We start from the raw sequence: 461,373 nt of genomic DNA on the forward strand, positions 1-461,373 counted from the left end.
GTGAACCTCGCAAAAATTTGGAACTCGACCCTTGGCACGATGCAGATTCAGATATCGCGCCACGAATTCAATACCTGGCTCCGGCGCGCAACCCTGATCTCGCTTGAGAACGGCGTTGCGACGATTGGGGCACCGAGCGCTTTTTTCAAAGAAGGCCTAGAAAACCGCTATATCGGCCCGCTGCGGGAGCTGATAGGGAATCTGGTAGGGTTTCCGGTGCAGGTGCGCGTGATCATTGCGCCGCCCGCGCCGGTGGCGGCCGAACACCGGTTGGCTAGTCGCGAGTACGGGAAGGACGACGATATGCCCGACCTCGACGAATCACCTGCTTACGCCGCTGCAAACATGCAGCAAGGGTATGCGTCTGCGAACGGCTACGCCAATGGCGCGAGCAATGGTTCCGGCATGCATAACGGCAATGGCAACGGCAATGGCAATGGCTACGACCGGCTGAGCATGCAGCAGCTCGAATTCTCCAGCGCGATGCGCTCGGGCATGCTGAATGCGCGCTACACTTTCGACCGCTTTATTGTCGGCTCGAGCAACCGGCTGGCGAATGCTGCCTGCATGGCAGTGGCCGAGCACCCGGCGCACGCCTACAACCCGCTGTTCCTGTATGGCGGCGTGGGCCTGGGCAAAACCCACTTGCTCCACGCGATTGGTAACTACGCGCTCGACCGCGACCCCGAGATCAACGTGCTGTATGTGTCGTCCGAAAAGTTTACCAACGATCTGATCAACGCCATTCGCCGCCAGCAGACCGAAGAATTCCGCATTCGCTACCGCAATATCGATATTTTGCTGATTGATGATATTCAGTTTATTGCCGGCAAAGAAAGCACCCAGGAAGAATTCTTCCACACCTTCAACACGCTGCACTCGGCGGGCAAGCAGATCGTGATTTCGTCGGATCGGCCGCCAAAGGCGATTCTGACGCTGGAAGAACGGCTGCGCTCGCGCTTCGAGTGGGGCCTGATCGTCGACGTGCAAACGCCCGATCTCGAAACGCGCACGGCCATCCTGCGCGCCAAGGCCGAGCAGATGTCGACGCACATTCCCGCTGAGGTAATCGACTTCCTGGCACACCGCATCCAGAGCAACATTCGCGAGCTGGAAGGCTGCCTGAACCGCGTTGCGGCGTATGCGCAGCTCGTTGGCGCGCCAGTGAGCAACGAAGTGGCGACGGCGGCGCTGAACGAGCTGCTCGATACCACCCGCCGCAAGCGCGTCACCACCGAGGCAATTCTGCGCGCAGTGGCTGAGTTCTACGGTGTCGATCTGCGCGCTATGCAGGGCCGTGGGCGCAGCCGCAATATTGTGGTGCCGCGCCAGGTGGCGATGTACCTGCTGCGCGAAGAAACCGACTCGAGCCTGATGGATATTGGGCAGATGCTCGGCGGGCGCGACCACACCACCGTGATCTACGGCTGCGAGAAGATTGGTGAGGAGATTAATTCCGACTCGCGATTGCGCCAGGAAGTGGTGACGATCCGCGACCGCTTGTACCAGCAGGCCGCGTAGCCCAAAGCAGCGCTGTTCACGTCTTACCCTTGCATACTTCCGGCTGCCCCGACTGCAGCCTTCCTGTGCGGGCTGAGGCGTGCTTCGGCCCGCACCATGTCCCCGGTATTCAGAAGACAGGTTTTCAGGAGTCAGTGCATACGTGGCGCTTTGAAGCCTGTTCAAAATCGTGAAGCAAACAACGAGGCGAAGGCCAGCCGGCCTTCGCCTCGTTGTTTGCTCATACCCTAAGCCCTTGCGCCGAAAGCGCACTTGCTCATGCGGAAAGCCGGAGCGTCGCGGGTGCGGCGGCGCAGGGCAGCAGCACGGTAAATGTGCTGCCCTTGCCAACGACGCTCTCGACCAGCAGCTGGCCGCCATGCGCCTGCGCAATCGTCTGCGCGATGGAGAGGCCCAGCCCGGTGCCGCCCATGGCGCGGTTGCGCCCGCGATCCACACGGAAAAAGCGGTCGAACAGGTGCGGAAGGTGCTCGGCGGCAATGCCCGGCCCAGTGTCGCGCACCTGCACGCAAATAGTGCCAGGGCTTTCGGCGGGCGTGCCTGCAAGAACGCGAATACTGCCACCGGCGGGCGTATAGCGAATGGCGTTGTCGATCAGGTTGAGGAACAGGCGGATCAGGTCGTCTTCATTGCCTTCAATTAGTAAGGGCGCAACCACCTCGGCGCTCAGCTCCTGCTGGCGCGCGTCGGCCAGTGGCTCCAGCTGCGCAAGAATGGCCGGCAGCAGCAAGCTGAGATCGAGCGGTTCTTTGGTGAAGGGGCGCGGCTCGGCATCTGAACGCGCCAGAAACAGCATGTCATTCGTGAGGCGTGCCAGGCGCTGGGCCTGCTCGCGCACATTCAGCAGCGTGTCGTGGTAGCGCTCGGCGGGGCGGGGCTGGGCCACGGCCACGTCGATCTGCCCGATGATCGCGGTGAGCGGCGAGCGCAGCTCGTGCGAGGCGTCGGCGGTGAAGCGGCGCTGCTGCTCGAAGGCGAGCTGAAGGCGGGTGATCATGGCGTCGAAGGTGCGCGCCAGGCGGCCAACCTCGTCGTCGGGGCCGCGCAGATCGAGCCGGCGGTTGAAGTTGTCGGCGCTGATCTGCTGGGCGGCGCGCGTAATACGGTCGATTGGGCGCAGCGCGCGGCTGGCCAGGAAAAAACCCACAACCCCAGCCAGCAGCACAATCGCGGGCGCAATCACCAGCAGCGCTTTGATCAGCGCGCGCATGGTGTCGCCCACATCCTCCAGCGACAGGCCAATCTGCAGCACGCCAGCGACTTTCTGCCCATCGAGGATTGGCACCGTCAGCACGCGAATTGGGCCGCGGTGGCCGGCAAATTCCATATGCATGCGCTGCCCATCGAGCGCATTCGGGATTGCGCTGCGCAGAACATCGGCATCTTCGTCGGGGTTGTCGTTATACAACAGGCTACCATCGGCGCGGTAGATGCGCAGCAGGTGCTCGTCGTTCACGCGCCCAAGCCGCAGTGAGTCGTTATTCAGCATCAGCTCGCCATCGCGTACATCGATGGTTTTGACAATCAGGCCGGCCTGGCTGTCCATCACCTCGTCGAAATTCTCGACCAGCAGGCGATACACGGCCAGCGCAGTGCCCAGGCTGAAGAGCAGCAGCAGCGCGGCCAGCATGAGCGTGTACCAGCCGGTGAGCCGCCAGCGCACCGAGCGCGGCAGCAGTGCGCGCAGGCTGCCGATTGGGTCGGCGATGGCGTGCTCAATGGCCTTGCCCAGGTTGGCGCCTGGCGTCCTGCCAAATTGTGTGGGTAGCTTCATTGCTCGCCCTAGCCCCCCTCGCTGCTGAGCCGGTAGCCTACGCCACGCACGGTGTGCAGCAATTTCAGCTGGTAGGCATCGTCGATCTTGCGGCGCAAACCAAAAATATGCACGTCGATCAGGTTTGAGACATTGTCGAAATCATAATTCCAGACGTGCTCGGCAATGGCGGTGCGCGTGAGGGTCTGGTTGGGATGGCGCAGCAGGAACTCAAGCAGGCTGTATTCTTTGCTGGTGAGCGTTATTGTCTGCTCGCCGCGGCGTACCACGCGGCTCACGGTATCGAGTGTCAGGTCGGCGATTTGCAGCACCACCCCGCGAAACACCGGCTCGCGCCGCAGCAGTGCGCGGATGCGGGCCAGCAATTCGGCAAATGCGAAGGGCTTAACCAGGTAGTCGTCGGCGCCGCTGTCGAGGCCGGCCACGCGGTCGTCGATCGCGTCGCGCGCAGTGACCATGAGCACTGGCACAGCAATGCCGCGCGCGCGCAGCGCGTTGCACACCGACATGCCATCGGTGTCGGGCAGCATTACATCGAGCACGATCAGATCATATTCGGCGATGCCGGCCCAGTAAAGCGCTTCGGCACCGTCGGCGGCGTGATCGGTGGCGTAGCCGGCGTCGTTCAGTCCTTCGGTGATGAAAGTGGCAATGGCAGGTTCGTCTTCAACCACAAGAATGCGCATATACGGACCCCAAGCGAAATGCTGCCAGATCTGCGGGCAGTTGACCGCGCTTAGATCATGTACCATGTTGAGATGAGCAAATGATTAAGTGGGGTGCCTGGGCCGCCAGCCAGGCTGGCGGCCCAGCGCTGCGCTAGCTGAAACGCGGAATGACCGTTTCGGCAAAGCGCGTGAGCATCGAGGTGTCGTAGGCCAGGCCGGGCATGTACACAATAATATAGTTCGCGCCGGCGTCAACAGCAGCCTGAATTTTCTCGGTGATCTGGTCGGCCGTGCCGATGCGGAACTGGCGCTGATACTGCTCGGCCGAAATCACGTCTTTGGCCCAGTCGCCGGCTTTGGCAGGGTCTTCGCCCTCGTTGAGCAGGTGCACATCCATGCCGGTGCTGATGGTGATCTCGCCAATATCGCGGCCGAGCGCATCGCAGTGGCTTTTCAGCACATCCACTTTTTGGCGGATGACATCGGGGTTGCCGCCACCGACATTGCAGCCGTCGGCCCATTTCGCCACCAGTTTCAGCGTGACTTTTTCGCCGCCGCCGCCGAGCCAGAACTCGGGGTGGGGCTTGCGCGCGCCCTTTGGCTCGTTGATCGGGCCATCGATGGTGTAGTATTTGCCCTGGAAAGTGGGCTTGTCTTCCGTCCACATGCGGTACACAATCTCGCATGCCTCGCGGAACATGCCCATGCGCACCGGTACATCGGGGAAGCCATAGCCGTAGGCGCGCCACTCGTGCTCGTACCAGCCAGCGCCCAGCCCGCAGATCAGGCGGCCATGGCTCAGCACATCGGTGGTCGAGGCGATTTTGGCCAGCAGCGCCGGGTTGCGGTAGCCGTTGCATGTCACCATCTGCCCTACCTTCACGCGCTTGGTGTCGCGCGCCAGGCCGGCAGTGATCGTCCAGCACTCAAACGTCGTTTCCATGGTGGGCGTGGGCACCGTATGAAAGTGATCGTAGACCCAGATCGAGTCGATTCCCGGCAGCGAATCGGCGACCTGAGCAACCCTGGTCATCGCTTCGTATTGCTCAATCGGGTCGGCGATGCCAACCAGATCCATCTTCCAGCCCTGCGGTACGAACACACCAAACTTGACGGCCATGGCATCCTCCTGTACATAGTGACCACAGTATAATAGCACGCTTCTCGCCGGCGGCTACCTGCTGAAGGCAGAGCAGCAACAATGCCTGTATTTTGTGACTGATATCCGCTAACAGGAGAACTTAATACAGTGGGTCATGCTACTGCCAGGAAGAATATTCCGCATCACAAAAGGATATACTTTGCTTCGATTGCAAAATATTATGTATATTTACGGTTTTTTATCTTGACGAAGCTTACTATAATGAGTATGATAGAGCCGTTGATCAGAACAGACGAATGACGATGGCGTCAGAGGGATTGCACACTTATCGAGCGAGGGTTCGCGCATGTGTGCGAGAAGTGGAATTGGCGCTGGGGTTCGGCTGTGTGGCGAACATCCGCAAGGGTTGTGCGGATCGGTGCACAGGGCATTCATGAGTCGGCAGATCACTCAGCGCTTATTCCTCTCAGTTTCTTTTGAAACTTTCTCGAAATCTCTTGAAATGCGAGATCCAAACCCTCTTCGGCTACGCACTAGTATTTGGGATACTACGTAAAGTTGATATGAAACCTGGCCTTGTTGCCATAACGTGTAGAGATACTGCGGAATTAGGAGGACTCTGTCGTTTTGGGGTTGCCTAGAAACGCCGTTCGGTGAGCACAAAAAGAGGGAAGGTTCTTGCACAACCTTCCCCCTGGTCGAGACGCACTAACGATAGCTAGCCGCTAAGGTATGTTGCGCTCACGACGGCCTCTATTGTACCCCACCAATTCTTAAAATTCAATAAAAACTGATCGTACCAAAGTCCTATTTATGCTCTGAGCTTTGCTTGTGGTGTGCCGCAGCCGCTCAGGCGTACTTATGGCATGTTTTGCATTCACGGTGTGTAAAGAACACATCTGGCTTTGGTATGCCTTTTTACATCTCTCCGGCGTGTTGTAGCCATTGCTCCAGCCGGATGAGCTATACCGTTTCCTTGCCGGCAGCATTCGATGCCGGATGGCGGAGCATGGCGGAGATAAGGAATGATGATGCAGTAACTTGAGCATGGAGCATGTATGAATTGGTACATTGTGCAATGCAAGCACTCCGCCGAAGCGCACACGGCTGCAACCATTCGTACAGTGCTCAAGCTCGAAGTATTCCTGCCTGAGATTGCACAGCGGGTGCGCGGCCGGATGGCGCGGAGTGCGTTTTTCCCTGGTTACCTGTTTGTGCGCATGGATATTATGATGACAGCGCCAAGCCGAGTGGCGAGCTTTCCCGGGGTGATACGAATGCTGACGTTTGAACGCTGGCCTGAGCCGGTGCCCGATGAGGTGGTCGAACTGCTGCGGGCGCGCGTGGAAGCCTGGGGTGCCCCGGCTGAGCGCGTACTCCAGCCGGGTGAAAGTGTCCAGGTTGTCGAGGGGCCATTTGCGGGGCTGAATGCGATCTTCCTGGGCACGACCCGCGCGCGCGATCGTGTGCACATTTTGCTCCATTTTATGGGCCAGCAACGCCAGGTAGAAGCCGACCGCGCACTTGTTCAGCCCAGCGCGGCGCAGCGTGGCCGGCGAACGCGGGGCCGCAAACGCTGGATACGCCAAATTTGAAGGGCTCGTTATGCAGAAGCTGAAGCTTGCTGGCCCCTTGCGGGTGCTGTGCATCGGCGCGCATGCCGACGATATTGAGATTGGCTGTGGTGGTACGCTGCTGCAGCTGGCGCGCGAGCAGCCCGATCTTTCGTGCGACTGGGTGGTGTTTAGCGCCACGCCGCAGCGCGCCGAAGAAGCGCGGGCCAGCGCGCAGCGTTTTCTGCGCGGCGTGCGCACGTGCCGCATCACGGTACTTTCGTTTGAAGATGGGTTTTTTCCCTACCAGGGCGCCGAGATCAAGCGCTATTTCGAAAACCTGAAGCCGACACAGCCCGACCTTATCTTCACCCACTACCATCAGGATCGGCACCAGGATCATCGCCTGCTCGCCGAACTGACATGGAATACGTTTCGCGACCATTTCATTCTGGAATACGAGATCCCAAAATATGACGGCGACCTTGGGCAGCCCAATAGCTATGTGCACCTTGATGCAGGCGACTGTGACGCGAAGATTGAGATACTACTGCGCTGCTTTCACTCACAGCGCAGCAAACACTGGTTCACAGCCGATACCTTTCAATCGCTGATGCGCCTGCGTGGCCTGGAAGCGGCTTCGCCAACACGCTTTGCCGAAGGGTTTTACGTGCGTAAGCAGGCGCTTTCTTTTCGGGGCGCACCGTAAGAGCATGCGTGGCTCTTCCGTACCTGGATGAAATGAATGGGCAGGTGACGCTTTGGATATCCATCGCATATTGATCGTGCTGCGCCGCCGAGCGTACATCATTGTGCTGAGCATGCTGGGTGCTGGCTTACTGTTGTATGCGATGAATGCGAGCAAACCGCCAATCTATGCCGCAAAAACCATCTTTTTCCTTGCGCAGCCACTGGCGCCCGATCAGCGGCCCAGCTACGATACGCTGCTGTTTAATGACCGCATTATTCCGACCTATGCTGAGCTGATACGCTCCACGCCGGTGATGAACGATGTCATCAATCAGCTCAATTTGCCAATTGACGACAAGGCGCTGCTGGCAGATACAGAAATTATTGTGGTGCGCAATACGCAGCTTTTGCAGCTTCAGGTTGAAAACGAAAGTGCGCAAACCGCCGCCGATATTGCAAACACGATTGTGCAGGTATTCAACCAGCGGCAGGCAGCTGCCCAGCACGCAGAAATTGCTGAACGTCAGCGACAGCTGCTCGACAGCCTGAACGCGGCGCAGACCAATACCGACCACACCAGGGAGCTGCTGCAAGCTGCGCAGGCGCGCAATGATCTTGCCGAGACGCAGCGCCTGAGCGAGATGCTCACCGGGTATCAGGACGACTACAAACGCCTGAACGAGCAGGTTGCGCTTGCGCAAAATGCCGTCACTGCGTTTGGCCTGCAGCTGGCAGTCGTCGAGCCTGCACAGCCGGTGACGATTTCGGTACGCACGAATACAGTTATTCTGACCGGGCTTGGCGCGATTTTTGGCGCCTTGCTCAGCGTGGCGCTGGTGCTGGCGATGGAGCTGCTCAACACGCGCATTCGCAGCTACGAAGACGCGGCTGGCGTGCCGAACCTGCGCCTGCTGCGGCCAGTGCTGCCGCTTGGCCTGGCGACGAGTGGTGTAACGGCCTCGGGGGCGTATCGCGAGCTGTGTTTGCAAAGCTCAATGTCGGCAAACGATGGCCCGCGCACCTGGCTGATCAGCGGCGTGATGCCGGGCTTCGACGTGAGCGACATGATCGTGCTGCTTGGCATTACCCTCGCGCAGGCCGGCCAGCGGGTGGTGCTGGTCGATGTGAAATTCGACCAGCCAACATTGCACAGCCTGTTTGGCCAGAGCAATGCGGCTGGCTTAAGCACGGCGCTGCAGCAGGAACGGCCAATGGTGCGCGACTATGTGCTGCAGCTGACCGACCGCAACTTGCTGCTGCTGCCAAGCGGCCCGGTGGCGCTGGGCATTTCGGGGCAGCTGGCGGCGCGGCGTTTTGAGGCGGTGGTGAAGCAGCTGCAGCGCGAATACGATATTGTGCTGTTTCACACGCTTGCGCCGGCAGCTTCCGTCGATGGGGCGGTGATTGGCCGGCTCTGCGATGCAGCCTTGTTGTTTGTGCAGACGGGCACAACGCGCAAGCAGGTGTTGCAGCGTGCCGTCGAGCAACTTGCGGCGGGTGGGCTGAGTGAAATGCAGATGGTGCTGGTGAAGGGTCGCCGGCGCATTCCCTCGGTGTCGAGCATCCGCAACTGGATCCAGCAGCGGGGCGTCAATCTGGCGCGCCCAGCCGCCCAGCCTGCGGCCTACCCAAGCGCGCAAATTTCGGCGCCAGCGTACTCGGCTGTGTCGCCAGCATACGCAGAAGCGCAGCCGGTAGCACTCCTGGAAGAAGATGACCCACTAGACGAGTAGGGCCTATGCATCACCCCGGGCGCACAACTCACCGCATCTTCGCACTGCTGAGCAGCATGTTTTGGCTTGCTGTGCTGGCAAGCTGCGCCGACCCTCCCACAACCGCGAATTCCGTAGTGATAAACTCGGCTGCGGTGGCGGCCGCGCCCCAGCTCTGGGTTGAGGCGTCGCTGAAGCGTGTGGGCCAGCACGATGCGCCCGGTGCAGACAAAATAGCGAGCATCGCCGCAGCACGCGGCGAGTTTGAGTCCTTTCAGGTGGTGGTGCGCGCGCCAGCAGGTGGGCTGAGCAATGTGCAGTTCCGCATTTCGGCGCTGCGTGGGCCAAATGGCAGCAGTATCGGCGGGCAGAACATCCAGATCTACCGCGAGCACTATGTGAACGTGGCCGAATCGAGCCCCGACCTGGGCGGCACGAACAAGCCGCTGGGCGCAGGCATGTATGCCGATGGGCTCATCCCTGCCGCCGACCCGCTGACTGGCGCGGCGCCCAGACCGGCCGCGCTGAAGGCCTTCCCATTCACGCTGGCGGCTGGCTTCAACCAGCCGATCTGGGTGGATGTGTTTGTGCCATACGGCAGCCCGCCCGGCGCGTATAGCGGCTCGTTCACGCTCAGCAGCGACCAGGGCGGCGCGACTGGCAGCGTGCAGCTCACAGTCTGGGATTTCGACTTGCCGCGGCGGCCGGCGCTGCAAACCTCATTTGGCATCTGGGTCGATGCGGCCAGCCAGGCAACTGCCCAGGAGCTGCTGCACAACAAAATCATGCCACGTGATGCGGTAGATGTGCACTTGCAAGCAACCGGCACAGCTGAGCTGACATCGGTGAACCTGGGTTTCTGGAGCGGCGCAAATGTGTCGCGATGTTCGATGGAAGCGCCGCCATCGGTTAGCGCGATCCGCCAGGCGGCGGCCGCATTCCCGGCGAACCTGCTGGTATACAACTACACCGCCGACGAGATTGGCGATTGCCCGCAGCTCTATGCCCCGCTGCGCCAGTGGGCGCAAAATCTGCATCGCGCTGGCGTGCCCAACCTGGTGACGATCGCGCCCACGCCGCAGCTCTTCGACGATGGCTTAGGAAGTGGGCGCTCGGTGGTCGATATCTGGACGATGCTGCCAAAAATGTACGAAGCGGCGGGCGCGAATGTCGAACGGGCGCGCCAGAAGGGCGACGCGCTGTGGTCGTATAACTCGCTGGTGCAGGATGGCTATTCGCCAAAATGGCAGATCGACTTTAGCCCGCTCGATTTTCGCATTCAGCCGGGTTTTCTGAGCCAGAGCCTGGGCCTGAAAGGTTTGCTGTACTGGCGCGTCGACCTGTGGACGAGCGACCCGTGGAACAATGTGCGCACTTTTAATAATGGCGAGCGCTGGTTTTATGGCGACGGCATGCTGCTGTACCCCGGCGCGCAGGTGGGCGTGACAGGCAGCGTAGCCTCGATGCGCCTGAAATGGCTGCGCGATGGCGTAGAAGATTTCGACTATGCCCAGATCCTGAAGCGCCTGGGCCATAGCGAACAATCGCGGACGATTGGCAGGCAGGCGGCGGTGAGCTGGCATACCTGGACGCGCGACCCGGCTGTGATTGGGCGCGCGCGCCAGCAGCTTGCCGCACAGATTTTGCAGGCCATGCAGAGCAAAGTGTACCTGCCAGCCGCGGGAAGGGCGCGCTAGCGATGGCGACAGCACAGGCAATACACCCGCCACTGGAACTGCGGCACGACCGCGTGCTGGCGCTGGTGCGCGCAATTCCACTGTTCTATATCATCTTCGCATTCAGCGATGGCGTGAACTTCCTGGCATATATTTCGCCCTACCTGCTGTATATGATGTATGCAGCGGCATTGGGCAGCACCATCGCCAGCGTGGTGATGGCATCGCCGCGCACCCACCAGTTTCGCGCCGTGCTGGTATATGGCTTCTGGCTGGTGTTTTATTTCTCGTGGACGCTGCTGGTGCTGCCGAATGCGCGCGAGCAGTTGTCTGAAGTGATCCGCGTGCTGGTGCGCAACGCAACCGTGCTGGCGGTGATCCCGGTGGTGCTGCGCAACCGGCCCACCCTTCAGCGGCTGGCAAATGGCTTTCAGTTGGTGCTGCTGGTGAATTGCGCGATCTGCATCTGGGAAACGCTCGATCCCACCGTGATCTGGGCGATTGCCAACATGCGCGCCGAAGATATTTCGGTGGTAGATCCCAACCGCGCGGCGGCGCTGTGGTACAACCCCAACCCGGCCGCGTTTGGCTTTCTGATCGGCGCGCTAATGTCGCGCTGGTCGCGGGGCTGGCTGGTGGTGGCCGGGCGCATTGCCGCGCTGGTGGGCATCTACCTGACGGTGTCGCGCAGCGGGTTGTACATGCTGCTCCTGTGCGGCGCGCTGTACGGCACCTTCCGGCTGCGCGGCGTGCGGATGACCATGCGCCGCTGGGTGCTTGCGGCAGGCGGGCTGGCGCTGGTGCTGGCCGTGCTGATTGGCGTGGTGGCGGCTGGCCCCGGCCCGCTGCTGCCCGAAAACGGCGGCGGCAACTGGAACGTCCAGCGCCTGCTGGATGTGCAGGAAGAAAACAGCGGCGACCTGTCACGCGTGCAGCTTTCGGAGGTGGCATTGCAGATGGCGCTGCGCGGGCCCTGGTATGGGCGCGGCACCTTTATCTTCCAGGGCTCGTCCGATTCGCCGTTTAAGGTCTATACCAATGTTGGCGCGCACAATATCTATATTGTGGTGCTGGGCGAGGCTGGCCTGGCTGGCGTGGCCGGCTTTGGCGCGCTCTTGCTGGCGGGCATCTTCCTGACTTTCTACACGCCCATGCCAGCCGACGACCGCTTTGTGCTCGGCCTGCTGTGGATGATCTACCTGTTCATTGGCCTGGTGAATCACAACCAGTTTACCTCGTTTCAAGGCACGATCTACGCTGGCCTGCTGGCGCAGGTGCCGTGGGCTGCGCGCACGCTGGCGGCCGAAACGAGCTGAGAGGAACCCATGCGCGTATTTGTGACCGGCGCCGACGGCTATATCGGCGCGGTGGTGCTGCCCGAGCTGCTGCGGCGCGGGCATGAGGTGGCTGGCCTCGATACCGGCTTTTACCGCGACGGCTGCCTGTACGATGGCCTGGCCGCGCCGCAGCACATGCTGAAGCGCGACGTGCGCCAGATTGCCGCCGCCGACCTGGCCGGCTTCGACGCGGTGGTGCACCTGGCCGAGCTGTCGAACGACCCGCTGGGCCAGCTCGACCCGGCCCTGACGCACCGCATGAACTTCGAGGGCGGCCTGGCGCTGGCGCGGGCCTGCAAGCGCGCGGGCGTGCAGCGCTTTGTGTACGCCTCCTCGTGCAGTGTGTATGGCGTGGGCAACAGCGACACGAAGGATGAAAGCAGCCAGCCGCTGCCGCAAACCGCCTACGCCGAGTGCAAAGTGCTGGTCGAGCAGTACGTTGCGCCGCTGGCCGACGACGCCTTTTCGCCAACGTTTTTGCGCAACGCCACCGCCTTTGGCGCGTCGCCGCGCATGCGCTTCGATATTGTGCTGAACAATCTGGCGGGCCTGGCTGCCACCACCGGCGTCATTCGCATGACCAGCGACGGCACGCCCTGGCGCCCGCTGGTGCATGTGGCCGATATTGCGGGCGCGATTGCGAGCGTGCTCGAAGCGCCGCGCGAGGCCGTACATAACGAAATCTTCAATGTGGGCGAAAACGCGCAGAACTATCAGGTGCGCGAGATCGCTGCGGTGGTAGCCGAGGTGTTTGAAGGCTGCGCGCTGGAGATCGGCAGCAACGGCGGCGACAACCGCAGCTATCGCGTGTCGTTCGACAAAATCCACGCGCATCTGCCCGCATTTCGCTGCCAGCACAGCCTGCTCGACGGCGCGCGCGAGCTGCGCGACCTGTTTGCGCGCATCGGCTTCACGCGCGAGATGTTCGAGTTCCGCGCCTACACGCGCCTGCGCCAGCTCGAATACTTGCTGGCGACCGGCCAGCTCGACGCCGACCTGTTCTGGACCAACGATACAGCGGGAACCACACGCCATGCCAGCACACACGCCGCGCTGCCGGTTTTGTAGCGCCGAACTCGAACACACCTTTGTCGATCTGGGCCTGTCGCCGCCGTGCGAGAGCTTTCGCAGCGCCGCGCAGCAGCACGAGCCCGAGGCATTCTACCCGCTGCGTGTGTATGTCTGCACGCAGTGCTGGCTGGTGCAACTGCCCGAGCACATCAGCCCGGCCGAGATTTTCAGCGACTACGCCTACTTCTCGTCGTACTCGGATTCGTGGCTGGCGCACGCGCAACGCTATGTAGCGATGGCGGCCGAGCGCTTCCGCCTGGGCGCGGGCTCGCTGGTGGTCGAGCTGGCGAGCAACGACGGCTACCTGCTGCAATATTTTGTGCAGCGCGGCATCGCGGTGCTGGGCATCGAGCCGGCCGCCAACGTGGCCGAACGCGCGCGCGAGCGCAATGTGCCAACGCTGGTGCGCTTTTTTGGCGCGGAAACCGCCGACATGCTGGCGGCCGAGGGCCAGCGCGCCGACCTGCTGGTGGGCAATAATGTGCTGGCGCATGTGCCCGATATCAACGACTTTGTGGAAGGCATGCGCCGCCTGCTGAAGCCCAACGGCACGATCACCATGGAATTCCCGCACCTGCTGCGGCTGGTCGAGGGCAACCAGTTCGACACGATCTACCACGAACATTTTTCCTACCTGTCGCTCCATGCGGTCGAGCAGGTGTTTGCGGCGCACGGATTAGTGCTGTTCGATGTCGAGCAGCTCGCAACCCACGGCGGCTCGCTGCGCATTTTTGCTGCGCATAAAGCCAGCGCGCCCGCCGCCAGCGAGCGCGTGCTGGCCGTGCGCGCCGAAGAAGCGGCGGCGGGCGTCACCTCGCTGCGCTACTACGCCGACTTTGGCGAGCGCGTGCGCGAAACCAAGCGCAAGCTGCTGGAATTCCTGATTGCGGCGCGGCGGGCCGGCAAAACCGTGGTGGGCTATGGCGCGCCGGGCAAGGGCAACACGCTGCTGAACTACTGCGGCATCCGCACCGACATGCTCGACTACACGGTGGATCGCAATCCATTCAAGCACGGCAAATTCCTGCCGGGCACGCAGATCCCGATCTTCGCGCCCGAGCATATCATCGCCACAAAACCCGATTATGTGCTGATCCTGCCGTGGAACCTGCGCGACGAGATCAGCACGCAGCTCGCGTACATCCGCGAGTGGGGCGGGCGCTGCGTGGTGCCCATCCCGGAAGTGCAGGTGCTGCCGTGATCTTCACGCCCACCGCGCTGGCCGGGGTGTGGATCATCGACCCCGAGCCGGTTGCCGACGAGCGCGGCATGTTTGCCCGCACCTGGTGCGCGCGCGAGTTTGCCGAGCACGGCTTGAACGCGCAGATCGCGCAGTGCAATGTGTCGTTCAATCACCGGCGCGGCACGGTGCGCGGCATGCACTACCAGCTTGCGCCGCATCAGGAAGGCAAGCTAGTGCGCTGCACCGCTGGCGCGATCTTCGACGTGGCGCTGGATGTGCGGCCCGGCTCGCCAAGCTGGGGCCAGCACGTTGGTGTGACGCTCCGCGCGGGCGAGCGGCGCATGCTGTACCTTCCCGAAGGCTGCGCGCATGGCTTCCAGACGCTGGAAGACAACAGCGAAGTTTTTTACCAGATGTCGGAATTCTACGCGCCCGAGCTGGGGCGCGGCGTGCGCTGGAACGACCCGGCCTTCAGCATTGTGTGGCCCGAGCCGGTAACGATGATCAACGAGCGCGACCGCAGCTACCCGGATGTGAGCCGGCCATGAGCGCGCTGCCAGAAACGCCCGACGAAGCGGGCGCGGCCATGCACGCCCTGATTGCGCGGCTCTACCCGATCTGCCGCAGCATCACCGGCGCGGGCGTGCGCGAAACACTGCGCATTGTGCAGGAATACCTGCCGCTCACGGTGCACGAGGTTCCATCCGGCGCGCCCGTGTTCGACTGGGTGGTGCCCGAAGAGTGGAATATTCGCGACGCCTACATCAAAAACAGCCGCGGCGAGCGCGTGGTCGATTTCCGCCAGTCGAACCTGCATGTGCTGAACTACAGCGAGCCAGTGCAGCGCACGCTGACGCTGGATGAGCTGCTCCCGCACCTGTTCACCGCGCCCGAGCATCCCGACTGGGTGCCCTACCGCACGAGCTACTACCAGCGCCAGTGGGGTTTCTGCCTGAGCCAGCGCCAGCTCGACGCGCTGCCCAACGACAGCTACGAGGTGTGCATCGACGCGACGCTTGCGCCCGGCCACCTGAGCTATGGCGAGCTGGTGCTGCCCGGAAATACTGCCGACGAAATCCTGATTTCCTGCCACGTCTGCCATCCCTCGCTGTGCAACGACAACCTGTCGGGTGTAGCGGTGGCGGCCTGGCTGGCGCGCAGTTTGCAGAATGCGCCGCGCCGCCATACCTACCGCTTTCTGTTCATCCCGGCCACGATTGGTGCGATCACCTGGCTGTGCCAGAACGAAGCGCGCGCGCCGCTGATCAAGCACGGCCTGGTGCTGACCTGCGTGGGCGATGCGGGCGGCTTCACCTACAAGCAGAGTCGCCGCGGCAATGCCGCAATCGACCGGGCAGTGGCGCATGTACTCGGGCATAGCGGCACGCCCTTCACGCTGCGCCCGTTCGCGCCGCTGGGCTACGACGAGCGCCAGTACTGCTCGCCCGGCTTCGACCTGCCGGTGGGCTGCTTCATGCGCACGCCCAACGGCGAGTATCCCGAATACCACAGCTCGGCCGACAACCCCGACCTGGTGCGGCCCGACGCGCTGGCCGGCTCGCTGGCGGCGCTGCGCCAGGTGATGGATGTGCTTGAGCACGACGGCATTTTTGTGAGCCAGAACCCGAAGTGCGAGCCGCAGCTCGGGCGGCGGGGATTGTATGCGGCGGTGGGCGGCCTGGCCACCGTGCCAAACTATCAGCAGGCAATCATGTGGGCCCTGAACCTTGCCGATGGCCGGCACACGCTGCTGGATATGGCGGAACGCGCCGCGATGCCATTTTCCACACTCCACGCGGCGGCGCTGCACCTGGAAGCCAACGGATTGCTGGCGCGAGCATGATGCCAGCCGTTGGGTTCATAGCGTATGGTTTGGAGGGAGAGCGATGAAAGTTGTGCTTTTTTGCGGCGGAATGGGCATGCGGCTGCGCGAATATTCCGACATGCCGAAACCGCTGGTTGCGGTTGGGAAGCACCCGATCCTGTGGCATCTGATGCAATACTACACTTACTATGGTCACCGTGAGTTTATTTTGTGCCTGGGCTACAAAGCCGAAGAATTCGCTGAATATTTCCTGCACTGTGGCGCGCGCATCACGGGCGACACCATGCTTGCGCCAACCATGCGCCGCTTGCAGCTGCTGTTCCCAAATGGGCTGCAATGGGAAGTAACGCTGGCCAACACCGGCCTGCATGCGAATATTGGCCAGCGCCTGAAGGCGGTTGAACCGCTGCTGCGCAAAGAGGACGTGTTTCTGGCGAACTATGCCGATGGTCTCACCGATTTACCGCTGCCGCAGATCATCGACTACTTCCAGCGCAAGAAGGTCGTTGCGACGTTTGTGGGCGTGCATCCCGCCCAGACCTTTCATGTCGTTGCGGCGGGCGCGGATGGCTTTGTGCAGAACCTGCACGACGTACACGAAAGCGACCTGTGGGTGAATGGCGGCTACTTCGTGTTTCGGCGCTCGATCTTTTCCTACATCGAGCCGGGCGAAGAGCTGATTATCGAGCCGTTCCGCCGCCTGATTGCCGAGCGGAAGCTGGCGACCTACAAATACGCCGGTTTCTGGGCCTGCATGGATACTTTCAAGGAAAAACAGCAGCTCGACGAGCTGTGCGCGACAAGCGCCGGCCCGTGGGAAGCGTGGGAGCAGGTGCGCGAGCTGGGCGCTCCCGAAGTGCCCGTGCTGGGGCGGCCAGTCGCCGCCTGCTCGTAGCGAGTAACACCAATGATTGGAACGTCCACATTTCAACGCATCTCGGGCTACTGGCGGCGGCTCACCAGCGGCTCGGTCAATCGGCGCATTTTTGGCTCGATCATGACGGTTGGCGTGTTCACCATTGGCGTGAAGGCGATTTCGTTTGCGAAAGAGCTGATTGTCGCGCATGCGTTTGGCACTGGCGACGCGCTCGACGCCTTTCTGGTGGCGTTTGGGCTGACGAACTACCTCGCCGTGGTGGTGGCGATGCCCTTCGGCAGCGCCATGCTGCCTTCGTTTGTGCGCGAGCGCGACCACGAGGGCGAAGAAGCTGCCCAGCGCCTGCTTGCCACAGTGGTGCTGCTGGTGCTGGTGCTGGTGGGTGCTGCGGCATTTCTGCTGGTGGCGCTTGGCCCGCTGCTGCTGCCGCTGATCGGCTCGGGTTTTGCGCCGGGCAAGCTGGCGCTGACCTTTGGCATGCTGCTGGTGCTTGCGCCAAGCGTGCTGCTGGCGGGCCTGAACGAGCTGGCCAGCACAACCGCCAACCTGGCCAATCGCTTTGCCTTCACCGCGATGTCGGGCGCGGCAGTGCCGATTGCAACGGTGGCAAGCATTTTTCTGCTGCGCCCGCAGCTTGGCGTGTATGCGCTGGCGGTGGGCGTGCTGGCTGGCATGGCGATTCAAAGCTTGCTGCTGGCCTGGCGCCTGCGCCGCGATGGCGTGTCGCTCTGGCCGCGCTGGGGCGGGCGTTCGCCCGCGCTTGGGCGCGTGCTGCGGCAGTACTGGCCGGTGGTGGCCGGCGCAGCATTACATAACAGCTCGGTGCTGATCGACCAGGCTATGGCGACGCCGCTTGGCTCGGGCAGCGTGGCGGTGCTGAGCTACGGCAACAAGCTGGTGGCACTGGTGCAGGGCGTGGGCGCAACCGCGCTGGGCGTGGCGATCCTGCCCTACTTTGCGCGCATGATCGCCGCGTCGGACTGGCCGAGCGTGCGGCAGGCGCTGCGCTTTTATTTTCGCCTCATTGTTGGATTTTGTATTCCCTTTACTGTGCTTGCAACTTTCTTTTCGCATTCGATTATACAATTTGTTTACGAACGAGGTGCTTTTACTGAAGCAGATACTTTAATTGTTAGTCATGTTCAGGCTATGTTTGTTCTCCAAATTCCATTTTATATGCTATGTGTTCTGTTTGTGCAGTTAATTTTGTCTTTAGGGACTACTGGCGTAATTATGTGGGGAGCAATACTTAATGTATCCCTGAATATAATATTAAACTATGTCCTTCAGCGCTGGTTGGGGGTGATTGGAATTGCATTATCTACCACTTTTGTATATGTTGCCTCAAGTATCTATTTGTTTATAATGCTGCATCGCGAGCTTGCTAAATTCGAGGGGTAAAACCATGCGAATAACACTGCTCATACCGTCATTACAGGCAGGGGGAGCTGAGCGCGTGCTTTCAATTATGGCTCATTACTGGATGGCACGAGGTGATGAAATAACCATTATTTCTCTGGATGCACCTACAGTAGCGCCATTCTATGCGCTTGATTCACGGTTGATGCACAAACAGCTGAATTTACTTAAACCATCACAGGGAATTAGCCAAGCCATTGTGCATAACATCAAGCGATTGTTCAGCATTCGTTCAGCAATCAGGATTAGCCGACCTCATGTCGTGATATCTCTAACCGATAAGATGAATGTTCTGGTACTTATGGCTACCGTAGGCTTGCCGATCCCTATTCTGGTAGCAGAACATAACGATCCGTCGCAGGTTCAGATTAAAAACTAAGGTTTTGCAGAAATAGGCGAAAGCTCAGGGTAAAGCCAAACGGAGCTTGATATCGGACAGAGTCATGCCTTGGTGCGATTGTTCGATGGCCCAAGCAAGCGTTTTGCCCAAGGTCTCGCGAGCGATGGTGCGACAGGACTCGCCAATGGTCATCAGGCGTGTGTGAGCCCATTCGAAGGCACGATCATGCTTCAATTGGCGCATCAGAGCCGTGTACGCCAGGACGACGAGGTGCATGTGCCTGGTCTGGCCCATCCCGTCCCTGAGCTGACACTCGCCCATGCCCAAATGCTGCTTCCCGTCCCGATGAAAGGTCTCCGTCCCTGTCCAGCGCTTTTTGTAGACCTTCAAAATGCGATGAGCTTCCCACTGGGTTCGGTTGCTGATCAGGATCTTGCGTGGCGTCGCAGCTTCTGCTTCTGACCACAACACCAGAATACGCACTGGGTGGTTGACATTGGGCAGACGAACGGACTTGGTGAAGTACCATTGCGTGTGACCGCCGACCGTAAACTTGGTGCGAACAAGCGGCGTGAGCGTTTTGACCCACTCAGTCACGCTGGTCTGCTTCCCGCTGACTACAATCACTCGAGTTGGCTTTCAAATCACCGATGTAGCTGCGACCTTTGGCGTGGAGGGTGTTCATAATTGGCGCGTTGGTGAAGTAACTGTCGAAGGTGAAGTCGCCCGGTATGTCCTCAGCGACAACCCAATCGATCAGTTCCTTAGCGAGGTCGGTGTGATTCTTGAACGGGCGCTCGTCGTCGCACTGCTCGCGCTTGCGGAAGCGCCGGAAATCGAGCGGATAATGCTTCCCACTCGGGTTGACGTAGTTGGCAAACAGGTAATCGTGGGCGATCAGGTGGCGTTTGTCGGCATGGTCCCAGAAATAGCCGACATCCTCTATCAGTTTGCCGTCATGATCTATCAAAGTGTTATCGATCGCGATAACGCCGTCGTGACGATAGCGCGTTGCAGCGTCCTGTTGAAGCCATTCGAGCCGGTGCGCGTTGATGCGCTGGACATCCCAGGGCGCTTCAGTCAACCATCGATTGAGAGTGGATTGGTCGGGTGGGGCGGCAAACTCTCGCGTGATACCGCTCACGGTCTTGTGCTCCGCTACAAACAGCCCGGTCAGGTATTCGGCAAAGTGGCGGCGTGAAGGCTCATTTGGAAACAGGTCGGCGAACTGGACCAGCAGTTCCTCGACCACCTGTGGTATCGCGACAATTGCTGGCACCTGTGCCTCCCAACTGGTAGACCAACGCTCGCCTGATCATATGCTCAGAAGCTTGTTGCCGCAAATCTGCAAAAGTCCAGTTAAAAAGATCTGGTCGGTACTTCGTTCGGTGATGTATCGGAGAGCTGCATCGATTGTAGTGTTGACATCGAATGTCGTAAGTTTTTTTGGCATGGATATATACAATCGAATTCGAGTGATTCCAAATCCAATAGCATTAGATCCTCATTCGGTGCCTGTTATACGAAGCTCTCATAACTCTGGCATAAGTATGTTGATAGCAGTTGGGCGACTGGAAAAGCAAAAAGGTTTTGATCTGCTGCTTTCTGCGTTCAGCCGTGCTGTAGCAGATCATCCCAATTGGCACCTGACTATTTGGGGTGAAGGTAACTGCCGCGCTGAGCTTGTTGCACTCAAACGCAAGCTCGGCCTCGATGAACAGGTGCATTTGCCAGGTATTACAAAAGAAGTTTTTGCTGAAATGAGTCGCGCCGATCTGTTTGTCTTGTCATCGCGCTATGAGGGTTTCCCAATGGTGCTCTGTGAGGCAATGGCCTGCGGCCTGCCGGTGGTGAGCTTCGACTGCCCAAGCGGGCCGCGCGATATTATTCGCGATGGCATTGATGGCTTTCTGGTGCCTCCCGGCGACGAGGCTGGGCTTGCGGCCGCGCTGAGCCGTTTGATGGGCGATGCCGCCGAGCGAGCGCGGCTGGCGCTGCGCGCCCCCGATGTTCTTGAGCGTTTTGGCCTGGAACAGGTGATGGCGCAATGGGACGGCTTGCTGGCCGAAGTGTTGCCGGCAGCGGCGGGCCAGCGCGCGCCTGATTTGCAGAGGGAGAGCTTGCGATGAAATTCACCCGATCCCAGCAGCTGCGGCCACGCGCTCACGCGATCATTCCCGGCGGCGCGCATACCTACGCCAAAGGCGACGACCAGTACCCCGAGCTGTCGCCCGGCTTTATTGCGCGCGGGCTGGGCTGCCATGTCTGGGATGTCGACGGCAACGAGTTTATCGAATATGGCATGGGGCTGCGCTCGGTGACGCTGGGACACGCCTACGCGCCGGTGGTGCAGGCGATTGCGCGCCAGATCGAGCTGGGCAGCAACTTCGTGCGGCCAGCCGCGATCGAGCTGGAATGCGCCGAGATGCTGCTGGGCATGATCCCCGGCGCGGAAATGGTGAAGTTCGCCAAAGACGGCTCGACCGTCACCACCGCCGCGCTGACTCTGGCACGCGCCTGCACTGGCCGCGCCATGGTGGCGATCTGCAGCGACCACCCATTTTACTCGTACAACGACTGGTTTATTGGCACCACGGCAATGGCGGCTGGCATCCCCGAGGCTGTGCGCGCGCTGACGCTCGGCTTCCGCTACAACGACCTGGCGAGCGCCGAGGCGCTGTTCGCGCAATACCCTGGCCAGATCGCCTGCGTGATGCTTGAGCCAGCCAAAAGCGCCGACCCTGCTGAGGGCTTTTTGCAGCAATTGAAAGCGTTGTGCCACGCGAACGGCGCGCTGTTTGTGCTGGATGAAATGATCACCGGCTTTCGGCTGCACAACGGCGGCGGCCAGGCGCGCTACGGCGTCGAGGCCGACCTGGCAACCTACGGCAAGGCGCTGGCGAATGGCTTCGCGCTGTCGGCGCTGGTGGGCAAGCGCGAATGGATGGAGCGCGGCGGCCTGCACCACGAACACGAGCGCGTGTTCCTGCTTTCGACCACGCACGGCGCGGAAACGCACGCGCTGGCGGCTGGCATGGCGACCATGCAGGTCTACCAGAACGAGCCGGTGGTGGAATTTCTGGATCGGCAGGGCCGCCGCCTGCGCGACGGAATCGATGCGGCGATTGCAGCCAAAAACCTCGAAGGCTATGTCCAGATCATTGGCCTGCCCGCCAACCTGGTCTATGCCACGCGCGACGCCGAGCGCCGCGATTCGCAGGCCTTCCGCACCCTGATGCTGCAAGAGCTGATTCGGCGCGGCGTGCTTGCGCCTTCGTTGGTGGTCAGCTACTCGCACAGCGACGACGATATCGACCGGACGGTCGAGGCGTTTGCCGGCGCATTGGAGGTGTACCGGCGCGCGCTTGAGCACGGCGTGAACGAATACCTGGTGGGCCGCTCGGTCAAACCAGTGTTTCGCGCGCGCAACTAAGCTAAAGGACCGCAGCAATGGAAACACAAGCACAACCAACGTTCACCGTCTTCACCCCCACACATAATCGCGCGCACATGATCGACCGCGTGTACGAGAGTTTGCGCCGGCAGACCTTGCGCGATTTCGAGTGGCTGGTGATCGACAATGAATCGAAAGATGGCACGCCGCAGCTGATGGAGCGCTGGAGCAGCGAGGCCGATTTCCCGATTCGCTACATCTACAAGCGCGACGAGGGCTACCCAACCTCGTACAACCTGGCCCTGCAGGAGGCGCATGGCACATATATGGTTGAGATCGCCTCGGATGATGCCTGCGCGCCGAATGCGCTCGAGCGCTTTTTGTTCCACTGGAACAGTATCCCAGCCAGCGAACGCGAACAATACTCCACTATCACCGCGCTGTGTGCCGACCAGAACGGGCGACCGCATGGCCCACCCCTGCCGCAGGCTGTGATCGACTCGGAATATTGCGAGATGCGCTATCACTACCAGATTGGCGGCGAAAAATGGGGCTGCCAGCGCCTTGCTGCCACGCGCGATTTCCCGCACGAACGGCTGCCCAATGGCGAATATGGCGTGGAAGGGCATGTTTGGCGCGCAGTGGGCAAACGCTACCGCACGCGCTATATCAACGAAATCTTGCATACTTTCTGGGTCCACGATGGTCAGCTGACGCGCGCGGCGCCTGCAACTGCTGCCCACCGCAATAGCAACTGGCACGAATCGGTGCTGAATCACGATATTGCGTGGTTTCGCCAGGCCCCCGCGGAATTTATTCGCTCGGCGGCACACTATAGCCGCTTTGCGTTTCACAAAGGGATGGGGCCGCGCGCGCAGAGCGCCCGGATGCGCCACCCGCTTGCGCGGATGCTTTGGGCGGCAACCCTGCCATTGGGCTGGCTTGTGTATCGCCGCGATCTGTGGCGTGCCGCGCGGCAAGTGCGCGCACAGGAAAAATATGTACCGCAGAACAATGCTGGATGAACCGGCAGCAGCGGCGCAGGCGCGTGAACGTGCCGCCACCCCGGTGCTGTTCCTGATCCGCTCGCTCGATTATGGTGGTGCGCAACGCCAGCTGATCGCGCTGGCGCGCACGCTCGACAAGGGGCGCTTCCGCGTCACGGTGGCGACTTTCTACGACGGCGGCGAGCTGCGCGCCGAGCTTGCGCGCGACCCGGCGGTGCGCGTGGTGTCGCTGGGCAAGCGCGGGCGCTGGGACGTGCTGCCCTTTGCTGCGCGGCTGTTGCGCCTGGCCTGGCATGAGCGCCCGGCAATTGTGCACGGCTACATGAGCATGGCAAACGAGCTGTGCCTGCTGCTTGGCAAGCTGCTGGGCGCGCGCGTGGTGTGGGGGCTGCGCGTTTCCGACCTCGACATGCGCAACTACAACTGGCTGGTTGGCGCGATGTTTCGCGCTGGCGCGTGGCTCTCGCGCTGGCCCGACCTGATCATCGCCAACTCGCACGCCGGCCTGCGCTACCACGCCAGCCACGGCTATGCCGGCCGCGCCATGGTTGTCGTGCCGAACGGCATTGACGTTGCGCGTTTCACGCCCGACCGGGCGGCTGGCGCGGCACAGCGCGCGCGCTGGGGCATCCCGCCCGGCACGACCCTGATCGGGCAGGTGTCGCGGCTCGACCCGATGAAAGGGCACGCAACCTTTCTGGAAGCCGCCGCCCGCCTGGCGGCGCAGCGGCCGCAGGTGCATTTTGTGTGTGTTGGCGCGGGGCCAGAAGCGTATGCGCAGGAACTGCGGCGTATGGCGAGCGCGCTCGGCCTGGATGGACGGCTGACCTGGGCCGGCGCGACCGATGCGCCGCGTGCCGCCCATAACGCGCTCGACATTGCCACGCTGGCCTCGCGCTATGGCGAAGGTTTTGCCAATACCGTTGGCGAGGCGATGGCGTGCGGCGTGCCCTGTGTCGTCAGCGACGCTGGCGATTCGGCTTGGGTGGTGGGCGAGGCCGCGCAGGTGGTGCCGCCGAACGACGCGGCCGCGCTGGCACAGGCGTGGCTGCGTTTGGTGGACATGCCGGCGGCCGAGCGCGAGCAGGCGGGCTTGCGCGGGCGGGCGCGCATTGCCGAGCACTTTAGCATCGAACAGCTTGCCGCCGCCACTGAAGCGCGGCTTGAGGAACTGCTTGCATGACACCACTGCGCATTACGTTTGTCACAACCGGCTTGCAGACCGGCGGCGCCGAAAGCATGCTGTTTAACCTGCTGGCGCACCTCGATCGGGCGCGCTTTGCGCCCACCGTCGTTTCGCTGCGCGAACCCGAGCACTGGCGCGCGCCAATCGAGCGCCTGGGCATTCCGGTGCTGTCGGTGGGCATGGAACCGAGCCAGCCCACGCCACGGGCGCTGGCGCGACTGCGCGCCCTGGTGCGCGACAGCGCGCCCGACCTGCTGCAAGGCTGGATGTACCACGGCAATATTGCGGCGGTGGCGGCGCGCAGCGCCTGGCCTGCGCCGGTGTGCTGGAGCATCCACCACTCGATCTATGCGCTGCGGAACGAGAAGCCGCTGACTGGCGCGCTGATCGCGGGCGGCGCGCTGCTTGCGCGTGTGCCGGCGCGCATTTTCTATGTGTCGCATGTCAGCCGCGCCCAGCACGAGCGCCTGGGCTACCGCGCGGCGGCGGGGGTGGTCATCCCAAATGGCATCGACACCGATCTGTTTCAGCCGCTCGTGCCGGATGAACGCGCTGCTGTGCGCGCCGGGCTGGGCGTGCCACCCGACGCGCCGCTGATCGGCCTGATTGCGCGCTTTCACCCGCAGAAAGATCACGCAACGTTTTTGCAGGCGGCGTCGCTGGCCGCGCGCGCCCACCCCGATTTGCGTGTGCTGCTGGCTGGCCGCGATACCGGCCCAGAGAATGCAACGCTGCGCGCGCTGGTTGACGCGGCGGGCCTGACCGGGCGCGTGCTGCTGCTTGGCGAGCGCCGTGACGTGCCGCGCCTGACGGCCGCGCTCGATCTGGCCTGCTCAAGCTCGGTGTTTGGCGAGGCGCTGTCGCTGGCGCTGATCGAGGCGCTGGCGTGTGGCGTGCCGTGCGTGGTGACAGAGGTTGGCGACAGCGCGCGGCTGGTTGGCCCGGCTGGGCTGGCGGTGCCTGCGCGCGACCCGGCAGCGTTTGCGCGGGGGCTGCACCAGCTATTGGCGGCTGGCCCGGCCACACTCGCCGCGCTCGGCCAGTTGGCCCGCCAGCGCGCTGTTCGCGAATACCGAATTCAGCATATTTCAGGACTGTACGCATCCATCTACGACGATGTATGCGGCTGGCCCGGCAGACACACGACCGAGCGCCCCACGTTCGCGCGCTCTGAGCTGGCCAGTCCCGTTGATCGCCCAGTATAGCGAGGAAAGCATCTATGTGTGGATGGGCTGGATTTTTTGAACCCACTGCGTCGCGCTCGTGCGAGGGCGCGCTGACCGTCAGGCAGATGGCTGCCACCCTGGCGCACCGTGGCCCCGACGATGAGGGGATTTGGGATGACCCGCAGGCCGGCATTGGGCTGAGCTTTCGGCGCCTGGCGATTGTTGACCTGAGCGCCGAGGGGCACCAGCCCATGCATTCGGCCAGCGGGCGCTATGTCATGCTGTTTAATGGCGAGGTGTATAACTTCGCCGAGCTGCGCGCCGAGCTGGAAGCGCTGGGCCACGGCTTTCGCGGCCATTCCGACACCGAGGTGATGCTGGCCGCGTTCGAGCAATGGGGTGTCGAGCGCGCCGTGCAGCGTTTTGTTGGCATGTTCGCGATTGCGCTGTGGGATCGGGCCGAGCGCGCGCTGACGCTGCTGCGCGACCGCCTGGGCATCAAGCCGCTGTACTACGGCTGGATGGGCGGCACGCTGCTGTTCGGCTCGGAGCTGAAGGCGCTGCGGGCGCACCCGGCCTTTCAGGTAGAAGTCAATCGCGACGCGCTGACGAGCTACCTGCGCTATGGCTACGTGCTTTCGCCCGCGACGATCTACCGCGGCATCAGCCAGCTTCGCCCCGGCTCGCTGGTCACCTTCAGCGCCAGCGAGCGCGAGCCCCAGCCACGCGCCTTCTGGTCGGCGGCGCAGGTGGCGGCGCGCGGCCTGGCCGACCCGTTTCGTGGCAGCGATGCCGACGCGATCGAGCAGCTGGATGTGCTGCTGCGCGAGGCCGTGCGCCTGCGCATGATTGCCGACGTGCCGGTGGGCGCATTTCTTTCCGGCGGAATAGATTCTTCTACCGTGGTGTCGCTGATGCAAGCGCAAAGCGCCCAGCCGGTGAAAACGTTCAGTATTGGCTTTCATGAAGCCGAGTATGACGAGGCGAAGTATGCACGCGCCGTTGCAGCGCACCTGGGCACCGAGCATACCGAGCTGTATCTGAACGCCGCGCACGCCCAGGCCGTGATTCCGCGCCTGCCCACCATGTACGACGAGCCTTTCGCCGATCCATCGCAAATCCCAACCTTTCTGGTTTCGGAGCTGACGCGCCGCCATGTCACAGTTTCGCTTTCGGGCGACGGCGGCGACGAGCTGTTTGCCGGCTACGAGCGTTACTTCCGCGCCGAACGAATCTGGCAGCGCCTGGGCTGGATCCCGCGCCAGCTGCGCGCCGTGCTGGGTGGCAGCGCCGCCGCCCTGCAATCGCAATCGCGCCTGCGCGCGCCCGCGCTGGGCAGCCGCCGCCTGGCCCAGATGCGCGCAATTAGCACACCAGACCAAGTGTATCACTACGTTCAGTCGCAATGGAAAGACCCGGCCGCCGTGGTGATCGGCGGGCGCGAGCAGGAAGCGGCGCGTGGCACACCACTGCCCGATTTCTTTGCCCGCATGATGCTGAACGACACGCTGACCTACCTGCCCGACGACATCCTGACCAAGCTCGACCGGGCCAGCATGGCGGTGAGCCTGGAAGCGCGCGTGCCGCTGCTCGATCATCGGGTGGTGGAGTTTGCGTGGCGGCTGCCGCTGGGGCTGAAAGTGCGCAATGGCGAGCGCAAGTGGATTTTGCGGCAGGTGCTGAACCGCTACGTGCCGCGCCAGCTGATCGACCGGCCCAAGATGGGCTTTGCGGTGCCGCTGGACGAGTGGCTGCGCGGCCCACTGCGCGCCTGGGGCGAGGCGCTGCTCGACACCAGGCGCCTGCGCGACGAAGGCTTCTTCCACGCCACGCCCATTCGTGCCGCCTGGGACGAGCATCAGAGCGGCCGGCGAAACAATGGCTTTTACCTGTGGGATGTGCTGATGTTCCAGGCCTGGCTCGAGCACTGGGGCAGCGCGCCGACACTGAGCGGCAGCTTTGTGCAGGAAGTTGCAGGAATGGCATGACCTATCGCGTTCTCCATTTGATCACGCACATGGGCGTGGGCGGCGCGCAGGATTACCTGCTCCATGCCGTACAGGGGCTGGATCGCGGGCGCTTTGCGGTGGATATTGCCGCAGGCACCGACGAGCTGGAATGGCAAGGTCGCGCGCGCGCCGCAGCCCGCGCCTTTTTCCCCATCCCGGCGCTGCGCCACCCGCTTGCACCTGCCAGCGACGCCCGCGCCCTGGGCCAGCTTGTCGCGCTGATGCGCCGCGAGCGGTACCACGTGGTACACACACACAGCTCCAAGGCTGGCGCGCTGGGGCGGCTGGCGGCGGCGCTGGCGGGCGTGCCGGCGATTGTGCATACCGTGCACGGATTTGCCTGGAACACCACCATGCCCGTGCCAGTGCAGCGCGCCTACCAGGCCATCGAATGGCTTTCTGCCCGCTATTCGAGCCGCGTGCTGGCCGTGTGCGCCGATAATGCGCGTGAGCTTGTGCAGCAGCACCTGGTGCCTGCCGCCAAGCTCACGACGATCTATAACGGCATTGATACGGCGCCATTTGATCGCAAGGCAGAGCGCAGTGCGATCTGTGCCGAGCTTGGCCTCGACCCAGCGCGGCCGATTGTTGGAACAGTTGGCCGGCTGTGCGCACAAAAAGCGCCGCTCGATTTTGTGGAAGCGGCGCGGCTGGCTGGCGCACAACGCCCCGATGCGCAATTTGTGATAGTAGGCGATGGCCCGCTGCGCGATGCCGTTACCCAGGCTTGCCACGACATGCCGGCGATGCGCCTGCTTGGCGCTCGGGCCGATGTGCCCGCGCTGCTTCAGGTGATCGATCTTTTTGTGGCGTCTTCGCTGTGGGAAGGCCTGAGCCGCGCACTTGCCGAAGCCTTGCTGGCGCAGTGTGCGGTAGCTGCTACGCATGTTAATGGTACGCCCGAACTGGTGATCGACGGTGTGACGGGCCTGCTCGTGCCGCCGCGCCGCCCCAACCTGCTGGCCGAAAATATGCTGCGCCTGCTGAACGACCCGCCGCTGGCGGCGCGGCTGGCGGCGCAAGGCCAGGCGCATGCGCGCCAGCTTTGCTCGGTGGCCACTATGGTGCAGCAGATCGAGGGCGTGTACGAAGCTGCGCTTCAGCGCGTGCCTGCGGCGCGTTCGCGAACTCTGGCGGGCGGGCGCTAGCAGGCAGAAAAACCCGAAGCGCAACGCTAGAGCGAAGCTGAGCGCGTTCGCCCAGCACAAGCACGCTGCTTCGCTATCGCCGCGTTTCTGAACCCCACTCATTCACCTTTCGCACAAGCACTGGCGTCTGTGGAATTGCCACAGCGCTTGTTTCCTGTGCTTGCCGTTTCCCCTTTTGTCGTGCAACGCACAAACCCATAATCAACAACCGAGGTTGCTATGGAATCAATTCATCCACTCGTTTCGGATGCCCGCAGCACACCGTCGTCTGCGCGCTTGAAGCACAGCATGTCGCTCAACTTCTCCGAGCGCAAGCTGCTGCTGATCAGCGTCGACATGATACTGTTGTCCGCAGCCTTTTTTGGGGCGCTGATGCTGCGCAGCGAATTTCTGCTTTCGGTGTATACCATCTGGGAAATTGGCTTGTGGCTGCTCATCCTGGTTCTTCTGTGGATGCTGATCGCCACAACCCTGCAAATCTACACGCTTTCCGTGGCGGCGCAGCTCAAACGCTCGGCTGGCCGCGCAGGCATCACAGCCCTGCTCACGTCGCTGGTGTACCTGGCAGTGCCCTACATCACCCCCGATCTGCCCGATTCACGGCGCGATATGCTGGCCTTCCCGATGCTGTGCGTGAGCGCCATCGCAGCGTGGCGGGTGATCTATACGCAGTTTCTGGTGCAGTCGGGTATGCATCATCGCGTGCTGCTGATCGGCTCGGGCCACTCAATGCATCACCTGATCCGCCTGATTGAAGGCCATTCGGCCGGCCGCTTTTCGGGCCATTTGTTTGGCTACCTGTTCCTGGGCGTAGTGCCCGATGGCGAAGGGCAGAGTGGGGGCAGCATTCCGCAGCTGGGGAACATCCACGAACTGGGCGAGCTGATCCGGCGCTACCGCCCGCACGAGCTGGTGCTGAGCGACGAAATCGTTGGTGCGCTGATGCATTTCGAGCAGTCGCGCGAGCGCCCGCGCCGCCGCCGCTACGATATGCTCTGGACCGAGCTGTTCGATACGATTCTGGAAAGCTGCGAGCTTGGCATTTCAATCACCACTGCCGGCACTGTCTACGAAAACGCCACCGGGCGCGTGCCGGTGCAGCAGCTGGGCAGCTCGCTCGACATGGCCATGCCGCTCAACCAGACGGCGACCTACCGGCTTTACCTCATGGCGCGGCGCGCGCTTGATATTGGCGCGAGCCTGCTGGGCTGCGTTGCGCTGGCGCTGGCGGTGCCGCTGGTGTGGCTGGCGAACCGGTTTTCGTCGCCAGGCCCGCTGTTCTACGCGCAGGAGCGGGTTGGCGAGGGCGGGCGCATCTTTCGCGTGCTGAAGTTCCGCTCCATGGTGGTGAACGCCGAGCGTTTCGGCGCGGTGTGGGCCAGCGAGAACGACCCGCGCATTACGCCGGTGGGCCAGCTGCTGCGCAAAACCCGCATCGACGAGCTGCCGCAGTTCTGGAACATCCTGCGCGGCGACATGAGCCTGATCGGCCCGCGCCCCGAGCGCCCTGAGTTCGTCAACCAGCTCGCCCGCGATATTCCCTTCTACCGGGCACGCCACGCGCTCAAGCCGGGCCTGACTGGCTGGGCGCAGGTGTGCTACCGCTATGGCGCGAGCATGGAAGATTCGCTGATCAAGCTGCAGTACGACCTGTACTACGTCAAACACGTCAGCCTGCTGATGGATCTGCGGATTGTGCTGCTGACTGTGCCGGTGGTGCTGGGTTTCAGGGGGCGCTAGCATATTTACGATTGACGATTTGCGATTTGCGATTAGTGCTTCGCATTTTGCACTTTGATGTAGCAGCTTAAACTTCAGTTTATTTCGGCTATGCACCACGCGCCTTGCCCATGTGGCCCGGCGCGTGGTGCTTTTTTGTGCCATCGACTGTAGTGGTGATACCGTTCGCGTTTCGGCGCAAATGATCCTTTTGTCACAAAACCGTCTTGAGACTTATAGAAATTTGTCACAAACCTGTTGTATACTGTGAAGTGTAGATGTGAAGACAATCCGTTAAGGTGGAAATATGAAACTCATCAACGAAGCACCGAAAGCACCACGCTGGATCAGCACTGAAGCCGGGCAGTGGGCCTGGACCGAATATGGCGAATGGCGCGACACCGCAACGAATGCCATGCTCGTCCACGAGCGGCAGGAGCTGCTGGCCAAAGCCGAGCAGCTGCGCGAAGCCTTTGAAAGCACGCGCGCGGCAGCCTAGCGCCAAGCCGAAAACCGAAACAGCAGCGCGGCAGAGTTTCCTCTGCCGCGCTGCGCGTTGGTGGCCGGTTGTGGGCCGCCTAATGCCTGTGCCGAAAACAGCAGCTTTCTTTGTAGCCGCAGTTGGCACAGCGGTAAAAGCCTGCCCAGAGTCGCATGGTGGCGCGGCACTGCGGGCATTCTGTGTCGTCGCGCGGGGCGGGCGGACAGCTTGGGCCGGGTTTTTTCTCGGTTTCTGGCATTGCTCCCTCGTTTCGCGCAGGCCGTTTCTTGGGAAGCTATTTTCTTGCAGCGACGAGCAGATGAGCCACAGAGTCCACAGATGACACGGAGTTTGGTTTCCTGCTCAGTGATCTCGGTGTTCTCTGTGGCTTAATCGTTTTACCCTAAGCTGCGATTATTGGCAGCGGTTCGCGGGTGAAAGCAGCTTGTCTGGCATCGTAAGGCCAAGCCAACCTCCATCTCCCATCTCCCATCCCCCAACTCTCGCTCCTTAGCACTCGGCATAGCCGCACGAGTGGCACTTCCGGCAACCTTCCTCATTCATCAGCGTAGCGTTCTGGCAGTCGGGGCAGATCTCGCCAGCGGTCAGCGGCTCGGTCACCTCGGCCAGCGCCGCGAACGAGGCCGGCGCTGCCGCGTCATAGCCCGCGCCATTACCGTCGCTATGGCCGTTGCCATTGCCATTTGCGTAGCCATTGCCGTTTTCGCTGGCGTGGCCGGCATGCCGGTTGACGTAATGATCTTGCAGGATCTTGCCAATTGCGTCGGGCACCGAGCGCACGCGGGCCGGGCCAAAGCCCGCCGAGCGCGAACCGCCAATGCCGCGCAGCTGCTCGGCCAGCAGCTTCACGGGGATGCCGCAGCGCAGCGCCAGCGAAAGCAGGCGGCCAATCGCCTCGGTGAAGGCCATCACGTCGCTGCCGGCCCGCCCGATAATTGCAAAGACCTCAAACGGCTCGTGATCGTGCTCGGTGACGAACAGCCGCAGCTTGCCAAGCGGTGTCACCACCTGGTAGGAATGGCTGGGCAGGCCATCGGGCACGGCGCGCGGCTTGATCGGCTGCGGCTCGGCGGCAACAACCGCCACTGGCGCGACTGCCACGGGCTCGGCCACGGGCGCGGCCTCGGCGGGCTTGGCGTTCGGGTCGGCGGTGGTGCCGGTGGAAAGCACCTGGTTGGCGCGCGAACCGTCGCGGTAGACCGTGATGCCCTTGCAGCCCAGGCTAAACGCCAGCTCGTAGGCTTCGCGCACCTGCTCGGGCGTGGCCTCGTAGCTGAAGTTGATCGTCTTCGAAATCGCGCTGTCGGTGTGCTGCTGGAACGCGCCCTGCATGCGCACATGCCAGTCGGGCTGAATGTCGTGCGCGGTCACAAAGGCGCGCTGCACACCGGCTGGCACACCGTCGTGGTGGATGTGGCCGCTGTCGGCAATGCTGGCCATCAGCGCTTCTGAATACCAGCCCTCGCGTTGGGCGCGAGCCACGAAATCGGGGTTGATGTCGAGCATGCGCGCTTCGGCCTGGTAGCGCCAGAAGGCCACCGCGAAGATCGGCTCGATGCCCGACGAGCAGCCCGCGATCATGGAGATCGTGCCGGTTGGCGCGACGGTGGTGACGTTGCAGTTGCGCAGCTTGCGCTCGGGGCGGATGCGATTGCCGTCCTTGTCGCGGGCGCAGGTGGCATCCGGCCCCCAGATGCTGCGCTCCCACTCGGGGAACGCACCGCGCTCGGCGGCAATCTGCTCGGACGCGACCTTGCTTTCCTCATCGACAAATTCCATCACCTTGCGCCCCAGCTCAACGCCCTCGGCGGAGTTGTAGGGCACGCCCAGGCGGATCAGCATGTCGGCCCAGCCCATCACACCCAGGCCAATCCGGCGGATGCGCTGCGACAGGTCGGCGATCTGCGGCAGCGGGTAGTGGTTGGCGTCGATCACATTATCGAGCAGGCGCGTGCTCTGGTGCACCACCTCGCGCAGGCCGTCCCAGTCAATCGCGCCAGCCTCGTCGACGAACTTGCCGAGGTTGATCGAACCCAGGTTGCAGACATCGTAGGCCAGCAAAGGCTGCTCGCCGCAGTTGTGCACCACAAAGCCATTGGCGTCGAAGGCATTCACGCCCGGCACCGCGCAGTCGAACACTTCCTCGCTGCCAACTTCCACCAGCGCCGCAACCTCGGCCACAAAGCGCTCGCGATATGGCCCGCGGATCGTGCGCGCCGCAATGCCGGCGCTCAGCGCCTGCGCCTTTTCGGGGTGTGTGAAGCCAACCAGCGAGGTAAAGGCCAGCAGGTTGTCTTTGCTGATCGCCAGCTCGTGCTGCCCCTGCGTGGCATACTCGCGCTGGCCGCTGCGCCCATCGGGCAGCACGCTCGTGCCAGCCGGCCGGCGATTCTGGTACAGCGTGGCGTTGATGCCCAGCCGCAGCAGCATGCGCTGCGCGCGCTCAAGCAGCGCCAGGTCGGATTGCGCGAGCCGCACCGAAAGACCTTTTTCGCCGCCATCCAGCACGGTGCCGTCGGCGTCGAACAGGCCGCGCAGGAAGCCCTGCGCAAAGGCGCTCGAAGCGCGCTCGATTGCGTCCGAAATGGTCTTCCTGCCTTGCTCGATACCAAAAGCGGCGGCCAGATCGCGCAGGGCGGCCGAGCGCAGGCGCAGCTCGTCGCGCTCTTCGATGCGCGAGATGCCCAGATCCGAGCGGGATTTCAGCGTTTCTTTCAGCGTGCCAAGCGCGCGCTGCGCCATGTAGTCGGCACTTGCGCCCCAGAACGAAAGCACGGCGCGCTCGTCGGCAAAGGTGCCATCGCCAACCAGCAGGCCCAGCAGCCAGCCTTGCGCATCGCTGCCGGTTCCGTCCCATCCCACAAAATCGCGATGATTCTGCAGCTTGATCTGATCGCCCGGCTGGAGCTGCGCGGCCTCGACCCACTCGGTCGTTTCCGCGTCGCGGTTTTGCGAAACAACCCGCAGCACCGGGTGGTTGCCCGTCAGGCGCAGCGAGTGGCCGCTGCTGGTTTGCAGCTCGTACACGGTCTTCACGCCAGTGGACCAAAAGCCGCGTGGGTCGGCGGCGTGGGCCGCGCCATTCACCACTGCCTCGAACGGACGCCCCACCAGCTCGCGCACCTGGCGCGGGCCACTGGCGGTGAGCACCCAGCTGTCGGCTGTAACGCAGGGGTTGGTGGCTTCGTACTCGCCCAGCGCTGGCACCGGGTTGTACTTGTTCGCCTGGTCGATAAAGAACAGGCCGGGCTCGCCAGTGGCGTGCGCGCACTGCACAATCAGGTCGAACACCATGCGCGCCGGCAGGCGGCAGGCTTCGCCCTTCGCCACCAGCACTTCGCCCGTGGCGGGGTGCTTCAGGCCCTCGCGATTGGCAACATACACCTCGCCAGTGCGCGGGCTGATCAGATCATAGTCGGTGTTGTTGCGCACCGCTTCCATAAACACATCGGTGATGCCAACCGAAATATTGAAGTTCGTGACCTTGCTCAGGTCCTGCTTGACGGTAATGAACTCCAGAATGTCGGGGTGATCGACGCGCAGGATGCCCATGTTGGCGCCGCGCCGCGTGCCGCCCTGCTTGATCGCCTCGGTCGAGTGGTTGTACACATCCATGAAGCTGACTGGCCCCGACGCCACGCCCATCGTCGAGCGTACTACGTCGTTGCGCGGGCGCAGGCGCGAGAAGCTGAAGCCAGTGCCGCCACCGCTCTGGTGAATTAGCGCCTGGTGCTTGAGTGTCTCGTAGATGCCGCTCAGGTCGTCTTCCACGGGCAGCACAAAGCAGGCCGAAAGCTGGCCGAGCGGGCGGCCGGCGTTCATAAGTGTTGGGCTGTTCGGCTCGAAGAAGCCCTGCGTCATCAGGTGGTAGAACTGTTCGGAGCGGGCGCGCACCGCTGCGGGATCGGCGCCGTAGCGGGCATCGACCTCGGCCAGCGTATCGGCAACGCGGCGGAACATGGTTTCGGGTGTCTCGGCCACGCGCCCCTGGTCGTCCTTAATCAGGTAGCGCTTCTTCAGGACGGTCAGGGCAATGTCGGAAAGCACCGCCGGTTGCTGATCCAGCACAGACATGGACCTACTCCTTTAGTTATGCTAAGAGCCACGGTGGCTCGCGAAACAACGCGGTTGCGCGGAGGGCAAAAAAAGCACCAAACTGCGTCGGCGGCGGCCCGCCGTCAGGTTGGTGAACTGGTGAATGCGCAAATAGTATGTAAAGTAAATCTTGCGTTAAGTCAAGCAAGCGAATCGAGGCAGACGGGGCCACGACATGATGAAGTTGTGCGAATACCCATAAACGTTCCACATCTTGTGTAGTGCCAGGATAATATGGCCTAAATGTGGGCAGCGGTAGTCTAGCACAGACTATCTACCCTGTCAAGCGGCTGCGTACTATGAAATAACGATTTACATTGCTCGGTAGTACGCAGCCGGTTGCGCCGTGTTATAATAAAGCCCGCGTTGCCGGGGGCGCAGAAGAGTGGCCCTGGCCACAAAGGAGTGCCGTATGGCGGCCGAAACTGAGCCGGCGTGCAGCTGGTGTGGCGCGGAAGAAGCGCTGGAACTGATAGATTTCGATGTCAAAGTCGCAAACCCGCAGGTCGATTTCGACCATGCGATCTATCGCTGCACACTCTGCGCCAAGCTTACTGCCACAGCCCGGTGGGGCAACCAGAGCTTTATCTATAAAGCGCTCGACTACCCGCGCGCCTTTCGCAGCCCGGTGTATGTGCTGGTCTACCCGGTGGCCTGCGCGTGGTGCGGGCGCGGCGACCTGATCGAGCCAGAAGAGATCAATGCCACCGTTGGCAACCCGGCCAGCGCGCGCCATCACTACGACATCTATGCCTGCCACGCCTGCAACCGCTACACCGCCCTTTCCTACCTCGGGCAAGTCTTTAGCTATCCTGCTACTCAGGACGAGCGCTACCCATCGATGTACTATCTGGAAGTAGGGGAAACCGCCGCCTAAGATCACGATGGATGGGTGGTTTTGCGCATTTTGACCATAAATTGACGCTCTTGGGAGATTGTGCTACAATACACAAGGCTTGAATTGCCCCATTAGAATGCGAAGAAATCACTTTATTGGCGTCCTGAAACAGGTGGCCCGAGTTTTGGGCACGCTGCCGAATGGCGCACGATCTACTCACAGCAACTTGGAAACAAGACAGATTGCTCGATCATCTGGCGTCGTGGGACGCCGCTAGAGGGAGACACGCATGGCAGAACAGCGCAACGCTGGCCGGCGGGTGATCTCACAGGCCGATGCGGATGCAATTGCCGCAAAATCGGGTGTGCAGAAGCCAGGCACGGCGGCAAAGCCCAAGGGCCCGGGGGTCAACCGGCGCGAAGTGCTGGCGATCGCAATGGCCGGCTCGGCCGCGTTGCTGACCGCCGGCAGCCTTCTCTTTATCACATCGCCCGATCCAGCCGCCGACCCGCTGCTGGGGCCGTTGCTCAAGTTCACTGCCGCCGAAGACGCGAGCACTGGCGAACGCACCTACCCGGTGGCTGGTGGTTTTGCCTACCCGCGTATCAAGGCGGGTACGTTCGGCGGTAAGTTCACCCTCGACAAAAAGGCCAGCGAGTTTAAAGACACCGACGATCCCTTCCCGGTGGCCGACGGCAAATTCTTTGTGGTGAAAGTTGCCCCCGACGCAACCATCCAGCCAGCGGAAGACGAGGACGGCAGCGTGAATGCCGAGGGCATTATGGCGATTTACCAGGTGTGCGTGCACCTGGGCTGCCTGGTGCCGTATATTGCCTCGGAAAAGCGTTTCATCTGCCCCTGCCACGGCTCGACCTACGAGCGCGACACGCAGTATGTGCGTGGCCCCGCGCCCCGTAACCTCGACCAGTTCCGCGTCAAGATCACCAATGACGTGATTGTCGTTAACACTGGCCAGAAGGTGACTGGCCTGTCGCACGCATAGCGGTAACTCTGCATATTGGCGGTTCCGCACCGAGGCGGCCAGCGCCTCGGCTCAGCGTTGAAATCACTACATGATCTAGAGGGAGCAACCACAGTATGGCCACACAGCAGGTCGAGCGGCCCAGCGGGATGCGACGACTGATGGCTTGGGTCAGCGAAGTGGGGCGATCGTTCTTCCCGAGCATGGGCGCGGCCGATTGGCGTTCCGTGCTGCGCGGCGAACCGGCCCCCCGCCCCAACCCGCGCATGCGGGTCCATAACAATAGCTTCTGGTACCACATTCGCCCGCGCGCGCTGCCCGAAGAAGCCACCGCCTGGTACTACACTGTAGGCCTGGGCTGGTTTAGCTTCTTCCTCTTCATGGTCGAGGCAATCACCGGCCTTGTCCTTATGATCTTCTACGTGCCGTCGGCCAGCGAGGCCTACCCGAGCATGGTGAAGATCATGACCGACGTGCCGCTGGGCAACCTGATGCGCAATGTCCACCGTCTCGGCGCGCACCTTATGGTCGCGATTGTGACGCTGCACATGGTGCGCACCTACATCACTGCTTCCTATAAAGCGCCGCGCCAGTTCATCTGGGTGACGGGCATGATCCTGCTGCTGGTGACGCTGGTGCTCTCGTTCAGCGGCTACCTGCTGCCCTGGGACCAGCTGGCCTACTGGGCGGTGACAATCGGCAGCTCGATGGCTGACGCCACGCCGGGTCTTGGCGATGCGATCAACAAGCTGCTGCGCGGCGCGGTGGATGTTGGCGGGCAGACGCTGCTGCGCTTCTACCTGCTGCATATCTTCCTGCTGCCGGGCGTTGCGATTGCGCTGATTAGCATTCACTACTACGCCGTGCGCAAGCAGGAAATCTCGCCCATCCACGAGCTGTTCGACAACATGCCGCCCACCAAGCGCAAGATCCCGTTCTTGCCCGACCAGGTGTACCTGGAAGTGGCGGCGATTGCCTTCCTGACCTTTGGCCTGATCGCGATCAACCAGTTCTTCTGGAACGCGACGCTGGAAGGCCACGCCAACGCATTCGTGACGCCGCAGCACACCAAGGCGCCATGGTACTTCCTGTGGCTCCAGGGCATGCTGAAGGTGGGCGACAAGTTCTTCTTTGGCTTGCTGCTGGCGGGTGTGATGTTTGGCGGCTTGTTCCTGCTGCCCTACATCGACCGCAACCCGAGCCGCAAGTTCAAGGATCGCAAGGTCGCGCTGGCTGGCTTTGTGGTTGCGACCGTGCTGATTGGCTTCCTGACCTATGCCGGCCTGCCGTCGTATGGTATTCAGGAAACCGCCACGAGCGAGCTGGTGTTTGAGTGGGTGCCGGGCGAAGGCGAAGGCAAGGCCGACGAAGTACCCTTCGAGCAGCTGCCGACTTCCGCATGTACCTTCGACTCATTCACCAATTCGTTTGTGAACTGCGACGAGGCATCGCTGACGCCTGAATCGAAAGCGATGTTTGAAGAATTCAGCGCGGACGTGGCCCGCTGGAAAGAGCTTGACAAGCCCTTTGCCGCGCAGGGTGGCGATGCCACGCTGACGGTCGAGCCCTGGCAGCTCAACCAGGAAGGCCAGGTCACGCTCGAAAAGATCACGCTGGTGATCACCGTCGATGGCAAGCAGCAGGTTCCGGCGGTGCGCTTCCTGAGCAATGCCAAAGATAACGTCCGGCAGTAGCAATAGCGTGCGCGCCGGCCACGTGGCCGGCGCGCCCTGGATAGTGGATACGAACAATGACGCGTAATTTGACGATTGCGACGGTGTTCCTGCTCGCCGCCACGCTGCTGCTCGGCTATATCTGGGTGCGCGAGAACTATGTTCTGGCGGCTCGCGAGGAGCGCTTTAACGGCCAGCTGGTGTCGCGCGGCGCCCGCGACTACGAGCAGTACTGCGCAAACTGCCACGGCCTGACCGGTGAAGGCGGCGTGGCGAATGGCGCCCCACAGATTAACAACCTGCCCAATACGCTGGGCGACCGCCTCGACGGCGCGACGGGCATCACCGCCAAGTATGGCACGGTGCGCAACTTCGTCGAGGCGACTATTACCTCGGGTGTGCGTGGCACGGCCATGCCGCGCTGGAGCGCGCGCCTGGGTGGCCCGCTGCGCGATGATCAGATCAGTAATATCGCTGCGTATGTGTCGAGCTGGTGGGGCCCTGAGGGCAGCACCTCGCCGAACATTAGCGCCGATGCAGCGTCGGCAGCAGCCGCCTACAAGCAGGCTGTGCAGGCTGCGGCCTCGGCTGGCGCGCCCGATACCCCGGCCGGTCGCGGCCAGGCGATCTTCAGCGCCAACTGCCAGAGCTGCCACAACCTGAACTCGAAAGACAGCGGCGTGCCAGCCCCGGGCCTGGGTGGCTTGTTTGGCCCCGATGGCACGGCGGCCTATGGCAAGAAATTGCCAAATGGCAAAGACGTTACTGCGGAAAACTGGATCGAGTGGATCAAGAAGGGCGGCGCGGCCTTCCAGAGCCAGGCGATCGAGCCGGCTGGTGGCTTTGGCCCGTATGTCATCGCGGCAATGCCAGCCTTCCCGTCGCTGACGGATGCGCAGGTGAGCGATCTGCTGGCCTTCCTGAGCACGCACGACCGCGATGGCGGCACGACGCTGCCGGCGATTGGTACCGACGGCCAGCCGCTTCCGGCGGACGCAAGTGGTGGCAGCACACCTGGCACCACCGAGCCGGCAACGCAGCCTACCAGCGGCCCGGAAAGCCCGACCGCTGCGCCGGCACAGTGATGATCGTATTGTCGGGCGCGGGTCATATGGCGCCGCGCCCGGCTGGCATTTCGTACGCGTATCTATCGCAGGGCCGCTGCCAGCGCCTGAAAACGCAACGGGGCGAGTCCTTTTATAGGGCAAGTGTATGCGTGAATTCTTTCGCTTCGAGCGCCGCGACCTGATCCTGTTTCTGGTGTGTGCGGTTGTATATACGCTCATTTTCTTTGTGTGGACTGTGTTCCCACTCAATGGCGATCTCAGCCTGGCCGATACTGATGCGGTGGCCGCAGGCGTGCCGCTGATCGGTGAGCTGCCAACTCAGAGCGTGAGCAAAATAGTTGTGACAGCGGCGCTGTATCTCCTCTCGCTGGCGTATGGCCTGCTGGCTGTAAGTACCCCTGAGGAGCGCAAAGCACTCCCCCAGCTGGTGATCATCAGTGTGCTGACCTTTCTGGCCTGGCTGATGCTTAACTTTTGGGTGGTCTCGGGCTTCCTGAACTCGCCCGCAACGCTGATCTATGGCGGTGCGTCGATTGTGCTGCTTGTGGCCTGGTTTGTGATGACGATGCGCGGCGTGAGCACCATTCACGATGCGCTGGCGCGCTTTATGGTGCGCTTTGGCCTGGCGCTTTCGCTGTTCATCACGATTGTGCAGCTTGTGGCGCTGCTGACGCCCGAGTGGCGCAGCCCGACGCAGGGCATCCCGGTGCTGTACACCATGACCCTGAACGCGCTGGTTGGGGTTTTCATTGCTGGCGTGGGTGGCAACATGCTGTGGCGCGAGCGCCGCACGCAGGTGCTGGCGGCTGGCGCGAAAAAGCGCTAGCATCGATTTCTCAAACAACAAAAGACGCGAGGGCAAAGTGCTCTCGCGTCTTTTTTTTGCTGGCTGCAACTGGTACAGCGCTTCGGAAATTTGTTGCTGGTTTTGACAAAGGACAAAGCCAAATTGGTCATTCGTCTTTCGTCCTTCGTCTCAGTAACGAGGAATGACCTTCACTCGAATGATATTACAGCGGTTTGCAGAACCATTGACTATTCAGAAACCGGCGAGAAGCAGTTGGTAGGGCGAGCAATGGAACGGCCTTCTGCCTCCTGCCGACTGCTACAGTAGCTTAGGCGCTCGCACCGTCGCTTTGCTCGGCAAATAATTCCTCGGCGGCATCAAGCAGCGCCGCAATCCGATCCTCGGGCGTGTCCTTTGCGCGCAGGTAGAGCTCCAGCGCCTTGCGTGGCGTCAGCCCATCCAGAATATTCTCGTCGCCGCTGGCGAGCCGCCCGCGATTGGCGCGCTCGATGTCGGTGGCGACAGCGGCGACCTGAAAGACACCCGCCGCCTCAAGCTGCTGCTGAATATCGTCGACGCGCAGCAGGCCGGCCTGATCGGGCAGCGCCTTGATCTGCACGCGCACCACGGCGTCGGCAAGCTGCTGCCGCTCGATTGCGGTGAGCACGCGCGCCTGCGGGTCGGGGCTGTTGCGCACATCCACATCGACGGTGACGAATGGGCGCGCGGCGAGCTTGTGAAACTGCCAGCGTGTCTCCCCGCGCTCCAGCTCAACAATCACGCAGCCCTTGTCTTCGCGCTCCTCGCCAAAGTCGATCCGCTCGATGCTGCCAGCATAGACGATTGGGGGATGTTCACCCAGCGTCTGGTGCTTGTGAATGTGACCCATTGCAACATAATCGATGCCGGGCAGGGCGACAAAGCTGCGCGGCAGAATCAGATCCTTGCCAAGCATGATCTGCCGCTCGGCGCCAAGAGTTGCGCCGTCGATGGTGCCGTGGGCGGCCAGCACCGTAGGGATGGACGGATCGAGCCGCTCGGCGGTGGTGCGCAGAAAGGTCTCGATGCGCTGGAGCAACATGGTTTCGACTTCCAGCAGCGAGGCCAGCCGCAGTTCGTCTTTCGTGAGCAGGCTGTGGCGCGTGACCCACGGCAGCGCAATCAGCTGCACCGGGCCGGCGCGCGTGTCGATCTCGTGCAGCTTGGCGCGGTCGGCAATTGTCACGCCTTCAACGGCAAGTGTGTCGAAGATCTCTATCGAGTGGGCGCGACCGGCCGCCGGCGAAACGTCGTGGTTGCCGATCAGAATGACAACCGGCAGGCCGGCCTGCCGCAGGCGGCGAATGCGCCGCGCAAACTCGCGCTGGTGGGTGGGGTTGGGCGTGCGGTTCTTATACACGTCGCCGGCAATCAGCACCAGGTCGACATCCGCTTCCAGCCCGACGTCGATTGCCTCGTCGAGGCGCGCCAGGTAGTCGAGCAGGCGCGTGTGCATGCCGGTGGCTGGGTCGACGCGGCCATAGTTTTCCATGCCGATGTGCAAATCGGCAAGGTGGAGCATTTTGATCATTGTTGTATGTTCTGGGCGCGGCTGCGCGGGGCGAAAGTGAAACAATTGTACGGGCGAACAGAGCGCGCGTCAAATATTTTGGGCGCTCGCGAACAATCTTTGCCAGCACGCCGAAAAAACGCTTGACACTTTGGGTATGCGAACATTTGTTCTTTTCTGCGTTGGGATGGGGAAATCATGTGGGATAAGTTGGGATAAGTTGGGATAAGTTTGGGATAAACGGTGTAAATTCCGCCAACGACATGGGCTAGTCAAGCCCGCCAAGAGATGGTACAATGGCACAACCTTCGCACATGAACATTCGGTCCCAGCCGACCAGATACCGCCGCCGCCAGGAGGAACAGCGAGATCGTACAGCAGGATACACGTACTCCCGTCGCGCGGCGGTTTTGTGCGTGTGCTGGCCTTCCAACGCCAGTTCCCTGCCAACATAAACGAGGTGGACTATGGGTCGCTTTCTTGTTGCGGGTGCTGCCGGGTATGTAGGCGCGCGTTTAGCTGCGCGCTTGTTGCAGCAGGGCCACGCCGTGCGCGGGCTGGTGCGCGATCCCGATCGCGAGGTTGTGCAGCGCCTGGCCGCGCAGGGCATGGCGGTGTGGGAAGGCGACCTTACTCAGCCCGAGAGCCTGGTGGGCGTCGCGCGCGATGTGGAGGTAGTGTATAACCTTACGTCGCGCTCGGTGCTGGCAAACGGCTCGCTGCGCAGGGTCTTTGTGGATGGCAATCGCAACCTGATCGCGGCCAGCTCGCGGGCGCGCTCGGTGCGTGCCTATATCTTCGCTGGCAATGCCGCGCCCTACGGCAGCCACGGCGACGCCTGGGTGAACGAAGATACGCCGGCAGCGCCGAATTTCCCGCTTGGCGAAACCATGGCCGAGGCCGAACAGGCGATCCTTCAGCTGGTGCGCGCGCACCAGTTCCCCGCGATTCTTCTGCGCATTGGCACGATCTACGGCCCCGGGCGCGATTTCGTCGATATGGTGCGCACCGGCACGGCCACCCTGATCGGCGATGGCCGCAATTTCCTCACGCATATTCACATTGACGATCTGCTGGACGTTTTGCAGCGTTTAGCGCACAATGGCCAGCCCGGCGCGATCTATAACGTGTGCGACAACGAGCCAACCCGTGCCGCCGATTTCTATGGCGCGGTGCACCAGCGCCTGGGCATGCTGCCACCACGGGCCTATTCGGTTGAAGGCGCGCTGGCAGCGGGTATGGATCTGTCGGTGGTGGGGATGGCTGCGCTGTCGGCGCGCATGAGCAATGGGCGCCTGCGGGATGATACGGGTATTGCGCTGCTCTACCCGAGCATTCATGCCTGGCTCGACGAGCAGTTCGGCCCGGCAACTGAGGCCGCGCCGCCGCTGCTGGCAGTGGAGGCGTAAAACGTCTTTCTTTGGCAGACGCGCGAAATGCTCTGGAAAATAAATTTCCTTGTACTCAGCTTCCAGGAAGCTCAAGCCAGTTTTACTTCAATCTGATAGCCAGAATTGCTTCCTGGAAGCTTGCCTGTTGTATACAAAAACGCATTTTCCAGAGTATGAAGGCACGAAAACACAAAGGAACGCCTTCGTGTCTTCGTGCCTTCGTGGTTATTCGTTTTGGTTCGTATTCAGCCTCGCATCCCTTCCACAAGCTCACGCACCACAGCGACGGCCAGACCGGGCTGGCAATCCTGAATGCTGTGATTGCTTTCTGCCGCAATGATCTGCCGGCTCGCCGCTGAGAGCCGCAGCATTTCCTGCTGTGCGCGCATCCACGCTGCTTCCTGCGCCCGCGCCACTTTGGGCGGGAAGCTTTCGTCCCACTCGCCGATCCCTGCGGTAATAACGACCAGCGGCATCGCGCCATAGTGCTCGCCGGGCAGGAATTCCCGCGCGCTCGCTGCCACCTTCGAACACAACGGCAGGTGCGCCCGCGCCCATGCTCTGGTAGGCAAGCCGCCGCCCGCCAATGTCGACGTGCGTGCGCTCGGGCATGATTTTCCTTTTATGACGAAGCCTATAGCGGTTTGCAGAACAATTAAACACTCATATGCTGAAGAGAAGGCGTTGTAGAGCGGAAAATTTAACTGCCTACTGCGTCCTGCCGACTGCAAACTGCTATAAAAGCCGCCACAAGGGAAGCGATTGAGAAGGCCTCGGGCGTAAACCTACCGAGCGGTAGCGCATAGGTACCCTTTGGCTGGTATACTTATTTTGTACCGCAATATACTTTTGTCGCATCAGTTGATCCAAAACCTGATGAATGCCATGACGCAAAAAATACCTTTACAGCAGGAAGAGCTTGCTCTTCAGCCGTTTCAACTCCGTGTGTTGAAAATCCTCCTCTCTATCGGCACCACTGCCGTTCTGCTGATTTGGATCTTTGAGAGTTTTACGGATCGCTTGATCACGTTCGACGCGATTGCCTATCCAATTATGGTGGTCATGTTTTCCTGTTGCCTTGTAACAATTCAATTGCGGCCCAGGCTCGTAACACCTGTTGGGCAATTAGCCTTCTATGTGCTGGCAGGCTACATTACTATCCATGTTCAGAGGATGATTTTCGAAGAGCAGTCCGACCAAGTTTATTATGATGTGGCTACGATCCCTCAATGGTTCCCGCTTGTGTATACATCGGCGTTTGTGTTCTTTGAAACACGACGTGCAGTCAAGACATCGATAGTAATGTATGTTTCGATCCTCATATCGATCAGCTACAAACTTATGACAGGGCCATCGTCATTCGCTGCAAACAATAATGACCCGATACTCATCAATATGCTTATGGCGCATCCGGTCTATATTTCCACTTTGGTGGGCATTGCCTGGCTAAAAACGCAGTTCGTTGCCGCAAGAAACGATGCCGATATCATGACGCAGGTTGCTAACATTGATTATCTGACAGGAGTGCTGAACCGTCGGGCCAGCTCAAAAGAGCTGCAGATGAGAATGCAACAGATTTATGCCGCGAGCCCCTGCCTCGCGGTGCTATTGATTGACATCGATCATTTCAAGCAAATTAACGATACCTTTGGCCACGATGTTGGCGATGAGATTTTGATTGCGGTGGCCTCGAACCTGCGCGAGCAGCTGCGCGTGCCCGATATGCTGGGGCGCTGGGGTGGCGAGGAGTTTATTGTTATTGCGCAGGTAACGAAACCTGCGGATGCAGCAGAGCTGGCCGAACGGCTCTGCGTTGCGATAGCCAACCGAACAATGATTGACTCCCTTTCGGTGACAGTCAGTATTGGTGTCACAACCAGGCAGGGTAATGAAACGCCAGAGACGCTGGTTAAGCAAGCAGACGATGCGCTCTATCAGGCCAAGCGACTCGGGCGGAATCGCGTTGAGCAGTTTCCACCGGTTCATAGTACAAACCTCTTAATCACGGCTCACTCCTGAGAGCAGGATGTTAGTCTTCTCGAAACATCTTCCACGCTCTTCTGATGCGTTATGCAGCCTCTCCATCAGGATGTGATGTACCACCCCTCGTAATATCCGCTTAGGCGACCCTGGCGTAAAGACGCTTGAATAATATCTGTCCACAGATTACGCAGAGTACGCAGACATGGAGCTCAATAATCTGTGTACTCTGCGTAATCTGTGCATGGTTTTGGGGTTTTGACATAACCTTGGCACACAGTACGCTCCGCCTTGGCGCGTTCGTGATACAATGCGCCACGCACCCGAATTGCGCGGAGGAAGTATGACGTATCGTTTGCGCCTGGCGCATCTTTACCCCGATCAGATGAATATCTACGGCGACCGGGGCAATATTTTGACGCTGATGCAGCGCTGTGTCTGGCGCGGGATCGAGCTTGAGCTGGTGCCGGTGGATGTTGCAGCGGAAATTGACTGGCCGAGCATCGACATGGCCTTTTTTGGTGGCGGGCAGGACAGCGGGCAGGCGCTGATTGCCGACGATTTCGTGCGCCACCAGGGGCCGCAGCTGCGCGCAGCGATTGACGATAACCTGGTGCTGCTGTCGATCTGCGGCGGGTATCAGCTGCTGGGCCACTACTTCCTGACGCACACCGGCGAGCGCTTGCCGGGCGTGGGCGCAATCGATGTGCATACGGTTGGCGGCAGCGCGCGCCTGATCGGCAACATTGTCGTCGAGCTTGGCGACTGGCCGAGCGCGGCCAGCACACTTGTGCCGGGAACGCGCCTGGTTGGCTTCGAAAACCACAGCGGGCGCACCTACCTCGGCGCGGGCGTGCGCCCTATGGGTCGCGTGCTGGCGGGCAACGGCAACAATGGCGAGGATGGCACCGAAGGCGCGGTGTATCGCAACACCTTTGGCTGCTATATGCATGGCTCGCTGCTGCCGAAAAACCCGCAGTTCGCCGATTACCTGATCGGCCTCGCGCTCCAGCGGCGTTATGGTGCGGGCGCAACACTCGCCCCGCTCGACGACGGGCTGGAGCTAGTCGCGCAGCGCACAATGGTCGAGCGGCTGGTGCATACGTAGCGCGGCCTGTTATAGCGTAGGGAAGAAAAACGCCTGAACCACGAAGGTACGAAGACACGAAGTTTTGAATTGTCCACAGCATTGCTGTTCTAGCACTGCAGAATCAAATCCTCTTCGTACCTTCGTGTCTTCGTGGTTTGTATTTAACTGAGCTGTATGAATGTAGTTGACCTATGGCAACAGTTCTGCTGATTGGCGGCACCGGCTTGCTGGGCGGCGCAATCGCCCAGGCGCTGGTGCAGCGCGGGCACAATCTGCGCGCGCTTGTGCGCAGTGGCCGCCATGCCGCGAAGCTCAGCGCGCTTGGTGTATCGCTGGAGGCCGGCGATATGCGCGATGCGCGGGCGGTGAAGCGCGCGCTGCGCGATGCGCCCGTGGTGATAACCACCGCGCAGGGCGACCCGCTGAAGCGCAAAAGCCCGATGCGCCAGATCGATGGCGCGGCGACGCAGCGCCTGATTGACCTTGCGCGCGCGGCGAGCGTGCCGCGCTTTGTGTTTGTGTCGGCGCTGCGGGCGGATGTGGGCGCGGCATTCGTGCCCCAGCTGGCGTACAAGTTTGCCGCCGAGCAGGTGTTGCAGGCCAGCGGGATGCCCTACACGATTGTGCGCCCTTCTTCTTTTCAGGAAACGTTTGACGATGGTTTTGCGCCGTTCAAACGCTTTATTGAAACCGCCGGCATTGGCATGACCATGGGCAGCGGGCGTGGCGCGCACTCGTTTGTGGCGGTGCGCGATGTGGCGCGCGCGGTGGCAGTGTCGCTTGAGCACAGCGAGGCGCTGAACCAGATTGTGCCGGTGGGCGGGCCGGAAGATCTGAATTACCGGCAGGCATATAAGCGCATCGCGGCGATTACCGGGCGGCGCGTGACGATTGTGCCAGCGCCGCGTTTCGGCCTGAAGCTGGGCGGCTTGCTGGCGAAGCCGGTGCTGCCCGAGCTTGGCGGCTTCTTTTCCTTCTTTGAGTTTTTCGACCGCTTTGGCTACACCTGCGTCACGCCCGAGTGGCTGGTCGATGCGCTGGGCGAGCGCCGCAGCTTTGACGACGCGGTGCGCGCCTTTTATGGCGTGGGCGCGAAAGCCAGCGTGTAGACGCGCATGGGGTCGGTTGGCGCGCCAAAGCCAGCCGGCGCGAGCGCCTGCGCTGCCGCTGTGTCGGGCGGCAGCAGCGCGATAAGGTATTCCTCGTTGGCAGAATCCTCCACCGTACCGCGCAGATCGGTGCACAGGCGCACCATTGCTCCCGGCTCACCTTCAATGTGCGCTACTTCCCAGCCACTCCCGCGCGGCGTCACAATCGCCCAGGCCGGCTCGCCCGCCAGCGCGCGCACTTCGCCACGCGCCAGGTGTCGCTCAAGCCGCTCGCGGCTAAGGTCGAGGTTGCGCCAGCCATAGGCATACATGCCGGCAGTGCGCGCCAGCAGCGGCGATGCTGCCAGCTCGCGCAGCAACTGATCTCGGTGTGCGGGCAGGAGTGTTTCAGCTCGGCTCGGCCCCGGGCGCGGTGGCGCGGCATACCACGACGGCTGGTAATCGAGCACAAAGCCATATTCATCCGCAAGGTGATGCATGGGCTTGTTTTGCTCGTCGGTCAGGTAGCGCAGCGTGCGCGCCCCGCGCTGGCGCGAAATGGCAACACAGCGCTCGACCATGGCGCGCGCGTAGCCTGCCCCGCGCCGCGCCGGATCGACCCGCATGCCATGAAACCAGTCTTCGCCGGGGCCGAGCGACGATATTTTTGCCAGCGCCACCGGCTGCCCGCCTACCTCGCCAACCAACAGCGGCCCGCTCGCGTCGGCCAGCCACGAATCCCACACTTCGGGCACGTAGTCGCGCCCGCCCCAGATGTTTTTCACCATGGCGAAGATTGCGGTGCTGTCGGCAGCGCGCGCGGGGCGAATGGCGATCTGCGCCGGGCTTGTGTGTGTGCTGTGTGTCATTGTGCTATTTCTCATTGAAGCGGCTGAATGATTCTTTTATAGTGCTGTCGGCCCTCATCCCCAACCCTTCTGCCAATGCGATGAGAGAGGGGAGCAAGAAGTATTGCCAACCCCCATCTCCCAAGCTCCATCCCCCCATCCCCTACGTCACCGTCGGCGCGCGGCCAGCATAGCGCTCGTACAAGCGCTCATCGACAATGCGGCGCATGCGTGTGACGGCGGTGTGTATGTCGCGGAAGCTCGTGTAGAGCGGCGCAATGCCCAGGCGAATGTTGTCGGGCGGGCGAAAATCGGGCAGCACGCGCATCGCGTCAATCAGCGCAAGATCGATGCCGAGCCCCTCGGCGTGCCCAACCGAGATGTGCGATCCGCGCCGCGCCGCGTCGCGTGGCGAGTTGAGCGCAAAGCCGGCGGGAGCCAGCAGGGCATCGTACAACGCAATCAAATACTCGGTTTGCTGCACCGACTTGGCGCGCAAGGCGTCCATGCCGGCTTCCAGCAGCAGATCAACGCCTGGCTCAACCAGCGCAAGCGAGATCACAGGCGGCGTGCCGGTGAGAAACTGGCGAATCCCCGGCGCGGGCTCGTACTGCAAGCCAAAGCCAAACAGATCCTGCTGGCCCATCCAGCCAGCGATCGGGTTGCGCAGCTCGGCTTGCAGCTCGCGCCGAATGTAGAGAAAAGCTGGCGCGCCCGGCCCGCCGTTCAGGTATTTGTAGCAGCAACCAATCGCCAGGTCGGCGCCGTCGCGATGGAGATCGACCGGCACGCTGCCAACCGAGTGGCTGAGATCCCAGAGCGTCAGCGCGCCGGATGCGTGCGCGGCGGCGTTCAGCGCCGCCATGTCGTAGACATAGCCGCTCTTGAAGACGGTATGGGAAAGTGTCAGCAGGGCAGTGTTCTCTTGCAGCTGTGCACGGAGCTGATCATGAGGGCCAAGAATGCCATCGGCAGAGCGAACGACTTCGATCACATGCCCCGCACCGAGCAGGTCGGCAGCGCCTTGCAGAATGTACAGGTCCGACGGGAAGTTCAGGTCGTCGGTGAGGATGCGCGTGCTGCCAGCGCGTGCGCGCAGCGCGGCAACTGCCAGCTTGAACAGGTTCACCGACGTCGAGTCGGCAACGATCACTTCGTCGGGCTGTGCGCCAATCAGGCGGGCGATTTTTGCGCCAACGCGCTCGGGCGCATCGAACCAGCCCTCGTTCCAGCCACGAATCAAACGCCCGCCCCACTCGTGCTGCACCAGCTCCGTGGCGCGCTCGGCGGCAGCGCGTGGCAGGCGGCCCAGCGAATTACCGTCGAGGTAGATCAGCTCGGGGTCGTCGAAGGCAAACGCTGCGCGAAAGCGCGCCAGCGGGTCACGCGCATCCAGCTCGCGGGCGTAGGCTTCGGCGGTGCGAAATGTCATTGCTGGCCTTTCTATGAAATGCCGGGCGTATGCAATACGCCCGTTCGCGGATTGCAGACGGGGCGTATTGCATACGCCTGTTTGCAGGTTAGCAGGTTTGCAGGCAGACGGGGCGTATTGCATACGCCTGTTTGCAGGTTGCAGGTTGCAGACGGGGCGTATTGCATACGCCTGTTTGCAGGTTGCATAGCACGCCTCACAATCGAAGCGGCACAGGTAACAATTGAGTTGTAAAAGCTCACAATCGAGGGAGCAGGCGCTACAATCGAGGGCGCAGGCGCGACAATTGAATTGTGATGGCTCGCAATCGAATTGCGCGAGCTGGGATCGTCATAGCTGTGAGCGAATTGCCCACAGATCGGGAAAGAACGGGCGCACGGTCGCCGCCAGGTAGGCCGCGCCGGGCGAACCGCCTGTGCCGGGTTTCGCGCCAATCGTTCGCTCGACCATCTTGACGTGGCGGTAGCGCCATTCCATAAAGCCCTCGTCGAGATCAACCAGCCGCTCGCACACCCCGCTCACTGCGGCGTCGCGCCGGTAGATGTCGATCAGAATCGCCTGCACTGCGGGCGAGGGCTTGAGCGGATCGGTCACGTCGCGCAGAAGCTGATCGGGCGGCACGGCGTAGCCGCGCAATTCCAGAAAGGCCAGAAACGCATCCCACAGGCTTGGCTGCTCGAAGCGGCGGCGCAGTCGCTCGAGACCAAAGGTGTCGGGCGGGTAGTGGGCGAAGATGTTCGCGCGCTTGTAGCCCATCGCAAACTCGATCTCGCGGAACTGCACCGACTGAAAGCCACTGCCCGACTCAAGCGCGGCGCGGAATGAGTTGAACTCCAATGGCGTCATCGTCTCAAGAATATCGACCTGCCCGACGACGGTTTTGAGGATGCTGCGCAGGCGCTGGAGCGTGTGCCCGGCGCGGGCGCGCTGGTTCTGGCGCAGCAGCGTGCACGCAAAATCGAACTCGTGCAGCATCTGCTTGAACCACAGCTCGTACACCTGATGGATGACAATGAACAGCAGCTCGTCGTGCTCGGGCTGGCCGCCGCTGGCGCTGCGCGGCTCCTGCTGGCGCAGCAGCTCGGGCAGGCGCAGGTAGGTGGAGTAGTTGAGGGCTTCGGACATCGCTGTTCCTTTGGTTGAATACGGCGGTGTATCAACGGCGCGCGGCGCTGGCGTATGATACCACAGCTTGTTTCGCCTGCGCGGACCTGCGTGTCTGGGCGGACCTGCGTGTCCGCCCGCCCTATTTCAAATCAGTTTGCAGGCCGCAAGGCCACAGGCTGTACCTGCTTCAAGCCAGTTTGCTCAGGCCGCAAGGCCACAGGGGGCGGCGCTCGCCCCCTGTACCCCCAGCGCTGGGGCTTGCGCCCCAGACCCCAAATTTGATGCTGGTATCATCGCGAATGATTGTCTGTCATGCCCCCGTTGTGGATAGAAGCAGGCAGCAATTGATGCAAGTAGTGGTGATATGTAATACTTGTATATTCGTCTGGATTACCTTGTTTGATGCCTTGCCTTCATCCACAACGGAGGCATGATCGCATAGATTTGCATATGCCAGCCACGCTCTTTAAGGGGTTCGGGGCAAGGCCCCGACGCCGGGGTCGTTAGGGGTCGGCGGCGACCCCTAACCGCGGAGCGCGAGGGCGCGTAGCCCTCGCATAGAGGCGAGGGCGGACACATAGGTCCGCCCAGACAGTTAGGTCCGCCCAGACAGATCTGCCAGAGAGAAACCTCATCCTGCACGCGCTGCAATGCGTACCACCATTCATCGGGTACAATGCGCCAGGTGCGCAACGTCATTGCACGCAGCCACAGCACTGAAAAGAAAGAAACTGAATGACGAGCTACGACTACGACGCCATTATTGTTGGTGGCGGGCATAATGGCCTGACCTGCGCCGGCTATTTGCAGCGCGCCGGCCTGCGCGTGCTGGTGCTCGAACGCCGGCCGATTGTCGGCGGGGCAGTGTGCACCGAAGAAACCATTCCCGGCTACAAGATCGATGTCGGCTCGTCGGCGCACATTATGATCCACCTCACGCCGATTGTGCGCGACCTCCAGCTCGAACGCTATGGCCTTGAGTACATCGACATGGACCCGTATGCGTTCTATCCCCTGCTCGACGGCTCCGGCGCGATCGGGCTGTACCGCGACCTCGACAAAACCTGCGACTCGATTGCGAGCGTTGCCCCGCGCGATGCAGAGGCGTACCGCCGCTTTGTGAACTACTGGCAGCCACTCAACGAAGCGATCTTCGAAACATTTATGAACCCGCCCAGCGTGGCCCAATTGTTTGGCCGCATGGCCGGCGCGCAAATTCGCGCGGGCGGCGTCGGCAGCGCGCTTGAGTCGGTGCGCAAGCTGATTGCGCCCTACGGCCAGCTGATTGACGAAACATTCGAGAGCGCGCCAATGCGCGCATTTATGGCCTGGCTCGGCGCGCAGTCGGGGCCGCCGCCGGATGAGATTGCGTCGGGCGATCATTTCGGGTGGTACGCGATGATGCACCAGAGCGGTGCGAAACACCCCAAGGGCGGCAGCGGCATGCTCACCCAGGCGATGGCGCGCTCGCTGGAGGCGGCTGGCGGGAAGGTGGTGCTGGGCGCGCCAGTGCGCCGCATTCTGGTGAAGGGTGGTGTAGCCGAGGGCGTTGAGACTGAGGATGGCACGCGCTACACTGCGCCGCTGGTGATCTCGAATGCGCACGTGTGGACGACGCTGCTCGACCTGGTTGGGGACGAGCACCTTGCGCCGAGCTTTGTGCAGCGCGTGCGCAACATCCGCGTGGGCAACGGCTTTGGCATGACGGTGCGCTGCGCCGCCGACGAGCTGCCCGACTATGCTGGCGCACCCTCCGGCGGGCGGCCGCACGAGAGCCACCACGGCCTGCAGATGCTCTGCCCCTCGGTTGGCTACCTGCGCAACGCCTTTGCCGACTACACGCGTGGCCTGCCCGCGCGCGACCCCGCGATCATTGCCATGACGTTTTCGGCAATCGACCCGGTGGTGGCACCGCCCGGCAAGCACACGGTGTTTCTGTGGGCGCAATATTTCCCGTATGAGCTGGCGGGCAATCAGCAGTGGGACACGATCCGCGAAGATGTGGCCGACAGCATTCTGGAAGTGCTGTATCGCTATGCGCCCAACATGCGCGGCAAGATAATCGACCGCTTCATCCAGTCGCCGCTCGACCTGGAGCGCCGGCTGGGCCTGCCGCGCGGCAATGTGATGCATGTCGAGATGTCGTTCGACCAGATGTTTTTCTTCCGCCCGCTGCCCGAGCTTGCGTCGTACCGCACCCCCGTGCGCGGCCTCTACCTCACTGGCGCGAGCACGCACCCCGGCGGGGGAGTGTTTGGCGCCAGCGGCTACAACACTGCGCACGTGGTATTGAACGACCGCCAGCGGGCGCGCAAGCTGTGGGCTGGCGCGGGCGTGGCAGCCGCTGGCGCGGGCGTGTGGCTGGCGCGAAGTGCGCGCAAGAAATAAAGAAGGGGTTGGGGAGACACGAGACGCGAGACGCGAGGCAGCAGGTACAGCATTAGTATTCTCTCAAATCTTCGTGCCTTCGTGGTTTGGTAGCCCAAAACCTCTGCGCTCTTTGCGTCCTTTGCGGTGAATAATTCCTCGGTCAGTTGGCAGGAGACACGCGACAATGACTGTTTAGCGTGCATACGCACGACGTCCTACTTTCGCTGAGAAAGTAGGACGTCGTGCGTTGTACAGCTTTGCTTTCCTAATGCATATCAGGAAGGCGATGCGGAAATGGGGAAACGTCAGTATGTAATTGCCAAACCCCATTCCCCATACCCTAAACCCCGCGCTGCGAGCGCATTAGGAGCGCAGCCCGCAACCAACCTGCTCGGGGCCCTGGTTGACATGTTTGCGGAAGAAATTCGTGATCGTCGTCGCGTCGAACGTGTCGAGCTTGACAAGCCACGTCCACGCCGTCACGGCAATCGGCTTGTCGAGCTTGTCGGTCGGGCGCGGCAGAAGCAGCACGCAGGGGCTTTGCTGCTGAAGCTGGCGCGTCAGGGTTGTAAGCTGATCGACCGTCGCCTGGTCGAGATCCTGGCGGTAGTGGATGATCACGCCGCCATGCTCCAGATTGTGGATGGTGATCTCGTCGGCCAGCGGCTGCGTGGTGACGCCCCACGGCCCGATGTTGCCGCCGGTGTGCCAGCCCGAGGTGGGCGGGTTCGAGTTGTAGGCCGGGTGCGCATCGGTGGGGTTGACAATGTGCGGGTTGGCGGGCGCGGGCACCTGGTTGGCGAACTGCTCCTCGCCCGCGATGGGCGTGCTATTGCGCGAGAATACCAGCCCGGCAGCGACCATGATCACGATCAGCCCGACCACGCCGCCAATGATCAGAGGCATGTTCGACTTGGGGGCTTTTCTGCGCTGAGCCTGGCGCCCGGTGGCGCGGCGTGTTGCCGATTGGGACATAGGGGTGTACTCCTTATTCGTGGAATTTGAACTACTGATGGTGTGCAATTGCGGCGGCCACGCGTGCGGCGACGCGCGCATTCTGGCGCAGCAGGGCGATGTTTGTGCGCATGCTTTCGCCATGGGTTTCTTCCGCAACGGCCGAAAGCAGGAAGGGCGTGACCGCCTGCCCGCGCACGTCAGCCGCTGTTGCGCGCGCCAGCGCCCGCTCGATCGCGTCTTCGGCTGCGCCAGCGGGCAGCGCGACATCGGCTGGCGGTGGAACTACCAGCAGCATGCCACCCCCGCCACCATACAGCAGGTGCGCGCGCCACACTGCGGCCACTTCTTCGGGTGTGTTGGCGCGGGCTGGCACGGGCAAGCCGCTGTCGGCGCTATAGAATGCGGGAAAGGCATCGGTGCCATAGCCGAGCACCGGCACGCCCGCCGTTTCGAGATATTCCAGCGTGGCCGACAAATCGAGGATCGATTTTGCGCCGGCGCAGACCACCAGCACCGGCGTGCGCGCCAGCTCGGTCAAATCGCCCGAAACATCCCAGCTGGTTTCTGCGCCACGGTGCACGCCACCAATGCCGCCAGTGGCGAACACCTGCACGCCCGCCATCGCGGCCAGCGCCATGGTTGCCGCCACGGTGGTTGCGCCGTCGCGCGCCATTGCCACGGCGTAGGCAATATCGCGGCGCGACAGCTTGAGCACGCCGCTGGCCTGCGCAAAATGCTCGATCTGCGCATCGCTCATGCCCACGGTTGGCACGCCACCAACCACGCCAATCGTTGCGGGCTGCGCGCCGTGCTCGCGCACTTCGCCTTCCATGCTGCGCGCCAGGTTGAGGTTATGCGGGAATGGCAGGCCGTGCGAGATCACCGTGCTTTCGAGCGCCACGACGGGCTGCTGCGCGGCGACGGCGGCGCCGACCGATTCAGACGTTTGTATCATTGTTCTCGGAATGTGGGCCGCAGCTACGCGGTCGGACGAATACTAAGGCGCTATTGTACCGCGTCTTTGGCATGTGTGAGGCAGAGCTGTGCCGATTGTTTGAGCGTATTGTAGGCCCGCGCTGCGCTGCCGAAAATGAGGAAATGAAGAGAGTTTCTACGTATGCGCGGCGCGCATAGATACGTAGCTGAGATACGTTATTTTCCTGATGCCGAGCGCGCTTTGGCGCACTATCATACAGCCATCGAAACGAACGGCAAACGAAATAAAAATGGAGGTTTGCAATGGCAGCTCAGAATCATGTTCGCCACTTTGACATTTCGCACGCCGCGCTGATCACCATCACGCACATGCGCGCCGCAATTGCCGATCTGGGCGCGAGCTTCGCGGGCGGGCTGGCTGGGCTGGCGAACGAGCGCGCCGAGTCGATGCTGCGCGTTGCGGCACGCGACACCTGCGACCTGCGCTATGTTTCTGAGCTGATGAGCCAGGCCCTTCAGGAAGATTCCAATCTCGAAATCGACTGGCTGTACTACGCCAGCCGCCTGGAGCGCGACGACGAGCGCTGCTACTGCCTGCAGCGCGCGCTCGACATCAACCCCGGCAATCAATGGGCGCGCCGCGAGATTGCCCGCCTTTCATAAGCTCCCTCGCGCAAACCGATATTTCAACGCTGCTTGCAGCTGGCGATCATCACTGATCGCTGGCTGCTTGTTATTTGTGCAATGCTTCGGTTATGCGGCGATCTTTCGCCTGCGTCAGCGCGGAAATACCCCGGCATCCTGCCGGTTGCAAACTGATATACCTTGAGCGCGCCAGTATCAAACTTTTATTAGAAACCTTGACAGCGACACACTCAAGTTTATATAATACCCGCAGCATTTGGCAAGCAGAAGAAAGATAAACAGCAATGGACTATCGCGATTACTATAACGTCCTGGGCGTCGAGCGCAGCGCCAGCGAGGCCGAGATCAAAAAGGCTTACCGCAAGCTCGCGCGCCAGTACCACCCGGATATCAACCCCGGCAACGCCGCTGCCGAGGCGAAATTTAAAGAAATCAACGAAGCCTACGAAGTGCTTTCCGACAAAGACAAGCGCGATAAGTACGACCGCTTTGGCCGCGACTGGCAGCGCTATCAGTCGGCGGGCGCGGGCGCAGGCGGCTGGGGCGACATGAATGGCGGTGGCGGTGGCAGCGGCCCATTCGCGGGCGGCGATTTTTCCGACTTTTTCGAAACGCTGTTTGGCGGCGGCTCGGTGGGCGGGCGCTCGGCTGGGGGCGCTGGCAACTTCCGCATGGACGGCCAGCCCGTCGAGCACGAAGTCGATATTACGCTGGACGAAGCCTTCACCGGCACACAGCGCACGCTGCAGTTCAGCAACCCGAACGGCTCGCCGCGCACGATCACCGTGAAAGTGCCGGCCGGCGTCGACACAGGCTCGCGCGTGCGGATGGCTGGCGAGGGCGGGCCGGGCGTGGGCGGCGGCAAGCGCGGCGACCTCTTCCTGATCGTGAATGTGCTGCCGAACGAACGCTACGCCCGCCGTGGCGATGACCTTGAGACCAGCGTGCCGGCCGACCTGTACACCATGCTGCTGGGTGGCTCGGTGCGCGTGCCGATCCTGGGCGGCAAAACCATCACCCTGAATGTGCCGGCCGGCACACAGAACGGCAAGAAGTTCCGCATCAGCGGGCAGGGTATGCCGCGCCTGCGCGCTGCCGAATCGCGCGGCGACCTGTATGTGAAGCTTGAGACGCAGTTGCCGGCCAAGCTTTCTGATGAGGAGCGGGCGCTGTTCGAGCAGCTGCGCGCCCTGCGTGCGTAACCATGGAAGAGCGACTGTATACCATTAAAATTGCTGCCGCGCTGTGCGGCATGCACGAGCAAAGCCTGCGCATGTACGAGCGCCGTGGCCTGATCGCGCCACGGCGCAGCGCCGGCAACATTCGCCGCTTCAGCGACGCCGATGTCGAGCAGATTCGCTTTATCAAGCGGCTGATCGACGACCTGGGCGTGAACCTGGCCGGCGTCGAGGTCATTCTGCACATGCGCCGCCAAATGGTCGAGCTGCAAGAGCAGCTGGCCGCGCTGCAAGGCTCAAACAGCATCTCATAGCAGCCACCCCAAGCTGTGCTATACTGCGCGAAGTCGCCATTCATGCCAATGCGCAGAAGCAGACAAGCTGCTTCGCCTGGCCAGGAGTCCGACGATGGATTTCGCGCCTTCCCCGCGCGCGCAGGCCCTTGCCGAGCGCGTGCGCTTGTTTGTTGATGAACATGTCGTTCCGCTCGAAGGCCATCCCTCCGGCGACGACGGTATTTCGCCCGAGCAGTTGGCCGAGCTGCGCGCAAAAGCTCGCGCCGCCGGCATTTACGCACCGCAACTACCTACCGCGCTCGGCGGCCTCGGCCTCGATCTGCTGGAATGCTGCGCAGTGTTCGAGGCGGCCGGGCGCAGCCTGCTTGGCCCTGCCGCTATTCACTGCGCCGCGCCCGACGAAGGCAACATGCACCTGCTGCACCTTGTTGCCAGCGCCGAGCAGCAGGCGCGCTACCTCGCGCCGCTTGCCGCTGGCACCATCCGCTCCTGCTTCGCCATGACCGAGCCCGCGCCCGGCGCCGGTGCCGACCCAACGATGATCCGCACGCGCGCCGAGCGACGCGGCGACGATTGGGTGATCAACGGGCACAAGTGGTACGCCACTGGCGCGGCCGGCGCGGCCTTCTACATCGTCATGGCGCGTACCGACGCGGATCTGCCCGCCGCCGAAGGCTGCACGCTCTTTCTGGTGGATGCTGATACGCCTGGCCTGCGACTTGCGCGCCGCGTCGAAGGCTTGACAATCGCCTCGCCGGGCGGGCATTGCGAGCTGTTTTTTGAAGATTGCGTCGTGCCAGCGGGCCAGGTGCTTGGCGACGTCGGCAAAGGCTTCAAGCTGACGCAGCTGCGGCTTGGGCCGGCGCGCCTGACCCACTGCATGCGCTGGACGGGCGTGGCTCAGCGTGCGCTGGAGCTGGCCGCCGCCCGCGCACTTGAGCGCGACGCCTTTGGCACGAAACTGTCGCGCCACGAAGCCGTGCAGTGGATGCTGGCCGATTCCGACACCGAGCTGCACGCCGGCCGGCTGATGATCCAGCAGGCGGCCTGGCTGCTGGCGCAAGGCAACGAGGCGCGACGCGAGACGGCCATGTGTAAAGTGTTTGTTTCCGAAGCCGTCAACCGCGTGATCGACCGCGCCATCCAGATCTGCGGCTCGCTCGGCATCTCGGGCGACATGCCGCTGGCCGACTTTTTCCGCGAGGCGCGCGCATTCCGCATCTACGACGGCCCATCCGAAGTGCATCGCATGGTGATTGCGCGCAACCTGCTGCGCCAGCTCAGCGCCACAAAGGCGTGAATCGGCTTCTTTTCGCTTTTCAGTTGCCCAGGTCTTGCCAGCGGATTTCAGATCAATTGAGCCATAAAGTAACCTTCAATCAGTCGCGTACTCTGTGCTCTCTGTGCTCTCTGTGGCTCAACTTCTCTATAATCTGCTATAGATTGCACTTGTCGTGAAGGAGGCGTCATGCTCCGCTACCAACTGCTCCACCCCGAGATCCTGGCCGCGCTCGGCAGCCTGGGCCACGGCGCCCAGATCCTGATTGCCGACGGCAACTACCCGTTCGCCACCCGCTCGCACCCGCAGGCCAAGCGCGTCTACCTGAACTTTGCGCCGGGCGTGCTGAGCGCCACCGATGTGTTGCGCGTGCTGGTGGATGCAATTCCAATCGAGGCCGCGCACGTGATGGTGCCCGACAGCGGCGAGGAGCCGGCGATTTTCAGCGAGTTCCGCGAGCTGATGCCCGAGCGCGAGCTGTATATTCTGCGGCGCTTCGAGTTCTACGCTGCCGCCTCGGCGCCCGATGTGGGTTTGGTGATTGCGAGTGCCGAGCGGCGTGTGTATGCGAACCTGCTGCTGACAATCGGCGTGGTGCCGCCGGAGGAATAGCGATTCTGCCAGAACCGCAGAATCGAGAACCAAGAACTGAGGAATACGCACTACGCACTACGAAATAGAGCGTAGTGCGTCCTTATTGCAACAGAATATGCGCTTTTTGTTGTTTTCTAAGCGCCCAACTCTGCATAGATTGCGCGCACCTGAGCATAGATGCGATCCCAGGTATATTCGCGCAGCACCTTGGCATGGCCGGCCGCGCCTAATTTCTCACGCAACCCCTGATCGTTAAGCAAGCGCCCAATCGCGCCGGCCGTCGTTTCGGCGTCGTCGAACGGCACCAGCAGGCCATCTTCCCCATCGCTGATCACATCGGGCACACCGCCCGCCCGCGCGCCCACCACTGGCAGGCCGTAGCACCACGCCTCGAGGTAGACAATCCCGAAGGTATCGGTGCGCGAGGGCATAGCGAACACATCCGCCGCCGCCAGTGCGTCGCGCTTGGTGGCCTCAGGCGCGTAGGGCAGCACACGCATGCGCGCCTGCGTTTCGGCGGGCAGCTGCGAATGAAAGCGCGTGAACTGCTCCAGCGGCGCGCCAATCAGCGCCAGCGTGGCGTCGCTGCCCTGCGCCCACAAGCGCTGCATCGCCTGCACCACCGGAATTGCGCCTTTGTCGTGCGCCAGCGCGCCGATGTAGAGCACCAGCGGGCCAGCAATTTTCTGCTCGGCACGAAAGCGCGCGCCATCGCCGCCCAGCACCTCGGCGGGCGTGATGCCCACGCCCACGCGGCGCAAGCGCTCGCGCGATACACCTCGCGCAGCAAGCGCATCGGCTTCGAGCCCGGTCATGGTAATCACGCGCTGGCTGCGCTTGAGCAGGTCGATCTGGTGGCGCATGCTGTAGTAGCGCAGCAGCGAGTTGTCGCCGGGCGCGCCGAGGTGCACAAATGGCGTGCAGATGAATGGAATGCCGTGTTTCTGCGCGAACTGAAACGCCGGTACAACCGCAAAATCGAGCGTGATATTGGTGGTGTGGATGAGGTCGAAACGCTCGCTCGCCAGCGCGGCGGGCAATCCCGGCAGGCGTGGCGTGATAGTCGCCATACGCCGCAGCAGGGGCGCGCTGCCCGGCACGCGCGAAATCTCGACCATCAGGCGGCGCAGGATGGGGTAGATGATTGGCGGGCCGGAGGCGCGGCGCACCGGCAGACGCACGATTCGCACGCCCTTGTGCGTTTCCTCAGGCGATTCAACCCGGCGCTTGCGGACATCCCAGAAATACTCAAGGTCGTGCGCATCGGTGGCAAGCACCGTCACACGGTGGCCTTCGCCAACCAAACGCTCGCCGATCTCGGCAAAGTAGCGCGCCGCACCCGACGCGACCGGATAATAAAGCTGGACGATGTGGAGGATGTGCATGGGTTTTACTCGGCAGGTGGGGAGAGAGTCCAGTCTTCGAGCTGGAGGCCCGGCACGCGCGCAAACTCGCGCACGTTGTTCGTCACTAGCGTGAGCGCATGGCGCAGCGCCTGCGCGGCCAGTAGCGTATCGATTGCGCCGATTGGCTGGCCCTGCGCCTCAAGCGCAGCGCGCACCCAGCCATACACCTGCGCGTCTTGTTCATCAAAAGGCACAATTGCGAGCGGCAGCAAAAACTGCTCAAGCGCGCGCTGGTTCTGCGCCGGCTGGCTGCTTTTCGCCACGCCATACTCCAACTCGGCAACCGTGAGCGACGACAGACAAACAGTGTCGATTGTATGCTCGGTGAGGCGTTGCAGCGCGTGCGGCGCGCGCCGCCGGATGATCGCCACACAAATATTGGTGTCGAGCAGATAAATCATTCGAACAGATCATCACGCGTCTGCGCGGCGGGCTGCTGGCGCTCGGCCATGAAGTCGTCGGAGAACAGCTCCAAGCTGTCGAGCAGGGTCTGCCAGGAATCGTGCTCGGGGATGAGTACGACGGCATTGCCAACGCGCTTCACATACACCTGCGTGCCGCGAAAGCGATATTCTTTGGGCAGGCGAATGGCCTGGCTTTTACCGTTCTGGAAGATTTTTGCAGTATCCATTGCGCGGCCTTTCGTATATACCTGGAGTATATACTATTGGGCACAATCTAGCAATCCCCAACTCTGTTTTCACTACCGTACAGAAAATCCGTGCTATTCGACAACTTTACCATAACATAGGTTGAAGGTACAGCCCTATGCGGTACGAATACCATTTTTACGCGATATCGGAAGAGTTTGAGCTGTTCGGACAAAGAAACTCTTTACACTTCGGATGAACAGGACGGTGTCCTGCCTGTATTTACGCTCATCTGTTCGATAAAATACAACCTATTTCATCGAACAATTTTTCTGTAGGGTAGTGAAACTCTGTTAGCACATCGCTGCTATTTCAGCGGCGTCAGCCCGCTTTGAACGGGTAACCTGACCCCAAGGAGCGATATTTGTACTACTTTTGCAGCGCTTGAGTTTTACTCATTGTTCAGTGCTTCGGGCGCGGAAAGAACGTGGAATACGAGTGAAGCTGCAGCAGCGGCGGCGAAAGGCTGATGTTGGCTGTGTTTTGTGCCATCAGCCCAATCACAGATAGCCTTAATGAGAATCCAAGGCCTTCGATCATAAAAAGAGGCTGCTGATAAACCGGTACCCTCCATCTCGCCACCAATTGCTTCCGGAAAGCGCCGAAGTAATTCTGCTTTACGCTCAGCATTGTCAACCAGCTCTTCACCAGAAATAATGGTTCCTTTGTGCAGGTGGCATGGCTGACCATCAGGGCGCTTGAACTGCCAATCGTAGGTATGATCGAAGCGGTTAAATAGCCCAGCATCACTAGACAGCCGTTGACCGCGTTCGATAATCGTTGCGCCTGCACGAATTGGATTGTAAGGAATAATTTCTCTAGCGATCAGAACATCGCCGATTTGCTGCTTCTGGCGGTTCATACCGAACGCAACGCCAACAGCGATTGTTGCCTTTGGTTTCCAAATATCTTGGGCACGTTGTGTAGCAAGCATAGTGGCGCCTAGGCCGACCGAACCCATTTGCGTTTTAGTGAGAACTGTATTATAGGCGCCATATTTCCCTAAATAATACGTTTCGTTGCCAAAAGCCACCTGTAATATTTTGCTTTGTTCAGGTAATGGCTGCAAAAGGCGGCTAACGGCAAAGAACTCATTATCATTCACTGTTAATAACAATACAGGCATTCTTCCAAGCCAAGGTTGAGCTTCGGCCTGTGTGATGCGCTGTAGAGGTGGAAGGCCTTGAACATACCAGGGTTGCTTGGTTAGATTGTATTCTTGTAGGTCATCAGCCTGGGAAGGCAGCGCTGGATCGCCAATAATAGTTGGCTTGGCTTCCACCACTGAGTCAGTAAGAGTGGAACCTTTCGGCCGGCTGCGCTTAAGCGAACGCACCATGCGCGCAAGCTGATCGTCGCGCTCGTCGGGCTCGGTAATATCGGCGATCTCGCGCATGGCGATGCGCGGCGGTGGCGTGCAGGTGCGCAGCATCACCGGCAGCAGTTTGCGCTGTACGCCGCTTGGGTCGATGCTACTGGCCAGCAGCTCCTGGAAGCTGTTCCATTCGCTTTGCACCCACTCGGGTGTCATGACGATCAGCGTGCTGCGGCTGCCGGCCACAGCGTTCTCGATGTTGGTCAGCTTGGGCACGCCGATCTCGAAATCGCGCCAATCGATAATGGCGCGCAGGCCGTTTTGCTTTTCCAGCAGGGGCAGCAAGGTTTGGCGCACCCAAGCTTTGTCGGCGGTGTGATAGCTGATGAACACGTCAGCGGGCTCGTCGATATTATTGGCTGCAGGGGGTTGTTCTGCCTGTGTCGCAGTAGATTGTGAGGTAGGTTTTGCGTCTGGCTGAGGTGCGGCCTCCGGTTTTTCAACACCATCTTCAGGCAGGTCGTCCACCTTCACGCCATTACGAATTAGGTAGGCTTTGATCTTCTTTATTTGTGCCTGCGCATCTTCAATTTCCAGTAGAACGTATGGTGGCGCGAATGCACCCATTTTCTGCTGCTGGTCGAGCTGAATGCGCAAGCGCTTGCGCAGCGTGTTCAGCAGGTTGAGCTGGCCGCGAATCGACTCCTGGTCAGGCATGGGCGCACCTTATTGCTATGATCTGCGAGTTCTTCACTATTATAACGCACGCCGAAACGTTTTTCGGGCATCATCTGCCGACGAAAGACAAAGATCGCAGTCGTTCATCCCTCGTCGCCCTTCGATACGCGCATCGCGCTACTCAGGACGCGGGCCGTCGCTCATTCATGGCCGTTCGTCCTTCGGCCTGCCCTAAGCTTGTCGAAGGGTCGTTCGTCCTTCGTCCCTCGTCCTTCGTCGCGCCCACCTACCCCGCCGAAGGCCGGCCGTCGCGCCAGAGGCCGTAGCTCGCGATGCCATACTCGCGTGGCAGGCCGAGGTCGGCAGACGCGGGCTCGGCAATGATTAGCGCAACGCTCAGGCCGCGCCGCTGCAAGGGCAGCAGCTGCGCCACAAGCTCGGGGCCGCGCTGCCCGGTGATCACGATCACGGTGCTACCCCAGCCCAGGTGCGCGGCGGCCTGACCGAGCAGTGCCGGCACCGCGCCGCTGGTGGCGGGCTCAAGGCGGCCAAGCGTGCCCATGAGCGTCATCAGGTGGGCGCGGCCCTGACCCACCGGCACAGCCGCCGCCACGCCGCCCTGGGCCGGGTCGATGCCCGTAGTGCACAGGCCGATTGGCTGGCGGCGCTCGTTCAGGTAGGCGGCCAGCGAGGCGGCGGCGGTCAGCGCGCGCTCCATGGTGTCGTACAAAAAGCGCCCGCCATACTCCTCGCGCGCGAAGGCCAGCGCAATCAGCGTTTCGAGTGCGATGGCGGGCTGGTAGCGCCGCACCTGGGGCGCGCCGGCGTGGGCGGTCGTTTTCCAATCGATCCGGCGCACGCCATCGGCGGCCTGGTAAGGGCGCACACCCACCGGTCGCGCCGGGTCGCTGAACAGGCGCTGATTTGTGGCCAGCGTGCCATAGGGCAGCGCCGCAGGAAGGCCCAGCTCGGCCAGGGGCAGCACGGCCGGGTAGATCGTCACGGCGTCCTGCTCGGGGCCGGACAAAATGCGCTCGTCGAGGCCAAGCACATCGCCGGTGCCGAGCGTGAGCGGCCCGAGCTTGTAGTAGCCACGCCGCTGCCCGCTAATTGCATATTTCAGCACGCGCCGCTCGCCCGCGCCGAGCGAGAGCACTTCGCGCACCGTGGGCGGGTTGCGCAGGCCGGCCGGGATGCTTTCGGTGAGCGTTAGCCAGGGCAGCGGCAGCAGGCCGTTGTTCTGCACCTCAATCGCCACTTCGGCGCGCTCGCCGGGGAAGGCAGCCGTGGGCGCGCTGCGCCGCCATGCCAGCCGCTTTGCGCTGCGCCACAGCCAGAAGCGCGCCAGCAACTGCAGGCCAACGACAACATACAGCAGGTAGAAAAACAGCTCGTTGCGCAGCGCGGCCGCCACCACAAACAGCAGCAGAATGAGCCAGAACAGGTCGTTCATCGTTTTGCGCGTTTCCCCGTGTGCGCGGCAGGCTATGCCTCGTTTTCCCCCAGGTCGAGCGTGGTTTCGGCCAGCACGCCGCCAAGTACCGCTTCGGCGGTGCGCCCGCGCAGCGCGCTTTCGGGCCGCAGCATCAGGCGGTGCTGCCAGACCGGCCGCACCAGCGCTTTGATGTCGTCGGGCAGCACGAACTCGCGGCCGGCCAGCGCGGCGTAGGCCTGCGCGGCGCGGAACAGCGCGAAGGTCGCGCGCGGGCTGACGCCCAGCGCCAGGTCGGGGTGCGCGCGCGTGGCGTTCGCAAGGCGAATAATATAGTCGCGCAGCGAATCCTGCACATGAATCGCCCAGATCGCGCGTTGCAGCTCGGGCAGCTGCGCGCCGTCAACCACCTGTGTGATGGTGGTGATCGGGTGCGCGCCGGCCAGCGCCTCGAGCATTTGCCCTTCTTCCTCGGGCGAAGGGTAGCCCAGCGACACCTCCACCAGAAAGCGGTCGAGCTGGGCTTCGGGCAGCGGAAAGGTGCCTTCGAACTCGACCGGGTTTTGCGTTGCCAGCACCAGAAAGGGCTGATTGAGCACACGCGTCTCGCCGTCGATGGTCACCTGGCCCTCGCCCATGGCTTCGAGCAGCGCGCTTTGCGTGCGCGGCGTCGCGCGGTTGATCTCGTCGGCCAGCAGGATGTTGGCGAAAATTGGGCCGGGCTGGAAGGCGAAGCTGCCCTCGTTCTGGCGATACACCGACACGCCCAGCACGTCGTTTGGCAGCAGGTCGGGCGTGCATTGCAGGCGCCGGAAGCTCAGCCCCAGCGACACCGCCAGCGCGCGCGCCATCATCGTCTTGCCCACGCCGGGCACATCTTCCAGCAGCGCGTGGCCGCCACACAGCAGGGCAACCAGCAGCAGATCAACCGCTGGCGACTTGCCGACAATCACGCGCGCGACGTTTTCGCGCACTGCGGCGGCGAATGTTTGGATCTCGTTGATCGAGCCAGGCACGGGCGGCCTTTCTGTATTCAGGAGCTGGGAAGTGTGCGCGGGTCATTATAGACGCCCCGCTGCTGCTTGACAAGCGCGCGCGAAGTTCGCAGGTGCGGCGAAAATACAGAGATCTAAAATGGAAGGTACTGCGTACTATTGTGTACACGCAATCTGTATAAGGAAAATCATCCGCGAAATAATGGAGGATTTTGAAGATTCTGAAATTGATAATTGTAAGAAATACAAGAACCAGTTTGAAAATACTTTTTCGAAAACATACTTACTGGCACGAATATTGCAATACCTCACATAAATAAACACGCTCTAACACCTCTCGCATCTAAGCTCTGTAAATAATTTCAATAAGGCAATATATTTACTCTTTTGTGATCTTGCTTTCAAGATTACGACTGTTTGATATGTTCTGTTTTATACAGAAAAGAAAGTGAGGAAATAAATATTCCCTGGTAGATTTTCAAGAATATAGGTATATCGATAGATCCAATTCACTAAGTGTTTCGTAATGATGGTTAGACCCAGCTAATGAAGACTGGGTGCACCAAATAGATTAAAGAGAGGGTTACCATGGCTCAGAACAATCAGAATGGTCTGCTTTCACGCCGCCGCTTCCTGCAAGGTTCCGCCGGTCTCGGTGGCGGTCTGGCGCTTGCCAGCTTCGCCGGCGCGTTTGGTATGGGCACGGCCGAAGCCGCACACACCAACGACGACCCACAGACCATCCTGAACCTGGCCGCTACCGCCGAGGCGCTGGCCGTCACGTTCTATTACAGCGCGGTGACGGGCGCGCAGTTCAGCGTTAACGCCGATGATGTCGAGTATCTGAAGGCCGCCATGGATGCCGAGCAGTATCACTACGAGTTCCTGACCGGCGCGGGCGGCAAGGCGCTGACCACCCAGTTCTATGTGCCGGCAACGGTGCTGAGCGACCCGAACGTGTTTATCAAGACGGGTCTGGCCGCCGAGACGGCCTTTGTCGCCGCTTACCTGGCCGCCACGCGCACCTTCGCCGACGCGGGCCTGGGCAAGCTGGCCGCCACCACCGCGCAGCACGCCGCCAGCGAGGCCGTGCACCTGTCGCTGGTGCGCGAGATCGCGGGCTACCTGCCGAACGACCTGGCAGTGCCGGCCGCGATTTACTACAACGTTTCCGACGCAGTGCCGACCCTGGCGCCATTCCTCAAGGGCGGCAGCGGCTTTATTGGCCCGGTGAGCATGCCGAGCGCCGACAAGGTCAAGGCGGCGATGGGCGATTTGAAGACCGGCCGCCCGCCGATGTTTGTCAGCCTCTACTAAACCACGCCGGCGCAGACGCGCCATCTCCTGACACAGCACAGGCCAGAGCAATCGCTGCTCTGGCCTGTGTTTTTGTGTCCGCGCCCACGCCGAGACGCGGTACAATAGCGCCGGGCAACACGATCTGCATAGGGAGAGGGCAATGACAACAATTCGCTGGGGAATTTTGGGCACGGGCAATATTGCCAGGCAATTCGCGCGCGGCCTGGCCGAGCTGGATGACGCCAAGCTCGTGGCGGTAGGCTCGCGCACGGCAGAAAGTTCGGCAGCGTTTGCGCAGCAGTTTGGGGCCGAGCGCAGCCACGCGAGCTACGACGCGCTGGCGAACGATCCCGACGTTGACGCGATCTACATCGCCACGCCGCACCCGATGCACAAAGAGAATACGACTCTTTGTCTGGAAGCGGGCAAGGCGGTGCTGTGCGAAAAACCATTTGCGATGAATGCGCGCGAGGCCGGCGAGATGATCGACGTGGCGCGGGCGCGTGGCGTGTTTCTGATGGAAGCGATGTGGACGCGCTTTTTGCCGCATATGGTGCGTCTGCGCGAGCTGCTGGCAGCCGGCGCGATTGGCGATCTGCGCATGCTGCAGGCCGATTTTGGCTTCCGCACCGGCTTCAACCCCAAGCACCGCCTGTTCGCGCCCGAGCTGGGCGGCGGCGCGCTGCTGGATGTGGGCATCTACCCGGCGTCGCTGGCCTCGATGCTGTTTGGCGCGCCCGAGCGCGTGACTGGCGTGGCAACCCTGGGCGAAACCGGCGTCGATGAGCAATCGGCCATGCTGTTTGGCTACGCGGGCGGGCAGATCGCGATTCTGTCGCAGGCGGTGCGTACCAACACGCCGCACGAGGCGCTGCTGCTGGGCACGACCGGGCGCATCCGCATTCACGGCTCGTGGTGGAAGGCCACGACGATGACGCTTTCCGCCGACGGCAAGCCCGACGAGCTGATTGACGTGCCTTCGCCGGGGAATGGCTACAACTACGAGGCGGCCGAGGTTGGGCGCTGCCTGCGCGCTGGACTGACCGAAAGCGCGACCATGCCGCTCGACGAGACGCTGGCGATTATGCGCACGTTCGACGAGCTGCGCGCGCAATGGGGCCTGCGCTACCCGGGCGAGTAGGCAGGACGAATATAGTCAGGGCGTATTGCAATACGCCCTGACTATGTTTAGCACTGCGGCGGCGGGTGGTGCGCGCTGGAAACGGGCATATACACGGCGTTCGGCCCGCGCTGGAACACGACTGGCGGGCTATGGTGCAGCGCCACCTCGTCCATGATCACGCTGTAGGGCTGCTGGATGCTGTTGCCGTCGAGCTGGACGGCGACGGCCAGCAGGTTCGGGAATGTTGGCGCGGGGCGGGTGGCGGCAGTGGTGTGCGAAAAGGCGTAGATCTTGGGCGCGGCACCGTGCTCGTGCAGATCGAACCACAGGTAGCGCGCCCGCTGCCCCTCAACCGTGCCGACCAGCGTGAGATCGTACCACTGGTTCGGGCGCAGGGTCTCGATGCGCTCGGGGTTGAGCGGAATCCAGCCGTCGGGGTGGCTGAAATCCCAGTAGCGCCAGCGCGGGCAGGGACCGCCGACATTCTGCCACTGCACGGCCCACTCGTAGCGCTGCTTTTCGTGCCAGCGGCTGGCGGTAAACTCCAGCGCCTGCACGCACGCGGTGACGAAATCGGTGCAGGTGGGGCCGGGCAGCAGCACAAAGCTGAGCGTGTAGGTGATGACGGTGGCAGCGATGTCGGGCTGCAGGTTGCGGTAGCAATGAATGTTGGAGTAGGGCGCGCCGCCAGTGATCGCGCATTCGAGGGCGGGCGGGGCGAGCGCCAAATCGGACACCGGGTTGAGCGACCATTCTGAGTAGCCGCCGGTTGTGGGCGACGGCTCGCAGAACACACCCCACTGGTCGCGCTGCTCTTCGAGCTTGTCGAGCTGGTCGATATACTCAGCGACGGGGCCTTTGGTGCAGGTATCGGCCTGTGGCGGCGCAGACAAAACGCGGGCACTGGCGGCGGGGCCTGGCAGCGCGCCAAGCATCAGAAACAGCAGGCAGACGCCCAAACGCCACTGCATTCTTTTTCCCATACGCTCGAACGGCTACTCAATATCGGGCGGCGGCTCGGGCTCGCCCATCAGGTCGCCGCGCCAGCGTTCGAGCCACTCCAGGGCTTCGCGCAGGCGCGCGGGCGGCGTGCGCCGGTAGGAACTGATGCTGAACTGGCGGAACAAGCCGAGGTAGATGCCGCCGTACTCGTTGCGGCGGGTGCGCTCGGCGGCGGCCAGCGCCACGCGGCGCACCGCGCGCGCCAGCAGCTCGGCCTGCGGGTCGTCGATTGCGCCGGCCGCCGCGTAGGGATCGGGGCTGGGCGTGTCGTGCAGGCCGCGCGCGTTGAGCTGGCGCTCGATCAGCATCTGGTGGCGCGCCAGCGTGGCCATGGCCAGCGCGGCGTAGTAGCCCTGCTCGGCGGGCGCGAGGCTCAGGCGCTCGGGCAGCAGCTCGTCTTCGGTGCCAAAGCCCTGCGGCCGGTTCGACTGCCAGAGCACCGAGGCACTTTCGCGCTGGAACAGTTCGAGCTTGGCGCGCGCGGCGTCGTTGACCTTGGCGGCGTCGAGGCTAACCAGCCAGAGCGGCACGAGATCGGCGCGAAGGCACAGCGCCGGCGCGCTGCGGCCATCTTCCAGCTCCACCGGCAGCGACTTCGCGCCCGCGCTCAGCACGGCATGCGCGCGCACCCGGCGCTCCTGCGGGGCGTGCTCGATCCCCATCAGCATGCACAGCCCGATGATCGGCACATAGGTTTCGTTGGGGTCGAACTCTTGCAGCGCAATAATGTCTTCGCCAAAGAAGGTGATTGTGCTCTGGCGGCGCGCTGGTTGTTTTGGTGGCATTGTTCTCTTTCAGTCAGCAGTAGGCAGGTGGCAGTAGGTAGTCGGCAGGCGGCAGGCGGCAGGCGGCAGACGTAAGCAATACGCCCCGCCTACAACTTGCAACTTTCGAACGTGCAAACCTGCAACATTATAAGGTGTAGGTGCCAAACTCACGGCCAATCTCGGCCTCGCCGCTGAAGCCGCCGGCCTGCACTTCCTCGATTGCCTGCGCGGCGCTAATGGTGTATTTCGGGCTGAAATGCACCAGCACCAGCCGCTCGGCGCCGGCTTCGGCGGCGACTGCGCCGGCCTGGCGCGGGGTGGTGTGCCCGGCGAAGGGCTGCGCGGTGGTGGCCTCGTGGATGAGGATGTGCGCGCCCTGCGCCAGCGCCTGCACACTCGGGCATGGCTCGGTGTCGGCGGAATACACCAGCACGCGCCCGCTCGCGCGATCCTCGAAGCGCAGCGCCAGGCAGGGGCGCGGGTGCACGGTGCTGGCGACGCGCAGGCGGTAGGAATCGCTGCCGAGCGGCACTTCCTGCCCATCCGCCACTTCCACCCACTCGACCTCGACCTGGTATTTCTCAAGCGAAAATGCCTCGAAAATGCGCTGGAGCAGCGCAAGCGTGGGCGCATTGCCATAGATCGGCAGGCGATTTTTGTAGCCCACCAGCGCAAGCTGGAAGATCAGCGCGGGCAGGCCGTTGATATGGTCGGTATGCGAGTGCGTGACGAACACCCCGCGCAGCTGCAGCGGGTCGAGCCCGGCGCGCAAGAGGCGCTGGTAGGTGCTGCCGCCCGCGTCGATCAGCAGCAGGCCGTCGGGCGCTTCCCACACCATATGCGTGTTTTCGCGATCCTGATCGGGAACGGCGGTGCCAACGCCGAGTAATGTCATTCGTAGCATGGCTGGCCTCCTGGCGTGAAATGGTGCGAGGTATGATAGCACACTCGCGGGCGAGGGGGGACGGAGTGAAGGGGTGACAGGGTGAAGGGTGAAGGGTGAAGGGGTGAGCGAAGAACGCAGAACGCAGAGCGTAGAGCTGTCGGCAGTAGGCAGCAGGCAGCAGGCACTGAGCTGGGGAACCATTGAACCTCTGAACCGCGGAGCTGTGTAACCTGCAACCTGCAAACCTGTAAACCTGCAACCCCAAAACCTCCGTGCCTCTGTGTCTCTGTGGTTCAATCTTTAGCCGTCAGTCGTCGTTCGGGGACGTATAGCAATACGCCCGTTCGCGGGTGGTAACCTTTTGCGCGCAGGATGGGACTTATATGTGAAGGCGAACGACGGAGCGCGAGGAATATGGACGCTTCTCTGACAGCAAGCATCGGCGCGGCGCAACATGGCGATCTGGAAGCATTCGGCGCGGTGGTCGAGCGCTTCCAGGCGATGGCCCACGCAGTGGCCTACACCGTGCTTGGCGACGCGCACCTGGCGCAGGATGCCGCGCAGGAAGCCTTTATCGAGGCGTTTGTGCATCTGGGTGGGCTGCGCGAGCCGGCCGCCTTTCCGGGCTGGTTTCGCCGCGTGGTGCTGAAATGTGCCGACCGGCTGGTGCGCGGCAAGGCGCATGCGCTGGTGCCGCTCGATGCGGCGGGCGCGCTGGCGAGCGCGCAGCCCGGCCCGGCCGAGCTGGCCGAAACGCGCGAGCTGCAGCGCCGCATCCAGGCTGGCATTGCCGCGCTGCCCGAAGCCGACCGGCAGGTGCTCGTGCTGTTCTACATGGCCGATTACCCGCAGCAGGAGATCGCCGCGCTGCTGGAGGTGCCGCTTTCCACCGTGAAGAAACGCCTGTTCACCGCGCGCCGCCGCCTGCGCGAGCAGCTTGGCGAGCTGGTGCGCGCCCAGCGCCCCTCGCCCGACCCGCAGTTTGCGCGGCTGGTGCAGTTCTTCATTGCGGTGCGGCTCGGCCAGCTGGCGCAGGTGCGCGCCTACCTCGACGCCGACCCGGCGCTCATTCACGCGCAGGAGCGCTGGGACGAAGCGACCGCGCGGCAGTTTGGCCTGCCAGTGCTGGTGAGCGCGTTTACCGCACTGCACCGCGCCGTCTACTCCAACAACGCCGCGCTGGCCGAGTTGCTGCTGCGGCGCGGTGCCGACCCCGATGCGCGCACAAATGCCGAGCAGACGGCGCTGCACCTGGCGGTGCTGATGGATCTCTTGCCACTGGCCGCCTTGCTGCTGCGGCACGGCGCGCACCCCAACTGCGCGACGGCGCTGGGCATCACACCATTGCACTGCGCGGTAATGCGCGACCGCGCCACGCTGGCAGAATTGCTGCTGCGCCACGGTGCCGACGACGACCGCGCCGACGCACACGGCCGCACGCCACGCGACTGGGCGCGGCACAAAGGGTATGCGCCGGTTCTGGCGGCGCTGCGAGCCGGCACCGAGCAGCCCAGCACTTCACACAATACTCTGAGTACTCTGGAAAATACGTTATTTCATACAACAGGCAAGCTTCCAGGAAGCTAATCTGAGTATCAGGTTGAAAGAAAACTGGCTTGAGCTTCCTGGAAGCTGAGTACGAGGAAATGTATTTTCCAGAGTACTGAGCAACATGAGCTATCACGAATCATAGGAAAGGAGCACCACAATGCCTTCTCACACTTCTACCCTGCCGCCGGCCAGCAGCCTGATTGGCCACGCAATCGATGCAACGGGCAAGCCGCTGCCGGTCGATGCGCCGCTGACGGCTGACGCGCGTGCAAACGCAGTGCCCGCTGCTGCCACGCAAGCAGAAAATGAGCTGTACATCAGCGGCATCAAGGTGATCGACCTGTTTGCGCCGCTTGTGCGCGGTGGCATTACCACCATGACGGGCACGACCGGCGTGGGCCTGGTGGTCGTCACAAGCCAGCTGATTCACGACCTGGCCGTGCGCCGTGGTGGCTGCGCGGTGATCGCGGGCATGAAAGAAAGCCACATGGATGTAGATGCGCTGGTTGCCGATTTGCGCGGCGAAGGCGTGATGCAGCACACTATTGTGGTATCCGCTCAGGCGGAGAACGCCGACATCCAGTCGATTGCCGACACGGCCCTGGCGCTGGCGGAAGACTTGCGCGCAGGCGGCCGCGAAACGCTGCTGGTGCTGCACGAGCCGCTACTCACACCGGCAACCGTTAGCCGGCTTGCGGGCCGCGAGCGGGGTGGCGCGGCTGCGCTGAGCGTGCTGGTGTGGCAGTTGCTGGCGCCCGAACGGCTTGCCGCAAACCCGCTGCCGCCCGCGCCAATTGCGAGCGATGGCCGGCTGGTGTTTAGCCGCGTGCTAGGCGGGCAGAGCATCTGGCCGGCAATCGACCCGGTGCGCTCGGAGTCGCGCTTGCTGGCGGGCGATGTGCTGAGCGCCGAGCACCGGCGCGTGGCGGCGGCGGCGCGCGCGCTGATGCGCGAAACCGGTGTGACCGAAGGCGCGGGCGCGACGGATGCACCGCTCCGTGGGCGGGCGCGACGCGCGCTGCTGTTTGGCTCGCAGCCCTTTGTGGTGGCAGAACCCTTCACGGCGCTGCCGGGCGCGTATGTGCCGCTGGCCGAAACCATTCGCGACTACGCGGCGATTGTGGATGGGCGCTGCGATGCCCTGCCTGAAGAGGCGCTGAGCTTCACCGGGGCGTTAGCTGCGCTGCCCAGCGGGGCATGAGTCGATCACTCGCCGGCTGGCTCCAGCATCACTTGATCAACATAGCACCACAACCAATCTTCGCCAGGCTCGAACGACTGGATCAAGGGGTGATTGGTGCTGTGAAAATGCTTGGTGGCATGCTTGTTTTTGGATGAGTCGCAGCAGCCGACATGGCCGCAGATCAGGCACAGCCGCAGATGCACCCAGGTGTCGCCGGTTTTCAGGCAGTCTTCGCAGCCGTTTGCGCTGGGCGTGACGTCGCGGATCTGGTCGAGGTGTGAGCAGGCAGCCATAACGTTTCCTTTCTTGCAGGCGGTGGGCGCATTATACCCTGCCTGCCAACGGCACGGGGCCGGCTGACAATTGTCAGCCGGCCCCGTGCCGTTGGCAGCGGATGCCTTACTCGGCGGCCTGGATGGGCTCGCTGCCGATTGGCAGGCCCAGCACGGTGCCAAGCGTTGCGCCGGGCTGGTCGCCGGGCTTGCGCAGGGCGTGGGCCAGCACTTCGTCGAGCGTATCGACCGGGATGAAGGTCATCTCGTCGAAGACCTCGCGCGGCAGCTCGTCCAGCTCGACCTCGTTGCGGCGCGGCAGCAGGATGGTGCGGATGCCGGCGCGGTGCGCGCCAAGCGCCTTCTCCTTGATGCCGCCAATCGGCAGCACCCGCCCGCGCAGCGAGATCTCGCCCGTCATTGCCACGTCGTCGCGCACCAGCCGGCCGGTTGCGGCCGAGGCCAGCGCGGTGGCCATGGTAATGCCCGCCGAGGGGCCGTCCTTCGGCACGCCGCCCGCCGGAACGTGGATGTGAATGGCGTGCGTATCGAAGAAGCGCGGGTCGATGCCAAGCGAGTTGGCGCGCGAGCGCACGTAGGTCAGCGCGGCCTCGGCACTTTCGCGCATCACCTCGCCAAGCTGGCCGGTGATCTTCAGCTCCTTGCTGCCCTCGACAATCGACGCCTCGATGAAGATGATGTCGCCGCCGACGGGCGTCCACACCAGGCCAGTCGAGATGCCGGGCTGGTCGATCCGCTCCTTGGCCTCGTTGTAGAAGCGTGGGCGGCCCAGCGCCTTGCGCACGAAGTCGGTGCTGACGACCAGAGGATCTGGGGTCTGGCGTCTGGGGTCAGAAGCCGCCGTGGCGTCGGCGTTTTGGGGCGAAGCATTCGCCTCGCTCGTCGGGGCCGTTTCGGTGATAGGGGCGAATGCTTCGCCCTTACTGTCACCCTCGGCGAGCTGGCGCGTGACCTTGCGCAGCACGTTGCCGATCTGGCGCTCGAGGTTGCGCACGCCTGCCTCGCGGGTGTAGTTGCCGATGATGTCGCGCAGGGCGGCCTCATCGACCGTGACCTCGGCGGCGTGCAGGCCGTTGGCGCGCACCTGCTTCGGCACCAGGTGCTGCTGCGCGATGTGCACCTTCTCGTCCTCGATGTAGCCGCTCAGCTCGATCACTTCCATGCGGTCGCGCAGCGCGGGCGGTACTGTGCTCCAGTCGTTCGCGGTTGCGATGAACAGTACCTTGCTCAGGTCAAACGGCAGGTTCAGGTAGTGATCGGTGAAGGTGTTGTTCTGCTCAGGGTCGAGCACCTCCAGCAGCGCGGCGGCCGGGTCGCCCCGGAAGTCGTTGCCGAGCTTGTCGACCTCGTCGAGCAGGATGACCGGGTCGGCGGTGCCGGCGCGGCGCAGCTCCTGAATGATGCGGCCAGGCGCGGAGCCGATATAGGTGCGGCGGAAACCGCGCAGCTCGGCCTCGTCGCGCACGCCGCCCAGGCTCATGCGCACGAACTGGCGACCCAGCGCGCGGGCAATGCTCTGACCCAGGCTGGTCTTGCCAACTCCGGGAGGGCCAACAAAGGCCAGGATCGGCTCGCGCGAGCGGGCGTCGGTGTCGCCAAGCGCGTCGCGGCGCTGCTTGACGGCCATGTACTCAAGGATGCGCTCCTTGATCTTTTCCAGCCCGTAGTGGTCGGCGTCCAGCACCTCGCGGGTATGGGCGATGTTGATCGTGTCGCCGGTGGTTTTGCTCCACGGCAGCTCGGCGACCCACTCCAGGTAGGTGCGGATCATCTGGTACTCGGGCGAGGAGTTGTTGATCTGCTCCAGGCGGCGCAGCTCGCGGTCGGCCTCTTTGCGGGCGACCTCGGGCAGGTTGGCGGCCAGCAGCTTCTCGCGCAGGTCGTCCAGCCCAGCCGACTCGGCGTCGTCTTCGCCCAGCTCTTTCTGGATGGCGCGCATCTGCTGGCGCAGGTAGAACTCGCGCTGCTGCTTGGCCGAGCTGTCCTGCACTTCCTGGCGCAGGCGGGCCTGCACTTCCAGCACGGCATACTGCTTCTGGTAGAAGTCGCGCACCTTGCGCAGGCGCTCGGTGATATCAAAGGTTTCGAGCAGCTCCTGGCGCTCGGCAAAGGTGTAGTCGGGCGAGTAGCCGGTGTTGTCGGCCAGGTGCCCGGCATCATCGATGCTGCGCACGAAGTTGCGGATCTCGGTCGGCACATCGCGCGCGACCAGCACGGCGTCGATGATCGCCTTGACCTCGGTCATCAGCTCGGCCAGCGCGGGCGTGCGCTCGAAGTGCTCGGGGCGCTCGGTATAGCTGAAGCGGACGAACGGCTCGCTCTGGGTTTGTTCGCCCAGCTCGGCGCGCATGATGCCACGCACCACCAGCCCGCTGACGCCATTCGGCAGCGTGCCGGCCTGCTCGATCCGCGCGATCGTGCCGATGCGGTGCAGCTGCATGTCGAGCGGCGCGTCGGCGTCGGCGTCGGAGCGGCGCGCAACCAGCAGCACCAGCCGATTGTCTTTCAGCGCGGCATCGGCAACCGGCTCAGTGTCGTCGTCGAGCGGCAAGCTAACGACGGTGTATGGAAAAACCACCGCGCCGTCAAGCGCGATCAACGGCAAGGTCGGGCGGTTGGCAGTGGTTGTTGGCGTTTGTTCGCTCATAGTTCCCTCTTCGCCATTCGACTGGTGTGGCTGCCGGGGGCGTGCCGGTGTCGAAGCTGGCTGCTAAAGCGGAATGTTCATTCCGTTGCGGGTATTATCGAACTCTGGGGGGGCTTTGTCAATAGAATTTGGGGCGGCTGGGGCAGTTCTAACGAAGCTCTATTACTCTTGCCTACGCGGCGCTTTGATGGACGGATGCGTCGTCGCACTCTAGCGTGATTTTGCTCGGGCCGCAAGGCCGCCGGGGCTCGCGCCGCCCCACCCACTTCGTGGGTACCCGCCCGGCGTCGGGGCGTTGCCCCGAACCCCAAATTTTAGGTGGTCGGCTGGGACGGCGCTAGGTTGTCATGCCTCCGTTATGCCGAAAGCTGGCAATGCTCGATAGCAGCTTCTGCATACAAAAGCTGTATTGATTTTCGTGTTCGCCGCAAGGCATGACAACGAGCATTGTAAGTGATACGGGCGCCCTTTGCCGGAAGGGTTTTAGGGAAACCGGCCAGGGTTTCCCTAATCGGGGGCATGGGGGCGAAGCGCCCCAGAAAAAGCTCAAGGGCGTAGCATCGAGGGGATAGGGGCGAAGCGCCAGCAAAAAAAGTAAGTGCGAAGCGCCCCAGAAAAGCTCGCGCACGCTTTACAGCAGCAGTGAACGTGCAGACTGGTGGCGCGGGCTTTGCTACAGCGTGAGGAAGGGATTCGAGAAGAGAGGTACGAGTATGCCAAAGCTAGAAGTTGAAGGGTACGGCACATTCGATGTGCCCGAAGGCCAGCGCCTGGTGCGCGCAATCGAGATGAGCGGCGTCGATATTCTGCACCGCTGCGGCGGCCACGCGCGCTGCACCACCTGCCGGGTGGCGTTTAGCGCCGGCGAGCCAAACGTCATGACTGTGGCCGAGCGCGACCGCCTGACCGATAAAGAACTGCTGGGCGAGGCGCGCCTTTCCTGCCAGATCCTGTGCGATCACGATATGGCGCTGCGCCCGCTGATGACGCTCCATGAAAGCGACCTGCCCGACCCCGGCCCAACTCCGCACGACGAGATCACGCCCGAGCCCTCATGGGTGAGCACACCTGAGGGTATAGGGCATTCCAACACGTAGCTAAACGGCGAAAAACGAACGACCAAGGCATATATCTTGGTCGTTCGTTTTTGATTCTTGGCGCCTTGGTGTCTTGGTGGTTCCGTGCTCTTTAACCAACCTTTCACAAGGCACTCTTGTAGAACTCCGCAAACGCATCGGCCACTGCACCCACGATTAACTGCAAGTAGCGCGCGCCACGCTCGGCGTCGGCCTGGTCGGGGCTGTCGGTGAAGCCGCTGCTGCGCTGCCACGAGCCGTGCAGCTCGGCGCGATACGGCGCGGTGAAGCTGCGCGTGTCGGTGTTGGCAGGATTTTCGCGGTGCGGGCGTGGCTCGCGCACCAGCTCGGGGCGCAGGTGCAGCACGAGCGAGCTTTCAAAGGTGCCGGCGTGACCGGGCAAGCCCGCCCGCTCGTGCGCGCCCTCGGCCACCAGCGCATCCCACGCGATTGTCCAGTAGGCGGCGGCGGCGAGCTGCGCGTCGTGCTTGAAGGCCAGGTCGCGCACGGCAAGCTGGATCAGCTCGTTGTTGCCGCCGTGCCCGTTCAGAATAAAGATGCGCCGAAAGCCCGAAACGATCAGCGACTCGCACAGGTCGCACAGCACGCGGTAGTAGGTTTCGGTGCCGAGCGACATGGTGCCGCCAAAGGGCAGGTGGTGCTGCGAGCTGCCAAACGGCAGGGTAGGCGCAACCAGCACGGGGAAGCGGGCGCTGGCGGCCTCGGCGGCGGCGCGCGCCACATACTCGGCGGTGAAGCGGTCGGTGCCGACGGGCAGGTGCGGGCCATGCTGCTCGGTCGCGCCAACGGGCAATACAAGCAGGACATTCGGCGCAAGCGCGCGCAAGTCGGCGCGGGTCTGTTCTTCGAATAGGAGTGACATCGGGTTCCTCTTTCTGTTGCACCGCAGAGGCGCAAAGGACGCGGAGAAGAAAGAGATACGGGACGAAAGACGAACGTGCGTGTTTTAGAGCGGTTTGCGGAACAGTTGACCATTCACGCATCGGCAAGAAATACGTTGGAGCGCGGAAAATGCACAAGTCCTCTGCATCCTGCCGACTGCACACTGCTGTAGTTCTTGGTCATTCGCTCTTCGTCTGTGGCCGGGCGAGCGGCTGCCAGCCAAGCAGGCGGCGCGCTTTTTCCATCAGCATATGCTGCTCGGCGTAGTCGCCGGTGATGGTGAAGGCCTGAAAGCCATCGCGATACTCCAGCGCCGCCAGGATCGCACGGGCGACATCATTGGCGGTTGTGGCGAAGGTGGGCTGGTGCGCCTGCGCAAAGGCCTGCCACTCATCTTCGGGCATGGGCAGGTAAAGCCGCAGCGCGTTGACGCTCATGCCCCAGGCGTGCGCGGCGTTGCGGCACACTTCTTCGCCGAGGCGCTTGGTCAGGCCGTACAGGCCGTGAGAATCGGGCGGCAGGTCTTCGCCTTGCAGTGGGCGGTCTTCCAGGTTGTGCGCGTACACCGACATGCTGCTGGTGTAGACGGCGTGGCGGATGCCGTTGCGCTGCGCGGCGTCGAGCGCAAGGTAGACGCCCTTCACATTCACGTCGAAGTTGCTGATGATGCCCAGCGTGGTATCGTAGATCTTGTGGCCCATCGCCATATACAACAGCGCATCGCAGCCGGCCGCTGCCGCAACGAGCGCATGGAGGTCGCCCACATCGCCAGCGACATATTCCCAGCCGGGATCGGCCGGCGGCTGGCGGTCGAACACGCGCAGCGCGTGGCGCTCAGCGACGGCGGGCAGCACCAGCCCGCCCACCAGGCCCGCCCCGCCAATCACAAGAAGTTTCATGCCTACCTCATCATATCGCTTATAAAAGAACCACCAAGACACCAAGACACCAAGGCGAATATTATTCTCTGCCATCTTGGTGTCTTGGTGTCTTGGTGGTAGAACTTAGCGCTGATCGCGTACGGGCGCGAGCGAGGCGCGGGCGTACAGATCGGCCCACTCGGGCGTGCCGTCGTCGTAGTGTACTTCCATCGTCACACCGCGCTCCTGGGCGGGCTGGTTGCCGGCCCAGAAATCGTCCCAGCACTGCGGGCGCATCTGGGTGTAGTGCATCACGCGCCCGCCCGGCCACACCACCGACATGATCATGCGCGGCGCGGGGTGCTCGTAGGGTGGCCGCATGCGGAATCGCTCCAATGCACCTTCGTCGATTTCGATCCCCAGGCCGGGCGCTTCGGGCACACGCACGCCTCCCCCCTGAATTGTCAGCGGCGCGGCCAGCAGGTCGTCGGCGTAGTTGTTCAGGCAGTTCACGCTGGGCCACTGCGCAAAGGGCAGCACCGCGCCCAGCTGCACCGACAGCGCGGTGGTCAGCCCGGTGCCGACCAGTTGCAGCCAGAATGGTTTTTCGAAGGCGGCTGCCAGCGCGCCCTGGCGCAGCACGCTTGCCACCCCGCCGCTGACCACAAAGCCATCGCAGACGCTTTCGCGCACGACGGTGGGGAAGGGCGGCTCGCCGAAGTGCAGCGCCAGTGGGCGCGTGGTTTTGCGGCGCAGCTCGCGCTGGCCCTCGACATCGCGCTGCATAATCGGCGACTCGTAGATCGCGATGCGCGGCTGCTTGTCGAGCTCGGCCAGCACGGGCGCGGCGTTGCCCGCGTTCAGCAGCATGTTGTTCCAGTCGAGGTCGAGCCGGAAGTACTCGGGCGTGACGGCGCTGATCGCCGCGACCTGCTCGTAAATATCCCACCACGGCCGCGCCTTGATTTTGTACGATGTATAGCCCTGCGCCAGCGCGTCCTGGGCCTCAGCGGCCAGCGCCTCGGGCGGCATGTCGATATTCCACCACGAAATCGGGCACCAGTCGCGCACTTTGGGCAGGTTGAACAGGCGGTAGGCCGGCACGCCCAATGCCTTGCCAACCAGATCGTAGAGCGCCATCTGCAAACCCGCACCGAGCGAGTCGTCGCCTAGAAAGTCGGCGGGGTTGCCGCCGCGCACGCGCGCAATCGCGGCGTCGGGCACGCGGCCCCAGGTGTAGTGCGGCAGCGTCTCGCCATACCCAACCAGCTCGGGATCGTCAGTGGTGACGCGAATAACCTCGGAGATGCTCCACTGCCAGACCTCGCGGGCATTCCACTGCTGGCAGCGCGGCGTAAACGGCACATTCACCACAATGCGCTCGACATCGCGGATTCGAAGCTTGGCGCTCATAAAGGCTCCTTGGCTGTATGTGCGCCCGGCGGCGCGCGGGCCATGGTACATGATGATGTGGTGTGGGGCAACATGGGTTTGTTTGGCTGCGCCCATCTTTCATGCGAGGGCTGCGCGCCCTCGCGCTTCGCGGTTAGGGTTCGCCGCCGACCCCTAACAACCCCGGCGTCGGGGCGTTGCCCCGAACTCCGTAAAGAGCGTGGCCGGCATATGAAATGCCATCTAGTTATGCCTCCGTTGTGCCAAAAAGCTGGCATCGAAAAATATAGATATGGCTTGTTTCAAAACCTCCAATTTAGCAAAGATTGCAAATTTTGCTGCCAGCGGGGAGCACAACGGAGGCATGAAAGGCTATACATTGGCAGCGATACCGGCATCAAATTTGGGGTCCAGGGGCGATAGCCCCTGGTGCAGGTGCAGGGGCGGCATAGCCCCTGCGGCCTTGCGGCCTGAGCAAGCTGGCTTGAAGCAGGTATTGCCTGCGGCCTTGCGGCCTGAGCAAGCTGGCTTGAAGCAGGTACTGCCTGCAGCCTTGCGGCCCGAGCAAACAAGGTGGTAGGGCGGACACATAGGTCCGCCCAGACAGCCTGCGGCCCAAGCACACACCCTCGCAGCGCGACCAACTAAGTGGAACCCCGCTTCCGTTTCGGAAGAAAAAGTGCTATACTGCGCCCAGCAAAGCGAGGAATGGTGTGGAATGGACGACCCTTGCAGCGGCGCGCGCCGCGAGCGAAAAGACGCGCAGCGCAACCTCGAGCGCGTGCTCAGCGCGGCCCACGAGCTGTTTGCCGAGCGCGGCCCCGACGTGACGATGGAAGAAGTCGCGCGGCGCGCTGGCGTTGGCGTTGGCACGATCTACCGACGCTTCCCCAGCAAGGAACACCTGTTTGCCGCCGTCAGCCACGCCGCCTGCGACCACACGCGCCACTGCCTGCTTGCCGCCGCCGCCACCAGCCCCGACCCGGTGCAGAAGCTGCGGGCGCTGGTGGTCGCGCAGTACGAGCGCGTCGCGCAGCAGGCCGTGCTGATCGAGCTGCGCCCCGCCCCCGAGCCGCCTGGCGGCGCGGCCGCCGAGCACGAGCTTTACGCCACCATGCATTCCCTGCTTGAGCAGGTGATCCGCGACGGCCAGCGGCAGGGCGTGCTGCGCCCCGGCGACCCCGCTGCGCTTGCGGCGCTCTGCCTGGAGCTGATCAGCCCGCGCGCGTTTGCGCACCTCGCGCATGTCCTGGGCGGCGAGCCCGGCGCGCTGGCCGAGCACGTTGTGCGCTTTGTGCTGGGCGGCCTGGGCGCGCCCGCAACTGCCGAAGCAACCGCACTGTAACAGCCACTCCTCTTTCCAGCCAGGAAGAAAGAAATCGCTATGATTCGCGCGCTCGACCATATCGTGATTCTGGTGAACGACCTCGACGCCGCAATTGCCGACTACACCGCGCTGGGCTTCACCGTCGCGCCGGGTGGCACGCACGCCGACGGGGCCACCCATAATGCGCTGGTGGTTTTTGCCGACGACACCTACCTCGAATTGATCGCCTTTCTGCGCGACGCGCCCGAGCACCACTGGTGGCGTCACGCTGCCGAGGGCGAGGGCTTGATCGACTATGCGCTGCTGCCCGGCGCGATTGCGGAAGACGTGGCGGTGGCGCGGGCGCGCGGCCTCGCCATTGAAGGGCCGAACGACGGCGGACGCCTGCGTCCCGATGGCGTGCGCGTGGCATGGCAGACGGCGCGGCCCGCTGATCGCGGCTTGCCCTTCCTGTGCGCCGACGTCACTCCACGCGACTTGCGCGTGCCGGGCGGCGCGCTGCGCGAGCACCCGAACGGCGTCACCGGCATTGGCGGCGTGGCTGTCGCCACCGACGATCTTGCGGCAACGGGCCAGCACTACGCTGCCCTGCTTGGCCTGGATGGCGCGGGGCCAACCTTCCCAATCGGTTCGGCGGCGATTACACTCATGACGCCAGCCGCCGATGCAGCCTACGACCCGGTGCAGGAACAGTTGGCGCGGCGCGGGCCGGGCGCGTTTGCGCTGGCACTGCGTGGCAGCAGCAACATCATTTTCGGCGCGGCGCACACCCACGGCGTTGCGATTGAAGCGATTGCCGAGTAAAGAAGCGAACCCGCTGCATGACGCATATCATCTACTTCGATTGCTTCTCGGGCATCAGCGGCGATATGGCGCTTGGCGCGCTGCTCGACGCCGGTTTGCCGCTCGAAGCATTGCGCGCCGAGCTGGCGAAACTCGATCTGCCGGGCTGGTCGGTTGCGGCCGAGCGCGGCACCCGCGCCTTTCTGGCCGGCACGCGCGCGCTGGTCGATGCGCCTGAGCAAGCCACGCACCGCCACCTCGCCGACGTGCAGGCGATTATCGAGCGCAGCACACTCGATACCACTGTGAAGGAACAAAGTCTGCGCGTGTTTGCGCGCCTGGCCGAAGCCGAAGGTCAGGTGCACGGTATCCCGGCTGCGCAGGTACATTTCCACGAAGTTGGCGCGCTCGACGCAATTGTCGATATTGTTGGCGTTGTCGCCGGCCTGTACCTGCTGGGCGTGGAAGCGGTGTATGCCTCGCCGCTGCCGCTCGGCCACGGCTGGGTGCGCGCCGCACACGGGCAGCTGCCCCTGCCCGCGCCCGCCACGCTGGCGCTGCTGGCTTCGGCTGGCGCGCCCACCATCCCCGACGACACACCGTTCGAGCTTGTGACGCCCACCGGCGCGGCGCTGCTGGCCGCCCTGGCTGAGTTTCGCCGCCCGCCCATGCGCGTGGCGCGCGTTGGCTACGGCCTCGGCAAGCGCGACACGCCGCGCCCGAATGCGCTGCGTGTCTGGCTGGGCGAAGCGGAAGTGAACGCGGCCCAAGAAAATTCCGCGCTGGTTCTGCTTGAAACCAACATCGACGACCAGCCCGCTGAGCAGCTTGCCTATGCCGCCGAGCAACTGCTTGCTCTGGGCGCGCTCGACGCCTGGCTCGCGCCAATTCTGATGAAGAAAGGCCGCCCGGCCACGCTGCTTTCGGCGCTGGTTCCCGCCGCGCTGGAAGATACCGCCGTGGCGCTGATCATGCGCGAAACGAGCACGCTGGGCGTGCGCCGCCGCCCCGCCGAGCGGCATGTCGCCGGGCGCGAGCTGGTGGAAGTACAAACGCCGCTCGGCCCGGTGCGCGTGAAGCGCAAACGCTGGCAGGGCGCGGACATGGGCGCGGCCCCCGAGTACGAAGATTGCGCGCGGCTGGCGCGGGCGCACAACCTGCCGCTGCGCGAGGTCTACCAGATCGCGCTGGCCAGTGCGAGCGAGCTGTTCCGCAACAACAAGCAGTAGGAAAGCGAAGGCTCGCGTTTCATCTCCTTGCTGCTTTGCGCAAATTGGGCAAAAAATCGAGCGGCGCGGTTCTTTTGAACCACGCCGCTCTGTGTTTTACATGTTTACAGCGAACTTCATATCAATTGAGCCAAAAACGATGCCGATACCGATCTCGTACTCTGTGTTCTCTGTGCCCTCTGTGGCTCTGTTATGGTTTCTACGCCTCGCCCAGGGCCAGCGCATTTTCGCGCACGCGCGCCAGGCAGCGCCGCAGCACAATCAGCTCGTCTTCGGGAATGCCAGCCGTGAGCAAGGCCTGGAACGATGCGCGCTGCTCCTGCATGCTGGCCGCCAGCGCCTGCCCATCGGGCGCAAGCGCCACCAGCGTATAGCGGTTGTCGTGCGGGTCGGTGCGGCGCTGCACCAGCCCATCTTCTTCGAGCTGCTTGACCTGCCGCGTGATCGCCGCGCCATCCACATGAAGCTGCTGTTGCAGCGCCGCCTGGCTGATTTCGCCCGCGCGCTGCAGCGTCGAAAGAATTTGCCAGCGCGTCTTGCCCATACCCACGTGGCGCTCGAACTGCGGCACCAGCGCGTGGTAGGTGCGCGCAATCATCTGAACCACGGTTTCACCTCTGGCGGGCGGCGCTGTTTCAACTGTCGTTTCATCAACCATCGTCGCGCTCCTTTGTGCGATACAGCCGCGCTAGAGCGCGCCCAGGCCGCCTTCATCCAGTCCTTCGCGCCGCGCTTCGGCAATCGCCGCCGCCGAAACTTTTGCCTGTCGCATCATCAGTACCATCAGCAGAACCAGCAGCGCCGCGCCAAACGACAGCCAGAAGCCGGCGCGAATGCCGGCCGCCAGCGCGCTGCGGCTCAGCTCCAGCAGATTTTGCAGCTGCGCCGGCCCGTCAGGTCCGATCTGCTGCGCCATCGTGCCAAGCGCCGCCTGCGCGTCGGGGCTGACCAGCGCCTGCGGGTCGTGCAGGGCGGCGGCGAGCTGCGGGTTGGTGCCGGCCGGCGTCGCGGCGGCCATGTTGGCAACAAACAGGCTGCTCACCAGCGCGCCAACGATTGCGGTGCCAAGCGTGCTGCCGATCAGGCGCAGGAACTGCACCGTCGATGTGCCCACGCCCAGGCGCTTGCGCGGCACCGTCGACTGCACCAGAATCGTGAGCATCGGCAGCAGCATGCCCACGCCGAGGCCACACATCCCAAGCTCAATGCCGAGCTGCCAGTGGTTGACCGTGAGCGACACGCCGGTGATCATAAACGTACCAATGCACAGCATCAGCGCGCCAATCGTCATCAGCAGCTGCGCCCGCCCGATCCGCGCGAAGAGCTGGCCGCTGAGCAGCGAGCCAACCGCCATGCTGGCTACCAGCGGCGTCAGCAGCGCGCCGGCCTCGCTGGCGCTCAGGTGCAGCGCGCCCTGTGCCAGCAGGGGGGTGTAGAAGACCAGGCTGAACAGCGCAAAGCCGATCAGAAGCGAAATCGCGCTGCAGATCGCCACAGTGCGCATCTGGAAGAGATCGAGCGGCATCAGCGGCTCGGGCGCGTGGCGCTCGACCCAGACAAACGCCACCAGCAGCGCGGCGCTGCCCGCCAGCAAGCCAATAATCGTTGGCGAGCCCCACGGCATCACTTCGCCGCCCCACTCAACTGCCAGCAGGAAGGCGCTCACCGCCGTGGTGATCAGCGCCGCGCCAGCCCAGTCGACGCGGGCGTGCGGCGTGCGCGGTGAGAGGTTGGCCGGCAGCGCGAAGATCAGCACCACAATCGCCAGAATGCCAACCGGAAGGTTTACATAAAACACTGAGCGCCAGCCCAACGTGTCGGTCATAATGCCGCCGAGCGTTGGGCCAACTACGCTAGCCAGGCCGAAAGTGCTGGTAATAATGCCCTGCCAGCGCGCGCGGCGCTCAGGCTGTGGGAACATATCGCCCACGCTCGTAAAGGCCGTGGCCTGCAGCATGCCTGCGCCAACGCCCTGCACGCCGCGCGCAATGATCAGGAAAATCATGCTGTTGGCGGCACCACAGGCCAGCGATGCCGCGACAAAAATCGCAATTGCTGCCAGCAGGAAGGTCTTGCGCCCATACAGGTCGCCCAGCTTGCCCATAATCGGCACCATCACCGTCGAGGTAAGCAGGTACGACGTCGCCACCCAGGCGTACAGGTCGAAGCCGTGCAGCTCCGCGACGATACGCGGCAGCGCCGTGCCAACAATCGTCTGATCGAGGGCAGAGAGCAGCACGGTGAGCGAAATGCCGATCATGGCAAGCAGCGCGGGCAGGCCGCTAAGCCCTTGTTCGTAGGATTGTAGTTCGGGCTTCAGCGTGTTTGTTTGAACTGACATCCGGTTCCTCTTGTGCGTTTCCATAATATTTGATACGTCAATCATTGATATATCAAGCATTATACCACCGATTGTGAAATGTGTTGCAGCTTGTCTAGGCGGACCTATGTGTCCGCCCGCCTTGTTTGCTCAGGCCGCAAGGCCGCAGGGGCCGCCGCTGGCCCCTGCACCTGCACCAGGGACTATCGCCCCCAGACCCCAAATTTTAGGTGGTCGGCATTCTTACAGTGTGAATGTCATGCCTCCGTTATGCTTCCCGCTGGCAGCATAGAATGAAGGCTCGTTCGTCCTAAAACGGTATACAGCACCCATCATTCGATGCCGTGCTTCCATCCACAACGGAGGCATGACCGCAGAGCATTTCGCTTGCAACTCACGCTCTTTTTGGGGTTCGGGGCAGGGCCCCGACGGCGGGGTTGTTAGGGGTCGGCGGCGACCCCTAACCGCGGAGCACGAGGGCGCGCAGCCCTCGCAAAATGACGGGCGGACACGCAGGTCCGCCCAGACAGATTGCCAGATAAGCAGAGCACGAGGGCGCGCAGCCCTTGCAAAATGACGGGCGGACACGCAGGCCCGCCCAGACAGATTGCCAGATAAGCAAGAGGAGCGCGAGGGCGCGCAACCCTCGCAAAAGCTGAATTTTCCTTGAACCATTTCGCACAATCTATTTGACAAGCGCCGCGCCAGTTGCTATACTCTGTCAGTTCACCCAAAGCCCTCTTTACAGCGTTGTAATGCGTGATTGCCTTCGGTGACGCAGGCGCTGTTTACCAAATTTTACTGCAGGAGAATCAGTTTGGACATCCTCAATTCGATGAAGGCCCAGATCGCCTTTGTCTTCCCTGGCCAGGGATCACAGTATGTGGGGATGGGCAAGCAGCTCTACGACGCTTCCCCCGCCGCCCGTCGCATCTTCGACCAGGCCGACGCGATCCTTGGTTTCCCACTCTCGACCCTGTGCTTTGAAGGCCCACAGGCGGATCTTGACGACACCTACAACGCGCAGCCGGCCATCTTAACGGTCAGTGTTGCCTGCCTTGAGGCGCTGAAAGAGCGCTTTGGCGCGCTGGGCTACCTGGGCACGCCCAAGCTCGTGGCCGGCCACAGCATGGGCGAGTTTACCGCGCTGGTTGCCGCTGGCGTGCTCGATTTCGACGACGCCCTGCTATTGGTGCGCGAGCGCGGCCGTCTGATGAAAGAGTCGGGCGAGCAGCGCCCCGGCGGCATGGCTGCCGTGATCGGGCTGGACGAAGAAACGCTGGCGCAGGTCGTGGAAGAAGCGCAGTCGGAAGGCGTGGTGACGCTGGCGAACGCCAACTCGCCGGGCCAGACGGTGCTTTCGGGCGAGGTCGCGGCTTTGCAGCGGGCCATGGATCTGGCGAAAGCCCGTGGCGCGCGCTTGGTGCAGCGCCTGGCCGTCAGCATCGCCTCGCACTCGCCGCTCATGCAGCAGGCCTCGCAGCACTTCAACGAGCTGATCAGCCGCATCAACTTCCGCACGCCACAGGTGCCACTGATAGCAAACATCAGCGCGCAGGCGCTCACCACCGTCGAAGATCTGCGCGCTGAGCTATCCGAGCAGCTGACGCGCCCGGTGCAGTGGACGCGCTCGGTGCAGGCGATGGTTTCCGAGGGCGTAGATACGATTATCGAGATCGGGCCGAAGCAGGTCTTGTCCGGCCTGATCAAGCGTATCACGCCCGAGGCGCGCCCAGTGACGCTGACGGATGTGGATGTTGTGCGCTTGCTGGCCAGTGTTGACTAGCGTGGTGGGATGAGGAGAGAACAATGCGCCGTGTCGTCGTAACGGGCCTGGGCGCGGTGACGCCGGTTGGCAACGATGCGCCCGCGACCTGGCGGGCCTTGCTGGCAGGCACCAGCGGCATCGCCACGATCACGCGCTTCGACCCGAGCGCGCTGCCGATTCGCATCGCCGGCGAGGTGAAGAACTTCGCGCTCGACCCCGAGCTGGATGCGCGCGAGGCGCGCCGCCAGTCGCTCTATACCCGCTATGCGCTCAACGCCGTGGCCGAGGCGGTGCGCGCCGCGCGGCTTGATATGGAGCAGGAAGACCCTGAGCATGTTGGCGTGATCTATGGCAGCGGCGCGGCCGGGCTCGACCTGATTTTCGATAACCACGACGTATTGCGCGAGCGTGGCCCGCGCCGCGTTGCCCCAACCATGATTGCCAACATGCTGGCTGACTCGGCCAGTGGCGCGATTGCAATTCTGATCGGCGCGCAAGGCCCGAACATGGCCATCACGGCAGCTTGCTCAACTGGTGGGCATAACGTTGGCGAGGCGTTCGAGACCATCCGGCGCGGCGATGCCGAGGTGATTGTTACTGGCAGCGGCGAGGCGCCCATCCACCCCACAATCATGGCATCGTTCAGCACCATGCGCGGGCTGGCCGACAACAACGAGCACCCCGAGCTGGCGTGCCGGCCCTTCGATGCGCGGCGCGACGGTTTTGTGCTTTCGGAAGGCGCGGCGGCGCTGATTCTCGAAAGCCTCGACCACGCGCTGGCGCGCGGCGCGCCGATTGTGGCCGAAATTGTGGGCTATGGCAACAGCGCCGATGCCCGCGACATGATCGCCGCTGACGAGACGGGTGCAGGCGCGGCGCGCGCGATGCGGATGGCCCTGCGCAAATCGGGCCTTGCGCCCGAGGCGGTCGATTATATCAACGCGCATGGCACTGGCACGCCGCTCAACGATGCCTCGGAAACGCAGGCGATCAAGACGGTGTTTGGCGCGCACGCTCGCCGCCTTGCGGTCAGCTCCACCAAGTCGATGCTCGGCCACATGATGGGCGCGGCCGGCTCGGTCGAGGCGCTGATCTGCGCGCTGGCAGTGCACGATGGGCGCATTCCGCCAACGATCAACCTCGAGCAGCCCGACCCTGCATGCGACCTTGATTATGTGCCGAACATCGCCCGCGAGGCACGCGTCAACGTCGCGCTTTCAAACTCGATTGGCCTGGGCGGGCATAATTCCGCGCTCATCCTGAAGCGCTACGAGCCGTAAGCGCCGACCATAAATTCACCACAGAGGCACAGAGGCACGGAGGTTCTGAAGACGGCATCGTGAGTAGGCCGCAGGCCGTATCGAAAGGTGCCGGGGCAGACGAGCGAAGGACGATAGATTTACCACAGAGACACAGAGGCACGGAGGTTTTGAAGACGGCATCTTGAGTAGGCCGCAGGCCGTATCGAAAGGTGCCGATAACTGACGACCGACCACAGAAATGTGGCCGGTCGTCGTTTTTGCGTGGCTTGATGAGGCGCGGTGATCGTCAGTCGTCGGTAGTAGTGCCGCACAGTCCTTCATCCACGACGCAGAGCTATTCATCTGTGCTGCACTGTCGTTCATCCACGACGCAGAGCTATTCATCCGTGCCGCACTGTCGTTCATCCGTGCTGCACTGTCGTTCATCCGCGCCGCAGAGCCATTCGTCCTTGGTCCTTTGTCTTTCGTCCCTATATCACGGCCCCTGCGCCAGGTTCGCCGCCGGGCACCAGCCCTCGTAGCCGGCCGCTTCCACCAGCTGCCAGCGCACATTGTTCCCATCGGTCTGCTGCTGGTCGCGCAGCGTGACCTGCATGCCGTCGGCAAGCTGAATCGCGCGCGTTGGGCTGTCGAACGAGGCGGTGACATGCAGCCAGCCCGGCCCGCCATTCAGCCCGGTAATGGTGGCGCGGCGCACTGGTGGCGTGGGTGTGGGGTCGGCGTCGAACTCGACCGGGGCAGGCGTGGGCGCGGGAATTGCGCCAAGTGCGCGCAGCAGGCGCGGCCCGTCAATCTGCTGGTAGATCACCCACATCACGCTGGCAAAAGCCGCCAGAAACACCAGCGTCGCAATGATCCGCACAGTTGGGAAGCGCCGCGGCCCAGCTTCCTGCCCCCAGATCGGCGGCGCGGTGGCCACCGTCGTGCGCGCGCGCTCGGCCCGCTGGTCGATCTGGCGCAGCAGTTCGCGCCGCCCGCAGACATTCGCCGCCAGCCGGCCAAGCTCCTGCACGTCGGCCGCGCTCCAGTCGCAGGCGTCGCCGCGCATCAGCCCAATCCGCGCGCGCGCGGAATCGAGTGCGCGGGCGCGCGCCTCGCCGCTGAGCAGTTTGTGCTGCTCGGCCAGGGCGGCGCGGCGCAGCCAGGTCAGCTTGCGCTGCGCGATGGTGGCGCGGTCGTCGGCTGGCAGCTCGGGCAGATCCGCCAGCGCCGCGTCAAGCCCACCTTCCAGCGCGCCATGGAACGCCAGCAGCGCCGCGCCCAGCAATGCCGGGTCGTCGCCAGCGCGCCGAAAAATCGCCACCCCGCGCTCCAGCCGCTCGTCGATCTCACCCATCCACGACTCCAGGCAAGGAGATGGGGAAACAAGGAGACAGCTCTCGCCTGCCTCCTTGTCTCCTTGTCTCGTTCTTATCGAATAACGTCGGTACCCATGTAGTGCTGCAGCACCTTTGGCACGGCGATTGTGCCGTCGGCCTGCTGGTAGTTTTCCATAATCGCGATGATCGTGCGCGGCATGCCCAGGCCCGAGCCGTTCAGCGTATGCACATACTCAGGCCGCGCGCCCTGCTCGGGGCGGAAGCGCACGTTCGCGCGGCGCGCCTGGAACGCCTCGACATTCGAGCACGAGCTGACTTCCAGCCACTCGTTCTGGCCCGGTGCCCACAGCTCGACATCGTAGGTTTTGGTGGCGGCAAAGCCCAGGTCGCCAGTGCAGAGCGCCTTGGTGCGGAACGGAATTTCGAGCAGGCGGCAGGTTTCCTCGGCGTCGGCGCGCAGTTTCTCCAGCTCGGCGTAGCTCGTGTCGGGCGCGACGAACTTGTACATCTCGACCTTGTCGAACTGGTGGCCGCGCTTGATGCCGCGCACATCGCGCCCGGCGCTCATTTTCTCGCGGCGGAAACAGGGCGTGTAGGCGCAATAGTGCAGCGGCAGCTGGCCCATATCCAGAATCTCGTCGCGGTGCAGGCTGGTCACCGGCACCTCGGCGGTCGGCACCAGCCACAGGTCGTCCTCCACGTCGCGGTACAGGTTGTCGCGGAACTTCGGCAGCTGGCCCGACGCCCACACGGTTTCTTCCTTCACCACAAAGGGCGTGTAGACCTCGGTGTAGCCCTGTTTGCCGTGCAAGTCCAGCAGCCACTGAATCACGGCGCGCTGGAGCTTGGCGCCCATGCCCTTCATCACATAGAAGCGTGAGCCCGAAATTTTCACGCCGCGCTCGAAGTCGATCATGCCCAGCGCCTCGCCCAGCTCCCAGTGCGGTTTAGGCGCGAAGTCGAACTGGCGCGGCTCGCCTTCCTGCGCAATCACGACATTATGATCTTCGTCGGGGCCGTCGGGCACATCGGCATTTGGGATGTTGCGCAGCTCCAGCAGGCCCATGCGCTGCTGTTCTTCCACCTGCGCTACCTGCTTGTCGAGCTCGGCAATGCGGTCGCCCACACCGCGCATCTCGGCAATTTTGGCGTCGCGCTCGGCGGCGTCTTTCATCTTGCCAATTTCTTTCGAAACGGCGTTGCGCGTGGCCTTGAGCGCCTCCACTTCCTTCAGCAACGTGCGGCGCTGCTCGTCGAACGCCAGCACGGCGTCGATTGCGCCCGGCTCAACGCCCGCGCGCCCAAGCTGCGCCTTCACCGCATCGGGCTGCTCGCGCAGCAACTTGATATCAAGCATCCTGTTCCTCCTTATTGTAAGCGTCGTTCAGTTAAGCCACACAGCGCACAGAGAACACTGAGTTTTGATCTCTGTGCCCCAGTAGCTTGAATCTCCAAAGTCTTATTGTTTCCCAAACAGCTCGCCAATCAGCTGCACTGTCGCCCGGAAGTCGATGTTTTGTCCGTCATTCAGGCCGCGCATCATCTCGTAGGCTTGCCGGCGCTTGGCCGGGTCGTCGATCTGGCGAAAATCGAAAAACAGCTCGTCGCCCTGCTGCACAATGTAGCGTGTGGCGGTGCCGCCGCGCGCCAGCGCCTGCGCCGCCGAGCGGCGCACCAGCGGGTTGAGGATCGGCACCAGGCCCTCTGGCACGTCTTCCACCGGCGCGGGCATACTTGCTTGCGCGGGCGGCAGACTACTCGCGCCCGGCGCCGATGGCCCGCTGCGCGGCTGGTAGCGTGCATCGCGCGGGAAGCTGCCCCAGCTGCGGTTCAGCGCAACCAGCGTGGCCGCCAGCGCCGCCAGCACCAGCACGCCAATCGCGATCCAAACGAGTGTATCCATACGCTTCCTCGCCCTGCTGCATGCCCTGCATCTGCGTAATCTGTGTAATCTGTGGATTAATCACGCATCAGATCCGCACAAAGCTCCACGAAACCAGCTCGCCATTCTTGTAGGGCGCAATGCCGTGAAAGACTTTGCTCTCGCGCTCGAACACCATATCGAGCCACATGCGGTCGCTGTCCCACATATTCAGGCTGTGCAGCTTTTCGACGGGCACCCACTCCAGCGTGCCCTCGTGGTTGCGCTCCAGCGGCGTGCCGCTCCAGCGGTCGATGCGGAAAATAAACGCGAACCAGTCTTCTTCGTTCTTGCCAAAGCCCGGCCAGCTAATCGTGCCGCGCAGCACCAGCTCCTCGGCTTCGATCCCGGCTTCCTCAAGGATCTCGCGGCGCATCCCCGAAACCACATCCTCGTCGCTGTCGACCTTGCCGCCCAGGCCGTTGTACTTGCCATAGTGCAGGTCGTCCGGCCGCGTGTTGCGATGAATCATCAGCACCTGCGTGCCGTCGGGCGACATTACATAGCCCAGGGTTGCCAGAATTGGCGTGTATGCCGCCATTATGCGCTCCATCTATCACAGTCGTCAGGTCTCAGTAGTCAGAAATCAGAATGCCTTGCGCCTTCTGTGACCTTCGCAAATAATACCAAGTTCGGGTAAACACTTGCCTTTTGTCATTCTGAACGAAGCGCCAGCGGAGTGAAGAATCTCCTTTTGACAATGCCAAGAGATGCTGAGCGTAGCGAAGCATGATAATTCAGAAGTGATCATCCGTACTTGGTACAACAAGGTGCGCAACATTCAAACATAGAACCTGCAAACCTGTAACCGCTCACCATTCGCGGTACAGCCGCCGCTCGCCGCGCACATACTCGTCAATGCGCCGCCGGCTGCCCTCGTCGGTGCTGGGCGGCAGCGCGCCGGGCGGGAAAAAGCGCGCCTCGGCAATCTCAAGCGAGCGCGGCGGCTGCGGCTCGTCAGCGGTTTCGCCCGCAAACACCCCGATGTAGTTGCTCACGCCCTTGCCAAAGCGATCGTACAAGCCCAGAAACTGGATATTGTGCATCTGCACGCCGCTTTCCTCGGCCGCCTCCCGCGCTGCCGCCTCGGCCATGCGCTCGTAGCGCTCGACGCCGCCGCCCGGCAGCGCCCACGGCGTGCGCCCGGCCCGGTGCCGAATGAGCAGCACCTCGCCATTGCGCACCACCACAGCGCGCACCCCGATCAGCATGGGCCGCCGCAGCCGCCACACCACCGAGCGCATGAGCATCGCCGAGCCATAGATCGGCCCAAGCAGCGCCTGTTCAAACCGTTGCCAGAAGGTCATGAGCGAAATATCCTGTGTTGCGGGGAATCAAAAAACCCCCGCCCTTCGAACCGTGCTGCCTGTTGCGCATTCGCGCTCAGAACAAGCAATTCGAAGGACGAGAGCCTTCAAACTCCCGTGGTGCCACCTTCATTCGCCGCATAGTGCGGCCTCAGGCGCGCTGTGCGCGCAGGCGCTGTAACGGGCGCGCCCGGGCCAGGTTCGGCGCGGCTGCCCGCACATCCCTGGCGACTCAGGAGTGGATCGGCGCGTGCCCAACTACCGCCTCGCACCATCCGGCGGCTCTCTGGAGTGGGCGACGGCCTATGCTCCGTCGGCGTCATTTCGCGGATTATACCACGCGCCGATCGGGCATGCAATCGGCTGATCGGCTGAGTTGATAACAATTTGATCAGGCGTCGTTTGAAACATACGGCAGTTTATGGTCATCCTATGCTATAATCTTCACGACGCATCTGCTAAAAGTATATACAAGGGGGTCTGTGGTGGCACCGAGCGAAACTCAACAAAAACTCGAAGAGCTTCATCAGACCGTCGGTGCTGATCTCGAAAAGACGCGGCGTGAGCTTGGCGAAATGGAAACGCTGCTGCGCCAGACGACTGCCGAAGTCGAGAAGCTGGCACAGCGCGAGCTTACCGTCGCCAACCGCCTGCGCGACCTTGAAGTCAACCTCGATAAATACAGCAAGGCCGATATCAAAAACTTCTACACCTCGGCCCAGGAAGTTCAGATGCGCCTGCTGATGATGCGCGGCCAGCTCGAGCAGCTTCAGTTCCGCCAGCAACTGCTGAAGGGCCGCCAGTCGCAGCTCTACGAGATTGTTTCGGCGCTGGAGCCGGTGGTAGGCGCCGACATGGGCGGCGGGCCGCGCGGTGGCAGCGACGAAGGCACCGACCTGATCGCCGCAATCATTCAGGCGCAGGAAAACGAGCGCCTGCGCATTTCCCTGCAAATGCACGACGGCCCGGCCCAGTCGATGAGCAACCTGGTGCTGCGCGCCGAAATCTGCCAGCGCCTGCTCGACCGCGACACTGAGCAGACGCGCGGCGAGCTGGTGGCGCTGAAGGGCGCAATCAACACCACGCTGCAAGACACGCGGCGCTTTATCTTCGACCTGCGGCCCATGATCCTCGACGACCTGGGTCTGGTGCCGACTCTGCGGCGCTATGTCCAGCAGTTCAGCGAAAAAAACAAGATGGAAGTCAACCTCATGGTGCAGAATATGGACGCGCGCCTGCCAAGCCACTACGAGGTCGCGCTGTTCCGCTTTATTCAGGAAGCGCTCAATAACGTCGCCCGGCACGCCAATGCCAGCCAGGCGCGCGTCCTGCTCGATCAGAATAATGGCAGCTTGCACGTGTCGATCGAGGACGACGGCACTGGCTTCCATGTCAACGAGGTGCTGAGCGAGGAAAGCGGCCGCCGCAACCTGGGCATCGAAACACTGCGCCAGCAGGTCGAGTCGCTGCTGCGCGGCGAGTTTGGGATCGAAAGCTCGGTCGGGCGCGGTACGCGGGTGGCGGCTGTGGTGCCGATGCCCTAGCTTCCCGCTGAAGAATGACGCCGGTGGCCGTTCTGGTTGCCGGCGTTTTTTGTTGCCCGGCAGAAAAATCGCAGACTGTATGAAAAGAAATAATTGGCGATACTTTCCAATTAAGATATGCTGATTTTTTGGCCCGAGCACCAAAATCGGCACACAAAAATTGTAGATGAATAAATGTTCAGCGAGGTACCATGACTTCTAGGACCTTCTGACTATTGAGTTCTGCACCTGAAAAATCTATAATACGGCTGGTTAATAACAATTCTTCACATTAAAGGGGGTGATTGCAGTGATTCGTAGCTTTTTCGCGAAAGAAGAAGGCCAGGGCCTGGTCGAGTACGCGCTTATTCTGGTGCTTATCGCTATTGTTGTTATTGGTATCCTGACGCTGCTCGGCGGTAAGGTCAGCCAGGTGTTCAGCTCGATCAACAGTGGCCTGAGCTAGGCTTTCGCCTCACTCAACAGAAAACCGCCGCGCCAATTGGCGCGGCGGTTTTCTGTTGGGAACGATTATGCTGGCACGCCTAGCCGGCGAGAACGCGGATCAACAGAACGGCTCCGAGCGTCACCACCATAATCGGCAGACAGCCGATACCACCTTGTTCCTGCTGCGGTTCTGCCTGGACATAAATAACCGTCGGCGGCCTGGGGGCGGGCATCATCAGTCGGGTCACGAGTGCGGCGATGCATGCGGTCAAGACCATCGTCAAGATCGTAGCCATAGCTGCAGCCTCCTTTACGACGATGCGGCTGTTCAGCTTCAGCATACGCTGCTACTGCGCAGCCGCGCCTCAGTCGTTGGGAGGAACCTAGGCTGTGCGCGGTGGCGCAGCTTACTCGTGCGGGGCCTTGCCAGTGCCGTTGTATGTGTTCATGGCGCGGGCGAAACCCTCGCGGATGATCAATTCGACTGCGTCGGCGACGCGGCCATGCACCTCGGGCAATGCGGCCTCTTCATCGCGGGTGAAGCGCCCCAGCACGTAGTTCGCGGCGTCGCGGCCAGGCGGCCCCTGCCCCACGCCCACGCGGATGCGCGGGAACACCTGCGAGCCTAGCAGGTTTACCACCGACTTCATGCCGTTGTGGGTGCCGGCGCTGCCACGCTCGCGCAAGCGCAGCACGCCAAAGGGCAGGTCGAGGTCGTCGTAGATCACCAGCAGGTTCTCGGCGGCGCTCACTTTATACCACTGGCATAAGCCCACGGCCGCCTGCCCAATCACATTCATATAGGTGAATGGCTTGGCGAGCGCCACGCGCTGCCCGCCGATGGTGCCCACCGCCACGCGCGACTTGGCGATCTTCTCGCTGAACGAGAGATTGTTGCGGCGCGCGACGTCGCTCACGCACTGGAAGCCCAGGTTGTGGCGCGTTTTTACATATTCTTCGCCCGGGTTGCCCAGGCCCATTACAATCCACACAAGCGTCTCTCTGCGTGTTTAAACGAATATCGGGGCTGGCGCGGCGGGCCGGGCCGGGCGCGGGCTGCGGGTGCGGCGCAGCGTTTGCTCGGCGATCTCGCGCGTGACGGTTTCGGCCACCTGCATGGGCATGCCGCTGGCACCAAACTCAGCGTGCGTCAGCATAAAGCACTTGTTGTTCAGGTAGTCGATTGGCAGGAAGGCGAAACGCCCACTGCGCCAGGTCAGCGCGATTTCGGTTGAAAACCAGGTGTAGCCGGAAACCAGCGCGATCATGCGCGAAATGCGTTCCAGCTCGTGCAGGCCGTAGCGCGCAATCTGCTCGGGCGTGACCAGCTCGGTGGCGTGGGTTTCGGGGTGCCAGAAGCAGGGCATCACGGTGCCGAAGCAGTTGTACACGCGGAACCAGGCGGTCCGCCCTTCAAGGTCGATTGGCTCCACAAACTCTTGCAGCAGGTAGGTATCTTCGTCGTCGTAGTCGCGCGCGTTGGCCAGGGCGGCGGCAGTTGGTTCCATGCCCAGCACCACGCCACCCGAGCCCGAGCCGCGCGCCGGCTTGCAGACAATCCGCCGACCAAGGTAAGCCTGCTCGGCGGCGGTCAGGTCGCGGCTGGGCTGCTCGGGTTGCCAGAGCAGGGTGCGCGGCATGGCCAGACCCACGCGCTCAAGCTCCTGGTGAATCACGGCTTTGTCGCCATAAATGCGCACGCGGTCGGGGTCGTCGAGCACCATGCCGCCGGCATCTTTCACGGCGCAGCCTAGCTCATAGTCGGCGCGAAACGAGCGGCCCATATAGTCGATCAGACAATCGATGTGAAGGGTGCCGCGCTGCAATGCCCAGCGCAGTGTTTCGGCCTGCTCGTGGTTTCGGCAGTGCGCAAAACTCATGCCGCGCTGGTGGGCGGCATGTTCGAGCATGCGAATAAACTGCGGGGTGGGCGAGTCGTCGCCGCGCCGCGCAAACACAATATGAAAGTGGTGAGTAGTCATGTCTTTCCCGGTGAAAACAGAACACACGATCTGGTAGCATACCGCCAGTTGGCGTATGTTGCAAATCGCGTGGGTATTGGCGGCGGGGCCGCGCAGCGCATCAGGAGTCGGTTGATGGTAAGGGGGTCGGCAAAGGATCGTTGCTTTCGGCCACCTGATCGCGCCGCACCCAGCCCGTAATCCGCGCGCCGCCGCGCACGACCACCTGATACCAGCCGTCGCGCTCCTGGAAGATGAACAGGCGGTCGTCGGGGCCGATGTGGGCGAGCACGTTGGCGTTGTCGCGCGGCGCGGCCAGCACATCCACCCCGTCGGCGGCAATCGGGCGCTGGGTTTTGTACTCGGGTGGCAGCAGCGCCGCGCCGTCGCTGGGGTCGCGCTCGTTGAGGTAGCGCACAATGCCGTTGGCAATGCCCACCGCCACGCGGTCGGCCTGATCAATCATCATGGCGCGGTCGGCGGCGTTGGTAAGAAAGCCCATCTCGACGATGACCGCAGGCGTGGTGCGCGCGATGGCGTGGGTGTGGCGGCGATAGTTGAAGGCGTAGTAGCCGCGCATGTTGAACGTCACCGCGCCATCCTGCGGCATGCCGGTGGTGCTGGCGTACTCCTCGACCATGCTGTCGAGCAGGTGCTGCGAGGCGCGCGAGGTGCGCCACGGCGTGGCAAGCTTGAAGCCACGGCTGCTGCTGCTGCTCGAGCCATCGGCGTGGATCGCCACAAAGACGTCGGCATCGTACGATGGCGGCACCGTGGCAGGAATCAGATCGACCAGCAGGCCACGGCTTTCCAGCAGCGCAACCACGCGATTCGCTACGTTGAGGTTCACGTCGGCCTCGGCGTAGCCGCCCGCAAACGCGCCCGACGAGGTACGCAGGCGTGCCAGCTCATCGGGCAATTCTTTCGACTTCCAGTGGCCGACCTGGATGCCAACGCGGGCCGGCGTGCCGGCTGGGCGCGGCGAAGGCGTGGGGATGATGCTGGGCGTGGCCGTGGCTGGAATATCGGTGGCGGTGGGAATGGTGGTGCTGGTTGGCGGAACGCTGGTGGCGACCGGTTCGGCAGTGGCGCTTGGTGGCGCGGGCGTGTCGGTGGCGCGGGCGGCGGCCTCGGCAATCTCAGCGGCGGCAGTAGGCGGCAGCGTGGGCATATCTGGCGCGGCCGGCGCGGCGGGTTGTTTCAGCGCCATTGCGCCAGTAACGGCGAGCGCCAGCGCAACCCCAAGCAATACACGTTTGCGAACCAGCTGTGTGAGCACGCGCCACCCCTGATCTATTGGGCCGAATGGCGGCTAGTATAGCATGGCACCGGGCGCAGGGAGGGACGATTTAATGAGAGATGAATGAGACCCCGCCAACTCTGTGCTGACGGGGTCGTGGGGCTGCGGAGGATGACGGTTACTTCAGCGCGGTGCCGCATTCGGTGCAGAACTTTGCGCCGGCCTGCGTGGTTGCGCTGCACTTGGGGCATGCCGGCGCGACCAGCGAATGGCCGCACTCGTTGCAGAACTTGGCGTTGGCGATGACTGACGTGCCGCACTGGGGGCAGTGTTTGGTTTGCGGCGCGGCTGGCGCGCTTGGGGCCGGCGCGGGCTGCAGCGACGGCGTGAGCGCATTGCCCATCACTGCGCCGAGGTTCATACCAACGCCCAGGCCCACACCTGCGCCGGCCAGGTTGTTGCCTCCGGCGCGGGCGGCATCTTCCAGCGCCTCGGCGGCTTTATAGCGTGTATAGCCCTCGATTCCACCCATAGCCGCCACGCCGCCAGCCTGATCAACACGGTTCTCAAGCTCCTCGGGCATAGTGATGGTGTTGATATAGAAGCGCACCAGCTCAAGGCCCAGCCCGGCGAAATCGGCCTTGAGCGCGCTGTGAGCCGCCTCGGACAGCTCGTCGTACTCGGTCGCGAGATCGACCACCGAGAGCTTGCGCTCGCGCATCCACTCGGCAATCACATCGGCCACGCGCGCGATAATCGAGCTGCGCAGCTGCTCTTCGACATCCTGCACGGTGAAGCGCCCGCGCGTGCCAACCACCGAGGTCAGCAGGCGGCGTGGCTCGGCCACCTGAATGATATAGGTGCCAAAGGCGCGAATACGCACCAGGCCAAACTGCGAATCGCGCATGGGAATGGGCTGCGGCGTGCCCCAGCGCATGTCGGTATGCTGGAGCAGGCTGACATAATACACATCAGCGCGAAATGGGCTTTTGTTGCCGAAGGGAATTTTGATCAGATCGACCAGCAGCGGGATGTTATTGGTGGTGAGCGTGTGCCGGCCGGGGATGAGCATGTCGAGAAAGCGGCCATCGCGCGCGAAAAAGGCCAGCTGGCCTTCGCGCACCACGCACTGCGAGCCCAGGCGCAGCTCGCCCGAGCCGTTGGGTGGCACGCGGGCGGCCAGCACATTGCCAGTGGGGTCGAGGTATTCGACAAGATCGAGCAAGGCCATGACGTTTCTCCTCGGTGGTGCATTGATCGCTCAAACGGTACTGTTCGGGTACCGCAGCGATCTACGCAAAAGGTGCGCGCCGGTTTCAGCTATTGCCGCCGCACGGTGTAGCTAAGCTGTCGCAGCGCATCTTCCAGGCCATTTTGCAAGGTTGCGCGTGTTTGAATGCGGCTGAAATCAATGCCCAGCCCAACCAGCGTCTGCGCGATTTCTGGGCTGATGCCCACCAGAATGCTGTTGCAGCCCAGCAGCTGCGCGGCCTGCATGGCTCGAATAAGGTAGCTCGCCACGCCGGTATCGACGACGGGAACGCCGGTGATGTCGATAATGATCACCTGCGCGCTGGTGCGGCTGATCGAGTCGAGCAGGCTTTCCATGATCTGAAGCGCGCGCCGGCTTTCGATCACGCCCATCAGTGGCAGGAGCAGAATGCCATTCCAGACCTGAATGACTGGGACGGCCACTTCGTCGAGCAGCTTGCGCTGCATCTCGACGATTTCCATCTTCTCATCAACTTCAATTTGCAGGCGCGCAACTTCTTCCTGCCGGCGCCTGAGGTCGGTGATGTCGGTGATGATTGCCAGCAGCGCAACCGCTTCGCCGTCCTGGCCGCGGATCGGGAATTTGCGCGTCCAGCTGACGTGTGTGCTGCCGTCGCTGTGCTGCACAACTTCTTCGGTTGATTGCGGCTGCCCGCTGGCGAAAAGTTCGTCGTCGGCCTTCCAGTAGCCAGCGACAAGCGCAGCATCGAAGAAATCAGGGTCGCTGCGGCCAATCAGAGCGGCGGGCGGGTGCCCAAGCATTGCCGCAAACGCGCTGTTACACGCAACCCAGCGGTGCGCGCGATCTTTGACGAAGACGGGGTCGGTAAATGCATCGAAAGCCGATTGGAGCATGGCCTGAACAGGCAGGTCGGCCGGCACGCCGGTCGTGGGTGCGTCGGTCATCATTGTATGCCTCGCGGTAGAATGTTTTGGTCGAATGTCAAAGGCACTGGCAGCACAGAGCGCATCAGAAGCGCGTTCTGCCCACTTAAACACATACACGTATTGTACCGCGCTGTCGATTTCGAAAGCGTAACACTTTTCTTACGGTTTTGTACGGTCGCTTGTGCGCAACAGTCTGGTACGCTTCGGCGTCGTATCGCCAGTATTCACCACAGGCCCGGAAAGGATTGTGTATGCCTCCCATGCAGGTTGACGAGGTGTTGTGCCGACGCTGCGACGAGCCCAACCCGGGCGGCGCGCTGTTTTGTACGGGCTGCGGCGCAGCTTTGAGCGATGTTGCAGCTGCCCCACCGCTGCTCGCCCAACGCGGGCCAGCCTGCCCCGGCTGTGGTGCGGGCAACCCGCCGGGATCGCGCTTCTGCGTGACGTGTGGGGTGGGGCTGGCTGGGCGCGTGCCAGTGGGCTATGCGCCGGCATTGGCGGCCGCTGGAGCGGGCGGCCCAACCACCCTCGTGCAGCATATCTATGTCGCCGCGCCGCCCACGCCCGACTCGCTGCCGTTGCTGGTGCGGGCGCTGTGGTTCCTGTTTGTGGGGCTGTGGGCTGGCCAGTTCTGGCTAATGGCGGCCTGGCTGCTGAACATCACGCTGATTGGCATGCCGCTGGGCCTGTGGATGCTGAACCGCCTGCCGCAGGTGATGACCCTGCGCCAGCAGCGGCGCGGCCTCGCGACGGCAACACTCGGCAGCAGCGCGCATATTGCGGTGCGGGCCGTGTACTTTGTGCTGATCGGCTGGTGGCTGAGCTTGCTGTGGCTGCAACTGGCCTGGCTGTTTTCCGCCAGCATCATCGGGCTGCCGCTGGCGTTTCTGATGTTCGAGCGGGTTGGCGCGATTACGACGCTGGCGGATAGCTAGCGCGCTTTGGACGCGGGGGTTAGGGAATGGGGGATAGGGATTGGTGATTACAATACAGAAATTTTCCCTGAGTTCCGCATCGCTTTGTTGATAATCAACTAGACAACTGGGGATAGGAAATACAGGGCAGGGGATGGAACGATCGCGCTACTCTGCGATGATTGTGCCGGCGTCGGGGGCGTGGCCCAGCAGCGCGGCTGCCAGCAGCCCTGGCTCGGGGCCAATCAGCTGCACCTGCACGCCGGGGAGGGTTTGCACCAGCCGCCACATCAGCTCGACTTTGCTGCGCATGCCGCCGGTGACATCCGCGCCGTGCGAGCCGCCCGCGCCGCGCAGCACGGCTTTAATGTTCTGTGCATTTATGCGCGGGATGCGCTCTGCCGCCGGGTTGCTGCGCGGGTCGGCGGTGTACACGCCCGCCTCGCCCACCAGCACCACCCGCGCAGGCCGCAGCGTCGGGTCGCGCCCCAGCGCCTCGAGCAGCTGTTCGGTGGAAATAATTGCCGAGCCCTGCGCCGAGTCGAACGCAACATCGCCATGCACAATCGGCACCAGCCGGCGCTCAAGCGCCTGCGCAATGGTTGCTGTGTCCCACGTTTCGAGCTGGCCGCCCTGGCTGCGCAGCGTGGCCGAGGGCTGGAAGGCGATTGCTGGAATGCCAGCTGCCAGCAGTTCATCCACCACAATTCGGTTCAGGCGCAGCGCGGCAGCGGCAGTTTGCGCAAAGCCCATCCATTCGGCATCGGGTGCCAGCCCGGTGTGAATGCCATAGCGCCGCGCGTAAGTATGCCCGAACGAGCCGCTGCCATGCCCGATGATCAGGCGGTAGCCGGCTGGCGCAGCGTCGAGCGCGGCGCGCACCCCGGCCGCGAGGCGGCGGATCAGCGGCAGATCGGGCGCTTCCTGCCCGGTTTTGTCGGTAATCACCGAGCCGCCGAATTTCACGAATGCAAGCATAGCGAAACGCGCCTAGTGCGCCAGCGCCAGAATGCCCAGCACCAGCAAACCCCAGGTTGCGCCAGCGACAAGAAACGGCAGATCTTTGATGATCAGGTCAGCCGGGCTGCCGCCTTCGCCGTGCTTATACATGAGGTAGAGGTAGCGGAAGATCAGGTAGATCACAATCGGCACGGTGATCAGCATGATCGGGAAGGGCTTGCGCGGCAGGGTTTCGGCGGTGGTGGTGAAGAGCGTGTAGGCAATAATCGTCGCCGCCGTGATGATTGAGATCATCTGGTCGAGCATGGGGAGCGAATATTCGGCCAGAATGCGGCGGTGCTCGCCCGCGCCCTGCTCGAGCAGAATCAGCTCGGCGCGGCGCTTGGCCAGGCCCAGGAACAGTGCCAGCAGCCCCATGCACATCAGCAGCCAGTAGGTGATCTGGATGTCGAGCACGAGCGCGCCGGCGACAGCGCGCAGCACAAAGCCCGCTGCGATGGTGAAGATATCGAGAATAACGATGTTCTTCAGGTAGTAGGAATACAGCACGCCCTGAATGACGACATAGCTCACCAGCGCCAGCCCGAAATCGATATTGCCCAGCAGGCCATTGCCCGGCGAGTAATCGAGCAGAAAGGCACCGGGCAGCGCGACAACGAGCAGCAGCACGGCGGCGACCTGCGCCAGCGCTGGGCTCAGCCGCCCCGAGGCCAAGGGGCGGTTTTTCTTGGTTGGGTGCGCGCGATCTTTTTCGATGTCGACAAGGTCGTTGATCAGGTAGATTGCGCTGGCGGCCATGCAGAACAGCACAAAGGCCGCGCCGACGATCAGCAGCTTGTCGATTTCCTGCCAGAGCGGCCTGCTGGTGTTTGCGTCTTTGGCAAAGGCAATTGCCGCAAACACAAACACATTTTTGATCCACTCTTTCGGGCGCATGGCCCGCAGCAGCTCGACAATCACGGCAGCACCGCGCGCACGGCTTTCTTTCAGTTCCAGCGAATGGGCCATTGCTTCTCACTCATCCTTTGCGCGCGGGCGGGGTGTGTTCTGCGCTGGGCGCGACCTTGTAGCGTGTCGCATTCTACCTGAGGCGCGCACATGCGTCAATTGCGCGCGGCTGCGCGGTTGATGAGAGCGTGTTGCAGGGAGCTGTGTGCCCGGTATCAGCCGCGCGGGTTTGACAGCCCCACCGCCTATGCTACACTCTGGCCAGGCGTATGGAACCCAATCAATGGAGTGAAGTGAATGCGAAATCTTCTTGTAACTGGCGGCGCGGGCTTTATTGGCAGCAACTTCGTGCACTACATGCTCGAAAAATATGCCGACTACCGCATCGTCGTGTTCGACAAGCTGACCTATGCCGGGCGGCTTGAGAACCTCGACCGTGTGAACACCAACCCGCGCTTTGCGTTTACCCAGGGCGATATTTGTGATCTCGATGCGGTGCGCGCCGCCATTCAGCAGCACGATATCGACACCATCGTGAACTTCGCCGCCGAAACGCATGTCGACCGCTCGATTATGACGCCCGACGCGGTGGTGCGCACGAACGTGAACGGCACCTGGGCGCTGCTGGAAGCGGCGCGTGAGCTGAAGCTGGAGCGCTTCCACCAGATCAGCACCGACGAAGTGTATGGCGCGATTCCCGCCCCGCAGCGCTCGAAGGAAGGCGACCCGCTGGAGCCGCGCAGCCCCTACTCGGCCAGCAAGGCCGGCGCAGAGCACCTGGTGTACGCCTACTATGTGACGTATGGCCTGCCAGTGACGACCACGCGCGGTTCGAATAATATCGGCCCCTACCACTACCCCGAAAAGGCGCTGCCGCTGTTCATCACCAACGCAATCGACAACATCGCGCTGCCGCTGTATGGCGACGGCATGCAGATGCGCGATTACCAGTATGTGCTCGACCATTGCGAGGGCATCGACACCGTGCTGCACCGGGGCGCGCTGGGCGAGTTCTACAACGTCGGCACGGGCGTCGAGACGCACAACATCGACATGGCGCGTGGACTGCTCGACCTGCTGGGCAAACCGCACAGCCTGATTACCTTTGTGCCCGACCGCGCTGGCCACGACCGGCGCTATGCGCTCGACACCAGCAAGCTTCAGGCGCTGGGCTGGCGCAGCAGCCACACCTTCGCGCAGGCGCTGGAAGCCACGGTGCGCTGGTTTGTCGATAATGAGGAGTGGTGGCGGCCGATCAAGAGCGGCGAGTACCTCGACTATTACCGCCGCCAGTACGTCGAGCGCAGCTAGCGAGACAGGGAGAAGCGAGGCAGGGAGATCGGCGTGCGCTCGGTCTCCTTGTCTTTTTCATGTATGGCCGACGAAACACCAATTATTCATTTCACGGTGTCTGCGGAGCAGGCCGGCCGCGCGCTGAGCGAGCTGGTGACGGAGGCGCTGGGCAGCGCGACGACCGCGCAGCAGCTAATCGTGCGCGGCGGGCTGTGGGTGGATGGGGCGCGCGTGCACGACGCCGACACGCAAGCGTCGGCCGGCGCGGCGCTGGCGATTCATCGCCCGCTCGGCGGCTTGTACCCCGATGTGGTGCTTGCGCCCGAGCTGATTTTCTATGAAGAAGATGACTTGCTGGCGCTGGCGAAGCCAGCCGGCCTGTATGTGACGATGACGCCGTGGGACACGGAGGCGAACATCCAGGCGGCGCTGGTGCGCCTGCTGGCCGGGCGCGATGGCACTGCGCCGCGCATTCACCTCGCACATCGGCTCGATCGCGATACCTCGGGCGTGCTGCTGGTGTCGAAGAACCCGGCGATCAATCCGGCACTGCAGCGCGCCTTTGCGAATGGGCTGGCGCACAAGGAATACCTGGCGCTCTGCGCGGGTGTGCCGCCCGCCGACGAGTTCGAGGTGCTGACTGGCCATGGGCGCAGCGCGCGCGGCGTGTTTCGCGCCTACCCGGCCGAGGAAATTGGCCAGCTGTTGCCAAACGGCTCGCGGGTAAAGCGCATGCACACGCGCTTTCGCGTCGAGCGCCGTGTCGAGGGCGGGGCGCTGGTGCGCGCCTTTCCGCTCACGGGCCGCACCCACCAGATTCGCCTGCACCTGGCGCACCTGGGCCTGCCGCTCGTCGGCGATGCGCGCTACGGCGGGCCAGCGGAATGGAACGGCGCGCCCATCCCATTCCACCTGCTTCATGCCGAGCGGCTGGAGCTGCCGCACCCGCATACCGGCGCGCCGCTGGCGTTGTTCGCCCCGCCGCCGCCGTGGGCGCGCTAGCTATCGCGCGACTTTGGTGCGAAATGCGCTCTGGATCATGTCGGCGTTAAAGCCATCGCTGATCTCGCCCTGCGCCGCGTAGCGATACACAGCCGCGCTGTAAATTCCGCTCAGCGTCGCGCTGATCAGGCCAATCGTCAGCACTCCTACAATTGTTGCCGCCACCGCCAGAATAATCAACGCGCTTGAATCGATAGCAACGCCCAACCCGATCAGCAGTGCGCCGACCCCGATTGCACCAACCATGAACAGGCCGAATACTGCGCCAATGCTGGCGTTGCCAACCACTTGCTCGCCCCAGGTGCGCTTCAACAGGCTGCTGCTGCGCTTGATCGCGTCGACCGGGCCGATGTCTTCAGCCGCCAGCACCGGCACGACCAGGTACGTCGCCAGGTTCCAGGCGAAACCGATCAGCCCGATGACAATGCGGCCTACAAAGCCCAGCCGCTCAGAGATTGTGCGCAGTATCACGCCAACGGTGGCTGAAATGAGCGCATAGCCCAAAATCGCGCCCAGGCGCTTCGATGCAATGCGAAAGCCATCCGCAATTGTCGGGTCGCCGCCTTGCAGCCGGATCATTGCTGCGCCAACCAGCGCGGTGTTCGCGAAAAAGATCACGGTGTACTGCACCAGGTAGAACAGAAACGCCACGAGCACGCCCAATGGGCGCACCTGCCCGTCGGCAATCAGCTGATCGAAGACGCTCGCCAGAAACATTGGTGCAGCGAAGGTAGCCAGCACGAGCACGCTGCCAACTGCCGAGACGATTGGGAACACGAGCAGCTCTTTGTCCGAGCGCAGCACCGCTGCACTAGCCTTGGCCAGCTCCCAGCTATTCGATAGCGAACGAAACATTCCATCCTCCAATTCATCACGATGTTGCTGGTGCTACTACAGGCCAGCAGCATCTTCTTCGTCGCTACCATATACGCAGAGCGCGTGTGCAGGTTACAGGCTTTGTGGGGCGAGTGGTGGGGAATTTCAGAAGGCAGTGGGCAGTGGGCAGAAGGCAGTGGGCAGTGGGCAGTGGGCAGCGGGCAGTGGGCAGTGGGCAGCGGGCAGTGGGCAGTGGGCAGAAGGCAGTGGGCAGAAGGCAGCGGGCAGCGGGCAGCGGGCAGTGGGCAGTGGGCAGTGGGCAGTGGAACCGCTGAACCTGCAACATGCAACCTGCCAACATGCAACCTTCTATCCTCCGTGCCGCACTTCCCGCCCCTACGCCTGCGCCTGCAGCAGGTAGCCAATCCCTGGCACAGTGACGACGTACTCCGGCTCGGCGGGGTTCTGCTCGATCTTCTGGCGCAGGCGGTGCACGAGCTGCTTGAGCAATTGCTTGTCGCCGACGCCGCGATAGCCCCAGACGTGGCTGGTCAGCCGCTCGGTGCTGATGGTGTGCCCGGCGTTGGCGAGCAGATACTGTAAAAGGCGGAACTCCAGGCTGGTCAGGCGAATCGGTGCTGCGCCGCGCACGCTGACCGACTGGCGCTCGACATCCAGCGCCAGCGCGCCAGCATGGAGCGGCGAGGGCCGGTCGATCTCGGCGCGGCGCAGCAGGGCGCGCACCCGCGCCAGCAGCGTGCGCGGGCTGAATGGCTTGGTCAGGTAGTCGTCGGCGCCGTTGTCGAGGCCGTGCACCTGGTCTTCTTCGCTGTTGCGCACCGTGAGCATCATGATCGGCGCGGCGCTTTCGGCGCGGATACGCTGGCACACCTCGAAGCCGCTCAGGCCGGGCAGGTTCACGTCGAGGATCGCCATGTCGGGCTGCTCGCGCGCAAACGTATCGAGCGCGCCCGGCCCGTCGGACGCCTCGATGACGAGGTAGCCGGCCTGGCGCAGCGCAAAGCCAATCAGCCCCAGCAGCTCAAGATCATCGTCTACGACAAGTATTTTCATACAAACCTTTTATACCGACGACCGACCCTTCGACAAGCTCAGGGCAGGCGACCGGCGATCAGAGAAATGAACCGCAAAGAGCGCAAAAGGCGCGAAGCGGTTGGCGGGTTGAAGGTTGAAAAGTTGCAGGTTGCATCAGCGGGCAAGGAACAACCTTTCCCAGCATTCAACCTGCAAACCTGCAACCTGCTAACTCAACATTCAACACTCACAACTCAGCACTTCCTGCAACCGCCACTCACCAGCCCGCCGGGCGCGGCAGCGTGACGCGGATGCGCGTGCCGGGCGCGCTGTTCTGCGCCGCGACCGTGCCGCCATGCCGCTCCACAATCGTCTGCACGATCCACAGCCCCAGACCCACACCGCTTTGCTCAGGCTCGTCGCCGGCCGAGCGCACAAACTGCCCGAACAGCGCGCCGCCATTGCCCTGCGGTAGCCCCGGCCCCTGGTCCTCCACCCAGAGCGTAACAGATTTTAGGTCGACTTCGCCGCCAATAGTGATGGTCGAGCCAGCTGGCGCGAACTTGTTGGCGTTGGCGAGCAGGTTCACAAACACCTGCGTGAGCAGCGGCGCGTCGCCATTGATCTGCGGCAGCGGGAAGGGAAGATCGAGCGCAACGTTTTGCTCGCGCTGCGTGAGCAGCGGGCGAGTCAGCTCCAGCGCTTCTTCGACCACCTCGTCCAGCGCGAGCGGGCGCTGCCGAATCGCAAAGCGCCCCGCTTCGATGCGTGCGCTTTCCAGCAGGTTGTCGATCAGCTGCGTCAGGCGCAGGGTGCCGCGCTGCAATGCCAGAATAAGCTGCCCGATCTGGTCGGTGCTGAGCGTCGGCAGCTGGTCGAGCAGCAGCTCAATCGAGGCGAGCTGCGCCGAGAGCGGCGTGCGAAATTCGTGCGAAATATTCGCCAGCACGTTGTCGCGCAGGCGGCGCACCGTCTCGCGCTCGGTTTCGTCGCGCAGCACCTGCACCTGCTGGTCGTCGGCGAAGGGCGCGCTGGTGATCACGACCGTGCGGCGGCGGCCATCGGGCAGGGTGAGCTGCTCGGTGGCGTGCGCGCCGTCGCGGAAGCGCGCGTGGATGATCGGGCAGTGCTCGGCGCAGGGCCGCGCCCCACCAACCGGCTGCGGGTTCAGCACGTCGCCGCAGAAACGCCCAATCATCGCTTCGGGCGCTTGCCCAAGCAGCGCGGCCGCCTGCGGGTTGACGTAACGAATACGCCGCTCGCGATCCACGCTGAACACGCCCTCGACAATCCCGGTGATGATCGCCTGCGACTCGGCCTGCTGGCGGCGCAAATCGGCGGTGAGACGCAGCAGCCGCCAGCGCATTTCTTCCAGGGTGCCAGCCAGCGCACCAATTTCACCGCCGGGCGCTACCCCAATCGGCGTGGCGAGGTCGCCACGGCCAATGCGCTCGGCCGCGCCAGCCAGCGCCTGCAGTGGGCGCGCCAGCCGCCGCCCAAGCAGCGCGCTGGTCAGGCCCGCCAGCAGCGCCACGCCCAGCGCAAGCAGCAGCAGCGTGCGAATAAGCTGCTGGAGCGACTGGGCCAGACTGGTGGTGGGCAGGCTGGCGACAATCGCGCCCACGGTTGTATTTGCGGGGCCAGTGATCGGCGCGCGCGCCTGATACAGCCCGAGGTCGTCGCGGCGTTCGCTGGTGCTGCCCGCGCTGGCCGGCTCAATCGCAATGCCGATGCCCAGGTCGGCGCTCAGCGCGTCGGTAAAGCGCGCATCGAGCACGCGCGCCACCAGCACCTGCGCATCGGCGCCCGGCACATCGGCGCGCGCGCCTTGCAGCAGGGCGTCGGCGGGCGCGGCGCGGTAGAGCAGGCGACCATCGCCGGGCGGCTGTGCGGCCAGCGCCAGCCAGGGCAATTCTGCCCCGCTGGCAGCGACCACCTGCCCGCCGCGCAGCACCGCGCAGCCGTCGAGCTGGCTGGTCTGCTGAAACTGCGCGAGGAAATCTGAAAGCTCGTTGATCTGATTCGCTTGCAGCAGGCGCAGCAGCGTCGGGCGCTCGCCCAGCAGCCGCGCGCTGATCAAGGCATCCTCACCCGCGCGCGTCAGCTCCTGGCGGGCCGTGGCGCTGGCCTGCCCCACGCGCGCCAGCGCCTGCTCGTCGGCAAAGCGCTGCAAGAGGCTAACGGCGGCCACCGCCACGCCAGCGACGGCCAGCAGCAGCACGCCAACATTGATGATTACCAATAGTGTGCTTAATCGCGGGCGGCGCATAGGCAGTTGTTTAGTTCATCGTGCGTAGCGTTCTTCTGGATTCACTATGTGTTTGCATGGGCTGCTCTATGCTGCGCACCCCGCTCGCGTGTTTGCGGGGCGCTGGCGCACTGTATGGAGGTGCTACAGGTCTGTGCTGCTACCGTTGCGCGCACTACTTCCGTCGGCGCCGCACGCGTATACCCCTATGCTTAACACTGCTGCTACCGGCGCCGCACGCGTATACCCCTATGCTTAACACTGCTGCTACCAGCGCCGCACATGTATACCCCTATGCTTAACACTGCTGCTACCAGCGCCGCACGCGTATACCCCTGCGCACGCACTACTTCCGTCGGCGCCGCACGCGTATACCCCTGCGCTTTACACTGTTGCTACCGGCGCACGCACTTCTTCAGGCGTCGCCAACAGGTGTGCAGTATACCCCGAAACAGCGGCGACCGAAACGTGAGGATATTGTGTGAGTGCGACGGATTTTTCTCCACAACGATTGTCTCGCGCACCGCCCGGCCGTCAACGACCGGGCTTCGAAGCGGCGCCCGCTGAAGCGGGCTTGAATGAGGCAATAGCAAGCCCGCTTCAGCGGGCGTCGCCCCGGTAGCGCGGCGGCTTCAGCCCCGCGCCAAAGAAAGCGTGGCGAAACGTTCTGTCGCTGCGCCTATCTGCGCAGGCTCATAATGAACAGTCTCCTCTGTCTCCTGTCTCCTGTCTCCTGTCTCCTGCTAATGCTCCCGCCCGCGCATCCGGTCGGCGCCAAGCACCAGAATGAGCGAGATCAGGCCCAGCACCAGCGCGGCGCTGTACGCCCCGATGTACTGCCGGTCGTCCAGCGCGCGGAAGATGTAGAGCGTGGCGGTTTCGGTGCGCCCCTGGATGCCGCCGCTGATTACGAGAATTGCGCCAAATTCGCCCAGCGCGCGCGCAAACGTCAGCGTGATGCCATAGGCGAAGCCGTGGCGCAGCGCGGGAAACGTCACATAGCGGAAGGTCTGCCAGCCGCTTGCGCCAATCGTCGCCGCGGCCTGCTCCTGCTCGATGCCAAAGGCGTGTAACACCGGCATCAGCTCGCGCACCATGAAGGGCAGCGTCACAAACAGCGTCGCCAGGATCATGCCGGGCAGCGCGAAAGCCACCGGGATGCCGAGCGCATTGGTGAGCGGCGCAAGCACGCCGGTGCGGCCAAACAACAGGATGAGCATATAGCCCGCCACCACCGGCGAAACCGCGAAGGGCAGGTCGAGCAGGCCGTTCAGAATGCGCCGCCCGCGAAAACGGTGGCGCACCATCACCCAGGCCACGGCGGTGCCGCACACGCCATGCACCAGCACCACAATCACGCTGATCAGCAGCGTGCGCCAGAATGCGCCCAGCACGTCCGGCTCGGTCAGCGCGGCGAACATCGGCCCGAGGCCGCGCGCAAATGCGCCCTGGATCAGCGCGCCAAGCGGGGCCAAAATCAGCACGGCGACATACAGCACCACCGCGCTAATTGCCAGCCATTTCAGCCAGCTTTGCCCGGCGCGCGCACGCAATGCCGAGGCGCGGGTGCCGCCCGGCTGGCTGTGCTGCCCGGCGCTGGCTTCTTTTGGGTACACAATCTCACTCATGGCGTCTTCTCTGCAAGTAATCGACGAGCAGCACCAGGCTGAATGCAATCAGCAGCATCACCACCGACATAGCCGTCGCGCCGCGCTGATTGTCCGACTCGATTTCGCCGAACACATACACGGCGGCAGTTTGCGTGCGCAGCGGGATGTTGCCGGCCACCACCACAATCGCGCCGAACTCGCCAATTGCGCGGGCAAAGCTCAGCAGCGCGCCGGTGGTGAGCGGCATGGCAATGGCGGGCAGCACCACGCGCCGCAGAATGGTAAAGCGGCTTGCGCCAATCGTCGCCGCCGCTTCTTCCTGGTCGCGGTCGAGCGCCTGCAGCACTGGCTGCACCGTGCGCACCACAAACGGGAAGGTGATAAACAGCAGCGCCAGAATAATGCCCGGCGGCGCGAAAATAATCTTCAGGCCCAGGTTCTGGTCGAGCCACGCGCCCAGCGCGCGCTGCGGGCCATACAGCACCACCAGCATCACGCCGGTGACCAGCGTGGGGATCGCGAAGGGCAGGTCGACAATGGCGTTGAGCATGCTTTTGCCGGGGAAGGAAAAGCGCACCAGCACATAGGCGGTGAGCGTGCCCATCACGGCGTTGATCACCGCCATGGCGGCTGCCGTCCACAGGCTGAGCGTCAGCGCGTGCCAGGCGACCGGCTGCGTGAACACGCGGGCGATGCTGCCCAGGCCGCCGCGCAAGCCTTCCTGAAAGATGATTGCGAGCGGCAGAATGAGCAGCAGGGTCAGGTAGGTCAGCGCGGCGGCGCGCACGCCCCAGCCGCCACCGGCGCGGGCCGGCCTGAAGCGCGGGGCTGGTTGAGTGATTGCCATTGGTCGTCTCTCTGTGTGGAAGGCATACTAGGTGAGCCACAGAGCGCACAGAGTGCACGGAGGAAGGTTACCAAAACTCGGTGTCCTCAGTGTTCTCTGTGGCCCAACATTCTGCGCATTACTATGAAGAAGGAAAGAACGCCGGTGCGGGGGCGATGCCCGTTGCCATGCCCAGCCGATCCACAATCGGCGGGGCATGACAACGGGCCTTGCCGCGCCCGTGGTTTATTTCAAACATGCATACACGGTGTCGTCGTGTCGACGTGCGTCGGGGCGGAGCAGGCAGTTTGGTATTTATAGTTACACAATGTCTGTGTGCCTGCTCCGCCCCTACGAATGACCACGCCCCTACTGCTGCACTTCGGTGATCGCCTTGCTGAACACGCCATCCTCACCGAAATACTTGGGCGTCGCTTCCTTCCAGCCGTTGAAATAGTCGATGGTGAACTGATCCTGCACCGCCGGGAACTGCGCCGCCGTGCTCTTGGCGACATCGGCATCGACCGAGCGCAGACCGTACTGCGCAAAGATCGTTTGCGCTTCTTTGGTGAACAGGAACTCGATAAACGCCTCAACCGCCTTGCGGTTGCCGTGCTTCTCCACCGACGTGTCGATCAGCGCGACCGGGTTTTCGATCAGGATGGACGAGCGCGGGATGACCAGATCGTACTCCGCGCCGGCCTGCTGGCCGACAATCACCTCGTTCTCGTAGGTAATTGCCACGTCGCCAATGCCCTTCTCGAAGTTGGTGATGCTGCTGCGCGCGTCCTTATCCAGCACAACCACGTTCTTCAGCACCGCTTTCAGGAACTCAGTCGCTGCCGCGTCGTCGTCCTTGGCCACGCCCTGCACAAAGCCGCGCTTGGCCGCGCCATACAGCGCCAGGATGTTCCACTGCGCGCCGCCGCTGGTTTTCGGATTAGGCGTCAGCACCTGCAACCCGGGCTGCGCGAGGTCCGACCAGTCTTTGATGTTCTTGGGGTTGCCTTTGCGCACCGCAAACGCCACTACCGAGTCGCTGACCATGCCTTTGCCTTGCCCGCTCTTCCAGTCGTGCGTAATCAGCCCGGCCTTGGCGATGGTGTTGATGTCGGCTTCCAGCGAAAGCGCGGCGATGTCGGCCTCGAAGCCCTGCGCAATGGCGCGCGCCTGTGCGCCCGAGCCCTGGTAGGATTCCTGGAAGGTCAGGTCCTGCCCGGTCTTCTGCTTCCACTGATCTTTGAACAGCGGAATGATCTTGCCATAGGCTTCGCGCGGCGTGCTGTAGCCGCCCAGTACAATTGTGTTCGGGCCACCCTCGGCGACCGGCACGGCAGCGGTTGCGCTGCTGGCGCCGCCAGCGGCAGCGGTGGGGCTGGCGGTGTCGGCGGCGGGGTTTGCACCGCCGCAGGCAGCCAGCACAAGGCTAAAAGCGAGCGCCAGCGGCGCGAAAAGGGCGAATCGTTTCATCGGGCTAGTTCCTCCAGATTGACTGCACTTCGGTTCACAACCCGCCACTGGCGGCGGGCAACACTTTGCGAGCGCACCAGCAGCACGGGCTGCTGGGTGATAGCTGTGAGAATTTCGCCAACCACGCCGGCCAGGGCGTCGCGGCCATCAGGGTGTTGCGGCGGCGCGCCCAGCACAAGCATGCCGTAGCCGCCGTCGGCCATTTCGGTCACGATCTCGTTGCGCACATTGCCAATGCGCAGCTGGCTCTCGGCCGGCACGCCCAGCAGCGTCAGTGTGCGCACGCCCGCATCGACAAAGCGCTCGGCGCGCTCGCGGTCGGGCGCGGAGGTGCCTGCGGGCAGCACCGACAGCAGCGTGGCCGACGCGCCGAGGTGGCGCAGCAAGCGCCCGGCGAACAGCACGTCTTCCTTGCCGGGCTCGCCGGCCGCCACGCAGATCAGCACGCGCTCGGGCAGCGGCTGCGCGCTGCGCACCAGCAGCAGGTGCTGCTCGCCTTCGCGCAGCAGCTGCGCGGTCAGCTCTTCGCTGCCGGGCTGGGCCATGCTCAGCACGGCCAGGTCGTAGGGCTGGCGCTCGACCTCGGCAGAAAGGGCGGCCGGCAGCGCATCGCTGGCGCTGGGCGTATCGAGCGCGGGCAGGCCGGCGGCAAACTCTTCGCGCAGGCTTTGCAGATGCGCTTGCAGCGCCGCCGCGCCATTGTTCGCCCAGCCCAGGATAGTGGTGCGGGCGTGCGCCATACGCGCCACCTGCGTGCCGAACTCCAGCGCCGGGCGCGTTGTCGCGCTGCCATCGGTCAGCAGCAGCATGCGCAGGCCAGGGTGCGCCAGCGCGTGCATGCGCCGAATGCCCACCCACACCCGCGCCCCGCGCGCGAGCGGGAAAGCGCGCGCCTGATCCTGCGAGCGGCTGGCCTCGACCAGCAGCGCGTCGGTGCCGTAGGGCACCTCGGGCGCGATCGGGCGCACGCCCGCGATTGGCGGCAGGCGCAGGCGCAAACGCTCGAACGAGCCGATAAACGTCGTGCCTTCGACCTCGGCGTGGCCAAGCGCCGGACCGGGCAGGTCGTCCAGGCTGTTCGCCAGCGCAATATCTTCGGGGCGGAACAGCACCTGCACGCGCCGGTCGCCATTGCCGGGGCGCGCGGCGGTGTTGAGCGGGAAATGCAGCGGCCCGACCTGCACGCCGTCGTCGGTGGTGCGGCCAAGCAGCAGGTTCGCCGTGCCGAGGAACGTCGCAACGAACTCGGTCTGCGGGTGCTCGTACAGCTCCTCGGGCGGGCCGACTTCGAGCAGGCGGCCGGCGTTCATCACGCCAATGCGGTCGGCCAGCTCAAAAGCTTCTTCCTGGTCGTGCGTCACAAAGATCGTTGTGGTGCCGATCTCGCGCTGAATGCGCCGCAGGCTGCGCCGCAGCTCAACGCGGATCTGCGCGTCGAGCGCGCCAAATGGCTCGTCGAGCAGCAGCACCTCGGGCTGGTAGGCGAGCGCGCGCGCAAGGGCCACGCGCTGCTGCTGCCCGCCCGAAAGCTGGCGCGGCATGCGCGCCCCAAGCCCGCCCAGGCCCACCAGCTCCAGCAATTCGTCACGGCGGCGCCGCCGCTCGGCTTTCGCAACCTTGCGGATGGTCAGCCCAAACTCCACGTTTTCGGCCACGGTCATGTGGCGAAACAGCGCGTAGTTCTGGAACACAAAGCCCACGCCACGCGCCTGGGGCGGCAAGCCGGTGACGTCGCGGTTGTGCAGCAGCACGCGCCCCTGGTCGATCTCGGCCAGCCCGGCGATCATGCGCAGGATGGTGCTTTTGCCGCTGCCGCTTGGCCCGAGCAGCACAAAGAATTCCCCATCGGCCAGCTCCAGCGACACGTTCTGCACGACCGGGTGGCGCTCGTAACGCTTGCTGAGCTGCTCTAAAACAATCGACATACCCCTCGCCCTTTTGTAATTGTTATGGTTTCGCCCAGGTTCCAAGCCGGTGACAAAGTGGTGACAATGCCAGTGTTGAGTGCTGAATTCCGAGAACCGTAGAATCACGGAACTAGAGAACCACAGAACCACGGAACCGCAGAACCAAGCACCGGCGTATCGCATGCGCCCAAACCACAGAACCTCAAAACTCCGTGTCTCTGTGTCTCCGTGGTGAACTTTTAGTCGTCAAACCTGCAAACATGCAAACCTGGAACGTGCAACCCTCTGCGTCTCCGTGGTGAACTTTTAGTCGTCGAACCTGCAACCTGCCAACGTGCAAACCTACAATCCCATATGATGAGCATAGCGCGGCGGGGTATGATTCGCGGTCGCAGCGCGGTGACGCTTTGGCACAAAAAAAGAGCGCCGCGTGGGCGCTCCGTTCAGGGTGGGGAATTGAAGGCGCGAAGAATGAAAGTGTTTCTTCTCTGCTATCCTTCGTGCCTTCGTGTCTTCGTGGTGAAAACTATCGGCGTATTTCTACTGCGCACTAGACGCGTGGCAGCAAAACTGTTTCGCGCGTGCGGGCGGGCGCGCAGGCCAGCGTGCTGCGCTCCAGCGTCTGCGTGTAGACATCGAGCATGCCGCCCGCCACAGCCTCCCAGCCGAAGCGCGTGGCGCGCGTGCGAGCCGCCACGCCCATGCCAGCGCGCAAGTCGTCGTCGGCGAGCAGGCGCTCAAGCCGCGCCGCCAGCGCCACGTGATCATCGGGCGGGGTGTGCAGCCCGCTCACGCCATCCTCAACGATATAGGCCGGGCCGCCCGCGCTGGTCGCCACAACCGGGCGACCGCACGCCAGCCCTTCCAGCGCAGCCATGCCAAACGACTCATAGTGCGAGGGCATGGTCACAATATCGGCGGCAGCGTAGAATTGCGGCAGCGCGTGCTGATCGTGCGCGCCCAGGAAGCGCACGGCGTCGCGCACGCCCAGCTCGGCGCGCAGCGCGTCGAGGCGGCGCTGCTCGGCATTCCACAGCTCGGGCGCGCCGTCGGGCCCGCCGCCCACTACCATCGCGCTCAGCTGGCCGCGCCACTCGGGCCGGCGCTCGCGCAGCAGCGCAATCGCGCGAATCAGTGCGTCGATGCCCTTCAGCGGCTCGATGCGCCCGACCAGCAGCACCAGCCGGTGGGGAGCGGCAGGCAGGCCAAGCGCGGCGCGGGCGGCAGCCATATCCTGCGGGCGGAAGCGCTGGAGATCAACGCCGCACGGCACCACCGCGATCTGCGCGGGGTCGGCAGCATAGTTCGCCACCATTTGCGCGCGGTCGAGCGGCGTTGCCGCCACAATCGTATCCATCGCCGCAATCTGGTTGCGCTCGATCGCAATGCGCCGCTCGGTTTCGCGCTCCTCGTCGCCGCGCGCCACCTGGTTTTTCATTGCGCCAAGCGTGTGGAACATATGCACCACTGGCACGCCCCAGCTGCGGCGCAGCGCCAGCGCGGCCTCGCCAGAAAGCCAGTAGTGGCTGTGAATGAGATCATAGGTCAGGTCTTCGCCGTCGGCAAAGCAGCGCGCGCGGCTGACGAACTCGGGCATGTAGGTCAGCACCCAGTTCTTGTCGTAGGGCGCGCTTGGGCCGGTGTGCAGGTTCACCACGCGCACATTGCGCTCAAGCTGTGTCACCACTGGCGCGGCCGGGTCCTGGCTGCGCGTAAACATATCGACTTTGATGCCACGCTCGCCAAGCTCGCGGCTCAGCTCGCGGACATACACATTCATCCCGCCGGCCTCTTTGCCGCCGAGCGCAGCAATTGGGCTGCTGTGAATGCTCAACATCGCGATTCGCATGGTTCTCCTGAACATAAACACTGCACCGAACACGGCCCCGTGAGCCGCGCACAGTGCAGCATCGCAACTGTCGTGCCGTAGAGTCTTGGCAGGCGCACAAATGTTACACGCGCTGCCAGTGTGTATTATACGAAAATTTTACGGCACCAGTTCTCTGCGCACATAAGGCGTGCATAAGAATTTATCGGTAACGTAACCACCAAGGCACCAAGGCACCAAGATACCAAGGAGTATGAATTATTTGTTCGACCAAGCGTAGAGTGAGACCGAGTTATACAGTTCGGTGCCTTTGTGTCTTTGTGCACTCACTCCTGGCAGTTTATTTGAATGGTGTTCCTTCCAAACTCTATCCCCTATCCCCCAACCTCCATTCCCTACGGCACATCATACTTGCGGAACAGGTCGTCGAGTGCCTCGCGCAGCAGCGTCGATTCCTTGCGCGCCAGCCGCTCGGCGAGCTGCTTGAGGCGGCGCACGCTCGACGCGGGGTAGTAGCACGATTTCATCACCATTTCTTCGTTGGGCGGCAGCGCGACTTGGTTGCGACCGCTTTCTTTGGCGCTGGCGAGCGCGGCGTCGGCGGCCTGCTGCACGGTGCGCGCGTCCTTCGCGTCGCGCGGGAACTGCGCCACGCCAATAGTCACGGCGAGCTTGCGCCCGTCGGGCAAGCTGAAATCAAAGGCGTGCACGGCCTGGCGCAGCGACTCCATCTGCAAAAAGGCCTGCTCCAGCGAGCGGCCGGGCAGCGCCACGGCGAATTCGTCGCCGGAGAGATGGTAGACGCGATCGGGCGCAAGATCGCCCAGCAGGCTGGCGAGCGTGCGCAGCACTACATCGCCCACGTTCTGCCCAAACTCGGCATTGATGTCGGCAAAGCCGTCGATGTCGAGCAGCGCCAACGCGACCGGCGCGTTTTTGTCGATCAACTGTCGGAGCGCATTGCTCAGCGCCACGCGATTGGGCAGGCGCGTCAGGGTGTCGGCTTCGGTAGGCATCCTGCTTCTCCTTTATATATAATAAGATATATATACAAATATCATGTAAATCATGAAGTATAAAAATTCAATAGTACTTATTCTATATATTCAGCTAGTACTTTCAGAAAAGCGCGCGCAAAAAAGCAGCAGGTCAGCATTCACCGCTGACCTGCTGCTTTGCGACGATGGACCACCGACTATAGACCACGGACTACGCGTCGTTCAATATGCAGGGCGCTAGCGTTCGTCTTTTTGCGCCCTCTGCGCTCTTTGCGGTTCAACTTCTTCGCGTCTTTGCCCCTTTGCGGTGAAACATCCTGGTGCTATGCGCCGGGCGCACCCCAGACCGGCGTGCCCTGGCCGCGCAGCTTCAGCTCGATGGCGGCTGCGTCGCTGGCGGGCAAGAAGACAAACGTGTTCTGGTTGGGGTCGCTGCCGGCGCGCTGGATGACAATGCCGCTCGCGTCGGGCGCCCACGCCGACCAGATCACCGCCGTGCTGTCGAACTGTTCGTCGCGCAGCTTGCTGGCCTTGCCAGCCGCGTCGATCTGCTGGAGCGAGTAGCTCATGTTCTGGCTGCCAGCAGAATTAACACCAACAAATGCCAGGATCTTCTCGCCCGCCGCTACGGGGCTGAACACGTCGGCCTGGCCGTTGTCCTTGCCGGCGGCCAGCAGAATCGTTGGCTCGCCGCCAGTGGCGGGCAGGCTCCACAGCGCCGGCTGGCCGTTGAACGCGCCATAGCTCGAACAAATCACCTGGCTGCCGTCGCTGCTCCACAGCGCGCTAAAGCACAGGTATGGGTCGCCGCCAGTGCGCACCAGCTCAGTGAGCTTGCCATCGCTGCCGAGCACGGCCGCGCCAAGCACCGCAATGTCGCCGGCCGGCGCGTCGGGGCCGTTGTCGGGCGCGGTGGCCAGCAGCAGCGTGCTGCCGTCGGGCGAGAATGCCTGCGGCACATAGTGCATGCCAGATTTCTGCGTTTTTGCGTCGAACGGGATGCTGGCGAGCAGCAGCGCGGCCTTCTCGCCGGGCTTGCCGCCATACACGCCCGAACCCTCGGGGCCGTTCAGCCAGGAAATCGCGTAGCGCTGCCCATCGCGCGACCACAGCGGCGAGGAAATTGTGCCGCTCGCAAGCTCGGCGCGATTGCCGCCGCGCGCGTCGGTGCTGACCAGCGCGCCGCCGTTGTCCTGCTGCACAACGTAGATAATTGTGCCGTCGGCGGGCGAAACGGCCATTTGCACAACCGGCGCGCTTTCCTGCGAAATCACCGCCACCGTCACACCGTCGCGCTCCAGCCGAACGATCTGCTGCTGGTCGTTGAGCAGATAGAGCGGCGCGGGCAGCAGGCTTTCGTCAGCGGGCGCGCTGGTTGCTTCCGGGGCGCTGGTGGGCGCTGGCGCGGCCGTGGCGGCGGGCGCAGCAGTTGCCGCAGGTTCGGCTGTAGCCGCCGGTACGCTGGTAGCCTCGGGTGCGGCCGTGGCGGCCGGAGCGCTGGTGGGCGCGGCGGCGGGCGATTGGCTCGCACAGCCGGCCAGCGCGGCAGCAAGCAGCAATGCGCCAGCGAGGCGCAGCGATGTTGATGTTCGGAACATAGTGTGTGTTTGAATCCTTCTATCTCTCTTGTGCTACACGGTAGCATAGCAACCCAACGCTTGGGCGCTGAAGCAAGAGACGAGTGGACGGAGGAGATGGTTCCAACAACAACGTGCCTGGCCATTTCTGACCAGGCACGCTATTTTGGGTGGTCGGGGCGAGTGGATTCGAACCACCGACCTCAGCGACCCGAACGCTGCGCTCTACCAGGCTGAGCCACGCCCCGACAAAATGCGACCGAGCTGGGAATGGTGCCGAAGGTGGGAGTCGAACCCACACGAGGTCGCCCTCAACGGTTTTTGAGACCGTCGCGTCTGCCATTCCGCCACTTCGGCGTCGCGTGCGCTATTATAGCCGAGGGCTTGCGTAAAGTCAAACAGGGCCGCGCACGAGCGTTGGCCGCCCGGCGCGCAGCGGCAGAAGCTCGGCCGGATGCCCGCCGGTGAGCGCGGCGGCGAGCAGCTGGCCGAGCCGCAGGCCAAAGGGCATGCCGTGGCCGCAGAAGCCGCCCACTGCCCACGCGCCCGGCAAGCCCGGCACTTCGTCGGCAATCGGTAAATAGTCACTGGTGAAGGCCATCAGGCCGGCCCAGCGCTGTGCAACCTGCAGGCCAGCCAGCTGCGGAAACAGGCGCGGCAGCACGCCCTCGATGGCGGATTGCACCACAGCGCTGGGCGCTTGGGCGCGCACACCTTCGTCGCGGCGGGGCGCGGCGGCACGGCAGCCGCCGAGTATGATCGCGCCATCGGGCGTTTGCTGCCAGTACTCGCCAGTGGGCATGAGCGCCGCGCCCATGCCTGCGCGAAACACTTCTGCGCTGGGCGCGTAGGCCAGCGCCTGCCCGCGCACCGGCCGCACCAGATCGGCCCAGGCTGGCACAAGCTCGCCCAGCCAGGCGTTGGCGGCCAGCAGCACCCGCGCTGCCAGCATCGGCCCGCGCGTGGTTTCGAGCCGCAAGCCGCCCGCCTCGGCGTGGATGCTCAGCACGCCGGTGCCGGTGTGCAGTTGCGCGCCGTGGCGCAGCGCCGCGCCGGCCAGGCCATCGAGCAGGCGCGCGGAGTGCAGCACGCCATCCTCGGGTGTGAACAGCGCGCCAACCACTTCGTCGCCCAGCGGCGTGCCAACGAACTCCTGCGCCTGGGCGCGGCCAAGCCATTCGGCGCGGAAACCGTCGGCGGCGAGCGCGGCGACCGTGCGCGCCATGGCGTCGTGCTGCGCTGCGCCGAGCGCCAGCGCCAGGTGCCCGGGCTCGCGGTAGTCGCAGCCAATCGCTTCTTCGGCCAGCACCTGCCGCACCAGCGCGCGATTCTCGAGTGTGAGCTGCCAGATGGCGCGGGCAACCGCGTGGCCGTGGCGCGCAATCGCGGCCGGGTAGGCTTCGGCGGTGCCGGCCACCAGCAGCCCGCCATTGCGGCCAGTTGCGCCAGCGGCGGGCACATCGCGCTCAAGAATGAGCGGGCGGTAGCCAGCGCGCGCCAGCCAGTAGGCGCTCGCGAGGCCAAGCAGGCCCGCGCCAAGCACCACAAGATCAGCGTGGCGCGGCAGCGGAACTGTGGGCCATGCGGCGGGGCTGCGGGTTGCCTGCCAGTATGATTGTGGGTCGTTTGCCTGACCTGGCATGGCTTCACTTCTCCTTATACATTGGCGTCTCATCCCCGCATCAGGGTGGGCAAGCTTGACAAGCGTTTGTCAGGCGTTTATGATAGGCCAGCCTGTACGCAAGGCAGACCAACGTGTGCACATAATACTCGATATTCGGGCGCTCGCCCCGCATACCGGGTGCGATCGCTTTGACGATCCTCGTTCAGGAGAAGAACTCCCGATGGCCCTGCTGACTCGTTTCCGCCGTTTCCCCGTGCTGTGTTCGTGCGCTGCTGCGCTGCTGCTGCTGGCCGCCTGCGGCGGGCCGGAAGTGCCGCTGAACGGCACTGTGCTTGATGCGTATAGCGGCAAGCCGGTGAGCGCCGCCAAGATTAACCTGGCCGGCGCCGAAGTGACCACCGACGCGGGCGGCAAGTACCAGCTGGCAAGCTGGAAACAGGATGGCACGCTCCAGATCGCCGCCGACGGCTACGAGCCGGTGACAATTGCGCTGGCCAACCAGCCGCAGCTTGCCCAGCCCACGCCGCCAGCCGTCACGCTTGACGCCAAACTGCGCCCGAATACGGTCGCTGGCGTGATCACCGACGTCTATACAGGCAAGCCGCTGGCCGGCGCGCTGGTGAAGGCCAGCGAAATCCTGAGCGCCACCACCACCGCCGACGGCAGCTACCGCCTGGCGGGCGTGCCCGAGCGCTTCTCGGTGACGGTGAGCGCAAAAGATTACGACCCGGTCACGCAATCGCTGCAGCAGCAAACCAGCTTTAGCTCGGCGCTGCGGCCCAACGTGCTGGCCGGCACCATCACCGACCGCTACAGCGGCAAGCCCGTGGCCGGCGCGCAGGTGAAGGCCGACGGCGGCGCGAGCGCGACCACCGGCGCAGACGGCACGTATCGTCTCGAAGGCGTGCCAGCTGAAGCGACGATTGAGATCAGCGCCGACGGCTATGCCGGGCTGACGCAGCCGCTTGAGAAGAACACCGCGCTCGACGCCGTGCTGCGCCCCGATGTGCTGAAGGGCAAGGTGCTGAACGCCGCCAATGGCGCGCCGATCGCCAACGCCACGATCATTGCCGCGCCGAACCTGGAAAGCGACGCCGTGGCGATGGAGCGGATCGACGGCAGCACCGACGGCGCGTTCACGCTCGACGGCCTGCCCGAGCAGGGCGTGCTGCAGGTGCTGGCACCCGGCTACCGCAAAGCCGTGATCGAGCTGAAGCCGGGCAGCGTGCCAACCGAAATCAAAATGGAGCCTTTCTACACCAAGTCGATCTATGTCACGGCGGCGGTGGCCTCGAACCACGACCTGCTGATGAAATTCTTCGACCATATCGACAAGACCGAGCTGAACGCAATCGTGATCGACCTGAAATCCGACCTGCGCGACGACCTCGGCCTGATCTACTACGACTCGCAGGTGCCGATTGTCAAAGAGCTGGACACCGCCCGGCCGATCATGGACATCCGGGAAATTCTGGCTGAGGCAAAGAAGCGCGGCATCTACACCATCGCGCGCGTGCATATCTTCAGCCACGACAATGTGCTGGCCGACGCCAAGCCCGAGTGGGCCGCGCAGGACTCGAAGAATGGCGGCGTATTTGCCGACTACCCCGGCCCTGGTATTCGCTACGCCTGGCTCGACCCGTGGAACCGCAATGTGTGGGACTACAACATCCAGCTTTCGGTTGAAGCGGCGCATATGGGCTTTGACGAAATTAACTACGACTACATCCGCTTCCCTTCGCTGGAATTTGGCGCGGATGACAAAGATCGCCTGAAGCTTTCGAAGCCGGGCGCAACCGACGACGAGAAATACCAGAACATCGCGGAGATGCTGACCCTGTCGCAGAAGGCAATCAACGGCGCGGGCGCCTACCTCTCGGTCGACGTGTTTGGCGTCACTGCCTGGGAGCCGTCGCCGCTGATCGGGCAGGACATCAAGCTCATGGGTATGCACACCGACTACGTGTGCCCGATGATCTACCCCTCGCACTTCTGGCCCGGCGCGGCGGGCTTCGACCTGCCGGCGGCGCACCCGTATGAAATTATTGCCGAAAGCATGCGCCTGGGCCAAGAGCAGATGCAGGGCAAGCGCGCGCTGGTGCGGCCGTGGCTGCAGGATTTCACGCTGACCTGGGTGCCCGACGACCAGATCGTCGAGTATGGGCCGAAAGAAGTGCGCGCCCAGATTCAGGCGGTGGAAGATAGCAAGAGCACCGGCGGCTGGCTGCTGTACGACTCGGCCAATCAGTACACATACGAGGCGCTCAAACCCGAGTAGACGCACACATCCGCCGGCGCAGCGCACAGTTGCTGCGTCGGCGGGTGCCTGAGTGGCGGGAGAATCTATGCGACGTTGGTTGCTGGTGCTGGCCCTGGCGACGTTGGGCGCGAGCGGGCAATTGCTCCGCGCGCCAGCGCTTTCGGCCCAGGCATCCGTGCCGGTGCAGGTGGGCGCGTGGTCGCTCAGCACCGTCGCCGAATGGCGCGCCGGCCCCTGTGGCGCGCAGCCCAACTGGACGGGCGATACCTGCAATGGTCTGCTGCTGAGCAACAATGCCGACGGTGAACTGCGCCTGGATGCGGGCGCGACGTCGGCAGTCTATACCTCAGTCGTCTCCAATACCGCGTTTTTGTATAATGCTGTCGGCGCAACCTGGCAGGCCGACATCCCGGCTGGCACCAGCCTCGCGCTCGAAATTCGCGGCGGCAATTCTGCCAAAGAAGAAGATATGACGCCCTGGCAGCCGCTCGTTTCCGGCGACGCGCAGTCGCAAAACGACGGCTCGCCCGCGCTGGAGTCGGTGCGGTCTTTCCCGGCGGGCATGGCGGTGCTGCAGTTCCGCGCTACGTTTGGCTCAACCGTAGCCAACGCCACGCCAGTGCTGAAAGGCGTGCTGCTCAGCTATATCAACGCCACCGCCGGCCCGGCCCGCGTCGCCGATCAGCAGCGCGTGCCGGCACCCTACGGCCCGGCCACGCTTACTACCCCGCCGCGCGTGGTGCAGCGCGACAGCTGGGGCGCGCCGCTTAGCGCCGCCCCAATCGTGCGCCAAACGCCCAAGGGCATTCTGATCCACCAGATCGGCTCCGACGATGTTGTGTCGCCCCTGCCATTCCTGCGCGCGCTGGCAAGCTACGACACGCAGGTGCTTGGCTGGGACGACCTGCCCTACCACTTCATTATCGACCGCGAGGGCGTGGTGTATATGGGCCGCAATGGTGGTCCCACCGCCGCCGTCGATCGCTTTGCGGCGGGCGATTCCGCCATCCAGGTTGCGCTGATTGGCAGCACCCTCCCGGCTGGCCCGCAGCAAGCCGCGCTCACTGGCCTGCTTGCCTGGCTCGGCCAGTCCTATGGCATTGCGCCGCTGGGCGCGCACGCTGTGGCTGGCAGCAATGGCAGCGCGCCAACGAGCCGCCCGAATATCGCCGCCCACGCCGAGCTTGCGCCAGCCGCGCTCGATCCGTCGCCCGAGCTGCGCGCCCAGTTCGAGGCACTGCGCCAGGCCGCTGACCAGGCCACTGTGCGCGCGCGCTGGTACTTTGCCGAGGGCAACGCCTTCAACTTCTCCGAGCGACTGTCGGTGCTCAACCCCGGCGGTGCCGCTGCCAGCGTGCGCTTCACGCTGCTGCGCCAGCCCGGCCCGGCCGTAGTGCGCGACGCCAGCGTGATCGCGGGTGGCCGCGCTGATCTGATCGTCAACGACCAGTTCAACGACACCAGCGAAGTCCCGGCCGTGATCGAGTCGAACGGGCCGATCATCGCCGAGCGCTTTATGAACTTCGGCAGCGATCTGAGCAGTGGGCCGGGCGTGCAGCAACCTTCGCGCGTCTGGTACTTCGCCGAAGGCTCGACCGAGACCGACCACAAGACCTACCTGCTGCTGTTCAACCCGCAGAGCGCCAGGGTTTCGGCCAGCATCACCTACATGCAGAACGATGGCACAACCTCACGCCAGACCGTCGAGGTGCCGCCGCAGCAGCGCGCTGTGGTGACGGTTGGCGATGCGCTGCCCGGCAAGCGCTTCGGCGCGCAGGTGGTTGCGTCCGCGCCGATCGTGGCCGAGCGCACCATGATCTTTGGCCCGGGCAGCACCAGCAACACCGGCGGCTTCCACACCGCGCCGGGCATGCCCACGCTTTCGCGCCAGTGGTACTTCGCCGAAGGCACCACCCAGCAGCCGTTCAGCATGTCCATTCTGGTGCTCAACCCGAACGCGCAGGCATCCAACGTCACCGTCACCTTCCTGACCGACTCGGGCACGTCGCTGGTGCGTAAGTACGCCATCCCGCCGGCCACGCGCCTCGAAATCCCGGTCAACGAGGTCGTGCCCGAGCTCGGCATCGCTACCACCGTCAGTGCCGACCGGCCCGTGGCCGTGGAGCGCGCGCTCTACTGGAACGGCGACCGCGCCGGCACCGTCGGCCCCGGTGCGCTGGCTCCCGCCTACACATGGCGCTTCGCCGACGGCCGCACGGTCGACGCTTTCCAGGAATATTTGCTGTTCAGCAACCCGACCGGCAACCAGGCCCGCGTCACGGTTGATTTCATTCTCGCCAATGGCACGCGCGCCACGCAAACCCTGCTGATGGCCAAGGGCTCGCGCTACACCATGGCCGTGCACCAGCTCTACCCCGGCCAGGTCGCCATTTCCGCCACCGTTCGCTCGACCCAGCCAATCGTTGCCGAGCGCTCGCTCTACGCTGGCGCGCCAACCGGCGCCGACACCAGGGGCGGGGCGACGGCGCTGGGTATTCCCGAGGAGTAAGCCCTTATTATGGATGAACAGGCGCCATCGCAGCCCCAGCCGAGTACGCCCATGCCCGTTTCATCCACAGGGCCATTGCCGGTGCAGCCAGCTCCTGCCCGTCGGCGCGGTGGTTGCCTGGGGCGCACGGTGGCGGCGCTGCTGGTGATCCTCATCACCACGTTTCTTGCGCTGCTGGCGGGCGCGGCTGGCCTGCTCTGGTTCGGCTTCGTGCCATCTACGCCCGCGCAGCTCGCCGAGGCGCAGCAGCAGGTTGCCACGCTCCAGGCCGGCCAGAGCGCGCTGCAAACCCAGGTCGCCGGCGACAGCGTGCGCGGCTCGGGCGACCATGAGCTGCTGGGCGAGATCAAAAGCCAGCTCGACGACATTGCCGACATGCGCGCCCAGTTGCAGCGCGAGCGCGAGTCCAGCGCATCGCAGAGCGCCACGCTCGTGGCCGAGGTGCGCTCGGGCCGCGACGCCGTGGCGGTATTCGCCACCGCCGAAGCCGGCCGCGCCGCGCTGCTCGCCGAGCTTGAGCGCCGCTCGGCGCGCGTCGAGCGCTTTCTGGCGCGCCTGGGCGATATCGCCAACGACACTGCGACCGACCTGGGCTCGGCCACGCCAGCCATCCCGATGCTGACGCCCACGCCCAGCCCGGCTGCTGCTACCGCCACCGAAATCCCGTCGCGCACGCCCTCGCCCAGCCCTTCCCCGCGCCAAACCCCGCGCCCGACCGTTACACCGTAGGCCGGCTTTTTGCGCATAAAAAAACAGCCCGCCCCATTTTCGGGGCGGGCTGTCTGTTTTGTCGCGTGGTGTGCATTATTAGGAAAGCGAGGCAGAATAGGGAAAGAGCAACAGCATTACAATGTAGAGCGAAAAATGTAACTGCCTTCTGCCTCCTGCCAACTGCAAACTTCTATATGAAGCGCACTAGCTGTTGATCAGGCTGTCGTCGCGGTTCTTCTCGCCTTCCTCAAGCAGCATAATCGGGATGCCATCCTCGACCGGGTAGCGGAAGCCGTTGCGCCGGTTGACCAGCCATTCGCTGCCGCCCGCGTCGGTCAGCAGCTCCACCGGGCCTTTATCGCCCGGGTCGGCCAGAATGGCCAGCAGCTCGGGGCTGATGCTGCGCTTGCCGCCGCCAAAGCCGCTGCTGTCGCTCGACGCCGCGCTCAGGTCGAACACGCTATCTTCACGATACTGCTTCACCGCGCGATACACCACCACCGCAATGCCGGCCAGGGCCGCCAGGCTGAAAAGCCGAAAGAATCCCTTCATGAAGTCCTCCTTATACCATTCGAAGTGTTAGCGAGCATACACAATCATTCTAACGTACTTTGCCCAATCGCAAAAGGGGGAAGTTTCCCCTCGGCAGTGCGCACGGCAGCCACAAAGGCTCGTATTTTCGCGCTGTCTTTCACGCCATCGGTTTCGACGCCGCTGCTCACGTCCACGCCCCAGGGAGCTACGTGCGCAATCGCCATGCCGACGTTTTCTGGGTTGAGCCCGCCAGCCAGCAGAATCGGCTGTTGCTGCGCCAGCGCCGCCGATTGCTCCCAGTCGGCCACAACGCCCGCGCCGCCGTAGGTGCCGGGCAGGTGTGCGTCGACCATCAGGCGCACATGCGGCCAGCTTCCCGCCAGCCAGCCCTGCTCGGCGGCGCTGCCATCAAAGCGAATCGCCTTGATCAGCGTCATGTCGGCCAGCTCGTCGGCCAGCGTGGGCGGCTCGTCGCCGCTGAGCTGCACCGCGTCCAGCGCGCACTCGGCAGCGATGGCGCGCATATGCGCAGCGGTTTCGTTCACAAACACGCCCACCAGCTGCGGCGCGTTGCTGCCGTGTGCGGCGCGCACGGCCTGCCCAATCGCGCGCGCCTCGGCCGGAGTGATCTGGCGGCGCGACGGCGCGAGGATGAAGCCCAGCAAGTTGGCACCAGCAGCGGCAGCAACGAGCGCGTGCTCGGCAGTGCGCATGCCACAGATTTTAATTTTCGTCATGAGCGCAGACATAGCGTGCGCGCTGGATAGATCAATTGCAGCATTGATCTATCCAGCGCGCAACAACAGGGTGCTTTATTCTTCGGTTGTGGCGGCAGCTTTCTTGCGGCGGCTGCGCTTCGGCGCGGCGGGCGCTTCGGTTGGGGCGGCTTCCACCACCGGGGCCTCGGCGGCGGGCTGCTCGGCAGCTGCGGCCTTGCGCGAGCGGCGCGCTGGCTTTTTCGCGGGCGCTTCGGCCACCTCGGCAACCGCCGGGGCAGGTTCTGCGACCGGGGCTGCGGCTTTGCGGCGCTGGCGCTTTGGCTTGACTGCCACCGGCTCGGCCTCAGCAACCGCTTCGGCTGCCTGCGCTTCGGCCTCGGCAATTGCTTCCTCGGCCAGCATCACCGTCAGGTCGGGCAGCACCAGCGTGGGCAGCTCGCCGCCCTCGGCGGGCTGGGCCAGCCGGTAGCTTGCGCGATTGCCCTTGCCCAGCCGCTCAAGCACGCCAGTGTTGATCGCCTGCTTGATCAGCGAGCGCAGCTCTTCGTTGGTGCGGGTGATACCGGCGCTGTTGCGCATGCTGCGCAGCGCGTCGTGAATTTGCGCGAACGGCACGGGCCGGTCAAACGCACCAACCGTTTGCCGCAGCGTTTGCCATTCTTCGTCGGTGAAGGGCTGGCCGGACGCGGCTGCTTCGTCGTCGGAAGCGGTCGTTTCGTCGGTCTGCACGGCTTCGCTGGCGGGGGCAGCTTCAGCTTCTGCGGGGGCTGGCTCCTCGGCGGATGCGGGCTCGGCCACCTCGGGCGGCAGCAGCTCTTCGCCGGCCGGATCGTAGGCAGTAATCGCCTCGATCTCGTCGGCTTCGGCCTCGACGCGCTCGAGCAGCTCTTCGAAGACTTCTTCCGACGCGTCGGCGGGTGCCTCGGCGGCGCTCAGGTCTTCGTACAGCTCGTCCTCGTCGTCGAACGCCTCAACACCATTCTGCTGCGTGGTGCCATTTCCGCGCTGCCCGCCACGCGAGCGGCGGCGGCGGCGGCGGCCATTCGAAACCACCGACGGGCGGCTTTCGGGGCGCACTTCCATTTCGCTGACCTGAATGATGGGCGCGCCGGGTTCTTCGGTAATTTCCTGCGCGAACTGCGAGAGCTTGAAGGGATCTTCGCCGGGCAGGAACACTTCGTTCACCGTGCCGCGCGTGAAGACCTGCACCTTGCCGCGGCGCTCGGCCTCGATCACGAAATCCTTGAACTTCGCGAACGGCCGGCCGCTGGCATCCTTGTAGCGCCCTTCCTTGAACTCGCCGCCCATCAGCTCTTTCATCAGCAGCTTGAGCGAGCCGAACGAGCAGACATAGCCGCGCTCGCGGGCCAGGTTGATCGCGTTGACCAGCGTGTCGTAGATGTCGGGCTGGCCCTGCGGTTCCGGCTCGGGTGCGCGCTCGGGGGCACGCTCACGGTCGGGAGTACGCTCGCGCTCAGGGGCACGCTCACGGTCGCGGTCGCGCTCGGGGGCGCGCTCACGGTCGCGGCCGCGGTTGCTGCGCTCGCCATCTTCTTGCTGTTCGCTGAATTCGTTTTCGCGACCCTTCTCGGGCATTTTGGCTTTGGGCAGGTCTTGTGCGAGGTCGAGCGGCTTTTTGCCAACCAGTGACTCATAGAAAATGAACTCATCGGCGCTCTGGGCGAGGTGGGCCGAGGCCGCGCCGCCAATGCCGATAATAATCACTTCTTTTCCCTGCTGGCGAATGCTGTTAACCAGGGGGATGAAATCGCGGTCGCCGGTGGCCAGCACGAACTTGGCGATGTTCGTGTTGGTGAACAGCGTCTTCATTGCGTCGATGCAGAGGTTCATGTCGACGCTATTTTTGATCGCGCGGCCAGTGCGGCCAAGTTCGCGGTCGTAATAGTAGGTCGGCACGTACATCGGCTCGATGCCGTTGGCGTAGAGCGCGCTTGTGACGCGGGGGTAGCGGTACCAGTCGGCGTAGGCCCGGGCGATGACGACGCGGCCGAAGTCTTCGCACCGATCCATGATCATTTCGAAATTCGGGTTCGCGTCCAGTTTGTCGCGAACGCTGACGTACACATTCTCAAAGTCGATAAAAACGGCGACATCAGGTCGTTGGGTGTCATTTGGCATTGGTTGTTTGTTTCGCTCCTGTCGGGTGAGACAGCGGAAGTCTGCCGTGCGTTCGGCAAGCCAGGCCAGACAAAACCCGATCGTGTATGGCAAGGCGCGGCAGTTTGAGGGACTGCGGCGCCGTCGTCGTACGATCCTTATGGGTAAGTCAAAGCCGGGGGGCCGCTTGCAAGCGGAATTGCGGTGGCACCAGAACCATGCCTGGTGTTGCGCTGCCTGCCTGCGGCGAACCGATTACGGCATCCGTTGTCAATGTACGTTCCTGCACATTTTGGGTAACGAAGCCAGTTGCCCACATCGCCACGTGTGTTCAGAGGCTCCACGCGGCTAACTATAGCACTGGATTATGGAATGTGCAACTGTGCGCAGGCGTTTTTTAGGAGGTGCAGTGCTTGTGCGCGGCGTCGCAAATCCACCTTTGGGCGGATCAGCGTCCATCGGCAGAACGAGCTGTCGTTCGGCTTGTGGATTGAGAGTGAGATGACCCAAACGCCTGATGCTGCTGCGGCCCGCTTCCGCTATAGTACGCCTACCGGCAATAAATGACGCAGCGAAGAAGTGGTGGTGGGAGAGCAAAACTCGATTGAACCACGCCAGTGCGCTTCCGTCCCGCGTTGAGGAGTGCCCCGTGTCTACGCTGAACCGGCTGCCCGCCTGAGCAATTGTTTGCCTGGCCTGTGACTCTTCCGAAAGTATTACACAGCTTCATATATAAAGAGGATACTATGTTGGCATTCAGCGAGTCGCGCGTTCCCTATACAACTGGCGTTGAGATGCTGTACGAAGAGTACCAGCGCCCGATTCTTGCATATCTTACCCGGCTGGTCAGCGACCGCGAGGCGGCCGAGGATCTGTGCCAGGAAACCTTTATCAAGGCCCTGCGCAGCTGGCACCAGCGCGATGCGAACGCAAGCGTGGCCGCGTGGCTCTACCGCATTGCCACCAACACCGCCTACGATTTCCTGCGCCGCCGCCGCCGCATTCGCTTTACCCCCCTGCTCGACATGGAACCCCCACCCACCGGCAGCCATAGCATGGAATCGCGCCTCGACGAGGGCGAGCCGGTGCAGCGCGCGCTTGAGCAGCTGCCCGACATGTACCGCCTGCCGCTGGTGCTGCATTCCTGCGAGGGCCGCAGCACCCAGGAGATCGCCGACGCGCTTGGCTGCTCGAACAGCGCGATTAAAACGCGCCTGTTCCGCGCCCGCGAGCGCTTCCGCGAAGTGTACCAGAACTAATTCCCACTTGTTTTTTAGGCACAACAAGCGCCGCCTGGCTTGCCGGGCGGCGCTGATCTATAGCTACGAGCCTGTGCTTAGGAGTGCGGTCGCGGGGTGGTGTTCGGCTGCGAAGCTGGCTGCTTTGCTTCAGCTGCGTGCATCAGCTTCAGGCCAACCACACCAAGAACAAGACCAACGACCAGGCCGCTCAGTAACAACGTAATCATAGCTCTCTCCATCCGTTAGAAACAAGTCGCTTAGAAACAAAGTGCTGCGTGTTGCAGAATACACCAGCATAACAGCAGGTTCTGTGCCACGGCTCAGGCCGCAACAACATCGCCCAGTGCAGGGGCTGGCGCTTCGGCAGGTATTTCCGCTTCGGCAACACTCTGCTCGGGCTGGTCGAGCATGAGCGGCGCATACAATTCGATATAGCCGCAGGCGCTGCATACCTGCGCAAGAATGGGCCGCGGCGGCTTGCCAATCGTTCCAGCCAGCATGACTTCACCCTGGGCAGTCACAAGGCCACTGGTTTGGGTGTCGTTGCTGCATTTCGGGCATGTGATCATGAAGGCTCCTTTCATTTGTGCTGCTAAACATATAGCAACCTGCGTGCCACACGGTGGCATTGCCCAGCCGTGGTATGATGGGCCGATGCCGCGTGGACGAAAGGAGTACCCTTCATGGAACTGTTAGGCGCGCAGGCGCTGCACGATATGTTCGCGCTGGGGCTGCCGGTGCTGGAGAAAATCCTGCGCCCGCTGATTGTCTACGTGTTTCTGATCGTTGGGCTGCGCCTGGCTGGCAAGCGCGAGCTGGCACAGATCAATACTTTCGACCTGGTCGTTCTGCTGATGCTTTCGAATACCGTGCAGAATGCAATTATTGGCGACGACAGCAGTATTACCGGCGGCGTGATTGGCGCAACCAGCCTGCTTGTTATGAACTATATGGTGGTGCGCTTTGTGTTCCGCCGTGTCAATCTCGACCGTTTTCTGGAAGGCTCGCCGGTCAGGCTGATCGAGCACGGCCATGTCGTGCAGCGGCGGATCGACCGCGAGCTGATTACTGTGAATGAACTTACCGCAGCGGCGCACCGGCAGGGCTTCCGCAGCCTCAGCGATATTGAGGAGTGCGTGCTCGAAACCGGCGGCTCGCTTGCGTTTATTGCAAAAGACCCGGCGCCAGCCCAGACGCACTACGATGAGATTGTGCGTCGCCTGGACACGATTAGCGCGCAATTGCAGGCGCTGCAGTCGTCCCGGCTGGCGGCGGATAACGGAACATAATGCAAAAAGCACATCATGGGAAAGTGCGGGTGCTTGGCCTCGCGCCGCGCGAGCAAGCTGCTCCACTGTTCTGGGAATGGCTACGCGCACTGCTCTTGCGCGCCGATTTGCTGCTCGGCCTGGGCGCGGGAATTGCTGCGTTCGGCTTGTACTGGGCGACGCTGCTGCCCGGGCTGGGGAGCCGCGACACCGCCGAGCTGCAGTGGGCCGTGCCGACGCTGAGCCTGGCGCACCCAACCGGCTACCCGCTCTATACCCTCCTGGGCTGGCTGTGGTGCCAGCTTCCTTTGGGCAGCAGCATGGCATGGCGGCTGAACCTGTTTTCGGCACTGGCAGCCGGCGCGGCAGTAGGCGTGAGCTACCATGTGGCGCGCTCCCTGGCGCAGCCCCGCCCGATCGCGCTGGCGGCCGCGCTGGCGCTGGCGGCCTCGCGCGCGTTCTGGTCGCAGGCAAGCATCGCCGAGGTCTATGCCCTGGCGGCGCTCATTCAGGCGCTGCTGCTGCTGGCGCTGCTGCGCTGGCGGGCCGGGCGCTGGCCGCTGTGGGTTGTGGGTTTGCTGGTGGGGCTTGGGCTGGCACACCACCGCTCGGTGGTTTTGCTGCTGCCAGGTGCGCTGCTGTTTGTGGCGCTGGGCTGGCGTTTCGGCGAAAATCGCCCGCATGTACCCGCCCGCGCACTTTTTGGCGCGGCCCTGGCGCTGCTGCTGCCCCTGGTGCTCTATGCCTATGTGCCATTGCGCGCGCCAGCCTGGATGCACACCTGGCAGCAAGTCTTCGCGCACATCAGTGGGTCCGACCTGACCGCCACCTGGCTCAACCCGGCCCGCCTGCGCGCCGAAGGTCTGCGCCGCGTGTTTGGGCTGGCGCGGCAGTTCGTCTGGCCGCAGTTTTTGCCGCTTGGCTTTGCGCTGGCGCTGCTGGGTGCCGGGCGACTTGCCAGCCGCGACCGTGCCGCCGCTGCCTTGCTGCTGGCAAGCTATGCGCTTATCTGCGGCTTCTGCGCAGCCTACTATGTGGATGATATCGAGGTCTTCTTCATCCCCGCGCACCAGATCGCGGCGCTGCTGCTGGGCGAGGGCGCGCTCGTGCTGCTGGTGGGCGCGAAGTTCCTTGCGAAAAAGTTTGGCCAGCGCGGTCAGCCGGCGCTGCGAGCGCTCCCCTACGCCCTGCTGCTCCTGCCTGCCGTGCTGCTGTGGCACAATCTCCCCGCCATTCGTGCGCTCAACACCAGCAACGACGAGCAGATTGCGCGCGAGATTATGGCCCAGCCGCTGCCGCAGGGCTCCCTGATTATTGGCGATTGGTATGCTACCGAGGGGCCGCACTATCTTCAGGTGGTCGAGAACAGGCGCCCCGATTTGCAGTTTGGCTCGGGCATTGGCCGCGATGACGTGCTGCAGGCGCTCGACAGCGGGCGCGCCGTGTACCTGACCGCGCCAGATTTGCGGCTGGGGCTGGCGCACTCGCCCGAAGGCCGGCTGTGGCGGCTCAGCCGCGCGCCGCTGGCGGCCAGCACCAGCACGCAGTACTTGTGGCAGGAAGGCATTGCGCTTGGCGGCTTCACGCTCGGCACGCAAACCTACCACCCCGGCCAGCCCGTGCCCATGATGCTCGAGTGGCAGGCGCATGCCGTCCCCGGCACAAGCTACCGCTTCTTTGTGCATCTGGTCGGGCCGGACGGCAAAATCTGGGGGCAGTGCGACCAGAGCGCCGGGCAAGAACCGACTGACCGCTGGCAGGCGGGCAAGCGCTACGCCGACCTGATTGCGCCCGCGCTCGATGCCGACGCACCTGCCGGTCGCTACCGTGTCAACCTGGGCTGGTACGAATACCCTGCGATGCAGCGCCTGCCCCTCGCCGATGGCTCCGCCGATTTCGTGACACTGGGTGAGATCGAGGTTGCGCGCTAGCGCGCTTTCGGCGCAGGGGGTTCGAAGGTTGCATGTTTGTAACTTACTGAAAACTCACCGTTCAACATACAACTTTCAACTCTAAACACTCCCTGCGCCCGGCCAACTGCTACCTGCTACCGTGGTCTTTCGCGCTTCGCCTCGCTAATCACCAATCGCCAGCTTCCATGCGGGAACGTGCTGCTCGGGCATGTCGATCAGGGCCCGCGCCGTCGCAAAATAAGCCGACGCCCGGCGCACATAGTCGCTGGCCGTCGGGTTTTTGCGCACCTCGCTGGGCGACACAATGCCCTGGTTGTGCCATGCCGCCAGCACGCGCCACGTCACCGCCACATGCTCAGCGCGCGCGCGGTAGAGCCCGCGCTCCAGGTTCGCCGCCAGATACTCCACCGCCAGCGTTGGGTCGGCAATTTCGTGGCTCACTGCTGCATACAGGTCCTGCGCCGAATCATAATTCTTGAGGTTAATCGTGCTGCCGGCAATCGTCAGCGGCACCGTCATCACGGCTGTGCTGTGCGGCAGCGGCACCTCGCCGCGCAGAATTTCAATTGCCACCGACGGGCGAATATTGGCCGGCCACACACTCAGGTTGCTGATGCCGGCCTGGTTGGTTTCGCGCTGCAAATCCTCATACAGCGGCGTAAACATCTGCACCGGCGTTACGCGCTCTTCGAACCAGCCAAAATGCTCGTTATACATCAGCAGCGCAATCAGCACCGCGAAATCGTGATCGCTCATGCCAGAAAGGTGCGGGCGGTTGTGGCGCGCAGCGGCCGCGAGGATGGTCGGCTGTAAATCGCGCATCTCGTGGGCAAACTCGGGGCGAACATACGGGTTGATCGCGGGCGCAGGCACTGGCCGGTCAGAAGCGCGCCAGGCCTCCTTCACACGAAAGGCATACGGCCCGCGCTCGAACATGTCGGCCGGCGGGCGCAGATGAATGCCGGCAGCATCGGCGCGCCAGTGGCTGAACCCAGCCAGAGTGCCGCAGACCAGCACGATTGCGAGCAAAAATAAACGTAAACGGCGTTGCACCGTATTCCTCCATAACCCTATCCCCGTTGATAGTGACGCTGCATTGCATTGCTCTGTTCCACTTCTTCACTGCGCCGTAGCCTGCCAGTTGCGCAGGGCCGGCATCGCAAGAATAGCGCCACGAATCTGCTGCCTGAAGGCACAAATGGGCCGCCTGAAAGTATACACGCAGAGCGCGTTTGGGCAAGCCGGTCGCGAGGCGGATTTCTGCCAGGTCCTGCAAGTCCCAGTGCGCGGAAGGCTGTGGTATAATGCCGTCGGTACGGGGCTGGCCCGTACTTTCATATTTCTGCACGCCTGCCGGCAGCATGGCCGCCCGCGGGCTTGCGACGCGAAGGTACAGACACAAGGCAATGGAATACCAGCCGGACCTGAAAAATATTACGGGCGAAGGCGGCGCAGTTGCCGCAGTGGCGCGCGGCAGCATCGCCGACGAGCTGGGCATCCAGCCTGGCGATATGGTGGTGTCGGTGGGCGAGCGCCGGCTGCGCGATGTGATCGACTACCGCTTTGCCATGGCCGACGAGCGTGTTGAGCTGCTGGTGCGGCGCGGCGACGACGAGACGATTTACGAGATCGAAAAAGACCCCGATGAAGATATTGGCATCGATTTTGTCGAGCCGCTGTTCGACCGCCTGCGCACCTGCAACAACAAGTGCCCGTTCTGCTTCCTGACGCAGATGCCCAAGGGCATGCGTAAATCGCTCTACCTGAAAGACGACGACTACCGGCTGGGTTTTCTGTACGGCAATTTCGTCACGCTCACCAACCTGACTGAGGACGACTGGCAGCGCATCGCCGAGCAGCATCTCAGCCCGATGTATGTGTCGATTCACGCGACCGACCGCGCCACGCGTGCCGTGCTGCTCGGCAAGGCCGATGTGCCCGATGTGCTGCAGCAGATCCGCCGCTTTGGCGAGCTGGGCATCGACGTACACACCCAGATCGTCGCGCTGCCCGGCATCAACGACACCGCTGTGCTACACGAAAGCATCCGCCAGCTTGCCGCGCTCTACCCGATTGTGCAGACAATCGCCGTGGTGCCGGTGGGCCTCACGAAATACCGCTTCGATGGCAAGCGCCCGCAGAGCATTCGCGCTGCAATTCACGTGCACGAAACGCCTGAGTGGATCGACACCAACTGGGAGCGCCAGCCGCTCTGGGACGAAGCAATTCAGCTTCAGCCCGCCGCCGCCCGCCAGCCTAGCATCGACCCGGCCGAACTCGGCCATTGCGCCCGCCAGATCGTCGCCGCCGATGTGCCAATGCGCACCTTCACCGCCACCGAAGCCGGGCGGGTGATCGATCTGATCGGCTCGTACCAGGGGCAGTTCCAGCGCGACTTTGGCACGCGCCTAGCCTACCCGTCCGACGAATTCTACCTGCTGAGCGGGCGCGACATGCCGCCCGCCGACGAATACGACGGCATGCCGCAATACTCGAATGGCGTGGGCATGACCCGCGACTTCATCGACGGCTGGGCGCGTGTGCAGCGCCGCCTGCCAGCCCGCATGCCCGCCCCAACCGAGCTAACCATCGCTTGCGGCACGCTAATCTCGCCCGTGCTCCAGCGCGTCGTCGATCGGCTCAACCGCATCGAGGGCATGCACGCGCGCCTGCTGCCAATCGTCAACCAGTTTTTTGGCGAAATGGTCACCGTGTCGGGCTTGCTGATGGGCCAGGACGTTGTGGCGGCGCTCAGGGCAGCCGGCGCGCAGCGCGTGCTGCTGCCGCGCGTGATGTTCGACCATACTGGCACGCGCACGCTCGACGAGTACACGCTTGAGCGCATCGCCGCCGAGTCGGGCGCGTCGGTGGCAATCGCGGGCGAACCCGACGAAGTGGCACGCTATGTACGTGCGCTTGCCAAAAGCTCAGAAGCCTGATCGCTCCGTTGCGCGTGCGCGGAGTTCGTAACCCGCTCATAACACATCAAATCCCTAGCGAAAACGAGGTGGGTTATGGCAATCGAACTCAGCAGCTCGATGTACCAGCGCATGCTCGATACGATTCGGCGCGCGAATGCCATCGCCGCCACGCACGAGCTTGACGCCCTGCTCGACCAGATGGTCGATCTGTTTATGGAGGTAACCGACGCAAACGCCGGCTCGCTCTACCTGTACGACGCCGAAACCGACGAGCTGGAATTCAAAGTTGTCAAAGGCGACCCGGAAAGCCTGAACCTGCTCGGCCAGCGCTTCCCGGCCTCGCGTGGCATTGTTGGCGTGGCAATACGCACCAAAGCCTCGCTGTTCATCGACGATGTCGAGAACGACCCGCGCTGGGAGCGCCGCCTGAACAGCACTTCGGCGCTGCGCCTGCGCACGGTCTACTGCCTGCCGCTGGTGCTGCGCGACCGCCCGATTGGCGTGGTGCAGGTCTTCAACCTGCCACCCTCGGCCATCGATGAAGAAGGCGAGCTGGCGCTGCTGCACGACCTGGCCGACCGCATGGCCAGCGAGATCGAAAAAGCGCGGCTGCTCGAACAGGCCAACTCGCGCCAGCGCCGCCTGAATGCCCTGGTCGACATCATCTCGCACCTGACGACCACGCTCGACCGGCAGGAGCTGCTGACGCGGATCATGAACCACGCCCGCGATCTGCTCGAAGTCGAAGCAACTTCAGTCTGGGAGCTGGATGATCAGGCCGAGCCGCCGGTGCTAAAGCTGCATGTCGCTACGGGTGATCGCAGCGAAAAGCTCAGGGAAATGACGCTGCCGGTGGGCGAGGGCATCATCGGCCAGGTGGTCGCAACCGGCGAGCGCATGCTGGTGGAGGATGTCAGCAAGGAAACGCACCACTACAAGCAGGCCGATGTCGACAGCGGCTTTGTGACGCGCTCGATCCTGTGCGTGCCACTGCGCGCGCCGGGTATTCAGCTCGGCCCGGAGCGTGGCGAAATCAACGCCAGCATTATTGGCGGCGCGCAGGCGCTCAACAAGCGCAACGGCGGCGTGTTCAGCGAAGACGATATTGTGCTGTTCGAGGCGCTGGCCAGCCAGGCCGCCACGGTCTTGCAGGTTGCCCGCCTGAACGACGATACCTACCGCCTGTTCATGGGCGTCATCAAAGTCGTGGCGGGCGCGGTCGATGCCAAAGACCCGTACACACAGGGCCATTCGCAGCGCGTAGCCGAGTTCGCGGTGGCAATTGCCGAAGAGCTTGGCCTTTCGCGCAAAGAAATCAACCACGTGCGGATTGGTGGCATTCTGCACGATGTTGGCAAAATCGGCGTGCCCGACTCGATCCTGAAAAAGAACAGCGGGCTGAGCACCGAAGAGTTCGAGGAAATCAAAAAGCATCCTGAGCGCGGCTACGAGATCATGCGCCAGGAAGAGCTGCGCTGGCTGCTGCGTGAAGAGCTGCCCGCGCTGCTTCAGCATCACGAGCGCGAAGATGGCAGCGGCTACCCGAACAAGCTGAAAGCCGCCGAGATTAGCCGCATTGGCAAAATCGTGCATGTCGCCGACGTGTTCGACGCGCTCACCAGCGACCGCCCCTACCAGCAGGGGCGCACCGCCGACGCCGCATTTGCCATCTTGCAGCGCGGCATCGGCACCGAATTCGATAGCGATTGTGTTGCGGCGCTGCTGCGCGCCCGCGCCAATGGCAAAGTGTCTACCCAACGTGAGTTTGCGCGCGAAAATCGCTAGCAACTATCTGAGAAATATAGACGATACAAACCGATGAAACCAATTATTGCTCTGGTCGGCCGGCCGAACGTTGGCAAGTCGACTTTTTTCAACCGACTGATCGGCCAGCGTAAGGCCATCGTCGAAGACCTGCCCGGCACCACGCGCGACCGCCTGTATGGCGACAGCGACTGGAATGGCCGTGTGTTCACCGTGGTCGATACCGCCGGCCTGCTGTTTGAAGAAGACGACGACTCAGCTCCGCTGGCCGAGATCGCGCGGCGCGTGCGCGCCCAGGCCGAGCTGGCAATCGCCGAGGCCGACGTGATTGTCTTCATGGTCGATGCCATTGAGGGCCTGACAACCGCCGACAGCGACGTGGCCGAGGTGCTGCGCAACACCTACAAGCCAGTGGTGCTCGCCGCCAACAAAGCCGACAATCAGGAACGCGCGATGAACGCGGTCGAGTTTTATGCCCTCAACCTGGGCGAACCGATCCCTATGAGCGCCTACCACGGCATCGGCACCGGCGATGTGCTCGATAAAGTGGCCGAGCAGGTACCCGTTGTTGAAGAAGAAACCGACGATAGCACCGTGAAGGTCGCCATTGTCGGCCGCCCGAACGTTGGCAAGTCGTCGCTGCTGAACCGTCTGCTCGGTCAGGAGCGCAGCGTTGTCAGCGCCGTGCCTGGCACCACCCGCGACAGCATCGACACACCGCTTGAGTACAACGGCACCAACATGCTGCTGATCGACACCGCTGGCATCCGCCGGCGCGGCAAGATCGAGCGCGGTATCGAAAAATACAGCGTCATGCGGGCCTTGCGCGCCGTCGAGCGCGCCGACGTAGCCCTGCTGCTGATCGATGCCGAAGAAGGCGTCACCGCGCAGGACACGCACGTCGCTGGCATGATCCTCGATCAGCTCAAAGGCGTCGCCATTCTGGTGAACAAGTGGGACCTGATCGTCAAGGACAACGAGACCTTCAACGCCTTCACGCGCCACATCCGCGACCAGTTCAACTTCATTCCCTACGCGCCGCTGCTGTTTATTTCGGCCAAAGACGGCCAGCGCGTCGATAAGATCCTGCCCCTGGCGCTGGAAATTGCGCAGGAGCGTCAGCGCCGTGTGCCGACTGCCGAGCTCAACACCCTGCTGCGCGAGGCCACCTACGACCACCCGCCAACCGCCATCCATAAGGGCGCACACCTGCGCATCTACTACGCCACCCAGCCGCAGGTTTCGCCGCCAGTATTTCTGTTCTTCGCCAACAACGCCGAGCAGATCCACTGGGGCTATGCGCGCTACCTTGAAAATCGCATTCGCGAAAAATACGGCTTCACCGGCACTCCCATCAAAATCGTCTTTCGCAGCCGCGACGAAAAAGACGAAAAAAAGAAGCCGCGCTAAGGCGCAGGCACACCCAAATTCCTCCACTCGATCAACAAAATGAAACCAGGGCTGTGGCAGCGTTCCACGCCCTGGTTTAGGCTTTACACTTTTCCTCAAAATATACGCGCGCGCTGTTAAGACTTACCCCGCCGAAAATGTACAAAATTCCCCACCAATTGCTACGCAAATGCACAGATGTTTTATGAAATGCATTGGAGCGATCATGCATGCCGGTGATATGAAGGTCCTAGAGCATGTAGGGCTATTCCTGCCGACATTACTATTTACAAATAGGACTGGACAGCACCGCCTCGGTATGCTATTATAATAAAGCATTACACCTTCAAACCCGCTGCCCCTGTCTGATGGCGGGAACGGCGTATGTTGTGACGGCGAGGAGCGTGCCGATGGATCTCGATCTGGGTAGCAAGCGAGCCAGAAAGCTGATCCGTGATCATGATCTCACGGAAGAAGAGATCTTGCAGATCGTTGCGTCGGCGCGGATTAACCTGGCGACGTTTGATCCGGAATACCGCACAAACGTAACGCAAATCGCCGAAGATCTCAACAAAAGCCGGCCGACAATTTATGGTTGGGCTGATCGTGCGCTTGCCGCAACCATCCATTCACTCCGTAATATCCGAACGGGTCGCCCTCCCAAGGAGCGCGAACGAAGCAACGGCACCGAGCCATAAATCACGGTCACAGAAACTTAGCATGGTGTATAATACGTCTGCTGGGGCATGTATTGGCCTGAGTCGTACACAGTCGTGTTGGTGGTTTTCTGCGTGGCCGGTGTGCTATAATACTTCGCTACCCTGAGAGGCCCCCGGGCGCCAGCCCACACAACAAGGTAGGATTACATGGATCCACAGCTCACAAGCCAGATTGTACCAATCGAGGAAATTCGCCAGATCGAGGAATGCCTGGCGCGACTGGTTGAAGATACGAGCGGCAACTATGTTTTGCTGCTCGATAAAAGCGGCCAGGTGATTGCCAGCCAGGGCGATGCCAACCGGCAGGATATTACTGCCCTTGGCGCATTGATCGCGGGCACCTTCGCGTCTTCGCGCGAAGTGGCCAAGCTGCTGCGCGAAAAAGATTTCCGCAGTATGTTCACCCAGGGCGTGCGCGATAATATCTTTCTGGCACTTGTTGAAGATCAGTGGATTCTGTGCATTATTTTCAATAAAGGCACGCACATTGGCCTGGTGAAGGTGCTGACAAAGAAAGCCACCGATGCGCTGGCGCAAGTGCTCGAGCGCGTGCGCGAGACGCATAAGGCCCGCGAAGATGTGCTTGGCTCGTCGTTCCGCACCTCGATGGAAGATACGATCGACTTGCTGTTCCGCGATTAATGGCCGCTGGCTGTACGGTTTTGCGAACGTGATGCTGCCCTCCTGGCGCTGCGTTCGTTTGGGTATGCGAGAGGATCTATGGCCCTGATCAATGTTGCAACGCGTGAGATCCATTGCAAAGTTGTGTATTATGGCCCTGGTATGGGTGGCAAAACCAGCAACTTGCAGTACATTCACACGCAGGTTCCCAAAGAGGCAAAGGGCGATCTGCTTTCGATCGCAACCGAGACCGAGCGCACGCTCTTTTTCGATTTTCTCCCGCTCGATCTTGGTACGGTTGGCCCGAAAGACCGCAAATTTCAGGTGCGCTTTCATCTCTATACGGTGCCTGGGCAGGTACTGTACGAGCGCACGCGCACTGCGGTGCTGAATGGCGCCGATGGCGTGGTGTTTGTGGCCGATTCCCAGAAGCACAAGATGGAAGAAAACCTGAAAAGCTTGCGCGAGCTCGCAAATAATATTACAAAAAATCTGGGCAAGAATTTCCGTGATTTTCCTATCGTCTTGCAATATAATAAGCGCGACCTGAAAAACGTCGCAACCGTTGAAGAAATGGATCGCTACCTGAACCCGCCGACTGTGAACCTTGGCTGGCAGCGCTTTGGCGCAGTGGCCTACAGTGGTGAAGGCGTGCTCGATACGCTGAAAGCGATCAGCAAGCTTGTGATTAGCAAGCTCTAATGCGAAGAGGTGGCGGCTGGCGCCACTCGGTACGTACGCACAGCGCGCAGGCGCGGCGCACACGTTGGGAAGATCATGGCACTGCAAGGCGATTTGAGCGATTTCTCGCTGATTGATATTATTCAACTTCTTGATCTCAGCAAAAAAACGGGTGCGGTCTCGATGCGGGGCCAGCGCGGCCAGGAGTTCTTCGACGGCTGGCTGTATTTCCGCGACGGCCGAATTATTGGCGCCAAGCTCGATAAGCTGCCTCCGCTCGAGGCGGCTTATACCTTTTTTACGTTTACCTCTGGCCCGTTTCAGTTTCACGATGAGGCGACGCTTCCTGCCCCAACCATCACGCAAAGCAACGAAATGCTGATTATGGAAGGCGTGATGCACCAGGAGGCATGGGCGAAAATTCAGACGTATGTGCCTTCGCTGAATATGGTGCCTCAGCTCGTTACCAACCCTTCGTCGACGGGCAGCGAGATCAATCTCGAAGCGGATGAGTGGCGCATTCTGACGATGGTGAACGCTAAGAACACTGTTGGGCAGATAGCGCAGCGCAGCGGCCTGGGCGAAATGCGCACCTGCGAGATTATTGCGCAACTGCTTGCAAGCGGGCTGGTGCAGAAGCGCGAGATCAATCTGGCCGAGGCGCTCTTTCCCGAGCTTGATCGCATCGCGACGGCTGCGTTTGGCGTTTCTGGCCAGGCGCTGCTGCACGATTCGTATGGGCGGGCCAATATTCGCGATCAGTCGGCCGCTGCGCCCGATCAAATTAATGCGGCGCTCGACACGTTTGAAGCTGCGGCCGCGCGCGCTTTTGGCCAGGAGCGTTCGGCGCAGGTGCTGCGCGCGTTGCGCAGCCATACGCAGCAGGTGTTGAGCAGCCTCTAGCGCAAATGGTCGCGGTCATGTTTGATAGTATATTTCTTTCTGAAGACGGTCTTTTCGCGACTTTGCCCTGACGCAACGGGCGAAGTCGCGATTATTGTTTGTAGGAGTCTTTGTGCGAGCCGTGATTAGTGTCTCGGATAAGCGCGGCCTGGCCGAGTTTGCGGCCGGTTTGCAGGCGCTCGGGGTGGAAATTTTCTCGACGGGCAATACGGCGCGCACGCTTGGGGCGGCCAATGTTGCGGTTCAGTCGGTGAGCAAGCTCACTGGCTTCCCGGAAATTCTCGATGGCCGCGTGAAGACGCTCCATCCAGCGGTCCATAGCGGTATTCTGGCCCGGCGCGACCGGCCCGAGCACATGGCTGCGCTGGAAGAGCACGGGCTGGGCCTGATCGACCTGGTGGTGGTGAACCTGTACCCCTTCGCCGAAACGATTGCGCGCCCCGGCGTGACCTATGAGGAAGCGATTGAGCAGATCGATATTGGCGGCCCGGCAATGGTGCGCGCGGCGGCAAAGAACCATCAGGATGTGCTGGTGGTGGTGCGGCCCGACGATTATGCCGACATTCTGGCTGCGCTGCGCGACAATGCGGTGACGCCCGAGCTGCGCCGCCAGCTGGCCGCGCGCGCATTCGCCCACACTGCCGCCTACGACTCGGCGATTGCGGGCTACCTGGCTGGCGAGCAATTCCCCGCGACGCTGCCGCTGGCCTTTCAGAAGCAGCAAGAGCTGCGCTATGGCGAGAACCCGCACCAGCCGGCGGCGCTGTATGGCGATTTCGGCCAGTATTTTGCGCAGCTGCACGGCAAAGAACTTTCGTATATCAATATTCTTGACATCGCCGCCGTGCAGGAGCTGATCGAGGAATTTCCACCGGCCGAGGGCGCGGCGCTGGCGATTGTGAAGCACACAAACCCCTGTGGGGTGGGCCTTGGCACAACGCCGCTGGAAGCGTGGGAACATGCTTTCGCCACCGACCGCGAGGCACCATTTGGCGGTATCATTGCGCTGAACCAGACACTCGATCTGCCACTGGCGCAGGCGATTGATGAGATTTTCACCGAGATCATTATTGCGCCGGAATTTGCCGATGACGCACTGGAGCTGCTGCTGCGCAAGAAGAATCGCCGGCTGATGCGCGCACTGCGCCCAGTAGCAAGTGGCGGCCAGCCGCTGCTGCATAGCGTGCCGGGCGGCGTGCTGGTGCAGCAGGCCGACCGCGCGCTGCTGGCTGGCGAGCCGCTGCAGGTGGTGACGCAGCGTGCCCCCAGCGACGACGAGTTGCGCGCGCTGCGTTTCGCCTGGCGCGTAGTGAAGCATGTCAAGTCGAACGCGATTGTGTTCGCGGCTGCCGACCGCACGCTGGGCATTGGCGCCGGGCAGATGAGCCGCGTCGACAGCTCGCGCCTGGCGATCTGGAAGGCGCAGAATGCCGGCCTTTCGCTGGCGGGCTCGGCGCTGGCGAGCGACGCGCTGTTTCCCTTCCCCGATAGTGTGGAAGCCGCTGCGGCGGCTGGCGCAACGGCGATTATTCAGCCGGGCGGCTCGGTGCGCGACGCTGATGTGATTGCGGCGGCAGACCGGCTTGGGCTGGCGATGGTGTTTACTGGCCGGCGGCACTTCCGCCACTAAAATGGCGGCAGCAACACGGACTGACTGAATTACCAAGAAAGAATGGCAGCGTGAAATTCGATTCGCAAGGTTTGATTCCCGCGATTGTGCAGCACGCCCGCAGCGGCGAAGTGCTGATGCTCGGCTATATGAGCGAAGAAGCTCTGCGCCAGACCACCGCGACGCAACAGGTGACATTCTGGAGCCGCAGCCGTCAATCGCTCTGGACCAAGGGCGAGACATCGGGCAACTTCCTGCGCGTCGTGGAGATACGGCAGGATTGCGATGGCGATGCCCTGCTGGTGCTGGCCGAGCCGGCTGGCCCAACCTGCCACACTGGTGCTGACAGTTGCTTTTTCCAAAGCCTCGACGGTTCAGAGCGTAACGAGCGTATCCCTTCCAGCACGATTGTGACGCAGCTCAGTGACTTGATCGTCCAGCGCGCCGTCGATCTCCCCGAAGGATCATATACGACCAAGCTGCTGAAGGGTGGCGTGGATCGGATTGGCAAGAAGATCGGTGAGGAAGCGGCGGAAGTTATTATCGCCGCGAAAAATGCCTCAGCGGAAGAGTTGCGGTGGGAAGTGGCCGATCTGCTGTATCATACCCTGGTGCTTCTGGCGGAGCAGCATGTCTCGCTCGAAGAGATCTGGGCCGAACTGCGCCGCCGACATAGCTGATGGTGATGGAGCATTGGCATGGAAACACAGGCCGGCTGGGCGCTGGTAATCGATAGCGACGAGCCTTCCCATTCGCTGTACCAGACGGTGCTGAGCGAAATGGGCTTTTCGACTGAAATCTGCACGCGCAGCACGCAGGTTCCGCTTGCCCTGTCGCGGCGCAGTTTCGAGCTGCTCATTATTGATCCAAACACGGCCGGGCCGCAGAGTGTGAACGTGCTGGCGCAGCTGTATCGCCAAGTGTCGCCCGCATCGGTGATTGTGGTGGGTTGTAACCTGCTGCCCGATATTGTTGAGACCTCGGTACGCGATGGCGGGCCGGGCTTGCTGAGCCGCCCATGGAGCGCCGAGCAACTGCGTGAAATGGTTGAAGCGACCACGGCGCAGCAGCAGAACAGCCTGCTTGGCCAGGTGATCCACGCGCCTGGCAGCAGCGTCCGCGCAACGGTCGAAAGCGATTTGCAGCATCTGTATCAGCAGATCGTGCGGATCATTCTGGCGCGCTTTACGGCTGACCGTGTTTCGCTGATGCTGTGGAATGATGGCAGCGACTTTATTAATGTGGTGGCTTCCGAGGGTTTTCCGTTTGCGCTGCCGGGCGAACGAACCGCCCTGCTGTACGATAGCCTGTCGGGCTGGGTTATTCGCCATATGGAGCCGCTGCTGCTGGAGCCTGAGGTCGCGCTGCCCTTCGACATGCAAAATAGCTGGCGTAACGCGGCGCTGTGCGCAGGCATGTGTGCGCCGCTTGCCGTGCGTGGCCGGGTGCTTGGCGTGCTGACGGCGGCGCGGCGCTGCGATCAGCCGGCCTACACCAGCGACGACCTTGATGAAATGGTCGAACTGACTTATCAGGCGGCCTGGGTGCTTGATTTCGTGCAGAGCCAGCTCCATGCGCACCGCCGCACGCAGTTCCTGGTGCGCCTGTATAACCTCAGCAATGCCTTGCTGGCGGTGAATACTGCGCGCGAAGTTGAGCAGATTGTGGTTGCGCACCTGAGCGAGACATTGCCCGAGGCGCGCGGCTACCTGTTCCTGCGCGAAAGCGACTCGCCGGGTATCAACTCGATTGTGGCGCTGAATCGCGAATCGCAATCCGACCTCAACGTCGATATTCTGCACGACGACCCTGGCCTGGTTGGGCAGGTGCTGGCCGATGGCATCCCGCGGATGCGCCAGCCTTCCAATCAGCGCGAGCTGGCCGCGTGGGAGCAGCAGCTGGCATCGCAGCGCGACCGGGTGCTGTGCTGTGCGGCGCTAAAAACCGATGCCTCGGTGTATGGCGCAATCGAGATTGTGACGCGCCCGCTCTCGTTTGGCGAGGATGAGCTGCAATACCTGGTTGCGGCGGCTACGCTGATCGCGCCAGTGCTGGAAAAAGTGCAGCGCCATGCCGCCGTGACGTGGGCAGCCGATCGCTACAGCACCCTGTTCCAATCCGCTTCCGATGCGATCCTGCTGATCGACATGAAGAGCATGACGATTGTGCTGGCAAACGCCATGGCCGAGCGCCTGAGCGGCTACAGCCAGGCTGATCTGATGCTGATCGCGCCGAACCGGCTGATTGCGCCGGGGCGAACCGGCCGATCTGCGCCGTCGGTTGCTGATCTGCTGGCTGGCAATGTGCCAGAGTATGAGGGCTACCTGCACACGCGCAGCGGCTACAACATCCCGGTTTCGTTTGCGCCAAGTGTGGTGCGCTACGCCAACGCGCGCTACCTGCTGCTGCTTATTCGCAATAATACCGAAGCGCAGCGCCAGGCACAGCAACTTGCCCAGAAGGAGAAGCTTTCGGGCATGACGCGCCTGACGGCCTCGATTGCGCACGAGATTAACAACCCGCTGCAAGCGCTGCACAATACCCTGCACCTGCTGCTGAACCGCCCCTTCACCGAAGAAAAGCGCGAGCGGCTGCTGAGCATGGCGCAGATGGAAGTGAACCGCATGACCGAGATTGTGCGGCGTATGCTCGATCTGCACCGGCCAGCCGCCGAGGATATGCGGCCAAGCTCGGTGCACAGCCTGCTCGATGGGGCGCTGAACAGCGCGGCCCCGCAGCTTCAGCAGCACCACGTGCTGATCGAGCGCGATTGGTTTGCGCAGCTGCCGCGTGTGCTGGCGATAGGCGGCCACCTCAAGCAGGCATTCTACGACCTGATTGTGAATGCGGCCGAGGCCATGCCCGATGGTGGGCGCCTGATTATTCGCACGCGCAGCGAGGAAATTGGCAGCCCGGTGCAGCAGGTGCTGATCGATTTTATCGACAGCGGGCCGGGGATCTCGGAGAACGAAGCCAAGCTGATTTTCGAGCCGTTTTATTCCACCAAGCGCACTGGTCTGGGCCTGGGTCTGGCGGTCAGCTATAGCATTGTGGAGCGGCATGGTGGCTCGCTGTCGGTCAGCAGCAGCACCAGTGGCAGCACGTTTCATGTTGCGCTGCCGGCCGCGCCAGTGACGCAGAAGTAAAAACAGACGCCCAACAAAAACAGGCGCTGCGAGAGTTATTCGCAGCGCCTGTTCTTTTTTGGCCGTTTTAGCGGCGGTTGAAGAGCTGCACGCGCCCGCTGTTGCGCAGGAGCTTCAGGGCATACAGTAGGGCAATCGAGCCAAGCAAGGCCCACAGCAAATTAAACGACAGCGTGCCGATATGCAGCGCGGGCAGAAGGTTCGGGATGCCGATGAGCGTTGCCAGCGCGGTGCCGAGGTAGGCGCCAATCACGCCAACAATGATTGAGACCATCAGGCTGCCCGGGCTGAACGCAACGATCCACTGGGCAATTGCGCCACAGATGCCGGCGATCACAAGCAGGGTTAAGAGCTGAAGCAGATCCACGCCAGGCCTCCTTCGATGTGAGCATTATGCGACCCGGAAGGCATTCGTGCCGCTACTGTAGCGCATGTTGTGCGGCCCGTCAATAGCGTAATCTAGCGGTTGCGGTAGTCGTCCATGTCGATGGTGCGGCGTCGCGGCGGCAGTGCCCGCGCGTCGCGTGAATGGCGATTGTCGCGGTAGCGCTCGGCATAGCCCCAGTGCTCGGCGCCCAGGTTGAACATGCGCGCGGCAACCCAGCTCACGGTGAAGGTTGGAATGACGTTGGTGATTGGAATGAGCGCCTCGATTGTGGCTTTGTTGCGCAGGTTCGGCAGGCCCATGCGGTCGAGCACAACCCACATAATCGGCGCGGAAAAAATGTCGAGCCCGAAGTCGAGCAGATCGAGCAGCACGACCAGCGACAGCGGAATATGCCGCATGGTGGTGAAGAAATCGGCGTGCTCAGGGAGGCGCAGGCGGCGAATGCGACGCACCAGCGCGAATAAGCCGACCAGCGCAATCACCACGCACACGCCCATAATCAGCAACAGCGTCGTCGCAAGGTTGCGAAGTGTTGGGTCCATATCGTTCTCCTGTCTGGCGCGTTAGCGGCGCCGAAGCCGGGCAAACCCTACCCCCAGGATGATACAGAGCAGCATGAGTGCCAGGGTTGAAAATTCGAGCGTTGCGCCAAAGCGCGGCTGCCCAGCATCCATCAGCGCAGCGAGAAAGGCTGGTGGTGCGGTGACGCCCAGAAACCAGCCAAACACCGGGTTGCCGGGCCGCGCCGCCAGCAGGCGCAACAGCAGCCGCGCCAGCAAGAGCGCAGCTGCTGCACCAAAAATTGCCGCAGGAATAAGACGACGCTGGAGGTGCATAGTGTTGCGCTAGCGCAAGGTCGAGGGCAAAATGCCCAGCTGGCCGCGATATTTCGTCACGGTGCGGCGGGCCACATCCAGGCCGCGCCCGCGCAGAATTTCGACAATGTCCTGGTCGGTGAGCGGGGTTTTTTCGTTGGCGATCAGCTCCTGAATCACGTCCTTGATCGAGAGCGAAGCGGTGAAGAAGTGGCTGAACGGCACGATTTCCTTGTTCGGAATCTGCACGTATTTGTTCGCGGTGGCGCGGCTCACCGTCGATTCGTGCACGCCCAGCGCCGCCGCCACTTCGGCGCGGGTGAGCGCGCCCAGGTGGCGCACACCGTAGCGCAGAAACGCTTCCTGACGGTCGATCAGGAACTCGGCGATGCGGCGAATCGTTTCGCGGCGCTGGCGCAGGTTGGTCAGGAACAGGCGCGCGCGCGTCACAAAGGTGCTCAGGTGCTCGCGCTCTTCGGCCGAAATATCCTGCTGCTGGCGCGCTGCCGACTGGGCCAGCTCCTGGTAGAGCGGGTTGAGGCGCAGGTAGAAGCGGCGCGATTCCACCACTTCGGCAATCAGCTGGCCGTTTTCTTCGCGAATAACCACATCGGGCAGCACAAATGAGGTTTCGGCCAGGCTTGAACCGTCGCTGCTGCGCTCCAGCGGGAAGGGACGCAGATACTGGCGCATGAAATCGCGCGCGGCCACGACATCGTCGTAGCTGATATCGAGTGCCTGCGCGATAGCGCCATAGCGGTGCTCGCCGAGGTCGAACCAGTGGTCGCGGATGATAGCGCGAATGTGTGGGTTGCTGATTTCCTGCCGCTCAAGCCGGTCGACCTGGATGAGCAGACATTCCTGCACGTTGCGCGCGCCAATGCCGGCGGGGGCGAGGTCTTGCAGCTTCAGCAGCACTTGCTCGACGTGTTCGGGCGTGCTGTTGAGCATGTCGGCAATGCTGTCGACATCGCCATCGAGGAAACCGTGCTCGTCGAGCGAGCCAATCAGGTAATCGGCGATCACATGATCGGCCAGGGGCAGGGTGATGTGCAGATCGCGCTCAAGCGACTCGCGCAGGGTCGAGGGCGCGGCAATCGCCAGCAGCGGGTCGAACTCGTCGTCGGAGGGGGCGGCGCTGGAGTCGTCGCGCTCGGCTTCGGCGAGTTTCATGTCTTCGTGAAGGCAGTAGATGCAGGTTGCGCCGCTGAGCGGGCGGCCACAGCGGCTGCACAGCGCCTCGTCGCTTTCGGCCTGCTCAAGCGCGGGATTATCGGCCAGTTCAGTTTGCACAAGCTGCTGCAACTCTTGCGTGGAGAGCACCAGCATATTGTTGAGCGCAATCAGTGCGGGCGATGCTTTCATCTGCTGCTGGGGCAGCAGATTCATGCCCATGCTCATGTCCATCATAATGAAACCTCAGACCTAGTTTCTACGTCATAATAGCTGATACGTTTGTTGAGCCAATTATGAGGGTGCGCTAATCGCCTTCTACGACACTCGCGTATACACTAGCGCTGATGGCACATAAACTGCTGAGACACTGAGTAGAACATTATCTCAGGAGGGCCTTGTAATGATCAACGCACCCGCCCACGGAATTGCCCAACCACAATCGCTTTCCGTCCCGACGCTACGTTTCGGTCCACGCTTGTTCTGGGGCCTGTTCGCGCTCCTTGGCGTTGTTCTTGCTGCACTCGTGATGACGCTGGTTGTGTCGGTGCCGACGCCCGTGCCGCTGGCGCGCAGCGCCGATGTGATGACCGTTCGTGATGCCGTGCTGGCGCGCTTGAATGGCGCAGCCGCCGACCCACTGATTGAGCTTGATCCTGGCATTACAGCGCGGCAGAGTAACGTTCGCGGGCTGTCGCTTGGTGGCCGGACGTATTACTACTACGTTGATGGCCAGCCGCGTTTCGACCCGCTGGCGCGCGGCGTGCTCGCTCAGAACTCGGTGGAAGTAGTGCTGCGCGACGATCGCGGCCCGCAACCGCTGGTGATCTATACAGTCATTACGCCCTGATAAATATTATATATAGCAAGATTTGTGCCACACTATCTGGCGCAACGAAAATAGTGAAGCCAGGCTGAAAATTCAGCCTGGCTTTTGGTTGTGGCGCGCTACTTTGAGGCTTGCAGACGCTGTTTGAACTCGGCTGTGCTAAGGCCCAGGCGCTGGGCGGCTTCTTTTTCGTCGCTGTCACTCTGCTGAAGCGCCTCGAACAGCATCACGCGCTCGATCTCGGCCAGCACGTCGCTGAGCTTCTCGCGGTTGCGCACGCGCGTGGCAAGATCGATCTGCGTGGGGATACCGTGCTGCGAAAGGTTTAGCGCGTGGCTGGTGATGACATTGCCCTGCGAGAGCACCACAGCGCGCTCGATCTCGTTTTCGAGCTGGCGCACATTGCCGGGCCAGTCGTATTTTTCCAGGCGCTCCAGCGCGTCTTCGGAGATGCGGGTAGGCGGCGCGCTGGGCTTGTAGCGGTACTTGTCGAGGAAGTGCTCGACCAGGATGGGAATGTCGCCGCGGCGCTCGCGCAGGGGCGGCATATGGATGTTGATGACATTCAGGCGATAATACAGGTCTTCGCGGAAGTTGCCCTGCTTCACTTCGTCGAGCAAATCGCGGTTGGTGGCGGCCACCACGCGCACATCAACCTTGACGATGCCGGTGCCGCCAACGCGCTCGATCTCGCCTTCCTGCAGCACGCGCAGCAGCTTCTTCTGCACTGGCAGCGTGATCTCGCCCACTTCGTCGAGAAAGATCGTGCCTTTGTGGGCCTGTTCGAAGCGGCCCTTGCGCTGCGCCACTGCGCCGGTAAAGGCGCCCTTCTCGTGGCCGAACAGCTCGCTTTCGATTAGGGTTTCGGGCAAGGCGGCGCAGTTCACCTTTACGAGCGGGCCACTGCGGCGCGCCGAGTTCTGGTGAATCAGGTTGGCGGCTAATTCCTTGCCGGTGCCGGTTTCGCCGGTGACCAGCACCGAGGCGTCGGATGCGGCGACGCGGCCAATCGTCTTGTAGATCTGGCTCATTGCCGGGCTGCGGCCAATCATGCGCTCGCGCAGGTCGGCGCGCTGCTCAAGCGAGCGCACACGCGAAGCCAGCGCCTGGTGCTCGAACAGCCGCTTGACGACCACCTGCACTTCGTCGAGGTCGAAGGGCTTTTGCAGGTAGTCGTAGACGCCAAGCTGCATGGCGCGAATGGCGACCGACGAGGTGCCGTGCGCGGTGATCAGGATCACCGGGATCTCGTTGCCATCTTTGCGCAGGCGCTCAAAAAGATCAAGGCCGTTCAGGCCGGGCATTTGCAAATCCATGAGCAGCAGGCCATACTGTTGCTCACCTTTCAGCTTTTCCAGCACTGCAGTGCCGCTGCCGACGCCATCGACGGAATAGCCCTCCTCACTCAGCAAATCGCTGAGCAGGCTAATTGTCGCGGCTTCATCGTCGGCAATTAAGATGTTGCCAAGAGATTCTTTCTGCGGCGCCACACACGTCTCCACATTTTTCGCTACACCGCCGGGCAGAAAGCGCGCAGCGGCTTGAAATAGTCAATATCCGGTTGGGATCGCGCGCTATTGTATCATACTCGTTCGATCCGTGCGCCAAGCTGCTGCAGGCGCTGCTCAATCCGCTCGTAGCCGCGGTCGATCTGGCCGATGTTGTGGATGACGCTGCGGCCCTGCGCGCACAGCGCGGCGATCAGCAGTGCCATGCCGGCGCGGATGTCGGGGCTGGGCAGGCCCTCGGGCTCGCCATAGAGCGGGCTCGGGCCGACCACCACGGCGCGGTGCGGGTCGCACAGCACAATCTTCGCGCCCATGGAGATCAGGCGATCGACAAAGAACAGGCGGCTTTCGAACATTTTTTCGTGAATAAGCACGGTGCCACGCGCCTGCGTGGCGACCACCAGGGCGATGCTGATCAGGTCGGGGTTGAAGCCGGGCCAGGGTGCCGAGTCGATCTTGGGAATGGCGTTGTGCGCGTCTTCCTGCACCTGCAGCACCTGATCAGGCGGCACAACAATATCTTCGCCGTCGTCGGTCCAGCGCACGCCAAGCTTGCCAAATGCAATGCGCGTCATGCGGTGCTCACGCGGGCGGGCGGCGGCAATGCGCAGCGCGCTGCCCGTGACGGCGGCCAGACCAATGAACGAGGCGACTTCCATAAAATCGGGACCAATGGTGTATTCGCCGCCGCGCAGCGCGCTCACGCCAGTGATGGTGAGCATGTTGGTGCCAATGCCCTCGATCTGCGCGCCCAGCTGGTTCAGGCAGTGGCATAAATCCTGAATATGCGGCTCGGACGCGGCGTTGCAGATGGTGGTCTGGCCCTCGGCCAGCACTGCGCCCATGATCGCCTGCTCGGTGCCAGTGACGCTCATTTCGTCGAGAAACAGGTCTGCGCCGCGCAGCCGGTCGGCGCGCAGCACGTACTCCGTCGGTGTCACTTCAATCGACGCGCCCAGGCCCTGCAAGGCCAGAAAGTGCGTATCGAGCCGCCGCCGGCCAATCATGTCGCCGCCGGGGCGTGGCAGGCGTACCGCGCCGCGCCGGGCCAGCAGCGGGCCAGCCAGCAGGATGGATGTGCGAATTTTCCGCGCCAGCATAGCGTCGGGCTCGGTATCGCCCACGCCTGCAGCGGTCAGGGTCCAGCTTGTGTCCTGGCTTTGCTCGACGCTCACCCCGAGCTTTTGCAGCAGCGTCAGCTTGGTGCTGACATCGCCGATGCGCGGGAGATTATGCAGAGTGACGGGCTGGTCGGTTAGCAGGGTTGCGGCCAGCAGCGGCAGCGCCGCATTTTTGTTGCCGGCTGGGGTGATGGTGCCGTTGAGCCGATGCCCGCCTTCGATAACAAAGCGTTCCACAGTGCCTCCTGAATGAAATTGGTTTGCACGCGCGGCTATTGCCGCCGCGGAGACGATGAAGCCGACCAGATCTAGCTGGCCGGGCGCGCTTCCGGGCGCGAGTGGCGCGACTGGGCTGGCCAGACGCGCCGCATTCTGTGCGTACGGGTGAGTATGTGCTTAGGATGGGGGCAGCTCACGCGATTTGCGCCGGAACGGATTGAGCTGCTTGATCCGGCCAACTACGCCGGGCTTCTCAGCGCTGCCGTCGGCAATGCGGCCAGCGCGGGCGCGTGCGATTAGCTCGGTGGCGCGCTTGCGGCCAATCTCAATCGCCTCGCTCGAAATGCGCTTGAGCTGGTCGGTGGAAACCAGGTCGCCGCTTTCGTACCAGCGCCAGGCCGCGATGCCGGTGGTGTAGGTGCCGGCGTAGGCTACAGCGATTTTTGGCACTAAACCCCACACCGGGATCAGGCCGATCAGGCTGCGGGCGGCCTGCCGCCACAGAAAAGCTCCGCCGACGACTGGCAGCACTTCGCGGATGCGCGCCTGGAAATCGGGCGCGGCGCCATAGGCCAGCGCCAGGCGATACACCAGCAGCGCCTGATTCTTGGTGAGCACCAGAATATCGGCAGCGGCGAAGGGCACGCTTACCAGCGGGATCTGCTCGGGCAGGCCCGACGCCAGCGAGTAGGTGGCGTTGGTGAACGCCACCGTGCCAATCAGGTCGCGCGCGAAGATTGCACGCAGGCCGGGCAGGCGGCGGGCCGCGGCGAGGTGCAGCTCGGCGGGCAGGCGCGCCAGCACCGCAGTGGCCAGCCGGTCGGCGGCATCGAGCGCCTGCGGGTCGAGAATGCTCACAGTGCGGCTGCGCAGCACAGGCGTGAGAAACGCCCCGCCCGACTGGATCTGGTCGCCGTAGACGACGACGACCAGAAACGGCACGTTCAGCTCGTCGAGCCGGCCAAATGAGTCAATTTCGGCCTGCGAAAGTGTGGTGCGCGCATCGATGCCCAGCAGCAGCATGTCGGCGCTGCGCAGCGTGCTGGCGCGCTCGGCGGCGCGCGCAAGCGGGATCAGCTCCAGCGGGTCGGGGCCTTCGGCCTGGTAGCGCTGATGCCCCTGGTGCAGCAGCCGGTCGATCGCGTCGAGCGCGGCGTTATGCCCGATGCAGCTGATTGTTACTGGCCGCTCGGCTTCGTCGCGAATGGCGCTGACATCGATTTCGCGCAGGGTTGAAAAAATATTTCCGAAATCACTCCACTTGGGCACAATACACCTCTTCTCCATCAGAAACCACTGCCGCCAGCATCGCAACCTGTGTGCCAGCGTTTCGCGATTCTGCGCTCGATTATAGCACGCCGCTTTCTGCTCGATTCTGACGCGAAGCTGACAAGGCCTGGCGCATTTTCGATGTACGATTTGCCCGTATGGGCCACGCGATTTACGATTATGCCGAACCGCATGCTATAGCAGTTTGCAGTTGGCAGCATGCAGTGGGCAGTTGCATTTTCCGCACTCCAACGCGCTTCTCGCCAGCAAGTGAGGTTTTCGGGCAGGGAAAAGCCTTGTTGCGTGTCACAATCCCTAACCCCGAAACTCCACGCTGAAAGCGCGCCAGGTTGACTCCGCGCCGGCTTGTTTCTATAATCCAGCCGCGCTACCGTGAACACAAGGAGATTGTATGACCCGCACCGATGGCCGTGCGCCGGCCGATCTGCGCCCACTGACGATTACGCTCGACACATTTGGCTATGCCGAGGGCTCGGCGCTGATCGAGATGGGCGGCACGCGCGTGCTGTGCGCCGCCAGCGTCGAGGAAAATGTGCCGCCCTGGCTGCGCGGCCGCCAGCAGGGCTGGGTGACGGGCGAATACTCGCTGCTGCCACGCGCAACCGGCACGCGCACGCGCCGCGAGCGCAACGGCGCCAGCGGTCGCACGCAAGAAATCCAGCGCCTGATCGGGCGCTCGCTGCGCGTGGCGGTCGACATGCACCGCCTGGGCGAGCGCACCATCACCGTCGACTGCGATGTGCTGCAGGCCGACGGCGGCACGCGCACGGCTTCGATTACTGGTGGCTTTGTGGCGCTGGCGCTGGCGATTCACCGGCTGCGCGAGCGTGGCGCGCTGGCCGAAAGCCCGATCGTTGCGCAGGTGGCCGCCGTGAGCGCGGGCTATGTCGGCGGCGCGGCGCTGCTCGATCTCGACTATAGCGAGGACAGCACCGCCGAGCTGGATTGCAACGTGGTGCAGACTGGCGCGGGCGGCGTGGTGGAAGTGCAGTGTACGGCAGAAGGACGCGCCATTTCGCGCGCCGAGCTGAATGGCCTGCTCGATCTTGTGGATGGCGGGATCGCGCAGTTGCTGGCGGCGCAGCGGGCAGTTTTGGCGCAGGCCGGAGTGCATGTGCTATAATACCGGGCGCAATCGTTGTCGGGCAGCATACGAGCGGAAGAAAACAGCAGCGCCGTGCTGGCAGGCAGGCGCGGCCCGGCAATGTTCGATGCATTGGAGAAGCGGTCATGCTCGATGAGTACCAGCGCGAGGAAGCGATCATCCACTTCCAACGCGGCATCCAGCTCGAGCGCGCTCATCGGGTGAGCGAGGCAGTTGAAGAGTACCGGCGGGCCATCGCGCGCGACCCACACCTGCGCGAAGCCCACGACGCGCTGGGCAGCTACTACCAGCGCAACGGCCTGCTCGCCAAAGCCGCCGACGAATTTCGCGCGGTGGTTGCCCTCGACGGCGATTTCCTTTCCCACTTCAACCTGGGCTGCGTGCTGATTGCGCTTGGCCGCTACGACGAAGCGCAGACGGAGTTCGAACGCTGCCTTGAGCAGCGCCCCGGCGACGCCGCCTGCACCTTTGAGATCGGCACCATCGCCTTTCTGAAGGGCAACTACGCCGCTGCCCTGCTGAACCTGCAGGTGCCGCTGCGCTTGTTCCCCGACGATTGGGAAGTGCATAGCTTGGCCGGCAACTGCCATATGCGGCTGGGAAATTATGACTCGGCGCTTGAAGCGTTTGGCCAGGCCCTGCAGGTGGCGACCCAACCCCGGGCGCAGGCGCAGGTGATTGAGGCGATTCGCGCCATCGACCGGCATCGCGAGGTCGGGCAGCTACGCTGGGCGAAAGACCGACTTTATGCTGAGCATGGGGTCGTCTACCTCGGCGCCGCGCAAGATGATGGCGTGCGGCTCGACGAATTTCAGGATTTTCACTTCACCTACCCCGACATCGGTGCAACCGTGCGGCGCTTCCTGGAGGTGCAGGCCGCCTTTGAATGGGCCTTCACCAGCGTTGTCGCGCTGGATCGGCAATCGGCGCCGCTGGCGGGCGCGCTGGCCGAGCTGCTCCATGTTCCGCAGTGCTACGCCGACGCGGTGCAAGGGGGCGAGCTGCCCTTGTTTGTGCAGAGCGTAGGGCGCGAGGCCGAGCTGCTGAAGCTGGCGGTTGAGCGCGCGCCCGTGCCGGCCGTGACCTTCTGCCTGGGCCTGAACTGGCTGCGCCACAGCGCGGTGCTGCCCGATATCATTGGCGTGGTGGCGCGTGGGGCGTGCAGCGTGCCGTGGGAATCGGAATTGCGGCGCTTGCGCTGCGATGGCGCGCCGCCGCAGCAGGTTTCGGCCTGCCAGGGCCGCGCGACCGAGCGCATTCTGGCGGCCACGCACGAGCTGGCCCCCGCCAGCATTGCCGAGCAGGCGCGCTACTACCAGCGCCACCCGCGCCTGCGCTTCGCCTCGCTCTTCGAAACGGTGCCAGCCTAGCGCACTACAGCGCGATCGAGGCAAGCTGACGTTCGCGAATAAAGCTGCGCACCTCTGGGCAGTCGTTCACCGCCATTGCCTGGCAGCCGCCCTCGTGGCGCAGCACAAACTCGAATACGCTCGCCCGCTCATACTGCCCGCGATACACCGCCCGCTCAATCACTGGCCCTTCCACGCGCCAGCCGGCTGCCAGCTGCGCATACACCCACTGCAAACGCCCAGTTGCTTCTTCGACCATGGTCGTTTCCTTTCGTTGGCGGTGCTTGTTCTTTTTTTCGTTTCTCTTTCATCATACACAGCCTATGTGAGCTACAAATGAGGGGCGTGTTAAATTTTGCCGAAATTTGGCCGGCTTGTGCAGATGCGCGCTTTTCGGTATCATGCGCCGCGCCTGACCCTGATTGACAGACCGCCAACTGTGCGGTTGACTATGAAGACGAGGAGCCCATGGGCGCTGAAATTCCTGCCATCGACGCACCGTTTGAGCCGCTGGTGCGGCGCATCGCGGAAGAAGCGACAGTGGTGGACGACCGCATTCTGAAGATCGACCATTTCCTGAACCATCGCATCGAGCCGGCCTTTATGACGGCAATGGGCAATGCGCTGGCCGCGCGCTTGCAGCCCTTCGCGCCGACGCTGGTGCTCACCGCCGAGGCCAGCGGCATTGCGCCCGCGCTGGCGGTGGCGCTGGCACTCGATCTGCCGCTGGTGTACGCGAAGAAATACGCGCCAGTGGTTGAAACGCCGGCGCTCTCGCGGATTGTGCCTTCGCCCACCAAGGGCGGCGAAACCAAGCTCGCGATCTCGGGGCGCTATTTGCAGGCGGGCATGCGCGTCGCGCTGGTCGATGATTTCCTGGCGAACGGACGCACCGCGCTGGCGCTGGCCGAAATTGTGGCCGACGCGGGCGCAACCGTGGTGGCGGCGGGCTTTCTGGTCGAAAAAATATTCCAGCATGGCCGCAGCGCCCTGGCCGATCTCGGCATCCCAATCGCAACGCTGGCGCAGGTCGAGCGGCTTGAGGGCGGGCGCGTGGTGATGCGGGGCGAGTGAGTGAGGGTGAAGGGGAGCGCCGGAAGTCGACAGTCAGCAGGTGGCAGTCAGCAGGTGGCAGTCGGCAGGCGGCAGGCGGCAGGTGGCAGGCGGCAGGTGGCAGGCGGCAGGCGGCAGGCGGCAGGTGGCAGGCGGCAGGCGGCAGGCGGCAGACGGCAGGAAGCGGGATGCACGAACTTGCAACCTAAAACCTGCAACCTGCAACCGAGTAATCTCCGTGCCTCTGTGTCTCTGTGGTGAATATTCCCGTCGTCGGCGGTTGGTTGTCAGGCCGCCACTAGCAGGTTTTGTTGCTGGCCAGCCGGCAGCGATGGAACAGCACATCGTCGAGCTTGCCAACGACGCGGCCGGGAACCTCGACGAACTGGGCATGGAGCATGCCATCCCAGATCAGGCCGTTGCGCAGCTCGGGGCGCACAAAGGTCCACTGTGCGATCAGCGCGATGTTCCAGTAGATCAGGAATGTCACCAGCGCCACCGGCAGCGCGCGCCGGCCGCGTGTTCCCCACCACTCGATCAGCGCAGCTAAGCCCAGCACAAAGATCGGCGTACACTCGAGCAGGCGGCGGAAGCCAAACGAGCGCGTAAGGTGCCAGGTGGTGCCAAACGCGCCATTGATATAGGTTTGCGCCACAAAGCCCAGCAGGAGCAAGAGCGCCAGCCGCCGGTCGCGGCGGGCCAGCAGCACCAGGCCAAGCAGCCCCGGCACGAGGATCGGCGCCCACAGGAATGCGCCGTGCGCGAAAGGCGGAAAGTTCGCCGAGATGTCGCCGGGCAGCGGGCAGAACGGGCTGGGGCGCGGATCGAAATCGACCAGCGTGTCGATGAAGTGCGGGCTGCACCACACCAGCTTGCCGCCCACCGTGGCCGAGGGCGCGGGCTGGCCGTTCAGCACTTGATAGACCAGTAGTTGCGGCAGCAGCGCCAGCACAAACAGCGCCAGAAATACCGTGTGGCGCAGCACGAGCGCGCGCGCCGCGGCCCACTCGCGCCGCCGAAACAGCTGGACATAATTTACAAGCGCATCGACGGCAGGGATGAGCAGCAGCAAGCCAAGCTGCTCGCGGGTGATCGTCATCAGGCCGGCGGCGAGGCCCAGCAGCGCCCACAGGCGCAACGTTGGCGCACCAGTGGCCGCGCGGTCGCGGATTGCGAGCCAGAGCGTGAGCACCAGCGCGAACAGAAAAAAGCCAGCCGGGTGCGACCAGGGCATGAGGATGTAGGTGTACATCAGCAGCGGCGAGGCCAGCCAGACGCCCACGGTCGCCAGCGCCGCCGCGAACGGGCCGGCGTAGCGCCGCGCCAGCCGGTAGCTTAGCAGCAAGCCGCCCAGCGCGTACAGCGCCGACATAAAGCACACCGCCCAGATGTACGGGCGCGAGTAGCCATCGCGGGCCACGCTGCCGCCCAGCGCGCGCGCAAGCAGCACGCCAGCATCGGCCAGCACAAAGCCGGGCGACCACAAAATTGCCGAGCCGATTGGCGCGACGTTGCGCAGCTTGCCGGTGCGCGGGTTGGGGTTGAGCGCGTCTTCGCGGAGGAGCGCGTTGCGAACGGCAGGGTCGGGCGGGCTTTGCTGCTCGCCAAGCTGCGCGAAATGCTCGTACTCGTTGCGGAAATCGAGATCGCCGTCGAAGTAGAATGAGCGCAGGTAGGCGTAGTATTGTACCTCGTCGGTGGCGTAGATGCGGGGCAGGCTGATCGGCAGGAGCAGCACGAACAGCAGGAGAATCGCCAGCGCCCCACGGTCGCGCCCCATGAGCCATGCGCGCAGCCGCGTGGGCACCTGCGGCCGGCGCTGCACAGGCGACAAGGTTTCTTCGCTCATTGACTGGCGGCGGCGCTTTTTCTTCCCACCACCAGCAGCATCGAGCGCCAGCGCGGAAAGGCGGCGGTGAGCAGCCACAGGCCGGCCTTCACGCCCACGCGCAGCGGGTGGCGCAGCACGCGGCCCTTTTCAACGCCCACCTGCTCCCAGGCATCGGCGTGGCGGGCCAGCGCGACCTCCAGGCCACTGTGGGCAACCAGCCAGCTCAGCTCTTGCAGGGTGTAGAGGCGGCTGTGGTTGTAGTAGCGCTGCGGGCCGTCGAGCTGCATGGCGCGCTCGAACTCCTTGAAGGACTCGAACGGGCGGCCAAGCACCACGTCGAACAGCGTTTTCAGGCGACTTTTGATGTAGTGCTGGTTGGGCGTGGTGATGATCAGCCGACCGCCCGGGCGCAGCACGCGCGCCATTTCGCGCAGCGCGGGCAGCGGCGAAGCCACCAGATGCTCGATCACCTCGGAAAACACCACCGCGTCGAACGAGCCGTCGGCGTAGGGCAGCGGCTCCTGGTCGATGTTGCAGAAGCGCACCTCGACACCCAGGCGTTCCCATAGCTCGGCGCGCTGCTCGGGGAACAGATCGACCCCGGCGACGTCGTAGCCGGCGCGGCGCAGAATTTCGGTGAACTGGCCGGGCGTGGTGCCGATCTCAAGCACGCGCGCGGGCGCGGGCGGCAGCGCGGCCAGCAGCTTCTGGAAGCGGTAGCGGTGCAGGCGGAAGTAGGCCGGCTTGCCATCGGCGGGCATGCTGCGGCCATAGTCGTTAACAATGTTTCGTGTGGTCATAGTTCTCTGTGTGCTATTGAAACAGCCGGCCGGCGCGACATGGCCCAGACCGGCTTGCGCGTTATCACGAAAGCGATGCGGAAATCAGGGTAGAGCTTCTGCATTGCAGTCACTACACCCTATTCCCCATTCCCTAGACCCTTGCGCTGAAAGCGCATTAGGCAATACTACCATACTTCTGCGCGACCGCTGCGGCCAGCGCCAGGATGGCTTCGGCGCGGGCGGCGTAGGTGTGGGGCGCGGCGACATCGCGGCCCTGCGCCTCGCGCGCGGGGCGGGCCGGGTCGTTCAGGGCGCGGGCGAGGGCCTGAGCCAGCGCGCCGGCATCGCCACGGCGGAAGTAGTAGCCCACCTGGGGCGGCAGCACCTCGGCCAGCGCGGGAATGTCGGGCAGCACCACGGCGCGGCCGGCGGCGAGGTACTCGAACAGCTTGAGCGGCGAGGCAGTCACGTCGGTGACCGTGTCGGGAATGACCAGCGCGTCGGCGGCATGGAGGTAGGGCAGAATTTCTTCCTGCGCAATCTGCCCGGTATAGGTGACAAGCTCCGTAATGCCGAGCGCGGCGGCCTGCGCGCGCAGCGGCTCGATCTCACTCGGCCGCCCGCCAACGAGCAAGAGCCGGGCGTGCGGGGCCGTGGCGCGCAGATCGGCAAAGGCCTGCTGCAGCATGTCGAGCTTGCGGTAGGCGAATGTCATGCCGCTGTAGACGACCAGCGCGGCATCGGCGGGCAAGCCCAGCGCGGCGCGGGCGGCGGCACGGCTGCCGGGCGCGAACTGCTGATCATCGAAGGCATCCGCGATAACAGCTACCTCGGCGGGGTTGCGCCAGCCCATGCGCGCCAGCAGCTGGCGGAAATCTTCGGTGAGCGATACTAGCGCCTGGCTGCGCGTCAGCGTCACCCGGTCGAGCAGGTGGAGCAGCGGCTGCGCCCAGCGCTCTTTTGCGCGCGAGGGGTTCCAGCTTTCCAGGTCGTGCGCTTCGAAGATGACTGGCAGGCCGAGCAGCGGCCCCCACAGCGCAGCCCACCAGCCCGCGCAGATCACCTCGCGCACATACACGGCTTCTACAGGCCGGCCGCGCAGCCGCTCGCCCGCCACCACCAGCGCCGCCATGGCCGCGAAGGCCGAACGCTCGGTGTAGTACCAGAGCGTCGAGCGGTGCAGGCGCGAGAGCTTGCCGATTGCCGGGCGCGGCAGGTGCAGCGCGCCCACTTCCGCGAAGCGCGACGGCTCGCGCAGCCAGCGCGGGATGATCGCAAGGGTATCGGGCGCAAGGCGGCGCAGCTCGCGCAGGGTTGTGTGCGTCTGGATGGCGTTGGCCGAGCGCAGGGTCAGGCTGGTGGGGTAGGCGATATACGCAATTCGCATACGGTACTCTGCAAAAGGGAAGAGACGCTGCGATGCAACGTCTCTTCCACGCCGATCCGTCGGGTAGTATGCCTTACTTGCGAATTTCCGGCAAGAAGATCTTGGGTACGCTGTAGCCTTGCGCCAGGTTGACCTGGCGGGCGGGCAGCGTGCCGACGGTTGCGTTGCCGGCGCCGTCAAGGAACTTGACGTAAATGTAGTAGGTGCCAACCCCACGGTTCGCCGGCGCGATGCCGTTGAACAGGTTCCAGCTCACCGAGAAGTTCGGGCCGGGGTTTGTTACCTGAACAGGGAACCACTGCAGGCTGGATGAATTCGGGTTCGTCACTGGCGTGCGCGAGTTCGCGATCCAGACGCCCCAGAACTGGCTGCCGGCCGGCAGGTTCTCGAACTTGCCATAGGTTGTGTCGTCGACATCAACGTTCGAGAAGCTCAGTGTGCGAATGATGCTGTTTGCGCTGTCGACGCTTGGCGCGGTATTGCTGTTCAGCACTGGCAGGCCGTCGGTGTTGGGCGTGCCCGTCTGTGCCGTGTTGGCAGGATCGTAGATCAGCTGCTTCGACACAATGGTGGGGTTGCCCAGCTTGTCGGTCACCACTACGTTGATTGTGACCTTGCTGCCCGCGTTCGGGATACTGCCCTGGCCAAGCGTCAGTTTGCTTTCAAACGTATCGTTGCTGATCGGGCCCGACGCATTGCTGACAGGCACGGCATAGCCCGCAAGGCCGCTGCAGTCGTTGTTGTTGTAGATACCCAGGAAGAACTGCGGCATGCGCGTATAGTCGGGGTCGCCATTGTACGCGCCATCCGTCGGGCTGCCATAGGTATCCTGCACGGTCTGGCTGAATGTCGTGGGCAAGCCCGCCAGGAAGGGATTGGTGACCTGGACGCTGGCCTGAACCGCACCGTCAAACTGCACCGACGCTTGTGAGCTGCCTTCCTGTGTTGTCGTTCCATCCCGCACCTGCGTGTACAGCACAAGATTCTGGCAGGCGCTCCGATCCAAATTGCTGGGCAGAGGAATGCTCTTCGGATTCGAGAAGGTTTGCCAGCCGTTCGAGTCACTGGCAGCGTCGGTTGGTGCTGCGTTCCAGCGCCAGCGGATCTGGGTTGGATTCCCGCTGACACTCGTGAACGAGACACTCACCGGGCTCTGGTTGGTCGTCTTATCACCGCCCGCAATCACTGGCGTAGCAGTCATCTGCGGGATCGACTTAAAGTTTACGCGCACATACTCAATCTGCCCCTGATCGCGCACAGCCTCGGTTTGGTATGCTACGTGCGCCTCGCCATTCTTGGCCGCCACCGAGTTACGGCTGTCGCGGCCAATCTTTGGCATCTCCAGAACGAATTCCCAATCGCCGGTGGGCGTTTTGCCATAGAGCAGAACATGGCGAGTCGAGCCGGATGGGTTAGAGAACGTAATGAATACATTACGCTGTTCATCAACAGCGATCGACGGCGAGTAAGCAGCATCACCATTCGTTGTAGCGATTGTTGTGAAATTTGCCCACTTGCCGCCAGATGGGCGGTTCGCATAGGTAATTGCCCAGCTATTTGACGAGAGCTGCTTACGCCACGCGACATGCTGAACATTCGTGTTATCAACAGCGATCGAAGGGTCGGCGTCGTAAAAACCATCGGTGGTTACGCTGCTGGCATTAAATTTCGAACCGTCCCAGTCGGCAACGCGGATCTGGCCCTTGTTCGTACCATTGCTGCGAATGTACCACACCACATGGGGCAAATTATCAGGGCCGATCGCAATGTCCTCCGAAAACATGTTGCCGCTTTCGGAGTATACCTTGCCACCATCGCTGCCATTCGACCAGGTGTTGCCATCGGTAGAGCGGCGGTAGAAGACGCCCGTGCCATCGGCATCGCGCCAGATGATCCAGATGAGACCATCGCCGCCAACCGCAATACGCACAGGGTTCGGGAAGTTTGTTGAGAGAACTTTGTGCGCGCCTTCCCACGATTTATCTTTCAGCTTGCGGCGGTAGTAGATCGTGCCGCCCACCGCATAGGCAACATGGGTATTGCCGGCACTGTCAACCGCAACATCCGGGAACTGATTGGAGAAATTCGCGCCCGCAGCATCAAAGTAGGTTGGCCCAGGGAAGGTGAAGCCAATCGTCGTTGTGTTCGTGCCAAGGCGCTGGCTAAAGCGTTCGCCCCAGGTTACGCCAACGCGGTCGCTGCCAACGCTGATCTGCGGCCCTTCGGATTGATCATCGCCGCTTGATACGTCTTGCTGAGCGATAACTGTGCCTTCCGCCTGGGTTACGGGCGGCTGCCCGGCCGGGATGCTGAACAATAAGCCGCCAAGTAGCAGGAGCGCAAGCAGACGCACGCGGCCTGGCGCGCTAGATAATTGCAGTGTGCGCACATTTACCTCCCAATAACCTGAATATTCTTGAAGAAGGCACCGCTCATCGCAACGGTATTCACACCAGCGCGGCCGGATGTAAGTGTCGAATCTTCGCTGCTGCCAACCAATTTTCCATTGACATAGCATTTCAGCGACGAGCCTTGTGCGCTCAGTGCAATGGTGTACCAGGTATTGTATGCCAGCGCCGGGCCGTCAAAGCTACCAATGCGGGTAGCCTGGCCGTTCACAACCTTTTCAAGAATAAGGTTGCCACGCTGCTCGGTGCCGAATGTAACAACGCGGAAGCGGTAGTAGTTTTCACCATTCTGGCGAACAATCAGGCCGACTTCCTGCGTGCCGCGGGCCAGGGTAGTTGCGCGCACGGTCACATCCGTCCATGCTGGGTCGCCAGTGACAAAACCAGTTGGGATATCAAGCGTTGTGACGCCATCAACCCCCTGCTGCGTCAGCAAGCCATTCTCCACCGCCCACAGCGGCGTGCCGCCATCGTTGGTGGGCGGCCCCACGCGCTGCCATGCCGAAAGGTCTTTGGCCGAGCTGAATTTGGCGTCGAGCAAGAGCTTGCCTTGCTCATCGCCGCTCGCAACCGGCGCGGGGGCGGCAGCAATGGCTGGCGCTGGCGCTTCCGTCGGGGCACTATTGATCGGGCGAAGGACCCCAACCAGCTGGGCAGCGAGTTTCAGGTTGCCGTTTGCTTCTGCTGCGCTACCCTGCTGTGCCAGGCTCACCGCCGAGTCGCGCAGGTTCACCGCCGTCGATACATCTTCGCCGCGCGCCTTTGCGGCCGCGATCTGTGCATCGACTTGTTTCAGCAGATCCTGATCAAGCGCGCTATTCTGGGCCGGGCGCTCATCGCCCACCGTGCCCGATTGGCTCTGCGCAGTTGGAACTGCGCCACAGGCTGCTAACAGCCCAATGAGCACAAATGCGGCGCACAAACGCGGTATCCAGTAGAAATGTGACTGCATAAACTCCTCCCTAAAGGACGTATCGTTGCACTGCCAGAACCGTCTCGCTCCGTGCCCGCGTACTGCCCCGCAAGCACTGTGCTATGGTGCTACGCGCTCGCGTGCTGTGCCGCAAGCGCCTGCTCGTAGTGTGCCAGCAGATCAGCTGCAATCTGCTCGGAGCGAAACTGCGCCGCCATTGCTGGCCCGTGCGCGCCGAGCATCTCTCTGCGCTTGGGGTCGCTGAGCAAAATGCGCAAGGCGTGAGCGATCGATTCTGGCGACCGGGGTTCAACCACCAATCCATACCCGTGCTCGGCCATATATTCGCTGATACCAGTGGTACGCGTGACAATGGCTGGCGTGCTCAGGGCCGCTGCCTCGATGGCAACCCGATTGAGCGCCTCAATAACTGAGGGCACAACAACCGCATCGGAGGCAGCCATATAGGTTCGAACGTCGTGGTGTGGCAATGCTCCAACTAGTAAGACGCGCTCCGCGACATTTAGTTCCCGGGCTTGTTGTTCCAAATAGCCCGCATAATCGCCGAACCGTGGGGTGGTGCGGCGCGGCCCAACAATAATGAAATACGTATTGGGGTGTGCGGCCAGCACCTCGGGCGCGGCTTTGACAAGGAATTCGACGCCCTTGAAGGGGTGCAGGCGCGAAAGGCTCAGGACAATATGCGCATCGGCCGGGAGGTTGTGGCGGGCAAGCACATCGGCACGCGCGCGCGCGCGAAAATCGGCTGGCACATAGTCGTCGGGCGGGTAGTCGCCGTCGGTGATGTTGTATGGGATTGCAAAGGCCTTTTCCGGGGCACACCCAAGCTCAATCGCTCGGCGGCGAATATAGCGCGAATCGGCACGCACGAGCGCAGCCCGCCGCCAAACATTGTGTAACAGCATCCGAACCGAGCGATAGCGGCCGTACCCATAGTCGTAGGCTGGTTCACTCATCACATCTGCGCCCGGTAGAGTTACCGCAAATGGTGGATGTAAGGCTTCTGGCATAAAACTGGCGACGACGCCCAACGGGAAAGCGGTTTCTACGTGGGCAAAATCGTATTGGTGCTGCGACAAAAATTGCCGGTATGCCCGCATAAGGCCAGGAAAATACGGATAATGAATCAGCGGGTTTGCGGCCCTGTTTACTGCTTTCGTGGCAAACGACTGGCTGATTGGCAGGCGATACACCGGGATGGTATCGAGTAGTTCAAATGTTTCGCGAGAAGCGTTCGCGTCGAAGCATAAGAGATCGACGTGAACATTCTGGCGTTGCCACCAGTGGATCACTTCGGTGTGAATCTGGTTGCCCATTAAATCGCGCGCGTAGCGCGGAATAATGTAGAGCAGGCGTTTGATTAGCGGTGTAACGTTTCTAGACTCAAAATTGGTTTCCGCTTGCCTAAGGGGAAGTTGCGAGATCGTTGTAAATGATTTGTGTTCTGTCATGATACCTTAATCCATGAGTTATTGTCAAATATGTGCATGAATAGTGCGGGCATTATGGCCAATAACAGAATGATAGACACGCACCACGCGCGCGGCCAGCGTGTCGGGGTCGAAGTGCTGTTCAAGCGTGCGCGCGCCGCCCGCGACTAAGCGCGCGCGAAGTTCTGGCTGCCCGAGCACGCTGAGAATCGCCTGCGCAAGCGCGGCTGAGTCGTCGTATGGAACGAGCAGTCCATTTTCGCCGTCGCGCACAATTTCATTCACCACGGGAATGTTGGTGCTTATCACGGGCGTCTCCGCCGCCATGCCTTCCAGCAGCGGCAGCCCAAACCCTTCGTAGCGCGACGGAAAGGGCAGCACATCGCTGGCGCGCAGCAGGGCAAGCTTTTCTTCTTCGCTGATTGTGCCCAGGAAGTGCAGGTTGCCGGCGACATTGTGCTCGGCGGCCATGCGCTGGAGGTTTGCGCGCTGCTCGGGGTTATGCGTCACAAACACAAACGACGCGGTTGGGAAGCGCGCCACCACTGCGGGCATGGCTTCAATCACCATGTCGTAGCATTTGCGCACCGTAAGCTGCCCAATGTATGGGATGATCGGCCAGCTGAGCGGCTGCGCCAGCGCCGGTGCCGGCCCGCGCATAAAATCCATGTCGAGCCACAGCGGCACCACCGTCATTGGCCGGTCGCCAAAGCCAAGCTCGCATAACACATCCGCTTCGTGCTGCGAGCAGGGCAGAAATGCATCAACCTGATGCAGTGGGGCGTGAATACCATAGTTGCGGAAATTCTCGCGCAGCCTCCGGTCGCGCAGTGTTTGGCGCAGCGCGCCACCTACCGAATAGATCAGCCACTCGGGGTGCGGCTGGTGCTCATACGGGCGCTCGCGGTCGGCAACAAGCCAGCGGTCGTGAAACGGGCCCAGCCATGTCCACACAATTGGAATGCCCCGCCGCTTGAGCCAGCGCACAGCCTGCCAGGCAAGCACGTTGCGCGGGTGCATAATATGAACAATATCGGGCTGTGGCATGCGCGCCAATGCTGCCACAAGATCGCGGGCCGGCCAGAACTGCGGCCGCACCCGGTGCACGTGAATGCCGTCGATGATTTCTTCGCGCGCATCCAGGCCCAGATGCGGCTGCTTGGGCTGCCAGTAGGTAATCGCGTGCACATCGTGGCCGGCGCGCACAAGCGCCTGCCCCAGCGTGCGCTCGGGCCAGTTGCGAAAGTGGCGGCTGACCCCGCCCAGTCCGAGAATAAGAATACGCATTGATGCTATGCGATGCGTGAAAGTGCAGCGTTGCCAGGGTTTGCCATAAGCTGCGCCGCAATGTCACCTATATGCTTGGGAGCACTATGTTACAAAACACGCAGAATCCAGCGTTTGCCGGGTATTTTCAGCTGGCTCAGCTGGCGCCGGTCGTTTGGGTCGATGCCACCCAGCAGCCGCAGCGCCGCAAGAAAGACCGCCCCGCCCACCAGACTCAGCATCAGCACGCCGGGTAGCAGCGCCAGCCGCTCCAGGCTCGAAGCAGTGGCGGCAGGCGATGGCACCAGCCAGCTAAGCAGCCCGACCACTATGGCCATTGCGCCGCTTGCCAGCGCAACGCGCCCGCTGAACTGCCAGGGCCAGCGCAGCCCCAGCAGGCGGTAGCCGTTTGCAGTGGCCCAAATGCCCGCCAGCACGCGCGCCAGCCCAAATGCCAGCGCCGCGCCCACGCCGCCTAGCAAGGGAAACAACAGCACGACCAGCGGCACACACACTAGCGTCAGCAAGCGCGAAATGACGATGACGCGCAGTTTTTCGTACACAATCAGGGCGTTGTGCGCCGTGGTGAGCAGCGACTCGAGAAACAGGCACGGGACGAGAATCCACACCAGTGGCGCAGCTTCAATATACTTGTTTTGCAGCAGCCCAAAGATCGGCCGGGCCAGCAACACCAGGCCCACGCCACCCGGCACGAGCAGGAGCACCTGCAGCCGAATAAGCGTCTGGTATGCGCCTTGCAGCGTGCCACCCTCGCCGGCGCGCACGCGCGTGAACAAGGGCACCTGCACGCCAACCATTGGGGTATACAGGTAGGAAAGCACCACCTTGACAATATTCACGCCGGCCATCAGCACCGCGATCTCAACCGCATCCGACGCGAAAAAGGCAGCAAAGCCCGCGCTGGCCAGGTAGTCGGTCGCCGTCATCAGGAACGAAACACTGCAGTAGCGCGCAAAGCCGGGCGGCAGCCAGCGCCCATCGTCGGCGGTGCCGGCAAGCGGGGCCAGCTGCCGCTGGTGGCGCAGCACCTGCCAGCCAACCAGCGCCGTCGCGACGGCTGGCGCAAACACCATCACCGCCACCACGCCAGCAATATCCCAGCCGGCCAGAATAACCGCAGCCGTGAGCAGCGGCGGCATAAGCTGCGCAGCGAGGGTAATGCTGTTCCAGGCGCGCTGGCGAAAAAAACTGCTCAGGTAGGCCATGAGCACGTCGTAGAAAATGCCAAACAGCAGCACCGCCAGAATCGCGCCAATCAGCACGCCGCCCGACTGCTGAATAAAGCCAAGCAGGCGCTGCTGATCGGCGGCAGGCACATTGGCCGCGCCGCTCACCAGGCCGCGCAAATACGCGAAGTAGCGCTCGCGCAGCACAATAATTGCGCCGCCAATCACCAGCAGCAGCGCCATTTGTGCGCCAAGCGCGGCCAGCAGCAGGCGCGTAACAGCCCGGGCACCGCCGCGCTGCGTACTTTCGGGAATGAACTTGGGGAGTGCGCGGCCGGTGCCAAGGTCGATCCAGGTGCCCAGGCCGCTATTCGTCGCGCTGATCAGCGACAGAATGCCATAGCTGATCGGGGGCAGCGCAGTCAGTTTCACCAGCGTCTGAAGGATTTCGGCTAGCATGCGCAGCGGCACGAAGATCACATTCCACAGCACTGCGCGCGAAACTTGTGCGCCAAGCGAGGGCGGTTTGGTTGTGACGGGTTCTGGTGTCATAAGCCGGGCTATTCTACCATATTGAACTGGCGGCACCGTCGCCGCAGCGGGCTTTCTCACCCAATTTTCAGTTTGCCTTCATCATTCGGCGGCAGCAGCGTGCTAGAATGCAGCCGCCTTTGCCGCAGGCAGAGTGGAACAAATTTGCGAACTGTTCCGTTGGATGGGTATGAGTATCAGTTTTCTTTTTCCTGAAGCGCTGTTTTTGGTTCTTCTGCTGGTGCCGCTCTGGGCGATGGCGCGGGCTGTTCGCCGGCAGCGCACTGCCCAGGGCCTGTGGCTAAGCCTTGCTATTCGCAGCGCGCTGATTGTGGCGCTGGTGCTTGCGCTGGCCGGCACCCGCATCGATCAGAAAACGACGAATCTTACAACGGTGTTTTTGCTTGATCGCTCGGCTTCGATCGATCCGGCCATGCGCACGCGCGCCGATACGTTTGTGCACGATGCGCTGGCCGCCATGCCGCAGGGCGACCGCGCTGCCGTGGTGGCGTTTGGCGCAGATGCGGTTGTTGAGCGCGCGCCGGGGCAGGATACCGCCCTAAGCGCCTCGCAAGTATTTACCAACACTGCCACAAATATTCAGGATGCCATCCAGCTTGGCATGGCGCTGCTGCCCGCCGAAACTGGCAAGCGCCTGGTGCTGCTTTCCGATGGTGGCGAGAACGCGGGGAACGCGCAAGCTGCCACGCAATTAGCGGCGAGCCGGGGTGTCCCGCTCAGCTACGTTGATCTGGCGCAGCAAGAAACCGCGCCCGAAGCGCAGCTGACTGAGCTGCAGGTGCCATCGAACGTATTCAACGGGCAATCGGTAACGCTTACGGCAGTGGTCGAAAGCACGGTGGCGCAATCGGCGGTTTTGCGCGTTGCCGGCGACGGCAAGCTGATCGTGGAACAACCAGTTGCCCTTCAGGCCGGCACAAATCGGGTGCAGATTGATGCGGGTGTGCCCCCGCCAGGGCTGCGGCGTTATCGCGCTCGCATCTTGCCCGCGCAAGATACGCTTGCCGAAAATAATGTTGCCGAAAGCTCGGCGCGAGTCGATGGGCCACCGCGAGTTTTGCTTGTGGAAGGCCAGAAGGGTGCTGGGGCGAATTTAAAAGCAGCGCTGGCCGCAGCAAAAATCACGGCCGATGTGGTTGCGCCCCAGTCAATTCCCCAGAATTTAACCAACCTCAGCGCTTTTGATGCGGTCATCTTAGTCAATGTGCCAGCGAAGGCATTGTCGCCAGCTGTGCAAAAAAACCTGCCGATGTATGTGCACGATTTGGGCAAGGGCATGCTGATGTTTGGCGGCCGCCAATCATTTGGTATTGGCGGGTATGGCAACACGCCAATTGAACAGGCGCTGCCCGTATCAATGGATGTGCGCAAAATCGAAACGCGGCCAAACCTGGCAATTGTGTATGTTCTCGATAAATCGAGCAGCATGCAGGCCTGCCACTGCCGTGGCCCGGATCGGGCGAAAGATGGCTATTACGACAAAACTGGCCGAACCAAGCTCGAAATCGGCAAAGACGCGGTTGTTCGCTCGGTTGCGGTGCTCAACCCGCAGGATGTGGTTGGCGTTGTCGCGTTCGATGGGAGCGTGCATTGGGCATTTGAACCGATTGCGCAGGCAAAACCCAATGATGTGCTGAATGCGATTGCCCCGCTGATGCCAAATGGCCACGAAACAAATGTTGGTGTTGGCCTTCGCGCCGCCGAAGATGCCCTTGCAAAAACCGATGCAACGATCAAGCACGTTATTCTGATGACCGATGGCTGGTCCGAAGGGGAAGATCCGGTCAAGGTCATCAACGACATGCATAATCAGGGCATCACGGTATCGGTTGTGGCGGAAGGCGTTGGCTCCTCGCCTAATTTGCAGGCAATGGCAAACGCAGGCGGCGGGCGCTATTTTGCCGTAAAAAATATGGAAGATGCGCTGCAAATCTTCGTGCAGGAAACCCGCCAGGTTTCCGAGAATTTTATTGTCGAGCATCCTTTCACACCGCAGTATGGCTTGCGCTCGCCTATTCTGGCTGGCCTTGATACAGGCCTGCCAAAGCTGTATGGCTACAACGGCACCACTGCAAAGCAAACCGCGACTGTGGCATTGTCCGATGCTGATGGCACGCCTGTTTTGGCGCAGTGGCAGTATGGTCTGGGGCGTTCGGTCGCCTGGACGAGTGATGCGAGCGGTCGCTGGGCGAAAGACTGGCTGCAATGGCCGCAGTTTCCGCGATTTGCGGCTCAGATGGCGAGCTGGACATTATCGAGCCGTTCGGGGCCGAATGCCGTGCAGATCGAAGCGAATGCTTCCGGCCAGGGAATATCGCTGCAGGTAACCGTGCCCCCAGCCCTGGTTGGCCAGCAGGACGCAGTGGCCGTGCAAGCCAGAATCATCGGGCAGGACGGCACACCGCAGGAAGTGCCGCTCGTGGCGCAAGGTCCCGGCGAATATCGTGCCACCGTCGAGACGCCGCCGCAAGGGAGTTATATTGTGCAGGTGGCTGGTTCGCGCGATGGCCGGGTCGTGTTTCAAGGCACTGGCTCGCTGGTTGTGCCATACTCAGCCGAATTCCGCATGCATCAGGCAAACCCGGCCTTGCTCGATGCCCTGGCGCGCGCGACGGGCGGCGCGCAGCTTGCCGATCCGCAGCAAGCATTCGCGCCAGTGAGCGGTCAATCCCCGGTGAGTCCGCGCGACATAACCATGCCACTGGTGTTGCTGGCGCTGCTGCTGTTGCCCATAGATATTCTGGCGCGCCGCCTGATTGTGCTTTGGCGCACGCGGGCGCGCTAGCGCGCTGTTTGCCTCTGCTCAGGTAAATCTCACCCACACCGCTGCGATGGCGCGCACGGCCAATGGTATAATCGCCCCTCGTTACGCAATGAGGAGAATGCGATTCTATGCTGGCCGTGCTCGCCGCCCTGGTGCTTGCGCCACTGCTGTATCTTCCTGGCTTTCTGCTTGCATTAGCCTGGCTTGGCTCTGCGCAGCCGCCCGATCGGCTTGAGCGCCACTTTGAGCGCGTGCTGGCTGGCGCGCTGCTGAATGGCTGGCTGGCGCTGACGCTGGCTGAGTTAGGCGTGTTTTCAGCGGCACTGCACCTTGCTGTGCTTGCGCTTGTGTGTGCGGTCTGTGCGCTGGTGGCATGGCGGCGCGGTGCCTTCTACCACGTTCGCCAGCCACAAAATAACCAGGGCCGTTTTGAGGTGCTGCTCTTTGGGGCGGTGCTGCTGGGCTTTGTGCTGCTGGTCGCGCGCCCGTTCGAGGTTGTGCTTGGCGCGCGCGATGCAGGCGTCTATGCAAACACAGGTTTTGCAATCGCCCGCAGCGGCGGCATTCTTCAGCACGATGCGCTGGTGCAGCAGATCGCCGCCGACGAATCTTCAACCGACCCCGTGGTGAGTGCCGCCGCCGCCCAGGCGCGAACCAACCTGCTTGGCTCGCAGCCCGCCTCGCGCTATCTGGCTACTCGCCTGCGCTTTGCCGGCTTTCTGATCAACGACGGTGATCTCGCCAGCGGCACGGTGACGCCGCAATTCTTTCACCTCTACCCGGCGTGGATCGCGCTGTTGAGCAGTCTGCTCGGTTTGCGCGGCGGCTTGCTGGCGACGAGTCTGTGTGGCATTCTGGGGGTTTGGGGCGTTGGTATGCTTGGCCGGCGCCTGGCGGGGCGCTGGGTGGGATTGCTGGGCATGCTGTTTCTTGCGCTGAACGGCGCGCAGGTCTGGTTCAGCCGCTACTCAACCTCCGAGGCCTGCGCGCAGTTCTTGTCGTTTGCGGCGCTGTATGGCTTTGCGGCAATGCAGCCCGCCAACGCAGACGATCCGCAATCGGGCGCGCGCCAGTCGTTTGCTGGCTTGCTGGCCGGCGTGGCGGCGGGGCAGCTCGCGCTCACGCGCATCGATTTTTTCCCAATCGTTGTGCCGTTGCTGGCCTATATCGGCTATATGGCGCTGTTCCGCCGCTGGTCGCGCCCGACCTCCGCGCTGGCGCTTGGCCTGGGCGCCATGCTGCTGCAAGCCGTGGCGCACATTCTCGCGATTTCGCGCGCCTACTTCTTCGACCTGATCTACGCGCGCCTGCAAGATCAGTCGGCGCTGGCAGTTGCGCTGGCGTGGCCGTTTCTCACTCCTGGGCTGCGCAGTACGTTTATGAATATTCCACGGAGCGAAGCCCTGCGCGCCCCGTATCGCCTGCCAGCAGAAATCATTCTGCTGCTGGTGCTGCTGGCGGCGTTTGTGCTGCTGCGCCGCGATGGCCGCCCGCAGCGCTGGCTCGGGCTGCAGGTGCTGCGCTGGCGGCGCTGGCTGGTGGGATGCGGCGCGCTTGCGGTGCTGCTGCTCGGCGTGTATGGCTACCTGGTTCGCCCGCAAATCCTGAATGCGCAGGTGCTGGCTGCATTGCCGGGTTGCATTGCCGCGCCGGCCAGCCCGGCATGCCTTGCCGCGCAGGGCTATGTTGGCGCGCCAATTGCGTCTGCGCAGCACCCGAATGTGGTCGCGTATGCACTTTCAGCAGTGCCAAACGTGCTTCGTGGCCGCCCGGTGCCACCGCGCGCCGAGGCCGAGTTTGTGCCCGGCCGGCCGGGTGATTCTGAGAAGGCCGGCATTGCGCAGGCCAACCTTGTGCGGGTGGGCTGGTATCTTTCGCCGCTGGGCATGCTGCTGGCGCTGGCCGGCGCGGCACTGTGGTGGTGGCGCGGCATGAATCGCGCGTCGTGGGTGTTTCTGGTTGCCAGCCTGGCCAGCACCTTCTTTTTCGTGCGCCTGAGCTACGGCACCACCGATCTCACCTACATCTACATTCTGCGGCGCTACATACCGCTGGCCTACCCGGCACTGAGCCTGTGCGCGGCCTACGCCATTGTGGCGCTGGCTGGTATGAACAAGCAAAGTGCCCTGGCTGGCGTTGCAGCTGTGCGTCGTTGGCCGCTTGGCCGGGTTGCTGCGGCGCTGCTCGTGCTGGCGCAGCTTGCCTTTTTCGCCGTCACGAATCGCCAGCTCTACGGGCATGTCGAGTATGCGGGCGCGCTCGATCAGCTTGCATCGATTGCGAATGAATTCAAGCCCGGCGATGTGGTGCTGTTTCGCGGCGAAGGGCGCGACACGCCTGACCTCGTCGCGACGCCGCTAAAATACGCCTACGGGCTGGACACCTTCGCCATCCGCAGCACCGATCCCGGCCCATACGCCGCGCAGCTCGCCGATTATGTGCGCCGCTGGCAGGCGCAGGGCCGGCAGGTGTACCTTGTGCTGGGGGCGAACGGCGGTGTTGCGCTGCCAGGCTTGCAGCCGGTGCGCGTTGGTTCGGCCACACTGCGCCTGCCCGAGTTTCAGCAGCTGCGCGAGCAGAAGCCAAGCGTGCCGCTGGAGTTCGCCTTTGACTTTGCGACCTACCGCCTCGATGCGGCGGGCAGCGCGCCACCCAGCACAGCCATCGCCGTTGGCGATTTCACTGCTCAGTTGCGCGGCTTCTACCATCCCGAAGCTATCGGTGGCGCGGCAGTGGCTTGGACGGATGGCGACGCGGTGTTGCGCGTGCCCTGGCCGCGTTCGGGCGCGCAGCTTGCGGTGACTCTTGAGCTTGCCGCAGGGGCAACCCGCCCAGCCGCGCTTGGGCCGGCGCGCGCCTGCCTTTCCTTCCAGCCCGCCGCCGATTTGGCGCTGCCCAGCGCGCCATTTCAAAACGAACAGTGCTTCGAGCTTGCGGCAGACATGCACAGCTATACCTACTCAGTGGACATAACGAATGTGCCTGCGCCACCCACCGGCACATTCCTGCTGCGCATCGCCAGCCCCACCTGGGTTCCCGCCGATGCCGACCCCGCCCAGCACGATCAGCGCTCGCTTGGTGTGCAGTTTGGCGGCTTGCGCGTGCCATAGTGCGCTTTCAGTGCAGGGTTTGGGGTAAGGATAGGGTTTTGGGATTACAGTGCTGGAAATTCTTTTTAGAGAACAAGGAGGACACCGAGTTTTATCTGTCTACTCAGTGTCCTCTGTGCGCTCTGTCGCTCACGCGTTTTACTGTTGACTATGCAAGCGCTGGCAAGTGCGAAACAGCGCTACTGTGTGCGCTTCACCTCGATCTGCCTGATGCGCGGCCCTTGCATTTCCAGCACCGTCAGGCGCACGCCTTCGTAGCTCAGCGAATCGCCGGTGTTGGGCAGCCGCCCGAGCTGCGCCAGCAAAAAGCCTGCCAGTGTCTCGTAATCGCCAGCCGGGATGCTCAGGTTTAGTTCTTCGTTTACATCCTCAACGCGCATCTGCCCCTCGACCACGGTGGTGCGCTCGTCAATCGTTTTGAGCGCGTCTTCATCGTGCTCCAGCTCATCGTCCAGCTCGCCAACGATTTCTTCCACCAGATCTTCCATGGTCACGACGCCAGCCATGCCGCCATATTCGTCGATCAGAATGGCCATGCGAATATGCTTGGCGCGCAGTTCTTGCAGCAGGTCACCAATGCGCTTGCTTTCGGGGGTGAAGAAAGCCGGGCGCAGCAGCGTATCGACGCGCTGATCGAGCGTGACGGAGTTGTCGCGCAGTGCCACCAGCAGGTCTTTGGCCGAAATAATACCCTTGATGTCATCGACGCCGCCGGGGCCAAGCACCGGAAAGCGCGTGTGGCCGGTTTCTGCAAAACGGTCGAGAAATTCTTGCAGCGTCGCATCCTGGTCGATCGTCACCACCTCAGTGCGCGGCAGCATCGCCTGGTAGGCGGGGCGGTCGGCAAAGGCAAAGACGTTGATCAGCATTTCCTGCTCTTCTTCGTCGAATATGCCCGCCTCGCCGCTTTCCTCCACCAGCAGGCGCAGCTCTTCAGCCGAATGCACTTTGGTGTGCTCGCCGCCGCTGTGAATACCGAATGCGCGCAGCACCAGCTCGGTTGCCCAGTCGAGAAAGCGAATGATCAGCCCGAACATGCTGTTGAACAGCGCCAGTGGCCGCGCGATAAACAGTGCCGTTTCTTCGGGCGAGCGGATCGCAAATACCTTGGGCGCCTGCTCGCCCAGCACGATATGCAGCGAGGTGATCACGAAGAACGAAACTGCGATGCCGACTGCGTGGCTGATCGTCAGCGCCAGTGTTTCGGCAACGGCCAGGTTGCCAAGCAACCACACCGTCAGCGACTCAATCGGCGGGTCAACCAGTTCGGCAATCGTGCTTTCGCCGATCCAGCCCAGTGCCAGGCTCGCCAGCGTAATGCCAAGCTGCGCCGCCGCAATATAGCGGTCGAGATCATCTTGCATGCGGCGGCTGAGCGCGGCGGTGCTGTTGCCCGCGCTGGCCAGCTGGTCGAGCCGCGTGCGGCGCGAGCCAACCAGGGCAAACTCTGCTGCCACAAAAAAGCCATTCAGCGCCACAAGTACCAGCACACCCGCCAGGCGCGCTACAATGCCCAAAACCTCCGAGCTTTCCATTCTCCCTCCTGCCTGTCCGATTCACATGCGCCGCACCAGTACGGCAAGAACTGCTCCGCCGCGCCGCAGAGGCAGGTGATTTCTGGCCGCTAGTATACCAGAAGGCAGTTGGGTTAGGGCGTGGAAACCCGAGTGCGTGAGCATCGGGCGGCTGCTTGAATGGGCGTGGAAGGTCTTGCATGCGCCCGGCGAACGTGGTAGGATATTCGCGCTGGGCCGCTAGCTCAATGGCAGAGCACGTCGCTCATAACGACTTGGTTGCAGGTTCGAATCCTGCGCGGCCCACCATCCTCATTCCCTCCAGTGGATTCCTCATTGCGCGCAGGCAGCCCTGAGTGATTCTGCTTTGTAAAAGGCTTTTTTGGCCTGCTCTCGGAAAAAAAACAGGGGGCGCCAAAGCGCCCCCGAATCATCACCGAGCGAGCCACTATTTAAAGAAATCGGCCATGGTGGGCGTGCACGCGCAAGCCGCCTTGTTGAGCGGCTCCAGCCCCCACGACGCTTCGATTGTGCGCAGGAGCGAGTAGTGATCGTAGCCGATTGGCGAGCTGAAGCCCGGCTTGCTGAGCGGCGAGATCACCAGCGTGGCCAGGCGCCCGCCCTGCGCATACTGGCAGCAGCCATTCTGGTCGGCTTTTTCGCTTTCGTCGAACGTGATGAAAAGCACGCCATTGTCGCGCCACGCTGGCGAACCGGTGATCTGAGGCACCACCGTACGCAACCAGGCGTCGGTCGTGCTGGCCGGGCAGTCGTGCCCATCGTTGCACATGTTTGGCGTAATCCACACAAAATTGGGCAATGTATTCGCGGAAAGATCTTTCGAGAATTGCGTGAACGGTACGATTTTTTCGCAGCGCGCCGGGTTGTTGCGCACATTATCGAAGTAGATAAATGGGTTGTGCTTCTGGCGATACGACGGCGGCGCATCACCTGTGAAACATGCGTGTGGCATCGATTCCTGGTAGGAACTCCAGCTTCGCCCACTAGCCTCGATTTGGTCGACCAGGTTGCTTTGGTTCACAAAACAATCGGTGCAATCACTATTTATGCCAAAAGTATCGCCGCCGATCAGAGCGATGTAATTTGGCAGGCTTGGGTGTGCAACGCCGTAGTACTGCTCGGCCAGGCTATATTGGTGGGCCAGCGAGTTCAGGTAGGATTCTTGCTGGTTGCCAATCACCTGATCGTAGGCGCGGTTTTCCAGCACAATCACAAAAATGTGCGAAAAGTTGGGCACTGAGGCGGCGGGCTCGATGGCAGCAACCCCATTGGTGAGGTTAATGGTTTGTGGAGCACAGGCCGTGACGGTGGCGGCCACAAGCAATATTGCCAGAATACGGTATCTGCGCAGCAAAAATGATAGCATAAATAGTACTCGCTTCTCTTCTCTCCATCCTCAGCTCAAGGATGCAAGTATAGAGTAGCGGCATGAAATTAGGGAAGCATTAACTGCGAAAAACAAACAGGGCAAATGTTGAACCTTCAACATTTGCCCTGTTTGCTTCAGCATTGCTGGCGAACGGTCGTGCGCTGGCCGGCGGTGCCGACCACATCCCCTTTGGACGGGGCTCCACACGAATCATCTTTGCATTGTCTTACGCAATGTCATTGCTGTACGGCAATCCCCTCCCGCGGGGCTGGGTTAGTCGCGCGGCGTGCGGTAGCGAATGCGCTCGTTGCGCTGGCGCGCGGCCATTGCCAGGCGCAGAGCTTTGCGCTCGCCGTGTTTTGCGATCGAGAAGCGTGTGCGCTGCACGCGCCCCTCAGTGTTGAGCCAGGTTGCCTCGTAGTACTCGGTATGGTTTTCGCGCCGGCGCGACACACCCACCGCCGGGTTGTCGCCACCTGGTTTGCCAAACACCATGCGCTCGGTGCGCGGCTTGCCAATTTCCTGCTCGGTGCGGTCGCGCCACTGAATGGCTGCGTCCAGCGCCGCCAGCCGGTCGCCGCACCGCTTGTCGGAAAAGAACTTCTGATGAATTTCACCCTTCCATGCGACGCGCACCATGTAGCCAAAGGTGCGTTTGGCCGGGTGATCGATGCGCGTGACGCCTTTGTAGCGGGTTGTTTTGGCGCTGCGTGGCTTGCGCGCGGGCTTGGCTGGCTCGGTTTCCTCAGTTTCTTGCTCTGCCGGGGCGGTTTCGGCGGCTTCGTCTGGCGCGGGCACCCACAGCACATAGCATGGCCCAGTGTGCGTGCCATCGGCCAGCGTAACGCCGGTTTCCTCCCATTGAACAAACGACTTTTCGCGGTACATTGCCCACAAGTATAACTCATGGTGCTCCGACCCGTGCGCAGCGACGACGAACGCCTGATCACCGCGCTGATGCGTGCTCGGCTTCCTGCTGTGATCGCTCATCATGTTCCTGTTGTCACTAGACGATGCAAAAGATGGCACTATTATACAATAAAACATATCCAACTTGTTACCACACGCGTTCACTGTATTGTAAACGCCTTGCCGGCTGTGGTATTGTACCGTTGGGGGCACGCTTAAAATTGCGCGAGCAACGTTTTATGATAAAGTTGCCATTTTGTGTAACGCCGGCTATGGCGGCGCGTATATACACCTGAGATCGGCCAGATCCGGCACGATGCAGTTCTACAAAGGAAGGAATATCATGGTCGACGAGCAGATCCTGGAAAAGGCGCAGGGCGGCAAAGCCAAGGCTGCCAAGCTAAAAACAGTGCGCGCCAAAGAGTTGCAGCTGGAAAAGGAGCTGGACACTGGGATTTCCGATTATCTCTCAACAATCGACCAGCTTACGGCGGCCAGCAAGCAGAAAACCGCCAACGTTGCCGACCTGAGCAAGCTCGATACGGCGATTTCGAGCGGCCGCCAGTATACCGGCGATCTGCAAACCCTGATCGAAGACCTGACATCGGAGCTTGACGACCTGGGCCGCAATGTTGCGACCATGAAGGATGCGCGTGGGCTTGAACGCCTGGTTGGGCGCTTCAACAAAAAATGGGCGCGCCAGATGATGGTGAACCGCATTCGCGAGCAGAATGTCGATGGCTCGATGAAGACCATCCTGGCCTATGCGCGCGGCACAGTCGAGTCGCTCAATTCGGCAATTGCCAAGAACGCCGAGATGTACGGCAAGCTGCAATCAACTGACGTTGAGCTGTCGCGCAAGCTGGTAGACAACCAGCCGAAATACGAGCAGTGGCGGCTGGAAGCCAAGCGGCTGGAGCAGGAGATCGCCGAGCTCGACCGGCGCATTCAGGTGGCCGACGAAACGACCTATGCCCAGCTGCAGGCTGAGCGCTCGCAGCTGCAAGGCAAAATCGATCAGGCCAAAATCAACGAAACGCAGTACTTCGAGGTGCTGAAAAACGCGAAAGAAAGCCAGCCGATTGTGCGCGCGCACATGGAAGGTTTCAAGCAGGCGATTGCCGCGCTGACACAGAACAAAGTGAAGACGCAGGAAAAAATCGCCAACCTGACCAGTGTGTTCGAGGGCATCTACCAGATCATGGAGACGGCGCTGGAGGTGAAGGGCTTCTCGACGATCGATAAGTCGCTGAACTACGCCGCCGACAGCGCCACGCGCGTGATGACCGAGCAGGTGCAGGGTATTCTTTCCGAAACCGCCGATCGGGCCGAGAAGAAGCTGATCGACGACGAGAAGATGAAAGAATACACCGACCACCTAGAGCAGATCATCACGGTGTTCGATGAGCGGATGGCGCAGCTGCAGGGCGAGTACGCCGAGAAACGCTAAACGCTATGGCAATCGACCGCAATTCTTTGCAAACGGCCGGCGCGGGCCAGAATTCGCGCATGCTGCCCGACGAGGCGGTGGTTGGCTACTGCGACGCGCTGGGCGAGCGGCTGGGCTGGCTGGCAAAGGCGCTGGAATGCGAGCAGCGCGCCGGCCGGCTCAGCATTGCCGCCTGCCAAGCTGGCCAGGCCTTTGTGCGCGAGATCCGCGCCACGGTGCTGGTGATGGCGCTGAAACATGGCCGCCAGCTTCTGGATGTCGAGCCGCTGCCGATGACGATCGACCCGACCGAGTCGGGCATGCCAACCTTCAAAGACTTCTGGACGCTGCGCGAAGACCGTGATCATGCCGAGGAGCAGCTCAAGATTATACCCAAGCGCGACGAGCTGGTGGCCCAGGCGCTCGACTCGATCTACGCCAACCAGCGCCCGCTGAAGCAGCAAATCCTGTGGTTGCAACGCTCGTATATGGAGCGTCTGGCGGCGACGCCAGTGGTTGCCGATTTCCGCCAGGGCGAGCCGGTGAAGCTCGGCACGCAGCCCGGCGAGCGCCTGTACGCAATTAGCTGGACGGGCGTGATCCGTAGCCTGAACCTGTTCGAAAGCGTGACGCTCCATTTCGAGGAGCGCGGCGGCTGGCATGTCACTGGCGGCATTGGCGAGCTGCGCGACCTTGTCGACGACCTGGCTGGCGGGCGGCACACCCTGCCCGAGATGATCGGCCTGATCAACCAGGCGCCGTGGATCGTGCCGCGCACAATCGAGCGCGTGACGATCGGGCCCTATCATCACCGCTGGACCGAGAACGACGAGCTGATTACGCGCGCGCTGGCGGCCGCGCCCGAGGGCGAACCATGGATGCTGCGCGCCGCAATCGAGCGCGCCGCGACGACCAAAGCGGCGCATCGCAGCCGCATGGACGCCTTGTTTGGCCGCGAGCCGATGGAGGCCGGCCCTTCGGTGCGCTACCGCCTGCTGCTCGCGCCGCTGGCGATCAAGCAGCTGCTGGGCGACGCCGACGAAGATGGGCAGGAGTGTGCGGTGTATGGCGTAACCCGGCAGGGCGACCTGATTTCGTAACTGGAGAAATTGATGCCAACGCGCGATAACGTCCATCCCATCACCGACGCCGACCTCGACGCGCATCGCGACAGCGCCGAGTTCCGCATGCAGAACATCCCCATGCGCGGCGTCTCGTACGATTTACTGGCCGAGCTGCGTAAGCTGCCCGGCGTGGGCGGCTACCTGCTGAACGAGCCGGTGAATCACGTGCTGCATGCCATTCGGCGCGGGCTGTGCCTGTACTATGAGCTATATGAAGAAGTGAGCGCCACCGTCGATCCACGGCAAGCAGCGTTTCTGGGCAGCTTTGCGCTGTTCGGCGCGGGCGCGCTGATCGCCGGCAGCCTGCCCATGCCGGCGGGCGACAACCTGGCGTCGTTCCCCAAGCCGGGTGGGCAGTTCTTCAAGGCCGGCCTTGGCCCCGACGACGACCTGAAAGGCGTGCTGTCATTCTACCTGAAGGCGGTGACACAAACCGCCGCCGACGGCAGCCCAATTGTTGAAACTGCCGACGATCTGGTGAACCTGACGCGCGAGTATTTCGTTGCCGCGCGCGACCAGATGATTGCCGACTCCGAGCGCTTCCCGGCCGAGCTGCTGGCGCAGGTTGCTGGCGTGCCATTCCGCATTGGCAACCTGGAGCTGCGCGGCTTTAGCGCCTCGGAGCAGGCGGCCAACGCCAAGCCGGCCTTTACGCCCGTGCAGCCCGAGCAGATTGTGGGCAACACAGCGGCCAAGCGCTCGCTGCTGCGCTATGTCGACCGGCTGGCGCTGTATGATGCGGCGCAGGGCTTCAACCCGGTGCTGGAATTGGGCGGCTTGCCGAGTACGGTGCTGTTCGACGGTTTTCCCGGCACGGGCAAAAGCTCGCTGTTCCGCATGGCCATGACGCGCATGAACGAGCGCAGCGAGCAGGTGGGCTTGCCGGCGCGCTTTGTCTCGATCGACCCAAGCATCAAAGACGAATACTATGGCAAAACCGCCAAGCTGCTCACCGAAAAGCTGGCGCTCGCGCGCGACCGCGACGCACTGACGCTGCTGTTTTTCGACGACATCGACCTGCTGCTGCTGTCGCGTGGCGACCCGGGCATGGGCGGCTCGGACAAAGATGTGCTGAACCTGACCATGCAGTTTCTGGATGGCGCGTTCACGGTGAACATTGGCAATGCCCAAACCTATGCGGCGACAAACGAGCCAACCGCGACCGACTCGGCACTGCGCCAGCGCTTCCACCACCGCGAGCAGATCGGCGGCCCCGAGGATTGGGATGATTACGCCGCGCTGATTGGCATCAAGCTGGCGCGTCAGATCAAGAACGGGCTGGTGCAGGTGGGTGGTGAAATGCCCACCCCACAAGGTGCAGCGCGCACTGGCAGCGCGCCCGCGCCAGCGGCTGCGCCCGCCCGCCCGAGCCTGAACCCGTTCGCCGCTAAGAAATCGCTGAACTGGCGCGAGCTGGGCGAGCTGTGTGCCGAGTTCAAGCGCAAAGACCCACGCTTCACCGGGCGGCCGATCGAAAGCGTGACGCAGAAGCTGCTGGCCGAGAGCGCCGACTTTGAAGTACCGAGCGAGTGGTTCACCAGGCCTGATCTGTTCTTGGGCAAAACGTATGACGAGAAAGTCGCGCTGGTGAAAACGCTGTACCGCCCGATCTCTGGCGAGATGATTGCCGCCGAGCTGGAGCAGTATTTTTCTTCCGAGCAGCGCTACGCCGACGACGCGCGCGTGCAGCGCGCCGAGCGCGTGGCCGCCGACCTGGAGGCGCAGATCGCCGCGCGCGACCTGATGGCCCGCCGCGAGAGCGGGCAGTAAACATTTTGTTGGGCGGATGTGGGGAGGTTCCGCTGAGGTTCGAGAAGGAGTTTCAACGGTGAAGCAGTTTGCGTTTCTGCTTGTGCTGGCGAGCCTGCTTTGTGCAACAGGAGGGCTTGTACGGGCGGCTGGCACCTGGTATGTAGCACCGGGCGGGCTCGACACGAACACCTGCCAAACGGCAGCTGCGCCGTGCCAAACAATCAATGGCGCAGTTATTAAAGCTGCCTCGGGCGATACCATCCGGATTGCAGCAGGCACCTACACGGGCAGTGTTGACACCACCGGCAAAAGTTTAACGTTTGTTGGCGCGGGCCAGACGACAACTATTCTTGACGGCAGTATGTACCTGGCGAAGACAGAGGCTGTCTCAGGCATCAGCATCCAGCACAGCACCGGCATTTTCGTTGAAAGCGGAGCAATCGTCATGCTGCGCGATATGCGTATTGAGAACAGTTTGCGTGGGATTGTGAACTTCGGGACGATCGATGCGGCAAACGTGACGATCAGCAACAACCAGGGTAATTTGCCGAGCGGCGGCGGTGTGTGGAACCTGCCGAGCGGCAAGATAAGCATGGCGCATGTGACAATTCGTGGCAACAAAGCCCAATATAATGGCGGCGGCGTGTTCAACCGCGGCACGATGACGATGTCGTATGCAATCATCAGCTCGAATGTGATTTCCGACACTTCCTCCAATAATGGTGGCGCGGGCATTTACAGCACTGGCGCGCTGACCATGACCGACTCAATCGTGCGCAATAACACGTCGACGAATGGCGGCGGCGGCATTACGAATACCGGGCTGGCAACGCTTGAGCGCACTGCGATCATCAGCAACACGGCGATTCGGGGTGGCGGCATCGACACCTTTTTTGAAAGTAGCCCGACCGTGGTGTTAACTGTCACGAATACGACCATCAGCGGCAACGTCGGCAGCAGCTTTGGTGGCGGCATTGCGAGCGGCTTGTCCGACGTGCGGCTGACGAACGTCACGATCAGCGACAATACGTCGAGCAAGGGTGCCGCAATCGCCGCGTCGAGCAGCACGGTGCGCCTGCTGAACACAATTCTCGCCAGCAGCACGCCAGCGAATAACTGCGAAAAGGATGATGCGTTCGTTTCGCAGGGTCATAACCTGGAGAATGGCAGCTTCTGCGGGCTGACCGGCGCGGGCGACAGGCTGAACGCCAACCCGTTGCTCGGCCCGCTGCAGCAGAACGGCGGCTTTTCGCCCACGCGCGCGCTGCTGGCCGGCAGCCCGGCCATCGATGGTGGCGCGAACGCCGGCTGCCCGGGGACCGATCAGCGCGGCGTCAGCCGCCCGCGCGACGGCGACACAAACGGAACGCCGCTGTGCGATATTGGCGCCTACGAAGTGGTTCCGCCGGTTCGGTTAGTGTACATTCCGCTGGCACGACGATAGATTGAAACGGTATGTGCTATGAGCCGATTACCCTGGGATGGCCCGCTTTTCCCCGTAAAAAACCACCTGGCCGAGCGTTACGCTCAGGCCCTGAAACAATGCATGCAGCTCGATTGCACCCTGCGCGAGTTTGCGGTTGACCGCATGGGCTGGAGCCCGCAGCTGGCCGCGCACCTGGGCGAAAATTACCTGGGCGGCGATGCGCTGCGCTACGCGATCATTCTTTCGCCCGATCAGGTGTCGGCCCCGCTGGTGCGCCGCCGCTTCTCCTACGAGGCCGACGCGATTGAGAGCGTGTATCTCGACGCGCGGGCGACGCTGCTGAGCCTGGTGGAATACGAGCCGGTGGTGGTGGAACTCGACAGCGGTGTGGCGTTTTGCCGCACTGCCGCCGACGTGCTGGGCATCCACGCCATCACGCCCGAGATCGACACGCCGCGCGGCACGCTCAGGCAGTCGGCACAATTGCTGCAACTTGGCGCGGGCCTGAGCGAAAAAGCGCGCCTGCTCGACGAGCGCTACATCGACCAGATGATGGTGCTGGCCGCCGAGGTGGGCGACCCGCGCCAGCGCGTGCTGCCGCCGACGCTGCACATGACGGTTGGCTCGCTGTGGGCCGAGGTTGCGGGCACCACCTATGTGCTGCGCCCGCCAGCCGGCGCGCCGGGCGAAACCATCCTGATTGCGACGCGGGTGGGCCGCTTTGCGCCGGGCGCGAACGTCCTAGCGCTGGAAATCGACGACCCGCATGTGATCGATATGCTGGTGCAGCGCGGCTTTGTGCACTACACCACCGTGGCAACGCTGCTGCCCAAGCGCCTGGCCGAGCTGGAAACCGAAGCCCTGCTGGCAGTAGGCGAATCTGCGCCCGCGCGCGATGGCACTGCGCGGCGGCGGCAGCTGGCCGCAAACCCGGGCGTGCGCGGCGCGCTGCCTTCGCTCTACTGGGAGCTGGATGCCTTGCAGAAACACCTGCCAGCGGGCGGGTTCGACCCGGCGCGGCTTTCGGTGGATGCGCGCTGGGCGCTGGCAACCCCTGCCCGCGACGCCGAAGTGATTGGGCACCTGATTGCGCGCTTTGTGCGCTTTGCCCACGCCACTATGGCCTTTCATCACCGCCGCATTATTGGCGCGGAATGGGAGCGCTACAGCGAGGCCAAGCGGCGCTACCTGGCGGCAACATTTCCGTACATGATCCAGGGATTTGTTGCACAGCCCGACGCTGGCTAATTGGGCCGGGCGGCAGGCAGGCGGCGCGGCGCCCCACACCCGCGCACAAGGAGGCAGGCGCACAACGCCTGAAACATCATGGAATCAACCTACGACCTTTTGAACCAGGCGATTACGCATATCCTGATCGGCTTTGGCCTGGCGCTGGTGAATGTGATCATTCGCTATTTCGTGCCGGCAGTGCCGCAGGTTATCACGGTGCTGGGCTGGAAGCGCCTGCGCCGCGCGCTGATCGCCGCCTACCTGATCGCGCTGGTGCTGGAGCTGGTGACCTCACCGATCTTCTCGTCGGCGCTGCACCCGGTGTCGATCGAGCTGGCGTGGTCGCCCTTCCAGGCGATTTTTAACGTGCTGGGTGTTATTATCATGGACCTGATTGTGATAGCCTGGAATGGTATGCGCAGTGGCGCTGCCGCTGGCCGCCGCCAGCTTGCTTCGGCGCGTGACCGCGCTGCGGAGGGGCTGAACGACGTTGGCTCACGGCTGGCGATTACGCCCGAAGGCCGCGAAGCGCATGCCGCCAAAGAGCGCGCCGCCACCGATGCCGCTGCCGCTGAAGCCGCCGAGCGCAAGCAGCGCATGGACGACCGGCTGAACAACTATTAAGGCAGCCGAAACGCACAATCAACTTTGCGGGGCGTGGGCAAAGGCTCAAGCCCCGCCTTATGTTTCCCCGTACTACGGCGCTGCCATGCGTGGCCTAAAAGCCGCCAAAATTCCTTGCCGATGGCCGGGCTTTCTGCTACACTATAGTCGTTTTACTCCAGCAGCACACGGCCGCATTCTGGCCGCGCGTTTCATGCCACCGCCCCCGGTTGCGCGCAATCTGGGACGGGTGTTGCATGGGCGCTGTTATCCCGCAGAGGTGAGGCGTGCGCGGGAATCGTTCGAAACCGTGGTTAGCCGACCACGTGATATTTGTCAGCTATCGCTGGCTGTCCTGGGTGCTTACTGCGCTGGTGCTGCTCTACCAGGGCCGCCTGTTCTCGTATGCCACGGTGCTGGCCGTAACCGCAGTTGTGAACCTGGGCTACACAGCTGCGGCGCGGCAGTTTACCAGCAAGGCGCAGCGCAACCCGCTTGTGCTGGGCAGCGATATTCTCTACACGCTGGGAATTGTGGCCGCGAGCGGCGGTTGGGCGAGCCCATTTGTGCTGTATGCCTACAGCAGCCTGGTGCTGCCGGGCCTGCTCGACGGAATACGCGGCTGGGTGATGTCGAGCCTGAGCTTTGTGGCACTGGCCGCGATTATTCTGTGGGCCGTCGATCTTCCTCCGGCTGCGGCGCTGGCCGAGTACGGCTGGCTGCGCCTGGTGCTTCTGCTGGTTGCGCCGATAGGGTTTGCATTTATGTTGCCCTGGCTGGTTGAAACCGCGCGCCAGCTCATCCAGCGCCAGCACTCCCACGCTTCTCAGGTGCCGGCCCCGCGGCTTGAGCGCACGCTGAACGCCGAGCCGCCACGCTTTGTCAGCGGCGGGCGCGTGCCGCCACGCAGCCGCGAGCGCCTGCTCGACGATGCCCCGCTGGCTTTGCAGCTGATCAAGACGCGCGCCACCGAGCAAAGTGTGGAAGATCTGCGGCGCGCGATCTTTCAACCTTTCCCTTCCCCCGAACTCGATCTTGCAGCCGCGCTCGATCAGCTGGCGCTGCGCTTTGGCCAGCACACCGGCATGCCCGCCCAGGTCACACTGCTGGGCCGCACGCGCCTGCTCAACCCGCTGCATCGCGATCTGCTGGTGCGCCTTGCGCGCGAGGCCCTGCTGAATATTCAGCAGCACGCCCACGCCGAGGCTGCCATGCTAACGCTGCGCTTCGACGCCACCTCGGTTGCACTGATGATCCAAGACAATGGCGTTGGCCTGCTCGATGGCACGCACGAGCGCCCGGGCCTGCATGCGCTGCGCGCCATGCAATACCGGCTCAGCGAATTCGGCGGGCGGCTTGATGTGTTCGAGACCGAAGGTGGCGGAGTTACGGTGCGCGCCACAATGCCCCTTGAATAAGCAACCCGGCAGTTTTCTGCGGCGCAGCCTTCTCGAAGGCGCCCCACTGCGCTCGCGCACATGTTCCATATCTGCGTCATTTCGAGTATAATCCATTCTGCCTGCCAGTGGTGAGATAAGGTATTCAAAGCATTATGCGTCAAGCTGCGCGTGTTCTGACTTTTGCCCTTGCTGTTGCGCTGATCGCCTACGGCATGTTTCAGCCCGTCGAACAGGATAGCCGCTGGCTGCTGGCGCTGTGGCTTGCCGCGCCGCTTCTGCTGGTTGCGGCGCGCTTGTCGATCCCGCCTCAGCCGCGCGGTGTCTCGCGCAGTATCCAGAATTTGGGCCTGCTGATCGCGCTGGGCTTTGTGCTGCTCTCCATCCAGCTCCTGCGTCAGCAGTTTGTGCGCGCCGACGATATTGCGAACACCGTGCATGTTGACGACGCGACCGGGCAGACCACCAGCAACGTGCGGCAGGTCATTCAGTCGCTGCGCGTGCAGCGCGGCAAAATGCGCGACAAAAACGGCGTGCTGCTCGTCGATACCGAGATCGTCAATGGCAAGTACGCCGTGCGCCGCTACCCGCTTATGCAGCAGTTCGATCCCTCGGCATTCAGCAATGTCGTGGGTTTTTTTAGCGACCGCTTTGGGCCGTCGGGGCTGGAAGCAACCTACGACAGCTACCTCAGCGGCGAGCGCGATTCGTACAACCGCCTGCGCGACTCGATCATGAATCGCCCGCAGGTTGGCGACGACCTGCAGCTCACGATTGACGCGCGCTTGCAGGCTGCGGCGAAAAATTTGCTCGATGCGCAGGGGCTTGGCTCGGTGGTTGTGCTCGATCCAACAACCGGCGCGGTGCGCGCCATGGTCAGCAACCCCGGCTTCGACCCAAGCCAGCTGGCCTTCAACCCCGCCGCCGACCGCGCCTCAGAGAACGAGCGCATTCAGGGCTACTGGGGCCAGATCAATAGCGATGGTGCCGGCCAGCCGCTGCTGAACCGCCCAACGCAAAGCCGCTACGCGCCCGGCTCGACTTTCAAGACCGTGACGGCGGTGAGCGCACTCGAAAACCCCGCCGAGGCCAAGCCCGACGATATTCGCTGCTTCAACACGCTCGATACCGAGGCGGGCGCGCCCCCAGTGGTGAATGCCGTACCAGACTTGTTCAACCGCACTGGCGACCCCTCGAACCTTGAGCGCGTCTACGCCTACTCGTGCAATGTTGCCTTTGCGCAGTACGCGCTGCGCCTTGGCCCCGACCGCCTGGCAGAAACTGCCGCCGAGTTCGATATTTTCGCGCCGCGCAATGCACCCGAAACCTATGGCGGCTTCACCGACCTGCCGACGGTGCCGAGCTTGCTCTACAAGGATGCGGGCTTTCTCAACCGAGCGGCGGCGCTGGCCGACACCGGCTTCGGCCAGGGGCAGCTGCAAATTACCCCGCTGCAAATGGCCATGGTCGCGGCGGCCGTGGCGAACGACGGCTGGATGATGCAGCCCTATCTGGTGGAAAAAATCACGCGCCCCGATGGCAGCGTGGTTGTTTCGCGTGGCCCGCGCGCTATCCGTCGCGCAATCTCCAGCTCAATCGCGGCGCAGATGCGCAAAGATATGCGCGCTGGCGTCGAGTATGGTTTTGGCTCTGCCGCCCAGCAAGTGAGCCCAACGGTGGCGCTGGTGGGCGGGAAATCGGGAACGGCCGAGCATGGCGCCGGCACGGTGCCCCACGCCTGGTTTATTGCGATTGCGCCGGTCGACAAGCCGCGCTATGCCGTGGCGGTAATGGTGGAAAATGGCCGCGACGGCGCGGGCGTGGGCGCGCTGCTGGCTGGGCAGGTGCTCAAAGCCGCGTTTGATCTCGAAGGCCAATAGTTTGTAACACTGGTGTTGTACTTTCTCACTAGGGCGCTGCAGCAGTGAATGCGCGCGCCGGGATGAGGGAACAATATGGCAAATAGCGAACGGCTGCTTTCGACATTTCTTGATCTGGTGCAGATCGATAACCCCTCGGGCGGCGAAGGCCCGATGGCGGCACACGTGCGCGGCCTGCTCGAAGGCATGGGGCTGACAGTTAGCGAAGACGCGATTCATAACCTGCTGGCGCATGTGCCCGGCGAGGGCGAGCCGCTGCTGCTGAACGCACATATGGATAGCGTCGCGCCCTGCCACGGCGTGCGGCCAGTGGTGGAAAATGGCATCATTCGCTCGGGCGGCGACACTGTGCTGGGCGCGGACGACCTGGCCGGCGTGGCGGCGATCCTCGAAGGGGTGCGGGCAACGCTTGAAGCGGGCAGTTCGCATCGCGCCGCCGAGGTTGTGTTCACGGTGCAGGAAGAAGTTGGCCTGCGCGGCGCGGCTCAGTTCGATACGAACCAGCTTCAGGCCCGCGAAGGCGTGACGCTCGACTCGGGTGGCGAGTTTGGCGGCATTACCATTGGCGCGCCCTCGCAAGACAGCCTGTATGTGGTGGTGCAGGGTCGCGCCGCCCACGCTGGCGTGGCTCCCGAACGCGGCGTCAACGCAATTGGCATTGCGGCGGCGGCGCTGGCAGCCATGCCACTCGGCCGGATCGACTCGGAAACAACCGCGAATTTCGGCATCATCAAGGGCGGCGAGGCTACGAATATTGTGCCCGACCGCGTGGAGCTGTGGGGCGAGGCGCGCAGCCACGACCAGGACAAGCTGGTGGCGCAGGTGCAGGCGATGGTGGGCGCGTTTGAAGAAGCGGCGCGTGCGCGTGGCGCCAGCGTGCAGGTCGAAATCACGCACAAGTACGACGCCTATCGGCTGGCCGACGACATGCCGATTCTCCGGCGCGTGAAGGACGAGCTTCAGGCCATGGGCTTCACGCCCAACCCGCAGATCAGCGGCGGCGGCAGCGACGTGAATATTTTCTCCCAGCGCAAACTGCAAATGGCGAATGTGAGCGTTGGCTACCGCGAAATCCACTCAACTGGCGAGCATATTGCCGTGGCAGATCTGGAGCATGCCGCCGATCTTGTGCAGCGCTTGCTGGCGCTGCCAGCGGCCTAAATGAGTGCTCCCTGGCACAAGCATCGGGCGCGGGCGCGCAGTGCGCAGGCGGTGGTATGAGGAACGTGGCGGGAAGCGATCGGCGCCGCCCGGCGCGGCCACAGCTGGCCCTGGCGCGGGCTAGCCTGCTTTTTGGCGCGCTCGGAATGCTGGCCGGCTGCGGCGTAACCTCAAACGCCGCGCCGATCGTGCCGGCCACACAGGTGGCGCAGCTACCTCTGCCAAGCGCCACCTTGCCGCCAACCATCGCGCCCAGCCCGGTGCCGAGCGCGCTGCCACCCACGCATGCGCCAACGCCGCCCCCAACCATTCAACCAACCGATTCGCCCACGCCCGAGCTGCTGCCCTACGATGAGCGTAAGCAGATTTTCGAAGAAGTGTGGCGCACCGTCAACGATCATTATTTATACACCGACTTCCATCAGCTCAACTGGAACGGCCTGCACGACGAGTATGCAACCATGCTCGAACAGGAGCAGAGCCGCGAAACGTTTTACAACATGATGATCGAGCTGGTGGCGCGGCTGAACGACGATCATTCGCGCTTCCTGCCCCCGGCCGAGGCGCAGACCGAAAATATCACGATCAGCAACAACGAGGTGACGGTTGGCATTGGCGTGCTGACGCGCGCGCGCCCCGACGGCGGCTTTATTCAAAGCGTGTTCCCCGATAGCCCGGCGGCGCGGGCCGGCCTGGAAACACGCGACCGCATTATTGCGGTGGATGGCCGGCCCTATCAGTCCGACGACGGCAACCTGCTGGGCGAGGCCGGCAGCGCGGTGCGCCTGACGGTGGTGCGGCCCGGCGAGAAACTGCGCGACGTGGTGCTGACGCGCCAGGAAGTGCAGAACCATATTGTGCCGAGCTACCAGCGCTTCCCCGGCAATATTGGCTATGTCGCCATCCCAACCATGTGGGTGAACGACATGGACGAGCAGGTGAATGGCGCGCTGACCGACCTGGTGGCGGAAGGCCCACTCGACGGGCTGATCCTCGATGTGCGCTCGAATGGCGGCGGCTGGCTGTATGTGCTGTCGGGCGTGCTCAGCCATTTTGTGCGCGGGCAGGCTGGCGTGTTCTTCAGCCGGCAGGCCGTGCGACCGCTGGAAATTGGCGCGCCTTCCGGGCCGGATCTGCGCCATGTCAAGCTCGTCGTGCTGATCGACAACGAAACTGCGTCCTACGCCGAGGTGCTGGCGGCGGTGCTGCAGCAGCAACACCAGGCGCTGGTGATTGGCACGCACTCGGCGGGCAACACCGAAACAACCTACGCCTACACCCTTTCCGACGGCTCGCGCCTGTGGCTGGCGCAGGAAGGCTTTCGCCTGCCAAGCGGGCAGAACCTCGAAGGCGTTGGCGTGCTGCCTGATGTGGCCATGGATATTGACTGGACGCACTACAGCGAAGATGACGATCCGCAGCTTCTGGAAGCGCTGCGCCAGCTTGGTGCCGGGCCGAAATAAGAGGCGCGCAGTTTGCAGTCGGCAGGCGCCAGTGGTATTTTCCGCTTTGCAACGTTTTCTTGCCTGAAAGTCGCTTCTGCTTGCTGAGACGAATGACGAAGGACGGATGACCAAGGCGCGTTTCGTCATTCGTCATTCGTCCTTCGTCATAATCAGCACCATCCTGAATAGAGCGAAACGTTTCTCATGCTGGCTTCCTTGCTGCTTGGAATTTCCTATGGCTTTGCTGCCGGGGTTAGCCCTGGCCCGATGCTTGGCCTGGTGATCACGCAAACGCTGCAACGCGGCTGGCGCGCCGGCAATCTGGTGGCGCTGGCCCCGCTGTTCAGCGACCTGCCGATCATTATTCTGGCGGCGCTGCTGATCAACCGCCTGCCGCCCGCCGCGATTGGCTGGCTGGGCATCCTTGGCGGCCTGTTTGTGCTTTACCTGGCCTACGAAAGTATTCGCGCGGTGCCAGCCGACATTGCCGATACCGAAGCGCCTTCCGCCACCGAGCAACCCGGCCGCCTGCTGGGGCGCGCAGTGCTCACGAACCTCTTCAACCCGCATCCCTACCTGTTCTGGGGCACGGTTGGCGCACCGCTGCTGGCTGGCGCAATGGCTGGCGGCACTGCGCATGTTGTGCTGTTTCTGGCGGGCTTCTACGCGCTGCTGGTCGGCTCGAAGCTGCTGGTGGCCCTGCTGGTGAACCAAAGCCGTGGCTGGCTGCGCGGGCGTGGCTACCGGCGCGTGCTGATCGCCAGTGGCGTGCTGCTTGCTGTACTTGGGGTGTTCCTGCTGCGCGATGGCATCGTGCTCGCCTTCTTCTGATGCGTAGCGGCGAAATTGTCTCTGGTTTGGAACTCGGCCCGGCTATACTCAAAGCCGTGAGCACGCGGGCCAGGCTAACGCGCCGCCTTTCACTACCACTCCCGCCTTGGCGCACGCTCACCGTTTCTTGTACGAACGGCGCATATGTGGACGCGCTGACATACCACGCAGGGAGGTTGATATGACTGATTGGAACAAGCAGGCCGATGAAGTGATGAAGACGTGGACGAAGGCACAGCAGGATCTGTGGGACACCTGGCGCCGCTCGATGCCGCTGGCCGGCGCAACCCAGGCCGACGACAACTGGAACAAGGCCGTGAGCTTCTGGAAGGAAGCCGTCGACCGCTCGCTCAACACCCAGATGGAATGGACCAAAATGTGGGTCGACAGCATCAAGGCGCAGAAAACCATGCCCAAAGAAATGGAAGCGTGGACCGACCAGATGCTGGCGACCATGCAAACCTGGAATGAGTCGCAGGCGACCTTCTGGGAAAACATGCTCGAGTCGGTGCAGAAGATGACGCCCGAGCGCCTGCGCCAGCAGGTCGAAGAAGGTGCGCAGCAGGCTTTTACCTCGTGGCAGGACGCGATGCAGCGCGCGATCTCGGCACAGGAAGAGTTTGCCGCGTTCTGGGCCAACCCCGGCAAGAACAGCAAGTAGCACAGCACATCGGCACCGCAAACGGCAGGCGCTGCAAGGCGACCTGCCGTTTTGCTGTCTTACGAGTGCGGGTGGGCAAGCGCGCTGGCGGGGCGCGGCTCGGCCTGCGGCGGGGTGGCCGTGGGTTGCGCGCACAGCCGCTGGTACAGCGCAACCAGGCCATAGGTAGCAAGCGCCATGATGCCGATCAGCACGGCAAAGACCGCCAGCTCGGCGGGCGAGTCGCTGCGCAGATTTTGGGTGATGTAGGTGTTGTTCAGCCAGCCGCGCAGTGCCCAGAACGGCAAAGTGTCGCGGCTGAGGAAGAAGTAGGGCGCGGGCAGCGCGGCGATCTGCTCGGGCACATGCGGGATGAGGAACAGATCGTAGCGCACCAGCAGCATGGTTGCCCACACGGCGGCGAGCGCGGCCGGCGCGGCGGGCGCAATTGCGCGCCAGCGTGCCAGCGCGCCAAACAGCAGCGCCAGCCCGATCATAAACCAGGGCGTCAGCACGGTGAAGCGGCGCAGCCCGAACGAGCCGCCGCCAAACCAGCGCGCCAGCGAGGCATTGTAGCCGAAGTACAGGACAAACCCGGCCGCCAGGCACAGCAGGAGCCAGCGGTTGCGCCGCCACAGGAGCGGCAGGCCAACCAGGCCCAGGAAGAACGCCGGAGTCCACGGCAGCAGGCCGTACAGGTGCGAAAAGAGCAGTTTCCAGCCCTGAAATCCGCGCGGCTGAATATAGTCGTTGCCGTGCGGGATGGCGATGAAGTGGCCGTAGATGATTTTCCAGGCGATCATCTGTGGGCTGAAGACCGCCAGCAGCAGCGCCGCCGCCGCCGCGCCGCCAAGCACAAGCTGGCGGAGTTGCGTGGCACGCTCGCGGGCGGGCGCGCGCAACGCAGCAACGAGCAGCCGCGCAAAGGTAAAGATGGGCAGCACCAGCGCCAGCGCCGCGATCCAGTACATCAGCGCGGTTGCGCCGGCTGCAGCGCCAAGCACTGCCCAACGGCCAACCGTGGGGCGCTCTTCCAGGCGCAGCCACGCCAGCACATACAGCGTTGCCGCCAGGCCAGAAAGTGCGTGTGCAAAGCTGCCTTCGCGCATGGTGTAGTACAGCAGGTTCGAGCCAAGCAGCGTCGCGATCACCGCCAGCGCGGCCTCGGGCGGGCCAGCCCAGCGCCGCGCAATGCGGTAGCCCGCCAGCATGATCGCCAGCCCGGCCAGCGCGCTGGTGAACGTTGCCAGCACGACATACGGCGCGGCGTAACCGTCTTCTTGCCAGGGCATGCCAAGCGCCCGCCCAGCGCTCACCACAAGGTGCCCAACCCCGTAGAGCGGCGCCCAGACAATCGCCGGGCCAACCGAGGCGAGATTTTCGTAGTAGCCGGTGGGCAGCAGGCGGAATTTATCCGAGATCGATGGGAATGGCGTCTGGTGGTAGTCGTTCTCGAAGTTCAGGTCGCCGTCGATGGTTGCCGAGCGCAGGTAGGCGTAGTACTCAATGCCATCGCTGCGCACGGTGGGCGTGAAGGTCAGCAGCAGGGTAACGGCAAATGCCGCTGTGATCCACCCGAGCGCGCGCCGGTCGTCGCGTGGCAGGATGCGCGGCCAGCGCCGCACGAGCGCCGCCGCAGCCAGCGCCGCACAGGCCACGCCCGCGCCAAGCGCGAGATACCAGGCCAACAGCAGCCGCGAGTCGTGGAAGGGGCCATCGGCGGCGAGCAGCGCCAGCATGCCGAGCGCGGGCAGCCCGCCCACCCATGCGGCTGGCAGCCGCAGCAACAGCGCGCAGCCAGCCAGCAGCAGCACGCCAAGCGGCAGGAAGGGCGCAGCCCACAGCTCGCGCAGCAGGTCGGTGAACATGGGCGCACGCAGCACCTCGAGCGCAATCGAATCGACTGCCACGCCAAGCGCCCGCGAGTCGCCAGCGATTTTGAGCGATTGGCTGCGCAGGCCGATTTCTAACGGGGCACTGGCCGGGGCATCCAGCACGATCTGGAACTGTCGCGGGCGCGCTTCTAACCCAAGCTCACCAAGCGGCTGGCCATTGGCGCTGATCACTACGTGCTGCGGGCCATCGGGCTGGGGCGGCGCAAACATACGCAGCGTGATGCGCGTGGGCGTGCCGGGCGGCGGCGCATACAGGCGCAGGCGCGATTGCGGGCGCGACCAGCGGTAGCTCACGTCGCCCTGCTCGGGGTCGTGGAAATCAATCGTGCCGATATCGTCGAGCGGCGAGCCGACATCGATGGTCTGGTGGGCGCGGCCCTGCCACTGCCAGGCAACGCTCGCAGCAAACGCAAGCGCCAGCAGCAGCACGCCAAAAAAGCGCGCTGGCGCAGCCGAAAGCGACTTCGTGGTCATGCGAAACCTGTATCAAGCGAGGATCACGTTTGTAATTGTTTCCCATATGGGCGAGGCGATTATACCATGTTCATTAGCTTTGCGCGCGGCCCACCGCCGCATGCGCATGCCCGTGCTATAATGGCGGCATGCCAGAACAACAGCCGAACAAATACATGCCGATTGCCGAAGCCGGCGACGCCTGGGCTGCCGCCCAACGCGCGCGCCGCAAGCCCCTGGCCGACATGACGATCGCGTCCTATTGCGATGCGTGGCGCTCCTTCACCGCCTGGGCCAGCAAGCAGGGCAAGCGCACGATTGCCGAGATCGACCCGCGCGATCTCGGGCGCTGGATCGACTCCCTGGCGCGCAAGGCCGATGGTACAACGCTGACCTATAGCCACGGCGCGCTGGCGGTGTGCAAGTTTCTTGCTGAGCGCGAGGCGCTGCCCTGCGACCTGACCGTGCTGCGCATGCACCTGCGCGACGCGCTGCCGCGCGCCCCGGCCGGCCGCGCCCCCGACGTGCCCGACCTGCGGCGACTGGTGAGTTTCTACGACGCCGAGCTGCCAGCCGCCGAACCCGGCACCGTGCGCGAGCGCGAGCGCCTGAACGGCCTGCGCAACGCGGCGCTCTTGCACATGCTGTTTTCCACCGGCGCGCGCATTTCGGAAATCCTGGCGCTCGACCTGCGCCACGTGCGCGACGACGATGGCGCAATCGCGCCGCGCACCTATGTGATGGGCAAGGGCAACCGGCGGCGCGCAGTGTTTGTGCGCGCCCACGCCCAGCGCGCCATCGAGCACTACCTGCTGGCGCGGCGCACGAGCTTCCCAGCCGCCGACCCGCTGATCATCTCGCATGGGCCACGCGGCGCGGGCGGGCGCTTCAATCGTGTGGCGGCTTGGGCAGTGGTGACGAATGCCGCCCAAACACTGGCCGACCGCGTGGAAGCCGAGGGACGGCCAAGCGAGGCGCGCCTGCTGCGCGAAACCACGCCGCACACTTTTCGGCATTTTGTGGCGATGTGGCTGCTGAACGAGGGCGCGCAGATGTCCGAGGTGTCGGTGCTGCTGGGCCACGCCAACACCCGCATCACCGAGCAGTACTACGCCCGCCATACCGACGAGCGGCTGCAAGAGCTGCACGACCAGTTCGCGCCCGAACCCGAAAAATAGTTGAAGGTTAGAAAGTTGGCAGGTTAGCACGTTTTCCAAGCCTGAACCTGCCAACCTGTAACCTGCAACTTGTTAACTGGAAACGCCATGCAAACCATCCGCACCGTCGATGCCACCCGCTACATCACGCCGCTGCGCGAAGGCGGCTCGCTGCCCGCAATCATCGAGGCCAGCGATGGCGAACTGTATGTGCTGAAATTTCGTGGCGCCGGCCAGGGCCGCAAATCGCTGATCGCCGAGCTGGTGGCCGGCGAGATCGGCCGCGCGCTGGGCCTGCCTATCCCCGAGCTGGTGTTTGTCGAGCTGGACGACGCGTTCAGCCGCAGCGAGCCGCACGAAGAAATCCAGGACCTGATGCGCGCCAGCACCGGCCTGAACCTTGCGCTGGCCTTTCTGCCCGGCGCGCTGGCCTTTGAACCCGCGCTGGCCCCGCCCGAAGCCTTGCAGCTTGCCTCCGCAATCGTCTGGTTCGACGCCTTCACCATGAATGTCGACCGCACCGCCCGCAACACGAACATGCTGCTGGTGGACGGCAAGCTCTGGCTGATCGACAATGGCGCGTCGCTGTACATTCACCACACCTGGACGAACTTTCGCGAGCGCAGCCGGGGCGCGTTCCCGCAGATCAAAGACCACGTGCTGCTGCGCTATGCCGACGCGCTGCCCGAGGCCGACGCGGTGCTGAGCGTGGCGCTGACGCGCGAGCTGATCGAGCAGATCGTTGGGCTGATCCCCGAAAGCTGGCTGGAAGACGAGCCGCACTTCGCCAGCGTTGCCGAGCACCGCACCGCCTATGTCGACTACCTGTGCACCCGGCTGGAAGCGCCGCGTGCCTTTGTGGAGGAGGCGCTCCGTGCCCGCGCGCAGCTCGTTTGATTATGCTATTGTGCGGGTGGTGCCGCGCGTCGAGCGGGGCGAATTCGTCAACGCTGGCGTGATTGTGTTTGCGCGCGCGCGTCGCTTTCTGGCCGCGCAAATCGCCCTCGACGCGCCACGCCTCCATGCGCTCGCGCCCTGGCTCGACCCGCACGATGTCACGCGCCACCTCGATCTGCTGCCGCGCATCTGCGCGGGCGACCTATCTGCCGGCCCGATCGCGCTCTTGCCACTGGCCGAGCGCTACCACTGGCTGGTCGCGCCGCGCAGCGCCATGATCCAAACCTCGCCCGCACACGTGGGCATGTGCGAAGACCTGCCCGCCGCCATCGACGACCTGATGCGCCGCTTTGTACTGCCGCTGTGACGAAGGGCGTATTGCAATACGCCCAGACACCGACCAAACCACGGAACCGCAGAACCAATCGCTGAGAATGGCTGATTGCTCCCTCTGTGCGCTCTGTGGCTCATTTCCCCTGGCTTCCCCGCGCAGGCTTAACCTCCGATTCATCGCGCCTTGATGCCGCGCTGCTATGCTGCCCCGGCTGCATTCTTGCTGACAGGGCTGTGCGCTCGCAGCTCGCGGCGCGGAGAAGGAGAAGGGTTATGCGCATATTGATCCTTGGCGGCGATGGCTACCTGGGCTGGCCCACGGCGCTGCACCTTTCGCAGCGTGGCCACGAGGTGGCGGTGGCCGATAATTTTGCGCGGCGCGCGTGGGACCACGAGCTGGGCGCGGAAAGCCTGACGCCGATTCGTTCGCTGCACGAGCGCGTGGCGGCCTGGCGCGACATAAGCGGGCGCGCAATTGCGATGTTCGTGGGCGACCTGTGCGACTACGCATTTCTTGAGGCGCTAGTGCGCGATTTTGCGCCCGAAGCCGTGGTGCATTTTGGCGAGCAGCGCAGCGCGCCCTACTCGATGATCGACCGCCGGCACGCTGTGTTCACCCAGCAAAACAACATCACTGGCACGCTCAATCTCCTCTACGCGCTGGCCGAGCACGCGCCCGACTGCCACCTCGTCAAGCTCGGCACCATGGGCGAATATGGCACGCCCAACATCGACATCGAAGAAGGCTACATCACGATCACCCACAAGGGCCGCACCGACACACTGCCCTACCCCAAGCAGCCCGGCAGCTTCTACCACCTCAGCAAAGTCCACGACAGCCACACCATTCATTTCTGCTGCCGCGTGTGGGGTCTGCGCGCCACCGACCTGAACCAGGGCGTTGTGTATGGCGCCGATACTCCCGAAATTGCGCTCGACGAGCGGCTGCGCACGCGTTTCGACTATGATGCGGTGTTCGGCACGGCGCTGAATCGCTTTCTGGTGCAGGCCGTGGCAGGCCAGCCGCTGACCGTGTATGGCAAGGGCGGGCAGACGCGCGGCTTTCTCGACATCCGCGACACGCTGGCCTGTGTCGAGCTGGCGATTTTACACCCGGCCGAGCGCGGCGAATTTCGCGTCTTCAACCAGTTCACCGAGCAGTTCGACGTAGCCGGGCTGGCGGCAGCCGTGCGCGAAGCCGCCGGGGCGTTTGGCATCGATGCGTCGATTGAGCACCTGCCCAACCCGCGTGTCGAGCGCGAAGAGCACTACTACAACGCTGCCAACACGCGTCTGCGCGACCTGGGATTGCAGCCGCACTTCCTGAGCGAAACGCTGCTTGAGTCGGTGCTGCGCGTGGTGATGCGCTACCGCGACCGCATCCGGCCCGAATTGTTTCGCCCGTCAGTCGATTGGCGGCGCCCGCAGAACTAGAACAGCGCTTGGGTATGACGAAAGACGAACGACGAAAGACCAACTTACGATTCGTCATTCGTCATTCGTCGTTGGTCATAACCAGCAGCGGATTTCCGAAAAGCTCCACGAGTAGCAGCCGCAAGGAAAGGAGAATACTCCTTCGTGTCTTCGTGCTTTCGTGGTAAATGCTCCGTTCCCCGCATTTGTCGCCGCGCCAGTTCTCCTTTATACTCGCCGCGCCGCGTGGCGCTGCTGCCGCGCGGGAGCGGGAGGGTACTTGTGCAGGGCTGGAATGTGCTGGTGGCCGTGCTGGCAGCCTATGCGCTGGGCTGCATCTCGACGGCCTATTATACCGTGCGCGTGCTGAAAGGGCAGGACATTCGCACGCTGGGCAGCGGGAATGCCGGCGGACGCAATGCCGGGCGCGTGCTTGGCCGGGGCGGCTTCGCGGCGGTGGCCGTGCTCGACGCGCTGAAAGGGCTGGCGGCGGTGCTGCTGGCGCGCTGGCTTGCTGTGCCCGAATGGGGCATGGTGGCGGTGCTGCTGGCCGTGGTGGCCGGGCATATCTGGCCGGTGCAGCTTGGCTTTCGCGGCGGCAAGGGCATTGCCACCACGCTTGGCGCGCTGCTGACTTACGACTGGCCCGTTCCGTTTATGCTGGTCGGCATTATGCTGCTGCTCTACCTGCTTCTGCGCAGCATCACCCTGGCGCTGATGGCCGCCTTTGCGCTGCTGCCCGTGCTGCTGCTGGCGCTCGGCTGGCCGCTGCCATCGGTGGCTGGCTGCGCGGCGCTGGCAGTGATTGTGATCTACGCCAACCGCAGCAACATTCGCGCGCGCCTGCCCGGCCGCGCCCACACCGACGCATCGTAGCGCACATTCGGTCTCAGGGCGCTGGCGGCGCGTGGCGCGCTTCGCTATAATTGGCGCGCCGATGCGCAGTGAGCGATGAGAGGAGCGCCTGTGTTTGGAAACCTGCAGTTTAAAATCGCGTCCGAGCCGGCCGAGTTCGCGCAGATCCACCGGCTGAACTACACCACGTTTGTTGAGGAAATTCCGCAGCACCACGCCAACGCCGAGCAGGCGCTGATCGATAAATTTCACCACGAAAATACCTATATTATCTGCCTGGATCGCGGGCGGCTGGTGGGCATGATCGCCGTGCGCGCCGAGCGCCCGTTTTCGCTGGATGGCAAGCTCGCCGCGCTGGAAAGCTACCTGCCCGCCGACCGCCGCCTGTGCGAGCTGCGCCTGCTGGCGGTCGAGCGCGGCTACCGCAATGGCTGGGTGTTCTGGGGTATGGGCAAGCTGCTGGCCGAATACTGCCTGCGGCAGGGCTACGATCTGGCGCTGATCTCGGGCACGACCCGCCAGCAGAAGCTGTACCGGCATCTGGGCTTTGTGCCGTTTGGCCCGCTGGTCGGCGAGCCGGGCGCGCAGTTCCAGCCTATGTATCTTTCGCTGGAGGCGTTTGGGCGCCGCGCGCGCATATTTCGCCGCGCGCTGGGCCGCGCCGAAGTGGCGCCTCAGCTTGAGCAGATGATTGTTGAAGCAAGCGATGAGTGAGGATATGACATTGCAGCCCGCATTCCCGTTTCAGGCCACGGTGGAAGTGGCATTTCGCGACCTGGATGTACTTGGTCACGTCAACAACGCCGTCTACCTGACCTACCTCGAAACGGCGCGCATCAAGTTTCTGCACCAGGTGCTCGATCTGCAAGCGGTCGGGCAGCTGCCGCTGATCCTGGCCGAGGCCACGGTGAGCTACCGCGCGCCGGCATTTTTCGGCGAGCTGCTGACCGTGGGCGTAGGCGTGGCGCGCTTTGGCGGCAAAAGCTTCGAGATGCGCTACCGCATCGATGGCGGGGATGGCCGGCTGGTGGCCGAGGCGCGCACCGTGCTGGTGGCCTACGATTACACGGCCCGCGCGACGATTGCCGTGCCCGAAGACATGAAAACCCGCGTGCTCGAATTTCAGCGCGGCTGGCAATTTGGCGCCTGAAGTATCGAGCCGCCGAGCGCGCCGCGAGCGGACCAATTGCGGCGCGCTCTGTGATTTTAAGCCCCTACACTGCGTCCCCACTGCTCCTGATGCATGGCAGGCAGGTGGATGGTAAATGTCGAGCCCTGGCCGGGGGTGCTCTGCACCGTGATGTCGCCACCCATCAGCCGGCACAGCCGCTGGCTAATCGCCAGACCCAAACCGGTACCACCATAGTTCAGCGTTGCGTTGTTGGCCTGGGTAAACTCGGTAAACAGGCTGGGCATATATTCAGGGTCGATCCCAACACCCGTATCACGCACGGCCATGGTGATCCACTTGCCGCTGGCGCGCTGCTCGCTGGCCACGTGTACGTTCACCTCGCCGTTGCTGGTGAACTTAGCGGCATTCCCCAGCAGGTTGAACAGCGCCTGGCGAAGGCGGATTGGGTCGGTGCGGATCGGGCCGAGCGACGGATCGATCTGGATGGAGAGCTGGTTGCCGTGCTGCTCGATTGCCGGCTGCACCGCTTCCGCCACTTCCTGCACCAGCGTTGGCAGAGAGAATTCCACCACCTCGATTGGCATTTTGCCCGCCTCGATCTTGGACAGATCCAGCACGCTGTTAATCACGCCAACCAGGTGTCGGCTGGCGTTGCGGATGCGGTCGATGTCGGCCACGCATTCAAGGTTCGCGGCCGCTTCCGCTTCCATGCGCAGCAGGTCGCTATAGCCGATGATAGTGGTCAGCGGCGTGCGCAGCTCGTGGCTCATGTTCGAGAGAAAGATGCTTTTGGCGCGGTTGGCGGATTCGGCGCGCTCTTTTGCCTCGCGCAGCGCTTCTTCGGTGCGCTTGTGGGCCGCAATCTCGTTTTCCAGCAGCGCGCGCTCCTGGTCGAGCGCCTGCGCCTGGTAGCGCGTGCGGTCGAGCAGCTCGCGCAGGCGGCCAATGCTGTAGCCAGCGGCGGGGACGGCAATATTCGCGATGAGCGCTTGCAGGAGGAGCGTGTTGAGGGGCACCGCATCGCCAAATAACCAGAACAGCGCGGTGACGATCACGTTCATAATCAGGCCGCTGATCAGGCCGCTGTAGCGCCCGAGCATCCAGCCTGCGAACAGCACCGGCAGTGCGCCGATGGGGGCAACCCCGTTTTTAGCCACCGGGTAGAGGACGAGAAACAGCCAGATGTACGCGATGCTCAACGTGGCCACGATGCCAATGGAAAAGAGCCGTTCGTGGCGTGAGCGTTGAATAGCGACAAGGGTATTCATGACGCGCTCGCAGATTGTAAGTACGATTAACGAAGCTATGACGACAGGCGACTGGATTTCTCGCCTTCTATCATAGCATGAAATGCCACTGCATCAAAGGGCATGGTGCGCGATTCTGGCGCAATCGTGGCGGTCAGGTACGCGGCCCGCTACGATCTTACTGCGTTTGCTGATGCATTGCACAAAGAAACCGTGCCCGGCGCGGTTTTGATACCCCGCCGTTGGACGGATTGACAGCCGCTGATGTGCGTGCTACACTCGCTGCCAATACACAAACGACGTTCATGGGAAACAGTACGCGCTCGGCCGGGCGCACAGCGAGCCAGGGAAGGTGCGAGCCTGGCCAGGCAGGCCGGCGCCGAACCCCTTCCCATAGTGGCCGCCCACGCGGCCCACGTCGCCGCCGAGTGCCGGGGCACACGCCTCTGGCAGAAAGGCTGGCCGGTTGAGTCCCCCGTGATCGGGACGCGCCCTCGCCCATGCTGCAGCATGCGCGGTGGCGGCAGAGTGGGGGCGCATGCCCCAAGCAAGGTGGTACCACGGTTTACGCCGTCCTTGAGCAGTTAGCTCAAGGGCGTTTTTTGTTGGCCCGCGCTGATGCACACTGAGAGGAAACTATGCGACTTTCAACTTTGTTTGGGCGAACGCTGCGCGATGCCCCGGCCGAGGCCGAAAATGCCGCGCACCAGCTGGTGCTGCGTGCTGGCCTGGCGCGCGCGCTGCTGGCCGGCGGCTATGCGCTTCTGCCGCTGGGCATGCGCGTGGCCCGCCGCATCGAAGCAATAATGCACGAAGAAATGGCGGCCATCGACGGGCAGGAATTCCGCACGCCAATCGTGCAATCTTCCGGGCCGTGGGAGCAAAGCGGGCGCTATGGCGAATATGGCCCGGCCATGCTGCGCCTGCTCGACCGCTCGGAGCGCGCGTTGATTCTTGCGCCAACGCACGAGGAAGCGGTGGCCGACCTGACGCGTCGCGAGGTGACATCGTACCGCCAGCTGCCGGCGCTGATCTACCAGATCCACACAAAATACCGCGACGAGCTGCGCGCGAAGGGTGGCATGATGCGCATGCGCGAGTTCACCATGCTCGACGCCTATTCGCTCGACGCCGACGACGCCGGGCTGGATGTGGTGTACGAACGCGTGGCCGTAGCCTTCGAGCGCATTTTTGCGCGCTGCGGGCTGCGCTATGTAGCGGTGGAAGCCAGCGCGGGCGAGATGGGCGGGCGCGAGCCGCGCGAGTATATGGCGCTTTCGCCCAACGGCGAGGACACGCTGGCGATCTGCCCGAACTGTGGCTATGCCGCGAATCTGGAGGTTGCTGCCGTGCGCCGCGCGGAAGCAACCCCAACCGACGCCGCGGCCATGGCCGAAGTTGCCACGCCCGACTGCAAAACGATTGCCGAGCTGGCGGCGTTTATGGGCGTGCCCGAGGCGGCGACGGCCAAGGCGGTGTTTTTCAGCGCGCCCGAGCGCGGGCTGGTGTTTGCGGTGATTCGCGGCGACCTGGAGGTGAACGAGCTGAAGCTGCGCGCCGCCGCTGGCGTTTCGGCGCTGGTGCCGGCAACGGCCGAGCAGATCGCCGCTGCGGGTGCGGTGGCGGGCTATGCCTCGCCGGTGGGGCTGGCCGTGCAGGCGAATGATGGCGGCGCGGGCGTGTTTGTGATCGCCGACTCGTCGGTGGTGGCGGCTGGCCCGCTGGTGGCGGGCGCGAACCGCGCGGGCTACCACCTGCGCGATGTGGTGTATGGCCGCGACTGGCGGGCCACGCAGGTGGCCGACATCGCGACGGCGCGCGCGGGCGACGCGTGCGTGCGCTGCGGCGGGCCGCTCGCGTTCGAGCGCGGCATTGAGCTCGGGCATATTTTCAAGCTTGGCACGCGCTTCACTGTGGCGCTGGGCGCGCAGTTCCTTGCGCAGGATGGCAGCTCGCGCCCGGTGGTGATGGGCTCCTACGGCATTGGCGTGGAGCGCCTGCTGCAGGTGATCGTCGAGCAGCACCACGACGAAGCCGGCATTGCCTGGCCGGCCGAGGTTGCGCCGTTCGACGCGCATCTGGTGCGCCTGGGCAAGGGCGATGCCACCCGCGCCGCCGCCGACCTGCTGTATGCCGAGCTGAACGCGGCCGGCGTGCGCGTGCTCTACGACGACCGCGACGAGTCGGCGGGCGTGAAGTTCAACGACGCCGACCTGATTGGCTTGCCGACGCGCCTGCTGGTGAGCGACCGTCTGATCGCTGCCGATCAGGTGGAGCTGAAGCGGCGCGGCGGCGAGTCGGTGAAAGTGGCGCGCGGCGAGGCGCTGGCGGCGCTGGTATCGCGGTGATTGTGGCTCGGTCGTTGGGTGGGGCTTAGTCCCAGTACCATTCACATAAAGAAGCCAGGAACTTTTACCACAGAGGCACGGAGGCACGGAGGGCGTTAGGAAGCTATGAACCTTGGCGTCTTTGAGTCTTTGTGGCTATGTGAAAGATATTGGGGCTAGGCCGCCGCGCCGCCAAAGAAGAGCGCGAGTATTTGCGCAACCAGCTGCTCGGCGGCGGGCTGGTCGCGCGCGGCGTCGCTGGAGAAGAAAGGGTACATCATGCCGAGCAGCAGCCAGGTCAGCGTTTGCGCGTCCTGCTGGCGCAGCTCGCCGCGCGCCATGGCGTCTTCGAGCAGCCCGGCAAGCTGGCCGATGAATTGCTGATGGTAGCGGCGGCCAAACTCAGCGCGCACGCTGGGGCTGAGGTGCGCCATTTCCTGACCGGCCAGACGAATGAGTGCGCGCTGCTCGGGCGGCTGGGCGAACAAGGCGCGCACCAGCGCCGCAAGCTGCGGGCGAATGCCGGCGGGCACCGCCCGCGCCGCCGCGACCGCTCCCGCCACGCGGGCCAGGCTATCGTCCAGAATCGCCACAAACAGGTCTTCTTTGTCGCGAAAGTGGTAGTACAGCCCAGCCTTCGACACGCCAACCGCTTCGGCGATTTCGCGCATTGATATGCCGTTATAACCCGCCGCAACGAACAGGCGCGTTGATTCGGCCAGGATACGCTCGCGCAGCGCAATGTCGGTGGTCATGGCTGTGCCTTTTCGCTCGGAGTGTGGCAGGTGCGTATCATACCTGGGCCGGGCGGCGCGTTTCGCCGCGCTCGGGCGCGCTGTGCGCGATCTGGGCCAGCTCGGCGGCGCGGCCTTTCAAGCCCAGCGCGGCCAGCGTCAGCACCACCATCACCAGCCCAATGATCAGGAATGATGCCGTGTAGCCGCCCACGCCGCCGCCCCGCGACCCGGCAATTGCGCCGGCCAGCGCGCCGCCCACCAGCTGCCCAACACTGGTAAAGATCGTCAGGATCGCCTGCGCCGACGCTCGCTCGCTGGGCGGCGCCTCGTTCAGCAGAATGTAGCGCAGCGCCGCGCCCAGCAGCACCGCCAGCCCCAACCCAAACAGCACCGTCGAAACATAGAACATGACCAGCGATGTGGCAAATATGCTGAGCAGCAGCGTGCCCAGCGCCACCAGACCGCTGCCCGCCAGCACCACCACCCGCGAGCCGGCGCGGTCGAGCACGCGCCCCGAGGCCGGCGAGCCCACCGCCATCGCCAGCACAATTGGCAGCAGCATAAAGCTCGCGCGCGATTCGCTGACCTTGAACGCCGCAACTACCAGCTCGGGAACAAAAACAATCGTGGCTTCGGCCAGGCCCGCGCCGGCAGCCAGCGCCGCTGTCAGCGCAATCTGGCGGCGCGCAAACAGGCTGGTGCGCAGGATGGGATCGGGCGCGGCACGCTCGATGCGCCAGAGCGCCGGCACCAGCACGATGGCGAGCAGCAGGAAGGGCCAGACATTCAGCGAAGCAAGGCTTTGCGCGGCGCGGGCCGTATCGATATGATTCAGGCCGTAGGCCAGCGCGGCAAGCATTGCGCTCAGCACCAGCATGCCGCTCAGGTCGAATGGGCGCTGCTCGGGTGGGCGCGCAGAGGGCAGGAGCCGCAGACTCAGCGCAATCACCAGCGCGGCCAGCGGCAGGTTCACCAGAAACAGCCATTGCCAGCCAACCAGCAGCAGCAGCCCGCCAATGATCGGGCCGATCAGAAAGGCGATGCCGAACACCGCGCCGATCAGGCCCAGCGCGCTGCCGCGCTTTTCGGGCGGGAAGGTGTCGCCAATCACGGCGCTGGCAACGGGAAAAATGCCACCCGCGCCCAGGCCCTGGATTGCGCGGCCAACGAGCAGCACGCCAAAACTCGGCGCGACCGCCACCAGCAGCGAGCCAGCCGCGAACAGCGCCACACTGAGCACGTAGATCGAGCGACGGCCAAAAGAATCGGAAAGCTTGGCCATAAGTGGCGTGCCCACCAGATTCAGCAGCACATAGATCGTAAACACCCAAGCGGTGGCGCGCTCGCTGACGCCAAAGGCGGTGCGAATGGCGGGCAGCGCCGGGCCAACAATCGCGATATCGAGCGCGGCCATGAGTACGCCCAGAAACAGCAGCCCAAGCATACGATTGCGCGCGTTTGCGTTCATATCTTGCATTTTTCACCAATGTACTTTAAGGTTACCGACCGGTCGGTCAGTTAATGAGTGGATCATACTACTGCGCAGTGATTGTGTCAAATTTCTCTATTGCGAGGTGCAACGTGTGCGCAGGCATGCAGCGGTTTACCCAGCCAGGTAGCGCTCGATCGTGCGCGCAAGGCGGCGCGAGTCGTGGTTGGCTTCGCGCAGGTGCCCCAGCAGGCTGTGCGTGAAACCCATGAAGAACAAGCCGGGATAGGCAGTAGTTTCGCCCGAGGCGAAGCGTGGTTCGCCGCTGTGGTCGAGCGCGCCGGGCAGCGTGAGAATGCGCTCCAACCCGCTGCGAAAGCCCGTCGCCGCCACAATCGCGTCGAAGGGTTCGGCGCGGCCATCCGCAAACTCGGCCCCGCCGGCGCCGAGGCGGGCCACGCCTGGCCGCACAGCAATCGCGCCGCGCCGCAGCGCCGCCGCAAAGCCCACGTCGAGCACGGGAACCTGCCCGGCGCTGTAGGGCCACCAGGCCGGCTGCGGCAAGCCGTGGCGCGTCAGGTCGCCCAGGGCAAGGCGGCTGAGCGTGCGCACAATCGCGTCGGCGGCGCGCGGCGGCAAGCGCGAGAGCACGATGCTGGAACGCTGCGCGGGCATGCCAACGACATCGCGCGGAACGATTGGCGGGGGCGTGCGCACGCTGATGGCAACCTGCGCGCCGTGTTCGGCCAGGTCGGTGGCGATTTCTGCGCCACTGTTGCCAATGCCCACCACCAGCACGCGCTGGCCCGCGAATGGCGCGCCGTTGCGGTAGGCCGAAGAATGGATGAGCGTGCCGGCAAATTCGTCGCGGCCGGGCCAGGGCGGAATGACCGGCTCGCTATACTGACCGGTGGCGATGATGACGACCGGGCTGCGCCAGGTGCCGCAGCTGCTTTCGGCCTGCCACGCGGGCGCGCTGGCTGTGCCAGCCGGGCGAATGTGCTGCACCGCGCAGCCCGTAACAACCCGCAGATCGAAGTGGCGGGCGTAGGCGCGCAGGTGGGCCGCGTAGTCGTCTTTCGAGGGGTATTTGGGCAGGCCGCGCGGCAGCGGCAGGTGCGCCAGGCTGGAGTAGACCGTGTGCAGATGCAGACGGTCGTAGCGCTCGGCCCAGACATCGCCCACGCGCCGGCGCGCATCGAGCACCAGGGCATCGAGGCCGCGCCGCTTCAGCGCGCCCGCCGCCGACAGGCCAGCCGCGCCGCCGCCAACAATAATGATGCGAGGGTCGGCCATAGCGTTTTCTCCAACACAGCCCGCGAAACGGCGCAAGTATAGCATAGCCGCCCGCTAATCAGGGCTGTGTCAAACATGGAATACGAACGAGATCTATCCACAGATTACGCAGGTTGCGCAGATTATAGGCTTCAAATCTGCGCCATCTGCGTAATCTGCGGATGAGTTTTGAGACTTTGGCATGGCCTTGCCCGCTGCTGTGACGATATCGTAAGCTTCGGGCCGGGCGTGCGGGCGTACAATAAGGCCGAGCGTTCGCGCCGTCGTGCCAGATCGTCATCAGAAAGGGCGCTATGTTTCTGCGAATATATCGGGTTGGGCTGCTGCTGGCGCTGTTTGGGGCATGTGCCCTGGTGCCGCGCGCGAGCGTGTTCGCCGCCAGCCAGGTCGTGTACGACGACGGGCTGGCCGCCAGCTGGGAAAATTATTCGTGGGCGACGGTGAACCTGGGAGCCACTGCGCCGGTCCACGCTGGCAGCAAGAGCATCGCCGTCACCTATGCGGCCTGGCAGGGTTTGTACCTGCACCACCCCGGCCTTGCCACTGCTGGCTTCACCAAGCTACGCTTTTTCATCCACGGCGGCACGGCGGGCGGCCAGAAGATGAACCTCTTCGCCACACGCGCCAGCGACGGCAACAACAGCCACGGCCCAGCGGTGGCCGTGCCCGCGCCCGCCGCAAATGCGTGGTCGCAGATCGATATTTCGCTGGCGAGCCTGGGCGCTGCCAATAGCACGATTGTTGGCCTGACCTGGCAGGATAGTACAGGCGGCGCGCAGCCAACTTTCTACGTAGACGATATTGCGCTGGCGAGCGACGAAAGCCCCGACGGGCCGACGCTCACGAATGGCGTGCTGCTGCCCCGCGCCGCCCCCGCCGATGGCACAACCGCCCTTGTGGTGCGCGCCAGCGTGGCCGACCCGCAGGGCCTCGCCGACATCGCGAGCGTCAGCGTCGATGCCACGGCGCTGGCGCGCGGCACCGTGGCGCTGCGCGACGACGGCCGCAGCAACGATGGCGCAGCCGGCGACGGCGTGTATGGCGCGGCGATCACGATTGCGCCCGGCACCGCGAGCGCCGAAACGAGCCTGCTGGTTACTGCGCGCGACAAAGCTGGCCACAGCAACAGCCTGCCGCTTGGCGCGTTCGCCATTCTGGCCCCCACCGACGGCGCAATTCCTGCCGGCCTGCCGCGCCGGCTGGGCTGGGGCACAAACGAGTGGAGCAACACGCCCGGCCAGGACTGGCAGGTGAACAGCGGCGTGCCGTGGGACTACGTCTACCAGTACATCACCTACGAATGGTACAGCGACCCCGGCCACTGGGGCGGTAATTTCGTTGGGCGCTTCACTGCGCAAGCCTGGGGCAAGGGCTACATCCCGGTTGTGTCGGCCTACCTCATTCTGGGCCTGCCCACCACCTGCGGCGAAAGCCCAGGCTGCTACGCCCAGAAGCTCCAGAACGCCGGCTCGGTGAGCAACTACCTGGCCGCGTTACAGATGGCGGCGACCGAGGCCAAAGGCAGCAAGCCGGTGATCTTCCACATCGACCCCGATTTCTACGGTTTTATGCAGCAGAACAAATACAGCAGCAACGCCGCCAATCCCGACAACCCCAGTTCGTACCCGGTGGCGCTGAACGTGCCCGGCTACGCCAACAACCTCGCCGGCTTCGGCCAGCGCGTGGTGGACGTGATCCACAGCACCGCGCCAAACGCGCTGGTGGCGCTGCAAGCCAGCAAATGGTCGACCAACCGCGACCCGAATATTGTTGCGCCGGCCGAGGTGCCGGGCCTGGCGCGCAGCACCGCCGCCTTTCTCCAGGCCATGGGCGGCGACCGCGCCGACCTGCTGTTTGTGGAATGGAGCGACCGCGACTCGGGCAGCGGGCAGCGCCCTTGGTGGGACACAACGAACCGCAGCCTGCCGCGCCCAACCCGCGCCGTGCTGTGGGAAAATGCGCTTGCCGCTGCTGCGCACAAGCGCCTGATGCTCTGGCAGGTGCCGGCCGGGAACATGAACCTCGACAACACCTGCACGCACTACCAGGACAACCGCGCTGCCTACCTGTTCAGCCACCCGCGCGACGCCTACGACTCGGGCGTGCTGGCGGTGCTGTTTGGCGGCGGCACCAACTGCATGACCAGCGCCTCCACCGATGGCGGCTTTATCGCCGCACAGGGCGCAATTGCCTACAACGCGCCGGCCGCGCCCGGCGGGCTGGCGGTGCTGGGCAGTGCGGGCGCAACCGTGACATTGCGCTGGAACGAAAACGCCGAACCCGACCTGGCGGGCTACCGGCTGCGCTACCAGCAAAATGGCCTCACCCTCGGCACGCTCGACCTGAGCCGTGGGAACAGCGCCACGCTGCTGCTGCCAAGCGCGGGCAACTGGCAAATCAGCGTTGCCGCGCTCGATGCGATGGGCCGCGCCAGCGGTTTTTCCGCCCCGGTGAGCGCCAGCACCACTGCTGGCGCGGCGCGCGTGCTGGTGCCAGTGGCGCGGCGACCGTAGCGCGTTGCGCCCTCACTTCCTAACCCCCTCTCTCAGGCGCGGGAGAGGGGGTTTTTTTGCACCCCTTGAGCTACAAGAGAAAGGAAACGACCTTACCCCCTTCGCGCCTGGTGGGAGAAGGGGCTGGGGATGAAGGGTGTATACCTTGTGCGCAGCCTCCACACAGCCTGACGCAGCCTTCGCAGAGCCTGACGCAGCCTTCGCAGAGCCTGACGCAGCCTTCGCACAGCCTGACACAGCCTTCGCACGGCCTGACGCAGCCTTCGCACAGCTTGACGCAGTGCCCACAGAGCCTGACACAGCCTTCGCAGAGCTTGACGCAGTGCCCACACGGCTTGACGCAGTGCCCACAGAGCCTGACGCAGCCTCCGCAGAGCTTGACGCAGTGCCCACACGGCTTGACGCAACACCTGCCTACGAGTACTCTGGAAAAAACATTCTTTTTACAGCGGGCAAGCTTCCAGAAAATTCATCTGACCGCCAGATTGAAGCAAAACAGCCTTCGCTTCCTAAAATCTGAGTGCAAGGAAATGTATTTTCCAGAGAAATGAGTGCCAGTTGCGCGTTTCATGGCTTTGTGCTACCGTTGCCAACTCCACGGCAAGTGCTGAGCTGGCCTGTGCCCCACCCACCTGTGGTATAACTGCGTTTCACCCGCGGCGAGTCTGCGCCATGTTCCTGGCTGAAACAGTGCGCAGAGAAGGAAATGCCCTTGGGATGGGAAACACTTGAGCAATGGGGCGACGACGTCGCTCGGATTGAGCGGCTTGCTGGCGGCGTGGCTAACGACGTGTGGAGCGTGCGCGTCAACGGGCAGCTTGCGGTCGCTCGTCGCGGCACCCGCAGCGATGCCGACCTCGCGTGGGAAACCGGGCTGCTTGTGCATCTCGACCGCGCCGGTCTGGCCGTGCCGGTGCCGATCCCCACGCGGGATGGCCGCCTGTTTGCCGAGGGCGTGGTGGTGATGACCTACGTCGAAGGCGGCTCGCCCGAGACCGAGGCCGACTGGCGGCGCGTGGCCAGCACACTCCGCCAGCTGCATCAGCTCACGGCGGGGTGGCCGCAACGCCCCGGCTGGCGCTCCTCGACCGACCTCTTGCACGCCGACACCGGGACGAAGATCGACCTCGGCGCGATGCCGCCCGAGGCCGTTGCGCGCTGCCGGGCCGCGTGGGCGCGGCTGGCTGGGCGCGAGACATGTGTCGTTCATGGCGACCCCAACCCGCGCAACGTCCGCATCACCGCAGATCGTGTCGCCCTGATCGACTGGGACGAGGCGCACGCCGATGTTCCCGACCTCGACCTGGTGCTGCCCTACAATGCCGCCGGTTTCGACGCCGAAGCGCACGACATCGCCGCGCAAGCCTCGGCCGCGTGGGAAGCCGCCGTCTGTTGGGACGACGACTACTCAAAGAAGCGGCTCGCCGAAGTTCGGGCGATCTGAATCACAATGCACATGAGTTGAGCCACAGAGAACACAGAGAGCACGGAGTACGAGTGAAATACACTCGTCTGTCTTCAATTGCCGCCCTTCGATCAGGGCATGTCAAAGTTGGACTGGGGACCAGATCTATCCACAGATTACGCAGATTACACAGATATGGGAACTATAATCTGCGTAATCTGTGGATGAATTTTGGGACTTTGGCATGGCCCTGGCCCTTCGATACGCGGCTGACGCTGCGGGGCATCCTTGGGTCCAGGTCGCTGAAAGCAGATTGCAGTCGGCAGGGCGCTGCAACCTGCAACCTGCAAACCTTCCAGCCTGCAACGCTTTGCGCTCTTTGCGGTAAAAACACGGTCGCCGCTCACGCCAGCGCGCGAACCGCGTGCGGGGCAGTGCGGCGCAGCCACAGCTCGGCCACCAGCACATGCAGCAGAAAGCCGATCCAGAAGGCAATGCCAAAGAACTGCCCCGGCGCAAGGCCCGACAGCCCGCTGGTGGCGAAAAACAGCCCAATGATTGGCCTGATGGTAGCGACCGCCAGACCAGTCGCGAAGGCGCGGATCATCCATACGCGGTGCGCGGCGATCTCGCGGTGGCGGATGTGCCAGAAAGCGCGGCCCAGCGCAAACAGGAAGTAAATTGAGAAGATCGTCGTGGCGGCGGCCTGGAGGGTTCCGCCAATCGCCGGCATTCCCACACTCATCACCAGCGCCGTCACGCCAATAATCGCCGCGCAGGCCACATACACTCGTCCCAGCACGCGATGCAGCTGGCGGTTGCGCTTGCGAATGCCCGCGCTGAGCTGGATCGGCCCCAGCACCATGAACACTATTCCTGGCAGAATGTGAATGAGTGTCAGCGCCGGGTAGCGCGCAAACAAGCCGTCGAGCGCGGCGAACTGCGCCGCAACCGGGTTGGCGGCGGGCGCGGGCGCGGTGTAGCCATTCAGCAGAATTGGCAGCAGCTGCACAGTGCGGCGCACCGCCACGGCCACGCCAATTGCGGCCAGCAGAATAACAATGCCCCACACGGCGCGACTCGGGCGTCGTTCTGTTTGCATGCGCACGATCCTTCTGTTTCAGGCACACGGCGATCCGTGCGCGCTGCCACACAATCTGAAAACATCCTGGCTGATGGCGGCAGCATAGCGCATCACTGTGAAGCCATAATGAAGATCGTGTGGAGATACCTCGCCGCGTGGCGCGGGCGCGCTGTGGTATGATGGCGCGGCAATGTTCTTGCGCAACGCGCGCCACAACGAAAGTGAGAGCACCGTGCAGATCACGCGCATTCGCGCCTACCGCCCCCAGCGCTTCAACCCCACCTTCAACCAGGCCGACATGGTCGTGACGGTCGAAACCGATGCCGGCATCACTGGCGTGGGCGAAGGCGGCTCGCCCGAGATGCTGGCGCAGTGCGCGGCGATGCTGATTGGCGAAGACCCAGGCCGCATTCAGCACCTCTGGCAGGTGATGTATCGCGGCTTTTTCTACCCGCCCGGCCGCGAAAAGCTCCACGCGCTTGGCGCGCTCGATCTGGCGCTGTGGGACATTCAGGGCAAGCGCCTGGGCGTGCCGGTGTACGAGCTGCTAGGCGGCCTGACGCGCGACTACGTGGAGTGCTACTCGACGGGATACCCCTGGCAGGGCAACCTGGCCGACACCGCGCGCGCCTGCCTGGCCGCTGGCTTTCGCTCCTTCCGCACCGCCGTGGCCGATCCGGGCGATCGCGTGTTCGACGTGCGGCGCATGGTTGATACAACAGCCGCGAACTGCCGCGAGGTGCGCGCCGGCTGCGGCCCCGATGGCGACTGGTCGATCGACTTCCACACGCGCCTCGACATGGCCGACGCGGTGCGGCTGTGCGAGCTGATTGCCGAGCTGAACCCGCTGTTTGTGGAAGACCCGCTGCGCTCGGAAAACCCCGGCGCGCTGGCGATGCTGCGCCAGCAGGTGCGCGTGCCGCTGGCAGTGGGCGAGCATTTCGGCGACCGCTGGGAGGTGAACGAGCTGATCGAGCGGCACCTGATCGACTACACGCGCATAACCCTGCCGAATGTGGGCGGCATCACCGAGTGGCTGAAGATCGCCGCGCTGTGTGAAACGCACTACATTGGCATGATCCCGCACTTCACCGGGCCGATTGCGCTGGCCGCGCTGGTGCATGTGCTGGCCTCGCAGGCCACGCCCGCGCTGATGGAGATCGCCGGCCCTGCGCCTGCGCGCCCGCCGCACCTCCCGCAGGGCTGCGACTTCCGCGACGGCAAGCTGTGGCCGGCCGCGCGCCCCGGCCTCGGCGTCGAGTTCGACCCGGCCGGCGCAGACATGCTGCTGGAGATCGACACTCACAGCGCGCCGATCCCGCAGTTCCGCCGCCCCGACGGCTCGTATACGAACTGGTGAGTCGACGAGTTGCAGGTTGCAGGTTAGCAGGTCGCAGGTTGGCAGGTTGCGGGTTGCAGGTTGTCGCCGGGGCGTATTGCATACGCCTGTTTCAGGGTTGCAAGTTGCGGGTTGCAGGTTGTCGCCGGGGCGTATTGCATACGCCTGTTTCAGGGTTGCAAGTTGCAGGTTGGCAGGTTGCCGCCGGGGCGTATTGCATACGACTGTTTCAGGGTTGCAAGTTGCAGGTTGTGATTGGCAGGAACCTGCAATTTTTGAACATGCAAACATTCAACTCTCCGCGCTCTTTGCGGTGAAATACTCGTTCGTCCTTCGCCGTTCGTCCCAATCGTCAATCGCAAATCGTCAATCGTAAATCCTGCGCCGCCCGTGGTATGATGGAGCCCTACTGAGGAGGAGAAAACCCAATGCACAGCGAAGCCGCGCCCCAGCATACCAATCGCCTGATCCACGCCACCAGCCCCTACCTGCTGCAGCACGCCCACAACCCGGTGGACTGGTACGAATGGGGCGAGGAAGCCTTTGCCCGCGCACGCGCCGAAAACAAACCCGTGCTGCTGAGCGTGGGCTACGCCGCCTGCCACTGGTGCCACGTCATGGCGCACGAGTCGTTTGAGGACGAAGCGACTGCGCAGGTGATGAACGACAACTTCGTCAACATCAAAGTCGACCGCGAAGAGCGCCCCGATATCGACAGCATTTACATGACGGCGGTGCAGGCCATGACTGGCGGCGGCGGCTGGCCCATGACCATGTTCCTGACCTCCGAAGGCGTGCCGTTCTACGGCGGCACCTACTTCCCGCCCACGCCGCGCTACCAGATGCCCGCCTTCACCCAGGTATTATTCAGCGTTGCCGACGCCTACCGCAACCGCCGCGACGAACTGCTGCAAGCCGGCAGCGAGCTAGTCGAACAGATGCGGCAGGCCAGCAGCGCAAAGTTACTGGAAGGGCGTATTGGCCCGCAGGTCTTCGACGAAGCCTATGCCGTGCTGCACGGCCAGTTCGAGCCGACCTACGGCGGTTTTGGTGGCGCGCCCAAGTTCCCCCAACCAATGACCTACGAGTTTCTGCTGCGCTATGCCCAGCGCACCGGCACGCCGCTGGCCTGGGACATGCTGCACAAAAGCCTCCACGGCATGGCCGAAGGCGGCATGTACGACCAGCTTGGCGGCGGCTTTCATCGCTACAGTGTCGATGAGCGCTGGCTGGTGCCGCACTTCGAGAAGATGCTGTACGACAACGCGCTGCTGGCGCGCGTGTACACCGAGATGTTTCAGGCCACGGGCGAGCCGTTCTACCGCCGCATTGCCGAAGAAACGCTTGACTACATGGTGCGCGAAATGCGCCACCCCGACGGCGGCTTCTACTCCACGCAGGACGCCGACAGCGAGGGCGAGGAAGGCAAGTTCTTTGTGTGGACGCCCGCCGAGCTGCGCGAGATCCTGCGCGGCGATGCGCTGCTGTTCGGGCAGGTGTACGACGTGACCGAGCGCGGCAATTTCGAGGGCAAGAATATTTTGCACCTGCCGCGCCAGCCCGCCGAGGTTGCGCGGGTGACGGGCATGCCGGTCGAGCGGATCGAGGCGGCGCTGGCGCGTGGGCGGCAGCTGCTGTTCGAGGCGCGCGAGCGGCGCATCAAGCCCGGCCGCGACGAAAAGGTGCTGACGGCCTGGAACGGCATGGCGCTGCGGGCATTTGCCCACGCCGCGCGCGCGCTCGGCCGCGACGACTACCGGGCGGTGGCTGAGCAGAATGCCGAATTCCTGCTGCGCGAGCTGCGCACCGCCGACGGCAAGCTGCTGCGCGCCTGGAAAGATGGCCGCGCCGGCAACGTGCCCGCTTTTCTGGATGACTACGCGCTGCTGGCGGATGGATTGCTGGCGCTCTATGAGGCCACATTCGAGCCGCGCTGGCTCGTGGCATCGCGCGCGCTGGCCGATGAGATGCTGGCGCGCTTCTGGGACGACGCGATTGGCGGCTTCTACGACACTGCCGCCGACCACGAGGCGCTGGTGGTGCGCCCGCGCGACACCGGCGATAACGCCACGCCGTCGGGCAATTCCGCTGCCGCCGAGGTGCTGCTGCGCCTGGCAATCATCTTCGACGAGCCGAGCTACCGCGCGCGCGCCGACACGATTCTGGGCAGCCTCTCGACCTTTTTGGCGCGCTACCCAACCGGCTTCGGGCGCTACCTGGCCGCCGCCGAGTTTGCGCTGGCCGCGCCGCACGAAATCGCGCTGGTTGGCACGCCCGCCGCACCAGACATGCAAGCCCTGTGCGCGGTGATCTTCCAGCCCTTCCGCCCGAACAAAGTGGTGGTGCAAAGTGAGCCGGGCGGCGCGGCATTTGAGTCGCCACTGCTGGAAGGGCGCGCGCAGATCGGCGAACGGGCGACGGCGTATGTCTGCCATAACTATGCCTGCCAGCTGCCAGTGAATGAAGCGGGCGCGCTGGCTGCGCAGCTTAGTGATGCGTAGTGCGCGTGAATGCGCAGGGGTTAGGAGTTGGGGGTGAGGGTTTGGGAATTGCGATGCGCAACGCGGCTTTTGGTTGCCCGAAAACTTCGCGTGTGATTGCACTCGCTCATGTCGCTTGCGTTCGCTCTGGTGTTCTTCGTGGTGGGGGCGGGGCGGCTTGTCGCCTCGAAAGAATCCTTTTTTGCGGCTCTCCGCCACGAATGTGGCGGAGAGCCGCAAAAGAAAATATCTTTGGAGGGCTGACGCCCCCCAAGCCTCCCGCCGAAGAGGCGACCGCGTAAGTGGTGTGAATGAGGAAAGATGAGGCGCGCCCGCGCATTCACAGAATGTGCTTGCTATTTGCAATATTCTGTGCTATAATCTGCCGGTCTTAAGAAAGTTTGGTACCCACGATATGCTTCAGATCTGGCCTGCCTCCAGGCGCACATTCCCCCGCTCATCGTTTTCCAAGCTCTTGGGCAATGTTTATTCATCACATTAAAGGAGTATGCGAACGATGAGTTACGCAGACAAGACGCTGGTGTGTCGCGACTGTGGGATGGACTTCGTCTTCACAGCGGGCGAGCAGGAATTTTACGCACAGAAGGGCTTCACGAACGAGCCGACGCGCTGCCCGGCCTGCCGGCAGCAGCGCAAGGCCAGCGGCGGTGGCCGCAGCGGTGGCTACGGCAGCCGCGACAGCTACGGCGGCGGCTATGGCGACCGCGACAGCTACGGCAGCCGCGGCGGCGAGCGCGAAATGCACAGCGCAACCTGCGCCTCGTGTGGCAAGGAGGCCCTGGTGCCGTTCGTGCCACGCGGCGACAAGCCCGTCTACTGCTCGGATTGCTTCCAGCAGCAGCGCCAGTCGTCCGGCCGCTCCAGCAATCGCTGGTAAGGCACGCGACAGAACGTAAAAAAGGTGGCCTGCTCATTATGAGCAGGCCACCTTTTTTACGTTCTCTTTTCCCCGCCCGAGCAGAGGATTTTGCCTATTTGCCCAGCAATTCCTGCAGTTGCGCGATCTGCAGGCGAATATCATCGATCTCCATCGACACCTCGGGGCGCACGTTGTAGCCAAAGATCGCGGCCTGCTGCTCAAGCACGCGCAGGCGGCGCGTCAGCACGTCGATCTGCCCGCGCGTGTGCTCGGGGCCGGTGTCGGCGGGCTTGGGCGCGCCGTAGTGCACCACCTTGTCGCCCTGTACTTTGTCGCCGGCAACTTTATCCCCCGCCACCACATCGCCCATCTTCTTAATTGTGTTGCCGCTGCCGAAGTTCACCCCGCCCGACTGCTGCGTGTTTGTGATATTGCCATGCACATCGCCCGCAATCGCAGTGCCTACCTGCGCATTCTGGCCGATTGAGAGGTTGTGCGTGCGGCTGGGCGCACTCATGCGCCTGATCTCCTCGCGCAATTGTTCCAGCGCTTCGGTCTGTCCGGCGTCGGCCAGCGCGCGCTCGGCCAGCGGAACAACGCCCAGCTCTTCGGCCAGCTTCTGGTAGAGCGGCGCAAGCGCGCCCTGCTGCGCCTCCTGCGTGGCGAGTGCAAGCGCGTTTGCGTCGTCGTACTTGCGCTGCACCAGGTTGGCAATCAGGTTTGCGCCCAGGCCGCCGGCCACGCCCATCAGCGCCACCAGCGCGCCGTTGGGGTCGGCGGCATAGGCGGCAACGGCGGGCAGAATGGTGCTGCCAAGCAGCATGCCATAGAGCGTGTTTGTGCCGGCGCGGGCCAGGGCGGCCTGCGGGTCGCGCGCAATATCCGTGACGATCTGCTGCGTCTCTGCGCGCCAGGTTGCCAGGTCGAAGGGCATGGCTGTTTCCTTTTCTCTGCAGGGGGCGGCTGCTGGCGGATATTATACCGAAGCAGCGTTATCGGTGCTGTTGGGCTGCCCGGCTTTGGCGCGCTCGGCGATCTTTTTTGCGACCATGCCGAAGCCGGCGGCTGGGCTTGCCAGCGCGGCAATCGTCACGTCGAAAATATCGGGGGCCATGCCTGCCAGGGCTTTCAGCCAGCGCCCAAGCTTGCTTTCATTGGCGCTGTCGCCCGCTCCTGCTTCGTGCTCGATCTGCTGCACGGTCTGGGTTATTTCGTCCTTGTCAACATTCGGGTCGGCGGGCCGCGCGTCGATGCGCGCGTAGATTGCCCGAAACAGCTCGGCGGCGCTGGTAGCGTCGAGCCCGCTATGAACCTGTGCGCGGGCGTTTCGGCCGATTGCGACCCCAGTGCTGTTGGTGATATCGCCAACCGTGATTTTGTCGCCCAGCACCTTGTCGCCGGCCACTTTGTCACCAAACACAATGTCGCCGTTGGTGTTGTCGCTCATTGGTTGTGCCTCCTTCAACGCTTGCGTGTATATGCCTGCCAAAGGGAATGCACGATTTAGCCGAATTGCGCAGCGATGCGCTGAATTTCGGCGCTGAGTGGCGCGGGGGCGGAACGCAGGGCCCTTGCAAGCGTGCGCGCAAGCGGCGGCGCGATTTCGGCCAGGCTGCTCAACCAGCGTTCGATCTTGCTTGGGTTGGCAGCTGGGCCATTCGCCAGCTCGTGTTCGATGCGCTGCACAAAGGCGTGCAGCTCGGCACGGTCGGCAGCAGGGTCTTCGGGCAGCGCGTCGATCTGCGTTCGCAGCTCGTGAAACAGTGTGGCGAAAGGCGTTGCCTCGCCAATCGCTGCGCTTGCGCCACGGCCAATTGCGATCCCGCTGCTATCACGAATATCGCCAATCGTGATCGTGTCGCCGCCAATTTTGTCGCCGCCGATCGTGTCGCCAAACACCCGGTCGCCCGCGCCCACGCGCTCCAGCCAACGTTCAATCGCCTGCTCGGTCGCACTGCGCGCCTGATCGCGCTGGGCGGCGCTGCCCGCGCCAGCGAAAAGCGTGCCGTCTGCCGCGCGCATGTAGAGCACCGCAACGCCCCAGTCGCGCCCGGCCGGGTCGGCATTGTAGGCAGCCAGCCGCCCGGCTGCGACGGCGCGCTCAATAGGCAGGCCGCCGGCCAATGCCTGGTAGAAGTGTCGGCTGAATGCAATCGCGCAGGTATCGCTGATGCTGAACTGGTTCGCAACGACGGCGGGGATTGCGCATTTAATCAGGGTTGGCGCAATGCCGCCCCACACATTGATGCCGCCGCGCCGGCCAGTTTCGCAGCCAGCCAGCACGGCCAGGCGCACGCCATTTCCCTGCAGGTTCATGGCCAGCTCTTCGGCCGAAACGCGCCGGTCGGCAAGTGCCAGCGTGCCACTGCCAATGTATGTGCGCGGGCGCTCGCCCATTTCGAGCGCGAACTCGCCGTGGCCGGCAAAATGAAACACTCCCGCGCCGGGTATGGCTGCCAGAAGCTGATCGAGCGTGGCCTGTTCGATAAATACCGGGCGAAGGGCAGCCTGGCCTTGCAACGCCTGCTCGAGGTCGCGGCGCTCCTGCGCCAGATCGAGGCGCGGCATGTCCGGCGGGGCGGCCAGCGCGGCGACGATCTTCAGCGCCTGGCTTGTGCCGGGTTGAATGGCAGGAACTTCCTGGGGCAGCGCCTCGTGGCGCACGATTGCGATGCGCGGGTTCAGCGCCAGAAAGCCATCCATGCCCTCGCCACCGCCGGGCTGGTCGAGGTAAATGTATTCCCACGGAAGTTCGGCCAGGGCAGGCGGGAGACGCAAACGCAGCCGCAGCCCCGTGTCGGGGCCGGCTTTGGCGAGGCTGCGCAGAAACAGCTCGCGCACACCGGGCGCGCCAGCGCTACCGCCCGCAGGGAGCAGCCAGCCGGCAAGCTGCCGCCCCAGCGCGATCATCCCGGCGCGATCAAGGGCGCGGCGCTCGAGCAGCTGGAGCTGATCGCGCAGCTGGCGGCGGTCGATGGCGAAGGGCACGCGCTCACCAATTCGCATTTCGCCGGCGGGCGAGCTAAGCATGCGCAGAAAATAGCCTGGCGTCTCGCCGGCTGGCGTGCCGTTCGTGGCATCTTCCCAGGCCTCAATTATCAGGTCAAGGTAGTTCACGCTGGCCTCGCTTCAGCGTCGCCGCAGCGCATGATCTATTCAATTATCAAACGAAGCTCACTGCAAAAATGGGGCATATATTTCAAGCAATTGCGGTCAGTTCAAGCGTTTGGTGGGGCGAACCCGTTCGGCGGATGTAATGCGCCCTGCGCAGGCGATACGGAGATATTCCCTAAAGATCTATTCAAAATCTATCGATAATTAATACATCAGCGTCGTTCAATAGAGTAGCAACTACAGGCGCTCGCACGCCCACACACACGGGAGGGCTGTATGGCCGCATCTGACGGGCCGACAGGCAAAACCATCGCCGAAACGTTGAAAGCCCGACTGGCAGAGGTGCTGCCTTCCAAGCTGGAAAGCGACGCTGCGCACCTTGTCGATCAGGCGGCGCGCTACGACAACGGCCGGATGAGCAATGAGGAATTGCTGGCCCTGCTGGTGGCCGACCCACGGATCGCGCACTTGCTGGCGGAACTTCAGCAGATGCAGCAGCAGCTCGCCGCGCATACCGGCAGCGTAGGCGATGCGATCGCCGGAGATAAGGTTGGCGCTGATAAGGTTGGCGGCGATAAAGTCGGCGGCGATGTGATCAACGGGAACAGGATCGACATCACCATTGAAGGCGTGACTGATCCCAACGCGCTGATCCAGATTATTCGCAAGGCTGGCAGGCCCGAGCCGGGCGAGCAGCACGACGCGCTGATCGATGCCTATCAGCAGCAATTTGTTGGCGCACTTGGCCAGCTCACTGCCGCGAAATACGTGTTTCCGCTTACCGTGCGCCAGAGCGCCACCCACAATGAAGGCGCTGCTCCTCCAGGCATTCCCCTGGAGCAATTGATTGCACGCATCCAAACCTCGCGCATGATCATCCTGCGCGGCGCGGCCGGCAGTGGGAAAAGCACCTGCATGCGGCGGCTGGCGAATATTCTGGTGCAGGATGAATACAGCAATATTGTGCCGATTTTCTTGCAGCTGCGCGAGCTGAATGCAGAAATGCTGCTCCGCGCTGGCGAGGCAATTGCTGAGGATGCCGAACCCGAGCAGTATATCGAGCCGCTGCTGGGGGCCTCGATTGTGCCGCTTAGCCCAGCCGACCTCAAAAAGCTGGGCGACCATGCCATGGACCTGCGCAGCGGCATGATCCTTGTGATGGCCGATGGACTGAATGAACTGTATGGCGAAGATCTGACCAACCTGATTTTGAAGCGGCTGACGTCGTATGTTACACGGCGCGGGCTGAGCGCGCGCGTGCTTGTTTCGGATCGGATTACGCCGCGCGATGTGATTAACCAGCAATGGCAGCAGATGCGGCTCGAACAGCTTGCGCCCCAGGTCGTGTTTCAGCAGCTTCAGGGGTATGGGATCGACGCCACCTACACTCAATTGAGTGAGAACGACAAGCGCCTGTTGCAAACACCGTACTTTCTGGCCTACGCACTCGATCACAATACCATCACGCTGGTGTCGGCGGCCGAGGCGCTCAAAAGCTTTTTTGAAGAGCTTGGCTTCGACGTCGATACACTTGATCTTTTGGCACACGCAGCTTTTACTGCTTACCAGGATCACCACAGCTACAAATTCAAAACCGGGCGCTTCACGGGCATCGTTGGTGAAAAAGTGTTTCAGAAGCTGATTGACGAAGGCGTTGTGGAGCTGATGCCGGAGGGCAGCGAGAAACGCGCCGACGACGCCAGCCGTGAGCGCGAGGTTCGCTTTGATCATCCGCTCAAGCACGATTACCTGGTAGCGCGCTACCTGGCCCAGCATACAACGGAGTGGACGCCGGCAACGCTGGATGTGGTGAGCTTCGAGTCAAACTCGTTTGACGCCCTGGCGATGACGCTGGAGCTGCTGCAGGATGAAGCGCAGTGCGATACATTTATTCAGCGTGTGCATAACTGGAACTGGGCGGCGGCGCTGACGTGTATTGCCAAGGCGGTGCGCAGCGGCGGTGGGCGCCATTCGCAGGAAATTCAGTTCGCTGTGATGGCGCTGGTGGCCGAGAAGCTGTTTGACGCAGTGCGCCAGACGCGTGTGCGCGCGAAGGAGGTACTGGCGCTCTTCCCGCAAACCATGGCCGCGCCGTACACCCAGGCCGGCAGCATAGACGAACTGCGTGTGTTGGTACAAAAGCAGGTGCAGGCCGAGGCAAAATTTTTAACCCGCGAAGCCTGGTTCCCAGAGTGGCACGAGATCTTTCTTCGCTTTGACAAGCTGGCAGTGAGCGAGCACGACTTGCGGCAAATTGTGCGGCAAGAAGCGGTGCTGGGCTGGACGGCTGCGAATGTGCTTCGTCGTTACCGCCTGAGCGACATGGATGTGCGCCAGCTGCGCGCCTACTACGATGCCTGCGCAGCCTGCCAGTACAGCGATTGGCGCGCGAGCACCATTCGCTCGCGCGTGGTCCATGCCCTGGGCCGCACCGACACACGCATGGCCGTTGACTTCCTGTTCGAAGCGCTCACCAACGAGCGCTACGCCTGGGCGCAAATTGGCGCGGCGCGTTCGCTGGTTGAGATCGCCGCACTCACGGCCGACAGCGAATTGCGCGGCTATGTTATTGCGAGGCTGTTGCGCATGGTCAACGACGCAAGCAGCGAGATTATGGGCGCTAAAATACTGCACGAAATTGGCCAGTCGGCTTTTTACGATAAGGCGCAGGCAGGCTGGCACGAGGCGGTTAGCTCGCTGATTGTGCTGGTGCGCGATCGGCAGACCGACTCCGAGCGTGACTGGTGGTCACACCTTATCGTTGAGTTTGAAACTTTCTGCAAGCCGCTTGAGCAAGCGTTAGGTGCAGATTAGTAGTGTAGCGGGCGGATGAAGAGCCTAAAATCTGCGGTGCATAAGCGCGCTGCCTGCAATGTGTGCAGGCAGCGCGTTTGCGCGCGCCAGTTGAACCGTCCTACCTGCTTCCGCCTGCTTGCGCCGGCCGGTCGGCGCCAAGCTCGTCGATGGCGTAGCCGCGCGGGTAGCTGGGGTAGTGCGCCTGAGTGAAGAGGTAGGGCGCGCGGCGGGGTGGCAGGGCGCGCTGGGCGCGGGCTTTCAGGCGAAGGGCGCTGCTGGCTATGCGCCGCAGCCAGGCTGGTGGCGATGGGAAGCCAACCGCGCGCAGAAGCGGCTCGTCGATCAGCGCGGCGACGAGTGGCTTGCCCAGCGGCCAGAGCGGGCGCGGCAGGTACATGCCAAGCAGCAAATCGCGCGTGGCGCTGGCGATGCGCTCGTTTGGCGGCGTGTAGCGGAAGTTTGCGCGCTCGAAGGCCATATTGAACGCCTCGAACTCTTCCAGCGTGGCTGGCAGGTCGCGAATGTTCATGCGCGTGCCGATCTGCATCCAGTAGGTGAAGGTCGCTGTGCGCTCGTGCGCGGTGTAGGCGCGCCAGCCAAAGCGGTCGATCCAGCGCATCGGCTCGAACACAAAGGTCGAGAGCGTATACAGGTACTCGTCGTTGGGGATGGGGTAGCGCCCGTGCTGCTGGTTCATGCGGCGCAGCGCCGCCCGGCCGCGCGGGCTGTCGTAGCCGTGTTCGAGCAGTTCGCCCAGGATGAGCACGGTGTCGTCGTAGCGCTTGCGGGTGCGCTCGACGAACTCGCCTGTGCGCTCCAGCAGTGGCGTGCCCTTGGCGACGCCAAAGGTGCGAAACAGCGCAAACTCCAGCGCGCGGGTGTAGTCCCACGGGAAATCGTAGCAGGTGCTGAGGAAGCAGATCTGCTGGTGGTCGGCGACCGGGTCGAGCGTTTGGATGAAATCACGAATGCTGGTGCGCGATGTGATTGGCGGCGCTGCAAAGGCCATGCTTTCCTCCACACGTGTGCTTTGCGAAAGAATGCGCGGAGAGGGCGGTTGCTGGATGAGTGGGAAAGAAAAACGCCGTGGCGATTGCTCGCCCGGCGCGTTTGTGTGCTTTGGGGAAATGTGGCGATCTCGGCGGGGCTCGAACCCACAACCTTCAGCTCCGGAGGCTGACGCTCTATCCAATTGAGCTACGAGATCAGGATCGCCTGCATACTAGCATTCCTGCGTCGGTGTGTCAAGCTCCGCCCCCAGGGCCATGCCAAAGTTCCAAAAATCATCCACAGATTACGCAGATTGCGCAGATTATGCACCTGTTACCTGCGTTATCTGTGGATAGATCTCGTTCCAATTCCTACAGTGAGATGGCCCTGGCTCCGCCCAAAGGCTGATTGTGCCGCAGAACGGTAACCATGCTTCTCGGTTGCGCGTCGTGCATGCTGATGAGCGCAGAGCGTGGGTTTCAGCGGGGCATGCGGCGACTCATCCAAACCTGGCGATTGGTTCGATTTTCTCCTTAGAATCTTTTTGCATCAACCGAGGAGCAAGGCGTGCGTATACTACGAGGAATTGGCATTGGCCTGGGTGTGCTGGTGGCGCTGCTGGTGGTGGCGGGCATTGGCGTGTACGTGGCCAGCAGCATGCGGTTGAATAAAACCTACCAGATCGCCGACGAGCAGGTTGCGATCCCAAGCGACGCGGCCAGCCTGGAGCGCGGCAGGTATCTGGTGACGACGATCGGGCAGTGCGTGGATTGCCACGGCGCGAACCTGGCCGGGCGCGAGTTTCTGAACGCCCCCGGCATTGTGCGCGCGGTGTCGGCCAACCTGACGGCGGGCAAGGGCGGCATTGGCGCAAGCTTCACCGACGCCGACTGGGTGCGGGCTATTCGCCACGGCGTGACGCCTGAAGGCCGCCCGCTGCTGATTATGCCCTCGCAGAACTATAACCACCTGAGCGGCGACGACCTGGGCGCGATTATCGCGTATGTGAAGAGCGTGCCGCCAGTGGACAACGAGCCGGGCAGCAGCGATGTGCAGCTGCTGGGCCGCGCGCTGTTTGTAGCCGGCCAGATCGACGCGCTGCCAGCCGAGAGTATCGACCACAGCGCGCCCGCGCCAGCGGCGGTTGCGCCCGGCGCGACCCCGCAGCACGGCAAGTATCTGATTACCATTGGTGGCTGCGCCGACTGCCACAACACCGCGCTTTCGGGCGGGCCGATGACGGGCGCGCCACCCGATGCGCCGCCGGCCGCGAACCTGACCCCGCAAAGCGAGCTGAACGGCTGGACCGACGCGGATTTCATTGCGACGATGCGCACCGGCACGAACCCGGCTGGCAAGCAGCTCAACGCGTTTATGCCTTACAAGTACATCGGCCTGCTTTCCGACGACGAGCTGCGCGCGATGTACCTGTACCTGAAGACCATCCCACCAAAGGCCGTGGGCGAGAAATAGTAACGGAGCAGCGTGTAGCGCTATTGGGCCACAGAGAACACCGAGAACACTGAGATTTGAGCGATCAATTTACTCATCTTTGTCGACTCTGTGGCTCGGCGGATGTGTTTGCGGATGTAGAAAAGCGCCGGGTGGAAATGCTTCCGCCCGGCGCTTTTTTGTTTCGCTAAGACATGGTTTGTAGGTACTTTACAGTTTGTGATTAGGCGGCCAGCGTCCACTCAGGCATCAGATGCGCTGGTGAATGCTCCGTGCTGGCTGGTGGATAGCCTAATGCCACCAGCCAGTCAGTCGGCGCATCGCGCATCCCGCTCAGATGCAGCGGGCTCTGACCTTTATGCTTCCCACGAGTAAACACACGATGGTTGTGCCAAACTGCCAGCAACGCCAGCATACCGTTTGTCAGCCTTCGCCGCACCGCCAGATGTGGGCGCAGGATGCTATGCCACCGCTCCACCGCGCTCGAAACCTGCACCGCCTCCTGCCAGGCTGTCAGCAGCACTCGCGCCGCCGCACGCCAGTCCACTGGCACCGCCGCTATCACCTCCGCATCGGTCCACGCCAATTCCTTCCGCCTCAGCCAAGCCCATCCCAGCAGCGCTTGCCGCTCGGCTGCCAGCACTCCACTCAGCTCCTGCTGCACCTGCTGCACCTGGGCACCAAAACTCAGCAGCTTTGGCATTTGCCTCCGAATGCGGCGCGCCAGGCGCCCCAGTTCGGCCTGCTGCTCTCCCGCGCTGCTTTCTGCCAATTCGTCCAACAAGCTCAGCAGCGCGTCCAGTTCGTCTTGCCGCTCGGCCAAGCTCAGCAACCGCTTGCGCCCGACCACCACCACCGCCAGCAATCGATGCAACTCGTCGGTCAAATAGGCCAGCGCAGCGACACCATCGGTCGCTGCCGCCAATTCCTGGCTGTGGCTCTCAAGCGTGCGCTTGGTCGGCCGACCGCGCTGACGTGTCCCAAGCTCGAGGCAGGCAGCTTGGCGCTCAACTGCCGCTGTACGCGCGTGCATCTGGCTCAGGCGGCGCTGCAGGCGAGCCTGCACCAGCGAGCAGGCTTGGAACAGATGCCAGTGGTCGAGTTGCACCAGCACATCGGGCGTGACGTGCTGGCAGGCACTGTGCATGGGTGCGCCATCGTCCATCACAACCCGCTCCCATCGCAGGCCACGCTCCTGCAAGCTCCACAACAGCAAGGTCCAACTCTCGGTATCGACCGCCAGCGGTCCTTCAGAGGCCCAAACTGCGCCGCTGTGCACATCGACCACGTTCAGATAGGCGGCTCGACCGTGAGCGGGAAAGATTTCGTCGAGCGCCAAGGCGCGAGTGGAAGAAGGAAGGTGCGTGTGCATCCAGGTCAGAGCGCGCTGCTGAGCCTGGTGCAGGACTGCGACGATGGTGGGCAAACTGAGGCCCTGTCCGAGCAATTCCTGGGTCGCGGCTTGAATGCCACGCTGAGAGGCATGCGCGATCCACAGCGTCAGAATGTGGCGAGCGCTGGAGCGGGCAGGCGCGTGAGCAGACGGCGGCGAAAAGGCAGCCGTGATGGCGCGTCGGGCGTGCTCGCGCCAAGCATACAAGGTCGGGCGCGAGACGTGATGTATGCGGCTGAGGCGTGTCACGATACCATACTCGCCTTGATGTGCCAGCAGCAGCGCTGCGGATTGTGCACGCATCTCGGGCGTGCTAGGATGTGTGCGACCCATTGGGTTCTCCCTAGTGATTGGTTGTGGTTGGCCCTTCAACCATACCACTAGGGAGTTTGTCTGTCAGCAGGCAGGGAAAGACTGTAAAGCTGGCTTGGTCTGCCTGAAACCATGTCTAATCAGTAAAAATCCACAGATGCCGCAGATTACACAGATGATGATAATTTTGGTTGATGAATTTTCTAGGCCTGGTAGAACGATTGAGACATAGTGGACATAGCATGATCGAACAAGACAGCCAACCTCTGTGCCCTCGGTGCGCTCTGTGGCCCAACAGCACTTCTTTAGCAGTCGAGTTGGGCGCTCTGGCGCAGCGCGAGGCCCGCCGCTGTGTAGCACGCATCCACCACGCGCATGTTGGCAATTGCATCGGCGGGCGTGGTGATGATCGGCACGCCATCGCGCACGGCGGCGGCAAAGGCGCGCAGCTGATAGATATACGTGCTCGCGCCGCTGATCTGCTCGCGGCGGGTGACGCCCGCGCCAGTAACCGTGAGGCTGTGGAAGTAGTGCGGCAGAAACGGCATGGTGACGTGCAGTTCGCCCGCAGTGCCATACACCGCCGCACTGGCGCGGAGCAGCCGTGCCGACAGGAGCGCGCATGCCATGGTGGCGCTTGCGCCGCCGGCGAGGGCGAACTCCGCCGTCATCAGGCGATCGGCCTGTGGGCGAATGCAGCGCGCGCTGGCGTGCAGGACGTGTGGCTCGTCGCCGGCCAGCAGGCGCAGCAGATTGATCGCATAGCAGCCCACGTCCATGCCCGCGCCGCCGCCCAGTTCGTAGCGAAACTGGATGCTGCGCGGCTGAAGCAGCGGCACGCTGAACTCGGTGCGGATATGCAGCACGCGCCCAAGCTCGCCGCCCGCGATGATGGCCTGCAAGCGCGCCGCCAGCGGATGGTGGCGGTAGTGGAAGGCTTCGGCCAGCACGCGCCCGCTGCTTGCTGCCACCCGCGCCATCCGCTCGGCGTCGTGGGCGTTGGCGGCGAGCGGTTTTTCGCACAGCACGTGCTTGCCAGCTTCGAGCGCGCGAATCGCCCACGGCGCATGCAGGCTGTTTGGCAGCGGGATGTACACCGCGTCGATCGCGGGGCCGGCCAGCAGCGCGGCATAGGAGGCGTGCACCTGCGGGATGCCGTGGCGCGCTGCAAAATCGCGGGCGCGGGCCGGGTCGCGCGCGGCGACGGCGGCGACTTCGACTTCCGGCACGGCCCGCGCCGGGCGAATGAGCGCGGTGACGGCAATGGGCGCGGCGCCCAGGATGCCAATGCGCAGTGGTCGGTTGCTCATGCGGGCGCTTCTTTCGGCTTGACGCGCGGCCCGATCTGCATGTAAGCTGCGCGCAATGAGTTTGAGCGTGGGCGGCACATGCGCCGCCGCGCAGTGGAGGGAGCATGCGCGCCGACCCCAAGCAGATGCCCTGGCCCGAGCGGATGATTCGACGTTTCCTGGTGTCGCGGCCGGGGATCTGGTACGGGCGCTACGTTCTGCCCTACCTCGATCTGCCGCTGCTGCGCGTGTCGCGCGGGCGCTGGAGCATGTCGCCGGGCCAGCCGATCCTGCTGCTGGCGACCACCGGCGCAAAGACGGGCAAGCGCCGCCTGACGCCCATGGTTTTCCTGCGCGATGGCGAGCGCCTGGTGGTGATCGCGTCGAACGGCGGGCGCGACTACCACCCCGGCTGGTACTACAACCTGCGCGCGCACCCCGCTGCAACGGCCTATGTCGGCGGGAACGCTGGGCGCTACCGGGCGCGGCTGGCCGAGGGCGACGAGCGCGCACGACTGTGGCAGCAGGCGCTGGGCTATTTCGAGGGCTTTGCCAACTACGAGCAGCGCACCGCCCGCGCCATCCCGATCTTTGTGCTCACGCCAGAGACATAGAGCGAAACAACGATTTCAAAAGCGCGATTCACCACGAAGACACGAAGACACGAAGATTTCGAAACGTAGAAATGAGAGCCAAGAAACAAGAACCACGGAACCTCAGAACAGAGGACCACAGAACCACGGATCTTATAGCGGTTTGCAGAACAATTGAACACTCATATGCTGGCGAGAAGGCCTTGTAGCGCGGAAAACCCAACTGCCTGCTGCGTCCTGCCGACTGCAAACTGCTATAGATCTACAAACGACACCAAGAGTATACTCATACTCTGTGATCTCTGTGCCCTCTGTGGCTCTATTCTCTCAGCCGGAGAGCGCAGAACCACACAGGCGGCATGCCTCGCCATCGGGCGGGCCGGCGACCCACAGCTGGCAGGCCGGGCAGTGGTAGCTCAGCACCCGGAGAGCGCAGAACCACACAGGCGGCATGCCTCGCCATCGGGCGGGCCGGCGACCCACAGCTGGCAGGCCGGGCAGTGGTAGCTCAGCACCTGCGGGCCACGGAGCGGCACTGCGGGCGCAGCCGGCCCCAGCGCGGCGCGCAGATCGGCGTGCGAGGCCGCGCCCAGCAGCTCGGCGCGATCCACGCGCTCGCCGGCCAGCGTGAGCGCCAGCAGCATGCCCGCGCTGATCGTGTGGCGGTCGCGCACATTCGCCAGCGCGCCCTGATCGATCGTTAGCGTTTCCTCGTCGTCGGGGCTGTCGCGGCGCGTCGCCGTGAGGGTCACGGTGTCGCCGCCGAAGAAGCCGCCGAAGTTATGCACTTCCTGCACCAGGTAAAGAATCGGGTCGCTCATTCGTCGCTCCACACGCTGCGCAGCGGGCAATCGTCGCAGGGCGGCTCGCTCTGGCAGCAGGGCCGTTCCTGATCGGCAGCCGGCGCGGGGCAACGGTCGCACCAGCCACGCTCGCGCTCGTGTTCGCTGCGCAGAAAGCGCCCGCAGCCGGAGCAAATTGGCGGCAGCGCGCCCGCCGGGCTTGTTTCAGTGATTGTCATGCGGCGCATTGTAGCACGGCTGCGGGAGATACGAGACACGAGAGGAGAGACAGGGAGGGTAGGCAGTTTGCAGTCGGCAGTCAGCAGTTTGCAGTCGGCAGTTGGCAGTACGCGCAGTACCATTGAACTTGCAGCCTTCAAACTTCAAACCTGCGGCGTAAAGCATTTGCGCCCTTTGCGGAAAGACAGGGAGACGGTAGGCAGTTTGCAGTCGGCAGGTGATAGGGAGAATTCCTTCAAATCTTCGTGCCTTCGTGGTTCGGTACTCCACAGCCTTTGCGTTCTTTGCGGTGAAATATACCGTCGTCAGTCTTCTGTCGCCGCTCCAATCGTAAATCGCAAATCGTAAATCCTTCTAATCCGCAACCCTACCGCAGCTGCTGCGCCGCCGTGCTTTCCTCAAGTCGCTCCCGCACCAGCGCCTGCCAGCCCAGCGGCTCCAGCCGCACGCTGCCATCCTCGGCGTAGTAGGCCAGCGCGCCGCGCTCGAAGTGTTGAACTGGCCGCGCCACGCCGTCGGCGGCGGGGGCATTGTGCTCTTCGTCCAGCGGGAAGCCCAGCAGCGCCATCCCGCCGTGCTGCTCCCAATCGGCCAGAAATGCCTCGCTGACGTTGTGGCCGGTTTCGGGGAAGAAGCGCGCGCCATCGCGGGCGGGCGCGGGTGGCGCGACTGCGCCCAGCGTTTGCCGGCCCAGCGGCGCAAGCTGCACCAGCTGGGGCGTATCGGCCTGGTCGGGGTGCAGCTCCAGCAGCGCGCGCTCGAACCATTGCCGCGTCACGCCATTGGCCGTTTCAGGCGGGGCCAGCGGCGGGCCAAAGCGCGCCAGCCCGCCGTGCGCCTGCCAGAAGCGCCACAGAATCGCCGGCACCGGCACGCCGTTTTCGCTATGGTCTTCGGGCAGCGGCAGGAGTGCATCGGCCTGCTGCAAAATGCGCTGCACCCCGGCAAGGTTCTGCTCGAACTCGGGCAGGTCGCCGCTGGCCAGCTCGGGCGTGATCGCGGCGATGCCCAGGCCACCGGCCCAGTCGTGCATGCCGCCGGTGATCATATAGTTCTGCCAGTAGCGGTCGTAGCGGTAGCCAGTGGCGGCGGCGTAGGTCTGCGCCAGCGCGATCGAGGGCGCGTGCTCACAAAAAGCCGGAAAGACATCGCCGCCATTCGAGTGGTAAAAAATCACGCCAGCGGCGTCGAGCAGGAAATCGCGGATCAGCTGGCTTTCTGGCTCGGATTCGGCGTAGGGGCCACCGGTGCTCGATTCGATGCCATACGCGCCCTGCACGAAGTTGCGCCAGTCGTTTTCGGCGCAGCCGTCGGGGCTGGTGTTCATGTTGCGGTTCAGGTCGACACCACTTGCGTTGAAGCGCGTGCCAAGCGCCAGCCCATCGGGGTTGAGCGTGGGGATGATATAGAGCCGCATGTCGGCCGGCACCTCGCCGGGGTTGGCGCGAAAGTAGCCGGCGAGCTGGCTGACAAGCTGGAAGGTATTGGCCTCGGGGCCGCCGTGCGTGTCGCCCACCAGCGCAAACTTGCGCGCGCCGTCGCCAATTTTCAGCGCAGTGATCGGCCGGCCTTGCCCAGACGTGCCCAGCGTCAGCTCGACGACGCTGGGGGCGGCGTGGCCGGGCGCGGCCGGCACGAGCGCCAGGGCAAGCAGCAGCGCCACAAACAGGCGGCGGAAGTGATGATATTGGCGTGTGATCATGCGGCGCTCGGCAGTTCGTCTTTCCCGCGCATCATACATGACCAGTCGCTTCTGGTCAATTGCGCGGCCTGCTGCTACAAGGCACGGTAGCAAACGCTCGATCTGGCTGCAACTCGCTGCCAATCTGCTATCGAAATCACTCGGCATTGATGCTACCCTCAGCGTGGCTGATCGGAAATGCAGCGCCCACGCTGCTGCGGATGAACAGGATTCGCTATGACCGCTCAATCGCTCCCTAACACTGCGTCTGGCATTCCACCAATTGGCTGGCTGCGCGTGCTTTCGCTGCGCGCCAAACTGCTTGTTGCGTTTCTGATGGTGACGCTGCTCTCGGCTGGCACTGCTGGCGGCGTTTCGATCATCAGCACGCGCGCGCGCCTGGTGAACAGCGTTGGCGCGCAGCTCAGTGTGCAGGCAAATTCCGACGCGCGCAATATTGGTTTTGTGCTCGAAAGCAAGGTGCTGAGCCTGCGCACGGTTGCGTTAGGCGAAACATTGCAGGGAGCCGTCGATGCGTCGAATGCGGAATACGCCGGCCTGGATGCTGCCGCGCTTCAGGCGCGCCTGCATGAGCGCGGGCAGCGCTGGCAAACTGCCCCCGACACCGACCCGCTGATTGCCGATGTGCTCAGGAGCGGGCTCGGCGTTGATCTGGCAGAATACCAGCAGAACGACGAAAGCCACCTTGTGGTGATGGTTGCCAATCGTTTTGGGGCACTGGTGGCGGCCAGCAGCCGCAGTGGCAGCTATTCTGTGCAGGGTGAAGAATGGTGGCAGAAGGCCTGGAACGGCGGGCGCGGCGGTAGCTTTATCAGCCAGCCAATTCTTGTGGGCCAGCAAATGCCGCTGATCGATGTTGCCGAGCCGATCTATGGGCATGGGAACAAAAACGTCATTGGCATCATTCGCACCACCTACCGCCTTGCCGTGCTGATCGAGCGCCTGCGCGAAAGCCACGCGGCGCAGGCTGGGCACGCCGATTTGCTCAGCAACGGCCAGATATTCCCCAATAATAACCAGAGCGATCCAATTGATCTGAACACTGTGCAAACCCTGTCCGACGCGCGTGGCAAAACATTTACCACCGTGCGAATGGGCGGCCACGACGAGCTGGTGAGTGTTGCGCCCGTCACAGCAACGTTTCCCGAAATCGGGGCGCTGGGGTGGAGCCTGGTGCTGCGCGAGGACGCCGATGCTGCGCTGGAGCCAGTGAATCGCGCGCAGGAAAATATGCTGTTGGTGATGATTGGCCTGCTGGTGCTGGTGCTGGTGCTGGCAACGGTGATCGCCGAAATAATCAGCGCGCCGATCAAGCGCATGGCCGGCGCGGCGCGCCAGATCGCCGATGGCGATTTTCGGCAGCGCCTGGGCTACACCAGTGGCGACGAGATCGGCCGCCTGGCAGTCAGCTTCGACCATATGGCGCGCTCGCTGGAATTGCGCATCGCCGCCGAGCAGCAAGCCCAGGCCGAGCGGCTGGCGCTGCAGGAGCAGGTGATCCAGGCGCAGGCCGAGCACCTCAAAGAACTGTCCACGCCCTTGATACCGCTCAGCGCGCGCGTGCTGCTGCTGCCGCTGATTGGCGGCATCGATGCGGCGCGCTCGGAGCTGATTTTGCAGGCGCTGCTGAATGGCGTGGCCGAGCATCGCGCGCGCGTGGTGATTATTGACCTGACAGGCGTGCCGGTGATCGACCTGCCGGTGGCGCAGGCGCTGCTGCGCGCGGCACAGGGCACGCGCCTGATGGGCGCGGCGGTGATGCTGGCTGGCATTCGCGCCGAGGTGGCGCAGACGCTGGTGGGCTTAGGGGCCGACCTGAGCGAGCTGCCGGTGTTTGCGAACCTGCAGGCAGCGATTGCGCAGGCCGAGCGCGCGCCTGCCACGCAGAATGGCGCGCACGAGGCCTAGCGCACTTCGCGAGCTTGGCAAAACACCATCCGCATTTGGGTGGTGTTTTTGCTACGCACCAGCTTCTTCGGGGATGGCGAATCGATAGCCGATCCCCGGCTCGGTAATGATATAGCGCGGGCGGGCCGGCTGCGCTTCGATTTTGCGGCGCAGCTGGCTGATAAACACGTGCAGGTTCTGAATATCGTTTTCGTAGCCCGGCCCCCACACCTGGCTCAGCAGCCACTGGTGCGTCAGCACACGCTCGGCGTGCGTGGCGAGGTTTGCGAGCAGCGTGTACTCGGTGGGCGTGAGGTGCACTTCGGCACCGGCGCGCGTCACCGAGCGGCGCATCAGGTCGATGCGCAGCTCGCCGGCGATGATGGTTGCCGGCAGGGCCTGCGCGCCTTCCACGCGCCGCAGCGCCACGCGCACGCGCGCCAGCAGCTCCTGCGTGCCAAAGGGCTTGGTCAGGTAGTCGTTCGCGCCCTGGTCGAGCGCATGGACTTTTTCCATTTCGTCGTAGCGCGCCGAAATAACAATAATCGGCACCTCGCTGCGGGCGCGCACCTGCTGGCACACCGCCAGCCCATCCATGTCGGGCAGGCCCAGGTCGAGAATGATCACGGCCGGCGGGTCGGCGCTCACCACGTCGAGGCCAGCCGTGCCATTTTCCACGGCGGTGACGCGATAGCCGCGCTCGCTCAGGCTCGAACGCAGCACGCGGCGGATGGTGAGCTCGTCGTCGATCACAAGAATATGCGCTGGAATCATATTGTCGCTTCCTGTTCGACCAGCGCGCCCGGCAGCTCGCGCGGCAAACGAATTTCCACCAGTGTGCCACCCTGCGCGCGCTCCAGCAGGGCAATCTGCCCGCCATGCGCCTCGATAAACCCTTTGCAGATCGCCAGACCGATGCCCATGCCGGCGATCCGGTCGGTGCCGGGCTGTGGCAGCCGGTAGAACTTGGTGAACACGCGCGCGCGCTCGGCCTGGGCAATGCCTGGCCCACGATCGCCAACCCGAATGCACAGCGCCGCTGGCTCGGGCTGCACCGCCACCAGCACCGGCGAGCCATGCGGCGAGTATTTCAGGCCGTTTTCCAGCACATTCCACAGTACCTGCTCGATCTGGACATAATCAATCGGCAGCAGCGGCAGGTCGTCGGGGATAGCCAGCTCAAGCGCGCGCTCGTGGAGCCGGGGCGCGAGGCGCTGGAGCACACTGTAAATAATTTCGGCCACATCGTACCAGCCGCGCTGGGGTTGCAGCACGCCCGCCTCGATGCGCGTCAGGTCGAGCAGGTTGGTGACGAGCTGGTTCAGGCGGGCTGCCTCGCCGCGAATCACGCCTGCGAAGTCGGCAATTGCTGCCGGCGACCACGCGACATCCTCGGCCAGCAGCTCGTCGGCGGCGGCGGTGATGGCGGCCAGCGGCGTGCGGAAATCGTGCGACACCGCCGACAGCAGCGTGGACTTCAGGCGATCCGATTCGGCCAGCGCCTCGGCGTGCGCGGCGGCGTGTACAAGCTGGCTGCGTTCGAGCGCCAGCGCGGCCTGGCTTGCCAGCGTGCCAAGTAGCCGCTGCCGCTCGGCACTGAGCGCTTTTTGTGGCGGCTCAAGCGCGATCCGCAGCACGCCCAGCCGCTGGTCGCCACTGAGGAGGCGGGCTTCGGCGGCTGAGGCACCGGGCGGCCACGCGCCACTGATCGTGCGCGCCGGCGCGGCCCCACCAACCAGCAGCAATTCACAGGCCCGGCTGCCAAGCAGCGTGCGGCTGGTCGACACAATTCGTGGCGCGATCGCGGCAAAATCCAGCTCGGCGCTAATCACCTGGCTCAGCTCGTAGAGCGCGGCCGCCTCATCGGCGCGCTGCTGGGCGGCCAGCGCCTGCTCGCGCAGCCACACCACCATGCCGCCACCCAGAATCGCCGTCGCGAGGAAGATGCCCAGCCGCACCACGTCTTCGGCGTCGTCGACTGTGAAGGTGTAGATCGGATTGACAAAAAAGAACTTAAAGGCCACAAAGCCCAGTGCCGCGCACAGCACCGCCGGTTTGCGCCCGCTAATCGCCGCGCACACGAGGATACTCACCAGGTAGATCGGCGTGATTGAGAGCTGCGGCAGCTTCAGCACATATTGCAGAAACCAGATCAGGAGTGTTGCGCCAGCGACAATGGCAACACTCCAGCTATAACCATGGCGCAACGTAAAGCGCGGAATGCGTAGGGCAATGCTCATGGGTGTTTCATCCCTCCTGCCATCACAGTAGCATAACCACCGGGTGCGGGCAATGGATACGCCTGTGCGGCAATTTGGAATTGCTACGCTGTGTACAAAATCGCTGTCGCGCCGCATCGCGCGTGCTGCTGGCAAACACACCGTGTAATAGTTTATTACGCGTTGCAAAGCCATTCTAAGGATAGTCTAAAGATTGCCCCAAGGCCGTAGCTTGCCTTCCAGTAGTGGCGTTTCTATAACCGTGGCCAGAGAAAAATATGTATTTCAAGGAGCACGCATGAGATCTGTTCGTATTATGTTTGCCGCGAGCCTTCTGCTGCTGTGCAGCATGGTCTTTAACGGCGCAGCCGGCGCGCACCCGGCAACGGTTGGCGATTCCAGCCGGGCCGACTGGTTTGCGCAAGGCCCTTCGGCGGCCAATGTGGGCGAAATTGCGCGCGACGCCGCCGGGCGTGGCGAGTTTGTGTGGACCGACGCGCGCGGCGATCAGCGCCTGGTGAACCCGATTGGCGCAACCGGCAACATCACCCGCGAGGGCGACCTGGCGCGCTTCAGCGTGACCGCCGACACCAGCAGCCTGTACCTGCTGGCGCGCGTCGATCGCCTGACCGGCATTACCAACGACCCGTCGCCCGAGCTGATGGTGGCGTTCGACACCGACGCCGCGCACACGGCTGGCGCGACGGCGCTGCCCGATGGCATGGCAACCAGCGTGGACGCGAAAGCCAAATGGGAATTCGCGATTGAGACGCAGTTCACCAAAAGCAGCCCGGCCGCCAAGCCAGTGCTTTACAATGGCGCGAGCGGCGCGCCGTGCACCACGTGTAGCGCGCAGCTGGTAAGCGCGGCCACGCGCCAGGGCAGCTTCATAGAAATTGCCATCCCCTGGATCGAGCTTGGTGGCAGCATGCCCGCGCCGCAGAACAGCCTGCGTCTGAGCGTGCTGACCTTCTACAGCGACAAGCGCGCGCCGCTCGATGGGCTGGCTTCCAAAGCGATTGACGTGCTGAGCCCGCTGCCAACCGCCACCGAGCTGGCCGACGGCACGATCAACGCCTATGTGGACGTACACTTCAATGCCAGCGGCGATGTGTTTGCGCCGCTGCTGATCTCGGAATTCCTGCCCGACCCGCCGACCAATAGCGACCCGACTGGCGAGTGGATCGAGCTGTATAACCCGAACAGCTTTGCGGTGAGCCTGAACGGCTACAAGCTGGGCGACCAGGCCTATCGCGGCGGTTCGCAGGGCATGGTGCTGCTGCCGAACCAGATGCTGGCTGCCGGGCAGGCCGTGGTGGTGGCGAATGGCAAGAGCGTCTTCCAGTCGCGCTACCCGAGCGTGCCGGCCGGCTCGATCATCGACATGAGCAAGCTCACCTCGTACACCAACTGGGCCAGTGGCGTGATCTCGCTGCAAAACCAGAACAGCGGCCAGCCGTTCAAAGAAAGCATTGCGCTGCTCGACCCGAGCGACACGATTGTTGACCTGGTGCAGTACACCACGCCGATTGCCGCCAGCGGGCTGGATCGCGACAACCGGCCGATTGTGCTGACTGACATGGCGGTTGCGCCCAACACCAGCTACGACCGCTGCCCGGCGACGCAGGATACCAACAACGGCGGGCTGGATTTCGTGGCGCACCTCACGGTGTCCGAGCAGACGCCGGGTGTGGCGTGCCAGGGCGTGCCAGGTGTCGATCTGCGCATTGCCGAGGTTGGCCCCGAGGTGGTGGCAACCGGCAGCACCGTGCAGTATATGCTTGCGTTCAGCAATGCCGGCACCGGCCCCGAAGCCGCGAACAGCGTGGTGATCACTGGCACGCTGCCGAGCGGCCTGACCTTTGTCAGCCAGTCGTCGGCGACGCCCGGGCTGGTGTTCAACGGCACAGGCGCGAATGCCCACAGCCCAAGCTGGAGCATCCCCACGCTGGCGCCCGGCACGCAGGGCATGATTACGATCAACGCGACGGTGAGCGGCGCGCTGGCGCCCAACACGCTGCTGGTGAACACGGCGGGCATCACAAGCACGCCGGTGGAAGCGCCCGCGACGCGCGGCAACAACTTCACCACGCTCACCTCGATCACTGAAGGCCCGCCCGACCTGGCGATTAGCTCGACCTGGCCGGCAGTGGCCACGCCCGGCAGCCAGTTCACCTTCACCATCGATTACGCCAACAATGGCGAAGACGACGCCAGCGATGTTGTGATCACCGACCAGCTTCCGGCAAATGTGCGCCTGCTCAGCGCCAGCGCGCCGGGCCTGAGCTTCAACAACGCCACCAGCGGCGCACTGGTCTGGCGTACGTCGGCGCTGTCGTTCGGGGAAGAAGGCACGATTACGCTGACGGTGCAGGTGAACAAGTTCGCGCCCACCGGCTCGAAGCTCACCAATCAGATCACGGCCAGCAGCACGCCCGCCGACTCGCCCACCACCAACAACAGCGAAACCAAGTCGCTGACGGTCGGCAAGTCGCTGATCTTTATTCCAGTGGCGCGGCGTATCTAAAGCGCCCGCGGCGCAGGGTTTGGGGGTTAGGGAATGGGGTGTGGGGATTACAATGCTGAAATTCCCGCCTTCATTTCCTGCCCCTGTTTCTTGAGTCGTGCCGGAACCTTGCGGCGCGAGGGGTTTGGAAATAGAGACTTTGCACAGGTGCGAGAAACAATCTCGCGCCTGTGCTTTTCTTTGCCTGCATCAAAATGCTGTGAGGTATCGGGCCGCACAGCACGCAACGCCGACTTTCGCTTGCCCTTCTCAGTGCTCTCGGTGTTCTCTGTGGCTCATCCGTTCTGCGTTCCAAGAATCTCGCTGGCGGCGCGCTCGCCGCTGTGAAGCGCGCCGTGCACCGTGGCCGGGTTGTTCGCGAACACGGTGGCCTCGCCCGCGAAGTGCAGCGCGCCGGCCGGCTGAGCCAGCTGTGCGCGCATGCCGTGCGCGCCAACCGGCACCATGCTGTAGCCGCCGCGCGCCCATTCGTCGTCGGCCCAGTTCACCAGCGTGTGCGCGCGTAAATGCCGGCGCGGTGCGTCGCCAAAGATCGCGCCCAGCGCGGCCAGCCCTTGCTCAAGCACGCCATCCGCGCCGCTGGCGGCCACCCGCGCCGCGCGCGTGCCAGTGCTGAAGCCGGTCAGGATCGGCACGCCGGGTCGCACCGTCCACCAGACCGGCAGCGGGTCGCGCCCGGTTAGAAAGGTCATGTCGGCATCCCAGAAAATTTCGTCGAAGCGCAGAATGAGCTTCATGGCGGGCGGCATGGCGAGTGCGGCCAGCGCACCCTGCTGCGGCGCGGGCAGCGGCGGGTCGAAGGCGACCGCGCCGGCTTGCAGCACCGCCAGCGGCAGCGTGACGACGACATGGCGCGCGTGCCAGGTTTCGCCCGCAGCCGTTTCAACCGCCGCGCCGTCGGCGGCCCAGCGCACCGCCGCCACCGGCGTGTTCAGGCGGATGTCGAGGCCGGCTGCCAGCACCGCCAGCACGGCATCGTAGCCTTCGAGAATATGAAAATCGCCCGGCCCCTTGTCGGAAAAGCGCAGCTCGTGGGCCAGCTCGGCCACGCTGATGGTGTCGAGCGTGGCGCAGTTGGAATGCGCCAGCCGCATGTCGGCGATGTGCGTGGCGAGCGGGCTAAACTGGCGCGCCTGGAGCCATTCGCCCAGCGAGCAGTCGGGCCCGGCGTAGGCGGCGACCTGTTCCTCCAATGTCCACAGTGGCTGCACGTCGGCATGCCCCTGAAAGATTTCTGGCCCAACCAGCCGGCCATCTTCCTGCACAATTCGCCGGCCGGCCCAGCGCGTCGCCGCTTCGGCGTGCGCCCCAGCGCGACGCACCCACGCCCAGGTATCGGCCTGCTCGCCGTGAATAAACTCCGCGCCGCGCTCGACTGGCACCGGCCCAAAGCTATGGTCGGTCCACACTCGCCCGCCCGTGCGGTCGCGCGCTTCGAGCAGCACCACCTGCCGGCCAGCATCGGCCAGCGCGCGTGCGGCAGCCAGCCCAGCCGCGCCCGCGCCAATCACCACAATGTCTGCGTTCATATGAAAGAATCCTTCAGTGGCCGATTTTTCGCTATAATAGCAGAATTGCCGCACCGCACCATCGTGTTTTGTAAGAAGGAGAAGCCCTTTGGCTCGCAAGCCCAAGCTTCAGCTCGAAGCGCCGGTGCCCGCTGGCGCGCTCGCGCCCCCGCCCGACGATATTGTCCCTGCCGATGCACCCGCAGCGGCTGCTGCCCCGGTGCCCATCCCGCCCGCCGAGCCACTTGTGATTAACTTCCCATCGTGGCGGCGGCTCGGCCAGTGGGCGCTGGTGCTGCTGGCGCTGTATGCCGTCTACTGGCTGCTGGCGAACTCAATCGCCGCGATGACGCCCTTCATTATTGGCCTGGTGCTGGCCTACCTGCTCCTGCCGCTGGTCAACCGCCTGAGCCGGCGCATGCCGCGCCCTGCCGCCATTCTGACGGTCTACCTGGGCGGCTTTTTGCTGATCTTTCTCGCTTTCGCCTATATTGTGCCGCCGGTGGTCAGCCAGGTGCAGGAGCTGCTGACGAACATGCCCACCCGCGAGCAGCTCGAAAGCTTTGGCAGCTCGCTCTTGCAGCAGTACGAAAATCAGGTGCCCGCTGCGATCAAGCAGCCGATCGAGCAGGGCTTGAATAGCGCGCTGGGCACGCTGCAAAGCAACTTCGCCACCTATGTGCAGGGCGTCACCACCTTTTTGCTCACGCAGGTGCTGCAAATCCTGAACACGGTCTCGTTCCTGATCGGCTTCCTGATCATTCCCTTCTGGCTGTTCTATGTGCTGAACGACGAAGCCAAGGGCAAGGCATTCCTCGACCGCGTGCTGCATCGGCGCATTCGCGACGATTTCTGGAATGTCTGGGGGATTATCGACCAGGTGTTCAGCGATTATATTCGCGGGCAGCTGCTGCTGGGCGTGGCGGTGGGCGTAATGGTGGGCGTGGGCCTGCTGATTTTGCGCCTGCTGGGCTTCGATGTGCCCTACGCGCTGCTGCTGGCGATTGTTGCGGGCATCACCGAGCTGGTGCCGATCATTGGCCCGATCCTCGGCGCGATTCCGGGCGTGCTGCTGGGCTTCTTCGCGTCGCAGCACGGCTGGCAGACCGGCGTGGCAGTGCTGGTGCTGTACCTGCTGGTGCAGCAGCTTGAGAATAATTTCCTGGTGCCGCGCATTATTGGCGAGAGCATTGGCCTGCACGAGGCAATTCTGACGGTTGTGCTGATCGCGATGGGCCAGATCTTCGGCCTGCTGGGCGTGGTGCTGGCCGCGCCCGTGGCGGCAATTGCGCGCGATCTGTTTGTGTACGTCTATCGCCGGCTGGGCGGGATGAGCGCCGCCGCTGCTGCCCGTTCAATTCACGCCGAGGGTCGCGCCGAAGAGCAGAAAGCACAGGCGGATCATATGGCGTAGGGCGTTGGGAATGGGGGATGGGGTCCTGACGAAGGACGAAAGGCGAATTATTTTGGGCGTCGCTGTTTGCCCGTGTCGCGCTGATAGGAGATTTGGTGCGCATCGAGCCACTGCGCCGCGATCACTCAAGTATAGTTGACATAGATGTTCAAGTGACTATAATTATAGTCACTTGAACATTGCGTAGGGATGGGCGATGCCTGAACCTCATCGTTTTGCAATTATCTATGCGCCTGTTACGAAGGTGCATTTGCGCGCTATCGAGGCGAAACACTATTCGCTTATTCGCACCACAATCGAGCAGCAATTAGGGTTTGACGCAGCTACAGAAACACGAAATCGAAAACCGCTCAAACGACCCGTAATTTTTATGGCGACATGGGAAATCCGATTTGGGCCCCAGAATCAATTTCGCGTTTTTTATGACGTTGATCTCGACCAATCTACTGTATCGATTCTTGCGATCGGCACAAAACACGGCAATCGCGTCCATATCGGCGGCGAGGAGATCGAATTATGAAGATTGCATCTGTTGCTGATGTAAAAGCAAATCTTAGCGCGTATATTAAAGCGAGCACCGATGAACTGGTCATTATTACCAGGAATGGTAAACCTGTCGCGGTGCTTTTGCCCATGGAAGATGATGATGAGCTTGAGCGTTTAGCGCTGGCGTATTCACGTCGTTTTCAAGCGATTTTGCACGAAGCGCGCGAAGAAATACGCACAAGTGGCGGCATTACGCACGACGACTTCTGGCGTGAAGTTGAAAGCGATCAATCACAAAATAACGCGGCGTAATTAGCCTGTCCTCTGTGCTCTCTGTGCGCTCTGTGGCTCGCTTCTCTATCGCAGATGCGCGGTGTTGTTGAAGCTCAGCAGCCGTGCCGCGCCATCTTCTCCCCACTGCACGGTGGTAATTGCGCAGTTGCGCAGCCGCAGAGTCGCGCGCTTGCCGGCCTGCCCGGGCGCAAGCCGCTCCAGCACGCCCGCGATTGTGCCGCCATGCGCCACCACCGCAATCGCCTGGCCGGCGTGGCGCGCCACCAATTCGGCCACGGCGTCGGCGGAGCGCTGGTTGAAAAGGTGCATGGTGTCGCCGCCAGGAAATGCCAGCAGCGGGTCGTCGCGCATCCAGGCCGCCCACAGGCGCGGGTGGCGCAGCAGAAACTGCGAGCTGTGCATGCCCGACACGCGCCCGGTATCGACTTCGCGCAGCGCATCCACCACCACCGGCGCGCAGCCCAGCGCCGCGCCAATGATCTGCGCGGTTTCGCGGGCGCGCTCCAGCGGGCTGGTGTAGAGCGCGGCAATGCCGGCCCCGGCCAGCCGCGCGCCGGTGCGCTCGGCCTGCCAGCGACCAAGCGCGTTCAGCGGCTCGGCATTCCAGCCCTGGATGATCTGCGCGCGGTTGGTGGCCGTCTGGCCGTGGCGAATGAGGTAGACTGTGGTGGGCATGCGGTCTGTTCTAGAGCAAAAGGCAAATTTTTTTTGGAGCCACAGAGAACACCGAGAGCACAGAGCCAGAACCCAAACTCAGTGGCCTCTGTGATCTCTGTGGCCCAAACATAACGTTCTATCCCAGCAGCTCGCGCGCCGCTGTGTAGGGGTCGAGTGCGCGCTGCGCCACGCGCGCCAGCGTTGCGGCCCAGGCATCGGCGCTGCGGGCGCGCTCAAGCGCGACTTCCTGCACAATCAGCTCAAGCTCGCGCGTGGCGCGCGCCTGGTCGCGCTGCTGCTTCTGGCCGGTGGCTTGCAGGTGCGCCAGGTGCTGTTCCACTGCCGCCGCCACCTGCGCAATGCCTTCTTCGCGCATCGCCACCGCTGGCAGAATCGGCGGCTCCCAGCCGTCGCGCGGCGGCCCGCCCAGGTGCAGCATCGCCCGCAGCTGGCGGATAGTCGCGTCGGCGCCCTCGCGGTCGGCCTTGTTCACCACAAACAGGTCGGCAATCTCAAGAATGCCCGCCTTGATCGCCTGCACGTCGTCGCCCATGCCCGGCACTTCAATCACCATGGTGGTGTGTGCGGCGCTGGCGATCTCCACTTCGCTCTGGCCCGCGCCCACAGTTTCAACCAGCACAATGTCGAAACCGGCCGCGTCCAGCAGGTCGATCGCATCGCTGGTGGCGTGGGCAATGCCGCCGAGCCGGCCACGGCTGGCCATGCTGCGGATGAAAATGCCCGCGTCGCCGCCGAGCGGCTGCATGCGAATGCGGTCGCCGAGGATTGCGCCGCCGGTGAAGGGCGAGGTCGGGTCGACGGCAATAATGCCGACGGTGCGGCCAGCGCGCCGCCAGTAGAGCGCAAGCGCGTTCACCAGCGTGCTTTTGCCCGCGCCCGGCGCGCCCGTAATGCCAACGATATGCGCGCGCCCGGTGTGGCTGTACAGCGCGCCCAGCAGCGCGCGGGCCGGCGCGCCGCCCGTTTCGACGATGCTGATGCCACGGGCCAGCGCCCGCCGATTGCCCGCCAGCAGCCTGGGCGCAAGCTCGGCATTAAGCACTATGGTTGGTCCCGGCATGGTCCTGAATAAACTTCACAATGTCGTGGGTGGACGCGCCCGGCCCGTAGACTGCCGCAATGCCATACTGGTCGCGCAGCACGGCGGCATCGGCGTCGGAAATGATCCCGCCAGCCACCACCAGCACGTCGGCCATGTCTTGCTCGCGCAGAAGCTGCATAATGCGCGGCAGCAGCGTCATATGCGCGCCCGAGAGGATCGACAGGCCGATCACATCGACGTCTTCCTGCAGCGCGGCCTCGACAATCATCTGCGGGGTTTGCTGCAGGCCAGTATAGATGACTTCCATGCCGGCGTCGCGCAGCGCCCGCGCAATCACCTTGGCCCCGCGGTCGTGGCCATCAAGGCCGGGCTTCGCCACCAGCACACGAATTTTTCGCTCCATTGCGCGTTTCTCCTGTATGGGCCGGCGCGAACGAGGCTGCGGCCGGCTGCCACGCGTATTGTAACGCGGCCTGGTTTCAGATGAGATCAGAAAGTGCTACTGCGCGATAACGGTTGTTTCTTGTCTTATCGGCTCTGGGCCACAGCTGTGGCCCAGAGCCGATAAGCAAGTTTACTTGGAGGGCCTGCAGCCCTCCAAACCTCCTGCTGAACAGATTCGTTATCGTTTTTTCGCGGGCGGCTGCTTGCCGGTGCCAAAGCGCCCAAACAGCGAGGGGCGCGCCACGCCGGTGCCGCTCATGTCCTCGAAGTCGTCTTCGCCGGGGCGCAGGTTGGGCCGGCCGAGCAGCCATTCTTCGCGCAGCTTGCGCGTGTTTTCGAAGAAATCCAGCAGCTCGTCGCTTGCGCCTTCCTCGATCTGGTCGCGCAGGTCGAGCAGGAGCTGGGCGCTTTCATTCAGCCAGCGCACCAGCGCGGCCTGGTTGGTAATGCAGATGTCGCGGTGCATTTCGGCATCGCCCGACGCCAGGCGCGAGATGTCGCGGAAGCCGGTGGCGGCCAGCGGGGCCATTTCCTTCCAGCCGGCGCTCTGCCCGACCACCGCCATCAGCGCGGCGGAAAGCATAAACGGCAGGTGCGAAATCCCCGCCACGTAGGAGTCGTGCTCGGCGGCGTCGATATAGTAGACCTTGGCCTTAATCTGCCGCACCATCGCCTCGACCGCATCGATCGCGGCCTGGCGCGCGCGCGGCGCGGGTGTGATGCAGTAGATCGCGCCGGTGAACAGCCCCGGCTCGGCTGCGCTCGCGCCGGCCTGCTCTTTGCCGGCCATTGGGTGCCCGCCCACAAAATCGACCGTGGCGGGCAGCAGCTCGCTGGCCCATTCGAGCACCTGCGCCTTGGTGCTGGCCACGTCGGTCACCACTGCGCCGTTGGGCAGCATCGGCGCGATCTCGGCGAACACATCGCGAATGCGCTGCACTGGCACCGCCACAACCACGATCTGCGCTTCGTGCAGCGCGTCTTCCAGCGTGCGCGCCTCGCGGTCGATCGCCAGCCGGCCGCGCGCATCGCCCGTGGCGCGCTGGTTTTTGTCGTAGCCCGTAATCACGGTTGGCCCAAGCGGCGCTTCTTTTTCGCTGGCGTTGCGTATTGCCATGCCAAGCGAGGTGCCGATCAAGCCCATGCCAATAATGGTGATGCGAATCATGGTGTCCTTTACGTGAACTCGCTGCCTCTGGCGCGATTATACCCGATGATTTACGATTGCCGATTTACGATTTACGATTGGGACGACGAAGGACGAAAGACGAAGGACGAAAGACGAAATTTTAACCGCAAAGAGCGCAAAGCGCGCGAAGGTTTTGGAGTACCGAACCACGAAGACACGAAGGCACGAAGATGTTTGAGTTGTACGTTTGCATGTTGCAGGTTCGCAGATCTGTCTCCTGCCGATTCCTAACTCAACATTCAACATTCAAACCTGCCAACCGCTCACCCCGTTACCCTTTCACCCTTTCACCCCGTCACCCCGCCTACTCCGCCCCCGCCTCCACATACGAAAGAAACATCAGCTCGGCGACCACCAGCAGCAGGGCCAGCAGCAGCAGCGGGATGGGCCGCAGCGTGCGCAGGCCGGCCAGCAGCACCGCCAGCGCGGCCAGCCCGCCGATCTCGTGGGCCTGGCGGCGGGCGCGGCGCAGATCGTACTGGCGGGCGCGCTGGCGAAACAGGCGCGGGCCAAGCGCGTACACCGCCGGCAGCACCGCCGCCGACACGCTCCACCATAGTGCCAGCGCCAGCAGCACATACACCGGCAGCTCGGGCAGGGCGAGCAGCCAGGCGTTGGGCGGCGGCACAAAGGCCAGCATGTAAAGCAGCAGCGAGCTGCCGGCCATGCCTTCGAGCGCGAGGCCGGGCAGGCGCAGCCGCCGCTGGAATGGCACAAAAGTCAGCGCGCCCGCCGCCAGCACCAGTGCATAGAAGATCAGGCGCATGGGCGCAAGCAGCGGCTGCGCGGGATCGAGCTGGCCGGCCAGCAGTGTTGCCAGCGCGCTGGCCCAGCAGAAGCCAGCCGCCACCGCCAGCAGCAGGCCGGGGCGGCGCAGCGCAGTGGCGGGCGTGGCCGCCGATGGCGACGAAGGAGTGTTGCTCATGCGTCCCTACAGGTCGGCCGGCTCGTCGCCGCGGGCGGTATAGTACACGCCCAGGTACGGCCGGGGGCTATCGCCAGGGAATGGATCGAGTGTCAGCGCAAGATCTTCTTCGCCGCCAACATCGCGCAGCACCTTCAGGTTCACGCGGTCGCCGGCGTGCAGCGTGCGCAGGTAGTCGCGCAGGTCGCGGGCGTCTTGCAGGCTGGTAGTGTCGATAGCGACAATGGTGTCGCCGCGCTGGATGCCTGCGCGCGCGGCCGGCCCGCTGCGGTCGAGCCGCGTCACCAGCACGCCCAGCGGCGGAAGGTCGGCCTTTGCGGCAACCTGTGTTGCAAACAAGGCCTGCTGCTCGCGGCCAGCCAGGTCGCGGCCCATGATCCAGCCGCCCAGCCCGCTCAGAAAGCTGCACCAGACGCACAGGCCCACCCCGGCGGCGATCAGCCACGGCAGCGGCACCCGACGCTCGAATTTCATCCGACGCTCCAGCGCTATACAAGTCGTGGCGGTGATTCTACCGCGAAGCACGGCCAAGCGTCAAGCTAGCAGAATGTCAGTTGAAGTTTGGCTTTGGTTGCCGAGACGAAGGACGACAGACGAATGACGACGAGCGGTGGTCGGTGGTTCTGCAAGGCTACACTATAGCAGTTTGCAGTCGGCAGGACGCAGTAGGCAGTTGAATTTTCTGCTCTATAACACCTTCTCGCCAGCATATGAGTGTTCAATTGTTCTGCAAACCGCTATAGCATCATAGCAGGAGGCAGCGCGCAAAAAAGGCCCACAGGTCGTTTCCCTGTGGGCCGGCCGGCGTGGCAGCGAAACGCTACCGGTCGTAATACAAGCGTCCGATGTCGGGGTTGCGCTTCAAGCGCTCAAGCAGGTTGCGCTTGGCGGTGTACACCTGCCCGACTGCGTCGAAAATGTTCGGGTGCCGCGCGAAGATCGTGGCCGAGCGCAGCCCGTAGCGAAAGCCCTCGATCAGCGCCACGCGCTCCTGCTCGCAGCGCGTTTCGGCCATTGCGATCTGCCAGAGCTCCTGGCGGGTCAGCAGGTCGATCACCTCATCCTCGGGCGAGATCACGTCTTCGCCTTCCAGCGCCTGCGAAAGGCGCTCGTGCAGCAAGGCGTTGCGCGCGCAGTCGATCACGGCCGAGGTGACGCATGCGCGCAGGTAGGCCAGCAGCGCGCCAATGTTCGGGATATCCGCGAAGCGCTCGGGTGTGAGCGCCGCCCACGCGCGCGCGAATGCGATGTCGGCGATTTCGTCGCCGCGCTCGAGGATGGTTGCGCTTGCGCTGCACCGACCTGCCCAGGAGATGAGCATGGCGCGGTAGCGCGCCGCGCCTTCGGCCCAGGCCTCGTCGTCGTGCTCGACAATGGCGCGCCGGAACAGCTCGTACCCATCCAGGTTGTTGTGCGAACCTCCATGTGTTTGCATGAACCCTCCTGTGATCGCTGGCAGTGTGTGGCGAGCCACGCACCGCTGGTCTGTTCCGCCCCTCATAAAGATCAATGCGGCGGCGAGGGTTTTATCACAAGAGTTGCGGGAAGCTTCCTATGCGCCTGAGTATTTCGGTACAAGTCGGACGGAGGACGAGTGACGAATGACCAAGGCGCTTCGTCGTTCGTCATTCGTCGTTGGTCAGACCTCGGACGAAGGACGAGTGACGAATGACCAAGGCGCTCCGTCGTTCGTCATTCGTCGTTGGCCACACCCGGCAGCCGTGAGCCACAAATCGCACAGAGGCCACTGAGTTTGATTTTTCTCGGTGATCTCCGTGTTCTCTGTGGCTCAATCGTTTTGCCCTCAGCTATAGGAAGTACTCTGCGCCAGCTGGCGTGCCAGAAAGATCGCGCCAATGGGCGACATGCTGTTCGCCAGTGGGCAGCGCGGCGAGCGTCCAGGCTTCTGCGCCACTTGCCAGCGTGATCATGCGCTCGGCATCCGGCGCTGCTCCGGCGAACAGCATGTCGCTAAGCAGCGGGTGGGCGCGCAGGCGCTGCGCCACGTGCTCGCCGGTGAATGCGCCAGGGTGGTGCAGCACTGCCAGCACTTCGCCGGGCACGCAGTAGGTGTGCGCCACTGGCGCGCCGCGCTGCGCTGCCGAGACGCGAGCGTTGCCGCCAGCCAGGGCCGCGAATGCGGCCCCGCCGGCAAGTTCCGCCATACGCCGCGCAAAGCCACGGCGGGAGAGTTCAACTGAAAGGAGTGTTTTGTTTCCATCGTCGTTCGCCGGCTTGGAAGAATCATGCCCCATAATGCCTCCATAGCTGAGTGTACGAACTGATAGTGATGCTTTGCCCTGCGTGAGAGCGCTGTTTTAGCCCTGCTTGACCATAAAGATCTCCGTGCTATCGCTGGCGAGATCGGGCTCGGCCGCGCGGATTGCTCCCATAACGGTTACTGGCGTAAGGCCATGCCCAAGCAGGGCTGCGGCTCAGATTTTATACAAACATGAGCATACGCGCTTCTTCGCGATAGGTGAGCCAAATTACTGCGCTCACAAAATCGAAAACTCGATTTGTGAGCGCGGTATCTCTTTGGAGAAGCCGATCAAGCTCTATTACCTACTCTGCCAGGCTGGTTGTTGGCGCACTACGAAAAGCCGCAGCGTGCTCCTGAATGTATGTACTGACTTGCTGAATTGACATAGAGCCACACATAAGTGCAGCAAATGCAGCCGTAATGATCGGCGTGGAAAAGGATGTGCCGGCCCAGCGCGCCAAGCCAAGCTCGTTTGGCGTACCGTCGGGGAAACTGCCAATATACACACCCAAAATCCCATGGTTTGGATCAGCTGTATCACCAACTTTATCACCGCCAAACACAGCCACTCCATCACTAACGGGCAAGTCCGCTAGGTTGCTGTATGAAGCATCGTTCCCAAGAAAATCAAGGGCGGCGACGCCGACGACACTTGAATATGCTGCGGGGAAACGTGCTTCTGGATGTTGCTGTTTACCTGTGGCAGGATCTATCGCGCCCGTCCCATCATTACCGGCTGCTGCAATAACCTTTGCACCCATAGGCTCAAACAGCGAACAGATTATCTCGAATGGTGCAAGTGATGCCTGAACAAGATTTGGATGCTGTTCGAGCACATGCTGCCAGAATTCATCTGTTTGGGCCAAAGCCGTGAGTGCGGCTGAAGAGGGTGGCACAGAAAAAAACAAGCTTGCATTGACCAGCACTTTAGCGCCAGGGTGCTGCTCAGCAAATTCGGCCGCCCGCTTAAATCCGTTAGTAATTGTTTCTAGCGTTCCTACGCCATAGGGATTAAGTACCTCGATCAGGTGCAAGCGGGCGGCCGGCGCAAAACGATTTATTACACTCGCCACAAACAAGCCATGATCGCTCATAACATAGTCGTGATCTGGAAGAAATGCAGTCGCAACTTCGAGCAAATGGCTAAATCCTGCATACTCAACGCGCAATGCGCCATGAATATACCCGAGCGCGCCAGCCGGTCCAATAAGCCCTTTGAGAAGTTCATGCTGTGGCTCACCAGCCTTTTGAGGTTCTTCAACCCAACGCATATATGCGCGCTTAAGATCGACATCGCAAGGCGCAGTGTCAAGAATAAAAACATCCACGCACTCGCCGCATCGATCTATCGAAATGTCATTCGAATTCAGGCCTCCCGGAAGCGGGATCGGCTCAGGTATCAATTCAGCTAGGCTACTTGGATTGGGTGCAACTGGTCGCCCGCCTGGGCCGCCCGATCCATCAGGCTCTGGCGCGCCGCCGGAAAGCCAGTTTGGTAGTGCTTGTCTGACAATAAAGTCAGCCGACCAGGAGTGTGCGTATATTTTCTCATTGAGTTGCGCAAGAAACCCAAGGAGCACGAACTCGTCGTGAAAGCCAGGGTTTGAGCTTGTTGCGAATACCAATGATATGCTTCGTCCTTGCTCTAAAGCATTAAAGCTTATCACGCGACTCGCTGTCAGATGGACGCGATCATCAGCTGTGAAAAGCTCGGCCCGATGTATTTGGGCCAGAACATCGGCGGACTGTACAGCACTGTCATGCTCGATATACAAGCCGAACTGGCCGCGCGCAAAATGAATGCGAGAACGTGCTTGATAGGTTGATTGCCCCGGCGACATAGCTGTCATAGATTAATCCTTTCCTTTCACAGACTGAAGTGGCGAAGGATCACCAATAAGCTGAAATGCAGCCCAAAAAGCTGGATGCAGTTGCCCTGTATTCGCAAGAAGAGTAAGCTGAGCCTGCCGAAGCGCCGCAGCTTTTGAATATCCAGCGTGTAAGTGCCTATACAATAATTGCATGAGCTGCGTGCTTGAATCATCAGCAATACGCCATAAACTAGTGATGATGGCACCCGCACCAGCGTAGAGTAGCCCTCGCCCCAAACCAATTGGCTCATCGCGCGCTGCTACTTGTACACGGCCTGTTTCGCACGCGCTTAACGTGACCAACTCGTAGCTTAAATCATGTTGAAGCAGATCATCGGTGTATAGCTGACCATCGGCTAGCTGAATATACGATAAATCTGGCTGATCAAGCCGTTGCTGACCGTGAGCTGCGATATGCAAAATTTGAACGGGTTCAGCGCTAAGCTGGTCGCGCGTGGCTGAATTTTCTTCGTAAACTGCTCCTCCAAATAACGAGTGAATAAGCTCGGCTTCGTCACGAATCTGGGTAATATGCCCATCCCAAGAATGGTATAAAACACGTGCCCCTGGCCTTCGGATTGGACCACGGCGCGTGATTAGGCTAGCCGTTGGCAGTATCACGGTTTCGTGCTGCTCTACTACGTATGTGCGCTCGCCGCGCAACATATGAAAAGGTACATAGTGTATCCTGCCAAATGGCACAATACTCAATCTGGTGCAGCCCTCAAGCTTGGAAGCAAGGGGTTTTAGTAACAATGCATATATTCGCTGCGAAATAGCTTGTGCTACTGTAAGCAATGTGCGCTGACTTGCTGCGTTGGGAGGAAGCTTCAGAGCGAAGTCGATATTTGCTTGCAGTTGGGCCAGCAAGGTATACAAATCCTGCGTTGTTCCTGGCAAACGGTGAACTTCGACGGAGCCATCGTCGAGCAAAAATGCCCATATGGATTGTTCATCGTGATACCACGCAAGCATACTATTACCTGGCTCAAGCGCCTGCTGTATCTCGGTAATGCTTGGCAGGGTAACATCGGCACGGCGATCATTGCTATTGAACAAATACAGTTGTTCGGTGATAGCGCGCATTCGCGACTCGCGCCTGCGAACTTCTTCGCGCGCTTGTTGCGGCGACAGCGCCTGTGTATGCTGGTCATCTTCTGCAAGCTGTGGATGCGCAATGCGGTAGTACCACTGGTGCTCAGCTCGCAATTGGTTGAGTTCATCAAGAAGCTGTTGACCTCGCTCATCGGCATGATGCCAGCGTAGTTGTTCACGATTTGCCAGATAGCCAAACATCAGGTGCGATTTTGATCGCTCAAGTGCAGTAAATGCGGCGGTAGCATTTCCTTCGCGCAGGTAGATATTCATGAGTGATTTGAGCGCTGCGCCTTTATTCTCAAGAAATTGTGGCCGTAAAGTGAGTGTAAGCCCTTTTTCTACACGGTCAATCGTTGCCGCTGCAGCACTATAGTGCCGTACCGCACATAATTGCTGCCCCTGAGCTTCAGCAATTGCGCCACTCGCCAGATGGGCGCTATAGCGGAGTGCAGGGATGTTACATCTGCGGCTGATAACAAGGGCCTCACGCGCACTGTCTCGTGCAGCAGCGACATCGCCTAGCTTGAGCAGTGCATGGCTTTCGAGTAAGTTCGCTTCCCCGTATTCCACTTGGAGTTGGCCGTGTTTAAACACTTCCTTACTAGTGCGTGCTATTCCGAGCGCTTGCCGAAACTGATCCATACGTAAGGCAATCTGACCTGCGCGCAAGCGGGCAATTTCAACCCAAGTTTGCGCGCCGATATCGTGAAAGCGCTGCTGTGCTTGTTCAAGGGATTGTTGTGCTTCGCTATTTTGCTGCAGCTGGGCTTCGGCTGTTGCTAAGTGCAAAAGAGTTAGCCCCTCGCGCCACGCTAAATGGGAGGAACGGTAATCTGCAATAACTGCGGTGGCAAGATCGCGAGCCTCGACATAGCGATTAAGCAAAAGATAAATTTCAACCAGATCGCGGTTCGCATGTGTGGCGTCCAAGTGTAATTTTGCAGAAATATAATGATCTCGCACTTGATGGAGTAAGCGTAATGCTCGCCGATATTTTCCCTGTGAAAGGGCAATATGTGCCAGGTTGTGCTCGGCGCGAGCCATGCCACGCATTTCGTTGCGTGCAGCAAAACCCGCGCGTGCGCGCTCATAGTACAGGCTAGCTTGTCTAAAATCGCCTAACATATGATATGCAAAGCCTATGTTGAGAGCCAGCAAACTGCTATGGGTATCAAGCCTATGTCCAAGCTTGCCCAATACCTGCTCAGCTAGTGTATACACTTCCAGCGCGCGGCTGTGCTCACCTAGGCAGCTATGCACAAGAGCAATGTTGTTATACAAGCCGAATAAGCGCTCATAAACATTGTGCTGTTCAAAGATTTCGCGTGCCTGCTGAGCATCGGCTAGAGCTTCAGCAACAGTGTTTAAATCAGTGCAAATTACCAAGCGCCCGATGCGCGTGCGCGCCCAGCCCACCGCGTCACCAATCGACTCGAACAGCGTGCCGGCCTCGCCCAGCAGGTCCCACGCCTCCTGAATGTTGCCAACAAACTTCAGCGCGTCGCCGCGCGCCATGGTGCCGAGCGCAGTCTGCCATGCATCGCCGCGCAGCCGCCCGACCTGCACAATCAGGTCGGCAAACACCAGCGACTGGTTGGCATTGATCCACCAGTGGCGGTCGGCCTCGTTTTTCAAATGATCGACCAGCGCGCTGGCATCGGCGGCGCTCAGCGGCGCGACTAATTCGCCCAGCAGATTGGGCGCGGCAAGCAGGGCTTCGGCAAGTTCGGCGGGCGTGGCGAACGCTTGTTGAGTCATGGTGCTGTGCCCCAGTGCGTAAGATGAGATGGCGAAACCGGGCGGAACGCCGGGCGAGTGCGGGGTGCTGGGTGGGTGGGGCGTTGTGGCGGAGCGTGGAATGTATCTCATGATACTGAACGGCGCAAGTTGGTGAATTTGCGGGTCATTTTTCGTATACAATAGGGAAATTCTGCGACAATCGCAGCGAAATGTGCGCGATGCGAGGTGCCGCCATGACGCTGGCCCAGGGCATGCCGAACGAGGAGTTGGCGCGGCTGTGTACGATCGAGACGGAAAAGTTCAACCGGCGGCAATCCAGCGATTCGCAGTTCTGTTTTGAGCTGTTTCGCCGGGCGCTGGCGGAAGGGGTGCCAGAAGCATTTACGCTGGTGTATCGCGTGTACGAGCGCCAGGTGCAGAGCTGGGTGCTGCGCCACCCGCAGTTTGTCTTCGCCCACGAGCCGGCCGAGTATTTTGCCAGCCAGGCATGGAGCAGGTTTTTCTTTGCGGTGCGTGGCGCGAAATTCGCAAATTTTGTTGCGTTGCCCTACATCCTGAGCTACCTTCAGCAATGCGCATTTACGGCGGTCACACTGCATTTGCGAGCCGAGCGGCGCGACGAAACGCTGTCGCTGGAGGCGCAAGCCACCCTGGCGCATCACGACCACGCCGAGCAGCGCATTCTGGCCGAGGAAATGATGCAGCGCATCGCCGAGCTGCTGCCCGACGAGCGCGACCAGCTGCTGGCGCGCTGTGTGTTTGTCGAGCGGCTGAAGCCGCGCGAGATCGTGCGCGATTTCCCGGGCCGCTGGAAGGACGAGCGCGCCGTTTCGATCGACCTGTATCGCATCCGGCGCATTCTGCGCAACGATCCGGGGCTGCGTTAGGGCAGTGGGCAGTGGGCAGGCGGCAGTGGGCAGTGGGCAGGCAGTGGGCAGGCGGCAGTGGGCAGTGGGCAGGAGGCAGTGGGCAGTGGGCAGTGGGCAGGCGGCAGTGGGCAGGCGGCAGGGGCAGTGGGCAGTGGGCAGGCGGCAGTGGGCAGGCGGCAGGCGGCAGTGGGCAGGCGGCAGGAGGCAGTGGGCAGGAGGCAGTGGGCAGTGGGCAGTGGGCAGTGGGCAGGCGGCAGGCGGTCGGGAACGAGCGATCACCTGTTATGAGGGCGGTTCCGTGGTTCTTGGTTCCGTGGTTCTCGGTTCTCGGTTCCGTGGTTCTCGGTTCCGTGGTTCTTGGTTCCGTGGTTCCGTGGTTCCGTGGTTCTCGGTTCCGTGGTTCCGTGGTTCTCGGTTCTCGGTTCCGTGGTTCTTGGTTCCGTGGTTCCGTGGTTCCGTAGTTCCGTGGTTCCATAGTTCTCGGTTCTCGGTTCTCGGTTCCGTGGTTCTCGGTTCTCGGTTCTTGCTTGTGATATTTTGCGAGCGGGAGCATTGATATTAGCACAATCGGCACAACGTCCCAGCCCAGCGAGGGATTATGATGGAATGCAGCCAACCACCGCCACTAAGTGACGACGCGCTTTCTGATGCGCTCGATGGCATTGCCGCGCCCGAGGTGCTGGCGCATCTGGCGGGCTGCGCTGCCTGCGCCGAGCGGCTCGATGCGGCGCGGGCGCTGGAAGAGCGCCTGACCGGCACGCTGTACCGCTGGGATTGCCCGCCGCCCGAGCAGCTGGCTGAGTATGCCAGCACACGCTTGCCGACCGACGCGGCGAGCGCGCTGGCCGATCACCTGGCGGTGTGCGCGCTGTGTTCACGCGAGCTTGCCGATTTCAAACAGTTCCAGCTTGCCGAAACGCCTACGGCTGCTCCTGCCCCGGTGCTTCCCCCCGCCCAGCCACGCCCTGGCACGCTGTTCGCGCAGATCGTTACAGGCGCGGGCGCAGTGTTGCGCGGCGCCGGCCCCGAGCCAATTATGGCCGAGGCAAATGGCGTGACGATCTTTCTCGACATCCAGCCGCGCCCCGATGGCCGCGCCGCCTTGCAAGGCCAGCTTGTCGCCAATGATCAGGATGTGTGGGAAAGCGCGCTGGTGGAAATGCGCCAGGCCGGCGCGCTGGTTGCCACCGCAATCGTCGACGACCTGGGCAGCTTTGCGTGCGACGCCATGCCACCCGGCACATTCGATCTGCGCATTGCCGCGCCAAATGGGCGCATGGTGGTGCTGGCGGGGGTGGCTGCCACGCTATGAAGTTTGCCCGAATCGCGCTTGGGTTTGCTGGCGCGCTGGTTGGTGGCCTGGTTGCGCTGGGCCATGCGCTCAACTGGCGGAAAATGCCCACCGCGCAAGCCGACGCCGCGCTGGTGTTTGGCACTGGCGTTGACTGGAAAGCGCGAGCGCGCTGCACGGCGGCTGCGCAACTGTTCCATCGCGGCATGGCGCGCCGCCTGATCGTCAGCGGTGGCGTGCCAGTGCCGGGCACGCGCCTGAACGAGGCCGAATGGTTTCGCGACGAGCTGATTGCGCAGGGCGTGCCCGCCGAGTGCATTTTGCTGGAGCCGCGCGCAACCAACACCGCCGAGAATGCTGAGTTCGCCCTGCCGATCCTGCTTGCACACGGGTGCCGAAGCGTTGTGCTGGTCATGTCCGACTTCGAGGGCATTCGCGCGCACCTGACGGCCAAGCGCGCCTGGCGCGGCCAGGGCTTGACGATCTACGACGCGCACGCGCCGTCGCGAGGGCACTGGAACGCCTGGACGTGGTGGGTGACGCGCGAGGGCCGCAGCCTGACGTGGTACACCGTGCCGCGCCTGTTCCGCTACCGATTGCTGCGCTACTTGTGGATGCAGGATTAAGGCATTTCAGGCGCGAGTTTCGAGCGCCTCCGCGATTGCCTCGTCCAATGTTAACGCCTGCCCTGCGGCCCATTCCTGCGACCATTCTTCTGCGCTGAGTTCGGCACGAACCTGCGCCAGCGCGCGCTCGTAGGTGGCGCGGGCGGCAGGCGCAGGCCGGCATCCGATCGACTGGCGCGCCTTCTCGGCGGCGGCCCATAGCCGTGCCGCGCGTTCAGGTTCTTCGTCGAGTGCAGCGGCGGTGCCAAGCCCGGCCAGGCACCAGGCGATGCTCGCCTGATCGCTGAGCTGGCGGCTCATCGCTACCCCTTGTTGAAACCAGCGCACCGCCTCGGCCACACTGTTCTGGCCCAGTGTGGTTTCGCCCAGGCTGTGGTACGCCCATGGCAGGCCAAAATGCTGCTCGCCCAACGAGCGGAAGATCGCAAGAGCTTGCTGATGAAGATCCGCCGCCCGGTTATAATCACTGCGTAGTTGGGCTGCATGTCCCAGATGATTCAGTCGCCAGCCGTTCCACAAGCTCCACCAATTCGAACCATCATTCGGCCAGAGTGTGTTACTTTCGGCCAGTAGTTCCTCGGCGTGTGTGGCATCTTCATCCAGAATCGCCACTTCTGCCACTGTTATCAGCCCCCAAGCTAAGCCTTCCGCATTGCCCTGTTCTCGATAGATTGCCAGGGCTTCGGAAAAATGCGGCCAGGCAGTCGCGCTGTCGCCTTGCTCTCGCGCCAGCCAGCCAATCCGGCTGAGCACCCACGGCGTCATCCAGGCGTCTTCGAGCTCGCGCGCGAGTTCAAGCGTTTGCTCATATTCGGCCTGTGCCGCGCGATAGTTGCCAGTGTAGCCGAGCAGTTGGGCAAGCTGATGCCGCACATGCATATGGAGCGCGGTACGGCCAACCCCAAGCGGGTGATCGAGCGCGCGCTGCAGTGTGGTTATAGCCTCCTGCCGGACACCGCGATCAAACCAAAGCGAAACCAGAGCAAGCGCGAGCCGCAACGCTGCCTCCGAATCGCCCATCACAGTCTGGCTCCAGGCGAGCGCCGCGATCAAGTTATCGTAGTCAGCATCAACCCGGTGCGTCCAGGCGTTTTCATCTTCGGTCGCCTGTTCGGAGCTAAACTCGAGGTAAAAGCGGGCGTGCTGCCGGTGCACACTTTCGGCTTCGCTGCTCGCTTCAAGCTGCTCAAGCGCATATTCGCGTATGGTTTCCAGCATGCTGAAGCGCGCCTCGCCATTCGCTTCTTCGGCCCGGCGCAGCAAGCTCTTTTCGGCCAGCGCTGCCACTCCTTCCAGCACGGTGGCCCGCGAATCGAGGCTGGCATCGCGCGTTTCGCCGCTTCCTATTTGCCCTAAAGCCCTCAGCGCTGCGTCGCCCAGCTCACTGCCTTCGGTCATCAGCACTTCTTCGGCTGCCGCCAGCGTGCAGCCACCGACAAATATGCCAAAGCGCCGGAAAAGGGTTTGCTCGGTTGGGTTCAGCAGATCGTAGCTCCAGCTGATTGTGTTGCGCAGCGTTTGTTGCCGCGCCGGCAGATCGCGCTGGCCAGCGGTTAATACACCTAAACGACTGCTCAGGCGCGCCAGCAGCGCCTCGGGCGTGAAGAGCCTGAGCCGCGCGGCGGCCAGCTCGATCGCCAGCGGCAGACCGTCGAGCCGGGCGCAGATCTCGGCCACCGCTGGCGCATTGGCGTGGGTCAGCCGAAAATCGGGCCGCGAGTCCTGGGCACGCTCGACGAACAATGCGACGGCGGCATATTGCGCGATGTCTGCGCTAAATGTGTGCATAGGCGATTGAAGCGCCATTTCGGGCAAGGCGAGCGGCTGCACGGCGTGTTCGCGCTCGCCGCGCACGCGCAGAATCTCGCGGCTTGTGATTAGCAGCTTTAGGTATGGTGCCGACGCCAGCAGGTCGGCGGCCAGCGGCGCGGCGTCGATCACATGCTCGAAGTTGTCGAGCAGCAGCAGCATGTGCTTGTCGTGCAGGAAAGCCCGCAGCTGGTCCAGCAGCGGCAGGGGGCCAGACTCGCGCAAGTGTACCGCCAGCGCAATCGCGCCCGCGACCTGCTTGTGCTCGCGGATGGGCGCAAGATCGACAAAAAACACGTCGTCGGCGAAATCGCTGGCAAGCTCTTCGGCGGCCTGCAGGCCCAGGCGCGTCTTGCCAATACCGCCCGGCCCGCTCAGCGTCACCAGGCGCGCATCGGGCCTGCGCAGCAGCGCCACAATTTCGGCAAGCTCGCGTTCGCGGCCAATGAGAGTGGTTGGTTGAGTCGGCAGATTATTGCGCTGTGGAGCGGGCGCTGCTTGCGGGGCATCGGTGGTGGCTGTCGCCACGGCCGGCGCTGCCACAAACGCGCCGCGCGCAACCGACTGGGTTGGCGGCGCGAGCCGATCCACGCCGATCTGGGCGCGCGCGGCCTGAATAAACGGCGCGCGCTCTTCGGCGGCAAGCTCAAGCTGCTCGGCAAGCAGCGCGGCGATCTGGCGTGAGGGCCGGCGCGCATCGCCCTCGATCTTGCGAATCGTGTCCAGCGAGCAGCCAATGCGCCGCGCAAGCTCGTCCTGGGTCAGATCGAGTGCTTTGCGCCGCCGCTTGATCCACAGCCCCAGCGAAATAACGTCGCTCATAATCGCTTCCCCGAATCCGGCGCGTTTGGATGTGAGAATTGCTGCGTGGGTGACGTATGACGCATTGTACTGTGAAACAATTCGCGTGTATAGTCCCGGTAAAGTCGGCTGGCGCAATCAGGCCAAACGGTTTGAGTGAAAATAGAATCGAGAACCACGGAACCGCTCGCCTTCTCATCCTTTCTGTACGGCGACTCATCGAAACTCATCAGCTGAGACGCTCGCTCAATGCCGCTTCCCAAACGCCCACGCGACCATGAGTGGAAATTCTTTTCGCCACATCGCGTCGTCGTGCCCTGAATCTCGCTCGCGCATCACCACATCCGCACCTGCATCGCGCAGTGCGGCCGCCCAGCGGGCTGCGTTTTCGAGGAAGAACGGCTCCTGTGTGCCGGCCACGAGATACGTGCGGGGCAACGAGCTTGGCATCACATCCGGCGGCCGGTATCCCGCGCCGGGCGAGGCTGAGAAGATCGCGCCGTAGCGGCCGGGGTGGCGAAGCCCCATGGCAAGCGCCAGCTCGCCACCCGCCGAAACGCCAAACACCGCGCTGCGCTCGGCCGGCAGATGCACACCGAAACGCGCTCGCACCCACGCATCAAGGTCCTCAACGAAAAATCGCTCGTGCGCTGCAAAGCGCTCCGGGTCGAATTTGGGAGAATATTCGTGCAGCCGGAGTGTCTCATCTGCCACGCGGTGCGCGCCAACGATCATGGTCGGCGGCACATCCGCAGCTTCAAGCACTTCGCCCCACTGCGCGATCAACTGGCCGTCACTGGCGAAAACGATCGCCGCGGGTGGGGCGGGCGGAAGATACACCGTGACGTGCCGACCAGCATCATAGGGGAGTGTTTCGGTGATAAATTCGCCCACAATTGGCATCCGTACCCCTCCTTCGGCTCACGACGACACACCAGCCGCCTGAAAACAGACCGAGCGTTCTCGCAGTTTGCAGTCGGCAGGATGCAGCAGTACTCTGGAAAATAAATTCCTTATTCTCAGCTTCCAGGAAGCACAAGCCAGTTTTGCTTCAATCTGATAGCCAGATTAGCTTGCGGAAAGCTTGTCTGGATAAAAAGAACTTATTTCCCAGAATAAGACGGCAATTGCTTTTCCAGGCTCCGATGCGTTTCTTGCCGGTGGAATGGTCAATTGTTTACGTCCCGCGCAGCTCGACCAGCTCCAGCCGCTCCAGCAGCCGGAAGTAGGCAATCAGCCCCTCCGGGTCGCGCACATCGGTCTCCAGCTCGGTGAGGTCAAGGATCTTGCCGAGCGTGCGCGCGCCATCCGACCAGTACAGCGCCACGTCGGCGGGCAGGTCCATAAACTCGCCGTGCCTGCGCAGCGCGGCCTTGGCGGCGGCGCGCTCGTCGGGCGGCAGGCGGCGCAGGCGGGGCTGCAAGCTGATCGGGCCGCGATGCCGCCGCACCGGCACCAGCCGCGCATCGGCGTCGGCCAGCGTGCCGCGCTCGGAAGCCCGCCAGTCGTCGAGCACATCGCGGGCGCGCGCCCAGGCCGCGTCGGTGAAGGTGGCGGCTTCGGCCTGCCAGGGCTGCGGGTCGAAGGCAGGATCAAGGCGGCGCAAACTCTCGAGCGCGGCCTGCTGCCGGTCGAGCCGGAAGGCCACGCGTGCCGACCAATCGGGGCCGTTGGGCGCGCCGCCGCCCAGCGCGGCAGTGGTGGCGCTTTGCAGCTTGCGCGCCAGCCGCACCTCGTAGCGATAGTTCATTTCGCGGGCGAGCCAGGCCACCTCGCGCGGGCCGGCGTTCGCGACAAAATAGGCGTAGGTCGCGGCCAGAGCGGCGGCGCGCGCCAGCGAGCGCGGGTCCACGCGGTCGAGCGTGTCGGCGGTGGTGTGGTAGAAGCGGTCGGGCCACTGGATGAGCATGGGCGCGGGCACGCCGACCGACGGATCGCCAAAGATGTAGTGGTCGCTGCCATTCGAGAAGGGCACGACGGCGTGGCGGAACAGAGGAAACTCGCCCTGGCCGTTGAAGGTGTGCGCCTGGCCGAAATAGCCCTCGCGCAGCGCTTCCAGCAGCGGCGCAACAAAACTCGGCATCGCGTCGGAGGTGCGGATGAGCAGCCAGGAGCTGCCGGTCTGGTTCTGGTCTTCGCCAACCATATCCAGGTTCAGGCCCGCCAGCATGCGCGGCAGGTCGGCTTCGTGCGCGGCGAGGTAGGCGTAGGTGCCGGTCATCTCGGGCATCCACAGGAAGCGGATGCTGCGCTGCGGCTGGGGCAGCGCGCCACTGGCGATCAGCGCTTGCAGTGCGCGCGCCGCCTCCATCGCCGCCGCGACGCCGCTGGCATTGTCGTTGGCGAAGGGCGCGGGGTGGCACAGGTGCGCGGTGATCACAATTTCCTCGGCGGTTGCGCCAGGGATGAGCGCCGACACGGTTTCGATTGTGCCGTCGGCGAAGTGGCTGCGCACGCGGGCGTGGGCGCGCACGGTTTCGCCACGCGCGGCCCGGCGGGCAATCGTGCGGCGCAGCTCGGCACCGGCGCGGGGAGTGAGCGCAAAGCCAAAGGCGCGCGTTTCGCCACCCCACCACCACCACGACGCATACTGAATATCGTCCTGCAAATCGCCGGGCGGGCAGACCTCGGGCACGCTGCGCATGCCATCGAAGATCAGGCCGGCCGCGCCAAACTGCTCGATCGCCAGCGGGTGCGCGGCCATGGGCATGATGCGCGTCAGCACCAGCTTGCCGCGCACATCCAATCCTGCGTAGTGCTCGGGCCGGTCGCCGCCCTCGATCGCCACAATCTCGAACTCGCCGTCGGCGGGCGCGCTGCGTGGCATAAGCGAAAGCGGCACCGCTCGGTAATCGGCCAGCCGCCGCAGCGCGCCGTCGGCCTCGATCAGATGCAGGGTTGCCTCGTCGCACCACCACTCCTGAAACATTGGCTCAGCCCAGGCATAGGCGCCCTCGCGCGCGGGGAAGCGCTCGAGGGCGCTCGCCAGCCCATAGCCGCGCAGCGTGGCATCGACCCACTCGGCGGCTTCGCGAAACATCGGGCTGGCCTGGATGCGGTGCCACTGGCTCACGCGTGCCACGGTATTCTTTGCGGCCTCGCCGGAAACTTCGTTATTCAGCAGGTTGAGGAGTGCCTGGTACATTGTGATCTCCCTCTTCCGGGGCTGCGGCCCCGTGCCTCTTTGTGCGTGGGCGTATGCGATACGCCCTTGTACTTTTAGCGGGGGCGTATGCGATACGCCCTTGTACTTTTAGCGGGGCGCTTCGGCCCCGTGCCTCTTTGTGCGGGGGCGTATGCGATACGCCCTTGTACTTTTAGCGGGGCGCTTCGGCCCCGTGCCTCTTTGTGCGTGGGCGTATGCGATACGCCCTTGTACTTTTAGCGGGGCGCTTCGCCCCCGTGCCTTCGACCGGTGAAACCCTTGCCGGTTTCCCCGGACCCCTTCCGGCAAAGAGCGCTGTACCAAAATGTACGACTTGCGTTCATGCCTCCGTCGCTTCGATTAAGCGAATCTGGTGATCACTGCTGCTATGTGCTGTTTGCACTCGTTGCTCGATGCCAGCTTTTGGCATAACGGAGGCATGAGCACTCAACATTGAATATGGCAACCACCTAAAATTTGGGGTCCAGGGGCGAAGCCCCGGCCGGGGTGCTGGGGCGGGAGCCCCGGCGGCCTTGCGGCCCGAGCAAAACCACATTTGAATACTGCAAGCTTTCAGTAATAAAAGCAAAAGAACGGCCCTGCGGCCTAAGCAAACTGCATATCGGGCTGGCACAGCCCGCGCCCTGCGGCCTGAGCAAAATCACGTTCGAGTGCTGCAAACTTTCAGCAGTAAAAGCCGAAAGAACGGCCCTGCGGCCCGAGCGCTGCACGCCAACAGGCCAGATATGATACCATAAAGGCCCACGCATCCAAGATGGAGAAACACATGGCCGTTTCGATCACGTCGCCGCTGCCGCTGCCACCGGGCCGGCGTGGCTTCCCTGTACTCGGCGAGACGGGCGACTGGGCGCGCGACCCGCTGAAGTTCGCGCGCGACCGCCACGCCCGCTACGGGCTGGTGTGGCGCACGCACCTGATGGGCCGCCCAACGGCGGTGCTGCTTGGCCCCGATGCCAACCGCTTTGTGCTCGGCACGCACATGCACCTCTTCTCGTCGCGTGAGGGCTGGAGCAAAACAATCACCTCGCTGATTGGCGACGGCCTTTCGCTGCTGGATGGCGCGACGCACCGCCGCCACCGCGCAATGATCATGCCGGCGCTGCACGGCACGACGCTGAATGCCTACTTCGACGAGATGCACGCGCAGGTGGCGGCGCACGCCGAGCGCTGGCTGGCGGCGGGCGAGCTTGGCATGTTTGCCGCGTTCAAGCGCCTGAGCTTCGACATTGCGACACGCCTGATGCTGGGGCCGCAAAGCCAGGCCGAGGCCGCCGAGTGCTTCGAGCTTTTTCACACCTTTACACGCGGCCTGTTTGCGCCGCCGGCCTGGAAGCTGCCGTGGATTCCGTATGGCAAGGCCTGGAACGCTGGCCTGCGCCTGCGCCCGATCCTGCGGCGGATTGTGGGCGAGCATCGCAGCATGGGTGGAACTGATACGATTCTGGGCATGCTGGTGAGCGCGCGCGACGAGCAGGGCATGGGCTTTTCCGATGATGAGCTGGTGGATGAGCTGCTGGTACTGCTGTGGGCCGGCCACGACACAATCACGTCGCTGCTGACGTGGGTGGTCTACGAGCTGGCGCGCGACCCATCAGTGGCCGCGCCGGCGCTGGCCGAGCAGCGCGCGTTTGGCGCGGGCGGGCTGGCGCTGGCCGACCTGCGGCGCATGCCCGCGCTCGACCGGGTGCTGCGCGAGGCCGAGCGCCTGCACCCGCCCGCGCCCGGCGGCTTTCGCGCGGTGGTGTCGGAGTTCGAGTATGGCGGCTACCGCATTCCGGCGGGCTGGAATGTGATGTACTCCAGCGTGTTTACGCACCACATGCCCGAGCTGTGGCGCGAGCCCGATCGCTTCAACCCCGAGCGCTTCGCCGGGGCGCAGAACGAAGGACGCCAGCCGTTCTGTCTGGTGGGCTTTGGCGGTGGGCCGCGCGTGTGCGTTGGGCTGGCCTTTGCGCAGATGCAGATGCGGATTGTAATGGCCTACCTGCTGCGCACGCTGCGCTTCGAGCTGCTGCCCGGCCAGCGTTTCGACCCGGTGGCGGTGCCGACGCGCATGCCGCGCGATGGGCTGCGCGTGCGCGTGAACGCGCAGGGATAAGGGGTTGGGGTTTGGGCATTGCGCTGCGCAACGATTGCTTGTTTCGACGACCGACCACGGGTTCGCCACCAGTGGTCGGTCGTCGTTTGTTGGGCTTGCCCAGCGCTTATTTACCCGCCAGTGGTACATACAGCATTGGCAGCGACGCGCCGAATTCCACCGCGCCAGCGTCGCACATTGAGCCAACCGGGCGAGGTGCGCCGCGCTGGTCGGTAGATGGCGGCGGGCAACCAGTGATCACGAAATCAATCGCCGGGCTGCCGGGCATTGGCAGAAATGTGTGCGTTGGGCCGCCATTGTTCGCCAGCGGGCCGAGCCGCACGTTCGCAACCTGCGTGAAACCGCAGGTGTTGTCGGTGGCGAGGTTGTAGCCGCTGCTGATGATTGTGCCCGCGCAATTCCCGCCCTGCCGGCTATTCGTGACAATACTGTTCTTGACCGTCACCGTGCCGGTGTAGCGGTTGTCGCGAAAGATGCCGCCGCCCCTGGGTGCCGAATTGCCGCTGAGGGTGACGTTTGTGAGCGCGATAGTGCCGCCCGCCGTCTGGTACACGCCACCGCCGCTGTCAACCGCCGAATTGCCGCTAAACGTCACGTTTGTGATCGTTGAGGTGCCGCTCACGTTGTACAGGCCGCCGCCGGTAAAATCAACAGAGTTGTTGCTGAACGTCGTATTTGCCAGCGTCAGCGTGCCGCCGGAATTGCAAATACCGCCACCTTCGCTGCTGAAGTTGCCGTCGAACGTGGCATCGGTGACTGTTGCTACACCTGCCTGGAAATTAAAAATGCCGCCGCCGCAGTAGAAACTCTTGTTGCCGCTGAACGTCGCGTCGGTTATCGTGGCCGTGCCGTCGTTATAGATTGCGCCCCATTTGTCGGTGATGTTTTCGCGCAACTGCGTGCCGTTTTTGATGGCGAGCACGGAGTTGGCGAAGTTGTAGATGCCGCCGCCCTCGTTTGCCGTGTTGCCAGCGAACTGGCCGCCATCGATCGTGACGGATGCGCCGTCCCAGGCCAGGATCGCCCCGCCCCAGCCGTCCGTGCTGTCGGTGGCTTTGTTGTTGCGCAGCACGCTGTTGACGATCGTGGTGCTTGCGCCGGCGAAGCGCGGGTATAATGCCCCGCCGTTCAGCGCGGTGTTGCCTTCCAGCAGGCTGTCGCGAATCGTGAGTGGCCCAAGGCTGAGGATCGCGCCGCCGCTGAGCGTGGCGTGGCTGTTGCGGATGGTGCTGCTTTCCAGTATCAATGTGCCGTTCGACGTGTTGCGAATCGCCCCGCCGTCGCCATTGAAGAAGGCGCGCGTCAGCACCAGCCCGCGCAGCGTAAGTGTTGCGCCCACGTCGAAGATGCGGAATTGGTTCTGTGCATCCAGCGTGATCGTGCCGCCGCCATCAATCGTTGTGTCGGCGTTGATTGATTTCTGGCCGCTGACTGGGATGGTGTGCGCGCCCGCGCCGCAGTTGAAGCTAATCGTGCCGCCCGTCGCGATCAGGCTGTTCAGCTGGGAATCGCTGCTACAGTCGGTCACTACGCCGCCGCTGGCGCGAACGGGAAGCGCCCCGCCTACTGCCAGCAGCGCAACGACCAACGCGCCGAAGAAGTGGTGAGCCCTGCGAAACCGTCGAATGCTGCCCATGAGCTCTCCTTTGGTTGCGATGACGAACGGCTCGGGCAGGTGCCGCCAATATTCTCGTTCCGCCGTTTCCAGCCGTGGCGCGCCAGATCAGGCAAGGCTGCGCTTGCTCTCATGGAGTGCGACAAACACATACAGTGTGCGGCTCGGTTATCCGAAACGGGATACAGCTATTGTAGCACGGAAGCGCCCCCAAAGTGCTGCACCACCGCCTATAGCAGTTTGCAGTCGGCAGGACGCAGTAGGCAGTTGAATTTTCCGCGCTACAACGCCTTCTCGCCAGCATATGAGTGTTCAATTGTTCTGCAAACCGCCGAAGCCGGGGCTAGGTCAACGTTGGAATAAGAACGCGATCGATCGACAGATTACGCAAGTTATATAAAGACGAGGTCCATAATCTGCGAAATCTGCGTAATCTGTGGATGAATTTTTGGGACTTTGACATTCTGCTGTGGTTCGCGCTATGATCACGTCCTGGAACGCCAGGGAAGCGCTCACTTCTGACCACTGACTCCTGAACATACAAGGAGGTCGCCGATGACCAGTCAAGCCGGTGAGGCCGTTGCGCTGCGGATCTGCCCGTTCTGCGAGGCATGTTGCGGCCTGGAAGTGCGCCTGCGCGACGGCGAGGTTGTGAGCGTGCGCAGCCACGCCGCCGACGTCTTTAGCGCCGGGCACCTTTGCCCGAAGGGCGTGGCGCTCCGCGACCTGCACGCCGACCCCGACCGCCTGCGCACGCCGCTGATCAAGCGCGACGGTCGTTTTGTCGCGGCGAGCTGGGACGAAGCCTTTGCCGAGATCGAGCGCCGCCTGCCGCCGATTATTGAGGCGCACGGCCACGACGCAACCGGGCTGGTGGTGGGCAACCCGGTGGTGCACAAGCTCGCGCTCCAGCTCTACTTCCCGCGCCTCTTGCGCGCCCTCGGCACCCGCAACGTCTTCACCGCCTCGACACTCGATCAGCTGCCCAAGCAGCTTGCGGCCGGCCTGATGTTTGGCCACTGGCTCTCGGTGCCGGTGCCCGATATTGAGCGCAGCGATTTTCTGCTGATTCTGGGCGCGAACCCGGCCGTGTCGAATGGCAGCATGTGGACCGTGCCAAACGTGCGGGGCAAGCTCAAGGCTCTGCGCGCGCGCGGCGGGCGCATTGTGGTGGTCGATCCGCGCCGCAACGAAACGGCGGCCCTGGCCGATCGGCACCTCTTCATCCGTCCCGGCGGCGACGTCTTTCTGCTGCTTGGCATGGCTCATACGCTGTTTGAAGAAAAGCTCGTGCGCCTGGGCCGTCTGGCCGATTATCTGGCCGGGCTGGAAGCGCTTCAGGACGCCGTCGCCGCCTTTCCACCCGAGCGCATGGCGGCGCGCTGCGGCATTGCTGCCGCCGACATTCGCGCGCTGGCCCGCGAGCTGGCTGCCGCCGAACGCGGCGCGGTGTATGGGCGGGTTGGCACCTGCACGCAGGAATATGGCACGCTGGCAAGCTGGCTGATCGACGCGCTGAACGTGCTGACGGGGCATCTCGACGCGCCGGGCGGCGCAATGTTCCCGAAAGCCGCCGCCTTTGCTGCCAACACGGCCGGTGCGCCGGGGAGCGGGCGCGGCGTCGTCACGGGTCGTTACCGCAGCCGGGTGAGCGGCGCGCCCGAAGTCATGGGCGAGCTGCCAATGACATGCCTGGCCGAAGAAATTGCCACGCCGGGCGCGGGCCAGGTGCGCGCCCTGATCACCATCGCGGGCAACCCGGTTCTGTCCTCGCCGAATGGGCCGCGCCTCGCCGCTGCGCTCGATCAGCTTGAGTTCATGGTCAGCCTCGATATTTACCTGAACGAAACCACGCGCCACGCCGACGTGATTCTGCCCGGCGGCTCGCCCCTCGAAGAATCGCACTACGACGTTGCGTTCAGCCAGCTTTCGCACCGCAACCATGCGCGCTACAGCCCCGCCGCCCTGCCGCGCCCGGCCGCTATGCCCGCCGAGTGGGAAACGCTGCTGCGCCTGTGCGCGATTGTAGGCGGGCGCGGCGCGCAGGCCGATATTGTGGAGCTTGATGACGAGCTGGCTGCGGCGGATGTGCGCCGTCAGGCGGGGGTGCACGCCGACGCCGTGCTGCGGGCGGTGTCGCGCTGGCAGGGGCCGGAACGCCTGCTCGACCTGGGTTTGCGCGCCGGGCCGTATGGCGACCAGTTTGGCCTCAAGCCCGACGGCCTGAACCTCGCCAAGCTCATGGCTGCGCCCGATGGCATCGACCTTGGCCCGCTCGTGCCGCGCCTGCCCGAGGTGTTGCGCACGCCCTCGGGTAAGATCGAGCTGGCGCCACCGATGCTGCTGGACGATCTCGGTCGTGTGGCGGCCGACCTTGAGCGCCCCGCGCCGGAGCTTGTGGTGATTGGCCGGCGGCAGCTGCGCTCGAACAACAGCTGGATGCACAACCTGCCAACGCTGGCGAAAGGCCCATTCCGCTGCACCGCCCTGGTGCACCCAGCCGACGCGGCACGTTTCGGGCTGCGCGACGGCGCGCTGGCGCGCATCACCAGCGCCGACCGCGCCATCGAGGCGGTGGTCGAAATCAGCGACGAGATGATGCCCGGCGTGGTGAGCCTGCCGCACGGCTGGGGCCACAACCTGCCCGGCGCGCAACTCGCCCTCGCGGCCGAGCGGCCCGGCGCAAACCTTAACGCCCTGCTCGACGAGCAAGCGCGCGACCCGGTTTCGGGCAATGCGGTGCTGAACGGCCAGGCGATTGCGATTGCGTCGCTTGCTGATGCGCCTGGCGCATAAAAAGGTGCTGCGCCTGGCAGTGCGCCCAGCTGCCGGCACATCTCAACAAATCATCGATTGTCTGTAGTGTATTCGCAGGCCGCAGTTTAGATAGGCCCATACAAAAGGAAACAGCCGTTGCGCTTCGCCACGCCCGATCGTTATTTGTAGGAAGTGGTGCGCGCCATCGATATACGAGCGCCCGATGACATATGTGCCGCCTCTGCGTAGTGGTCAGCACCCCTGGCCCGACGCTCTCTGAAGATTGGCAACGCTACGATGAGTGCTTCCAAAAATCACTTCGCAACCATCGACGAGTACATTCAGTCGTTTCCGACGGCCGTGCAGGAACGATTGCACCAGATTCGGCAAACTATCAAAGACGCCGTACCCGAGGCGGAAGAAGCGATCAAATATCAGATGCCGACCTTTGTGCTGCACGGTAATCTGATTTATTTTGCCGCCTGGAAACGCCATATCAGCCTGTACCCGATTACGGCGGAGATGGAGGCATCGATTCAGGAGTTGCACGACTATACGACCTCAGGAAAAGGCACCATCCAATTCCCACACGACAAACCGCTGCCGTTGCCACTTATTCGCACCATTGTTGGCTACCGCGTCCGCGAGAATCGCGCGAACAACAACAAGGCTGGCTGACAACACGAATAATAACCGTTCGCCCGCGTGCGCTTTGAGCGCAGGGGTTATAGCAGTTTGCAGTTGGCAGTATGCAGAAGGCAGTTGCATTTTCTGCGCTGCAATGCGTTCTCGCGAGCATATGAGTGTTCAATTGTTCTGCAAACCACTATAGGGATCGGGGATTGCGATGCGTAACAAGAACTTCCCCTGCCCTATAGCAGTTGGCAGGATGCAGAAGGCAGCTGCATTTTCTGCGCTGCAATGCGTTCTCGCGAGCATATGAGTGTTCAATTGTTCTGCAAACCGCTATAGAACCTCACCTGGAATTGAACTCGACATAAAATTATGAGCGAACCGAGCGCACAATCACCAGCGCAGGTGTATTCGCAACGCCTTGGCGCGCTTACGCCGCGCCAATTCCAGGCTGCACTGACCCGCTTTGGCCTGGGCGCGTTTGTGGAAGCCGCGCCCGTCTCGCAAGGTTTGTTTGGCCAGAATGTGTTTGTCCACAGCTCGCAGGGAAGGTATGTGCTGCGCGGCGTGCCTCACTATCCCTGGCAATTCCCCAAAGAGCGCTTTGGGGCGGCACTTCTCCACGAGCATACATCGGTGCCGGTTGCGCATCCCTACTTGCTGGACACCTCAACCGACATTTTTGGCTGGCCGTATATGCTGATGCCGCGCCTGCCTGGCACAAGCCCCGCCGACCCGCGCCTGACCGACGCAGAGCAGCTTGATATTGCGCAGGCGCTGGGCCACAACCTGGCGCAGGTCCACCAGTTGACCTGGCCGCATGCCGGTACCTACGACCTCGCAACAGACACTATTCAGCCGTTTGGCGAGGGATTTGCACGCTGGATTGTGGCCGATATACGGCAGTGGCTGGCCGCAGCGCAGGCACACGGCGAAGCGACCACAGCCGGCGATGGCACGTGGATCGAGGAAATTATTGGCGACGCCCAGGCCGCGCTTGCGCATGGGTTCCAGCCCTGTTTCGTGATGAATGACTATAACCCCGGCAACGTGCTGGTGACGGATGACAGCGGCAGGTGGCAGGTCAGCGGGCTTTTCGACTTGATGGAGTATTATTTCGGCGATGGCGAAGCCGATTTGATGCGCCTGATTGCGATCTATCTCGGGCAGGCGCAGCAGCGCGGCGAGGGCCTGGCTCGCGCGTTTGCCAGCAGCTACCTCAAGCAGAGACCTGCGCGTGCGGGCTTTGCGGAGCGCTATGCTCTGTATATGCTGCGCGACCGCTTGATAGTGTGGGAATACGGCACACGCCACGGCACTAACTGGTTTGCGCCCGGCCAGTCGTTTCGTGACTACGTCGAGCCATTTACGCAAAGCTGGCGCCGTGTTGTGCCCTAGCTCAAAACGTTGCCAACGCAAGGCTCTAGGCAATGACGCCTAAAGCTTCGTGATGATGATGAGCCACATAAGACCCGAACCTGCAAATCCTCTGATTAGGATTCAGGCATCATCTAGAGTGAGCTGGCGAATCATCGCATAACAAAGCCATCTTTATTAATCGCCGCTATTTACTCCACAGGCAAAATTCAAGCAAACTGTTGTATAGCTCATGTGTTATACATGGGCTATTTTTTACCCTTTTTCTATGGCGCTGGTATGATACAATTTTGTTATTCACTTCCGTAGGATTTTAGCGGAGTAAAATGTATGAGCAAGCAAAATCACAAAACTGCCTTTATTATCTCTGGTGCAACGCAGGAAGCTACCGAGGACAAATTTACCTCTAAAAGTGTGAAATATAAAAGAAGAAACATAAAATCAGGGCTAGAAAACTGGCTGCAAGTTATTCAAGAGATCAGACAATATCAAATGACCGATAATCTAGTTGCTATATTAATGTATTTAACTGAAGAGACTTTATTTAATACTTGCGATGAAGAATATAAAGAATTTTGGCCTATATTACTCAAAGAAATGGAAAAGGTTCCATCTTTAATATTTATTTACGAAGATAATCTTGCTGGTATTTTTCGTGCATTACTGAAATTGAAGATGAATTAGAAGATCTATTGAATGAAAAGAAACCAAGATATCCATCTTTACGGAAGGAAAATTATGATGCTTGGAAATTAGATCAAGATCGACAACTAAATTTGCGAATAAATAAGTTAAACGAAGATGCTGATAGTATTTCTGAGATTTTCAATATCATTTTTTCGAGCAATGTAGAAATTGTTCCATTTAAGAAAAGATCGGAAAGAAATATACGTGCGCAAGAATTCATAGATGAAATTGATAGTGGTGTGTTTCTGCGTTTATATGTGCCTAATGGTAAATTAGCATCTGAGCAATTTGGGGATTGGTTGAAGCTGTTTGAAGGTTATTTACAGCAAGCAGAGGGAAGAGATGTATTTATTGAGAGCCGTAAAACGAAGCATGGCATTATATATATATTTAGGGAAAAGGATATATTAATAACGGCAGAGCAATTAGAACTGGTGAAAAATAATTTTGATATTTTCTTGAGTACATTACAAAGTAATTCACGACAAGCAGAATCTATGCTTGTAACTATGGGAATGGATTCATCAACTGCAATAGACTTTGTGGCTAAATATGCAAAAGAGTCTAGGCGTATTATAAGAGACTTGAAATATGATACTGAAAGAAGATGGCTTGCATTACGGGAACGCTGTGAAGAGGAATTAGATGATCTTTTAACAGGAGATAATCCATTATTACTTGCTCCTGAAATGCCAAACCCTCTATTTTCGATTATGAATAATTCGGCCCCAGTAACTATCCATTTTGCAAATGTTACAGCAGAGCAAGGGGCAGTTATACAATCACTTGTAGCTGGTGCCGTTAATGGTAATATTACATATGTGCCAGAAGATAATTTATTAATTGAGCTATTTGATAAACATGTTGAACGTCTACAAGCACTACAGCTAAAGTCGGAACTAGATCAACTAAAAGACGATTCCATGCCAGATGATCAGCGTAAAACTTCGAAGCAAAAAATACTCTCATTCCTATACAAGTTCGGTAAATACATAGGCGATAATGCAATGAAGGTATTAATAGCGTATGTGGAAAAGCAAATCACGGGCTAGGAATTCCTAACAAAGAATTCTCTAATGCGGAATTTTTCATTCACAGTAAATTTCCACACTTTTTCTTACACGCTTACAGTAGTCATTTTATAGCTAAGGTTTTGCAGAAATAGGCGAAAGCTCAGGGTAAAGCCAAACGGAGCTTGATATCGGACAGAGTCATGCCTTGGTGCGATTGTTCGATGGCCCAAGCAAGCGTTTTGCCCAAGGTCTCGCGAGCGATGGTGCGACAGGACTCGCCAATGGTCATCAGGCGTGTGTGAGCCCATTCGAAGGCACGATCATGCTTCAATTGGCGCATCAGAGCCGTGTACGCCAGGACGACGAGGTGCATGTGCCTGGTCTGGCCCATCCCGTCCCTGAGCTGACACTCGCCCATGCCCAAATGCTGCTTCCCGTCCCGATGAAAGGTCTCCGTCCCTGTCCAGCGCTTTTTGTAGACCTTCAAAATGCGATGAGCTTCCCACTGGGTTCGGTTGCTGATCAGGATCTTGCGTGGCGTCGCAGCTTCTGCTTCTGACCACAACACCAGAATACGCACTGGGTGGTTGACATTGGGCAGACGAACGGACTTGGTGAAGCTACCATTGCGTGTGACCGCCGACCGTAAACTTGGTGCGAACAAGCGGCGTGAGCGTTTTGACCCACTCAGTCACGCTGGTCTGCTTCCCGCTGACTACAATCACTCGGTTGGCTTTCAAATCACCGATGTAGCTGCGACCTTTGGCGTGGAGGGTGTTCATAATTGGCGCGTTGGTGAAGTAACTGTCGAAGGTGAAGTCGCCCGGTATGTCCTCAGCGACAACCCAATCGATCAGTTCCTTAGCGAGGTCGGTGTGATTCTTGAACGGGCGCTCGTCGTCGCACTGCTCGCGCTTGCGGAAGCGCCGGAAATCGAGCGGATAATGCTTCCCACTCGGGTTGACGTAGTTGGCAAACAGGTAATCGTGGGCGATCAGGTGGCGTTTGTCGGCATGGTCCCAGAAATAGCCGACATCCTCTATCAGTTTGCCGTCATGATCTATCAAAGTGTTATCGATCGCGATAACGCCGTCGTGACGATAGCGCGTTGCAGCGTCCTGTTGAAGCCATTCGAGCCGGTGCGCGTTGATGCGCTGGACATCCCAGGGCGCTTCAGTCAACCATCGATTGAGAGTGGATTGGTCGGGTGGGGCGGCAAACTCTCGCGTGATACCGCTCACGGTCTTGTGCTCCGCTACAAACAGCCCGGTCAGGTATTCGGCAAAGTGGCGGCGTGAAGGCTCATTTGGAAACAGGTCGGCGAACTGGACCAGCAGTTCCTCGACCACCTGTGGTATCGCGACAATTGCTGGCACCTGTGCCTCCCAACTGGTAGACCAACGCTCGCCTGATCATATGCTCAGAAGCTTGTTGCCGCAAATCTGCAAAAGTCCAGTTATAGCTTCCTAATCACATGCTTGAAACACAGTTATTTACAGGAAATATTCTGCAAGTTGAAAAACACGATCTTGAAAGTTGATGAATGGCCGATTCAGTGAGCTTAAAAATACTTCCTGTGAGGATGCTGAGTTGAGAGTCGTGCCTGACAGCGCCACGTAGATTTATTACCTCCCACGTTTTATGCCAGCGACGCAAAAAGCCCCCGAAGCAATCACGCTTCGAGGGCTTTCTGATGCTGGTGAGCCGCGTAGGACTCGAACCTACAACCCGCTGATTAAGAGTCAGCTGCTCTACCAATTGAGCTAGCGGCCCGTCTCACAACGCGGCGGATTATAGCATAGGATGGCGAAACGCGCAAACGGCTATTCTTCTTCGCTCTGGCGTTGCAGCAGCGCGCGCATGCGCTCGAAGGTGTCGTCGGCCCTGCTGGGGCGCGCTGCGGCGATCTCCTGGCTGGCGCGCTGGGCGGCGGCGGCCACGCTTGCGCCCCACGAGGTCGCGCTGCTGTCGCTGGCGGCCAGCGCCTCCAGTGGTGCAATTGCGTCGGCAATGTGCAGGTGGCCGAGCGCGTTACACACGGCGTAGCGCACGTCGGGGGAAGGGTGCCGCAGGGCGGTGAGCAGAGGGTGGAATGCGCGTGGGTCACCGATCTTGCCGAGCGCGGCGGCGGCGCGGTGCGCCACCTGCGGGTCGGTGTCGGCCAGGCCGTGAAAGAGCTGGTTGATCGCATGGCCTTCGCCAATCACGCCCAGCACGCGAATCGCCTCTACGCGCGCCGCCTGGTCGTCGCTCTCGGCGAGGGCGAGCAGCGGCCCCAGCGCGGCGTGGCCAATCACGCCCAGCGACCAGGCGGCGCGCATGCGCACGTCGTGGTCGGGGTGGCGCAGCATGGCCGCGAGCGGCTCAACCGCTGGCTCGCCGAGCATGCCGAGCGCAAAGGCCGCCTGCGCGCGCTGAAAATCGTCCTCGCCCTGGAGGTCGGCAATCAGCCGCGCAATGGTTTCGGGCGTGCGATCCATGGTTCCTCCTTCAGAGGCGTTGGCGTGCGGTCAGGGCTGCGCCAGCCCGAGTACCGTTGCAACATCGCGGATGCGTGTATGGAGCAGCGCATAGGCTGGCTCGCTGTCGAGCGCGCAGTTGCGCGGGCGGCGCGTGCTGCTTGCGGCGCTGCTGGCCGAACGCAGCGCGCCAGGGTCGTGGCCGTGCGCGGCGGCGATGGCGCGCGCGAAGTCGTAGCGGCTGAGCGTGGCCGGCCCGGCCAGGTGTACGCGCCCGCGCTGACCGGCAGCGACCAGCTCCAACAGCCCCGCCGCAAGGTCGGCCACGGCCACCGGGCAGCGCAGCTCGTCGGTGAAGAAGGCCACGTCGGCGCGGCCTGCCAGCGCGTCGAACACCAGCTGCTCGTGCGGGCCGGGCTGCGCGCCGCCATAGATCAGCGAGGTGCGCACAACCAGCGCGTCCGGCAAAATTTCCTCGGCGCTGCGCTCGGCGGCGGCTTTGGCCTCGCCATAGGGCGTGATCGGGCTGGGCGCGTCGGCGGCGGTGTAGCGCTGGCCGGGCGGCAGCTCGCCATCGAACAGTGCGTCGCTGGAAAGGTGCACCATGTGCGACCCAGCCACGCGGGCTGCGCGTGCTACATTCGCAGTGCCACCGGCGGTGGTGGCCCACAGATCCGGCCCGCTTTGCCGATAGGCTGTATGAATCACTACATCCGGCCGCAATTCGGCCAGAGCTTCGGTGGTGGCCGCAGCGTCGCGAATGTCGAGCTGCCGCCACGCCACGGGCGCGAGCGGCGGGTGCGTGCTGAAAAAGGTCGCGGCAACATCCCAGCCGCCCACCAGCGCCTGCCGCGCCAGCTCGGCGCCGAGATAGCCCGCCCCGCCAGTTATCAGAAGTCGTTGCATGGAAGTGATTGTAGTACTGCGCTACGCGGGTCGCACCGCATCAAGCTGTTGGAGCGCGAGGCGCGCGGCAGCCTGCGCGGCGGCTTGCTTGCTTGGGCCTGCGCCGACGCCCAGCTGCTCGTCGCCGGCCAGCACCGCCATCGTATATTCGCGCCGCGGGTCGCTGCCCGTCTCGGCAATGACATAGTAGCGTGGGGTGATGTTGCGCTCGGCCTGGATGCGCTGCTGGAGCTGGCTTTTGTAGTCGAGCGCAAGCCCATTGGCGTCGATTTCGGCCAGCTGCGGCTCGAAGAACTGCGCGACAAAGAGCTGCGCCGCGTCGATGCCCTGGTCGAGATACACGGCTCCCACCAGCGCCTCGAAGGTGTCGGCCAGCAGGGCATCGCGCTCGCGCGCGCCGCTTTGCTCTTCGCCCTTGCTCAGGCGCACATACGCGCCCAGGTTGATTGTGCGGGCGAATTCGGCCAGCGTAGTGGTTTTCACCAGCGCCGAGCGCAGCGTCGTCAGCTCGCCCTCGCCGCGCTGCGGGTAGCGCTCGAACAGGAGCGCCGCCGTCAGGTAGTTCAGGATGGCGTCGCCCAGGAATTCCAGCCGCTCGCCGTCGATCAGGCCAACGCCCTGGTCGGGGCGCTCGTGCAGAAACGAACTGTGGATGAGCGCGCTTTGCAGCAGGTTGGGGTCGCTGAAAAACAGCCCCAGGCTGGTTTGTAATCGGTCGAGTGGAGGCATGGTTTCAGTTTTGAATGTTGAGTGCTGAGTGCTGAATTGAGCAATACCGCAACTCAACACTCAGCATTCAACATTCAGCACTATTCGTAGCGGCGGAACACCAGCGAGACATTGTGCCCGCCAAAGCCAAACGAGTTGCTCATTGCGACATTGATGCTGGCCGGGCGCGCGGCATTCGGCACATAATCAAGGTCGCACTCCGGGTCGGGCGTTTGCAGGTTGATCGTGGGCGGCAGCACGCCATTTTGCAGCGCCAGGATCGAGATGATTGCTTCGATCGAGCCAGCTGCGCCGATCAGGTGGCCGAGCTGCGACTTGCTGGAGCTGACCGGCACCTGGTAGGCGCGCTCGCCCAGCAGGGTTTTGATCGCCTGCGTTTCGGCAATGTCGCCAGCGGGCGTGCTGGTGCCGTGCGCGTTGATATAGTCGACATCGCTGGGCGCGAGGCCGCCGTGCTGAAGGGCAAGACGCATGGCGCGCAGCGCGCCCGCGCCGCCGGCCACCGGCTGCGTGATGTGGAAGGCATCCGACGACGCGCCATAGCCGACGACTTCGGCCAGGATGCGCGCGCCGCGAGCGACGGCGTGCTCCATATCTTCGAGCAAGAGCAGCGCGCAGCCTTCGGAAAGCACAAAGCCATCGCGCGTGGCGTCGAACGGGCGCGACGCGGTGGACGGGTTGTCGTTGTTGGTCGAGATCGCGCGGGCGCTGACAAACGCGGCAATGCCAATCGGCGTGATTGGGGCCTCGCTGCCGCCAGCGATGATCGCCTTGGCCCAGCCGCGCCGGATGGTCTCGGCGGCTTCGCCAATCGCGTGGGCTGCCGTGGCGCAGGCCGAGGTTGGGCAGAAGCTGGGGCCTTTCAGACCGAACTGGATGGAAACCTGCCCGGTGGCCATGTTCGTGATCATGGCGGGCACCAGGAAGGGGCTGACGCGGCCAGGGCCTTTGTCGCGCAGGGTGTGCAGGCCGTCGGCAAAGGTCTCGATGCCGCCGATGCCGCTGCCGATGATCACGCCAATGTCTTCGGCGTTTTCGGGCGTGACCGTCAGCTCGGCCATTGCGAGCGCCTCGCGGGTGGCGGCAATCGCAAAGTGGATGAACCGGTCGTTGCGGCGCACCTCTTTGCGATCCATATAGTTCTGCGCCTCGAAGTTCTTGACTTCGCCAGCGATTTTCGACTCAAGGCCGGTTGTGTCGCACAGCGTCACCGGGCCGACGCCGCTGCGCGCTTCTGTTATTCCCTGCCATAAGGTTGGCACATCCAACCCAAGTGGGCTGACCGCGCCCATGCCTGTGACCACGACGCGCCGTTCCATCGGCCTGGCCTCCTCAGTAGCGAAACAATGCGCCGCCATTATAGCAGAGGCGTGCGGGCTGGGCAATGCGGGGGTGACGGGGTGAAAGGGTGACGGGGTGACGGGGTGAAAGGGGTGAAGGGGTGAAGGGGTGAGCGTAGAACCGAGAACCGAGAACTGAGAACCTGCAACCGCATAGGGGTTTAGGGTCTAGGGTTTGGGGATTGAGCTTACAATCGCAACCTGCAACCTGCAACCTTGTGAACCTGCAAACCCAAAAACTCCGTGCCTCTGTGTCTCCGTGGTGAATTTTCGTCCTTCGCCACTCGTCGTTCGTCCCAATCGCAAATCATAAATCGTAAATCGTAAATTGTAGTTATCGCAGCTTCTGGCGGGCGAGGCGCAGCCCAACGTGCGCTTCCTCCAGGTCGGGGTTGAGCTTGAGCGCGGCATCGAACGAGGCCAGCGACTCCTTCGGGCGGCCCAGCTCGACCTGGCAGACGCCATAGCGCGCCCACGTCTCGGCCGAGCGCGGGTCGAGCTTGAGCGCCTCGCCATAGGCCTCGTGCGCGCGCTTGTGGCGCTCCTGCGCGTGCAGCGCGTCGCCCAGCAGCTGCCACGCCTGCGAGTCGAGCTTGTCGTACTCAATCGCCTTCTCGAAATATTCCTGCGCCTCGCGCTGCAGGTTCATTTTCTGCATCAGCTGGCCCTTTGCGCGCCACAGGTAGGGCGATTTTGGCGTGTACGACAGGCCCGTGTTATAGGCTTCGAGCGCCTTGGGCAGCAGCATCATGCCAGTCTGGATCTCGCCCAGCAAGCCGTAGAGCTGGCTGAACTCGTCGCGGCGCACGGCGCGGCGCAGCCCTTCGTTGGCGTCGTGGAGGGCTTCGTTGTACTGCCACAGCTTCAGCCGCGCCCGCGCCAGGTCGATCCACGCATCGGCGCGGTCGTCGTCGAGGCGGGCAGCCTGCCGGAAGCAGCCCAGCGCCTCGCTGTACTCGCCCATGTCCATGTGCGCGCGCCCGCGTTCGGCCATGCGTTCGCGCTCGGCGCTGTTTTGCTCGGGCCAGGTTTTGGTGTAGAAACCGCCGGCATAGGTGGCGCGCAGAGTCTGCAGCTCGTCTTCCACTTCGGCAAAGCTTTGGAAGCGCTCGGTGGGGCGTTTCGCCAGGCAGCGCAGCACGATTGAGCTGGCCTCGGGCGGCAGCTTGCCCTTCAGCGCGCGCGGGTCGGGCGCGGGTGTGCGCTGGTGCATGCGAATCAGCGACTCGTCACGCATTGAGTCGAACGGCAAGCGCCCGGTGAAGAACTCGTAGAGCATCACGCCAAAGGCGTAAATATCCGTCCACGGCCCAACGAAACCGGTGTCTTCGAGCAGCTCGGGGGCCATGTAAGGCAGCGTGCCGCCAATGCGATCCTTGGCGGCGGCCGTGGCGCGCAGGCGCATGACATGCTGGTTATGCGCGCGGTCGCGGGCGGCCCACTGCAGCATATTCGGCATCACGCGCGCCAGCCCGAAGTCGGTGACTTTCGCCTGCCCGTTCAGCGTCACCATAATATTGTCGGGCTTGATGTCGCGGTGCAGAATGCCAGCCTGATCGACCGCGTAGGTCATGCCGCGGCACACCTGGATGGCGTAGTCGAGCGCTTCCTGCAGCTCAAGGTGCCCGATCAGGGCGCGCAGCGGACCGCCGTGCACGTATTCCGCCACCACATGCGGCTTGCCCATGAACGTGCGCAGGTCGTAGGCGCGCACAATGTTCGGGTGGCTGCCCAGCCGAATCCACAGCTCGGCCTCGGTCTTGAAGCGGTTGATCGCTTCCTCATCCCACAAAAACTTGTTCTGGAAGGTCTTGATCGCCACCTGGTTGCGGCGCTGGCGGTCGTAGGCAATGTAGACAATGCCCATGAAGCCGCGGCGGGTCTTTTCGATCTCGTAGCGCTGCTCGATCACATCCCCAACGTTAAACTCGCGCCCAAGCTGCGCGCCTTTGTCGAGCGTGAGTTTCTTTTTGTTGAAGATGCGCCGGAACATCAATCAATCCTCGTCGCTGCGGGTGGGACATGTATCATACCATACCCCCGCCGCCGATACTCGGAGTCTATCGAAAGGCGTATGCGATACGCCCAGAGCAAGGGTGTATAGTGAGAGATACACCAGGACCAAGGGCGTATAGCGAGAGATACACCAGCATCAAGGGCGTATGCGATACGCCCGCACCCCATCCCCCATCCCCCGCTCCCTACCGCGCCTTCCGCACGAAGTAGATCGTCTGCGCGTCGTGGTAGCGCTCGTCCCACCCGCCGTCGGCGCGGGCGAAAGCCACCAGCGGCGCTTGCTGCCTGGCGTTCAATAATAGCCCGTCGATGTCGTACTTCTGCAAGAGCGCGGCGGCATTGTTCGCCTGGCCCAGGTTGATATAATCGCGCCACTGCGCAAACGGGTACAGCTCGATGCGCGTGTCCACAAACACGGGCTGCTCGGGCGCGGCCCAGATCAGGTAGGAGCCATACGCCTCGGTGTGGAACAGGCGGCGCGGTCGCTCGGGCTGGGCGCGCAGGAAATTCACCGCCGCCACGGGCGTGTCTTCCGAAACCAGCGCGCCCACCGCTGGCGGCAGATCGAGCGCGGGCTTGACCCACGGCAGCGCCAGCAGCACCAGCAGCGCCAGCACGCCAATCAGCGCCGCATTCAGCGCGGGCGAGCCGGCGAATGCGCGCGTGGGCGGGCGCTCGCGGCCCAGGCTGGCGGCCTGCACAATCAGCAGCGGCGTGGCGACCATGCCGAACCACACGACGTTGCGGCTCGCGCCGAGCGCCAGCCACAGAAACGCGCCAAACAAGAGCATATCGGCCAGCGGCGGGCGGCGGCGCGCATAGGCCAGCACCGCGCCGCACAGCATCAGGAACAGGAAGAAGATCACGCCCTCAAGATCGCGAATGGTCGGCGGCGCCCACTCGGTCACCAGCGTCGTCACGGAATTGCTGCCCAGCAGATTGCGCACATAGGTCAGCACGCCAAAGCCACGCGGGTTGAGCAGCATGGCGGCGGCGGTGAGCGCACCCCACAGCGCGAGCTGACCGAGGACGGAGGACGAAGGACGAAGGACTGTGGTTTCGCTGGCTGTTTGCTGGCTTTCGCCCCGCTCGAACAGCATGCCAGCAAACGTCAGCCCGATCAGCGCCAAGCCCAGCACAAAAGTGCCGTGAATATTCACCCACAGCGCCATCAGGGGCGGCAGCAGCCACAGACGGCGGCTCATGCCCAGGCGATACTCGGTCACAATCGTCAGAAAGGCGGCGAAGATCGGCAGGGCGTAGCTTTGCGGGCGCACGATCCAGTTCGTGAACGAGAGCGGCAGTGTCACCAGCAGCAGCAGCCCCACGCTCAGGCGCAGCCGCCCCGAGCGGCGAATGCACAGCCGCAGCAGCAGGCCATACGCCAGCGTGATCACCAGCGACTGTACCACCAGCAGCAGCGGAATGCCGCCGGCCTGGTAGAGCACATACATCAGCAATTGCGCCAGCCAGCCCTGGTTGAAAAACGGCTGCCCGGCCTGCGTGAACGAGAAGCTGTCGACGGCGGGGATTGCGCCCGTCGTGGCAATGATGCGCCCCGTAGCCATATGCCACCAGAAGTCGTTGGGCGGGATGGGCGTGAGCAGCGGACGCAGCGCAATCAGCAGCAGCGCCGTGGCGAGCCAGACGTGATCGAGCGTTGGGCCAGCACGCGCCGCGCGGCGGGCCGGGTTCGCAGTTGGTGCAGGTGTGTTTGTGAGCATTGCTGTGCTGGCGTTGCGCAGGCGCGGCCAGAATGTGGCGAATTCGTGGCAAAAGTATAGCACACGGTTTTTGGCGGTGCTGTGCCAGCTTTTACGCGGGATGGTAGAAAAACGGGCGGCTGGCCGCGCCACTGCTGCGCGCCCGTTCCAGCGCGCCAAAGTGGTATAATAGCGCGCATTCAGGCGGCGAACCCAGGGTTGGGCATCCGGCGCGCAGAAGCTGTGCGTAGTAGCACAAGCGCCTTCGGGCGCGGTGCTCTACGCCATGCGAGAACGAAACTGAGGAACAGAATGCGCGCAATCATTGCAGGGGCCGGGCCAGCCGGATTTGCCACGGCAAAATGGCTCAACGATCGCGGGTACGAGGTTGTGCTGCTCGAAAAACGCGCGGTGCCGGGCGGCAAGGTCTCGGCCTGGCGCGACGCCGACGGCGACTGGGTCGAAAGCGGTCTGCACGTTTTCTTCGGGGCCTACCATAACCTGCTGAACTTCCTGGCCGAATGCGGCCTGCACGATTCCTTCGACTGGAAGCCCGCCGAGATGGTGTTTATCACCCCCGGCCACCGGCTCGCGCCCATCCGCTTCATCCCCGGCCTGCCCGCGCCCCTGAATGGCCTGGCCGGCGTGGCTGCCAGCCCGCTGATGACCACGCCCGACAAGCTGCGCATGGCGCTTGGCCTGCTGCGGCCGATCTTCGGCTCGCAGGCGTATATCGACCAGCAGGACGACCAGACCTACGCATCCTGGCACCTGCGCCACGGCATGGGCCAGCGCACGCTCGACGATGTGATGCACACCATGGCGCTGGCGCTTAATTTCCAGCGCGCCGACCGGGTTTCGGCCAAGCTGGTGCTCACCGCGCTGCTCCACTTCGCGCAGGAAACCAACGCGCCCAAAATGGGCCTGGTGAAAGGCTCGCCGCACGAGCGCTTGTGGGCGCCGCTGATTGCCACGCTCGCAGGGCGTGGCGTGCGCGTGGAGCTGGGCCGCGCCGTCGAGCAGATCGTTTACGACCCGCTTCAGGAGCGCGTTGCGGGCTTTGCGCTCGACGACGGCAGCACGATCACTGGCGATGTGTATGTTTCGGCCATGCCGGTGCACAACCTGCGCAAACGCCTGCCGCCCGCCATGAAAGCCATGCCCGAGTTTGGCAACCTGCGCTTTCTGAAGGGCCAGCCGGTGGTGACGGCGGTGCTCTACTTCGACCGGGTGGTGACCGAGGTGAACAACCTGATGTTCAGCGCCGGCACCTGCCTGAGTGTCTACGCCGACCTGCCGCGCGTCTCGCCCGACTACCACACCGGGCGCGGCTCGATTGTCGAGCTGGTGGTTGCGCCGGCCGAGCAGCTGATCGGCGCGCCCGACGATGTGCTGCTCGAAACGGTGCTGGCCGATTTCTACCGCCTGCACCCGGCCGCGCGCGGCGCGCGCCTGCTCAAATATCACTTCGTGCGCATCCCCAACTCGGTCTACTCGGCGCGGCCCGGCACCGACCAGTATCGGCCCGACCAGGCCACGCCCGTGCCGAATTTCTTTCTGGCTGGCGATTACACGCGCCAGGAGTTCATGGCGTCGATTGAAGGCGCAGTTCGCAGCGCCCGGCGCGTTGTCGAACGGATCGATCAGGCGGTTGCCCAGCAGCCGCAGATGGTTGGAACGATACCATAGCGCCTGCTTCCGGCCCGGTCGTGCCGGCGGCGGCGAAGGAAAGCACTATGATCTTACCCGAGCGCATCGTCCACGGGCGCTACCGCGTGATCTACACGGTGGACGAGCGGCCCGGCTGCACCGTCTTTCGCGCGCGCGACGAGCAGACCAACCGGCTGGTGCTGATGGCGGCGCTGGCCGTCGCGGCGGGCGATCTGGAAGATGTCCAGCTGCTGGTGCGGCAGGTCGCAACCGTGCGCCACGACATGATTTTGCCCGTGCTCGACCATTTTGCCGAGGGCGAGCAGTATTTCGTCGTCTGCGAAGATCTGAGCGGGCAGGATGTTGAGCGCACGCTGCGCGCGCGGGGCACGCCCTTTGCCGAAGATTTTGTGCTGGGCCAGGCGCAGCGCCTGCTTGGCGCGCTGGAGCACCTCCACAGCCAGCGGCCGGCCTTGTTCCTGGGCGATCTGCTGGCCTCGGATTTACTCATTGGCGACGGCGGTGAGTGGCGGCTGACGCCCTTCGCCATGGTTCGCCCGATCGGCAGCGCGCCTTCGCCCTATCGTGCCCCCGAGCTCGACATCATCGGCGCCGAGCCAACCCCCACCAGCGACCTGTACGCGCTCACTGCCCTGCTCTACCAGGCGCTGAGCGGCTGGGCGCCACCAACCACGGCGCAGCGCCAGGCCGGCACGCCGCTGAATGGCCCGCGCGCGCTCAACCCGCAGCTTTCATCGCTGGCCGAGCAGGTGCTGCTGCGCGGCCTGCAGCTCAAGCCCGAAAATCGCTACCAGCTCCCAGCCGAAATGCGCATGTCGCTCGACATGGTGCAGATGATGGCTGGCCGCTCGCTTGGCGCGGAAGCCCCGCCCAGCACGCCCTTGAACCTCCAGCCCGTCAACGCCGCGCCCGCTGGCATGAACCCGCCGCTGGTGCTGCCGCCCACACCAGCCGCGCCGCCCACGCCAGCCGCGTCCTACTCGGCTGAACCCGCGCCGCCACCCTACCAGCCCGCGCAGCCGCCCAGCACCGGCGCAACCGTGCCGCTGCCCGCGCAGCCCTACCCAACCGGCGTTGGCGCGCCCGAGCCGGCCAAACGCAGCGGCTTTCGCACCGGCTGCCTGGTGACGATTGCGCTGCTGCTGGCGCTTTCGGCCATTGCGATCTGCGCGGCGCTGGCCTGGTTCCTGCCCGGCAGCCCGCTGCCCGCACTGCTGGGCTTTGAAGTCGTGCCGTCGGCGGTTGCCACCAGCGCGCCCGCCGCTGGGTCAGACGCCAGCAATGCGCCAACCGCGACCGGCGGCGACGGAGCGCCAGCCGCCAGCGGCTCGTTGCCCGCGCTCCAGCCGCTCGATCTCGGCGCGAGCGCGATCACGCTCGAAAATGCCAGCACCATCACGCAGACGCGCGAGATCACTGGGGCGGAAGTTGGCCCGGTGGCGTTTTCGCCCGACGGCAAGGCCATGGCGGTTGGCATCAGCAGCGTCATTCAGCTGCGCGACCCGCAAACCCTCAACCCAAGCAACCCGCCGGTGCTGTTCACCGGCCACACCGGCAAGCTGTTCACGCTGGCCTACTCGCCCGACGGCAAGCTGATCGCCTCGGGCGCAATTGACGAAAATACGGTGCGTGTGTGGGATGCCGCCACTGGCCAGCAGCTGCGCGCCCTTAGCGGCCACAGCGGCTGGATTCGGATTGTGGCGTTTTCGCCCGACGGCAAAACGCTGGCCTCGGGCAGCTTCGACACAAGCATCAAGCTGTGGGACCCCGCGACCGGCCAGCTGCTGCGCACCTTGCAGGGCCACGAAGGCTTTATCAGCACCATCGCCTTTTCGCCCGATGGCCGCTACCTCGCCAGCAGCGCCTCGGACGGCACCGTGCAGATGTGGGACGTTGCTTCTGGCGCGAAGCGCAGCGGATTTGCCTTTGAGCCCGCGCCCAACCTCAACACTGGCGCGCCGCTGTGGACCACCGGCCTGGCCTTTTCGCCCGACGGCAAGACGCTGGCGGTTGGCTCGGAAGACGGCTCGATTGTGCTGATCGATGCGGCAACGGGCATCGACCCACGCACACTGCGCGGCCACACCGGCATTGTGGTCAGCCGCGGCCTGCAATTCTCGCCCGACGGCAAGACCCTGGCTTCGGGCAGCTTCGACGGCACCGTGCGGCTGTGGGATGTGGCGAGCGGCGCGCAGCGCAGCGAGCTGCGGGCGCACGGCCTGCGCGTGCTGTCGCTCGCGTTTAGCCCCGACGGCGCGCACATTGCCTCGACCAGCGACCAGGGTGGCCAGCTCATTTTGTGGAACACCGCCAGCGGCGAAGCCGAGCGCAGCCTGCAAGTCGGCCAGGGCCTGGTCACGGCGCTGCACTTCTCGCCCGACGGCAACATCCTCGGCGCGGTGGGCTACAACGGCACCACGCGCCTGCACCTGCTCAAGCAAAACAGCCTCCGCACGCTGGCCGGCTCGGCGCAGGCGCTCAACTCGCTGGCCTTTCTTTCGAACACCCGCGCCGCCTCGATCTCGGATGAAGGCGACGTGGCGCTGCTTGATTTAAGCGCGGGCAATGGCGAAATCTTGCAGGGCATGCAGGGCAAAGCGATCAATATTGCCGCCTCGGCCGATGGCAAGCTGCTGGTGGCCGGCAGCGACACGGGCGCGATCACGCGCTGGGATGGCGCGACCGGCAAGGCGCAGCCCGCGCTCACCGGCGGCCAGCTTCCGCTGATCTACGGCCTGGCCGTTTCGCCCGACGGCGCGCTGATCGCCGCCGCCGGCCCGGCCCGCGACCCGCGCATCGAGATCTGGGATGCGGCTGGCGGCACGCTGCTGCATACGCTTGGCGATGGCGGCGTGCCAATTGCGGCAATGACGTTTCAGCCACGCGGCAACCTGCTTGGCGTCGCCACTCTCGACGGCAAGCTGCAATTGTGGGATGCCAAGTCTGGCGCGCTGGCCGCAACCATTGATGCGCCTCCCCAGCAGGGCCGCTTCTCCACTCTGGCCTTCAGCCCCGACGGCACGCTGCTGCTTACAGGCGCGCCCACCGGCGACATCGCCTTGTGGGATGCGCGCAGCGGCAAGCCCGTGGCCGCACTGCCCCCGCTCGATCGCAATCGCAGCGGCGTGTTCACCGCCACCTTCAGCGCGGATGGCGCGCAGCTCGCGCTTGGCCTGGGCGACCAGACCGTGCACGTGCTTGCGCTGCCGCCCGGCCGCTAGGCTGCTATTGCGCAACGGATCGCTCTTGCGGGCGATCCGTTTTGTTTTTTCCTGCGTAGGAACAAATTGTGCGGCGCAGTTCCAATCTGCTTGTGTTGTTATAGAGAGAATTATGCCAAAAACCGTAATCGTCGGCGGCGGGCTGGCCGGGCTGGCCACTGCCGTGAAGCTTCTGGATGCGGGAATCGATGTTGAGATCATCGAAAAGCGCGATGTCCTGGGCGGCAAAACCTCGTCGTGGCAAGATGCCGATGGCGACCATATCGAAAGCGGGCTGCACTGCTATTTCCGCTGCTACAAAGAGCTGCTGCCCTTTTTTCGCCACGTCGGCGTCTACGACAATATTCGCTGGAAGGAACACACCTTCCTGATTGCGCGGCCCGGCGGCAAGCACGCGCGCCTGCACTTCCCGGCTGTTCCCGCGCCGCTGAACGGCATGCTCGCCTTCACCAACAACGACCTGTTCACGCCCTGGGAAAAGATCAGCAATCTGTTCGGCCTCGCCACCACGTGGATCGGCACGCTCGACTACATCAAAACGCTGGATGACATGAGCTTTCGCGAGTGGCGGGTGCGCCACCGCATTGCCGAGGGCGTGGAGCGCAAGCTGTGGAACGCGATCTGCCTGTCGCTGGGCTTTATTGGCGCGGAAGACATGAGCGCCCGCCCAATGGCGACGATCTTCCACTACTTCGCCACGGTCGCCGACGCCTCGCAGTTTGGCACGCTGGATGGTTCGCCCAACGAGCGCATTTTCAAGCCAATTGCCGAATGGATCGTGCGGCGTGGCGGCACCCTGCGCACGGGCGCGCGCGCCAGCGCCGTTGAGCTGGAACATGGCGGCGTGGCGGGCATTCGCCTGGAAGATGGCACGCTGGCGCGGGGCGACGCCTATGTGCTGGCCGCGCCAGTGCATTCGGCCCGCCAGCTTCTGCCCAACAGCCTGCGCAGCGTGGCCTATTTCAACAACCTGTGGAAGCTGCGCTCGGTGCCGACGATCAACGTCCAGCTCTGGTTCGACCGCTATGTCACCACGGTCGACAACTTCTGGTTTACGTCGGATGCCTGCTTCTCGGTGTTTGGCGACCTGGCGCTCACCAGCCCGCTCCAGTACGACCGGCACGGCGGCTCGATGGTGGAAATGTGTGTTGCGCCAGCCGCGCCCTTCTGGCAGCGCAGCAACGCCGAAATTGTCGAGCTGTGCCGCAGCGACCTGGCGCGCCTGTGGCCCGAGGTGAATGGCGCAACGCTGATCAAAGGCACTGCCACGCGCATCCCGAACTCGCTCTACCGCGAAGAGCCCGGCGCCGATCGCTACCGCCCCGATCAGCGCTCGCCGGTGGCGAACCTGTTTCTGGCCGGCGACTGGACTGCGCAGGATTATATGGCCTCGATGGAAGGGGCCGTGCAGAGCGCGCGCCGCGCCGCCGACTATGTCACGGATTATTTGACATAAAGGCGCTGGCATTCCGATCAGGTGGCGTTTCGGCCCCGCGCACGATGCGGCGCGGCGCGCCATGCGCGATACTATTGCTATATTCGCCGCCGGCCGCGCCGTGCTGCCGGCCAGCAAAGGAGCAGCGATGAACGCGCCAGTCTGCGCCACCTGCGGCACGCAATTCCCGCCCCAGGCCGGCCTGCCCGATAATTGCCCGATCTGCGACGACGAGCGCCAGTATGTTGGCAGCCAGGGCCAGCAGTGGACCAGCCTGTCTGCGCTGCGGGCCGAGCGCCACAACCGCATCGAGGACCACGAGCCCCGGCTCACGGGCATTGGCACCGAGCCGAAATTTGGCATTGGCCAGCGCGCGCTGCTGGTGCAAACCCCGCAGGGCAATGTGCTGTGGGAATGCATTACGCTGATCGACGACGCGACTGTGGCGGCGGTGCACGCGCTTGGCGGCATCAGCGCCATTGCCATTTCGCACCCGCACTACTACTCGGCTATGGTGGAATGGAGCCAGGCCTTTGGCGGTGTGCCGATATACCTCCACGCCGCCGACCGCGAGCATGTTGCGCGCCCCGACCCGGCGATTACCTTTTGGGAAGGCGATAGGCTGGCGCTGCCGGGCGGCCTGACGCTGATCCACTGCGGCGGGCATTTTGCCGGCAGCGCCGTGCTGCACTGGCCAGCGGGCGCGGAAGGGCGCGGCGCGCTGCTCACCGGCGACACCATTCAGGTCGTGCAGGATCGGCGCTGGGTGAGCTTTATGCGCAGCTACCCGAACCTCATTCCCCTGCCGGCCCGCGCCGTCCAGCACATTGTTGATTCGGTCGAGCCCTATGCCTACGACCGCATCTACGGCGCGTGGTGGGAAACCGTGGTTGCGCACGATGCCAAACAGGCCGTCCGTGCCTCAGCCGAGCGCTACATTCGCGCGCTGGAAGGCACCGGCTTCTAACGGTCGGCGGGCAGCAGTGGCGGCTCGGGCTGCCAGATGCGCGTGGCTGGCTGAATGCCCAGATAGTACAGGGCGATTGCGCCGCTGAAGATCACAATGCCGGTTGCAACCACCAGCCGCAGCAGGTGCTCGGGCTGGACATTGGCGAAGTGCTGGAGAAACGGCACGATCAGCACGCTGTCGTAGGCCAGAAAGCCAAGCAGCTGGCCGCGCGCATTCGCCCATGCCGGCCGCGCAAGCGCATAGCAGAAATACAGCGCCATACCCAGAAATACCCAGCCATACATCACCGACGCTTCGGGCGCGAGTGGCCAGGGCAGCGTGTTCGGCACCTGCAGCAGCAGGCCCGCGCCAACCAGCGCCAGCACAGCAATTTCGATCACAAAGGCAAGCCGCAGCATGCGCGTGAGCGGCTGCGGGTCGGCCGGCGCGTGGCGCGCGGCGCGGCCCAGCCCGACCAGCAAGGCCACCAGCAGCCATGCCGCCACCCCAAAGCCCAGCGCAGGCGCGGTGCCACGCGCAGCCAGCACAAAGGCGTAGCTGCCCATTGCCCCAAACATCAGCCCGAAGCCAAGCGCATAGCCCGCCATGCCGCGCAGATCGCCAGATACGCCCGCCCACAGCAGTGGCATGGCCGCGCCCGCCAGAATCGCCGCAATGAAAAGGTAGGAAAGGTGCGTGTCGGCAATTGGCCAGAGCGCCGTGGCCCAGGGCTGCTGCCAGCTAAAGCCAGCCGCCAGCACAAGCGCGCCGGCCCCGCCAGCCAGCATGGCGATTCGTAAGGTTCGCATAACAGGTCCTTTCAACTATGGGGCAGAACAGCATCTGCGCCGCCCGGCCACGTGCTCCTTCTTGCCTGCAACTGTACTGCGCGCTTCTCGGCGCAGTGTCGAATCGCCCACCTGGCGCGCAACCTGCACGACAGCGGGCACAAAAAACGGAGCGAGGCATGCGCCCGCTCCGCTTTCTATCGCCGAGAGCAAAATAGTTGAGCCACAGAGAGCACAGAGTGTCAGGCAATCTCGAACTTCTGTGGCTCAGTTAATCTGAAATCTGCTCGCGAGTATTATCAAGCACCCAATGCCGAAATATTGAATCACCAAACCCTATGCCCCAACCCCCACCCCCTGCGCTGAAAGCGCACTAATACGTCACCCGCACCGGCGTGCCAACCGACGCCCAGGCGTACAGCCACGCCGCCGCCTTGAGAGGCAGGTTCACGCAGCCGTGCGAAAGGCGCGCGCCTGTGCCAAAGCGGTTGTGCCAGTAGGTGCCGTGCAGCGCCACGCCGCCATTGAAATACATCACATTCGGCACATTTGGCACGATCCAGTATTCGCCGTTGGTCACGCCATCCATGGTTTGCTTGGGCAGCTTGGTATAGATCGCGTAGGTGCCGGTGGGCGTTTCCATGCCGTCGCGCCCGGTCGACACTGGCGCGTCGAACACGATCTCGTCGCCTTCGTAGGCATACATCCACTGCTTGCTCAGGTTCACCACAATCGAACGGCTGTCGCCACTGCTGGGGCGGCGCGGCTGCGCCACTGGCGGCGCGGCTGCGGGTGGCGCAACCACCGGCGCGGCGGTTGGGCGCGGCGGGTTGAGCGGCGCAATGTCGGGGCCCTGCGCCGCGCCCGGCCCATACGACGCATAGCCGATATTGCCAACTGGCGCGGTATCTACCCCCTGAATTGCCGCCAGCGCCGCGCCCAGATCGCCCACCAGCACGCTGTCGTCGGCGCTCATTCCGGCTTCGCGCTCGAGCCGGGCGCGCTCGAAATACTGCACCTGCCGCCGGCCCGCAGCGGTCATTTCCCACAGCGGCTCGCTGATTGGCGGGCCAAAAAACTCCGCGCCGCCGCCCGCCCGCCAGAAGCTCAGGAACGGCTCGCGCAGGGTGTGGCCAGTGTCGGCGAACACCTGCTCGCCAGCAATAGGCTTGTGCGGCGGCGCGGCAGGGAAGCGCTTCCAGGTGGCGCTGGCGAACTCCGCGCCCACGCGGCCAGTGCGCACCTGCGTGCTGCCGTCAGCAGCGGCGTACTGCTCCAGCCGCCCGCGCTCGAAATATTGCTGCGCCGCGCCTGCATCGCCCGACGCCTCGGCAACCGGGAAGCCCAGCAGTTGCTCGCCATTGTGTGCCTGCCAGAAAGCCAGAAAGCCCTGATCGTTGGTGAGATGGTGGCCGGTGCGCGGGAAGAAGAACGGCCCGTCCTGCGCGCGTGCCAGCGGCGTGCCCCAGCCTGCCAGCACGAGCATTGCCGTGCAAAGCGCGACAAGCAAACGGCGTTTGAACATTGGCCACCTCAATAATATGGCTTCCCAATGGCATGGATCGTATAGCCGATTATAGCGGGAATTGGTAGAATGTCAATGCTTTTCGTATGTTCAGCTCATTACGGAGCCCGGTAGCAGGCCGGCAGATACGTTTTGCGAAGCGGAGCTTCTTCTTCAGTGCCACGCCAATTGGTGGCGTGTTCGCTGAAAGGAGCGTGCAATGCAAAAACGTATGATTCGCTGGGTTGCGGCCGGGATGGTAGCGCTGGCGCTGGGCTTCGGCCTTGTGGCGGGCGGCTCGCACCCGACGACGGCGTATGGTGCCGATCCTACGCCAACTGCATCGGGCAACACCCCGGGCGGCTCTGGCGGCGGGCACTAGCACCGGCGCGCTGGGCCAAAGGGGATCTGGCGGGCGCTGCGCTTCGTGATACACGATAGTGTGGCGCAACACGGCTCGGGCAATTGCCCGAGCCGTGTTTGTTGGCAGCGAGTGCATTTTAGCGAAGCGATGCGGAAGGCTGGAAAGAACGCAGGCAAGTGCGATCGCCTGCCCCTGTTCCCGCCACCCTGTCCTGCGCTGAAAACGCGCTTTCAGCGCAGGGGTTAGGGGTTAAGGATTGCGATGCGCGACGAAGCCTTTCCCTGCCAAAAACCTCACCTGGAACTGTTCTAGGGCGCGCCGGTAACAACGAAGCTGGCCCAGATCAGCGGTCGCGCAAGCGCATCGCCCTTCTGCTCGAAGCGAGCGATGATCGCGCGCTGGGTATGGGCCAGCGCCTGGGCTGCATCGCCGCTGGCAGCGAGTGCTGTGTAGAAATCGTGCATCAAATCGGGCGCGACCTGGTCGGAGATCGGCCACAGGCTGGCGAGCACTGCGCGCGCCCCGGCGGCCAGAAATGCCCAGCTCAGGCTCAGCACTTCGTTGCCGGGCAGCGAAGATGCGCCCGCGCCTTCGCAGGCCGAGATGGTGACGAGCGCGCCACCCAGGCGCAGGGTGGCAATTTCATCCAGCCAGATATCGCCATCCCACAGCGTTATGTGCGCGCGCTGAGCATGCTCTGGTATCAGGCTGGCGTGGGTTGCCAGGTGCAGCAGCGCGTCGCTGCGCAGCGCGCCACTGGCCGAACGCTCAAGCAGTGCGGCGCGCGTGGCCTGGCTATCTTCCCAGCGTGTATGTGCGCCAGGCCATATTCTGGCTATCTCATCAAGCTCGGCGCCAATTGCAGGAAGTGGCGGCTGGCCGTTGCGAAACTCGCTGCATCCCAGCAGCAGGGCATGGCGCGATGCGCTGGCCGGCTGATCTGCCAGCATCGACCAGACAGCCAGTGCCGGCACTTGCTGAATAACTGCCTGTTCAGCAAGCCACGCCCCGCCCACGCGCAGCGCGCCCCATGCAACCTGGTGCATGTGTTCGGCTGGAAGGATCAACAAGCGATGCGCCGGGTTGAGGCGCTGTTGCGTGGCTGGCGGAATCAGGCGGTCGCCCAGAAGGTGCAGCAGGTTCCAGCGGCGCGTCGTTCTGCGGCCACGAAATGGCGCATCGGTGAAAATATTGATATGGTCGCGTGTTACACGCCGGAGCATTTCCTCAAGCTCAGTATCCCACTTCGTCTGGTCGAGCAGTAGTTGATGCGGCGTGAGCGTGAGAATCAGCAGGCTATCGCGGCTTTTCGCAAAGAGCAGAACTGTCCACTCATCGCCGTAGCGGCTGGCAAGCTGGCCACGCAAGTGCGGCAGATCGAGCTGCGGGCTGCTTCTGGCCTGCTCGGCCGCCACGGAAGGCGCGCTGTGGCGGGCATGCAGCAGCAGCTCGTTATAGCTGGCGAGCGCCTGCACAATCACCTGCGAGCGAGTGATGTCGTCAAGCGTTTCGTCGGCTTCCAGCGCTTCAATCTGGCGCTGCTGAATTGCCAGCGCGGCATCGATTTCGGGCGCGGCGTCGAGCGGGCGCGTTGCGAGATACTGGTACAGCACCGCCGCGCGCTGCTCGTTGTCGATCAGCAGCAGAGTTTCGTATTCGCCAGCCTGCATTGCGCAGCGCAATGCGTCGGCGTGCAGGTCGATGGCCTGGGCAAACAGTGTGCTTGAAGCAGCTTCCAGCGTCAGGGTGCTGCGCATATGGGCAACGGTTCGGCTGGCTTCACGGTAATGTTCCAGCGCGGTGTCACGTTGGCCAGCTGCTTCTGCGCAGCGCGCGAGGCCGTGCTGTACGCGCCAGTGAATGCTGGGGTAATCGCGCAGTGCCGGGGCAACTGCCGCAAAGATCGGCGCGGCGCGCGCAGGCTCGCCACGCCGCAGCAGGCTCCAGCCGTGGTCGCTGGCGATATCGGCGGCGGCGTAATCGCGCCGCAGGCCGATCAGGTCTTTGCGCACCGACACGAAAAGATCGTCGGCTGCCTGGTGCGCGCCGAGGTCGCTCAGCACGAGTGCCATGTCGCCGCGCGTTTCGGCTGCCAGCGTCAGTAAATCGGCAGCGCGGGCATCGCGCTCGACCGATTCTTGAAGCGCCAGCGCTTCTTCCAGTTTATGCTGGCGGTGGAGGGCCATTGCGCGATTGCGTCGGCATGTCAGCTCCCAGCCAGTCGCTTCGAGCGTGGCAGCAAGCTGCTCGGCGCGCTGGTAGTGCGCCCCGGCCAGCGACCACCAGCCGGTATAGTAGTACAGGTTGCCCAGGTTCAGCAGGCACTGTGCGACGTCGTTGGCGCGGCCCAGGTTCTCGAACTGGCGCTGGGCTGTCAGGGTGCGGCGCAAGGCCTCGCTGTACTGCCCGCGCATCATTGCAAAGTTGCCCATGCCACGATTCAGCAGGGCCTTGCGGATGGGCAGGTTGTGGTGCTCGAATGCATGCTCGGCGCGCAGGTACATATTCTCGGCAGCGTGCAGTTCGCCCTGCTGCGCATAGATCCAGGCCTGCTGAAACCAGCACTTGGCGCGATCGATGTTGGCGCGTAAGAAGCGAAAGCTCCGCTCCGCATCTTCGAGGTGGGTGATTGCAGTGCTGAAATCACTGCGCGCGCTGGCCGCCGTTGCTCCGCGCGCAACCTGCCAGCGCGCCCGGTCGAGCGGGCTCGCGTATTCGCGCTCGGTGTCAATGCTGGAAAGCAGGTCGTCGGCATGCGGCCCGCGCCCTAATGCGTCGTAGAGCAAGGCGAGCTGCACGCGCGCGCGAAAGGCCTGGGCGCGCGCGCCAAACGCTGCAAACTGCTTTGCGATCGTATCGAACTGCGTGGCGAGTGTGTCGCTTGCGCCGCGCGCAAAAGCGTGCAGTAACAGCGCATAATCGCACTCAAGCGCCGCGAGCGTGTTTCCGCTTGCGTGAAAATATGCAGCGGCGGCGGCAAGCGGCGGCCCAGCCTCGTCGATTTGCTCGCAGGCTAAAAGAACGCGGCCAAATGTATAGTCGTGCCAGGGGTGCTCACCCGGTGAGCGGGGCAGGCGCCGCACCAGCGCGGCAGCTCGCCGTGGATCGCGCTCGGCAATCGCCAATATTCGCTGGCATCCGAGCGGCGGGATCGCATTATCGATCTGCATGGCACCATATTGTAGCATGCTTTCTGCATTATGCCCCCGCATTGTCAGCGCTGCCGGCCAGCGGCGAGCGTGCGGCTGCTATACAGCACTGGCAGCATCCAGTCGGCATGGCCAGCGGCGTGCATCGCGCCGCGCCCAGCGGCAACCGCCTGCGCGATCGGGCTGCCGCCGGCCAGCGCCGCAAGGCACATGCGCGCAAAATCCAGCGCCCCACTCTGGCCAATCTCTCCCTGCATTGCCACCACCGCCGGCACGCCGTAGCCCAGCAATGCCAGCGCGGCGCTGCTGGCACGCTCGCCAGGGCCACTGGCGAGCGTGCCGCTGTGGCAGCTTTGCAACACCACAAGCTGAAGCTGGCGGCTTGTCAGCAGGGTGCGAGCCAGGTCGCGCGGGGCAACGCGCTGCGCACGCCCGTCGCTGTGCGTCAGCAGCAGGTGGCAGCGCTGGCCGATTCCCGTGTCGTCGAGCTCGCCGTGGCACAGCAGGTGAACGATCTGCGGCTGGCTTGCGCGCAGGCGCGCGTGGATCTCGGCCAGTGTCGCCGGCCCGGCGTACCAGCGTTCCGAATTATTCGTGATACTGTCGCGCGCGGCCGCCACGTCGATTGGGTGGGCGTCGCTGGGTGTGGCGGCAAATGTCTGGATGTCGAGCGGGCGCACGAGCGGCGCAGATGGCGCATGCCCCCAGCCAATAAGCTGCCGCGTGAGTGCGATGTCGGGATGCAGCAGCACAAAGTCGTCGCTGGCGCGCGCGCCATTCGCGCTCAGCCCCATCGGCAGCACCAGCAGTTCCCAGGGTATTGCCAGCCCAGCGAGCGCGTCTGCTTCGGCTTCAACCTGAATGTGCAGTGCGTTGCCTTTGCTGCGCGCCTGGCGAACAGCGACCAGCAAGGCCGCGCGTGTGTCGGGCGGCAGCAGCGCCGCTACTGCGCGGCCAAGCTCCAGCAGCGCGCTGTCGTCGGCAGGCGGTACCGCCACCCCGGCAGCTGCTAGCCGGCGCAAACAATCGCGCTGCGCCTGCAACCGGCGCAGGGTTTCGCCCAGCGCAGTGGTATCGGGCCAGCGCGGCTGCTGGCTGAAATCCAGCGCGATAATGTTCGGCTGCAGTGCCGGGCGGCTGCCTGCGCGCACCAGCCGCAGGGCGATACGCTCGGTGGCCTGCGCAGGCATGGACCACCAGGGCGCGATTGTGGCAGCGAGCGACATAAAGAGCGGCCGGGCGGCGAAGACGCTGGCGGGACGATTGGCCGGGATACGTTCGAGCATCGGGCACCTCGTTCTCTCTGATGGTGCCCCCATTAGATATGAACAACGCTCTGAAGTATGTGTAGCCCTTCACCGAAATTTTGGCAGCGCCCATGCGGAAATTTCAGCATGTGCGTGTTTTGTCACCACAATATTCACAGGAAATGGTACAATATGGGCCATGCGCAATGCCCAACACCTATCTACGCCGCTTGCCTGATCGGGCGCAGGCAGGGCCGGGTCGCGTGCTGCGCTCGTATAGTGTAGCGATGCGTTCTTCCGCCATAGCCGAAAGGCTTGCATATGCCGTCGCGTAATGCCGATTTTGGCCGTCTGCTCAGGGCTGGCATTAATAGCATCGCGAACTGCGAAGGCACAACTGCCCCGGCGATCGAAGACGCGATCGGCGAGCAGATTGGCCTGACCGGCTATACCATTCAGCGCTACAAGGCTGGTCACATTCCACCCGACACCCGCACCATCGAGCTGCTTGCCGGCCTGTGTGTGCAGCGCGGCTTTATGGGCCGGCCCTGGGTCGAGCGCTTTTTGCGCGCTGCCCAGTACCCACACGCTGCGGCGCTGCTTAACAAGTTCTACCCAGGCTCTGCCGCCGGCCCGCTGCCGGCCAACCTGCCTGCGCCAGCCTACAGCCACTTTGTGATGCGCGCGCATGCATACCAAAAAGTGCTCGCAGGGCTGCGCCAGCGCGGCCCGGTGGTTGTGCTCACCAGTCTTGGCGGCATGGGCAAAACCAGCCTGGCGCGCGAGGTGGCCGCGCACTGCCTGGAGCGCCGGCGGGGCCTGCCCGAGTTCAGTGCGATTGTATGGGCGAGCGATACCGAGCGCCCTGGCACGCTGAACCTGAGCCTTGTGCTCGATGACATTGCCCGCACGCTCGATTACCCGGGCCTTGCCCAGCTTGCCTTCGACGAGAAGCGCCTTGCGGTCGAGCAGCAACTGCGCGCCGTGAAGATGCTGCTGGTGATCGATAACTACGAAACGATCACCGACGCCTCGCTGGCAAGCTGGCTGCTGCGCCTGCCCGAGCCGCACAAGGCCATCATCACAACCCGCAAAACGCCACCTGAATTCCGCGCGGCCTGGCAGGCCGAGCTTGGCGGCATGAATGCAGCCGAAAGCGATGAGCTGATCGCCGAACGCCTTCAGGCGCTTGGGCTGGGGCATCTGGCCGCCGACTTGTCCGGCGCGGCCCCGCTGGTCGAGGCAACCGGCGGCAACCCCAAGGCGCTTGAGCTGGCGCTTGGCCTGGTGAAATACGAGCATCGCTCGATTCAGGAAATTTGTGCCGATCTTGCGGCTGCGCGCGGCTCGCTGTTCGACGATTTGTTTGTGCGCAGCTGGGCGCTGCTCGATGATGCGGCGCGGCGCGTGTTTCTCGCGCTGCCCTTCTGCCCCGATGGCGCTGACCGGGCGGCGCTGGCGGCAATTGCCGATGTCAGCAACGAGCCATTTGCGCGCGCCATCGCCCTGCTCGACGATCTTGCGCTGCTTGATGGGCAGGCTGCCGAACTGGGCAGCACGTCGCGTTTCAGCCAGCACCAGCTGGTGCGCGCCTTTGCGCGCTCGCGGCTCGCCGAAATGCCCGACTTTGCTGAAGTTGCACGGGCGCGCTGGCTGCGCTGGTATTGCGAGCTGGCGATGCAGGTTGGCTTCTGCTGGTACGATCTCAGCCAGCTCGACCGGCTCGACCCTGAGCACGCCAACCTGTATGAAGCGATTCGGTGGGCATTCGACAGCAAGCACTACCGAGCGACAATCGACTTGATCGAAGGTGTGCGCTATTATTACAACGTGCGCGGTTTCTGGGATGATCGCCTGATGATCAACGCCATGCGCGTCGAGGCGGCGCGCGCCCTTGGCGACCATGCCAACGAGGCGCTTGGGCTGGCCTTCGATGTTGAGATCTTAAGCAAGCAGGGGCAGCTCAGCGAAGCCCAGCCACTGCTTGATCGCCTGAACGAGCTGGCGGATGATCCAGGCTTCTCGGGCGATGTGCGCTTTGAGATCGGCCATGCCCAGGCGCTCCATGCGCGCGCCGCTGGCGACCTGCCGCGCGCCGAGGCGATCTGGCGCGCAATGCTGCCGATCACGGCCGCGCTGGCCGCACAGAAATCGATCGTCAACCGGCGCTGGCTGGCAATTGCGCGCTATGAGCAAGGCGACGTTCCGGGCGCGCTGGCACTGTTCCACGACTCGCTGGCCGACGCGCGCGCGCACAACGACATGCGCTCGGTGCTGGGCAACACGCTGAAAATTGCGTCGATCGCGATTGAACAGGGCGACCTGGCGGGCGCAACTGCGGCGCTTGACGAGTGCCGCGCGGGCGCGGAGCAATTGCGCGACCGGCGGCGCCTGAGTGAACTCAATCGACTGTCGGCACGCGTGTACCACGCGCAAGGCGATCTTGCGGGCGTCGGCACGGCACTAAACCAGGCGATCGATCTGTTCCGCCGCATGGGCATGCATCGCGACCTTGCAGCCGCTGAGCGCGAGCTGGAAGAACTGACTGCTGGCGAAAGATCGCTGCAAAAGGGTTCCTAAAAATGGCTTTCCCTGCGTTTATCATGCACACGATGCATTGGGCGCGCAAAGCAAGCGCCTGGTGACGAAACGAAGTGTGCGGGCGTTCGTCTGCCACAGCTATAGCACTGAAGGTCTGTAATGAATACTGAACAATGCGCATCGGCGCGGGAATATATGCGGGCAGTTTTTGTTGAGCGCCGGCCAGTATCTCCCTCCTCCAGCCTCTATACGCATCTGGCGGGCTGCGATGCTTGCCGGGGTGTTTTTGTGCTCCATCTGGCCGGTGCGGTTGGCATCACCGTGCCGCCGGGCCCAATTCGCTGCGACGATTGCGAGCAGGATATTGCCGCGCTCATCGACATGGAGCGCGCCGAAGGCACACTGGCTGCGCGCACAGCCTACCCCGTCCTGTGGTGGCATTTGTGGACATGCCCATCCTGCGCCGAAACCTACCGCCTGACCCGCCAGCTTCTCAGCTCCGAGCGCATTTCGCACCGCGAGCCGCCGCGCCGCCCGCGTGTGCAGGTGTTCGAACACGTCAGCCGGGCGTATCTCTGGGATACTCTCGAATACAGCTATGCGGCATTGGGCGCGCGGCGTGGGAAGCCGGATGTGCCAATTGTCATTAGCGCATCCGAGCCGGGCGAAAATCCGCAATTCTCGTTCAGCATCCAGCGTCAGCGGAATGACGGATGGACGCTTCAGGTAACTGTTCGGCCCACGCCAGATGCGCGCTTGCTGACCAGGCTTGGGCCGTTCGAAGCGCGCACGCGCTTTGGCGAAGATGGCCACGCTTATATCGAAGGTGTGCCAGCCGAACTCTTGCTCAGCAGCAGTGGCCCCGACCTCGAATTTTTGCTTGAATACGAGGAATAAGGCAGCGCAGACAAAACAAACGGGGCGGGCGATACCAATCGCCCGCCCCGTTTGCTTTTTGAGCAGGGCTAATCGAGTTTCGTGAAGCGCCAGCGCGCCAGCACCGACACAACCGCAAAGGTTACCACCGCGATAATGCCCATCATCTCCCAGGCGAACTGGCTGGGTGCCTGCCCGCGCAGCATCAGCGCCTGAAAACCGCTAATGGCGTGCGTCAGCGGCAGCGCATAGCCAACATACTGCACTTCGGGCGTAAAGTTCTCGAGGGGCAGGAAAAAGCCGCTGAAGAAGATCGACATCAGCAGCACTAACATCGACAGCTGCACGGCCTGGCTGTCGGTTGATGACCACGCCGAGATCACAAAGCCAATGCCAAGCGACGCGAGCGTGAAAACAAGCGAGAACGCCACAAACGTCGCCACGTCGCCCAGAAAAGGCACGGCCAGGGGCGTAAACACCAGCAGCGCCACCAGCGCGGCCATAATGATGCCAATAAAGATCGTGAAGCCCAGATATTTGCCCAGCAGCAACTGGTTGATCGACACTGGCGCAACGCGAAACAGCTCGAACGCGCCCAGCAACTTCTCGCGAACCAGCGACAGCGCGCCCAGCGTCACCGCGATGTGCTGAATAATCAGCGCAATCACGCCTGGCGCGTAGAAGGTCATAAAATCGAGCGCTTTGCCACGTTCGTTTTTGTACTCAAAGCGCACCGGCGACACCAGCACCTCGGGCGGCACAGTGGTGCGAATGCCAGCAGCCTGGACTTCGCCCTGCAACTGCTGCACGGCTTTGGTCTGCACCGCGCGGTTGATCTCATTCACCTGCGCATAGGCCAGGTACTGGATCCACTGCTCATTCAGCGGGTTGATTTCGTTGTAGCTAAAGTTGATCGTCGCCTGCTTGCCCGCTGTCAGCACCTGCTCGATATCGGCGGGGATGGTTTCGACCACTTCGGCCTGCCCCGTGCTCAGCAGGCGCTGGGCCTCGTTAGGATCGCTTGTGGTGGCAATCAGCGCAAAGTTTGCGCTGATTGCGCGCTTCAAATCTTCGACGTTGATAATGCCCAGGCCCTGCGCCGGAACGACCAGCACGGTGCGCAGCTGCGGGCGCTCGCCCTGGTAGCCCACGCCAAACAGCAGCAAAATGAGAAACGGGCCAAGCAGCAAGCTCAGCACCAGCTTGGGCTGGCGGCGGATTTCATTCACTTCTTTGCTGAAAAACGACAGCAGCCGAATGATTGGTTTAAACATTGGTCGTTTCCGCTTGCTCCATAAGCCGAATAAACACATCATCGAACGGCGGCACGTATTTGTCGGCCTGCTGCACCGTGATATTCGGGTGGGTGCTCAGGGTCTGGAAGATCACCGGCAGGCCCTCGCTCGCGTCGGCCACATAGACATACAGCAGGCCGGGCTGCTCGGGCGCGCGCGCAACATTGGTAACGAACGGTAATTGCTGCAAAATGCCCGCAGTTTCGGCTGCCTGCGAGGCATCAACGACGATCTGGATGATTTCGCCACCGAAGGCTTTGAGGCGCAGATTTTCGGGTGTGTCGATGTGGATCATGCGCCCATTGCGCATCACGCCCACCATGTCGCAGTAGGCCGCCTCGCCAACGTACTGAGTTGTCACAAACAGGGTGCGTCCCTGGTCGCGCAGGTTGCGGAAGTGATCCCAGAACTTGCCGCGCAGCACCGGGTCGATGCCGGCTGTTGGTTCGTCGGCAAAAATGAGCAGCGGGTTATGCACCAGCGTGCAGGCGAGCTCCAGGCGGCGCTGCATACCCCCCGAAAGCTGGCTGCCCAGGCGGCGGCGCGCGTCGCTCAGCTCGACAAAGTCGAGCGCCTGCTCGAGCCATTTGCGCCGCGTGAAATAGCCCATGCCATACAGCGAGGCCACGAAGTTCAGGTTTTCCCAGACCGTCAGGTTCGGGTAGAGCACAAAGTGCTGCGGCATGTAGCCAATTCGCTCGCGGGTGCGCAGGCTGAACTTATTCGGGTCGCGCCCGAGCACGTACATGCTGCCACTGTCGCGGCGATACAGCCCGGTCATCAGGCGCACGGTGGTGGTTTTGCCGCAGCCACTCGGCCCAATCATGCCGAAGATCGTGCCGGCTGGCACTTCAAAGTTCAAATCAAAGACGCCAGTTTCGCCGAATCTTTTTTCGACATTGTCGGCCTTGATCATCAGGGCGTGGGTTTCTTGCCGGCGCCGAAAGCGCGACTCGCGCTGCTGCTGTTGCTGTGGTATTTCCATGCGTTCTGGGCCTCGTTGTTTCAAGCGCACCGCGCAGCCTGCGAACGGCGCGCATACAAAAGTCTGGCAGCCTAGCCAAGCGAAAGGCTAGAGTGAATCGCGTAATTCGATCAGCTTTTCGCGCAGACGGTCGAGCACCGGTGACACCTGGTCGGAGCCAAGGTCGATCTGGATGGGAACATCCAGCTTGATTGGCACACTGGTGTCAATATTGAGGGTTTGGTCGAACTGGATGGGCACCGTGGTGCTCACCGGAATGGTGGCGTCGATTGGCACCGGGATGGTGTAGCTGCCCAGCACTGTCTCAACCGGCACCTCGACGGTTTGCTGAATGCGCACCTGCGTGTCGATCGGCACCGAGAACGAGCGCTGAATTGGCACATCCACGTTGATTGGCACCTGCTGATCGATCGCGACAGTATAGCTCAGCTGGCTGTTCTTGGCTTCGCTGATGCTGCTTGCCAGCTGGTCGATCTGGTCGCGCAGGGTGTTGCGCACGCCAAACAGGCGCGTGATCGTCAGCGCATGCAAGATCAGCGAGGCGGCCAGCAGCCCGAGCAGAATGACTTCGAGCGGGCGCAGGCGTGCGCGGCTGCGCTCGGCCACTTGCCCGGCGCGCAGCTCGGCGACGGTAGCGGCGATCTCGGCCACTTCCTCGGCGAGGCCCGACTCATGTGTGATTGGCAGCTCCAGCGGGCGCAATTCGTTTTGTGCAGAATCCGATGTGGGAGGGATCGACATAAGGCCTTCCTTACTGCTACGCTACACTCCGGGCATCCTGCCTTGTGCCGCCAAACGCGCTTATGCAAGAAGCGTACCATCGCCCTGCGCGCCACTTGTGCTACACTAGGCCCTGCTCCGGGCGTGCGATGCCGGGCGGGTACGGATGCCATCGCGCTGCTTGCGGCGCGTTTTGTGTGATGAGAAGCTATGATGATACACCAACCTCCGTTTCAGGCACAGCTCGACGCCAGCCTGCGGGTGCTGGCCGATATGAGCAAGCAGGCCGCGCTGGTGGAAGAAATTGCCACGCGCGTGTGCGACGCCGTGACGCGCGGCCACCTGCTGCTGACCTGCGGCAATGGCGGCAGCGCCACCGACGCCCTGCACCTCGCCGAAGAGCTGATTGGCCGCTACCGCGGCAACCGCCGCGCCCTGCCGGCCATCTCGCTCGCCGCCGATGTTTCGGCGCTTACCTGCATCGCCAACGACTTTGGCTACGACGCCGTATTTGCGCGCCAGATCGCCGGCCTGGGCAAGCCCGGCGATGTGCTGGTGTGCTTCAGCACCAGCGGCAACTCGCCCAATATCACCGCTGCGCTGCGCGCCGCGCGCGAGGCTGGCGTGTTCGGCATTGCGCTGCTCGGCAAAGATGGTGGCGCGGCGCGCAGCCTGGCCGATCTCGCGCTGGTGGTGCAGGCCAGCGACAGCGCGCGCATTCAGGAAGCACACCTGCAAGTGCTGCACTACATCTGCGAGGTGGTCGAGCAGGCGGTGGCGCAGGAAGCGGCGTAGCTGGGCGGTGCTCATCAGTTTGCCTTTGCTGGCAGGCTGTGCTATAATCCGAGCCGGTTTTTGAATGGGTAGTGATCCCGGCGGGGGACGCCACGACCACCCTGGCTCCCCCGCTCTTTGTGCACTAAAAGGAGCGGCGGCACCATGTCGCAGGAAATTCTGAAAGAAATCGAAAGCCGGCAATTCAAGAGCGACCTGCCGGAATTTCGGGTTGGCGACACCGTGCGCGTTGGCGTGCGCGTGGTCGAAGGCAACCGCGAGCGCACCCAGGAATTCGAGGGTGTGTGCATTCGCCGCCGCAGCAGCGGCCTGAACGAGAACTTCACCATTCGCCGGATCGCGTCGCACGGCATCGGAGTTGAGCGCACATTCCTGCTGCACTCGCCGCGCCTCGATTCGATCAAGATTGTGCGCAACGGCAAGGTGCGGCGCTCGAAGCTGTACTACCTGCGCGGCCTGACGGGCAAGGCTGCCCGCATCAAGGAGCGCCGGTAATTGCGTTGCGCTCGGTAGCGAGATGCCAACGCCCGCTGGCGCAGCCGCGCGTGTACCCGCTGTTTCAGCGTGGTATGCTCGCCTGATCCGCTGGGGGTTCGCACGCTTCTATCGCGAATTCGCCTGGACGTACGACACTGTCGCCGCGCTGGTTTCGGGGGGCCAATGGGCTGCCTGGGGTCACGCGGCGCTGCCATTTGTGGCGGGCGAAACGCTGGAACTGGGCTGCGGCACCGGCAAGCTGCAACGCTCGCTGCTCCATGCCGGGCAGCACGCGTTCGGGCTCGACGCTTCGCCGCAGATGCTGGCCCTGACGCGACGACGCCTGGGTGCCGCCCGCCTGCCAATTCGACTGACACGCGCCTATGCGCAGGCCTTGCCGTTCGCCTCCTCGGTGTTTACCACCATCGTCGCAACCTTTCCCACCGAGTACATTCTCCATCCGGCCACCATTGCCGAGCTGTGGCGCGTGCTGCGCCCCGGCGGGCGCGTGGTGATTGTGCTGGCGGCTTCGTTTGCAAGTGATGGCCCGTACCAGCGCGCGCTCGATCTTCTGTATCGCGCTACGCTGCAGCGTTCGCCAAACGAGCGACCGGCAGCGGCGCCACACTCACGGCTGGGCGCGGCGCTGCGGTCGTTCGGTTTTGCCGTCGAAGAGCGCTGGGAGCCGGTTGCGGGGCATGCGGTTCATCTGCTGCTCGCCAGCCGGGCCGAGGCATAATGGCACCAACTGTTGAGTTCGAGCTGGCGCTGCGCGCGGCCGGGCACCAGCGCATTGCGGGCGTCGACGAAGTCGGGCGCGGCTGCTGGGCCGGGCCAGTGGTGGCGGCGGCGGTGGTGCTGCCACCAGGCGTGTTCGCGCAGCCAGCCTTGCTCCAGGGCGTGAACGACTCGAAGCAGCTGAGTGGTGCGCAGCGCGAACGGCTGGCCGAGCGCGTGCTGGCGCTGGCCGACGATTGGGGCATTGGCGCGGTGCCGGCGGCGGTGATCGACACACACGGCATTCTGGTAGCCACGCGCCTGGTGATGCAAATTGCCCTGCTGCGGCTCGCCCGCCCGGCCGACGCCCTGCTGATCGACGCCGTGCGGCTGGAGCACTGGCCCTGCCCGCAGCAATCGCTTATCAAAGGCGATGCGCGCTGTCTCTCGATTGCGGCGGCCTCGATTGTGGCAAAAGTTGCCCGCGACCGCTCCATGCGCGTGCTTGGGCAATCGTACCCCGAATATGGTTTTGCGCTGCACAAAGGCTATGGCACCGCGCTGCACGAACGCGCGCTGCTTGCCCACGGCCCGAGCGTGCAGCATCGGCGCAGCTTTCGCCCGCTGGCCGAATTTCTAACGAATGGCGCCTGGCCCGCCCGTGGCCGCGCAAGTGGGCTGGGCGACGATCTCAGCTCGCAGGAGTGAACAATGGTACTTGAGCTTGGTATTGCCGAAAAAGTGAAACAGCTGCGCCGCGAAGGACTACGCCCGCACGAAAAGCTGGCCGCGCAGATCACGCGCGCGGGCGCGGCGGCCTTTCAGCCGCTGCTGGATCTGGCGACGGATATGGATGTGCTGCACGAAGACGCGCCCGAGTGCTACGCGCCGATTCACGCGCTGCGCCTGCTGGGCGAGCTGAACATGATTGAGATGATCGAGCCGCTGCTTGAGGAATTCCCGGTTGAGCTCGACTACGAGGACGAGCGCCTGCCGCAGGTGTGGGCCGAAGAAGCGCCGCAGATCATCGGTCACCTGGGCGCGGCGGCCATCGAGCCGCTGTGGGCCTTTGCCGACGACACGGACCGTGCCGAGTCGGCGCGCAGCGCTGCATTTCGCGCCCTGAGCTACGTCACGGCAGCCGCGCCCGAAGCCCGCGAAGCAATTGTCGCTGGCCTGCGCGAGCGCCTCGCCGCCGAAGAAGACAAAATCATACGTTCGTTTTTGCTGGCGGCGCTGGCGAACCTGGGCGCAGCTGAGCTTTACTCCGAACTGATGGGAATGTATCGCGCCGGCCAGATCGACACCGAGATTATTCCTGCCGGAGCGATGCGGCAACTGCTGCTCACGGATAGCAGCAAGCGCCTGGCCTGCGCCCTGCACCCGCTGTGGGAGCGCTACGACCAGCACGGCCCGTTTGCCCATGAGAATGAATAATTCCATGCCCTCGATTGCAACTGCGCGCCTCCAGCTGGTGCCGCTCGAAGAACGCCATAAAATCGCGTTTGGGCGCGGCGCGGGCGACCTTGCGGCCCTGCTGGGCGCGCGCGTGCCGGAAGGCTGGCCGCACTTCCCCGAGGCGTTTGTCCCGGCCGAAGCAGGGCAACCGGGCTTTGCCGGGCCGTCCGATTGGCCGGGCTTGCTCTTTCTGAACCCGGCCGAGGGCCTACTGGTGGGGAACGGCGGCTTCGCTGGCGGGCCAGATGCGCAGGGCGCGGTTGAGATTGGCTACGAGATTGCGCCAGCCTGCCAGAATCGCGGCTTTGCCACCGAGGTGGTGCTGGCGCTGATCGACTATGCTTTTGCGCGCCCAATGGTACGCGCCGTGGTGGCGCACACCCTTGCCGAGCCGAACCCGTCGAACCGCGTGCTGCAAAAAGTCGGCATGTCCTTTGCTGGCGCGCTGGACGATCCCAACCTTGGCACGATCTGGCGCTGGCAACTCGACCGGGGAGCATACGAAGCACGCGCAACGGCAGCATCGTAGGAGAGCGCCCTGTGCAAATTGCCCCGCTCGACGCCGATAATCAGCCCGCCGCGCTGGCCTACCTGCGCGCAATGCCCTATCGCAATGCCCTGCCGCTTTCAAATGCCTCGCAATTGCGCGCCGTGTCGGATGTGGTGGTGGCAAATGAGGGCGATCGCGTGCTGGGCGTGGCATCGACCTACCACGACCTGCCGATTGCAAACCTGACCTTTGCGGCGCGGTCGGGCGTGGTGGTGGGCGCGCTGCTGGCCGCGCTGGCCAGCCGCAACCCGCGCCTGCTTGCTGGCACTGTCTGGGCGCTGCTGCCGCCCGACCGCGCCGCGCAGTTGCTGCACCACGCGCAGCTCGTTTCGTCAGAAATCGAATTTCAGATGGTGGTCGAGCCAGAGCAATTACGCATCCCAACCGGGCACAAACCGCGCCGGCTCCAGCCGGAGGATGTGCCGCAGATGGAAGCGCTGGCGCTGGCGGCTGGCCTGTCGGTGTGGCATAACAGCGCGCTGGCGCTTGGCCCGGCCTTTGGCTGCTTTGAAGCGGGACAGCTTGTCGCCATGGCGGCCACGCACTTCGCCACGCCTGAAGTGGTGGAAATTGGCCATGTTGCCACGCACCCCGACTGGCGGCGGCGCGGCTATGCCTCGGCCTGCACGGCAGCGCTGGCGCAAACAGCCTTTGCCCTTGCGCCGCGCGTGTTTCTGATGGTGCTGGAACACAACACTGGCGCGCTGCAGGCGTACAAGCAGCTTGGCTTCCGCGCCATGGAGCGCATGCAGCTCACCGAGGTGCGGCTCTAAGCGCCCGGCGTACCCAACGCGCCACCCCCGGCGTTTTCTCTCCAGAACTCTTCACCAGCCACAAAGGCAGATCATGCGCTTACACATTCATCTTTTGTCGTCGCTCGCAGCGGGCGCTGCACTCTACTGGCGCGCTCCCGGCCGCGCTGCCCTGCTGCTGCTCGGCGGCGTTGGGCTTGATGCCGATCACTATCTTCTCTACGCCTGGCGCAGTGGCAACTGGAACCCGCTGACCGCCTGGCGCTACGACCGCTGGCGGCACACCGCGCGCACCCCCGGCGACACGCGCCCGCGCTATGGCGCGCTGCGCTCGGTCTTCCACCACGCCCAGCTCACGCTGCCAATTGTGTGGGGACTGCAAGGGCGCTGGCCAGCTCTGCGCCCGCTGGCGATTGGCGTCACATTGCACCTTGCGCTCGATCTGCCGTTTTTGCGTTTCGACTGGCGGGTGTGGCGGCGGGCGGCTGGGCGCTGCGAGCGCTGCGGACGCACCGACCGGCGGCGCGACGTGATCTATGTGGTGCCGCCGCGCAATGGTGGCGCGCGCTGGGCGCTGGCCAACCGGGCGGTGTGGTGCCGCCGCTGCCGGCGCGAGGTCTACCTGTAAACAACACAAAGGCCGCCTTCGCGATGGCGGCCTTTGTGTTTGGAGGAGAGGAGGACTTCAACTTCATGATGCTATGCGAAGCCTGCGCCGATTTGGATCTCTGAATTTTCGAGCAATTTTGCAGCAATTTGGAACAGCTTTTTCGCCGCACTCCTTCACGCAGAAATTGCGCGCCCCAATCGGCAATGCTATACTAAACGGCATGAAATTGACCCGCACCATCGGCCGCGCCGCCGCCATATTCGCGCCATGACACGACTCGACGGCGTCCTCGAGCGCATCACATTTCATAGCGAGCAAGACGGCTACACCGTTGCTCGCGTGCAGCCGCGCGACAAGAATCACCTCGTTACCATCGTCGGGAAGCTGCTGGGCGTGCAGGTCGGCGAGTCGGTCGAGCTCGAAGGGCGCTGGGTCGATCATCCCGAGCATGGCCGCCAGTTCGAGGTCGAGCGCTACCGCACCGTGCTGCCCGCCACCGTCGAGGGCATTCGGCGCTATCTCGGTTCGGGACTGATCAAGGGCATTGGCCCGGTGATGGCCAAGCGCATTGCCGAAACGTTTGGTTCCTACACGCTCCACGTGCTCGACCACGAGCCGCTGCGCCTGCGCGAAGTTTCTGGCCTCGGCCCCAAACGCGTCGACCGCATTATTCACGCCTGGGAAGAACAGCAGCAGATCAAGGCGATCATGCTGTTTCTGCAAGATCTGGAGATTGCGCCGGGCCTGGCGGTGCGCATCTACAAGCAGTATGGCGAACAGTCGCTCAGCGTGGTACAGGCCACGCCCTACCGCCTGGCCGACGATGTTTACGGCATTGGCTTTCTTACCGCCGACAAAATCGCGCAGGCGCTGGGCATCCCGCACGACTCACCGCAGCGCGTGGGCGCGGGCCTGCGCTACACGCTCAGCCAGGCATCGGATGAAGGGCATTGCTTCCTGCCGTGGGACGAACTGGCCGAGCGCGGCGCCGAGCTGCTGGGTGTGGCTGAGCCGGTGGTAGCCGCCACGCTCGGCGCGATTGCGATTACTCGCGAGGTGCATGTCGAAGAATGGGACGGCCAGCGCCAGGTCTATTTGCAGCCCTTCTACCGCGCCGAGCGTGGCGTGGCCGAGCGCCTGATCGAATTGTTGCGCGCGCCATCGCAGATCGCGCCCTTCTATCGCACCGCCAACTGGGCGCGCGTGTTCGATTTCCTGGCCGACCGGCGCGGCGTGGTGCTGACCGACCAGCAGCGCGAGGCAGTGCAGATGGCGCTCACCAACAAAGTGAGCGTGCTCACTGGCGGCCCAGGCACTGGCAAAACCACCACGCTGCGCACGATCATCATGGCGCTGCAGCAGCGCGGCGACGCCTTCCTGCTCGCGTCGCCGACCGGGCGCGCGGCCAAACGCCTGAGCGAGGCGACCGGCGCGGAGGCTGCAACTATTCACCGCCTGCTGGAATTTTCACCAATGGGCGGGCCGCACTTCAAGCGCAATGCCGAAATGCCCCTGGAAGCCAGCGTGGTCGTGATTGACGAAGTCAGCATGCTCGATATCTTGCTGGCAAACAACCTGTTCAAAGCCATCCCGCAGCACGCCCATATCCTGCTGGTTGGCGACGCCGACCAGCTGCCGAGCGTTGGGCCGGGGCGTGTGCTGCGCGATGTACTCGACAGCATGGCCGTGCCGAGCATTCACCTCGACACGATTTTCCGCCAGGCCGAGGGCAGCGGCATTATCACCAACGCCCATCGCATCAACAACGGCGAATTCCCGCACACCCGCGATTTAGCCGACTTCTTCTTCTTCCCCCGCCCCGAGCCCGACCCCTGCGCCGAGCTGACGGTCGAGCTGGTGGCCGAGCGCATCCCCCGGCGCTTTGGCCTGAACCCGCGCCGCGACATCCAGGTGCTCACGCCCACGCACCGCGGGCCGGCCGGCGTCGCAAACCTGAATATCCTTCTGCAAGCGGCGCTTAACCCCCCGCACGACTACAAACCCGAGCAGCGTTTTGGCGCGACGCTCTTCCGCCTGGGCGACCGCGTGCTGCAGCTGCGCAACAACTACGACCTGGAAGTGTATAACGGCGATATTGGCGAAATTGTGGCGATTGATGGCGTCGAGCAGCTGCTAACCGTGCGCTTCGACGACACGCGCGACGTTGCGTATGATTTCGGCCTGCTCGATGAGCTAACCCTGGCCTATGCCATCTCGGTGCATAAAGCGCAGGGCGCCGAATATGCGTGTGTGGTGCTGCCGCTGCTGACGCAACACTTTACCCTGCTACAGCGCAACTTGCTCTACACTGCCGTCACGCGCGCCAGGCAGCTCGCCGTGCTCACAGGCGATCGCCGCGCCATTGCCATTGCCGTTAAAAACAATCGTGTCGCCGAACGCTACACTGGCCTGGCGCGCCGCCTCAAAGGTCTATGACGATATCGTATCTTTTCGCTTTCTGATGCGATACTATAGCGCACTAGCGAAATACGTAAAATAACGTATTGATCGTGTTTACGGAACATATTAGTATTACGATATGTATTTTCTAGCGCTTATTTATACAGAAAACACTTGACGTTCGTACGATCTTATGTCATAATCCCCGCCGATTCCATCCCAAAACTGAGGGCGGCACATGTTGTCGCCAAATTTTTTACTTAGCGATACCTTTCTGCACAGGCGGAATGGTTGCCGCCTCGGCTGCGGATATAGACTTTACGCTGGAAGTGGCTGCGTAAAGTGATTTATTGTCTCTACGATTTTGGTTTACATAACAGGAGGTTCCATGCACTACGCACTACCATTTCGTAACAGGCGGTGGGGATGGCACATTGGCCGAGTTGCCGCAGCGTTTCTCGTTTTTGCACTGATGACGGCGGTGGCCCTGGCGGCCTTGCCCACGACGGGCACATTTGTTGGCGCTGACGCGACGCGCGCGCAAAATGTGACCTTTACAAACCCGGTTACGAACCAGACAGTAACGGACGGGGCCGGCGTGCTGTTGTTGCAGCTCGACAGGGATGCGCCAGGCGATAAACTTGGCCCAATCGTCGATGTGTTCTGCATTGAGGTAAATATTCTAGTGCGCCGCAACGACACATATACAGGTGGCGGCTCAGTTAATGCTCTGCCCGACAAACCGAATGCGCCCGCAAACAGAGGATGCAAAATTCGCTATGTTTTGGCCAGCCACCCAGCATCGAGCGTTACCACCCGGGCAGAAGGCGCGGCGATTCAACTCGCGATCTGGCATTTCTCCGACGGGCTGAACCTGAACACGGTTACCGACGCCGCCATTCGCGCGCGAGCACAGGCGATTGCGGCCGAAGCAGAGGCGAATTTCGCCGCGAATGGCTGCCCGGGCACGAATACCGGCCTGGCTTCGCTGACGATTACGCCAGCCAACGCAACGGTGCCGCAAGGCCAGCCAGTGCAGCTTACTGCGCAGATCACGCCAGCAGGCGCAGCGCCGTCGGTGAATATTACGGTTGATGGGGGCGCGGTGCTGAATAATGGCCAGGCCAGCGCAACAGTTGCCTTTGATGCACAGGGCCAGGCAGTATTTACGGTCACAAACCCCAACCCTGGCACGGTGAATGTCAATGCAACTGTGCCCTATGTGATGGATGCAGGCACAGTGTTTAACTCGAACCGTGTCCCGACGGCCGGGCAGCAGCTTGTGCTGGGCGAAAGTGTCTCGCTCTCTGCCAGCGCACAGATACAGGCAACGTTCCAGCAAGCCACGCCAACCAACACGGCAACGCCAACCGAAACGCCAACTGTGACGAACACGCCGGGCGGCCCGACAGAAACGCCCGTAAGCACCGCAACACCCACCATCCCTGGCAACAATACGGCCACGCCCACAGCAACCGCGACCGCAACTGACGTGCCAACATCGACGCCGCGCCGTTCGAACCCAACCCGCACGCCAAGCTCGGTGAATGATACTCCGACGGCGACCGCGCCGGTAACTGGTAATGAAACCCCGACCAGCACGCCTGGCGGCGGTGGCGAGGGCACGCCAACCGTTGTTTCGAATGATGGAACGCCGACGATTGTGCCTGGTAGCGAGCAAACGCCGGCCGCTGATGTAACGCCGGGCACAGAAGGCACGCCAAATGTGCCGGTTCAGGCGAACGCAAATGCGGCTAAACCACGCAGCCTGCCGAACACTGGCGAAGGCTCAAACGCTGCCGCTGAATGGCTGCTTGCCCTGGCGGCGACGCTGGTGGTTGCGGGCATCGCCCTCCAGCGCCGGGGTGCGCGCCGCTAGTTCCACGTTCTTTAGGGTTATAGTCAAACAGCAGGGCCGGGAGCATTGCTCCCGGCCCTGCTGTTTGTGCCATATGGTTAGTTTGTTTGCGGTGCCTGAGCGGGCAGGCGGCGCGCCCGCATCAGCGACGCAACAACGGCAACGGCAAGAATGCCAGCCACAACACCCAGCGACACCAGTGTGGGAATTTTATACGAGACGCCGGTCAGCAGCGCGCTCAGGTCGGGCATCAGCATCTTGATGCCAACAAACGTGAGCACCACGGAAAGACCAAGCTTCAAGTAATAGAACTTATCCATCACACCGGCGAGCAGGAAGTACAGCGAGCGCAAGCCCAGGATGGCAAACACATTCGATGTGTACACAATAAACGGGTCTTGTGTCACGGCGAAGATCGCGGGAATTGAGTCGACCGCGAAGATCAGGTCGGTGCTCTCGATCATCAGCAGCACCAGGAAGAGCGGAGTTGCCATAAGCTTGCCAGCATTGCGCACGAAAAACTTCGAGCCATCGTAGTTTTGCGTCACGGGCATCAGGCGGCGAAACAGCTTGATGAGCGGATTATCTTCCGGGTGCAGCTCTTCATTTTTATGGAGGGCCATTTTGATGCCGGTGAAGATCAGGAATGCGCCAAAGATCCAGATAATCCAGTGGAATTCCTTTATCAGCGCCGCGCCGACTAAGATCAGGGCTGCACGCATGACCAGCGCACCCAGGATGCCCCAGAACAGCACGCGATGCTGGTACTGCGGCGGCACGCTAAAGTAGCCGAAGATCAGCACAAAGACGAAAATATTGTCGACGCTGAGCGATTTTTCGATCAGGTAGCCAGTGAAGAATGAAAGCGCCGCGTCGCCACTGCTATAGGCGCTGTTGGGAACAAGCTGGTTCCAGAAGAGGTAAATACCGAGGTTGAAAACCATCGCCAGGCTGATCCACACCACGCTCCAGATCGTCGCTTCTTTGACGGTGACGGCGTGCGCGCTGCGGTGAAAAACGCCCAGGTCGAGCGCCAGCATGGCCAGAACGAAGAGGTTGAAGCCGATCCACATCCAGATCATTGGTCTATGCTCCTTAGGCAATAGACCGTGAGGTAACACAAAGGCGAGACCCCACGGCAAACAAGTGTCGTGGTGGTCTCGCCAGTAGTGCTCTGGACACATACAACCGGCCGAGTGGCGCGCTTGTGGCGCTGCCCCTGTACTGACGACCGGCTGGCTCGCTTGGTGCGAGTGGCTACTCCCCAACCTGTATCTATCCTACCACATTTGTGAAGCCTGTGTCAAGCGCTTATTGAGACACTTTTGCACTAATTGCCTGCCCGTTACTGTTTGGGCATTTACACTGAACATGTTAGCAGGCGAGAGTCTCAATAATTCAGGAAAGGCTGGTGGCCCATAAGCCACCAGCCTTTACAATCTGATGAGTAGTGAATTTCGTTTAGGCCATCGGCAGGTAGTGTGTGGCCAGATCAAGCAAACGATCTACTGTAAAAGGTTTGGGCATAACTGCGCTGGCCCCGGCGCTCATATATGTTTCGGGGTGCAGGCCTGCAGTCATAATAATAACTGGCAGATCATTATAGCCCTGGCTGCGCAGATGGCGAAGGAGTTCGTCACCAACCATCACCGGCATTGCAACATCCAGGAACAGCATGCCGGGCGGGTCGCGCAGTATTTCGAGCAAGGCGCTCCCGCCGTCGTGGGCAACACGAACTGTATACCCTTCTTCGTACAGCACTTCCGACACGAACTGCGCAATTGCATGGTCATCGTCGACAACAAGAATATCGCGCGCGGGCTGCTTATGAAATGAAGTGTGCGCGAGCACTCCGCCCGGAATGTGCTGCGCGGCAATATGTGATTGCATTCTGGTTGCTCCAAGTAAATGGCGCGCTGCAGTGACAGAACGTGCGATGAATATGTGCGGCTGTGCAAATATGGAAACGAAAGGTGTACATCAGTGTCACCTAACCGTTGGTCTGCCTCTTGTTTGCAAGGCGCCACGTAGCAAGGCTCGTGCCAGCACAAACTATGCCGACGAGCGTTTCTTATATCAAGGTGCCACCCCGCCAGCGGTGGTTTGGCTCTGATTGGCAGATAAGCAAGAACTGTGCCAGGTTGATACATATTAGATGGCGAAGGATTCCCTGTGTGCGTACTATAAATGGTAGTCGAAAAATGGTTCAGCATTCGTTTACTACATATATACACATTTTAATTTTTTCGCTTCGCCCACGCTCACGTATCAACATTCATCGCTGCCGCTATATCACGTTTCACTGCCGTATGACACTTGTGGAACCTGGAGAATAGCAATGCGCCAAAAACAGTTCGATGATAGCCCGGCTGGTTTCAAACCGGTGCACACGCTCGTGCGCCATCGGCAACGTATTCGCTGGATGGCCTGGTCGCCGGATGGAGCTTTTCTGGCCTCGTGCGGGGATGATCGCAGTATCCTCATCTGGGATATGACTACAGGTAAAGTGCGCGAGCCGCTGCTTGGGCATAACGGGCCAATTTATGGGCTTGCCTGGTCGCCCGATGGTCGGCGCCTGGCATCGTGTTCGGAAGATCGGAGCATTCGCATCTGGGATGTTCTTGGCGGGCGTGTGCTTTCGACACTAACAGGACACAACGGGCAGGTCTATAGTGTCGCATGGTCGCCGCGTGCGCCGCTTCTGGCATCCTGTGGCTTCGATCGGACTGTGCGCGTGTGGGACACAGGGAGTGGGAAAGAACGGCTCCTGCTTCACGGCCACAGCGGCCCGGTGTATAGTGTTGTTTGGTCGCCGGATGGCCATACGCTGGCCTCCTGTTCCAGCGATACGACGGTGCGATTATGGAACAGCGACACTGGCAAGCAACAGCGCGAGCTTAAAGCCCATTTTGGGCCAGTATATAGCCTTGCATGGTCGCGCGATGATGTGCTGGCCTCGGGCGCGCAAGATCGGACGGTGCGGCTGTGGAATCCGCGCAAGGGTCTTTCCACATACCAGTTTGAAGGCCATTCCGATAGTGTGACCGGAATTGCATTTTCGTCCGATGGCCGCTTCCTGGCCGCACAATGCCACGATGGCTCAACATTCCTGTGGAGCCGCGGCTCGGCCGACCCGGTGGCGCAGCTCGAAGAGCACCTCGAAGACCCAATCCCCGACTGGCTCAATGCGCCCATGAAAAATGTCGCCTTCCATCCTTCCACGTCGATGATCGCTACGCTCGCCTCGCAGGATATGGTTATTCGCGCCTGGGAATTAATTGTAAAAAACCTGCCGAACTCCGAGCGCGCTCTGCACAATATTCAATACACCAATGCCAAAGTGGTGCTGGTTGGCGAAAGCGGCGTGGGCAAAACGGGGCTGGCACGCGCATTGATGGGCGAGCCATACGCCGAAACAGACTCAACCCATGGGCGCTTTGTCTGGCCATTTGATACAAGCGAACGCGAGATCGATGGGAAGACGGTGCAGTGCGATACATTGCTCTGGGATCTGGCTGGCCAGCCAGGCTACCGCGTTTTTCACCAGCTGCATATGAACGAGGTAGCGATTGCCCTGGTCGTCTTCGATGCACGCAAAGATGCCGATCCTTTCGCTGGAGTTGCGTACTGGGCCCGCGCGTTGGAGGCGGCCACCCAGGGCCGCCCGCTGGTGAAGTTTCTGGTGGCGGCGCGGACGGATCGCGGCGGCATTCCTGTCAGCCAGGCGCGAATCAAAGAAGTGAAGGATCGCTACAATTTCAAGGATTTTATTGAGACCAGCGCCCGTAATGCAACTGGTGTCAAAGAATTAGCGAACGCAATCAGTGGCGAGCTTCAATGGGAAGAGCTGCCAATTGTCAGCACTCCCGAACTCTTCCGCCAGATGCAGCAGTTTCTGGTGGCCGAAAAAAAAGCTGGCAAGATCCTGCAGTCGCGCGCGCGGCTGCTGCAGCGCTTTCAGCAGCAGAACCCACAATTGGAATCGCCCCCGCAAGTAATCGACACCTGCCTGGCACACCTGGAAGCGGTGGGCCTGATCCGCCGGTTGCCGTTCCGTGATTTGGTATTGCTCCAGCCCGAAATACTCGATCACTACTGCGCCTGGCTGGCGCAGTCGGCGCAAAATGAGCCAAATGGCCTCGGCTCGCTGCCGGAAAAGGAAGCGCGGGCGGGCAAGTTCACGATGGATACCGACCGGCTGCTGGCACCCGATGCCATGCGCGAAATCGAGAAATATATCATCCTCGCCACCCTGCAAGAGCTCGTTGGGCGAAGCATTGCATGGCGCGAACAAACCAGCGCAGGCGCGATGCTGGTATTTCCTTCCGAAATGCGCGCTGATCTTTCTGAATACCCAGGATCCTATATTCGCGAGGTTGCATTTCAGTTTGAAGGGCCTGTTACGGCTATCTATGCCACGCTGGCGGTGCAGCTGATTAATTCGGGCAAGTTTACCAAAGAAGCGTTGTATAAGAACGCCGCCGTTTTTTGCGATCCTGCCAAGCAGGTGTGTGGCTTCGCCGTTGATTACCCCGACAGCAATGATGATGCAGTCGGCCGGCTGACGGTTTTTTTCGGGCCGGGGACGCCAAACGACACAAAAATGGTGCTGCTGCGCTATGTGAACCAGCAGCTTGAGCGGCTTGCATTGCAGGGGAGCGTGCGGCGCGAGCGGATTTACCAGTGTACCTGCGGCTATACCATCCCTTCCGAAGCAGTTACGTTGCGCAAGGAGCGCCGGCGGCGAACCGTCATCTGCCCGGTGTGTGAAGAAACAATGCCGCTAGATGATCTTGCCGAGCAAAGCGCCGAGCCCGATGGGCGCATCGCCACAATCGAGGCCGATGCCGATGCCGAGCAGCAGCGCCAGAAACGCGTGCTTGTGATGACCGAACGCGAGCAGAATCAGGAGATCGACGTGTTTCTGTGCCACAATGCCGAAGATCGGGCATTGGTGAACCAGCTGGCAATGCGCCTGCGCGAGCAGGGTATTCTGCCCTGGATCGATGTTGCAGGGCGCTTTGCTCAACCTGTGCCCGCTGGGGCAAGCGACCGCGAGCGGATTGCCGCAGGGATGCGCACTGTCGCGATTGTTATTGGCGCGCATGCGCTTGGCAACCCGCCCGAGCAGGAATACTACGGTACCTATAGCAATATGCAACGCGTGCTGCTGCGCTCGGCGCCTAACCGCTCGCGCCTGCCAATCATTCCCGTGTTTTTGCCCGATGTCCCCCGCCAGCCCGAGCAGCTCGCGCCAAAGTTGCGCAATCTTGCCGCGATCGATTTTCGGCAGCCCGCCGGCTTCGATGCCCGCGATGTGCTCGCACTGCTGGTTGAGACGATCGTGCGGCAACGCAGCTAAGCGCAGAGGTTTGCATGAAAGATTACACCTCGGCCCAGATTGCCATGCTTGAACGCATGCGCGATCAGCTTTCCGACCCGGCGGCGCGCGCGGCGCTGGATGCGGCTGTTGCTGCTATTCGCGAAACGGTTGCTGGTACGACCGAGCCGGCACAGCAAATAACACAGCTCGATATTGGCGATGACGCGAATATAGCTGTGGCAGTTGGCGGCAGTGTCAGCGGCGGCGTTCAGTCGGGCGGCACGCGCTACCAGGCCGAAACACAGGTCTTTTTTCAGGGATCTCGTTCTTCAAAAGCGGGACGCGCCCGCCGCGAGCGCCTCCAGGCCTACCTGGACACGGTGATCTGGCGTTGCGATCGGCTGCGCCTTGCAGGAATCGTGAATGCCGAGCGTAAACTTGGCAAGCCGCCTGCATTTAGGCTCAGCCAGCTCTATGTTTTGCTGGCCAGCACATCGTGGGTGGCCGACCCCGATGACGACACGGCGGCACTCAGCGCGCTGCCTGCCGGCGCGGCAGAACAGCGCCTGCCCGAATATGCGCGCCGGCTCGTCACACTGGATGCGCCCACCCCACAGTTACGCATCGAGCGCCCACTGTTGCTGCTCGAAGCATTGTGCCAGCGCAGACACATGGTTCTTCTGGGTGGCCCCGGAAGCGGCAAGAGTGCTTTCCTGCGCTATGTCGCAGTGATGCTGGCCCGTAACGAACTCAATAATGGCGCGGAAGCGCTGCCGTTTTGGAGCGTCGGGCGCCTGGTTCCAATCTATATTTCGCTAGGCGGCTTTGCCGAGTGGCTGCGCACCAAACAGGCATCGGCTACGAAAGATCAACTATGGCAGTATCTTGGCGAGGCGCTCGAAAGCCCGGCACTTGGCCGGCCCGAAAAATCACAGCGCCAGCTGTTTAACGCCAGCCGCCTTTTGTTGTTATTCGATGGGCTCGATGAAGTGATTGACCCGCTCATTCGCGTGCAGGTTGCACAGGCAATTGCCGATTTGACCAATCAGCATCCGTGCTATGCAGTGGTGAGCTGCCGCGTGCGCTCGTATATTGGCGCAACGGCTGCCCCGCTGATCGAGTGGGGCGACCCGGTTGAAATTGCGCCGTTTACCATTGGCCAGATCCACCACTTTATTCATGGGTGGTATCGCTGCGCCTTCCAGCAAGGCTCGCTTGAAGAGCATGAAGCGCAAATGCGCGCCGATATGCTTTGCCAGCGACTTGAGGCCCTGCCCAACGTTCGCGAACTTGGGCAAACGCCGCTGCTGCTTACCCTGATCGTGATTCTTCACTACTATGGCGGGAAGCTGCCCGAAGATCGCGCCGATCTGTACGAGGATCTGGTTCAGCTGCTGCTGACACGCTGGACACAATTTCGGCGCGATGGCAGCGAGCAGGCAAACCTGCTGGAATTACTCAAGAACGACCCACAGCTTATGCTTCTGAAAGAGCACCATATTCGCAAAGTGCTGGAAGAACTTGCCTACCGCGCACATCACGGCGAGCGATCGGCCGACGGGCGGGGCCTGCTTGCCGCAGAGGTTGTGCGCGGGGCCTTGCTGCAGCTGTTTGTGCAATTTGGTGTTGCACCCGCTGCCGCCTACGAAAAAACCGATCAGGTGCTTTCCTACCTCGAGCAGGAAAGCGGCTTATTGCTGAATGAGGGTGGTGAACGCTATGCAATGCCGCACCTGACCTATGAAGAATACCTGGCTGGCTGCTACCTGGCCAAGCAGAAACACAAGCCAGATTTCTATTCGCTAGCGTATCAGCACTGGCAGACCGATGGCCCGCGCTGGCGCGAGGTGATCTTGCTGGCGCTCGGGCGCATGGTGCGCGGCGACGATGTCGAGACGGCGGCGCTGTGGCTGCAGTTTATGCTGGTGCAGCATGCGAACCTTGCGTGTTCCGACCCCGCCCGTTTGCGCGCGCTGCTCTTTGTGGCCGAATGCCTGGAAGACATGGGCGGCAAGCCGGCTTTGATTGGCGTGCAAACCGTTGCCCTGCCGCGCCTGTGGGCCGAGCTTGCCCAGGGCCTGGCGGAAAGTATCACGGCGAGCGATCTGGATACGGGGGAGCGCGTGCGTGCAGGTGCATATGTAGGTATGCTAGGCGATCCGCGCCCAGGTGTCTGCGACCTGGCGATCACTGTGGCCGAGTTTACGGGCGGAACCTTCCTGATCGGAAATCGCTGGCGTGAGCATCGAGTGCTTGAGCGCACATTTGCCGAGCACTGGCTGAAGGATACGCGCAACAACAGCAATTTAAACCTGCCGGCGTTCGCCCTGGCGCGCTACCCGGTAACAATCGCGCAGTTTGCCCTTTTTGCCGAATCTGGTGGCTACACGCCGAATGCGGAATGGTGGGATGCCAGCGGCGCGGAATGGCTCCGTTCTGCTGGAAGCAGCACGCATTGGCACGATCGGCAGGGCGGGCGGCAGGCAAATCATCCCGTGGTGGATGTGAGCTGGTACGAGGCGCAGGCATTTTGCCGATGGCTGAGCCTGCACCAGGAATATACTCCGGCTGGCTATCGCTATGTGCTGCCCAGCGAGGCAGAGTGGGAATTCGCGGCGCGCGGCCTGGCACGCCGCTCCTTTCCGTGGGGCAACGAACCGCCCGACGCGGCGCGCGCAAATTTTGGCGGTTTGTATCAGGGAACGACTGCGGTTGGCTGCTTCCCACAGGGGGCCACGCCCGAAGGCGTATACGATTTAGCGGGAAATGCCTGGGAATGGACGCGCAGCGTCGCCGCAGATTACCCGTATGAAATGAGCGCCGAGCGCGAAAACCCACAGCAGCCCGCTGATCATAGCTTTATTGTGCGGGGTGGCGGGTGGACCAACCTGGCGCCAGATCTGCATGCATCCTTTCGGCATCGTTGCACGCCCGATACCCACTATTCGGGCCTTGGCTTTCGGGTTGCACGCGTGCCGCTGTCATAAAGGCCGCGTGCCTCTTCCCCGCGCTTCTGTGGTATCCTTCCCGCAGCATACACGCGCTTCGCAGCCTGCGAAAAGGAGGAAACAATGGCACAGGATGCGCCGGTGGCAGCCGATTCGGCAGCGCTGCCCCATTGGGATATGGCGGTTGTCTACCCTGGCCTCGACTCGCCCGAGTTTGCGGCCGATTTTGAAGAGGCGCTGGGCAGCATCGATGCCGCAGTTGCTTTATTTGACCGTTTGGGCATTGCCAAGCCCGCCGCGCCGCCGCCTGCCGACGCTGCTGCGTCCGCCTTCGAAGAGGTGGTGGCCGCGCTCAACCCGCTGTTCGAGCGCCTGGGAACGATGCAGGCGTATATCTACAGCTTTGTCGCCACGAACTCGCGCGATACGCTGGCCCAAGCGCGCCTGAGCGAATACCAGCAAAGCGCCGTCAAGCTGGCGCAGCTTTCGACGCGCCTGACGGCCTGGCTGGGTGGGCTGGATGCCGATGCATTGCTTGCAGATTCGGCGACGGCAGCAGACTATGCCTTTATGGTGCGCCAGGCCCAGCAGCGCGCCCAGCACCTGATGTCGCCGCCCGAGGAAGCGCTGGCCGCCGAGCTTGCGCCAAGCGGCAGCAGCGCGTGGGGCCGCCTGTACAACAACATTGCCTCGCAGCTGCTGGTGACGGTTGGCGCGCGCGACATGCCCATGAGCGCCGTGCGCAATCTGGCCTACAACCCCGACCGGGCCATGCGCGAAGCGGGCTACCGCGCCGAGCTGGATGCCTGGCGCCGCACGGCGGTGCCGCTGGCCGCCGCCATGAACAGCATCAAGGGGGAAGTGCTGACGCTGGCACGGCGGCGCGGCTGGGCGTCGCCGCTGGAAGCGACCCTGTTCAACAATAATATCGACCGGGCGACGCTCGACGCGATGATGGCCGCCGCGCGCGAGGCCTTCCCCGACTTCCGGCGCTACCTGCATGCCAAAGCGCGCATGCTCGGGCTGGAGCGCCTGGCCTGGTACGATCTGTTTGCGCCAGTGGGCCAGGGCGGCAGCGCCTGGAACTACAGCGCGGCGGCCAATTTCATTGTGCAGCAGTTCGGCTCCTACTCGCCGCGCATGAGCGAGTTTGCGGCGCGCGCCTTCCGCGAACACTGGATCGATGCGGAGCCACGTTCGGGCAAGCGCGATGGCGCGTTCTGCATGCCTCTGCGCGCCGATGAGTCGCGCATTCTGTCGAACTACGAGCCGAGCTTCAAGAGCGTTTCGACGCTGGCGCACGAGCTGGGCCACGCTTACCACAACGTCAACCTGGCGCGCATGCCCGAGCTGAACCGCAGCACGCCGATGACACTGGCCGAAACCGCCAGCATTTTCTGCGAGACGATTGTGCGCAATGCGGCCATGGGCACGCTGCCGCCCGCTGAGCAGGTTGAGGTGCTGGAAGGCGCGCTGGTGAATGCATGCCAGATCGTTGTCGATATTTCGAGCCGCTTCCTGTTCGAGCAGCGCGTGTTCGAAGGCCGCGCCGCCCGCGAGCTTTCGGTGGACGAGCTGTGCGCGGCCATGCGCGATGCGCAGCTTGCAACCTATGGCGACGGGCTGGATGCCGAGGCGCTGCACCCGTTTATGTGGGCCGCCAAGCCGCACTACTACGGCGGCAACACGTTTTACAACTACCCCTATATGTTTGGCCTGCTGTTTGGCCTGGGCCTGTACGCCCGCTACCGGCGCGACCCCGAGGCCTTCAAGGCCGGCTACGACGACTTGCTGGCCGCCACCGGCCTGGCCGACGCGGCGACCCTGGCGCAGCGCATGGAGATCGATATTCGCGCAATTGAGTTCTGGCGCGCCAGCTTCGACATGATCCGCGCCGATATCGGCCGCTTTGTGGCGCTGGTCTAGGCGAGCCACAGAGCGCACAGAGGCCACGGAGATTTTGTTCTCCGTGGCCTCTGTGCGCTCCGTTCTTATATCCCAGACGGCTTCAAAAGCCAGGAATACTGACTCCTACAGCATTCGTCACAATAGATGAGCCGTCAATCTTGTACGCGATAGCTTTCTGATGCCTTAGTGCTGGTGCCGACTGGCTTCTGCTGACTGCCGACTGCTCTAACTCCCGACTCCTGCGTCAGCGCTTGCCATGCACAATCAGCACTGCGCACTGCGCGCGATGCGCCACCACACTGCTCACGCTGCCGAGCAGCATCCCGGCAAGCTGGCCGTAGCCACGCGACCCCAGCACAATCAGGTCGCATTTTTCTTCCACGCTGATGCGCAGAATCGCGGGCGCGGCCGGCCCTTCCACCAGCTGCGGCTCAACAGGCATATTGGCGGGGAACTGCTGGCGCGCGGCTTCGAGCAGCTGCGTGCCGATCGCGCTGCGCGCTTCCAGCAGGGTTTCGTACTGTGGCGTTCCCAGCAGGTCGGACACATGCGGGAATGCGTGAACCAGACAGATCGATGCGGTATAGCGCTGCGCCAGGTCGATGGCGGTTTGCATCGCCTCGTTCGAATTGGGCGAGCCGTCGACGGCGACAAGTATTTTGCGAAACATACGGCCTCCTCGCTGCATGCTGGCCGGGCGCGTCGTCGCGCCGGCGCTGTGGTGCCCAGCATAGCACCCGTGGCTCGCGCCAGAGGAAACACCTGCTTCCCCGTTGGAAAAGAAACCGCAACCCACTGGCGCGTGCGCAGCGCGACTACACCACGCCGCTCGGCACCAGGTACCAGTAGAAACGATTGAACAGCGTTTTTTCGTAGTGGTACAGCTGGTTGGGCGCGGGCGGCTGCGGCGGGTGGTTGTAGTCGAACACGACCTGGCTGGCCTGGCCCTGCCCGGTTTCGATAAAACACATCACCTCGCCAGTGTAGCGCGGCAGCTCGTGGCGGTGCAGCAACTCGGCAATGATGCGGTTTGCCACGACTTTGGCCCCGAAATGCGCCGCCGAGCCGCTCTTCGAAATCGGCAGGTCGTTGGCATCGCCAACAGCATAGATATTCGGATCGAGCGTGCATTGCAGCGTTTCGCGGTCGGTTGGCACCCAGCCCAGCGCGTCGCCCAGCCCGGCCTCGCTCACGATCTGCGCGCCACGGTGCGGCGGCACCAGCACCAGCAGGTCGTAGGGCAGCGCCGCGCCTTCGGCCGAGCGAATGGTGCGCGCCGCTGCGTCGATTGCGCTCGGCGTGAAATTCAGCTGGGTGCGGATGCCACGCGCTTCGAGCAGTGGGGCAGCGAAGTTGGCGATATTTTCGATTGGGAAGACGCGATCAACCGACGAAAGGTAGACGATCTCGGTTTGCTCGCGCAGGCCGTGCTGGCGCAGGTAATCTTCGAGCAGGAAGGTAAACTCCAGCGGCGCGGGTGGGCATTTGTACGGCAGATCGGCCGCGCCAACCACAATTCTTCCGCCAGCAAAGGCGCGCAGCGCGGCATGCAGCTGCAATGCGGCTTCGGCGCTGTAGAAATGCTGTGCGCCTGCGGCGTAGCCTGGCAGCAATTCGGGGGCCAGCCGCGCGCCCGTGGCGATGATCAGCGTGTCGTAGGGGAAGTGCATGCCGTCGGCCATTTCGATCAGGCGCGCGTCGCGATTGATGCTGGCGACATCGCCAATTGCCAGTGTCACCCGGCGGTCGAGCAGGTTGCGCTCGTCGCGCTCGAGATGCTCGGGCGGCTCGCCGCCAAACGGCACATACAGCCAGCCCGGCTGGAAGCAATGGCGGCCTGTGCGGTCGATCAGCGTGACATGGGCGCGGCGGCGGGTGAGCTTGCGGGCCAGAATATTAGCGGCCAGCGTGCCACCCACGCCCCCGCCAACAATAACAATCTCATGCGGTGCCATGGTCGTTCGCTCCTGCGGCAGAATAGCCTCTGCCGCGCTATGAAACGCGAACAGTGCCGCCAGAACGCTTCACGCGCTGCCGGCACCGACGCCGGATACACATATCGGTGCTTCTCAATGGAGTTTGCATACAACGAAACGGGTCGCATTGTGCTCGCTGCGCGCTTCGAGCAAACGGTGCCCGGCTTTCCGTACCCAGAAGGGTATATCTTTTTCCGATTCAAAATCGGAGGTAAGTACGACCACAGTACCGCCCACTGGTATGCATTTCAGCCCGCGGATAAGCTCGATCAGCGGGCCAGGGCAGAAACTGCCGCGCGTGTCGATATTTTTTTCGTAGACTTGCTCGGTTGCTGTGTTCATGGCGCTGCCTGTTCTGCCTGGAAGGCGATAAACAATCGCCTGGTGTTGGCATTGTCCCTGGGGCGATGCAGCTCGCGGCGACACATAGTTCAACCTGTGCCTGCTTGCCGCCTGTGTGGTTCTGCCTGCTCTGCTGTGACTACCGGGCGGCGAGCGGGTGCTTGCCGATCTGCGATGTATTTACTATAGGTCGGCGCTTCTCGCGCAACAGGGAAGATTTATCTCTGCCAGGTAGCACAACCGCAACCAGCCGGCGAAGAGGAACGCGCCTTTCTGCGAACTGAACAGTCATCGTTCTGTCATCTTCCGGAAGCATACCCTTTCGTAAAGAAACGGTTTAAAGGCATAGTCATATTGTGTATGCGTCAACGAAGGCTATAGCTATGATGCGATATACTGCCATTGAAAAAACGCTGAAAAACTTCTCGCCCGGCGACCGCGTTGCGATCGTTACCACCATGATGGATGTGGTGCGCGCCAACCCCGGGCACCCGCGCGCCTGGCTTTACCTCAGCTTGTGCAGCGATACGCCTGCGCAGCGGCGCGAATGCCTCGAGCACGCCTTGCGGCTCGATCCGCTCGATCCTGCCATTCACGCCGCCATGAATAACGTGAAAGAGCAGGATGCTGTGGCCATGCGCGCCCGGCTGAGTGGCTGCCGCCCGCTGGCCGCGCCATCGGCGCGCACGCCCAAACACATTGGTGCTTATTTCCAGGCCTATGGCGTGCACGAGGAATATATTCAGCAGGCGCTGCGCATCCAGCGCGCCGCCCCGATCAGCAGCCGCCGGCCGCTGCTGGGCGAAATACTTGTAGCACAGGGCTGGCTCGCGCCAGAGCGCGCCGCCCAACTCTTGACGCATCAGACGCAGCTGCGCATCGAGGCGGGCACGTTTGAGCGCCCGGTGATGCTTGGTGAATTCCTGGTGCGCAAAGGCTATATCACCATCAATAATTTGCACACCGCTGTGCTGGCGCAACTGCGCGCCATTCAGGCCGGCGGCTACCGGCGCCTGGGCGAAGTGCTGCTGGAAGAGCAGCAAATTACGGAAGAGCAATTGAAGCAGGCGCTGCATCAGCAGGAAGAAGAGTACAAATCGCTGCTCTACTAGTGCATTTTCAAACGACCTATGCGGATTTCGGTCGCGCTTTTTCAGCATCAGCATGCGCCTCGGCGCAATCGTAAATCGAAAATCGTAAATCGAAAATGTACTAGCAACCCCTTGCATGCGGCGCGTTGCGATCCCGCTACACAGCGTCGCGGAACATTTTCCCCGGCACGCGCATGGAATGCTATGCTGCTGGCATGGATGCGTACTGTCGCGTCGACAAGGAGGTTGATATGAATACCATCCTGGTCCCACTCGATGGATCGGCGCTGGCCGAGCAGGTGCTCCCCAGCGTGCGCGTGTTGGCCCCGCTCATGTCGGCCGAGGTGCATCTGCTGCACGTCGTCACCGAAGCCGACCGGTATCACCTGCTGTTTGACGATCCGCGCAGCGATGGCGAGCTTGAAGTCGCACTGAGCGCGCGTGCCGAGCTGGCCGAGCCTTCGCTTGCGGCTGTGGCGCATGTGCCTGTGCAAACCCAGACGTCGTGGGAAGTTCTGCGCCTGAATGGCATGAACTACCTGGCCGATCAGGCCGAAAAGCTTCAGGCGGCTGGCATTACCACAAACTACGAAGTGCGCCTGGGCAACCCGGCCGAAACGATTGCCGAACTGGCCAGCAGCCTGGGCGCGCGCATGATCGCGATGGCGACGCACGGCTATAGCGGGCTGCGGCGCTGGGCGCTTGGCAGCATTGCCGATAAAGTGCTGCACATCACCGAAACGCCTATGCTGCTGGTGCGCGGCAACGAGCGCATGCTTTCGCCCGAGCGCGCAATTCGGCGCGTTCTTGTGCCGCTCGACGGCTCGGCGTGTGCCCGCCAGGCGCTGCCGGTGGCGGTTGATCTGGCCGCGCAGGCCAGGGCCGAGCTGACACTGCTGAGCGTTGTGACGCCGCCCTACCTGCAAACGCCCGAGGTGATGGGCGCGTACCTGCAGTACGACGAGGCGCTGGAGGTGGTGCGTGGCCGCCTGGGCGACGAGCTGGGTGGCTACAAGCAGGTGCTGACCGACCACGGCGTTACCATCACGCCGCTGGCGGTAAGTGGCCTGCCCGGCGAGGCGATTGTCGACGAGGCGATTGACCTGTGCGCTGACCTCGTGGTGATGGCAACGCACGGCGCGAGCGGGCTGCGGCGCTGGGCGCTGGGCAGCGTGGCCGACAAGGTGCTGCATTCGATCACGGTGCCGCTGCTGCTGGTGCGCGCCAGGGCGTAGGGCAGTTGGTCTAGCTGTAGCCGATTGTGCCAAACAAAAAGGACGGAGCGTTCGTCGCTCCGTCCTTTCTTTGTGTGTGCCGCAAACGTCAGGCCGCGACGATGAAATCGCGCAGCTCGTAGCCCGTCACCAGCTCGTTCCAGGTCAGCGTTGGGCCGCGCTCCAGCCGCAGCGTATCGATCGCGAGCAGGCGCTGCAAGAAAATATCGCTTTCCTGAATGGCCACATATGCCCCTGGGCAGCGGTGCGCGCCATCGCCAAAGCTCATCACCGCCGGGCTGGCATTCTCGGCGGCCAGCGCGCGCCCCGGGCAGATATCTTCGGCGTGCTCGCCCACCAGCTGCTCGTCGGCATTGATTGCGGCAATGTGCAGATTGATCAGCGCGCCCTGCGGAATGGTGACGCCAGCTTCTTCGAGCACAATATCGGCAGTGGCGCGGCGCATCAGGTTCCCCACCACCGGCTCGGCGCGCAGAATTTCGTGCAGAATGGCGTAGCGCTCGTCTTCCCCGGCGGCCAGGTAGCGCTGGCGCAGCGCGGGCTGTTCGAGCATGTGCCAGGCCGCCGCGCAGATGAACTCGCGGGTGGTGGCCATGCCCGCCGCGCCATAGGTCACGCACTCGGTCAGGATCTCGGGCTCGCTGTAGCCCTGCCCAATCAGGTGCGAGATCACGTCTTCGCGGGCCTCGGCGCGGCGGGCGCGAATGGCCGGCTTGACATCCAGCAGGAAGAAGGTGAACATCACCGCCTGGTTGCGCACTGCGTCGAAGATCATGCGCAGGCGCGAGCTTTTGACCGGCGCGCTGGCGAAAAACGCATCCAGCCGCCGATCCATCCCCGGCAGGCGGCTATTGGTCAGCCCAACAACCTCTGCGGCAACCTGCACCGCCAGCGTCATGCTCAGCTCGCTCAGGTCGGCGCGGCCGCGTTTGCGCAGCGTGCCAACCAGTTCATCCGACAAGCGTTCCATCAGGGCGCGGTAGTTGCTGCCCACGGCGCGCGGCGTGAAAAAGCGCGCGGTCTGGCGGCGCTGCTGGTGGTGGGGCTGGCCTTCCAGAAACAAAATCGGCTGGTTCTTGATCGTCGAAACCTGAGCGACAAGCTCGGCCTTGAAGCCAGCCTGGCGCGCGCTGTCGCCGCGCAGAATGGCGCGGGCCAGCGCATAATCGCGCACATGCCAGGTGCCGCTGGCGTCGCGCTCGACCGCCGGGCCGGGGCCTTCGGCGGCACGCACGGTTTTGCGGTGCGCAAAAACCTCGTGGTTAACGGGGCAGCGCGCGGGTGCCGTTTCGGGTAGTGCTTCGCTGGAATATATATCAACGGCCATAGTAATCTCCTTTTTATGATATATAGTGTATCATAACACAATTCCACCGAAGCAAGACGCGCACCAGCAAACACAGTATACTGAGCCCGTATGAGAAAAAACGCAGTGGCAGAGAAGACCATTCCAGCGCTCGACCGGCGCGTTCGGCGCACGCAGACTGCGCTTGCCCAGGCGCTGATCGCGCTGTCGCTGGAAAAAGGCTACGCGGCGGTCTCGATCCGCGACATTACGGCGCGCGCGGGGATCGGCTACGCCACGTTTTTCCGCCACTACCCCGACAAGGAATCGCTGCTGACTGCTGTGCTGGAAGTGTTCGTTGCCGAGCTGACTGGCTTGCTGGAAGGCGCCAGCGCGAACAACCCGGCCGCCAGCGGCGAGCTGATCTTCCGCTATGTTGGCGAGCATCACGAGCTGTGCCGCGTGCTGCTTGGCAGCCGCAGCGGCGGCGAGCTGATGCGTCAGCTGTATTCTGCCGGCCTGCGCCCACTGCTGGCCGAACAGCCCCAGCAGCCAGGCAGCATTGCGCCGCCTGAGCTGGTTGCCCACCATTCGGTGAGCGCCACCGTCGCGCTGATCGAGTGGTGGTTCGACCACGGCATGGCCCCCACGCCCAGCCACATGGGCGAAATCTATGCGTCGCTGATCATTCGCCCGCTTCAGCAGCTTGGCTACAATCCTTAGCGCGTTTTCAGCGCAGGGGCTAGGGAATGGGGAGGTTCGGGGGCAGCAAAGCTGCCCCCGAACTTTGTTTTCTGGTGCTGCGCACCGGCTTCGCCGGTGCGCAGCACCAGAAAAAGAAATGAAACAGCTTTGGCGCATGAAGGTGCGCTGGCACGAAGGGCAAAAAATCGCGCTTGACAAACTAGTAGTATTAGTCTATAATCTAATCAAGTTAGTGACAGCGAACCTCTACAGGTGAAAGCGAGCGAAACAATGCGCAGCACGAAACACGGCCAATACCTGACGCAGCTTACGCGCTTCCCGCGCGTGTTCCCGGTAAATTGCTACCTTGTGCGCGAAGACGATGGGCTGACGCTGATCGACGCGGCGATTACGGGCACCGCGCCGGCAATCGTGGCGGCCGCGCAGGCGCAGGGCTTGCCCATTCGCCGGATCGTGCTCACCCACGCGCACGCCGACCATATCGGCTCGGCCGATGCGCTCCATGCGCTGCTGCCCGAAGCCGAAGTGATCGTCTCCGAACGTGATGCACGCTTCCTGGCCGGCGATATGTCGCTCGATGCGGGCGAGCCGCAGAGCAAGCTGCGCGGCGCGTACCAAACTATTTCCACCCGTCCCACGCGGCTGGTGCGCCCCGGCGACCGCATCGGCTCGCTGGAAGTGGTGGACGCCGCTGGCCACACGCCCGGGCAGATCGCACTGTTCGACACGCGCGACGGCTCGCTGATCGCGGGCGACGCCTTCCAGACGCGCGCTGGCCTGGCCGTATCGGGCACCGTGCGCTGGGCCTTTCCCTTCCCGGCAATGGCGACGTGGGACAAACCCACCGCGCTGGCGAGTGCCCGCCGACTGCGCGCGCTTGAGCCATCGCGCCTCGCAGTCGGCCACGGCGAAGTGCTGGAACAGCCGCTGGCCGCCATCGACCGCGTGATTGCGGAAGCCGCGCGCAGCCAGGAGGCGCAGCCCCATGGCGCGTAGTGTCGGCATCGACCGCGCGCAGGTGGTGGCCGCCGCCGCCGCGCTGGCCGACGAACACGGCCTTGAGCAGCTTACCCTGGCGCAGGTGGCCACGCAGCTGGGCGTGCGCCTGCCGTCGCTCTACAATCATGTCGAAGGGCTGCCCGGCCTGCGGCGCGAGCTGGCTGTGCTGGGCGTGCGCCAGCTGCTGGAACGGATCGGACGGGCGGCGATTGGGCGCGCCAACGACGATGCCGTGCTGGCAATCTGCCAGGCCTACCGCGCCTATGTGCTTGAGCATCCCGGCGTGTATGCCGCCTCGGTGCGCGCCGCTGCCCCTGACGATGCCGCGCTGCTTGCGCTCAGCCAGGAGCTGATCGACATCATTCTGGCGGTGCTGGCGCCCTATGGCCTGAGCGAAGAACATGCGCTGCATGCCATACGCGGGCTGCGCAGCGTGGCGCACGGCTTTGCAACCATTGAAGTGGCGGGCGGCTTTGGCATGGCGCTCGATCGCGACGAAAGTTTTCAGCGCCTGGTGCAGGGGTTGATCGCAGGAATCAAGCAGGTGGAGAAATAAAGTGATTGCGCTAAAGAATGCCAACCTGGCGCTGCGCTTTGCGCTGGAGCTGTGCGCGCTGGCGGCGCTGGGCTACTGGGGATTTACCACACAACAACATGCGCTGCTGAAATGGCTGCTGGGTATTGGCGCGCCGCTGCTGGCGGCAGTTGTGTGGGGCGTGTTTGGCTCGCCACGCGCCAGCATCCCCGTGCGCGGCTGGGGCCAGATCGCGCTGGAGGTGCTGGTGTTCGGCAGCGGCGCGCTGGCCCTGGCGGGCCGGCCGGGTTTGGGGCTTATTTTTGCCGCGCTGCTCGTCCTCAACCGTGTGCTGATGCACGTTTGGGGCAGCGAGCTTTCGCTTTAGCCATGTGCGCGGCAGCCCTCGCGCAGGATTTCCAGCCCTTCCTGGGCATCGGGCGCAACCACGGCGGTGATGCGCATATGTGGCTCCAGCCGCGTTTGCGCGGTCGGCACCCACTCGCGCCCGCCATCGGCGCAGCGCACCAGCACGCAGCCCGGCGGCAAGCCCAGGCTGCGCACCTCGCGGCCGGAAAAAGGCGCCCCGGGCTCGACTGTAAAATCCAGCACCACCGGCGCGGAAGTGGGCACGTGTAAACCACTGCGCATCAGGTCGCGTTCGAGCAGCGCTTCGTAGATCGGCAGATCTTTCAGCGCCTCGGCGGCAACATAGGCGAAGAAGCAGCTCACCAGCAGCGGCAGCATTTGCTCGTAGCTGGCGGTCATTTCGAGGATGAGCACCACGCCGGTGAGCGGCGCGCGCACGATTGCCGTGAAGTAAGCGGCCATGCCAACCACCGCGAACACGGCGGGAATAGGCGCGGCAGCCGGCGCAATCGCGTGCGTAATTTCGCCCACCGCCAGCCCGATCAGCGCGCCAAGCACCAGCAGCGGCGCAAAAATGCCGCCCGGCACCGAGGTGCCGTAGCTGCCGACAGTGAGCACAAAGCGCAGGATGAACCAGAGCGGAATGGCCGCCAGCAGCATGTTGCCGCCCAGCACGGTTTCGGCCAGGGTGTGCCCGCCACCAATTGCCGCCGGCGCGAACCAGCCGATCAGGCCAACTGCTGCACCAACAAGCGCAACCAGGGGCAGCACCCGGCGCGCCGGCACGCGCGCAAACGCATTCATGGCCCACACCAGGCCGCGATTAAAGGCCACACCCAGCACGCCAGCTGCCAGCCCAAGCACGGCAAATGCTGGCAGCGAGGTCAGCGGCGGTGTGGCATACGAGGGCACGGCAAAGACCGGGGCTGGCCCGGCCGCCAGGCGCGTCACAATATCGGCAACGGCGGCGGCAATAAACGCTGCGCCAAATACTACCGGCCGGAAATCGCGCTGCACTTCTTCCAGCACAAACACCAGGCCCGAAAGCGGCGCATTAAACGCCGCCGCCAGGCCCGCGCCCGCGCCTGCCGCAATCAGTGTCAGGCGTTCGCGCGGCGTCGCGCCCAGCCAGCCCGAGACCGCATCGGCGATTGCGCCGCTCATCTGGATTGTTGGGCCTTCGCGGCCAAGCGCCAGGCCGCCGCCAATCGCCAGCACGCCGCCCACAAACTTCACGCCCAGCACGCGCTGCCAGCGCAGGGTGCGGAAGCGCTGCAACACCGCTTTGATATGCGGGATGCCGCTGCCCGATGCCTCGGGCGCATAGGTGCGCACCAGCGCGGCTGCAATCGTCGCGCCCGCCGCGCCCAGCAGCAGCGGGAAGATCCAGCCCCACGCCGGCCATTGATGCGACCAGGTGATCAAGCCATTGCGCAGATCGTCGCCTGCTACGAGCGCCATACGGAACAGCACGGCAATGATGCCCGCTGCCAGCCCAACCGCTGCCGCGCGCGGAAACATGCGCCGCCGCTGCCGGCTCATGTCGAGGTACTGCTGGATCTCCGAGCGCGCCTGCGCAGCTTCGGCCTGTGCCGTTGGTGTGGAAGGGTTGCCCTGATTAACCATAACGCTTGCCCCGCTGAACGAAACCCCGCCCCACTATACCACAGCTTGATTGTGACACAGGGCACAAAAGTGCGGTGAATCTGGGCATTGCGAGAAATCGCTTGCGTTTGCAAAACAAATGCGCTGCATGGTTTATCCACACAGCGCATTCGGCTCAGAAGCTCCTGCCAATATTTTCAAACAGGGCTTTCGTTCAAACGGATTTTACGCCTGCCCTTCGGCAAGCTCAGGAGGGCCGGCGGTCAGGGAAGACACCCTTTGTCTTGTCACTTTTTTGCGCTGCAGCGCAAAAAAGTGACACGAAATTGATGCGAGGCCTTGCTGCTCCTTACTGCTGCTCCAGCCAGGCGCGCAATGCGGGCAGGTGGTCGTCGTAGAAATGGTCGATTGAGTTGCCCAGCAGCATTTCGCCCAGCGATGCGTCGCCAAGCCAGGGGTAGCGCGTGGGGTCGTTCAATTCCTCGTCGGTGAACTCGCCCACCGCTGCTTCAAGCTGCGCCATAACCGTGCGCGAGTCGTGGAGGACGGCGTCGAGCGGTCGATCGCGGTTTTGCTCGTAAATCCAGGCGTTGATGGTGTCGTCATTCAGCTCAGGCAGGTTTGCCCACGGCGCCGGCGATGGAGCTTCGCCGCGCCGCGCCGCCTGCAAGCGCGCAACGCCACGCTGCTGCCACGCCGTCATATGCGCGACCACGTCTTTGAAGGTCCAGTCGTCAGTTACACCGGGCGTTTCCATGCGCGCAGGGCCAATTTCGGCCAGCAATGCCTCCCAATCGGCGCGCTGCTGCGCCATGCGCCCGAGCAGTCCCGCCTGCGTCATCGAGCTTTCCATGGGTGGCTCCTTTCTTGTGCGTTGGCTTTCTACCTGCTATACTTGTTTTGGTGGTAAGACAATACCATGGATATTCTTACCAGTCAAATTTATTTTACTGGTAGATTGCGATGTACAATGACTCATGCTGAACTATCGAGCGGCGAGCTCGCCGGCGGGCCGCAGCCGCGCCTGCTGGGCGGCGACCTTGCGCTCGATTTTGTGAACACAGTTTCTTCGCGTGGGGACGAGCCAGGCGAAGAAAAACTGCTGAGCTATGAAGACCTGGCGCGCTGGCTGGTCTATGCTGGCGGTTTGCCGGGCGATGCCGGGCGCGCGCTGCTGCGTCTTTCCAAAGCACAGCCCGCTGCCGCAGCGCGGATGCTGGCGCAAGCGCTTGCCCTGCGCGAAACGATCTATCGTATTTTTCTCGCGCTGGCGCGTAGCGATGCCGCGCCACCTGCTGATTTGCTGGCCCTGGGCGCAGCGTATCGCGAGGCGCTTGGGCGTGCGGCGCTGGTGCCGATTGATCAGGCGTATGCCTGGGAATGGGACGGCCCGCCCGCGCTGGAGCAGGTGCTCTGGCCGCCCGCCCGTGCCGCCGTGGCCCTGCTTGCCACACCCAACCTCGACCGCGTGAAGGAGTGCGCCAACCACGCCAGCTGCGGCTGGCTGTTTCTCGATCAGAGCAAGAATGGCAGCCGGCGCTGGTGCAGCATGGATGATTGCGGAAGTCGTGATAAGATGCGCCGGCAGTATGCCCGCCGCCGCGACGCGCGTTGAAAATAACGGACGAAGGACAACGGTAGCAGTCGGCAGTTAGCAGCTGGCAGTAACGTTCAACTTGAGAACCTGCAACCTGCGAACCTTCGATCCTGCAACCTGCCACCGTGTTGAGGTTTCTCGTCACTCGTCAGTGGTCGGTCGCCATTCGTCGGTAGGTGTCGTTCACCACTGCTATAATAAGCCTATGCTGAAATTCGACGATTTCTTCCACCTGCCCCAGCTCGACGACTGCATTGCCGAGCTGGCTCGCGTGCGCGAGGGCGTGATCATCATCGCCGGGCTTGATCCGCGCCTGCATGCGGCGGGCGGCGACCTGCTGCCCAGTGGCCGCGCCACCATGTTTCGCGCGCTGGTTGGCACGCTTCTGAACGACGAAACGCTCACGGCGGCGATTGTTGCCGGGCAGCGCGATGCCGTGCGCGTCGGGCGGCCGCAGCAGCGGCGGGTACGCACCTACGTGGCCCAGGGCGAGGGTGGCTATGCCGCGCAGATTGTCAAGGCGCTGGAACGCAAGCCCGGCATGCTGATTGTCGACCGGCTGGATTCCGATAGCGCGCCAGCGACGTTTGCCGCCGCCCAACGCGGGGTGTGCGTGCTTGCCCAGCTCGACAGCGTGTGCCGGGGCCGCGAAGTCGCCCACCACCTGGACGACCACGGCGTTGCGCCCGAACTGGTTGCGCAGCTTGGCTGGGTGGTTGCGGTGGAACGCCTGCCCACGCTGTGCCGCCACTGCCGCCAGCCAGCCACGCCAAGCGCCGCGCAGGTGAGCGAGCTGCGCGACATGCTGCGTAATTTACCCGATATGGCGCTGCCCGAGGGCAAGATCGACTGCTTCAGCGCGCCGGGGTGCAAGCACTGCGAATTCAGCGGGCGGCAGGGCGATGTGGCTGTGTTCGACATTTACCGCGCCGCCGCGCCAGCCGCTGCCGTGCTGCCACGCGAGCTGTATCTGTGGGAATTGGTGCAGCGTGGCATGCTCGCGCTGGACGATATGCTGACCCACGCCGCGCAGCAGCTCTACCGCACTTACCACCAGCTTTCGCACAACGCCGAAGCCCTGGCCGAGGCGAACAGCTCGCTGCAGCGCAACATTGCGCAGCTCGAAAGTGCCAACCGCGTGCTCGAACAGCGCACGGCCGCGCTGCGCTCGCTGCAGGATATCGGGCAGGCGCTGACGCGCTCGACCGATCTGGCCGATCTGGTGGGAAGAATGGGCCAGCGCGCCAGCGAGCTGTGCGGGGCGGATCGGGTGATTTTCTACCTGGCGCGGCCACGCGGCGAAGCCGAAGTGCTGGCGGTGCATGGCTGGCCGCGCGAGCTGCTCAACCAGCGCGTGCGCTTTCAGGCAGCGCCTGCCGCTGGCGGCGAGCCGGAAAATTTCAGCGACTGGCCGCCCGGTATCCCCGAGCAGCACGCCGATGTGGCAGGCTTTACGCTGCGCGCCGGCCTGCGCGTGGCGCTGGTTTCGGAAGGGCAGGCGCTGGGCCACATGATCATCCAGAGCACGCAGAAGGCGCGCTTTGCCCCGGCCGAGGTCGCGCTGGCGGGCGCATTTGCCGATCAGGCCGCGCTTGCCATTCGCCGCGCCGAGCTGCTCGATGCGCGACTGCGCCAGGAGCGGCTTGAGCACGAGCTGGAAATGGCGCGCAAGGTGCAGCAAAGCGTGCTGCCGCGCGTCTTCCCGCAGCTGCCCGATTTCAGCTTTTCGGCCTGCAACAAGCCCGCCCGTGCCGTTGGGGGCGATCTCTACGACGTGTTCTGGCGCGACGACGCCCACATCGGCATTGTGATCGCCGATGTCTCGGGCAAGAGCATGCCGGCCGCGCTGTATATGGCGCTCACGCGCAGCCTGCTGCTGGCCGAAGCGCGCCGCGAACCATCACCACGCGCCGTGCTGCTGAGCGTCAACCAGCTTCTGCGCGAACTGGGCGACCCGCAAATGTTTGTCACGGTGTTCTATGGCGTGATCGACCGGGCCACGCGCGTGCTGCGCTATGCCCGCGCCGGGCACGACTACCCGCTGCTGCTGCGGAACGGCGCGGCGACTCTGCTGGAAGGGCGCGGCCTGGTGCTGGGCGCGTTCGACCAGCGCGAGATCCCGCTGGAAGAAATAGAATTACAGCTCCAAACCGGCGATCAGCTGGCGCTCTACACCGATGGCCTGACCGACGTGTTCGGGCCGGATGGCCAGCGCTTCGAGCTGGAACGCCTGGAAAAAGTGTTTCTGCGCCACGCCGGATCGACCGCCGACGCGCTGTGCGACGCGACATTTGAAGATCTTGCTGTGTTCCAGGGCAGTGCCGAGCAGTTCGACGACATGACCCTGCTGGTGGTGGATGTGTGCTAGCGCGCTTTCAGCGCAGGGGGTGGGCGTAGGGAATTATGCCAGTGCTGGGGCGCTCGCCACACTGGCCTGCACCACCTGGCATTCGGCGCAGCGCAGAAACGCCTCCACAATCACCGGGTCCCACTGCTTGCCGCCGTCTTCGCGCAAAATGCGGGCAGCCTGAGCAACGGGCATGCCGGCGCGGTAGGGCCGGTCGCTGGTCATCGCGTCGAAACTGTCGGCCACGGCGATCACGCGCGCGCCGAACGGGATGTCCAGCCCCTTCAGACCGTCGGGGTAGCCCTGGCCGTCCCAGCGTTCGTGGTGATGGCGGACGATCGCGCTGCCACGCGCAAAATCGTGATAGCGCGCAAGCAGCACCGCCCCGCGCTCGGCGTGCGAATCCATAATCGCTTTTTCTTCGTCGGATAAGCGCCCGGGCTTGTTGAGAATACTGTCGGGAATGCCGATTTTGCCAATGTCGTGAACGCGCGCAGCCGTGCGGATCAGCTCAACCTCGGGCCCAATCATTCCCATCGAGTTCAGAATCTGGAGTGTGTATTCCGTCACGCGGCGCGAATGGCCGCCCGTGTACGGGTCGCGCAGATCGACGGTATCGGCCAGGCTTTCGAGCAGCTGGCTGGTGCCGTCGTGCATTTCTTTGGCTTGCTTGAGCGACCAGTAGATGATCCACAGCGGCGGCACCCACAGCACCAGCGACCAGATTTCGGTGAGCGCCGCCAGCGCCGCAAGAATGCCGATCAGGTACTGTGCGGCTTCGGAAAGGCCGGCTTCCTGCAGCACAACCAGCATAACACGGCGTGGCGAATCGCAGCTCATTGGCGCAATCTCCAGCGCGCCCAGGATGATGTCGCACGCAAACATCGCCAGCGCCGCGCCGAGCAGCTTCAGGGTGAGTGGCATGCCCAGCATTGTTGCGGCTGTTGCAATCATGGCGCAAAGCAGGCCGGTGAGTGCCCAGCGCGCTGTGGCCGTCAGAATGTCGCTTGGGGTGTTGCCACGCTGATAGCGGGTGAGCAATTGAAGGGCGAGCATACCCGACCCAGCCACAAGCGCCGACACAACCGGCGGCAGCAGCACTGCGGCGACATAGAGCGGCACAGTGCTCACAACAATCTTGAGATTGTGGCGAAGATGGATCGGCTTGAGGCCAGCTACCGCGATTGCGCCAATCAGAAACAGCGAGATCAGCGTAATTTGCAGCGTTTGCTCGGCAGCGTGCGCCGGCCAGAAGAGCGCGCCATTCAGCAAGGCAGCCAGGGCAATCGCCGCTAAGCCAATTGCGGTAAACGGCTGCGGGGCGGGAAGTGCAAGCGTACCTTTCATGGGGGCCTATCCTGCGACGTATTATTTTGGGCCGAATACCAGCGCATCAGGATGTGGTGGCACGCGGCGTGTCAAGCCGACTCGAAATGTCCTTGCTGGGCGCTTCCACCTATGTTTGTTGCCAGAAGCGCCCAAAGCAGCGAACGCGCTGCTTGCGCTCTTAGTTGTGCAAACTCACACGCAGCACATCGCCATTGTAGCCATGGGCGGTGCGGTTTTTTAATGCCATCGAACCACTCACCGTGCTGACGGCTGAGGTGCCAAAGGTGGTGTAGGCAGTAACAGCCACGTTGTCGCGGGTTGTGTGTACTACCGTTTCGGTGACATAATGCCCCGGCGCGGCATCATCGAAGTATGAAAAGGTTTCGCGGCCGGCGAGGCCCGGCGTTGGCGGATGGATGACTGCGACAACCTGCACGCCCCTGGGGCCATGAACGGTGTAGTGAATCTCGGAAACATCGGAAACATCGGCGTCAATCGCAACCGACACATCCAGGACAGTGCCGTCAGAGAGCTTCACCACCGGGTCGGCCCGGCAGCCAACAACGGCGGCATATGCGGCAGGAGAGAGGGCCAGGGCGCACATAACGGCGAGGAGAAACGCAAAGAGGAGGGTATGGGCACGTTGTGGCAGGTGAAAAGAACGCATGGTCTTTTCCTTTCTGATGAGCGGCAGGGCTCATTGTTGCTGTGGTCGGCGGGTCGGGCTTGGACGCGCCATCCTATTGAGTGCTATGAAAATGGTCTCGAAACATTGGAGACAGAGCAAAATAATACTTCCTTGACGAAACTATTTTATGATCGATTATTGCGCAAAATATTCTCATTTTGAATCTATTTGAGGCGTATTCAGCAGGCAACGCAAAGGCGCGGCTGGAGTGTGTGCACTCATCAGCTGCGCCTGCGCTGTTGGGGAAATTGTGCTGGCCGCTATGCGAATCTTAGCGCATCAGCATCACGCGCAAAATGTCACCATTCAGGCCCGTGGCCGTCTGGTAGGCCAGCGCGCGGCTGAGTGCGCCGCTTGTGATCGCGCTTGCAAACGTAGTATACGCTGTGACACTCACATTATTGGTTCTGGTTTGCACGATGGCCTCGGTGATATAGCGGCCCTGCGGCGCATCGTTGATGTACTCGAATGTTTCGCGGCCCGTGAAGCCAATGGTGGGCGTGCTAATGGATTTGATCAGCCACGCCTGCTTCGGGCCGTGGATGCGATAGTGAATGTGCGTCACATTTTCGACATTGGTTCCAATATCTACAGTGACATCGATAATTGTGCCATCGGAAAGCACAACCACCGGGTCGGCGCGGCACCCGACGATTGCGGCCTGGGCGGTTTTTGGCAGCAGGGAAGCGAGGCAGAGCGCGGCAAGCACGAGGCCAAGAAAGGCAACACGAAACAGACGGGGTAGCGGAAAAGAGCGCATGGTCTTTCCTTTCGTGCGTGAGCGGCATGGCTCACAGTGATCGGGCACGCCATAGGGCGGGGGCTTGCCCGGTAGGGTTATGAGAACCAGTGAATCCATTCATACAGCGGATGAAGCGTGCACAGGATATGGCAGCCAAAAATAACATTTTTGTCATTGCCTGGGCGCGTGCGGGCAGCACGAATTGCAATGCAATTACAGGGTCAGCACTTCGCCCGCGCGAATCATTTATAATTGCGCCGGTTCATTTGAACTGAAGGCACATGCCAAAGGAGCGGATCATGGAAAGCAAGCGCCTGCGAGTGGGCGTGATCGGGGCCGGCGTTGGCGAACTTCACCTTGCCGGCTATAGCAAGCTGCCGCGCGTGGATATTGCGGCGCTGGCCGGGCTGGACGACGACCGGGTGCGGCGGGTGGCGGCGCAGTACAGCGTGCCGCAAACCTTCCGCGAATATGCCGACCTGCTGGCCGCGCCCGATATCGACGCGGTGAGCGTGTGCCTGCCCAATGCCCTGCACCTGCCGGTGACGGTGGCCGCGCTGGAGGCGGGCAAGCATGTGCTGGTGGAAAAGCCGCTGGCGCGCACCGCCGGCGAAGGCCGCGCCATGATCGAGGCGGCGCGCGCGCACGAGCGCATTCTGATGATTGCGTTCAACCACCGCTACCGCAGCGATGTCCAGTGGATCAAGCAATATATCGAGTCGGGCGCGATCGGGCGGGTGTACTATGCCAAGGCACACTGGATGCGCCGCGCCGGCATCCCGCGCCTGGGCAGCTGGTTTGTGAGCAAAGAACAGGCCGGTGGCGGCCCGCTGGTCGACCTGGGTGTGCATGTGCTCGACATGGCGATGTACCTGATGGGCGAGCCGCACGCCACCGCCGTGAGCGCCAACGCCTATGCCGAGTTTGGCCCGCGCGGCCAGAAGAACTGGGATCTGCGCAACCAGTTCAGCAACGAGCGCCTGCCCTACGAGGTCGAAGATCTGGCGACGGCGTTTGTGCGCCTGGAAGGCGGCGCGACGCTCTTGCTGGAAGCGAGCTGGGCCACGCACAGTGCCGCTGGCGACGATTTTGGCGTGACGCTGTATGGCACCGAGGGTGGCGTTGAGCTGATGGTGCGCAACTACACGCACGAAAATACGGTGCGTGTGTTCCACGACGTCGCCGGCGCGCCGATTGACATTGCGCCGAAGATTCGCAAGGGCGGCGGCCACGACAGCGTGACCGAGCGCTTTGTGGCGGCGGTGCTCGATGGCGCGCCACAGATACCCAGCGCCGACGACGGCCTGCGCCGCGCCGCAATCATTGATGCGTGCTACCGCTCGGCCGCCGAGGGGCGCGAGGTCGTGCTGTAACTCAGGGTTGCGGTTTTACGCACTACGCACTGCGCACTACGCTCTATAGTCCGTAGAGCGTAGTGCGTAGAACATTTCGCAACTATTGTTTGGCGAGCGGCACGCGCCAGAAGCTGCCGCGCCCGTTCCACAGCAGCAGATCGCGCCCGCCGGGCATGAGGCTGGCGAAGGCATCCCAGCGCGGCTGGCTGAGATCGAGTACCGCGCCGGTGGCAGGGGCGACCGCGACGATACGCCGCCCGCCAGCCGGGTAGGTGGTCAGGGTCAGCCAGCCGCCGCCAGGGAGCCACTCTGGCGCACCCATCATACCATCGGGGCCGAGCGGGACGACACGTTCGACACGCCCGTCGGCGGCGACAATCCGCAGCTCGGGGTGGCCGCGATCATCGGTTGCGCCGCTGGCGACGGCGAGCACGCGCCCGTCGGGGCTCCACGCCAGCCCGAGCGTGCCGAGGTAGGGCAGTGAGTCGCCCAATGGGGCGCTGGTGGGCATCGGGCCGGGCGGTGCATCTGCCTCTGTTGGTGTGGCTGGTTCCAGCTGCATATAGCCCAGTCCGATGCGCGCCGGGTGCGCGCCATCTGTGTCGGCCAAACAGGCATCGTTGCCGCAGCGGTAGGCCACCCTTTGCCCGCCGGGAGCGACTGCCAGCGGAAACGCTTGGGCACCTGCGCCCGCGCCTGGCAGGCTCGCAAGCCGTTCGGCTGCGCCACCAGCGGTTGGCACGCGCCAGAGCTGTTTTTCCTGAATGAAAAAGAACCAGTCGCCATTTGCGGCCAGTGCCGCTCCGTCGGCCACCGATTCCACCCGCCGCCCGCCCCGCACCACATCCACGATCACAATCTGGTAGCGCAGCCACGGGCCGTTGGGGTCGGGCTGCGCCAGCGCAACGGCGCGGCCATCGGCGCTGGCGGCGTAGGCTGCGACATCCGTTGCCACCTGTTCGGGCGCGCTGCCGTTGGCGGGCACGCGCCACAGCACGTCGCCATGCTGCATCAGGAAGCCGCCCGGATACCACTGCACCTTGTCGCTGATATTCCCGGCAAAGGGGTCGTTGTCGCTAAAAATGGCCTGCGCAGCCGGGCCAAGCGGCAGGCGCGCTGGCATGCCCAGCCGCAGCGGCGACGTGGCGCTGGCGGCTGGCAGCCCGGGCAGGGCGCGGTGCTCGGCCAGCAGGCGATCCACGCCGGTGGTTTCGACGCGTGGGTTTGCGCCGTACTGCTGCGTGGGGATGGGGTAGCTGCGCTGGCTGCCGTCGGCGTAGTGGAGCTGCGCCTCGACCGTGGCCATGCTGCCGGCTGGCTGTGTCACCACGCGCACCAGCTCATACCCCACGAGCGGCGACTGCGCGTCGAGCGGGTCGAGCCCGGTTTTGCCAATTAGCTGATCGAGGCGCGCGGCGACCAGTGGCACCGGGTCGGTGCCGAGCGTAGCGAAGCGGTTCACAAAGGGCTGGCGCGGGTCGTAGCTGTAGCCGCGCACGAGGTAGTAAGCGCCGAGCGGGTTAGGCAGGTAGGAAAAGGGCGGCACAAAGCTCACCAGCACGAGCGCCACGAGCGCGGCCAGCCAGCGGCGCGGGCGCGGCAGGCGCAGCACGGCGGGCTGAGCCAGCGCGGCCAGCAGCAGTAGCTCGCCGCCAAGCAGCAAGAGCGCGCCGGCCAGCACGTCGACTGAGCGCCCCAACAGGCCATGCTGTAACAGCGCGCCAGCAGCGGCCAGCACCAGGCCACAGACCAGCAGCACCGCTGCGCCGCGCCGCCGGTACGGCTGCGTCGCGCCGGCCAGCGCCACCGCAGCGGTGAGCGCAAGTGCCGCTGGCGCCAGCGTGCCGAGGCTGCCGGCCAGCATCCCGCCGAAAAGCCCGATCAGCCCGCCCAGCACGCCAGCGAGCCGCGCCATCTGGCGCAGCCAGGCTGGCAGCGCGCCATGCACCGCGCCAAACGCGCCGGCCAGATCGTCGGCCGGGCCGAGCTGCGCGATGACAGCGGCTTGCAGCGCGGGATCGTGCGGGTCGGCGTTTGCGTCGGCGGCGGCATCTTCGAGGTGGGCCAGCAGCTCCTGGCGGATGGCCTCGCGTTGGGCGGGCGGCAGGCCCGCCAGCTGCGCATCGATGGCGCGCAGATAGTCGGCAAAGGGCGAATCAGGCATAGCGCAGCACTCCTTCGACTGCGGCCGCGAAGCGCCGCCACTCGGCGCGTTTTTCTTCGGCGGCCTGCTGCCCGCGCGCCGTCAGCCGGTAGTAGCGCCGGTCGGTGCCGGCGGCGGCATCGGGGCGCGGCTGCCAGAAGCCTTCGATGAAACCCTGCTGCTCCAGGCGGTGCAGCGCCGGGTAGAGCGAGCCTTCCTTCAGCTCCAGCACGCCCTCGCTGCGCGCGCGCACTTCTTTCACGATCTGGTAGCCGTACATGGCCCCGCGCTCAAGCAGCGTAAGCAGCAGAATGTCGAGGCTGCCCTTGAGCAGCTCGCGGTCGATTGACGGCATCACGCGCTCACTTTCTATACCTCGGATTTCTAGGTATTAGCATAGGCGGCTTTGTGAACAAGCGCAATGATATGAATCTGAGACGCGGCGTGGCTAACTGATGGCACCTGGCTTGCAGAGTTTGCGGTTTAGCAATTCGTAAATTTCAGCAAAAATGCCTCTTGACAAGCTGATTGGAACACCGTATACTGCGATTTAGGCGAGACTAATAAATATATTCTGTTTCCTTAAAGCGCGGCGCACCCGCTCCCAGGGCACTCGTCGAATGACCAATGGCGGCCGTTTGGTTTCCTGAAAGCTGAACGCGGTGCACTCTCGAACAACACACACTGATGGGGAGGTTACCATGGTTGAAACCAAATCAACGCCCGCCGACGCAGGGTGGCGGATTTCCCGCTCGATGCCCTCGCTGCCCGAAGTGTTTTCCTCGGTGCGCGTGCCCACCACTGGCAGCTTCTGGCGCAAAATGCTGGCCTTTGTCGGCCCGGGCCTGATGGTTTCGGTTGGCTATATGGACCCCGGCAACTGGGCGACCGACCTGGCTGGTGGCGCGCAGTTTGGCTATCTGCTCCTGTCAGTGATTCTGATCTCGAACCTCATGGCGATCCTGCTGCAGCACCTTTCGCTGAAGCTGGGCATCGCCACCGGCCGCGACCTGGCGCAGGCCTGCCGCGATCACTTTTCGCCGCCAGTGGCGTTTGTGCTGTGGGTGCTGTGCGAAATCGCGATTGCCGCCTGCGACCTGGCCGAAGTGATCGGCTCGGCGATTGCGCTGAACCTCTTGTTCGGCATCCCGCTGGTGGCGGGCGTGCTGATTACCGCCGTCGATGTGCTGGTCGTTCTGCTGCTGCAGCACCGCGGCTTCCGCTACCTGGAAGCAATGGTGGCCGGGCTGGTCTTCCTGATCGGCGGCTGCTTCGCCTACGAGCTGCTTGCCGCGCAACCGGCGATTGGCGCGATGCTGGGCGGCCTGGTGCCTTCGCCGCAAATTATCACCAACCCAAGCGCGCTGTATATTGCCATTGGCATCCTGGGCGCGACGGTGATGCCCCACAATTTGTACCTGCACTCGAGCATTGTGCAAACGCGCGCCTACGAGCGCAACGACGAAGGCAAGCGCTCGGCGATCACCTTTGCCACGATTGACTCGACCGTGTCGCTCTTGTTCGCCTTCTTTATCAACGCGGCCATCCTGATCACGGCGGCGGCGGCCTTCTATGGCACCGAGCACGCCGGCATTGCCGATATTCACGATGCCTACAAACTGCTGACGCCGGTGCTGGGCGCGACCTTCGCAAGCACAGTGTTTGGCGTGGCGCTGCTGGCCTCGGGCCAGAACTCAACGCTGACGGGCACGCTGGCCGGCCAGATTGTGATGGAAGGCTTTCTGAACATTCGCATGCGGCCGTGGCTGCGCCGCCTGATCACCCGCGCGATTGCGATTGTGCCGGCGGTGATTGTGGCCGCGCTGTATGGCGAGCGCGGCACCGGGCAGCTGCTGGTGCTGAGCCAGGTCATTCTGTCGCTGCAGTTGAGCTTTGCGGTTATTCCACTGGTGATGTTTACCAGCGACAAGGTGAAGATGGGCAAGTTCGTCAACCCGCGCTGGCTGACGTGGCTGGCCTGGGGTGTGACGGCGGTGATTGTGGTGCTGAACGGCTACCTGCTGCTGCAAACCGCCACCGAGTGGTTTGCGTAGGCTTCCCCAGGCGCAATAAACACAGCCGCAGCGATGCTCGCTGCGGCTGTGTTTGTTGTGTATGTCTACCAAAGTTGTTTACTATCGCGCACACGAAATGGTTTAATATACGCTATAATGGTGCCGCAGGATTGCATGTCCCCACGCTGTGGCATTGAACTGTCTGGATGCGAATTCGCATGGCCCCACGAACCGCCGAACCTGCGCACCCTTCGCTGCTGCGGCGCGGCCTGGATGCTGCCCGCTTTGCATTGCTGACCCCGGCGTGGGCCTATAGTGGCCGGCGCGTCACCCGCTACTACAGCGATCTGCTGCAAACCCATGGCTATGCCCCGCAGGCGCTTGCCGAGCGCGCCGAAGACAAAGATAATGCGTTCTATCAGCATCTTTTTCATCGGATTGTGGCTTTGGAAAGCCCGGCGGTGCTCGATATTGGCTGTGGCATGGGCGATCTGCTGGAGTTTCTGGCCGCGCGCGAGATTGCGCCGTCGGGCTACCTGGGGCTGGATCTGGTGCCAGCCTTTGTGGAACGCTGCCGCGAACGCTACGCCCCGCCTTTGCGCTTCGAGTGCGCCAATTTCGTCACCCGCCGCTTTGCGCCACACGAGCGTTACGATCTCGTGGTGAGCATGGGCGTGATGGTGTCGCGCGTGCTGGGCTACGAAAGCTATGTCGAGGCCTGCATCAACAAAATGCTGCGCGTGTCGCGGCGCTATGTGGTTTTCAACCTGATCACCGAAGTTGACGGCTCGCAGGGAAATTACCAGGAAACCAGCCAGGTCGGCGCGATTACCTACCTGCCGCGCCCGCAGCTCGAGGCCATGCTGCAGCGGGCGGCGCGCACCCACAACGCCGAGTATCATATCAACGCGCAGCGTATTTACGGCGACAGCGTGGATGCATTTGTACACCTGGAAAAGCGCGCCGCCCGCTAGATTGCTCGTTCATGAAGATCTTCTACTCCGATACCTTTGTGCTGCCTCTCCCACCCGGTCACCGCTTTCCAATGCAGAAATATGCCTTGCTGCGCGAACGCGTAACCTCCGCTGGGCTGGTTTCGCCCGCCGACCTCGCTATTCCCGAGGCCGCCAGCGACGCCGAGCTTGCGCGCGCGCACACTGCCGACTATATCGCGCGCGTGCAGGCTGGCGCGCTCACCCCGCAGGAAGTGCGCCGTATTGGCTTCCCGTGGTCGCCCGAAATGACCGAGCGCTCGCGCCGCTCGTCGGGCGCGACCATGGCGGCCTGCCGCGCTGCGCTGCGCGATGGCTTTGCGGTGAACCTGGCCGGCGGCACGCACCACGCCTATGCCGACCACGGCGAGGGCTACTGCGTGTTTAACGATAGCGCGGTGGCGGCGCGGGCGATGCAGGCCGAGGGTCTGGCGCGACGGGTGGTGATTATCGACTGCGATGTGCACCAGGGTAATGGCACCGCTGCTATTCTGGCGGGCGACCCAACGGTGTACACCTTTTCAATCCACGGCGCGAAGAATTTCCCGTTTCATAAGGAAACAAGTGATCTCGATGTGGCGCTGGAGGATGGCGCGGGCGATGCGGAATACCTGCATGCGCTGGATGCGGGCCTGTGCCAGGCGCTCGAAGAGTCGCAGGCCGACCTGGCGATCTACCTGGCGGGCTCGGACCCGTTTGAGGACGATAAGCTGGGCCGGCTGAAGCTGAGCAAGGCCGGGTTGGCGGCGCGCGACCGCATGGTGCTGGAGTATTGCCGTGGCGCGGGCCTGCCCGTAGCAATTACGATGGCGGGCGGCTATGCGCGCAATGTCGCCGACACGGTCGACATTCATTTCGAAACGGTGCGGCAGGCGCGCGCCCTTAGCGCGGGGTAACATTTATCCGCAGATTGCGCAGATTACGCAGATACAGGCTACTGCCGATTGCCTACCGCGATTGCGCAGATGAGTACGGCACAGCACACTGCCGACTGCCAACTGCCGACTGCCGACTGCCGACTGCCAACTGCCAACTGCCTTTTATCCCGCATTCGTCTGGTCGGCAATCACGCGCAGCTCGACGGTGGTCGTATCGAGCTGGTCGAAGAACGACGCGACAATTCGGTCGATGGTGCTGCTGCCGGGCAGGCTGTGCTCGTCGGCAACGTGGATGGCGATCGTTACGCGCTGCTCGGCCGGGCTGTCATGTGTTGCTTCGCTATGGTTGTGCGCTGGCATGGAATGATCTCCTCTGGCGGCGCGGCGCCGCCGTGCGTCTTCACAATTGCTCCCCGGTGAGACGCTCGCCCGCCGGCGTTTGTTCCCATTGTTCGTAAAGCTTTACAAGCCTTACAACTGCATTGCGTCGTTCGGGCGGCGCAGGCGCAGCATGTGGTCGCCGCCGCGCTGGAACTCATATGGCACCACCACCTGCTCCACCACGAAGCCGCGCGCTGCCAGCGCGGCACTGGCCGGCGCGAGGTGCGGTGACACCCGGCAATCGAGCCCGAGCAGCGGGAACACGCGCACTTCTTGCGCGACGCGCAGCAGTTCGGCCAGCGCGGCGATGTGGAATTCCAGCGAAAGCTGCTCGGAGTACAGAAACAGTAGGTGCGAGCACAGTGCCAGATCGAACGCGCCGTCAGCGAAGTCGAGCTGTGGCAGCGACCCTGTGCGGTAGCGCCCGCCAGCGCGGCCGGCAGCGTAATCGGCCAGAAAACGCTCCATTGCGGCGAGGCGTGCCCGCCCCAGCGCGTCGGGGTCGGCGAAATACTCCCAGGCGTAGCGCTGCGCGTTCTGGCGCACCTGCCCAACAATTGTGTCGTAGGTTTCGTGCACGCGCTGGGCGATGGCGGCGGCGGCAAAGGCGTAGAGCGGGTCGACGGAGACGACCGTGCCGCCACGCGCCGTCAGCTCGCAGTTGAAGCTGGCCGGGCCGTCGCCGCAGCCCAGCATGCGCCCGCGCAGGTCGTCTTCCGAAAGCGCGAACATCAGCCGGTATTCATCGAGCGAGCGGCCCCAGGGCACAATATCGGCCAGGATCATCGCGTTTCTCCCGATTGCAGCGGCGTGGCACGAAACACGCCCAGTGCCGCCGCGCCACCAAGCACAAGCATGGCGACCCCCACTACAACAATGCAGGTCTGGTAGATCGCGCGTGGCCCGAACAGATCGATCAGCGCGCCGCCGAGCAAGCTGGCCACCAGCGGCGCAAGGCCAGCCGCGCCCGCGTTCATCACGGCCTGGATAGTCGAGGCCCATTCCGGCGGCGTGCGCTCGTCGATCAGGCGCACGGTGTTCGCGAAATATAATCCGAAGCCCACGCCTTTCAGCATCGTCAGCGGCACCAGCACCAGCGGCGTGGCGGCCAGCGCAAAGCCGATGTAGTTCACTTCCAGCAGGCCGTAGGCCAGCAGCAGCGTGCCAGCCGGGCCAAGCCGCCGCGCCAGCGCCGTGGCGAAGCGCATGGCGGGCAGCTCGCTAAACGCCGACACGCCAAACAGCGCGCCGACCAGAAAGCCGCCGCCGCCAATATAGTTGACATAAATGCCCTGGAATGCGCCATCCATGCCGAGCGAGCCGCCAATCAGGAAGGTCGCCGCGAGAATGACCATCAGGCCGCGGTCGCGTGTGACATCGCGGAAAGGCTTGCGTGCGCCGCGCTCGATCACCGGCCCTTCTTCGAGCCGGCTGGCGGCCAGCACCACCGGCACCAGCAGCGCCGCGCCTAACGGGAACATCCAAACGTAGCCGATCCGCTGCCACAGCGCGCCAATGCCAATTGCGATCAGCGCAAAGCCGAGCGAGCCCCACAGGCGCATCGCGCCAAAATCGACGCGATGGCGCACAGCCATGCGCGCCACCAGGCTGTCGCCAATTGGCCCGACCGGGCTGCGCCCCAGCGCAAGCATGATCATAAGGGGGGCAAGCGCGACGAAACTGCGTGGAAAGGTGAGCAGGAACAGCGCCAGCGCCATCACCGCCAGCGCCAGCGCCAGGATGCGCACACGAATGCCGCGCCGGTCGCCCAGGGCAGCGAGCGCCGGCCCGAGCGTCAGCGTCACCAGCGGCATGATCGCGTTGAGCAGGCCGATTTCCGTGCCGCTCAGGCCGAGCTGGCGGAAATGGACGTTGATAAAGGGAACATAGACGGAGACGGCGCCCCAGTAGGCGAAGTAGTAGAGCGAGCCGCGCGCGGCGGGCGAAAGCGGGCGAGTGGCGGGCACGGGTGTACTTTCTGCGTCGGCCCGGCAGGCAACAGGTGGGCCGGGCGGCACTCAGCATACCACAGGTTTAGATCAGCGCTGGCAGCTCGCCAAGGCTCCTGAGCGTGTGGGTGGGCGGGTGGCCGAGCTGCTCGGGCGGGCCGCCGGCGCGGTTGATCCAGCAGACCCGTAAACCGAACGCCCGCGCCCCGGCTGCGTCCCAGCCATTCGAGGAAACAAACACCACCTGCTCGCGCGCCACGCCCAGCGCTGGCTCGATCAGCGCGTACACCGCCGGGTCGGGCTTGTAGCGGCGCACGCTGTCGACGCTGAGCAGGTGGCTGAACACGCCGGCCAGACCCGTCGCCGCAACCAGGCGTTCGAGCATAGCCGGCGTGCCGTTCGAGAGGATGGCGAGCTGCACGCCGCGCGCTTGCAGCGCCGCGAGTGCGGGCACCGTGTCGGGAAAGGGCGCGACCGCGAACCAGGCGTCGATCAGCGTGTCGTGCTGGGCAGTGCTGAGTGTGGTGGCGGTTGCGGCGGCAGCATACTCCAGCGCCTCGGCCGTCACCTGCGCGAAGTCGGCGTAGCGCCCCATCAGCGAGCGCAGAAAGGCGTATTCGAGCTGTTTAGCGCGCCACAGCGCCACAAAGCGCTCGGGCTCGGCGGCCACGCCCGCGCAGGCATGGCGCACCGCTGCCACGTCGAACAGCGTGCCGTAGGCGTCGAACACGACGGCGCGGGTGGCGGGGGCGCTGGTCATGGCGGGCACCTTTCTGCTTTTCGGGACGACGGACGAGAAACCTCACCACGGAGGCACGGAGACACGGAGGTTTGGGAGAAGTTGCAGGTTCGAAGATTGAACGTTACTGCTAACCGCCGATTGCAACCTGCCGACTGCCGACTGCCGACTGCACCCTGCCGACTGCTGCCGTGTTCCTTCGTCCTTCGTCCTTCGTCACTCGTCGGTCGTCAAATCATGCCACGTCAAACGCCCAGTTGCCGGCGCGCATCACTGGCTCGCGCTGGCCGTCGGCGGTGATGCCGTCGATGTCCATCGCCTCCGAGCCGATCATAAAGTCGGTGTGGACAATGCTGACATTGCCGCCAGCCGCCTGGAACTCGGCCTCGCTCATTTTCTCGCCGCCCTTGAGGTTAAACTGGTAGGCGCGGCCCAGCGCGATATGGCACGAAGCGTTTTCGTCGAACAGCGTGTTGTAGAACAAGAGGCCCGACTGCGCGATTGGCGAGTTGTGCGGCACCAGCGCCACTTCGCCAAGAAAGCGTGCGCCTTCGTCGGTGTCGATCAGGCGGGTGAGATGCTCGCCGCCGGTGCTGGCGTGCGCTTCAACTGCGCGCCCGTCCACAAAGCGCAGGCTGAAGCCATCCACCAGCGCGCCGTTCAGGTTCAGCGGCTTGGTCGAGGCGACGGTGCCATTCACCTGCGCGCGGTGCGGCAGGGTAAACACTTCTTCGGTGGGCAGGTTGGGCGTGAAGTCGATGCCGGCCGCGCTGGTGTCGCGCGCGCTTTTCCAGACGTGCCCACGCGGCAGGCCAATCGTCAGGTCGGTGCCGGGCGCGGTGTAGTGCAGCGCAGCGTACTGCCTGGCGTTCAGGTAATCGCTGCGCTGCGCAAGCTGCGCAATGTGCGTTTCCCAGGCTGCCACCGGGTCGGGCTGGTCGAGGCGGCACAGCCGGAACAGTGTGTTCCAGAGTTCGGGCATCTGCTGCTCGGCAGGCAGGTCGGGGAAGACCTTGGCGGCCCAGGCGGCATTTGGCACGGCAATGCCCAGCCAGTTCATCGTGCTGCGCACAACGTGCTCCAGGTAGGGCTGGTACTGCTGGCGCTCGGTGCGCTGCATGGTCGCCACCGCCTCGGAATCCAGCCCGGTGTACAGGTCGGGGTCGGGGCTGAGGATGGCGAGCATCGCCGCGCCTTCGCGCGCATACTCTTCCATGGCTTTGGCCTGCCATGTTGGGAACTCGGTGAAGGAGTCGCGCGGGGCGTGGCGCAGCCGCGAAACGGCGTTCTGGTCGTCGCGCCAGATCACCTGCACGAAACGCGCGCCATCCTGGTAGGCGCGGTCGATGACCAGACGCACCAGCGGCGCGGCGTCGATTGGCGCGCGCACAAGCATGCGCTGGCCGGGCTGGAGGTTCAGGCCCACGCGCACGGCCAGGTCGGCGTAGCGCTCCAGCAGGGTGTTGAAATCGAGTGACATTGCAAAAATCCTTTACACTTCAGCGAGCGTCGTCGCTTGCTTGCGGGCGAACCATGGTTGAAACCCCTTCGGCGCCAGCCACAAACGCCTGCGTGGCCATGCCAATAAACAGGCCATGCTCGACCACGCCAGCGATGGCGTGGATGGCGACGTTCAGGGCGCGCGCGTCGGGGATGCCGTGGAATGCGCAATCGAGAATGTAGTTGTGCTCGTCGGTGAGAAAGGGCTGGCCATCGGCGGCGCGGCGCAGGGTGGGCGTGCAGCCCAGCAGGGCCAGGCGCGGCGCAACCACCGGCAGCGCGAAACGCACGACCTCGACGGGAAGCGGCGCGCGCGTGCCAAGCTGCGCCACTGGCTTGGTTTCGTCGGCCACGATGATCAGGCGGGCGGCTGAGCTTTCGACAATTTTTTCGCGCAGCAGTGCGCCGCCCAGCCCTTTGATCAGGTTTAGCTCAGGGTCGATCTCGTCCGCGCCGTCGAGCGCCAGATCGAGCTGCGGGTGCGTTTCGAGCGTGGCCATTGGGATGCCAAGCTGGCCGGCCAGCGTGTTGGTCGCTTCCGAAGTTGCCACGCCGACGATATCGCGCAGGCGGCCATCGCGCAGGCGCGCGCCCAGGCCAGTGAGCACATAGCGCGCGGTCGAGCCGGTGCCCAGGCCCAGCACCATGCCGCTCTGCACCAGGGCTAATGCGGCCTCGGCGGCCTGCTGCTTGAAGGTTTCAAGGTTGGTCATTCAGTTTCCCCATATACGGATCGTTTCGTCGGCGGAGCCAGAAGCAAGCAGCGCGCCCGAAGGTGAAAACGCCACGCTGCTGGCCCAGCTGGTGTGCCCTTCGAGCGCGCGCAGCAGCCGGCCGCTGGCGGCATCCCACAGGCGGGCGTTGCCATCGCCGGCAGCGGTGGCGATCACGCGCCCGTCATTCGAAAAGACCACGCTGCTCGCGCCGCGCGGGTGGCCTTCCAGGCGGTGCAGCAGCGCGCCGTCAGCGACATTCCAGACCAGCACAGTTTCATCCCACGAACCGGCGGCAAGCCGCGTGCCGTCGGGCGAGAAGGCCACGCTCATCACCCCGGCAGTGTGCCCTTCAAAGGTGCGCGCAATCGTGCCGTCGGCAACATTCCAAAGGAAAACTTTAGTGTCGGCGCTGCTCGGGCGCGACTCATTTGCGCCTGATGCGAGTGTCTGATCGTTGGGCGCGAAGGCCAGCCCCCACACCGACGCGCTGTGGCCTTCGAACGTGCGAATCAGCGTGCCGTCGGCAATGCGCCACAGGCGAATGCGCGTGTCGTCGCTGCCGCTGGCGAGCAGCGTGCCATCGTGTGAAAACGCAATGCTCTGGATCGGGTCGCGTGAATCGCGCGCCACAAGCAGCCGCTCCTGCTGGCGGGTGGCTGCGTTCCACAGCACAATCGCGCCATCGCTGCGAGCGGCTGCCAGCAGTATGCCGTCAGGCGAATAGGCCACGGCGGTGATGCGCCCGCCTTGCGGCAGGTTGGTGTTGAGCCGCGCAATGACGGTGCCATCGGCAACGCGCCACAGCAGCAGCAGGCGGTCGGCGCGGGCGGCGGCCAGCGTTTCGCCATCGGCTGAGAAGGCCACGCCATTCACCACCGCGCTGGTTTCGATTTTGCGCAATTCGTGCCAGCCCGCGAAGTTGGCGGGCGTGAGACCGGCGGTTGGCTGCTGCGCGGCTGTTGGGGCAACAGTCGGCTCGGGAATATTGGTGGGTTCGGGCGCAAACGTGGCTTGCGGCGCAGCCGTTGGCGCGGGCACAGCCGTTGGCGCGGGCATGGCCGAAGGTTCAGCAGTTGCGGGTGCCTCCGTCGCCTGGGCGGGAAGCGATGTTGCCACCGGCTCGGCCGTTGGCGAGGGATTGCTCGAAACACTGACGCGCTGATAAACCGCGCCGGCAACGAGCGCGATCACCAGCACCGTGATTAAAGGCGCAGCCCAGCTGAGCCAGGGCATGCGGCCGGGCGGGCGCACGGCGTTGCTGGCGTGCGTTTCCGCCGGCTCGGGATCGGCGTCATTCAGGGTTGGCTTGGCTTCTTTGCCCTGATCGATTGGTTTGGTTGGGCGCGGGCGCGCCTCATCGGCGGATTTTGGCTCGCCCTGGCCTGAATCGCCGGCAGTAACGGGCAGGCCAATTGCGCCCATATGCTCGGTGCCAATGCCGAATGTGCCAAGCGACAGGCTCAGGAGGCGCTTGAGCGGGCGCAAGCCTTCGGCCAGCTGCGAGATGCCGCTGATCTTCAGGAAGCCCGAAGCGAGCAGGACATTATCGGCCAGGTAGACGCGGATGAGCAGGCGCAATTCGCCAGCGTGCAGCGGAGTGAGCAGAAACACCACCGGCTCGCTGTCGGCGTTTGGGCTCAGGCGAATATGCTGGCGCGGCGTTGTGGTGCTGAAATCAGTGCTTTCAATTGCCAGCAGCAGGTCGAGCGGCTGGGGCTGGCCGAGCGCATTGCGCGGGAAATCGGCAGTGAAGGTGCTTGAGCGCACGTCGTCGGGGCGGGCCTCGAAATCTGCGCCCGGCTGGCCCAGCAGCGCGCGCAAACCTGGCGCGTCGGCGCGGCGAATTTGCGTCACCAGCTCGATCGCCTGGTTCACCACCACCTGCTCGGGCAGCGCCGCGTCGAGCACGCGCTCGTCGCTGGCGGGCGGGGGTGGCGGCTCGGGCAGGAGCGTGCGGCGCGTGGTGCTGGTTGTGGCGGGTGGGGCGGGCGGCCCAAGCACGCTGAAAATCCTGCCGTCGGGCGCGCGCAGGTACAGCACTGGCGTGCCCCATTCCACGCCACTGCCAGAAGCGAACAGCGTTTTGCGCGCCTCGCTCAGCGCCGCGTCGACCGGGTAGCCATCGGCCAGCGCGCCATAGAAATCGCGTGCCAGCGCAATCGCCGCCTCATCCGAAACCTCGAACTGCATGGCGATCACGGCGGGCAGCCCTTGCTGCACCAGCGATTGCGCCGCGCCGGCAAACGGGTCAGTGCGCGAGGCGCGCGCGCCTTCGCAGGCGTTTAATACCACCAGCCGCAGCGAACGGTGGTCATGGAGCAGCATACCCAGATCCTGCCCGCTGATGCGGTAGCCAGAGCCGTCAGGGTCTTCCAGCAGCAGCTCGCCATCCTGGCTGCGCGTGTCGAAGCCGCCGTGCCCGATGAAGTGCAGAATATGGTAGCGGCTGCGGCGCAGGCGCTGCTGCAAACCCAGCAGCGACGGCTGCTCGACGCGCTCCAGCGTCACCAGCCCGCGCTCGATCAGGCCGCCCAGCGCTTCGTTCAGGCGCTGCCACTCGCGCTCGGTGTTGAGCGCGGGCATGTCGCGCGGACTGGCGATCAGCGCAAGCACGCGCAGCGGCGGCTCGATTGCCAGCGGGGTGATGCGCTCGGGCAGTTCGAGGTAGCGCACAATCGGCGTGTTGACCGAGAGCGCCAGAAAGCGATTGAGGGCCGAGTGATACAGGTATTCCCACGGCAGGTCGGCCAGCTCGGGCGCGTCGGTGAGGCGCAGGCGAATGCGCAGCCCTTTGCCCTGGCGGCTGGCTTCGTCGAGGCTGCTGCGCAGGCAGGCGCGCACATCGCCGACAAACACGGCATCGAACAGGCGCGCGCCAAAGGCTTTGGCGGCCTCGGTTTCGGGCGTGTCGATGCGGCGCATGGTGCGCCGACTTTGGCCCAGCTTCAGCAGGAAATTTTCGAGCTCAAGGTCGGAAAAGGGCGGCTGGAAGAGGCCCGACGACTGGCCGGCCGGTGAGTTGACCTCGATGCGGTAGCCGCTGGCGGCGCGGTCGATCTCAATATCGAAATCAAGGTAGCTCATCTCAGACACAGCCAAGCTCCCATCTGCGAAAGAATCGGCCTCTCTGAGATTAAACGGGGCACAGCGGCATTATCGTATGCCGAAGTGGGGCCTTTGTCAATTTTTCACGGCAGAGTGCAGGAATACGGCCAAGCTATAGCGATGTGCAGAAATATTGGGCCACAGAGAACACCGAGGACTCCGAGTTTCTGACTATCATCCTCAGTGGCCACTGTGCGCTCTGTGGTTCAATTCTTTTGCTCTTGGCTATAGTACAGCCTTGCGGAAATACGATTCTGGTTGCCGAATGACCACGGACTACGGACAACCGACCACCGCGCCCATCGCCAGCGGTCGGCCGTCATTCGTCATTTGTCGGTCGTCGTTCGTCATGCGTCGTTCGTCGGTCGTCTCAGCGCCGGCGTGGTTCGCTGCATACGCGAGCAGTGGGGATGCGCCTATGAAGAAGCGTCGTCTTCTTCTAGCTCGCCAGTGCCCCCACGCTCGCGCGAACGAAAGGGCGGCGCGGCCCTCCGGGCTTGGGCAGTTCGGCCTGCAGGGCGGCCAGCTCGGCGGCGAGGGTGCGCGCTTCGTCGGCACTGTGCTCAAGCAGGTATTCGGCGCTGTGTTCCAGCACGCTATGGATGCGCGCCAGCAGTTCCATTTCGGCTGGCGGCGGCTCGGGGCGGCTCATCGCTGGGGCGGGGGCGGCGGGCTCGGGCGCGGGTGCCTCGCTCAGCTCGGCGGCCAGCGCGCCAACCCGCTCGCGCAGCTCGGCATTCTGGCGCAAATAAGCTGCGGCCAGGCTATGCAGTGCGCCATAAATCGTTGCGCTCGGCCCAGCAATATGCAGCAACTCGCGGCGGCGCAGGTCGTTGAGCGTGGCGTTTTTGATGCCCAGACGCTGGCAGACCTGCGCGGCCTGTTCGCCCCAGCTCGCGCTTTCCAGCGCGTGGGCGGCAGCCAGCAGGCGCTGCGCGTCGGGCGCGAGCCGATCCCAGATAGTTTCCTGCGCCCAGTCGGCCACCTGCGCGCGCCAGTCGGTTGGGCGGGCCAGCTCGCCGTTGTGGCGGTAGGCCGCGACAGTGCGGCGGATCGGTTCGGGCAGGCCGCCAGTGGCAGCGTAGAACTGGCGCCACTGCTCGGAAGGCAGCGCGGGCGCTCCGGCCCACAGCAGCTCGGCTTCGCTTTCGGTCAGGCCGGCCAGCGGCGGGAAGGCCGCGCTTTCCAGCGGGTCGCGCCCGACCAGCAGCAGGCGGCTGGAGCGGCGCGCCACCAGATCGGCCAGCGCGTCGAGCAGCGCGCCGGTTTCGCCCGGGTCGGCGCGGTGGATGTCGTCGAGCACGATCACGGCGGGGCGGGCGAGCAAGCGGTCGCGCAGCAGTTCGAGCAGCGGCGCGGGCGTTTGCTCATCCAGCGGGGCCTGGCGAATTTCGCGCCACAGCGTGTCGTCGCCGGCGCTGGCCAGCGCCTGGGCCATGCCGCGGATCATGCCAAGCAGGGTTGAGTCGCGGCCGGCGCGGCAGGTGTGCCAGAGCACGAGCTGGCCGTAGCGCCGGCCTTCGGCGGCCAGCTCGGCGGCCAGCACAGTTTTGCCGCTGCCGGGCAGCCCCCAGATATGCGCCAAACCTTCGGTCTGCAAGCGCCACGCATAGTAGGCCTGCTCGTCGCGCCGCCCAACGAAATCGGGTGTGCGCGGCAATTGCTGGCTGGCCAGCATCGCGGGCGACTGGATCATGCGCTCGGCGATCTGCGGCAGCAGCGCGGTAATGCGGTCGAGGCCCTGGCGCTTGGCGCGGCTGTAGGTGCTGGCGCTGAGCGCAAGGTCGTTTTGCAGTTCGGCGCGGCTTTGCCCGGTTTCGTACTCGCCGGTGCAGATCAGGTAGGGCCACCAGTTGCGGTCGATGGTGGAGATCGTGCCGGCCGGGCGCAGCTGGTCGAGCGCTTCGCGCAGCGCTTGCTGAAGCAACAAACCACGCGGCTGATTTTCCAGCTCGGCGGGCAGCAGGCGCTGGGCAAGCGGGCTGTTGCCAAGCGTGAGCGGCGGGTCTTCGGGCAGCAGCGGCAGCGCGCTTTTGACGGCGGCGCGCAGGCTGTCGGGCGGGTCGTCGTCGCGCTCGGTGCGCAGTTGCGCCAGGATGCGGTAGGCGGTGCGGCGGCTCAGGCGCGCGCCTTCGGCCGGGCCAAGCAGCTCCTGGGCGCGACGCCACAGCCGGTCGCCGCCGGCGTCGGCATCTTCGGCCAGAGCGGCGGCCAGCGCGCGCTCGATGGCTGGCGGGCGGCGGTCGCGGCGGCGGCGGCTGCTCGATGGCCGCGAGCGCAGGGCTTCCAGGCCGCCGCCCTGCGTATAGGCGCGAAGAATGTTGCGAATCGTGCGCTCGGAAACGGCAAAAGCCGCCGCCGCATCGCGCTGGGTTCGGCTGTCGACAAGCACCGCATGGAGCAGGCGGTAGCGCCGCAGCCCATCGGGGTCGTCCTGGAACAGTTCGGACAGATCGGCCTCGGACAATGGTGTGAATGTCAGTTGTGCGGGCATGACCCCTCCGCAAATCACGATTCGACGCCGCCTGCGAAATACAGGCGGCTGGGCCAGAGTGTAGCTCGTGTGACTTGGGGCGTGTCAGGCGGCCTGGCGTGACAGAGGCGAGCGTCGTCACGATGCTAGAGCGCATTGCTGTTGCTCGTGCCTCAGACTATCACGCGCGGGCGTGGAGCGCAAGCGTTTTGGCTGCGGTTTGGGGCTTTCCAAACGACATGAGATAGTGCTGTAATCTTTTGCTTACGCCAGGGCGTGGCCGCGCATGCGGGCAGGCGCAATGCCAAAGAGGTTTAGCAGCGTTGGCGCAATATCATAGATGCTGACGCCGCTCAGCTCGATCCCGCCAGCCGGGTTGCGCGGGTCGAACAGGGCGAACAGGCCGTGTGGCGATTCATATGCGGCGTCGAGCGCGTCGGCGCGGGCGCTGAGCCACGGGCGCGCGTGGCCCACGAGCGGGTTGGTGCGCCAGCCGGGCTGCGCGGCTGCCACCAGCAGGTCGGCACCAACGCCCTGTGTGGCAGCGTAGATGCTTGCGGGGCGCTGGCTGGTGAACACCGGGCCTTCACTGGCGATGCCTGCGGGCGGAACGAGCGCGTGAAGCTCGGCGGCGATCTGCTGAATCAGCGCGTCGGCGTCGTCGGGCGCGACCGTGCCTTCGGGCTCGCGGCCGGCCAGGTTCAGGTAGATCATGCCATGCTCGCCAGCCCAGGCGCGCGTGTTTGCCCAATCGACGTCGCACTCGGCCAGGGGCGTGGGCTGCGCAGGCGCGCTGTGCAGGTGCAGGTAGCCCTCGGCAACGAGCCAGTCGTTCAGCGCCAGCTCGCCATCCAGCGCCTGCGCGCCCGCAGCCGAAACAACCGCCACCACCGTTTCGCTGCTGATCAGCTCCAGCAATTCGCTGATCTGGTCGTCTACAAAACGGTAGAACGCGCTGATCACATCGGCAAGCGGGTGGGTGGGCTGGTAGTGCAGGTGCGTCACGTCGAGCGTGTGCCAGAGCAGACGCTGAATCTGGGCGATCCCATCGTCGAACAGCACAAAACAGTTGTAGCTGGAGCGAGCCAGCATGCGGTGCGCAAGCTGGAAGCGCTGCTCAGTGCGGGCGTAGATCTGGCCGATGGCGATTTCCAGCGCGCTGCCGGGCGCGGGATCGGCGGCCGGCTCGTCGGCCAGCCACTGCGCGACCTGCTGGGCAAAGGCGGGTGGTGAGGCCACAATCGCGCCTGCGCCATTTTCATCGCCAACCAGGTGGCCGCGCACCGCCGGGGCCGGGCTGGTGAGCGGCGCGCCAACCACGCCAACGAGCTGGCCGGCCTGGCCAAGCGTATCCCACAGGCGCGGCATGTGCAGGGCATGGCTGCCAAGCGGAAGGGGCGGCGCATAGCTGTGGTTGGGGCGCTGCGCTGCGGCATACACGCCAAGCTGCCCCGGGTCGAAGCCGGTGAACAGGCTGGCCCAGGCGGGCGTGCTGGCGCAGGGCACCGTAGTGCTGATGCGCGCCGAAAGACCTTGTTCGGCAAGCAGGCGAATGGCGCGCAGATCGCTGCGCCACGCGCCCAGCGCCAGCTCGGGCGTCGCGCCGTCGAGCGCGATCAGCAGCAGGCTGCGCTGCGGGCTGCCGTCGCCGCCGCCCGCTTCCCATTCGACCGGGGCGCTGCCGCCACCAAGCGCAAACGCCTGGCCAAGCTCGGCCTGGTCGCCGGCCTGCTGGCGCTGCGCATCCTGGCGGCTGGTGCCGGCCTGCTCGCCGCTGGCGGATGTGGTTGCGGCGTCGCGCGCTTTGCCCGGCGCTTTTTCGGCAGTCTTGTCGCCCACGCCTTCGGTGGCGTTGCGCTCGTCAAAATTCTCGGTGCCGGAGTCGGAGCTTGGTGTTGGCATGAAAGACTCCTGTGCGTTGGCGCTGGCCTGTGGGTGCGCGCCAGTTATGTAGCAGCCTTACTGTAGCAGCCGCCGAGCCAGAATTGCAACCCGTTCCATGGTACAAAGGTATGCTTCTTGCCAGCTACGACGCATAATGATGCTATGATAGCGCCGCCGATTGTTCTACGTGTGGAGCGCGCCGTGAACCTAAAAACCGATGTTGTGCCGGTTGTGAAGGAAGCCTTCAGCGAATTTCAGGAAGACGAAGCTGGGCAGTTGGGGGCAGCGCTGGCGTATTATGCCATGTTTTCGCTTTTTCCGCTTCTGCTCTTGCTGGTGGCCGCGCTGGGCTTTGTGCTGCAATACTGGGATCAGGCGATCGACGTACAGCAGCAGATTCTGGGTGCGGTGAGCCGCAATTTCTCGCCGCAGCTCAGCGAAACGCTGTCGGGCATTCTCACAGGCGTGAAATCTGAGGCCGGCGGCGCGACGATCATCGGCCTGATCACGCTGTTGATGGGCGCGTCGGGCGTGTTTCAGCAGCTCGACATGAGCTTCAACAAAATTTGGAAAGTGCCCAAGCCGGTTGGGCCGTCGAGCATTGTGCAGACGGTTCTCAAAACCGTGCGCACGCGCCTGTTCTCGTTCGGCATGGTGCTGGCAGTGGGGTTTCTGCTGCTGGTGTCGATGGCGCTGACTGGCATTTCGCAGGCGCTGCTGCAAGGCTTCAGCGACCTGCCGGTGGTGGGCAGCGTGGCGGGCGTCGCGCTGGGTATTCTGCTGTCGCTGCTGCTGAACACGCTGGTGTTTGCGCTCTTGTTCAAGTACCTTCCCGACACCGTGGTGCACTGGCGCGATGTCTGGCTTGGCGCGGCGCTCACAGCAGTGATCTGGGAGCTGGCGAAATATATTCTGGCCTGGTATATCGGCCGCTCGGCGCAGAGCTACAGCGCCTATGGCGCGGTGGGCACGGTGCTGGTGCTGATGGTGTGGATCTATTTCAGCAGCCAGATCCTGTTCCTGGGCGCCGAGTTCACCGAAGCCTACTCGCGCCATCGCGGCAGCCGCGCCGAGAAGCCGAACCTGACGCGCGAAGTGGCCGAGGCGCGCGCCGCCGAAGAAGGCGAAACCCTGCCCGACCCCGCGTCAGAACCGCACGCGAAAGCGCCAGCCACACAGCCAGCGCCGTCAAGCGCGCCCAGCCCGGCGTCGATCAAAACGGTGGCGGTGGCCTCGGGCGCGGGCGTGGCGGTGGGTCTGCTTGGCGCAATTGTTGCCGCGCTGGTGGGTGTGACTGTTGGCGTGCGCAAGCTGGTGGGTGGCGTGGCGCGGATTGGCCGCAAACGCGCCGCCAAAGCGCCCGAATAGTTATTCATAAGCCCTTACGGGGTTATATCAAAGCCCGAAATTTATCCACAGATTCCGCAGATTACGCAGATTATACGCCTCCTATCTGTGTAATCTGTGGACAAATGTCGTTCCTCATTCCAATTTTGACATTACCTTATAAGCCCGTTTGCGGCGGGTTGACGACGACCCGCCGCGCGCCTATAATGCGCGCACCCCCGTCACCACAACGGCGTGTTCGACGAGCCGGCTCGGCCGGGCGGCTAGTGTGCCGCGCGCTCGGAAGTTGTGTTGCTACGTTGAACAAGGAAACTGCATGTCTGCCCCTCCGCTGACGAATGGCGAACGCCTTTCGGCCACGATCCGCCTGCTGGGCGATGCCCTCGGCCAGGTCATCCGCGAACAAGCCGGCGATGCCGCCTATGCCCTGGAAGAGCGCGTGCGCAAGCTCACCAAAGCCATGCGCGCCGCCGAGCAGCCCGAAGAATCAAGTGCCGCGCTGCAGGAAATCGTGTCGGATCTGAGCGTCGGCCAGGCCCGCGATCTCCTGAAGTCGTTTGGCACCTACTTCGCGCTGGTGAATCTTTCCGAGCAATTGCAGCGCCTGTGGGTGTTGCAGGAACGCGCCGAGCAAAACCCCGACACGCCGCGCACCGAATCGATTGCGGCGGCGGTGGCCGAGCTGAAGCGCAATGGCGTCGAGCCGGCCGAGCTGCAGCAGTGGCTGAAGTCCGCCCTGGTGCTGCCGGTATTCACCGCCCACCCAACCGAAGCGCGCCGCCGCACCACACTTGAGAAGCTGCGCCGCCTGGCGGTGCTGGTCGAGCGGCGGCTGGCCCAGCCCAGCGCCGACGAGCTGCACGATCTGAATCAGCGCATCAGCGAGGAAGTGGTGGGCCTGTGGCAGAGCGACGAAGTGCGCGTTATTCGCCCAACCGTGCTCGACGAGGTGAAGAACGGCCTGTACTATTTCGAGGCCACGCTGTTCAATGTTATTCCCGAGCTGTACCGCGACCTTGAGCGCGCGCTGGTGCGGCACTACCCCGACCACCGCTGGCATGTGCCGCCGATCCTGCGCTTTGGCTCGTGGATGGGCGGCGACCGCGACGGCAACCCGTTTGTGACGCCCGATGTCACGGTCGAGGCGGTGCGGCACCTGCGCGGCTGGGCGATCAAGCAGCAGATTGCGGCGGTGGAAGAACTAAGCCGCCGGCTCAGCCAGTCGGTGCGGCAGGTGCCGGTAAGCGAGGCACTCCACGCCTCGCTGGCGGCCGACGCCGCGCTGTTCCCCGACACGGCACGCCTGCTGGAGCGGCGCAACCCGCACGAGCTGTATCGCCAGAAATGCACCTATATTCGCGAAAAGCTGCTGCGCTCGCAGCGCCACGCCGCCACGCACGAGCCCGACTGGGGCAGCGCCGACCCGCTGCCGACGGCTGGCACCTTCTACCACCACAGCGGCGAGCTGCTCGACGACCTGAAGGTGATGGAGCAAAGCCTGCGCAGCAATGCCGGCGCGAGTATTGCCGACGGCGCGCTCCATGACATGGTGCGCCAGGCCGAGGTCTTTGGCCTGCACGCCGCCACGCTCGATATTCGCCAGCACAGCGAGCGCCACAATAATGCCCTGGCCGAGGTGCTGCGCGTGGCCGGTGTCTGCGACGACTACATGGCGCTGAGCGAACCCGAGCGCGTAGAATTATTGGCCCGCGAAGTCGCCACGCCGCGCCCGCTGGTTCCGGCACGCCTGCCCTACAGCGCGCCCACCGCCGAGATCGTGCAAACCTTCCGCACGGTTGCCGCGCTGATTGAGCAGCTCAGCCCCGAGTCGATTCATACCTATATCATCAGCATGACTACTGGCGCAAGCGACCTGCTGGCCGTGCTGCTGTTCGCCAAGGAAGCGCGCCTGTACCTGCCCGACCAGGGCATCAGCCGCCTGAATATTGTGCCGCTGTTCGAGACCGGCGCGGATCTTGAGGGCTGCGACGCGGTGATGACGTCCTGCCTGCACCTGCCCGTGTACCGCGAGCACCTGCGTCTGCGCGGCAATGTCCAGGAAGTGATGATCGGCTATTCCGACAGCAACAAGGACGCCGGCTTTGTGGCGGCGAACTGGGCGCTCTACCAGGCGCAGCGCGCCCTGCGCGACATGGCGCGGCGTGAAGGCGTTGGCCTGCGGCTGTTCCACGGCCGCGGCGGCTCGATCGGGCGTGGCGGCGGGCCGGCCAACAGCGCGATTCTGGCGCAGCCGCCCGGCAGCATTGGCAACCAGATCAAAATCACCGAGCAGGGCGAAGTGATTGCCGACCGCTATGGCATGCCGCGCCTGGCGCACCGCCATCTTGAGCAGGTGGTCAACGCCGTGCTGCGCGCACAGTTCGCCTCGCGGCACGATGCGCCGGGCGAGTGGGAGCAGGCGCTGGAGCAGCTGGCGGCGATTGCGCGCGATCACTACCGCACGCTGGTGTACGAGAACACGAACTTCATTCCCTACTTCCGCACCGCCACGCCCATTGCCGAGATCAGCCGCCTGAACATCGGCAGCCGCCCGGCCAGCCGCCGCAACAGCGACCGCATTCAGGATCTGCGCGCCATCCCGTGGGTGTTTAGCTGGATGCAGAGCCGCCACACCCTGCCGGGCTGGTATGGCCTGGGCCACGCGCTCGAAACCTTTGTGCAGGGCGACAATGGCGACGAGGCACTGGCATTGCTGCAAGATATGTATCAGAACTGGATGTTCTTCCGCTCGATGATCGATAGCGCGCAGATGATCCTGGGCAAGGCCGATTTGCAGATCGCCGCGCGCTATGCCGAGCTGACGCCTGATCAGGCCATCGCCCACGAGATTTTTGGCGCGGTGCAGGAAGAATATGGCCGCACCAGCGCAATGATCTGCAAGGTCGCGCAGATCGATCACCTGCTGGAACGCAGCGCGGTGCTGCGCACCTCAATCGACCGGCGCAATCCCTACATCGACCCGATGAGCTATGTGCAGGTGGAAATGCTGCGCCGCCTGCGCGCCGACCCGGAAGGCCCCGAGCACACCGCGCTTGAGGACGCGATTCTGCTGAGCATCAGCGGCATTGCGGCGGGCCTGAAGAATACTGGATAGGGCGCTCGCAGCGCCGGGGTTAGGGGTTGGGGTATGGGGTTTGGTCATTACAATGCTGAACGTCTTCCTTATTCACCAATCGCTTGCCTGATATTGCTGAGACAAAAGACGAAGGGCGAAGGACCAGGGTCACTTCGTCCTTCGTCTTTGGTCATAACCAGTAACAGATTTCCGAGGCGCTGAGCTGGGCAAGTGAGCGTATAAGCTTTTCGCCTCTTCACCCTTCACCCCTTCACGTTCGCTACGCCCGCCCCATCGGCACCAGCCCGCGCTGCAGCGCCACCGACACGGCTTCGGCGCGGCTTTGCACGTTCAGCTTGCCGAAAATATGGCTGATGTGCGATTTCACCGTGTTTTCCGAAAGCGTGAGCTGCGCCGCAATCGCCTTGTTGCTCGCGCCCGCCACCAGCAAGCGCAGCACCTCTAGCTCGCGGCTCGACAGCTCGTCGCTGCGCTCGCCCTCGGTCATGCGCTCCAGCAGGCGCGCGGCCACGGCTGGCTCCAGCGCCGCGCCGCCATGGGCCAGCGCCCGCACCGCCCGCGACAGCTCTTCGGGCAGGGCGTCTTTCAGCAGGTAGCCCTGCGCGCCGGCCGTGAGCGCCGGGGCAATATACTCATCGGTGTCGTAGGTCGTCAGCACCAGAAAGCGCACCTGTGGGGCCTGCGCACGCACTTGCCGCATCACCTCTATGCCGCTGAACACCGGCAGCCGCAGATCGAGCAGCACGACGTCGGGGCGCTGCGCCAGAATCTGCTGCACCGCGCTCGCGCCGTCGGCAGCGTCGCCCACCACCTCGATCCCATCTTCATAGCGCAAAATGGCGATCAGGCCGTGGCGCACCACCGGGTGATCATCGACAACAAGGACGCGTATCATAGTGTGTTCCTGTGCGTAAATACGAACGACGAATGACGACCAGATTAGGCACCAGAGAGGTACAGAGAGCGCAGAGTTTTGAGTTGCAGGTTTGAAAGTTACAGGTTGCAGGTTGTATTGTCGGGCGAAGGCAAACTTCTGCTCAACCCGCAAAACGCCACGGCGGTAACTTGCAACCTGTAAACCCGCAACGTTCTAACTCAATACTCAACACTCAACACTATCGCCTGCTCGCCCAAACCCTATCCCCCAAACCCCAAACCCCCGTCCCCTACCCCTCGCGCCGCGGAACGGTAGCAATCACCTGCGCGCCGCCGTCGCTGGCAATTTCGAGCGTGCCGCCCAGCGCCTGAAGCCGCTCGCGCATGCCTTGCAGCCCAAAGCCACCCCACGGCCCTGGCGTGGCCGCCTGCAAATTCGGCGCTGGCTCAAAGCCCACGCCATTGTCGCACACATGCAGCCGCACCGACGACGCGCCATATTCCAGCAGAATGCGCGCCTGTGTCGCGCCGGAGTGCTTGGCAACATTCATCAGCGCTTCCTGCCCAATCCGCAGCAGCGCCGACTCGTCGCCGGGCGGGAGCTGCCAGGGCGCGCCGCGCTGCTCGAAGCTGGTGGTGATCTCGGGGTGAACGGGGCGCTCGGTCAGGCCACGCAGCGCATCGGCAAGCGCGCCCGACTGCGCGCCGGCCAGCGCGGGCGCGCGCAAATTCCACACCGAGCGGCGCGCCTCGGCCAGCGCCTCGCGGGCCATGCGCTGCGCCAGGTCGATATGCTGGTCGGCGTCGGGCGGGGCGTCGGCAACCTCGAGGGCGCGTTTGGCCGCGCCAAGCTGCACCACAATGCCGGTGAGGCCCTGCGCCAGCGTGTCGTGGATTTCGCGGGCCAGGCGGGCGCGCTCTTCCAGCGTCGCGGCCTCGCGCTCCTGCTCAATCAGCAGCGCGGTTTGCGTTTCTACGCGCTCTTCAAGCTGGCTGCTCAGCGCTTCCAGCGCCCGGGCGTGTGCGCGGCTCTGGCGCAGCGCCCGTTGCAGGCCGCCCGCCAGCACCGAGGTCAGCGCGGCCACGGTTGCAAAGATCGCGATCCAGAAGCCCAGCGCCTCGTAGTTCTGGTTGCTGGCCAGCAGTGGCGGCTCGCGTGGCACCGCCACGCCATTCGTTTCCAGCCAGGCCAGCGTACCGACAAGGATCGTCGCCAGCGCGGCCAGACTCACGCTCGCCACCGCGTCGATCAGCAGGCCCGCCGCGCAGATCGGGATGATCAGCAGTGCGGGCGTGTAGGACGAAATGCCGCTGCGCAGCGCGCCCAGCATGGTCACCAGCGTCCACACGCCAATCAGCAGCAGCGCCGAGATCGTTGGGCGTTTCAGCCGCGCCAGAATGATCAGTGAGCTGAAAAACACCACCATAATCACCACCGGCACCAGCGGGCCGGGCGGCGGATGATCGTTCTGAATCGGCAGAATTGGCGTCTGGCTGCTCAGCCGCAGCAGCAGAAAGGTGATTGCGCTGACTACTAGTGGGATGGCGAAGATCGGCAGGGTGCGCAGAAAGAGCTGGCTGCGGCGCGTAGTTTCGTCGGCCAGGGCGTCGGCGGTGTCTGCGGGCAAGTCGTTCATGGCGCTATTGTAGCACAGCGTCTGCGCGCCTCACACTGCTATTCTGGCAGGTACGCGATCACCCAAACGAATGAGCGCGCCTCACCGGAAGCGCCCACCCGCGATCACCTGCCCACCTGATGTGCTGCGCGCCCGCCGCTGCTAGACTTGGCGCCAGTGAAACAATTCGCAACCACGAAAGGAACAACCTTCATGGCAACCGCAACCCTTCAGCGCGGGCAGGGCATCAGCCGCCGGGTTTGGCTTGGCGGCGGCATCGCTCTTATTCTCCTGGGCATTATTGCCGCGCTGTATATCAATAGCCGGGGCAGCAGCGCGCCCGCGCCTGTCGCCACCACGCCCGTGAGCAGCGGCACCGTGATCGCAAACGTCACCGGCAGCGGCTCGATCGCGGCGGCGCAATCGCTCGATCTGGCCTTTCAAACCAGCGGCACGGTGACTCAGGTAATGGTAAAAGAAGGCGACAGCGTCACAGCCGGGCAGCCATTGGCCCAGCTCGATACCCGCGATCTTGCGCTGCAAGTCGCCAGCGCGCAGGCCGCCCTCGACAGCGCGAACCTCAAGCTTGGGCAGACGCAGCAGGGCGATGTTCAGCCGGCCGAGGTCAACGCGCAGCAGGTGGCAGTCGCCAGCGCGCAGGCGCAGCTTAAATCGGCCCAGGCCCAGCTCGACGCGCTGAAGAACCCCAGCGCCGACAAAATCAGCAGCGCGCAGGCATCCGCGCGCCAGGCCGAGCTTGATCTGCAATCGCAGCGCGACAGTGCCTCGGCCAGCAAAACCAAAGCCGAGCAGGATTTGCAGCGAGCCACCGAGGCGCTGACGCAGGCGCAGTCGAAATATTCCACCGCGCTGCAAAACTGGCAGTATGTGCAGGACACCGGCAACGACCCGATCACGCCAACGCGCACAAACGCGCAGGGCAAGGCCGTGGCGAACCGCCTGAACGACGCCCAGCGCCAGCAGTACTACGACGCATTTGTGCAGGCCGAAGCGGCGATGCACAGCGCCGAAACGGCCGTGCAGCAGGCGCAGGTCAGCTACGACAACGCGCGCCAGGCCGAGCCGATCACCATTCAGCAGGCCGAAACCAAGCTGGCCGACGCTCAGGCCCAGCTCGCCGCGCTGCAAAACCCCGGCAAGAACGATATCGCCCAGCGGCAGGCCAGCGTCGACCAGGCGCGCGCCGCCCTGGCGCAGGCGCAGGCCAACCTCGCCAAGCTCACCGCGCCCGGCACCGAGTCGGACGTGAATATTCAGCAGTCGTCGGTGGCGCAGGCCGAGCAAAGCCTCAAGCAGGCCCAGCTCAAGCTCGACGATGCCACGCTCAAGGCGCCCTTTGCCGGCGTGATCACGACCGTGAATATCGTGCCCGGCAGCAGCGCCTCGGCCGCCAGCGCGGCCTTGAGCCTGATCGACCGCAGCACGCTCCATGTCGACCTGAAGCTCAGTGAAAATGATGTCGCCAAAGTCTCGCTGGGCCAGAAAGTCGACCTGACGATCGACGCGCTGAAGGACTGGAAAGAGCAGGGCACGGTCAGCTATATCGCACCCGCCGCCCAGAGCAGCAATGGCGTCGTAACCTACGCCGTGCGCGTGAGCTTCCCCGACAGCGACGACCGCGTGAAGGTCGGCATGACCGCCAACCTGACGATCACGACCGCCAAAAAGGATGGCGTGCTGCTGGTGCCGAATAGCGCGCTGCTGCCCAAGGGCGCGGGCCACGCCGTGCAGGTGCTCGGCGCCGACGGCAAAACCAGCGAAGTCGACGTGCAGACCGGCCTGACCGACGGCACCAACACCGAGATCACCAGCGGCTTGAAAGCCGGCGATAAAGTTGTGACGGTGCCAGGCACCACAACCCCGCAGCGGCGCGGCCTGTTCGGCGGCGGCTAAATGCGCTTTCAGCGCAGGGGTTAGGGGCTGGGGATTGAGGAGCGCGATGCGCAACGAAGCTTGTCACTGCCCTACAACCGCATGTGAAACTGCGCTGGCAAAAGCCTGTGAACACAGATCGCAGGGCGAACGCAGCGAAAGCGCCAGCTCGAAGCGAGCGATGGTTGCAGGTATGCTTAGCCCCGGCACAGCACTCACCCTTTGTGTATATTTTCCGCGCGCAGCGCGGAAAATATACACAACTTGATCGGATATTCCTTGCTGCTGCAGGCAAAAAAAGCACGGCGTGATGCTCTGTATCGCACCTCTGCATACTATATCAAGCAATCGATGTAATTTCGATAAATAGACATAATACTCGAGAAAACAATGCCAACACCAATGATCACCATTTCCGATATGCACAAAACCTACCAGATGGGCGACGTGACGGTGAATGCGCTCCAGGGCGTCTCGTTCACCATTAACCAGGGCGAATTCGTCGCGATTATGGGGCCGTCGGGCAGCGGCAAAAGCACCCTGATGAACATGATCGGCTGCCTCGACACGCCCACCAGCGGCAGCTACCAGCTCGACGGCGAAGAAGTGGCGACGCTGAATGGCAATGCGCTTTCGGCTGTGCGTGCGCGCAAGCTGGGCTTTGTGTTCCAGCAGTACATGCTGCTGCCGCGCCAGAACGCGCTGCGCCAGGTCGAAATGCCGCTGATCTATCGCGGCGTAAGCACCCGCGAGCGCCGCCAGCGCGCCGAGGTGGCGCTGCGGATTGTGGGCATGGCCCAGCGCATGCACCACAAGCCCACTGAGCTTTCGGGCGGGCAGCAGCAGCGCGTCGCCATAGCCCGCGCCCTGGCTGGCAGCCCGGCCGTGCTGCTGGCCGACGAGCCAACCGGCGCGCTCGACAGCAAAACCAGCGAAGAAATCATGCGCATCTTGCAGCGGCTGAACCGCGAGCAGAACCTCACGGTGGTGCTGGTGACGCACGAACCCGACATTGCCGAATACGCCCAGCGCGTGCTGACCATGCGCGACGGCCAGTTGGTGAGCGACGCCGCGCCGCGCGCCCACGCCGCATAGGAGAAGAACGATGGCTGTTTCACTTAACGACGCAGCGCTCGCGCCCGCCCCCGAGCTGGAGGTGCTTGCGCCGCTTGACGACCGCGCCACCGCCACGGTGAGCCTGGCGGAAGTCGCGCGCCTCGCAATCGAAAGTTTGCTGGCGAACAAAGGCCGCGCCCTGCTGACTATGCTGGGCGTGATCATCGGCGTGGCCTCGGTTGTGGCCTTGCTGGCGCTTGGCAATGGCGCAAGCAGCGCCATCACCAGCCAGATCCAGTCGATTGGTACCAACCTGCTGACCATCCGCGCCGGCTCGCCCAACAATCGTGGGCCGGGCGAGGTCAATAGCGCGCAAAATCTCACCCTGGCCGACTCCGAAGCGATTGCGGGCCTGAAACTCCCGATCACCGGCCCGTCGCCGCAGTTTGGCGGCAGTGCCCAGATCGTCGCGCCCGCCGCCGACACCAACGCCACCATCACGGGCATAACCGCTTCGTACCAGGCGATCAACAACCTGACCATGACCGAGGGCATTTTTATCAGCGATGTGCAGGTGAAGGGCGCGAATGGCGTGGTGGTGCTGGGCAATACGCTGGCGAAAACGCTCTTCGGCAACGGGCAGGCGCTCGGCCAGAACGTGCGCATCCAGGGGCAGGTATTTAATGTGATTGGCGTGCTGGCCGCCAAGGGCAGCGGCGGTTTCGGCTCGGTCGACGACCAGGCGCTCATCCCGATCACGGTTGCGCAGCAGCGCCTGTTTGGCGCGCGCACCGCCGACGGCAACGGCTGGCGCGTCTCGTCGATTCAAATCTCGGTCACCGACAGTGCGAATATCACTATGGTGCAGGATCGTGTCTCGGCGCTGCTGCGCGAGCAGCACAACCTCAAAACCGACGGCAGCGACGACGATTTTCAGGTGATGAACCAGGCTTCGATCCTCAGCTCGCTTTCGACCGTCACCTCGGTGCTGACCTACTTTCTGGCGGCGGTGGCGGGCATTTCGCTGCTGGTCGGCGGCATTGGCATCATGAATATCATGCTGGTGAGCGTCACCGAGCGCACGCGCGAAATTGGCCTGCGCAAAGCGGTGGGCGCCCGCCCGCGCGACATCCTGCTGCAGTTCGTGGTCGAGGCGCTGGCGATCAGTCTGGCGGGCGGCGTGATCGGCCTGCTGCTGGGCAGTGCCATCGCCATGGTCGTCACGCTCACTGGCCTGATTACCGCGACGGTCACAATTGGCTCGGTGCTGCTGTCGGTGGGCTTCTCGCTGGCGGTGGGCCTGTTCTTTGGCATCTACCCGGCCCAGCGTGCGGCCCGGCTCAATCCCATCCAGGCGCTGCGCTACGAGTAGGCGGGGAAGCGGGGCAGTTGAGCCACAGAGCGCACAGAGAGCACTGAGTTTGGTTTACTGCTCAGTGCTCTCTGTTCGCTCTGTGGCCTAATCATTTGGTTCTGCGGTTTTGCGGTTCTGTGGTTCTCGGTTCCGCATCAGGAAGCGAGCGGCGGCAGTGCGTGCGGCTCGGGCATGTGCGCCAGCCGCCGCGCCAGGTCGTGCACGGCCCCGCGCAGGAGCGCCTTGAAGAACACGCTGGCCGGCAGCCAGCCCGTGGCCGGGATACCGCGCGACAGCAGCATAATCAGGCGGCGGCCATACTCCGGGTCGGTCGCCAGCCAGCGCAGCCAGCTCCGGTAGGCCCAGTCGGGCTGCTCGGTGTACAGCTCGCGCTTGACGCGCTGCATGGTTTCTTGGTACATCGGCATGGTTTCGGCGCGCACCGCCGCGTCGTACTGCGACAGCGCCGCCTCCCAGCCCAGCCGCCCTTGCTTCCAATCAATCAGCGCCGTCGCCAGCAGTTTGGCCGTCGCCACCGCGTCGTAGATGCCCTGGCCGTCGAGCGGGTCTTTCTGATGCAGCGCGTCGCCTACCAGCGCCCAGTCCGCGCCGCCCGCCTCGCGGTAGCAATTGCCGATCTTGCGCATGCCGCGCACCTCGGTCGCCATGTCTGCGCCGGCCAGCCGCCGCCACACGCGCGGGTGCGCCCGCAGCATGCGCAGGTACAGCTCGCTCGCCTTTTCCTCGCCCAGCTCCAGCCGGTCGGCGCGGCCCTCGATCACCACGCATGTCGTGCCGTCGGCGCTGTTGAAGATGCCAAAGCCATAGCCGCGCCCCATGCCATAGGAATGCACGGCCGGCCCGCCATCGTCGTAGGGCGCGACATTGCGCCAGTAGGCGTAGTAAATTGTCGTGGGCATGTCGGTGTGCTCGTCGCGGGTGGCGGCGCCAGCCTGGCGCGCAACCGTGCTGAAGCGCCCATCCGCCCCCACCACACAATCCGCCGTGAAGCGCTCGGCCACGCCGCCCGCCCGGCCAACGATCCCGGTCACGCGCTCGCCGTCGCGCAGCAGCTCGGTGACGCTAAAGCCCGCGCGTGCGGAAACGCCCGGCTGGCGGGCGGCGGTGCGCCACAGCGCCGCGTCGAAACGCGCCCGGTCGATTGCGTACAGGTAGTCGCGCCCGAACAGCGCGGGCAATCGCAGAGTGATGCGGAAATCTTCGCGCACTTCCGACACCAGCCGGCGAATCGGCGGCGTGCCGGCGGCATACTCGCGCTCGTCCGCGCCGATCTCGTCCAGCAGACGCATGGTGGCCGGGTAGATCACCGGCGACGACGCGGCGGGCAGGCTTGGCACAGTGGCGCGCTCAAGCAGCAGCACGCGCAGCCCCGCCTGCCCCAGCCGCGCCGCCAGCGTCGCGCCGGCTGGCCGGCCGCCAACAATAATCGTGTCGTAGTGCGGTGTGTTTTCTTGCATTGGCGCAATCTCGCAGCAATCGAATACGCGCACAGTATACACGCGCCGCGCCTACCCGGCTCGCACGGTGGCCCTAGCGCGGGCATATTTCGCCCTGAAAAAGCACAGCGCCCGCCGTGCAGGCGAGCGCGTGCGATGTTGGGAAAAAGAGCGGTGCAGCCAGCCCTAGCCGCCCGGCTGCATGCCCTGCACGGCCAGGGCGGGCATCGCTGCCAGAAGCGTCTGGGTCACGCTGTCGATGTAGTGGCGCTCGGTGTAGTGCTGCTCGACCTGCTGGCGGCCAGCGCGGCCCATCTCCTCGGCGCGTTCGGGGTCGGCAAACAGCGCCGAAATCGCGCGCGCCAGGCTGGCGGGGCTGCGCGGCTCGGCCAACAGGCCGCTCTCGCCGTCGCGCAGAAACTCGGGCACGCCGCCCGCGTGGGTGGCCACCACCGGCTTCCCCATCGCCATCCCTTCCAGCGCCACCAGGCCAAACGGTTCTTCCCAGCTTGGCATCGCCACCACCGACGCGGCCGCAAGCAGCCCCGGCAGGCTCGGCACATAGCCGATCAGTCGCACGCGGTCGCCCGCGCCCTGCCCGGCAATCAGCCGCTCCAGCGCCTGCCTGATGGGCTCGGGGCCGCGCCCAGCGATCAGGAAATAGGCCTCGGGCCATGCGCTGCGCACCAGCGCGGCGGCGCGGATCAGGTCATCCTGGCCCTTGTACTGGTTGAGCCGCCCCGTCATCACCACCACCGGGCTGGCGGTTGGCACGCCCAGCGCCGCGCGCGCCGCCGCCACCGGCAGCGCAGGGTCGAACCTGCTCATGTCGATGCCATTCGGCACGATTCGCATGCGCGCCGCGCCACGCACATACGGCAGCAGGCGATTGTAGAGATACTGGCTGTGTACCTGCACCGTGCTTGCCTGCCGCAGCACAAAGCGCGCAGCGCGGCCATTCTGCGGATACAGCGGGTAGGCGGCATTCAGCACAAACGGCGTGCCGCTCAGGCGCGACACCAGCGCCGCCAGCTGTGGCGCAACCCCACGGTCGATGCTGTAAATCAGATCAATGCGCTCGCGCCACACAATCTGCGCAATGCGGGCGCTGGCGCTGCCAAACTCCAGCAGGTCGTTCAGCCGCCCGCCGCGCTCGTCGGCGCGTGCCTCGCTGCCACCCAGCTCCAGCGGGATGAGCCGCAGGTGGGGCATGCTTTGCAGCTGGCGGTATACCTCGCCGCGCGGCTTTGTCACGACTGTAATCTCGAAAAGCTCGGCGGGCAGGTAGCGCAGCGCCAGCAGCAGCGTATACACGTCGCCCTCGACATTCCCAAAGCCATTAATGGCTAGCAGCCTGATTTTTGGCGATGTCGCGCCGGGCAGCTTCCCGACTGTTTGCACTGCCGCCATGCCAGTTCTCCCAACAAGTGCGAAGATAACAATAGTGTGATTCGCGCCAGCTCACAAAATTGCAATCGCCCGCCAGTAGGGCGCGCTGAGCCGGCCAGATATGTATCGTTTTGCGGAAAAAGAAGATTCTAGAGCCATAAAAAACTGACCTACTACGCGGTGGCGTAGGCGAAAATTGCGAAACTGTCACGTTCTTGCTTATAGCATGCCCATACCAAACCTTGTAGCCGCTAGATCGCTGTGCTATACTTTACACATTCCGATCCGCACAGCAACCCGACGAGGCAGTAGATTGAGCGCCGAACAACCGATGGTGCTGCGCGAGGCGCACAGAATTGTAGCTGAGCAATTGGCTCGGTTGCGCGACCTCGCCGACACCACGCGGCAGCGTGGCGCTACGCTTGGCATTGCGCTGCGCCAGGCCGAACGCCAGCTTGACGAAGCAATGATGCAGCAGCGCGCTACATCGCAGTTGCAGTCGATTGGCGGTCGTGGCGCGAATCAGCGTATTGCCGAGGCACGCGCGCGCTTCGAGGTTGCCGAGCAGGAAGTTCGCAGCAATCAGCACGCGCTCAAACAGCTCGAACAACTCATTCGGCAGATCGAAATGAGCAGCGGCGCGCTCACAACTGCTGCCGAAGCCGGTGCCGACGATCCGTGGCTGCTGGCGCTGCGGGCACAAGTCATTCAGGGCCGCGAAGATGAGCGCACGCGCCTGGCGCGCGAAGTACACGATGGCCCGGCGCAGGTGCTGGCCAACTCGCTGATGTTGCTTGAGCACAGCATCACGCTCGCTCAGCAGTCGGGCTCGGAAAAGCTTAGCGCGGTGCTGTTGCGGATGCGCGATGCAGCCCGTGAAGGCTTGCAGGAAGTGCGGCGCTTTATTGCCGACCTGCGGCCGGGCGCGCTTGATGAGCATGGTCTTGTTGCAGCGCTGGGCGAATACATTCGCGCCTACAACAACGCCTACACCGCCCACGTCACGCTCGACGCCGAGCCGCTGCCCCGCCTGCCGCGCGAAACCGAAATCGTGCTGTACCGGATCGTGCAGGAAGCACTGCAGAACGCCCACAAATACGCGCGCGGCGCACCAACGCTGGTTCGGCTGACGCGGCAAGGCGACCGTCTGCTGCTGACGGTGCGCGACGAAGGGCCGGGATTTGATCCGCGCGAAGTTGCGCGGCGCGCTGGCCGCAGCAACTGGGGGCTTACGAGCATGCGCGAGCGAGCCGAACTGATTGGCGCACGCTTTAGCGTCGCCTCGGGGATCAAGCAGGGCACCGAAGTAAGCGTGAGTGTGCCAATTGCATAAAAACGTCATTGCCGAGCCGGGCGCGACTGCGCTGCAGGCTGTGCATATAGTATGTAGGTGAGGGACTGGGATGGGAACAAAAATACGAGTGCTAATTATTGACGACCATCCACTGTTTCGCCAAGGCATTCGCTGGAGCCTTGAAGAAGTTGGCGACATGGAAGTGGTGGGCGAGGCAGAGAATGGCCAGGAAGCGATCAAGCTGGCCGAGCGGCTGATGCCTGATGTGGTGCTGGTTGATATCAACCTGCCCGGCCTGAACGGCCTGGAAGTCGCGCGGGTGATCAAGCGCCGCGAGCCACGCGTTGCCATGATTGTGCTGAGCGTGTATGAAGACGACGAGCAGCTTTTTCAGGCGATCAAAGTCGGCGCGGCGGCCTACTCCTCGAAAGATGTACACCCCACCGCACTGCTGTCGATGATTCGTGACGTTTCGCGTGGGCGCTACCTGATCAACGAAAGCGTGCTCGCCAAGCCGCATGTTGCCACGCGCGTGCTCCATCAGTTCCGCGAGTTGGCTTCGACCGAAGACGAGCAGACCTCGGCACTGTTTGCGCCGCTCACTTCGCGCGAAATCGAAATTCTTGACTGCATTGCGCGCGGTCTTTCCAACAAAGAAATTGCCAACGAGCTGAGCATCAGCGGGCAGACCGTCAAAAATCACATTACATCCATTCTTTCGAAATTGCAGGTGAACGACCGAACAATGGCCGTGATTTATGCGATAAAAAAGGGCTGGATAAAAATGGGATACGAGACCGCTACCAGCCACCAAGTAGCCAGATAGTCCGTAATTGTAAAGAATAAAGGCCGGAGTAGCAGTGCTACTCCGGCCTTTGTGTTGGGCGATAGGTTTATTTCTTGATATACCAGCGCTCGATGTTCGCCAGATACATTGGCGTGTCGAGTGCGATTGGTCCGTCCAGCGTTGTGAAGTGGGAATTGAGCGCCAACGGGATGCGATCATCCCACAGGAACAGGTAGGGGCGCGCTGTTTCGAGGCGCTCCTGGGTTTGCTCAATCGCCTTGAGCCGTTCGGCGGGCGCGTACAGCTGGCGGGCGGCGGCGGCCTGATTGTTATAGGCCGGGTCGTCGAAGCCGCCGATGTTCAGCACCGCGCGCGTGTCGGCGACGCCCTGATTGATCTGGCTGTTGTGAAACAGCGCGAAATCGTCGGGGTCATAAAAGGCGTAGTCGGCGTAGGTGGGGTCGCCCGCGCCATTGCTCCAACTCCCCAGCAGCAGGTCGAAATCATAGGGCGGCGCATACTTCGATTTAATAACAGTCGCAAAATCGGCACGCTGCACGACCAGATGTATCCCCACCTGCTGCGCCGCCTTCGCGATCAGCTCGGCCGCCCGCACGCGCCGCGCATCGTCGCCGCGCACGAATAGCTGCGCCGTGAGCGTCATGCCGTTCTGCGCGCGGATGCGCTCGCCGTCGGGCAGCTTCCAGCCGGCTTCGTCAAGCAGCGTGCGCGCCCGCGCCAGATCGAGTGTGCTGGTGGGCGGCGCTGGTGCGGCCCAACTGCCTGGCACAATGCTGGTGGCGATGGGCATGCCCTGGCCGTCGGTTGCGTCGCGTACCAGCGCCGGCATGTCGATCGCGTCGGCCAGCGCCTCGCGCAGCCGTGGGTCGCTGAACAGGCGGCCCTGGCGCACGTTGAATGCCAGAAAGTAGTAACCGTTTTCGGGGTAGCTGCCGCTTTGCATACCTGGCAGCGTCTGACTGAGTGTGCGGCCCTGCGACCAGGGCAGTTCGGCCAGGCCCAGCCGCCCGTCGCGCAATGCATTCACCGCCACGTCGGCGTCGGCGGCCAGAAATGCCACTCGGTCGAGCAGTGGCGCGCCGCGATAGAAGCGCGGGTTGGCGTTCAGTGTGATCGACGCGCCGGGCTTGCGCTCGCCAAGCTGGAATGGACCGGTGCCGGTGGCAGCATCCCACAGGTTGAGCGTTGCGAGATTTTTGCCCAGCAGCAGATGTTTGGGCAGCATCGGCACAGCGAGCTCGGCGAACAGTGGAGCGTAGCGCTCGGTCAGCGAGATGATGACCGTGCTGGTAGTGGGCGTTTCAACCTGGGCGATCCGGCGCAGATCGGTCAGCAGGGCAGTGGTGGGCGAAAGCTCGCGCAGCGCGCTGAGCGTGTAGGCCACGTCGTCGGAGCTGAATGGCTTGCCATCGTGCCAGGTGACGTCGGTGCGCAGCGTGAAAGTGATTAGCCGACCGTCGGGCGCAGCATCCCAGCTGGTTGCCAGATCGGGCTGAGGCTGGAGCTTGGCGTCAAGACGCGTCAGGCCGCTGTAGAGCAAGACGCTGATCTGTTCTTCGGCGCGCGAGCGTGGCTGCCAGGGCCGCAACTCGGGGACATCTTCGGCCATGCGAATAGTCAGGTTGCCGCCGCGTGGCAGCGGGGTTGGCGTGGGCGGTGGCGGTGGGGCGGGCGTTGGTTCGACGGGGTCGAGCGCGCAGCCGGCGAGCAGCACAAGTATGAGTGCGGCGAAGGCCAGGCTGGCCAGGAATATGCGGCGGGTTGGGATGTAATTCATGGGCGCGATTATACCATAGCGTTGCGCTTCCTGATGACACAAATGTCACTTGCAGCGGTGGAATGCGCTTTGCTATAATGGCCGCCAGAAGGTCGGTTTAAACAAATGCTTGCGTGCGTACGAGCCGGTTGTTATGCTGGCCGGGTGCGCCGCGCATTCGCAGAAGGAGTTTCCACATGGCATCATATCGTGGCCTGGGCGTGCAAGTTCGCCCGCAGCGCCAGCACCGCCCGGCGGGCGTGGCATTGCTGGCAATCGTGGGCGTGCTGGGCAGCCTAGTGGCCCTGCTAGTGGCGCTGGCCGGGCTGTGGATGGTGATGCGCGTGAGCCTGGCGCCGAGCCGCCAGTTTGGCCTGTATAGCATTGCAGCAGTGGTCGCGCTGATTGCGATGTGGATCAACTGGGGCTTCTGGGAACTGGTGAAGTCGTCGTGGTGGGCGAACCTGGGGCTGATGCTGGCGGGCGCGGGCCTGAGCCTGTGGGGTCTGCGCATGGTGCCCGAACTTGGCGACCTAATCGGGCGGATTGTGCCGGCGCTCTCGGCAAACCGCAATCTGGCCGCGATGGCGCTGCTGATGGGTGTGCTGCTGTACCACCTGTGCGCGATTGTGTACACGCTGACGGTTCACGCCGCGTTCAAGGTTGGCGTGAAGGACGAGCGACCCCTCTGGGAAAAGGTGCACCGGAACTAGCGCTTTCAGCGTGGGGATGGGGGATGGGAGATAGAGAGTGGGCGGGCTGCCGAACATTTACCACGAAGACACGAAGGCCAGAAGATAATATAAAGAAGGCGCAGGAGCAAATTCGCTCCTGCGCCTTCTTTATTACTCCGTGCGCTCTGCGTTCTCTGTGGCTCGATCGTTTCGCTACGCGCCGCCGAGCACCACCGGGTTGCGCAGCTCGCCAATGCCCGCGATGGAGATTGACACCTCGTCGCCGGCCTGGAGCGAGAATTCGTCGGGCGGGATGATGCCAGTGCCGGTGAGCAGCACCACGCCTTCGGGAAACAGGTTGTCGCGCCCGAGGAAGGCGATCAGCTCGGCAAAGGGGCGCACGATTTTGCGCGTGCTGGTGCTGCCGGCGAAGGCCGTCGCGCCGTCGCGCTCGATCTGCAGGTCCACCGCGAGATCGTTGGGCGTGGGCACGGCGGCGCTGAGCGCAATCAGCGGTCCGAGCGCGCAGCACCGCGCATAGACCTTGGCTTGCGGCAAATAAAGCGGGTTTTCGCCCTCGATGTCGCGCGAACTCATATCGTTGCCGACGGTGAAACCCACCAGCTCCATTGCCTGGTTGATCACCAGCGCCAGCTCGGGCTCAGGCACGTTCCAGCGCGAGTCGCGGCGCACGGCGACTGGTTCGTTCGGGCCGACCGTGCGGCTGGGCGTGGCCTTGAAGAAAATTTCGGGGCGCGGCGCGTCGTAGACGCGGTCGTAGATGCCGCTGCCAGCCGACTCTTCTTCGCGGGCGACTTTGCTGCGCTCATAGGTCACGCCCGCCGCCCAGACCTCCTGGCTGTCGGTGGGCTTGAGCAGCGCGCCGCGCGCCTGCAGGTCGGCAAGCTGCCCGACGGGCGCGTTGTCGTCGGCAATCACCGCCAGCTCGCCGGCCACATCGGCGCGCCCGCTGGTCCAGGCCAGCAATTCCGCGAGCGAGTGCCAGCGCGTTCCAAGGCTCCAAACCGTGCCGTCGCGTACCAGGCCCAACGTGGCACGGCCCCCATCATCGGTAAAGCGGCAGAGATACATCGGCGTTCCTTTCTCCAAATTCGCAGCGTCTGAATGCCGGTTGTCGGTGGTTGGTCGTCTGTGCTCGTGGCCCAAGATTAACACAACGCCAACACTTCTTATACGTTTCTCAGATGCGTGCGTGCTATTATAAAGCCAGATTTCTGAGCGGAGGAGTGTACGAATATGTCATTTAATACCAATCGTCTCACCGAAAAATCCATCGAAGCGATTAACGCATCGCAAACCATAGCCGAGCGTAACGGCAACAGCCAGATCGAACCCGAGCACCTGCTGCTCGCGCTGCTTGAGCAGGGCGACGGCGTGGTGCCGCAGGTGCTGGGTAAAATGAACGTGCCGGTTGGCGCGCTGGCGCAGCAGGTGCGCGGCGAGATCAACAAGTTCCCGCGCCAGAGCGGCAGCAACATGCAGGTCAGCGTGTCGAGCCGGCTGCGCACGGTGCTGGTGAAGGCGCACGATGAGCTTGGGCAGTTTGGCGACGAATATGTTTCGACCGAACACCTGCTGCTGGCGATTCTGGCGCATGGTGGCGGCGGCGCTGAGCGCACCCTGAAGCAGAGCGGCCTCGATCGCACCAAGCTTATGGCCGCGCTGCGCGAAGTGCGTGGCAGCCAGCGTGTCACCAGCCCAAACCCGGAAGGCACCTATGCCGCGCTGGAGCAGTATGGCCGCGACCTGACCAAGCTCGCGCAGCAGGGCAAGCTCGACCCGGTGATTGGCCGCGACGAAGAAATTCGCCGCGTGATCCAGATCCTGTCGCGCCGCACCAAAAACAACCCGGTGCTGATTGGCGAGCCGGGCGTGGGCAAAACCGCGATTGTTGAGGGCCTGGCCCAGCGCATTGTGCGCGGCGACGTGCCCGAGGCGCTGAAAGATCGCAAGGTCGTCGCGCTTGACATGGGCGCGCTGATCGCGGGCGCGAAATACCGTGGCGAGTTCGAAGAGCGCCTGAAAGCAGTGCTGAAAGAGATTCAGGAGCGCGAGGACGTGATCCTGTTTATCGACGAGTTGCACACCGTTGTGGGCGCGGGCGCGGCGGAAGGCGCGATGGACGCGGGCAACATGCTCAAGCCCATGCTGGCGCGCGGTGAGCTGCGGCTGGTTGGCGCAACTACGCTTGACGAATATCGCAAGCACATCGAGAAAGATGCCGCGCTGGAGCGCCGCTTCCAGCCAATCGTGGTTGAGCAGCCCAACGTCGAAGACACGATCAGCATTCTGCGCGGCCTGAAAGAACGTTACGAAACCCACCACGGCGTGCGCATCACCGATGGCGCAATCGTCGCGGCGGCGGTGCTGTCGGATCGCTATATCTCCGACCGCTTCCTGCCCGACAAAGCGATCGATCTGGTGGACGAAGCCGCTGCGCGTCTGCGCATGGAAATCACCAGCGACCCGCAGGAGCTGGACGATTTGAAGCGGCGCATGATGCAGCTTGAGATCGAGCGCGAGGCGCTGAAGAAGGAAAAAGATACCGCCAGCAAAGATCGGCTGGCGCGGCTGGAGCAAGAACTGGCGAACCTGCGCGAGCGACGCAACGCCGTCGAGGCACAACTGCAGCGCGAGCGCGAAGTGCTGGCGCGCGTTCAGAAGATCAAAGAACAGATCGACCAGACCCACGTGGCGGTTGAGGCCGCGCAACGCGAGTACGACTACAACAAAGCCGCCGAACTGCAGTATGGCACGCTGACGCGGCTGGAGCGCGAGCTAGGCGAGGCCGAAGCGCAACTCAAGGCACACGAAAGCACCCTGCTCAAGCAGGAAGTCGACTCGCAGGATGTCGCGGCGATTGTTTCGCGCTGGACGGGTGTGCCGGTGAGCAAGCTGCTGGAAGGCGAGGTTGACAAGCTGGTGAAGATGGAAGAGCGCCTGCATATGCGGGTGATCGGGCAGGAAGAAGCGGTACGCGCCGTTTCGAACGCGGTGCGCCGCTCGCGCGCGGGCTTGCAAGATCCGAACCGGCCGCTGGGCTCGTTCCTATTCCTTGGGCCGACGGGCGTAGGCAAAACCGAGCTGGCCCGCGCGCTGGCCGAGTTCTTGTTCGACGACGAAAGCGCCATGATCCGGCTCGACATGTCGGAATACATGGAGAAGCACACGGTGGCGCGGTTGATCGGCGCACCTCCCGGCTACGTCGGCTACGAGGAGGGCGGCCAGCTCACTGAGGCGGTGCGGCGCAAGCCCTACAGCGTGGTGCTGTTCGACGAAATCGAGAAGGCGCACGCCGACGTGTTCAACGTCTTGCTGCAAATCCTCGACGACGGGCGGCTGACCGATGGGCAAGGGCGAGTGGTGAACTTCAAGAACGCCGTGATTATTATGACCAGCAACACTGCCAGCCCGCTCATCCAGGAAATGACCCGCGATAATGTCGATCAGGAAACCATTCGCGAGCGCGTGATGGAAGAGATCCGCGACGAATTCCGGCCGGAATTCTTGAACCGAATCGACGAAATCATTGTCTTCCACCCGCTTGGGCGCAACCAGATCGGCGAGATCGTCGAAATTCAGCTGGGGCGGCTGCGCAAGCTGCTGGCCGAGCGCAAAATCACGCTGTCGCTGACCGATGCCGCGCGGGCGCGCCTGGGCGACGAGGGATACGACCCGATCTACGGCGCGCGCCCGCTGAAGCGGGTGATCCAGCAGCGCTTGCAGAACGAGCTGGCGCTGCGGCTGCTGCAAGGCGAATTCCGCGAAGGTGACACGATCGAAGTCGGCGTGGATGAGAGCGGCAAGTTCACGTTCAGCAAGGCAACCGTTGCCGAGCCGGTGCTGGCGTAAACAAGCTCACCCCAACGCAAAACGCGCCGGGCGCGATCCCTCAGGATCGCGCCCGGCGCGTTTTCTGCCAGTTTCCCTCGCGCTATTTGCTCCTACGCTCGTGGGCCGCAAACAGCGCCGCCAGCAACTCATCGACCGGCTGTTGCGCCAACAGGGTGCGTAGCAATGCACTGTTCGCTGCCTGGCTGCGCAACACTACCCTGACCGAGCGCCCGCCCGTAATTGGCGCGAAGCCAACCACGCCGCCGGCCATCAGCAGCACCATGCCAAACACAATCCAGAGCCACGGCGTGCTCCCGCTCTCGGCGGTACGCGGCAGGCGCTGGGGCGGGCGCGCCGCCGCAACCGGCCTGGGGGCAGGAACTGGCGTGGCCGCAGGAGCTGCGGGTGCGGCTGGCTGGGCAGCCGGGGCGGCGGGCGCTGCCGGCGCCGGACTCACAAAGCCCAAGTGTTGCACGGTTGCCGTGTTCGGCTGCACATCCACCATCACGCTGCCCTGAGAAGGAGTGCCTTGCTCGCTGCTAATGCTTAGCGCGACCGGGTAGCTGCCCACCGGCACCCAGTAATCGTAATTGCCGTTCGCGTCGGTCGTCACCGTCACCCCGCCCACACTGACGGTCACGCCCGCAGTTGGTGCGCCGGTGCGCTGGTCGATCACCGTGCCGGTGACGTGGCCCATCTGTACGCCCGTGCCAGTGCCGCTGCGCACCGGGTTGATCGCAGGCCGGGGCGAGGGCTGAAGCGCCGGCATCGGGCGCTCGGCGCCCTGGGCAGGTAGCGCGCCCACGCCAAGCATCATCATAAGCATGCCACTGGCGGCCATTGCTGTGCCAAGTTTCTTCCGAATTTGCATATGTCCTCCTTTATTCATAACTGGCCTTGAGGGATTCCAATCCTACTATCGTGGCGGTAATGCGCGCAGTGGCGTGGTGTCGGGCGCGCCACTTGCGCCATCCAGGTGCATTTCCGAGCGATTGTTGCTTTCGTGGCTTTCGTACACCGCACCATAGCTGATCGTTGGGTTCCAGCTATCGACGTACATATACAGGTTGAGCCTGCTTGTGTTGAACGAACCCGGCCAGTCCGTGTTCTTCGCATAGAAGCTCGCGCGCGTTGACGTGAGCGTGATGCTCTGGCCCGGTGCCAGCGGCTGTGCGATGAACCAGGCGATGCCGTAGCGGCAGCGGCTCGAACAGCGCTTGTCCCAGGGCTGGTTGGTATCGGTGGGCGGATTTTGTGGGTTGATATAGAAATCGACCCAGAACTCCGTGCTTGGCGCTTCGCCCGTATTCGTAATCGTGGCGGTGATGAGCACTGGCTCAAACGCACTCGGGTGCGCTTTGCTCAGCACAAAGCTGCCGATCAGATCGGGGTGCGGCGGTTCAATTGCCAGCGGTGCATAAGCCAGCGCATGGGTGATATTAAACGCGGCGCTGGTAATTGTGGAAAAGCCTGCGGCTGATGCAGTCAGTTGGTAGCCTGCGCCCAGGCGATCAATCGACACGCTGCCGAAGCTGGCGCTGCCGGCCTGTGCTGCGAGCGCGCTCGTTCCGCGCAGGCTCGCGCCCGCAGTGCCAGTGCCGGGCATGAGCGCCAGTGTGATAGCACCCGCAAAGGTTGGGTCGACGGTGCCGAAGCTGTCGACGGCGCGCACCACCAGCGCGGGGTGGAAGGCATTGCCAACCGGCGTATCGCCCGGCTCGGTTGCGAAGAATAAGCGATTCGCGGTGACATTAAAGGGCGCTGAGTCGCCCGTGAGTGAGGAACTGCTGGCGCGCAGCACATAGCCCACGCCGACGCGGTCGATATTCAAGCCAGCCGCAAACGCAAAGCTTGCCACGCCGCTTGTCGCTGGCGCGCTGGTCGTTCCGCCAAGCATGCCACCGCCGGGGTTGGCCTGGATTGCCAGGCTTACCGCGCCTGTGAAGGTTGTATCGATGTTGCCGAACTGATCCTGCGCCTGAACGGTTGCGGTGAATACGGCCTCGGCACGCGGGTTGGTGGGCTGAGTAATGAATACCAGCTTGCTCGCTGCTGCCGGCAGGATGGCAAAGGCATTGCTATCGGCGTTGGCGAAGCTGCTGGTTGTCGCCGTCAGAATATAGCCTGTGCCAACCGTTCGGATGTTCAGGCCGGCGGCGGTAAAATCGGCCACGCCAGCCACCGCAGCAACGGTTGTCGTTCCGAACAAGGTTGGGCCATTGCGCCCGGTGCTTTTGAGCACCAGCGTGACATTGCCGGTGAATGAAGTGTCGGTATTGCCCTGCCCATCCTGCGCTGCTACTTTGACCAGTATCGACTGGCCGGCAATAGTGTTGACGGGCTGTAAAGTGAACGTTAGGCCGTTAGCGGTTATATTGAAAGCCGCGCTGTCGACGCCGATGAGGCCCGCTGCGCTGGCGCTCAGTTGGTAGGCGCTGCCGATACGATCGATTGAAAGCCCGCTGAAGCTGGCAAGGCCATTGGTCGTATTCACCGTGAGCGTGCCGCCCAGGGCCGCACCCACCGTGCCGGTGCCGGGCTTGATTGCCAGCGTGACTGCGCCGCTGAAGCTGGTGGCGCGATTGCCAAATGCGTCCTGCGCCTCGACGGCCGGCTGGTTTGTGAATGATACTCCAGCGCGTGTGTTGCCGGGTGTGGCGACAAAGGCCAGCGCAGTCGCGGCCGCCGGGCTGATGGTGAAACCGGCGCTGGTGCCACTGGTGAGCCCAGTGCTGCTGGCAACAAGCGTGTAGCCTGTGCCGGATTTATTGATGCTCAACCCCGCGAACGTCGCTTGGCCACTGCTCACTGCCACCGTCGTCGTTCCCGACAGTGTGCCGCCGCCCGGGTTCGTACCGATGGCTACGGTGACGGTGCCGTTATAGGTCGTCACAAGGTTGCCAGCCGCGTCCTGCACTTCGACAGTGGGCTGCGTGGGGAAGGCTACGCCTGCAGTCGCATCGCTCGGCGATGTGCTGAACACAAGTTTCGCCGCGGCACCGCTTGAAATATCGAAGGGCTGGCTGTCGCCGGTGGCAAGCGTTCCGCTGCTGGCGCGCAGGGTGTAGCCGGTGCCAGGTTTCGCGATTGATGCCTCGCCCGCGCCGCCAAAGCTGGCGGTGCCGCTGGCAGCGGCCTTGCTGGTGGTGCCGGCGAGGGTTGCGCTGGTGGGGTTAGTTTGGATTGCCAGCGCGATAACGCCTGTGAAGGTTGTATCGGTATGCCCCGCGCCGTCTTGCGCGGCGACGGTGATCGCGAGTGGTGTGCCGGCCGTGGTGGGGTTTGCGGGCGAGGCCGTGACAACCAGACGGTCGGCGGTGATCGTAAATGCGGCGCTATTGTTTGTGGCGGTGCTGTTCAGCCCGCCGCTTGTCGCTGTGAGCTGGTAGCCCTGGCCCGCATAATCAATCGCCAGGTTTGCGCCCGAGAAATCGGCAATGCCAGCAACCGCGTTCATCGTTACGGTGCCGCCCAGTGTTGCGCCAGCTGTGCCGGTGCCGCTCTTAATCGCAAGCGTCACCGCACCCGTGAAGGTGGGATCGAGCGTGCCGGCGTCGTCAGTAGCTTTCACGACTGGCTGCGTAGCGAATGCGCTGTTGGCGCGGGTGCTTCCCGGCGAGCTGGTGAACTGCAAGCGCGTCGCCGCGCCCAGGGTGTTCGAGCAGGTTGGCAGCGGCGTATCGCACCACGGGCGAAAGGCGACGCTGCCAGTGGCGTCGTCGCCCGCGCCGGGAGGGCCGGCTGTGCTGCCCCACCAGTTCGTGGTGGCGCTCACCTGCGTGCCTGTTTGGTTATCGAGCCCAACGCCCGAGCTATTGCCGGTGATGTTGTTGCGCGTGACTGTGTGGCCGGCCCCGCCCGTCACCACAACGCCCGTCGCGCCGTGAATATTCAACCCTTTCACCGTTACTGTGCCGCCGCTCATAGTGAGCGGGGTGCCGCCTGGGGCTGCCAGCGTTGGCACGCCTTCATTTTGTGCCTGCACCGTCAGGTCGCGCGCAATCGTCACGGTTTCGGTGTAGGTGCCATTGGCGAGCCACAGCCAGCCGCCCGTTTCGGCCAGGTTTGCGCCTTCCTGTACTTTTGCGCCGGGCTGAACCGTGACGGTGCTGGCGTTAACTGACGTGGCAACCACTGGCGTGGTTTTGAGCGTGACGCTGGCAATGGTCGAGCTTGACGAGCTGCGCAGGTCGGTCGGAACATCGATCGTAACCGCTTCGTTATACATGCCCGGGTCGAGAATTGAGATGATGCCGCCAGCCGCTGGCAGCATGGCTTCGGCGTGGCCGACGGTGCGGAACGGAAGCGCCCACGAGCCAGTGTTGGCGTCGCTGCCATTTGTCTGGTCGACAAAAAATTCGCGCGACGTGCTGAAGCTGGCGTCGAACGCCAGGGTGGGGCTTGTCATGGTTGCGGTGCCGTGGCGGCGCACGCTAATCAGGTAGGTGGTGCTCGCTGCAACCTGAAGCGTCAGCTCCGAGCGGCGGTTGCCGGCAATCGCGTCGTCGTTGCAGCCAACGCTATTGGCAGGCGCGGGCGACGTTTCCCACACCTCAATGACGGTGTCATAATTCGTGCTGGCGTTCATCGTCTGGAGCGTCAGCCAGCCCGCGCTGGGGGCGGTAAAGCTGTACCAGACGCTGTAGGTATTTGTTGGGCTTGCCGGGTAGCTGCCGCACGCGCTTAAGCCGTCGATTTCAACGGCGTCGCGGGTGAAGGCCGTGACGCTGCTTGCGCTGTCGGAGAACGTGAAAGGATTGCTGGAAAGCGCTGCCGTCAGGTCATACGCGCTGCCGAATGCGTCGGTGACGGTCGCGAATGCGGCCGGAACCAGGAGCAGCTGAAGGAATACTGCCAGCCCCGCAACAATCGCAGGCACGCGTAACGGCCGGCGTGCGCCAAAAGAGTGGTTCATCGAGAAACTCCTATACCGAAAAAAGTGTGCTACAACGGCGAGGTCAAGGGGCGGGGCAGCCGTAAACAGTATCTGGCACAGGGCGGCCCAATCGCGCCGCTACTGTCGCATATCTGCGAGGTATTGTGGTACTCAGAACCTTGACAAATTATGGGCGAGTTTGCGTCATCCATCCCTGCCCGGCGGTTCTGCCACCAACATGGAAAGCGGCAACCTGGGCTATAATGCGCAGACGATTGTTGGTGGTGAGCGGCAGGTGTGTTCGCGCGAACCGTTCGGCACGCCGGCCGCGGCGAATAGGAAATCATATGCAGGCATTTGCTGAACACCCGGGGAATTATGGCCACGCCGCCATCATTGAGCCAATGCCGGTTGCAACAACACCCGCGCTCTCTGTGGTTATTCCGGTTTTGAACGAGGCCGAAAACTTGCCCATCCTGGCCGAGCGCCTGACTCGCGCGCTCGACGAGCTTGGGCGCAGCTACGAAATTATTGTGATCGACGATGGCAGCCGCGACGCGAGCTTTGCGATTTTGCGTGATCTGGCGCGCGATAACCCGCACCTGCGCGTGGTGCGGCTGCGCCGCAATTTCGGCCAGACGGCCGCCTTCTCGGCTGGGTTCGACCGGGCGCGCGGCGACGTGGTGGTGACGCTCGACGCCGATTTGCAGAACGACCCGGCCGATATTGGCGCGCTGCTGGCCAAGATCGACGAGGGCTACGACGTGGTGAGCGGCTGGCGTGCGAATCGCCAGGACCCGTTCATCAACCGGCGGCTGCCATCGATCATTGCCAACTGGATCATCTCGCGCGTGACGGGCGTGCGCCTGCACGATTTCGGCTGCTCGCTCAAGGCCTACCGCGCCGATGTGCTTGGCGGCATTCGCCTGTATGGCGAGCTGCATCGCTTCATCCCGGCCATCGCAAGCTGGCAGGGCGTGGCCGTGACCGAGCTGCCGGTGCACCACGCGCCGCGCCAGTTCGGTAAGTCGAAATATGGCATCGGGCGCACCTTCCGCGTCATCCTCGACCTGATCACGATTCGCTTTCTGCTGAGCTATGGCACCCGCCCGATGCAGATTTTCGGCCTGCTGGGCCTGATCATCGGCGGGCTTGGCACGCTGGTTGGCGTGTTTCTGACCTACACCAAGCTCTTCTATGGCGAGTCGATCGGCAATCGCCCATTGCTGCTGCTGGCGGTGCTGCTGATTGTGGTTGGCATGCAGCTCATCAGCATGGGCCTGATCGGTGAGCTGGTGGTGCGAACCTACTATGAGACGCAATCCAAGCCGATCTATGTGGTGCGCGAAGAGCTGAACGGCGAGGCCGGCTCGTGAGCGACCCAAAACCGGCCCGGCGCTGGGCTTCGCTGCTGCTGCGCGTGCTGGTCAGTGGCGGCTTGTTGGTCTACCTGGTGCGGCAGGCCCAGCCGGCGCAGATCTGGCAGGTCTGGCGAACGATTGACCTGCCGTTGCTCGGGCTGGCGCTGCTGATGCAGCTTGGTGGCATTGCGCTGAGCGCCGTGAAGTGGGGCGTTATTTTGCAGGCGCAGGGCCAGCGCCTACCGTTTCGCTGGCTGTTCGGCGCCTACCTTGTCAGCCAGTTTGTTGGCAATGTGCTGCCCACCACCATTGGCGGCGATGCCTTGCGCGCGGTACAGCTTGGCCGTCGAATCGGCAGCTATGGCCATGCCGGCGCGTCGATTTTTGTCGAGCGGCTGACCGGCTTTCTGGCGCTGAGTGTGATCGCGAACGCGGCGCTCGTGGCGAGCCTGCTGCTGCCGGGTGCGGCCTACACCACCACGCCTGCGCTGCGCTGGCTGGCCGTTGGCCTGGGCCTGGCCGCAATGGCTGCCCTGCTGGGCGCGGCCAGCGCGCCCTGGCTGCTGCGCGTGTTTGGCCCGCGCTTGCCGCGCCGCATCGAGCCACCGCTGCGCCGCGTGGCCGAGGTGCTGGCGGCCTACACGCCACGCGGCCAGCGCCTGCTGCTGGTGCTGATCATGTCGCTCGCTTTTCAAACGATCTGGGTCGGGATGCACGCCGTCTGTGGTCTGGCGCTCGGCATCCACGCGCCGCTGCTGCTCTATGCGCTCATGGTGCCGCTCACCGACATGATCGGTCTGGTGCCGATTTTCGTGAACAACCTCGGCGCGCGCGAGCTGATTTTCACGCTCTACCTCGGGCAGATTGGCGTGGCGCCCGCCCAGGCCCTTGCGCTGGCCTTTCTGGTCTTTACGGTGAAGCTGGCGGTCAGCCTGCTGGGCGGGCTGGTGACCGCGCTGGGCGGTGTGCCAATGCGCGCCACGCCCGATCCGCAGCAAGGAACCTAGCCACCGTGGCCTCGCACGATACGCCTGCCACTCAGGCTGCCCCGCGCAGCCGCGCCCGTTCTTCCCTCACCCTGCGCGCCGACCGCAGCGCCTGGCTGCTTGGCGCGGCGATCTTCGTGCTGGCGCTCCTGCCGCGCGTCTGGGCACCGGCCGTGTTTGTGACGGTGGACGAAGCCTACCACTGGCTGGAGCGCGCCCTGCGCTTCCGGCAGGCGCTGCTGGCCGGCGACTACGCGGCCACGAACCTCGTCGGCCACCCTGGCGTCACGACCATGTGGCTGGGCGCATGGGGCTTGCAGCTGCGCAGCTGGCTGATTGGCGCGGGCGCCGTCGACGGCGACAGCCTGTTCATCTATCGCGCGCTGGCGCGCCTGCCGGTGGCGCTGACGAATTCGTTCTGCATCGCGCTGGCCTACGCGCCGCTGCGCCGCCTGCTTGGTTCACGCGTGGCTCTGCTGGCCGCGCTCTTCTGGGCCGGCGAGCCGTTTCTGGTGGCGCACGGCCAGCTGCTCCATGTCGATGCGCTGCTGACCTCCTTCCTGCTCCTGGGCGTACTGTGCGCGCTGGTGGCGTTTCGCTTCGACGAGAACGCGCCCATGTGGCCGTTTGCGCCGCGCTGGCGCTGGCTTGTGGCCTCGGGCGCGTGCGGCGCGCTGGCGCTGCTCACCAAATCGCCAGCGGTGCTGCTGCCACCCATGGTCGGGCTGATCGCGCTGGTGGGGCTGCTACGCGCCGCGCCAGCCTGGGTCGCGCTGCGCGATTGGCGGCTCTGGTGGCGCGCCTATGCGCTGCCGCTGCTGGCCTGGGGCGCGCTGGCGGCGGCGCTGTGGTTCGCGCTCTGGCCGGCCGCCTGGGTCGATCCGCTTGGCTCGGTCTGGACAGTGATCAATCAGGCCGAGTCCGATGGCGGCACGCCGCACGCGTGGGGCAATTTCTTCTTTGGGCAGGCCGTGGCCGACCCCGGCGCGCTGTTCTACCCCGTCGCAATCGCGTTTCGGCTCGCGCCGTGGACGCTGCTGGGCGCGCCGATTGGGCTGGCGCTGCTGCTGCGGCGGCGCACACGTGGCCGGCTGGCCCTCGCGCTGCTGGCGGTCTTCGCGCTCTTGTTCGTCATCATGATGAGCATCCCGCCCAAGAAGTTCGACCGCTATGTGCTGCCGGCCTTTCCCGTGCTCGACATCCTGGCGGCGGCTGGGCTGGCTGGTCTTGCGCGACTCGTCGTGCCGCAGCGCCCCGCCTGGCTTGTGGCGGGTGGTGGCGCGCTGGTCGCGATTGGGCTGGCAGCCAACCTGGCCTGGTTCCACCCCTACGAAATCGCCTACTACAACCCGCTGCTTGGCGGCGGCGCGGCGGCCGTGCGCACCATCCCGGTCGGCTGGGGCGAGGGCTACGAGCAGGCCGGCGCGTTCATCTCGGCGCAGCCCGACGGCGCGGCCAAGCCGGTGGCGGCCTGGTTCGAGCCGGTGCTGCGCCCGTTTGTGCGCACCGCCGTGGCCGCCCTGCCCGCCGCCGCCACGCCCGGGCGCGTGGGCTATGTCGTGCTCTACGTCGATCAGATGCAGCGCAACGATATGCCCGAGATCACGGCCCAGTATGTTGGGAAACAAACGCCGCTGCATGTCGTGCGTATTCACGGCATCGACTACGCCTACATCTTTCAGGCCGCGCCCGCAGTTGCCCACACCCTTGCTGCTTCGTTCGGCAGCAGCCTGCACGTGTGGGGCTATGATCTCGCGCGCGCGCCAACCGGCGATTCTTTGACATTGACTCTTACCTGGCGCGCTGAGCAGCCGCAGCCAGCCGGCACCACCATGTTCATTCATGTGCTCGACGCGGCCGGCCAGCCACTCGCCCGCGCCGATGTGCCGCCCGGTGGCGCTGGCCCGGCAATCGAGTCCTGGCAGACCGGGCGCTACCTCACCAGCAGCTTCACGCTGCCGCTCGCGCCGGGCGGGGCCGCGCCGCGCTGGGTCGCGCTGGGCCTGTACAACCCCGCCGATGGCGCTCGCCTGCCGCTCGACACGGTGCCCCCACCCGGCGCGCCCGACGATGGGCCAAACGCGCTGCGCATCCCAATCGAGTAAACGGCGGCAGGCGCGCTAGATTGCGCGCCCCCCGGCCCTATGGTACACTACCCCCATCTGAAGATGCGCCATCAGTGCTGATGGCAGCCCGGCGCGCCGCCTTCCCAGGCCGGTGTTGCCGCGCCGCCGTTCACGCCCACGATGCTGCCATCATCGAGGCGTTTTTTATTGTCTGAGTCCGAAGGAGTACTCACATGACGATAGCCCCCCATCGATCTGCGCTTGCCGTTTCCAGCCCGCCCGACGGCGTCGATGAAGCGACCCTGCTGGAGATGTATCGCTATATGGTGCTGGCCCGCGCGCTCGACGAGCGCATGTGGCTGCTGAACCGTTCCGGCAAAGCGCCCTTTGTGATTTCCTGCCAGGGCCACGAGGCGGCGCAGGTTGGCGCGGCGTTTGCGCTCATCCGCGACAAAGATTTCACCCTGCCCTACTACCGTGGCCTCGCCACCGTGCTGGTTATGGGCATGACGCCGCGCGAGGTGATGCTGGCGATCTTCGCCCGCGCCGCCGACCCTTCCAGCGGCGGGCGGCAGATGCCCGCGCACTACGGCCACCGCGCCCGCAGAATTGTCACGCAATCCAGCCCCGTTGGCACGCAGATCGCGCACGCCGCCGGCATTGGCCTTGCCGAAAAGATTCGCGGCGGCGACGCGGTTGCCTGGGTGTCGTTTGGCGAAGGCACTACCAGCCAGGGCGATTTCCACGAAGGTATCAACCTCGCGGCGGTGCACAAGCTGCCGGTGATCTTCCAGTGTGAAAATAACGACTACGCGATTTCGGTGCCAATGAGCCAGCAGATGGCGGTCAAGAGCGTGGCCGACCGTGGGCCGGCCTATGGCATCCCCGGCATCAGGGTCGACGGCACCGACGTGCTGGCAACCTACTGCGTCACGCGCACCGCCGTCGAGCGCGCCCGCGCCGGCGAAGGCCCCACCCTGGTCGAAGCGCATTGCGTGCGCCTGACCCCGCACTCCAGCGACGACAACGACCGCACCTACCGCCCCGCCGCCGAGCTGAAAAGCCTGCGCACGCACGACCCGGTCGCCAACTTCCGCGAGTATTTGCGCGAGCAGGGCGTGCTCGACGACCCGGCCGACCACGAGCTGCGCGCCCGCATCAAGCACGACGTCGATGATGCGACGACTTTTGCCGAGCAGGCACCCTTGCCCGAGGCCGGCACGCTGATGCGCCACGTCTATGCCGATTCGTGATATCGCTTCCGTTCGCACGTACTCAGCGATATGATGATGCAGGCCGTATATCAAGACTTGTCATCGTACTTGTGTAGTTTTCCGCGCTGCGCGCGGAAAACTACACATGAAAATAATCAAGTACCTTGCTGCCGCAGGCTAAAACGCTACAACGTATGTTTTTGTAGAATGAGAATAAATATATGCCAGAAATAACTCTGCTTGAGTCGATTCGCCAGGGTCTCGACGAAATGATGGCGAACGACCCGCGCATTTTCGTGTTTGGCGAAGATGTGGGCAAGCGCGGTGGCGTTTTTCGCGTCACCGAGGGCTTGTACGACAAATACGGTGCCCAGCGTATCATCGACTCGCCATTGGCGGAGAGTGTGATCGTTGGTGCGGCAATCGGCGCGGCCATGAACGATACCCTGCCAGTTGCCGAAATCCAGTTTGCCGATTTCATTGCGCCGGCCTTCAACCAGATTGTGCAGGAGGCCGCGCGCATCCGCTACCGCTCGAACGGCGACTGGAGCGTGCCAATGGTCATTCGCGCCCCGTACGGCGGCGGCATCCATGGCGCGCTCTACCACTCGCAAAGCATCGAGGCATTTTTCTGCCACGTCCCCGGCCTCAAGGTTGTCGCGCCCGCCACGCCCTACGACGCCAAGGGCCTGCTGAAAAGCGCAATCGAAGATCCCGACCCTGTGCTGTTTCTTGAGCACAAAAAGTGCTACCGCCTGATCAAAGGCGACGTGCCGTTTGAGGATTATCGCGTGCCAATCGGCAAAGCCGACATCAAGCGCGCCGGCCGCGACCTGACGGTGATCACCTATGGTCTGATGCTGCACTACAGCCTGGAAGCCGCCGATGAGCTGGCCGGCGAAGGAATTGATGTGGAAGTGGTCGACCTGCGCTCGCTGCGCCCGCTCGACACCGACACCATCATGGCGAGCGTGCGCCGCACCAGCAAGGTTCTCATTGTGCACGAAGACAACCTGACGGGCGGCCTTGGCGGCGAAATTTCCGCGCTGATCAGCCAGCACGCTTTTGAGTACCTGGACGCGCCAATCATGCGCGTGTGCGCGCCCGAGGTGCCCGCGATGCCCTACAGCAAGCCGCTGGAAGAAGCGTTTATGCCTTCGCCCGCGCGCATCGCCGATGCCATGCGTAAGCTGGCAGCATACTGAAGCCTGTTTCGAGCGATCATAAACCACCAAGACACGAAGGCACAAAGGTTTGAAAAGTGACTGAGGCGCGGGAGCACTCGCAGCAAACGCGATCTTGGTGTCTTGGTGACTTGGTGGTAACGTTCAGACAAACGTGTGCATTAACTGTGCTCTGCTATCAGGAGAATGTATGCCCACCGAGATCAAGATGCCGCAGCTGGGCGAAAGCGTTACCGAGGGGACGATCGGGCGCTGGCTCAAGCGGCCGGGCGAGCATGTTGAGAAATACGAGCCGCTGCTCGAAGTCACCACCGACAAAGTGGATACCGAGGTACCCGCGCCCGAGGCCGGCGTGCTGCGCTCGATTGCCGTGCCGGAAGGGCAGACGGTAAAAGTCGGCACACTGCTGGCGGTGCTCGATTCCGAAGGGAATGGCGTGGCCGCGCCGGCCCCTGCTGCCGCGACCGCCCCGGCCGCCATTCCCGAGGCCGCGCCCACCAGCGGCGCGCAGGGCTTTGTGTCGCCGGTGGTAGCGCGCCTCGCCGCCGAGCACAACCTCGATCTGGCGCGCATTGCCGGCACCGGGCAGGGCGGCCGCGTCACCAAGCAGGATGTGCTGAAATATATAGAGTCGCGCGCGACCGCTGCGCCAGCCGCGCAACCCGCGCCCCTTGCTCCAGCGCCTGTTGCTCCAGCGCCTGCCCCGGTTCAAGCTGCTCCCGCCCCAGCACCTGCGCCAGCCGCCGCTTCTGCGCCCGCCGCCATCCCCGACGACGCCGAAATCATCCCGGTCTCGCCAATGCGGCGCTCGATTGCCGAGCATATGGTTGCGTCGCGCCGCACCGCGCCGCACGTCACCACCGTGTTCGAGCTGGATGTGAGCAAGATTGTCGCGCACCGCGAGCGCCGCAAAGCCGATTTTGCGCGGCAGGGCGTGAAGCTGACCTTTACGCCCTACTTTGTGCAGGCGGCGGTTGCGGCGCTGCAAGCCGTGCCAATGGTGAATGGCAGCTATGGCGAGCAGGGCATTGTGCTGAACCGGCGCATCAATGTCGGCGTGGCGGTTGCGCTTGATGAAGGTTTGATTGTGCCGGTGCTGCGCGACGCCGACGAGAAGAACCTGCTGGGCCTGGCCCGCGCGGTGAACGACCTGGCCGAGCGCGCGCGCACCCGGCGGCTCAAGCCCGACGAAACGCGTGACGGCACCTTCACCATCACCAACCACGGCGTGAGCGGCAGCCTGTTCGCCACGCCGATCATCAACCAGCCGCAGGCCGCGATCATGGGCATTGGCGCGATTCAGAAGCGCGCCGTGGTGATCTCGCAGGGCGGGGTGGACGCAATCGCGATCCGCCCGATGTGCTATGTCTCGCTCACAATCGACCACCGCCTGCTCGACGGCGCGTCAGCCGATGCGTTTTTGCAGGTAGTAAAAACGACGATTGAAGGGTTTGAGGAATAGGCCAGTTCAGGGGTCAGGGGTCAGAAATCAGGAGTCAGAAGAGTTCACGGAATGATTTTGGGCCACAGTGTTCACAAAGATCACCAAGCTGCGAGCATCTTTCTCAGTGATCTCGGTGTTCTCTGTGGCTCAATTGTTCAGTTGCCATTCCTCGCATTTCGCGCTAGCTCAGCGCCGACTGCAAGTCCATTGCCGTGCGCATGCTGTTGAGATGGATGCCCAGCCCAACGATTGCCTGCGCCACCTCGGGCCGCACGCCCACCAGCGTGACATCTGCGCCAAGCAAGCCGGCCGCCTGCACGACGCTGATCAATCCTTGCGCCACCATCGTATCCACCAGCGGCACGCCCGTGATGTCGAGAATGAGCTTGCGCGCCGCCGAACGCTGGAGCGCATTCAGCGTTTCTTCCTGCAACTGCGCCAGGCGCGTCGTATCGAGCACGCCCACCAGTGGCACGACCAGCGTGCTTTTCGAAACCGGAATAACCGGCATACTCAGCTCGCGAATGGCGTTGCGCTGCTGTTCGACTTCATGCAGCAGGCGGGTTTGCTCGGCGGCGTGCTGCTCCATCGCTTGCAGTGCCTGTGCCAGCTCAGCGGTGCGCTGCTCAACCAGGGTTTCCAGGCCGGCCTTGGCCTGGTTCAGCTCGTGGGCGGTTGCTTCGATCTGGGCGCGCGCCACTTCTAATTTACGCAGCGCGTTGCGGGTGCTGGTTGCGCCCATGAAGCTCAGCAACCCGCCAGTGAACAAAAGCAGGGCGTTGCCAAAAATAGTCTGATAGCCTTGTGGAGCATTCAGCGGGTTTTCGGGCAGCGCAAAAACCATAATCCCGACCGTTGCGAGCTCGCCGATCAGCACCGGCCAGATCTGCCACGGCTTCAGGCACACGCTGGCAATCAGAATGGGCAAGATCAGGAAAAATGGCGCAATCGAGAGCGAGCCAGTCATAATGGTTGGAATAGCGATGCTGACCGTCAGCAGCGAGATAAAAAGTGTTGCCGCTGTGGTTACCCAGCCCTTGCGCGCCAGAATAATCGTGACGATATACGTTACCACCGCGACATTGATTGCCCCAATGATAATACTGTTCACCTGCTTCTCGTAAATCTGGATCGGGAAGAATAATAGTGCCACACATGTCATGTTCAGTGCCAGCATAATCACATTGCGCCCAGCGCGGCGCGCTTGTTCATCAGGGTGATTAACGCGCAGCAGCCAGTGTCGAAAATTTTGCATGCTCCACTCCGTGCAGAAACAAACCCGGCACTCAGCAAATTAACTCCAAATGTCAGCTCATTATCCCTGCCCAGCAATGGTGCGGTAGCGGGTAGTATCATAGCAATTTGGTAGCAGAATAAACACTGCGCGCATTCATACGAGCGGCGCGCTGTGCACAGATGTTCTGCTATAATGGCGCGGTTCGCACAGAAGAAAGATGTGCCATGCAACTTTCGCACGCCGCCGCGCAGGCGCTGATGCTCGGCGCGCAGGGTTTATTGCGCCGGCCTCAACGCCCTGCCACCAAAGCCGATCTGCTTGCGACCATTCGGCACATGCACGTGCTGCAGATCGACACGATTCATGTTGTGGCGCGCAGCCCGTACCTTGTGCTGTGGAGCAGGCTGGGCGATTTTCGCCCCGAATGGCTGACGGATTTGCTGGCCGAAGGCGCGCTGTTCGAATATTGGTCGCATGCCATGTGCTTCCTGCCGATAGCAGATTACCCGCTGTATCGCCGCGTGATGCTGGAAGCTGTTCGCACCAACGACCGGCCGGTGAAATGGGCGCTTAAATGGTTGCAGGCGCATCCGCAGGTGGCGGAACAGGTGCGCACCCACCTGCATCAGAATGGCGCGGTGCGTTCGGCCGAGTTCGAAAACAAGAATCACGTCGCGGGCGGCTGGTGGAACTGGAAGGAAGAAAAGGACGCGCTCGAATCGCTGCTTATCACTGGTGAGCTGATGATCGCGGGCCGCCATAACTTTCAGCGGATCTACGATCTGCGCGAGCGCGTGCTGCCTACTTGGGACGATACCCAGGCGCCACCGGTTGAACAGGTTCGGCGCACAATGGCGCTGCGGGCCGTGCGGGCGCTTGGCGTCACGAATGCCGCCTGGGTGGCCGATTATTTCCGCACCGCCCAGCGCGCTACTATGCCCTTGCTGCCCGCGCTGGCTGCGGAAGGTGAGTTGATAAAAGTACAGGTAGAAGGCTGGGACGGCCCGGGTTACATTCACCCCGACAACCTCGCGCTGGCCAAGGCTGCCGCGGCTGGCACGCTTGTACCCGAACTGACCACGCTGCTGTCGCCGTTCGACCCGCTGGTGTGGGATCGCGCGCGGGCGCTGGCGATGTTTGGCTTCGACTACCGGATTGAGTGCTACACGCCCGCGCCCAAACGCCGCTACGGCTATTTCACGCTGCCGATCCTCTGGCGCGGCCAGATCATCGGTCGTCTCGACCCGAAAGCACACCGCAAAGAGGGTCGCTTTGAAGTCAAGGCCATTCACCTTGAGCCGGGCGTGCCAGTCAGCGATGCGCTGGTAAGCGACCTTGCGGCGGCGCTGCGCGCGTTTGCCGCCTGGCACGCCACGCCCGCAATCGATGTGCGCTGGTCGGACCCACCTGAGCTGGCGGCGCTCGTAAACGCGGCTTTGGCCCAAAACGCATAGTCTGCGTACCAGCACACTGCGTAACAACCTTGTTTTACAGCCTTCCCGCAGCCTGGGCCTTGCTCGGGCTGTTTTGTTGCCAAACTGCTTCGATCTAGCTGCTAACTGTAATCATTTACAACACAGGCGATGTGCTAGACTGCGGCCGAACTCCCCATGCGGGTGCAGGTAGTGTGGTTTCAGAAAAGGATAAGTGCGGTGAACATGACACGTCGGCAAAGTGTGATAGGTATTTTGTCCTTGCTCGCGCTGGTTGGGGTGCTGGCGATAGTGATTGGCATATCCAGCGGCGAACGTACACGCTGGGATTATCTTAGCTCCGACATTGGGGTTGTTGTGGGCTCGATTTTCCTGCTGTACCTCTACCTGCGTGGGTACGAACAAATACGCTATGTGGTCATTGTTCTCATTACGCTGATGGCCGGCTTTCTGATGAACGAACCCTATCTCACCCAAACGGCGTCGCTCGCACTCTTTGTGCCTGCCATCATCGCTATGATTATGGCCGAACCTATCTGGGTTTTTGGTAGCTCAGTAACGCTGCTGCTTATTCTGCTGGTGCGCGCCCAGTTCCATGGGGCCTATACCGATCCGTTCACGCTATTAATTTTTGTCTTAACGCTGGGTGGTATGCTGGCGGCGCACATGGTTACGCGCACGACGCAAAAACTCGCCGAAGAAAATAACGCGCGTGTTGAAGAGCAGAAGAACGAGCTGACGGCCCAGGCTGCTGAGCTGGGGGCGGCAAATGAAAAGCTTCAGCAGCAGCTTGCGCAGCAGCGCCAGTTGCTCGAGCTGGTCGAGACGCTGGAAACGCCGGCGGTTTCGATTGCGAACGATGTGCTGCTGGCGCCAATTGCCGGGCATGTCGATCAGCGGCGCGCGCAGGCGCTTTCCAACAACCTGCTTCAGCAAGCTGCCGAGCGCCACTGCCGGCTGGTTATTCTTGATATTGCGGGTGTTTCGGCAATGGATACCGCCGTCATTAGTTTGCTCATGAATATTGCGCAGGCGCTGCGGCTGCTGGGCTGCGAAGTCATTATGAGCGGGATTTCGGCGGAAGTGGCGATTATGCTCACGCAGCTGAATATTTCGCTGCCAGTGCGCACGGTGCGCAGCCCGCACGAGGCACTGGTGGCGTACAGCGGGGTTTCGCAGAATTAAGCCGGGCGGGCTTTCCTGGCGCGAGGGGCGGCGCGGTGCTGCCCCTCGCGTTTTTATGTGTCTGGCTCGCTGGTGCAGCGAATCCAGCGCGGCTCGATCTGCTCGATGGGCTGGTCGAATAGCCCAAGCTGCGTGCTTTCGCGAAAGATCTGCGCGAAATCTTCGGGCGCGAAGGCTTTGCGCAAGCGCCCGGCGTAGGATGTTACCAGCACTTGCAGGTAGTGATCGACGTCATAGTCGCGCCGGTCGTCGTGATCCACGGCAGCGGGAAAGGCTTCCTCCAGCCAATCGCTGCTTGCCTCACCCTCATCGCCTTCGTCAGCTGCGCCACCTTCGCCAACTTGGTCGATATCTTCGCGCTCGTCGGGCAGCCAGACATAGCCACCACCCTGGGCTTTGAAACAGCGCACACGCTGGCCCGGCTGCCATTGGGCTTGCCCGGCGGCGATGAGCGCCTCGTAGGCGGCTTCTTTATGGCTGCTGCGCGTGGCGAGGTAGGTTTCGGGCGATTTCGAGAGCCGCACGCGCGTGGCCAGCTCGGCGGCGGGCAGCTCGCGCATGCGGATGGCGTGGGCCACCTGCTCGTAGCTGGCGCGCAGCCCGGCCACATCGCCCACCAGCGCGCAGCGCAGCGCCTGCTGCAAAAAGCGCACGCCAAACGGCTCGGCGCGGCTCGAGCGCAGCGCCACGCCCCGCACGATCAGCTGGCCGTCGTAGGTCAGCAGCGCGTAGTTCTTGACCTCATGCGACAGCATTGCGGCGTAGCGCCCTTCGTATTCCAGGCGAATGCCGGCTGGCAGCGTCGCGCCGATTTCGGCCACCAGCGCGCGTTCCTGCGCTGCGCCCCAGCTGCGCGGCGCGGCAAAATACACGCCGTCGGTGTCACCCTCGATCAGCGCCATGCCACGCGCACGCAGCTCGCCGACCACATGATCAAGCACTTCGCGCCCGCGCCGCGTCACTTCGTCGGCGGCGCTGCGGTCGGCAAACAGAGCCATCTCGCCCGCGCCCATGTAGCCGTAGGCCGAGTTGATGATCAATTTCATGGCGGCTTGCAGCGCGTGGTGATGATGCGCCTCGGGCGATCCGGGCGTGGTTTGCCGCGCTGCGTCTTTGTGGTGCAGGCGCAGGTCGGTCAGGCGCTCGACCACGCGCAGCAGCGCGTGAATGCGGTCGCAGGCCGGGCCGATCTGGTAGGTGCGCATCAGCGACGGGTAGAGCGAGGCAATGTCGGCCTTCACCACATGCTCGGCGATCCCGGCGGCAAACAGGTAGAGCGCGCCGCCGGTGTGCGGCGGCAGGCCGTGTTCGTGCTGCTGGCGCGGCAGCGCGGCCCTGGCGCGCAGGTAGGCGCGCACGAGGATCGGTTCGAGAATACCCATGGCCGGCCCGGCTGCGGCCACTCGCTCGTAGCGGCGCGGCGCCATGCCGGCCAGCGCGAAAGGTGCGCCCAGCAGCTGGCGCGACAGGCCATCGACCTCGGCCACGTCGTCGAGGGCGTAGCGCCGCACGCGCTCGGGGTCGCTGCGGTAGGTGGAAAAAATTTCGCTGCCGGCCAGGTAGGTGCGCTCGGGGCTGGCAATGCCAAACACGCGCGCCACGTCTTTCAGGCGGTGGCTGGGCAGGTCGCGCGCCACGAAGTCGTGCCGGCGCACCGCGTCCATGGTGTCGATCAGCTCGCGCCCGGCCACGGTATAGCGCGCGCGCCGCCGCCCCGAGTAGTGCGAGGCCGGCATGTCGTTGTAGCGCTCCAGCAGCGCCGGGCCAGGCTTGCGCCCCAACGCGAGCGGCACGCCCAGATCGGCGGCACGCGCTTCCAGAAACGGCATGTCGAAGCCAAACAGGTTGTGGTTTTCGATCACATCAGGGTCGCGTGCCCGCACCAGCGCGCACAGGTCGGCGATCAGCGCGGCTTCGTCGGCCGGGCTGGGCGCGTCGAGGATGTGCGCCAGGCCCTGGCTGTCGCGCACCGCCGCCATGAAGATGCGCCCGCTGCCTGGATCGAGCGCGGTGGTCTCGAAGTCGATCTGCATGCGATGCAGCTCGGCATAGGCCATGCCACGAAAGTACACGCGCCCGGTCTGCATCAGGTATTGTTCGACTGTGCCGACGCGGTAGTAGTCGTCGAGTTCGTACAGGCTATTGATCGCCCGGCCAAGCCGCCGCTGCGCGCCCGCCAGCAGAGTGCGCTCCAGCGCGCGCCCGCTGCTCGCCGAGATCAGGAAGCGATATGAGCCGGCCGGCCCGTCGAGTTCCTGGTAGGTGATCGGGGCGCGCTCGGCGGCCGCAGTGTCGGTTGCGGCGATGCTGCCCGCCAGCGGCCCCAGGTCGTCGAGCGTGGTGGCAAACAGCCATGGGCGGAACTGGGCGCGCTCGCAGCGCAGCCGCCCTTCCACACGCCGCCACACCAGCGCGCGCCCTTCGCGGTCGGCCCACACCGACACAATGCCCGGCGTCGGGTCCCAGCCAAACAGCGCTTCGTCGTCGGCGGCAATCGGTGGGTAGGCGGCTGCGTGGCTCATGCCGACTCGCGCACAACAATTTCGGGCTCGAGCAGCCGGATGGGCGGGGTGGCGATTTGCACGCCCTGGATCAGGGCATGAAAGGTTTCGGCAGTTACATCAATGCCCGCCACGTCGCCCTTATGCACCGAGGTCAGGCGTGGGCGCAGCAGCGTGCCAAGCGGCAGGTTATCGGCCCCAACAATCGCAACATCATGTGGGATCGCCAGACCGGCGTCGAGCAGCGCGCGCATCAGCAGCATCGCGTATTCGTCGTTGTAGGCAAACACTGCGCTCGGGCGCGGCCCCTGCTTCCAGCGCGCGGCCAAGAGCGCCGCTTCAGCCTCGTCAAACGCCATATCCACGCGCTCAACCGCAACGCCGCGTGGCTGCGCAACCCGCTCCATGCCATTCAGCCGCTCAAGCCCCAGCCCCAGCACGCCCACTTCGCGCGGCACAATCGCGGCAAGCTGGCGGTGCCCCGCACCGAGCAGGTACTCAGCCGCGCACGCGCCCACATCCGAATCGTTGTTCAGCAGCGTTGGCGCAAGCTCCGAGGGGTGTTCGCTCAGCACAATAATTGCGCGGGTGCCAGCCGTGCGCAGCAGCGCAATCGCTTCGGGCGAAACGCGCCCTGCCTCGACCAGCAGCCCAACTGGCCGCAGCGAAGCCCACACACGCGCCGCTTCCAACCCCTGCGCCCGCGCGTCGACATGGTAGATAAACGTGTAGCCCAGCGCGCCCAGCCGCGCCGCCAGCCCTTCGTAGAAGCGCGTGATCATTGGGCCAGTGGGCAGCGCCATTTGGGGGAAAAGAATGATCGTGCTGGTTCCAGAGCGCAGCGAGCGTGCCATGGCGTGGGCAGTGTAGCCAAGCTCGGCCGCAGCCGCGCGCACGCGTTCCTGGGTTTCTTCGCTCACGCGCCCGCTGGCAGTGTTGTTGAGCACGTAGGACACGGTGGCCTGCGACACCCCGGCGCGCCGCGCAACGTCGACGCTGGTGGGCGGGCGTTTGGGCGGTGCGGGCTGTTTTTCGTGCGGGCTGTGCGGCTGTTCTTCGGCCATGAACCCCTTCCTCCAGGCGCCTGCAGTCTCAGCCGCCCGCCCGTATTATACGTGTTTGGTGGCTGCCTCACAACTTGCAGCACGAGTACCGCAATAGATGCTTGACATTTGCGAATGCGGGTTTATACTCTGGTTATACGTATAACTTCTTCGCGAACCTCGCAATTCGAACATATGCCGGCAGAAAACGATGCAGCCTCGTTCCGGCCTTGTGGTGCCGGCGCAGCGTGCCAAAGGAGCACTTCCATGATTGAAGAACAGGCCCTTCCCAGCACCGAAGAGCGCATTGAGTCGCTGCTTGACGCAATGACACTGGAAGAGCAGGTGGCGCTGCTGGCCGGCGCCGATTTCTGGACCACCGTGCCAATCGAGCGGCTTGGCATCCCGGCCATCAAAGTCAGCGACGGCCCAAACGGCGCGCGCGGCGGCGGCAGCCTGGTGGGCGGCGTCAAGGCGGCCAGCTTCCCGGTTGGTATCGCCCTGGCTGCTAGCTGGAACCCGGCGCTGGTGGCTCGCATTGGGCAGGCGCTGGCCGAAGAGGCGCTTTCCAAAGGCGCGCGCGTGCTGCTTGCGCCCACCGTCAACATTCACCGCTCGACGCTGAATGGCCGCAACTTCGAATGCTACTCAGAAGATCCGCACCTCACCGCGCGGCTGGCGGTCGGTTACATTCAGGGCTTGCAGCAAAATGGCGTTAGCGCAACCGTCAAGCATTTTGTTGGCAACGAGTCGGAGTTCGAGCGCATGACAATCAGCTCCGAGATCGACGAGCGCACCCTGCGCGAGATGTACCTGCCGCCCTTCGAGGCTGCGGTGAAAGAAGCCAAAACCTGGGCGCTGATGTCGTCGTACAACAAGCTCAACGGCACCTATGTCAGCGAGCGCCCCGACATTCTGATCGATTTGCTGAAGGACGAATGGGGCTTCGACGGCGTGGTGATCTCGGATTGGTTCGCCACGCACAGCACCGCGCCCGCGCAGAATGGCGGCCTCGACCTTGAAATGCCTGGCCCAAGTCGCTTCCGTGGCGCGGCGCTGGTGGCGGCAGTGGAGTCGGGCGAGGTGCCCGCCGAGCGCGTGCGCGACAGTGCGCGCCGCATTCTGCGCCTGATCGAGCGCGTTGGCGGCTTTGCCGACCCCACCATCCCCGACGAGCAGGCGATCGATCGGCCCGAGCATCGCGCGCTGATCCGCCAGGCCGGCGCTGAGGCTGTGGTGCTGCTGAAGAACGACGCTGTGCTGCCGCTGCGCCCCGAGCAAACGCTGGCCGTGATCGGCCCGAACGCCAAAGTCGCGCAGATCATGGGCGGCGGCAGCGCGCAGGTAAATGCGCACTACCGCGTCAGCCCGTTCGAGGGCATTGCCGCGCAGTCTGCCAGCGCGCCGGGCTACGAGCCGGGCTGCACGAACTACCGGCTTCTGCCGCTACTGCAGTGCGAGCTGGCGATTGAGTATTTCAACAGCCCCGACCTGAGCGGCCCGATGATTGCCAGTGCGCAGCGCTCAGAAGGCGAGATGATGTGGTTTGGCGAAGTCGCACCCGGCGTGGATGCGCGCTCGTTCTCGGCGCGCATAACCGGCACCTACACGCCCGACGAAAGCGGCCAGCACCTGCTCAGCCTGGTGAGCGCAGGCGTTTCGCGCCTGTTTGTCGACGGCCAGCTGGTGATTGACAACTGGGATGCCTGGCAGGCCGGCGATACCTATTTTGGCGGAGGCAGCCAGGAAGCGATTGCGTCGCTTGATCTCGTGGCTGGTCGGCCGTACACGCTAGTGGCCGAATATGGCACGCGCGCAAGCGGCGGTTTCGGCCTCAGCGCGGTGCGCATTGGCGCCACGCGCCCGCTGGGCGAGGATACGATCGAGCGCGCGGTGGCGCTGGCCGCTGCTTCCGACGTGGCGGTGCTATGCGTGGGCCTGAGCAGCGAGTGGGATAGCGAAGGGCAGGATCGCCCGCATATGGACTTGCCGGGCCGCCAGAACGAGCTGATTGCGCGCGTGGCTGCCGCGAACCCGCGCACTGTGGTGCTGCTGCAAACCGGCGGGCCAGTCACCATGCCCTGGCTGGCGGATGTCGCAGCGGTGGTGCAGGCGTGGTATCCCGGCCAGGAGGCTGGCAACGCGATTGCCGATGTGCTGTTTGGTGCGGTCAATCCTTCTGGCAAGCTGCCGCAGACCTTCCCGGCACGCCTGGAAGATAACCCGGCCTATGGCAACTATCCGGGCGCAAACGGCAAAGTCGAATACGCCGAGGGCATTTTCGTCGGCTATCGCCACTACGAGCGCGAGCAGATTGCGCCGCTGTTCCCGTTCGGCTTTGGCCTTTCCTACACCACATTCGAGTACAGCAATCTGCGCCTCAAGCCGGGCCGCTTCGAGCTCAACGAGGTTATTAGCGTGAGCGTTGATGTCACAAACACGGGTGTGCTGGCCGGGCAGGAAATTGTGCAGTTCTATGTGCGCGATCCCGAGGCGCGCGTTGCGCGCCCTGCGAAGGAGCTGAAAGGTTTTGCGAAGGTCGCGCTCGCGCCCGGCCAGTGCGAAACGGTCACGGTGCAGCTGGATCGGCGCGCGCTGGCCTTCTGGGATGTGGAGGCACACGCCTGGCTTGCTGAGGCCGGGGCATTTGAGGTGCTGGTGGGCAGCTCCTCGCAGGATACTCCCCTGCGCGGCAGCTTCCGCCTGGGCGACACAGTGGCGTTTGATGCTGCCTTAACCAGGCCAGCAGAATAGCCAGTTGATACAAAAACGCCGGCCCGCACGTTTTGTGCGGGCCGGCGTTCGTTGGTGGGCGATACTGGACTCGAACCAGTGACCTCGTCGGTGTGAACGACGCGCTCTAGCCAGCTGAGCTAATCGCCCGTGATTGACACGCCGCAGAGTATAGCATAGGTGCGCGGAACCTGCAAATGCAGCGCGCGGTTAGCGCGTGCCGAGGAGCGCGCTGTAATCGAGCGGATTGACGTTGGTGCCATCCTTCCACACCTGGTAATCGAGGTGTGGCCCGCTCGATTCGCCGGTTGCGCCGACATAGCCAATCACGTCGCCGCGCTTGACGGTCTGCCCATCTTCCACAGCAAAACCCTGCAGGTGCGAGTAGCCGGTTTTGAAGTGAATGCCTTCCAGCCAGATATGGTTGCCGGCTGGCCAGGTATTGCTGGCCAGGCGCACAACGCCGTCGTGGGTGGCATACACCGGCTTGCCAAGCGTGCCGGCAGGGTCGGCCTCGCCATCGCCGTTGCCATCGATCGCCAGGTCAACCGCGCCCCAGATTTCGGCCGGCGCGTGCGAGCCAACCCCGTAGCCCTGCGTCATTACGGTGTTGGGCACGCCCAGCGGGTTGATCGCGGGCATGTCGGTGTCGGCAATACCGCGCCCAGTCAGCGGGGCCGCTTCGCCCGAAATGGCCTGCGTCTGCGCGCCCGCGCCGCTTGAGGCCGCCGCGCCGCCATTCCAGGCGCTAATGCGCACCGGGCCGGAGCGCGTTTGCAGCAACAAATAGATCACGCCGACGATGGCAAGCACAAACACAATTTTGCGCATCCCACCCGCCGACGACCAGCCGTCGTTGATCACCGAATAACCCCTTGCCGCCAGTCATCGGCCATGTTCACAACCGAACCGACATAGGCGTCGACATCATTTTCAAAGGAAGGCGCGTAGATCGGAATAACCTGCTCGATGGTTGCGACGCCGCGACCGGTCACGTATTCGTTGGCGATCAGTTTGTACCAGTCTTCGATGCCCGCATCCCAGCTTGGGTAATCGCGGAAGCGACCAAAGCAGGTGGCATAGCCAGCGCAGATAATATTGCCAACATTGTGCGTGCTGCTGCCATCGCCCTTGAGGCCAGCCCAGCCGGGGTTGGTGCCCGCGCTTGATTCGTGGATGAAGAAGGCAAGCGCATAGGCTGGGTCGATGCCATAGCGCTGGCCCATTTCGACCCAGATCGCGCCAGTGCCCTGGGCCGGCGATCCGTAGTGCGCCAGCACTTTGTCGATAAATTGCGGCGAAACGCTTGGCGCGCCCAGCAGTGAGTGCTCGCCGGCCGGCACATTCGCCTGCGCGTTCTTGAACACCGACGACAGTGAGTCGCCCGAAAGCGACGAAACGCCGCCGGTGAATGAGCTGATCACGGTTTGCGCGGGCGTGGTGGCGAACCACACCACCAGCAGGCTCACGGCAGCGACCATGGCCAGCAGCCAGGGCCGGCCGCGCAGGAAGTTGCCCGGCACTTCGTAGGCAGGGCCGCGAGGCGTAGCCATGCGCGCGCCCGGCAGCTCGCGCAGCAGATGATCGGCGTAGTGCAGGTCGGTGGCGCGCTTGGGCAGCGAGTTGCGCAGCGGCTCGGGCGCGCGCGGCGCAAATGACTCAGGCGGAGTTGACAGGCGACCGAGCGGCTCGGGACGGCGTGGCTGTGCCGCAGGTGCAGCGGCGCGCGCGGTGCGCGGGCGAATATCGTCAATATCCTCGAACGGGTCGCGGCGGCCCCCAATCAGCTTTGGCCCTTCGCGCAGCGGCTCGTGCTTCACCTCGAAGCGTGGGCTGGTGCGTTTGGCCTCGGCTGTGGCAGTTTGTGGTTTTCGTTGGCGCGGAGCGTCAGCGCTCATTAGCGATTCCCTTGTGCCAGCGCGGCTTGTTCAGCCGGTGTTGGCAGGCGGAATTCTCCATTTTTATTGAGATAGACCACTTGCTCGTTCCGAACATTCAGTAACAAATCAACATTGCTATCGCCGTCCATGTCGCGCAAACTCAGTGTGACCGGCGTGAGATCTTCGTTTGCGCCAAACAGGTATGGCCCGCTGATCGTGCGCGCTTTGGCGGCATCGCCACCCGGCAGCTCAATAATCACTGCCTGGCGGTTCAGGTTCATTGCCAGCAGGTGGGTTGGCTGCCCCTGCGCTTCGTTATGCCCCACAAACGCTTCAAGCTGCGTGGTGCGCGGCCGGCCATAGCGAAAATCGTCGATCAGGGTTTGCGCCTTGCCCAGCGCCAGGCTCACAAACAGGTAAATCGCCACGGCTGCCAGCAGCAGCGTCACGGCATAAACGGCACTATACAGGCGCTGCGTCGTTGGCTGAAGGCGCGCCCGCGTGGCGGGGCGCAACGTTTTCTGCGTGATTGCCATGGCCGAAACTCCTCACCTGGGCAGGCGCTGCCCGCGGCGCTGCCGCCGCCGACAGAGCGAGTGCCGCTCGAATCCTGGTTGGGTCGTCGTTGGTGAGGATTATTATAATAGAACATGTGTTCTAAGTCAAGGGCCATGTGCGGCATTTTCGAGATTGCTTTTCTGCGTCAGAATGCGTAGCAGACGGTAGTATACCATATTCGAACATCACCAGCACGACCGACGGTTCGACGCCGGCAGGGCCGAAAATGTTGCGCCCCAGAAGGATATTTTAAACGCTGTTTTAATAGACCGTTTCGGCCGAGTAGTGCGACAGCGCCGGGTGCAGCCGTGTGGCGGCCAGCCACGCCTCGATTGCGGCAATCGGCAAAATGCCCTGCTCGGTCACAATGCCCGAAAGCAGCTCAAGCGGCGTGAAGTCGAACGGCAGCTCGCTCAGGTTTGGCAGCGCTGCCTGGCGAGTGCCAGTGGCCGGCGCCGCCTCGACTCGGTCGAGCTGGAAGCCGGGCGACAGGAATTTTTCGCTGCCGCAGAGCGTATAGAACGGAACGCCGGCCGCCCGCGCGGCACGGGCCATGGCTTTGGTGCCAGCTTTGTTAATTAATCCCGACGATGTCAGCATATCGACGCCGACGAGCACCAGGTTCGCCCGTTCAATCGCCGCCAGCGCCGCCGCGTCGTCGTAGAGTGTGGCATTCACGCCACAGTTGCGCAGCACCTGGGCGGTCTCACGGCCTTCGCGCCCCGGCTGCGATTCAGCGCAGATCACCTCGATGCGCCGCCCGGCCCGCTGGGCGTGGATCAATGCGTGCTGGATGGTGCTGCTGAATGAAAGCGTGACGATCTTGCTGCCTTCGTCGATCAGGCCCAGCGTTCCCTCGGCAACATGAAGTGCGTGCTGGCGCAGCTGGCGCTTGAATTCCTCGGTGGCCTGGGCAACCGCCTGATGCAGCACGCGCGGCGATTCGCCCTGTTCCATGCGCCACATGACGGTATTGACGAGATTAACCAGCGGGGCCATGACGGTCTGGGCGTGGATCAGTGCCCAGCCGGTCAGCAGAATTTCTCGGCGGAATGCCTCGGCAGAAGGGGCCTGGCCAACCGAAGCGCGCTGGAGCAGAATATCCGCCGCGCGTTCGGCAATTTGGGTTGCTCCCGATCGATTATCGGCTGCAATTTCAGCAATGGCTTGAGTAAACGTCTGTTCCACCACTCGATCTCCTCCCAGCATCACCAGTGTGAACTCGATACCGGGCGATGACCACGCAGGGAGCGTCGTTGCTTGCGTGTTCGGCCTGTCCGATGAGTTGTCGTAGCTTTTCCGAAAAAAGAAACCCCTGAGCGAGCATAGCAATGCGACAAGCACATCGGCGGGCGGTGGGTGTGCTACACTGAACGATCTGGGTGAGTTTAGCGCTCAATCGGGCGTTGGGCAAGCAGGTTTCGCACCAGCGCTTCAAGGCGATCAATTGCAAACGGCTTCGCTATATAGGGGTTGCCGGTTTGGGCAATGCGGGCTTGCGTTGCGGCGCTCAGCATGTCGCCAGTGACAAAGACGACCCGTGCCGCAAGCTCGGGGCTGTATTGCTTGATTGTCTGGTGAAGTTCAAACCCGCTCATACCGGGCATTTTAACATCGCTCAGCACTAAGTCAAATGGCTCGCGCCGAATGCGTTCAATTGCGGCCGCGCCGCTGTCGACGATCAGCGGGTCGTGCCCAAGCTGGCGCAGCAAACGCGCCAGCAGCCGCGCCACCGGCTCTTCGTCGTCCACCACCAGCACGCGGCAGCGAATGGCTGGCTCGTTGCTCCGGTTCGCGGCATCATCATCGTCCATGTTGGCGTCGCTGGCGCGGGTGCTGACGAGCGGCAGCGCCACCGAGATGGTGGTGCCAATGCCAAGCTCGCTTTCGGCCCAGATCCGCCCGCCGTGCTCGCGCACAATGCCAAAGCAGATCGAAAGGCCCAGGCCAGTGCCTTGCCCAACTGGCTTGGTGGTGTAGAAGGGGTCGAAAATGCGATTGATGTCGCGCTGCGCAATGCCCACGCCCGTGTCGGTGACGGAGAAGACCACGGTGGGGGTGGCGGGTGTGCTGCCATCGCCATTCGGCTCGCTGCCGACAAAGGTGCGCAGGGTGAGCGTGCCTGGGTCGCCGCGCTCGGCAATTGCCTGGTGGGCGTTGTTGATCAGGTTGAGGAAGACCTGCTGAAGCTGGAATGGATCGGCAACGGTGCTGGGCAGGTTCGGGTCGAAGTCGAGCACAACGCTGATATTGTCGACGCGCAGCTGATAGGCGCGCAGGCTCAGGGTGTTGCGCACAACTTCGGTGATGTTAACGGTGCTGCGCTCGGGTTTGTGCTCGCGGGCGAAGACCAGCAGGTTCTGCACAATGCGCGCGGCGCGCTCGGCCTGGACGTTGATGTGCTTGAGGTCGTCGCGAATATCGTCGCGCAGGCCGGTTTCGCGCAGCATGAGCTGGGTGTAGCCCGAAATGCTGGTGAGCGGGTTGTTCAGTTCGTGCGCGACGCCAGCCACCAGCTGCCCAATCGACGAGAGCTTTTCGGAGTGAATAAGCTGCTCTTCCAGGCGGCGGCGCTCGGTCAGGTTACGTGCGATGCAGTGCACACCGCCGGCACGGCCCTGCTCCTGCAGCAGACGGGCGCTCACTTCCAGCACCACAATTTCCTCGTCGCTGCGGCGCAGTTGCAGCTCAAATGGCTGAATGCTATGGCCCATCAGCAGGTCGGCGAAACGGCCTTCGGCGGCGTCCCAGGCCTCGGGCACAGCGATGTCGCGCAGCAAACGACCCACAAGCTGCTGCTCGGCGTAGCCCGTCAGCGTCGTGCCGATTTTGTTGATGCTCTGGATGCGCAGCTGGCGGTCGAGCGTAAAAATTGTGTCGTAGGCATTGGCGAACAGGTCGCGGTAGCGCGCCTCGCTGCTTTTGATCTCGGAGTAGAGGCGGGCATTTTCGATTGCAATCGCCGCGTAGTCGGCCAGTGCCGAGAGCAGGTACTGGTCGTTTTCGCTGAATGTGCGCTCGGACTGCTGGTTGTCGACCGCCAGCACGCCAATGACGTGGTTGCCGACGGTGAGCGGCACCTGCAAAATCGCCCGCACCAGAAAGCCGGTTTTGACCTTCAGGGCGCTGCCGGCGCTGGCTTTGTCGAGCCGGATGGGTTTGCCGCTGCGAATGACCTGCCCGGCCAGCGTATCTTCGATCGGCATGCGCATGCGCTGGGCGCGCTGCTCGCCGAGGTTTTTGGCCGCGCGGAGGTACAGCTCGTCGGCGCTGGGGTCGCGCAGCAGCAGAAAGCCTTCTTCCGCGCGCGTGATATACACCGCTGCTTCGACAATTCGTTCCAGCAGCTCTTCGAGGTCGAGCAGCGCGCTCACCGACTGGCCGATTGAGTACAGCACCGTCAGCTCTTTGACGCGCTGCTGCAGGTTGCGGGTGAGCTGTTCTTTTTCGCGGCGCAGGCGCCGTTCGCGCAGCGCCTGGTCGATCACAGCCTGCGCTTCGGTTTCGCTGAACGGCTTGATCATGTAGTTGCGCGCGCCGAGCCGGAAGGCTTCGACGGCAATGCCCTCGGAGCCGTGCGCCGTCATGAGGATGACAGGCACATCATAGCCTTCCTGGGCGATCAGGCGCAGCAGATCGAGGCCGCTGATGTCGGGCAGCTGCAAATCGAGGAGGATCAGGTCCGGCAAACGCTGGCGTAGCCGCTGAAGGCCCTGGCGACCTGTATTCGCGATTACCGACGTATAGCCAAGCTCTGGCAGGATGTATTCTGCCAGCATCGAACAGATTTGCTGGCTATCGTCGATAATGAGGATTTCTTCCATACAATGTCCGCCGCGCTGATGCCGGGCTGGTGGATGTTTCGCGGTTTTATTATACAGCAGCCGCGCAAGCACGCCAAGCAAAACAGCTTACAAGAAGATTGCGCGGCTGTATTTTCGTGCATTTTCAGGTGCTAACAGCTCATCCGTTTCTCATCACGCCTTCACGCTCGTCTCAAATTATTTTGCGATACTGTTCATCAGCAAGCCTATGGGCGCGCGAAATGCACTGAAACGCGCCCGAATCATTGAAATCAGGCTCGCGACGAGCGACCATCAGGAGGATGCGATGGAACGTCGTACCAAAGTCTTTGTTATAGCAGGGTTGCTGGTGACATTTTTGTTAGGCGCGACGCTTGGCGGTGTCATCGGCGGCGGGGCCGCGTACTACTTCTCGCGGCAGACGGCCAGCAAGCCCACCGCGCAGCTTCAGGCGCAGCCGGTGGCGAACCGGGAAACACCGCAGACCCAGGCGACTGCCGCGCCCGCGCCAACTGCTGGCGCGCTGCCCACCACTCAGCCCGCCACGAGCGATACGGGCGATAATCCGGTGGTGACGGCGGTGAAAGAGGTTTCGCCGGCGGTGGTGACGGTGGTGAACACGCTCAGCGCCGATGCGCAGGGCGGCCAGCAGCAACAGCAGCCCTTCCCAGGCCAGCCCAACCAGCCGAATTCCCAGCCGCGCGCCAGCGGCTCGGGTGTGATTATCAGCAAGGATGGCTATATTGTCACCAATAATCATGTGGTCGAGGGCGCGGCTTCGCTGGCGGTGACCTTTGCCGACGGCACGCGCCACGACGCCACGCTGGTTGGCACCGATCCACTGACCGACCTGGCGATTATTCAGGTGAAAGACGCCGTGCCGGGCTTCGCGCCGCTGGGCAATTCCGACGCGCTCCAGCCGGGCGAGACGGTGATTGCGATTGGCAGCCCGCTGGGCGATTTCAAGAACTCGGTGACCGTGGGCGTGGTCAGCGCGCTGAACCGCACGGTGCCGGGCAGCGGCCAGGAAGGGCTGATCCAGACCGACGCCGCGATCAACCACGGCAATAGCGGCGGCCCGCTGGTGAACCTTCAGGGCCAGGTGGTTGGTATCAACACCCTGGTGGTGCGCGGCAGCGGCACCACCAGCGACCAGGCCGAAGGGCTGGGCTTCTCGGTGCCAAGCAATACCGTGAGCCATGTCGGCAACGAGCTGATTGCAAACGGCAAGGTCGAGTACCCCTACCTGGGCATTAGCTACAGCATGATCGACGCCGATGTGGCCGCGCAGGAAAATCTGCCGGTGCAGAATGGCGCGCTGATCGGGGCGAGCGCCAACAGCCAAGAAGGCGTGGTGAGCGGCACCCCGGCGGCCAAGGCCGGCCTGCGCGATGGCGATATCATCACCGCGCTGGGCGAAACCAAGCTCGACAGCAACACGTCCCTGCGGGCGGCGCTGCTGAAGTACAAGCCGGGCGACACGGTGAAGCTGCAGGTGCTGCGCGGCGGCCAGACGCTTTCGCTGGATGTGACGCTGGCGACGCGGCCGGGTGATCTCGAGCAGTAGCGCAGGCAATTCCCAAACTCAGCGGCGGCTGGCCTCAGGGCTGGCCGCCGTTATTCGTTGGCGGGCGCCAGCGCGGCGCGCAGCTCGGCCGCCACTGCAAACGGGTCGGCGGTGATGCAGCCGGCCGCGAATAATTCCATCGCGCCAACGTCGTTGCGGTTAGTGAGCGGGTTGCCACGGTCGCCAAGGCGCGCAAACACCGGCATGTCGCTCCAGTCTTCGCGGGCGGGCGCGAGCGGCGGCAGCGCAATGGCCACATTGAACGCGCGCACGCCCATGTGCGCGATCAACCCAAGCAGACCGGCCGCCAGTGGGGCGGCGAGCGCTTCGAGCGTGGGCGCGCAGATCAGCAGTTCGCGGTTGCGCAGCGGCGTGAGGTGCGCCACCATCTGCGCACCCTGTGCGGGCAGCGCCAGGCCCAGCGCTTCGTGCAGCGCCGCCAGGTCGTCGAAGTAGGGCGCGCCCGCTGCGACGCGATAGATTGCTGCTGCGCGCCGCCAGCCTTCGATTTTGGCGAAATGCATGCCGCGCGTGAGTGCCAGCTGCATATGCCCGTGCATCAGCGTCGCGCCGCTTTTCGGCAGGCAATTCCACGTAATCAGCGGGTAGATCGCGGCCGGGTCGCAGGCGTGGGCGGCCGCAAACCAGCGCCCGGCCACGTCGAGGAAATCGGCAATCTCGGCCGCGCCGGGGTGCAGCGGGTGCGGGTCGTCGAAGATCACCAGGCCGTGCCAGCCGTCGTACTTCGCCACGTTCGAGGCGGTGATGCAGCTGCGCCCACGAATGCGGCCAAAGACATCGGCAGTGGTTGCGCGCTCGGGGTCGGCAAACATATCGTGCGCGGCCAGCTCCTGCGCGATCCAGCGCTCGATGGTGGCATCATCACCGCCGCCAGCATTCGGGCGGCGCGCGCGCACCGGGTTGAATAAGGCCGATTCGAGGGTAAGATGGTTGGTTATCTTGATGATCGTCTGCTCGCGCACTAGCGCGGCGTCGCCAAACTGCTGAGCGACCCAGGCTTTCATGTCTGGCGGCACAACTGCGCGCCCAACCATGGCGTCAATACGGTAGATGCGCCGGCAGGTTTCGCGCAGGGCGGCGGGCAGGGCTGCGGCATGCTCGGTGATGGTTTCGATCATACAGGGGTTTTTTCAGCGGCGGCTCGTGGGCGCTATTGTCGCACAGAGCCTGGCAAAAGGCAACGCGCTTGCGCCGGGCGCTGTTCTCCTTTAGCATGATCCAGATCAAACACGTTCGCTAACTTACACCGCGAAGAACGTTTACCACCAAGACACCAAGGCACCAAGGCTTCAGAAAGAACAAAACTTGGTGACTTGGTGTCTTGGTGGTTATTTAAAGGGCGCTAGTCTAGATCAGCTTTGATATAGGATTGCTATGGAACTCAGGCACCTGATTTATTTCGAGGCAGTGGCGCGGCACCAGCACGTTTCGCGCGCGGCCGCCGAGCTGTCGGTGGCGCAGCCAGCCGTGAGCCGGCAGATTCACGATCTCGAAAAAGAGCTGGGCGGCATCGCGCTGTTCGAGCGCGTGGGGCGCAACGTGCGCCTGACCGAGGCGGGCCATGCGCTGCTGGAGCATGTCCGCATCATTCTGGCGCAGCTTGAAGCGGCGCGCTTCGAGATACGCGAGCGTGTGGGCTTGCAGAGCGGACAAACCTCAATCGGCGCGCCGCCCAGCGTGGGCGTGCAGCTGCTGCCGCCGCTGCTGGCCGCCTTCAACCGGCGCTACCCTGGCCTGCAGCTTGTGCTGCGTGAGGGTGGCACCCAGACCATGCTGGGCCTGCTGGAGACCGGCGATGTCGATCTGGCGGTGGTGACGCTGCCGGTGGCGCGGCGCGGCCTGCGCGTGACGACGCTCTTTACTGAGGAACTGGTGATTGTTGTGGCCCCAGGCCACCTGCTAGCCGGGCGCAGCAGCGTGGCAATGACCGAGCTGGCCGATCAGTCGTTTTTGCTGTACCCGCGCGGCTATGGCATGCGCGACAAGACGCTGGAGGCGTGCCGGGTGGCGGGCTTCACGCCGCAGATAGTGCTGGATGGCGGCGAGATGGATATGGTGCTGCGCATGGCTGAGCTGGGCCTGGGCATTGCGCTGATGCCACGTCTGGCGCTGCACGAAAACACGCGCCTGGCGGCGCTGCGCGTCAGCGATCAGCAGCTCGAACGTACAATGGCGCTGGTGTCGCGTGAGGATCAGGCGCTGGCACCGGCGGCGCGCGCCCTGCGCGATTTCCTTGAGCAGGAGCTGGCGGCGGGCGGCGGGCGTAACTAGGTTTGAGTTTTGAGTGTTGAATGCTAAGTTTGCAGGTTGCAGGTTGAAAGTTGCTGGCGGGGCGTATCGCATACGCAGGCATGTTGTCAGGGCCTATGCGATACGCCCGTTCGTTGGGCTGGCAGGACTTGGGCTGGCAGGGCTTGGGCTGGCAGGGCTTGGGCTGGCAGGGTGAATTGCATACGCCCCGCCAGCTAGCCCACGGCGCTAGTCGATTGGCTTGAGGTTGGCGACGATCTCGGCGCGGCGCGGCTCGAGGAACGGCGCCAGCACGACTTTCTCGCCCAGCGTGGCCTCGTCCTCATCCACCGCGAAACCCGGCCCGTCCGAGGCGATCTCGAACAGGATGCCGTTGGGTTCGCGGAAATACAGGCTGCGGAACCAGTAGCGGTCGACTTTGCCGCTGTTCGGGATGCGCAGCGTCTGCAAGCGCTCGGCCCAGGCGTCGTACTCCTCGAAGGTAGGCGTGCGGAACGCGACATGGTGCACGCCACCCGCGCCCGGCTGTGCCGGCGGCAGGCCCGGCTGCTCGGCCACATGCAGCTCGGCGGCCGGCCCACCCGCGCCCATCTCGTAGACGTAGACAGTGTGCTTGGCGTTGTCGGGGTGGGCGTACTCGCGCACCAGCCGCATGTTCATGGCCTGCTGCAAAATCGTGTCGGTCGATTTCAGGCGCGGCACGCTCAGCATGATTGGGCCAAGCCCGCGAATCTGCTGCGCCGCCGGCACCGGGCTGCGATCCCACGGGAACGACTCGCCCGCACCGCCGTCGTCCACCAGCGTCAGCCGCTGGCCCTCCGGGTCTTCGAGATCGAGCACCAGCCGGCCGTCGCGCTCAGTCACGTCGCTTGCGGTGACGCCGCGCTCGCGCAGGTGGCCGGCCCACCATTCCAGCGTGTCGCGCCCGCTCACGCGCAGGTTCGTGCGAATGATCGAGTTAGAGCCGCGCCGCTCGCGGGGCACCGGCCAGTCGAAAAAGGTCAGGTCGGTGCCGGGGTTGCCCTTGGCGTCGGCGTAGAACAGGTGGTAGGCGCTCACGTCGTCCTGGTTCACGCTGCGCTTGACCAGGCGCATGCCCATGGTCTGCGTGTAAAAGTGGTGGTTATCGCGAATCCGGGCCGACACAGCGGTCAGGTGGTGAATACCGGTAAGGTTCATGGTTTTCCTCCAGGAAAATAGAGAAGGCTTGCGCCGTCGGTTATTTGTTGATCCAGTCGACCGCCGCGTACACTTCGGCCTGTGTGAGCGAGTGACCGCCCGGCTGCCAGTAGAGCGTCACATCCGCGCCAGCGGTGCGCAGCAGCTCGGCCAGCTGCTCGGTGCCCTCAGGCGTGATCAGCGGGTCGCGCCGGCCGGCCGCCATAAACACCGGCACGCCATCCAGCGCGGGCAGCGGCTCGGGCACAATCGGCACCATGGCGTGGAACAGCGCCGCGCCGGCCAGCACACCCGGCCGCAGCAGCAGCAGGCTGGCCGCAATATTCGCGCCGTTTGAGAAGCCCGCCGCAATCACGCGCTTCGGGTCGAAGCCGTAGGCCGCGCTGGCCTCCGCGACAAAGGCAGCCAGATCGTCGGTGCGGCGGCGCAGGTCGTCCAGGTCGAACACGCCTTCGGCCAGGCGGCGGAAAAAGCGCGGCATGCCGTTTTCCAGCACCTGCCCGCGCGGGCTGAGCAGCGCGGCCTGCGGGTGCAGCGCCTGCCCCAGGCCCAGCAGGTCGTGCTCGTTGCCGCCGGTGCCGTGCAGCAGCAGCAGCGTGGGCGCGTCGGCGGCGCGCGCCGGGATGAACTGGTGGGTGAACGCAAGCGTCTTGCTGTCCATGGTTGGGTCTCCTGATTTCGTTTAGTGCTAAACTTCACAGCCAAAAAATATCACTCAGGCAGGCTCTGGTCGAGCTTGCGCAGCAGCCGCAGCAACTCGGCCTGCTCGTCGTCGCTGAGTGGCGCGAGCAAGCTGGCGATCATCGCTTCCTGCTGCGGCACGACCTCCTGAAAGAGCGCCTGCCCGCGCTCGGTGAGCGAAAGACAGTTGGTGCGTCCTTCCTGCCGGCGCGCCACCAGTCCGTCGTGCTCCATTTTGCTGAGCAGTTGCGAGATGTTGCCTTTGGTGACGAGCAGCGCAGACGCAAGTTCTTGCTGGGTCATGTTGCTGGCCGCGCCAACTTTGGCAAGCACATCGAACTGCGCAGTGTTCAGGCTGTGTGTGCGGAAAAAGCGCTCCGACGCCGTATCGATCTTTTGAAACACCCGCGCGAGCCGGATCCATGCGAACACGGCGGGCTGGCGGATGCGTGGGATGCTGGTTTGGCTTGCTTGTTTCATAGCGATAGTTTAGCACTAAACATTCTGTTTGTCAAGGGGTGCTGCGCGCCGCGCCAGAGGTGGTACAATGGCGCGGCACTCAGGAATTTCAATTGGGAGAAACGCGTGAGCGAGCGAACCGCGACGATTCACCGCCGCACCGGCGAGACGGATGTGGCCCTGACGCTGGTGCTTGACGGCACTGGCCGCGCCGAGGTTGCCACCGGCATCGGCTTTCTCGACCATATGCTGACGCTGTTTGCGAAGCATGGGTTATTCGACATAACGGTGCAGGCGCAGGGCGATCTGCATATCGACGAACACCACACCGCCGAGGATGTGTGCATTTGCCTCGGCCAGGCGCTCGACGGGGCGCTTGGCGAGCGGCGCGGCATTGTGCGCACCGCCCACAGCTACGTGCCAATGGACGAGGCGCTGGGCTTTGTGGCGGTCGATCTGGGCGGGCGGCCCTACGCCGTCTTCGACGCCGACTTCGTGACGCCGCGTGTGGGCCAGCTTGGTACCGACCTGATCGCGCACCTGTTCGAGAGCATTGCGACGCATGGCCGCCTGAACCTCCACGCCCGCGTGCTGTATGGCCGCAACGATCACCACAAGGTCGAGGCGCTGTTCAAGGCGTTTGGGCGTGCGCTCGACGCTGCCACGCGCATCGACGAGCGGGCGGGCGGCGCGGTGCCAAGCACCAAAGGCACGCTGTAGCGCCGAGGCGACGAATGACCAGGGACGAAGGACGAACGTGGGTAGAGGACGGCTAACCACGGAGGCAGGAAGACACGAAGATTTATAGGATCACCGCACAGTGCCGAGTTAAAGCTGGAATAGAACGAGATTTTTCCACAGATTACACAGTTGGGCGCAGCAAAGGAATTCGATGCGAACGATTGGCTTACTCGGCGGTATGAGCTGGGAGTCTTCCAGCGAGTATTACCGCCTGATCAACCAGCACATCCAGCAGCGCCTTGGCGGCCTGCACTCGGCACAGTGCGTGATGTACTCGGTTGACTTTGCGCAGGTCGAGGAACTCCAGCACCGTGGCGCGTGGGAAGAAGCTGGTGCCCTGCTCGCTGACGCCGCCCAGCGCCTTGAGCGTGCTGGCGCTGATATTGTGGTGCTGTGTACCAATACCATGCACAAGGTTGCCCCAGCGATTGAAGCCGCCATCGCCATTCCGCTGCTCCACATTGCCGATCCAACCGCCCACGCGATCACACGCGAGGGTATTCGGGTCGTTGGCCTGCTGGGCACGCGCTTTACGATGGAGCAGGAGTTCTACAAAGGGCGCCTGGTCGCGCAGCATGGCCTGGACGTGCTTGTTCCTCCGGCAGATCAGCAAGCCATTGTTCACCGGATTATCTACGAGGAGCTGTGCCTGGGGCGGATCGTTCCCGAGTCACGAGAAGCCTATCGCGCGATCATGGCGGAACTGGTTGAAGCCGGTGCGCAAGGGATTATTCTGGGCTGCACAGAAATAGGCTTGCTGGTGCAGGAGCACGATACCACCGTGCCGGTATTTGATACGACAAAGCTCCACGCCGAAGCCGCAGTCGACTTTGCGCTTGGCGAGCATGCAAAAAAATAAAGCCACAGAGAACACCGAGATCACCGAGCTGAAAACCAGAACTCAGTGGCCGTTCGACTGAGCTCTCGACAAAGCCTCTGTGCGCTCTGTGGCTCAATCGATCTTTGTTAGATCAGGAGTGAAACGCTGTGCGGATCGTGCTTGATGCGGCGGGCGGCGACCACGCGCCGGCCGAGCCAGTGGCGGCTGCGGTGCGCGCCGCGCGCGAGCTGGGCTGCGAGATTGTGCTGCTCGGCCCCGCGCCGGCCATTCGCGCCGAGCTGGCCCGCCATTCTTCCGCCGGCCTGCGGCTGACCGTTTTCGACGCGCCGGAAGTGATTGCGATGGACGAGCACCCCGCTCAGGCGGTGCGCCGCAAGCCGCATTCGCCGCACGCCGTCGGGCTGCGCATGGTGCGCGACGGCGAGGCCGACGCATTTGTGTCGGCCGGGCACAGCGGCGCGACTATGGCCGCGGCCACGCTCATCCTCGGGCGCGTGCGCGGCATCGAGCGGCCGGCGCTGGCGATCCAGTTCCCGTCGCGCGAGCGCATGTTCCTGCTGCTCGACATTGGCGCGACCACCGACTGCAAGCCCGAGTACCTGTTTCAGTTTGCGCAGATGGGCAGCCTGTATGCCGAGCGCGGCCTGGGCATTGCGAACCCGCGCGTGGCGCTGCTCGCCAACGGCGAAGAAGCGACCAAGGGCGACCGGCTGGTGCAGGATGCCCACCAGCTTCTGCGCGGCAGCACGCTCAACTTCGTGGGCAACGCCGAGCCGAAAGACGCGCTGATCGCGGGCGTGTGCGATGTGCTGGTGTGCGACGGCTTTGTGGGCAACATGTTTATCAAGCAGGCGCAAGCGGTTGTGAAATTAGCGCTGACTCTGATTGCAGACGAAACGCGCCGCGACTGGCCGCGCCGGCTGTTGCCAGGGCTTGCGCCAGTGGGGGCACTCTTGGCGCTTGGCAGTGGCGCAACCCGCTGGGGTGGCGTGCTGGGGCTGCTCAGCGCGGTGCCGCTGCTGGGCAGCCTGTTCACCCAGCCAGTATTGCGCGTGCGCCGCAAAGCCGATTATCGCTTCTATGGCGGCGGGCCGCTGCTGGGCGTAAAAGGCGTGGCAATCGTCGCGCACGGCAAATCCGACGCCGAGGCGATTGCCGCCGCCATTCGCCAGGCGCACGAAGCCGTCGAGCGCGGCGCAGTGACGGGCATTGCCGAACTGCTGGGCCAGCCCGCCGCCGAGGCCGCAACGCCTGTGTGAGCGGGCAAACGTGTAACACAATGTCAAGAGGGATGTTCTGAAATGAACCACCAAGACACCAAGACACCAAGGTTTAGAATGCTCTTCTTGGTGTCTTGGTGTCTTGGTGGTTAACGTAAAAAGTTGCTCGGTAATGCACTAGGTGCGAACCTTGTGTTCGCCCAACGACAACATAGGCGAATTTGTATTCGCCCATAGAACGGAGCCATTGATGGAGTACGTTTCATTTGGCACAACCGGCGCGCAGCTTTCGCGGCTGTGCCTGGGCACGATGATGTTTGGCGGGCGCACCGACAAGGCCGAGGCCGACCGCATTCTGGGCAGCGCAATCGAGCAGGGCGTGAACTTCATCGACACTGCGGCGATGTACTGCGACGGCCTGACCGAGACGATCCTGGGCGAGATCTGTCAGGGCCGGCGCGACAAAATATTCGTTGCTACCAAAGTCCACAAGGGCGTCGACGCCGCCAGCATCACGTCCAGCATCGACGAAAGCCTGGCGCGCTTGCGTATGGATCACGTCGATCTCTACCTGATTCACTGGCCGCGCCAGGGCATGCAGCCCGAGGCGATGATGCGCGCGCTGAACGAGGTGGTGCAGGCCGGCAAGGCGCGCTTTGTGGGCTGCTGCAACTACCCGGCCTGGCTGTTCGCGCACTCGAATGCGATTGCCGAGCGCAACGGCTGGGCCAAGCTCGTTTCGAACCAGCTGCCCTACAACCTGATCGAGCGCGGCATCGAGGTAGAAATTCTGCCGCAGGCGCTGGCCGAAACCGTTGCGATCACGATCTACCGCCCGCTGCTGATCGGCATTCTGGCGGGCAAATACCAGCCCGGCGCGGCGCTCACCACCGATTCGCGTGGCGAGTCGGATGCGCGCATTCCCGCGTGGCTGGAGCGCTACGGCGCGGCGCTGGCCGGCTTCAACGATTTTGCGGCCAGCCACGGCGTGCACCCGGCCCATGTCGCGCTGGCGTGGCTGCTCCACTCGCCCGGCGTCACCTCGGTGATTGGCGGGGTCAGCCGCCTCGACCAGCTCCAGCCGCAGATCGACGCGTGCTCGTTTACGCTCACCGACGACGAGTACGCACAGCTGTCGGCGCTGTTCGATAGTGCGGTGAAGGAAGAATCCGGTGGCGCGTTCCCCGGCCTGCGGCGCGAGCTGCAATTGCTTGGATGACGGCTGGAAGATTTACCACTTATAGCGTCCTGAGTGCGCGAAGCGCGTATCGAAGGGCGCGACGACCGGAAATTCACCACGGAGGCACGGAGGGTTTGGGATAGTTGCAGGTTTGCAGGTTACAAGTTACAGGTTTGAAGATTGGCAGGCTCAATCCCAAAACCCCAGACCCTAAACCTTTGCGCGGTTGCAGGTTACAAGTTGCAGGTTTGAAGATTGGCAGGCTCAATCCCAAAACCCCAGACCCTAAACCCTTGCGCGGTTGCAGGTTACAAGTTGCAGGTTTGAAGATTGGCAGGCTCAATCCCAAAACCCCAGACCCTAAACCCTTGCGCGGTTGCAGGTTACAAGTTGCAGGTTGGCAGGCTCAATCCCAAAACCCCAGACCCTAAACCTTTGCGCGGTTGCAGGTTACAAGTTGCAGGTTTGAAGATTGGCAGGCTCAATCCCAAAACCCCAGACCCTAAACCCTTGCGCGGTTGCAGGTTACAAGTTGCAGGTTTGAAGATTGGCAGGCTCAATCCCAAAACCCCAGACCCTAAACCCTTGTTCGTCTGTGGTCTGTGGCCGTTCGTCCTCGGTCCTTCGTCCTTCGTTCGCATAAGGAGCACAACGATGAGTGCACAAGAACGCAACTGGGCGGGCAACCTGACGTACAGCGCCGCCCGCATCCACCGCCCAACGACGGTCGCGGAAGTGCAGGCACTTGTTCGCCGCAGCAGCAAACTGCGCGCGCTTGGCTCGCGCCATTCCTTCAACACCATCGCCGACACACCCGAGGATTTGGTATCACTGGAAGGGCTGAGCCGCATTGTGGCGCTCGACCGCGAGCGCGGCACGGTGACGGTCGAGGCGGGCATCAAGTACGGCCACCTCGGCACATACCTGCACGCCGAGGGCTTTGCGCTGCACAACCTGGCCTCGCTGCCGCATATCTCGGTGGCGGGAGCGTGCGCCACCGCGACGCACGGCTCGGGCGACCGCAACGGCAACCTGGCGACGGCCGTGACCGCGCTGGAGTTTGTTGCTGCCGATGGCGAGCTGGTGCGCCTTTCGCGCGAAGCCGACGGCGACGCCTTTCTGGGCGCGGTGGTGCATCTGGGCGCGCTGGGCGTCATCACGCAGATGACGCTGGCGATTGAGCCAACCTACACCGTGCAGCAGGATGTGTATGTCGACCTGCCGGTGGAGCAGCTGGAAGCCAACTACGAGGCGATCGAGTCGGATGCGTACAGCGTGAGCCTGTTCACCAACTGGCAGGGCGACGCGGTTGGCGAAATCTGGCTGAAGCGCCGCCTGCCCGACGGCGTGGCGCGCGCAATGGCACCCGAGTTCTTCGGAGCCATGCTGGCCGCCAACGCGCTCCACCCCATTCCCGCGCTCTCTGCCGCAAACTGCACCATCCAGGGCGGCGAGCCCGGCCCCTGGCACGAGCGCCTGCCACACTTCCGCATGGACTTCACGCCCAGCAGCGGCGACGAAATCCAGACCGAGTATTTCGTGCCGCGCCCGCACGCCGTCGCCGCGATGCGCGCCATCACCGCCATTCGCGATCAGCTCGCGCCGGTGCTGATGATCTCCGAGGTGCGCACGATCGCCGCCGACGAGCTGTGGATGAGCCCGTGCTACCAGCAGGAGTGCGTGGCGCTGCATTTCACATGGCACCCGAACGCGGCGGGCGTGCAGGCGGTGCTGCCCACGCTCGAAGCGCAGCTTGCGCCGTTCGAGCCGCGCCCGCACTGGGGCAAGGTGTTTGCCATGCCCGCCGCGCAGGTGCAGGCCCGCTACCCGCGCCTGGGCGATTTCCGCGCGCTCCTTGAGCGCTACGACCCCGTGGGCAAGTTCCGCAATGCGTTTATCGAGACGTATATTTTTGGCTGAGCGCAGGAGATGATTCACCGCAAAGAACGCAAAGGGTTTACAGGTTGCAGGTTAGCAGGTTGCAGGTTAGCGGGTTGAAGGTTGCATGTTGGCAGGCTGGCAAGCCGGGGCGTATCGCATACGCCTTGGCGGGTTGAAGGTTAGCGGGTTGAAGGTTGCATGTTGGCAGGCTGGCAAGCCGGGGCGTATCGCATACGCCTTGGCGAGTTGCAGGTTAGCGGGTTGAAGGTTGCATGTTGGCAGGCTGGCAAGCCGGGGCGTATCGCATACGCCTTGGCAAGCCGGGGCGTATCGCATACGACTGCCTTTCCTGTCCCAAACCTAACGGCGGCGTGTCCCAAAAAGTGGTGACGATGTTTCAGGACGACGACTCGATCTTTGCGGCCATGCGGGCGGGCAGGCGTGGCTATGTGCTCAAGGACATGGACGATGACGACATCACCCGCGCGATCCTGGCGGTTGGGCGCGGCGATGCGATTTTCAGCCCGGCAATTGCCACGCGCATGATCAGCTTCTTCAGCGCCAGGCCGGCGCAGCCCATCCCCGCCTTCCCCGAGCTAACCGAGAGCGAGCGCAATGTGCTGCGCCTGATGGCGAAGGGCATGAACAACGACGCCATCGCGCAGCAGCTGGCGTTCAGCCCGAAAACCGTGCGCAACTATATCAGCAATATTTTCGCCAAGCTGCAAGTGGCCGACCGCGCCCAGGCAATTGTGCGCGCCCGCGATGCTGGGCTGGAGTAGGGCGAAGGCTTTGTGGGCCGGCACGCAGGTCGGCATGGAATTCGCTGGGGCCGACACATAGGTCGGCATGGAATTCACTGGGGCCGACACGCAGGTCGGCCTGGAATTCACTGGGGCCGACACGCAGGTCGGCCTGGACGGTGGAGATCGTTGTTTTTTACGCTGGGATGCACGGCACGGGCCGACACATAGGTTGGCCTGGACGGTGGAGATCGTTGTTTTTGCGCTGAGCGAGATGCCGGTTCATCCGTAGCGAATCACGACGATCTTGTCTACACCCGATTCCGCGCCCCACAGCTCGCCCGGCCGACCGAGCAGCTGGCGCACACTGGCGGGCGAACTTGGCAGCGGAAAGCTTGTGAATGCTTCGGTTGCGGGGTCGAAGCGCACGATCGCATTGCCGCCAAAGTCGGTCAGCCAAACCATGTCGTGCTCGTCGATATACACGGCGTAGGCTTGCGGGCGCTCGCCGGGCAGCTTCCACTCGCGCCATGAGCCATCGGCAGGGTTGTACACACCAACCTGGCCCGCGTTCCACTCGCTCACCCAGATACGGCCCTGTGAATCCGACCACACGCGCCGCGCGCCCTGCCCCGCTGTTGGCGAGTCGATCGGCGTCGCTTCACCCGTCTCGGTGTTGATTTCCGCAATGTGGCTGCCCGCCAGCGAGGCGTAGAACACGCGCCCATCGGGGGTTGCTGTGATGCCATACGGCCCGCGGCCGCGCGGGGCGTCGAATGCCTCGACTGTGCCCACCGAAAGGTCGAGCCTGCCGTATACTCCGGTTTGGCCAGTGAACCACAGCACGCCGCTGGCATCAAACGCAGCCGTGTTCAGGTTTGCGCGTGGGTGCGTGTCGGGCAGCGGGAAAACCTTCACTTCTTCAGTTGTCGGATCGACGCGCACAATCGCGTTCTGCCCGCCGTCGGTAATCCACGGCGCGCCGTCTGGCCCGACAATTACGCCATGTGGCGCAGAGCCGTCGCCGAGACTGATGTGGCGCGTTTCGCCGGTCTGTGGGTCGAGAATGCCGAGTTCGCCGGTGGCCTGCGCGGTGTACCAGACTCGGCCATCCGGTGCGGGCGCAACGTCGTGCGGGTGCGTGCCGCGCGGCACAGCATACTCCTGAAGCGTTGGCTCAGGCGGCGCGTCGGCGGTTGGTTTCGGCGCATTCGCTGGCGCGGGCGCGGCGACCGTCGCCGCTGGCACGATGGCAGGTTCCGCTGCCGCTGTCGCCTGCGGCGCAATGGTGGCCGGCGCGCGTGTAGGAAGCGGCACCGCGCTTGGCGCTGCAGCCTGCTCGGTTCCGCCAGCACAGCCCGCCAGCGCGAATACCAGAGCCAGCAGGCTGGCACGGATCGTATTCTCTCGCATCGTCCATCTCCCTTCGATGTGGCCGGCAGCTCCTTGCGGCAATGGCATCGCAGGCTCATTATACGATTATTCCTGATGTGCCAGATTAAATGCTTCGGTAATCGTTGCCAGCTTTTTGGCATAAGGGAGGCATGACAAGCTAACTTTTCATTTTCTGGCCAGCTAAAGTTTGGGTTTCGTGGCGATAGCGGCCCTGCGACCTGAACAAACTGGCTTGAAATGTGTGCGTGTTTTGCAGGGCGGCTCTGCCCCCTGCACCCCCCTTCGGCACGCTCAGGGCAGGCCGCTGGGGAACCGCGCGGTTTCCAAAACCCCTCCAGCAAAAAGCGCCAGTATCGAGCGCAACGCTCGTGGTCATGCCTCCGTTGCGGGTGCGTGCCAGATGCCAGCGCACCCCGCAACGACGATGCTTCCGACGACCTGCTGAGGTGTTCCGACGACCTGCTGAGGTGTTCCGACGACCTGCTGAGGTGTTCCGACGACCTGCTGAGGTGTTCCATCGACCTGCTGAGGTGTTCCAGCGACCTGCTGAGGTGTTCCATTGACCTGCTGAGGTGTTCCATTGACCTGCTGAGGTGTTCCATCGACCTGCTGAGGTGTTCCATCGACCTGCTGAGGTGTTCCATCGACCTACATGGTTGTTTCTACACCGGTGTGAGGGTTTTTTGCCAGCAGGGCAAGCAGCTGCGCGCCGGCGGCCTGGCGCTGGCGGTAGCGCGTGCTTTGCGACATCGGCAGCTGCCGCCCCGGCACACCGGCTGGGTCGAGCTCGGCAAGTAAAATGTGTGCAGAGGTTTCGCCACGCTGCGCCAGCAGTTCGAGCTGTTCCCTCAGCAGCGTCACCGTTTCTTCGCCGCGCCGCAGTGTTTCGGAGATTTCAGGTGCAACGTAGCGCGCCAATCGACTTTCACCCAGACCGACAGGCCCACGGCGGCGGTAGGCGAGTAAGGCAGCGTTGAGATCGGCAATACTGGGGCTTGCGGACCTTGTTTGGTTGCCTCCAGTAGCGCTTAACGCTGGGAGCCTGGTAACAAGCGCTGCGCGTAGCACTGCCGTCGTACAGGCTTGCTCTGCATCAGGTGCCGGGAATGGTGATGCAAGTGCAGCGTAAATGCGTGCCGGAAGATCGAGGGTGGCGGGTTTTTCGAGCACCGCATCGCAGCCGTATGCGCGGGCGAGCTGAAGTGTCTGCGGATTGGTGAGGGCAGTGAGCGCGACGATTGGCACGCGCGGCAGGGTGGCAGCATCCATATGAACACGCAGCCAGAGCGCGAGGTGCGTGCCGGCAAGATCGTCGTCCGGCGATTCGCCCCAGGGCATGTGGAGATCGGTGATAACAACAACGTGTTCAGGAGGATGAACTGAGAGGATTTGCTGGGAGAGCGTAGCACCGCTGGCACCATTGTGCGCGGTGTGTGCAGCCCAACCGCTGCGCCGGAGCAGGCGCGCGGTGCCTTCGCGATGGGATTCAATGTCGTCGACAACAATCGCGGTATTGAGTTCCATAAAAAAAGAAGTTGCTCCTCTGGCGGCTGCGCCCGTTTTTACAGCTCCTCCACGAAAATCTTCCGCTGGGCGCGGCACGACCTGCAATGCACGGCTTGAACGAGGTGATTATATACGATGAGTTGGATGACTCGCAACTTGGGAAAAAGTTGGGAATTTCTTTATCACAACCTTGGCAAATTTTGCTATGCTGGCGCTACCGATGATATTGGATAGTGTGCCCGAGATCCATGCGTGTTACAGCGTGTGGTAGCTTGTTTGCGGGCGGGCATCAAGTAATCTATTTCTTGTTGCTCTTGTTGCAAAAGTGCGGGCTTGCATTTACCTGGTTCCTAGTAAAGGTGAGATTGAGGGAGTTCTGCTATGTCAGTTCGCGTTCCATGCCAGATATCTGCTCTCTTGCTTATTATTATTGCGACTGCGTGGCTCCCTAACGCACAGTTTCTGCCAGCTTCGCCGGTATCGGCTGCGGCGTCTTTGGCTGCAGATTTACACAAAGTTTCTCCTAACATCATCAATTCGATTGCCCCGGTAACACTGGCGGCCAGCACAACACCTTCTCAGCCAGTTCTTAGCCTTGCACTGGACTTTGCTGATGATACTGTCCCCGTGGGCGACACGACCACGATCAGTGTTACTGTGACTAATCGTGGTATTGTTGATGCTTCGACTGCGCATGTTACTTTATCCGTACCGGATGGAATATTGGTTGTCGCAGGCGGCGATGTGAAGCCAAACCAGTCAGTTATTACGTGGGATATTACACCTCTTGGTGCACAGGCAAGCAATGTTCGCACACTAACAGTTCGGGCGACTGGCGCCGTGAAAGGTACTTCGGTGTTGTTTCAGGCCCAGGCACAGGCACCTGAAGCAGTGAACAGCGCAGCTGATACTGCTGGTTTCATCGTACTGCCGCGCGGTCTTGGTGCTGCTCGCGCAATATTTTCCCCTGGTGCAGGTGCAAATCTAACGAGCAAGGATGGCCGCGTCTCCTTGCAAATCCCACCTGGCTTATTTCGGCGTACCCTGACGTTACAGCATCAAACCTTGCTTGATGCTCGCGATAGTTTACTCCAGCAAAAACGCCCGCTTCCACCACGCTTTGTTGGTACACATCGGGCATTCCCAGCGTTTGTGCTGGATGCAACCGATAGCTTAAACGCAGACGTTCACCTATTTGATGCGGCGATGACGCTCACCGTTGCCTATAATTCTGATGAACTCCAGGCCCTTGGGATCCGGGAAACGGATTTACAGATCTATTGGTTTAATGAAACAACGCTTGCCTGGGAATCTATAGCAACGACGATCGATTCTGTTGCACACACAGCCACGGCGCAACTGAAGCATTTCACTACACTGACTCTCAGCGACGGCTCTTCACCTTCTGCGGCGTATTTGCCTTCACTTCAGAACTGGCAGGTTAGCGATTTTACTGGATCAGCAAGCTATAGCTACCCAATTGAAGTGCCAAACGGGCCAGGCGGCCTGACACCAAAAATCTCGCTGAACTACAACAGTGCTGCTTCTGATGGAAGTGGTGGCACGCGCCCGAAGTGGCAGGCTGGATGGCTTGGCAAAGGCTGGGATTTGGATGGGATTGGGTATGTTGCCACGAATGAAAATACTGGTTCATCCAACCATACCTGGGATTCCTATTCGATGGTGTTTGCTGGCCAATCTATGGATTTGGTTAAAGGGAAGCGCGTTGATGGTCAGGTGAATGCCACAGCTTATACCGATTATGCCCTGGATCACTGGAACTGGCACGCTGCCGATGACAATTTTACCCGGGTGACCGCAATACCTGCTCCAGATGGCTCGAGCGTATACGCCTGGCGCGCGTGGACGAAAGATGGAACGCGCTACGAATTCGATCAGGCTTTACGCTGGGGTGAAAATACCGGAAACACCTATTGGACCTATAAATGGCTGCTGACGAAAATCATTGATACCCATGGTAACGCGATTGTCTTTGATTATGTTGTTGATGCCATTGTTAATGTTCAGACGATTCATCCAACGTATTACTTAAGTGCAATTCGTTGGGGGTTTGACGGCGCGACACCAGGTACAGGGAATGCTCGCTACCGAATTCGCTTTATTGCTGCTGATCGCACGACTGGCACAACTCAGGGTGTGGACCCAGATTGGGAGTATTCGACTGCCCGGGTAAATGGCCAAGCTGGGACACCACACGAGAAATATCGGCTTGATCAGATCAGTGTTGAAAGCGCACCGAACAGCGCAAGCACTTTTCTGCCTATTCGTAGTTACCGCTTTACTTATGCTACTGCGGCGAATAGCGTGCAGACTGATGTTACAGCCGGGCAGAAAGTGCTAACACTTTTAAGTATTGAACAGCTTGATAAAAATGGCCAGATCATAACATCGGCGGGGGCAGGCAGCCCGGAGCCGTTCAAAACGACTTTTACCTACGGCATGCAGCAGATTGATGCGCTCACGCCAAATCCAGGCTGGAATCGTTTACTAACAGTTGACAATGGGCGCGGCGGCAAGCTTAGTTTTACGTATGAGCATGTCTGGCTTTCGGGTGCAACGCCGAATAATGCCGACAGCTACGCCGCGTATTACCAGAACTACTATCGTGTCATACAGGTAAAAGCCGAAGATCTTTCGGGCACCGGCAAAACGGCTATCACGAATTACAATTATGGGGCAGCCAGCAACGCCACTGTGAATGATGATGCTCATTCGGCGACCGTGCAATTTGCCCGAAACGCGCCTGGTGGCCTTGGCGACAGCACTGCGTACCTAACGCATGCGCCACGGCGCGAGTTTCGCGGGCATGCCACAGTTATTGTGCAGACATACGATGGAGCTACGACGAGCGCCCCACTTTTGCGTACGGTGCAGCACTGGTTTTACCAGGGCAATAGTAGTGCAACCGGTGACTCAACCCAAACCTGTACGGCTCCGCTTGTGTCGGGAGCTGTCGATACGAGCAGCACTTGCTTCACGTGGATGAAGCGTTATGAGGGGTGGCGTGGGCGTTCGATTAAAGAAGAAACACGCACCGGCGCGACCGTGCTCAGCCGGGTTTTGCATACGTATACCCGCGCAGATCTGCCATTTTTTGGTGGTGATGCGACTGATGCGACGTATAGCAACAACTATCAGCGTGTGGGGTTGTGGCGCGCGTTCAATGCCGAAATTCGAACAGACTCGCAAACACTGAATGGCAGCGCTTCCGCAGTAACCCAGACTACGAAGACGTTCTATAACGCTACCTGTGCAGCTGACGATGCCACCTCAGTTGTTGCAAGCTATGGCATTCCTCAATGTGTACAGGCATATGATGGCAGTACGCTTGTGCGCACGACCAAGACTGCGTACGCTGCCAACACCGCCAACTACATTGTTGACAGATTGTGGCAGGAAGCGACCTACGACGGCGCGGGCAACCTTGTCGCGCTTAGCAATCGTTTCTATGACAATGTGACGGATGCCGATGCTGCACCAAGCGCAGGCGACCTGCGCCGCGTGAGCCGGTACTATGATGTGCCAGGGAATACAACAGGAACTACTGGACTGACTCTGCATAGCAGTGATACAGGAATAACATATGATGCCTGGGGCAATCAGATAACAAGTGTAAGTTACACAGGCGCAAGCACGCGTGTTTATAACGGAACGAGCACGACATGGGGGGCACTCAGCGGGACTGCGCGCACGACGACGACGACCTATGATACGGTATTCCACGCATTGCCGCTGACAGAAACCAACCCTGCCGGGAATCAGACCCGTGCACAGTACGACATGCAAATGGGGCTACTACTACGCGTGACCGGGCCGAATACTACCGGCACGCCAAAGGATTGTAGCGCTGCCAGCTTCAGTATTCTTGCCACGGAAGAAAGCACTTGCGCAGTGTACGATTCCTTCGGTCGTTTGGTGAAATTAGTCAAACCGGGCGATAGCACTACGAGCCCGACAGTGCAGGCAACCTATGACGATATCCGCCGACCATTCCGCTATATTGTGTATCAGAAAGATGCCAGCGCTGATGGCGTGCGCGTTCTGACGCAATTTTATGATGGCCTGGGCCGAAAGATCCAAACCAAGAGCGAAAGCAAAAACGGCTCGGTTGCTATCAGCAGTGTCATGACAGATACACGCTACGATGGTCTGAATCGCGTTGCGGCGCAGGGCCAGCCGTTCTATCGCACCGAAAGCAGCTACGATTTCCAGTATACCGCGCCGGGTGCCAGCCTTAATAACCAGACGACAACAAGCTATGATGCGCTGGGGCGGCCACTAAGTGTTGTAGCGCCAGACACGACCGGCACGCGCACGACCAGCTACAGCTATGGTGTGGAAGGAAGCCCGCTCAAAACCTATAGCCAGGTGACCGATCCGTTGCTGCATGTCACGCGGACGCGCTCGGATGCGTTTGGCCGACGCGTGCAGGTGGTCGAGGATTCTGGGCCAACCACGAACTATACCTATGATGCGCTCGACGAGCTAACCAAAGTGACCGATGCTGGCGGCAATGTCACGAACATTGATTACGACAGCGCCGGGCGTAAGAAGAGCATGGACGACCCGGACATGGGTGTGTGGAACTACACCTATAATCCGAGTGGCACACTCGCAAGCCAGACCGACGCCAGGGGCCAGACGATCAGCTTTTCTTATGATGCGCTTGATCGCTTGACCGGTAAGACACTACCGAATGGCTGGACTAGCTCATATGTGTATGACGCACAGGCAGCGCCGAACCCAGCAAACCCACCATACACCATCAACTACGGTAAAGGTCACCGCACCTCCATGTCCACCTCGCTCAATGGCACACTGCAGACCTATACGCGCTGGGAATATGATGCGCGTGGCCGCACCACGCTGGCAGGCCAGAGCGTGGCGGGCGTGGCCATGAACATGCTGTTTGACTATGACGCTGCGGATCGGGTTGCCACGCAGACGTATAACGGCGAAGTGCTGACCACAACATATGACGATGGTGGGCGACCGCTGAAACTTTGTTCCAGCATTGCTGGGCAGGCGTGCTATGTGAGCGGGGCAACCTATACTGTGCAAGATCAGCCTGAGGCATGGACTGATGGCAACACCGTGCCGCAGGATTGGATCTACGAAGCGGCGACCGGGCGGCTCAGCCGACTGAAAATTGGCACCGGCACAACTGCCAGCCTGTTTGACCGCAGCTATGGCTATGACGATGCCGACAACATCACCAGCATTACCGACAACAAGAACGCCGCGAACACGCAGAGCTTTGGCTACGACACGCGCGACCGGCTGACCTGCTGGAAGCTGAACAGCACGAGCTGCAGCGCAACCTATGCCTATAACATCCTCGGCAGCATCACCAGCAAAACCGGCGTTGGCGCGTATGGCTACCCGGCCAGCGGCGCGAACAGCGTGCGCCCGCACACGCCAAACACCGTCGGTGGCGCAGCCTATACCTACGACAACAATGGCAACCTAATGAGCGGCGGCGGGCGCAGCTACACCTGGACGGCCGAGAACCTGCCTGCGAGCATCACCAGCGGCACGGTGACCGAAAACTACACCTACGACGCCGACAACGAGCGCGTTGCCAAAGTCGCAGGCGGCGCAACCACAATCTACTTCCAGGGTGTGTTTGAGCAAACGGTTGGCGCGGGCTGGAAGCAATACTACAGCTTCAACGGCCAGACCGTGGCCATGCGCGACAACGCCGGCACCGTGACCTACCTGCACGGCGACCACCTGGGCAGCGTGAGTTTGGCCACCAGCAGCACGGGCGCGCTGGCCAGCCAGCAAGAATTCGATCCGTGGGGAGCAGTGCGCACCGGCAGCGTGGGCCAGACCGGCCTGAACTACACCGGCCAGCGGCTGGACGGCAGCGGCTTGTTGTATTACCATGCCCGCATGTACGACCCCGTGCTCGCGCGCTTTGTCAGCGCCGACAGCGTCGTACCGGGCGCGAGCGCAATGACCATGGGGCCGGATAAGGCCAGCAATGGTCCTGCCGATCCGCAGGAACTCAACCGATACACCTACGTTAATAATAATCCAGTCAATACCGCTGACCCAACCGGACACTGCGGAACGTCAGGTTTTCTCGCAACTGCTGCTTCGGTAATGAGTGGCGACTGCACTCGCCGCTCTTATCAGATGTTTACTAAGGCAAAGACGACTGAGGGCAAGGTCGTCAGTGGCGCGGTGATGGTGACATCGGCGGTGGGTGCGGCTGCTGGCTACGTCGGTGGGGCCATTTTAGCGGCCGCCGGGGTAAGTGCCGTTGCTGGAGCTGTTGCAGGTGGCGGGACAGCGGCGGTAACAGGAACAGGTGGATCTGTCGCTACAGCTGCCTGCGCAGATGGGGATTGCGGAAACGAGGCAAATAGTGTAACAGCCATTATACCGCAAGCTAAAGAGGTTCTGGATCAGGCAGTTGCAAAAGGTGGAGAGCTTGTTAATGGGTTTAGCATTTACGGTAACAAGGGCTTAGTCGGAAATGTATTTAACCGTAATATATTATTAATAGAACAAAAAGGAGCAATGCCACTCCGAGCCTTGGCTAATGCACTTGAAGCGGAAGCACAAGCAGCAGGAGCAAGCCGAATTAGTATCATCGGCCATGCCGTAATTAATAAGGGATTTTTTAATCCGGCAATTGCTCAACGATTTGGATATACATTTTCTCGAATCAACGAACAAACAATCGAATTAACGAAAGTGCTAGGATCATGAAGCAATGGACACCAGAGTTTCGTTCGGAAAGGATGGCTTGGCGTTTCCGAAAGTCGGGTGCAGATGGCGACTATGCCAAACAATTTGTAAGTTTCGAGGAAAGTGTTCGTAATCAACTAAGGAGGCTGGCACAAATACAACATGCTGAATTACCAGCAGTGGCATGCTACTTCGATGACATGAACTGGGTGATGATTACAGATAGGCAACTTATTTGGTCGAGCCAAGGTGAGCGAACAGCAATAAGCGTTGATGAAATTGAAGACGCTACTGTCGAGCCAAAAAGCCTAGTTAATTCTGGCACAAAAAAGAATCTAACAGAACTAACAATTTTGTCGAAAGATGGACAACGCTACCAGATACATATAGAGGCTGGATACCCTTTCTCTGGCTTCTGGAACACAATCAAGATGGTAGCATCATGGAATAGACAATAGATATTATCCCGATTTATGGTATGATATATCTCCAAATAGAAGGAGAACTGCAATGCCATTACGATATGAGACAGAACGTGACAAGAACTATCGTATCCTCGATTTGACCAGCTTGACGGTCGAAGAGTTCGAAATCCTCGCCGTCCCCTTTGAGACTGCCTTCCTCGCGCGAATGCGCGACTGGACGCTCGACGGCAAGCCACGCACCGGCCGGCGCTATAGTCAGTACGCCACCTGCCCCTTGCCCTCCAAAGAAGATCGCCTGCTCTTCATCCTGACCTACTTGAAGCAAGCCGCAACCCAGACCTTTCATGGCGCGAGCTTTGGAATGGGCCAGCCGAAAGCTAACCAGTGGATCCAGGTGCTGCTACCGGCACTCCACGCTGCGCTGGGGAGCCTTGGCGACCTGCCCTCACGCAACCTTGCTGAACTGAAAGAACGCCTCGCTGCGCTCTCGCCTGATATGTTCGCGACCCCTTTTTTCACGATGGCACCGAACGGCCAATCCTCCGTCCCAGCGACCCAGCCGATCAGGCCAGTTTCTACAGCGGCAAGAACAAGCGCTATACGGTGAAGAACGTGCTGCTGATCCACGCGCTGCTGATCCTGTTTTTGAGCGACACGTTTGAAGGAAGTGTCCACGACAAGACGATTGCCGCTCTGACGCCCTACCCGTTGCAGGAGGGCAGCGAACTGGTCGATGATCTGGGCTTTCTGGGCTATGAACTGGCAGGTGTAGCGCACAAACGCCCGTTCAAGAAGCCGAAGGGCGACAAACTCAGCGCCGAACAGAAAGCACATAATCGACGAGTTGCACAACGCCGAATTGTGGCAGAACACGTGATTAGGAGTGTGAAACGCTGTCGAATGGTTAAAGACACGATACGTCTGTGGAAAGACGGGCTCAAAGATATGGTGATGGAGGTGAGTTGCGGTTTGCACAATTTCCGTGTCCGAACCACTCCTTGGCCTTCAATCCATTCTTAAATCGGAATAATCTCTAATAAAGGTCTCAACTATGAGCTTAGACGAACTATAAAACGGGGTCGTCATATGTAGTGATCGATTCTCAAAGTGTCAAGACAAAGAGTGCGATCATGATGCCAATCGCCTCGCCGTTAGGCACAACTTCTACACCAACTACAGTGCCAAATAGCACCCCTGACTTATTATAATTGTCTTGGCAACATCACCAGCAAACCGGGTGGTGGCGTGTATGGCTATGGGGCGCAAAGCAGCGGCTGCGCAGCGGGCGCGACCAGCACGCGCCCGCATACGCCAAACACCGTCGGTGGCGCAGCCTATACCTACGACAACAATGGCAACCTAATGAGCGGCGGCGGGCGCAGCTACACCTGGACGGCCGAGAACCTGCCTGCGAGCATCACCAGCGGCACGGTGACCGAAAACTATACCTACGACGCCGACAACGAGCGGGTTGCCAAGGCCGCAGGCGGCGCAACCACAATCTACTTCCAGGGCGTGTTTGAGCAAACGGTTGGCGCGGGCTGGAAGCAATACTACAGCTTCAACGGCCAGACCGTGGCCATGCGCGACAACGCCGGCACCGTGACCTACCTGCACGGCGACCACCTGGGCAGCGTGAGTTTGGCCACCAACAGCAGCGGCGCGCTGGCCAGCCGGCAATCCTTCGACCCGTGGGGGGCAGTGCGTACCGGCAGCGTGGGCCAGACCGGCCTGAACTACACCGGCCAGCGGCTGGACGGCAGCGGCTTGTTGTATTACCATGCCCGCATGTACGACCCCGTGCTCGCACGCTTTGTCAGTGCCGACAGCGTGGTGCCGGGCAGCGCCAGCGGCAGCCTCGACGGCATTGCGCTCAAGCCGCTCACCGTGGACTTCCACGAAGTGGGCTTTGGCGCGACGCTGAATGGCGAGAACGGCCAGCCCTTCTGGTTCCAGCTTTCCGACGATGATAAGCAGAAAGTTGGCAATCCGTGGGGACCGGCCAACCCGCAGGCGCTCAATCGCTACAGCTACGTGCTCAATGGGCCACTCAAGGCGACGGATCCGAGTGGGCATTGGACGCTTTCAATAGGATTTGGCGGGGCCTTCTTTGCTGTCCTAGGGATTCGAGGTAGTGTATCTGTTGCTATTGATGGCACAGGAAATATGGCTGTCTTAGCTGGCGGTGGAGGTGGTGGTTATACAGGTGCTGGTGTTAATAAGATAGGGCCTGGCGTAACGTGGACAAATGCACCAACGGTTGATAAACTCGCTGGATGGTCTGTCCAATTCGGTGGGCAAGTAGGGGAGGGTGCTTCTGTAGGTGCGGAGGGTGTGTTCTTTACTGATGGCCATAAGACTTATGGTGGCCTTAGTGTTTCAGGAGGCGCTGCACTCCAACTACCTCTTCCATTTGAGCTTCATGCTTCTGCCGAGCATGACTGGTTGATCATTCAAAGAAACTTACCTTCGGACATCGCTAGTCTATGGAAGAAAGTATTTGGAACTGTACCACCTAGAAGCCCTGTAACTCCACCAACACATTACGCTTGCAGTAATGGTAAAGAAGGTGTGCCTTGCTAAACTAATAGTAGACTGTGTGCTATAGCGATCCTAGCTAAGCTAATTGCAAACAAGGAGTCGAGGCTTTAGTCAGAATCATTGTCAGCTGTCAGCGATCGGCTTGAAGGCTCGACTCCATTCTCCAATTCACTGAGAAATAATTTATTGTAAAACTACATGATTAGTAAGCTTATCAGATGCATGCACTCCAAGCAAAGTGGTTCTGATGCAGCAGACCATAAAGACTGTCACAACTCTGGGGAACCCGTTATAGCATCCATTCATCGTTCGCGGGCTATATAAAGAAACTTTTTCAATAATCCGAATCGTGGTTATCTTGGTTATACTACTCAATGTCCGTTCCTAATTTGGGTGATCTTTCTATATAAAGGTTTCACAATGATTAATTGGATTGGTATTGTAATTGTCGCGAGTGTTACTTCGTTATTTGGAGTAATTGCTTCAGTAAGCCCAACTACTATAATTAAAGTAATTTCAGCCTGGTTCCGATTTATATCGCCAATTTTTACTAGTAGCAGTAATTTGTTGACTGATTTACAAGAAAGATTGAAATATATACGGACAGATCCCAATGAATATAGCAAGAAATATAGATATCAATTAATCATTATAAGAATAACTGGATTTATTTCTCTTATTATTTTCTTGATCTTGATTTGCTTATTGGTAGCAATGCTTGTTAATGGACCTCAATCTACTCCTACTTAGGTTTTTAACAATAATATTTAGGTCGCTTGTTCGATTGATTGATTGATTGATTGATTTAGTAGTGAGATATAAGTGATGATCTAGCTACCCGACAGTTTGTCTGCTGATAGGAGTGAATTGCATCACAAACGGCCGCGCGTTCTTCAGGCATCGGTAGATCCAGCGAAAACCGATCTGGAAAATGCTCAGGTCGCGCCGGTCGTGACGGTCAACCTGACTGCGCAGCCCACGCTTGACCACCCGTGCCCCGCTTGTCATCAGCCAGTCGTAGACCAGCACCACCGCCAGCGTCAGCCGCGACAGTCGCGCGAAGTGCCGCAGATGTGAGCGTTCCAGATCAAAGCCCTGCCCCTTTAAATCGCCAAACAGCTCTTCGATCCACATCCGGCGCCGATACGCCTGCAACACCGCTCGCCGCGTCGGCAGATTGCTCGCCAGCAACCACGCTTCCTTTTCGCCGGCTGCCCACTCTGCCAGCAGATTGACCTGCCGCTTGTGTGTGCGTGTCAGCCGCGCGCCTTCCAGCCAGAGATGCTGCCCAGCCTGCTCCACCTGCTGGCCAAATGCCTGCCACTCCGGCGTTTCGGCCGCTTGCACCTGATTGTTCGGTTTCTGGCGCAGCACGTAGCTCCAGCCCCACGCCTGCAGTTGCTCCTGCACCTCGCAGGCTTCGAACTCGCTATCACCGACCAGTGTCACACGGACATCGAGCGGCATCAACTGGCGGACAACGCTGAGCAGGGCCAGTTGCACACGCGCCGAGCAGTGACCTTTCGCGCCCGGCTGCCAAGTCCAGGCGATCGGAATGGCGCGGCGTCGAAACGCCACAGCGACCATCACGAGCCGATGCGAGAAGCTGACCTTGCTGGCATCGATAATCAGACGGACCTGAGCAGTGGAGCGCGCTTGGGCAAGCAGCCAGGCACGAGCAAACGGCTCATACAGCGGACGAACACGCAGGGCAGGATTGTCGAGCAGTCGTTCGAGCCGACGCACGATACTGCGTTCGGTGGCCTTGCCGGGAATACGAAGCGCGATGTGGGCGAGGTGAACCGACTTGGCGAGCAGAATACCGGCCATCAGGGCGGCTAGGGTGCGGAGACGGGTAATGCGCTGATGAGGATGCAATTGCTGCAACTGCTGCAAGCTTGTATGATACACACGGTTGATCGACATCTGGTTCCTCCTTGGACAGGGTGGATTGTGTTCACCACCACTGTACTCAGAAGGGCGATGTCGATCAACTGCCGCTCGTGATATCGTCGGTGAACCTGTACCATCACCTCTCTCTTGAAACTGTCGGGTAGCTAGAGTGATGATAAGAGTTTAACGTACCGCAAGCCTGAAAATAGATCGTCCCATCATAGATGGGACGTACGGCGGCTGTTATCCCTGCCGCAAGCAGAGCGGCTTCGCTAATACATCCATCCTCGATTAGTGTCTCGTCAGATGCTGTTCTTAACCGGATTGTTGTTAACGTACGCGTAGCGATTCAGTTCTTGCGGATTAAGCGCACCACGTCTATCGCTCTGTTCAGGAATAAGCGTATCCGCACTCACAAACCGCGGATCGCCGGGTTGTGGCAACGCGCATGATAGTGAGGCGGGCGTTATCTCGGAAATGTCTCTTGGGTTTTTCGGCTTGCGGATGCGCTCAGTGATTGCGACACCGTCAGTCAATCAAGGGCGATTGAGGATATCGCCCGACATCCTGTAAGCGTTGACGCTCACTGACGCGCTCATTCGTGTTCAACTGGAGGAGCTGAACAGTCGCGCGACCTTCGGGCGTCAGACCAACTAACTGCGCCCCACGAAGCGTAAAATGCTCAGTCCAGAGCTGTGTGCGTGGATTGAACAAGAAGCTGAACTGTCTGGTTGCCGGATCAAAGGAGCCGAGATCGGTTCCTTTATGCCGGTTACAGCGCCAGCACGCAAACGCAAGGTTGGTGGCATCAGTTGATCCGCCGTGCTTCAGCGCGATCACGTGATCAACTTCGTGCGGAAAGAACGCGACATCCGTAGGAAGTAGGCAATACTCGCACTGGCTATTCGCTCGCTCGATCACCAGCCTGCGCAGGCCAGCGGAGATCGCACGCTCGGTCACGGCTGGCTCGTGAGGTGTGGCAGGCTGCCGGCTTTGAGCAGCACCACGACGTGCTCGATCCGCTCAAACTCATCGAGTTCAGCCTGTTCAGCAAAGGTCAGGAGACCGGAGTGACTGCGTTCAAGAAGGACGGTTAGCCGCGCCAGCATCTCGGGCGTCGGCCGAAATGCCAGAATCTCTTCCGGCGTGGGCTGGGAGGCAAGGAAATCCAGGATCTCACGATAGATATGTGCCGGAACGGCTGGCTGCTGGAGGCTGAGCGCCAGAAGCTCAGGGATACGATCGCGTACCTGTGCCAACTGGTCGGAAAGCTCATCGGGAATATCGATCGTAATCGTAGCCATGATGCCCCTCCTGCCTGGTGACGCTGCTCCTATTCTACCATGCTCTGCTGAACGATGCCGCCGTCGGAGACTACCCCCTCGATTCCTGCCATAGTATAATGCGCGGTACTACAACCTCGTCTCGCGCGCTTTGTGAGCGCCGATAGCATTGCACCCAAACCCGAAAACCCACAAACACGCAACCGATACAGTTATACCCTTAACAATCCGATCCGCTATACTGACCCCAGTGGGCATTGTTCTGAGTCATCACTTGATGAGGCCGATAGGTCTGAAAATCGTAAGTGTGATGAATATAAAGAGCAGCTCAGTAATTACGGAATTTCGCTAGACAATCTTTTTGATTGGATTTCAAGTGACTTAGGGCTGATTATACAAGCAGTATCTGATTTGAGAAACGCGGCAGGTTGGAGCTTTTCTGATTTTCGTGCAGCTATGGGCGGTGGAGTTAATCTACTTCGCGCATCTACTTCGTTTCTTGGTTATGCTGCTGTACAAAATAATGGTCAAATAACATTTTATGACTCCGCTTTTGCTAGCCCTGCCGGAACCGCTGATTCCCTCAGAATTATTGTGCATGAATTCGCTCACCGCTGGGATGAGGCATCTGGTTCAAAATTGACTCATAATATGGTTAGTGCCACTGGTGGAAGGCACCGCAGATGCATAGATGCCTTCGGCTGGTGCGACGTATATGTGCGAGGTGATATAGGAGCAACACCTAGAGATTTTGACCAAAAATACTATGATGATCCTTATGAAGATTTTGCTGAGTCCGTTGCAATAACGGTTTACCCAAATGCGCCCGGCGCAAATTTAAAATTTGTTAACGGAAAACGTTACAACTATATTCAGGAACAATTTAAGGACTATAGAGCTCTGGAAACGAGCTGAATATTTTATGACAATGATATAAAATCGTTGCGTTCATTAGATGAAACACCATATAAAACTGGTGATTGAACGCAGGTGTTCTCGCGCCCATCCTCACTATTGCTCTTTTCAGTTATCGGTTTACAAAATAGTTGATGCAATCTACAGATTTCAAGAATACTAGGTGAAGTATCATATGACTATGAAAAAAATACTCATTTCTCTTTTTGCCGTGCTTGTTTTACTTGTGGCGGCCTATATTGGAAAAGAAATATATCAATGGTATGATCGTATGTCCTGTCCAACAACCATACGTACAGAATCGCTTTCGATGCCTGAATATAACAATGCACAGCAAGTGCAGATGAAAGAGACTACCCAAGGCGAGTTTTATACTAAGCAAGTTGAATTTGTTACTACTGACACCTCTGAAAATGTTATTTCGTTTTACAAAATAAAACTTCAAGAGGCTGGATGGGAATTAACAAGATCGGAATTGGGTGGTCACGATAGAGATACAGTATATAATTTTGGGGAGCATAATGCTTTACCATTGTATAGTCTGACTCTCTATGTAAACCGTACAGGGAATTCTACAAATGTCGAAATTGTCTTTCGACGTCAGCCTTGCCTGCCTCCTGTCTGAAAAGTCGTAAAACAGTATAACAATCTGAAGTGGAGCACGGTGTGGATGCTACTGTTCAATTGTGTGCTGTCAGCGGCAAGCATAATGGAGGCATGGAACACCGGCACTGTAGAAGCTGACCACATCAAATTTGGGGTTCGGGGCGATACGCCCCGACCGTGGTGCGGGGGTGGGAACCCCAGCGGCCTTGCGGCCCGAGCAAACGGCCTTCCACAAAGACACAGTCTGCGCTCAAGCAAACAAGCGGCCTTGCGGCCCGAGCCATCAGCGGCAGCCTCGACGGCATTGCACTCAAGCCGCTGACCGTGGACTTCCACGAAGTGGGTTTTGGCGCGACACTGAATGGTGAGAACGGCCAGCCCTTCTGGTTCCAGATGAGCGAGGGGCAGCGCCAGAAGGCTGGCGATCCGTGGGGGCCGGCCAACCCGCAGGCGCTCAATCGCTACAGCTACGTGCTCAATGGGCCGATGAAGGCGACGGATCCGAGTGGGCATAGTGTGTATATGGAAAAAGATGAAGCGATGGCTTATGCTGATTTCACTACCATACAGAAAATCAGGGCTAGACGGCAGGCTTGTGAAATGTGCGGACGAGGGTGACAGGCAGCTCTGAGGGAACCAGAAACCCATCGGGTATCGGTCGCTCTTCCTTGAGACAGCGAGCAAGCAGCCGCACTCCCAGCCGAAACAAACTGAGATCACACCGATCCGCACGATGCAGCAGTTTCATCCAGCCGTCTTGCAACGCACACACGCCCAAATACACCATCCAGATATATGCCAAGCACGAGGCGATCAAGAAGCGACTGAGCCGCGCTGGTTCTGAGAGATGGCTTTTATCGATATGAAACCCGCGACTTTTCTGATCAGAAAAGAAGGTCTCGATATGCGCTCGCTTTTTGTAGAGCCGTGCCGCCTCGTCCAAATCTGCCAGGTTTGTGACGAGATACAGTGCGTCCTGCTCCTGCGCGTCCCAGAGCGCCAGAAGGCTCAGCGGACCATACTGTTTCGCCGTCATTGCGGCGGGACTGACTGCCAGATACTCGCCTGGTGCTGGCTCAAGCGCGCTGAGGTGAAACCTCACACCATAGCAGGTCACCAGGATGTTTGCGGCGGTTCGGCAGACATACTGCCAGCCGTAGCTCTGGAGTTGCGCCTGCAGTTCAATGCCATCAAACTCGCCATCGCCCAAGAAGATCACGGTGGCATCATCAGGCACGAGTGCGTTGACTTGGGAGAGCAGTTCACAATGCAGGTGTTCAGGAAAATGGCCTTTGCTCCCTTGCACCACCAGCCAGCAGAGCGGCAACGCGCGCCCGTGATAGACCACACTCAGCATCAGGGCAATGCAGCCGCGTCCGACCACACTGCCATCCATCACCAGATGGAGTGGCTGTTTGGCCAGCGTGGCGAGCAATTCCCGAGCAACTGGAGAGAACCAGCCGTCGATGGTGTGGCGCTCGTGTTTGAGCCAGCGGCGAAAGCGTTCAATCAGACTTTCTTGCTTGATGCGGCCAGTAGGTGCGTGATCGGCGCAAAGCGAGAGGTGGGCGTGTCGACCGCCGACCAAGCCACAGATCAAGGCAGCCAAGGTGTTGAGATGCTTTTCGCGATGGCCGTGAGGACGCGGGTGATAGAATTGCATAATCCCGTCTTTTATGGCACGATAGCGCCGATACGTGTCGCTCATGGGAGCTTCTCCTGACTGGAAACGGTCGTCAGCAAGGACAAGCATACCAGAAGTGGCGCGTATCAGCTTTTTGAACATGTGTTCTGTATGGTAGTCAAATGCTGATGAGCTTGAACAGGCAGCAGCTACATTCCGGGATATAAAACCAGTAATAGATTATTCTGTCAAAGGCGGAGCGCTGTTAGGGGCATTGTTAGCAATTCTCAAGGCTATGCCAGTATTAGCGGGCACTATTGTTTTTGCTGGACTAACCGTAGATTTGCTTACAGTCTCACTTGAGCAAATGGCCAAGCAATTAGAGACATACGCTAGGCTTATTCGAACCGCCTCCAACTATGGTCAAAATGTGATTATTATATCGGCTGATTGTGCAAACAAGAGCGTTTCTTGTAATGTTACAGTCATCAATCGAAATACTGGTAACGGAAGTGTCATGCAAATGGGACTTTTGCTAGGTGGAGTCCTATTTGACGGTTGGCATAATGGTCAAGAATTGCGTTTTGACATGCGTCAAAGTATATGGCGACCTGGAGTTGCTTGTACAAGGGGTGGAGGTAATCCTTCGAGCGGAAATTACTACTCTGGTGACAAAGTATTATGCGCGCCTTCGCCAGGATTTTATGGCAGATAGAATTTCCTTGGTTATGTAAGCAAGTTTTTGTGGGTGGGTGCAAAGATTTTATATCTAACCCCACCCACAAAGTCTATACTCTAAAGGTAAAATAAAGTCTTTTTATCAATTAATTAGATGAAGTGGCTACCATGAAAAAGAATTTGTCTATGATTCAAATTATTCTTCTAATATTCGCGTTTATGTTATGGATTGTGTGGAGAAATTTGGAATTGAGTGATATGGGCACTCTGATAATCTGGATATTTTTTGCCTTTTCATACGTGTTTATTTTTTATTTAGAAATAATTAAGCGCAAATTATAACGAACCTATTATACTCACTTGAATAACTTTAACTTATGTTCTTTCCAAATCATCTCTTTTGCTTAAGCATTGCAAGAGATATATAGCTTCATGCGAGAGTCTGAAGAGCTAGGGTTTTGCTTGCTTTTTGCCAGTCACTTGCCCCGTGCTCTCCTTGAGCAAGCTCAGGACATGTCGATTGCTAGCACCCTTGATTGATTCCCCGGACTCCCTCCGGCAAGAAGCGCCAGTATCAAGCGCAACACTCGTTGCCATGCCTTGGGGCGAACACAAGGTTCGCCCATACAGTGTTCTATGCACGCTGCCAGCGGCAAGCACAACGGAGGCATGGTGGCGAAAAGAGTGTTTGTCGGGGTCTGCGCGACCCCGTGCCCCGCGGTCAGGCCCCGACGGCGGCCCCTAACAACCCCGCCGTCGGGGCCTTGCCCCGAACCCCTCAAAGAACGTGATCGGTAGATGAAAACCAGTATGGTCATGCCTCCGTTGCGGGGCGCGCTGGCATCGCACGGTGCAGGACGCGCCAGATTGAACGCTTCTACAAACAACGATGCCTCCTTCGTTCGTTGCCAGCTTTTTGGCACAACGGAGGCATGGTGGCGAAAAGAGTGTTTGTCGGGGTCTGCGCGACCCCGTGCCCCGCGGTCAGGGGCCGACGGCGGCCCCTAACAACCCCACCGTCGGGGCGTTGCCCCGAACCCCTCAAAGAACGTGATCTAGAGATGAAGAGCAGTACGGTCATGCCTCCGTTGCGGGATGCGCTGGCATCTGGCGATGTAGTACGTGCTAGATTGAACGCTTCTATAACCAACGATGCTTTCTTCGTCCGTTGCCAGCTTTTTGGCACAACGGGGGCATGACACACCGACACTGTAGAAGCTGACCACATCAAATTTGGGGTTCGGGGCGATACGCCCCGACCGTGGTGCGGGGGTGGGAACCCCGGCGGCCCTGCGGCCCGAGCAAACTGCGCTGAAGCAGGCACAGCCTGCGCTCACGCAAACAAACGGCCGTGCGGCCTGAGCCATCAGCGGCAGCCTCGACGGCATTGCGCTCAAGCCGCTGACCGTCGACTTCCACGAAGTCGGCTTTGTCAGCAGCCTGAAAAGCGAGAACGGGCAGGGCTTCTGGTTCCAGATGAGCGACCAGCAGCGCCAGAAGGCCGGCAGCCCGTGGAGACCGGCCAACCCGCAGGCGCTCAATCGCTACAGCTATGTGCTCAATGGGCCGGTGCGGTGGACGGATCCGAGTGGACACTGTATTTGGGACGCCTGCATTGTCGAGGCTGCGGTTGGGGCGGTTATAACTGGACTTTTGCAGATTTGCGGCAACAAGCTTCTGAGCATATGATCAGGCGAGCGTTGGTCTACCAGTTGGGAGGCACAGGTGCCAGCAATTGTCGCGATACCACAGGTGGTCGAGGAACTGCTGGTCCAGTTCGCCGACCTGTTTCCAAATGAGCCTTCACGCCGCCACTTTGCCGAATACCTGACCGGGCTGTTTGTAGCGGAGCACAAGACCGTGAGCGGTATCACGCGAGAGTTTGCCGCCCCACCCGACCAATCCACTCTCAATCGATGGTTGACTGAAGCGCCCTGGGATGTCCAGCGCATCAACGCGCACCGGCTCGAATGGCTTCAACAGGACGCTGCAACGCGCTATCGTCACGACGGCGTTATCGCGATCGATAACACTTTGATAGATCATGACGGCAAACTGATAGAGGATGTCGGCTATTTCTGGGACCATGCCGACAAACGCCACCTGATCGCCCACGATTACCTGTTTGCCAACTACGTCAACCCGAGTGGGAAGCATTATCCGCTCGATTTCCGGCGCTTCCGCAAGCGCGAGCAGTGCGACGACGAGCGCCCGTTCAAGAATCACACCGACCTCGCTAAGGAACTGATCGATTGGGTTGTCGCTGAGGACATACCGGGCGACTTCACCTTCGACAGTTACTTCACCAACGCGCCAATTATGAACACCCTCCACGCCAAAGGTCGCAGCTACATCGGTGATTTGAAAGCCAACCGAGTGATTGTAGTCAGCGGGAAGCAGACCAGCGTGACTGAGTGGGTCAAAACGCTCACGCCGCTTGTTCGCACCAAGTTTACGGTCGGCGGTCACACGCAATGGTACTTCACCAAGTCCGTTCGTCTGCCCAATGTCAACCACCCAGTGCGTATTCTGGTGTTGTGGTCAGAAGCAGAAGCTGCGACGCCACGCAAGATCCTGATCAGCAACCGAACCCAGTGGGAAGCTCATCGCATTTTGAAGGTCTACAAAAAAGCGCTGGACAGGGACGGAGACCTTTCATCGGGACGGGAAGCAGCATTTGGGCATGGGCGAGTGTCAGCTCAGGGACGGGATGGGCCAGACCAGGCACATGCACCTCGTCGTCCTGGCGTACACGGCTCTGATGCGCCAATTGAAGCATGATCGTGCCTTCGAATGGGCTCACACACGCCTGATGACCATTGGCGAGTCCTGTCGCACCATCGCTCGCGAGACCTTGGGCAAAACGCTTGCTTGGGCCATCGAACAATCGCACCAAGGCATGACTCTGTCCGATATCAAGCTCCGTTTGGCTTTACCCTGAGCTTTCGCCTATTTCTGCAAAACCTTAGTTATAAATTGGATAGCAAGTGAAGCACGCACGCTTGCTGTAATATTGCTACTAATAGGCATTGTAGAGCCTCTCTTTTAGATTACTTCGTTTTGGCTGTGCCTCTCAGGGGCAGTATTTTTGCGACAGCTTCGTTTACCCCTGTAGTTTCTGCAAGGGTTGGTTCTGGTGTTAGTCCTAGCTCGTAAGCTATTTCCTCAGCTGACATGTCGGGATAGACAACGGGAATAAGCAACACAAACAGAAGGTAAACGGCACCAGCAAGGAAACCCTGCAATGGTATCGAAGTAATTAGTGCCCAGAACGCAGCGTCTGATTGATCCCAGATACAATTCGCAGCCTTAGGATCCGTATCAGTGCACATATCCTCAACTGCACTGGGGTCGTTAACAGCAAATCCCTTTCGAACGATCTTGGGATTACGGGCTTGAAACTCAGCATACACCTTGTCACCCTCGGCTCGTGAGGGTACTCCCGATTGCCAATATGTTATCGTCCACATCGCAAATATGGGAAGAACAAGGATACCAATACCGACAACAGAGCGAAACACAATATCAGCAATAATCGCGGGTTTACGGTGCTTTCTCAGTCGGAATGATCTACGGACTAACACCCAGCTAATAGCGGCCCAGCTATAAATGAGGAAGAAAATGAGAATGGCACGAATGACAAGTGGAATCTCGTAGCCGGTGACTTCAATTGTAGTTCCCGCTGCATGAGTAGTTGCAGGTACGGCAACGGCAGTCTTTGTTGGACTTCCCCAAAATCCTGCCATGAATGTGATGAGAGCTATCGTATCACTAAGTAAACCGATGATGCCTGTGAATAGGCCGAATCGCTCCAGCTTGTTCATGGATCCTCCTCGTGTTGTGTCGTGCCTAACTACATTATACGCACGATTGACACATGCGTTTCATGTATTATTGGTTAAGTTTTATCTTGTGGAGAAGTTGGCAAGTGGTGAGAATAGTGATAGGATGGTCTTGCCGATTGGCTCTGAAACACTTACAGGCATGAGGACTGTATGAAACACAAATATCTCGTTGGGATGAAAAACAGAGAATTTGAGGAGCGCGATTTTAAAATAGTAAGTGCACAAAGTGAGGAAGATGCTATTGTTAAATTTCTGCATAATAGATTAGAAGACGAACCACACTTCAAAGAATACTTATACGATAAATCTGTAAATATGTCTTTTGCTGAGCGCTTTTGGCTGCAATCCCGAGAAGAACAAGAGCGTTTTTCGCGCAATGAAGGACAGCTTAGTATCAATGAAGATGATTTTGAAAAACGGGCTCGTCAGTTCTTTGCGGAACGGACTGACTTTGCCAATCTCTATCTAAATTTCTATTACAGTGACGATGAAGTACCTCCAGCAGGGGGTGAATTCCCTACGGAAATGCTTGTCTATATATGGCTAAAAAACGGCAACGAAAATATATTGGTCATCCCCATAGAAGATATACCTGAAATATCCTAACCAGAGGAGACTTACCATGTCCGATGACAACAAGCGCAACCTTCAGTACTTCGAAGCTCTTTCCATGAAAGAGTTGTATGACACGATGGAAAATTGGCAGGTCGAGAACAAAAAACGCTTGCTCTCAGTGAGCATAGAGAAAGATGCTGGAAAGTTTTGCTGCATTGCACTAACTAACCCAAGTGAAGTTGTAATTGTGGATGGCAGTGACGTAAGTTTTGGTGCGGACGTGACTGGGAAAGCGTTGAGGGTGAAGATTTACCAATAATTTTTACTTCCCCTTGTCTTCCCTGTCTTGGCATCAAAGGTAGAGATGCCTGATTTAGGTACAAACTTGCCTGAGGTGACAACATCACCTGGGCAGTATTCTCCTGTCTCTTCTACTACCCGCTCCAGATGAGCTTGTGCCACTGCACGTCTGATGTCACTTTCAGTACGAATGATTATATTTGGTTGCTTGTCTTTCATTGCTTCATAGAGCTTCTTTTGCTTTTTCGACACTTTTAGAAACAGTGTCATAGAGTCCCATACCTGCTAGTCCAGCGACTACTCCAGATAATATGTCTAGACCTCCTAAAAACGCTAATAAGCCTGCTATTACCAAAGACAGTACTTCATACCATCCATCGAGTTTCTTGCTTATTGGTGTACGTTTGATGACTTCTACTAGCCCTGTTGTAATCGGTGCTATCGTAACTATATTTAATTCCATATAATTCACCTCGCAATCATTCCAAAAATAATAACAAACAAAAGAATGAGATATGTTCCCCATCCTATGTTTGACTCCTCTTCTTTTAATCTTACTTGCGACATCGTTACCCACTAACGTTAGGGTTTACGCTTGATAAGGCAGTAGCCTTGCAAGTCAGAATATACACTTGTTGGTCTTTCTGTGCCTGTCCATGGGTCCCAAAGCTTTTTGTTGCCGATGAAGAGTACCCAATGCTGCCCGTTGGTTTTAGGGTTTCCGTCGAAGTCTGTGACAACTAAGCAAGGGGTGTTGTTTTTTACGTCGGTGTTATTGTAGGGGGATTTGCGAAGCACATAGGTAATTTGAGGAAATGCTTCATGGAGTTTTGACCAATCGAGGAGATTTCCTTTTCCACCTTTTCCGTTAACGAATGCGCCAACTTCATCAAGGCGCTTCGCTACTTTGTCAGGCGTGATATCAAGAATCATTGCAATCGTTGTTAGGGTACAGCCATATTTGCCGATAGTCGCATCTTTGCCAAACTTTTGATTCTTCCACCTCGGGTCTCGTTGGTTGTAGATTGTCATATATTTAGTATATCAATTTGTATGGATAAATCCACTCAAGATACCAAGTACTGTTGCTGCTGTGCCTAATACAAAGGTTACAATGGCTCCTGTGAGACTTGCTACACGTAGCTGCGCTTTCCTAGTTGTCTTGTCATCATGAACAATCTCTTCTAACTTTCGTATACGTGTCTCGTGGTCATCAAGCGTAAGCTTTGTGCCATCTTTTAATTCTTTTACATCGAGAGCGTATTGTTTGGTGAAGCTGACAAAATTAGCACTTAATGTTACTAATATGTCGTGGTCTGTTCTTGGAAATTGATTTTGTTGGGCATCGTTCATATAAAAAGATTAGTTAGATAATTTTATCACTTGTGCGTTTGATACAAGTGTTGAACTTGTTGCTGCTCCTCCGAGTGCATTCAACGACCCTCCTGTGTCTTGGTATGCCCAGACTTCAATGTAGTCATTGGCCGATAGGGAAAGTAAGCGGGTGTACACAACACCGTTTTGATTTCCTGATGTTCTTTCAACATACGAAACACCTGCTTGGATTGTGCCGTTTACTTTCACAAACACCTGCCGTTGTCCATTTCCATTGTTTTGAAAAACGACATTTGCGGTTACAAGCCATATGCCTGCGGTAGGTACAGTGATGCGGGTAGGGTTTGTTGAATTATCATGCATACTGTCGGGATCGCTGTCTTCTGCGTCCCACGAAATAGCCGTAAACGTAGCATTAGCAAGGGACTGATTTGAAGATAATCTAAGAAGACAGCGCGTAAGTGTTTGGCTTTTGAGCTGATATGCTAAACGTCTATCGGTTATATTTGCATCGACAATAGAAGCTGCTGCGTTTGCGACAGCTACATCTGCAAGTCTTAGGAATGGGTTGCTGGCTCCTACAGCTGTTTGAATAGCCGAATCACTTGGGGCCGATGGCGAAGCTGCTGGTGTACCGGTCACAACTGTAAGGGTGACAACGTTAGAAGCGTCTGAGTTTGCACCTGTCGCGAGGTTCAGGTAAAGAACTACTGAATCAATACGGGGATTTCCTGAGGAATTACTGGTGATTGTTTTGTTGGTCGCCGAGGTAGTGTGTCGAACTGGATAGAGGTTTCCTGAACCGAGAAGGAATGCGCGTCCTATTGCTACATCTACACTCATGTTAGCGCCCGCTGCGCGTTGGGATACTTTGAAATGATTGGTAGCACTTAAATCTTTCACTCCTCCTTGTGAAACTAAGTCGGTGCCAAGCTGTAAAACCGAGTCCTCCGGTAATGCCGTTGCCCCCGAACGTAGCGAATAGATACTGCCCATATAGATAATTGTATTTCATCGTGTACCGCTAATCAACTAACAGTAACGGTACGTGTTACGCCTCCTAATCTGACTTTAAGCGTGTTGCTCGTTGTATTTACCCATAGCTCGCCGTCTGCGGGTGAAGCTGGATCTGAAGTGTACTTTGGAACACGAAGAATACCTGTGCCGTCATCGGGCAATAAAAGAACATTGATAGGTTGTATCTTTTCAAGCTCTTCAATTCTCCTTTTTAATTCGAGTAATGTATTTTTTAGTTCTTCCATTATGAAACAGGATCGGTAAGAACCGTAGTTATTTTGGCAACTCCTGTATTTTCATCTAAAAAGAAAGTGCGTTTTGTTGCTCTTTTAACTGCGTCTGTAAGTCCCGTACCTGATAAGTTTACCCTTATACTGTCCCCAAGTGAATAATCGAGCCACCGCACATCATTATCATAATGGTCTACAGTAAGTTCTACGTCTTCATAGTTCTCTAGATATTTGTCGCCTTTGTCATTAAGAAGTGCTGTATCCCTACTTGAATAATCGCTTACTTTCTTTTCTTGGGTCTTCCATGCGCTTCTGGCTCCGGTTGGGCCCGTGCGCGTAACATATACCAGGTCGTCGTTAAATCCTCCACCCAGAACGTGTATTTTATTTGCGACTGAGAGGAGAAGTGGTTTTTTGTACATATAATTTGCCGTGGTTCTATCATCCATGACAACATCTAAAACATCGTTTCCTTTATATGGGTAATATACGTTGAATGCTTTCGTGTTATCGATATCGAAATCAAAGCCGTTTTCTAGATTTGAATTTGAGAGTGCGATAATGCTGTCTCTAATGTTATCGAACCTATACGTCCTGTCTCGATCTACGCTTGTGGTGATGCTTCCTTGGGAAATTCCATAATCCGAGTATGGTGTGTCTGAATTCTGAGACTCATCTATGAGTGTCCAAGCAATTTGACCCGCATCTGTTGAAGTGAAGTGTCTTACGGGTATACCTGCTATACGCATGGCAAATAGTCCAAGCCAACCTACGGCGTTTACTGTAAAGGTGCGCTGGCCCTGTTGTTCGGGGGAAAGTTCAAAATTGGTGAGCACACCCCAAAAAATCTTTTGGTAGTCGCCGGCGCTATCCTTTGTTTCAATCCATATCTCTTTGAATGAGCCAGTAAAAATGTTGACCGTGGAAACTGAATAGAGCTGTGCTATCTGATCGAATAATTCAAATCCGAACGTGAAGCTCGCTACTGGCTCCTTGTTCAGTTCCTCGGTAAATCGGATTGATTTGGGTGAAAGCTCGTAGAGGTTGCCTGAGTCTGGGTCTTTTAGGATAGTGCGGTAGATATCGAGGGACATAATTTAGATGCCAGAAAATGAGTCACGCCAAACCATACTGACATATCCTGCTGGGTCTCCTCCAGCGTCGGTTAGCTTGATACTATTCTCACCTGGCGCAAACGTTAGGAAATCTCCTGATAGCTCTGAACGTATATTGGTTGCGCTGCCTCCCTCAGTTGCGTAGTAGCTGACTGTGTGGTTTTTGGTATCTACAACAATAAGCTGACCGCTTGAGAGAGTGTGAATTATGGATAACGATTCTCCAGTTGTTTCATTCGTAAGTGTAGGGTCTTGTAGTGGCCCATAGAACGTAATTATGGGGAACGCCTCAACATTACCATTGTTCTGCAATACATTAACGGCTGAAGCTCCTACAGACATATTAAGAGGTATTGCCATTGGAATGGCCATGCCTCCACCTTGGAAAACAAAAAGATTTTGGCTGTGAAGCTCTTGACCTTGTATGTAAAAGTCGGGGGAATAGAAATCCACTTTGAAATCTGAGGCCAATACATTGGTATCTGGCATGACAAATGAGCGGGTATACACTTCGATTTGAAGCTCTAAATCGTCCATTGTCGTGAACTTTAGGATGATAGGAGTAGTATTACCGTTATCGTCGCGCATGATACGTACTGCTGACTCTAAATTTCTCCGCGTTGCTCGGTAGGTGTCAATGTCGTCTGCGAGAACTTTTCCTTGTAAGGTGATGAGCCTTCCTCCATAGAGTTGGTTGGCCACAACCCCACCGTCTGCGTTCGGCCTTGAGTACGTTGAAAGCCGTACTTCTGGAATCTCAAGTCCTTGTATCCTTGGTGAAACAAATACATTGGGATAACCTGTATAGCTGTGAATTTGAGTGGTGTTTAAATAAATTGCCTTCATTGTGTTTGTAGAGCAAATGCCAAACTGCGTAATGCCATGTCCATATCTACATTGCCATAAACATTGTTGGTTTGATTGATGGTCACTCCTGCCTGTGCACCGATTTGGGCGTTTGGGATAACCGAACTTCCACGGGGTAAATTAACAAGCTCTGGACCCTCCTCGCCCACAACTGCCAAACCGCCGCCGAAGTTTCGTACTCCGTCTGCAAAATGCGGGATCTCAGACATTCCACCACTACCGACAAGGCCTCCTACTTTGTTTGCTCCCCGAATAACCGTATTTATGCCGTTAATAACAGTGTTAATCATACCCTTTACCGTGTCCGTAATTGAGCGCACAACGTTTGTGGTTGTATTTTGAATAATCTGCCATACGGCTGTCCATGCCCCTTGCAAGCTTGTTAGAAGGTCCTTGATGCGTGTGAATGTTGCTTGTAGCCAAGGGTAGGCAGTATTGGTAAACCAGCCGACTACTGACATTGTGACATCGCGGATACCTAAGAAATTATTGTTCCATGCAAGATAAAGAAGAGCGATAACGGCAATGATTGCGAGTATTGCAAGCTGGATAGGCAGTAGTGCGCCTCCGAGGGTAAGCGCACTTACAGTCCATGCAACAAATGCAGGTATGACTAAGGTTGCTATGGCTGCGCCGAGTGCTATAAGAAGCCCTTTATTGTTTTCCAGGAAAGGTATAGCCGTGTTGAGCATGTAATCGCCGAACCGCTGTACCTGCTCGGTCAACCTGGCTATATTTCCTTCGGGCCTTGAGAGGTTAAATGCTTCAATAAGTCGTGTACCGATCTGCCTTGAAGTCTGACTGATAGTGTCTTTTAAGGTGCTCCATTGTCCCAATACAGTCTTGGATTGCATTTCCATACCACCAGCAAATCTATCACCCAAACCAGAAACAATAGCATCTACTCCTTCCATACCAGTGATAACACCCTTTTCTGCAAGCTTCATTGCCTCTGGAACTGAAACACCTATTTTTTTCGCTAACAGATCCCAGGCCGGAATACCAAGCTCTGCAATCTGCATCATTTCTTCTGCTGAAACTTTCCCCTTTGCCTTCATCTGGCCAAGAGCACGAGTAACACGATCAATTTCAAATGAACCACCGCCAAGGGCTGATACCGCATCACCAATGTTGGTCATCATTGGGATAATGTCTTCTGCCTGGAAACCGAACGCGAGGAGCTTTCTTGAAGCGTCTTGGATGCCACTGAATTCAAACGGGGTATGGGCTGCGAAATCAAAGAGGTCTTTGAGGAACTTATCTGATGCCTCTGCGCTTCCGAGCATTTGGGTAAATGCAACCTGTGACTGCTCGAACTGGCCGCCCATCTGAATTGCTTTTATTCCCAGCCCTCCGATTGCCGTACTAAGTCCCAATATACCTAGTGTTAGGCGCTTTGAAGCTTCGATCGAGCGTTGTGAAAAACCAGCTATGCTTCGTTCTGCATCATCGACACCTCTTGTATCTGCTTCTGTTGTTATTCTGGCTTTTACATCACTTCCTGCGAGTAGGGGCATATTTTCCTTTCTGCTTTGATTGTACTATATTTGACTCGATACTTAGTATCTCTAAATCTTGTTGAACGATATTCCATGGCGTTTCAAGAAAATCATTCCACGACAAATTAAAAGCTTGTCTATAACGTAAAAAGACAAGCTCAATAGGCATAAGTGGCAATGCTTGATTGTCACTCTCTGCTGAGAAGTAAAGTATTAACTCTTTTTTTTTGAAGTGGGAAGAGAGGATTTTGTGAGAGATGTGACGTGTGTCATTATCTCGTTTACGTCTTCAAGTGGTAGCAGGCCAACCATGTCTTCAGTGATTTCTGCTTTTTCTCCGCTATCTGTGACAAAGTTCCAATCCTTGATGAGTTTGGTTATTGTTGCTATTCCTGCCAGTGTGGGATTTGTTTGCAGTTCTGCTACGCCAATAATATCTTTTGTTAAAACCTCAGTATAGATTTCAACCCATGCTTCGTCCTGCTCGGTGCTGGATGCCGGTAATACTACTTTTGTGGTTTGCCTGTGGTCCTTCAATATTGGCATATTAGATTGATGAAACGTTGTTGATTACCGAAACTGAGAACTGCTGTGCATCTGAGGAATCATACTGAGCGACCATTTTGCCGTCTGCATATACGATTTCACCTGTGTTGAGATTGGTAGGATGTTCTGTGAACTTCACGTTATTCAAAGTAACTCGAAGCTCGTATGAAGTTCCTGAAAAGTGTCTTACCACTACGGCCTTTTTGGTATTCGTCAAGAACTTATTGAGGTCTTCGGGTGTATCAAAGAATAGCTTTGCTTCAAGCTCTGCTGCCGATTGTGTTCTAACGAGCGCAGCCGGATCAAAAGAACCTGACCGCATAGCTCCCTCATCATTCTCAAACTTGTGCATGAGTGTCCATTTGCTTCCTTGTTCTAAGCGTGTCTGTGAGGCTGACAGTGCTGAAGCTGCGTCATCCCCAAAACGAAACTCGGTTCTTGCCCATAAAAACGGAGAAAGCAAAGAGAAAGATGGCGTGGCTGGTCTGAGATAGATAAGGTCGCCTGCTACGATACCTGACGGAGAACCAGAAAGCACAAGTGTATCTAAGTCTGAGATTGAACTTACTGTGAAGTTTTGAGTAGTGCCAGCTGACACATCAAGGATCTGAACCGTATCGCTTGTTACAAATCCATCTGTCGGTGATGGGTCGTAGTTGGTTTTGAGGTCAACTGTATTGGTGGATACCGAGGAGATTTCGCGAACAAAAAGAGATTTCAGACCTGAGAATTTGACTTTGAAAACCATCTTGTTGGTATCGAAGTCTATGGATACTTCGCTTATCTCGCAGCCCATAAAACGCTGAACTACTGAGCCTTTACTGATGTCGATGGTGTAAGAATTGGGGTTAGTCGAGGCGCTTATAGTGAAGGGGTGAGTATATGGTCCTCCCCCTGTGGTTGAGCCTTTAGTCATGAATGCGTCAAAGAGATAACCGGCTATATTTGGCTCTGCAAGTATGGTGACTTCTCCGCTGTGGCTCCTTTGACCTTGTATCGTTTGATACACCTCTGCCTTATTTCCTACGATTGGATTATCGAGGTCGAGCTTTACATCGGTGATAAGGTTTTCATCATATATTGGAACGTATACGTTGGGGGTAACAGCAGTACCTTTTGTGGTTTCTTTTTTAATTGCAAAATAACCAAGATTAGAGAGTCGTGTTTGTGCCATATTTATTTATCTTTGTTTTTCTGTTTGATTGATATTAATTCAAAATTTGGATTATTTAATTCTTCCTCAACTACTATTTCTTTTCCTGCTTCAACTATCCCTACACCAGTTACATCTTGAGTTAATTCTGATATATTTTTATATCGGTAAAGTTTCATACTTAATTGTAGTTTGTCTATGTACCGCTGTCAATTAGGTACGATTTGAAACTGCCTGTAATTCGGTTAGTATAACGTCTATATGACCTTCTGTGGTCATTTGGGTTTCTGAACGGTTTATTACACCTTTTCTGAGTGTCGATATATTTTCCACGGTATAATTTCCGAGTGTTATATTTCTTCTAAGTACTGCCATAATTGTGCCGTCTTTGTAATCCCCTGTTTCTTCGTATCTTCCCCAAACAATCTGATCTATAAGTCTGTCCATTGTCACTTGGTTATCTGGTCGGCCAAATTCATCTTTTTTATTGAATACGACCTGAATAAGAAGAGTGTGGGTAAGTTGATCAAAACCTGTGGGACCAATGTCAAACTGGGTTTGTGGGGTAGAAACAACAAGTGCAGGCAAGTAAGATTGTCCAAATAAAATTGGATCGCCTTCAAAGTAGCCTTGAAACTTTGCGTCAAGTTCTTCTTTTAAAAGTTCTAGTACAACTTGTGCCGGTGTTGGTTTATAAGTAGGTTCTACCATTATCGAAAGCTTTTACGCAATTTTACAATGAGTCCTTCTTTAAGTATATCTATAATCTTATTTTTGAGTGTATTATCAACATTGATAAGTTGGCGTTGAGGCATGAAACGAGTACCGAACTGATGGTATTGTGCCGTGCTCCCTTTAGGGTATCCGATATCTGCATAGGTCCTCGTAACATCCTCAGTGAGTGAACGCCTCATAGCTCCAGTGCGTTCAAGGATTCCCCTACCCGGATATTCATTTCTTTTCTTTGCTTCATACGAAGATTTCAGAGATTGCCAACGAAGACCAAATGCGCCTCCTTCAGTTTCGTAAATATTGTTCTGATAAAAGGAGTGGAGATAGTCAGTTACTTGGTGCAGTTCTTGTTGCCAGTCTTCGAGCTCTCCTTTGGCTTTTTTAAGTTTGGCGGTTAGTTCCTTATCGCCTTGAATACTGATATTTACTGTGAGCATTAAAATACATCGGTGACACGAAACATTCTATCTTCCGATGGGCTTTCATCTGCTGCGCTATTATCGGGATATCCGCGTATCCGTGAAGACTGTGCGAGGGGAACACTTGAAGTATCGAGGAGCTGTATTTCTCTTCCTTCAATTTGCTTGAGAATAGCGCGAGCCATGTCTATTTTTTTCTGACCGTCTTTGTTCGTTCCTTCGTGCATGGGGCCGTAGTCTTGCACAAGGATGTATCCGGCTGCTAATAGATTGGCTGCATTGGTGATGACTTTGGGAACTGTATCAAGGGGGAGAGAATAACTTGCGATTGATAACGAGGAGTTTATTTCGCTTTCTGCCTGTGCAATCTTTTCATCGATATTCTCATTGGTTATATAAACGTTGTTTTGTAATCCAGCTTCACGCCGTACTGCCATTGTGTTTGTATAGAGGGACATATACAAATAATATCATAATTCATACCAACCTTCGCCCCATAAATCATATAGCCGTTCAAAATACCCC

General features: G+C 62.4%; 370 protein-coding genes, 6 tRNA genes and 4 pseudogenes (1 of these 380 only partly in view). 188 read left to right on the forward strand and 192 right to left on the reverse strand.

Annotation, left to right across the window (positions count from 1 at the left end):
* Window positions 1-1,521, forward strand: a complete 1,521-nt coding sequence (dnaA, locus tag M1P90_RS00005) for a chromosomal replication initiator protein DnaA (protein WP_483700531.1) — start codon at window positions 1-3, stop codon at window positions 1,519-1,521.
* Between the two features lie 256 nt (window positions 1,522-1,777).
* Here dnaA and M1P90_RS00010 read toward each other — a convergent pair whose 3' ends face one another.
* From M1P90_RS00010 to M1P90_RS00020, 3 genes are all read right to left on the reverse strand, one after another.
* On the reverse strand, window positions 1,778-3,295 hold the full coding sequence (locus tag M1P90_RS00010) for a sensor histidine kinase (RefSeq protein WP_483700532.1): 1,518 nt from the start codon (window positions 3,293-3,295) through the stop codon (window positions 1,778-1,780).
* Window positions 3,296-3,303: 8 nt separating this feature from the next.
* The gene (locus M1P90_RS00015; protein ID WP_483700533.1) at window positions 3,304-3,981 is read right to left on the reverse strand and encodes a response regulator transcription factor; all 678 of its coding nucleotides are present in this window, start codon (window positions 3,979-3,981) and stop codon (window positions 3,304-3,306) included.
* 133 nt (window positions 3,982-4,114) lie between these two features.
* Window positions 4,115-5,083, reverse strand: coding sequence for an LLM class F420-dependent oxidoreductase (locus tag M1P90_RS00020; RefSeq protein ID WP_483700534.1), 969 nt, complete (start codon window positions 5,081-5,083; stop codon window positions 4,115-4,117).
* A 1,040-nt stretch (window positions 5,084-6,123) separates the two neighbouring features.
* Between M1P90_RS00020 and nusG the strand changes: the two genes are divergently transcribed.
* The 12 genes from nusG (at window position 6,124) to M1P90_RS00080 (ending at window position 18,787) form a co-directional block, all read left to right on the forward strand.
* Window positions 6,124-6,660, forward strand: a complete 537-nt coding sequence (nusG, locus tag M1P90_RS00025) for a transcription termination/antitermination protein NusG (RefSeq protein WP_483700535.1) — start codon at window positions 6,124-6,126, stop codon at window positions 6,658-6,660.
* A 10-nt stretch (window positions 6,661-6,670) separates the two neighbouring features.
* On the forward strand, window positions 6,671-7,327 hold the full coding sequence (locus M1P90_RS00030; RefSeq protein WP_483700537.1) for a PIG-L deacetylase family protein: 657 nt from the start codon (window positions 6,671-6,673) through the stop codon (window positions 7,325-7,327).
* A gap of 52 nt (window positions 7,328-7,379) precedes the next feature.
* The gene (locus M1P90_RS00035; protein ID WP_483700539.1) at window positions 7,380-9,041 is read left to right on the forward strand and encodes a tyrosine-protein kinase domain-containing protein; all 1,662 of its coding nucleotides are present in this window, start codon (window positions 7,380-7,382) and stop codon (window positions 9,039-9,041) included.
* 116 nt (window positions 9,042-9,157) lie between these two features.
* Window positions 9,158-10,717 carry a DUF4091 domain-containing protein gene (locus M1P90_RS00040; RefSeq protein ID WP_483700540.1) on the forward strand — a complete coding sequence of 520 codons (1,560 nt, stop codon included), beginning with the start codon at window positions 9,158-9,160 and terminating at the stop codon, window positions 10,715-10,717.
* A gap of 2 nt (window positions 10,718-10,719) precedes the next feature.
* The gene (locus M1P90_RS00045) at window positions 10,720-12,012 is read left to right on the forward strand and encodes an O-antigen ligase family protein (protein ID WP_483700541.1); all 1,293 of its coding nucleotides are present in this window, start codon (window positions 10,720-10,722) and stop codon (window positions 12,010-12,012) included.
* Between the two features lie 9 nt (window positions 12,013-12,021).
* Entirely contained in the window at window positions 12,022-13,101 is a 1,080-nt protein-coding gene (locus tag M1P90_RS00050) for an NAD-dependent epimerase/dehydratase family protein (RefSeq protein ID WP_483700543.1), read from the forward strand.
* Complete coding sequence (locus M1P90_RS00055; RefSeq protein ID WP_483700544.1) at window positions 13,067-14,305, forward strand: methyltransferase domain-containing protein; 1,239 nt, start codon at window positions 13,067-13,069, stop codon at window positions 14,303-14,305. The genes M1P90_RS00050 and M1P90_RS00055 overlap by 35 nt, the downstream gene beginning before the upstream one ends.
* Entirely contained in the window at window positions 14,302-14,835 is a 534-nt protein-coding gene (rfbC, locus tag M1P90_RS00060; protein ID WP_483700545.1) for a dTDP-4-dehydrorhamnose 3,5-epimerase, read from the forward strand. Before M1P90_RS00055 ends, rfbC begins: the two co-directional genes overlap by 4 nt.
* Window positions 14,832-16,130, forward strand: coding sequence for a DUF4910 domain-containing protein (locus M1P90_RS00065; RefSeq protein WP_483700547.1), 1,299 nt, complete (start codon window positions 14,832-14,834; stop codon window positions 16,128-16,130). The genes rfbC and M1P90_RS00065 overlap by 4 nt, the downstream gene beginning before the upstream one ends.
* 43 nt (window positions 16,131-16,173) lie before the next feature.
* The gene (locus tag M1P90_RS00070; protein WP_483700548.1) at window positions 16,174-17,007 is read left to right on the forward strand and encodes a sugar phosphate nucleotidyltransferase; all 834 of its coding nucleotides are present in this window, start codon (window positions 16,174-16,176) and stop codon (window positions 17,005-17,007) included.
* A 12-nt stretch (window positions 17,008-17,019) separates the two neighbouring features.
* Complete coding sequence (gene murJ / locus M1P90_RS00075) at window positions 17,020-18,390, forward strand: murein biosynthesis integral membrane protein MurJ (protein ID WP_483700549.1); 1,371 nt, start codon at window positions 17,020-17,022, stop codon at window positions 18,388-18,390.
* Between the two features lie 4 nt (window positions 18,391-18,394).
* The gene (locus tag M1P90_RS00080; RefSeq protein WP_483700550.1) at window positions 18,395-18,787 is read left to right on the forward strand and encodes a hypothetical protein; all 393 of its coding nucleotides are present in this window, start codon (window positions 18,395-18,397) and stop codon (window positions 18,785-18,787) included.
* A gap of 24 nt (window positions 18,788-18,811) precedes the next feature.
* On the opposite strand, the pseudogene M1P90_RS00085 reads toward M1P90_RS00080, so the two are convergent.
* A pseudogene (locus tag M1P90_RS00085) lies at window positions 18,812-20,027 on the reverse strand (IS701 family transposase).
* A gap of 172 nt (window positions 20,028-20,199) precedes the next feature.
* On the opposite strand from M1P90_RS00085, the gene M1P90_RS00090 reads away from it, so the two are divergent.
* From M1P90_RS00090 to M1P90_RS00130, 9 genes are all read left to right on the forward strand, one after another.
* Complete coding sequence (locus M1P90_RS00090; protein ID WP_483704729.1) at window positions 20,200-20,877, forward strand: glycosyltransferase; 678 nt, start codon at window positions 20,200-20,202, stop codon at window positions 20,875-20,877.
* Window positions 20,874-22,181: a glutamate-1-semialdehyde 2,1-aminomutase gene (locus M1P90_RS00095; RefSeq protein WP_483700551.1), complete on the forward strand. Its 1,308-nt coding sequence runs from the start codon at window positions 20,874-20,876 to the stop codon at window positions 22,179-22,181. Before M1P90_RS00090 ends, M1P90_RS00095 begins: the two co-directional genes overlap by 4 nt.
* 17 nt (window positions 22,182-22,198) lie before the next feature.
* Entirely contained in the window at window positions 22,199-23,167 is a 969-nt protein-coding gene (locus M1P90_RS00100) for a glycosyltransferase family 2 protein (RefSeq protein WP_483700552.1), read from the forward strand.
* Window positions 23,142-24,332, forward strand: a complete 1,191-nt coding sequence (locus M1P90_RS00105) for a glycosyltransferase (protein ID WP_483700553.1) — start codon at window positions 23,142-23,144, stop codon at window positions 24,330-24,332. Before M1P90_RS00100 ends, M1P90_RS00105 begins: the two co-directional genes overlap by 26 nt.
* Window positions 24,329-25,540, forward strand: a complete 1,212-nt coding sequence (locus M1P90_RS00110) for a glycosyltransferase (RefSeq protein ID WP_483700554.1) — start codon at window positions 24,329-24,331, stop codon at window positions 25,538-25,540. Before M1P90_RS00105 ends, M1P90_RS00110 begins: the two co-directional genes overlap by 4 nt.
* 14 nt (window positions 25,541-25,554) lie before the next feature.
* Window positions 25,555-27,489, forward strand: coding sequence for an asparagine synthase (glutamine-hydrolyzing) (gene asnB / locus M1P90_RS00115; RefSeq protein WP_483700555.1), 1,935 nt, complete (start codon window positions 25,555-25,557; stop codon window positions 27,487-27,489).
* The gene (locus M1P90_RS00120) at window positions 27,486-28,658 is read left to right on the forward strand and encodes a glycosyltransferase (RefSeq protein ID WP_483700556.1); all 1,173 of its coding nucleotides are present in this window, start codon (window positions 27,486-27,488) and stop codon (window positions 28,656-28,658) included. Before asnB ends, M1P90_RS00120 begins: the two co-directional genes overlap by 4 nt.
* 219 nt (window positions 28,659-28,877) lie before the next feature.
* Complete coding sequence (locus tag M1P90_RS00125; RefSeq protein ID WP_483700557.1) at window positions 28,878-30,398, forward strand: sugar transferase; 1,521 nt, start codon at window positions 28,878-28,880, stop codon at window positions 30,396-30,398.
* 286 nt (window positions 30,399-30,684) lie between these two features.
* Complete coding sequence (locus tag M1P90_RS00130; RefSeq protein ID WP_483700558.1) at window positions 30,685-30,876, forward strand: hypothetical protein; 192 nt, start codon at window positions 30,685-30,687, stop codon at window positions 30,874-30,876.
* A gap of 492 nt (window positions 30,877-31,368) precedes the next feature.
* Here the strand turns inward: M1P90_RS00130 and M1P90_RS00135 are convergent, their stop codons facing one another.
* Window positions 31,369-34,953: a ribonucleotide reductase N-terminal alpha domain-containing protein gene (locus M1P90_RS00135; RefSeq protein WP_483700559.1), complete on the reverse strand. Its 3,585-nt coding sequence runs from the start codon at window positions 34,951-34,953 to the stop codon at window positions 31,369-31,371.
* A gap of 433 nt (window positions 34,954-35,386) precedes the next feature.
* Here M1P90_RS00135 and M1P90_RS00140 point away from each other — a divergent pair, with 433 nt between their 5' ends.
* The 5 genes from M1P90_RS00140 to M1P90_RS00160 all read left to right on the forward strand — a co-directional run bounded on the left by M1P90_RS00140 (window position 35,387) and on the right by M1P90_RS00160 (window position 40,360).
* Entirely contained in the window at window positions 35,387-35,851 is a 465-nt protein-coding gene (locus M1P90_RS00140; protein ID WP_483700560.1) for a hypothetical protein, read from the forward strand.
* Between the two features lie 250 nt (window positions 35,852-36,101).
* A complete protein-coding gene (locus M1P90_RS00145; protein WP_483700561.1) occupies window positions 36,102-36,815 on the forward strand; it encodes a QcrA and Rieske domain-containing protein in 714 nt (237 codons plus the stop codon).
* A gap of 95 nt (window positions 36,816-36,910) precedes the next feature.
* The gene (locus tag M1P90_RS00150; protein WP_483700562.1) at window positions 36,911-38,488 is read left to right on the forward strand and encodes a cytochrome b; all 1,578 of its coding nucleotides are present in this window, start codon (window positions 36,911-36,913) and stop codon (window positions 38,486-38,488) included.
* A 56-nt stretch (window positions 38,489-38,544) separates the two neighbouring features.
* Entirely contained in the window at window positions 38,545-39,552 is a 1,008-nt protein-coding gene (locus M1P90_RS00155) for a cytochrome c (protein ID WP_483700563.1), read from the forward strand.
* A gap of 127 nt (window positions 39,553-39,679) precedes the next feature.
* Window positions 39,680-40,360, forward strand: coding sequence for a hypothetical protein (locus M1P90_RS00160; protein ID WP_483700564.1), 681 nt, complete (start codon window positions 39,680-39,682; stop codon window positions 40,358-40,360).
* A 289-nt stretch (window positions 40,361-40,649) separates the two neighbouring features.
* Here M1P90_RS00160 and M1P90_RS00165 read toward each other — a convergent pair whose 3' ends face one another.
* On the reverse strand, window positions 40,650-41,891 hold the full coding sequence (locus M1P90_RS00165; RefSeq protein ID WP_483700565.1) for a metallophosphoesterase family protein: 1,242 nt from the start codon (window positions 41,889-41,891) through the stop codon (window positions 40,650-40,652).
* A gap of 446 nt (window positions 41,892-42,337) precedes the next feature.
* Here M1P90_RS00165 and M1P90_RS00170 point away from each other — a divergent pair, with 446 nt between their 5' ends.
* On the forward strand, window positions 42,338-43,279 hold the full coding sequence (locus M1P90_RS00170; RefSeq protein WP_483700566.1) for an NAD-dependent epimerase/dehydratase family protein: 942 nt from the start codon (window positions 42,338-42,340) through the stop codon (window positions 43,277-43,279).
* 227 nt (window positions 43,280-43,506) lie between these two features.
* Here M1P90_RS00170 and M1P90_RS00175 read toward each other — a convergent pair whose 3' ends face one another.
* On the reverse strand, window positions 43,507-43,785 hold the full coding sequence (locus tag M1P90_RS00175; protein WP_483700567.1) for a hypothetical protein: 279 nt from the start codon (window positions 43,783-43,785) through the stop codon (window positions 43,507-43,509).
* A 352-nt stretch (window positions 43,786-44,137) separates the two neighbouring features.
* On the opposite strand from M1P90_RS00175, the gene M1P90_RS00180 reads away from it, so the two are divergent.
* From M1P90_RS00180 to M1P90_RS00190, 3 genes are all read left to right on the forward strand, one after another.
* Entirely contained in the window at window positions 44,138-45,280 is a 1,143-nt protein-coding gene (locus M1P90_RS00180; protein WP_483700568.1) for a GGDEF domain-containing protein, read from the forward strand.
* Between the two features lie 304 nt (window positions 45,281-45,584).
* The gene (locus tag M1P90_RS00185) at window positions 45,585-46,349 is read left to right on the forward strand and encodes a type 1 glutamine amidotransferase (RefSeq protein WP_483700569.1); all 765 of its coding nucleotides are present in this window, start codon (window positions 45,585-45,587) and stop codon (window positions 46,347-46,349) included.
* Window positions 46,350-46,522: 173 nt separating this feature from the next.
* A complete protein-coding gene (locus M1P90_RS00190) occupies window positions 46,523-47,440 on the forward strand; it encodes an SDR family oxidoreductase (protein WP_483700570.1) in 918 nt (305 codons plus the stop codon).
* Here the strand turns inward: M1P90_RS00190 and M1P90_RS00195 are convergent.
* The 3 genes from M1P90_RS00195 to M1P90_RS00205 form a co-directional block, all read right to left on the reverse strand.
* The gene (locus M1P90_RS00195; RefSeq protein ID WP_483700571.1) at window positions 47,410-48,288 is read right to left on the reverse strand and encodes a GNAT family N-acetyltransferase; all 879 of its coding nucleotides are present in this window, start codon (window positions 48,286-48,288) and stop codon (window positions 47,410-47,412) included. The genes M1P90_RS00190 and M1P90_RS00195 overlap by 31 nt on opposite strands.
* Before the next feature lie 142 nt (window positions 48,289-48,430).
* Window positions 48,431-49,699: a kynureninase gene (gene kynU, locus M1P90_RS00200; RefSeq protein WP_483700572.1), complete on the reverse strand. Its 1,269-nt coding sequence runs from the start codon at window positions 49,697-49,699 to the stop codon at window positions 48,431-48,433.
* 330 nt (window positions 49,700-50,029) lie between these two features.
* On the reverse strand, window positions 50,030-50,824 hold the full coding sequence (locus M1P90_RS00205) for a tryptophan 2,3-dioxygenase (protein WP_483700573.1): 795 nt from the start codon (window positions 50,822-50,824) through the stop codon (window positions 50,030-50,032).
* Between the two features lie 717 nt (window positions 50,825-51,541).
* On the opposite strand from M1P90_RS00205, the gene M1P90_RS00210 reads away from it, so the two are divergent.
* On the forward strand, window positions 51,542-53,194 hold the full coding sequence (locus M1P90_RS00210) for a phytoene desaturase family protein (RefSeq protein ID WP_483700574.1): 1,653 nt from the start codon (window positions 51,542-51,544) through the stop codon (window positions 53,192-53,194).
* 345 nt (window positions 53,195-53,539) lie between these two features.
* Here the strand turns inward: M1P90_RS00210 and M1P90_RS00215 are convergent, their stop codons facing one another.
* On the reverse strand, window positions 53,540-54,151 hold the full coding sequence (locus tag M1P90_RS00215) for a DUF3105 domain-containing protein (protein ID WP_483700575.1): 612 nt from the start codon (window positions 54,149-54,151) through the stop codon (window positions 53,540-53,542).
* 31 nt (window positions 54,152-54,182) lie between these two features.
* The gene (locus tag M1P90_RS00220; protein ID WP_483700577.1) at window positions 54,183-55,088 is read right to left on the reverse strand and encodes a pseudouridine-5'-phosphate glycosidase; all 906 of its coding nucleotides are present in this window, start codon (window positions 55,086-55,088) and stop codon (window positions 54,183-54,185) included.
* A 284-nt stretch (window positions 55,089-55,372) separates the two neighbouring features.
* On the opposite strand from M1P90_RS00220, the gene M1P90_RS00225 reads away from it, so the two are divergent.
* The 5 genes from M1P90_RS00225 to M1P90_RS00245 all read left to right on the forward strand — a co-directional run bounded on the left by M1P90_RS00225 (window position 55,373) and on the right by M1P90_RS00245 (window position 59,079).
* The gene (locus tag M1P90_RS00225; RefSeq protein ID WP_483700578.1) at window positions 55,373-55,732 is read left to right on the forward strand and encodes a hypothetical protein; all 360 of its coding nucleotides are present in this window, start codon (window positions 55,373-55,375) and stop codon (window positions 55,730-55,732) included.
* Between the two features lie 266 nt (window positions 55,733-55,998).
* Window positions 55,999-56,916, forward strand: coding sequence for a DnaJ C-terminal domain-containing protein (locus M1P90_RS00230; RefSeq protein ID WP_483700579.1), 918 nt, complete (start codon window positions 55,999-56,001; stop codon window positions 56,914-56,916).
* A 2-nt stretch (window positions 56,917-56,918) separates the two neighbouring features.
* Window positions 56,919-57,206, forward strand: coding sequence for a MerR family transcriptional regulator (locus tag M1P90_RS00235; protein ID WP_483700581.1), 288 nt, complete (start codon window positions 56,919-56,921; stop codon window positions 57,204-57,206).
* Window positions 57,207-57,300: 94 nt separating this feature from the next.
* A complete protein-coding gene (locus tag M1P90_RS00240) occupies window positions 57,301-58,488 on the forward strand; it encodes an acyl-CoA dehydrogenase family protein (RefSeq protein WP_483700582.1) in 1,188 nt (395 codons plus the stop codon).
* Between the two features lie 168 nt (window positions 58,489-58,656).
* On the forward strand, window positions 58,657-59,079 hold the full coding sequence (locus M1P90_RS00245) for an RbsD/FucU family protein (protein WP_483700584.1): 423 nt from the start codon (window positions 58,657-58,659) through the stop codon (window positions 59,077-59,079).
* 116 nt (window positions 59,080-59,195) lie between these two features.
* Here the strand turns inward: M1P90_RS00245 and M1P90_RS00250 are convergent, their stop codons facing one another.
* The 6 genes from M1P90_RS00250 to M1P90_RS00275 form a co-directional block, all read right to left on the reverse strand.
* Window positions 59,196-60,446 (reverse strand): glycosyltransferase family 4 protein, encoded by a 1,251-nt coding sequence (locus tag M1P90_RS00250; RefSeq protein WP_483700585.1) that lies wholly within the window; start codon window positions 60,444-60,446, stop codon window positions 59,196-59,198.
* Window positions 60,447-60,451: 5 nt separating this feature from the next.
* On the reverse strand, window positions 60,452-60,868 hold the full coding sequence (gene vapC, locus M1P90_RS00255) for a type II toxin-antitoxin system tRNA(fMet)-specific endonuclease VapC (protein WP_483700586.1): 417 nt from the start codon (window positions 60,866-60,868) through the stop codon (window positions 60,452-60,454).
* Window positions 60,865-61,098, reverse strand: coding sequence for a type II toxin-antitoxin system antitoxin VapB (vapB, locus tag M1P90_RS00260; protein WP_483700587.1), 234 nt, complete (start codon window positions 61,096-61,098; stop codon window positions 60,865-60,867). Before vapB ends, vapC begins: the two co-directional genes overlap by 4 nt.
* Before the next feature lie 410 nt (window positions 61,099-61,508).
* Window positions 61,509-63,149 (reverse strand): TIR domain-containing protein, encoded by a 1,641-nt coding sequence (locus M1P90_RS00265; RefSeq protein WP_483700589.1) that lies wholly within the window; start codon window positions 63,147-63,149, stop codon window positions 61,509-61,511.
* A 247-nt stretch (window positions 63,150-63,396) separates the two neighbouring features.
* Window positions 63,397-64,563 carry a DUF58 domain-containing protein gene (locus M1P90_RS00270; RefSeq protein ID WP_483700590.1) on the reverse strand — a complete coding sequence of 389 codons (1,167 nt, stop codon included), beginning with the start codon at window positions 64,561-64,563 and terminating at the stop codon, window positions 63,397-63,399.
* Between the two features lie 32 nt (window positions 64,564-64,595).
* Window positions 64,596-65,558: an AAA family ATPase gene (locus M1P90_RS00275; RefSeq protein WP_483700592.1), complete on the reverse strand. Its 963-nt coding sequence runs from the start codon at window positions 65,556-65,558 to the stop codon at window positions 64,596-64,598.
* Window positions 65,559-66,125: 567 nt separating this feature from the next.
* On the opposite strand from M1P90_RS00275, the gene M1P90_RS00280 reads away from it, so the two are divergent.
* Both M1P90_RS00280 and M1P90_RS00285 read left to right on the forward strand, forming a co-directional pair.
* Window positions 66,126-66,854, forward strand: coding sequence for a ferritin-like domain-containing protein (locus tag M1P90_RS00280; protein WP_483700593.1), 729 nt, complete (start codon window positions 66,126-66,128; stop codon window positions 66,852-66,854).
* A gap of 142 nt (window positions 66,855-66,996) precedes the next feature.
* The gene (locus M1P90_RS00285) at window positions 66,997-67,977 is read left to right on the forward strand and encodes a Gfo/Idh/MocA family protein (RefSeq protein ID WP_483700595.1); all 981 of its coding nucleotides are present in this window, start codon (window positions 66,997-66,999) and stop codon (window positions 67,975-67,977) included.
* 47 nt (window positions 67,978-68,024) lie between these two features.
* On the opposite strand, the gene M1P90_RS00290 is transcribed toward M1P90_RS00285, so the two are convergent.
* From M1P90_RS00290 to M1P90_RS00300, 3 genes are all read right to left on the reverse strand, one after another.
* Window positions 68,025-68,930, reverse strand: a complete 906-nt coding sequence (locus M1P90_RS00290; protein ID WP_483700597.1) for a hypothetical protein — start codon at window positions 68,928-68,930, stop codon at window positions 68,025-68,027.
* Window positions 68,931-68,954: 24 nt separating this feature from the next.
* Window positions 68,955-69,746: a phage antirepressor N-terminal domain-containing protein gene (locus tag M1P90_RS00295; protein WP_483700599.1), complete on the reverse strand. Its 792-nt coding sequence runs from the start codon at window positions 69,744-69,746 to the stop codon at window positions 68,955-68,957.
* Window positions 69,747-69,873: 127 nt separating this feature from the next.
* On the reverse strand, window positions 69,874-70,632 hold the full coding sequence (locus M1P90_RS00300; protein ID WP_483700600.1) for an MBL fold metallo-hydrolase: 759 nt from the start codon (window positions 70,630-70,632) through the stop codon (window positions 69,874-69,876).
* 396 nt (window positions 70,633-71,028) lie between these two features.
* Between M1P90_RS00300 and M1P90_RS00305 the strand changes: the two genes are divergently transcribed.
* Window positions 71,029-72,201 carry a sigma-70 family RNA polymerase sigma factor gene (locus M1P90_RS00305; protein ID WP_483700602.1) on the forward strand — a complete coding sequence of 391 codons (1,173 nt, stop codon included), beginning with the start codon at window positions 71,029-71,031 and terminating at the stop codon, window positions 72,199-72,201.
* Window positions 72,202-72,322: 121 nt separating this feature from the next.
* A complete protein-coding gene (locus M1P90_RS00310; RefSeq protein ID WP_483700604.1) occupies window positions 72,323-73,366 on the forward strand; it encodes a P-loop NTPase family protein in 1,044 nt (347 codons plus the stop codon).
* A gap of 5 nt (window positions 73,367-73,371) precedes the next feature.
* On the opposite strand, the gene M1P90_RS00315 is transcribed toward M1P90_RS00310, so the two are convergent.
* Together M1P90_RS00315 and lon are read right to left on the reverse strand one after the other, a co-directional pair.
* Entirely contained in the window at window positions 73,372-73,641 is a 270-nt protein-coding gene (locus tag M1P90_RS00315; RefSeq protein ID WP_483700605.1) for a ubiquitin carboxyl-terminal hydrolase 14, read from the reverse strand.
* Window positions 73,642-73,747: 106 nt separating this feature from the next.
* Window positions 73,748-76,288: an endopeptidase La gene (gene lon / locus M1P90_RS00320; RefSeq protein WP_483700607.1), complete on the reverse strand. Its 2,541-nt coding sequence runs from the start codon at window positions 76,286-76,288 to the stop codon at window positions 73,748-73,750.
* Between the two features lie 713 nt (window positions 76,289-77,001).
* Between lon and M1P90_RS00325 the strand changes: the two genes are divergently transcribed.
* Window positions 77,002-77,385, forward strand: coding sequence for a 2Fe-2S iron-sulfur cluster-binding protein (locus M1P90_RS00325; RefSeq protein ID WP_483700608.1), 384 nt, complete (start codon window positions 77,002-77,004; stop codon window positions 77,383-77,385).
* Window positions 77,386-77,488: 103 nt separating this feature from the next.
* Here M1P90_RS00325 and M1P90_RS00330 read toward each other — a convergent pair whose 3' ends face one another.
* The 3 genes from M1P90_RS00330 to M1P90_RS00340 form a co-directional block, all read right to left on the reverse strand.
* The gene (locus tag M1P90_RS00330) at window positions 77,489-78,247 is read right to left on the reverse strand and encodes a creatininase family protein (RefSeq protein ID WP_483700609.1); all 759 of its coding nucleotides are present in this window, start codon (window positions 78,245-78,247) and stop codon (window positions 77,489-77,491) included.
* A gap of 199 nt (window positions 78,248-78,446) precedes the next feature.
* Complete coding sequence (locus M1P90_RS00335; RefSeq protein ID WP_483700610.1) at window positions 78,447-79,166, reverse strand: NAD-dependent epimerase/dehydratase family protein; 720 nt, start codon at window positions 79,164-79,166, stop codon at window positions 78,447-78,449.
* A gap of 105 nt (window positions 79,167-79,271) precedes the next feature.
* Window positions 79,272-80,540, reverse strand: a complete 1,269-nt coding sequence (locus M1P90_RS00340; protein ID WP_483700611.1) for a mandelate racemase/muconate lactonizing enzyme family protein — start codon at window positions 80,538-80,540, stop codon at window positions 79,272-79,274.
* A 697-nt stretch (window positions 80,541-81,237) separates the two neighbouring features.
* Between M1P90_RS00340 and M1P90_RS00345 the strand changes: the two genes are divergently transcribed.
* The 3 genes from M1P90_RS00345 to larC are packed head-to-tail and all read left to right on the forward strand — an operon-like array spanning window position 81,238 to window position 83,858.
* The gene (locus M1P90_RS00345) at window positions 81,238-81,864 is read left to right on the forward strand and encodes a TetR/AcrR family transcriptional regulator (RefSeq protein WP_483700612.1); all 627 of its coding nucleotides are present in this window, start codon (window positions 81,238-81,240) and stop codon (window positions 81,862-81,864) included.
* 39 nt (window positions 81,865-81,903) lie between these two features.
* Window positions 81,904-82,650 carry a VOC family protein gene (locus tag M1P90_RS00350; protein WP_483700613.1) on the forward strand — a complete coding sequence of 249 codons (747 nt, stop codon included), beginning with the start codon at window positions 81,904-81,906 and terminating at the stop codon, window positions 82,648-82,650.
* 17 nt (window positions 82,651-82,667) lie between these two features.
* A complete protein-coding gene (larC, locus tag M1P90_RS00355) occupies window positions 82,668-83,858 on the forward strand; it encodes a nickel pincer cofactor biosynthesis protein LarC (protein WP_483700614.1) in 1,191 nt (396 codons plus the stop codon).
* A 199-nt stretch (window positions 83,859-84,057) separates the two neighbouring features.
* Here the strand turns inward: larC and M1P90_RS00360 are convergent, their stop codons facing one another.
* A complete protein-coding gene (locus tag M1P90_RS00360; RefSeq protein ID WP_483700615.1) occupies window positions 84,058-84,516 on the reverse strand; it encodes a MarR family winged helix-turn-helix transcriptional regulator in 459 nt (152 codons plus the stop codon).
* A 30-nt stretch (window positions 84,517-84,546) separates the two neighbouring features.
* The gene (locus M1P90_RS00365) at window positions 84,547-86,199 is read right to left on the reverse strand and encodes an MDR family MFS transporter (protein ID WP_483700617.1); all 1,653 of its coding nucleotides are present in this window, start codon (window positions 86,197-86,199) and stop codon (window positions 84,547-84,549) included.
* 796 nt (window positions 86,200-86,995) lie between these two features.
* On the opposite strand from M1P90_RS00365, the gene fabD reads away from it, so the two are divergent.
* On the forward strand, window positions 86,996-87,964 hold the full coding sequence (fabD, locus tag M1P90_RS00370) for an ACP S-malonyltransferase (protein WP_483700618.1): 969 nt from the start codon (window positions 86,996-86,998) through the stop codon (window positions 87,962-87,964).
* A gap of 23 nt (window positions 87,965-87,987) precedes the next feature.
* The gene (gene fabF / locus M1P90_RS00375; protein WP_483700619.1) at window positions 87,988-89,226 is read left to right on the forward strand and encodes a beta-ketoacyl-ACP synthase II; all 1,239 of its coding nucleotides are present in this window, start codon (window positions 87,988-87,990) and stop codon (window positions 89,224-89,226) included.
* Between the two features lie 457 nt (window positions 89,227-89,683).
* Here the strand turns inward: fabF (M1P90_RS00375) and M1P90_RS00380 are convergent, their stop codons facing one another.
* The 5 genes from M1P90_RS00380 to M1P90_RS00400 all read right to left on the reverse strand — a co-directional run bounded on the left by M1P90_RS00380 (window position 89,684) and on the right by M1P90_RS00400 (window position 93,755).
* Window positions 89,684-90,544 (reverse strand): hypothetical protein, encoded by an 861-nt coding sequence (locus M1P90_RS00380; RefSeq protein WP_483700620.1) that lies wholly within the window; start codon window positions 90,542-90,544, stop codon window positions 89,684-89,686.
* A 74-nt stretch (window positions 90,545-90,618) separates the two neighbouring features.
* The gene (gene serS, locus M1P90_RS00385) at window positions 90,619-91,884 is read right to left on the reverse strand and encodes a serine--tRNA ligase (protein ID WP_483700621.1); all 1,266 of its coding nucleotides are present in this window, start codon (window positions 91,882-91,884) and stop codon (window positions 90,619-90,621) included.
* Window positions 91,885-91,986: 102 nt separating this feature from the next.
* Window positions 91,987-92,430: a hypothetical protein gene (locus tag M1P90_RS00390; protein ID WP_483700623.1), complete on the reverse strand. Its 444-nt coding sequence runs from the start codon at window positions 92,428-92,430 to the stop codon at window positions 91,987-91,989.
* Window positions 92,431-92,497: 67 nt separating this feature from the next.
* Window positions 92,498-92,989, reverse strand: a complete 492-nt coding sequence (locus M1P90_RS00395; protein WP_483700624.1) for an NUDIX hydrolase — start codon at window positions 92,987-92,989, stop codon at window positions 92,498-92,500.
* A gap of 271 nt (window positions 92,990-93,260) precedes the next feature.
* Entirely contained in the window at window positions 93,261-93,755 is a 495-nt protein-coding gene (locus M1P90_RS00400; RefSeq protein WP_483700626.1) for an NUDIX domain-containing protein, read from the reverse strand.
* Between the two features lie 485 nt (window positions 93,756-94,240).
* On the opposite strand from M1P90_RS00400, the gene M1P90_RS00405 reads away from it, so the two are divergent.
* Together M1P90_RS00405 and M1P90_RS00410 are read left to right on the forward strand one after the other, a co-directional pair.
* Window positions 94,241-95,299: a sensor histidine kinase gene (locus M1P90_RS00405; protein ID WP_483700627.1), complete on the forward strand. Its 1,059-nt coding sequence runs from the start codon at window positions 94,241-94,243 to the stop codon at window positions 95,297-95,299.
* 289 nt (window positions 95,300-95,588) lie between these two features.
* Window positions 95,589-95,744: a Flp family type IVb pilin gene (locus M1P90_RS00410; protein WP_483700629.1), complete on the forward strand. Its 156-nt coding sequence runs from the start codon at window positions 95,589-95,591 to the stop codon at window positions 95,742-95,744.
* Between the two features lie 79 nt (window positions 95,745-95,823).
* Here M1P90_RS00410 and M1P90_RS00415 read toward each other — a convergent pair whose 3' ends face one another.
* The 6 genes from M1P90_RS00415 to M1P90_RS00440 form a co-directional block, all read right to left on the reverse strand.
* Complete coding sequence (locus M1P90_RS00415; RefSeq protein ID WP_483700630.1) at window positions 95,824-96,066, reverse strand: hypothetical protein; 243 nt, start codon at window positions 96,064-96,066, stop codon at window positions 95,824-95,826.
* Window positions 96,067-96,132: 66 nt separating this feature from the next.
* Window positions 96,133-96,717 carry an aminoacyl-tRNA hydrolase gene (pth, locus tag M1P90_RS00420; RefSeq protein ID WP_483700632.1) on the reverse strand — a complete coding sequence of 195 codons (585 nt, stop codon included), beginning with the start codon at window positions 96,715-96,717 and terminating at the stop codon, window positions 96,133-96,135.
* Between the two features lie 18 nt (window positions 96,718-96,735).
* Entirely contained in the window at window positions 96,736-97,707 is a 972-nt protein-coding gene (locus M1P90_RS00425; RefSeq protein WP_483700633.1) for an ATP-grasp domain-containing protein, read from the reverse strand.
* A gap of 100 nt (window positions 97,708-97,807) precedes the next feature.
* Window positions 97,808-98,965, reverse strand: a complete 1,158-nt coding sequence (locus M1P90_RS00430) for an N-acetylmuramoyl-L-alanine amidase (RefSeq protein WP_483700634.1) — start codon at window positions 98,963-98,965, stop codon at window positions 97,808-97,810.
* 139 nt (window positions 98,966-99,104) lie between these two features.
* Entirely contained in the window at window positions 99,105-100,157 is a 1,053-nt protein-coding gene (locus tag M1P90_RS00435) for an SPFH domain-containing protein (protein ID WP_483700636.1), read from the reverse strand.
* 89 nt (window positions 100,158-100,246) lie between these two features.
* Window positions 100,247-101,104 carry a PAS domain-containing protein gene (locus tag M1P90_RS00440; RefSeq protein WP_483700637.1) on the reverse strand — a complete coding sequence of 286 codons (858 nt, stop codon included), beginning with the start codon at window positions 101,102-101,104 and terminating at the stop codon, window positions 100,247-100,249.
* Between the two features lie 233 nt (window positions 101,105-101,337).
* On the opposite strand from M1P90_RS00440, the gene M1P90_RS00445 reads away from it, so the two are divergent.
* Window positions 101,338-102,021, forward strand: coding sequence for a zinc ribbon domain-containing protein (locus M1P90_RS00445; RefSeq protein WP_483700639.1), 684 nt, complete (start codon window positions 101,338-101,340; stop codon window positions 102,019-102,021).
* A gap of 147 nt (window positions 102,022-102,168) precedes the next feature.
* Here the strand turns inward: M1P90_RS00445 and M1P90_RS00450 are convergent, their stop codons facing one another.
* Together M1P90_RS00450 and M1P90_RS00455 are read right to left on the reverse strand one after the other, a co-directional pair.
* Window positions 102,169-102,978, reverse strand: a complete 810-nt coding sequence (locus M1P90_RS00450; protein ID WP_483700641.1) for an isopentenyl phosphate kinase — start codon at window positions 102,976-102,978, stop codon at window positions 102,169-102,171.
* A gap of 12 nt (window positions 102,979-102,990) precedes the next feature.
* Window positions 102,991-103,968: a decaprenyl-phosphate phosphoribosyltransferase gene (locus M1P90_RS00455; protein WP_483700642.1), complete on the reverse strand. Its 978-nt coding sequence runs from the start codon at window positions 103,966-103,968 to the stop codon at window positions 102,991-102,993.
* 237 nt (window positions 103,969-104,205) lie between these two features.
* Here M1P90_RS00455 and rfbB point away from each other — a divergent pair, with 237 nt between their 5' ends.
* Together rfbB and M1P90_RS00465 are read left to right on the forward strand one after the other, a co-directional pair.
* Window positions 104,206-105,219: a dTDP-glucose 4,6-dehydratase gene (gene rfbB / locus M1P90_RS00460; RefSeq protein WP_483700643.1), complete on the forward strand. Its 1,014-nt coding sequence runs from the start codon at window positions 104,206-104,208 to the stop codon at window positions 105,217-105,219.
* Window positions 105,220-105,282: 63 nt separating this feature from the next.
* Window positions 105,283-106,203, forward strand: a complete 921-nt coding sequence (locus tag M1P90_RS00465) for an RluA family pseudouridine synthase (RefSeq protein ID WP_483700644.1) — start codon at window positions 105,283-105,285, stop codon at window positions 106,201-106,203.
* Here the strand turns inward: M1P90_RS00465 and M1P90_RS00470 are convergent, their stop codons facing one another.
* The 13 genes from M1P90_RS00470 to M1P90_RS00530 form a co-directional block, all read right to left on the reverse strand.
* A complete protein-coding gene (locus M1P90_RS00470; protein WP_483700646.1) occupies window positions 106,204-107,058 on the reverse strand; it encodes a DUF6159 family protein in 855 nt (284 codons plus the stop codon).
* A 357-nt stretch (window positions 107,059-107,415) separates the two neighbouring features.
* On the reverse strand, window positions 107,416-108,093 hold the full coding sequence (locus M1P90_RS00475) for a response regulator (RefSeq protein WP_483700648.1): 678 nt from the start codon (window positions 108,091-108,093) through the stop codon (window positions 107,416-107,418).
* A 238-nt stretch (window positions 108,094-108,331) separates the two neighbouring features.
* Window positions 108,332-110,323 (reverse strand): sensor histidine kinase, encoded by a 1,992-nt coding sequence (locus M1P90_RS00480; protein ID WP_483700649.1) that lies wholly within the window; start codon window positions 110,321-110,323, stop codon window positions 108,332-108,334.
* A gap of 722 nt (window positions 110,324-111,045) precedes the next feature.
* The gene (locus tag M1P90_RS00485; RefSeq protein WP_483700650.1) at window positions 111,046-111,930 is read right to left on the reverse strand and encodes a sulfate ABC transporter permease; all 885 of its coding nucleotides are present in this window, start codon (window positions 111,928-111,930) and stop codon (window positions 111,046-111,048) included.
* A complete protein-coding gene (gene cysT, locus M1P90_RS00490; protein ID WP_483700651.1) occupies window positions 111,923-112,759 on the reverse strand; it encodes a sulfate ABC transporter permease subunit CysT in 837 nt (278 codons plus the stop codon). The genes M1P90_RS00485 and cysT overlap by 8 nt, the downstream gene beginning before the upstream one ends.
* Before the next feature lie 348 nt (window positions 112,760-113,107).
* Window positions 113,108-114,208, reverse strand: coding sequence for a sulfate ABC transporter substrate-binding protein (locus M1P90_RS00495; RefSeq protein WP_483700652.1), 1,101 nt, complete (start codon window positions 114,206-114,208; stop codon window positions 113,108-113,110).
* The gene (locus M1P90_RS00500) at window positions 114,205-116,133 is read right to left on the reverse strand and encodes an ATP-binding cassette domain-containing protein (RefSeq protein WP_483700653.1); all 1,929 of its coding nucleotides are present in this window, start codon (window positions 116,131-116,133) and stop codon (window positions 114,205-114,207) included. Before M1P90_RS00500 ends, M1P90_RS00495 begins: the two co-directional genes overlap by 4 nt.
* A gap of 532 nt (window positions 116,134-116,665) precedes the next feature.
* Window positions 116,666-117,964 (reverse strand): glycosyltransferase, encoded by a 1,299-nt coding sequence (locus tag M1P90_RS00505; protein ID WP_483700655.1) that lies wholly within the window; start codon window positions 117,962-117,964, stop codon window positions 116,666-116,668.
* Between the two features lie 374 nt (window positions 117,965-118,338).
* Complete coding sequence (locus M1P90_RS00510) at window positions 118,339-118,959, reverse strand: diguanylate cyclase domain-containing protein (protein WP_483700656.1); 621 nt, start codon at window positions 118,957-118,959, stop codon at window positions 118,339-118,341.
* A gap of 305 nt (window positions 118,960-119,264) precedes the next feature.
* Entirely contained in the window at window positions 119,265-120,539 is a 1,275-nt protein-coding gene (locus M1P90_RS00515) for a hypothetical protein (RefSeq protein WP_483700658.1), read from the reverse strand.
* 150 nt (window positions 120,540-120,689) lie between these two features.
* A tRNA-Pro gene (locus M1P90_RS00520) sits at window positions 120,690-120,766 on the reverse strand.
* 23 nt (window positions 120,767-120,789) lie between these two features.
* A tRNA-Leu gene (locus M1P90_RS00525) sits at window positions 120,790-120,875 on the reverse strand.
* Between the two features lie 37 nt (window positions 120,876-120,912).
* A complete protein-coding gene (locus M1P90_RS00530; protein ID WP_483700659.1) occupies window positions 120,913-122,160 on the reverse strand; it encodes an NAD(P)/FAD-dependent oxidoreductase in 1,248 nt (415 codons plus the stop codon).
* A 202-nt stretch (window positions 122,161-122,362) separates the two neighbouring features.
* On the opposite strand from M1P90_RS00530, the gene M1P90_RS00535 reads away from it, so the two are divergent.
* The 3 genes from M1P90_RS00535 to M1P90_RS00545 all read left to right on the forward strand — a co-directional run bounded on the left by M1P90_RS00535 (window position 122,363) and on the right by M1P90_RS00545 (window position 127,640).
* A complete protein-coding gene (locus M1P90_RS00535) occupies window positions 122,363-124,420 on the forward strand; it encodes a putative glycoside hydrolase (protein WP_483700660.1) in 2,058 nt (685 codons plus the stop codon).
* Window positions 124,421-124,487: 67 nt separating this feature from the next.
* A complete protein-coding gene (locus M1P90_RS00540; RefSeq protein ID WP_483700661.1) occupies window positions 124,488-126,911 on the forward strand; it encodes a peptidoglycan recognition protein family protein in 2,424 nt (807 codons plus the stop codon).
* A 51-nt stretch (window positions 126,912-126,962) separates the two neighbouring features.
* The gene (locus tag M1P90_RS00545) at window positions 126,963-127,640 is read left to right on the forward strand and encodes a hypothetical protein (protein ID WP_483700662.1); all 678 of its coding nucleotides are present in this window, start codon (window positions 126,963-126,965) and stop codon (window positions 127,638-127,640) included.
* A gap of 186 nt (window positions 127,641-127,826) precedes the next feature.
* Here the strand turns inward: M1P90_RS00545 and M1P90_RS00550 are convergent, their stop codons facing one another.
* From M1P90_RS00550 to M1P90_RS00560, 3 genes are all read right to left on the reverse strand, one after another.
* The gene (locus M1P90_RS00550; RefSeq protein ID WP_483700664.1) at window positions 127,827-128,174 is read right to left on the reverse strand and encodes a Trm112 family protein; all 348 of its coding nucleotides are present in this window, start codon (window positions 128,172-128,174) and stop codon (window positions 127,827-127,829) included.
* Between the two features lie 44 nt (window positions 128,175-128,218).
* A complete protein-coding gene (locus M1P90_RS00555; protein ID WP_483700665.1) occupies window positions 128,219-128,893 on the reverse strand; it encodes a phosphoribosylanthranilate isomerase in 675 nt (224 codons plus the stop codon).
* A 75-nt stretch (window positions 128,894-128,968) separates the two neighbouring features.
* Entirely contained in the window at window positions 128,969-131,014 is a 2,046-nt protein-coding gene (locus M1P90_RS00560) for an NYN domain-containing protein (protein ID WP_483700666.1), read from the reverse strand.
* 725 nt (window positions 131,015-131,739) lie between these two features.
* On the opposite strand from M1P90_RS00560, the gene M1P90_RS00565 reads away from it, so the two are divergent.
* Window positions 131,740-132,252, forward strand: a complete 513-nt coding sequence (locus tag M1P90_RS00565; RefSeq protein ID WP_483700667.1) for an RNA polymerase sigma factor — start codon at window positions 131,740-131,742, stop codon at window positions 132,250-132,252.
* A 302-nt stretch (window positions 132,253-132,554) separates the two neighbouring features.
* Here the strand turns inward: M1P90_RS00565 and M1P90_RS00570 are convergent, their stop codons facing one another.
* The gene (locus M1P90_RS00570) at window positions 132,555-132,803 is read right to left on the reverse strand and encodes a hypothetical protein (protein WP_483700669.1); all 249 of its coding nucleotides are present in this window, start codon (window positions 132,801-132,803) and stop codon (window positions 132,555-132,557) included.
* Between the two features lie 114 nt (window positions 132,804-132,917).
* On the opposite strand from M1P90_RS00570, the gene M1P90_RS00575 reads away from it, so the two are divergent.
* Window positions 132,918-133,523, forward strand: a complete 606-nt coding sequence (locus M1P90_RS00575; protein ID WP_483700671.1) for a DUF421 domain-containing protein — start codon at window positions 132,918-132,920, stop codon at window positions 133,521-133,523.
* Window positions 133,523-135,433 carry a protein O-mannosyl-transferase family gene (locus tag M1P90_RS00580; protein ID WP_483700672.1) on the forward strand — a complete coding sequence of 637 codons (1,911 nt, stop codon included), beginning with the start codon at window positions 133,523-133,525 and terminating at the stop codon, window positions 135,431-135,433. The genes M1P90_RS00575 and M1P90_RS00580 overlap by 1 nt, the downstream gene beginning before the upstream one ends.
* 144 nt (window positions 135,434-135,577) lie before the next feature.
* Here the strand turns inward: M1P90_RS00580 and M1P90_RS00585 are convergent, their stop codons facing one another.
* The gene (locus M1P90_RS00585) at window positions 135,578-136,468 is read right to left on the reverse strand and encodes a hypothetical protein (protein WP_483700673.1); all 891 of its coding nucleotides are present in this window, start codon (window positions 136,466-136,468) and stop codon (window positions 135,578-135,580) included.
* A 353-nt stretch (window positions 136,469-136,821) separates the two neighbouring features.
* Here M1P90_RS00585 and M1P90_RS00590 point away from each other — a divergent pair, with 353 nt between their 5' ends.
* The 10 genes from M1P90_RS00590 to M1P90_RS00635 all read left to right on the forward strand — a co-directional run bounded on the left by M1P90_RS00590 (window position 136,822) and on the right by M1P90_RS00635 (window position 149,168).
* Window positions 136,822-138,354, forward strand: coding sequence for a DUF512 domain-containing protein (locus tag M1P90_RS00590; RefSeq protein ID WP_483700675.1), 1,533 nt, complete (start codon window positions 136,822-136,824; stop codon window positions 138,352-138,354).
* Between the two features lie 75 nt (window positions 138,355-138,429).
* Window positions 138,430-140,121: an HD domain-containing phosphohydrolase gene (locus M1P90_RS00595; protein ID WP_483700676.1), complete on the forward strand. Its 1,692-nt coding sequence runs from the start codon at window positions 138,430-138,432 to the stop codon at window positions 140,119-140,121.
* Window positions 140,122-140,154: 33 nt separating this feature from the next.
* The gene (gene der, locus M1P90_RS00600; protein WP_483700677.1) at window positions 140,155-141,510 is read left to right on the forward strand and encodes a ribosome biogenesis GTPase Der; all 1,356 of its coding nucleotides are present in this window, start codon (window positions 140,155-140,157) and stop codon (window positions 141,508-141,510) included.
* A gap of 389 nt (window positions 141,511-141,899) precedes the next feature.
* Window positions 141,900-142,187 (forward strand): hypothetical protein, encoded by a 288-nt coding sequence (locus M1P90_RS00605; protein WP_483700678.1) that lies wholly within the window; start codon window positions 141,900-141,902, stop codon window positions 142,185-142,187.
* A 168-nt stretch (window positions 142,188-142,355) separates the two neighbouring features.
* Window positions 142,356-142,850 (forward strand): roadblock/LC7 domain-containing protein, encoded by a 495-nt coding sequence (locus M1P90_RS00610; RefSeq protein WP_483700679.1) that lies wholly within the window; start codon window positions 142,356-142,358, stop codon window positions 142,848-142,850.
* A gap of 78 nt (window positions 142,851-142,928) precedes the next feature.
* Window positions 142,929-143,531: a GTP-binding protein gene (locus M1P90_RS00615; protein WP_483700680.1), complete on the forward strand. Its 603-nt coding sequence runs from the start codon at window positions 142,929-142,931 to the stop codon at window positions 143,529-143,531.
* A 75-nt stretch (window positions 143,532-143,606) separates the two neighbouring features.
* The gene (locus M1P90_RS00620; protein ID WP_483700681.1) at window positions 143,607-144,413 is read left to right on the forward strand and encodes a DUF4388 domain-containing protein; all 807 of its coding nucleotides are present in this window, start codon (window positions 143,607-143,609) and stop codon (window positions 144,411-144,413) included.
* A gap of 112 nt (window positions 144,414-144,525) precedes the next feature.
* Entirely contained in the window at window positions 144,526-146,043 is a 1,518-nt protein-coding gene (purH, locus tag M1P90_RS00625; protein WP_483700682.1) for a bifunctional phosphoribosylaminoimidazolecarboxamide formyltransferase/IMP cyclohydrolase, read from the forward strand.
* 20 nt (window positions 146,044-146,063) lie between these two features.
* Entirely contained in the window at window positions 146,064-146,702 is a 639-nt protein-coding gene (gene hisIE, locus M1P90_RS00630; RefSeq protein WP_483704731.1) for a bifunctional phosphoribosyl-AMP cyclohydrolase/phosphoribosyl-ATP diphosphatase HisIE, read from the forward strand.
* Between the two features lie 18 nt (window positions 146,703-146,720).
* Window positions 146,721-149,168: an ATP-binding protein gene (locus M1P90_RS00635; protein WP_483700683.1), complete on the forward strand. Its 2,448-nt coding sequence runs from the start codon at window positions 146,721-146,723 to the stop codon at window positions 149,166-149,168.
* Between the two features lie 67 nt (window positions 149,169-149,235).
* Here M1P90_RS00635 and M1P90_RS00640 read toward each other — a convergent pair whose 3' ends face one another.
* The 4 genes from M1P90_RS00640 to rpoN form a co-directional block, all read right to left on the reverse strand.
* Entirely contained in the window at window positions 149,236-149,535 is a 300-nt protein-coding gene (locus M1P90_RS00640; RefSeq protein ID WP_483700684.1) for a GlsB/YeaQ/YmgE family stress response membrane protein, read from the reverse strand.
* 92 nt (window positions 149,536-149,627) lie between these two features.
* A complete protein-coding gene (locus tag M1P90_RS00645) occupies window positions 149,628-150,098 on the reverse strand; it encodes a hypothetical protein (protein ID WP_483700685.1) in 471 nt (156 codons plus the stop codon).
* A gap of 21 nt (window positions 150,099-150,119) precedes the next feature.
* Window positions 150,120-150,392, reverse strand: a complete 273-nt coding sequence (locus M1P90_RS00650) for a YggT family protein (RefSeq protein ID WP_483700686.1) — start codon at window positions 150,390-150,392, stop codon at window positions 150,120-150,122.
* Window positions 150,393-150,401: 9 nt separating this feature from the next.
* On the reverse strand, window positions 150,402-151,781 hold the full coding sequence (gene rpoN / locus M1P90_RS00655; RefSeq protein WP_483700687.1) for an RNA polymerase factor sigma-54: 1,380 nt from the start codon (window positions 151,779-151,781) through the stop codon (window positions 150,402-150,404).
* A gap of 166 nt (window positions 151,782-151,947) precedes the next feature.
* On the opposite strand from rpoN, the gene M1P90_RS00660 reads away from it, so the two are divergent.
* A complete protein-coding gene (locus tag M1P90_RS00660) occupies window positions 151,948-152,394 on the forward strand; it encodes a hypothetical protein (RefSeq protein WP_483700688.1) in 447 nt (148 codons plus the stop codon).
* A 98-nt stretch (window positions 152,395-152,492) separates the two neighbouring features.
* Here M1P90_RS00660 and M1P90_RS00665 read toward each other — a convergent pair whose 3' ends face one another.
* The 3 genes from M1P90_RS00665 to M1P90_RS00675 all read right to left on the reverse strand — a co-directional run bounded on the left by M1P90_RS00665 (window position 152,493) and on the right by M1P90_RS00675 (window position 156,490).
* Entirely contained in the window at window positions 152,493-153,863 is a 1,371-nt protein-coding gene (locus tag M1P90_RS00665; RefSeq protein WP_483700689.1) for a sigma-54-dependent transcriptional regulator, read from the reverse strand.
* A gap of 92 nt (window positions 153,864-153,955) precedes the next feature.
* A complete protein-coding gene (gene murA, locus M1P90_RS00670; protein WP_483700690.1) occupies window positions 153,956-155,239 on the reverse strand; it encodes a UDP-N-acetylglucosamine 1-carboxyvinyltransferase in 1,284 nt (427 codons plus the stop codon).
* A 159-nt stretch (window positions 155,240-155,398) separates the two neighbouring features.
* Window positions 155,399-156,490, reverse strand: a complete 1,092-nt coding sequence (locus M1P90_RS00675) for a hypothetical protein (RefSeq protein ID WP_483700691.1) — start codon at window positions 156,488-156,490, stop codon at window positions 155,399-155,401.
* A gap of 412 nt (window positions 156,491-156,902) precedes the next feature.
* Between M1P90_RS00675 and rph the strand changes: the two genes are divergently transcribed.
* Together rph and M1P90_RS00685 are read left to right on the forward strand one after the other, a co-directional pair.
* Window positions 156,903-157,634, forward strand: coding sequence for a ribonuclease PH (gene rph, locus M1P90_RS00680; RefSeq protein ID WP_483700693.1), 732 nt, complete (start codon window positions 156,903-156,905; stop codon window positions 157,632-157,634).
* 107 nt (window positions 157,635-157,741) lie between these two features.
* The gene (locus tag M1P90_RS00685; protein WP_483700695.1) at window positions 157,742-158,986 is read left to right on the forward strand and encodes a tetratricopeptide repeat protein; all 1,245 of its coding nucleotides are present in this window, start codon (window positions 157,742-157,744) and stop codon (window positions 158,984-158,986) included.
* 4 nt (window positions 158,987-158,990) lie between these two features.
* Here M1P90_RS00685 and M1P90_RS00690 read toward each other — a convergent pair whose 3' ends face one another.
* Entirely contained in the window at window positions 158,991-159,224 is a 234-nt protein-coding gene (locus M1P90_RS00690) for a hypothetical protein (RefSeq protein WP_483700696.1), read from the reverse strand.
* A gap of 209 nt (window positions 159,225-159,433) precedes the next feature.
* On the opposite strand from M1P90_RS00690, the gene xpt reads away from it, so the two are divergent.
* Window positions 159,434-160,039 (forward strand): xanthine phosphoribosyltransferase, encoded by a 606-nt coding sequence (gene xpt, locus M1P90_RS00695; RefSeq protein ID WP_483700697.1) that lies wholly within the window; start codon window positions 159,434-159,436, stop codon window positions 160,037-160,039.
* Between the two features lie 277 nt (window positions 160,040-160,316).
* On the opposite strand, the gene M1P90_RS00700 is transcribed toward xpt, so the two are convergent.
* From M1P90_RS00700 to M1P90_RS00735, 8 genes are all read right to left on the reverse strand, one after another.
* Window positions 160,317-161,945 carry a glycosyltransferase family protein gene (locus tag M1P90_RS00700; RefSeq protein WP_483700698.1) on the reverse strand — a complete coding sequence of 543 codons (1,629 nt, stop codon included), beginning with the start codon at window positions 161,943-161,945 and terminating at the stop codon, window positions 160,317-160,319.
* Entirely contained in the window at window positions 161,864-162,649 is a 786-nt protein-coding gene (locus M1P90_RS00705; RefSeq protein ID WP_483700700.1) for a class I SAM-dependent methyltransferase, read from the reverse strand. The genes M1P90_RS00700 and M1P90_RS00705 overlap by 82 nt, the downstream gene beginning before the upstream one ends.
* Window positions 162,650-162,806: 157 nt before the next feature.
* The gene (locus M1P90_RS00710) at window positions 162,807-164,018 is read right to left on the reverse strand and encodes a glycosyltransferase (RefSeq protein ID WP_483700701.1); all 1,212 of its coding nucleotides are present in this window, start codon (window positions 164,016-164,018) and stop codon (window positions 162,807-162,809) included.
* Between the two features lie 73 nt (window positions 164,019-164,091).
* Complete coding sequence (locus M1P90_RS00715) at window positions 164,092-166,407, reverse strand: hypothetical protein (RefSeq protein ID WP_483700703.1); 2,316 nt, start codon at window positions 166,405-166,407, stop codon at window positions 164,092-164,094.
* A gap of 2 nt (window positions 166,408-166,409) precedes the next feature.
* Window positions 166,410-167,378, reverse strand: coding sequence for a LamG-like jellyroll fold domain-containing protein (locus tag M1P90_RS00720; protein ID WP_483700705.1), 969 nt, complete (start codon window positions 167,376-167,378; stop codon window positions 166,410-166,412).
* An 89-nt stretch (window positions 167,379-167,467) separates the two neighbouring features.
* A complete protein-coding gene (locus M1P90_RS00725) occupies window positions 167,468-168,811 on the reverse strand; it encodes a glycosyltransferase family 4 protein (protein ID WP_483700707.1) in 1,344 nt (447 codons plus the stop codon).
* A 24-nt stretch (window positions 168,812-168,835) separates the two neighbouring features.
* Window positions 168,836-170,077, reverse strand: a complete 1,242-nt coding sequence (locus tag M1P90_RS00730) for a glycosyltransferase family 4 protein (protein WP_483700708.1) — start codon at window positions 170,075-170,077, stop codon at window positions 168,836-168,838.
* A gap of 89 nt (window positions 170,078-170,166) precedes the next feature.
* A complete protein-coding gene (locus tag M1P90_RS00735; protein ID WP_483700709.1) occupies window positions 170,167-171,795 on the reverse strand; it encodes a hypothetical protein in 1,629 nt (542 codons plus the stop codon).
* A gap of 169 nt (window positions 171,796-171,964) precedes the next feature.
* Between M1P90_RS00735 and M1P90_RS00740 the strand changes: the two genes are divergently transcribed.
* Together M1P90_RS00740 and M1P90_RS00745 are read left to right on the forward strand one after the other, a co-directional pair.
* A complete protein-coding gene (locus M1P90_RS00740; protein ID WP_483700710.1) occupies window positions 171,965-174,580 on the forward strand; it encodes a VWA domain-containing protein in 2,616 nt (871 codons plus the stop codon).
* Window positions 174,581-174,687: 107 nt separating this feature from the next.
* Window positions 174,688-177,669, forward strand: coding sequence for an ArnT family glycosyltransferase (locus M1P90_RS00745; RefSeq protein WP_483700712.1), 2,982 nt, complete (start codon window positions 174,688-174,690; stop codon window positions 177,667-177,669).
* Between the two features lie 179 nt (window positions 177,670-177,848).
* On the opposite strand, the gene M1P90_RS00750 is transcribed toward M1P90_RS00745, so the two are convergent.
* Window positions 177,849-179,204 (reverse strand): hemolysin family protein, encoded by a 1,356-nt coding sequence (locus tag M1P90_RS00750; RefSeq protein ID WP_483700713.1) that lies wholly within the window; start codon window positions 179,202-179,204, stop codon window positions 177,849-177,851.
* A gap of 213 nt (window positions 179,205-179,417) precedes the next feature.
* On the opposite strand from M1P90_RS00750, the gene M1P90_RS00755 reads away from it, so the two are divergent.
* Window positions 179,418-179,492: transfer RNA gene (locus tag M1P90_RS00755), tRNA-Ile, on the forward strand.
* Window positions 179,493-179,631: 139 nt separating this feature from the next.
* On the opposite strand, the gene M1P90_RS00760 is transcribed toward M1P90_RS00755, so the two are convergent.
* Window positions 179,632-180,570: an alkaline phosphatase family protein gene (locus tag M1P90_RS00760; protein ID WP_483700714.1), complete on the reverse strand. Its 939-nt coding sequence runs from the start codon at window positions 180,568-180,570 to the stop codon at window positions 179,632-179,634.
* Window positions 180,571-180,846: 276 nt separating this feature from the next.
* The gene (locus M1P90_RS00765; RefSeq protein WP_483700715.1) at window positions 180,847-181,461 is read right to left on the reverse strand and encodes an AP2/ERF family transcription factor; all 615 of its coding nucleotides are present in this window, start codon (window positions 181,459-181,461) and stop codon (window positions 180,847-180,849) included.
* A 364-nt stretch (window positions 181,462-181,825) separates the two neighbouring features.
* Between M1P90_RS00765 and M1P90_RS00770 the strand changes: the two genes are divergently transcribed.
* The 12 genes from M1P90_RS00770 (at window position 181,826) to M1P90_RS00825 (ending at window position 196,421) form a co-directional block, all read left to right on the forward strand.
* On the forward strand, window positions 181,826-182,932 hold the full coding sequence (locus M1P90_RS00770) for a hypothetical protein (RefSeq protein WP_483700717.1): 1,107 nt from the start codon (window positions 181,826-181,828) through the stop codon (window positions 182,930-182,932).
* A gap of 5 nt (window positions 182,933-182,937) precedes the next feature.
* Complete coding sequence (locus tag M1P90_RS00775) at window positions 182,938-184,011, forward strand: hypothetical protein (protein WP_483700718.1); 1,074 nt, start codon at window positions 182,938-182,940, stop codon at window positions 184,009-184,011.
* A 12-nt stretch (window positions 184,012-184,023) separates the two neighbouring features.
* Window positions 184,024-185,805 (forward strand): ATP-binding protein, encoded by a 1,782-nt coding sequence (locus M1P90_RS00780; protein WP_483700719.1) that lies wholly within the window; start codon window positions 184,024-184,026, stop codon window positions 185,803-185,805.
* A gap of 58 nt (window positions 185,806-185,863) precedes the next feature.
* Window positions 185,864-187,231 (forward strand): choice-of-anchor Q domain-containing protein, encoded by a 1,368-nt coding sequence (locus M1P90_RS00785; protein WP_483700721.1) that lies wholly within the window; start codon window positions 185,864-185,866, stop codon window positions 187,229-187,231.
* A gap of 18 nt (window positions 187,232-187,249) precedes the next feature.
* Entirely contained in the window at window positions 187,250-188,461 is a 1,212-nt protein-coding gene (locus tag M1P90_RS00790) for a DUF6638 family protein (RefSeq protein ID WP_483700722.1), read from the forward strand.
* 78 nt (window positions 188,462-188,539) lie between these two features.
* Window positions 188,540-189,067 carry a hypothetical protein gene (locus tag M1P90_RS00795; RefSeq protein ID WP_483700723.1) on the forward strand — a complete coding sequence of 176 codons (528 nt, stop codon included), beginning with the start codon at window positions 188,540-188,542 and terminating at the stop codon, window positions 189,065-189,067.
* 305 nt (window positions 189,068-189,372) lie between these two features.
* On the forward strand, window positions 189,373-190,464 hold the full coding sequence (locus M1P90_RS00800; RefSeq protein WP_483700724.1) for a sensor histidine kinase: 1,092 nt from the start codon (window positions 189,373-189,375) through the stop codon (window positions 190,462-190,464).
* 134 nt (window positions 190,465-190,598) lie between these two features.
* On the forward strand, window positions 190,599-192,323 hold the full coding sequence (locus M1P90_RS00805; protein ID WP_483700726.1) for a peptidoglycan D,D-transpeptidase FtsI family protein: 1,725 nt from the start codon (window positions 190,599-190,601) through the stop codon (window positions 192,321-192,323).
* A 75-nt stretch (window positions 192,324-192,398) separates the two neighbouring features.
* Window positions 192,399-193,484: a M20/M25/M40 family metallo-hydrolase gene (locus M1P90_RS00810; RefSeq protein WP_483700727.1), complete on the forward strand. Its 1,086-nt coding sequence runs from the start codon at window positions 192,399-192,401 to the stop codon at window positions 193,482-193,484.
* Between the two features lie 56 nt (window positions 193,485-193,540).
* A complete protein-coding gene (locus M1P90_RS00815) occupies window positions 193,541-194,947 on the forward strand; it encodes a S41 family peptidase (protein WP_483700729.1) in 1,407 nt (468 codons plus the stop codon).
* A 186-nt stretch (window positions 194,948-195,133) separates the two neighbouring features.
* On the forward strand, window positions 195,134-195,760 hold the full coding sequence (locus tag M1P90_RS00820; RefSeq protein WP_483700730.1) for a LysE family translocator: 627 nt from the start codon (window positions 195,134-195,136) through the stop codon (window positions 195,758-195,760).
* Between the two features lie 181 nt (window positions 195,761-195,941).
* On the forward strand, window positions 195,942-196,421 hold the full coding sequence (locus M1P90_RS00825) for a hypothetical protein (protein WP_483700731.1): 480 nt from the start codon (window positions 195,942-195,944) through the stop codon (window positions 196,419-196,421).
* A gap of 59 nt (window positions 196,422-196,480) precedes the next feature.
* Here M1P90_RS00825 and M1P90_RS00830 read toward each other — a convergent pair whose 3' ends face one another.
* Window positions 196,481-198,769, reverse strand: a complete 2,289-nt coding sequence (locus tag M1P90_RS00830; protein WP_483700732.1) for a hypothetical protein — start codon at window positions 198,767-198,769, stop codon at window positions 196,481-196,483.
* Between the two features lie 128 nt (window positions 198,770-198,897).
* Between M1P90_RS00830 and M1P90_RS00835 the strand changes: the two genes are divergently transcribed.
* The 7 genes from M1P90_RS00835 to M1P90_RS00865 all read left to right on the forward strand — a co-directional run bounded on the left by M1P90_RS00835 (window position 198,898) and on the right by M1P90_RS00865 (window position 204,553).
* A complete protein-coding gene (locus M1P90_RS00835; protein WP_483700733.1) occupies window positions 198,898-199,926 on the forward strand; it encodes a tyrosine-type recombinase/integrase in 1,029 nt (342 codons plus the stop codon).
* Window positions 199,927-200,013: 87 nt separating this feature from the next.
* Window positions 200,014-200,802: a HipA family kinase gene (locus M1P90_RS00840; protein WP_483700734.1), complete on the forward strand. Its 789-nt coding sequence runs from the start codon at window positions 200,014-200,016 to the stop codon at window positions 200,800-200,802.
* Window positions 200,780-201,169: a DUF3037 domain-containing protein gene (locus M1P90_RS00845; protein ID WP_483700735.1), complete on the forward strand. Its 390-nt coding sequence runs from the start codon at window positions 200,780-200,782 to the stop codon at window positions 201,167-201,169. Before M1P90_RS00840 ends, M1P90_RS00845 begins: the two co-directional genes overlap by 23 nt.
* Before the next feature lie 239 nt (window positions 201,170-201,408).
* The gene (locus tag M1P90_RS00850; RefSeq protein ID WP_483700736.1) at window positions 201,409-202,569 is read left to right on the forward strand and encodes an NAD-dependent epimerase/dehydratase family protein; all 1,161 of its coding nucleotides are present in this window, start codon (window positions 201,409-201,411) and stop codon (window positions 202,567-202,569) included.
* Between the two features lie 261 nt (window positions 202,570-202,830).
* Window positions 202,831-203,424 carry a glycerol-3-phosphate acyltransferase gene (locus tag M1P90_RS00855; protein ID WP_483700737.1) on the forward strand — a complete coding sequence of 198 codons (594 nt, stop codon included), beginning with the start codon at window positions 202,831-202,833 and terminating at the stop codon, window positions 203,422-203,424.
* A gap of 90 nt (window positions 203,425-203,514) precedes the next feature.
* Window positions 203,515-204,117 carry a GNAT family N-acetyltransferase gene (locus tag M1P90_RS00860; RefSeq protein WP_483700738.1) on the forward strand — a complete coding sequence of 201 codons (603 nt, stop codon included), beginning with the start codon at window positions 203,515-203,517 and terminating at the stop codon, window positions 204,115-204,117.
* A gap of 4 nt (window positions 204,118-204,121) precedes the next feature.
* Window positions 204,122-204,553: an acyl-CoA thioesterase gene (locus tag M1P90_RS00865; RefSeq protein ID WP_483700739.1), complete on the forward strand. Its 432-nt coding sequence runs from the start codon at window positions 204,122-204,124 to the stop codon at window positions 204,551-204,553.
* Between the two features lie 56 nt (window positions 204,554-204,609).
* On the opposite strand, the gene M1P90_RS00870 is transcribed toward M1P90_RS00865, so the two are convergent.
* Window positions 204,610-205,803: a sensor histidine kinase gene (locus M1P90_RS00870; RefSeq protein ID WP_483700741.1), complete on the reverse strand. Its 1,194-nt coding sequence runs from the start codon at window positions 205,801-205,803 to the stop codon at window positions 204,610-204,612.
* A gap of 617 nt (window positions 205,804-206,420) precedes the next feature.
* Between M1P90_RS00870 and M1P90_RS00875 the strand changes: the two genes are divergently transcribed.
* Window positions 206,421-208,130, forward strand: coding sequence for a proline--tRNA ligase (locus M1P90_RS00875; protein ID WP_483700742.1), 1,710 nt, complete (start codon window positions 206,421-206,423; stop codon window positions 208,128-208,130).
* Between the two features lie 155 nt (window positions 208,131-208,285).
* Here M1P90_RS00875 and M1P90_RS00880 read toward each other — a convergent pair whose 3' ends face one another.
* From M1P90_RS00880 to M1P90_RS00890, 3 genes are all read right to left on the reverse strand, one after another.
* A complete protein-coding gene (locus tag M1P90_RS00880) occupies window positions 208,286-208,864 on the reverse strand; it encodes a TetR/AcrR family transcriptional regulator (protein WP_483700744.1) in 579 nt (192 codons plus the stop codon).
* Between the two features lie 37 nt (window positions 208,865-208,901).
* Entirely contained in the window at window positions 208,902-210,314 is a 1,413-nt protein-coding gene (locus tag M1P90_RS00885; RefSeq protein WP_483700746.1) for an MFS transporter, read from the reverse strand.
* Window positions 210,315-210,449: 135 nt separating this feature from the next.
* A complete protein-coding gene (locus M1P90_RS00890) occupies window positions 210,450-211,571 on the reverse strand; it encodes a flavin-containing monooxygenase (RefSeq protein WP_483700748.1) in 1,122 nt (373 codons plus the stop codon).
* A 293-nt stretch (window positions 211,572-211,864) separates the two neighbouring features.
* Between M1P90_RS00890 and M1P90_RS00895 the strand changes: the two genes are divergently transcribed.
* Complete coding sequence (locus tag M1P90_RS00895; protein WP_483700750.1) at window positions 211,865-214,084, forward strand: choice-of-anchor X domain-containing protein; 2,220 nt, start codon at window positions 211,865-211,867, stop codon at window positions 214,082-214,084.
* A 712-nt stretch (window positions 214,085-214,796) separates the two neighbouring features.
* On the forward strand, window positions 214,797-215,528 hold the full coding sequence (locus M1P90_RS00900) for a phosphotransferase enzyme family protein (RefSeq protein ID WP_483700751.1): 732 nt from the start codon (window positions 214,797-214,799) through the stop codon (window positions 215,526-215,528).
* Between the two features lie 364 nt (window positions 215,529-215,892).
* Here M1P90_RS00900 and M1P90_RS00905 read toward each other — a convergent pair whose 3' ends face one another.
* Complete coding sequence (locus M1P90_RS00905; protein ID WP_483700752.1) at window positions 215,893-216,591, reverse strand: DUF2306 domain-containing protein; 699 nt, start codon at window positions 216,589-216,591, stop codon at window positions 215,893-215,895.
* A gap of 172 nt (window positions 216,592-216,763) precedes the next feature.
* Between M1P90_RS00905 and M1P90_RS00910 the strand changes: the two genes are divergently transcribed.
* The 3 genes from M1P90_RS00910 (at window position 216,764) to M1P90_RS00920 (ending at window position 221,290) form a co-directional block, all read left to right on the forward strand.
* The gene (locus M1P90_RS00910) at window positions 216,764-217,933 is read left to right on the forward strand and encodes a mandelate racemase/muconate lactonizing enzyme family protein (protein WP_483700754.1); all 1,170 of its coding nucleotides are present in this window, start codon (window positions 216,764-216,766) and stop codon (window positions 217,931-217,933) included.
* 407 nt (window positions 217,934-218,340) lie between these two features.
* Window positions 218,341-220,413, forward strand: a complete 2,073-nt coding sequence (locus tag M1P90_RS00915) for a thioredoxin domain-containing protein (RefSeq protein WP_483700756.1) — start codon at window positions 218,341-218,343, stop codon at window positions 220,411-220,413.
* 496 nt (window positions 220,414-220,909) lie between these two features.
* On the forward strand, window positions 220,910-221,290 hold the full coding sequence (locus M1P90_RS00920; RefSeq protein WP_483700757.1) for a zinc-ribbon domain containing protein: 381 nt from the start codon (window positions 220,910-220,912) through the stop codon (window positions 221,288-221,290).
* A gap of 94 nt (window positions 221,291-221,384) precedes the next feature.
* Here the strand turns inward: M1P90_RS00920 and M1P90_RS00925 are convergent, their stop codons facing one another.
* The 3 genes from M1P90_RS00925 to M1P90_RS00935 are packed head-to-tail and all read right to left on the reverse strand — an operon-like array spanning window position 221,385 to window position 224,389.
* Entirely contained in the window at window positions 221,385-222,206 is an 822-nt protein-coding gene (locus M1P90_RS00925; RefSeq protein ID WP_483700758.1) for a hypothetical protein, read from the reverse strand.
* A gap of 42 nt (window positions 222,207-222,248) precedes the next feature.
* Window positions 222,249-222,719, reverse strand: coding sequence for a hypothetical protein (locus M1P90_RS00930; RefSeq protein ID WP_483700759.1), 471 nt, complete (start codon window positions 222,717-222,719; stop codon window positions 222,249-222,251).
* Window positions 222,720-222,775: 56 nt separating this feature from the next.
* The gene (locus M1P90_RS00935) at window positions 222,776-224,389 is read right to left on the reverse strand and encodes a CHAT domain-containing protein (RefSeq protein ID WP_483700760.1); all 1,614 of its coding nucleotides are present in this window, start codon (window positions 224,387-224,389) and stop codon (window positions 222,776-222,778) included.
* 273 nt (window positions 224,390-224,662) lie between these two features.
* Between M1P90_RS00935 and M1P90_RS00940 the strand changes: the two genes are divergently transcribed.
* Complete coding sequence (locus tag M1P90_RS00940) at window positions 224,663-227,200, forward strand: NACHT domain-containing protein (RefSeq protein WP_483700761.1); 2,538 nt, start codon at window positions 224,663-224,665, stop codon at window positions 227,198-227,200.
* Between the two features lie 100 nt (window positions 227,201-227,300).
* Here M1P90_RS00940 and M1P90_RS00945 read toward each other — a convergent pair whose 3' ends face one another.
* Window positions 227,301-228,191, reverse strand: a complete 891-nt coding sequence (locus M1P90_RS00945) for an oxygenase MpaB family protein (RefSeq protein ID WP_483700762.1) — start codon at window positions 228,189-228,191, stop codon at window positions 227,301-227,303.
* A gap of 121 nt (window positions 228,192-228,312) precedes the next feature.
* Window positions 228,313-228,389, reverse strand: a tRNA-Arg gene (locus M1P90_RS00950).
* Window positions 228,390-228,739: 350 nt separating this feature from the next.
* Here M1P90_RS00950 and M1P90_RS00955 point away from each other — a divergent pair.
* On the forward strand, window positions 228,740-229,645 hold the full coding sequence (locus tag M1P90_RS00955) for a c-type cytochrome (protein ID WP_483700763.1): 906 nt from the start codon (window positions 228,740-228,742) through the stop codon (window positions 229,643-229,645).
* 202 nt (window positions 229,646-229,847) lie between these two features.
* Here the strand turns inward: M1P90_RS00955 and M1P90_RS00960 are convergent, their stop codons facing one another.
* Window positions 229,848-231,350 (reverse strand): hypothetical protein, encoded by a 1,503-nt coding sequence (locus tag M1P90_RS00960; protein WP_483698632.1) that lies wholly within the window; start codon window positions 231,348-231,350, stop codon window positions 229,848-229,850.
* Between the two features lie 284 nt (window positions 231,351-231,634).
* Window positions 231,635-232,639 carry a Gfo/Idh/MocA family protein gene (locus tag M1P90_RS00965; RefSeq protein WP_483700764.1) on the reverse strand — a complete coding sequence of 335 codons (1,005 nt, stop codon included), beginning with the start codon at window positions 232,637-232,639 and terminating at the stop codon, window positions 231,635-231,637.
* Between the two features lie 104 nt (window positions 232,640-232,743).
* Here M1P90_RS00965 and M1P90_RS00970 point away from each other — a divergent pair, with 104 nt between their 5' ends.
* Complete coding sequence (locus M1P90_RS00970) at window positions 232,744-233,232, forward strand: nitroreductase family deazaflavin-dependent oxidoreductase (RefSeq protein WP_483700765.1); 489 nt, start codon at window positions 232,744-232,746, stop codon at window positions 233,230-233,232.
* Between the two features lie 395 nt (window positions 233,233-233,627).
* Here M1P90_RS00970 and M1P90_RS00975 read toward each other — a convergent pair whose 3' ends face one another.
* From M1P90_RS00975 to M1P90_RS00985, 3 genes are all read right to left on the reverse strand, one after another.
* Window positions 233,628-234,032: a hypothetical protein gene (locus tag M1P90_RS00975; protein WP_483700766.1), complete on the reverse strand. Its 405-nt coding sequence runs from the start codon at window positions 234,030-234,032 to the stop codon at window positions 233,628-233,630.
* Window positions 234,029-234,232, reverse strand: a complete 204-nt coding sequence (locus tag M1P90_RS00980; protein ID WP_483700768.1) for a hypothetical protein — start codon at window positions 234,230-234,232, stop codon at window positions 234,029-234,031. Before M1P90_RS00980 ends, M1P90_RS00975 begins: the two co-directional genes overlap by 4 nt.
* 368 nt (window positions 234,233-234,600) lie before the next feature.
* Complete coding sequence (locus M1P90_RS00985; protein WP_483700769.1) at window positions 234,601-235,935, reverse strand: M14 family metallopeptidase; 1,335 nt, start codon at window positions 235,933-235,935, stop codon at window positions 234,601-234,603.
* A 216-nt stretch (window positions 235,936-236,151) separates the two neighbouring features.
* On the opposite strand from M1P90_RS00985, the gene M1P90_RS00990 reads away from it, so the two are divergent.
* Window positions 236,152-237,843 carry an STAS domain-containing protein gene (locus M1P90_RS00990; protein WP_483700770.1) on the forward strand — a complete coding sequence of 564 codons (1,692 nt, stop codon included), beginning with the start codon at window positions 236,152-236,154 and terminating at the stop codon, window positions 237,841-237,843.
* A gap of 51 nt (window positions 237,844-237,894) precedes the next feature.
* Here M1P90_RS00990 and M1P90_RS00995 read toward each other — a convergent pair whose 3' ends face one another.
* Window positions 237,895-238,596: a response regulator gene (locus M1P90_RS00995; RefSeq protein WP_483700771.1), complete on the reverse strand. Its 702-nt coding sequence runs from the start codon at window positions 238,594-238,596 to the stop codon at window positions 237,895-237,897.
* A complete protein-coding gene (locus M1P90_RS01000) occupies window positions 238,593-240,062 on the reverse strand; it encodes a DUF4118 domain-containing protein (protein ID WP_483700772.1) in 1,470 nt (489 codons plus the stop codon). The genes M1P90_RS00995 and M1P90_RS01000 overlap by 4 nt, the downstream gene beginning before the upstream one ends.
* A 277-nt stretch (window positions 240,063-240,339) precedes the next feature.
* Between M1P90_RS01000 and M1P90_RS01005 the strand changes: the two genes are divergently transcribed.
* Window positions 240,340-242,568, forward strand: coding sequence for a lamin tail domain-containing protein (locus M1P90_RS01005; protein WP_483700773.1), 2,229 nt, complete (start codon window positions 240,340-240,342; stop codon window positions 242,566-242,568).
* 275 nt (window positions 242,569-242,843) lie between these two features.
* On the opposite strand, the gene M1P90_RS01010 is transcribed toward M1P90_RS01005, so the two are convergent.
* Window positions 242,844-244,097, reverse strand: coding sequence for a flavin monoamine oxidase family protein (locus M1P90_RS01010; protein ID WP_483700775.1), 1,254 nt, complete (start codon window positions 244,095-244,097; stop codon window positions 242,844-242,846).
* An 88-nt stretch (window positions 244,098-244,185) separates the two neighbouring features.
* Between M1P90_RS01010 and M1P90_RS01015 the strand changes: the two genes are divergently transcribed.
* From M1P90_RS01015 to M1P90_RS01025, 3 genes are all read left to right on the forward strand, one after another.
* Window positions 244,186-245,490 carry an AI-2E family transporter gene (locus M1P90_RS01015; protein ID WP_483700776.1) on the forward strand — a complete coding sequence of 435 codons (1,305 nt, stop codon included), beginning with the start codon at window positions 244,186-244,188 and terminating at the stop codon, window positions 245,488-245,490.
* Window positions 245,491-245,686: 196 nt separating this feature from the next.
* Window positions 245,687-246,010 (forward strand): hypothetical protein, encoded by a 324-nt coding sequence (locus tag M1P90_RS01020; RefSeq protein WP_483700777.1) that lies wholly within the window; start codon window positions 245,687-245,689, stop codon window positions 246,008-246,010.
* Window positions 246,007-246,288 carry a type II toxin-antitoxin system Phd/YefM family antitoxin gene (locus tag M1P90_RS01025; protein ID WP_483700779.1) on the forward strand — a complete coding sequence of 94 codons (282 nt, stop codon included), beginning with the start codon at window positions 246,007-246,009 and terminating at the stop codon, window positions 246,286-246,288. The genes M1P90_RS01020 and M1P90_RS01025 overlap by 4 nt, the downstream gene beginning before the upstream one ends.
* Before the next feature lie 45 nt (window positions 246,289-246,333).
* On the opposite strand, the gene M1P90_RS01030 is transcribed toward M1P90_RS01025, so the two are convergent.
* The 10 genes from M1P90_RS01030 to M1P90_RS01075 all read right to left on the reverse strand — a co-directional run bounded on the left by M1P90_RS01030 (window position 246,334) and on the right by M1P90_RS01075 (window position 257,538).
* Window positions 246,334-246,945 carry a histidine phosphatase family protein gene (locus M1P90_RS01030; protein ID WP_483700781.1) on the reverse strand — a complete coding sequence of 204 codons (612 nt, stop codon included), beginning with the start codon at window positions 246,943-246,945 and terminating at the stop codon, window positions 246,334-246,336.
* Between the two features lie 118 nt (window positions 246,946-247,063).
* Window positions 247,064-248,008 (reverse strand): methylmalonyl Co-A mutase-associated GTPase MeaB, encoded by a 945-nt coding sequence (gene meaB, locus M1P90_RS01035; RefSeq protein ID WP_483700782.1) that lies wholly within the window; start codon window positions 248,006-248,008, stop codon window positions 247,064-247,066.
* The gene (locus M1P90_RS01040) at window positions 247,983-248,393 is read right to left on the reverse strand and encodes a cobalamin B12-binding domain-containing protein (protein WP_483700783.1); all 411 of its coding nucleotides are present in this window, start codon (window positions 248,391-248,393) and stop codon (window positions 247,983-247,985) included. Before M1P90_RS01040 ends, meaB begins: the two co-directional genes overlap by 26 nt.
* A 219-nt stretch (window positions 248,394-248,612) precedes the next feature.
* Window positions 248,613-249,602 (reverse strand): prephenate dehydrogenase, encoded by a 990-nt coding sequence (locus M1P90_RS01045; RefSeq protein ID WP_483700785.1) that lies wholly within the window; start codon window positions 249,600-249,602, stop codon window positions 248,613-248,615.
* A 325-nt stretch (window positions 249,603-249,927) separates the two neighbouring features.
* Window positions 249,928-250,548 (reverse strand): hypothetical protein, encoded by a 621-nt coding sequence (locus M1P90_RS01050; protein ID WP_483700786.1) that lies wholly within the window; start codon window positions 250,546-250,548, stop codon window positions 249,928-249,930.
* Window positions 250,549-250,554: 6 nt separating this feature from the next.
* On the reverse strand, window positions 250,555-251,022 hold the full coding sequence (locus tag M1P90_RS01055) for a PDZ domain-containing protein (RefSeq protein ID WP_483700787.1): 468 nt from the start codon (window positions 251,020-251,022) through the stop codon (window positions 250,555-250,557).
* Window positions 251,023-251,368: 346 nt separating this feature from the next.
* Window positions 251,369-251,983 (reverse strand): RNA polymerase sigma factor, encoded by a 615-nt coding sequence (locus tag M1P90_RS01060; protein ID WP_483700788.1) that lies wholly within the window; start codon window positions 251,981-251,983, stop codon window positions 251,369-251,371.
* Window positions 251,984-252,356: 373 nt separating this feature from the next.
* Window positions 252,357-252,803: a hypothetical protein gene (locus tag M1P90_RS01065; RefSeq protein WP_483700789.1), complete on the reverse strand. Its 447-nt coding sequence runs from the start codon at window positions 252,801-252,803 to the stop codon at window positions 252,357-252,359.
* 310 nt (window positions 252,804-253,113) lie between these two features.
* A complete protein-coding gene (locus M1P90_RS01070) occupies window positions 253,114-254,661 on the reverse strand; it encodes a S8 family serine peptidase (protein WP_483700790.1) in 1,548 nt (515 codons plus the stop codon).
* 3 nt (window positions 254,662-254,664) lie between these two features.
* Entirely contained in the window at window positions 254,665-257,538 is a 2,874-nt protein-coding gene (locus tag M1P90_RS01075) for a CHAT domain-containing protein (protein ID WP_483700792.1), read from the reverse strand.
* Between the two features lie 215 nt (window positions 257,539-257,753).
* Here M1P90_RS01075 and M1P90_RS01080 point away from each other — a divergent pair, with 215 nt between their 5' ends.
* The 3 genes from M1P90_RS01080 to M1P90_RS01090 all read left to right on the forward strand — a co-directional run bounded on the left by M1P90_RS01080 (window position 257,754) and on the right by M1P90_RS01090 (window position 260,306).
* Window positions 257,754-258,407, forward strand: a complete 654-nt coding sequence (locus M1P90_RS01080) for a hypothetical protein (protein ID WP_483700794.1) — start codon at window positions 257,754-257,756, stop codon at window positions 258,405-258,407.
* Window positions 258,408-258,987: 580 nt separating this feature from the next.
* On the forward strand, window positions 258,988-259,701 hold the full coding sequence (locus M1P90_RS01085; RefSeq protein WP_483700795.1) for an anti-sigma factor family protein: 714 nt from the start codon (window positions 258,988-258,990) through the stop codon (window positions 259,699-259,701).
* Window positions 259,698-260,306 carry a YdcF family protein gene (locus M1P90_RS01090; RefSeq protein ID WP_483700796.1) on the forward strand — a complete coding sequence of 203 codons (609 nt, stop codon included), beginning with the start codon at window positions 259,698-259,700 and terminating at the stop codon, window positions 260,304-260,306. Before M1P90_RS01085 ends, M1P90_RS01090 begins: the two co-directional genes overlap by 4 nt.
* 6 nt (window positions 260,307-260,312) lie before the next feature.
* Here M1P90_RS01090 and M1P90_RS01095 read toward each other — a convergent pair whose 3' ends face one another.
* From M1P90_RS01095 to M1P90_RS01105, 3 genes are all read right to left on the reverse strand, one after another.
* A complete protein-coding gene (locus M1P90_RS01095; RefSeq protein ID WP_483700797.1) occupies window positions 260,313-262,937 on the reverse strand; it encodes an ATP-binding protein in 2,625 nt (874 codons plus the stop codon).
* Window positions 262,938-263,162: 225 nt separating this feature from the next.
* Window positions 263,163-263,819 (reverse strand): alpha/beta hydrolase, encoded by a 657-nt coding sequence (locus M1P90_RS01100; RefSeq protein WP_483700798.1) that lies wholly within the window; start codon window positions 263,817-263,819, stop codon window positions 263,163-263,165.
* Window positions 263,820-264,093: 274 nt separating this feature from the next.
* On the reverse strand, window positions 264,094-266,061 hold the full coding sequence (locus M1P90_RS01105) for a DUF4910 domain-containing protein (RefSeq protein WP_483700799.1): 1,968 nt from the start codon (window positions 266,059-266,061) through the stop codon (window positions 264,094-264,096).
* Between the two features lie 787 nt (window positions 266,062-266,848).
* On the opposite strand from M1P90_RS01105, the gene M1P90_RS01110 reads away from it, so the two are divergent.
* The gene (locus M1P90_RS01110; protein WP_483700800.1) at window positions 266,849-268,180 is read left to right on the forward strand and encodes a cytochrome P450; all 1,332 of its coding nucleotides are present in this window, start codon (window positions 266,849-266,851) and stop codon (window positions 268,178-268,180) included.
* A 106-nt stretch (window positions 268,181-268,286) separates the two neighbouring features.
* Here M1P90_RS01110 and M1P90_RS01115 read toward each other — a convergent pair whose 3' ends face one another.
* Window positions 268,287-269,816: a choice-of-anchor Q domain-containing protein gene (locus M1P90_RS01115; RefSeq protein ID WP_483700801.1), complete on the reverse strand. Its 1,530-nt coding sequence runs from the start codon at window positions 269,814-269,816 to the stop codon at window positions 268,287-268,289.
* 534 nt (window positions 269,817-270,350) lie between these two features.
* Here M1P90_RS01115 and M1P90_RS01120 point away from each other — a divergent pair.
* From M1P90_RS01120 to M1P90_RS01140, 5 genes are all read left to right on the forward strand, one after another.
* Window positions 270,351-272,591, forward strand: coding sequence for a molybdopterin-dependent oxidoreductase (locus tag M1P90_RS01120; protein WP_483700802.1), 2,241 nt, complete (start codon window positions 270,351-270,353; stop codon window positions 272,589-272,591).
* 258 nt (window positions 272,592-272,849) lie between these two features.
* The gene (locus M1P90_RS01125) at window positions 272,850-273,230 is read left to right on the forward strand and encodes an iron chaperone (protein WP_483700803.1); all 381 of its coding nucleotides are present in this window, start codon (window positions 272,850-272,852) and stop codon (window positions 273,228-273,230) included.
* Window positions 273,231-273,557: 327 nt separating this feature from the next.
* Window positions 273,558-274,583, forward strand: a complete 1,026-nt coding sequence (locus tag M1P90_RS01130; RefSeq protein WP_483700804.1) for a phosphotransferase family protein — start codon at window positions 273,558-273,560, stop codon at window positions 274,581-274,583.
* Between the two features lie 309 nt (window positions 274,584-274,892).
* Complete coding sequence (locus tag M1P90_RS01135; protein WP_483700805.1) at window positions 274,893-275,246, forward strand: hypothetical protein; 354 nt, start codon at window positions 274,893-274,895, stop codon at window positions 275,244-275,246.
* 8 nt (window positions 275,247-275,254) lie between these two features.
* A complete protein-coding gene (locus M1P90_RS01140; RefSeq protein WP_483700806.1) occupies window positions 275,255-276,301 on the forward strand; it encodes a hypothetical protein in 1,047 nt (348 codons plus the stop codon).
* A gap of 121 nt (window positions 276,302-276,422) precedes the next feature.
* Here M1P90_RS01140 and M1P90_RS01145 read toward each other — a convergent pair.
* From M1P90_RS01145 to M1P90_RS01180, 8 genes and pseudogenes are all read right to left on the reverse strand, one after another.
* Window positions 276,423-277,638: pseudogene (locus M1P90_RS01145) on the reverse strand (IS701 family transposase).
* A gap of 321 nt (window positions 277,639-277,959) precedes the next feature.
* Window positions 277,960-278,035, reverse strand: a tRNA-Lys gene (locus M1P90_RS01150).
* A gap of 50 nt (window positions 278,036-278,085) precedes the next feature.
* Window positions 278,086-278,742 carry a HEAT repeat domain-containing protein gene (locus tag M1P90_RS01155; RefSeq protein WP_483700807.1) on the reverse strand — a complete coding sequence of 219 codons (657 nt, stop codon included), beginning with the start codon at window positions 278,740-278,742 and terminating at the stop codon, window positions 278,086-278,088.
* A 30-nt stretch (window positions 278,743-278,772) separates the two neighbouring features.
* On the reverse strand, window positions 278,773-279,627 hold the full coding sequence (locus tag M1P90_RS01160) for an SDR family oxidoreductase (RefSeq protein WP_483700808.1): 855 nt from the start codon (window positions 279,625-279,627) through the stop codon (window positions 278,773-278,775).
* 21 nt (window positions 279,628-279,648) lie between these two features.
* Entirely contained in the window at window positions 279,649-280,356 is a 708-nt protein-coding gene (gene rnc / locus M1P90_RS01165; protein WP_483700809.1) for a ribonuclease III, read from the reverse strand.
* 80 nt (window positions 280,357-280,436) lie between these two features.
* Window positions 280,437-281,675 carry a beta-ketoacyl-ACP synthase II gene (gene fabF, locus M1P90_RS01170; RefSeq protein ID WP_483700810.1) on the reverse strand — a complete coding sequence of 413 codons (1,239 nt, stop codon included), beginning with the start codon at window positions 281,673-281,675 and terminating at the stop codon, window positions 280,437-280,439.
* 355 nt (window positions 281,676-282,030) lie between these two features.
* Window positions 282,031-283,689, reverse strand: coding sequence for a protein kinase domain-containing protein (locus M1P90_RS01175; protein ID WP_483700812.1), 1,659 nt, complete (start codon window positions 283,687-283,689; stop codon window positions 282,031-282,033).
* A gap of 208 nt (window positions 283,690-283,897) precedes the next feature.
* Entirely contained in the window at window positions 283,898-285,436 is a 1,539-nt protein-coding gene (locus tag M1P90_RS01180) for a hypothetical protein (protein WP_483700813.1), read from the reverse strand.
* A gap of 291 nt (window positions 285,437-285,727) precedes the next feature.
* Between M1P90_RS01180 and M1P90_RS01185 the strand changes: the two genes are divergently transcribed.
* The 4 genes from M1P90_RS01185 (at window position 285,728) to M1P90_RS01200 (ending at window position 292,709) form a co-directional block, all read left to right on the forward strand.
* Window positions 285,728-287,104 (forward strand): FAD-dependent oxidoreductase, encoded by a 1,377-nt coding sequence (locus M1P90_RS01185; RefSeq protein ID WP_483700814.1) that lies wholly within the window; start codon window positions 285,728-285,730, stop codon window positions 287,102-287,104.
* 47 nt (window positions 287,105-287,151) lie between these two features.
* Window positions 287,152-290,307 (forward strand): protein kinase domain-containing protein, encoded by a 3,156-nt coding sequence (locus M1P90_RS01190; protein WP_483700815.1) that lies wholly within the window; start codon window positions 287,152-287,154, stop codon window positions 290,305-290,307.
* Window positions 290,308-290,419: 112 nt separating this feature from the next.
* Entirely contained in the window at window positions 290,420-291,763 is a 1,344-nt protein-coding gene (locus M1P90_RS01195) for an FAD-dependent oxidoreductase (RefSeq protein WP_483700816.1), read from the forward strand.
* A 61-nt stretch (window positions 291,764-291,824) separates the two neighbouring features.
* Entirely contained in the window at window positions 291,825-292,709 is an 885-nt protein-coding gene (locus M1P90_RS01200) for an MBL fold metallo-hydrolase (protein WP_483700817.1), read from the forward strand.
* Here the strand turns inward: M1P90_RS01200 and M1P90_RS01205 are convergent.
* Window positions 292,706-293,500 carry a hypothetical protein gene (locus M1P90_RS01205; protein WP_483700818.1) on the reverse strand — a complete coding sequence of 265 codons (795 nt, stop codon included), beginning with the start codon at window positions 293,498-293,500 and terminating at the stop codon, window positions 292,706-292,708. The genes M1P90_RS01200 and M1P90_RS01205 overlap by 4 nt on opposite strands.
* A gap of 352 nt (window positions 293,501-293,852) precedes the next feature.
* Window positions 293,853-295,004, reverse strand: coding sequence for a L,D-transpeptidase (locus M1P90_RS01210; protein ID WP_483700819.1), 1,152 nt, complete (start codon window positions 295,002-295,004; stop codon window positions 293,853-293,855).
* Window positions 295,005-295,203: 199 nt separating this feature from the next.
* Here M1P90_RS01210 and M1P90_RS01215 point away from each other — a divergent pair, with 199 nt between their 5' ends.
* Entirely contained in the window at window positions 295,204-295,365 is a 162-nt protein-coding gene (locus M1P90_RS01215) for a hypothetical protein (RefSeq protein WP_483700820.1), read from the forward strand.
* 290 nt (window positions 295,366-295,655) lie between these two features.
* Here M1P90_RS01215 and M1P90_RS01220 read toward each other — a convergent pair whose 3' ends face one another.
* Window positions 295,656-298,535: a CHAT domain-containing protein gene (locus M1P90_RS01220; protein WP_483700821.1), complete on the reverse strand. Its 2,880-nt coding sequence runs from the start codon at window positions 298,533-298,535 to the stop codon at window positions 295,656-295,658.
* Window positions 298,536-298,561: 26 nt separating this feature from the next.
* Window positions 298,562-299,782 carry a CHAT domain-containing protein gene (locus tag M1P90_RS01225; RefSeq protein WP_483700822.1) on the reverse strand — a complete coding sequence of 407 codons (1,221 nt, stop codon included), beginning with the start codon at window positions 299,780-299,782 and terminating at the stop codon, window positions 298,562-298,564.
* A 282-nt stretch (window positions 299,783-300,064) separates the two neighbouring features.
* On the opposite strand from M1P90_RS01225, the gene M1P90_RS01230 reads away from it, so the two are divergent.
* Both M1P90_RS01230 and M1P90_RS01235 read left to right on the forward strand, forming a co-directional pair.
* Window positions 300,065-302,323: a hypothetical protein gene (locus tag M1P90_RS01230; protein WP_483700823.1), complete on the forward strand. Its 2,259-nt coding sequence runs from the start codon at window positions 300,065-300,067 to the stop codon at window positions 302,321-302,323.
* 249 nt (window positions 302,324-302,572) lie between these two features.
* Window positions 302,573-303,181, forward strand: a complete 609-nt coding sequence (locus tag M1P90_RS01235; RefSeq protein WP_483700824.1) for a hypothetical protein — start codon at window positions 302,573-302,575, stop codon at window positions 303,179-303,181.
* Window positions 303,182-303,249: 68 nt separating this feature from the next.
* On the opposite strand, the gene M1P90_RS01240 is transcribed toward M1P90_RS01235, so the two are convergent.
* The 3 genes from M1P90_RS01240 to M1P90_RS01250 form a co-directional block, all read right to left on the reverse strand.
* Window positions 303,250-304,434 carry an ABC transporter permease gene (locus M1P90_RS01240; RefSeq protein ID WP_483700825.1) on the reverse strand — a complete coding sequence of 395 codons (1,185 nt, stop codon included), beginning with the start codon at window positions 304,432-304,434 and terminating at the stop codon, window positions 303,250-303,252.
* Window positions 304,427-305,440 carry an ABC transporter ATP-binding protein gene (locus tag M1P90_RS01245; protein ID WP_483700826.1) on the reverse strand — a complete coding sequence of 338 codons (1,014 nt, stop codon included), beginning with the start codon at window positions 305,438-305,440 and terminating at the stop codon, window positions 304,427-304,429. The genes M1P90_RS01240 and M1P90_RS01245 overlap by 8 nt, the downstream gene beginning before the upstream one ends.
* An 87-nt stretch (window positions 305,441-305,527) precedes the next feature.
* Window positions 305,528-306,181 (reverse strand): hypothetical protein, encoded by a 654-nt coding sequence (locus M1P90_RS01250; protein WP_483700827.1) that lies wholly within the window; start codon window positions 306,179-306,181, stop codon window positions 305,528-305,530.
* A 189-nt stretch (window positions 306,182-306,370) separates the two neighbouring features.
* On the opposite strand from M1P90_RS01250, the gene M1P90_RS01255 reads away from it, so the two are divergent.
* The 10 genes from M1P90_RS01255 (at window position 306,371) to M1P90_RS01300 (ending at window position 315,798) form a co-directional block, all read left to right on the forward strand.
* The gene (locus tag M1P90_RS01255) at window positions 306,371-306,955 is read left to right on the forward strand and encodes a D-sedoheptulose-7-phosphate isomerase (protein WP_483700828.1); all 585 of its coding nucleotides are present in this window, start codon (window positions 306,371-306,373) and stop codon (window positions 306,953-306,955) included.
* A gap of 144 nt (window positions 306,956-307,099) precedes the next feature.
* On the forward strand, window positions 307,100-307,450 hold the full coding sequence (gene rplS / locus M1P90_RS01260; protein WP_483700829.1) for a 50S ribosomal protein L19: 351 nt from the start codon (window positions 307,100-307,102) through the stop codon (window positions 307,448-307,450).
* 22 nt (window positions 307,451-307,472) lie between these two features.
* Window positions 307,473-308,171 carry a class I SAM-dependent methyltransferase gene (locus M1P90_RS01265; RefSeq protein ID WP_483700830.1) on the forward strand — a complete coding sequence of 233 codons (699 nt, stop codon included), beginning with the start codon at window positions 307,473-307,475 and terminating at the stop codon, window positions 308,169-308,171.
* Window positions 308,171-308,857, forward strand: a complete 687-nt coding sequence (locus M1P90_RS01270; RefSeq protein WP_483700832.1) for a ribonuclease HII — start codon at window positions 308,171-308,173, stop codon at window positions 308,855-308,857. The genes M1P90_RS01265 and M1P90_RS01270 overlap by 1 nt, the downstream gene beginning before the upstream one ends.
* 3 nt (window positions 308,858-308,860) lie before the next feature.
* Entirely contained in the window at window positions 308,861-309,586 is a 726-nt protein-coding gene (locus M1P90_RS01275; protein WP_483700834.1) for a DUF1186 domain-containing protein, read from the forward strand.
* Window positions 309,587-309,590: 4 nt separating this feature from the next.
* Complete coding sequence (locus M1P90_RS01280; RefSeq protein ID WP_483700835.1) at window positions 309,591-310,136, forward strand: GNAT family N-acetyltransferase; 546 nt, start codon at window positions 309,591-309,593, stop codon at window positions 310,134-310,136.
* 11 nt (window positions 310,137-310,147) lie between these two features.
* Window positions 310,148-310,930 (forward strand): GNAT family N-acetyltransferase, encoded by a 783-nt coding sequence (locus M1P90_RS01285; protein ID WP_483700836.1) that lies wholly within the window; start codon window positions 310,148-310,150, stop codon window positions 310,928-310,930.
* 73 nt (window positions 310,931-311,003) lie between these two features.
* Window positions 311,004-311,537: a hypothetical protein gene (locus M1P90_RS01290; protein ID WP_483700837.1), complete on the forward strand. Its 534-nt coding sequence runs from the start codon at window positions 311,004-311,006 to the stop codon at window positions 311,535-311,537.
* A 249-nt stretch (window positions 311,538-311,786) separates the two neighbouring features.
* Window positions 311,787-313,955, forward strand: coding sequence for an SF1B family DNA helicase RecD2 (gene recD2 / locus M1P90_RS01295; RefSeq protein ID WP_483700838.1), 2,169 nt, complete (start codon window positions 311,787-311,789; stop codon window positions 313,953-313,955).
* Between the two features lie 352 nt (window positions 313,956-314,307).
* Complete coding sequence (locus M1P90_RS01300) at window positions 314,308-315,798, forward strand: Cys-Gln thioester bond-forming surface protein (RefSeq protein ID WP_483700839.1); 1,491 nt, start codon at window positions 314,308-314,310, stop codon at window positions 315,796-315,798.
* A gap of 77 nt (window positions 315,799-315,875) precedes the next feature.
* On the opposite strand, the gene M1P90_RS01305 is transcribed toward M1P90_RS01300, so the two are convergent.
* Complete coding sequence (locus tag M1P90_RS01305; RefSeq protein WP_483700840.1) at window positions 315,876-316,859, reverse strand: TerC family protein; 984 nt, start codon at window positions 316,857-316,859, stop codon at window positions 315,876-315,878.
* 379 nt (window positions 316,860-317,238) lie between these two features.
* On the reverse strand, window positions 317,239-317,667 hold the full coding sequence (locus M1P90_RS01310; protein ID WP_483700841.1) for a response regulator: 429 nt from the start codon (window positions 317,665-317,667) through the stop codon (window positions 317,239-317,241).
* A gap of 448 nt (window positions 317,668-318,115) precedes the next feature.
* On the opposite strand from M1P90_RS01310, the gene M1P90_RS01315 reads away from it, so the two are divergent.
* From M1P90_RS01315 to M1P90_RS01325, 3 genes are all read left to right on the forward strand, one after another.
* Window positions 318,116-321,139 carry a WD40 domain-containing protein gene (locus M1P90_RS01315; protein ID WP_483700842.1) on the forward strand — a complete coding sequence of 1,008 codons (3,024 nt, stop codon included), beginning with the start codon at window positions 318,116-318,118 and terminating at the stop codon, window positions 321,137-321,139.
* Window positions 321,140-321,153: 14 nt separating this feature from the next.
* Entirely contained in the window at window positions 321,154-324,087 is a 2,934-nt protein-coding gene (locus tag M1P90_RS01320) for an NACHT domain-containing protein (protein WP_483700843.1), read from the forward strand.
* 84 nt (window positions 324,088-324,171) lie between these two features.
* A complete protein-coding gene (locus M1P90_RS01325; RefSeq protein ID WP_483700844.1) occupies window positions 324,172-325,974 on the forward strand; it encodes a M3 family oligoendopeptidase in 1,803 nt (600 codons plus the stop codon).
* Between the two features lie 226 nt (window positions 325,975-326,200).
* On the opposite strand, the gene M1P90_RS01330 is transcribed toward M1P90_RS01325, so the two are convergent.
* From M1P90_RS01330 to M1P90_RS01340, 3 genes are all read right to left on the reverse strand, one after another.
* Complete coding sequence (locus M1P90_RS01330; protein ID WP_483700845.1) at window positions 326,201-326,626, reverse strand: universal stress protein; 426 nt, start codon at window positions 326,624-326,626, stop codon at window positions 326,201-326,203.
* A 145-nt stretch (window positions 326,627-326,771) separates the two neighbouring features.
* Window positions 326,772-327,911 (reverse strand): NAD(P)/FAD-dependent oxidoreductase, encoded by a 1,140-nt coding sequence (locus M1P90_RS01335; RefSeq protein WP_483700846.1) that lies wholly within the window; start codon window positions 327,909-327,911, stop codon window positions 326,772-326,774.
* A 114-nt stretch (window positions 327,912-328,025) separates the two neighbouring features.
* Window positions 328,026-328,274, reverse strand: a complete 249-nt coding sequence (locus M1P90_RS01340) for a sulfurtransferase TusA family protein (RefSeq protein WP_483700848.1) — start codon at window positions 328,272-328,274, stop codon at window positions 328,026-328,028.
* Between the two features lie 383 nt (window positions 328,275-328,657).
* Here M1P90_RS01340 and M1P90_RS01345 point away from each other — a divergent pair, with 383 nt between their 5' ends.
* Both M1P90_RS01345 and M1P90_RS01350 read left to right on the forward strand, forming a co-directional pair.
* On the forward strand, window positions 328,658-329,386 hold the full coding sequence (locus M1P90_RS01345) for a hypothetical protein (RefSeq protein ID WP_483700849.1): 729 nt from the start codon (window positions 328,658-328,660) through the stop codon (window positions 329,384-329,386).
* A 230-nt stretch (window positions 329,387-329,616) separates the two neighbouring features.
* Window positions 329,617-330,600 carry a universal stress protein gene (locus tag M1P90_RS01350; protein ID WP_483700850.1) on the forward strand — a complete coding sequence of 328 codons (984 nt, stop codon included), beginning with the start codon at window positions 329,617-329,619 and terminating at the stop codon, window positions 330,598-330,600.
* An 88-nt stretch (window positions 330,601-330,688) separates the two neighbouring features.
* Here M1P90_RS01350 and M1P90_RS01355 read toward each other — a convergent pair whose 3' ends face one another.
* Complete coding sequence (locus M1P90_RS01355) at window positions 330,689-331,927, reverse strand: cytochrome P450 (protein WP_483700852.1); 1,239 nt, start codon at window positions 331,925-331,927, stop codon at window positions 330,689-330,691.
* Window positions 331,928-332,032: 105 nt separating this feature from the next.
* Here M1P90_RS01355 and M1P90_RS01360 point away from each other — a divergent pair, with 105 nt between their 5' ends.
* The 4 genes from M1P90_RS01360 (at window position 332,033) to M1P90_RS01375 (ending at window position 334,491) form a co-directional block, all read left to right on the forward strand.
* Window positions 332,033-332,608 (forward strand): TetR/AcrR family transcriptional regulator, encoded by a 576-nt coding sequence (locus M1P90_RS01360; protein ID WP_483700853.1) that lies wholly within the window; start codon window positions 332,033-332,035, stop codon window positions 332,606-332,608.
* A 252-nt stretch (window positions 332,609-332,860) separates the two neighbouring features.
* A complete protein-coding gene (locus tag M1P90_RS01365) occupies window positions 332,861-333,586 on the forward strand; it encodes an MBL fold metallo-hydrolase (protein WP_483700854.1) in 726 nt (241 codons plus the stop codon).
* On the forward strand, window positions 333,576-334,145 hold the full coding sequence (locus tag M1P90_RS01370) for a TetR-like C-terminal domain-containing protein (protein WP_483700855.1): 570 nt from the start codon (window positions 333,576-333,578) through the stop codon (window positions 334,143-334,145). The genes M1P90_RS01365 and M1P90_RS01370 overlap by 11 nt, the downstream gene beginning before the upstream one ends.
* 1 nt (window position 334,146) lies before the next feature.
* Window positions 334,147-334,491: a YrdB family protein gene (locus M1P90_RS01375; protein WP_483700856.1), complete on the forward strand. Its 345-nt coding sequence runs from the start codon at window positions 334,147-334,149 to the stop codon at window positions 334,489-334,491.
* Here M1P90_RS01375 and clcA read toward each other — a convergent pair.
* Together clcA and M1P90_RS01385 are read right to left on the reverse strand one after the other, a co-directional pair.
* On the reverse strand, window positions 334,488-336,098 hold the full coding sequence (gene clcA, locus M1P90_RS01380) for a H(+)/Cl(-) exchange transporter ClcA (protein ID WP_483700857.1): 1,611 nt from the start codon (window positions 336,096-336,098) through the stop codon (window positions 334,488-334,490). The genes M1P90_RS01375 and clcA overlap by 4 nt on opposite strands.
* A 328-nt stretch (window positions 336,099-336,426) precedes the next feature.
* Window positions 336,427-336,930, reverse strand: a complete 504-nt coding sequence (locus tag M1P90_RS01385) for a ClbS/DfsB family four-helix bundle protein (protein ID WP_483700858.1) — start codon at window positions 336,928-336,930, stop codon at window positions 336,427-336,429.
* 117 nt (window positions 336,931-337,047) lie between these two features.
* Between M1P90_RS01385 and M1P90_RS01390 the strand changes: the two genes are divergently transcribed.
* Both M1P90_RS01390 and M1P90_RS01395 read left to right on the forward strand, forming a co-directional pair.
* Window positions 337,048-337,692: a CGNR zinc finger domain-containing protein gene (locus M1P90_RS01390; protein WP_483700859.1), complete on the forward strand. Its 645-nt coding sequence runs from the start codon at window positions 337,048-337,050 to the stop codon at window positions 337,690-337,692.
* A gap of 187 nt (window positions 337,693-337,879) precedes the next feature.
* On the forward strand, window positions 337,880-340,042 hold the full coding sequence (locus M1P90_RS01395) for a PP2C family protein-serine/threonine phosphatase (RefSeq protein WP_483700860.1): 2,163 nt from the start codon (window positions 337,880-337,882) through the stop codon (window positions 340,040-340,042).
* A 33-nt stretch (window positions 340,043-340,075) separates the two neighbouring features.
* On the opposite strand, the gene M1P90_RS01400 is transcribed toward M1P90_RS01395, so the two are convergent.
* From M1P90_RS01400 to M1P90_RS01410, 3 genes are all read right to left on the reverse strand, one after another.
* Window positions 340,076-341,368 carry an HD-GYP domain-containing protein gene (locus tag M1P90_RS01400; RefSeq protein WP_483700861.1) on the reverse strand — a complete coding sequence of 431 codons (1,293 nt, stop codon included), beginning with the start codon at window positions 341,366-341,368 and terminating at the stop codon, window positions 340,076-340,078.
* A 160-nt stretch (window positions 341,369-341,528) separates the two neighbouring features.
* Window positions 341,529-342,017, reverse strand: coding sequence for a hypothetical protein (locus M1P90_RS01405; protein ID WP_483700862.1), 489 nt, complete (start codon window positions 342,015-342,017; stop codon window positions 341,529-341,531).
* A gap of 292 nt (window positions 342,018-342,309) precedes the next feature.
* A complete protein-coding gene (locus M1P90_RS01410) occupies window positions 342,310-342,798 on the reverse strand; it encodes a hypothetical protein (RefSeq protein WP_483700864.1) in 489 nt (162 codons plus the stop codon).
* A gap of 281 nt (window positions 342,799-343,079) precedes the next feature.
* On the opposite strand from M1P90_RS01410, the gene M1P90_RS01415 reads away from it, so the two are divergent.
* Entirely contained in the window at window positions 343,080-344,153 is a 1,074-nt protein-coding gene (locus M1P90_RS01415; RefSeq protein ID WP_483700865.1) for a Gfo/Idh/MocA family protein, read from the forward strand.
* An 82-nt stretch (window positions 344,154-344,235) separates the two neighbouring features.
* Here the strand turns inward: M1P90_RS01415 and M1P90_RS01420 are convergent, their stop codons facing one another.
* Window positions 344,236-346,299 (reverse strand): TolB family protein, encoded by a 2,064-nt coding sequence (locus M1P90_RS01420; protein WP_483700866.1) that lies wholly within the window; start codon window positions 346,297-346,299, stop codon window positions 344,236-344,238.
* A complete protein-coding gene (locus tag M1P90_RS01425; protein WP_483700867.1) occupies window positions 346,292-346,633 on the reverse strand; it encodes a PadR family transcriptional regulator in 342 nt (113 codons plus the stop codon). Before M1P90_RS01425 ends, M1P90_RS01420 begins: the two co-directional genes overlap by 8 nt.
* A 346-nt stretch (window positions 346,634-346,979) precedes the next feature.
* Between M1P90_RS01425 and M1P90_RS01430 the strand changes: the two genes are divergently transcribed.
* From M1P90_RS01430 to M1P90_RS01440, 3 genes are all read left to right on the forward strand, one after another.
* Window positions 346,980-348,332 (forward strand): Nramp family divalent metal transporter, encoded by a 1,353-nt coding sequence (locus M1P90_RS01430; RefSeq protein ID WP_483700869.1) that lies wholly within the window; start codon window positions 346,980-346,982, stop codon window positions 348,330-348,332.
* A 179-nt stretch (window positions 348,333-348,511) separates the two neighbouring features.
* Entirely contained in the window at window positions 348,512-349,267 is a 756-nt protein-coding gene (locus M1P90_RS01435; RefSeq protein ID WP_483700870.1) for a class I SAM-dependent methyltransferase, read from the forward strand.
* Window positions 349,268-349,278: 11 nt separating this feature from the next.
* Complete coding sequence (locus M1P90_RS01440) at window positions 349,279-350,181, forward strand: histone deacetylase family protein (RefSeq protein WP_483700871.1); 903 nt, start codon at window positions 349,279-349,281, stop codon at window positions 350,179-350,181.
* Window positions 350,182-350,325: 144 nt separating this feature from the next.
* Here M1P90_RS01440 and M1P90_RS01445 read toward each other — a convergent pair whose 3' ends face one another.
* The 9 genes from M1P90_RS01445 to M1P90_RS01485 form a co-directional block, all read right to left on the reverse strand.
* Window positions 350,326-350,523, reverse strand: a complete 198-nt coding sequence (locus tag M1P90_RS01445) for a hypothetical protein (RefSeq protein ID WP_483700872.1) — start codon at window positions 350,521-350,523, stop codon at window positions 350,326-350,328.
* Window positions 350,524-350,634: 111 nt separating this feature from the next.
* Window positions 350,635-351,330: a class I SAM-dependent methyltransferase gene (locus M1P90_RS01450; protein WP_483700873.1), complete on the reverse strand. Its 696-nt coding sequence runs from the start codon at window positions 351,328-351,330 to the stop codon at window positions 350,635-350,637.
* Window positions 351,327-352,511 carry an MFS transporter gene (locus M1P90_RS01455; RefSeq protein WP_483700874.1) on the reverse strand — a complete coding sequence of 395 codons (1,185 nt, stop codon included), beginning with the start codon at window positions 352,509-352,511 and terminating at the stop codon, window positions 351,327-351,329. The genes M1P90_RS01450 and M1P90_RS01455 overlap by 4 nt, the downstream gene beginning before the upstream one ends.
* Before the next feature lie 67 nt (window positions 352,512-352,578).
* On the reverse strand, window positions 352,579-353,253 hold the full coding sequence (locus M1P90_RS01460; RefSeq protein ID WP_483700875.1) for a haloacid dehalogenase type II: 675 nt from the start codon (window positions 353,251-353,253) through the stop codon (window positions 352,579-352,581).
* A 214-nt stretch (window positions 353,254-353,467) separates the two neighbouring features.
* The gene (locus tag M1P90_RS01465) at window positions 353,468-354,712 is read right to left on the reverse strand and encodes an aminopeptidase (RefSeq protein ID WP_483700876.1); all 1,245 of its coding nucleotides are present in this window, start codon (window positions 354,710-354,712) and stop codon (window positions 353,468-353,470) included.
* 19 nt (window positions 354,713-354,731) lie between these two features.
* Window positions 354,732-355,445: a ribose 5-phosphate isomerase A gene (gene rpiA, locus M1P90_RS01470; RefSeq protein ID WP_483700877.1), complete on the reverse strand. Its 714-nt coding sequence runs from the start codon at window positions 355,443-355,445 to the stop codon at window positions 354,732-354,734.
* Entirely contained in the window at window positions 355,446-358,532 is a 3,087-nt protein-coding gene (locus M1P90_RS01475; protein ID WP_483704733.1) for a CHAT domain-containing protein, read from the reverse strand.
* A 460-nt stretch (window positions 358,533-358,992) separates the two neighbouring features.
* Window positions 358,993-361,047 (reverse strand): AAA family ATPase, encoded by a 2,055-nt coding sequence (locus M1P90_RS01480; protein WP_483700878.1) that lies wholly within the window; start codon window positions 361,045-361,047, stop codon window positions 358,993-358,995.
* 243 nt (window positions 361,048-361,290) lie between these two features.
* The gene (locus M1P90_RS01485; protein WP_483700879.1) at window positions 361,291-362,928 is read right to left on the reverse strand and encodes an alkaline phosphatase family protein; all 1,638 of its coding nucleotides are present in this window, start codon (window positions 362,926-362,928) and stop codon (window positions 361,291-361,293) included.
* Window positions 362,929-363,111: 183 nt separating this feature from the next.
* Between M1P90_RS01485 and M1P90_RS01490 the strand changes: the two genes are divergently transcribed.
* Together M1P90_RS01490 and ppc are read left to right on the forward strand one after the other, a co-directional pair.
* Window positions 363,112-364,278: a YihY/virulence factor BrkB family protein gene (locus M1P90_RS01490; protein ID WP_483700880.1), complete on the forward strand. Its 1,167-nt coding sequence runs from the start codon at window positions 363,112-363,114 to the stop codon at window positions 364,276-364,278.
* 295 nt (window positions 364,279-364,573) lie between these two features.
* Window positions 364,574-367,372, forward strand: a complete 2,799-nt coding sequence (gene ppc, locus M1P90_RS01495) for a phosphoenolpyruvate carboxylase (protein WP_483700881.1) — start codon at window positions 364,574-364,576, stop codon at window positions 367,370-367,372.
* Between the two features lie 241 nt (window positions 367,373-367,613).
* Here ppc and M1P90_RS01500 read toward each other — a convergent pair whose 3' ends face one another.
* Window positions 367,614-368,249, reverse strand: coding sequence for a response regulator (locus M1P90_RS01500; RefSeq protein WP_483700882.1), 636 nt, complete (start codon window positions 368,247-368,249; stop codon window positions 367,614-367,616).
* A 271-nt stretch (window positions 368,250-368,520) separates the two neighbouring features.
* A complete protein-coding gene (locus M1P90_RS01505; protein WP_483700883.1) occupies window positions 368,521-369,867 on the reverse strand; it encodes a sensor histidine kinase in 1,347 nt (448 codons plus the stop codon).
* 192 nt (window positions 369,868-370,059) lie between these two features.
* Here M1P90_RS01505 and M1P90_RS01510 point away from each other — a divergent pair, with 192 nt between their 5' ends.
* From M1P90_RS01510 to M1P90_RS01520, 3 genes are all read left to right on the forward strand, one after another.
* Complete coding sequence (locus M1P90_RS01510; RefSeq protein ID WP_483700884.1) at window positions 370,060-371,760, forward strand: efflux RND transporter periplasmic adaptor subunit; 1,701 nt, start codon at window positions 370,060-370,062, stop codon at window positions 371,758-371,760.
* Between the two features lie 369 nt (window positions 371,761-372,129).
* Entirely contained in the window at window positions 372,130-372,834 is a 705-nt protein-coding gene (locus M1P90_RS01515; protein ID WP_483700885.1) for an ABC transporter ATP-binding protein, read from the forward strand.
* Window positions 372,835-372,844: 10 nt separating this feature from the next.
* Window positions 372,845-374,167, forward strand: coding sequence for an ABC transporter permease (locus M1P90_RS01520; RefSeq protein WP_483700886.1), 1,323 nt, complete (start codon window positions 372,845-372,847; stop codon window positions 374,165-374,167).
* A gap of 137 nt (window positions 374,168-374,304) precedes the next feature.
* Here the strand turns inward: M1P90_RS01520 and M1P90_RS01525 are convergent, their stop codons facing one another.
* Window positions 374,305-375,627, reverse strand: coding sequence for an NAD(P)/FAD-dependent oxidoreductase (locus M1P90_RS01525; protein WP_483700887.1), 1,323 nt, complete (start codon window positions 375,625-375,627; stop codon window positions 374,305-374,307).
* Between the two features lie 165 nt (window positions 375,628-375,792).
* Window positions 375,793-377,016: a glycosyltransferase family 4 protein gene (locus M1P90_RS01530; protein WP_483700888.1), complete on the reverse strand. Its 1,224-nt coding sequence runs from the start codon at window positions 377,014-377,016 to the stop codon at window positions 375,793-375,795.
* Between the two features lie 292 nt (window positions 377,017-377,308).
* Between M1P90_RS01530 and M1P90_RS01535 the strand changes: the two genes are divergently transcribed.
* The gene (locus M1P90_RS01535; RefSeq protein ID WP_483700889.1) at window positions 377,309-378,328 is read left to right on the forward strand and encodes a sensor histidine kinase; all 1,020 of its coding nucleotides are present in this window, start codon (window positions 377,309-377,311) and stop codon (window positions 378,326-378,328) included.
* A gap of 70 nt (window positions 378,329-378,398) precedes the next feature.
* Window positions 378,399-379,115, forward strand: coding sequence for a response regulator (locus M1P90_RS01540; protein ID WP_483700890.1), 717 nt, complete (start codon window positions 378,399-378,401; stop codon window positions 379,113-379,115).
* Between the two features lie 67 nt (window positions 379,116-379,182).
* On the opposite strand, the gene M1P90_RS01545 is transcribed toward M1P90_RS01540, so the two are convergent.
* The gene (locus M1P90_RS01545; protein ID WP_483700891.1) at window positions 379,183-380,874 is read right to left on the reverse strand and encodes a peptide ABC transporter substrate-binding protein; all 1,692 of its coding nucleotides are present in this window, start codon (window positions 380,872-380,874) and stop codon (window positions 379,183-379,185) included.
* A gap of 176 nt (window positions 380,875-381,050) precedes the next feature.
* On the opposite strand from M1P90_RS01545, the gene M1P90_RS01550 reads away from it, so the two are divergent.
* Complete coding sequence (locus tag M1P90_RS01550) at window positions 381,051-381,566, forward strand: hypothetical protein (RefSeq protein ID WP_483700892.1); 516 nt, start codon at window positions 381,051-381,053, stop codon at window positions 381,564-381,566.
* A 174-nt stretch (window positions 381,567-381,740) separates the two neighbouring features.
* On the opposite strand, the gene M1P90_RS01555 is transcribed toward M1P90_RS01550, so the two are convergent.
* Window positions 381,741-382,619, reverse strand: coding sequence for a fumarylacetoacetate hydrolase family protein (locus M1P90_RS01555; protein ID WP_483700893.1), 879 nt, complete (start codon window positions 382,617-382,619; stop codon window positions 381,741-381,743).
* Window positions 382,620-382,784: 165 nt separating this feature from the next.
* Here M1P90_RS01555 and clpB point away from each other — a divergent pair, with 165 nt between their 5' ends.
* On the forward strand, window positions 382,785-385,400 hold the full coding sequence (gene clpB / locus M1P90_RS01560) for an ATP-dependent chaperone ClpB (protein ID WP_483700894.1): 2,616 nt from the start codon (window positions 382,785-382,787) through the stop codon (window positions 385,398-385,400).
* Window positions 385,401-385,482: 82 nt separating this feature from the next.
* Here the strand turns inward: clpB and M1P90_RS01565 are convergent, their stop codons facing one another.
* Window positions 385,483-386,253: a hypothetical protein gene (locus M1P90_RS01565; RefSeq protein WP_483700895.1), complete on the reverse strand. Its 771-nt coding sequence runs from the start codon at window positions 386,251-386,253 to the stop codon at window positions 385,483-385,485.
* Window positions 386,254-386,298: 45 nt separating this feature from the next.
* Window positions 386,299-390,297: a beta strand repeat-containing protein gene (locus M1P90_RS01570; protein ID WP_483700897.1), complete on the reverse strand. Its 3,999-nt coding sequence runs from the start codon at window positions 390,295-390,297 to the stop codon at window positions 386,299-386,301.
* A 308-nt stretch (window positions 390,298-390,605) separates the two neighbouring features.
* Between M1P90_RS01570 and M1P90_RS01575 the strand changes: the two genes are divergently transcribed.
* The 6 genes from M1P90_RS01575 (at window position 390,606) to M1P90_RS01600 (ending at window position 398,531) form a co-directional block, all read left to right on the forward strand.
* Window positions 390,606-391,634, forward strand: coding sequence for a glycosyltransferase family 2 protein (locus tag M1P90_RS01575; RefSeq protein WP_483700898.1), 1,029 nt, complete (start codon window positions 390,606-390,608; stop codon window positions 391,632-391,634).
* A complete protein-coding gene (locus tag M1P90_RS01580) occupies window positions 391,631-392,626 on the forward strand; it encodes a lysylphosphatidylglycerol synthase transmembrane domain-containing protein (RefSeq protein WP_483700899.1) in 996 nt (331 codons plus the stop codon). The genes M1P90_RS01575 and M1P90_RS01580 overlap by 4 nt, the downstream gene beginning before the upstream one ends.
* A 5-nt stretch (window positions 392,627-392,631) precedes the next feature.
* On the forward strand, window positions 392,632-394,710 hold the full coding sequence (locus tag M1P90_RS01585) for an ArnT family glycosyltransferase (protein ID WP_483700901.1): 2,079 nt from the start codon (window positions 392,632-392,634) through the stop codon (window positions 394,708-394,710).
* A gap of 194 nt (window positions 394,711-394,904) precedes the next feature.
* Window positions 394,905-395,924, forward strand: a complete 1,020-nt coding sequence (locus tag M1P90_RS01590; protein WP_483700902.1) for a thiamine pyrophosphate-dependent dehydrogenase E1 component subunit alpha — start codon at window positions 394,905-394,907, stop codon at window positions 395,922-395,924.
* Between the two features lie 182 nt (window positions 395,925-396,106).
* Window positions 396,107-397,090: an alpha-ketoacid dehydrogenase subunit beta gene (locus M1P90_RS01595; protein ID WP_483700904.1), complete on the forward strand. Its 984-nt coding sequence runs from the start codon at window positions 396,107-396,109 to the stop codon at window positions 397,088-397,090.
* 169 nt (window positions 397,091-397,259) lie between these two features.
* Window positions 397,260-398,531, forward strand: coding sequence for a dihydrolipoamide acetyltransferase family protein (locus M1P90_RS01600; RefSeq protein WP_483700905.1), 1,272 nt, complete (start codon window positions 397,260-397,262; stop codon window positions 398,529-398,531).
* A gap of 163 nt (window positions 398,532-398,694) precedes the next feature.
* Here M1P90_RS01600 and M1P90_RS01605 read toward each other — a convergent pair whose 3' ends face one another.
* Window positions 398,695-399,768 (reverse strand): STAS domain-containing protein, encoded by a 1,074-nt coding sequence (locus M1P90_RS01605; RefSeq protein WP_483700906.1) that lies wholly within the window; start codon window positions 399,766-399,768, stop codon window positions 398,695-398,697.
* Between the two features lie 206 nt (window positions 399,769-399,974).
* On the opposite strand from M1P90_RS01605, the gene M1P90_RS01610 reads away from it, so the two are divergent.
* Entirely contained in the window at window positions 399,975-401,204 is a 1,230-nt protein-coding gene (locus M1P90_RS01610; protein ID WP_483700907.1) for a winged helix-turn-helix domain-containing protein, read from the forward strand.
* A 204-nt stretch (window positions 401,205-401,408) separates the two neighbouring features.
* Entirely contained in the window at window positions 401,409-402,368 is a 960-nt protein-coding gene (locus M1P90_RS01615) for an STAS domain-containing protein (RefSeq protein ID WP_483704735.1), read from the forward strand.
* 53 nt (window positions 402,369-402,421) lie between these two features.
* On the opposite strand, the gene M1P90_RS01620 is transcribed toward M1P90_RS01615, so the two are convergent.
* Together M1P90_RS01620 and M1P90_RS01625 are read right to left on the reverse strand one after the other, a co-directional pair.
* A complete protein-coding gene (locus M1P90_RS01620; RefSeq protein ID WP_483700908.1) occupies window positions 402,422-404,890 on the reverse strand; it encodes a DNA polymerase domain-containing protein in 2,469 nt (822 codons plus the stop codon).
* Window positions 404,887-405,933, reverse strand: coding sequence for a LacI family DNA-binding transcriptional regulator (locus M1P90_RS01625; RefSeq protein WP_483700909.1), 1,047 nt, complete (start codon window positions 405,931-405,933; stop codon window positions 404,887-404,889). Before M1P90_RS01625 ends, M1P90_RS01620 begins: the two co-directional genes overlap by 4 nt.
* A gap of 246 nt (window positions 405,934-406,179) precedes the next feature.
* Here M1P90_RS01625 and M1P90_RS01630 point away from each other — a divergent pair, with 246 nt between their 5' ends.
* Window positions 406,180-408,666 (forward strand): beta-glucosidase, encoded by a 2,487-nt coding sequence (locus M1P90_RS01630; RefSeq protein ID WP_483700910.1) that lies wholly within the window; start codon window positions 406,180-406,182, stop codon window positions 408,664-408,666.
* Window positions 408,667-408,718: 52 nt separating this feature from the next.
* Here the strand turns inward: M1P90_RS01630 and M1P90_RS01635 are convergent.
* The 6 genes from M1P90_RS01635 to M1P90_RS01660 form a co-directional block, all read right to left on the reverse strand.
* Window positions 408,719-408,795 (reverse strand) — tRNA-Val (locus M1P90_RS01635).
* Window positions 408,796-408,855: 60 nt separating this feature from the next.
* Window positions 408,856-409,509, reverse strand: a complete 654-nt coding sequence (locus M1P90_RS01640) for a M23 family metallopeptidase (RefSeq protein WP_483700911.1) — start codon at window positions 409,507-409,509, stop codon at window positions 408,856-408,858.
* Complete coding sequence (locus tag M1P90_RS01645) at window positions 409,506-410,543, reverse strand: glucosaminidase domain-containing protein (RefSeq protein ID WP_483700912.1); 1,038 nt, start codon at window positions 410,541-410,543, stop codon at window positions 409,506-409,508. The genes M1P90_RS01640 and M1P90_RS01645 overlap by 4 nt, the downstream gene beginning before the upstream one ends.
* A complete protein-coding gene (locus M1P90_RS01650; RefSeq protein WP_483700913.1) occupies window positions 410,543-411,061 on the reverse strand; it encodes a hypothetical protein in 519 nt (172 codons plus the stop codon). The genes M1P90_RS01645 and M1P90_RS01650 overlap by 1 nt, the downstream gene beginning before the upstream one ends.
* 283 nt (window positions 411,062-411,344) lie before the next feature.
* Window positions 411,345-412,271 (reverse strand): eIF2B alpha/beta/delta subunit family protein, encoded by a 927-nt coding sequence (locus M1P90_RS01655; RefSeq protein WP_483700914.1) that lies wholly within the window; start codon window positions 412,269-412,271, stop codon window positions 411,345-411,347.
* Between the two features lie 200 nt (window positions 412,272-412,471).
* Window positions 412,472-414,907 carry a hybrid sensor histidine kinase/response regulator gene (locus M1P90_RS01660; RefSeq protein WP_483700915.1) on the reverse strand — a complete coding sequence of 812 codons (2,436 nt, stop codon included), beginning with the start codon at window positions 414,905-414,907 and terminating at the stop codon, window positions 412,472-412,474.
* Between the two features lie 286 nt (window positions 414,908-415,193).
* Between M1P90_RS01660 and M1P90_RS01665 the strand changes: the two genes are divergently transcribed.
* Complete coding sequence (locus M1P90_RS01665) at window positions 415,194-416,453, forward strand: S1C family serine protease (protein WP_483700917.1); 1,260 nt, start codon at window positions 415,194-415,196, stop codon at window positions 416,451-416,453.
* A gap of 50 nt (window positions 416,454-416,503) precedes the next feature.
* Here the strand turns inward: M1P90_RS01665 and M1P90_RS01670 are convergent, their stop codons facing one another.
* Complete coding sequence (locus tag M1P90_RS01670) at window positions 416,504-417,592, reverse strand: hypothetical protein (protein ID WP_483700918.1); 1,089 nt, start codon at window positions 417,590-417,592, stop codon at window positions 416,504-416,506.
* A 256-nt stretch (window positions 417,593-417,848) separates the two neighbouring features.
* On the opposite strand from M1P90_RS01670, the gene M1P90_RS01675 reads away from it, so the two are divergent.
* Window positions 417,849-418,745 (forward strand): LysR family transcriptional regulator, encoded by an 897-nt coding sequence (locus M1P90_RS01675; protein WP_483700919.1) that lies wholly within the window; start codon window positions 417,849-417,851, stop codon window positions 418,743-418,745.
* A 207-nt stretch (window positions 418,746-418,952) separates the two neighbouring features.
* Here M1P90_RS01675 and M1P90_RS01680 read toward each other — a convergent pair whose 3' ends face one another.
* The 3 genes from M1P90_RS01680 to M1P90_RS01690 are packed head-to-tail and all read right to left on the reverse strand — an operon-like array spanning window position 418,953 to window position 421,064.
* Window positions 418,953-419,903, reverse strand: coding sequence for a ring-cleaving dioxygenase (locus M1P90_RS01680; protein WP_483700921.1), 951 nt, complete (start codon window positions 419,901-419,903; stop codon window positions 418,953-418,955).
* A gap of 40 nt (window positions 419,904-419,943) precedes the next feature.
* A complete protein-coding gene (locus tag M1P90_RS01685) occupies window positions 419,944-420,564 on the reverse strand; it encodes an alpha/beta hydrolase (protein WP_483700923.1) in 621 nt (206 codons plus the stop codon).
* A 50-nt stretch (window positions 420,565-420,614) separates the two neighbouring features.
* Window positions 420,615-421,064 (reverse strand): MarR family winged helix-turn-helix transcriptional regulator, encoded by a 450-nt coding sequence (locus tag M1P90_RS01690; RefSeq protein ID WP_483700924.1) that lies wholly within the window; start codon window positions 421,062-421,064, stop codon window positions 420,615-420,617.
* A 105-nt stretch (window positions 421,065-421,169) separates the two neighbouring features.
* On the opposite strand from M1P90_RS01690, the gene hisB reads away from it, so the two are divergent.
* The 6 genes from hisB (at window position 421,170) to M1P90_RS01720 (ending at window position 427,688) form a co-directional block, all read left to right on the forward strand.
* A complete protein-coding gene (gene hisB / locus M1P90_RS01695; RefSeq protein ID WP_483700925.1) occupies window positions 421,170-421,763 on the forward strand; it encodes an imidazoleglycerol-phosphate dehydratase HisB in 594 nt (197 codons plus the stop codon).
* Between the two features lie 172 nt (window positions 421,764-421,935).
* Window positions 421,936-422,643, forward strand: coding sequence for an aspartate/glutamate racemase family protein (locus M1P90_RS01700; RefSeq protein ID WP_483700926.1), 708 nt, complete (start codon window positions 421,936-421,938; stop codon window positions 422,641-422,643).
* Window positions 422,644-422,771: 128 nt separating this feature from the next.
* Window positions 422,772-423,884: a phosphate acyltransferase PlsX gene (gene plsX, locus M1P90_RS01705; protein ID WP_483700927.1), complete on the forward strand. Its 1,113-nt coding sequence runs from the start codon at window positions 422,772-422,774 to the stop codon at window positions 423,882-423,884.
* Between the two features lie 211 nt (window positions 423,885-424,095).
* Entirely contained in the window at window positions 424,096-425,064 is a 969-nt protein-coding gene (locus M1P90_RS01710) for an aldo/keto reductase (protein WP_483700928.1), read from the forward strand.
* 615 nt (window positions 425,065-425,679) lie between these two features.
* Window positions 425,680-426,945, forward strand: a complete 1,266-nt coding sequence (locus tag M1P90_RS01715; RefSeq protein WP_483700930.1) for an FAD-binding protein — start codon at window positions 425,680-425,682, stop codon at window positions 426,943-426,945.
* Window positions 426,946-427,298: 353 nt separating this feature from the next.
* Complete coding sequence (locus M1P90_RS01720; protein WP_483700931.1) at window positions 427,299-427,688, forward strand: response regulator transcription factor; 390 nt, start codon at window positions 427,299-427,301, stop codon at window positions 427,686-427,688.
* A 243-nt stretch (window positions 427,689-427,931) separates the two neighbouring features.
* Here the strand turns inward: M1P90_RS01720 and M1P90_RS01725 are convergent, their stop codons facing one another.
* Together M1P90_RS01725 and M1P90_RS01730 are read right to left on the reverse strand one after the other, a co-directional pair.
* Window positions 427,932-429,062 carry a Vgb family protein gene (locus M1P90_RS01725; protein WP_483700932.1) on the reverse strand — a complete coding sequence of 377 codons (1,131 nt, stop codon included), beginning with the start codon at window positions 429,060-429,062 and terminating at the stop codon, window positions 427,932-427,934.
* A 630-nt stretch (window positions 429,063-429,692) separates the two neighbouring features.
* Window positions 429,693-430,568: a response regulator gene (locus M1P90_RS01730; RefSeq protein ID WP_483700933.1), complete on the reverse strand. Its 876-nt coding sequence runs from the start codon at window positions 430,566-430,568 to the stop codon at window positions 429,693-429,695.
* Between the two features lie 363 nt (window positions 430,569-430,931).
* Here M1P90_RS01730 and M1P90_RS01735 point away from each other — a divergent pair, with 363 nt between their 5' ends.
* From M1P90_RS01735 to M1P90_RS01760, 6 genes are all read left to right on the forward strand, one after another.
* Window positions 430,932-437,291, forward strand: a complete 6,360-nt coding sequence (locus M1P90_RS01735) for an RHS repeat-associated core domain-containing protein (RefSeq protein ID WP_483700934.1) — start codon at window positions 430,932-430,934, stop codon at window positions 437,289-437,291.
* Complete coding sequence (locus M1P90_RS01740; protein ID WP_483700935.1) at window positions 437,288-437,728, forward strand: hypothetical protein; 441 nt, start codon at window positions 437,288-437,290, stop codon at window positions 437,726-437,728. The genes M1P90_RS01735 and M1P90_RS01740 overlap by 4 nt, the downstream gene beginning before the upstream one ends.
* A 52-nt stretch (window positions 437,729-437,780) precedes the next feature.
* Window positions 437,781-438,302 carry a transposase family protein gene (locus M1P90_RS01745; RefSeq protein ID WP_483700936.1) on the forward strand — a complete coding sequence of 174 codons (522 nt, stop codon included), beginning with the start codon at window positions 437,781-437,783 and terminating at the stop codon, window positions 438,300-438,302.
* Window positions 438,233-438,715: a transposase family protein gene (locus M1P90_RS01750; RefSeq protein ID WP_483704737.1), complete on the forward strand. Its 483-nt coding sequence runs from the start codon at window positions 438,233-438,235 to the stop codon at window positions 438,713-438,715. The genes M1P90_RS01745 and M1P90_RS01750 overlap by 70 nt, the downstream gene beginning before the upstream one ends.
* 225 nt (window positions 438,716-438,940) lie before the next feature.
* Window positions 438,941-440,278, forward strand: coding sequence for an RHS repeat domain-containing protein (locus M1P90_RS01755; protein WP_483700937.1), 1,338 nt, complete (start codon window positions 438,941-438,943; stop codon window positions 440,276-440,278).
* Window positions 440,279-440,656: 378 nt separating this feature from the next.
* On the forward strand, window positions 440,657-440,986 hold the full coding sequence (locus tag M1P90_RS01760; protein WP_483700938.1) for a hypothetical protein: 330 nt from the start codon (window positions 440,657-440,659) through the stop codon (window positions 440,984-440,986).
* An 84-nt stretch (window positions 440,987-441,070) separates the two neighbouring features.
* On the opposite strand, the gene M1P90_RS01765 is transcribed toward M1P90_RS01760, so the two are convergent.
* The 3 genes from M1P90_RS01765 to M1P90_RS01775 form a co-directional block, all read right to left on the reverse strand.
* Window positions 441,071-442,162 carry an IS4 family transposase gene (locus M1P90_RS01765; RefSeq protein ID WP_483699168.1) on the reverse strand — a complete coding sequence of 364 codons (1,092 nt, stop codon included), beginning with the start codon at window positions 442,160-442,162 and terminating at the stop codon, window positions 441,071-441,073.
* 495 nt (window positions 442,163-442,657) lie between these two features.
* Window positions 442,658-443,089, reverse strand: coding sequence for an HNH endonuclease (locus tag M1P90_RS01770; RefSeq protein WP_483700939.1), 432 nt, complete (start codon window positions 443,087-443,089; stop codon window positions 442,658-442,660).
* A complete protein-coding gene (locus tag M1P90_RS01775) occupies window positions 443,086-443,433 on the reverse strand; it encodes a hypothetical protein (protein WP_483700940.1) in 348 nt (115 codons plus the stop codon). The genes M1P90_RS01770 and M1P90_RS01775 overlap by 4 nt, the downstream gene beginning before the upstream one ends.
* Window positions 443,434-443,556: 123 nt before the next feature.
* Here M1P90_RS01775 and M1P90_RS01780 point away from each other — a divergent pair.
* The 3 genes and pseudogenes from M1P90_RS01780 to M1P90_RS01790 form a co-directional block, all read left to right on the forward strand.
* A pseudogene (locus M1P90_RS01780) lies at window positions 443,557-444,327 on the forward strand (RHS repeat-associated core domain-containing protein); the annotation flags it as partial.
* A gap of 175 nt (window positions 444,328-444,502) precedes the next feature.
* Window positions 444,503-444,952: a hypothetical protein gene (locus tag M1P90_RS01785; protein WP_483700941.1), complete on the forward strand. Its 450-nt coding sequence runs from the start codon at window positions 444,503-444,505 to the stop codon at window positions 444,950-444,952.
* A 305-nt stretch (window positions 444,953-445,257) separates the two neighbouring features.
* Window positions 445,258-445,551, forward strand: a complete 294-nt coding sequence (locus M1P90_RS01790; protein WP_483700942.1) for a hypothetical protein — start codon at window positions 445,258-445,260, stop codon at window positions 445,549-445,551.
* Here M1P90_RS01790 and M1P90_RS01795 read toward each other — a convergent pair.
* Window positions 445,514-446,641, reverse strand: a complete 1,128-nt coding sequence (locus tag M1P90_RS01795) for a transposase (protein WP_483700943.1) — start codon at window positions 446,639-446,641, stop codon at window positions 445,514-445,516. The genes M1P90_RS01790 and M1P90_RS01795 overlap by 38 nt on opposite strands.
* Before the next feature lie 190 nt (window positions 446,642-446,831).
* On the opposite strand from M1P90_RS01795, the gene M1P90_RS01800 reads away from it, so the two are divergent.
* On the forward strand, window positions 446,832-447,272 hold the full coding sequence (locus tag M1P90_RS01800; protein ID WP_483700944.1) for a hypothetical protein: 441 nt from the start codon (window positions 446,832-446,834) through the stop codon (window positions 447,270-447,272).
* Between the two features lie 1,688 nt (window positions 447,273-448,960).
* Window positions 448,961-450,176: pseudogene (locus tag M1P90_RS01805) on the forward strand (IS701 family transposase).
* 109 nt (window positions 450,177-450,285) lie between these two features.
* Here M1P90_RS01805 and M1P90_RS01810 read toward each other — a convergent pair.
* Window positions 450,286-451,059: a hypothetical protein gene (locus M1P90_RS01810; protein WP_483700945.1), complete on the reverse strand. Its 774-nt coding sequence runs from the start codon at window positions 451,057-451,059 to the stop codon at window positions 450,286-450,288.
* A gap of 171 nt (window positions 451,060-451,230) precedes the next feature.
* On the opposite strand from M1P90_RS01810, the gene M1P90_RS01815 reads away from it, so the two are divergent.
* Together M1P90_RS01815 and M1P90_RS01820 are read left to right on the forward strand one after the other, a co-directional pair.
* A complete protein-coding gene (locus M1P90_RS01815; RefSeq protein ID WP_483700946.1) occupies window positions 451,231-451,686 on the forward strand; it encodes a hypothetical protein in 456 nt (151 codons plus the stop codon).
* Between the two features lie 16 nt (window positions 451,687-451,702).
* A complete protein-coding gene (locus M1P90_RS01820) occupies window positions 451,703-451,954 on the forward strand; it encodes a hypothetical protein (RefSeq protein ID WP_483700947.1) in 252 nt (83 codons plus the stop codon).
* Here the strand turns inward: M1P90_RS01820 and M1P90_RS01825 are convergent.
* The 16 genes from M1P90_RS01825 to M1P90_RS01900 all read right to left on the reverse strand — a co-directional run.
* Window positions 451,945-452,205 (reverse strand): hypothetical protein, encoded by a 261-nt coding sequence (locus M1P90_RS01825; RefSeq protein WP_483700948.1) that lies wholly within the window; start codon window positions 452,203-452,205, stop codon window positions 451,945-451,947. The genes M1P90_RS01820 and M1P90_RS01825 overlap by 10 nt on opposite strands.
* Window positions 452,159-452,398, reverse strand: coding sequence for a hypothetical protein (locus tag M1P90_RS01830; RefSeq protein ID WP_483700949.1), 240 nt, complete (start codon window positions 452,396-452,398; stop codon window positions 452,159-452,161). Before M1P90_RS01830 ends, M1P90_RS01825 begins: the two co-directional genes overlap by 47 nt.
* Window positions 452,399-452,517: 119 nt before the next feature.
* Window positions 452,518-452,967 (reverse strand): hypothetical protein, encoded by a 450-nt coding sequence (locus M1P90_RS01835; protein WP_483700950.1) that lies wholly within the window; start codon window positions 452,965-452,967, stop codon window positions 452,518-452,520.
* 12 nt (window positions 452,968-452,979) lie between these two features.
* Window positions 452,980-453,288, reverse strand: a complete 309-nt coding sequence (locus tag M1P90_RS01840) for a hypothetical protein (protein WP_483700951.1) — start codon at window positions 453,286-453,288, stop codon at window positions 452,980-452,982.
* Window positions 453,289-453,297: 9 nt separating this feature from the next.
* Window positions 453,298-454,173 (reverse strand): hypothetical protein, encoded by an 876-nt coding sequence (locus M1P90_RS01845; RefSeq protein ID WP_483700953.1) that lies wholly within the window; start codon window positions 454,171-454,173, stop codon window positions 453,298-453,300.
* A 125-nt stretch (window positions 454,174-454,298) separates the two neighbouring features.
* Complete coding sequence (locus M1P90_RS01850) at window positions 454,299-454,532, reverse strand: hypothetical protein (RefSeq protein WP_483700954.1); 234 nt, start codon at window positions 454,530-454,532, stop codon at window positions 454,299-454,301.
* A complete protein-coding gene (locus M1P90_RS01855; RefSeq protein WP_483700955.1) occupies window positions 454,532-455,611 on the reverse strand; it encodes a hypothetical protein in 1,080 nt (359 codons plus the stop codon). The genes M1P90_RS01850 and M1P90_RS01855 overlap by 1 nt, the downstream gene beginning before the upstream one ends.
* Window positions 455,612-455,614: 3 nt before the next feature.
* Complete coding sequence (locus M1P90_RS01860) at window positions 455,615-456,478, reverse strand: phage distal tail protein (protein WP_483700956.1); 864 nt, start codon at window positions 456,476-456,478, stop codon at window positions 455,615-455,617.
* On the reverse strand, window positions 456,475-458,016 hold the full coding sequence (locus M1P90_RS01865; RefSeq protein ID WP_483700957.1) for a tape measure protein: 1,542 nt from the start codon (window positions 458,014-458,016) through the stop codon (window positions 456,475-456,477). The genes M1P90_RS01860 and M1P90_RS01865 overlap by 4 nt, the downstream gene beginning before the upstream one ends.
* Before the next feature lie 195 nt (window positions 458,017-458,211).
* The gene (locus tag M1P90_RS01870) at window positions 458,212-458,544 is read right to left on the reverse strand and encodes a hypothetical protein (protein ID WP_483700958.1); all 333 of its coding nucleotides are present in this window, start codon (window positions 458,542-458,544) and stop codon (window positions 458,212-458,214) included.
* Between the two features lies 1 nt (window position 458,545).
* The gene (locus tag M1P90_RS01875) at window positions 458,546-459,718 is read right to left on the reverse strand and encodes a phage tail tube protein (protein WP_483700959.1); all 1,173 of its coding nucleotides are present in this window, start codon (window positions 459,716-459,718) and stop codon (window positions 458,546-458,548) included.
* A gap of 2 nt (window positions 459,719-459,720) precedes the next feature.
* Window positions 459,721-459,876, reverse strand: coding sequence for a hypothetical protein (locus tag M1P90_RS01880; protein ID WP_483700960.1), 156 nt, complete (start codon window positions 459,874-459,876; stop codon window positions 459,721-459,723).
* A gap of 34 nt (window positions 459,877-459,910) precedes the next feature.
* Window positions 459,911-460,408 (reverse strand): hypothetical protein, encoded by a 498-nt coding sequence (locus tag M1P90_RS01885; RefSeq protein WP_483700961.1) that lies wholly within the window; start codon window positions 460,406-460,408, stop codon window positions 459,911-459,913.
* Entirely contained in the window at window positions 460,408-460,866 is a 459-nt protein-coding gene (locus M1P90_RS01890) for a phage virion morphogenesis family protein (RefSeq protein WP_483700962.1), read from the reverse strand. The genes M1P90_RS01885 and M1P90_RS01890 overlap by 1 nt, the downstream gene beginning before the upstream one ends.
* Window positions 460,866-461,306: a phage protein Gp36 family protein gene (locus tag M1P90_RS01895; protein ID WP_483700963.1), complete on the reverse strand. Its 441-nt coding sequence runs from the start codon at window positions 461,304-461,306 to the stop codon at window positions 460,866-460,868. Before M1P90_RS01895 ends, M1P90_RS01890 begins: the two co-directional genes overlap by 1 nt.
* Before the next feature lie 12 nt (window positions 461,307-461,318).
* Window positions 461,319-461,373, reverse strand: the end of a protein-coding gene (locus M1P90_RS01900; RefSeq protein ID WP_483700964.1) for a glycosyltransferase. Its footprint extends 908 nt past the window's final position; the window shows 55 of its 963 coding nt (coding positions 909-963); its start codon lies beyond the right edge, outside the window; its stop codon occupies window positions 461,319-461,321.

This window comes from Kouleothrix sp. 19917 (assembly GCF_057073505.1).

What these genes read in the sequence shown, in the direction of transcription:
- M1P90_RS00010 (WP_483700532.1), bottom strand. Translation starts at nt 3,295, where the DNA reads ATGAAGCTACCCACACAATTTGGCAGGACGCCAGGCGCCAACCTGGGC.
- M1P90_RS00015 (WP_483700533.1), bottom strand. Translation starts at nt 3,981, where the DNA reads ATGCGCATTCTTGTGGTTGAAGACGAACCTGCCATTGCCACTTTCATC.
- M1P90_RS00020 (WP_483700534.1), bottom strand. Translation starts at nt 5,083, where the DNA reads ATGGCCGTCAAGTTTGGTGTGTTCGTACCGCAGGGCTGGAAGATGGAT.
- nusG (WP_483700535.1), top strand. Translation starts at nt 6,124, where the DNA reads ATGAATTGGTACATTGTGCAATGCAAGCACTCCGCCGAAGCGCACACG.
- M1P90_RS00030 (WP_483700537.1), top strand. Translation starts at nt 6,671, where the DNA reads ATGCAGAAGCTGAAGCTTGCTGGCCCCTTGCGGGTGCTGTGCATCGGC.
- M1P90_RS00045 (WP_483700541.1), top strand. Translation starts at nt 10,720, where the DNA reads ATGGCGACAGCACAGGCAATACACCCGCCACTGGAACTGCGGCACGAC.
- M1P90_RS00050 (WP_483700543.1), top strand. Translation starts at nt 12,022, where the DNA reads ATGCGCGTATTTGTGACCGGCGCCGACGGCTATATCGGCGCGGTGGTG.
- M1P90_RS00055 (WP_483700544.1), top strand. Translation starts at nt 13,067, where the DNA reads ATGCCAGCACACACGCCGCGCTGCCGGTTTTGTAGCGCCGAACTCGAA.
- M1P90_RS00065 (WP_483700547.1), top strand. Translation starts at nt 14,832, where the DNA reads ATGAGCGCGCTGCCAGAAACGCCCGACGAAGCGGGCGCGGCCATGCAC.
- M1P90_RS00070 (WP_483700548.1), top strand. Translation starts at nt 16,174, where the DNA reads ATGAAAGTTGTGCTTTTTTGCGGCGGAATGGGCATGCGGCTGCGCGAA.
- murJ (WP_483700549.1), top strand. Translation starts at nt 17,020, where the DNA reads ATGATTGGAACGTCCACATTTCAACGCATCTCGGGCTACTGGCGGCGG.
- M1P90_RS00080 (WP_483700550.1), top strand. Translation starts at nt 18,395, where the DNA reads ATGCGAATAACACTGCTCATACCGTCATTACAGGCAGGGGGAGCTGAG.
- M1P90_RS00090 (WP_483704729.1), top strand. Translation starts at nt 20,200, where the DNA reads ATGGATATATACAATCGAATTCGAGTGATTCCAAATCCAATAGCATTA.
- M1P90_RS00095 (WP_483700551.1), top strand. Translation starts at nt 20,874, where the DNA reads ATGAAATTCACCCGATCCCAGCAGCTGCGGCCACGCGCTCACGCGATC.
- M1P90_RS00100 (WP_483700552.1), top strand. Translation starts at nt 22,199, where the DNA reads ATGGAAACACAAGCACAACCAACGTTCACCGTCTTCACCCCCACACAT.
- M1P90_RS00105 (WP_483700553.1), top strand. Translation starts at nt 23,142, where the DNA reads ATGTACCGCAGAACAATGCTGGATGAACCGGCAGCAGCGGCGCAGGCG.
- M1P90_RS00110 (WP_483700554.1), top strand. Translation starts at nt 24,329, where the DNA reads ATGACACCACTGCGCATTACGTTTGTCACAACCGGCTTGCAGACCGGC.
- asnB (WP_483700555.1), top strand. Translation starts at nt 25,555, where the DNA reads ATGTGTGGATGGGCTGGATTTTTTGAACCCACTGCGTCGCGCTCGTGC.
- M1P90_RS00120 (WP_483700556.1), top strand. Translation starts at nt 27,486, where the DNA reads ATGACCTATCGCGTTCTCCATTTGATCACGCACATGGGCGTGGGCGGC.
- M1P90_RS00125 (WP_483700557.1), top strand. Translation starts at nt 28,878, where the DNA reads ATGGAATCAATTCATCCACTCGTTTCGGATGCCCGCAGCACACCGTCG.
- M1P90_RS00130 (WP_483700558.1), top strand. Translation starts at nt 30,685, where the DNA reads ATGAAACTCATCAACGAAGCACCGAAAGCACCACGCTGGATCAGCACT.
- M1P90_RS00135 (WP_483700559.1), bottom strand. Translation starts at nt 34,953, where the DNA reads ATGTCTGTGCTGGATCAGCAACCGGCGGTGCTTTCCGACATTGCCCTG.
- M1P90_RS00140 (WP_483700560.1), top strand. Translation starts at nt 35,387, where the DNA reads ATGGCGGCCGAAACTGAGCCGGCGTGCAGCTGGTGTGGCGCGGAAGAA.
- M1P90_RS00145 (WP_483700561.1), top strand. Translation starts at nt 36,102, where the DNA reads ATGGCAGAACAGCGCAACGCTGGCCGGCGGGTGATCTCACAGGCCGAT.
- M1P90_RS00150 (WP_483700562.1), top strand. Translation starts at nt 36,911, where the DNA reads ATGGCCACACAGCAGGTCGAGCGGCCCAGCGGGATGCGACGACTGATG.
- M1P90_RS00155 (WP_483700563.1), top strand. Translation starts at nt 38,545, where the DNA reads ATGACGCGTAATTTGACGATTGCGACGGTGTTCCTGCTCGCCGCCACG.
- M1P90_RS00160 (WP_483700564.1), top strand. Translation starts at nt 39,680, where the DNA reads ATGCGTGAATTCTTTCGCTTCGAGCGCCGCGACCTGATCCTGTTTCTG.
- M1P90_RS00165 (WP_483700565.1), bottom strand. Translation starts at nt 41,891, where the DNA reads ATGATCAAAATGCTCCACCTTGCCGATTTGCACATCGGCATGGAAAAC.
- M1P90_RS00170 (WP_483700566.1), top strand. Translation starts at nt 42,338, where the DNA reads ATGGGTCGCTTTCTTGTTGCGGGTGCTGCCGGGTATGTAGGCGCGCGT.
- M1P90_RS00180 (WP_483700568.1), top strand. Translation starts at nt 44,138, where the DNA reads ATGAATGCCATGACGCAAAAAATACCTTTACAGCAGGAAGAGCTTGCT.
- M1P90_RS00185 (WP_483700569.1), top strand. Translation starts at nt 45,585, where the DNA reads ATGACGTATCGTTTGCGCCTGGCGCATCTTTACCCCGATCAGATGAAT.
- M1P90_RS00190 (WP_483700570.1), top strand. Translation starts at nt 46,523, where the DNA reads ATGGCAACAGTTCTGCTGATTGGCGGCACCGGCTTGCTGGGCGGCGCA.
- M1P90_RS00195 (WP_483700571.1), bottom strand. Translation starts at nt 48,288, where the DNA reads ATGACACACAGCACACACACAAGCCCGGCGCAGATCGCCATTCGCCCC.
- kynU (WP_483700572.1), bottom strand. Translation starts at nt 49,699, where the DNA reads ATGACATTTCGCACCGCCGAAGCCTACGCCCGCGAGCTGGATGCGCGT.
- M1P90_RS00205 (WP_483700573.1), bottom strand. Translation starts at nt 50,824, where the DNA reads ATGTCCGAAGCCCTCAACTACTCCACCTACCTGCGCCTGCCCGAGCTG.
- M1P90_RS00210 (WP_483700574.1), top strand. Translation starts at nt 51,542, where the DNA reads ATGACGAGCTACGACTACGACGCCATTATTGTTGGTGGCGGGCATAAT.
- M1P90_RS00215 (WP_483700575.1), bottom strand. Translation starts at nt 54,151, where the DNA reads ATGTCCCAATCGGCAACACGCCGCGCCACCGGGCGCCAGGCTCAGCGC.
- M1P90_RS00220 (WP_483700577.1), bottom strand. Translation starts at nt 55,088, where the DNA reads ATGATACAAACGTCTGAATCGGTCGGCGCCGCCGTCGCCGCGCAGCAG.
- M1P90_RS00225 (WP_483700578.1), top strand. Translation starts at nt 55,373, where the DNA reads ATGGCAGCTCAGAATCATGTTCGCCACTTTGACATTTCGCACGCCGCG.
- M1P90_RS00230 (WP_483700579.1), top strand. Translation starts at nt 55,999, where the DNA reads ATGGACTATCGCGATTACTATAACGTCCTGGGCGTCGAGCGCAGCGCC.
- M1P90_RS00235 (WP_483700581.1), top strand. Translation starts at nt 56,919, where the DNA reads ATGGAAGAGCGACTGTATACCATTAAAATTGCTGCCGCGCTGTGCGGC.
- M1P90_RS00240 (WP_483700582.1), top strand. Translation starts at nt 57,301, where the DNA reads ATGGATTTCGCGCCTTCCCCGCGCGCGCAGGCCCTTGCCGAGCGCGTG.
- M1P90_RS00245 (WP_483700584.1), top strand. Translation starts at nt 58,657, where the DNA reads ATGCTCCGCTACCAACTGCTCCACCCCGAGATCCTGGCCGCGCTCGGC.
- M1P90_RS00250 (WP_483700585.1), bottom strand. Translation starts at nt 60,446, where the DNA reads ATGCACATCCTCCACATCGTCCAGCTTTATTATCCGGTCGCGTCGGGT.
- vapC (WP_483700586.1), bottom strand. Translation starts at nt 60,868, where the DNA reads ATGATTTATCTGCTCGACACCAATATTTGTGTGGCGATCATCCGGCGG.
- vapB (WP_483700587.1), bottom strand. Translation starts at nt 61,098, where the DNA reads ATGGATACTGCAAAAATCTTCCAGAACGGTAAAAGCCAGGCCATTCGC.
- M1P90_RS00265 (WP_483700589.1), bottom strand. Translation starts at nt 63,149, where the DNA reads ATGCCTGACCAGGAGTCGATTCGCGGCCAGCTCAACCTGCTGAACACG.
- M1P90_RS00270 (WP_483700590.1), bottom strand. Translation starts at nt 64,563, where the DNA reads ATGAACGACCTGTTCTGGCTCATTCTGCTGCTGTTTGTGGTGGCGGCC.
- M1P90_RS00280 (WP_483700593.1), top strand. Translation starts at nt 66,126, where the DNA reads ATGGCTCAGAACAATCAGAATGGTCTGCTTTCACGCCGCCGCTTCCTG.
- M1P90_RS00285 (WP_483700595.1), top strand. Translation starts at nt 66,997, where the DNA reads ATGACAACAATTCGCTGGGGAATTTTGGGCACGGGCAATATTGCCAGG.
- M1P90_RS00290 (WP_483700597.1), bottom strand. Translation starts at nt 68,930, where the DNA reads ATGCAGTGGCGTTTGGGCGTCTGCCTGCTGTTTCTGATGCTTGGCGCG.
- M1P90_RS00295 (WP_483700599.1), bottom strand. Translation starts at nt 69,746, where the DNA reads ATGCCACCAAAACAACCAGCGCGCCGCCAGAGCACAATCACCTTCTTT.
- M1P90_RS00300 (WP_483700600.1), bottom strand. Translation starts at nt 70,632, where the DNA reads ATGCTACGAATGACATTACTCGGCGTTGGCACCGCCGTTCCCGATCAG.
- M1P90_RS00305 (WP_483700602.1), top strand. Translation starts at nt 71,029, where the DNA reads ATGGACGCTTCTCTGACAGCAAGCATCGGCGCGGCGCAACATGGCGAT.
- M1P90_RS00310 (WP_483700604.1), top strand. Translation starts at nt 72,323, where the DNA reads ATGCCTTCTCACACTTCTACCCTGCCGCCGGCCAGCAGCCTGATTGGC.
- M1P90_RS00315 (WP_483700605.1), bottom strand. Translation starts at nt 73,641, where the DNA reads ATGGCTGCCTGCTCACACCTCGACCAGATCCGCGACGTCACGCCCAGC.
- lon (WP_483700607.1), bottom strand. Translation starts at nt 76,288, where the DNA reads ATGAGCGAACAAACGCCAACAACCACTGCCAACCGCCCGACCTTGCCG.
- M1P90_RS00325 (WP_483700608.1), top strand. Translation starts at nt 77,002, where the DNA reads ATGCCAAAGCTAGAAGTTGAAGGGTACGGCACATTCGATGTGCCCGAA.
- M1P90_RS00330 (WP_483700609.1), bottom strand. Translation starts at nt 78,247, where the DNA reads ATGTCACTCCTATTCGAAGAACAGACCCGCGCCGACTTGCGCGCGCTT.
- M1P90_RS00335 (WP_483700610.1), bottom strand. Translation starts at nt 79,166, where the DNA reads ATGAAACTTCTTGTGATTGGCGGGGCGGGCCTGGTGGGCGGGCTGGTG.
- M1P90_RS00340 (WP_483700611.1), bottom strand. Translation starts at nt 80,540, where the DNA reads ATGAGCGCCAAGCTTCGAATCCGCGATGTCGAGCGCATTGTGGTGAAT.
- M1P90_RS00345 (WP_483700612.1), top strand. Translation starts at nt 81,238, where the DNA reads ATGGACGACCCTTGCAGCGGCGCGCGCCGCGAGCGAAAAGACGCGCAG.
- M1P90_RS00350 (WP_483700613.1), top strand. Translation starts at nt 81,904, where the DNA reads ATGATTCGCGCGCTCGACCATATCGTGATTCTGGTGAACGACCTCGAC.
- larC (WP_483700614.1), top strand. Translation starts at nt 82,668, where the DNA reads ATGACGCATATCATCTACTTCGATTGCTTCTCGGGCATCAGCGGCGAT.
- M1P90_RS00360 (WP_483700615.1), bottom strand. Translation starts at nt 84,516, where the DNA reads ATGGTTGATGAAACGACAGTTGAAACAGCGCCGCCCGCCAGAGGTGAA.
- M1P90_RS00365 (WP_483700617.1), bottom strand. Translation starts at nt 86,199, where the DNA reads ATGTCAGTTCAAACAAACACGCTGAAGCCCGAACTACAATCCTACGAA.
- fabF (WP_483700619.1), top strand. Translation starts at nt 87,988, where the DNA reads ATGCGCCGTGTCGTCGTAACGGGCCTGGGCGCGGTGACGCCGGTTGGC.
- M1P90_RS00380 (WP_483700620.1), bottom strand. Translation starts at nt 90,544, where the DNA reads ATGGGTGAGATCGACGAGCGGCTGGAGCGCGGGGTGGCGATTTTTCGG.
- serS (WP_483700621.1), bottom strand. Translation starts at nt 91,884, where the DNA reads ATGCTTGATATCAAGTTGCTGCGCGAGCAGCCCGATGCGGTGAAGGCG.
- M1P90_RS00390 (WP_483700623.1), bottom strand. Translation starts at nt 92,430, where the DNA reads ATGGATACACTCGTTTGGATCGCGATTGGCGTGCTGGTGCTGGCGGCG.
- M1P90_RS00395 (WP_483700624.1), bottom strand. Translation starts at nt 92,989, where the DNA reads ATGGCGGCATACACGCCAATTCTGGCAACCCTGGGCTATGTAATGTCG.
- M1P90_RS00400 (WP_483700626.1), bottom strand. Translation starts at nt 93,755, where the DNA reads ATGACCTTCTGGCAACGGTTTGAACAGGCGCTGCTTGGGCCGATCTAT.
- M1P90_RS00415 (WP_483700630.1), bottom strand. Translation starts at nt 96,066, where the DNA reads ATGCTGAAGCTGAACAGCCGCATCGTCGTAAAGGAGGCTGCAGCTATG.
- M1P90_RS00425 (WP_483700633.1), bottom strand. Translation starts at nt 97,707, where the DNA reads ATGACTACTCACCACTTTCATATTGTGTTTGCGCGGCGCGGCGACGAC.
- M1P90_RS00435 (WP_483700636.1), bottom strand. Translation starts at nt 100,157, where the DNA reads ATGGCCTTGCTCGATCTTGTCGAATACCTCGACCCCACTGGCAATGTG.
- M1P90_RS00440 (WP_483700637.1), bottom strand. Translation starts at nt 101,104, where the DNA reads ATGACCGACGCACCCACGACCGGCGTGCCGGCCGACCTGCCTGTTCAG.
- M1P90_RS00445 (WP_483700639.1), top strand. Translation starts at nt 101,338, where the DNA reads ATGCCTCCCATGCAGGTTGACGAGGTGTTGTGCCGACGCTGCGACGAG.
- M1P90_RS00450 (WP_483700641.1), bottom strand. Translation starts at nt 102,978, where the DNA reads ATGCTTGCATTCGTGAAATTCGGCGGCTCGGTGATTACCGACAAAACC.
- M1P90_RS00455 (WP_483700642.1), bottom strand. Translation starts at nt 103,968, where the DNA reads ATGGCCCATTCGCTGGAACTGAAAGAAAGCCGTGCGCGCGGTGCTGCC.
- rfbB (WP_483700643.1), top strand. Translation starts at nt 104,206, where the DNA reads ATGCGAAATCTTCTTGTAACTGGCGGCGCGGGCTTTATTGGCAGCAAC.
- M1P90_RS00465 (WP_483700644.1), top strand. Translation starts at nt 105,283, where the DNA reads ATGGCCGACGAAACACCAATTATTCATTTCACGGTGTCTGCGGAGCAG.
- M1P90_RS00470 (WP_483700646.1), bottom strand. Translation starts at nt 107,058, where the DNA reads ATGTTTCGTTCGCTATCGAATAGCTGGGAGCTGGCCAAGGCTAGTGCA.
- M1P90_RS00475 (WP_483700648.1), bottom strand. Translation starts at nt 108,093, where the DNA reads ATGAAAATACTTGTCGTAGACGATGATCTTGAGCTGCTGGGGCTGATT.
- M1P90_RS00480 (WP_483700649.1), bottom strand. Translation starts at nt 110,323, where the DNA reads ATGCGCCGCCCGCGATTAAGCACACTATTGGTAATCATCAATGTTGGC.
- M1P90_RS00485 (WP_483700650.1), bottom strand. Translation starts at nt 111,930, where the DNA reads ATGAGTGAGATTGTGTACCCAAAAGAAGCCAGCGCCGGGCAGCACAGC.
- cysT (WP_483700651.1), bottom strand. Translation starts at nt 112,759, where the DNA reads ATGGCAATCACTCAACCAGCCCCGCGCTTCAGGCCGGCCCGCGCCGGT.
- M1P90_RS00495 (WP_483700652.1), bottom strand. Translation starts at nt 114,208, where the DNA reads ATGAAACGATTCGCCCTTTTCGCGCCGCTGGCGCTCGCTTTTAGCCTT.
- M1P90_RS00500 (WP_483700653.1), bottom strand. Translation starts at nt 116,133, where the DNA reads ATGTCGATTGTTTTAGAGCAGCTCAGCAAGCGTTACGAGCGCCACCCG.
- M1P90_RS00505 (WP_483700655.1), bottom strand. Translation starts at nt 117,964, where the DNA reads ATGCGAATCGCGATGTTGAGCATTCACAGCAGCCCAATTGCTGCGCTC.
- M1P90_RS00510 (WP_483700656.1), bottom strand. Translation starts at nt 118,959, where the DNA reads ATGCCTACCGAAGCCGACACCCTGACGCGCCTGCCCAATCGCGTGGCG.
- M1P90_RS00515 (WP_483700658.1), bottom strand. Translation starts at nt 120,539, where the DNA reads ATGTTCCGAACATCAACATCGCTGCGCCTCGCTGGCGCATTGCTGCTT.
- M1P90_RS00530 (WP_483700659.1), bottom strand. Translation starts at nt 122,160, where the DNA reads ATGCCAGGTCAGGCAAACGACCCACAATCATACTGGCAGGCAACCCGC.
- M1P90_RS00535 (WP_483700660.1), top strand. Translation starts at nt 122,363, where the DNA reads ATGGCCCTGCTGACTCGTTTCCGCCGTTTCCCCGTGCTGTGTTCGTGC.
- M1P90_RS00540 (WP_483700661.1), top strand. Translation starts at nt 124,488, where the DNA reads ATGCGACGTTGGTTGCTGGTGCTGGCCCTGGCGACGTTGGGCGCGAGC.
- M1P90_RS00545 (WP_483700662.1), top strand. Translation starts at nt 126,963, where the DNA reads ATGCCCGTTTCATCCACAGGGCCATTGCCGGTGCAGCCAGCTCCTGCC.
- M1P90_RS00550 (WP_483700664.1), bottom strand. Translation starts at nt 128,174, where the DNA reads ATGAAGGGATTCTTTCGGCTTTTCAGCCTGGCGGCCCTGGCCGGCATT.
- M1P90_RS00555 (WP_483700665.1), bottom strand. Translation starts at nt 128,893, where the DNA reads ATGACGAAAATTAAAATCTGTGGCATGCGCACTGCCGAGCACGCGCTC.
- M1P90_RS00560 (WP_483700666.1), bottom strand. Translation starts at nt 131,014, where the DNA reads ATGCCAAATGACACCCAACGACCTGATGTCGCCGTTTTTATCGACTTT.
- M1P90_RS00565 (WP_483700667.1), top strand. Translation starts at nt 131,740, where the DNA reads ATGTTGGCATTCAGCGAGTCGCGCGTTCCCTATACAACTGGCGTTGAG.
- M1P90_RS00570 (WP_483700669.1), bottom strand. Translation starts at nt 132,803, where the DNA reads ATGATCACATGCCCGAAATGCAGCAACGACACCCAAACCAGTGGCCTT.
- M1P90_RS00575 (WP_483700671.1), top strand. Translation starts at nt 132,918, where the DNA reads ATGGAACTGTTAGGCGCGCAGGCGCTGCACGATATGTTCGCGCTGGGG.
- M1P90_RS00580 (WP_483700672.1), top strand. Translation starts at nt 133,523, where the DNA reads ATGCAAAAAGCACATCATGGGAAAGTGCGGGTGCTTGGCCTCGCGCCG.
- M1P90_RS00590 (WP_483700675.1), top strand. Translation starts at nt 136,822, where the DNA reads ATGGAATACCAGCCGGACCTGAAAAATATTACGGGCGAAGGCGGCGCA.
- M1P90_RS00595 (WP_483700676.1), top strand. Translation starts at nt 138,430, where the DNA reads ATGGCAATCGAACTCAGCAGCTCGATGTACCAGCGCATGCTCGATACG.
- der (WP_483700677.1), top strand. Translation starts at nt 140,155, where the DNA reads ATGAAACCAATTATTGCTCTGGTCGGCCGGCCGAACGTTGGCAAGTCG.
- M1P90_RS00605 (WP_483700678.1), top strand. Translation starts at nt 141,900, where the DNA reads ATGGATCTCGATCTGGGTAGCAAGCGAGCCAGAAAGCTGATCCGTGAT.
- M1P90_RS00610 (WP_483700679.1), top strand. Translation starts at nt 142,356, where the DNA reads ATGGATCCACAGCTCACAAGCCAGATTGTACCAATCGAGGAAATTCGC.
- M1P90_RS00615 (WP_483700680.1), top strand. Translation starts at nt 142,929, where the DNA reads ATGGCCCTGATCAATGTTGCAACGCGTGAGATCCATTGCAAAGTTGTG.
- M1P90_RS00620 (WP_483700681.1), top strand. Translation starts at nt 143,607, where the DNA reads ATGGCACTGCAAGGCGATTTGAGCGATTTCTCGCTGATTGATATTATT.
- M1P90_RS00635 (WP_483700683.1), top strand. Translation starts at nt 146,721, where the DNA reads ATGGAAACACAGGCCGGCTGGGCGCTGGTAATCGATAGCGACGAGCCT.
- M1P90_RS00645 (WP_483700685.1), bottom strand. Translation starts at nt 150,098, where the DNA reads ATGGACCCAACACTTCGCAACCTTGCGACGACGCTGTTGCTGATTATG.
- M1P90_RS00650 (WP_483700686.1), bottom strand. Translation starts at nt 150,392, where the DNA reads ATGCACCTCCAGCGTCGTCTTATTCCTGCGGCAATTTTTGGTGCAGCA.
- rpoN (WP_483700687.1), bottom strand. Translation starts at nt 151,781, where the DNA reads ATGATGGACATGAGCATGGGCATGAATCTGCTGCCCCAGCAGCAGATG.
- M1P90_RS00660 (WP_483700688.1), top strand. Translation starts at nt 151,948, where the DNA reads ATGATCAACGCACCCGCCCACGGAATTGCCCAACCACAATCGCTTTCC.
- rph (WP_483700693.1), top strand. Translation starts at nt 156,903, where the DNA reads ATGACCCGCACCGATGGCCGTGCGCCGGCCGATCTGCGCCCACTGACG.
- M1P90_RS00685 (WP_483700695.1), top strand. Translation starts at nt 157,742, where the DNA reads ATGCTCGATGAGTACCAGCGCGAGGAAGCGATCATCCACTTCCAACGC.
- M1P90_RS00690 (WP_483700696.1), bottom strand. Translation starts at nt 159,224, where the DNA reads ATGGTCGAAGAAGCAACTGGGCGTTTGCAGTGGGTGTATGCGCAGCTG.
- xpt (WP_483700697.1), top strand. Translation starts at nt 159,434, where the DNA reads ATGGGCGCTGAAATTCCTGCCATCGACGCACCGTTTGAGCCGCTGGTG.
- M1P90_RS00705 (WP_483700700.1), bottom strand. Translation starts at nt 162,649, where the DNA reads ATGACCACACGAAACATTGTTAACGACTATGGCCGCAGCATGCCCGCC.
- M1P90_RS00710 (WP_483700701.1), bottom strand. Translation starts at nt 164,018, where the DNA reads ATGCGAATTGCGTATATCGCCTACCCCACCAGCCTGACCCTGCGCTCG.
- M1P90_RS00720 (WP_483700705.1), bottom strand. Translation starts at nt 167,378, where the DNA reads ATGCAGTCACATTTCTACTGGATACCGCGTTTGTGCGCCGCATTTGTG.
- M1P90_RS00725 (WP_483700707.1), bottom strand. Translation starts at nt 168,811, where the DNA reads ATGACAGAACACAAATCATTTACAACGATCTCGCAACTTCCCCTTAGG.
- M1P90_RS00730 (WP_483700708.1), bottom strand. Translation starts at nt 170,077, where the DNA reads ATGCGTATTCTTATTCTCGGACTGGGCGGGGTCAGCCGCCACTTTCGC.
- M1P90_RS00735 (WP_483700709.1), bottom strand. Translation starts at nt 171,795, where the DNA reads ATGACACCAGAACCCGTCACAACCAAACCGCCCTCGCTTGGCGCACAA.
- M1P90_RS00740 (WP_483700710.1), top strand. Translation starts at nt 171,965, where the DNA reads ATGAGTATCAGTTTTCTTTTTCCTGAAGCGCTGTTTTTGGTTCTTCTG.
- M1P90_RS00745 (WP_483700712.1), top strand. Translation starts at nt 174,688, where the DNA reads ATGCTGGCCGTGCTCGCCGCCCTGGTGCTTGCGCCACTGCTGTATCTT.
- M1P90_RS00750 (WP_483700713.1), bottom strand. Translation starts at nt 179,204, where the DNA reads ATGGAAAGCTCGGAGGTTTTGGGCATTGTAGCGCGCCTGGCGGGTGTG.
- M1P90_RS00760 (WP_483700714.1), bottom strand. Translation starts at nt 180,570, where the DNA reads ATGCTATCATTTTTGCTGCGCAGATACCGTATTCTGGCAATATTGCTT.
- M1P90_RS00765 (WP_483700715.1), bottom strand. Translation starts at nt 181,461, where the DNA reads ATGTACCGCGAAAAGTCGTTTGTTCAATGGGAGGAAACCGGCGTTACG.
- M1P90_RS00770 (WP_483700717.1), top strand. Translation starts at nt 181,826, where the DNA reads ATGGTCGACGAGCAGATCCTGGAAAAGGCGCAGGGCGGCAAAGCCAAG.
- M1P90_RS00775 (WP_483700718.1), top strand. Translation starts at nt 182,938, where the DNA reads ATGGCAATCGACCGCAATTCTTTGCAAACGGCCGGCGCGGGCCAGAAT.
- M1P90_RS00780 (WP_483700719.1), top strand. Translation starts at nt 184,024, where the DNA reads ATGCCAACGCGCGATAACGTCCATCCCATCACCGACGCCGACCTCGAC.
- M1P90_RS00790 (WP_483700722.1), top strand. Translation starts at nt 187,250, where the DNA reads ATGAGCCGATTACCCTGGGATGGCCCGCTTTTCCCCGTAAAAAACCAC.
- M1P90_RS00795 (WP_483700723.1), top strand. Translation starts at nt 188,540, where the DNA reads ATGGAATCAACCTACGACCTTTTGAACCAGGCGATTACGCATATCCTG.
- M1P90_RS00805 (WP_483700726.1), top strand. Translation starts at nt 190,599, where the DNA reads ATGCGTCAAGCTGCGCGTGTTCTGACTTTTGCCCTTGCTGTTGCGCTG.
- M1P90_RS00810 (WP_483700727.1), top strand. Translation starts at nt 192,399, where the DNA reads ATGGCAAATAGCGAACGGCTGCTTTCGACATTTCTTGATCTGGTGCAG.
- M1P90_RS00815 (WP_483700729.1), top strand. Translation starts at nt 193,541, where the DNA reads ATGAGGAACGTGGCGGGAAGCGATCGGCGCCGCCCGGCGCGGCCACAG.
- M1P90_RS00820 (WP_483700730.1), top strand. Translation starts at nt 195,134, where the DNA reads ATGCTGGCTTCCTTGCTGCTTGGAATTTCCTATGGCTTTGCTGCCGGG.
- M1P90_RS00825 (WP_483700731.1), top strand. Translation starts at nt 195,942, where the DNA reads ATGACTGATTGGAACAAGCAGGCCGATGAAGTGATGAAGACGTGGACG.
- M1P90_RS00830 (WP_483700732.1), bottom strand. Translation starts at nt 198,769, where the DNA reads ATGACCACGAAGTCGCTTTCGGCTGCGCCAGCGCGCTTTTTTGGCGTG.
- M1P90_RS00835 (WP_483700733.1), top strand. Translation starts at nt 198,898, where the DNA reads ATGCCAGAACAACAGCCGAACAAATACATGCCGATTGCCGAAGCCGGC.
- M1P90_RS00840 (WP_483700734.1), top strand. Translation starts at nt 200,014, where the DNA reads ATGCAAACCATCCGCACCGTCGATGCCACCCGCTACATCACGCCGCTG.
- M1P90_RS00850 (WP_483700736.1), top strand. Translation starts at nt 201,409, where the DNA reads ATGCGCATATTGATCCTTGGCGGCGATGGCTACCTGGGCTGGCCCACG.
- M1P90_RS00865 (WP_483700739.1), top strand. Translation starts at nt 204,122, where the DNA reads ATGACATTGCAGCCCGCATTCCCGTTTCAGGCCACGGTGGAAGTGGCA.
- M1P90_RS00870 (WP_483700741.1), bottom strand. Translation starts at nt 205,803, where the DNA reads ATGAATACCCTTGTCGCTATTCAACGCTCACGCCACGAACGGCTCTTT.
- M1P90_RS00875 (WP_483700742.1), top strand. Translation starts at nt 206,421, where the DNA reads ATGCGACTTTCAACTTTGTTTGGGCGAACGCTGCGCGATGCCCCGGCC.
- M1P90_RS00880 (WP_483700744.1), bottom strand. Translation starts at nt 208,864, where the DNA reads ATGACCACCGACATTGCGCTGCGCGAGCGTATCCTGGCCGAATCAACG.
- M1P90_RS00885 (WP_483700746.1), bottom strand. Translation starts at nt 210,314, where the DNA reads ATGAACGCAAACGCGCGCAATCGTATGCTTGGGCTGCTGTTTCTGGGC.
- M1P90_RS00890 (WP_483700748.1), bottom strand. Translation starts at nt 211,571, where the DNA reads ATGGCCGACCCTCGCATCATTATTGTTGGCGGCGGCGCGGCTGGCCTG.
- M1P90_RS00895 (WP_483700750.1), top strand. Translation starts at nt 211,865, where the DNA reads ATGTTTCTGCGAATATATCGGGTTGGGCTGCTGCTGGCGCTGTTTGGG.
- M1P90_RS00905 (WP_483700752.1), bottom strand. Translation starts at nt 216,591, where the DNA reads ATGCAAACAGAACGACGCCCGAGTCGCGCCGTGTGGGGCATTGTTATT.
- M1P90_RS00910 (WP_483700754.1), top strand. Translation starts at nt 216,764, where the DNA reads ATGTTCTTGCGCAACGCGCGCCACAACGAAAGTGAGAGCACCGTGCAG.
- M1P90_RS00915 (WP_483700756.1), top strand. Translation starts at nt 218,341, where the DNA reads ATGCACAGCGAAGCCGCGCCCCAGCATACCAATCGCCTGATCCACGCC.
- M1P90_RS00920 (WP_483700757.1), top strand. Translation starts at nt 220,910, where the DNA reads ATGAGTTACGCAGACAAGACGCTGGTGTGTCGCGACTGTGGGATGGAC.
- M1P90_RS00925 (WP_483700758.1), bottom strand. Translation starts at nt 222,206, where the DNA reads ATGCCCTTCGACCTGGCAACCTGGCGCGCAGAGACGCAGCAGATCGTC.
- M1P90_RS00930 (WP_483700759.1), bottom strand. Translation starts at nt 222,719, where the DNA reads ATGAGCGACAACACCAACGGCGACATTGTGTTTGGTGACAAAGTGGCC.
- M1P90_RS00940 (WP_483700761.1), top strand. Translation starts at nt 224,663, where the DNA reads ATGGCCGCATCTGACGGGCCGACAGGCAAAACCATCGCCGAAACGTTG.
- M1P90_RS00945 (WP_483700762.1), bottom strand. Translation starts at nt 228,191, where the DNA reads ATGGCCTTTGCAGCGCCGCCAATCACATCGCGCACCAGCATTCGTGAT.
- M1P90_RS00960 (WP_483698632.1), bottom strand. Translation starts at nt 231,350, where the DNA reads ATGGGTCGCACACATCCTAGCACGCCCGAGATGCGTGCACAATCCGCA.
- M1P90_RS00965 (WP_483700764.1), bottom strand. Translation starts at nt 232,639, where the DNA reads ATGAGCAACCGACCACTGCGCATTGGCATCCTGGGCGCCGCGCCCATT.
- M1P90_RS00970 (WP_483700765.1), top strand. Translation starts at nt 232,744, where the DNA reads ATGCGCGCCGACCCCAAGCAGATGCCCTGGCCCGAGCGGATGATTCGA.
- M1P90_RS00975 (WP_483700766.1), bottom strand. Translation starts at nt 234,032, where the DNA reads ATGAGCGACCCGATTCTTTACCTGGTGCAGGAAGTGCATAACTTCGGC.
- M1P90_RS00980 (WP_483700768.1), bottom strand. Translation starts at nt 234,232, where the DNA reads ATGACAATCACTGAAACAAGCCCGGCGGGCGCGCTGCCGCCAATTTGC.
- M1P90_RS00985 (WP_483700769.1), bottom strand. Translation starts at nt 235,935, where the DNA reads ATGATCACACGCCAATATCATCACTTCCGCCGCCTGTTTGTGGCGCTG.
- M1P90_RS00990 (WP_483700770.1), top strand. Translation starts at nt 236,152, where the DNA reads ATGACCGCTCAATCGCTCCCTAACACTGCGTCTGGCATTCCACCAATT.
- M1P90_RS00995 (WP_483700771.1), bottom strand. Translation starts at nt 238,596, where the DNA reads ATGATTCCAGCGCATATTCTTGTGATCGACGACGAGCTCACCATCCGC.
- M1P90_RS01000 (WP_483700772.1), bottom strand. Translation starts at nt 240,062, where the DNA reads ATGAGCATTGCCCTACGCATTCCGCGCTTTACGTTGCGCCATGGTTAT.
- M1P90_RS01005 (WP_483700773.1), top strand. Translation starts at nt 240,340, where the DNA reads ATGAGATCTGTTCGTATTATGTTTGCCGCGAGCCTTCTGCTGCTGTGC.
- M1P90_RS01010 (WP_483700775.1), bottom strand. Translation starts at nt 244,097, where the DNA reads ATGAACGCAGACATTGTGGTGATTGGCGCGGGCGCGGCTGGGCTGGCT.
- M1P90_RS01020 (WP_483700777.1), top strand. Translation starts at nt 245,687, where the DNA reads ATGCCTGAACCTCATCGTTTTGCAATTATCTATGCGCCTGTTACGAAG.
- M1P90_RS01025 (WP_483700779.1), top strand. Translation starts at nt 246,007, where the DNA reads ATGAAGATTGCATCTGTTGCTGATGTAAAAGCAAATCTTAGCGCGTAT.
- M1P90_RS01030 (WP_483700781.1), bottom strand. Translation starts at nt 246,945, where the DNA reads ATGCCCACCACAGTCTACCTCATTCGCCACGGCCAGACGGCCACCAAC.
- meaB (WP_483700782.1), bottom strand. Translation starts at nt 248,008, where the DNA reads ATGCCGGGACCAACCATAGTGCTTAATGCCGAGCTTGCGCCCAGGCTG.
- M1P90_RS01040 (WP_483700783.1), bottom strand. Translation starts at nt 248,393, where the DNA reads ATGGAGCGAAAAATTCGTGTGCTGGTGGCGAAGCCCGGCCTTGATGGC.
- M1P90_RS01045 (WP_483700785.1), bottom strand. Translation starts at nt 249,602, where the DNA reads ATGATTCGCATCACCATTATTGGCATGGGCTTGATCGGCACCTCGCTT.
- M1P90_RS01050 (WP_483700786.1), bottom strand. Translation starts at nt 250,548, where the DNA reads ATGAGCAACACTCCTTCGTCGCCATCGGCGGCCACGCCCGCCACTGCG.
- M1P90_RS01055 (WP_483700787.1), bottom strand. Translation starts at nt 251,022, where the DNA reads ATGAAATTCGAGCGTCGGGTGCCGCTGCCGTGGCTGATCGCCGCCGGG.
- M1P90_RS01060 (WP_483700788.1), bottom strand. Translation starts at nt 251,983, where the DNA reads ATGCAAACACATGGAGGTTCGCACAACAACCTGGATGGGTACGAGCTG.
- M1P90_RS01065 (WP_483700789.1), bottom strand. Translation starts at nt 252,803, where the DNA reads ATGGGGCATGATTCTTCCAAGCCGGCGAACGACGATGGAAACAAAACA.
- M1P90_RS01070 (WP_483700790.1), bottom strand. Translation starts at nt 254,661, where the DNA reads ATGACAGCTATGTCGCCGGGGCAATCAACCTATCAAGCACGTTCTCGC.
- M1P90_RS01075 (WP_483700792.1), bottom strand. Translation starts at nt 257,538, where the DNA reads ATGACTCAACAAGCGTTCGCCACGCCCGCCGAACTTGCCGAAGCCCTG.
- M1P90_RS01080 (WP_483700794.1), top strand. Translation starts at nt 257,754, where the DNA reads ATGACGCTGGCCCAGGGCATGCCGAACGAGGAGTTGGCGCGGCTGTGT.
- M1P90_RS01085 (WP_483700795.1), top strand. Translation starts at nt 258,988, where the DNA reads ATGATGGAATGCAGCCAACCACCGCCACTAAGTGACGACGCGCTTTCT.
- M1P90_RS01090 (WP_483700796.1), top strand. Translation starts at nt 259,698, where the DNA reads ATGAAGTTTGCCCGAATCGCGCTTGGGTTTGCTGGCGCGCTGGTTGGT.
- M1P90_RS01095 (WP_483700797.1), bottom strand. Translation starts at nt 262,937, where the DNA reads ATGAGCGACGTTATTTCGCTGGGGCTGTGGATCAAGCGGCGGCGCAAA.
- M1P90_RS01100 (WP_483700798.1), bottom strand. Translation starts at nt 263,819, where the DNA reads ATGCCAATTGTGGGCGAATTTATCACCGAAACACTCCCCTATGATGCT.
- M1P90_RS01105 (WP_483700799.1), bottom strand. Translation starts at nt 266,061, where the DNA reads ATGTACCAGGCACTCCTCAACCTGCTGAATAACGAAGTTTCCGGCGAG.
- M1P90_RS01110 (WP_483700800.1), top strand. Translation starts at nt 266,849, where the DNA reads ATGGCCGTTTCGATCACGTCGCCGCTGCCGCTGCCACCGGGCCGGCGT.
- M1P90_RS01115 (WP_483700801.1), bottom strand. Translation starts at nt 269,816, where the DNA reads ATGGGCAGCATTCGACGGTTTCGCAGGGCTCACCACTTCTTCGGCGCG.
- M1P90_RS01120 (WP_483700802.1), top strand. Translation starts at nt 270,351, where the DNA reads ATGACCAGTCAAGCCGGTGAGGCCGTTGCGCTGCGGATCTGCCCGTTC.
- M1P90_RS01125 (WP_483700803.1), top strand. Translation starts at nt 272,850, where the DNA reads ATGAGTGCTTCCAAAAATCACTTCGCAACCATCGACGAGTACATTCAG.
- M1P90_RS01130 (WP_483700804.1), top strand. Translation starts at nt 273,558, where the DNA reads ATGAGCGAACCGAGCGCACAATCACCAGCGCAGGTGTATTCGCAACGC.
- M1P90_RS01135 (WP_483700805.1), top strand. Translation starts at nt 274,893, where the DNA reads ATGAGCAAGCAAAATCACAAAACTGCCTTTATTATCTCTGGTGCAACG.
- M1P90_RS01155 (WP_483700807.1), bottom strand. Translation starts at nt 278,742, where the DNA reads ATGGATCGCACGCCCGAAACCATTGCGCGGCTGATTGCCGACCTCCAG.
- M1P90_RS01160 (WP_483700808.1), bottom strand. Translation starts at nt 279,627, where the DNA reads ATGCAACGACTTCTGATAACTGGCGGGGCGGGCTATCTCGGCGCCGAG.
- rnc (WP_483700809.1), bottom strand. Translation starts at nt 280,356, where the DNA reads ATGCCTCCACTCGACCGATTACAAACCAGCCTGGGGCTGTTTTTCAGC.
- fabF (WP_483700810.1), bottom strand. Translation starts at nt 281,675, where the DNA reads ATGGAACGGCGCGTCGTGGTCACAGGCATGGGCGCGGTCAGCCCACTT.
- M1P90_RS01175 (WP_483700812.1), bottom strand. Translation starts at nt 283,689, where the DNA reads ATGTTCCGGCGCATCTTCAACAAAAAGAAACTCACGCTCGACAAAGGC.
- M1P90_RS01180 (WP_483700813.1), bottom strand. Translation starts at nt 285,436, where the DNA reads ATGCTCACAAACACACCTGCACCAACTGCGAACCCGGCCCGCCGCGCG.
- M1P90_RS01185 (WP_483700814.1), top strand. Translation starts at nt 285,728, where the DNA reads ATGCGCGCAATCATTGCAGGGGCCGGGCCAGCCGGATTTGCCACGGCA.
- M1P90_RS01190 (WP_483700815.1), top strand. Translation starts at nt 287,152, where the DNA reads ATGATCTTACCCGAGCGCATCGTCCACGGGCGCTACCGCGTGATCTAC.
- M1P90_RS01195 (WP_483700816.1), top strand. Translation starts at nt 290,420, where the DNA reads ATGCCAAAAACCGTAATCGTCGGCGGCGGGCTGGCCGGGCTGGCCACT.
- M1P90_RS01200 (WP_483700817.1), top strand. Translation starts at nt 291,825, where the DNA reads ATGCGCGATACTATTGCTATATTCGCCGCCGGCCGCGCCGTGCTGCCG.
- M1P90_RS01205 (WP_483700818.1), bottom strand. Translation starts at nt 293,500, where the DNA reads ATGCGAACCTTACGAATCGCCATGCTGGCTGGCGGGGCCGGCGCGCTT.
- M1P90_RS01210 (WP_483700819.1), bottom strand. Translation starts at nt 295,004, where the DNA reads ATGTTCAAACGCCGTTTGCTTGTCGCGCTTTGCACGGCAATGCTCGTG.
- M1P90_RS01215 (WP_483700820.1), top strand. Translation starts at nt 295,204, where the DNA reads ATGCAAAAACGTATGATTCGCTGGGTTGCGGCCGGGATGGTAGCGCTG.
- M1P90_RS01220 (WP_483700821.1), bottom strand. Translation starts at nt 298,535, where the DNA reads ATGCTACAATATGGTGCCATGCAGATCGATAATGCGATCCCGCCGCTC.
- M1P90_RS01225 (WP_483700822.1), bottom strand. Translation starts at nt 299,782, where the DNA reads ATGCTCGAACGTATCCCGGCCAATCGTCCCGCCAGCGTCTTCGCCGCC.
- M1P90_RS01230 (WP_483700823.1), top strand. Translation starts at nt 300,065, where the DNA reads ATGCCGTCGCGTAATGCCGATTTTGGCCGTCTGCTCAGGGCTGGCATT.
- M1P90_RS01240 (WP_483700825.1), bottom strand. Translation starts at nt 304,434, where the DNA reads ATGTTTAAACCAATCATTCGGCTGCTGTCGTTTTTCAGCAAAGAAGTG.
- M1P90_RS01245 (WP_483700826.1), bottom strand. Translation starts at nt 305,440, where the DNA reads ATGGAAATACCACAGCAACAGCAGCAGCGCGAGTCGCGCTTTCGGCGC.
- M1P90_RS01250 (WP_483700827.1), bottom strand. Translation starts at nt 306,181, where the DNA reads ATGTCGATCCCTCCCACATCGGATTCTGCACAAAACGAATTGCGCCCG.
- M1P90_RS01255 (WP_483700828.1), top strand. Translation starts at nt 306,371, where the DNA reads ATGATGATACACCAACCTCCGTTTCAGGCACAGCTCGACGCCAGCCTG.
- rplS (WP_483700829.1), top strand. Translation starts at nt 307,100, where the DNA reads ATGTCGCAGGAAATTCTGAAAGAAATCGAAAGCCGGCAATTCAAGAGC.
- M1P90_RS01265 (WP_483700830.1), top strand. Translation starts at nt 307,473, where the DNA reads ATGCCAACGCCCGCTGGCGCAGCCGCGCGTGTACCCGCTGTTTCAGCG.
- M1P90_RS01270 (WP_483700832.1), top strand. Translation starts at nt 308,171, where the DNA reads ATGGCACCAACTGTTGAGTTCGAGCTGGCGCTGCGCGCGGCCGGGCAC.
- M1P90_RS01275 (WP_483700834.1), top strand. Translation starts at nt 308,861, where the DNA reads ATGGTACTTGAGCTTGGTATTGCCGAAAAAGTGAAACAGCTGCGCCGC.
- M1P90_RS01280 (WP_483700835.1), top strand. Translation starts at nt 309,591, where the DNA reads ATGCCCTCGATTGCAACTGCGCGCCTCCAGCTGGTGCCGCTCGAAGAA.
- M1P90_RS01290 (WP_483700837.1), top strand. Translation starts at nt 311,004, where the DNA reads ATGCGCTTACACATTCATCTTTTGTCGTCGCTCGCAGCGGGCGCTGCA.
- recD2 (WP_483700838.1), top strand. Translation starts at nt 311,787, where the DNA reads ATGACACGACTCGACGGCGTCCTCGAGCGCATCACATTTCATAGCGAG.
- M1P90_RS01300 (WP_483700839.1), top strand. Translation starts at nt 314,308, where the DNA reads ATGCACTACGCACTACCATTTCGTAACAGGCGGTGGGGATGGCACATT.
- M1P90_RS01305 (WP_483700840.1), bottom strand. Translation starts at nt 316,859, where the DNA reads ATGATCTGGATGTGGATCGGCTTCAACCTCTTCGTTCTGGCCATGCTG.
- M1P90_RS01310 (WP_483700841.1), bottom strand. Translation starts at nt 317,667, where the DNA reads ATGCAATCACATATTGCCGCGCAGCACATTCCGGGCGGAGTGCTCGCG.
- M1P90_RS01315 (WP_483700842.1), top strand. Translation starts at nt 318,116, where the DNA reads ATGCGCCAAAAACAGTTCGATGATAGCCCGGCTGGTTTCAAACCGGTG.
- M1P90_RS01320 (WP_483700843.1), top strand. Translation starts at nt 321,154, where the DNA reads ATGAAAGATTACACCTCGGCCCAGATTGCCATGCTTGAACGCATGCGC.
- M1P90_RS01325 (WP_483700844.1), top strand. Translation starts at nt 324,172, where the DNA reads ATGGCACAGGATGCGCCGGTGGCAGCCGATTCGGCAGCGCTGCCCCAT.
- M1P90_RS01330 (WP_483700845.1), bottom strand. Translation starts at nt 326,626, where the DNA reads ATGTTTCGCAAAATACTTGTCGCCGTCGACGGCTCGCCCAATTCGAAC.
- M1P90_RS01335 (WP_483700846.1), bottom strand. Translation starts at nt 327,911, where the DNA reads ATGGCACCGCATGAGATTGTTATTGTTGGCGGGGGCGTGGGTGGCACG.
- M1P90_RS01340 (WP_483700848.1), bottom strand. Translation starts at nt 328,274, where the DNA reads ATGAACACAGCAACCGAGCAAGTCTACGAAAAAAATATCGACACGCGC.
- M1P90_RS01345 (WP_483700849.1), top strand. Translation starts at nt 328,658, where the DNA reads ATGATGCGATATACTGCCATTGAAAAAACGCTGAAAAACTTCTCGCCC.
- M1P90_RS01350 (WP_483700850.1), top strand. Translation starts at nt 329,617, where the DNA reads ATGAATACCATCCTGGTCCCACTCGATGGATCGGCGCTGGCCGAGCAG.
- M1P90_RS01355 (WP_483700852.1), bottom strand. Translation starts at nt 331,927, where the DNA reads ATGGCCGTTGATATATATTCCAGCGAAGCACTACCCGAAACGGCACCC.
- M1P90_RS01365 (WP_483700854.1), top strand. Translation starts at nt 332,861, where the DNA reads ATGCGCAGCACGAAACACGGCCAATACCTGACGCAGCTTACGCGCTTC.
- M1P90_RS01370 (WP_483700855.1), top strand. Translation starts at nt 333,576, where the DNA reads ATGGCGCGTAGTGTCGGCATCGACCGCGCGCAGGTGGTGGCCGCCGCC.
- clcA (WP_483700857.1), bottom strand. Translation starts at nt 336,098, where the DNA reads ATGGTTAATCAGGGCAACCCTTCCACACCAACGGCACAGGCCGAAGCT.
- M1P90_RS01385 (WP_483700858.1), bottom strand. Translation starts at nt 336,930, where the DNA reads ATGGAAAGCTCGATGACGCAGGCGGGACTGCTCGGGCGCATGGCGCAG.
- M1P90_RS01390 (WP_483700859.1), top strand. Translation starts at nt 337,048, where the DNA reads ATGACTCATGCTGAACTATCGAGCGGCGAGCTCGCCGGCGGGCCGCAG.
- M1P90_RS01395 (WP_483700860.1), top strand. Translation starts at nt 337,880, where the DNA reads ATGCTGAAATTCGACGATTTCTTCCACCTGCCCCAGCTCGACGACTGC.
- M1P90_RS01400 (WP_483700861.1), bottom strand. Translation starts at nt 341,368, where the DNA reads ATGAAAGGTACGCTTGCACTTCCCGCCCCGCAGCCGTTTACCGCAATT.
- M1P90_RS01405 (WP_483700862.1), bottom strand. Translation starts at nt 342,017, where the DNA reads ATGCGTTCTTTTCACCTGCCACAACGTGCCCATACCCTCCTCTTTGCG.
- M1P90_RS01410 (WP_483700864.1), bottom strand. Translation starts at nt 342,798, where the DNA reads ATGCGCTCTTTTCCGCTACCCCGTCTGTTTCGTGTTGCCTTTCTTGGC.
- M1P90_RS01415 (WP_483700865.1), top strand. Translation starts at nt 343,080, where the DNA reads ATGGAAAGCAAGCGCCTGCGAGTGGGCGTGATCGGGGCCGGCGTTGGC.
- M1P90_RS01420 (WP_483700866.1), bottom strand. Translation starts at nt 346,299, where the DNA reads ATGCCTGATTCGCCCTTTGCCGACTATCTGCGCGCCATCGATGCGCAG.
- M1P90_RS01425 (WP_483700867.1), bottom strand. Translation starts at nt 346,633, where the DNA reads ATGCCGTCAATCGACCGCGAGCTGCTCAAGGGCAGCCTCGACATTCTG.
- M1P90_RS01430 (WP_483700869.1), top strand. Translation starts at nt 346,980, where the DNA reads ATGGTTGAAACCAAATCAACGCCCGCCGACGCAGGGTGGCGGATTTCC.
- M1P90_RS01435 (WP_483700870.1), top strand. Translation starts at nt 348,512, where the DNA reads ATGGCCCCACGAACCGCCGAACCTGCGCACCCTTCGCTGCTGCGGCGC.
- M1P90_RS01440 (WP_483700871.1), top strand. Translation starts at nt 349,279, where the DNA reads ATGAAGATCTTCTACTCCGATACCTTTGTGCTGCCTCTCCCACCCGGT.
- M1P90_RS01445 (WP_483700872.1), bottom strand. Translation starts at nt 350,523, where the DNA reads ATGCCAGCGCACAACCATAGCGAAGCAACACATGACAGCCCGGCCGAG.
- M1P90_RS01450 (WP_483700873.1), bottom strand. Translation starts at nt 351,330, where the DNA reads ATGATCCTGGCCGATATTGTGCCCTGGGGCCGCTCGCTCGATGAATAC.
- M1P90_RS01460 (WP_483700875.1), bottom strand. Translation starts at nt 353,253, where the DNA reads ATGACCAGCGCCCCCGCCACCCGCGCCGTCGTGTTCGACGCCTACGGC.
- M1P90_RS01465 (WP_483700876.1), bottom strand. Translation starts at nt 354,712, where the DNA reads ATGTCACTCGATTTCAACACCCTGCTGGAGCGCTACGCCGACCTGGCC.
- rpiA (WP_483700877.1), bottom strand. Translation starts at nt 355,445, where the DNA reads ATGACCAACCTTGAAACCTTCAAGCAGCAGGCCGCCGAGGCCGCATTA.
- M1P90_RS01475 (WP_483704733.1), bottom strand. Translation starts at nt 358,532, where the DNA reads ATGAGCTACCTTGATTTCGATATTGAGATCGACCGCGCCGCCAGCGGC.
- M1P90_RS01480 (WP_483700878.1), bottom strand. Translation starts at nt 361,047, where the DNA reads ATGCCCGCACAACTGACATTCACACCATTGTCCGAGGCCGATCTGTCC.
- M1P90_RS01485 (WP_483700879.1), bottom strand. Translation starts at nt 362,928, where the DNA reads ATGCCAACACCAAGCTCCGACTCCGGCACCGAGAATTTTGACGAGCGC.
- ppc (WP_483700881.1), top strand. Translation starts at nt 364,574, where the DNA reads ATGTCTGCCCCTCCGCTGACGAATGGCGAACGCCTTTCGGCCACGATC.
- M1P90_RS01500 (WP_483700882.1), bottom strand. Translation starts at nt 368,249, where the DNA reads ATGATACGCGTCCTTGTTGTCGATGATCACCCGGTGGTGCGCCACGGC.
- M1P90_RS01505 (WP_483700883.1), bottom strand. Translation starts at nt 369,867, where the DNA reads ATGAACGACTTGCCCGCAGACACCGCCGACGCCCTGGCCGACGAAACT.
- M1P90_RS01510 (WP_483700884.1), top strand. Translation starts at nt 370,060, where the DNA reads ATGGCAACCGCAACCCTTCAGCGCGGGCAGGGCATCAGCCGCCGGGTT.
- M1P90_RS01515 (WP_483700885.1), top strand. Translation starts at nt 372,130, where the DNA reads ATGCCAACACCAATGATCACCATTTCCGATATGCACAAAACCTACCAG.
- M1P90_RS01520 (WP_483700886.1), top strand. Translation starts at nt 372,845, where the DNA reads ATGGCTGTTTCACTTAACGACGCAGCGCTCGCGCCCGCCCCCGAGCTG.
- M1P90_RS01525 (WP_483700887.1), bottom strand. Translation starts at nt 375,627, where the DNA reads ATGCAAGAAAACACACCGCACTACGACACGATTATTGTTGGCGGCCGG.
- M1P90_RS01530 (WP_483700888.1), bottom strand. Translation starts at nt 377,016, where the DNA reads ATGGCGGCAGTGCAAACAGTCGGGAAGCTGCCCGGCGCGACATCGCCA.
- M1P90_RS01540 (WP_483700890.1), top strand. Translation starts at nt 378,399, where the DNA reads ATGGGAACAAAAATACGAGTGCTAATTATTGACGACCATCCACTGTTT.
- M1P90_RS01545 (WP_483700891.1), bottom strand. Translation starts at nt 380,874, where the DNA reads ATGAATTACATCCCAACCCGCCGCATATTCCTGGCCAGCCTGGCCTTC.
- M1P90_RS01550 (WP_483700892.1), top strand. Translation starts at nt 381,051, where the DNA reads ATGGCATCATATCGTGGCCTGGGCGTGCAAGTTCGCCCGCAGCGCCAG.
- M1P90_RS01555 (WP_483700893.1), bottom strand. Translation starts at nt 382,619, where the DNA reads ATGTATCTCTGCCGCTTTACCGATGATGGGGGCCGTGCCACGTTGGGC.
- clpB (WP_483700894.1), top strand. Translation starts at nt 382,785, where the DNA reads ATGTCATTTAATACCAATCGTCTCACCGAAAAATCCATCGAAGCGATT.
- M1P90_RS01565 (WP_483700895.1), bottom strand. Translation starts at nt 386,253, where the DNA reads ATGCAAATTCGGAAGAAACTTGGCACAGCAATGGCCGCCAGTGGCATG.
- M1P90_RS01570 (WP_483700897.1), bottom strand. Translation starts at nt 390,297, where the DNA reads ATGAACCACTCTTTTGGCGCACGCCGGCCGTTACGCGTGCCTGCGATT.
- M1P90_RS01575 (WP_483700898.1), top strand. Translation starts at nt 390,606, where the DNA reads ATGCAGGCATTTGCTGAACACCCGGGGAATTATGGCCACGCCGCCATC.
- M1P90_RS01590 (WP_483700902.1), top strand. Translation starts at nt 394,905, where the DNA reads ATGACGATAGCCCCCCATCGATCTGCGCTTGCCGTTTCCAGCCCGCCC.
- M1P90_RS01595 (WP_483700904.1), top strand. Translation starts at nt 396,107, where the DNA reads ATGCCAGAAATAACTCTGCTTGAGTCGATTCGCCAGGGTCTCGACGAA.
- M1P90_RS01600 (WP_483700905.1), top strand. Translation starts at nt 397,260, where the DNA reads ATGCCCACCGAGATCAAGATGCCGCAGCTGGGCGAAAGCGTTACCGAG.
- M1P90_RS01605 (WP_483700906.1), bottom strand. Translation starts at nt 399,768, where the DNA reads ATGCAAAATTTTCGACACTGGCTGCTGCGCGTTAATCACCCTGATGAA.
- M1P90_RS01610 (WP_483700907.1), top strand. Translation starts at nt 399,975, where the DNA reads ATGCAACTTTCGCACGCCGCCGCGCAGGCGCTGATGCTCGGCGCGCAG.
- M1P90_RS01615 (WP_483704735.1), top strand. Translation starts at nt 401,409, where the DNA reads ATGACACGTCGGCAAAGTGTGATAGGTATTTTGTCCTTGCTCGCGCTG.
- M1P90_RS01620 (WP_483700908.1), bottom strand. Translation starts at nt 404,890, where the DNA reads ATGAGCCACGCAGCCGCCTACCCACCGATTGCCGCCGACGACGAAGCG.
- M1P90_RS01625 (WP_483700909.1), bottom strand. Translation starts at nt 405,933, where the DNA reads ATGGCCGAAGAACAGCCGCACAGCCCGCACGAAAAACAGCCCGCACCG.
- M1P90_RS01630 (WP_483700910.1), top strand. Translation starts at nt 406,180, where the DNA reads ATGATTGAAGAACAGGCCCTTCCCAGCACCGAAGAGCGCATTGAGTCG.
- M1P90_RS01645 (WP_483700912.1), bottom strand. Translation starts at nt 410,543, where the DNA reads ATGAGCGCTGACGCTCCGCGCCAACGAAAACCACAAACTGCCACAGCC.
- M1P90_RS01650 (WP_483700913.1), bottom strand. Translation starts at nt 411,061, where the DNA reads ATGGCAATCACGCAGAAAACGTTGCGCCCCGCCACGCGGGCGCGCCTT.
- M1P90_RS01660 (WP_483700915.1), bottom strand. Translation starts at nt 414,907, where the DNA reads ATGGAAGAAATCCTCATTATCGACGATAGCCAGCAAATCTGTTCGATG.
- M1P90_RS01665 (WP_483700917.1), top strand. Translation starts at nt 415,194, where the DNA reads ATGGAACGTCGTACCAAAGTCTTTGTTATAGCAGGGTTGCTGGTGACA.
- M1P90_RS01670 (WP_483700918.1), bottom strand. Translation starts at nt 417,592, where the DNA reads ATGATCGAAACCATCACCGAGCATGCCGCAGCCCTGCCCGCCGCCCTG.
- M1P90_RS01675 (WP_483700919.1), top strand. Translation starts at nt 417,849, where the DNA reads ATGGAACTCAGGCACCTGATTTATTTCGAGGCAGTGGCGCGGCACCAG.
- M1P90_RS01680 (WP_483700921.1), bottom strand. Translation starts at nt 419,903, where the DNA reads ATGAACCTTACCGGTATTCACCACCTGACCGCTGTGTCGGCCCGGATT.
- M1P90_RS01685 (WP_483700923.1), bottom strand. Translation starts at nt 420,564, where the DNA reads ATGGACAGCAAGACGCTTGCGTTCACCCACCAGTTCATCCCGGCGCGC.
- M1P90_RS01690 (WP_483700924.1), bottom strand. Translation starts at nt 421,064, where the DNA reads ATGAAACAAGCAAGCCAAACCAGCATCCCACGCATCCGCCAGCCCGCC.
- M1P90_RS01700 (WP_483700926.1), top strand. Translation starts at nt 421,936, where the DNA reads ATGCGAACGATTGGCTTACTCGGCGGTATGAGCTGGGAGTCTTCCAGC.
- M1P90_RS01710 (WP_483700928.1), top strand. Translation starts at nt 424,096, where the DNA reads ATGGAGTACGTTTCATTTGGCACAACCGGCGCGCAGCTTTCGCGGCTG.
- M1P90_RS01715 (WP_483700930.1), top strand. Translation starts at nt 425,680, where the DNA reads ATGAGTGCACAAGAACGCAACTGGGCGGGCAACCTGACGTACAGCGCC.
- M1P90_RS01720 (WP_483700931.1), top strand. Translation starts at nt 427,299, where the DNA reads ATGTTTCAGGACGACGACTCGATCTTTGCGGCCATGCGGGCGGGCAGG.
- M1P90_RS01725 (WP_483700932.1), bottom strand. Translation starts at nt 429,062, where the DNA reads ATGCGAGAGAATACGATCCGTGCCAGCCTGCTGGCTCTGGTATTCGCG.
- M1P90_RS01730 (WP_483700933.1), bottom strand. Translation starts at nt 430,568, where the DNA reads ATGGAACTCAATACCGCGATTGTTGTCGACGACATTGAATCCCATCGC.
- M1P90_RS01735 (WP_483700934.1), top strand. Translation starts at nt 430,932, where the DNA reads ATGTCAGTTCGCGTTCCATGCCAGATATCTGCTCTCTTGCTTATTATT.
- M1P90_RS01740 (WP_483700935.1), top strand. Translation starts at nt 437,288, where the DNA reads ATGAAGCAATGGACACCAGAGTTTCGTTCGGAAAGGATGGCTTGGCGT.
- M1P90_RS01745 (WP_483700936.1), top strand. Translation starts at nt 437,781, where the DNA reads ATGCCATTACGATATGAGACAGAACGTGACAAGAACTATCGTATCCTC.
- M1P90_RS01760 (WP_483700938.1), top strand. Translation starts at nt 440,657, where the DNA reads ATGATTAATTGGATTGGTATTGTAATTGTCGCGAGTGTTACTTCGTTA.
- M1P90_RS01765 (WP_483699168.1), bottom strand. Translation starts at nt 442,162, where the DNA reads ATGTCGATCAACCGTGTGTATCATACAAGCTTGCAGCAGTTGCAGCAA.
- M1P90_RS01775 (WP_483700940.1), bottom strand. Translation starts at nt 443,433, where the DNA reads ATGGCTACGATTACGATCGATATTCCCGATGAGCTTTCCGACCAGTTG.
- M1P90_RS01785 (WP_483700941.1), top strand. Translation starts at nt 444,503, where the DNA reads ATGACTATGAAAAAAATACTCATTTCTCTTTTTGCCGTGCTTGTTTTA.
- M1P90_RS01795 (WP_483700943.1), bottom strand. Translation starts at nt 446,641, where the DNA reads ATGAGCGACACGTATCGGCGCTATCGTGCCATAAAAGACGGGATTATG.
- M1P90_RS01810 (WP_483700945.1), bottom strand. Translation starts at nt 451,059, where the DNA reads ATGAACAAGCTGGAGCGATTCGGCCTATTCACAGGCATCATCGGTTTA.
- M1P90_RS01815 (WP_483700946.1), top strand. Translation starts at nt 451,231, where the DNA reads ATGAAACACAAATATCTCGTTGGGATGAAAAACAGAGAATTTGAGGAG.
- M1P90_RS01820 (WP_483700947.1), top strand. Translation starts at nt 451,703, where the DNA reads ATGTCCGATGACAACAAGCGCAACCTTCAGTACTTCGAAGCTCTTTCC.
- M1P90_RS01825 (WP_483700948.1), bottom strand. Translation starts at nt 452,205, where the DNA reads ATGACACTGTTTCTAAAAGTGTCGAAAAAGCAAAAGAAGCTCTATGAA.
- M1P90_RS01830 (WP_483700949.1), bottom strand. Translation starts at nt 452,398, where the DNA reads ATGGAATTAAATATAGTTACGATAGCACCGATTACAACAGGGCTAGTA.
- M1P90_RS01835 (WP_483700950.1), bottom strand. Translation starts at nt 452,967, where the DNA reads ATGACAATCTACAACCAACGAGACCCGAGGTGGAAGAATCAAAAGTTT.
- M1P90_RS01840 (WP_483700951.1), bottom strand. Translation starts at nt 453,288, where the DNA reads ATGAACGATGCCCAACAAAATCAATTTCCAAGAACAGACCACGACATA.
- M1P90_RS01850 (WP_483700954.1), bottom strand. Translation starts at nt 454,532, where the DNA reads ATGGAAGAACTAAAAAATACATTACTCGAATTAAAAAGGAGAATTGAA.
- M1P90_RS01855 (WP_483700955.1), bottom strand. Translation starts at nt 455,611, where the DNA reads ATGTCCCTCGATATCTACCGCACTATCCTAAAAGACCCAGACTCAGGC.
- M1P90_RS01860 (WP_483700956.1), bottom strand. Translation starts at nt 456,478, where the DNA reads ATGAAGGCAATTTATTTAAACACCACTCAAATTCACAGCTATACAGGT.
- M1P90_RS01865 (WP_483700957.1), bottom strand. Translation starts at nt 458,016, where the DNA reads ATGCCCCTACTCGCAGGAAGTGATGTAAAAGCCAGAATAACAACAGAA.
- M1P90_RS01870 (WP_483700958.1), bottom strand. Translation starts at nt 458,544, where the DNA reads ATGCCAATATTGAAGGACCACAGGCAAACCACAAAAGTAGTATTACCG.
- M1P90_RS01875 (WP_483700959.1), bottom strand. Translation starts at nt 459,718, where the DNA reads ATGGCACAAACACGACTCTCTAATCTTGGTTATTTTGCAATTAAAAAA.
- M1P90_RS01880 (WP_483700960.1), bottom strand. Translation starts at nt 459,876, where the DNA reads ATGAAACTTTACCGATATAAAAATATATCAGAATTAACTCAAGATGTA.
- M1P90_RS01885 (WP_483700961.1), bottom strand. Translation starts at nt 460,408, where the DNA reads ATGGTAGAACCTACTTATAAACCAACACCGGCACAAGTTGTACTAGAA.
- M1P90_RS01890 (WP_483700962.1), bottom strand. Translation starts at nt 460,866, where the DNA reads ATGCTCACAGTAAATATCAGTATTCAAGGCGATAAGGAACTAACCGCC.
- M1P90_RS01895 (WP_483700963.1), bottom strand. Translation starts at nt 461,306, where the DNA reads ATGTCCCTCTATACAAACACAATGGCAGTACGGCGTGAAGCTGGATTA.